This is a genomic window from Xanthomonas sp. NCPPB 1754, assembly GCF_041475725.2.
GTDB classification, from domain to species: domain Bacteria; phylum Pseudomonadota; class Gammaproteobacteria; order Xanthomonadales; family Xanthomonadaceae; genus Xanthomonas; species Xanthomonas euvesicatoria.
Genome location: NZ_CM192982.1, coordinates 3,678,401 through 4,139,773, shown reverse-complemented (window position 1 = coordinate 4,139,773; position 461,373 = coordinate 3,678,401). Strand labels below are relative to the sequence as shown.

Here is a 461,373-nt window from a genome sequence, read left to right as displayed (position 1 = left end):
TTGGTCATTATCCGGGGTTGCAGGTCCTTTGGTTGCCGTTCCTGCTGGTGCTGACATTGACCTTCGCGATGTCGTTGGGCTTGTTGCTGGGGGTGTTCAATGTATTCATGCGCGACATCGCCCAAGTCGTGCCAGTGGTGCTTCAGGCGCTTTTCTGGCTGACGCCCATTGTCTACAACATCAGCATTCTTCCCGAGGACGTCGCCAAGGTCTTTAAACTCAACTCCCTGTTTCCGCTGGTGACGGCTTATCAGCAGGTACTGCTTTACGGCACAACACCGGATTGGCGCTCATTGATGCCGCTGTGTGCGGCCACTGCGATACTGGGCCTGATGTCGTTAGTGGTGTTCCGACGTGCCAGTCAAGAAATGGTGGATGCGCTATGAGCGATGTCGTAATGCGTGTTGATGACGTTGGCAAGGCCTATCGGGTCTGGAGCAGTCAATGGTTGCGGGCGGCCAGTTGGTTCGGTGCTCCAGTGCAGGCGCGCGAGGAACATTGGATCCTGCGCAATGTGTCGTTTTCGATCAAGACCGGCGAATCCGTTGGCGTAGTGGGGCGCAACGGTGCGGGTAAAAGTACGCTGCTGAAACTGATCACCGGAACCGTGCAGCCTACTGAAGGCGTCATTGCCCGGTCGGGGCGAATCGCGGCGATCCTGGAGCTGGGCATGGGATTCAACCCGGACCTGACAGGCAGGCAGAATGCGTACCATTCAGCAGGTTTGATGGGGTACTCTCAACAGCAAATCGATGCGGCCATGCCCGGCATCGAGCGGTTCGCCGAGGTTGGAGAATACTTCGATACGCCAGTGCGGACCTACTCCAGCGGAATGCAGGTGCGGGTGGCATTCGCCGTAGCGACGGCGTTCCGCCCCGACGTGTTGATCGTCGATGAGGCGCTTTCTGTGGGAGACGCCTATTTTCAGGCGAAGTGCTTCAAGCGCGTCCAGGAATTCAAGGAGCAGGGAACCACATTGATCCTGGTGAGTCATGCAGTGGGTGACATCGTCAAGCACTGCGAGCGCGTGCTATTCATCAAGGATGGCGGCGTCTATGCCGACGGCCCGGCGCGTGAAGTTTCCAATCTGTATCTGGACGAGCTTTTTGGGCGAAAGAGCAGTCCTGATTCTGCGCGTGCGGACGTTCCGATCAAAGCGATCCCAGGCGAAAGCATCGATGACGTATTCCACACTCGCCCTTTGTATAACCGCAACGAGCATCGTTGGGGTCAGGGCGGAGCGAAGATCGTCGACTATGCGGTGACCAGTAGTGGCGAGCGTTTTCCTGCGCGTATCGACAGCGGTGCGGTCACGAAATTCCACATGAAGATCTTTTTCGAGCGTGACTTCGACAACGTGGTCCCAGGTCTGCTGTTGAAGACGCTCGAAGGGCTGTTCCTCTATGGGACAAATTCATTTTTGGCGAGCGACGGGCGGAAGATGCTTTCCCCACGCGCAGGCGATGTGATTACCTGCCATTTCGCATTGCCGCTGAGCGTCAATGAGGGGCATTACATGGTGTCGTTGGGGGTGTCGAGCGGCGATCCGCTCGGCGAGTTGGTGCCCCTGGACAGGCGCTATGATTCCATCTTGCTGGATGTCAGCCGTCCCATGCAGTTCTGGGGCATCGTTGACTTGAATGCCGAATTTTCCGCCGACGTTTCTTGATTGCCGTCCGTGTCCGCGCCGCTGGCGTGCCGCTAATTCCAGGTTTCTATTGATGACGCATTCCGTTTCCCCGGGCAACAGTTCTATCGCCGATCTCGTTGCTGCGTTACCCGAAAAGTATCAGCCCATTTTTGGCCATCCAGAAATTTCCGACGGTAGCTCCCGTGGTTGCGAGGACCGCCTGAAGGTCATCCTCGATGTGGTCGACCACCTGCGGATGGCATTGGGGCGTCCGATTCGGGTGCTGGATCTTGGATGCGCGCAAGGCTATTTCTCCCTCAACCTGGCGGCGCGGGGGGCCATCGTCCATGGTGCGGATTTTCTTGATCGCAATGTAGCGGTCTGCCGGGCGCTGGCGGAAGAGCAGGGCTTCGTGGCCGCCACCTTCGAATGTGCCCGGATCGAGGACATCGTCGGGGGGCTGGAGGTTGGCAGATATGATCTCGTCCTCGGGCTGAGCGTCTTTCATCACCTGATTCATGAGCATGGCCTGGAGCCTATTGTCGGGTTGATTGGGCAGATCGACGCCTGCATCGCAGTTGGCATATACGAGCTTGCTGTGCGGGAAGAGCCGCTGTATTGGGGTGCATCGCAGCCGGGTGATCCCGCGCAATTGCTGCAGCGCTATGCGTTTCTCCGAGTGCTGGCTCATCAGGGAACGCATCTGTCAGGTATCGCCAGGCCCTTGTATTTCGCAAGCAGCCGTTACTGGCTGCTTGGTAATGACTTCCGCGAATTTCTCTCGTGGCGCACGGAATCACACGCCCATGCGATGAACAGTCACGCAGGGACGCGACGCTACTACTTTGCCGATGGCGTGATTCTCAAGCAGATGTCATTGGTTGAGACGTCGAGGAAGAAGATCAACCTCGCAGAGTACGAGAACGAAGTGAGCTTCTTGCGTGATCCGCCTCCTGGGGTGGCTGTTCCGGCTCTGATGCACAACCTGGAGGACAGTCGCGATGTATGGATTCTGCGAGAGCAGCTGCCAGGGCGCCTGCTTTCGGAGATGATCCAAGACAAGGCCCCGTATTCCTACGAGGAGATAGCCGATTCCATCATTGCGCAACTTGTTGCGCTGGAGGCGGTCGGGCTTTACCACAACGATCTGCGCTGTTGGAACCTGCTTGTCAACGATAATGGCACTGCCACCTTTATCGACTATGGTGCCGTCTCGACTAGCGCAGTTGATTGCGTCTGGCCTGATGATCTGCTTCTTTCGCTTTTGATAACGCTGCGGGAATTGGTGCAGGGGCAGATCGCACCGCCTTTGCCCGTTCGCCGCCCGCTCCTCGATATCTCCATGCTGCCGGCTCGCTACCGGGTCGCGTTCTATACGATATTCAATCGCCCACGTGGGGAATGGACGTTTCGCGCTTTGAGGGAGGCGATCGGCCAAGAAGATGGGGAGGCAGAGGGAGCCGGCTGGGTATGGCTGTTGCGAAAGCAGGAGCGTGCACTTCTCATCTATGAGCAGGCCATCCGGGCGGCCGAAGCACGCTCGGCCGAAGTCCAGACCAAGCTCAATGAGTCGCTGAGTAACGCGCATCACTGGTATCTGCGCGCAAATGAGCGCGAAGAGGCCATCGACAAGCTGAACAGCGAGATCAATGGGCTGAAAGACACTATCGGCGAGTTGCATCATCTGCAGCTGTCGGGCACCTCGAACATCCATGACCTCCGCCGGAGATTGGAAACTTCAGGTGCCAGCTTCACGGTCGTCCGTGAGCAGCTGGATGAACTCCGCATGCAGCTCGATTCTTCACTTCAAAACGCCCACCACTGGTGCCTGCGTGCCAGCACTGCCGAGCAAAACCTGCACGATATCCAGACTAGCGCGTCATGGCGTCTGACGCGCCCTTTAAGAGGGATGGCGCGTTTGGTGAGGTCGCCTCGCGCATCGCTGAAGCGGATCCTACTTGCTCTGGTTCGCCGAGTTCTCAAGCGCCCGGCGCTTGCCCGTGCGCTAAACAACTGGTTACGTATGGCGCCTTCTGTCCATGCCAGGATCAGGGGCGCCGTCGCGGCGGATATGGGGATTGATCGCGTGATTCAGCCAGTGATGGAGGATCGGCCGCGCCCCGACCAGGTTGTGGATGTCACCGTGCTTGCCGAGCCGGTCGCGGCAGCGAGGCTGTCTGCCCGTGGTCATCAGATCTATGAGCGCATGTTGGCCATACGCAATGGGGAGTCTGCTTAATGCGCATCGTGATGGATCTTCAGGGAGCACAGTCGGAGAGTCGTTTCCGGGGTATCGGGCGCTATAGCCTGGCGTTAGCGCTTACAGTAGCCCGCGATGCACGGGGGCACGATATCCATCTCGCATTGAACGGTGCATTTCCGGAGGCAGTGAAGGATATTCGGACTGCATTTAAGGGGCTCATTCCGCAGAGCAATATCCATGTATGGCATGTGCCTCTTCCCGTGCATGCCTGCGATACTGGAAATAGCACGCGGTGCAGTCATGCCGAGATCGTGCGGGAGGCAACGCTGGCTTCATTGAAGCCCGATATCGTGCATGTATCCAGTCTGTTTGAAGGTTACGGCGACAACGCATTGACCAGCATTGGTCGTGTCTTCCAGATCCCGACCGTGGTGACGATGTATGACTTGATTCCGATGATGAACCCAGAGGTTTATCTCAATCACGACCCAGTCTATGCCAAAGCTTACGCGGAGAAATTTTCTTTTTTGCAGCGGGCGGATGCTGTCTTAGCGATATCGGAAAGTTCAGCTGACGAGGCGCGCCGGGTTGGGAAATTTGGCAGCGATAAGGTCTTCAACATCTCTGCAGGATGCGATGCTGTCTTCTCACAGTTGGAAATCCAGCATCCGGCGCGTCGCTTGGTCCGCGCCAAGTTCGGGATCGAAGGCGAATTCTTTCTCTATACCGGTGGAGCGGATCGGCGCAAGAATCTGAATCGCTTGATCGATGCATATGCGGCACTCCCCGTGGCAACGCGCAAGATTGCCGGTCTGGTCATGGCCGGACGCATGCCTGCGTCGTTGGTGGACGATCTCAATCGCGTCGCATTGGAGCGGGGGCTGCGAGCGGACGAGATCATCTTTACCGGTTATGTTTCAGACGAAGAGCTGGTTGCGCTGTATAACGAATGCCGCTTCTTCGTGTTTCCGTCCTGGCACGAGGGATTTGGTTTGCCGGTATTGGAAGCAATGGCATGTGGTGCAGCGGTCATTGCAGCCAACGCTTCAAGTATTCCGGAGATTGCCACGGAGCCGGCCATGCTGTTTGATCCGTATGACACTGCCGAGATGTCCGAGCGGATCCGCTGGATGCTTGAGGATGATGCAGCCGTAGCGGAAGCTCGCGCTTTTTCGGAGCATCGGGCTACTGCGTTCTCTTGGGAGAGAAGCGCAACAGCGTTTCTCGACGCTTGCGAGAGCGTGCATCTGCGATCCTTGCCGCGCACCGATGCTGGTCAGGCACTCAATATAGCCATGGCCGCACTTGGCCGGAAAAGTACGCAAACGCTCGCAGTGGTTGCAGCAGCAGATGCGTTGGACCGCAGCATAGCGCCAGAGGAGCGCATGCTCATGCTCGACGTTACCGAGCTGGCCGCGCACGATCGTGGGACGGGTATCCAGCGCGTGACGCGCGCCATCTCGAATGAGTGGCTGCGCCGGCCGCCGCATGGCTACCGCATCCAGCTCGTCAGGTTGGATCGCGAGTCACGTCGCTATGTGTGCGCCAATGCCTACGCCGGCCACCTTCTAGGTCAGGATTTCGGTGAGGATGCGGCACTGGTGTGTCACGCGGGCGACGTCTTCGTCGGCCTGGATCTGGTGGGACACGCTGTTGATCTGGCCTCCGATTGGTTCGATTACTTTCATGTTGCAGGGGTAGTGATCAATTTCGTGGTCTATGACATCCTTCCTGTGCGGAATCCACAATGGTGGCCCGGGCCCGGCGGGCAGCACCACGAGCGCTGGCTGCGAGGTATCGTTTCCGTATCGGATCGGTTGATCTGTATTTCCCAGGCCGTTGCAGATGATGTGACTGGATGGATGCTGGAAAATGGAATCGGCAAGCAGCCGGACGTCGCATGGTTCCACCTTGGTGCTGATCTTGAAGGAAGCGCTCCCAGTCGGGGCATGCCGGATCATGCCGACGCGCTTCTCTCTCGCCTGAAGCAGGTGAGGAGTTTCTTGATGGTGGGCACGCTCGAACCCCGCAAGGGGTATGCCGGCGTGTTGGCCGCATTCGAGTATCTATGGTCTGCAGGGCAGGATATCGCCTTGGTGATCGTCGGCAAGAAAGGCTGGATGGTGGACGAGCTTTGCGAAAAGTTGGAAACGCATCCCCAGCTTCATCGCAATCTGTTTTGGCTCAGCTCCGCCAGCGACGAGCTCTTGGAAAAGCTCTACCAAGCCTGCACCTGCCTCATCGCCGCCTCTGAGGGCGAAGGTTTTGGCTTGCCACTGATCGAGGCGGGACAGCGACGACTGCCAATTCTGGCCCGCGATATCCCGGTGTTCCGCGAGGTTGCTGGCGAGCATGCAACTTACTTCGCAGGGCACACGCCGGTGGAGATAGCGAGCGCCATCGAAAAATGGCTCGAACTGCATACACAGAACGCGCATCCGCGGACTGACGAGCTGTCCTGGTTGACCTGGGCGCAGAGCGCCGATCAGCTTGCCGCCGCACTTCTGAAGCCGGCCGCCAGTCTGGTATATCCGAGCCAGGAGGCCAAGTGAGGTCAGGCAAGTTATGATGGCGCGCTTCCTGCACGGCGATGCTCGGGGCGCTCATGGGCGTGATCTAGAGCGGGGTTGCTTTCACAAATATCCGAAGAGAATGTAGATGACTAACAAGATTGCAATCATTACCGGTATCACCGGACAGGACGGTGCTTACCTGACCGAGCTGTTGCTTGGCAAGGGTTACAAGGTGTATGGCACATATCGACGGACCAGTTCCGTCAACTTCTGGCGCCTCGAGGAGGTTGGCGTCGCGAAACATCCGAATCTGGAGTTGGTGGAGTATGACCTCACGGATCTGGGGACGACGATCGCGATGGTCCAGAAGATCCAGCCCGACGAGATCTACAATCTCGCTGCCCAGAGCTTCGTCGGAGTCAGTTTCGATCAGCCGACAACGACAGCGCAGATTACCGGTATCGGCGCACTGCACCTGCTTGAGGCGATTCGTCTGGTGAACCCGAAGATCCGGTTCTACCAGGCATCGACTTCGGAGATGTTCGGTAAGGTCCAGGCAGTCCCTCAAAAGGAAGACACGCCGTTTTGGCCACGTAGCCCATACGGCGTTGCTAAGCTGTATGCCCACTGGATTACGGTGAATTATCGCGAGAGCTACGATATCTTCGGATCCAGCGGAATTCTGTTCAACCACGAAAGTCCACTGCGCGGCCGGGAATTCGTTACCCGCAAGATCACCGACTCGGTGGCTAAGATCAAGCTCGGGCTGCTGGACTGCATGGAGTTGGGAAACCTGGACGCCAAGCGTGACTGGGGCTTTGCGCGCGAGTATGTGGAAGGTATGTGGCGGATGCTGCAAGCCGAGGAGCCGGACACTTTCGTGCTCGCGACAAATCGCACCGAAACCGTGCGCGATTTTGTCGGCATGGCGTTTAAGGGCGCAGGCATCGACGTCGAGTTCCGTGGAGAGGACGCTGAAGAGACTGCGGTGGACATTGCCACCGGCAAGGTGGTCATGCGCATCAACTCGAAGTTCCACCGCCCTGCAGAAGTGGAGCTGCTGATCGGCGATCCCGAAAAGGCGGCCCGTATCCTCGGCTGGAAGCCTGAAACCACGCTGGAGCAGCTGTGCCAGATGATGGTCGAGGCTGATCTGAAGAGGAACGAGCGTGGCTTCTCATTCTGACCTGACGGGTAAGCGGGTTCTGATAAGCGGAGCGTCCGGGTTCACCGGGCGCTACATGGCCCAGCAGCTCAAGGAACAGGGCTGCACGGTCATCGGCGTCGGAACGCGTTCGGATGGTACCGGCACGGCTGGTACCGACGAGTTCTGGCCGATGGATCTGCGCGACGCTGCCGACGTCGCTCGCATCGTTGCGCATGCCCAAGCCGACTACGTTGTACATCTAGCGGCAGTGGCCTTTGTCGGTCACGGGGATGCTGACGATTTTTATCGTGTCAATCTGCTCGGCACCCGGAACCTCTTGCAGGCGTTGGCCGCAAGCCGCCACCGTCCGGAAAGGGTGCTGATCGCCAGCAGTGCCAATGTCTACGGCAATGCAACTGAGGGCGTGATCGACGAGGCGGTCACACCCGCGCCCGCGAACGACTACGCGGTGAGCAAGCTCGCCATGGAATATGTCGCCAGCTTGTGGCGCGAGCGGCTATCCCTGGTGATTGCCCGCCCTTTTAACTATACCGGGGTCGGTCAGGCGACCAATTTCCTGATTCCCAAGATCGTTTCCCATTTCGCATCTCATGCCTCTTCCATCGAGTTGGGCAACACCGAAGTGTGGCGCGATTTCGGCGATGTCAGATCGGTCGTGCTGGCTTACCGGAAGCTCCTGCAGGCACCGGCGGCCGAAGGGCAGATCGTCAATGTGTGTTCGGGTGTCGCCAGTTCGCTGGGGGACATCATCGGGATCTGCTCGAAAATCACTGGCCACGACATTGACGTCCAGGTGAACCCTGCATTCGTTCGAGAGAATGAAGTCAAGAAGTTGCTTGGCAGCAATGCCAGATTGCAGGAGCTGATCGGCGATTGGCAGAGTCTTGCGCTAGAGGACACGCTGCGCTGGATGCTCGAAGCTAGCTGCCAGCACTAGCACTGGGCAGTTAGAACAATCCAAGGGAATTGAAGGCAATCGAGCTTCGGCTGGAAAATTCAGCCGAAGCCCCGCCTTGCGAATTGGTTCGGCGTTATGGTAAGCACTGATGAACCGCCGGCCGCGAGGAGCTGCGCCAGCTGAAAGTGGCAGGCGACACTGGCGATCGTGCGGCCACGGCAGCTTATCTGTCGCAATCGGCCTTGCAGATTTCAAGACTTGTCAGCCCGAAGGCAAGCAGCCGTTGGTCTGCGGATATGCCGATCTTAGCGGGAGAGACCGGTGTTTCGTAGTTCAGGACGATATGCACCACTTCACCCGGCTGGCGGCTTGTGACGGGAATCCGTAGTGCCAGCGGCAGGGCTTGTGCTGGAGTGACTAGGGTGTCGAGCGCTTGAACGCCGTTGACCGAGGCACGGATGCGAAGCGCTTGATGGGGGCCAGCCAGAAACGGGTTACCACGCAAAATTACTGTTGTTCTGCCGACTGTTGTCGGGGTGACACGATAGCTCAGCGATGAGCTTGTACCTGCGGACCAGACGCCCCATGCCTCATCTGACGACCAGCCTTGTGTCAGTAGGCTGCGCAGCGAGGGGAGGGTTATGCTGGTATCTACGGCAGGCTCGGCGAACGCCGCCTCTTTGGCAGCTTCGATGCTTGCAGGCTTCGCCCCCCCTGGGAGACGAAAGACCACAACCGCTCCATCTTCGCGAGTCATTGCTGGCGGCGCGCCAATGGCCTGTGTCCATTCAGCAATGACTTGCGCTCCCTGGTCGGCATAACCGCGCTTGTCGATATAGATAGCGTCGAAGCCGAAGCGACCGATTGCCTGGAGCTGCGCTGCGGCGGGTTGGGTTTCCAGATTCCGGTAGAACAGGTCGCCCTCACGGCCTTTCATGCCTGCGTAGCTCCACTTTAAGTGCTGCGAGTGGACGAATCCCACCGCAAGGTCATATGTGTGCAAGGCATTCTTAGGCGGCACTTCCGGAAAGGGCATGTAGGGCAACTGGTAAACTGCTGCACCGAAAGGGAGGGCAGCTTCAATGCTGCGGATGAAACGCTTGTCCTGCTCGTACGCAGTGCGCGCGCTGGACTGACACTGGCCGCACACAGCTGAGGTCTGATCCCAGATGCCGATGACCAGCATGCTGGCCGCAGCGATCGAGGCAATGGTCATGTGGTGTCGACGCCCCACCTTGTCGGATAACATCTGCACTGCAATGGCCACCGCAGCCAGCGTGCTAAATGTGATGAAGATGCTGGCCCGATTCCAGCCGCGGATGGAGGGCGATACAAGGTGCGCGAAGAGTGAGCCAAGTCCGCCGATGGTCATGAATGCCAGAAGGACGCCGGAGAGAATCGCCAACAGGGCAATGCGTTCTTCATTGCGCTGCTCGGCCAGGCGCGCGAACGTGACCAGCGCCAGGATGGCAAGGCCGATGGAACCGATCAGGCCCAGGGAGGCGGTCGTGTTCTCGTTGATCAACGGTGTGCTGGCCATGTACCGGGCCGTGACATTGGCCAGCTTGGGTAGCCTGTGGTCGGGGCGCGGTAGGATCAACTGCATCAACTTCACGCCGTAGATCTCGGACTCTGCTGGCGCGCGAGCAGCGACTTCCGGGTTGTGACCGTTGATCTGATCGTTGATCACATTGGGTGCGACATTTGCCAGCGTACCGAGCGCGAGGAAGAAAATGACGGGTGCTGCGAGGCGGCTGATGGACGTCCAGTTCTTCTGGAACAGCGCCATGAGGCAAGCCGTTCCAATCAGGATCAGACCGAATGCCGTGTAGTAAACGCCGAAACAGCTCAGGATCAGGTACAGCGCGGCAAGCGTGATCTTACGTGCGGGCCGCGCGCTCCAGAAATCCAGCGATACATCGGCGCGCACAATTCGAATCGCAAGCATGAAGTAGATCGGGACGCCGAAATACCAGGTGTAGAAGATGTGCTGCAACCGCAGGAAATGGAACGGTGCCAACGTAAAGAGTATGGCAGTGGTAAAGGACAGCGAACGACCGACGCGCAGCCAGCGCATTACCCAATATGCCGTCAGAAAGTTCGCGGCAAAACCCAGCAGGAAGAACAGATTGATTGCGGCGGCACTGCTGCCGGTCAGCATGCCGGCGAGCTTCAGGAACAGAAAGCTGCCGGAATCTGCTCCAGGATAATCCAGGAAGGAGGAGCCGAATGGGAATCCGCTGCGGTCGTTCTCAAAAATCCATCCTTCCATCGCTCGCTGCGTCAGCCAGAGGCTGCTCAAGGCGTCGCCCTTATACGAGAATGGGTAATCCAGCAAGGACAAGAGGCCAGCCGGCCAGCCGACCAGCAGGAGGCTGCCCGCCACGACGGACATAACGGCACCTAACAGCAGGGGTAGCCATTCGGCCTTGATCAGGGGACTGGCCGGCGCCGTGGCAGGAAATAGGGTAATCATGTAATCCACGATTCAAGAATGGATGCGCCGCGCCAACGGGAGGCAGGCAGGCAGGCAGGCAGGCGGGAGGTAGGGCAACATTCTACGCTGTGTATGTCTCAGCCTTGGTGGGAGTCTGGCTTGGGAGGCTGCAACAATAACTTGCTCAGGATAAACGACACTGGCAGCGTGACAACGATGGAGATCAGCGGGCCGACTGCCGCCGGCACGCCTAGATGCCCTACGCTGATTTTCAGCGCCAGGGCTCCAACTGCGTAGGTCACCAGATAGATGACCGGAAACGCTGCAAATTTCAACCAGCTGTGTTGAGCACGAAAGACGTAACGGGTGTTGATTAGATAACTGAGCAATATGCCTGCACAGAAACTCGCAAGATAAGCCCACTGGTAATACATAAAATCAAGGAGCACCCAGTACAGTGCCAGGGTCAGGCCCGTGTTGAGTGCTCCGCCCAACAGGAAGCGTAGGGCCACAGCGAACAATGACCGATGCCGCCAAAGCAGGGCATCGGCATGTGGGGACTCATCCGCCCGCATTCGCCAGACTCTTGAAGGACGCGTAATCGCGAATGTACTCATCGGTGTCGTAGGGCTCGGACGCAAACACCAGCAGCACGGCATCTTTGGAGTACTTGTACTGTGTGCCCCAGATCATCGGCGGCAGATGGATGCCCTGGTTCGGTGAGTTGAGTTCGACATCGATGCGGCGCGCACCGTCGTCTGCCAGCACCCTGACCGAACCGGAAACGCATACGAGAAACTGATGGCAGCGCTTGTGCGCATGCTCGCCACGGGTCTCCTGGGTGGGTACACCGTAGACAAGAAAGTACCGCCGCGCATTGAAGGGAAGGAAGCTGTCGAAGTCTCCGACTGACAGAGATCCGCGCATGTCGGAAAAGCTGGGCATCTGGTAAAGCTTGACGCCGGGAACGATGGTGTCGGTGATGCCCTGAACGACGGGCAGTGAAGCCGCTTGATCCGCGTCCTTGTCGGATACATAACCCACAATGCGCGCAGGATTGCCAACTACGATGGCATTGGGCGGCACCGAGCGCGTGACCACTGCACCTGCGCCAATCATCGCGCCACTGCCGATAGTGGTGCCAGCCAGGATTGTCGCGTTGGCCCCAATCGACGCGCCTGATTCCACTAAAGTGCCGAGAAATTTCTCGGGATATACCCGGCTGCGGGGGAAAAGATCGTTGGTGAAGGTTGCATTAGGGCCTACGAAGACATCGTCTTCCAAGCGCACGCCATCCCATAGTTGCACGCCGCACTTGACCGTCACACGATCGCCGATCACGACGTCGGACTCAATGAATACGCCATCGCAGATGTTGCAGTCACGACCAAGGCGAGCGCCTGGCAGTACGTGGGCAAATGCCCAGACGCGGGTGCCCTCGCCAATGGTGGCGCTCTCGCAAAGAGCGTTGGGGTGCACGAAATAGCTCACTGGTTATCCTTTTCGAAGTTTTCGACTGACTGCATGATTGACAATGGACGTGCCTTGGTATTTTCGAAGGCATGCCAAGCGTATGTACCTACAATACCCAGTCCCAATGAATTGAGTGCGCCGAAAAAGAGAATGGTCAAGATAGTCAGGGTATAGCCCGGCACTGCGACGAGTCCGGAAAACTTCGCAGCCAGCACCAGCGCACTGAGCAACGTCGTAAATGCCAGCGCGATCAGGCCCAGCGCCGTCAGCATGCGGACTGGCAGGTCGGTGAAAGCAAAGACGCTATCGGACAGATACCGCAGTTTCTTGCTCAAGGTCCAGGCGCTCTTGCCGTGCTGCCGCTCGCGTCGCTGGTAACTGACAAATTCGCGCTTGCCGCCCAGCCAGAATAGTTGCGCGAGCAGGCTGGAATGAGCTTCGTTCAACAGCAACAGCCGTTCGAGGAAGTCACGGCTGACAGCGAAGATATCCACGCCACCCTTGGGAATGTCCTTGATGACCATGCGCCGATAGGTCGCCCAGAACAGGGTCGACGCCAGCTTCGAGGCCGCAGGATCGCTCCGCGCCTCGCGCACGCCGAAGGCAACGTCATATCGCTTGCTAGCGTAGCGCTGCCAAAAATCGATGACCAACTGGGGAGGTTCCTGTAGGTCGGCCGCCATTACCGCGGTCAATTCGCCGCGGCTGAGTTGCAAGCCGGTGCGGATTGCCGGGAAAGCGCCGAAATTTCTGGTCAGGGTCGCCAGCTGCGCACTAAAAGCGACGGCAGGCAATTTATCGCGCAGCAGGGCGTAGCTGCGATCGGGACTACCATCTACCACGAAGATGGCTTCAAACTTCCCGTTGACGCTGCGAGCGATCGAATCGACAGCCTGCAGGAGGTCGTCGATCGAGCCTTCATTGCCGTAGATCGGGACGACCAGACTGAGGGAAGGTGACTGCACCTTGCTCAGAACCGGTTGCATGCTTCGACAACCCGATCAATTTCTTCATCGGTCAGCTCCGGAAAACATGGCAGCGTCGTCACGCGCACCGCATCGGCTTCCGTGTTTGGCAACACCACTGAATCGAATGCACCCTCATGGCAGGGTTGGCGATGGTCGCACAGCGGGTAATGGATCTCCGTCTGCACCCCGGCGGATTGCAGGTGCGACCGCAGCTGCTCGCGGTCATCGCAGCGCACGACATACAGATGCGCCACATTGTCGGCCCCTACCACGCCGCAAACTTCGATTCTTGGATTGGACAATCCCTGAGCGTAACGGTTTGCGATATCCCGGCGACGCTGGTTCCAGCCGTCCAGCAGGGGAAGCATGTGGCGCAGCATGGCTGCCTGCAATTCGTCGAGGCGGCTGTTGCGGCCCCCACGCAGGGTATTGGTGTACTTGGCCGTCCATCCATACTGGCGCAGTTGTGCGGCACGGATAGCCAAGTCGTCATGGTTTGTCACAATCGCGCCGCCATCTCCCAGGGCGCCCAGATTCTTGGTGGGATAAAAACTGAAGGAAGCAATATCACCAAAGCTACCAGCGCGGCGGCCATTTCGTTCTGCGCCATGTGCCTGTGCACAGTCTTCTACGACCTTTATGCCACGCGGTTGACACAGCGCGACGATCGCTTCGATGTCAGCCAGTTGGCCATAGAGATGGGTCACGATCACAGCTGCCGGTGCACAGTCGCCGGCGAGCATCGCTTCCAGCGCAGGTACGGCCATCAGCCCGGTCCCCGCTTCCGTATCGACAAAGACCGGTGAAGCGCCGCAGGCCAGGACCGCGCTGGTGCCGTACATCGCCGCATTGGCAACAACCGCCACCGTATCCTCGGGGCCGACGCCCAGTGCCTTTAGGGATAGCTCAAGAGCGTCGGTTCCATTGGCAACGCTGACGCAATGACGACTGCCGCAGTAGTTGGCGAACTCCTGCTCAAAAGCTTTGACGTTCGGACCAAGCACATAGTAGCCACTTGCAACGATCGTGGTTGCAATCTGAGACAGTGCATCCTGTATGGGTGCAATGTGGCGGGATAACGAGTTGACGGGAATCAGGGCGTCCATGGAATCCGAAGTATCAAGTGATGTGCGGTTGGATTGAAATACTGCGGCATGCCGCAGGAGGGATCTTTGACCGGAAGGATATCGTGTGCGGCAGGTGTCAGCGGGCTAGCTGACTTCGGCTAGTGAGCGGGGGTGCCGACCCCACTTATCTGGTATTGCGCCAAACCTGCGGTATGGGGCGACGCGCTCAAGCGAGCACAAGCGCCCGCCCTGGAATGATTGAAACAGTCCGTATGCCATGCCGGCCGGCAAATACTGACTCTTTGCCACGCTGTCTATCGTATCTTCATCCGCAGCACCTGGATTTGCCGAGTCGTCAGTTCCAGCAGCAAAAGCGGCGACGCAGTGCTGAGGGGATTTCAGCCGTCGAATGGCCGGGGCCTGGAAGCTCAGAAAGGGCATCCAAGGTATCCCGCGAAGTGATCGCGGATTATAGCGGCACGAGCCAACGTGGCGGAAAGGTTGCCCGCCATTCCACACAATTCTGAAGGCGCCGCGAAGCTGAACGCCCGCGGCGGCTACACTCAGGCCAGTGCCTGTTCCAACTCCGGCAGCAGCGTAAACAAATCTCCCACCAGCCCGATATCGGCAATCTCGAAGATCGGCGATTCCGGGTCCTTGTTGATCGCCACAATCGTGCCGGCGTCCTTGATGCCGGTCAGGTGCTGGATGGCGCCGCTGATGCCGATGGCCACATACAGTTCCGGAGCGATGATCTTGCCGGTCTGGCCGACCTGCAGCTCGTTGGGTACGTAGCCGGCGTCCACTGCCGCGCGCGAGGCGCCCACGGCGGCGCCGAGTTTGTCGGCCAGGCTGTAGATATGCTGGAAGTTCTCGGCCGAGCCGACGCCGCGGCCACCAGAGACCACGCGCTTTGCGCTCTGCAGGTCGGGGCGGTCGGAGCTGCCTGCTGCCAGACCGACAAAACGGGTATGGGTCGGCAACGCGGCCTCCACCGTGGCCGCCTCGACCGTCGCGCTTCCACCGCCGGCCGCTTCCGGCCAAGAGGCACTGCGCACTGTCGCGACCACGATCTGCTCGGCCGGGGCCTTGACGGTGATGATGGCGTTGCCTGCATAGATCGGACGCTTGAAGGTGTAAGCGTCTTCGACCGACATCAGATCGGAGATCTGGTTGACGCCCAGCAGTGCAGCCACGACCGGCATCAGGTCCTTGCCGAAGGTGGTGGAGGGTCCAAAGACATGCGTGTAGCCCTGGCCGGCAAGCTGGGCGATCTGCGGCCCCAGCACCTGCGCGATGGCGTGTTCGTTTGCGGCGTTCGCCACCGTCAGCACTCGGGCAACACCGGCTAACTGCGCGGCTTGCGCTGCAACCGCGGCCGGGTCGGCAGCCAGCACAACCACATCAATTGAGTTGGCCGAGATCGCCAGCGCAGCGCTGAGGGTCTTGGCGGTGGCCGCATTGAGCTGACCGTTGAGATGTTCGGCAACAACGAGAACCTTGGCCATTACAGCAACCCCTTCTGCTTGAGTGCGGCCACCAGCTCGGCGGCGTCCTTGACCATCACACCGCGGCTGCGCTTGGACGGCGCGGCGTAGTGCGTGGTGGTCAGGCTGTCATGCGCGTCGACGCCCAGGTCGGCAAACGCCAGCGTTTCCAGCGGCTTGCTCTTGGCCTTCATGATGTCCGGCAGCTTGATGAAGCGTGGCTCGTTCAGGCGCAGATCGGTGGTGACCACTGCCGGCAGGTCCACTTCCAGCGTCTCCAGGCCGGCATCGACTTCGCGCGTCACCGTGGCCTTGCCATCGGCAACGACGAGCTTGCCGGCGAAGGTGGCCTGCGGGCGGCCCCAGAGGGTGGCGAGCATCTGGCCGGTCTGATTGGCGTCGTCGTCAATGGCCTGCTTGCCGAGGATGACCAGATCCGGCTGTTCCTTCTCGACCAATTTGAGCAGCGCGCGCGCGGCGGTCAGCGGCTGAACAGCCGCATCGGTCACTACATGGATTGCGCGATTTGCGCCCATGGCCAGGCCGTTGCGCAGGTGCGCAGCCGCATCGGCCGGCGCCAGGGTGGCGACCACGACTTCCGTGGCGATGCCGGCATCGCGCAGGCGCAATGCTTCTTCCAGGGCAATTTCGTCGAACGGGTTGGGCGAGAGCTTGACGCCCTCGGTCACCACGCCGGAGCCATCCGGCTTGACCTGAATGCGGACGTTGTAGTCCACCACGCGCTTGTAGGCGACGAGGATTTTCATCGTGTACGAGATCCTTCAGCTATTGCGGGAAGGCCCGGCCGCGGCGGCAGGCACGGGAGTGGGGGCATTCTAACCGGGTGAAGCGAACCATGCGATGGCGTATGGGTGGTGCGGTGCACCACCAAGCTTGCCGCAGCACGTGCCGCGCTTAAGCCGGATGCGGCTGGGACCGTATATCCTGTGTGGTTTAAAAAGCGCGGCACGGTTCGCGTGACCAGCACACAAGGGGTAAACAGTGACGACTTGGCTTGTAACCGGCGGCGCCGGTTTCATCGGCGGCAATTTTGTGCTGGAAGCGGTGTCCCGCGGCGTCCGCGTGGTCAATCTGGACGCCCTGACTTACGCGGGAAACCTGAACACACTGGCGTCGTTGGAGGGCAATCCTGACCATGTCTTTGTCAAGGGCGATATCGGTGACGGTGCGCTCGTCACCCGCCTGCTGCAAGAACACCGGCCCGATGCGGTGCTGAATTTCGCTGCCGAGAGCCATGTCGATCGTTCGATCGATGGGCCTGGCGCCTTCATCCAGACCAATGTCGTCGGGACCCTGGCCCTGCTCGAAGCAGTGCGTGATTACTGGAAGGCGTTGCCGGATGCGAGTCGGGATGCGTTCCGCTTCCTGCACGTGTCCACCGACGAGGTCTACGGCACTCTGGGCGAGACCGGCAAGTTCACTGAGACCACGCCATATGCGCCGAACTCACCGTACTCCGCGTCGAAAGCCGCCTCGGATCATCTGGTGCGTGCATTCCACCACACCTATGGGCTGCCGGTGCTGACCACCAATTGCTCGAATAACTACGGCCCATATCATTTCCCCGAAAAGCTCATCCCGCTGGTGATCGCCAAGGCGCTGGCTGGCGAGCCGCTTCCTGTCTACGGCGACGGCAAGCAGGTGCGTGACTGGCTGTTCGTCAGCGATCACTGCGAGGCGATCCGTACGGTGCTGGGCAACGGTAGGGTCGGCCAAACCTACAATGTCGGTGGCAATTCCGAGCGGCAGAACATCGAGGTCGTGCAGGCCATCTGCGCATTGCTGGATCAGCATCGTCCGCGCGAAGACGGCAAGCCACGCGCGAGCCAGATTACCCATGTGACCGACCGGCCCGGGCACGACCGTCGTTACGCGATCGATGCTTCGAAGTTGAAGAACGAATTGGGTTGGGAGCCTGCCTATACCTTCGAGCAGGGCATCGCGCAGACGGTGGAGTGGTATCTCGGTAATCAGGCGTGGGTACAGGGCGTGCTGGACGGAAGCTACCGTCTGGAACGTATCGGCGCGGCGTCCTGACATCCCTCTCTCTGGTGGCCGCTCAGGTGCGTGCCGACCTTCCAAGGAAGCTCTCATGACACAACGCAAAGGCATCATCCTGGCAGGCGGGTCGGGCACCCGCCTGTATCCAATCACCAAGGGCGTCAGCAAGCAGCTGCTGCCGGTGTACGACAAGCCGATGATCTATTACCCGCTCAGCGTGCTGATGCTGGCGGGCATCCGCGACATCCTGATCATCAACACACCGCACGAGCAGGCGCTGTTCCAGTCGTTGCTGGGCGATGGTTCGCAATGGGGTGTCAATATCCAGTACGCCGTGCAACCGAGTCCAGACGGGCTCGCGCAGGCGTATCTGATCGGCCGCGACTTCGTGGACGGCAAGCCGAGCTGCCTGGTGTTGGGCGACAACATCTTCCACGGTCATGGCCTGACCGAGACCCTGCGCCGCGCCGATGCGCGTGAACAGGGGGCGACCGTGTTCGGTTACTGGGTCAACGACCCGGAGCGCTACGGCGTTGCCGAATTCGATCAGCAGGGCAAGGTGATCGATATCGCCGAAAAGCCTGAGAAGCCCCGTTCGAACTATGCGGTAACGGGTTTGTATTTCTACGATGGAAGAGCAAGCGACTATGCGGCTGCCCTGAAGCCATCGCCGCGCGGCGAATTGGAGATCACCGACCTCAATCGCTGCTATCTGGAAGCCGGCAAGCTGCATCTCGAGCCGCTAGGGCGTGGCTATGCGTGGCTTGATACCGGTACGCATCAGTCCTTGCATGAAGCGGCCAACTTCATCGAAACCATCCAGATGCGGCAGGGTCTGCAGGTGTGCTGTCCTGAGGAAATCGCATTTGGTCAGGGCTGGATCGACACCGAACAGCTGGAGCGCCTTGCGGCGCCGCTGGCTAAAAATGACTACGGTAAGTATCTAAACGCCCTAGCCAAGCGCGGAGTGGTCTGTTGAAAGTGATCGAAACGACGTTGCCTGGCTGCGTTGTGATAGAGCCAACAGTCTTTGGAGATGCTAGGGGATACTTCTTCGAAACGTGGAATGCCGAGCGTTTCAAGCAGCACGGCCTGCCGCAGAACTTTGTGCAGAGTAATGTCTCCACCTCCGCCAAGAGTGTCCTACGTGGTCTGCATTATCAGTGGCCACGTCCACAGGGCAAGCTGGTTAGCGTCCTTGCCGGTGAGGTGTATGACGTTGCTGTTGATCTGCGGTCTGGCTCGCCTCATTTCGGGCGTTGGACAGCTGTCCTGCTGAGCGCTGAGAACCGTCGCCAAGTCTGGATACCGGAGGGCTTTGCACATGGCTTTGCAGTGCTTTCGGAAACAGCACTGTTCAGTTACCTGTGCACCGATATCTACGTCAAGGAGGCCGATGCCGGCGTTCGTTGGGACGATGCTGCGATCGGTATCGACTGGCCGATCAGCAATCCTGTGCTCTCTACCAAGGACGCAGCTGCACCATTTCTGGCCGATGTGCCGCCTGATCGCTTGCCAACCTTCCCAGCATGATCACGTTGGTGGTTGGTGCCAGCGGACAGGTCGGTACAGAGCTGTTGCGTGCACTTGCAAGGGGCGGGGCAGAGGTGGTGGCAGCGACCCGTAGCGGGCAGCTACCTGACGGTACGACCTGCGAGACCGCGGATTTCGATGCGCCGGAAACATTGCCTGGCTTGCTAGACCGCTTGCAGCCAAGTTGCGTCGTCAACGCAGCCGCCTATACGGCCGTCGATCGTGCCGAGCAGGAGCGTGATGCCGCCTTCCGTGCCAATGCCGAGGCGCCGGCGGTCATCGCGCAATGGTGCGCGCGCGCCGGTGTGCCCCTGGTCCATTACTCGACCGACTATGTCTTCGATGGACAGGGCACGCACCCCTATCGGCCGGACGATGCCACCGCGCCGCTCGGCGTGTACGGGCAAAGCAAACTGGCCGGCGAGCAGGCAGTGCAGGCGGCCGGCGGCCGTCATCTGATCTTCCGCACTGCCTGGGTCTACGCGGCGCATGGACACAATTTCCTGCGCACGATGCTGCGCGTGGGCGCCGAGCGCGACGTGCTGCGCGTGGTCGCCGACCAGATCGGCACGCCAACGCCAGCGGCGTTAATCGCCGACATCACGGCGCACGCGCTGCGCCAGCCAGGCGAACCCTCCGGCTTGTGGCATCTGACCGCCGCCGGGCAGACCACCTGGCACGGCTTCGCCGAAGCCATCTTCGCGCAGGCGCGCGCGCGCGGCCTGCTCGCCCGTGCGCCGCGCGTGGAGGCGATCAGCACCGCCGACTATCCCACGCCGGCCACGCGCCCGGCCTATTCGCGACTGGATATCCACAGCCTGCAGGACACCTTCGGCGTCCGCCTGCCGGACTGGCAGGATGGACTGAGCCAGGTGCTGGACACGCTCACCCAACGATGAGCGTCGTCGGTGGTGCCATCGATCGGTGCGGCTTCAGCACCGACTCATAGCTTGCACTTCGCTTCGGCTACCATCAGGGTTGATCCGCGCCGGACCGGCGATCTGCTCCACGCAGGTCGCGGCCGACGTGGATGTGCCGCTGAAGCGGATGCCACGCACGATGCATACGTTGGATGCATGCAGGTGTGCGCTGTATCGCATCAGCCGGCACCGTGCAGGTTCTCGCGTATCCCCCAGCGGGCGCGCCAGCCCCATTGCGGGCTCGGCCGTCCCGTCATTACGCCGCGACCTGCATGCAGCGCGCTACATCCTCCCCCATCCAATGTCGCAAGGAATTCCAATGAAGATCGCTGTCGCGGGTACCGGCTATGTCGGTCTGTCCAATGGCGTATTGCTCGCCAAGCACCATGAGGTAGTGGCGCTGGACATCGTCGAGTCCAAGGTGAAGCTGCTCAACGAAGGCCGCTCGCCGATCGTCGACAAGGAACTCGAAGCCGCGCTGGCCCAGGGTGGCTTGAACTTCAAGGCCACCCTGGACGCCAAGGAGGCGTTTGCCGGCGCAGAGTTCGTGATCATCGCTACGCCCACCGACTACGATCCGGACACCAACTATTTCAACACTGGGTCGATCGAGGTCGTGATCGCCAAGGTGCTGGAGATCAATCCGCAGGCGACCATGGTGATCAAGTCGACCATTCCGGTCGGCTACGTCGCCAAGCTGCGCGCGCAGTTCGGTACCGACAACATCATCTTCTCGCCCGAATTCCTGCGCGAAGGCCGGGCGTTGTACGACAACCTGTACCCGTCCCGGATCATCGTCGGCGAGCGTTCGGCGCGTGCGGAAACCTTCGCGCGGCTGTTGCAGGAAGGCGCGCTCAAGCCCGACGTGCCGGTGTTGTTCACCGAGCCGACCGAGGCCGAGGCGATCAAGCTGTTCGCCAATACCTACCTGGCGATGCGCGTGTCCTACTTCAACGAACTGGACACCTACGCGCTTACCCATGGGTTGGATAGCCGCCAGATCATCGAGGGCATCTGCCTGGATCCGCGTATCGGCAGCCACTACAACAATCCTTCCTTCGGCTATGGCGGTTACTGCCTGCCCAAGGACACCAAGCAGTTGCTAGCCAACTATCAGAGCGTGCCGCAGAACATCATCCGGGCGATCGTCGATTCCAACACGACCCGCAAGGACTTCATTGCCGCCGACGTGCTACGGCGCAATCCCAAGGTGGTCGGCATCTATCGGCTGATCATGAAGGCCGGATCGGACAATTTCCGTTCGTCCAGCATCCAGGGGGTGATGAAGCGCCTCAAGGCCAAGGGCGTGGACGTCATCGTGTACGAGCCGACGCTGAGCGATCCTGAGTTCTTCCGCTCGCGCGTGGTCAACGACCTGGAGGCCTTCAAGCGCGAAGCCGATGTCATCATCAGCAACCGCATGGCCGACGCGCTGCAGGATGTGCAGGACAAGGTGTATACGCGCGACCTGTTCGGCGACAACTGAGCCAGACAGGCGCTTATTAAGTCCTGGCGGTGGCGATGCCACCCGCCAGGTCGCCCATGGGATTCACGGCGATGCGGTGCTATTTACCGCCTCGCAGGCAGGTACCCGCGGTGGCGAACCGTGGGCGATGCAGCTGCGTTGCCCGCATTCACAGGTGTGCGACACAGCCAATGAGGCATGCGGCCTCTAATCCGCGCGCAGCGTATCGTGATAAACGTGGCCACTGATAACGCAGGACGGCGGCCGAAGGCCGCCGTCGATATTGCAGTCTACGGTGAGACGCGCGATCAAGCGCGGCCGTAGGTGTCTTCGAAGCGCACGATATCGTCTTCGCCCAGATAGCTGCCGGACTGCACCTCGATCAACTCCAGCGGCAGCTTGCCCGGATTGCGCAAGCGATGGGTGACGCCCAGCGGGATGTAGGTGCTCTGGTTTTCGGTCAGCAGCAGCACTTCTTCGCCACGCGTCACTTCGGCCGTGCCGCTCACCACGATCCAGTGTTCTGCGCGGTGGTGATGCATCTGCAGGCTCAGCACTGCACCCGGTTTGACGGTGATGCGCTTGACCTGGTGGCGTTGGCCCATGTCGATGGAATCGTAAGCGCCCCATGGGCGATAGACCTTGCGATGCCAGGTGGCCTCGGAACGGCCAGCGGTCTTGATCTGGCTGACGACGTCCTTGACCTCCTGGATGCGGTCGCGGTGGCCGACCAGCACGGCGTCCGGCGTTTCAACGACCACCACATCCTCAAGCCCAACCATGGCGATCAGGCGCGAGCCGTACGCATACGTGTTCTGGCAATCGAGCTGGATCACGTCGCCATGGTGCGCGTTGCCTTGCGCATCCTGGTTGGAAACATCCAGCAGCGAAGACCACGAACCGACGTCGTTCCAGCCCGCGTCCAAGGGCACCACGACCGCATCGGCGGTCTTTTCCATCACGGCATAATCGATCGAATCCGACGGGCTGGCGGCGAAGGCGTCCTTGTCCAGACGGGTGAAATCGGCGTCGCGCTTGCCGTTTTCCCACGCCTTCTGGCACGCATCGGCAATGGCCGGATGGAACTTGCGCAGCTCTTCCAGGTAACGCGACGCACGGAACAGGAACATGCCGCTGTTCCAGTAGTACTCGCCGCTTGCCAGATAGCTTTGTGCGGTGGCGAGGTCGGGCTTCTCGACGAAGCGCTCGACTGCGCTTGCACCGGTACCGGCGCCGGCCTTGATATAGCCATAGCCGGTTTCGGGCGCAGTCGGCTTGATGCCGAAGGTCACCAGTTTGCCCTGCGCTGCCGCATCTGCGGCAACCTTCACTGCTGCCTGGAATGCAGCTTCGTTGCCGATAACGTGATCGGAAGGCAGTACCAGCAATAGCGGGTCGGCACCGTCACGGGTCGCTTCCAACGCTGCAACGGCAATTGCCGGCGCTGTGTTGCGTCCCTTGGGCTCCAGCAGGATGGCCGAAGGCTTCACGCCCAACTGCTGCAACTGCTCGGCGGCCATGAAGCGGTGTTCTTCATTGGCGACCACGATGGGGGCGTGGCCTGCGACGGGAGCCGCGCGCAACCAGGTGGACTGCAGCATGCTCTTGTCGCCGACCAGCGGCAGGAATTGCTTAGGATAGGACTCGCGTGACAGCGGCCACAGGCGCGTGCCGGAGCCGCCGGACAAGATAATGGGTAGGACGTCGCTCATGGGCGGGGGAAACTCCAGTGCGTCAAAGGTGGGGGAGAATGGTAGATCAGCCGCGCAGCAAGGCGGAAATTTCCTGCGTACGCGTTTCCAGCAGTGCGGCATCGCCGCGCGTTTCCACGTTCAGGCGCAGCAGCGGCTCGGTATTGGAGCTCCGTAGGTTGAAACGCCATTGACCAAAATCGGCGCTGATGCCGTCGGTGTAATCCAGCTCCGGCGACAACGACGCGTAATGCTCCATCACGCGGGCAACAGAGGCCTTGGCATCGGCCACCTTGAAGTTGATCTCGCCGCTGCAGGGGAATTTCTGCATGCGCGCTTCGACCAGATCGGCCAGCGAACGGCCCGACTGCGACACCAGTTCGGCGATCAGCAGCCACGGAATCATGCCGGAGTCAGCGTAGGCGAACTCGCGGAAATAGTGATGCGCGCTCATCTCGCCGCCGTAGACGGCATTTTCGCTGCGCATCTTTTCCTTGATGAAGGCGTGGCCGCTCTTGCACAGCACCGGAATGCCGCCGGCTTCTTCGACCTGCTCGACCGTGTTCCAGGTCAGGCGCGGGTCGTGCACGACCTTGCCGCCCGGCTGCTTGGCCAGGATCGCCTGGGCCAGCAGGCCGACCAGGTAATAGCCTTCGATGAAGCGGCCGGTGTGATCGAAGAAGAAACAACGGTCGAAGTCGCCGTCCCACGCGATACCGAAATCGGCGCCGTTGTCCTTGACCGCCTTGGCGGTGGCGTCACGGTTTTCCGGCAGCAGCGGGTTCGGAATGCTGTTGGGGAAGTTGCCATCGGGCTCATGGAACACGCGCACGAATTCGAACGGCAGATGCGGCGCAAGCAAGTCGACGATCAGACCGGCGCCGCCGTTGCCGGCATTGACCACCAGCTTGAGCGGCTTGAGCGTGCTGCGGTCCACGTAGCTGAGCAGGTGCTCCAGGTACGCGGTCTTGTCGGTGCGGCTCTGCTCACTGGCGGTGGGCTCGCCAGGCGCTGCGGTATCGGCCGCGACCGTGTCGCGGATGGCGAACAGACCGGTATCCGAGCTGATCGGTCGCGCTTGCTCGCGGACCAGCTTCATCCCGTTGTAGTCCATCGGGTTGTGACTGGCGGTCACCATCACGCCGCCGGCGGCCTTGAGGTAATCGGTCTGGAAATAGACTTCCTCGGTGCCGCACAGGCCGATGTCGATCACTTCACGGCCACTGGCGCGCAGGCCCGCCGAAAGCGCTTCCTGCAGCGCCGGGCTGGCCAGGCGCACGTCGTGGCCCAGGACCACCGGCCCTTGATCCAGCTGCGCCGCCAGCGCCACGCCGATGCGGCGGGCCAAGTCCTCGTTGAGTTCATCCGGCACACGGCCGCGAATGTCGTAGGCCTTGAAGGCGGGTAGCGTCATGGGCAAATCCTGAAGTGGGGGACGACCGAGTTTAGCGGCTGCGCCGTGTCTTGGGTGTGGCGGAATTGCGACCGGGGACAGGGAACAGTCAGCGGATAGAATGGGCGCTTCACATCAGCGAGGTGAGGGCGGTGATGCGCAGTGACGGACGTGGTGCGGCAAGCGGCAAACGCTATGCCGATGCCAAGGCAGCACTGGACGGGGTACTGGCCAATGGTCAGACCCTGGCGGTGGGCGGCTTTGGGTTGTGTGGAATCCCGGAGGCATTGATTGCAGCCGTGCGCGACAGTGGGGTCGGCGGGTTGACCGTGATCTCGAACAACGCCGGCGTCGACGGATTCGGGCTTGGTCAATTATTGGCCACCCGGCAGATCCGCAAGATGATTTCGTCCTACGTGGGCGAAAACAAGGAATTCGAACGCCAATACCTGGCGGGCGAGCTCGAGCTGGAGTTCAATCCGCAAGGCACCCTGGCCGAGCGTTTGCGCGCCGGTGGCGCGGGCATTCCTGCGTTTTACACTGCCACCGGCTACGGCACGATCGTGGCCCAGGGCAAGGAAACGCGCGAATTCGACGGCAAGCATTACGTGCTTGAAACCGCGTTGCAGGCCGACGTGGCGCTGGTCAAGGCATGGCGCGCCGATACCGCCGGCAACCTGGTATTCCGTAAGACCGCGCGCAATTTCAATCCCGCCTGCGCCATGGCCGGACGCGTGTGCATCGCCGAGGTTGAGGACATCGTGGAGCTGGGCGATATCGATCCGGATCAGGTGCATCTGCCCGGCATTTACGTGGACCGCCTGGTGCTCAACGCCACGCCGGAAAAACGCATCGAACAGCGCACCGTGCGCGAAGGACAGCAGTGATGGCGTGGACCAGAGACCAGATGGCCGCACGCGCGGCACGCGAACTGACCGATGGTGCCTACGTCAACCTGGGCATCGGCCTGCCGACGCTGGTCGCCAACCACATCCCCGACGGTGTGGATGTGTGGCTGCAGTCGGAGAACGGCCTGCTTGGCATCGGCCCGTTTCCAAGCGAAGACCAAGTGGATGCAGACCTGATCAATGCAGGCAAGCAGACCGTGACCGCCCGCGCCGGTGCCAGCTATTTCGGTAGCCACGATTCATTCGCGATGATCCGTGGCGGCCACATCGACCTGGCGATTCTCGGCGCAATGCAGGTCACCGACCGTGGCGATCTGGCCAACTGGATGGTGCCCGGCAAGATGGTCAAGGGCATGGGCGGTGCAATGGATCTGGTGGCCGGCGTCAAACGCGTGGTGGTGTTGATGGAGCACGTCGCCAAGGACGGAAGCCACAAGATCTTGCGCGAATGCGACCTGCCACTGACCGGCGTCGGCGTGGTGGACCGCATCATTACCGATCTAGCGGTGTTCGATGTCACTGCAGATGGATTGGTGCTGGTTGAACACGCCGATGGAGTGGAGCTGGAGGAACTGCGCAAAAAAACAGGCGTTGCATTCATTGCCGCATAAATAAGCAGGGGCCTGTCAGGCCCCTGGCTTTTAGAGATTCTGGTAGTTCGGACCAGAACCACCCTCCGGCGTGACCCAGGTGATGATTTCGTACGGGTCCTTGATGTCGCAGGTCTTGCAGTGCACGCAGTTGGCCGCGTTGATCTGCAGACGCTTGCCGGAGGGGCTGGCGGTGTCTGCGACCATTTCGTAGACGTTGGCCGGGCAGAAACGGGTGCAGGGGTTGTCGTATTCGGTCACGCAGCGGGTGGCGCATACATCGGTGTCCAACACCTTCAGATGTACCGGCTGGTCTTCATCGTGCTCGGTGGCGGCGAAATATACGGCTTGCAGGCGATCGCGCGGGGCGAGGTCGCGGGTGACGTAGTCGCGCTTGGGCTGTTCGTACTCGCCGAGCTTGTGCAGCGCCGACCAGTCGGGTTTGTTCTTCAGCGTCCACGGCGAAGCGCCCTTGAGCGCGGTTTCCCAGGCCGCGTTGAGCAGGCCGAACCACAGGCCCTTCTTGAAACCGGGCTTGATGTTGCGGACTTGCTTCAGCTCGGCCATGACGTCGGAGGCGCGCAATGTGGCATCGAAACCCTGCGGCGCCAGCTGCGATTGCACCAGGTGTTCGGCGGCCAGCATGCCGCTGCGAATCGCCTGGTGGGTGCCCTTGATCTTGGGCACGTTGAGCAGGCCGGCGGTGTCGCCAATGAGCAAGGCGCCGGGCATGTCCACTTTCGGCAGCGACTGCCAACCGCCACTGACCAGTGCGCGGGCACCGGCAGACAAGATGCTGCCACCTTCCAGCAGCGGCTTGATCATGGGGTGGTTCTTCCATTGCTGGAAGGCTTCCCACGGTTGGTAGGCCGGGTCGCTGTAGTCCAGCCCGCTTACATAACCGAGCGCGATCTGGTTGTTGTCCAGGTGATAGACGAAGCTGCCGCCGTAGGTGCGGTTGTCGGCTGGCCAGCCGATGGTGTGCACGATCTTGCCGGGCGTGACGCGGCCTTCGGGCACCTGCCACAGCTCCTTGATGCCGATCGAATAGCCTTGCGGGTCGCTGTCGGCGGTGAGGTCGAAGCGCTTGAGCAGCCGCTTGGTCAGGTGGCCACGCGCGCCTTCGGCAAGCACGGTGACCTTGGCGCGGATGTCGATGCCGGCGGTGTAGCCGGGCTTGTGCGTGCCGTCTTTTGCAATACCCATGTCGCCAATGCGCACGCCCACCACCTGGCCGCTGTCGTCGTGCAGCGTTTCGGCGGCGGCGAACCCGGGATAGATTTCCACGCCCAGCGCTTCGGCCTGCGGCGCCAGCCAGGCGCACATCGCGCCCAGGCTGACGATGAAGTTGCCATGGTTGCGCATGCCCGGCGGCACCACCGGGAACTTGCGTGCGCTGTCCTTGCCGAGGAACCAGAATTCGTCGTCGGTGGCCGCCACGCAGATCGGCGGCGGATTGTCGCGCCAGCCTGGCAGCAATGCATCCAGCGGGCCGGGCTCGATCACCGCACCGGACAGGATATGCGCGCCGATGGTGCTGGATTTTTCGATCACGCAGACGCTGATGTTCGGATCGAGCTGCTTGAGCCGGATCGCGAACGACAGCCCGGCCGGACCGGCACCGACGGTGACGACGTCGTATTCCATGACGTCGCGCTCGACCGCCTCTGACGCGTGTGCGCCCACTCCCGCTTCCGACATTGCTCCGCTCCCGTTGGCTCGATGGCTGTTGCGCATTTTCCGGGATTGCATGTGACGGCGGCAAATCGGGTCGATTCATCCGCGCCATGCGGGGCTGCGTGCTAGCGTTTCCCGGATGAAGATTCGGGTGGCATTGCCGGGGGCGGAGATCAACTGGTGGCGTGGTTGGCTGCCGCCCGCGCAGGCCGATGCGCTGATGCAGGCGCTGCTGGCGCAGGCGCACTGGGAGGTGCACCGCATCCGGATGTTCGGACGCATGGTGGATTCGCCGCGCTTGAGCAGCTGGATCGGCGATCCGGAGGCGAGCTATCGCTACTCGGGCACACGGTTCTCGCCACAGCCGTGGCTGGAGGTGCTGCAGCCCGTGCGCATGCGGCTGGAAGACGAAACCGGTCACCGGTTCAACAGCGTGCTGGTCAATCGCTACCGAAGTGGCAGCGATGCGATGGGCTGGCACAGCGACGACGAGCCTGATCTGGGCGCGCAGCCATTGATTGCCTCGGTGAGCCTGGGTGCGACGCGGCGCTTTGCGTTCAAGCACCGCGACGATGCGGCCCTGAAGCAAACGCTGGAGCTCGGTCACGGCGACCTGTTGCTGATGGGCGGCGACACCCAGCGCCACTACAAACACGCTTTGCCGCGCACCGCCAAGCCGGTCGACGAGCGCATCAATCTGACCTTTCGTCAGATCGCGGTGCGCGTGTCCCAGCCATGAGCGGCTAGCAACATGCAGCGCGCTCGCCTGGGCGGTGAGCCCGGTGGGCGTGTCGGCCGCAGCTTGCGTGGGCGCAATCAGCAATCCAGGTCAAACGATGAGTGGATCGAGTGCGCGGTTCCCTCAACGCTTGCGTAACACGCCGTGAACCCATCCATGCGGGCTCGATGGCGGTATCCATGCCGCCAACGGTCCCGCAAGCGGCGAGGACACCGCACCAGAAAGTGCATTGGTGACGTGATTGAAGAGCAAGGACGCCCCGCCCAGACAGTCGACTGGCTGCTGTGTTGAAGAACGAGCAGACCGCGTCGAGAAGCCGCTAGCTGCTTCTTTGAAAGCTGTGCGCACCGACCATCTCAACTGGTCCTTGCCCGCCTACCCTCGCCTAACCCTTGGCGGCGTGGATGCCGCCAGGAAGCATGCAGGGACGTACTTGCAGCGTGTCTCGCGATGGTGGGCGGGTAAGCGCCCTGCAGCCACGGCACAGATCAGCCGCTCTGCAGGAGACCGGCGTGACGTCGCCTGTCAGCCGCTTCAAGCCTGTCGCTTGCGCTTACAACGAACGCGGCAAGTTCTGGCTGTCCTGTTGCCCGGCGGTTAGCGTCCAGCCGACCAGCTCGGTGGTGACCTGGGTCAGCGCCTGCTCGAAAGCCACCGCGACTGCGGCGGTATCGGTGCCGGTGGACGGGCGCGCGACCAGGAAGGTGCGCGAGGCGACCACGCGTTGGTCGGTCGAATGCAGCAGTTTGGCGTTGAGCTCGATCGTGGCCGAGGGCAGCGACTGGCCGGCGTAATCGGATTCGAAGCGGCGCAGGTCGATCGCCAGCTTGTAGTCCGAGCGGATGCCGGTGCCGATATGGGCCACCGCGGCAATCTTGCCGGAGTCTTCGAACGCGCGCACCACGCTGTCTTCCAGCATGTCGGTGGCTGGCTGTGCCCAGCCAGCGCCGTGGTAGACCTGCAGTTCGCCAGGGGTCGGGCGCACATTGATGCGCGGGCTGTCGATGACGCGTGCGGCGCTGGGCTTGGCCACCACCAGCTGCCAGGCCACCTGTGGCCAGGTGGGATTGGGCGTCACGCGCACCGTCGGGGCGTAGATGGTGGCAGGCTTCTGGTCGCCGCCGGTCAGCACCGAGCAGCCGCCCAGCGCCAGCAACGACACGCACAGCAAGGGACGCAACAGGCGCATGGCAGTCATTTCGGTTCGAACTCCTTGGGTGCGTCGCGGCCGAGCAGGTAGCGCGCAGGGTTGTTGTCCAGTTTGTCGCTGACCCGGCGCAGGTCGCGGATCAGGCCGCGCAATTCGGTCAGTGTGGGGCCGAGCTGGCCCAGCCCATCGTTGGCAAAACTATTGATGGCCGCGCGGTTCTCGCCAAGGATGTTGTCGGCATTGCCGGCGGCCGAATCCAGCTTGACCAGGGTGGCATCGAGTTTTTCTAGGATGCCCGGCAGCTGCTGTACCAGGTTCTGGTCCAGCCGCTTGATGGTGCCGTTGGTGGTGGTCAGGGTGGTGTCCAGATTGCGCGCGGCGTCGCGCGCGCTGACGATCAGTGCCTGCATGCCTTCGTCGCGATCGGCGATGCCACCGCTGATCTTCTCCAGGTTCTGCAGCGTGGCCGAAATGCTGGCCACATTCTTGTCCGAGAGCATCTGGTCCATGCGCTCGACGATGCGATTGGCGGTGTCGGTGATGTTCTGCAGCGCCGACGGGGTGGTCTGGATGATCGGCGCGTCGCTCTTGTCGATGCTGGTCAGCGCCGGCGCTTCGGGCGTGCCGCCGGAGAGCTGGATGATCGACGGGCCGGTCAGGCTGGTGATCGCCAGCTTGGCGCGGGTGTCGCTCTTGATAGGCGTGGTGGAGTTGACGCGCACATGCGCGACCACCTGCCGCGGGTCGTTCGGCGCCAGGGTCAGCTCGGTGATCGAGCCGACCGCGATGCCGTTGTACTGCACCGGGCTGCCGACCGACAGGCCGGTCACCGCCTCGCGGAACACCACCCGGTATTGCTGCCAGGTGCGGTCGGAGGAGTACTTGGCGGCCCATAGCCCGAACAGCAGCAGGGCCAGGCCGGCCACGATGGTGAAGGCGCCGATCAGGACGTAATTGGCTTTGGTTTCCATGCTCAGGCGGTCTCGGTAGAGTCGGTCTTGGCCGCGCGCGCGGCGCGGGCGCGCGGACCGTGAAAATAGTCCTGGATCCAGGGGTGATCGATCTGCTCGACCTCGGCCAGCGGCGCGTTGGCGATCACCTTGCGATCGGCCAGTACCGCGATGCGGTCGCAGATGGCGTACAGCGTATCCAGGTCATGGGTGATCAGGAACACGGTCAGGCCCAGGGCCTGCTGCAAGGTGCGGATCAGACGGTCGAAGGCGGCCGCACCGATCGGATCCAGCCCGGCGGTGGGTTCGTCCAGGAACAGCAACGGTGGATCCAGCGCCAGCGCACGTGCCAGGCCGGCACGCTTGCGCATGCCGCCGGACAATTGCGAAGGCAGCTTGTCCAGCGCATCGGCCGGCAGGCCGGCGAGCTTGATCTTCAGCAGCGCCAGTTCGAAATACCAGCGCTCGGGAAACTCGCCATGGTGTTCCTTCAGCGGCACCTGCACGTTTTCGCCCACGGTCATCGACGAAAACAGCGCCCCGTCCTGAAACAGCACGCCGGTGTTGCGGGTGATGTGCTGGCGGTCGGCGAACCGGCCCGAGCGCGCGTCCGCGCCCAGCACCTGGATGCTGCCGGCATCGGGTTCGCGCAGGCCCAGGATGCTGCGCATCAGCACCGACTTGCCGGTGCCCGAACCGCCGACCACGCCGAGGATTTCGCCGCGCCGCACGTCCAGATCCAGGTCTTCGTGCACGGTCTGGCTACCGAAACGGTTGGTGAGCCCGCGCACGGAAATCGCCAGCTGTTCGTCGTCGGCCTCGGCCTGTGGGCCGGGATTAGGGAGTGGGGATTCGGGATTGGTCACAGCACCTTCCTCTCCAATACCAGTGCAAGCGCCGCGCTGCGGCTTTGTACGAATCCCGAATCACGCATGTCCAATCCCGGCTTCATCACCACCCCATCTTCATGAACCACAACGCCGCGATCGCGTCGAGGATGATGACCAGGGAAATCGTCTGCACCACCGAGGACGTGGTGCGTTCGCCCACCGATTGCGCGGTGCCGCTGACTTTGAGCCCTTCCAGGCAGCCGATCAGCCCGATCACCAGCGCAAACAGCGGCGCCTTCGAGAGCCCGACCAGGAAATGCCGCAACTGGATGGTTTCGTGCATGCGCGCCAGATACATCTGCGGCGGAATATCCAGGTCGAACGCGCCCACGGTGACGCCACCGGCCAAGCCGGCGATCATCGCGATGAAGGTCAGCAGCGGCAGGGTGAAGATCAGCGCGAGCAGGCGCGGGATCACCAGCAGGTCGATCGGGTCCAGGCCCAGGGTGCGGATCGCGTCCACTTCCTCGCGCGATTTCATCGCGCCGATCTGCGCGGTGAAGGCGCTGGCGGTGCGGCCTGCCAACACAATTGCCGTCAGCAGCACCGCGAATTCGCGCAGGAAGGCGATGGACACCAGCTCCACCACGTAAATTTCCGCACCGAAGTCGCGCAGGATGGTCGAGCCCAGGAAGGCGATCACCGCGCCCACCAGATACGACAGCAGCACCACCAGCGGCACCGCGTCCAGGCCCACCTGCTCCATGTGATGCACGGTGGAGGTCAGCCGGAAGCGCCGCGGCTCGTGGATCAGCCGCATGATCTTGACCAGGTTTTCGCCCAGAAAACTGTTCAACTCCAGGATGTCCTGGCCGACGCGATGCGTTGCCCGGCCCAGGCGGTCGAGCGCGGCGACGAAGCCGTAATCGCGTTTGGGCTTGGGGCGCTCGTCGTTGAGTTCCTCGATGGTGCACACCAGTGCCTGGTGCTCATCGCGGAAATCGATCGCGTCTTCCTTCAGGCCCATGCGGCCGGCAAAGCGCAGCAGCTGCAGTACGCCGGCCGAATCCAGCTGCTGGATGCCGCGCGCGTCGATGCGGCGCACCCCGTCGGGTACGGCCTGCAGCAGTTCTGCCTGAGGCAGGGCGGTCGCCAGGACCCAACTGCCAGCGAGGCGGACCTGTGCCTGATCCTGCGAGTCTTGTTCGATGCGTGGAGGTTGCGGTTTGATCATGGGTGGCCTGTCCGTGGCGCCAGCATACAGGGCCAATGTGAGCGACGGATGGGGACGCAACCGCAGCGGTGTGCCGATGGCCGTCGATGAGGGCGCCGGCTACGCGCGCTGCGGCATACACTGGCGGCCTCGCCGGACACGGCGTTTCTCCGATCCGACCCGCCACGCATGTCCGCTGCCACCGTCGTCCTCCCGTCCGCCAGCGCCACCTACGCCCAGCGCGTCGCCTTTGTGTCCGAAATTGCCGGGCGCCTGCATTCCTATGGCACCACCGCGCAACGGCTGGAAGCAGCGGTGGTGGGGTTGTCGCAGAAGCTGGGCCTGGACTGCGAGCCCTGGTCCAACCCCACCGGCATCATCCTGAGTTTCAGCGACCCCACCAAGGCGATCGGTTCCAGCGACATCACCCGGGTGATTCGCCTGGCGCCGGGCGAAAACGATCTCTACAAGCTCAGCGTGGCCGATTATGTGGCCGACAGCGTGGCCAACGGCCGCATGAGCATCGCGCAAGGACATACCGCATTGCGCCGGCTGGACCGCGAGGTGGACCGGCGCGGCAAGACCCTGCAGGTGCTGGCGTTCGGGCTGGCCGCCGCCGGCGTGGCCGGGCTGTGGAAGCTGCCATGGCTGGATATCGCCACGGCCGGGGCGATCGGCATGTCAATCGGCCTGCTCACCCAGTACACCGACAAGCGCGCTGCCACCAAGGAAGCCGGCGAGGCGCTGGCCGGTCTGCTGGCGGGCGTGGTGGCCGCGCTGGTGGCCTCGCTGATCGGGCCGTTGAACCTCAACACGGTGATCATCGCCTCGCTGGTGGTGCTGCTGCCCGGCATGTCATTGACCAATGCGTTCAACGAGCTGGCCAGCCAGCACTGGGTCTCCGGCACCGCGCGTCTGGCCGGTGCGGTCACCACGGTGCTCAAGCTGACCGTAGGTGCGGTCATTGCGGTGACCCTGACCCAGCTGGTTGGCCTGCATCCCCAGGTGGCCGCGCTGCGGCCGCAGGCCGGCTGGGTGGAATGGGCCTCGCTGGTGGTGGCCGCTTATGCGTTCGCGGTGCTGTTCAAGGCCAATCGACGCGATTATTTATGGATCATGGCGGCGGCCATGTCAGGTTATGTCATCGCGCGTTATGCAGGACATGCCTGGGGTGGTCCGGCCGGGGTATTCGCTTCGGCAATGGCATTGACCGCTGCGGGCAATTTATTCGGGCGCGTGGTCCACAAGCCCGGTGCGCTGATCCGGTTGCCCGGCATCATCATGCTGGTTCCCGGGAGCGTCAGTTTGCGTGGCTTTTTGACCTTGGTGCAGCAACAGGATGTCAGCGTCGGACAAGCCGCACTCTTGGCGGTGACCAATATCGTGATGGCATTGATGGCCGGATTGCTGTTTGGCAATCTGCTCATTCCGGCCCGCAAGAATTTATAAGGGCAAACACCCCGCAATAAAAACGCCGGCATGGCCGGCGTTTTTATTGGTTTGAATCAGGCAGTCTTGGACTTCTTGGCGGCGCGCTTGGTGACGGCCTTGCGCGGCGAGGCCTTCTTGGCGGTTGCTTTTTTCGCACCGCCGACCTTGCTGATCAGGAAGTCTTCCACCTTCTTGCCGGCGGCGGTCAACTCGGCCAGCCAGCGCGGCTGCTTGCCACGGCCGGTCCAGGTTTCCTGGGCGTTGGCGGGGTTGCGATACTTCGGCGGCACCTTGCCCAGCTTGCGGCCGGCACGCGGACCCGGCTTGCCGGCACCCGCCGGACGGCCCGGACCGGCACTGGCAGAAGCGCCAAACAATTCTTCGATGGAATAACCCTGGGCTTTTGCAGCGCGGACCAGCTGCGTGCGGACCTTGGCGATCGGCGCGCGCTTGGCAACCACGGTCTGCTGCTTCTTTGCATTTTTGATCAGGGCGCTCAACTGCTTGGCCGACAGGCCACTAAGATCGATCGACATCACTGCTCCGGAAGATGAGAGAAAAAGAATGCCGGTCCATGGCAGCGGTGGCCATCATAAAGTGAGAAAACCGGTGTGACAAATGCGCCGAAATAATTCGGCGCTTTGTGTTCATCCATTTGAAGCCGATACCCGGGGTTTGATCAATGCCCCAGGCGGGAGAATAACGCTGCTTTATCCAGGCTTTCCGCTGCATCGGCGGTACGGGCGCGATATTCAAATGTGCCAGCCGCCAATCCACGTTCCGAGACCACCACCCGATGCGGAATGCCCAGCAGTTCCATATCGGCGAACATGGCGCCCGGGCGCAGTCCGCGATCGTCCAGGGCGGCATCCAGGCCGGCGGCAAGCAATTGGTCCAGCAAGGCCTGGGCGGCGGCGAGCACCTGTGGGTCCTGCTTGGGATTGATCACGCAGACCACCACCTGCCACGGCGCCATCGGCGCGGGCCAGATGATGCCGGCATCGTCGTGGTTCTGTTCGATCGCCGCGGCCACGATGCGCGAAATGCCGATGCCGTAGCAGCCCATCTTCATCACCGCCGCCTTGCCGCCTTCGTCGATGACAGTGGCTTGCAGCGCCTGCGCGTACTGGCTGCCAAGCTGGAACACATGGCCCACCTCGATGCCGCGAGCCAGGCGCAGTTCGCCTCCGTCGGCCGCGCGTTCGCCTTCGACCACGTTGCGCACATCGGCCACGGTTTCCGGTTCGGGCAGGTCGCGGCCCCAGTTGACGCCGACCAGGTGGGCGCCGGACACATTCGCGCCGACCACGAAATCGGCCAGTGCGGCGACATCGCGGTCGGCCACCACGCGCACCGGACGCGCGGTGTTGACCGGGCCCAGGAAGCCCGGCTCGCAGCCGAGGTGTTCGCGGATTTCGCTTTCGTTGGCCAGGCGGTAATCGGCCAGCCCGGGCACCTTGGCCAGCTTGATCTCGTTGACCGCGTGGTCGCCACGCACCAGTACCAGCACGAAGCCGGCCTGGGTCATCACCGCCACCGACTTGACCGTGCGCTGCAGCGCGATGCCGAGCAACTGGGCCACGTCTTCGCAGGTCTTCTGGGTGGGCGTTGCCACCTGCTGCATTGCTTCGCTGGCCGCGGCGCGCGGGGCCGGCGGTGCCGCACTGGCGGTTTCCACGTTGGCGGCGTAATCGGAGCCGGTGGAGAACGCCAGCGAGTCCTCGCCGGAGTCGGCGATGACGTGGAATTCCTGCGATGCATCGCCGCCGATGGCGCCGGAATCGGCCTGCACGGCGCGGAAATCCAGTCCCAGGCGGGTGAAGATGCGCGTGTAGGCGGCGCGCATGTTGTCGTATTCGCGTGCCATGTCCTCGTCAGTGAGATGGAACGAATACGCGTCCTTCATCAGGAACTCGCGCGCACGCATCACGCCGAAGCGCGGGCGGATCTCATCGCGGAATTTGGTCTGGATCTGATAGAAATTCAGCGGCAGCTGCTTGTAGCTGTTGATTTCCTGGCGCGCGAATTCGGCCGCGGCCTCTTCGGCGGTGGGGCTGTAGCAGAACTCCTGTTCCTTGCGGTCCTTGATCTTGAGCAGCTGCCCGCCGAACTTCTCCCAACGCCCGGTAGCGTCCCACAGCTCGCGCGGCTGGATGGTGGGAAACAGCACTTCCACTGCGCCGGCGCGGTTCATCTCTTCGCGCACGATGGCTTCGACCTTGCGCAACACGCGCAGGCCCAGCGGCGACCAGGTGTACAGCCCGGAGGCCAGCTTGCGGATCATGCCCGCGCGCAGCATCAGACGGTGGCTGACCAACTCGGCGTCGGCCGGGGTTTCCTTGGTGGTGTGCAGGTGGAACTGGGAAAGACGCATCGGGCTTCGCTTGGGCGGAAAGCCGCTAGTTTGCCAGTCTCGCGCCCTGCCGGTCATCGCCAGGCGCGCGTTGCCGGTTGTCGCTGGCAGGGCAGGCCCCTGCGGGGCGGCTCGAGTGGCTGGCTTGCCGGCGCACGTGCGCCGTAGACCGCGCAGTCGTCCGCACGTATCCATCACCGGTGCCGGGCGCTCATGCGGCCCCGGGGGCGCGCTTTCTACCACCTACGCATGTGTTGCCATCAGGTCGGGCGCGCTGGCTCTGCAGGTGGTCGCGGCACCAGGCGTTGAACCCCAGCCCTGCGGCGGGACGGCAACTCCCGTCCCCCTGGGAGCTTTTCCCGGCTCAGGTGGCCGGGCCGCCTGGGGCTGCCGGCTTGCAATAGGCCTTGACGGCGGCGTCGGCCAGGTTCCTCTGGGTCGCACGGGCTTCCTGGTCCAGGACGGCGCCAGGCTTGCCATCGGCGCCGGCCGCCATGGAGACCTCGCCCTTGCCGCTGAGCAGTTCCAGATTGCGGCGCGCGGTGAGGCAGTCGGCCGATTCGGGCGCGGCCGTCTCTGCTGCAGCGATGGCGGCGGTGCCGCTGCGCGCATCGATTCGGCGCGCTTCATAGCGCTGGCCGGTCGGTGGCGGGGTTTCGGTGTAGTGGGTCACGCCCTTGGCGTCCTTCCACTTATAAAGATCGGTCGCGCCGGCGGCGGCGCTGACCAGCATCAACAGGGCGCAAAGCCCGGACGACAGCTGCATGTAGCTTCCCCTGGATGATTCCCGCCGCGATTGCAGCATCCGCAGCGGGCGCTGGCAAGTGATGGGCGCGCAGGGCGCTGAACCAGCCAGCGCGCTACCGCCGGACAGACCTCAGGCCCTACACTTGGCGGATGGATGAGATGAGACCGCCCCCGCGCTCGCGCACGATTTACCTGCTGCCGAACCTGTTCACCACCGCCGGGCTGTTTTCCGGTTTCTACGCCATCATCGCCGCCGCCAATGGACAGTTCGTCCAGGCCGCCATGGCGGTGTTCGTGGCTGCGGTGATGGACGGGCTGGATGGCAGGGTGGCGCGTCTGACCAATACCAGCAGCGAATTCGGTGTGCAGTACGACTCGCTGGCCGATCTGGTCAGCTTCGGCATGGCGCCCGCGCTGGTGATGTACCACTGGTCGCTGTCGGCACTGAAGTACGACAGTAGCGTGATGGGCCGGGTCGGTTGGTCGGCTGCCTTCCTGTATGCGGCCTGCGCGGCGCTGCGGCTGGCGCGCTTCAACACCCAGGTCGGCGTGGTCGACAAACGCTGGTTCATCGGCCTGGCCAGCCCGGCGGCGGCTGGTCTGATGATGTCCTTCGTTTGGGCCTTCGCCGACGACAGCCTGGGCTTCGATGGCGAGCAGCTTCGCTATGTGGCGCTGGCGGTCACGGTGGTGGCGGCGTTGCTGATGGTCAGCCGGATCCGGTTCTGGAGCTTCAAGGGCGGCGCGCGCGGCCCGCGTGCCGACCGCGTGCCGTTCCTGGCGCTGGCGATCGCCACGGTGGTGATTGCGCTGTTGGTGATCGATCTGGCGCGCTCGTTGCTGGTGATCGGGGTTCTGTACGCCTTGTCGGGTCCGTTGATGTGGTTGTGGCGACGCTGGCGGCGCGTGCCCGAGCTGCCATGAGCCGGTTTTTGTGAGCGAGGCGATGAGCGAGCCGATGTGGTCCGATCTGCAGGTGTCGTATCTGCAGGCGTTGGGGCACACCGTGTATCTGGACCGCGCTGCGGTCGACGCATTGCCGGCGCCTGTCGAGGTTGCCGAGCGCGCACCCACGGCCGCACCGACGCGTATGGAGCGTGCGCCGTACCCTGCAACGGCCAATGCGCCCGTTGCGCGGCGGAATGCACCGGCGGCACCGGCCCAAGCGCCCCGCGCGCCCAGCACTGCGCCAGCGTCGGCGCCAGCGTCGGCGCCGCAACGGCGCAGCCGTGTCGGCATGCCGGATCGCCTGCAGATGGCCTTGCTGCGCGCGTCCGGCTGCAATCCGGGCGATCCTGCGACCCAGGCCTTGATGGCCTCCTGGCCGCTGGCGGAACTGCGCGGCAATCCGGCCGCCAAGCGCGCGCTGTGGCCGCAGCTGCGCGCGCTGCGTCGGCGCCGGGACCCGGCGTGAGCGCATTGAACGCGCCGCAACCCACCTCGCTGCGCGCCATGCGCGAGAGCGACCTGGATGCGGTGATGGAGATCGAGCTGCGCGCCTATCCATTTCCGTGGACGCGCAACATCTTTCGCGACTGCCTGCAGGCCGGCTACCCCGGCTGGGTGATGGAGCAGGGCGGCCGTGTCATCGGCTATGGCGTGATCAGTATCGCCGCCGACGAGGCGCACGTGCTCAACGTCTGCATCGCACCGGAGGCGCAATCGCAAGGACACGGTCGCGTGTTGCTGCGCGCGCTGATCAAGGGCGCCTGCGATCGCGGTGCGCGGCGCGCGTTCCTGGAAGTGCGCCCGTCCAATCCATCGGCGATCGCGCTGTACCACTCCGAAGGCTTCAACGAAATCGGCCGGCGCCCGCGCTATTACCCATCCCACACCGGGCGCGAAGACGCGTTGGTGATGGCGATCGAATTGTTCTTCGAAGGGTTTTCCTGAGCGCACGCACTCGTCGTTGAGGATGCGGCTGGTTGGCGTCGCTGCGGTGCGCGGTTGCTGCGCTGGATGCCGGCGCTGATGGTTTTTCGATTCGATGCTTGCGCTGAGCGGTTGCATGACGCACCTGCGCATGGCGCGTGCGGTATCACGCTTGCCCAACGGGCTGGTCTTGCGCACTACCACGCGGCTTGATGAGGTCCGCAGCGACACGGTAGCCCAATTGATTAAGGGCAGCGCTGACCCATGCGTATCAAAACGCATGGGGTCAACACAATGCTGCGCCTGTGCAATCGATCCCAACGTGGTCATGTGGAATGCCGGCAACACTGCGGCGATGGGTTTGCGCTTCGCGCAGGGTGTTGGCAGATACGGCCGTCTGCGAGGTGGCGAATGTTTCGCCATGGGCCGATAAGCGCTTTTTTCGTTGCGGTTTATGTCCAATGCCGCAGCGCGGCAATGGATTGCAACGACGAGCACGTCGAAAAATACAGGTATTTGCACGGTGGCGTGCCTTCTCGCGTGGCACCCCGCACGGCGTGACACCCAATCTTGCTGCGTTGCAGTGTCCTTGCGCTGTCTCCGCGTGTCCTGATCGCAGCGTTTTGTCTCTTCTTTTGTGTCTCGCAAGCGTTTGCGTGATTACGCATGCATATCCGAAAAACGTCTAGATACAAGCGGTTGCAATGCTCCTAGTATCGGCTCCGCGGAATGGAATATTCCACAGCTGAATAATACGTTCCGAGTCTGATGGACCAGGGGTGCGCCGCTGCGCGGCGCATCGAACCCATCTGAGGGAGAGATCAAGATGAAGCCGAAATTTTCGACGGCGGCCGCCGCGTCGCTGTTCGTTGGGTCGTTGCTGCTCACCGGCGTTGCCTATGCCGATGCGGCGTTGGAGGTTGCAACCACGGGCTGGGCAACCCAGAACGGCGGCACCAAGGGCGGCTCCAAAGCGGCTGCCGCCAATATCTACACCGTCAAGAATGCCGCCGAGTTGAAAGCTGCATTGAGCGCAAGCGTCGGTAGCAACGGACGCATCATCAAGGTCAGCGGCATCATCGATATCAGCGAAGGCAAGCCGTACACCAAGACCTCGGACATGAAGTCACGTGCGCGCCTGGATATTCCGACCAAGACCACCTTGATAGGCATCACCAGCAACGCGGAAATCCGCGAAGGCTACATGTACGTCAAGGCCAACGACGTCATCATCCGCAACCTCACCATCGAAAATCCATGGGACCCGGAACCGGTCTGGGACCCGGATGACGGCAGCGCCGGCAACTGGAATGCGGAGTACGATGGCCTGACTGTGGAAGGCGCCAGCAACGTGTGGGTGGACCATGTCACCTTCACCGATGGCCGCAGGACCGACGATCAGAACGGCACCGCAAATGGCCGTCCGAAGCAGCACCACGACGGCGCAATGGACATCAAGAAAGGCGCCAATTTCGTCACCGTCTCGTATTCGGCCTTCAAGTCGCACGAGAAGAACAACCTGATCGGCTCCAGCGACAGCGCGTCCAGTACCGACAGCGGCAAGCTCAAGGTCACCATTCACAATACCCTGTTCGAAAACATTTCCGCGCGCGCTCCGCGTGTGCGCTTCGGTCAGGTGCATCTGTACAACAACTACCACGTCGGCAGCACCAGCAATAAGGTCTATCCGTTCTCTTACGCGCATGGCGTGGGCAAGGAGTCGAAGATCTTCTCCGAGCGGAACGTGTTCGAGATCAGCGGTGTCAGCAGCTGCGACAAGATTGCCGCCGACTATGGTGGCAGCGTGTATCGCGATCAGGGTTCCCTGCTCAATGGCAAGGCGCTGTCGTGCTCGTGGAATACCAACATCGGCTGGACCCCGCCCTATACCTACAACCTGCTCTCGGCCGACAAGGTCGCTGCAGACGTCAAGGCCAAGGCAGGCGCCGGCAAGCTCTAACCGCCACTGGTTGCAGGGCTGCAAAGTCAGCGCCGCACGTCGTTGCACAACGCCCGCAGTGATGCGGGCGTTGTGCGTTCCGTGTGGCGATGTGGGGTCTCACGGAAGTAGCGGCGTTGCAACGGGCAGTCGGGAGCTGCTTGCAACACTCTTACCCATCCATGCCTATCCATGATCGCTGGACGCGCTGCAGGTACATCCTTGCCGGTCCCTGCGTGGCGTCCATGCTGCGTCAGCTGCCGTACGCAATGACGGCGCTACGCACTCGCCAAGGCCCTGCAACCGTGCAGGGCGCCTGGCGTCGCTCAATCCTGCGCGGTGTTATTGGCTGCCTGGCCCGGGGTACAGACCGGCTTCAAGCGCTTGTCCACCAGCTTGCCCATGAGCCGGTCGCTGAGCGGCAGCATGTCGCCGTTGAGGCGCCAGTCGTAGATCACGCTGAAGGCCAACACGCGCGCGACATAGTCGCGGGTTTCCTTGTAGCTGATGGTTTCGATCCAGAAGTCCGGCTCGAAATTCGGCCGCTGCGACTGCCAGCGCCCGGTGGGGCCTGGACCTGCGTTGTAGGCGGCAATGGTGAGGTAGGGCAGTCCGTAGGTGTTGAGCAACTGGCGCAGATACGCCGTGCCGATGGCGATGTTGGTGTCCGGCTCATAGAGGCTGGTGGCACCCGCATAGCCGGGCAGGGCGATCCCCTTGGCGACGGCCGCGCCAGTGCCAGGCAACACCTGCATCAGGCCCATTGCGTTGGCCGGCGAGCGCGCGCGCGGATTGAAGATGCTTTCGGCACGAATTTCCGCAGCCACCCAGGCTGGGTCGATCGCATTCTTGGCGGCCTCGCGACGAATGCTGTCGTCGTGGTGCAGCGGAAAACGCAACGCATACAGCCGTTGCTCGTCCGGCTGCTTGCCGAGCGCGAACACCGCACGGTCGAACCAGCCGTTGTCGCCGGCAACTTCCACTGCCAGACGGCGCTGGGTGTCGTCGAAGCGGGTGGCGGCATCGTTCCATTCGGCCACGGCCCAACCGGGGCGGTCGATCTGAAATAACGCGATTGCGCGGACCAGGGCCGGGTCGCGCGCAACAGCGGCCTTCGCCTGCGCGCTGTCGTTGGGCTCCCAGGGGCACAGCCGGTAAGGCTGCTGCAGGCGGTCGGCGGCCAGGAATCCGTGGAAGGTCGGCGATTGCGCGGCGGCGCGATACAGCGGCTGGGCCGCCGCAGCAGCGCCGGTCTTTTCGGCCAGGCGGGCTTCGAAGTACTGCCAACGTGAGTCGCTGCGCTGGCTCGCCGGCATCTTGCGAATCGCGGCCAATGCCGCCGGCCAATCGCCGCGCGACATCGCCTCACGTGCACGCCATTCGTGCAGGCGTTCGTCGTAGGACGCCTCCGGTACGGCATTGAGCCGACGCGCCGAGTCCGGCAGGTACGAGGCGACGGTCCACAATGCGATCTGGTACAGCACCTGCCCACGCTGCGCCTGGCTGAAGCCGAGCGCACTGGCAAGTTGCGGTAGCTGCTGCTCGGCAGCGTCGGGATCGCTCTTGGCCAACTTGGCCAGCCCGTCCACCGCGATGCGGCGGCTGCGCTCGGTCTTGGGCCAACCTAGTGCACGTGGGTGGACCTTGTCGAGAAATGCAGCGTAATCGGTGGCCAGGGCCAGATCGGCGGCGGGTAGCCCGCGTGCTGCCGTACGCATGATTGCAGGCTGTTGTGCATCGGCAGCAGCTTCCACACGTTCCCAGCGCAGCGCCGGTGTGAGTTCACCGCGCGATTCCAGCCCGGCAACCACTGCATCGCAAGCATCGGGCAGCGCCTTGCCGTTGCGCCACAGCGTCAGCGCATCGCGGCTCCATTGGGCATCGGCCTTGCCAGTGGCCAGGCGCGCGGTCAGTTGCGCGCAGCGCAGGCCGACGTTGTCGGTGGACTTCCAGTTGGCCAGCAGCGTGTTCCAGTCCTGCCGCCGCGCCACTGCCGGCAACCACGTGCTGCGGAAGCTTTCAGCCACGGGCTGGCCGGCGTAACGCTGCAAGAATGCTTGCGCCTGCGCGTTGGAGACAGTGTCGATAGTGCGCTTGAGCGCGGCAAATTCCAGCCATCCATACAGTGGATGGCGGCTCAGCGCAGCGAGCTGACCGGCATCGGTCTGGCCGCGCTCTGCGGCCGCGATGGCATCGCGCATGGCAGTCAACTGCGGGTCGAGGGTTTGCGCGTGCAATGCGGTGCTGCCAAGGCACAGCAGGCCGATGAAAACAGTGGCAAGGCGGGGGGCATAAGTCATGCGGTGATGATACCCAAGCACGCCTGAGCGCCTGAGTGAATGCGCGCCGCTTGCGCGTGATGGTGAGGAAAGTCTTCGCTTGCAAGCGCTATGGGTCGAGCACGCGCGTGCGTGCAGATGACAACTTGTTGCGACCGCTGCCGCGCGGTGCGCTGCTGCACCGCCAGTTGCGGTGCGTTAATGTTTCATTTAAGAATTGGGAAGGACCGCAGGGCACGGGGGCGTGCGGACACTCAAGAATCCTTCTGGAGAGAGAAAGGATGAAGCGTCTGATTGGCCCCCGTCGGTCATGCCTGGCCGTGCAGTTGTCGTTGTGTCTGATTCCCACACTGGCCTGGGCGCAACAGCCCGAGGCCGCACCGAACACGCGCACGCTCGACAGCGTGCAGGTCACCGGCACGCGCATCAAGACCGCGGAATTGCAGGGCCAGGTACCGATCCAGACGCTCAATCGTGCCGATATCGAACGCACCGGCCTGACCTCCATCGGCGAAGTGCTGCAGGAGCTCACCGCGTCCGGTTCGGCGCTCAATGCCAAGTTCAATTCGTCCGGCAACTTCGGCTTTCCGCCCGATGGCAGTGGCGTGGGTGCAGGCTCGGCGCAGGTGGATCTGCGCCATCTCGGTTCCAAGCGTGTGCTGGTGCTGGTGGATGGCATTCGTTGGGTCAATGAATCCTCCGCCTCCGGCGTGGGTTCGTCGACCGATCTCAACACCATTCCGCTGGCGATCGTCGAGCGCATCGAAGTGCTCGAAGACGGCGCATCGTCGCTGTACGGCTCGGATGCGATTGCCGGTGTGGTCAACATCATCACCCGTCGCACGTTCGACGGTGCGCAGGTCACGCTCAACTACGGGCAGTACGGCAAGGGCGATGGCGCCAACCAGGGCATGGATCTGGCCTGGGGTAAAAGCGGAGAGGATTTCAGCCTGTTTTTGGGCGCCAGCTACGTCAAACAGGATCCGATCTATGCGCGCGATCGTGCGCAGGCCCGCTTCCCGATTCCTGGCACCGGGCTGACCTTCGCCAGCTCGGCAACGCCGGATGGCCGCTTCCAGTTCGTCGATCCCAACACCGGCGTGCGCCAGAACCTCACGCCCAATGCCGGCGTGGGCACACCGCAATACGATGGCACCGGCGGTTGCACGCGCAGCGACGACTATCACTGCTTCGGCACCGCAGACCGCTACAACTTTGCCGAGCAGAACCTGTTGCTGACGCCGTCCGAGCGCAAGGGCGTGTTTGCACAGTTCCGCTATTACTTCAACGACGACGTGCAGTGGTACGTCAAGGCATTGGGCAACCGGCGCGAATCGACCAACCAGGCCGCACCGGAGCCCATCTTCCTCGGGCCCGATGCCGGTACCGGCAACCCGCTGGCCGACAACATCGTGATCTCCGCGCTCAATCCGTTCAACCCGTTCGGATTCGATCTGGATTCGGCCACCAATCTGATCCAGATCGGTCGCAGGCCGGTGGAAGGCGGGCCGCGGCGTTACGAGCAACAGGTCGATACCCAATATTTCGGCACCGGCCTGGTCGGCACGTTCGAAGGCGCAGGGCGGACCTGGTTCTGGGACGTCAACGGCATGTACAGCAAGAACAAGGCCGAGCAGACCAACTACGGCAGCTACAACCTCTACAACATCAACCTGGCGCTGGGCGACCCGGCTGCCTGCGCGGCCGTGGCCGGCTGCGTGCCGCTGGATATCTTCAGCGGTGCCGGCAGCATCACGCCGGAGATGTTGCGCTGGATCCAACCGGTGGTGCGCGACCGCAGCCAGAACGAATTGAGCCTGTTCACCGCCAACCTCAGCAGCGAGTTGTTCCAGTTGCCCGGCGGTGCGGTGTCGTTCGCCAGCGGTTACGAATACCGCAAGTACGAAGGCACTTATCGGCCCGATCCGCTCACCGTGGCCGGGCGTTACAACGGCGTGCCCTCCTTGCCCACGGCAGGCAGCTACGACGTCAACGAAGCCTATCTCGAACTCAATATTCCGATCTTCGCCAACTCCGCATTGGGCGACAAACTCGATCTGAATATCGCCGGGCGCTATTCGGACTATTCGACATTCGGTGGCGAATTCACGCCCAAGTACGGCCTGCGTTGGCAGGTCACCGATGAGTTCGTGTTGCGCACCAGTTATGCCGAGGGCTTCCGGGCGCCCACCATCGGCGAGCTGTTCGGTTCGGCGGCGCGTGCGGACCTGCAGTTGTCGGACCCGTGCTCGATCGGTCTGGGCGGTACGGCGCCGCGCGGCAGTGCGGCCAACTGCGCAGCACTCGGTGTGCCTGCCGGTTATCAGCAGGCCAACCAGCAGATCTCGGTCACCACCGGCGGTAACGCGCAACTCGATCCAGAGCGTTCGCGCAGTTTCAGTGCGGGCTTCGTCTTCAGCCCGGGATTTGCGAGCGATGCCAGCTGGTCCGACCGCCTCGACCTGGAGGTGACCTTCTATCGCCATCATGTGGATGGCGCGATCCAGGCGATCAATGCGCAGACGCAGCTGGATCTGTGCGTGGATACGCTGGATGCGTTGTACTGCGATGGCATCGGGCGGGCATCCACCGGCGGCATCAACGCCTTCAATAACCGCTTGACCAACCTGGGCTCGATCAAGACCGACGGCTGGGACGTGGATCTGTTCTGGACCTTGCCGCAAACCGCATTCGGGCGCTTCAAGCTATCGTGGCAGAACACCTTGGTAGGCCGCTACGAGGCGCTGGGTGCGGCGGGTCAGCGACAGCCGCAAGGCCCGGGCATCGAGGTGGTGGACAGCGCAATTCCGGAGTGGACCAGCAACGCGGTATTGGATTGGTCGCTGGGTAACTGGACGGCTTCGTGGACTGCGCGGCACATTTCCAAGCTCACCGAGCAGTGCGGTGACGCGGTGGAGTTTGCGGTGTGTTCGGATCCGTCGGTGGGAACCAACCGCTTGGATGCGATCACCTATCACGACGCGCAGGTGGGCTATCGCATCGATTGGCTCAAGGGCCTGCAACTCACGGCCGGCTTGAACAACGTCTTCGACAAGGATCCGCCGATCTGCCTGTCGTGCTCCCTCAATGGTTACGACGCATCCACCTACGATATTCCCGGCGGACGCTTCTGGTATGCGCGTGTGGATTTGAAGTTCTAGTCCAACAGCGCCTGGCTGGTGCGATGCGTTGGCGAAAGGGCATTGGCGCTGCGGCTTTCCTGCAGGGCCCTTGCCCGCCCACCATCGCAGGACACGCCGCAAGTACGTCCTTGTAGGCTCCTTGGCGGCATCCATGCCGCCAAGGGTTCCGCGACGGTGGGCGGGCAAGGACCAGTCGAGCTGGTCGGTGCGCATGTCTGCAATCGAGACATGACGGACATGCTGCGGCTGGTCCCGCAATCGGCGAGGGCACTACGCCCTCGATATGCTAGCAGCTGGTCAACCGCTTCAGATCTTCGCGCGCTGCTCGCGCAGGCCGGTGAGCTGCGTGGTCCAGTCGTTCAAGCGCGCACGCTCCTGTTCGACCACGGCGGCCGGTGCGTTCTGCACGAAGGTGGCGCTGCCGAGTTTGCCGTTGCACTTGGCGATCTCGCCTTCCACGCGCTTGATTTCCTTGTCCAGGCGAGTGCGTTCGGCATCCATGTCGACCAGGCCTTCTAGCGGCACCAGCAGCGTGAGTTCGCCGACGATGGCGGCGGCCGACGGCGGTGTGTCCTGGCCAGCGTCCAGCCAGTCGATGCGTTCGAGCTTGAGCAGGAACGACAGCTGCGAGGCGAAGCGGGCAACGCGCGGGCGGTCGTCGGCAGTGCCGGCCTGCAGCAGCAGGCGCACCTGCTTGGACGGTGGCACGTTCAATTCGCTGCGCACGCGACGCAGCGCCGACACCATCGACTTGAGCCATTCGACATCGGCTTCAGCGGTGGCATAGCTGCTGGTGTCGACATCGCCGGGCTGCGGGAAGCTCTGCAACGAGATCGTCGCAGTGGTGATGCCCAGGCGCGGCGCGACATGCTGCCACAACTCTTCGGTGACGAACGGGGTGAGCGGGTGCAACAGGCGCAGCAACGACTCCAGCACATACAGCAGCGTGTGGCGCGTGCTGGCGGCCGCGTCGGCGTCCTGGTTGTTGAGCGCCGGCTTGGCCAGCTCCACGAACCAGTCGCAGAACGCGTTCCAGGCGAATTCGTACAACGACTGCGCGAGCAGGTCGAAGCGATAGTTGGCGTAATGCGCGTGGGTTTCTGCGGTGGCCTTGTCCAGGCGCGCCAAAATCCACTTTTCCGCTTCGGTGCGCGGCTGCGGCACGCCGGTAAAGCGTGCGCCTTCGGTGTTCATCAACACAAAGCGCGTGGCGTTCCACAGCTTGTTGCAGAAGTTCTTGTAGCCCTCGGCGCGGCCCAGATCGAACTTGATGTCGCGGCCATGCGTGGCCAGCGCGGCGATGGTGAAGCGCAGCGCATCGGCACCGTGGGCGATGATGCCGTCCGGGAATTCCTTGCGCGTGGCTTTTTCGATCTTCTCGGCCATGCGCGGCTGCATCAGGCCATGGGTGCGCTTGGCGACCAGATCCTCGATGCTGATGCCGTCGATGATATCCAGCGGATCGAGCACGTTGCCCTTGGACTTGGACATCTTCTGGCCTTGCGCATCGCGAATCAGGCCGGTGATGTAGACATCGCGGAACGGCACCTGGCCGGTGAAGCTGTCGGTGGCCATGATCATGCGCGCCACCCAGAAGAAGATGATGTCGAAGCCGGTCACCAGCACGCTTGAAGGCAGATAACGCTCGAAGCCGCGCTCGGCCATCGCCTGCGCATCCGGCCAGCCCAGCGTGGAGAACGGCCACAGCTGCGAGGAGAACCAGGTTTCCAGCACGTCGCTGTCCTGGTGCAGCGCAATCTCCGCACCCAGGCCATGTTTGGCGCGCACCTGCGCTTCGTCATGGCCCACGTAGCACTTGCCGGCCTCGTCGAACCACGCCGGAATGCGATGGCCCCACCACAGCTGGCGGCTGATGCACCAATCCTGGATGTTCTCCATCCAGTGGCGATAGGTGTTGATCCAGTTCGGCGGCACGAACTTGATCTGGCCGCTTTCGACCAGCTCCAGGCCGCGCCTGGCCAGCGCGTCCATCTTCACGAACCACTGGTCGGTGAGGTAGGGCTCGATGACCTGGCCGGTGCGATCGCCGCGCGGCACCTGCAGCTTGTGTGGCTTGGTTTCGACCAATCGACCTTCGTCCTCTAGATCAGCTAGGACAAGTTTGCGAGCTTCATAACGATCAAGATTCCAATACTTCTCTGGAATTCCTATGTCGAAAGGTAGAGCGTCGCGCTCCAAGGTCAAAATTGGCTCACGGGGGTTTTCAGTATCACGACGCTCGCGATAGCTAGAAAGGCCGATAATCTTTGCCTCTGGCGTGAGGATGTTGATCATCGGCAGCGAGTGCCGCACGCCCACCTGGTAATCGTTGAAGTCATGCGCCGGCGTGACCTTGACCACGCCGGTGCCGAAGGCGCGGTCGACGTAATCGTCGGTGATCACCGGCACGTGCCGGCCGGTCAGCGGCAACACGATGCGGGCGTCATGCAGCGTGAGATAACGCGCATCTTCCGGGTGCACCATCACCGCGGTATCGCCCAGCATGGTTTCCGGGCGCGTGGTGGCCACCACCAGATAATCGCGGGTTTCGCGCAGCGTCTCGTTGCCGTCGGCATCGTGCTCGACGTGTTCGTAGCTGACGCCATCGGCCAGCGGGTAACGGATCGACCACAGGAAGCCGTCTTCTTCGACGTTTTCCACTTCCAGATCGGAGATTGCGGTCTTCAGTACCGGGTCCCAGTTGACCAGGCGTTGGCCGCGATAGATCAGGCCTTGCTCGTACCAGCGCACGAACGCTTCGTTGACCGCCGCCGACGGTTGCGGGTCCATGGTGAAGGTGCTGCGCGACCAATCGCTGGAGGTGCCCAGCCGGCGCATCTGGCGCTCGATGGTGTCGCCGGATTCGGCCTTCCACTCCCACACCTTGGCGATGAAGCCCTCGCGCCCCAGCGAATCGCGCGTTTGTCCCTTGCCTTCCAGCGCCAGATTGCGCGAGACCACCATCTCGGTGGCGATCCCGGCATGGTCGGTGCCCACCTGCCACAAGGTGTCGTAACCGCGCATGCGGTGATAGCGCACCAACGCATCCATCAGCGTCTGCTGAAACGCATGGCCCATGTGCAGCGTGCCGGTGACATTGGGCGGCGGCAGCAACACGGTGTACGGCTCACCCTTGCCGGACGGCACGAAATAACCGGCTGCCTCCCACTGCGCGTACAGGCGCGATTCGAAGGAAGAGGGGTCGTAGCTGGAGGCGAGGGTGGTCATAGGGGCGCCGGGATTCGTTGTTCGGGATTCGGGATTGGTTGCGTCATGGGGCCGGCGAGAGTCACCGGCAATCCACTCGTCAACGTCGGTGTTCGTGCTGCGGAGCGAAGATCGGCTGTCTGAGGTTGGATGCAGTCGTTGGAGACGCAAGATCTGCTTTACGAATCCCCAATCCCAACTCCCCAATCCCCGCCGCACTCACATGTCGTACTTGGTCAGTTCCAGGCCCAGGGCCTTGTACTGTTTCCAGCGTTCGCGCAGCGGTTCGCGGGCAGCGGGGTCGGCCGGCACCACTTCGAGCACGCGGTCGCAGGCGCCCAGGTACGGGTCGTCGCGCAGGTTGATCACCAGCGGGCGCGAGGGGGCGGCGAACTCCGGGGCGGCAATCAGCACCGGGGCCAGTTCGTCTTCCTCATCGGTGCCGGCAATCTGGTGCGGCACGTAGGCCTCGTCGTCGAACGCCCACAGCAGGTCGTCCAGCGCCTCGGCCTGCTGCGTATCGCGGGCCAGGATCAAGGTGGGCAGGTTGGCGTCGTTGGCCTTGCGCGCCAGCTCGCAGACCAGCCGCAGCGGTTCGTTGAGGAAGCGCGGCTTGGCGATCAGGTAGAAGTCGGCACGGGGCATCAGGCGGTCACAAAGCGGGAGGAGAGCAACAATTCGGTGGTCATGCCGGCGGCCACGAACAGGGCCGCACAGCCGAGCACGGCCAACAGCAGGCCGCCGAATGCGCGCAGGCGGCGCCCGGGCGGGCGCGAACGGTACAGGTACACCGGCAGGAACAGCACGGCCAAGGCCACGATGCCGATATTCATCCAGGCCGGCCGGCGGTAGCCAAGCCGGCGGCTGTCGGCCGCCAGCCACACAAACAACAGCAACAGCTGCACGACGATCCAGAGCAGATCGATGCCGGGGCTGGTCCAGCCCGGCACCGCGCTGGCGGCTCCGTTCACGACGGAGAAGCCAGCGATGAGCGCCAGTGCAGCGCGCGGCGACATCAGGCGGCGCGATCCAGCAACCACTGGGTCAGCAGACCGACCGGGCGACCGGTGGCCATGCCGCGCTTGCCTTCGTCGCTGGCCACGCCGGCGATGTCCAGGTGCGCCCAGCGCTGGTTCTCGGTGAAGCGCGACAGGAAGCAGCCGGCGGTGATGGCGCCGCCCCAGCGGCCGCCGATGTTGTAGACGTCGGCGAAGGTGGAATCCAGCAGGCCCTGGTATTCGTCCCACAGCGGCAGGCGCCAGGCGCGGTCGAACACGTGTTCGCCGGCGGCCAGCAGTTCGTTGGCCAGGTCGTCGTGCTTGCTCATCAGCCCGGCGGTCTGGTGACCCAGCGCCACCATGCAGGCGCCGGTCAGCGTGGCCACGTCCACCAGCGCCTCGGGGTTGAAGCGCTCGGCGTAGGTCAGCGCATCGCACAGGATCAGGCGGCCTTCGGCATCGGTATTGCCGACTTCGATGGTCTTGCCGGACATGCTGGTGATCACGTCCGACGGGCGGTACGCGTTGCCGTCGATGGCGTTCTCGACCGCCGGCACCACCACCACCAGGTTGATCGGCAGCTCGGCCTTGACCGTGGCCACGAAGGTGCCGATGACGTTGGCGCCACCGCACATGTCGTACTTCATTTCCTCGATGCCGCCCTGCGTCTTGAGGTTGACGCCGCCGGTATCGAAGGTGATGCCCTTGCCGACCAGCACGTACGGGCGCGCGTCGCCGCCGCCGTTCCACTTCAGCACGATCAAGCGCGGGCGGTTGGCCGAGCCGCGTGCCACCGACAGCAGCGAGCCCATGCCCAGCGCTTCCATCTGCGCCTCGTCCAGGATCTCGGCTTCGGCACCCGGGAACTTGCCGGCAAATGCCGCGGCGGTCTCGGCCAGGTAGGCCGGGGTGCAGTAGTTCGGCGGCAGGTTGCCCAGCTCGCGGGCGAATTCCACGCCTTCGGCGGTAGCCACGCCCACGGCGAGCGCGCGGGCGTCGTTGCCGGCAATCGCCAGGGTGGTCAGGCCGGTCTCGTCCACCTTCTTCTTGCCCAGTGTGGCGGTGTAGCGGTAGGCGGCATGGTCGCTAACGGTCACCGCCTGGCGGATGTTCCAGGCCGCATCGCGGGCCTTGACGCTGAGTTCGGTCAGGGTGAGCAGGGCGGTGCTGACCGCGCCGGTCTTCAGCGCGCGGGTCGCATCGCCGACGGCCTTGAGGTAGGGCGCCACGCCGAACTTGCCGGCTTCGCCCAGGCCGACCACCAGCACGCGCGGCGCGGTGACGCCGGGCAGGTCGTGCAGCAGCGTGGTGCTGCCGGTCTTGCTGGCCACGTCGCCGCGCGCGACCAAGGCCGTCAAGCGACCCTGACTGGCGCTGTCCAGCGCCTGGGCAGCGGGCGAAAGGGTCTTGTCGGCGAACACGCCAACCACGATGCAGTCGACGGCAGCGCTTGCCGGCGCGTCTTGGTTCAGGGTGAATTGCAGGGCCATTGATCAGATTCCGTAGGCAAATCCGTACAATCGCGGGCTGTTTACGCCAACCGGACTAGGCTGGCGGCGCCGCGAACGAATCCGAGAGTTTAAAACAAGCCCACCCCATGCCGAAGCTCGATCGATACCTGCTTAGCGATTTCACCCAGAGCTTCCTGGCCACCTTGATCGTGCTGCTGGTCGTCAGCGTCGGCGGCGTGCTGGTGGATATCCTCGGCAATATCGCCGACGGCCGCATCCCGGCGCGCTTGTTGCTGTCGCAGGTAGGGCTGCAATTCGTGGCGTATCTGCCCATCATCCTGCCGCTGGCCTTGATGCTGGGCCTGCTGCTGGCACTGGCGCGGCTGTACCGCGATTCAGAAATGGCCGTCATTACCGCCATTGGCGTGGGCCCCAGGCGCATGCTGCGGCCGATGCTGATGCTGGTGGTGCCGGTGGTGGTGGTGATTGGGTTGTGCTCGCTGTGGCTGGGCCCCTGGGCGAGCCGTACCGCCGAGGCGATGCTGGAAGATGCCAACCGCAGCGTGCTGATGGCCGGCCTGGAGTCGGGCCAGTTCACGCCGTTGTCCGGCGGCGGGGTGGTCTACCTGCAAACGATCTCTGCCGATGGCAAGGGCCTGGGCAAGGTCTTCATGCAGCGCCAGCAGAACGACCGCATCGATGTGGTCACCGCCGACCGCGGCGCCATGTTCTTCGAAGGCAAGACCGACCGTTACCTGCGCCTGGACGATGGCTACCGCACCGAGGGCCCGGCGAGCGGCGCGACCCTGGACTACCGCTTGATGAAGTTCGCCAGCAGCGATATCGCCCTGCCAGACCGCACCCGCGTGCACGATGCCAACGACCCCGAAGTGATGTGGACCACCCAGCTGCTGTCCGACGAGCGCCCTGCCGCGCGCGCCCAGCTGCATGAGCGCCTTGCGCCGCCGTTGCTGGCACTGGCGTTTGCCTTGCTCACCTTGCCGTTGTCGCGCAGTGCGCCGCGGCAACAGCGTTATGGCCGGATCATGCTGGCGTTTCTGGCCTACATGGTGGGCACCAATCTGATGATCGTCGGCACCCAGTGGATCGCCAATGGCAAGACTCCGGCGGCGCTGGGCCTGTGGTGGTTGACGCTGCCGCTGCTGGCCGTGGCGGTGTGGGCGTATGCGCGCGATGGCCGCGTGCGTCGGCCGGGGGCGCGCGCATGAAGCTGACGCCGCGGGTCCACGATTGGTATGTCGGTCGCGTGGTGCTGTTCACCGTGCTGCTGACCTGGGCGGTGCTGCTGGGGCTGGATCTGGTCAACGCCTTCGCCAGCGAAGCCAAGAACATCGGGCAGGGCAGCTACACCTTCGGGCACGCGGTGGCTTACGTGGCCTACACCGTGCCGCGCCGGGCCTATACCTTGTTCCCGACTGCCGCGGTGATTGGCGCGCTGATGGGCCTGGGCCAGTTGGCCGCCACCTCCGAGCTGACGGCGCTGCGCGCGCTGGGCGTGTCGCGCAAGCGCATGTCCGCCTCGGTCGTCGCAGCGATGGCGCTGCTGACCGCCAGCATGGTGATCAGTGGCGAAACCATCGGGCCGTGGGCACAGAACCAGGCCGACACGCTCAAGGCCAGTGCCCGCTTCAACAGCGATATGGCGTCTTCGCGCTACGCCGGGCTGTGGGCACGCGAGGGCGACACCTTCCTCAATGCATTGAGCGGTGAAGAGAAGCTGCTCGATGGCGGTGGCACCGCACTCGATCTACACGATGTGCGGCTCTACCACCTTGATTCCAGTGGCAGGATGCAGCAGTTGACCTACGCCTCGGTGGCCGAACACCGCGACGGCCGCTGGACCCTGCGTCAGGTCCGTCGCGACACCTTCCAGGAACGCTCGGTGCAGCGCGAAACCTTTCCCGAATTGCCGTGGCAGTCGCAACTGAATCCTGCCGCGCTGGCCGCTGGCCTGGCCAAGCCGCGCAATCTTTCTGCGCACGATCTGGAGCAGAGCATCGAATACCGTCGCCGCAATGGATTGGACGCGCGCGATTACGAAGATCAGTACTGGAGCCGGTGGTTCTATCCGCTCAACGTGCTGGCGCTGTGCATGGCGGCAATCCCGTTCTCGTTCGGCTCGCTGCGCAGCGGTGGCCTGGGCAAGCGCCTGTTCCTGGGCATCCTGTTCGCGCTGGGTTTCTGGCTGCTGCAGCTGTTCTTCGGCCGCATGGCCGGCGCCCTCAAGCTGGATTACCGCATTGCCTATGCGCTGCCGCCCATGGTGATGCTGGGTGTGTCGGCGTGGTTGTTCCGCAGGCGTAGTAGCTGAGCGCATGCGGCGGGTAAGCGTGTTGGGTGTGGCGCTCTGCCTGCTATATCTGGCGGCGGCTGCTTTTTGCGTGTGGGGAGCGCTCAGCGCTCAGGGCGATCCCAAGGGCCACTTCGTTCTGCTGCAACTGCCGTTGACGCCTCAGCTGATCGCACTGGATGCTCTCCACGCGGATGCCTGGTTGACCAACATGCCTTGGGCGACAAGTTATGCGTTGTTGGTTCCGCCATTTCTGGCAGTGCTGTATGCAGTTGGGCATGCGTTTCAGTGGCTGATTGCGCGCGTCTTCTTGGGCGCCAAATAAGCCGCAGCCTGGCTTGGTCACTGCCGCCGGCCCCATCCCACTCCAGGTGCAAGTCGCATGCATGGAACATGCCGGAGCCTGGATATGCGGGTGATGGACTGCCGACCTGATTACTTCAATGGCCTGGCAATCCGTTCCAGCCGTGTGTGACTCGCACGGTCGTGCCAGGTCAGCCGGTCGCGATCCAGCCACGCCCACCAGAACCCCAGCCCGCCCAGCGCCAGCGACAAGGTGCCGACGGCATAGCGGATCCACAGCGCACGCCATGACACCTGTGGGTCGATCAAGCGCAGCCGCCAGGGGCGCATGCCCAGCGTCTGCCCGCCGCGCCGCCAACTCACGGTGGCGTAGATACCTGCGGCGATCCAGCAGCACAGCCACAACAGCCATTGCCAGCCGCTGAAAGGCGCGATGTTTTCGCGCGCGGGGTGCCCGGCGAGCGTAAAGCCCAGCGTGAACACGGTGGAGATCAGCATCGACAGCGCCAGCACCGGCCAGGCGTCGTACCACAACGCCAGCAGCCGCCAGCCCACCAGGGCAGGGGGGCGCGCAACGCGAGGCGAAGGGATCGAGGTCATGGCGCGAGCATAACGGTCGCCAAGCACGGCGCAACGCCGCGCTGCAGTAGCCGCGCTCTGGTGCCTGCACGCGCTGACGCACGCCACGCATCGAACGGCGATCAACCGCATCCTGGCGCGACGGCTGGTGCGCAGACTCGGCGTGTTCAATCGGGCGCATGCCCATGCCGGGACCTACCGGCCATGGCGGCGCTGGCGTCGCGATCCGGGTCGCCTTTGCGCCTGCGGCCGACGCGTGCTGATCAGGCAGAACAATGACGCGCACATCTACCGCCCCGCGCGCGCAGGCAACACACCTACCGGCAACCCACGCGCATCGGCGCTCAAAACGCGCGCCGCGTTTTATGCTGTGGCGATGTCTGCCAGCAGTCCCGCCGAACGCCGCCAACTTGCCCGCCAGCTGCCACCGGTGCAGGCGGCCGATGCCAGCGTGATCGAACGGTTTCTCGACCGGTTCTGGGCCGAGCAAGGCGTGGCGCGGCAGACCCTGGAGAGTTATCGGCGCGACCTGGAAGGGCTGGCGCGTTGGCGCGACGGCGCACATGGCGGCTTGCTCGGCATCGACCGTGCCGCCCTGTTCGACTATCTGCGCTGGCGTACCCAGGCCAATTATTCCCCGCGCAGCACGGCGCGGCTGTTGTCGACCTTGCGTGCGTTCTACGGGCTGTGCCTGCGCGATGGCGTGCGCAGCGACGACCCCACCGCCCTGATCGACCCGCCGCAACTGCCACGCTCGCTGCCCAAGGCCTTGACCGAAAGTCAGATCGAGGCCTTGCTGGCTGCGCCGGACGTTGACACCCCGGCAGGCCTGCGCGATCGCGCCATGCTGGAGTTGATGTACGCCGCGGGCCTGCGTGTGAGCGAGCTGGTCAACCTGCCGGCAGTGGGGGTGAACCTGCGCCAGGGCGTGCTGCGGGTGACCGGCAAGGGCAGCAAGGACCGGCTGGTGCCGCTGGGCGAGGAGTCCCAGCATTGGCTGGAGCGTTACCTGCGCGAGGCGCGCCCGCTGCTGGCCGCAAACAAGCCGGTGGCGGCGGTGGACGGGCAGGTGCCGTTGTTCATCGACGCCGCGCGTCAGCCGCTCAGCCGACAGCAGTTCTGGGCGTTGGTCAAACGCTATGCAGCAGTCGCGGGTATCGACCCGGACACGGTCAGCCCGCATGGGCTGCGCCACAGCTTTGCCACCCATCTGCTCAACCATGGCGCCGACTTGCGCGCGTTGCAGATGCTGCTGGGCCACAGCTCGTTGTCGACCACCCAGATCTACACGCTGGTGGCGCGCCAGCATCTGCAGAAACTGCACGCCAGCCATCATCCGCGCGGTTAGTCGGCCCAGCGCCCCGCCGTGCGCATGCGTGCCGGCGACGCACCTGTCGCGGTTGCGGCAGAACTGCCAACAGGTCATCGCCGCGCTGGCGGCCGCACCAACAACGCCAGCCGACGTTGCTGGGGGGCTCGCCAGACACGCTCGGCGGCTCCGGCGGCGTTGCCGGTCAGGCTGGCATCGGCTGGCGTGACCTCCTGGTTGTCATACCTCGAGCTGACGCTCAGCGCCGGACGTCACGCGGCGGTGCACTCCAGGAAACAATCAGAGCGGGGGGACGACGCTTACGGGCACCTTCAAGGCGCCTTGCGACGGCGAAAGTGCCGAGCCCGCCGCCAGACCCGGCAGGCCACGCTCGGTATTGCGTCTGTCCAACAGGTGCAGCAACGGGGTGCCTGCAGCGTTCACAAACTGTCGCGGCCGCGGCCAGGCTTCATCTGCGCTGTGCGAGAATCTGGGCACCTCATTCCATCTGGATGCGTGAATGTATCGTCTTGCCATCGCCGCGCTGCTGGGCGCGATCAGCCTTACCGCCTGCGCACAATCCTCGCAGCCTGCGGCAAGCACTGCCGGCGCCAAGCCCGCCGCCGCGCCCGCCGCCACCGGCACGGTGGACCAGCGCGTGAGCACGGCGCTCAAGGCGCTGGACCCGGATTTCAAGCCCGATTACATCGGTGCTGCGCCGTTCCCCGGCTTCCGCGAAGTGGTCGTCGGCGGGCAGGTGCTATACGTCAGCGACGACGGCCGTTACCTGATCCAGGCGCAGCCGTTCGACATCCAGAACAAGCAGTTCGCCGCCAGCCCGGGCTTGCTGGCCTACCGCCGCAAGCAGCTTGACACCGTGCCCAAGGCCGACCGCATCGTGTTCGCGCCGGCCAACCCGAAGTACACCGTCACCGTCTTCACCGATGTGGAATGCGGCTACTGCCGCAAGTTGCATAGCGAGATCGGCGAGCTCAACAAGCAGGGCATCGCGGTGGAATACCTCGCGTTCCCGCGCATGGGCCTGGGCAGCCAGGACCATAAGGAAATGATTGCGGTGTGGTGCGCTGCCGATCGCAAGCAGGCGCTCACCGCTGCCAAGTCGGGTCAGCCGGTCGCCTCCAAGGACTGCAAGAACCCGGTGTCGATGGAATACAACCTTGGCCAGCGCCTGGGCGTCAACGGAACGCCGGCGATCTTCGCGCCCGACGGCACCCAGCTCGGTGGCTACCTGCCGCCAGCGCAGTTGCGTGAGGCGCTGGAAAAGCGTGCCGTGAGCACGGCAGGCGGCAGCCGCTGAGGCCGTCTCGGCTCTGATCATCGTGGCGTCGCCGATGGCGACGTTGCGGTGGTCGTTTGCGCAACGACAAGGGCCCAGGTGCGACTGCATCCGGGCCTTTGCCGTTTCTGAGGGGTAGCCGCCATCTGGCCGCCTCCTTCATGCTGGCCGGCGCCACTCTCTGGCACGGAAGCGGCGACAACGCTCCCGCCCGACGATTCCCCATTCCCGATTCCCCATTCCCGATTCCCGATTCCCGATTCCCGGCCATCGCACGCCCGGTCCGGCGTCGATCCATCAGCTCCGTTACAATCTGCAGCCCCGTTTCTGACACGGTTCCCCGGACATGATGGTCCTCGAGGGCGCTTCCGCCCTTTCGCCGTTCCGCCGCGCTCGGCTCGAAACCCGCCTGCAAACCCTCGTTCCCGCGCTGCGTATCACTGGCGCCTGGCACGTGTACTTCATCCGTGCCGAGGCCGGGCAGTCGCCCGACCAGGCCACCTTGCAGCGGATCCTGCAGGCCAACGCCGCGCCCGCCGCGCGCGATGCCGATGCCTCCTCGCGCTACGTGGTGCCGCGCCTGGGCACCTTGTCGCCGTGGTCGAGCAAGGCCACCGAGCTGGTGCGCGGGGCCGGGCAGCCGATCCAGCGCGTGGAGCGCGGCACCCGCATCGACCTGGCCGGCTGGCCGGACGACGCGGCCGCCCAGGCCGCTGTGGCCAAACTGCTGCACGACCCGATGACGCAATCGCTGCTCGGTTCGGCCGCTGCCGCCGAAGCGCTGTTCAACGTGCCCGACCCGGGCCAGTTGCAGCGCGTGCCGCTGGATGGGCTGGAGCAGGCCAACCGCGACCTGGGCCTGGCGCTGGCGCAGGACGAGATCGACTACCTGCGCGAACGTTTCGGCGCGCTGGGCCGCGACCCGGCCGACGTCGAACTGATGATGTTTGCCCAGGCCAACTCCGAGCATTGCCGGCACAAGATCTTCAATGCCAGCTGGACCATCGACGGCAAGCCGCAGGAGCGCTCGCTGTTCCGCATGATCAAGCACACCCATCAGCAGACCCCGCAGCACACCTTGTCGGCCTATAGCGACAACGCGGCGGTGGTGGAAGGCGTGCCGGCCGCGCGCTATCGCCCGGATCCAGCCACCGGCCAATACCGCAGCGAAGCGGTGCTGCCGTCGGCGTTTGCGATCAAGGTGGAAACGCATAACCACCCGACCGCGATCGCACCGTTCCCCGGCGCGGCCACCGGTGCCGGCGGCGAAATTCGCGACGAAGGCGCCACCGGGCGCGGCGGCAAGCCCAAGGCCGGGCTGACCGGGTTTTCGGTCTCGCATCTGCGCATTCCGACCCTGCCGCAGCCGTGGGAAGCGCCGCGCGCGCTGAACCCGCGCATGGCGCCGGCGCTGGACATCATGCTCGACGGCCCGCTGGGCGGCGCCGCGTTCAACAACGAATTCGGTCGCCCGAACCTGCTCGGCTATTTCCGCAGCTTCGAGCTGGCCGAAGGCCAGGGCCTGACCCGCGCCTACGACAAGCCGATCATGCTGGCCGGTGGCCTGGGCGCGATCGATCGCAACCAGGTGGAAAAGCTGCGCCTGCAGCCGGGCGATGCGGTGATCGTGCTCGGCGGCCCGGCGATGCTGATCGGCCTGGGCGGCGGTGCGGCCAGTTCGGTGGCGGCCGGCGACAGCGCCGAGGCGCTGGATTTTGCCAGCGTGCAACGCGAAAACCCGGAGATGGAACGCCGCTGCCAGGAGGTCATCGACCGCTGCGTGGCGCTGGGCGTGGATAACCCGATCCGCTGGTTCCACGATGTGGGCGCGGGTGGTTTGTCCAACGCCATTCCCGAGCTGCTGCACGATTCAGGGGTGGGCGGCATCATCGACCTGGGCCGCGTGCTCACCGACGACCCGTCGCTGTCGCCGCTGGAACTGTGGTGCAACGAATCGCAGGAACGCTACGTGCTCGGCGTGCCGCAGGCGCGCCTGGAAGAGTTCGCCGCCATCTGCGCCCGCGAACGCTGCCCGTTTGCCGCCGTCGGTGTGGCCACGGAAGAGGAGCGGCTGGTGGTGGGGTATGGCGTCCTGGATAACGGGATTGGAGATTCGGGATTCGGGATTCGCAACGGCGCATTGCCGGCAACCGATGCCGCTTCTAACCAATCCCGAATCCCGAATCCCGAATCCCAGCTCCCGATCGACCTGCCCATGGACGTCCTCTTCGGCAAGGCGCCGAAGATGCATCGCGATGCCGCGCATCCGGCCGCTCCCAGGTGGCCGGTGCTGCAGACCGCGTCGCTGGACCTGCAGCAGGCCGGTTTGCGTGTGCTGGCGCATCCCACCGTGGCGTCCAAGAGCTTTCTGGTCACCATCGGCGACCGCAGCGTGGGCGGGCTGACCGCACGCGAGCAGATGATCGGCCCGTGGCAGCTGCCGCTGGCCGATTGCGCGATCACGCTGGCCGGCTTCGAGACCTTCGAAGGCGAAGCGATGTCGATCGGCGAACGCACCCCGCTGGCGCTGTTGAATGCCGCCGCATCCGCGCGCATGGCCGTGGGCGAAGCCATCACCAACCTGTGCGCGGCACCGGTGCAGCGGCTGGACAGCATCAAGCTCTCGGCGAACTGGATGGCCGCCGCCGGCCACAGCGGCGAAGACGCGTTGCTGTACGACGCGGTGCGCGCCATCGGCATGGAGTTGTGCCCGGCGCTGGAGCTGAGCATTCCGGTGGGCAAGGATTCGCTGTCGATGCAGTCGCAGTGGGCTGAAGCCGGGATTGGTGATTCGGCATTCGGGATTGGCAACACACCGGAATCCGCCGCTGTTGCGAATCCCCAATCTCCAATCTCCAATCCCGTCTCTCACAAAAGCGTTTCGCCGGTCTCGTTGATCATCAGTGCGTTCGCGCCGGTGACCGATGTGCGCACGCAGCTGACCCCGTTGCTGCGCAGCGGGGAAGACAGCGAGCTGTGGTTGATCGGGCTGGGGGGCGGCAAGCAGCGGCTGGGCGGGTCGGTGCTGGCGCAGGTGTATGCCGACGACAGCGCGCTGCCGGCGTTCGGCGGCGAGGCGCCGGATCTGGACGATGCGCAGCGTCTGCGCAGTTTCTTCGAATTGATCCGCGACGCGCGCGAGGCCGGGCTGTTGCTGGCGTATCACGATCGCAGCGATGGCGGTGCGTTTGCTGCGTTGTGCGAGATGGCGTTTGCGTCGCGGCAGGGCCTGGATATCACGCTGGATGCGTGGGGCGACGATGCGTTCCGCAGCCTGTTCAACGAAGAATTGGGCGCCGTGGTGCAGATCGACAGCGAAGACCGCGCCGCGTTCGCCGACTTGGTCGAGCGCCACGCATTGACCGAATGCGCGCAGCGCATCGCGCGCCCCACCGGCACGCCGCGCATCCGCGTGAGCGGGCAGGGCCGCGTGCTGGCCGAGTGGCGCTGGGAAGAGTTGTTCGACGCGTGGTGGTCGGTGACCCATGCGATGCAGAAGCTGCGCGACAACCCGGACAGCGCCGATGAGGAGCGCGCGCTGGCACGCGATTTCAAGGCGCCAGGCCTGCGTCCGAAGCTGGTGTTCGACCCTTCCGACGATGTGGCGGCGCCGTTCGTGGCCACCGGTACGCGGCCCAAGGTGGCGATCCTGCGCGAGCAGGGCGTCAACGGGCAGATCGAGATGGCCTACAACTTCGAGCGCGCCGGTTTCCGTCCCTACGACGTGCACATGAGCGACCTGATCGAGGGCCGCGTGAACCTGGGCGAGTTCGTGGGCTTTGCGGCGTGCGGCGGTTTCAGCTACGGCGACGTGCTGGGCGCCGGCCGCGGCTGGGCGACATCCATCCTGGAACGCTCGGCGTTGCGCGATGCGTTCGCCGCGTTCTTTGCACGCAGCGATACGTTCGCGCTGGGTGTGTGCAACGGGTGCCAGATGCTCAGCCAGCTCAAGGACATCATTCCCGGTGCCGAGCATTGGCCGCGCTTTTTGCGCAATCGCAGCGAGCAGTTCGAGGCGCGCACCGCGCTGCTGGAAGTGGTGGAGTCGCCGTCGATCTTCCTGCGCGGCATGGCGGGCTCGCGGATTCCGGTGGCGGTGGCGCACGGCGAAGGCCGCGCAGCGTTCGATAGCGCCGTGGACCAGGCCGCTGCACGCGTGGCGCTGCGTTACATCGATGGCGATGGTGGGGTGGCCTCGCAGTACCCGCTCAATCCGAACGGTTCCCCGGACGGCATCACCGGGCTGACCAGCAGCGACGGCCGCGTCACCATCCTGATGCCGCACCCGGAGCGTACGCCACGCAGCGCAAACCTCAGCTGGCACCCGGCCGACTGGGGCGACGACTCGCCGTGGCTGCGGATGTTCCGCAACGCGCGGGTGTGGTGCGGTTGATGGCGTGCGGCTGATCGGCAGCCGCTGACGCATGATCCGACGGCCGTGTGCAGCGATGCACACGGCCGTTGTCGTTTTGGCAGGCGCGCTGAATCTGCAATTGGAATCGGTTGCAGGCTCGTCGCGCGCTGCCGCTACCACTCCATTGCGCGGTGCCCATTGCAAACCCATGCGTGGTTGCCGGCCTCGCCAGCATCGGGCACACGCGACCGGTGGCGCGTGTGGCGCGCTCGAATCAGGCGATGGAGCGGCTCGATGACGATGGTCGCGCGATTAGCCAAGTGCGCCTCGAAATTTTTTCGAGACTATTTTTGTAGTGGCAGCGAAGATGGGACTAAATAATTAATCGGCACCTGGTCATTTTGAAATAACTAACAAAAGTATTAGTTATTTATTTCGCATGACTGATTGCGTGCTATGTGTGACGGCAATCGCATTTGAAAGTTGGTTTTTTCAATAAATTCATCCGGCGTTATCGATCTTTCGATCTCTGCATCTTTTTATTTACTGTGTTGAATCTTTCGCGGTGGAAAACTCCATCGCTGAAGCAAGTGCGCGCGAATATAAAACCTCAGGGGGACCGTGCGATCTGTTCGTGCGGTGGTCGGTTTTTTACACACCAGACCAAAATGGGGAGTTAGGCGTTAATGAAGCGAATTTATCTGGAGGCTGGTCGCGCGTCTTGTGCTCACGACCAAACGGTGACGCGTGCTCGCACGGTGGGAAATACGCAGGGGAGACTGCCGCGCGACCATGCCGGCGGAGTGCTGGCCACGGCAATGGTGATCGTGTTGTTCGGCATGGCCGGGGCGGCCTGCGCCACGACCACGCCGGCGGCAGCGACCACGCAGTGCCAGGTGATCGATGGCAGGCGACAGTGCCCGGGCGAGGCGGGCACGGTGGCTCAGGTCGCTACTGCAGGAGCCAACGACAGTGCCACGCAAGTGGCAGCAATATCCGCCGCCGATGCGCAGATCCCGGCATTCGCGGACGGCGAGGATGCGCTGGCATTGGGCAATGCGAGCAATGCGCTAGGCGATGGAACCATGGCATTGGGCGGTGGAAGCCTGGCCTTGGACCGCGACGCGACCGCGATCGGTCATAACGCTGCGGCCGCGGGAGAATCGGCGATTGCGGTTGGCGGCGTAACGACCGTGTTTGATTACGATGCCAACGGCTTCGTCATCGGCCAACGCGAACAGGCCACGCAGGCCTCAGGTGTGGGCGCCACGGCTGTGGGCGGTGGTGCGGTAGCGGGCACGCCGTATGCCAGCGCCATCGGCAGCGGCGCCAGCGCCAGTGGCGTGCAGAGCACGGCGCTGGGGTATCGCGCACAGACTTCCAGCGACGGTGCCACCGCCGTGGGCGGGCTTTCCAGCGCCAGTGGCTTTCTTTCCACTGCCGGCGGTTATTCCTCGCGCGCCAGCGCAGACACCTCGACCGCATTCGGTTACAGGGCGCGAAGCGACGGTGCCAGTAGCGTCGCAGTTGGCGACACCGCATTGGCCAGCGGAGCACAGAGCGTTGTCGTGGGCGGCGTCAGCAACTTCGGCTCGATTACCGCAGCGACCGGTCTTGGCGGCATTGCGCTGGGCTCGGGTGCGCAAAGCCAATCCGATTATGCGATTGCCATTGGCTACGATTCCAACGTGTTTCCGAATGCGCCCGGCAATACCGATGCGGTAGCGATCGGGCACAGCGCCGGGTCGTTCGCACCACGCACCGTGTCATTGGGCGGCTTTGCCCTGGCGTCCGGCGATGGCGGCATCTCGATCGGACATGGCAGCACCGCTTACAACGAAAATAGCGTGGCGTTAGGCGCGCGTGCGATGACCTCGCAGTTCAATGGCGACAGCACCGTCATTGGTGCGGACGCGCAGGCCAACGGCGTGGATGCCGTGGCGATCGGTTACGGCGCGAAGGTGGGATCCTGGGTCGACGATGCCTGGAATCGTTCGGCATCCAGCGCGGTTGCGCTGGGTGCGCACTCCTATGCGTTTCGCAGCAATACGGTGTCGGTCGGCGATGTGCAAGCCGGCTTGACGCGCCAGATCACCAGCGTTGCAGCCGGTACCGAAGCCACCGATGCGGTGAATGTGGCCCAGCTCGATACGGTGCGCGCCGCCACGTCACGCATTGATGGCTATCTGGCAGTGACGCCGGCCACCACGTACGCAGCGGCGGCATCTGCGCAGGGACAGGGCGCCATGGCACTGGGTGGCGCAAGCAGCGCGCTTGGCGCATCTGCCACCGCGGTGGGCTTCAATGCCTCCAGCGTTGGCCAGGGCAGTGCTGCGTTGGGTAGCCGTGCGGTTGCTGCCGGCGAGCGCAGCGTAGCGATTGCCTCCGGCAGCCGTGCCGCGGCCACCGGCGCCAGCGCGATAGGGGCGGACAGCAGCGCCAGCGGCGTGAACAGCACCGCGATGGGCCGGCAGACCAATTCCGTCGGCGAAAACGGCGTTGCGCTGGGCTACAACTCCTTCGTCCGCGAAAGCGGCAGCAATGCCGTGGCACTGGGCGCGAATGCTGGCGCCAGCGGTGCCGATTCGGTGGCTCTGGGCTCGGGCTCGCGCACCTACGATGCCAATACGGTGTCGGTGGGCAGCGGCAATGGCCGCGGCGGCCCGGCCACGCGCCGTATCGTCAATGTGGGTGCGGGCACGATTGCCAGTGCCAGCACCGATGCAATCAATGGCGGCCAGTTGTTCCAGTCGTTGAGCAATGCGGCCAGCTTCCTCGGCGGCGGTGCGGCGATCGGTGCGCAAGGCGTATTTGTTGCGCCGACCTACGTGATCCAGGGGGCCAGCTACAACAACGTCGGTGCGGCACTGACGGCGTTGGACAGCAAGGTCAGCGAGCTGGATGCCCGAGGCGGCGCGGCAACAGCTGCCTCACGTGCATCTGTCGCACGCCTGGCAACGGCGCGCACTGCAGCGGTCGACGCAACAGCCGATGGCGTGCAGCCGGCAGCGCTGGCAACCGACGCCACAGCCGACAGTGCCTTGTCGTCTGCAGCGACGGCCACTGCAACTGGGCTTTCCGCAAGCACGGCGGTGCAGGGCACGCCCACCGCTGCCGTGGACGGCAGCATCACGCCGGCGGCCACGTCCACGGCAGTGGGCACGGCAGCAGTGGCCAACGACGTCACCGGCACGGCCATTGGCGGCAGCGCGTATGCGCATGGCCCCAACGACACCGCCATCGGCAGCAATGCCCGCGTCAATGCCGACGGCAGTACGGCGGTGGGTGCCAATACGCAGATCGCGGCGGTGGCGACCAATGCCGTGGCGATGGGCGAAGGCGCGCAGGTGACGGCCGCGTCGGGCACGGCGATCGGCCAGGGCGCCCGTGCCACGGCACAAGGCGCCGTCGCACTGGGCCAGGGCTCGGTTGCCGACCGTGCCAACACGGTGTCGGTGGGCAGCGTGGGCGGCGAGCGTCAGGTGGCCAATGTGGCGGCCGGTACGCGTGCCACCGATGCGGTCAACAAGGGCCAGTTGGACAGCGGCGTTGCCGCCGCCAACAGCTACACCGACAGCCGCTACAACGCGATGGCCGACAGCTTCGAAAGCTACCAGGGCGATATCGAAGACCGCCTGCGCCGGCAGAACCGTCGCCTGGATCGCCAGGGCGCGATGAGCTCGGCGATGTTGAACATGTCCGCCAGCGTGGCCGGTATCGCCTCGCAGAACCGCATCGGTGCCGGTGTCGGTTTCCAGAACGGCGAGTCGGCGTTGTCGGTGGGCTACCAGCGTGCGATCAGCCCGCGCGCCACCCTCACCGTGGGCGGCGCACTCAGCGGCGATGACCGATCGGTTGGGCTGGGCGCCGGTTTCGGCTGGTAGCCGCAGCACGGCCACGCGGTCGCATGCATTCCCGCCGCCCGTTGCCGGGCGGCGCGCTTTCTTCGTCATGCCCTTTCGCACTCACCTCGAAGGAATCCCATCGTGATCCAGAGTTCTTCTACGCAGGTCCTTGTGCTTGCCTGCTGTGTCCTGGCGGCCTCGTGCAGTACAGCGTTGGCCGCCAACGCCAACGCCAACGCCAACGCCGATGCGGCAGCAGCCAATGCCCAACGCCAACAGGCCATGGCCAATGCGCCGGTTGACAGAATCATCGTCCGCTACCGCAGCGGGCAGGTCGGTACCGCGCGCGATATCGGCCGCAGTGCCTCGGCGGCAGTCAGTGCGGCCGCCTCGCGCGCATCCGTCCGTCTTGCGCCTGCCGCACGCACCAGTGCCACCGCAGCGCCAACCTATCTGCGCACGCTTGCCGCGGGCGGCGAACTGATCAAATTGCCCGCCCAGCTCAGTCGTGCCGATGCCGACCGGCTTGTGCAGGAATTGAGCGCAGACCCGGCGGTCGAATCGGCGCAGGTAGATCTGCGCATGTATCCGCTGCAAACCAGCGGCGCATTGCCGAACGATCCGCTGCTGCAAACCAATCAATGGCATCTCATCGACCCGGTGGGTGGCATCGACGTCGCCCAAGCCTGGAAAACCACGCAGGGCGAAGGCGTGGTGGTGGCGGTACTGGATACCGGCGTCCTGCCCGATCATCCGGACCTGGCCGGCAATCTGCTCACCGGCTACGACTTCATCACCGACCCGTTCTTCTCGCGTCGCGCCACGGCCGAGCGTGTGCCCGGCGCACTGGACCTCGGCGATTGGATCGCCGAAGACGGCGACTGCGGGCTGTTCTCGGTGGCCAGCGACAGCAGCTGGCACGGCACGCACGTGGCCGGCACGGTTGCCGAAGCCACCAACAACGGCATTGGCGGGGCAGGCGTCGCCTACAGGGCGAAAGTGCTGCCGGTGCGCGTGCTCGGGCACTGCGGCGGGCGACTCTCCGACATCTCCGATGCCATCGTCTGGGCGTCCGGCGGTCACGTCGATGGCGTACCGGACAACCGCGATCCGGCCGAAGTGATCAACCTGAGCCTGGGCGGTGGCGGCGCATGCGGTTCGGCAATGCAGGCCGCGATCGATGGCGCAGTGGCGCGCGGCACCACCGTGGTGGTGGCGGCGGGTAATTCAACGGCCGATGTATCGACGACGACTCCCGCCAACTGCGCCAATGTGATTGCCGTTGCCGCCACACGCGCAACCGGTGCGCTTGCCGATTACAGCAATTTCGGCCGTCAGATCGACCTGGCCGGCCCGGGCGGCAGCTCGATGTCCTTCATCACCAACGATGGCCCGGTCCGCAGTTTTGTTTGGCAAACCCTCTACACCGGCAAAACCACACCAACCTCCGGGCAGTTCACCTATGGCGGCACGCGTTACGCCGGCACCTCGATGGCGTCGCCGCATGTGGCCGGCACCGCCGCATTGGTGCAGAGCGCATTGATCGCCGACGGCAAACCGCCGTTGTCGCCGGCCGCAATGGAGAGCCTGCTCAAGCGCACTGCGCGCGCATTCCCGGTGTCGATTCCGGTGGCAACGCCGGCCGGGGCCGGCATCGTGGATGCCGGAGCCGCAGTTGCGCGCGCGTTACGTCGCTGCGATAGGGGCGATGTGGGGTGTCAGGTGGATGCGCAGCCTCTGCGTAATGGCGTGGTCCAAAGCGGCATCTCCAATCTGTCGGGCGATGCGGGGGTGTTCACGTTCCAAGCGCAGGCGGGTGCGGTGCTGAGTTTCATCAGCTTCGGTGGCAGCGGCCAGGCGGGGTTGTACGTGGCATTCGGGCGCGAGCCCACCGCCACCGACAACGACGGCGCGTCCACGCGTCGCGGCACCAGCCAGACGGTGCGCTTCACTGCGCCGCGTGCCGGCACCTACATCCTTAAGCTGGAAGGCAGCGGTTTCGACGCGGTGAGCCTGCTGGCGCGCCAATGATCCGACACGTCGCCATCGGTTCGGCGAAATCGTCATTTCCTTGGCGGTGAACGCCTGAAACACGGCCACCTCGCGCGCCGATCGACCGCGCATGCTGGCTGTGGGGCATGTTGGCCGCAGATCTGACCGGCCACCCCTGCATTTTGCGCAACCAAGCCCGCTGGCGTCCTGCCAGCGGGTTTTTTTGTCTTTTCCAGTACCGCCTATTCAGCCCTGAAATGTCTCGAAGGACATGATCTAGGTCGCTGTTTTCCAAAGATTTATCAAAAATCTAATAAAAGCAAGCCGAAGTGTGATCAATCGCGCACTTCTCTTCGCTTTCTGTCAAAAACTTGACGCCCGAAATGACGGCTGTTAACACTCCGCTCAGTTCTATGGTTGGGTAGCGTTCACTTTTTGACTATCCAGGAAGCAGGCGCAAGCCGCTCCGCCGCAAGGCCCATGGCGCGAATCACTGCGGTCACTGCAGGCTGGAACGCCTTCTGCCGCCGGGTGTTCGCCACAAAAACCAGTCCAACAACTCAGGAGTCGTGCGTCGATGAATCGGATTTATCGCAAGGTCTGGAACAAATCGCTTGGCGTGTGGGCCGTAGCCTCGGAATTGGCCAGCGGCGACAGCCCCGGAGCGGTGGCCTCAGCCGCATTCATCGATCGCCGCCAGAGCCTGGCACTGGCCGCCGCCATCGCCCTTGCGCTGGGTGGCGCCGGATTGGCCACGCCGCTTCCTGCCAATGCGCAATCGGTGGAAGTAGGCCGCGGCGCCGCGGCGCCGGCCAGCAAGGCCACCGCCATCGGCGCCAATAGCCATGCCAGCGCCACCGGTGCCGTGGCCACCGGCGCCGACAGCAGCGCCAGTGGCGTCAATAGCAGCGCGATCGGTCGCCAGACCAATGCGATCGGCGAAAACGCCGTGGCCATCGGTTACAACAGTTTCGTGCGCCAGAGCGGCGAAAACGGCGTGGCGCTCGGCGCCAATGCCGGCGTGACCGGCGCAAATTCGGTGGCGCTGGGCGCAGGCTCGCGCACCCACGAAGACGACGTGGTGTCAGTGGGCAGCGGCAATGGTCGCGGTGGCCCGGCCACGCGCCGCATCACCAACGTCACTGCCGGCGTCAATGCCACCGATGCGGTCAACGTGGCGCAATTGCGCGACGTGGCCGATGTGGCCGAAGACACCGCGCTGTTCTTCAAGGCCTCTCCGGGCGAAGACAGCGTGGGCGCGTATGTCGACGGCGACAGCGCCCTGGCTGCCGGCGACGGCGCCAATGCCGTCGGCACGGCGACCACGGCACTGGGAACCGGTGCCAATGCGGTAGCCAACAACGCCACTGCGGTGGGCGCAAACGCGCTGGCCTCCGGGCAGAACAGCGCAGCATTCGGTCACAACGCACAGGCCAATGGTCCGGCGAGCGTGGCGGTGGGCGGCGCTGCCGTGGACGAAGACGGCGAGCCGTTGGTCACCAACGGCGGCGTGCCGGTTACCACCGGCGCCACCAGTGCCGGCGTCGGCGGAACCGCAGTCGGCGCCAGCGCCAATGCCGATGGTTTCGCCGCCTCGTCGTTCGGCGTCGGTGCCTATGCGGCCGGTACGCAGTCTTCCGCGTTCGGTGCGGTGGCCAATGCGGCAGGCGATTACGCCACCGCCGTGGGCACGCAGACCAGCGCCAGCGGCACCAGCAGCACCGCGGTCGGTGGTCCGGTCGATTACATCCCGGGTCTGGGCTTCTTCGTGCAGACCCAGGCCAGCGGCGAAGCCTCCACCGCGCTCGGCGCCGGTGCGATCGCATCAGGCGCCTACACCACGGCAGTGGGCACGCTCAGCGAAGCCTCCGGCACCGAAGCCACCGCCGTGGGCTACTTCGCGTATGCACCGGGCGAAGGCGCAACTGCCGTGGGTCCGGAATCGTGGGCCAGCGGCGAACTGAGCACGGCGCTGGGCTATTACAGCACTGCCCGCGGCGCCAATTCGGTGGCGTTGGGCGCCAACTCGGTCGCCACGCGCGCCAATACCGTGTCGGTGGGTGCCGATGGCGCAGAGCGCCAGATCACCCATGTGGCGGCAGGTACCGAGGGCACCGATGCGGTGAATCTCGATCAGCTCACTGCGGTGTCCGATGTTGCGTCCACCACTGCGCGCTCCTTCGTCGCAACCGGCGATGGCGTTGCGATCGCACAAGGCATCGACAGCGTCGCTGCCGGTTCCAACGCATTGGCCGACAGCGACTACAGCACCGCGCTGGGTTCCAGCAGCGCGGCATCTGCGCAGGGTGCAACTGCCGTTGGCAGTGGCGCCAATGCCACCACCGACAACGCCACGGCAGTCGGCTTCAACAGCACTGCGGTGGCACAGAACACCACGGCGCTTGGCGGCAACAGCAGCGCCTCGGGCGATGCCAGCACCGCAGTGGGCGGCGCGAGCCAGGCCACCGCCAGCGGCGCGACGGCGCTGGGTTACGAGAGCATCGCCAATGGCGCGGACGCCACGGCACTGGGTGTGGGTAGCGTGGCATTCGGCGACACCAGTACCGCCGTGGGTGGTGCAAGCGTGGCCTTCGGTGCCGACAGCGCTGCTTTCGGCGCCAATGCCGCGGCCGGCGGCACTGCATCCACGGCGATCGGCGCAAACAGCAGCGCCTTCGGCGAGCGCACCGTTGCGCTGGGCGGCGCCAGCAACGCGTCGGGCGATGACAGCATTGCGCTCGGTGCGAACAGTCAGGCCTCTGCGCTGGGCACCACGGCCGTCGGCAGCAATGCCAACGCCAGCATCGCCAATGCCACTGCGGTCGGTTTCAACAGCAGTGCCGGCGATGACTACGCCACCGCACTCGGCGGCGACAGCAACGCATCGGGATATTTCAGCACCGCCGTGGGCGGCACCAGCATCGCCAATGGGCGCGGTGCAACGGCGATCGGCTACGAAACCATCGGCAATGGAACTGCATCGACCGCGCTGGGTTTTGCCAGTGTGGCGTGGGGTGACGGTGGTACCGCCATCGGTACCGAAAGTCTCGCCTACGGTGACAACAGCACGGCAGTGGGCGCGAATGCGGCTGCGGCCGATACCGGCTCGATTGCGGTGGGCACCTACGCAAATGCATATGGTCCTCGTGCCATTTCGCTCGGCGGCCAATCCAGGGCGACCGGCGATGAGAGCATTGCGCTGGGTTGGGAAGCGCAGGCTGAAGGCGACCAGGGCATTGCGCTCGGCGCAGGCAGCCAAGCCGATGCGTACTCCACGGCCATTGGCGGCTATGCCAGCGCCAGTGCCTACTCTGCCACGGCAGTGGGGAACAACAGCCGTGCCGCTGATTTCTACGCCACCGCGCTGGGTGGCGACAGCATGGCGTCGGGATATTTCAGCACGGCCGTTGGCGGGTCCAGCGTTGCCAGTGGGCGTGGAACGACGGCGATCGGTGTTGAAAGCGTGGCGCGCATGGATCGCGACACCGCGATCGGTACCGAAAGTGTGGCCGATGGTGGCGACAGCACGGCGTTGGGCGCAAATGCGCGGGCAATCTACGATTCGTCGGTGGCACTGGGCGCAAATGCGCAGGCAGACAACTATTATTCGGTCGCCCTGGGCACTTACGCCCTTGCGACGGGTACAAGCGCCACGTCGATTGGCGGCCAGTCCTATGCGCCTGGTGTCGAGAGCGTCGCGTTGGGCTGGCAATCCAACGCCTCGGGCACGCGGAGCATGGGCCTCGGCAGCGGTGCGGTGGCAGTTGCCGACGATAGCGTTGCGCTGGGTGCAGGTTCGCTCGCCGATCGCGCCAACACGGTGTCGGTGGGTGCAGCCGGAACCGAGCGGCAGATTGCCAATGTTGCGGCCGGCACCGAGGGCACCGATGCGGTGAACCTGGACCAGCTCAACGCCGTGGCTGGCGCCGCTGAAAAAACCGCGCGCCTGTACGCCGGCACCGGCACCGGCACCGCCGATGCGCAGGGCGAAGACGCGACCGCCGCCGGCTCCAATGCCACGGCCGACGGCGATTACAGCAGCGCGTTCGGGTCCAGCAGCCAGGCCACGGCCATCGGTGCGGTGGCCATCGGCAGCGGCGCCAGCGCCACTGCGCAATACGCCAATGCGGCCGGTTACAACGCAGCGGCCAGCGGCTTTGGCAGCGTGTCCAATGGCGCCTTCAGCCAGGCCAGCGGCGACTATGCCGTGGCCGTGGGGGGCGAAAGCGAAGCGGCCGGTGCGCAGAGCACCGCACTCGGCGCCGCCGCCGGTGCGTATGGCGATGGCGCGCTGGCAGTTGGCGCACTGAGCGAAGCGCAGGGCAGCGAATCCACCGCGATGGGCTATTTCGCCAGCGCCAGCGGCGAATCGGCCACCGCCGTCGGCGCGGAGAGCGTTGCCAACGGCACCAGCGCCGCGGCGTTCGGTTTCGGTGCCGAGGCGACGTCCAACTACTCCACTGCCTTGGGTGGGTATTCCAGCGCCAGCGGTTTCAACAGCACCGCGCTGGGTAATTTCAGCACTGCCAGCGGCTCCAATACCGTCGCCGTGGGCGGCGATGCGGCCGCCACGGGAGCCTACAGTGTTGCCGCCGGCCAGGGCAGTGTGGCCAGCGGCTACCACAGCGTGTCGGTGGGCGGCGCCTTGCTCGGTCTGTTGCCGACCGAAGCCTCCGGCGATTACTCCACTGCCGTTGGTGGCGCGGCGTGGGCGCCGGGTCTCAACAGCACGGCGCTGGGTAATTTTGCCGAGTCCACCGGCGAAAGCAGCGTGGCGCTCGGTGCCGATTCGGTGGCCGATCGCGACTTCGCGGTGTCGGTGGGCAGTGCCGGCAACGAGCGTCAGATCACCAACGTGGCGGCCGGCACGCAGGGCACCGACGCGGTGAATCTGGACCAGCTCAACGCCGTTGCCGAAGCCGGCGCAGCCACGAGCAAATACTTCCAGGCCAGCGGCAGCGCCGATAGCGATGCAGGTGCCTACGTCGAGGGCGATAACGCGCTGGCGGCAGGCGAGGGTGCCAATGCCACCGGTACCGGCACCACCGCATTGGGTGCGGGCGCGCAGGCCGTGGTGGAGAACGCCACGGCCGTGGGCGTGGGCGCATTGGCTGGCGGCACCGGCGCGGCAGCGCTGGGCAGCAATGCCCAGGCGCTGGGCGAAAACAGCAGCGCGGTCGGCAGCAACGCGTTGGCCAGCGATATCGGCGCCACGGCAAATGGTGCAAGCGCGCAGGCGATTTCGACCTACACCACAGCGCTGGGCAGCGAAGCGGTGGCGTCCGACAATCAGGCCATCGCTGCGGGTTTCCGCAGTACCGCATCCAATGTCGGTAGCGCCGCCTTCGGTGGTTACAGCGAATCGACCGGCCGCCTGTCGTCGGCACTGGGCTATGGCGCGGTCGCGTCGAGCGATTACAGCACCGCCGTCGGCGCCGTTGCGTTGGCCTCCGGTGCCAGCGCCGTCGCCGTCGGCGAATTCAGCGAAGCCACTGGCGACGAGAGCGTGGCCGTGGGCGGCAGCACGTTCTTCGGGTTCATCCCGGCACGTGCCTCCGGCACGGGCGCAGCGGCATTCGGTGCCGGTGCCTGGGCCACCGCGGACTACACCACCGCCATCGGCTGGAATACCTATGCCGACGGCGTCAATGCCAGCGCCTTGGGCCAGAGCGCAGCGGCGCTTGCAGACAACACCCTGGCATTGGGCGGCGGCAGCCGCGCCGATGCGGTCGGCGCCAGTGCGGTTGGCGTGGATGCGTCGGCGACCGGCATCAACAGCACCGGCGTCGGTCGTCAGGTGAATGCCATCGGCGAAAATGCAGTCTCGGTGGGCTACAACTCGTTCGTGCGCCAGAGCGCGGTCAACGGCGTGGCACTGGGTGCCAATGCGGGTGCGACCGGTGCCGATTCGGTGGCACTGGGGTCTGGCTCGCGCACCTACGAAGCCGACACGGTGTCGATCGGTAGCGGCAATGGCCGCGGTGGTCCGGCCACGCGCCGCATCGTCAACGTCAGCGCCGGCCAGGCGGCCACCGACGCGGTCAACAAGGGGCAACTGGATGCACTGGCGGCCGATGTGCAGACCACCAGCGGCATGCTCAAGACCACCGGCGACGGCGTGGCCTCGGCCACTGGCGATCGCGCCACGGCGGCAGGTGCCGGCGCCACCGCCAGTGGCGCACGCAGCGTGGCGGTTGCCTCCGGCAGCCGTGCCTCGGCCACCGGTGCCAGCGCAATGGGTGTGGATAGCAGCGCCAGCGGCGTGAACAGCACCGCGATGGGCCGGCAGACCAATTCCATCGGCGAAAACGGCGTTGCGCTGGGCTACAACTCCTTCGTCCGCGAAAGCGGCAGCAATGCCGTGGCACTGGGTGCCAACGCTGGCGCCAGCGGTGCCGATTCGGTGGCATTGGGCTCGGGCTCGCGCACCTACGATGCCAATACGGTGTCGGTGGGCAGCGGCAATGGCCGCGGCGGCCCGGCCACGCGCCGTATCGTCAATGTGGGTGCGGGCACGATTGCCAGTGCCAGCACCGATGCGATCAATGGCGGCCAGTTGTTCCAGTCGTTGAGCAATGCGGCCAGCTTCCTCGGCGGCGGTGCGGCGATCGGTGCGCAAGGCGTATTTGTTGCGCCGACCTACGTGATTCAGGGGGCCAGCTACAACAATGTCGGTGCGGCACTGACGGCGTTGGACAGCAAGGTCAGCGAGCTGGATGCACGCAGTGGCAGCACGCCGACCAGCACCGCCGCACGCACCGCATCGCTGCGCACCGCAACGGTGCCGGCAGTGGCGGCGACTGCGGTCAGCGATATGTCCAGCAATGTCGCCAGCACTACGGGCAATGCAACGGCCGCTGTGCAGGGCACGCCCACCGCTGCTGTGGACGGCAGCATCACGCCGGCGGCCACGTCCACGGCAGTGGGGACGGCAGCAGTGGCCAACCACGTCACCGGTACTGCAATTGGCGGCAGCGCGTATGCGCATGGTCCCAACGACACCGCCATCGGCAGCAATGCACGCGTCAATGCCGACGGCAGTACGGCGGTGGGTGCCAACACGCAGATCGCGGCGGTGGCGACCAATGCCGTGGCGATGGGCGAAGGCGCGCAGGTGACGGCCGCGTCGGGCACGGCGATCGGCCAGGGCGCCCGCGCCACGGCACAAGGCGCCGTGGCACTGGGCCAGGGTTCGGTTGCCGACCGTGCCAACACGGTGTCGGTGGGCAGCGTGGGCGGCGAGCGTCAGGTGGCCAATGTGGCGGCCGGTACGCGTGCCACCGATGCGGTCAACAAGGGCCAGCTGGACAGCGGCGTTGCCGCCGCCAACAGCTACACCGACAGCCGCTACAACGCGATGGCCGACAGCTTCGAAAGCTACCAGGGCGATATCGAAGACCGCCTGCGCCGGCAGAACCGTCGCCTGGATCGCCAGGGCGCGATGAGCTCGGCGATGTTGAACATGTCCGCCAGCGTGGCCGGTATCGCCTCGCAGAACCGCATCGGTGCCGGTGTCGGTTTCCAGAACGGCGAGTCGGCGTTGTCGGTGGGCTACCAGCGTGCGATCAGCCCGCGCGCCACCCTCACCGTGGGCGGCGCACTCAGCGGCGACGACAGCTCGATCGGCGTGGGTGCCGGTTTCGGCTGGTAAGGCGTTCTCGCATCAAGCGCGGCGGCGCCAGGTGCGCCGTCGCGATCTGCAAGGCCTGAGGGGGCGGGCAAGGACCGTGGCTGGGCCGGCCAACGGATTCGCATGGAGTGATGGCCGTACCAGGGGTGGCCGACAAGGACGCAGCGCACCGCACCGCGGCTACGCAGCGATTGCGCCGGCTGCGCCAAGCCTGATTCACGAAAAATACGAAGAGGACTTCACCGTGATCGACAAGAATTTCCGTCTCAACCCGCTGACCGGCGCCATCCTGATGATGGCCCTCGGTGCCTCTGGCACGCTCGCTGCCGCCCCCAAACTGCTGGTCAAGGAACCGACCCAGGCAGCCCCGGCCGGCGCAGCGTTCGGTAGCCGGTTGATCGTGCGCTACAAGGACAATACCGCCGCTGCAACCGATCGCAGCAGCAAGCTGAGCGCCGTGCAGGCCGCGGTGGGCCGCGTTGGCGCCAGTACCGGCGCGCGCAGCAGCGCTGCCGCCGCCAAGGCGACGTATGTGCGCAAGCTGGGCATCGGCTCGGACCTGATCAAGCTGTCCAGCACGCTGACCGCCGCGCAGGTGGACAAGGTGGTGGTCGAGCTCAAGAACGACCCATCCGTGGCCGACGTGCAGATCGACCGCATGCTGCGCCCGATCGACATCAGCAAAAGCCTTCCTGCCACCGACGTGAGCCCGCAGCTGGTTCCCAACGACCCGTTCTACGCCCAGTACCAGTGGCACCTGAGCAACCCCAACGGCGGCATCAACGCACCGGGCGCCTGGGATCTGTCGCAGGGCGCAGGCGTGGTGGTGGCGGTGCTGGATACCGGCATCCTGCCGGATCACCCCGATTTTGCCGGCAATCTCCTGCAGGGCTACGACTTCATCACCGACGCCGAAGTCTCGCGTCGTCCCACCGATGCGCGCGTGCCGGGCGCACTCGATTACGGCGACTGGGAAGAGGCCGACAACGTCTGCTACGCGGGCTCGCAGGCGCAGGAAAGTTCCTGGCACGGCACCCACGTTGCGGGCACCGTGGCCGAGGCGACCAATAACGGGGTGGGCATGGCGGGCGTCGCGCCGAAGGCGACCATCCTGCCGGTGCGCGTGCTCGGCCGTTGCGGCGGCTACACCTCCGACATCGCCGATGCGATCGTGTGGGCCTCCGGCGGCAGCGTCGACGGCGTGCCGGCCAACACCAATCCGGCCGAAGTGATCAACATGAGCCTCGGGGGCGGCGAGCCCTGCGATTCGGCCACCCAGCTGGCGATCAATGGCGCGGTGTCGCGCGGCACCACCGTCGTGGTCGCAGCCGGCAACAGCAGCGAAGATGCGGCCAACCATTCGCCGGCCAGCTGCAACAACACCATCACCGTTGGCGCCACGCGCATTACCGGTGGCATCGCCTACTACTCCAACTACGGCAGCAAGGTCGACCTCTCTGGCCCGGGCGGCGGCGGTAGCGTGGACGGCAATCCGGGCGGTTACGTCTGGCAGGCCGGGTACACCGGTGCGACCACGCCGACCTCCGGTAGCTATACCTATATGGGTCTAGGCGGCACCTCGATGGCCTCGCCGCACGTGGCCGGCGTCGTGGCGCTGGTGCAGAGCGCGGCCATCGGTCTGGGCGATGGCCCGCTGACCCCGGCTGCGGTCGAAGCGCTGCTCAAGCAGACCAGTCGCCCCTTCCCGGTGACTCCGCCGGCCAGCACCCCGATCGGCAGCGGTATCGTCGACGCCAAGGCCGCGCTGGAAGCCGTGCTGGAGGAGCCGTGCGACCCGGCCACCGAGAGCTGCGCGCCGAGCGCCATTGCGCTCACCAACAAGGCGCCTGTTGCTGGATTGAGCGGTACCGCCGGCAGCTCCACGCTGTACAGCTTCGAGGCCAAGGCCGGCGCCGTGCTCAGCTTCATGACCTACGGCGGCACCGGCGATGTGTCGATGTACGTCAGCTTCGAGGCCGAGCCCAGCGCCACAAGATACGACGCCAAGTCGACCCGTCCGGGCAACAGCGAAACCGTGCGTTTCACTGTCCCCAAGGCCGGCACTTACTACATCAAGTTGGTCGGCGCGGCGAGCTACGCGAAGCTGACGCTCGTTGCACGACAGTAAGTAGCGAAATAGTGTGACCGATGCCCCCGGCCAATCGCCGGGGGCATTGTTTTTCAGGGCGTTTCAAATGCGTGCGGTTGATCGTCGCGGCAAACTGCTACAGTCGGCGCCGGACCAGTGGAGACGAGTGTGAACGCGGTTGCCGTCGATCCAATCGAGCATCGAAGTGCGGAGACGCGCATCGTCGATGCGCTGCTTGAACGCCGTCGTCTGAAAGACACCGATCTGCTGCGCGCGCGCCAATTGCAGGCCGAATCCGGCATGGGCCTGCTCGCCTTGCTCGGCCGTTTGGGTCTGGTGTCCGAACGCGATCATGCAGAAACCTGCGCCGATGTGCTTGGCTTGCCGTTGGTGGACGCACGCCAGCTCGGCGACACGCCGCCGGAAATGCTGCCGGAAGTACAGGGGTTGTCGCTGCGCTTTCTCAAGCAATTTCATCTGTGCCCGGTCGGCGAACGCGATGGCCGGCTGGAGCTGTGGATCGCCGATCCTTACGACGATTACGCCATTGATGCGGTGCGTCTTGCCACCGGCTGCACGTTGCTGTTGCAGGTGGGCCTGCGTTCGGAAATCGATGACCTGATCGAGCGCTGGTACGGCCAGGGCCGCAGTGCGATGGGCACCATCGTGGAAACCGCCGATGGCGATGCCAACAGCAGCGACGACATCGAAGCGCTGCGCGATCTGGCCTCCGAAGCGCCGGTGATCCGGCTGGTGAACCTGGTGATCCAGCACGCGGTGGAACTGCGCGCCTCCGACATCCATATCGAACCGTTCGAAAGCCGGCTCAAGGTGCGTTACCGCGTGGACGGCGTGCTGGTGGAAGGCGAAAGCCCACCGGCCAAGCTCACTGCTGCAGTCATCAGCCGCATCAAGATCATGGCCAAGCTCAACATCGCCGAGCGCCGCCTGCCGCAGGACGGCCGCATCATGCTGCGCGTGCAGGGCAAGGAGCTGGACCTGCGCGTCAGCACCGTGCCCACCGCGCATGGCGAAAGCGTGGTGATGCGCCTGCTGGATCGCGAAACGGTGGTGTTCGACTTCTACAAGCTGGGCTTTACCGAAGACTTCTTGCCGCAGTTCCGCAAGGTGCTGGAGCAACCGCACGGCATCATGCTGGTCACCGGCCCCACCGGCTCGGGCAAGACCACCACGCTGTACACCGCGTTGAGCCAGCTCAACACCTCGGATGTGAAAATCATCACTGTCGAAGACCCGGTGGAATACCAGATCGAAGGCATCAACCAGATCCAGGCCAAGCCGCAGATCGGGCTGGATTTCGCCAACGCATTGCGCAGCATCGTGCGTCAGGATCCGGACATCATCATGATCGGCGAAATGCGCGACCTGGAAACCGCACGCATCGCGATCCAGTCCGCGCTCACCGGCCACTTGGTGCTGTCCACGCTGCATACCAACAACGCGGCCGGCGGCATCACCCGTCTGCTCGACATGGGCGTGGAGGATTATCTGCTCACCTCCACCATCAACGGCATCCTGGCGCAGCGCCTGGTGCGCAAACTCGACCTGGCCAACGCCGAGCGCTACGCCGCCTCGCCGGAAGAAATCGCCAGGTTCGACCTGCGTCGCCTGCAACCGGAGGGCGAGATCTTCCTGTATCGCCCGCGACCCTCGGCCACCGCGCCCACCGGTTATCTGGGCCGCACCACCATCGTCGAATTCCTGGTGATGAACGACGAATTGCGCCGTGCGGTCATGCGCCGTGCCGGCATGGGCGAAATCGAACAACTCGCCCGCCAGGCCGGCATGCGCACCATGTACGAAGATGGGCTGTCCAAGGCCCTGCGCGGCGAAACCACGATCGAAGAAGTCCTGCGCGTCACGGAGGATGCGTGATCGGTAAGGCGGCAGAAACACGCCTGGCAGGCACCGGACCAACGAACCGCCAGCACAGCCACCCGCTGGCTCTGCTGTGCGTGGACAGCGATGCGTGCGCGATGTCGCCAATACGCAGCGATGTGCTTTTCCCGAATCCCGATTCCCGATTCCCCAATCCCGGCCTCCCAGCCTGATGCCCCTCTACCGTTACAAGGCTCTGGACGCCCACGGCGAAATGCTCGACGGCCAGATGGAAGCGGCCAGCGATGCCGAGGTGGCGTTGCGTCTGCAGGAACAAGGCCATCTGCCGGTGGAAACGCGCCTGGCCACCGGCGAAAACGATTCGCCGTCGCTGCGCATGCTGCTGCGCAAGAAGCCGTTCGACAATGCGGCGCTGGTGCAATTCACCCAGCAACTGGCCACGTTGATCGGCGCGGGGCAACCGCTGGACCGTGCGCTGTCGATTCTGATGGATCTGCCCGAAGACGAAAAAAGCCGGCGGGTGATCGGCGATGTGCGCGATACCGTGCGCGGCGGTGCGCCGTTGTCGTCCGCACTCGAGCGCCAGCACGGGCTGTTTTCCAAGCTGTACATCAATATGGTGCGCGCCGGCGAAGCTGGCGGCAGCATGCAGGACACGCTGCAGCGGCTGGCCGATTATCTGGAGCGCAGCCGTGCGCTCAGGGGCAAGGTGATCAACGCGCTGATCTACCCGGCCATCCTGCTGGCGGTGGTGGGCTGTGCGTTGCTGTTCCTGCTCGGTTACGTGGTGCCGCAATTTGCGCAGATGTACGAAAGCCTGGATGTGGCATTGCCATGGTTTACCCAGGCGGTGTTGAGCGTGGGCCTGCTGGTGCGCGACTGGTGGATCGTGCTGATCGTCGTGCCGGGCGTGCTGGGGCTGTGGCTGGATCGCAAGCGTCGCAATGCCGCGTTCCGTGCATCGCTGGACCAATGGCTGCTGCGCCAGAAGGTGGTCGGCAGCCTGATCGCCCGGCTGGAAACCGCACGCCTGACGCGCACCCTGGGCACCTTGCTGCGCAATGGCGTGCCGTTGCTGGCGGCGATCGGCATCGCGCGCAACGTCATGTCCAATCTGGCGTTGGTGGAGGATGTTGCCAATGCGGCCGACGACGTCAAGAACGGCCATGGCCTGTCGATGTCGCTGGCACGCGGCAAGCGCTTTCCGCGGCTGGCGCTGCAGATGATCCAGGTGGGCGAAGAATCCGGCGCATTGGACACGATGCTGCTCAAGACCGCCGACACCTTCGAGCTGGAAACCGCGCAGGCCATCGACCGCGCACTGGCCGCGCTGGTGCCGTTCATCACGCTGGTGCTGGCCTCGGTGGTGGGGCTTGTCATCATTTCGGTCCTGGTCCCGCTGTATGACCTCACCAATGCAATCGGCTGAGAGCGGAGCTCTGCGCAACGGTGCAGTCTTCACTTGGGCACAGCCGCTGCTCGGAATCGGCATGGCGCGCTCGTACACTGCACATCCCGCGCGTGTGCCGCGTCCAAGGGCCAAGCGCGCGCAATGCCCTGTCAGCCACGCGCTTGACCGGGCAGCGTATTCACCACAACGTTCCGGTGACCGCACGACACTCATGCGGGAACCTTTGCAATGCCCGCCGTGTCATGTGTTGGCGGCAGCATCCTTCATCGACGTGCAAGGAAATCGTTCATGATCAAGCGTTCCATCACCCGCAGTCCGTCGCGCGCAGGCCAGGCCGGTATGAGCTTGCTGGAAATCATCATCGTCATCGTGCTGATCGGTGCGGTGCTCACGCTGGTCGGCAGCCGCGTGCTGGGCGGTGCCGATCGCGGCAAGGCCAATCTTGCCAAGTCGCAGATCCAGACGCTGGCCGGCAAGATCGAGAATTTCCAGCTCGACACCGGCAAGTTGCCGAGCAAACTCGATGACCTGGTCACCCAGCCCGGCGACAGCAGCGGTTGGCTGGGCCCGTATGCCAAGCCGGCCGAACTCAACGACCCATGGGGCCACGCCATCGAATACCGCGCGCCCGGCGACGGTCAGCCGTTCGATCTGATCAGCCTGGGCAAGGACGGCAAGCCCGGTGGCAGCAGTTACGACGCGGACATCAAGTACCAATAAGCGCTCGCCATGCGCGTTGCGTGTCAGCCGTTGCGTCATCGGCATGGAGTGGTCGGCCCTGGTCGGGCACGCGCGCGTGGCACCTCGTTGCTGGAGATGCTGCTGGTGATCGCGTTGATCGCAATAGCCGGCGTGCTTGCTGCCGCAGCATTGAACGGCGGCATCGACGGCATGCGCCTGCGCACTGCCGGCAAGGCCATCGCCTCGCAGCTGCGCTACACGCGCACCCAGGCGATTGCCACCGGCACACCGCAGCGGTTTCTGATCGACCCGCAGCAGCGGCGCTGGGAAGCACCCGGCGGCCATCACGGCGATCTGCCGCCGTCGCTGGAAGTGCGCTTCACCGGCGCGCGCCAGGTGCAATCGCGGCAGGATCAGGGCGCGATCCAGTTCTTTCCGGATGGTGCGTCCACCGGCGGGCGCATCGATCTGCAGGTCAAGGACGCCCGGTGGCGCGTGGACGTGGGCTGGATCACCGGTGAGGTGCGTTCGGGCCCCTTGCGGACGCCGGCGCCATGAAGCGTCAGCGCGGTTACACCCTGATCGAAGTGATCGTTGCCTTTGCGCTGCTGGCGTTGGCATTGACCCTGTTGCTTGGGTCGTTGTCCGGCGCCGCACGCCAGGTGCGCGCGGCCGATGAAAGCACGCGCGCCACCTTGCACGCGCAGTCGCTGCTGGCCGTGCAGGGCATCGACAAGCCGCTGCAGCCCGAGCAGCAACAAGGCACGTTCGAAAACGGCCACTTTCGCTGGTCGATGGACGTGCGCCCGTACGACGAGCCACGGCGCAACCCGCAGGCGCCGATGTTGCCCGGCGCGCACCGGCTGCTGCAATTGACCTTGGTGGTGCGCTGGGGCGAGCAGCCCAATCAGATGCTGCAATGGCGCACGTTGCGGCTGGTGGCGGCCAACACGCAGGGCAGCCCGCCATGAGACGTTCGCGCAGCGCAGGCTTCACCTTGATCGAAGTGCTGCTGGCCACGATGTTGCTGGTCGGTGGGTTGGCGTTGGCGTTTGCCACCTTGCGCTCGGCCAGTGCGGTGAGTCAGCGCGGCGAAGCGATCGCACAGCGCAGCGAGCGCGTACGTGCGGTGGAAGAATTCCTGCGGCGGCGCCTGGCCGCCGCATTGCCGATCGCCATGGGCATCGATACGCAAAGCCAGCAGCCGATCCTGTTCATCGGCGAGCCGCAACGCCTGCGCTTTGCCGCAGACGTGCCCGATTACCTGGGACGCGGCGGGCCGTATCTGCACGACCTGTCGGTCGCCGGCGATGGCGATCGGCGCAACCTGCTGATTGCCTTGACCATGCTGCAGTCCGGCAAGTCGATCGAAGAAAGCAGCCCGCTGCCGCCGGAGATCCTTGCCCAAGGCGTGCAACAGGTGAGTTTTCGGTATCGCGGCATGGATCCGCAAACCGGGCGCCTGAGCGCGTGGCTGCCGCAGTGGGAATGGCACGACCGCCTGCCGCTGATGGTGCGCATCGACATCCGCAGCGACGATGCCGCATGGCCGCCGATGGTGGTGGCGTTGCCGCAATCCAGCAACCCGGGGGCAGGGCAATGAGTCGTTCGCGCGGTGCCGCGCTGGTGCTGGTGTTGTGGTTGATCGCATTGCTTACCGCGATGATCGGTGCGTTCGCGCTCACCGCACGCGTGGAAGCGCTGCAGGGCAGCATGCTGCGCAACGGCGCGCAGGCGCAGGAGTACGCACGTTCTGGCCTGGAATACGCATTGTTTCGCTTGCAAGATGCCGACACCCAGGCACGCTGGCGCCCGGACGGCCGACGTTATCGCTGGCAGATGGACGATGCCAGCGTGGAGATTCGTATCACCGATGAAAGCGGCAAGGTGGATCTGAACATGGCCGAGCCCACCTTGCTCGCCGGTCTGGTGCGCGCGGTGGGCGGCGAGCAGGCCAGTGCCGGGCGCATCGCCGGTGCCATCGTCGATTGGCGCGATGGCGATTCGTTGAGCCAGCCCGGCGGTGGCGCGGAAGATCGCGATTACGCCGATGCCGGGCTGCCGTATGGCGCAAAAGACAGTCCATTCGAAACCCTGGGCGAACTGCGCCTGGTGTTGGGCATCGACGGCGAGCTGTATCGCAAGCTGTTGCCCAACGTCACGCTGTACAGCGGTCGTTCGCGGCCTGAAGCGCGTTTTGCGCCCGCCCCGGTGCTCACCGCGATGGGGCTGGACGCGCAGCAACTGCTGGCCCAGCGTGACGCGCCGCTGGGTTTGCCGGGCAGCGAGGCGACGGTCGGTGGGTCTGACACTTATAGTATCGAGAGCCGGGCGCGACTGAGTCAGGGACGCGAGGCCGTGTTGCGGGCGGTGGTGTCGACCAGCGCGTCCGCATTACCAGGGTCGGCCTATACCGTGTTGCGTTGGGAAGAGGGAGCAGCAGTGCAATGACCGCATGGCGGGATACCTTGGGTCGTATCGGCGTACGCGCCATGCCGGGAGCCGGAGGCTTCTGGCGTTGGTGGCAACAATCGCTGCTGGCCTGGCTGCCGCAGCGGTGGCAATGGCAGTTGGGCCTGTCGCAGGCACGCCTGCTGTTGCAACAGGATGGCGACACGCTGCAGTTGCTGCGCCAGCGCGATCACAGCTGCGACACCGTCGCCAGCCTGCCGTGGCCGGTGCATCCGCAGGAAGTCAATGGCTTGCTGCCGACAGCGCTTGAAGGCCTGCCGCGGCATTGGCTGTTGCCGGCCGCGCACGCCTTGCGCCGGCCATTGCGCCTGCCCGCAGCGGCAGCGGCGCGCCTGCAGGACGTGGCGCGTTTCGAGATCGATCGACAAACCCCGTTCACTGCCGACCAGGTGTATTTCGATGCGCGCGTGCTCGATGTGCGCGAAGACGGCCAGCTCGATGCCGAACTGGTGGTGGTGCCGCGACGCATGGTCGATGGCCCGGCCGGTGTGCCGGACGCATGGAGCAGCGCGCTGTCGGGCATCGATGTGACCGACGCCAATGGCCTGCCGTTGGGCGTGAACCTGCTGCCGCCGGCGCGACGCCTGCGCCGCAGCGACCCGATGCAGCGCTGGAACCTGTTGCTGGCCGCCTCTGCGCTGGTGCTGCTGGCCGTTGCCGGCTGGCTGCTGCTCGACAACCGCCGTCAGGCCGCCGACGATCTGCGCGCCAAGGTGCAGGCCAACGCCGCGCGCGCGCGCAAGGTCGCTGCCGAACGGCAGCAATTGATGGACCTGGTCGAAGGCGCGCGGTTCTTCCAGCAGCAACGCGCCACCCGCCCGACCTCGGTCGAAATCTGGGACGAACTGAGCCGGCGCCTGCCCGGTGGCACGTATCTAGAAAAATTTTCGGTCGAAGGCGGGCAACTGCAGTTGATCGGATTGAGCAACGAAGCCTCTTCGCTGGTGCGTCGTCTGGAAGGCTCGCCGTTGTGGCGTACGCCGTCGTTGACCGGCGTGCTGCAGAGCGATGCCGGCCGGAATGTCGACCGTTTCACCATCACCGCCGAGCTTGCCGGCCCCGATGCGAAGGAGGCGGCCGATGCCACGCAGCGTTAAGCGCGATCGCTGGATCGCTTTGGGCCTGCTGTTGCTGGTGATCGGCGTGGCCTACCTGGTGCTGGTGCACCCATGGTTCACCCAACCGATGATCGCGGTGCAGGACGACCTGCAGGCGCTGCGCGAACGCGAGCTGCGCGTGCGCGTGCAATTGCAGCAGGCGCCGGAAGTCAGCAAGCGGCTGCAGCAGGCGCGGCAGACGCTGGAAAGCCGCCCGGGCTTCCTGCCGGAAACCTCGGCCGAACTCGCCTCCGCCGGGCTGGTGCAGCGGCTGGAACGCGCGGTGGTGGAGGCCAGCCCTGGCAACCGCAGCTGTGCCATCAGCAACCGCTCGCCGTTGCAGCCGGAGAGCAAGAACCGCTTCACCCGCGTGGCGGTGCAGGTGCGTCTGCGCTGCGGCACGCCGGAACTGGCCTCGGTGCTGTACAGCCTGGAAAACGGCACGCCGCGCTTGTTCGTGGACAACCTCAACGTGATGGCGCAGCGCTACCAGCTTTCGCCCAACGAAAGCGGCAACGGCCTGGATATCGCCTTCGAGCTGGCCGGCTATCTGCGCCCGGGCGCCAGCGCCGCACCGCTGAACAACGAGGCCGCACCTGCTGCCCCCAACGCCGCGGAGGCCAGCAATGCGCCTTGACATGATCGGCCTGCGCACCTGGCTGCTGGCCACCGTGGTCGGTTGGGCGCTGCTGGTGTGCGTGCTGGCCGTCGCCGGCCTGGGCAAGCGCGTCGAGCTGCTGCCCGACGACCCGGCGCTGGTGCAGCGTCTGCCCACGTTGCCGGCACCGGCGCCGGAGCGCCTGGGCGCATTCGAGAAATATTCGGAAATCGCCGCGCACCCGGCGTTTGCCGAAGACCGCCTGCCGCATCCGTTCTTCCTGTCCGGCAACGATGGCAGCAGCGCCGCTTCGACAGTACGCCTGACCGGCGTGCTGCTGACGGACAACTTCAAGATGGCGACGTTGACCCTGGACCCGCAGGATTCGGTGCGCGTGCAGCTGGGCGGCGAAGCGGTGAAAGGCTGGCGCCTGCTCGCCCTGCAGCCGCGTAGCGCAACCATCGAAGGCCCCAGCGGCACGCAAACCCTGGAATTGCATGTGTTCAACGGCCAGGGCGGGCAGCCGCCCACCGCCAATGCCGCCGCACGGGGTGCCGCCACTGCCACCCCGCCGGTACCGTCCCCCGACGCTGCCGCACTTGCCCCGCCGCAGCCGCCGCAACCGCAACCGGTCGCGCCGGTGCAACAGCAGCAGCCAGGCGGGCAGACACCGCCAACCGTGCCGCCGCAGCGCAGCGATGGCGCGCAGGAAGCCCCACGCCCCTCCGACGATCAGATGCGTGCCATCCGCGAACGCATCGAAGCCCGACGCCGCCAGCTGCAACAGCAGCGCCAGAGCGGCTCTACCCCCGGTCAGACCCAATGAGTGAACGCATGACGCCGCGCCTGTTTCCCGTGTCCCTGCTGATTGGCCTGCTGGCCGGTTGCGCCACCACTCCGCCGCCGGACGTGCGCCGCAACGCGCGCCTGGATCCGCAAGTCGGTGCTGCCGGCGCCACCCAGACCGCCGCCGAGCAGGCTGCCGATGGCAACGCCAACGCCAGTGCCAAGCCCAGTCCGGTGATCCGGCGCGGCAGCGGCACCATGATCAACCAGGGCGCCGCGTCCGCGCCGGCGCCCACGCTGGGCATGGCCAGCAGCGGCAGTGCCACCTTCAATTTCGAAGGCGAATCGGTGCAGGCGGTGGTCAAGGCGATCCTGGGCGACATGCTCGGCCAGAACTACGTCATCGCGCCCGGCGTGCAGGGCACCGTGACCTTGGCCACGCCCAATCCGGTGTCGCCCGCGCAGGCGCTGAACCTGCTGGAGATGGTGCTGGGCTGGAACAACGCCCGCATGGTATTCAGTGGCGGCCGCTACAACATTGTGCCGGCCGACCAGGCGCTGGCCGGCACCGTCGCGCCCAGCACCGCATCGCCATCGGCTGCGCGCGGCTTCGAGGTGCGCGTGGTGCCGTTGAAGTTCATCTCCGCCAGCGAAATGAAGAAGGTGCTGGAGCCGTACGCCCGCCCGAATGCCATCGTCGGCACCGATCCGGCGCGCAACGTGATTACCCTGGGCGGCACTCGCGCCGAGCTGGAAAACTATCTGCGCACCGTGCAGATCTTCGATGTGGACTGGTTGTCGGGCATGTCGGTGGGCGTGTTCCCGATCCAGTCCGGCAAGGCCGAGAAAGTCGCTGCCGATCTGGAAAAGGTGTTCGGGGAACAGAGCAAGACGCCCAGCGCCGGCATGTTCCGTTTCATGCCATTGGAAAACGCCAACGCGGTGCTGGTGATCACCCCGCAGCCGCGTTACCTGGACCAGATCCAGCAGTGGCTGGACCGCATCGACAGCGCCGGTGGCGGGGTGCGGTTGTTTTCCTACGAGCTGAAGTACATCAAGGCCAAGGACCTGGCCGATCGTCTCTCCGAAGTGTTCGGTGGCCGTGGCAATGGCGGTAGTAGCAGTCCTACCTTGGTGCCTGGCGGTGTCGTAAATATGTTGGGCAATAACAGCGGTGGAGCCGATCGGGATGAAAGTCTTGGAAGTAGCAGTGGCGCCACAGGTGGAGATATAGGTGGCACGAGTAATGGTTCGAGTCAGTCGGGTACCTCTGGGAGCTTCGGCGGAAGCAGTGGCAGTGGCGGCGGCATGCTTCAGCTACAGCCTAGTACCAACCAGAACGGTAGTGTGACGCTGGAGGTCGAAGGCGACAAAGTTGGTGTTTCTGCAGTCGCTGAAACCAATACGCTACTTGTACGTTCAAGTGCGCAAGCATGGAGCTCCATTCGCGATGTGATTGAACGGCTCGATGTGATGCCAATGCAGGTCCATATTGAGGCACAGATCGCTGAAGTGACATTGACTGGTCAGCTGGAATACGGTGTTAACTGGTATTTCGAGAATGCAGTCAATGCACCTGTAAACGCAGATGGTACGGGCGGTGCTGGTCTCCCATCAGCTGCTGGTAGAGGTATTTGGGGGGATGTATCCGGTAGCGTTACAAATAATGGTCTTGCCTGGACTTTTCTGGGGAAAAACGCTGCCGCGATAATTAGTGCATTGGACCGTGTCACAAATTTACGCCTCCTCCAGACTCCGTCAGTTTTTGTGCGGAACAATGCAGAGGCTACACTCAATGTAGGTTCTCGAATTCCTATTAATTCGACATCGATAAATACGGGATTGGGTAGTGATAGTAGTTTTTCTTCAGTTCAATATATCGATACCGGCGTTATTTTAAAGGTTCGCCCGCGCGTCACTAAGGATGGAATGGTTTTTCTTGATATTGTCCAAGAGGTTAGTACTCCTGGTGCGCGCCCCGCAGCTTGCACTTCAGCGTCAACAACTACTGTCAATAGCGCTGCATGTAATGTTGACATAAATACTCGCCGGGTAAAAACCGAAGCCGCTGTCCAGAACGGAGACACAATTATGCTTGCAGGTTTAATTGACGATTCGACCTCCGACGGCAGTGCTGGGCTTCCTATCTTGAGCAAGCTGCCGGTTGTTGGCGCTCTTTTTGGACGTAAGACACAAAACAAGGATCGCAGGGAAGTTATTGTGTTGATCACTCCGTCAATAGTGCGGAATCCTCAAGAGGCGCGTAACTTGACCGATGAGTACGGGCAAAAGTTTAAAGCAATGCAGCCACTTGAGAAGGGTAGATAGAATTAAGGTTGAGATTGAGATTGATGCAGGGGTTGTTTTTAAATGGATGTAATGGAGGGCTTGCGATGTTTCTTGGCAAAAGATTCGGACTTGGTTTTACTCTGCTTGGGTTTTCTTTTTTTTCCGGCAATGGCTTGGCCCAAACATACGTGCCTGTCTATCAAGATTTTTATGGCACCGCGCGGTGGAACTCTTTAGAGATTGCGCTTGAAAAGGCACAATTAAATGCTATTGGTTATGCTAGGGTCAAGAACTTTGGCGAATGTGTATTTGTTGGTTATCAATGGTGGCGACCAAATACATACGACCCCAATTATTATGAGGTAACTGCAGCTTATACTTGTGTGCAGTACGTTAGAGGGTGATTTTTGAGATGAGGAGTGATAGTGCCCCTGGAAGGGGCACTATCACTTGTTGGTAAAATTATTTTTGATAAAATTTTCATTACTTTTAAGACACGGATTCGGTGAGATCTGAGCTGCAACCGATTGTGCTAATGTCGATTGGCACCGACGACGAGGCGCTGGATGCGTGTCTGGGTGCGCTGGACGCCGCCACGCCCGCCGGCACGCGGATCTGGCTGGCCGACGATGCGCAGGCCGGCCCGCGCGGGCGTGCAGTGATCGCACACTGGCTGGCGCGCACGCAGTTGCAGGCGCATCACACTCGTCGCCAGCGCATGCTGGGCGAGGTTGCGCATCTGGATGAAATGCTCAGCGCCTGCGGCGATGCCGACGTGGTGGTGCTGGGGTTGGATGCCTGCCCGTTGCCCGGATGGTTGCGGCAGCTGACCGCGTGTTTTGCACGCGATGCCGCGATCGCCACCGCCACGCCATGGAGCAATGTGGGCGAGGCCTGCAGCTGGCCGCGGCTGGGCGAACTCAACCCGATGCCGGACGCGCCCGAGCGGCTTGCGGCTGCCTGTGCCGCGATGCCGCCGCTGCACCCGGAACTGCCGTCGGCGATCGGGCACGCGGTGCTGTTGCGCGGAACGGCGCGGCGCAAGGCCGGTGGCCTGGACGCCAGCAGTTACGGCTCGTGGTACGCGGCACTGGTGGACTTGAGCCTGCGCATGGCTGGGCTGGGCTGGCGTAACGTGTTGTGCGACACCGCCTTCGTTGCCTCTCCGCACGAAGGCCGCCCGGCCGAAGGCGACATGGACGCGCTGGCCACACGCTGGCCGGCCTGGCATGCGCGCCTGGCCAACTTTCTCATGCACGACCCGTTGCGCGCGCAGCGCGACCAGCTGACTCGACTCCTGGCGCACCTGCCGCCACCGGACCTGCAACGCGCCTTGTTCGAGGCCTAGCGTCGCCACCGACGAGACCTGCGCACCGCCAGGCGCGCGGCTATCGTCCGGGATTGACATGGATCACGCATGCACGAAGGCATTTGTCATCCGACCATGCCCACCTGGCAACTGCAGGTTCCACTCCGCTGCCGCACTTGCCTCGTCTCGCGATCGCGCTTGTCGCGTTACCGGATCGATGTCGTGATGTCTGCCATCGAGCAAAAGACGCAACCACCGCTCGCTCGACAGTCGCGCCTCGTCGATGCCCGCCGCAGCACCGACGTCCCCCCAATTTTGAGTAGCACCTCAGTTTGGAGTCCAATTCCCTACCCCAATGAGATTGGACGTGAAGAAGCGTTTTTCTGAAGAACAGATCATCGGCTTCCTGCGCGAAGCTGATGCCGGTGTGGCGATCAAGGATCTGTGCCGGCGGCATGGCTTCAGCGAGGCCTCGTATTACCTGTGGCGCAGCAAGTTCGGCGGAATGAGCGTGCCCGACGCCAAGCGGCTCAAGGATCTTGAGGCCGAGAACGCGCGGCTAAAGAAGTTGCTGGCCGAGCAGTTGTTCGAGAACGACCTGATCAAGGATGCGTTGCGAAAAAAGTGGTGAGCGCACCGGCGCGTCGTGCGCTGGTGCGCGAGTGGATCGGGCGTGGTGCCAGCGAGCGTCGCGCCTTGGCGGCGATCGGCATGAGCGCCAGCGCGCTGCGCTATTGCCCACGCCAAGACCGCAATGGCGAACTGCGCGAGCGCATTCTTGCGTTGGCGCATCGCCATCGCCGCTACGGCGTGGGGATGATCTATCTCAAGCTGCGACAGGAAGGACGCCTGGTGAACTACAAGCGCGTGGAGCGGTTGTATCGCGAGCAGCAGCTACAAGTGCGGCGCCGCAAGCGCAAGAAGGTGCCGGTTGGCGAGCGTCAGCCGCTGCTGCGGCCAGCGCAGGCCAACCAGGTGTGGTCGATGGACTTCGTGTTCGACCGCTCCGCCGACGGCCGAGTGATCAAGTGTCTGGTGATCGTGGACGACGCAACGCACGAAGCGGTCGCCATCGAGGTGGAACGCGCGATCTCCGGGCACGGCGTTGCGCGCGTGCTGGATCGGTTGGCACACAGTCGCGGTTTACCGAAGGTGATCCGCACCGACAACGGCAAGGAGTTTTGCGGCAAAGCGATGGTCGTCTGGGCACATGCCCGTGGTGTGCAACTACGGCTAATCCAACCCGGCAAGCCAAATCAAAACGCCTATGTTGAATCGTTCAACGGCCGACTACGCGACGAATGCCTCAACGAGCACTGGTTCCCGACGTTGCTGCACGCGCGCACCGAGATCGAACGCTGGCGACGCGAATACAACGAGGACCGACCGAAGAAAGCAATTGGCGGCATGACGCCGTCCGCTTATGCCCAACATCTGGCAAACACCGATATCATCAACCCCGGACTCTAAACCCGACCGCTACTCAGGGCGGGGGGACGTCGGCCGAACACGTCATCCGGCTATCGAGCAGTTTCGAATCCGCTGTTGATGACACCGAGGCGGCAGCAAAGCCGCGCGTACCGCGAACGCAGCAATGCGGCAGGCTCCTCAACGATTCCCGATTCCCGATTCCCGCCCCTAAAAAGCAGACCGCGTCGGCGCCTCGGTCCGCACCACCACATCCAATGCGTCGTGGCGCCAGGATTCGATATCCAGTTCCACCGCGCGGCCGTCTTCGGCAAAGCTGATCCGCTGCAGCCGAAAACACGGCGTGCCGGGCGTGGACTGCAGCAGCATCGCCTGTGTCGCGTCCAATCCGGCCGGATGCATCGACAGCTGCGCGCGGCTCAGGAACAGTCCCAGCCGCTGGTTGAACACGCTGGACAGCGACCCTGCCAGATCGTGTTCGAGCAGGCCCGGCGCCCAGCCCGCAAGCACCACATTGGTTTCCAGCAGCACGGCGCGGCGGTCGATCCAGCGCCGACGTTGCAGGACGAACACCTCGTCGTACGGGCTGTCCAGTCGCAACGCCGCGGCGTAAGCCGCGCCCGCGACCTGCCGGGTGGCGCTCAATAATTCAGTGCGCGGCTTGCGTCCTTGCGCCGCCACGTACTGCATGAAGCCGGCGATGCTGGTGGGGTCGTAGCGCACGCGCGGCGCGCTGACGAACCAGCCGCGGCGGTTTTCGCGATAGATGCGGCCTTCGGCTTCAAGCTGCTGCAGCGCTTCGCGCAGCGTGATGCGGGTGCAGGAAAATCGCTCGGCCAACGCGCGTTCCACCGGCAGGCGCTGATCCGGTCCCCATTCGCCGGCTGAGATTTGTGCGGAGATCGCTTCGGTGATGGTGTGTTGGCGCGACACGCTCATGCGGCGAACCGCAGGCGGAAGACGCAGGGCGTGAGCAAGGAAATGAGGTGGCAGGCGTGCATGTTGCGATGGTAAAGAAGAACGCGCGCGCAAACCGCGACCGGCTTAGCGTGCGATAGCCATATTCTGGTTCTGTTGGGTTTTCCAGCTATGCCAGCCGTACACCGCAAGCGCCACGAAGCCTGCGTAGAGCAGGGCAGTAGGGTACAGCCCCTTGCTGATGAAGACGCCGACGTAGACGCAGTCGAGCACGATCCACAATACCCAGTTGGCGATGCGCTTGCGTGCTGCCCACACGCTGGCCACCAGGCTGAAACTGGCCAGCGCCGCGTCCAGCCACGGCAGCACCGCATCGGTGCGGTAATGCATATAGGCGCCGAGCGCCGCAGCGAACGCCGCGCCGATGCCCAGCGAAAGCCAGCGTTCGGCGGACGGCATCGGCAGCGGGCGTATCCGCGTGTCTGCAGCGTTGCCGGGTTGCCAGTGCCACCATCCGTAGAGCTGGGTCAGCACGTAGACCCCTTGCAGCAGCATGTCCGAGTACAGCTTCCACTGGTAGAACAGCCACGCATACAACGCCACCGCCACGATGCCCACCGGCCAGCACCAGCGAATGCGCCGCGCGGTGAGCCACACGCCCAGCAGGTTGATCACGACAGCGATGGATTCGAGCAGCGACATGCGGTACCTGGTGCGTGATAGGTCAACGTGTTGCGGCGTAGGAGGCGTTGGGACGACGGTGCATACAGTTCAGCCTTGGAACACGGCACCTCGTCGTCCACGAGCACAATCCGCAGGCGAGCTGGCAGCGCCGGTGACCGGCTGTCGACGCTGCCCGACAGCGCATTCCCCCTCATTCCTGTGCATGCACGGCAGGGCGCGCAATGTGTGCCTACAGTGCAGGTTAGAAATCCACCTGCACCGTCAGCCGTGCGGTGCGCGGCGCACCGGGGAACAGATACGCATCGCCCTGATATTCGCCGGAATCGCGCCAATAGCGCTTGTCGAACACGTTGTCCACGTTCACGCGCCAGGTGGTCGCCAGCCCGCCCAGCGCCGTGGCGTAGCGGGCACCCAGGTTGGCCACGGTGTAGGCCGGCACGCTGGCGTTGCCGAGGCGGTCGGCAAACTTGCGCCCGCTGTATTGCACACCGCCCAGCAGGGCCAGACCATCGATACCGGGCACGCTGTAATCGGCCTGCACGCTGGCGCGCAGCTTAGGCACGTTGATCGCCTGATGGCCTTCGTACTCGGCAATGTCGGTGTCCTCTGCACGCGCGCGGATTGCCGCGACGCTGGCGAACAGACGCAGCTGCCGGGTCGCCGCACCGTCGGCAGATAGCTCCAGGCCGCGGTTGTGCAGGCGGCCCTGCTGCACATAGAGCAGACCGCCATCGGCCTGCGGTTGGGTGAACTGATAGGCCTGGCGGATGTCGAACAGTGCCGCGCCCAGACGCAGGCCCTGCAGGTCGATCTTTGCGCCGGTTTCCAGCTGGTATGCATTGGTGGGCGGCAGGATCTGGTCGGCGTTATCGGCAAACCACGGCGCCGTGCCGCCGGCCGCCAGGCTCTTGGCGTAGCTGGCATACAGCGACATGTTCTGCTGCGGTTTGAACAGCAGCGCCGCCTGCGGCAGTACCGTGTCTTTGCGCGTGCGTCGCTCCAGCAGGCCGTCGCGATCGAAGCTGCGCTCGTCCAGCTGCACGTAGCGCGCGCCAAGCGACAGTTCCCACTGCGCGCCCAGGCCGATCCGGTCGGCCATGACCAGCGCGCGTTGGCGGCTGTCCAGACGGCGCTGCTTGGGGTCCAGCGCAACATCCGTCTGCGCAAAGACCTCCGGGTCGCGATCGATGCTGCCGCTGCCGACGAATTCGTTGACCGAACCAAAACGGTCGATGGTGCGGCGCAGCCACTCGCCGCCCATGCTCAGGTGTTGCTCCAGCGCGCCGGTCGCGACATGGCCTTCGAGCGTGGCACGCAGCTGATCGTGCATGCGGGTGTCGTCGGGACTGCGGTAATCGTAGATGTCGTATTCGCCCTGCGCGCTGAAGAAGTTCGGCGTGGCGATGTCGGCGCAACTTGCCGCGCCATAACAGCCCCAGGCGAATGCAGAGAAATCGTTGATCTTCGAGCGACTGCGCGATGCTTCGGCGGTGGCGCGCCAGTCGTCGTTGAACTGGTAGGCGTAACGCAGCTGCGCGTTGAGCGAATCCATTTCCACCGGCCGCGCCCACGGCTGGTAGCCGAGCAGGCGGTGCACATCGATATCGCGCGGTACCTGCGTGCCGCCCAGCAGTTGATAGCCGGGCACCGAGCGCTGTTGCCGGTGCTGATACTCCACGTCCAGCTGCAACAGCGCCTGCGGGGTGATCTTCCAGTCGCCGGCCAGCGACAGGAAATTGCGGTAGCCGTCGGCGTGATCGACATAGCTGTCGATGTCTTCGCGTGCGGCGTTGACGCGTAAGCCCAGCGTGCGTTCGGCACCGAACCAGTCGCCCAGATCGGCGGCGACATAGCGCGAGCCCTGTTCGTCTGTGCCCAGGGTGACACTGCGCACGTGCTCGGGTCGCTTGGTGCGGTAGTCGATCAGTCCGGCCGGTTCGTTGACGCCCGATTGCAGCCCGGCCAGGCCCTTGAGCAGTTGCACCTGCTGTTTGTTTTCCAGTGCGATCGATTGTTCGCCCACCGCGCTCATGCCGTTGATGCGGTAACTGTTGGCGGCATTGAGCGAATAGCCGCGCACCACGAAGTTTTCGTAATAGCCGATCGGCGCATACGCATCGCCGGAAGAGGCATCGGCGCGCAAGACCTCGCTGAGTACGCGTGCCTGGCGATCAAGCAATTGCGCACGATCGATGATCGCGATCGAGGCGGGGGCGTCCAGCAGCCGGGTGGCGCCAAATCCGCTCAATGCCGTGCTGGTCTGCGCGCGCTCGCCACGCACGTTGACCGTGTCCAGTTCGACCGCATCGGCGCCGGGTTGTTGCTGCGCCAGTGCGGGGGCGCAGCACAATGCCAGTGCAAGCGCGAGCGGGCAGCGGGACAGCAGGGGGAAGGCAACGGACATTGGGCAGGACTCGACAGAGAAAGGAAAGTGCTCACGGCAGCCGGCGCGCACGTGCGTGCAGATGCGCGAGCAGGTGCTGGCCATCGGTGCTGGCGAACCAGTCCGCGTGGCCGAGCAGATAGCGGTGATAGGCGATATCGACATTGGCGGGCGAACGCGTGATGCCGGCGAAATATTCCATTTCGCTCAAGGCGAAGTCGGCATGAACGATCGGCAGCAGCGCAGCCAGGCGGTGCAAGTGGTTGGCGTCCAGTGGGCGATGCTGCGCGTAGCCCTCCAGCAGCGCGTCGAGCTGGTCGAGCTCGGCCTGCGCGCGTGCGCCGGTGTCCAGCCGCAACCAGGGGATGAGGTTGCGTTCGATCGCGGTGGCCAGATCGAATAGCGCGCTGCTGCAATCGCTCAATCCGAAATCGAAGATGGCGCTGACGCGGGTGGCTCCGTCGGTGGTGTCCCACAGCAGGTTGGACGCATGCCAATCGCCGTGGGTCCACAGCGGCGGTAGCGCGCCTGGCGCAGACAGCAGCGGCCACGCCTGCGCATGCCAGGGCAGCAGGTGGGTGGCCAGATCGTCTGGCCAGGGGCGGTCCTGAAGGGCTGCTGCAAGGTGCGGCCGCGTTGGCAAGGCATCGTGCAACGCCTGCAGGGGGTCTGCCTGGGCAAACAATCGCAGATTGGCGACCAGCACGCTGGTGGAGCGTGCCGGCGCATCGAAACCCTGGGCCGCGCAATGCAGTTGCGCCAACGCGGCGCCGGCCGCCCGCGCATGCGCAACATCGGAGAACGGTGTCCATGACAATGCATCGCGGTAGAGGTCGTGCCCCGCACCCACCCGCTGCACTTCGTACACCCAATCGGCGTGCGCCAGCGCAGTGCGGCCCCGGGCGTCGTGCAGCACCTCCACCACCGGCGCGCCGGCCCAGCGCAGGTGGGCCATGAAGCTGTGTTCCTCGCGCAGCGCGGCTACGCTGCGCACGCTGCAGTGGTGGCGTTTGACGATGACCGGGCCGCTTGCAGTGTCCACGCAGGCCGCTGCCGAGAACGGGCGCGCGCTATGCCAGCGCACCGCAGTGAGGCGGCCCACCGCCGCAAACCGCTGCAGCACGCGATGGATTTCATCGGTGGTCAGGACTGGCCAGTCCGGCAATGCCAGTTCCAGGCTCATGCCATGCACCTGATGCGGCACGTTCATGGCCTGACTCCCGACGGGCGCGGCAACCGTGCTGCGCCGGTGAGTGGTATAGACCAGGTTATCGGGAGTAAGGCGGCGGACGCGGCGCGCGCGCCGGCAAGAACAAGAACGGCGCTGCCGGGCCGTTGTCGCATCGCATCCGCCATCAGGTCGCGGCGATGCAAGCAATGAAAAGGCAGCGCGAAACCGCAAGGTCGCTAACCGTCATCTCAACAATCAGGTGTGGGAGTGCACCAAAAGCAACCTGCAACCCGGCTGGCGATCAGGTGCAGCGGGCGACGCGCTCTGACGCAGATGTACCCCTGGTACATGCATCGCGTGCTGCCCGCGCTTGCCTGGCTGCGCAGTCGGTTTGCCGGTTGCACAAAAGTGTGGCAACGGAAACCGCGTGCGGCTCCGGGCGCGCAGTATGCGCCTTGCGGCGGTGGGTCGCCATGCTGCAAGGCGCGTTCGCGCCCGGGCACTGCGTGCAAGCGGAAGCGTGGCGCCGTTCCAATCGCGTCCGGACGTCGGCGCGATGCGGCCGCGGCAGCGCCTGTCGCGCAGCGAGCGTCGGCCAATCCAAGATGGCGCTGCGCCGCTCCGGCACCGGATAATGGCCGGATGACTCCCGTCCAGATCGCCGCCGTCGTCGTCACTTATGAAAGCAGCAGCACCATCGATGCGTGCCTGTCGCGATTGCGCGCGGCTGAGGGCATCAGCGAGATCCGCGTGGTCGACAACGCTTCCAGCGACGACACCCTGGAAGTGGTGCAGCGTCATGCCCTGGCCGATGCGCGGCTGCATTTCATCGCCAATCCCGACAACCCTGGTTTTGCGACTGCCTGCAACCAGGGCGCGCGCGATTCGCAGGCACCCTGGCTGGTCTTCATCAACCCGGACCTGATGGTCGCGCGCGATACCTTGCTACAGCTGTACGACCGGGCAGCGGGACATCCGGCGGTGTTGCTGGGGGTGGAGCAGGTGGATGAGCAGGGGCGCCCGGATGCGGCCGTGCGCCGCCGCGACCCTGACTTCGCCGCGATGCTGCGCGCGCCGCGCGCCGCCGCCAATCTGGCGGTGCCGGCCGATCCGTCGCGCGCCCTGCAGCCGGTGGATGCCATTTCCGGGGCGTTGATGCTGATGCAGCGCAGCCTGTTCGACCGGCTGGGCGGCTGGGACGGCAATTACCGGCTGCATGCTGAAGACCTGGATCTGTGCCGGCGCGCCCGCCAGGCCGGTGCCCTGGTGGCGGTGGCCAACGATCTTCAAGTGCTCCACGTACGCGGGGTCTCCAGCCGCGCGCGGCCGTTCTTTGTGGAGTGGCACAAACATCGTGGATTGTGGCGCTATTTTCGTAAATTCGAGGCTGATCGACGCGGGCTGCCGACGCGGCTTGGCGTGTGGCTTGCGATCTGGATCCACGCAGTGGCCCAGGTGCCGCGTTTGTTGCAAAACAAATGAGTTGGATCGCGTTAAATTTGTGATAAGTCGGTGATGGGGCGCCGGCCGCAACTGTGATACGTTTCGCCCCGAAGTGTGATCAACCCTAGCTTCCTGTCCCTTCCGGGTCCCCCATCAGGAATCGTGCAATGTCTTTACAGAACGACCCGCAAAGGCGGGTACGTCGGTCGTGCGCTACCCCGCTGCAGTCCAGTTCGATTGCCTCGCCGTGTCATCCCAATCCAACCCAACCGCGTGCGCTGTCGGTCCTGGCATCGGCGCTTGCACTGAGCTGTGTGCTGGCCGCATTGCCGGGTACCGCATTGGCCGGTGCGTGGACCCAGCCGCAGGGCGACACCCTGGTGATCGTCAAGGCGCTGCATAGCGATGGCCGCGGGTGGTTCGACGACAGCCACCACCGCACGACCTTCGGCGACGGCCAGCAGTTCGATGGCAATGGCCGCAGCCGTCAGGACCAGCTCAACGTCTACGTCGAGCATGGTCTGACCGAAAAGCTCAGCTTCATCGGCAACTTCTATTTCAACGACGTGGGTTTCAGCAACCACGATGCCGTCAACGGCCGTCAGCAAACCACGACGACCGGTTTTGCCGATCAGGAAATCGGCTTGAGCTATGCGTTGCCGAGCGCACAGAACGATGTCTGGCGCAGTGCCGTGCAGGCCTTGGTGAGCATCCCCGCGTATGGGCGCAGCAAGACCTACCACCCGGACAATCCTTCTGCCAATTCCGACCCTGCGCTTGGCCTGGGCGACTATGGCCTTGAGCTGCGCTACAGCCGCGGCCGCGGCTACACGCTGGGCGACCGTAACGGCTATGTCGATCTGGGGGGCGCAATCCGCCTGCGCGGAAGCGCGGCGTCCGACGAACTGCGGGTGGACGCGTCCACAGGTCTGAGTCTGACCCCGAGTTGGCTGCTGTTGGGCGAACTCAACGTGATCCAGGGGTTGGGCAACGGGCGTGGCAACTTCGATGTTGCCGGTAGCGGTGGCGGCGTGGGCTTCGTCGCCACCGGCACCAACTACGATCTCACCAAGTTGCAGTTGTCCACGCTGTACACGGCGCCGGGTGGCAGCCAATGGCAGGTGGGGTATCAGCAGCCGGTGATGGGGCGCAACACCGGTGCCGCGGGCGGGCCATTCGTGGCCGCCTGGTGGCGTTTCTGAGGGGCCGCACATGACGGTCACCTGCGAAACGGACGCGCTGGGACGAGCACCGGACATCGGCCGCGAACGCGGTCTGCTGGGTCGTGCGCTGGTGTCGGCAGGCGTCATCACCGATGAACAGCTGCGCTCGGCGCTGGCCTTGCAGCAACGCTGGAATTCGCGCCTTGGCGATGTGATCCTGGCCCAGCGCGGCGTGCCGGCGCAGCGGTTCTACGCCATCGTTGCCGCGCACTTCGGGCTGCAATTCATCGATCTGGTGCAGCAGCCGCCGGATCCTGCACTGCTCACCCCCGGCGACCTGGATAGCTACGCGCAGCGCCTGGTGTTGCCGTGGCGGCGCGAGGACGGTGTGCTGGTGCTGGCGGTAGCCGATCCGGATCCGGCCTTGTTCGCCTGGGCACGTGCCCATTACGGCGAAGACGTGCGCTTTGTCGGTACCGCCAAGTTCGACATCATCTGGAGCCTGCAGCGCTATGCCGACGAGCAGCTCACCGACAACGCGCTGAACCTGCTTGCGGCGCATGCGCCGACGTATTCGGCACGCCAGGTCATCACGCGCGGGCAGAAGTTCGCGTTGTGGGCGTTGGCGGCGGTGATGCTGGCGACGTTGGTGCTGTTCCCGGTGCCGGCCCTGATTGCCGTCAACGTGCTGGTGGCGCTGGGCTTTCTGGCCACCTTCGGATTGAAGTTGCTGCTGGTGTGGTTCGGCTCGCGCCATCGCATCGACATCAAGGTCACCGAAGACGAGGTGGCCGCGCTGCGCGACGACGACCTGCCGGTCTATACCGTGCTGGTGCCGATGTACAAGGAGCCGGAAGTCCTGCCGATCCTGGCCAACGCGCTGCGCAAGCTGGATTACCCGATCAGCAAGCTGGACGTCAAGCTGGTGCTGGAAGCGGACGACCTGGACACCATCGAAGCGGCCAAGAAACTCGGCCTGGAAGCGTTCTTCGAAATCATCCGGGTGCCGCCGTCGCAGCCCAAGACCAAGCCCAAGGCCTGCAACTACGCACTGCATTTTGCGCGTGGGCAGCTGCTTACCATCTACGACGCCGAAGACAAGCCCGAGCCGGACCAGCTCAAGCGCGTGGTTGCGGCATTCCGCAAGGCCGAAAAGGATGTGGTGTGCATCCAGGCGCGGCTGAACTACTACAACGCCGACGAAAACTGGCTGACGCGGATGTTCACGCTGGAGTACACGCTCTGGTTCGACTTTTACCTGCCGGCGCTGGAATACCTGCGCATTCCGATTCCGTTGGGTGGCACCTCCAATCACTTCCGTCTGGACGTATTGCGCCAGGTGCGCGCGTGGGATCCGTACAACGTCACCGAAGACGCCGATCTGGGCGTGCGGCTGATCCAGAACGGATACCGCGTCAATGTGGTCAATTCCACCACCTTCGAAGAAGCCAACGTCAGCATTCCCAACTGGATCCGGCAGCGGTCGCGCTGGCTTAAGGGCTATATGCAGACCTGGCTGGTGCACATGCGCGACCCGGTGCATCTGTATCGCAGCACCGGCTTCAAGGGATTTTGGGGGTTCCAGTTCTTCATCGGCGGCGGTTTTTTCACCGCATTGGGCGTGCCGGTGCTCTGGGCGTTGTACGCGGCGTGGGCGCTGACCGGCACCACGATGTTCGAACGCTTCTTCCCGCCGTGGCTGGCGGGGGTCTCGCTGGTCAATCTGCTGCTGGCCAATGCGTTCTTCATCTACATCACGCTGGTTGCAGCGTTCAAGCGCGACTACTTCAAGCTGGCGCCGTACGCACTGACGGTGCCGTTCTACTGGGCGTTGCAGTCGATCGCCGCCTACAAGGGTCTCTGGCAGCTGATCCACAATCCGTTCTATTGGGAGAAGACCACGCATGGCATCAGCAAGCATTCGGAAAACGAGCGCCGCGCCGCACTCGAAGAGTGAGCCGGTTGCGCAGCGTCGCGAGAGCGGGCTGCCGGCGTTTCTCATCGCCGTGGTGGCGCTGTCGCTGCTGAGCCAGCCGCTGCTGGTGCAGTCGGTGGCCACGACGCCCGCGCTTGCGCCGGACATCGGCGTGCCGGCGACCGGGTTGCTGGCGTGGGCGGTCGATCTCACCTTGCATCGCTGGAATCTGCCGTTCCAGGTCTGGCCATGTGTCGCGGTGGCTGCGAACGCGCTGTTCCTGTCGCTGCTGTGGCGCGATCTGGCTGGCGTGTTCGGGCGCGGCTGGGCCAGCGCGCTGACGCTGCTGGTGGGCTGCAACCCGCTGTTCCTGCTGCCGATCGCTGCCGGCGGCAGCCAGGCAGTGGGGTTGCTGGCCTTCTACGGTTTGTGCCGCACCTTGCGCCGCTTGCAGGCGCCGGTGGAAGCCTTCACCTATCTGCGCATTGCGGGCTGGTTGTGCATTTTGCTGTGCCTGGATCTGCAGACGCTGGCGCTGTCGACAATGGTCGCGCCGTGGCTGCTGCTGGTCATGCCGCCGCAGATGCTGCGCAAGGCACCAGGCTCGTTCTATCTGGTGTGCTATCTGCCGTTCGCATTCCTGGTCGGCATGTGGGCCTACGTGAATCTGGTCGTGTTCAATGCGCCGTGGCCGACGCTGTCCAGCATTGCCCAGGCGTCGCATCCGTTGCCGTTGCCACTGGCCGGCCATGCCGACGGCTGGTTGCCGGCGGTCCGCTGGGGTGTGGCGGCCGTGGCGTGCTTCCCGGTGCTTGCGCTGGTGGCGCGTGCGCGCAGCGGTGCGTTGGCGCGTGGCGTGGTGGCCAGTGCCGGCACCGTGATCTGCGCGGCTGCGTTGTCGTTCGCGTTCGGCTGGGCTGGCTTCGATGCCCTGCTGCTGTTGTGGGTGCCGGCGGCGTTGTTGCTGCGTGCGCTGCACGCCGACCAGCGCGGCCAGGCGGCCGGATTGCTGGTGTTGGGCCTGGTGGGTGCGATCTGGGCACAACCGCAGGGTTGGGGTAGCTGGATGCGTGCCGCAGCGCCCGACGAACAGGCCCTGATGCAGGGCGAGGCCGTTGTCATGACGACGCCGGTATCGTTGCCGGTGCGTGCGGCGGCCGCTCCCGCTACGCAGGAGGCTGGGGTGATGCAGCCGGCGATGGCCCAGAGCGCTGCGGTGGCCCCGGCTGCAACGGCATCTGCCGACACTGCCGAGCCGGCCAACCCGGCAGCGGTCACGGCGGTGCCGCAGGACAAGAACAGTGCATCCTTGCGTGCGACGGCGTGCTCCCGGCACGCGGCGCCGCCGAATGCCGAGGTGTCTGCTGCATGTTCAAGCGCGTTCTAAGCGTCGCAACGTTGATCGGCGTGTGTCTGCTGGCAAACGGCTGCAATGCCGCCGCGCCGACCTGGATGGGCGCCAACGTCAAGGTGTCCGCCAACGCCCCGTGGGAAAGTCAGGCTGCAGCGCAGTCGCTGGACGCACTGGCCAAGACGGGGGCCAGCAAGGCGTTGCTGGTCGCGTTCGTGTGGCAGGCCAACCCGCAGTCCAACGACCCGGTGCTGGGCAGCGACAGCAGTGTGGACGCCATGCGCGCTGCGTTGCGGCAAAGCCTGCAGGCTGGATTGCAGCCGACGCTCAAGGTGCATGTCTGGATTCCGGGACACTGGGCCGGCGATGCCGCGCCCACCGACCCGGCGGCGTGGTTTGCGGCCTACCAGCAGGCATTGCTGCCATTGGCCAGGTTGGCCCAGGACGAACACGCCGAAGCGTTGGTGATCGGCACCGAGTTGCGCAAGTTGCAGGACGCGCCGCAATGGCCAGCGTTGGTCGCGGCAGTGCGCAAGGTCTACCACGGAAAACTGTTGTACGTGGCCGACGGTATGGAGCATGCCGAGAGTTTCCGTTACTGGTCGTTGTTCGATGCGGTGGGCACCAGCCTGTATCCGCGCCTGTCCGAGGCTGCCGACGCACGCAGCGCTGAAATGACCGCCGCGGCGCAACGCCTGCAGCAGTTGGGTCAGCGCGTGGGCAAGCCGGTGTGGGTGGCCGAGCTGGGGTTGCGTTCGGCGCGCGGTAGTCTGGCGGCGCCGTGGGAAAGCCCGGAGCAGCGCACGGCCGCCGTCGATACGCGCCTGCAGCTGCAGGTATTGCAGCAGTGGCGCAAGGTACTGCAGGCGCATGGCGTGGAAGGCATTGCGCTGTGGTGCTGGTATACCGACCCCAAGGCCGGCGGCCCGGGCGACAGCGATTTCACCGTGCAGGGCAAGCCGGCGCAGCAGGTGCTGGCGCGCTGAGGGCGACTGGCGAACAGCTGCGTTCGCCGCAGCGACGGGGTGCGGCCAGTGCCCGGGATCGCCAGAACCCGCTCGCACGCTTGGGCTTCTGACGCCGGCCACGTCACGTGATGCGGGCTCGCTCTGGTTGCCGGTCGCGCTAGATCGCGCTGCACGTGCATGGCGTGCGCCTGTGCTGTGCGTCAGATGGGCGCACAGCACGTGCTGGCGTCACGTTGCATGCCTTCCGACGTGCTCCTTCCGCCAGCGGCTGCGCTGCGCAGAACGGGTTGGAACGCGCTGGCCCAGCTTGGCAATCGCGGCTGTCTACCTGACGACACAGGTGCGCTGCGTTCTCACGCGGCTTGCGCACTGCACGCGCTGTCATCGCCGCCAAGGGCATAATCCGGCGGCATGATCATCCATTCGCTGCTCGACACCGACCTGTACAAATTCACCATGATGCAGGCAGTGCTGCACCAGCACCCGGCAGCGCAGGTGGATTACCGCTTCAAGTGCCGCACCCCCGGCGTGGATCTGGCGCAGTTCGTCGATGAGATCTCGCGCGAGATCGATGCGCTGTGCCGGTTGCGGCTGCGCGAGGACGAAGTGGATTACCTGCGCAGCCTGCGCTTCATCAAGCCGGACTTCGCCGACTTCCTGGCGCTGTTCCATCTGGATCGCAAGTATCTGAGCCTGACCGCATCGGCCACCCATCCGGGCGAGATCGAGCTGACCATCCGCGGCCCCTGGCTGCACACCATCCTGTTCGAGGTGCCGCTGCTGGCGATCATCAACGAGATGTGGTTTCGCAATACCTCCGAGCCGGATTTCGAAGAGGGCCGCAGCCGCCTGCGCGAGAAGGTGGCGAGCCTGCGCAGCATGCCGGCCGGCTGCAAGATCGCCGACTACGGCACCCGGCGGCGCTACTCGCGGCAATGGCATGGCGAGTTGCTGCCGCTGCTGCGCGATGGCCTGGGCGAACAGTTCGTCGGCACCAGCAACGTGTATTTCGCCAAGCAGTACGGGCTGACCCCGCTGGGCACGATGGCGCACGAGTATCTGCAGGCGTTCCAGGCGTTGGGGCCGCGGCTGCGCGATTCGCAGGTGGCGGCGCTGGAATCGTGGGCGCGCGAATACCGTGGCGATCTGGGTATCGCGTTGTCGGACGTGGTTGGGCTGGATGCGTTCCTGCGCGATTTCGATCTGTATTTCTGCAAGTTGTTCGATGGCATGCGCCACGATTCGGGTGACCCGTTCGAATGGGGCGAGCGCGTCATCGCGCATCTGGAAGCGCACCGCGTCGATCCCCGGACCAAGGTGCTGGTGTTCAGCGACGGGCTCAATATCGACAAGGTGATGCGGCTGTACCAGCACTTCCACACGCGCTGCCGGCTGGCCTTCGGGGTAGGCACCAGCCTGACCAACGATCTGGGGCCGACGCCGCTGCAGATCGTGATCAAGATGGTCCGCTGCAATGGCCAGCCGGTGGCCAAGCTCAGCGACTCGCCCGGCAAGAGCATGTGCGAGGACATCGGGTATCTGCGCTATCTGCGCGACGTGTTCGGACTGCCGCCGATGGCAGAGGGATGATCGTTCGGGGCGATGCCGGCGGGGACTGACTGGCGCGCGTCGCCACCCGCTACAGAAATTCCCTACACGCTGTCGGGGAATGCCCGAAAAAAGTGAGACGCAGCTCTCGATTCGAGGATGGCGGCCGCTAACATGTCATCACACATGCATCACATCGGGTGCATGCGTCGCATGTGACGGCCCTTTTTCCTTGCGAAGTCTGTTGAATGAGCGCACTCGACCCGCTGCCGCTATACCGCACGCGCAGTTGCTCCCGGCAATGGCTGGGGTTTGTGCGCGCGATGGCCGAGGAGTTCGGCGCCGAGTTGCCCGAGGACGATCTGGCCCTGTTGATGGCGCGAATCGGCCAGCGCTTCGCACGCGAACAGCGGCTTGCGCCGTGCGCCACGCTGGACGACGCGCAGCTCGCGGCCAATGCGGTCTGGGACCGCTGCGATTGGGGCCAGTGCGTGTTGGAGGAATACACCGACCATGTGCAGATCCGGCACGCGGGGGCGCCGTTGAGCGTCGCGCTGAATGGCGCCGCGTGGAGCGATGGGTTTTTGCAGGGTGTCTACGAGGGGTGGTTTCAGCAACTGGGGATGCTGGCGGGTCTGGCGGTGCAGAGCGTGCCGAGCGACACCGTCGATCTGCGCCGCCTTGTGTTGGCGCGCACGGCATGAGCATGTCTGATCGGGCAAGGAGAGTGTGATGACAGCAAGGAAGGGCAAGGACGCACCCCAACATGACGATGTGTCGGGCCTGTTCGCGCGTTTGGGGACGCCGGCCAGCCAGGGGTACCACGATTTCGCCTACACCCAGCTGTCGCCGCGCACCTGCAGCCTGCCGCAGGCCGGTGCGCCTGTAGCGGTCGAACCGGTCACCGTTGCGCCCGATGCCGTGCAGCCGCCGGTGGCGGTTGCCGCGCCGACGCCAAACTTGGGCATGCCGGCCGCCGTACCGGCGCCAGAGCGCTCGCTGCAACCCGTCGTGACGGCAGCAGACCCGGTGCCGGATGCGCTCGCCCCGCTGCGCAAATTGCGTCAGCTCGACGAACCTGCGCCGCGCGGCGTGCAGCCGGCCGATCGGCCGGCGCAGACGCCGTTGGAGCGCTTGTTCCAGCGCCTGTTGCAGGCCGATGCGCGCAGCTGCGCGCAAAGCCCGCTCAAGCGCCTGCGCTCGCGTTGACCTGTTGCCCGTTGTTTCCCGCTGCAGGCGCCGGTGCGCTTGTCGCTTGTTGTGCCGCACGCCGCCATGCCTGAAGGACGATTGATGACCGCTGCCAACCGCCATTGCGCATCACCGCTGCCGACGCTGGCGACCTGGGCGCTGTGGTTGCTGGGTGCGTTGCTGCTGGTGTTCGTGGTGGCCGTGCCGATGGATGTGACGCAGCAGCTGGTGTTTTCCGGCGTGTTGTTCGCGGTGGCGCTGGCGGTGCGCAACCGCGGCGGGCGGGTGGTCATCCTGATGATGATGGGGATGTCGCTGGCGGTGTCGTGCCGCTACATCTGGTGGCGCATGACCCAGACCATGGGCGTGGGCAGCGCGGTGGATTTCATCCTCGGCCTGGGCCTGCTTGGCGCCGAGCTGTATGCCTTCGTGATCCTGGTGCTGGGCTATTTCCAGGTGCTGTGGCCGCTCAACCGCAAGCCGGTGCCGTTGCCGGCCGACCAGCGCCTGTGGCCCAGCGTGGACGTGTTCATCCCGACCTACAACGAGCCGCTGTCGGTGGTGCGCACCACCGTGCTGGCGGCCAGCGTGATCGATTGGCCGGCCGGCAAGATCACCATCCATTTGCTGGACGACGGCCGTCGCGACGAGTTTCGCGCGTTCTGCGCCGAGGTCGGCATCAACTACGTCACCCGCACCAACAACGCGCATGCCAAGGCCGGCAACATCAATGCCGCGTTGAAGAAGTGCAGTGGCGATTATGTGGCCATCTTCGATTGCGACCACATTCCCACCCGCAGTTTTCTGCAGGTGGCGATGGGCTGGTTCCTGCACGACACCAAGCTGGCACTGGTGCAGATGCCGCACTATTTCTTTTCGCCGGACCCGTTCGAACGCAACCTGGACACGCATGGCAAGGTGCCCAACGAAGGCGAGTTGTTCTACGGCCTGCTGCAGGATGGCAACGACCAGTGGAATGCCACGTTCTTCTGTGGCTCGTGTGCGGTGATCAAGCGCACCGCGCTGGAAGAAGTGGGCGGCGTGGCGGTGGAAACGGTCACCGAAGATGCGCACACCGCGCTCAAGCTGCAGCGCCGCGGTTACCGCACCGCCTACCTGGCCGTGCCGCAGGCGGCGGGTCTGGCCACCGAAAGCTTGTCCGGCCACGTGGCGCAGCGCATCCGCTGGGCGCGCGGCATGGCGCAGATCGCGCGCATCGACAACCCCTTGCTGGGGCGCGGGCTCAAACTGTCGCAGCGGCTGTGCTACCTCAACGCGATGCTGCACTTCTTCTATGGTTTGCCGCGCATCATCTATCTGACTGCGCCGCTGGCCTATCTGTTTTTCGGCGCGCACGTGATCCAGGCCTCGGCGTTGATGATCCTGGCCTACGCCTTGCCGCACATCCTGCAGGCCAACCTGACCAACCTGCGCGTGCAGAGCCGCTTCCGCCATCTGCTGTGGAACGAGGTCTATGAAACCACGCTGGCCTGGTACATCTTCCGTCCCACGCTGGTGGCCCTGCTCAATCCCAAACTCGGCAAGTTCAACGTCACGCCCAAGGGTGGGTTGGTGTCGCGCAGCTATTTCGACGCGCAGATCGCCAAGCCGTATCTGTTCCTGTTGTTGCTCAACGTGGTGGGCGTGGTGGCTGGCGTGCTGCGGTTGATCTATGTGGGTGGCAGCGGCGAGCAGCAGACCATCTGGTTCAACCTGGCCTGGACGCTCTACAACATGGTGCTGCTGGGCGCCACGATTGCCACCGCCAGCGAAACGCGCCAGGTGCGCAGCGCACACCGTGTGCCGCTGGATGTGCCGGTCACCCTGTATCTGCCCGACGGCGGTGTGCTGCCGAGTCGCTCGGTGAATTTTTCCACGGGCGGCATGGCGATCACGCTCGCGCAGCCACAGCCGATCGAGCCGGGTCTGCCGGTGCAGATCGGCCTGAGCCACCGTGGCGTGGAGCAGACCTTGCCGGCGGTGGTGCGCCAGGATCGCGATGGACAGGTCAGCATCCAGTTCACGCAGATGTCGATGGAACAGGAGCGCTGGCTGGTGGCGTCGACCTTCGCGCGCGCCGACATCTGGCTGTCGCAGTGGGGCCAGCACGACCGCGATGCGTTCTGGCGCTCGATGGGCCAGGTGTTGGAAGCCAGTGCACGCGGATTCGGGCGACTGGGCGGGCATATCGTGGACAGCGCGCGGCAGGGCTTTCGTCCGAGGCGCCCGGTGGATCTGGAGTCGTGAGTGTGATGCGTGGTGTTTCCCTTTCCTTTACCAAGATGCCGCTGATGCGGATGTTCCCGGCTGTGTTGAGCTGTGCGTTGACCTTGCTGGCAGGCCTGGCGCAGGCGCAGCCCATGCCTGCAACGCCATCTGCGCAGGCAGGCAGCCAGATGCAGGCAGTCACCCCAGCGCAGGTGCCCGTCGCCTTCGCAGCGGCACCGTTGCCAGGCGGCAGCACGCGTGCGGCAACACTGCGCGAGCTGGGCATCGATTACGAAATCACCTTGCGCGGGGTGCAGGGCAGCGCCGGCGTGCCCTTCAGCGTGCGCAGCGATGAGATCGTCACCGCGGCCACGTTGAATCTCAAATACAGCTACTCGCCCTCGCTGTTGCCCGACCTGTCGCACCTCAAGGTCACCATCAACGGCGTCACCGTGGCCACGCTGCCCACCGACAAGGCCAACGCCGGCAAGTTGCTCTCGGCCGATCTGCCGATCGACCCGCGCCTGGTCACCGATTACAACCAGCTCAACCTGCAGTTGATCGGCCACTACACGCGCGATTGCGAAGATCCCGACCACAGCAGCCTGTGGGCGAATGTGGATGCGGCCACCAGCCTGTCGCTGACCACCACGCCGCTGGCCTTGGCCAACAATCTGGCGTTGCTGCCGGTGCCGTTCTTCGATGTACGCGACACGCGCCGGCTGGAATTGCCGTTTTATTTCCCGCAGCGCCCGGACACGGCCACGTTGCAGGCGGCCGGCACGGTGGCCTCGTGGTTCGGTAGCCTGGCCGGCTACCGTGGCGCGGTGTTCCCGGCCTCCACCGAGGCCTTGCCGGCGTCCGGGAATGCGGTCGTCTTCGCTACGCCCGGCACCTTGCCCGCGCAATTTGCGACCGCCGACAGCGGCGTGGCCGACATCCGCGGCCCCACCGTGGCCGTGCTGGCCAACCCGAACGATCGCAACGGCAAGCTGCTGCTGGTGCTCGGCCGCAACAGCGAAGACCTGCAGCGTGCCGCCACCGCGCTGGCCTTGCGCGCACCGTTGACCGGTGCGGTGGCACGCATCGGCGACATCAGCGCGCCTGCGCCGCGGCGGCCCTACGACGCGCCCAACTGGGTGTCGAGCGAGAGTCCGGTACGCTTCGGCGATCTGGTCACCCAGCCCAGCCAGCTCAACGTCACCGGCTATCACCCCGACCTGATCCGAGTCGGCCTGCAACTGCCGCCGGACCTGTTCGTGTGGGAACGCGACGGCATCCCGGTTGCGTTGAACTACCGCTACACGCTGCCGGAGCAGGACAACAAATCCGCGCTCAATGTCAGCATCAACGAATCGTTCGTGACCACGCTGCCGCTGACCGGTCGCCCATTCGCTCAATCCACGCCGATGCGCTGGTGGAACAGCCTGGGGACGCGCGGCAGCATGCCGGTGCATCAGGACCTGACACTGCCGGTGGGTGCGTTTTCGGCCAACAGCCAACTGCGCTTCCATTTCTTCTTCGATCGCCCGCAGGGCGAAGCGTGCAAGAACACCTTCCCGGATGTGTCCGGTGCCATCGATGCCGATTCCACCATCGACCTGAGCGGCTTCCACCACTACATGGCGATGCCGAACCTGGCGGCGTTCGCCAATGCCGGCTACCCGTTCACGCGCCTGGCGGACTTGTCCGAATCCACCATCGTGCTGCCCAACAATCCCGGCGATCAGGACCTGAGCAATGTGCTGACCCTGCTCGGGCATTTCGGGGCTTCCACCGGTTACCCGGCGCTGCATGCGCAGATCATCGGCGCCGGCGCAGTGCAGCAGCATGCAGGCCGCGATCTGTTGCTGCTCGGTAGCGCCGAATCGCAACCGTTGTTCAAGCAGTGGCGCGCGCATCTGCCGATCGGCCAGGACGGGCGGGCGACCCGCTTTGCGCTGACCGACTGGCTGTTCGAACGATTGCCGCGCTTTCTCTCCTTCGATGCGCGCCGCACCGACCTGCCCACCACCGCCGAGATCGCCCTGCAGCCGCAGCCGGACGACGTCCTGCTGATGGGCTTCGAGTCGCCACTGGCAGCCGGCCGCAGCGTGGTCGCCTTCCAGACCGAAGACCCGGCCAACATGAGCCGCCTGTTCGATGCCTGGTTCGACCCGACCCTGCTCAAGGATTTCCAGGGCAGCGTGGTGGTGCTGCAGCAGAACAAAGTCACCAGTCTGGTCGGCAACCAGGCCTATTACGTGGGGCATCTGCCGCTGCCGACCTGGCTGCGCTGGTATTTCTCGCACCACCCGGTGTGGCTGGCCCTTACCGTGGTGCTGCTGGCGTTGTTGCTGGCCCTGGCCGCACGCGTGCTGCTGCGCAGGCACACCGCCGAGCGCCTCAACGACGGTGGCGGTGCATGAGCGCGCACGCACATACCGGTGGCATGACGCGCCGTCGCCTGCTGCATGCAGGCGCATTGGCCGGCGTGGCCGCGCTGCTGCCGGCAGCCGCGCGGGCGGCGCCCAGCCAGTGCGGGCCGTGGCCGCTGTGGAGCGCCTTCGTCGACAAGCACATCCAGCCCGATGGGCGGGTGGTGGATTTTCTCAATCCCGATCAACGCTCCACCTCCGAAGGGCAGTCGTATGCGCTGTTCTTCGCATTGGTCAACAACGACCAGGTGCTGTTCGACAAGGTGCTGAGCTGGACCCGCCACAACCTGTGCGGCGGCCGCCCGGATCTCAACCTGCCGGCATGGCTGTGGGGCCGCGATGGCAGCGGCGCCTGGCGCGTGCTGGACGCCAACACCGCCAGCGATGGCGAGTTGTGGATTGCCTATGCGCTGCTGGAAGCCGGACGGTTGTGGAGCCGCCCGGGCTACCTCAAGGCCGGCCAGCAGATGCTGCAGCTGATCCGCACCCAGGAAGTGGGCACGCTGCCCGGGCTGGGCCCGATGCTGCTGCCGGGCCGCACCGGTTTCGTCGACAACGGGCGCTGGACGCTCAATCCCAGCTATCTGCCGATCCAGGTGCTGCGTCGTTGCGCCAATGCCGACCCCAAGGGCCCATGGGCTGCCATTGCCGCCAACAGCGCGCGCCTGCTGCGTGACAGCGCGCCGGTGGGGTTTGCCCCGGATTGGACGGTGTGGGACGGCAAGACCTTCAATGCCGATCCCAAGCGCGGCAATGTCGGCAGTTACGACGCCATCCGCGTGTACCTGTGGGCCGGCATGCTGGACGCTGGCGAGCCGCTGCGCGCGCGATTGCTGAAGGACCTGTCCGGACCGGCCGACCTGCTCGCCGCGCAGCAGGCGCCGGCCGAAAAGATCGACACCGCGCGCGGTGTGGGCACCGGCGCCCTGCCGGTAGGATTTTCTGCGGCGTTGCTGCCGTACCTGAGCGCACTGGGCAAGCCCGCGCTGCTCAAGGCGCAGGCGCAGCGGGTGCCCGCCGCCACGCAACCGGCCGCCGCTGCATTGCCGTATTTCGAACGCACGCTGGCCCTGTTCGGACAGGGATGGCTTGAGAACCGCTACCGCTTCGCCGCAGACGGGCGCCTGTTGCCCGCCTGGAGAACCCCTGCATGTGCCGCAACGACCTGAAGCCGTTCTACCTCGCCGGAATGCTCGCGCTGTGCCTGCTCGCCGCACCGGCAGCGCACGCGCAGACCAGTGCCGCCCAGCAGCTGGTGGAGCAGGGCAATTACTGGCACGACCAGGGTCGCGACGATCTGGCCGCCGATACCTGGAAGAAGCTGCTCGGCATCGACCCGGACCAACCCGACGCATTGCTCGGCCTGGCCCAGATCGATCTGGCGCAGGGGCGCCAGTCCGAAGCGCGCAAGCGGCTGCAGCAACTCGAAGGCGCGCATCCGCAATCGCCGCAGGCGCAGCGCCTGCGCGTGGCGATCGGCGCGCGCGGTAGCAGCAACGCGGGCGAAGATTCCAATCTGCGCAATGCACGTCGTGCCGCCTCTGCCGGGCGCTATGTGGAAGCGGCGCGCAGTTACGAAGCCGCCTTCGCCGGCAAGTCGCCGCCGCCGAACCTGGCGCTGGAGTACTACCAATCGCTGGCCGGCACCCCCACCGGTTGGGAGCGCGCCCGCGACGGCCTGCGACGCTTGCAATCCAGCGACCCGGGCAATCCGTCCGTGCAGCTGGCGCTGGCGCAGGTCCTCAGTTACCGCGAACCCACCCGCCGCGACGGCATTGCGCAATTGCGCACGCTTGCCCAGCGCGCGGACGTGGGTGGGCCGGCACGCAGCAGCTGGCGCCAGGCGCTGCTGTGGCTCAACGCCGGCATGGCCGATGCGCCGCTGTACCAAGCGTTTCTTGCCGGTACCCCGAACGATGCCGAAGTGGCCGCCAAACTCGGCCAGCTGCGCGCGCAACGCACTGCCGCGGCCACGCCGGCCGATCCCAACGGCGTGCTGCTGGGCGAAGGCTTTCGCGCGTTGAGCGCCAACAATCTGAGCGCCGCCGAACAACGCTTTACCCAGGTCTTGCGTGCACGTGCGCGCGACCCCGAAGCGCTCGGCGGCCTGGGCTCGGTACGTCTGCGTCAGCAGCGTTTTGCCGAGGCGCAGGAACTGCTGCGACCGGCCGCGGCCAGCAACGGCAAATGGAAAAGCGCGCTGGAGAGTGCCCGTTACTGGCAGCAGCTGCAGCAGGCCGAAGCGGCGCGCGCGCGCGGCGATCTGGCGCAGGCGCGCCAGCTGGTAGAGCAGGCGGTGCAGCTGCTGCCCAACGAGCCGGCCGGACACGTGGCGCTGGGCGACGTGCAGGCCGCCGGCGACCCGGTTGCTGCCGAAGCCAGCTATCGCAAAGCCTTGTCGCGCGAGGCCGACAATGCCGGCGCGTTGCAGGGCCTGGTCGGGCTGTACAGCCGCCAGGGCCGCCTGCAGGAAGCCAGCGCCTTGTTCGACCGGCTGCCGGCGGCCGAGCGCGCCAAGTCCGGTGGCCAAGCCTTGCTGCGCTCCAACGTGCAGCGCGCCCGTGCGCGTCAGTTTCTGGATGGCGGCGATGCGGTCAGCGCGCAAACCGAACTGGAAGCGGCCATGGTCGAACGCCCCGGCGATGCCTGGATCCGTCTCGACCTGGCGCGCCTGTACCAGCAGGCTGGCCGCCCGGATCAGGCGCGCAGCGTGATGGACGGCCTGCTCGCCGTCCATGGCGACCAACCCGAGGCGCTGCACGCCAATGCGCTGCTGGCGCAGGAAAGCGGCGACTGGCAGGACGCCTACGACAGTCTGGACCGCATTCCATCGGCGGCACGCACGCCGGCGATGGCCCAGCTGCGCGCCACCGCCTGGATCGAATTGCAGGCGCGTCAGGCGCGGCAGCTGGTTGCGCAGGGCCGGGTGGGCGAGGCGCAGCAGTTGCTGGCGCGTACCGAAACGGCGCTGGGCAATCAGCTCGACGATCCGCAACTGCTGGCCGCCCTGGCCGGCGCGCATGCCGACGCCGGCAACACCCAGCGCGCGCTGGTGCTGGCCCAGCGGCTGGTCACCGGCGCCAACCCGCGCACCGAAGACCGCCTGCAATACGCCAGCGTGCTGCTGCGCGCGCATCAGGACGCCGAGCTCTCGGCGGTGTTGCGTCAGCTGCAGGCCACCACCCTGACCCCGGAGCAGCTGCGCCGCTACCAAGGCCTGCGCAGCGCCTACACGCTGCGGCAGGTGGATGCATTGCGTGAGCTCGGCAATCTGGAAGGCGCCTACGACGCGTTGTCGCCAATACTGGCCCAGCAGCCGGACAACCGCGATGCACAGGCCGCGCTCGCGCGGTTGTACGCGGCCGCCGGCGAGCACCGCCAGGCGCTGGCGATCTACCAGCAGCTCCTGCAACGTCAGCCCAGCGATCTGGACACGCTCACCGCTGCCGCCAACAGCGCCGCCGCGCAATCGGACCTGCGCAATGCAGAGAGCTATCTGCAACGCGCGTTGGCGCAGGCACCGGAGTCGCCGGAGGTGCTCGCGGCCGCCGGCCGCGTGTACCGCAGTGCCGGCAAGAACCGCAAGGCCGAGCAGTATTTCCGTGCAGCGCTGGCCGCGCAGCAACGTCAGGCCGGGCAGCTCGACAATGGCCTGGCGTCTGCACGTGGCCCGGCTGCCGTCGCCGCATCCGGTCGCCCGCTCAACCCATTCTCCGGCATGACCGGCGCCATGCCGCGTGCGCCGGCGGTGCTGTCCGAACGCATGGACGCCGGCAGCGCCTACACCGATGTCGCAACCGCGCCTGCTGCATACATCGCGCCGCTCGCCATGCAGCCCAGCGCCGCACCTGTCGCGCCTGCCGCACCCGCCAATGCTGCCGCCGACATCAGGAGCGACGCGTTGCCACAACCGGTGCGCGCCAGCACCGTGCTTTCCACGTTGCCTGCGCCCGGCAGCCGCTTGCGCGCTTCCTCGCATGGCACGCTGCCGCCTGTGTCGGGCAGCGATCTGCAGCCGCGCAGCAACCTCGCGCAAGCACTGCCTGCGCGCAGCAGCGGCAACAGCGTGCTCGACGAACTGCGCGCCGTGCAGGCGGAAAACAGCGACGGCCTTGCCGGCGGCGCGCTGTATCGCGCACGCGACGGCGAAGACGGCCTGGGCCGTCTGGACGACATCGAAATGCCGGTGCAGGCCGAATTCGCAGTCGGCGAGGGCAAGCTCGGCGTCACGCTGACACCGACCGTGGTGGATGCCGGCACGCTCGGCACCGACTACGCCACCGCCAGCCGCTTCGGCACCGGCCCGCAAAGCGCCATCGGCGATGCGCTGGCCGCAAACCGTGGCCCGATCGACACGCTGGTCGATTCGCCGGTGTATCAGCTGCTCGCCACCGAAGGCGATACCGCCGCCACGCGCGAACGCCTGCGCCGGTACAGCTTGAATACCGGCCTGTTCAATGCACTGCTGGTGGAGCACAACAACAGCAATGCCGCCGCGCTGGCGGCGCTGGCCAACGAGCCGCTGCCGGCCTACCTGCTCAGCATCAACGCCTCCACCACGCCGATTGCGCAGCTGGCACGCGACATCCTGGGCAATGCCGCGCTCAGCGAACAGCTGGGTGCAGGCGATGCTGCCGCATTGCGCGCGTTGGCCGGCAGCACAGCCGCCGCGCAGCAGACGCCGACCGGCCTGGCCGACACGCTCAATGCCATGGCCGCCAGCGGCAACGGCAGCCGCCGGCTCAGCCAGGACGACACCGGCGTGGGCGTCGGCGTGCGGTATCGCAATGGCGGTTTCAGTGCCGACGTGGGCAGTACGCCGATCGGGTTCCAGGAGCAGAACCTCATCGGTGGCGTGGGCTATCGCGGCGAGCTCGGTGACACCGTCAGCTGGTCGGCCGAGGCCTCGCGGCGTGCAGTCACCGATAGCGTGCTGTCGTTTGCCGGTGCGCAGGACGCGCGCAGCGGGCGCGAATGGGGCGGTGTGACCAGCACCGGTCTTTCGCTGTCGGCCACTGCCGACAACGGCCTGCTCGGCGGCTACGCCAACCTTGCCGCGCACCGCCTGCAGGGCAACCACGTGGCCGACAACGACCATCGCCAGGTCGACCTGGGCTTCTACGTGCATGCCTTGGAGACCGAGCATCAATCGCTCACCGCCGGCGTCAATCTGACCACCATGCAGTACGACAAGAATCTCAGCGGCTTCACTTACGGGCACGGTGGCTACTTCAGCCCGCAGGACTATGTGGACCTGGGGTTCCCGGTGCACTGGAGCGGGCGCACGGCCGGGCAGACGGTGAACTGGAAGGTCGACGCCAGCGTCGGTGTGCAGCATTTCAGCACCGAGGCCTCGCCGTATTTCCCTACCGACCCGACCTTGCAACAGGCCGCCTACGACGCCGCGTCGCTGGCCGCGCTGCTCGGTCTGGTCAATCGCTACACCGACCCGGTGTATGCGGGCGAAAGCCGCACCGGCGTGTCCTACAACCTCAGTGGCGCGGCCGAATGGCAGGTGGCGCCGCAGCTGTTTCTGGGCGGGCGGCTGACCTTCAACAATGCACGCGACTACAACCAGTTCAGCAGCAACCTTTACCTGCGTTTCGTGATGGATCGCCTGGGTGCTGCGCTGGGGCGTGCACCGCAGGTGCTGACCTCGCCGTATGCGGCGGAGCATTGAGGTGACGGCAAACCTGGTGCCTCGCCCCGAAGGTGCGCAGCAGGGGCTGCAGCGGATGCACGCAGGCGACGGGATGACGCGCGTGCATGGGTCCGCATGCTCGCCTGCGACATGGTGTGCATCGCCGCCACGCTGCAGGGACCGCCTGGCCTGCGCGCCACAACGCGGCAGCAGATAAACGAACGGCGCCTTCCGGCGCCGTTCGCATTGCATCCCATCACACGTTCGGCGCTTACGGACGCACCTTGGTGGCGCACACGAAGACCGCTGCCTGTTGCACGCGGCTGATCACGCCCTGGCTCTGCAGCTCGCGCGCGTGTTCGTCCATGCAGGTCAGGTAACCCAGGCGGTTGCCGGCGTTCTGCGTCTTGCACAGGCTGCTTTCGGCAGACACGTTCGCACCTGGAATCAGGCCGCCGGTTTCCACCGTCGGGACCAGGGTGTTGCAGGTGCCCAACTTGGCCGGCCTGGTGTTCAAGGTCCAACCGATGTCGGCAAACAGCGCCGGGGTCAGGTCGATGTTCACGTGCGCCTGCACCTCCGGCGTGTCGAACGGTTCCATCAAGGCATTGGGCTGCAGATCGGTATCGAAGTGCGAGAACGTCGAACCACCGGCCACCACGCTGGGCGAGTACAGCCGCGTGCGGCCTGCGCTGTCGGTGCCCTGCAGCAGTTGCGGATCTTCGTACAGCGCCGCAACCACCGCAGTGCTGCCCTTCAGGCGCGCGCCGTCGGCCTGCGAGACCATGATGGCGGGGATGGTGATGTCGGTGATCGGCGGTGCTGCGTTGCCCATCGTCTGTACACCGGCCGCGTTGTTGGCGACGATCACGCCCACCGCGCCGTTGAGCTGCGCATTCTTCACCTTGATCGCGAAGGCGCAGGTGCCGCGGTCGATCAGCGCCACCTTGCCGGCCACATCGGCCGCATTGACGAACGGGGTTTCGCAGCCATCGCTGGCCGATGCGGCCGCCACGCCGTCATTGACCGTCACCACCGAACGCGCCGGGAAATTGGCCGCGGTGGCCAGCGGGCCGAAGCTGGCAAAGCCCACTTCGAACTTGCCCGCAGCGCTGGCCGGTGCGGTGACGCGCAGCAGCGTGCGCGGATCCAGGATCAGCGCCGCCTCGCGGTTCACGCGCGTCCCGGCCCATACCGTACGGCCGGGTGTGCGCATCGCTTCGGCACGCAGGGCGTTGGTCATGGTCGGGTCGTCGAAGCGCTTGTTCTGGACGTTGTCGTAGGCCTGCGAGGTGTAGACGTCGGTCAGGCCGCTGCCCGAGCCCAGCACGCCGGTGGTCTTGTTGAGAAAGCCCGCCGCGCCCAGACCGTGGCCGATCTCATGCATCACCACGTTGAGGAAGTTGATCTGGCCTTCGGGCGTCTTGCCGTCCAGGCCCAGATACCAGCCCGAACCGGCCAGGCAATCGTCCTTGCCCAGGTCGCCGTTGAACTGCGAGAACACGTCGGCCGGATCGGCCGGATCCGGCACCAGGTCCTGCCCGGCGATCGCATCGCCCAGCGCGGACGGATACAGCGTATCGGCCTTGGCGCCGGGGAAGTTGTTGACGATCCAGTTCGGGCCGGCCTGGCCCAGCGTGCCGCCGGTGGCGGTACAGGTCAGCCGTGCGAACGAGGCATACACCTTGATCTCGACATTGCTCTGCAGCACCGCGCCCCACAGGTCCATGGCGTACTGGTATGCGATGCGGCGTTGCTCGCCGATCGTGCGGCCCGGGTTGCCGCCCAGTGGTGCGGCAGCGGTCGGGTCGTTCAAACCGACCACGGTGCCGGCATCGCCATTGATCAGCGTGACATTGGCTGCCCGGGCGTGCAGCGGTGCCAATGCGGCCGCCACGGCCAGGGACAACAGCAACAAGGGCTTATTCATGCGGCAGCGCTCCGTGCTCGGCGTGGGTGGGTTGGGTGGTGTCGGCGTCGTCGCTGTGTTCGATGACGATGCGTCCATCGGCCTGGCGGGTTGCCGTCAGCGAACTCATTTGGGTGGCCGGCAACTTGCGCGCCACGGTGCCATTGGGCAGGCGCCGCTCGGTCGCGCGCGCGGCCGCTTCGGTCTGCGGAACCGAGCTGCGTGCGGCGCTGCCGCGTGCTGCGGAGGCCGCTGCAGCCGCCTGCTGATCCAGCGCCGCGCTCTCGGCGTCGGTCAGCGGGCGCAATTTGCCGGTGGCAGGGTCGATACCGACCTTGGAACTGCTGGTAGCTGCTTCCTGCGCTGCAGCGATCGCCGGCAGGCATGCGACACACAACACACCGGACAGCATCCATCCGGGCTTGCGAAAGCTCATCATCGTTGGGGTTTCCTTGGGTCCAACAGGGAAAAAAACGCCGTGCTGACACCGGCGCTCGGGAGAATCCTTCCATTTCAGTCTGTTCATGACTGAATCATGAATCCGTGATTCGTGTCAATCTTTTGACACATTCGCCGTCGAATGCGAAGCGGCAACCTGAAAAAGTTATCGGCAGGGTTGCAGTCTGGGAGTTCACCCCAGGCATCGTCGCCAAGGCGCCTGCGCACGTCGTGGCCAGCGCTCGGCACGCCCGGGCGCCACTCGTACACTGGCCGGTCTGGGCGTCGTTCGGTCATCCGTTGCCGGCGCCGCCAGCCACCAGCCACCAGCCAACCCGGCGCCAGGCCACCATGCACGCCGTCATCTACCACAATCCCGGTTGCGGAACCTCCCGCAATACCCTTGCCCTGATCCGCCACACCGGCATCGAACCGCAGATTGTCGATTACCTGCAGCATCCGCCAAGCCGCCAGACGCTGCAGGCGCTCATCGCCGCTGCCGGCATCACGGTCCGCCAGGCCATGCGCCAGAAAGGCACGCCCTATCTGGAACTGGGACTGGACGATCCCACCCTGGACGATGCGGCGTTGTTGAGCGCAATGCTCGCCCATCCGATCCTGATCAACCGCCCATTCGTCCAGACCACGCGCGGCACGCGCCTGTGCCGCCCCTCCGAATTGGTGCTCGACCTGTTGCCGCCGGCCACGCACGGCTTCATCAAGGAAGACGGCGAACGCGTGCTGGACGAGGCCGGTCAACGCATTGGCCGCTGACATGTTTGAGCCGGTTCAACCGGCGCCAAGCCGGTGTTGCGCCATCACGCTGGCCGCAGCGCTGGCGATAGATGCAGTGCGCCTATTCACGGCGCGATGAACAAGCCGGCTGCACGCCCACTTGCGCATGCACGACACCTGCTGAGCGCGGCACAGCAGGCCGGCTGCGTGCACCGTGCGCTGGCGCGAGCGTTGCCCGGTGCCGTCATGCACAGCCCGCGGCAGCGACCGCTCGTACACTGCAGCGCCTGCGGACCATTGCACCGCCAGGCGCCTGTTCGCTGCCGGGCGGCAGTGGCCCTAGAATCCACGCCACGATCGTCAGGAGCACCCGCATGATTCGCGAAATTATCCGCATGGGCGACAAGCGCCTGCTACGCGTGGCGCCACCGGTCAGCAACCTGGGCAGCGCCGAGTTGCACACGCTGGTGGCCGATATGTTCGAAACCATGGACGCTGCGCGTGGCGTCGGTCTGGCAGCACCGCAGATCGCGGTGGATCTGCAATTGATGGTGTTCGGTTTCGACGCCAGCGAGCGCTATCCGGAAGCGCCCGCAGTGCCGCGCACGGCCCTGGCCAACGCGCAGATCGAACCGCTGTCGGAAGAAATGGAAAACGGCTGGGAAGGCTGCCTGTCGATTCCCGGCCTGCGCGCAGTCATTCCACGCTATCGCTTCATTCGCTACCGCGGCTTCGCACCCGACGGCACTCCGATCGAGCGCGATGCCGAAGGTTTCCACGCACGCGTGGTGCAACACGAATACGACCATCTGGTCGGTCGCCTGTATCCCTCGCGCATCGAAAATTTCGACACATTCGGTTTCGAAGACGTGTTGTCTTACGACCTGTAGCAGGTCCTTCGTTGTGTCCAATGCGGCGTGGCTGCCGCCATGGACGGCAGCCACGTCCTGGACTGCGCCGCATTCAAGGCAATCATCAGCACGCTGCCTGGCGCGGTGCCTCGGCATTGCGGCACCGTTGGCGGCATCAACGTAGCAATCGACTCGCGTGATGGATGACGGCGTGTCTGGTGAGCGCATCGCACCCCCGCCCATGCCTCAGGCCGAAAACGCGTGTGGCTCGGCAGCAAATCCGACTGCCAAGGCGCCCTTGCCGACGTTGACCATGCCGGTCAGGCTCATCACGCTTTCCAGCAGTTCCACGCCGTGGGTTTGGCAGGCGCCCTGCAGTGCGGCATAGCCGGGCAGGGCATGCAGCTCGGCCAGCTCGCCGCCGTAGCCCACGCACACCGTTGGCGTCATCAGGCCGTCGCGAATCTTGCGCACGGTGAAGCCGAACAGCTTTTCGGCCGAAGGTTCGAAACCCTTGAGCTTGGCCACTGGCTCGGTAACGCCGCGGTAGGCGCGCAGCACCGGCTTGATGTCCAGCGCGCTGCCGAGCGCGGCGCCGATCAGGCCGACGCTGCGATCGCCCTTGGTGCGTGCACGTGCGCGCAGGTAATAGAGATCGCGTGGAATCATGTAGCCATAGGTGTGCTCGGCCAGCTGTTCCAGGCGGGTACGGATGGCCGCCACGCTCTGGCCCTGGTCGCGCAGGCGGACTGCTTCCACGGCGGTGATGCCCTGGCCGGCGAACAGGTTGAGCGTGTCGATCACCCGTAGCGCGAACGGCGAGGTGTGGCCTGCGGCCTGCCGGATCGGCTTGTAGTCGTTGAGGATCGCGAAGCTGGCCTGCATCGCATTGTCGAAGATCTGGCTGCGGAGTTTGGAAATGGTCAGGCAGAACACATGGTCGTAGTCGATGACCAGTTGTTGCAGGAACAGATCGCGGATCTGGTTGACCGAAAACGGCGTGGTTTCCGCTTCGTGCCCGCGCTCGGCCACATGCGCCTGCAAAAAGCTCAGCGTGGCTTCCTCGTCGCGATGATCGGCCAGCACGGCCTCGCCGATACGCACGCTGATCGGCAGTACGATGATGTTGTGATGTTGGATGAAGTCCTGCGGCAGATCGCACGCGCTGTCCACCACGATTCCGATACGCATCGTCGCCCCCTCCGGCTGTTGCGTTGTCTGTAGTGCGAACGCTATCGCAAAACGGCTCCGCCGCGTAGGCCTGAGGTGGAGCGTGTTGCGGGCGCCGATCGCGCGGATGGCGACCGGACTGATGCAGGCCGGTGGCAGCGACGCCGCACTGCGTTGAAAGGCATTGCACGCGCAAGCGACGCCGCCGGCACGTGCGGACACGGGCGATGCGTATGTGGCTGTGCACCATTTACCGCCCCACGCGCGGGCGTCTTTGGCGCGAAACCCGCCGCTACGCCCGTGTCCGGTGACCTAAGTGCTAGCCAGCGCACGCTCCAAGTGCAAGGTGGCGCCCGCTATCGCGCTTGGCCGGGTGGCGCCGCCGGAATCGTTATAGCTCCCCGCGTGGCGCCGCTGCTACGGTCCGACCCGACTGCCGCACGGCAGGTCCCGACGACGCTGCACCAGCGCCGCCGCGCTGAATCATACGGAGAGTCACCATGCACAACTGCCCATCCAGCTCCCTTGTCCAGACGTGCGCCCAGGCGCCGACCACGCGGCGGCGCGCCTCGCGCTGGTGGACCGCGGCGCTTGCTTTCGGTCTGGTCGCAATCGCCCCGGCGGCGCTCGCCGGCCCGTACAAGATCTTTGGCAACCACTATGCGTGGGTGAACAATTTCAACGATCCCAACAACATCATCCAGGGCACGTTCGGCACCGGCAGTACGCCGGAGCTGACGGCCACCTTCAACTTCGCCGACTACAACCTCTACGGCTATCCTGCGATCGTGCGCGGCTGGCATTACAACTAGAATCCGACCACCGACACGCTGTTCCCCAAGCAGATCTCCTCGATCAGCTCGCTGCCATTCAAATTCAATTACAGCGCAGGCGGCACCAATCTGGCCGGTGATTTTGCTTACGACATCTTCTTTCGCTGGGACACCGCCAAGGGCAATCCGCAGCTGGAAGTGATGATCTGGGGCGACCACAATTCCTGGCCGGTCGGCACCGTGACCGCGACCAAGGTCATCACCGCGGGCGGGCGCACTTTCGATCTGTGGGAAGGCTTCAATTCCGGCGCCGGCTATTACGTCTACACCTTCATCCCGACCGGGACCGCCGGCCAGCCGACGCTGAAGACCAGCGGCAGCCTCAACGTGGATGCCAAGCCGTTCCTGACCTGGCTGCAGAACAACCGCGCCAAGGATGGCCGCTACAGCAACAGCATGTACCTGCATGCGGCCGAAGCGGGCTTTGAAGTGGTACGCGGCAATGGATGGGCCAAGGTCAGCGCGACCTTGGATGCGAAGTAAGCGCAGCCCCGCTGTATCGTGCGTGTCGGCGGTATCGGTCGGCACGCACGCAGGTTTTTTCAACGTTGGACAAGTCGCCGCCTGTGCATTGTTCGAGCGGCTGGCGGCGCAGCGCTGCGCATGTGACAGCCACGTGCGGTGTGTGGCGCCTGTCGCCTCGATATCGGATTTCGGATGAGCTCACGTGAGCGATGTGCATGGATCACTGCGCCTGCGCCGCGCGTGGCCGCGGATGCGCTGGCGCGCACATCTGGAGCGGCGAACAACGCGCCGCTACGCGGGCAGTGCCGGCCCGAAGAACATCGGAACGGTTGAGCGCTGCATGCCGACGCCACCTACCAGCCGCGCGTGCCTGGCCACTGCGCGAATCGTGTGTTCGGACGTTGCTATAACGCCACCAGCTGGATGCTGTCGAACACGATTGCCGGGCTGAGGTAGCCGTTATCCGGGGAGCCGGAGGCAATGCCGATCTCGATGCGGTTGTTGCCGGCCTGCAAGGCCGAGGCAGGGATGTCCACTTCGTAAAGGGTATTGTTGCCGCGCGCAGTGCCGCGCGTGATGCCGCGTGTCTTTGGTTGCGTGGGCGCGGCAGGCAGCGGGCCGTTCCAGCGTGCGTTCACGCTGATCTGCGGACGTGCGCCGCCCTGTGCCAACGGCACGAAAAGACGCAGGTGATAGCCGCGCACCTCGTTGGCGGGCAGGGTGAAGTCGATCCGGCTCGGGGTGTTGATGCCGCGCCACTGCACTGCCGGAAAGCTGCTCACGCTGCTCGATCCCACGGTGTAGGTCACCGCAGACCAGTGCATGCGCGCATCGGAAGGGTGCGCCCGCGGCAGCAGGTCCGCGTCGCTGAACCCCACCGGCGTGCCGTCGGGAATGCCGATCTGCCACTTCACCGTGCCCGGCAAAACGACCGCCTGCAGTGCGGCGTGCGCAGTGGCACCGGCAGAAACCTCGATGTTGCGTTGTGCGAGCTCCAGTTCGTTTTGGTAGAGCGTCATGCGATAGCTGCCCGGGCGAACACCCGTCACCTGGTAGTTCCCGCTGCCGTCGGCGGTGGCCCAGTACTGCGCCTGCGCGTTGCGCAGGCCGATGACGGCCGGCTGGCCCGGCAGCACGCCGCCGACGTGCCCACTCACGGTGCCGCGCCCGCTTGCCGGCAAATAACCGCTCAGGCCCAGCGTGGCATCGACGAACGCGGTGTCCAGCTGCGCACTCGACGGCAAGCTTCCATCGGTGAACAGCAGCCCGTATACCCCGTGCAGGCCGCCGCGAAAGGCTTCGGTCTGGGTGTGATCGGAATACATGTAGTTATAGAGCTCATGCGTCAGGCTGGTTTTTTGCGTCGCAATGTCCTTGAAAAACGGGCCGCCCGCGCTGTGCTCGCGGTTGCCCATCAGCATGAACACGGCAACGCCAGGGCCACTGACGCCATGCACCTGGTCGTCCATCATTCGACGTGCTGAATAGAACTTGGAACTGGTGCGCCCATCCGGCAATAGAAAGACATCCTCACTTTCGATCGCTCTGCCGACATTGGAATCGGGCTCCTGCTGCGCATTGGGCAACTTGGACACGTTCAAGCGGGCGACGAAGCGCAATTCGCCCACTGGCAGCAAGGTGGGCGCATCGGTGGCCATGTAGATCGCATTGCGGCCCTTGCGTGCGATGTAGTACTGGACCAAGTCGCCGGCCTTGGCCGACACCACGATCGTCCCGCCAACGATGCGTGCATCCACACTGGCACTGCCCAACCCCGAAGCGATGTGCGAGCCCTTCGATTCGGTGGTCTGCAGTTCGTTGTCGCGATAGCGCATCGACACGATGTCGCCATTTCGGGCATCGACCGCAAACACCAGCTCGGCGCCGCTGTCGACGATCACGCGGTTGCCGCTGCGGCTGATCCCGAAGTCGGCCAGTGCAGGTGCGCTGATGCCGGCATAGAGCAGCAGTGCGCAGGCGAAGTAATGTCGAAGATTGCGAGGCATGCGGGTGAGCTGTCGGAAGCAAGGCATGGTGGCGATGCGTGCGCGCGATGCTAGGCCAGTACCGAAGACAGAGAATGTACGCACTGTTCGAAATTCCAGCGATCAAGGGTGGCGTCGTTGGTTACCTGCGGGCATCGCTGACTGTCGCCGCAGTGGGCAACTGCAATACGCAGTTCCGGCATCGGCCATGGAGAGGCTACCAAAACCTCGAGAGCCTTTGTCGGTTGTCGGTTGTCGTGGACGGCGCACGGCCACCGCGCTGCACGAGCGGGACATGCCGCACGGCTCGGCGGCCGCCTCCGGCTTGGCGGTGACGCAGTCGCCTTGCCAGCTGCCTCTGCGACGCACCGGCGTCCTTGCACGGCTCAGCGCAGGGCATCCCGCGCCGAGGCGATGTCCGCCATCCATTGCGTGCGCTTGCCGATCACGAAGCGGTATCGCTTTCCGTCCTCCAGCCGCACTGCCAGCGATGTCGGCGCGATCGGCAGCAGGCCGAACAGGCGTGTCCAGCAGGACTGAATCGCCACGATCTGCGGCAAGGGCAGGCTCAGCGTCTGGCGCTGTACATTGAACGCGTGCGGCTGAAACAGCAGCGCATCGGCGGTGAGAATCAGACGCCCGCCCACCGCTTCCATCCCGCGCTGCAGATTGGCAGGTGCCTGGCGCAATACCGCCCGATCGATCGAACGCAAGCCGCTACCGTGGAAGAGCGAGCTCACGGCCGTGCAACGGCGAGATGGGCACGCGGCATATGCAGTGGCAAGACGCCAAGGCGGCCAAGCGCTATCAGGAGCGAAACCGAAAACATGCGATAGGCCTAATGGGAAACATCACAACAGCGAAGGCCGCCAGCAAGATGCGGCAGGACGCCATGACAGCACATCACCTGTGCACAGCAGCGAAGCGGTGAAGCGGTGCGCCGGTACCCGCTGTGCCGGCACACCAACGATGAAAGACCATGCTCAGGTGGCGCTTGAGCAACCCACCGCACGCTTACTTCAGATAGGCGCGCGGCAGCGGGCCGGCCTGCTGCATGTAGCGGTCGCGCAGCTCGCTCTGGCGCGATCGCATCGGCATGTCGCGGCCGCCCAGCCAGACCTGCTCGGCATAATGCGCCACATCCAGCGGGTCGCCTTCCCACAGCACCAGGTCGGCCTGCTTGCCGATCGCAATGCTGCCGATGCGATCGCCCACGCCGAAGATGTCTGCCGGCACACGGGTCAGGCCGGCCAGGCCGGCTTCCCATGGCAAGCCATTGGCGACCGCATTGCCGGCGAGCTGGCGCAGTTTGCGTGCGTTGTGCGAGGCATCGCCGTTTTGGGTAAAGCTGACCTCCACGCCGGCAGCGCGCAGACGTGCGGCGTTTTCCAGCGTCGCGCCAATCTGGTCGAAGGTCGATGGCAGGTCCGCCAGCGCGTCGACCAACACCGGGACCTTGGCCTGCGCCAGTTGCGGCGCAAGCTTCCAGGCTTCGGCGCCGCCGGCAATGGCAATGCGCACCTTTTCGCGCTGCGCCCAGCGCAACAGCTGGCGGATGTCGGCTGCGCGTTCCACCTGCACCACGATGCGCCCCTGGCCGGCCAGGTAGTTTGCCAGTACACCGCGTCCAACCGGGGTCAGTAATGCATGCGGCGAATCGGCCGGGATACGCCCGCGTGCTTCGGCAACCAGTTGATCCAGCAACATCCATTGCGCGGCGCGCGAGCTGCCGGTGAGATCGGACGCCGCCGCTCCGATGCGAAGAAACAAGGCGTGCGGGCCGGCCGGATCCGGGCTGCCATCCAGCCGCACGATGCCGCCCTGGCCAGCGATGAAGGCGCCACTGGTGGTCGCCCCCAACGCGGTGAAGCCGATGCCCTCCACGCGCGCCACCGGCACCAGCACCGAATCGGGGTTGTAGGCCAGGGTGACGTCGAATTCCGGGCGCATCGGTTGATCGGCCAGCTTGACGCCGCTGTCCACGGTGCTTTCTTCGCCGGAGACTTCTTCGACACCGATTTCGGTGATGCCGCCGAACAAGGCCGGCGTCAGTGGGCGGCCGTTTGCTTCGACCACGCGGCCGTCGGTGGGTACTGCCAGGTTGCGGCCGATGGCGCGAATCACGCCGCCCTGCACCAGCACGTCGGTGTTCTGCAGGGTGCCTTGCGCGGTGGCAGTGTGCACGGTGGCGCCGCGAATCAGCACCTGCTGCGCGAAGGCCGGCAATGCCAGCGTGGCCATCACCAATGCCGCGATCGCGCGCAACCGCGGGGGCATGTGCGTGACGCGGCTCATCGTGCCACCTCCTGGCCGAGCATGAAGTCCGACACCGGCTGCAGTGCGCGGTTGTGCCGGTCGTAGACCTGCGCGCCGTCGATATACACCTGCTCGGCCAGCGCATACGAACTGAAAGGGTTGCCGTTCCAGACCACCACATCGCCCATCTTGCCCGGCTCCAGTGCGCCGGTCTGCTGCTCGATCCCGAGCGCCTTGGCGGCATTGCTGGTGAGCCAGCGGATGGCGCGCTCCGGCGGGATCTCCATGCCACTGCGGCGCGCGTTGGCGATCACCTTGGCGGCCTCCTGGTTGAGCCGCTGGATGCCTTCTTCCGAATCCGAATGCACGATGGCGCAGCTGTTGGCCGGGCGATCGACCAGTGCGATGTTTTCCTGGATGCCGTCGAAGGCTTCCATCTTGAAGCCCCACCAGTCGGCCCACAGCGCGCCGCAGACGTTGTCCTGCGCCAGGCGGTCGGCCAGCTTGTAGGCCTCCACGCCGTGATGGAAGGCGGCGATGTGGAAGCCGAATTCCTTGGACAGATCCAGCATCGTCGCCATCTCATCGGCGCGGTAGCAGTGGATGTGCACGCGGATGTCGCCGTTGATGGCACCGGCCAGTGTGTCGAGCTTGAGATCGCGCTTGCCGCCGGCATCGCCACTGCTGTCGTTGTCGCCGCCGCGGCTCCACCAATGGCGCTTTTTGGCGGTTTTCTTTTTCGGCGCGTTCTTCTGCAGATACTCGGCCGCGTCGATGAACGCAGCGCGGTAACCGGCCACGTTGCCCATGCGCGTGCCGGGGCCACCTTTCTGGCCGTACACGCGTTTGGGGTTTTCGCCGCAGGCCATCTTCAGGCCCCATGGTGCACCGGGGAATTTCATGCCCTGGTAGGTGGTGGAAGCAACGTTCTTGAGCGTGACGCCGCGCCCGCCGATCAGATTGGCCGAGCCCGGCAACACCTGCAGCGAGGTGATGCCGCCGGCCAGCGCAGTGCCGAAGCCGGGATCCTGCGGCCAGATCGAATGCTCGGCCCACACGTTGGGCGTCACCGGCGCGGTCATCTCGTTGCCGTCGCTATGCGCGCTGACGCCCGGGCTGGGATACACGCCCAGATGCGAGTGCACATCGATGATGCCGGGCGTCACCCACTTGCCGGTGCCGTCGATACGGCGCACTTCAGCGGGCGCCTGGAGCGCCTTGCCCACCGCAGCCACCTTGCCGTCGCGCAGCAACACGTCGGCATCGTCCAGCCGCTCGCCGGTGCCGGTGAGCACGGTGGCGTGCTGGATCAGCACCGGAGCGGACGCGAGCGCGCGATAGGTGCTGGGGTAGGGATCTTGCACGAAGCGCGATGCGGCCGATGCCGCAGACGCAGGCCCGCACAGCACCGCCGCGCCCAGCGCGGCGAACAGGATGGAACGCATGGATTTCCCCGGTAACACGAAAACGTCAGCCGCCAACCTAGTCGTCGGCGGCGTGCTTGCCAAGTGCTGGAGGTCGAGAGCGGCGGGCTCATCACATGCACCCGTGCATGCTATGCCGAATTCGTCAGGGGATGTGCCGATGATTGCCAAAACAGAGCGCAACAAGCAGGCCGATGTGGTGTTGGCTTTCTGGGAGCTTGCCGGCGCGGCGCGCTGGTTCACGCACAACGACGCCTTCGATGCCAATTTTCGCCAACACTTCAGCGAGCAGCATTTTGCCGCCGCACGGGGTGAGTACGCGCAGTGGATGGCACGCGCCGAAGATGCACTGGCCTTGCTGATCCTGCTGGATCAATTTCCACGCAATGCGTTTCGCGGCAGTGCGCATGCCTATGCCACCGATGGCCTGGCACTGCGGTACGCCAAACAGGCGCTCGCCAGCGGCTTCGATCAACAGGTGTCGGCGCAACTGCGTCTGTTTTTCTATCTGCCCTTCGAGCATGCCGAACACGCCGATGAGCAGGCGCGCGCGGTGCAGCTGATCACTGCACTGGGCGATGCACAGACCACCCACTGGGCGCTGGAGCATCAGCGCATCATTGAGCGCTTTGGCCGGTTCCCGCACCGCAATGCGGTGCTGGGACGTGAGACCACGGCAGAAGAGCAGCAGTTTCTGGATGAGGGTGGATTTGCCGGTTGAAGACCTGCATCGGCGATCTGCATGCCGATGATCGAGGTCTGCCGTGCAGCGTGGGTAACGACGCTGCTGCAGCCGGGCACGGGTGGGCATCGCAACGCAGAAGATGCCGCCCTGCGCATGCCGCACCGGGCAGCGTGCAAGCAGTCAACACCGATCAGCAGCCGCCCGGCAATGCTTCCGACCGCCAGCTGGCGCCTTCGCCGAGCAGCAGAGAAAACCCGTAACTTTCGTAGCCGCTTTCGGCCAGCACGAAATCGAGCGTGCCGTTGCCGTCGATATCCCCGAACTGCAGCAGATGCGTGCGCAGCGGCAGGTCTTCGCAATCGTCGCAGCCGCTGGCAGCGTGACCCTTGCGGAACTGCCAACGGCTGCCGTCATGCTCGAAGATCGCAAGGACGACGAGCACGCCGGTGGGGTTGTCCGGGTTGCCGGTCTCGATGGGATGGTTGGAGGTCAGGATCGCCACGCGTCGCTGCGGTTGCTGCGTATCGGTGACGATCTGCAGCGCCGCCAGATCCTGCGCGCGATCGGCATCGAACGCGGCCAGCGCCTGCGCCAGGGCTGCCGGCTTGACGCGCTTGCGCAGCGGCGCGGTGTTGTTGACCTGTGCAAACAGCTCGGCCTGTTCGCTGGCGGTGGCTGCGCGGCCGGCAAAGCGCTTGCCGGGATTCACATCCACGGTCGACAGCAGCGGCGAGTCGGACAGCGTGGGGTTGCCCTTGATGCGCAGCTTCGCGGTGCCGCCGCACATGCTGTTGTCGTCTACCGTCAGTGCCGCAAGCCGCACGTTGCCGGTGGAAACGCCTGCGTTGAAGACCCGCAACGGCTGGCCCAGCAGCGCCTCGGGCAGGGTCGATTCCCTGGCGATACCCTCGCCGAGCCAGACCGGGATGTATTCCAGCGGATCGTCGGTCGGCTGGTTGTCGTAGGTCTGGACCAGTAGCACCGCGCGCGACGGTTCGGCGGCGTGGGTGGCCAACGGCAGCAGCGCGGCCAGGGCGACAGAGAGCAGGCGGGTATGCATTGCAGCGATGTCCTTGTGCAGGGTGATCCATGAAAAAACGGGCGCTCCAGGGAGCGCCCGTTTCGGTCTGAGGTGCGCCGGCCTAGGTTGCCTCTTGGCGAACCGCGGTCACGCGGTTGTCGCAAGCGCAGCAGTCTACCCAGGACGCATGACCGGCGAGCGGCAGCCGCAACCGTGCGACGACCGCCGATGTGTTGCTCAGTATTTCGCCACGCCGTTGTCCACCTCGTCCGACCACGCATCGATGCCGCCGGTGACGTTGTAGACATTGGTGAAGCCCAGCCCACGGAAATGTTCGGCGGCCTGAAGGCTGCGGCCGCCGCGGTGGCACAGGAACGCCAGCGGGGTGTCCTTGGGCAACTGTTCGATGGCGGCGCGCTCGTGCGCATCCAGCGTGCGGAACGGTGCGGCCACCGTGGCCAGTGCGCGCTCGTCGGCCGGGCGCACGTCCACCAGGGTCAGGCTGCCGGCCTTGAGACGGTCGTCGGCATCGCGCACCGACAGCTCCTGCACCGGCTTGGGCGCATTGGGGTTATCGATGGCCAGGCCACGGCCGCGGATGTCGTCGACCCAGTCGATGGTGATGCCGTCGGCACGACGCGCGCTGGCCAGGTCGAACTGCACGCGCAGCCCGTTGGATTCAGCCGCAATGGCGTTCGGGTTGGTCGGCGCCAGCTGGAAATTGGGCTGGAAATTGGCATCGATGGCCAGCGTCAGCGAGGCATCCGGCGCATCGGCCAGCGCACTTTTGAGCATCTCGACCGCGGCGGGGGTGATGGTGATCTTGGGCGGGCTGCGGTCGGGCGCCTGCAGGCCGAGCATGCTGCTCAGCTCTCCGCTGTCGGCCATCTGCACGATGATGTCGCTGCCGCCGATCAGCTCGCCGTCCACGTACAGCTGCGGGATGGTCGGCCAGTCGCCATAGGCCTTGATGCCCTCGCGGATTTCCTGGTCGGCCAGCACGTTGACGTGGGCATAGTCGATGCCCAGACCGTCCAGCACGCCGACCGCCTTGGCCGAAAAACCGCACTGCGGCATGCCGGGCTGGCCTTTCATGAAGAGCACCACGCGGCTGGATTGCAGCAGCGTATCGATACGGGAACGCAGGGCGGGATCGAGAGACATGGCAGCACTTGGGTGGCAGCGTGGAGACCGGGCATTCTACGCCGCATGGCATCATTGGGCATGACCACGCCGGAAACGCTGTATCGCACCCCTTCGCGCCCCTACCGCTGGGTGGGCCTGTTGGCCCTCTCGCAGGCAGCGGTGGCACTGCTGTGGTGGCATCTGGGCTGGGCCTGGGGGCTGCCTGCGCTGCTGCTGTCGCACGCGCTGTTCGTGGTGCCGGTGTTCCTGCCGCGCGCGCGGCTGTATGCGCCGGTGCTGGCGCGGTTACCCGGTCGCGCGCCGCATGTCTGGCTGACCATCGACGATGGCCCGTCCGACGACACCCCAGCCATCCTCGACCTGCTGGATGCTTACGACGCCAAGGCAACGTTCTTCCTGGTCGGCGCGCGTGCCGAGCAGCGGCCCGAGCTGGTGCGCGACATGGTGCGGCGCGGGCATGGCATCGGCAACCACAGCCACACCCATCCGCAAGCCTGGTTCTGGGCGCTGGGGCCGCGCCGGATGGCGCAGGAAATCGGCCAGGCGCAGCGCGTGCTGGCGTGCATTACCGGCCAGGCGCCACGGCTGTACCGCTCGGTGGTCGGCATGACCAACCCCTTCGTCGCCTCGCCGCTGCGCGCGCACGGGCTGACCCGGGTGGCCTGGAGCGCGCGCGGCTTCGACGGCGTGCAATGCGAGCCGGACACCACCGTCGCCCGCATCGTGCGCGATCTGCAACCCGGCGCCATCGTGCTGCTGCATGAAGGCGCTGCGCACGGCCACAACCTCACCATCCTGCGCGGCGTGCTGGAGGCGATGCAGGCGCGCGGGTTGGTGGGGCGGCGGCCGGATTAAGCGCGACGGACAAAACAATTGCAGTCGCCGCCTGGCGGGCGCTGCCGGTGTTGGCGCGGCATGCGCCGCCCAGACATGACAGTTCCTTCCCCGCTTCGACGTCTGGTCGACGATTGCTCGCAACGTGTGCCCGTCGCCTGCCGCGCTCAGCGTGGCTCTGCAACGATCAGCCAGTTGTTGAAGGGCGTGTTGCCATACAGCGGCGCAAACGTGGCGCGCAGGCCGGCCGCGTCCAGGTGCGCCTGCAGGCTCTCGCGCGTGGGATAGCTGCGCGGCATCCGCTGCATCCAGCCGCTCAGGTGCGCCAGGACGTCGGTGACACGGCTGGTGCGGCCACGGCTGCTGGCATCGCTCAGCGCGCTCCGAATCACCAGCTTCGCGCCGGGCGTGAGCATCTGCGCCACGCTGCGCAGCAGACTGGCCTGCATGTCCGCTTGCAGATACTGCAGCACATCCAGGATGGTGACGCTGCCCCGATGCTGCGGCCATGCCACGCTCAGATCGACCACTTCGAACTTGGTAGCGCCCAGGTTCGAGCGCTGCGCGATGTGCTGTGCGCGGCGAATCTTGGACGCATCCACATCCACGCCGTGATAGGCCAAGGCCTGGCCATCGGCGCGCAGTGCATGGGCCAGCAGGCCGAGCCCGCAGCCCAGATCCAGCACCGGCGCCGTGGTCGTGCGCAGCTCGGCCAGCACGCCCGGATACAGCGGGTCGGTGCGCAGCTTGGCTTGCGTGTAGTAGTAGTCGTAGCGGTTGCCCAGCGGATGCGCCGGCAGAAATGCGCGTGCAATCGTCAACGCCTGCGCGCGGCTCATCGGTTGGGTGGCGGTGGTGTGCAATGTCGTTCCTTGGCAATCAGGCGTGCTGCGCGGCTAGCTTAGGGCCTGCCGGGCTGGTTGGGGTAGGGCGGGTTGGCAGTTTGCGATGCGTGCCCACGGATGCATCGGTGGCTGGTATTCGACGTGCGCGGATCGAAAGGCCTGGCTGCAACGCCTGTTGCTACCGCATCGACGTAAAGAGGGCTGGCAGGGATCGCGTGCGACATCTCGCGCTGTGGAGGCACGTGCAAACCCAAGCGCGCACAACCGCGGCAGAGAAGCGCAGCAAAACGCTGTGACTTGGTGCCTTGCCAAGATGTTGCGCGCAGCCAGCAGATGGGCTTGGGCCGCATGCAAGAACTGCAGCGTACGGTTGGTGAATCCTGATTCCGGGCGCCGGCCGCAGCTACCTGGCAGCAGCCCGGTCTGTGTTGCCCAGCTACGCTTAGACGATCGTGTCCAACGACCCAGTTGCGCCCAACGCATCGCGCGCTGCCGGTAGCGCCAGTGCCGTCCAACGCGCATACATTGCGCCGGAAGGATGCAAACCGTCGTCCACCAGCATGTCCACCGCATGGCCGCCATCGCGGCTGGTGGCCGTGATGTCGACAAAGCGCACCGCATGTGCACTGCAGCGGTCGGCAGCGATTGCATTGAACGCGTCGATCTGCGCACCGATCAACGCGGCATCGCCACTGCGCGCGCGCGCAAACGGGGTCAGGCCCCAATCGGGAATCGACAGCACGAACACGCGTGCCGGGTGGCCGTTCGCGCATGCAATTGCACGCAGCAGCAGGGCGTCGAACTGCTGGCGGTACTCGTCCAATGGGCGCCCGCGATACTGATTGTTGACGCCAATCAACAAGCTCACCAGGTCGAACGGACCCTGCGGGGCTGCCGCGTCGATCCCGGCCTGCAATTCGTCGGTGGTCCAGCCGGTGGTGGCGATGATCTGCGGCGGCGCCACGTTCCAACCGTATGCACGTAAGCCATCGACCAGTTGCGAAGGCCAACGCTGGTCAGGCGCAACGCCTTCGCCGATGGTGTACGAATCGCCGAGCGCCAGATAGCGCAGCGGCGCGCCAGGCGCAGTCATCAGGCCACGCTGCGTGGCTTGAGTGGAACCACCTTGGTGACCGCTTCGGCGCGGCGTGCCAATGCACGGTCGATGCGGGCGAACACATCGCGCATCACACCGGCTTCCGGCATCAGGGTCACGCGGAAATGGTGGCGATACGGCACGTTGAAGCTGGAGCCGGGAACCACCAGCACGCCTTCTTCGTTCATCAGATCGAGTGCGAACGCATGATCGTCGAAATTGCGCGCGGCCGCACCGACCACCGCCGGGAAGGCGTACAGCGCACCGGCCGGCGCCACCAGCGACAGGTGCTCGCTGGCCGCGCAGGCCTCGATCACCGCACGGCGGGTTTCGTACAGGCGGCCACCGGGCGCGCACAACGCGGAAATGGTGTCCGGCCCATTGACCGCCGCATCGATGGCGTACTGGCCCGGTACGTTGGCGCACAGGCGCAGCGCGCCGAGCAGGTCCATCGCGTTGCGCAGATCGTTGATGCGCGATTGCTCGCCCGACAGCAGCGCCCAGCCCACCCGCCAGCCGCAGGCGCGGTGCACCTTGCTCAGCCCGCTGAAGGTGATGCACGGGTGCGCACCGGCCAGCGGCGCCACCGGCACGAAGGCCGCGTCGTCGTACAGCACTTGGTCGTAGATTTCGTCGACCATCAGCAGCAGGTTGTGCTTGGTGGCGATCGCCACGATGCGCTCCAGCAACTCGCGCGAATAGCTCGCACCGCTGGGGTTGTTGGGATTGATCAACACGATGGCGCGGGTGCGCGAGGACACCAGCGTTTCGATCTCCACCGGGTCCGGCTGGAAGCCATTCTCCGGCGCGCAGCGGTAATACACCGGGCGGCCGTCATTGAGGATGGTCGCCGCCGACCACAGCGGGTAGTCGGGCGAGGGCACCAGCACTTCATCGCCGGGGTTGAGCAGGGCGCGCAGCGACAGGTCGATCAGCTCGCTGACCCCGTTACCGACAAAGATACGGTCCGGATGCGCATCGGGGTGCTGGCGTCGCGAATACGCCTTGGCGATCGCCTCGCGCGCTTCCGGCAGGCCCTGCTGATGGGTGTAGGGATCGGTGCGGCCCATGTCGTCGGCGATGGCGCGCTGCAGATGCTCCGGCGCGCGGAACCCGAATGCACCCGGGTTGCCGATATTGAGCTTGATCAGCTTGCGTCCCTGCGCCTCCAACTCCCGCGCTCGTCGCGCCAGCTCGCCCCGGATCTCGTAGCGGACTTCGGACAGACGCTCGCGGATGGCGAGCGGCTTTTGCGGGGCAGTGGACATGCGACGGGCCGGTGGTAGGCGTGAGGCTTGGCATGGTAGCGGAAATATGACAGGCGGGCATGCTTGCATCGGCAACGATGTCAAGAGGCGTCACCCTCCGGCTTACTATTAGTAGGTATGGCTATTGGGGAATGGCACGAGCGGACATCAGTGAGTGCGTCTCAGCCTGAGAGACGCCTGATTGAGAAAATAGATCGACAGCGAGGGGGGGCTGATTGACAGCTTCTTAACATCTCCGGATTCTATTCCATCACTCGAGTCCGGCTTGGGCTCTACAGCAAGGAACGCGTATGTCAGGGGGAAGTGCGTCGCTCTCGTTGGTCGAGGGCGGCTCGTCGGTGCAAGACCGACCGGATTTGGGGCTGCAGGGACTTGTCCTTCTTGCGCAATTTCATGGCGTTGCCGCCGATGCGACGCAGCTTGCGCACGGCTTTGGCCGTGGGGGCGAGCCATTCGACGAAACCGCGCTGCTGCTGGCTGCCAAGCAATTGGGGCTGAAAGCCAAGGTCGTCGCCCAACCGGCGGCGCGGATCGGCATGGCCGCGTTACCGGCGCTGGCCCTGGTGCCGGATGGTGATGCCTTTATCGTCGCAAAGGTGGGTGCGGACCAGATCCTGGTCCACGATCTGGTCGAAAAGCGGCCACGCTCCATCTCTCCCGCCGAGTTCGAAGCACGTTACCAGGGGCGGTTGCTGCAGGTGGCCTCGCGGGCTTCGGTGCTCGGCGACCTGGCCAAGTTCGACTTCAGCTGGTTCATTCCTGCGGTGGTGAAGTACCGCAAGTTGATGATCGAGGTCTTTATCGTCTCGTTCTTCATCCAGCTGTTCGCGCTGATCACGCCACTGTTCTATCAGGTGGTGATGGACAAGGTGCTGGTGCACAACGGCCTGACCACGCTGGACGTGATCGCGATCGGGCTGGTCTCGATGGCGGTGTTCGACGTGCTGCTGTCCGGATTGCGCACCTACGTCTTCGCCCACACCACCAGCAAGATCGATGTGGAGCTGGGTGCGCGGCTGTTCCGGCATGTGTTGTCGCTGCCGCTGGCGTATTTTGAATCGCGGCGGGTCGGCGACACCATCGCGCGCGTCCGCGAGCTGGAGAACATCCGCAACTTCCTGACCGGACAGGCGCTGACCTCGGTGCTGGACCTATTCTTTACGGTGGTCTTTCTGTCGGTGATGTTCTGGTACAGCGGTTGGCTGACCTTGATCGTGGTGCTGTCGCTGCCGTTGTACGCGACCATCTCGGGCCTGGTCACCCCGGTGCTGCGCAAACGCCTGAACGACAAGTTCGCGCGCGGCGCCGACAACCAATCCTTCCTGGTGGAGACGGTCAGCGGCATCGGCACGGTCAAGGCGATGGCGGTGGATCCGCGCGTGACCCGCACCTGGGACAACCAGCTGGCCGGCTATGTCAGCGCCGGGTTCAACGTCACCCGCATCGCCACGCTGGGCCAGCAAGGCGTGCAACTGGTGCAGAAGCTCACCGCCGTGGCGGTGCTGTTCTGGGGCGCCAAGCTGGTGATGGAAGGCAAGCTGTCGATTGGCCAGCTGATCGCCTTCAACATGTTGTCCGGCCAGGTCACCGCGCCGATCATTCGGCTGGCTCAGTTGTGGCAGGACTTCCAGCAGGTCGGTATCTCGGTCGAGCGGTTGGGCGACATCCTCAATACCCGCACCGAGTTGCCGGGCAGTCGCCTGGCATTGCCGCCGATTCGCGGGCAGGTGACGTTCGAGCGGGTCACGTTCCGCTATCGGCCGGATGCGCCCGAGGTGCTCAACGGGATCGAGCTGGATATCCGCCCAGGCGAAATCATCGGCATCGTCGGCCGTTCCGGCTCCGGCAAGAGCACGCTGACCAAGCTGGTGCAGCGGCTCTACACGCCCGAGCGCGGGCGGGTGCTGATCGATGGCCAAGACCTGGCGCTGGCCGATCCGGCCTGGTTGCGTCGTCAGTTGGGCGTGGTGCTGCAGGAAAACTTCCTGTTCAACCGCAGCGTGCGCGAGAACATCGCGTTGACCGATCCCGGCATGCCGCTGGAGCGGGTGATCCATGCGGCCAAGCTGGCAGGTGCCCACGACTTCATTCTGGAACTGCCGGAAGGCTACGACACCAAGGTTGGCGAGCACGGCACCGGCCTGTCCGGTGGGCAGCGGCAGCGCATTGCGATCGCGCGCGCACTGATCGGCGATCCGCGCATTCTGATTCTCGACGAAGCCACCAGCGCCCTGGATTACGAATCGGAACACGCGGTGATGAGCAATATGCGCGCGATCTGCAAGGGACGCACCGTGCTGATCATCGCGCACCGCCTTTCTACCGTGCGGCAGGCCAATCGCATTGTCGTGGTGGAGAAGGGACGCATCGTCGAGAGCGGCTCGCATGCCGAGCTGGTCGACCGCCCGGAAGGCCAATACGCACATCTGTACAGACTGCAACAGGGGACGACGTCCCCCCAATTTTGAGTAGCACCTCAGTTTGGAGTCCAATTCCCTAACTCGAGGAGATTGGACGTGAAGAAGCGTTTTTCTGAAGAACAGATCATCGGCTTCCTGCGCGAAGCTGATGCCGGTGTGGCGATCAAGGACCTGTGCCGGCGGCATGGCTTCAGCGAGGCTTCCTATTATCTGTGGCGCAGCAAGTTCGGCGGGATGAGCGTGCCCGATGCCAAGCGGCTCAAGGACCTTGAGTCCGAGAACGCGCGGCTGAAGAAGTTGCTGGCCGAGCAGCTGTTCGAGAACGACCTGATCAAGGATGCACAGCGAAAAAAGTGGTGAGCGCACCGGCGCGTCGCATGCTGGTGCGCGAGTGGATCGGGCGTGGTGCCAGCGAGCGTCGTGCGTTGGCAGTGATCGGCATGAGCGCCAGTGCGCTGCGATATTGCCCGCGCGAAGATCGCAACGTCGAACTGCGCGAACGCATCTGTGCGTTGGCGCATCGCCATCGCCGTTATGGTGTGGGGATGATCTATCTCAAATTACGACAGGAAGGACGCATCGTGAACTACAAGCGTGTGGAGCGGTTGTACCGCGAGCAGCAGCTGCAGGTCCGGCGCCGCAAGCGCAAAAAGGTGCTGATAGGAGAGCGTCAGCCGCTGCTGCGGCCATCGCAGGCCAATCAGGTGTGGTCGATGGATTTCGTGTTCGACCGCAGCGCCGAAGGCCGAGTGATCAAGTGTCTGGTGATCGTGGACGATGCAACCCACGAAGCGATCGCCATCGAGGTGGAGCGCGCAATCTCGGGCCATGGCGTGACACGCGTGCTGGATCGGCTGGCGCACAGTCGCGGCTTGCCACAGGTGATCCGCACAGATAACGGCAAGGAGTTTTGCGGCAAAGCGATGGTGGCCTGGGCACATGCGCGTGGCGTGCAGTTACGGCTGATCCAGCCTGGCAAGCCAAACCAGAACGCCTACGTCGAATCGTTCAACGGCCGGCTGCGCGACGAATGCCTCAACGAGCACTGGTTCCCAACCCTGCTGCATGCGCGTACCGAGATCGAACGCTGGCGACGCGAATACAACGAGGAGCGACCCAAGAAGGCCATTGGCGGCATGACGCCATCTGCGTATGCCCAACAGCTGGCCAACACCGATATCATCAACCCCGGACTCTAAACCCGGCCGCTACTCAGAGCGGGGGGACGTCGCGGGTTGGGTAGCACCGCCGAGATTCAGACTAGAATTCCCCCCATGAGCATTGTGTCCCCCGATTACCCCACCCTCCAGTCCATTGGCTGGCCCTGGCCTGGCCCTGCCGAGGATCCGGCCTGGCAGGCGCTCTTTGCCGCGCATCCGCAGGCGCTGCCGGCGCGGGTGGTGGAGCAGCATCGCACCGGTTATGTGGTGGCCGATACGCCGGAGGCCAGCGTCAAGGCCGAGTCGTTGCCGGAGTGGCAGCGGCCGCGCTTTCCCAGCCATGAGCGGGCGGCGGTGGGCGATTGGGTGTTGATGGAGGGCAAGCGCATCGTGGCGTTGCTGCCGCGGCGCACCTCGATCAAGCGGGGGGCGGCCGGCGAGCATTACCACCAGCAGGTGATCGCGGCCAATATCGATACGGTGTTCATCGTGTGTGGGCTGGATGCGGACTTCAATCCACGCCGCATCGAGCGCTATCTGTTGCTGGTGGGCGGCGGCGGTGCGCAGCCGGTGGTGGTGCTGACCAAGGCCGATCAGACCGAATACGCCGAGGATGCGTTGGCGGTGCTGGAAGAGCTGGAGGCGCAGAACATTCCGTTACGCGCGGTCAATGCCAAGGATCCGGACAGCGTGGCCGCGTTGCGGCCGTGGCTGGGCGATGGCCGCACGGCGGTGCTGGTGGGCTCGTCCGGTGCGGGTAAATCGACCCTGACCAATACGCTGCTCGGCACGCAGAAGATGAAGACCAATGCGGTGCGCGAGAACGATTCGCGCGGCCGTCACACCACCACGCATCGCGCGTTGATTCCATTGCCGTCCGGGGCGTGCCTGATCGACACGCCTGGCATGCGCGAGCTCAAGCCGACCGGCGAAGAGGATCTGGCCGAAGGCGGTTTTTCGGACGTGGAGGCCCTGGCGGCGCAGTGCCGCTTCAACGATTGCGCGCATATCGCCGAGCCGGGCTGTGCGGTGCGTGCGGCGATCGACGCAGGCGAGCTGGACCCGGAGCGTGTTGCCAACTACATGAAGCTGCGGGTGGAAGTGGCCAGCGCCGCCGAGAAGCTCGCCACCCGCGTTGCGCAGAACAATCGCGGCAAGGGGTCGGGCAAGCGGCCGGCCAGCGTCGATCGTCCCGGGCGGCGCTGATGCCCTCGCGCAAGGGGCCGCCGGACATCGTCCATCACGCGGCGCTGGATGCGCGCCTGGTCAAGGCCGTGCGCGGTGTGCGCCTGCTGGCCCTGGCCAGCTGGCCGCGCTCGCTGCAGGAGCCGTTTCTCAACAGCGTGGCGCGCGGGCAGCCGGAATTGCCGCAGGTCGAGTATCCATCGCTGGATTTCGGCGACACCCGGCGCGAACTGGCCGCCATCGCCAAGGACGCCGACCCGCATCATCCGCTGGGTGAATACCTCATCGATTCGGCGCATAGCTGGAGTCTTGCAGCAGGTTTGCTGGAGTCGTTGGGCACCCCGGCGGTGAGCGAGTACTCGGCGCAATTGTTCGGCGTGCCGGAGGACCCGATGCCGGGCAACGGGCCGAGCACACGCGAAGCGGCGCAGCATTTCATCCAGATCGCGCAGGAGCTGGATCGCGAACTGATGGCGCCGGAAGAGCAGGTGCCGGTCTCGGCCACCGCCTTGCGCATGCAGTTGCAGAACGATCTGGACGGGTTTTTCGAGGGGCGCGTCATCACTGTCACGCTCGATCCGGATCTGCTCGCCAAGGCGGCGGCCGGCGCGCATCGCATCCGCTTGCGCACCGGTGCCACGTTCAGCGATTACGACCGCGCGCAGCTGTTCCATCACGAAGCGCTGGTGCATTCGCTGACCGCGCTCAACGGGCGCGCGCAGGTGCATCTGCCCAGCCTGGGCATTTCGTCCCCGCGCACGACCGCAACGCAGGAGGGCCTGGCCACGTTTGCCGAGCAGATCACCGGCAGCATCGATATCGAGCGCATGAAGCGCATCAGCCTGCGCATCGAAGCGATTGCGATGGCACGCTCGGGTGCGGATTTCATCGAGGTATTTCGCTATTTCACCGCAGGCGGGCAGAGCGCTGCAGAAAGTTTTTCGTCGGCGCAGCGCGTGTTCCGCGGCGTGCCGACCAGTGGCGGCGGTGCGTTCACCAAGGACACCGTGTATCTGCGTGGTTTGGTCGCGGTGCACACCTTCTTCCGCCATTCCTTGCAGCGCGACCAGCTGCAGCTGTGCCGTTACCTGTTCGCCGGCAAGATGGCATTGGGCGATGTGGCGCGCTTTGCGCCGTTGTTCGATAGCGGCGTGCTGGTCGCGCCACGCTGGCTGCCGCCGTGGGTGAGCCGTGTCAGCGGGCTGGCCGGCATGCTGGCGTTTTCGTTGTTCGCCAACCGCATCCGCATGGATCAGCTGCAGCCGCCGGCAATGAATGTGTGAGGCGAGGCGTTTGCTGCCGTTGCGGCGCATCGCAGCGCCCGACAGTTGCTGACACAGCTGGCGAGACATTGTTGGGTGGGCGCGAATGGCGCGCAAAAGCCGGCATGTAAAAAGACACGTGCGGCGCCCGGAGCACCGGCGGCGCGCCTGTCAACTGCATTGGCTTGTTGGACGCGATCGCAACATTCATGAACACATGCAGCGGGCACCACGCGCTCTACACGAGGCTGCAACGGGCTGAACTGCACACTGGCTGCCTTGCCCAGTTGGGCCATGACACGAGGCAATGCGATGAAAGTTTTGATGGTACTGACGTCCCACGACCAGCTTGGTGACACCGGCAAGAAGACCGGGTTTTGGCTGGAAGAATTTGCCGCGCCGTATTACGTGTTCAAGGATGCAGGCGCGGACATCACCCTTGTCTCGCCCAAGGGTGGCCAGCCGCCGCTGGATCCCAAGAGCGACGAGCCCGACGCACAAACCGACGCCACCAAACGCTTCAAGCAGGACCAGGATGCGCAGAAGGCCCTCGCTAGCACGCACCGTCTGGCCGACATCAAGGCCGAGGACTTCGATGTGCTGTTCTACCCGGGCGGCCACGGCCCGCTCTGGGATCTGGCTGAAGACGCCGATTCCATCGCGCTGATCGAGACCTTTGCCAAGGCCAACAAGCCGCATGGTCTGGTGTGCCACGCACCAGGCGCGCTGCGTCGGGTCAAGGGCAGCGACGGCAAGCCACTGGTCAATGGCCGCCGCGTCACAGGTTTCACCAACAGCGAAGAAGAGGGCGTGGGCCTGACCAAGATCGTGCCGTTCCTGGTCGAAGACGTGCTGACCGAACTCGGCGGCAAGTACGAAAAGGGCGCCGACTGGGGCGTGTACGTGGTCACCGACGGCACCCTGGTCACCGGTCAGAACCCGGCGTCTTCGGAGAAAACCGCAGAAACGCTGCTGGCGCTGGCAAAGCGCTGATTCCTGGCAATTGACGGGTCTTGAAAAAGCCCCGTTCCCGTCGGGGCTCAAGGCATGGCCCGCGCGCTCCTGGTGCGCGGGCCATGCTGCGCTTGCATCAGTAGGTGATTGCGCGGAGCGCGCTTAGGCGAAGATGCGGCTCACCAAACGCGCGGCCAATCACCGCTTACGCCTATCGGGTATGTTCAGCCCTTACGCTGCAACCAACGCACGCCGTAAGGCGGAAGCACGATCGATACATCGTCGCTCATGGCCGCGGCATCAACCGCGTCGTCGATGGCCAGCAGCGTCCATCCATCGACGCCGACCGCCGCAAGCTCCACGTCGAGCGGCTGGTCACTGAAGTTATGCAAGGCGATAAAGCTCTCGCCACGCGTCAACGCGAACACGCGAGCATCGTTCAACGCGATGCTGCCCAGTGCCTGATCCGCCGCCAACGCGGTGAGTGCGGTACGTTGACGGATCAATCCACGCAAACGTCGGTACACCGTGCCACTCAGGCTGTTGGCATCGTGACGCTGCGCGGCAAGCTGCCAATCCATCGCCGGCCGATGCAGCCAACGGCCTTCATGCTGGCGGAGCGGATCGTCGCGATAGCCGGGGTCATTGACCATCGCCAATTCGTCGCCCATGTAGATCAGCGGGACACCCGGCATGGCAAGCGCAATGGCATACAGCAACACCAGCCGGTCCACTGCAACCGCCAACGCCGCCGCATCGCCTGCCTCCTGCGCGGCCTGGATGCCCGTGAGTGCAGCAGCCATGCCATTGGTTCCATGCACGCCGTCGCCGCTGCTCTGGAAACTCTCGCCGCGCGCGTAACTGCCAGGCACCGCGTTGGCATAGAAGCGCACCACATCGCGCAGCGAAAACGGCGGCTGCGCTGCATTGCCGCTGGCTTCGTGCTGCAGCACATTCCAGCCGATATCGTCATGGCAACGCACATAACTCAACCATGCACAGTGGCGCGGCAGCGGTGGGCTGTGCGCGATCACGTTGTGCAGGATGTCGCCGCGTTGCAACGCCAGTGCCGACCAGCCGGCCGCCATCAAGCTGCTGTGATAGGCCAGATGACATTCGTGGCCCTGGTCCGTGCCGCTCCCGAAGTATGGCGGCAGTTGCGTCATCGGCACGATGGCTTCGGCCTTCATCACCACCGCCGGCGCGACGATATCGGTCACCGCGCGCAGAGCCACCAGCAAGGTGTGCGCTTCGGGCTGGTTCATGCAATCGGTGCCGATACGCTTCCACAGATAGGCCGTGGAATCCAGGCGGAATGCTTCCACGCCCAGGTTGGCCAGCCGCAGCATCGCCAGGGCCATGTCGCCGAATACCGCCGGGTTGCTCCAGTTCAAATCCCATTGATACGGATAGAATGTGGTCCACATCCACTGCGCGGTGTCGTCCACCCAGGTGAAGTTGCCAGGCGCTGTGTGCGGAAACACCTGCCCCAGCGTGGCTTCGTACCGGTCGGGCAGGCTGCGGTCGGCAAAGTGGTGGTAGTAATCCAGATAACGTGCATCGCCGGCGCGGGCCGCCTGTGCCCAGGCGTGATCGTCGGCGGTGTGATTGAGCACGAAGTCCGCGCACAGGCTGATGCCCGCTTCGCGCAGGCGGGTGGTGAGTGCGATCAAGTCGTCGTTGGTGCCCAGGCTGGGTTCCACCTGGCCGTAGTCGCTGACCGCAAAGCCGCCGTCGTTGTCGCCAGCGCGTGCGCGCAGGAACGGCAGCAGATGCAGGTAGCGCACGCCCAGTTCCTGCAGATACGGCACGCGCTCGGCCACGCCCTGCAGCGTGCCGGCAAAGCGGTCTGCGTAGGCGCTGTAGCCGAGCATGTGCTGTTCGCCGAACCAACCGGCGTGCCGGGTGCTGTCGAGCGCTTGCAAGGCTTGCGGGCGTTGCCGGGCGATCGTGCCTACCTCGCCCAGCCACTGCGCCAGCCACGATGCATAGTCGGCACGCTGGCCGTAGAGCGCGTGCAAGGCATCCAGCAAACGCGACGCGTGCTGGTCGTAGCGCGACAACAGCACGTCGGCGCGTTGCGGGTCCAGCGGCGCGGCGAAGGCCGCGCGCAGTGCGGTGGAATCGATCGGGGAGGTGCTCATCAGAGGCCGCCGGGCAGGGCCCGGCGCGGGGTCCTTAAAAGTCGTAACGCAGGCTGATGCTGGTGGTACGGCCGGCAATCGAGCGCGCGCGGATGATGCCATTGGCCGGAATGGTCGCCTCTTCGGCTTCGGTCAGGCCAAAGGTGTTGAACAGGTTGTTGACGTTGAGCGCCACGGTGAGCGCGTCGGTGACGCGGTAGTCGCCGAACAGGTTCACCTGCGTATAGCCGGGCATCTTCAACTGATTGGCGTCTTGCGTGTAGGCGTCGGTGGTGCCGATCAGGTTCACGCCGAACTGGTAGCTGTCGCCGCGGTAGCTGGGCGTGAGCTGCCACACCACATCGGCCTGGCGACGCGGCACGTTGCCGGTGTTTTCCGGGGTGATCTGATCGCGCGAGATTTCTGCATCGGTCCAGGTCAGGCCGCCATTGAGGGTGAAACCTTGGTAGCGATAGCTGGCTTCCAGTTCCACGCCGTGCGCTTCATAGCTGCGATTGAAGAACCGCTGGCTGGTGATTTCGAAATTCTGCTCCTGGGTCCGTGCAGAGAACGCGGTGGCGAACAGGCTCAGCCCGTCGCGGCGCCACTTCAGGCCGGCTTCGGCCTGGCGCACCACGTTGACGCCTTCCTCGGAAGACACCGAACCGTCGTCGCGCACCACGCCGAACAACAACCGGTCTGCGTTGGCGCGTGCGCCGCGGCTGATGCGCGCAAACGCGCCCAGGTCGTCGGTGATCAGATAGTTGCCGCCCAGCGAGTACGACAGGTAATTCCAGTCGTAGTCCACCGGGCGCGAATTGGCGGTGTCCACCGTGGCCACGCGCTGTTCCACCGTTTGGATCACGCCATCGCCGTTGACATCCAGGTTCTGTGCGATGGCAGTGCCGTTGTAGCTGCCGCGCGCATCGCCCATGTCGTAGCGCAGGCTGCCGTCGACGCTGAACTTGCCGCTGTCGAAGGTGAGCGCAACGTAGGGCGCGTTGACGTCGTAGCGCACGTCGTAGCTGCGGGTGACGCAGCAGTCGCCCCAGAACGGCGTGCCGTAGGCGTACAGGCCGTTCTGCGAGCGTGAGACGCCGGCCGCGTCCACCACGTTGAGCAAGCGCGAGTTGCGGCCCAGGCTCTGCACGTACGAGTTCCAGGTCCAGTCCATGTCGATGGTCTGGCGTGAGCTGTAATAGCCCATGCGCAGGTTCAGCGTGCGCCCGTCGCCGCCGAACTCGCGCGAGACGCTGAGGTCGTTGGTGACGTTGCCCAGGTCGTTGATGGCCACGTTGAACAGGTGGGTGCGAATCGCGTTGCCGGTGTAGGCCTGGCCAGCATTGGGTCCGCCGGCTTCCACCAGTTGCGCACCGGCACCGCCGATGGAAGCGGCCAGCGACGCGGCGTCGGTGACTTCGGCCGGGAACGGGCTGACGAAGCGGCCGCTGTTGTCGGCGACGCGGAACTTCTCGCTCAGGTTCCAGCCATTGCCCAGGTCGAACCAGGCCTCGGCACCGATGGTGCGCGAGATGGGGTGCATGCCGTCGCCCAGATCGGTGCGGCGCGGCTGGTTGTTGCCGTCCAGGCCCACGTCGGTGCGAAAGTTGCGGCTGTACAAGGTGTCGTTGCCGGGATCGAAACCGGGAAAGCCGCCCAGGTCTGGTGAGCCATCGCGGCCGCGCACCGAGGTGGGCACCGGCAGGTAGCCGGCGGCGCGGTCGTTGAGGTATTTGCCGTACAGGCGCACGTAGCCGTTGTCGAACAGGCGGGTGAGGTTGGCCTTGAGCTGGCCACCCTTGTCGGTGGTGTAGCCGGCATCGCGCACGCCATCGCCCTGGCGGAAGAAGCCGCCGATGTTGAACTGCCATTGCTCGGCGAACGGTGCGCCGTAATTGAAGTCGATGCGGGTGTTGTCGTAGTCCAGGCCGCGGCTGACGCCGACACTGCCGCCTGCGGTGTCACCGGTCTTGCTGATGAAGTTGATGATGCCGCCGGGCGCGTTGCTGGTGAAGGTGGACGCCGAACCGCCGCGGATGGCTTCGATGCGGTCCAGGGTGAAATCCGAACGCAGGAAGATGTCCGAGTTGCCGAAGGCGATATCGCCGAACTCCATCACCGGCAGGCCATCTTCCTGCAGTTGCAGGAATTTCGCACCGCCGGAGGCCACTGGCAAACCGCGCACGGCGATATTGGCATTGCCTTCGCCACCGCTGGATTCTGAGCGGATGCCGGGGATATTGCGGAAGATTTCTGCCGTACTGCGCGGCGCCGATTGTTCGATCGCCTCGGCGCCGACGGTACTGACCGAGACGCTGGATTTCAGTTTGGTGGTGGCGGTGGAGGTGCCGGTGACGAACACCGAATCCAGATTGACCGCGGCGCTGTCGGCAGCCGGCGGCGTGGCCGGCGCAGCGGCGGCTGTGTCCTGGGCCAGCGCGGCGGGCGCGCACAGGCAGGAGACGACCGCGCAGGCCAGGGCATGCAGGCGCATGGTGTGCAAGGTGGACATTGCGATTCTCTCTCTCACAGATGGTGGTGTGCCGACGCCTGCATCGTCCCCTCCCAGGGAGTGGCTATGTGGCCTGCAGTGCGAGCGCAGTAATACGCTGTAATACAATCGATTGCAATCTTGCGTCGCAGCATAAATGGCAAGTTGCATCTGATTTATTTCAGATGGGGAAACGTGCTGCGATGCAGCGTTACAATCGATTGCATCAACGGCAGGGTACAGTGCGCTGCGGCCACCGGGAGCCGCACCGATGCCCAGGGCCTTGCATGTCGTCGACCGTTCCTAAGCTCTCCTTCGCGCGCATCCTGGCGCTCAACGCCGGGTTTTTTGGCGTGCAATACAGCTTCGGGCTGCAGCAGAGCAACATGAGCCCGATCTACAATTATCTGGGCGCCGACCACGCCAACCTGCCGTACCTGTGGCTGGCCGGGCCGATCACCGGCCTGGTGCTGCAGCCGTTCGTAGGGGCGTGGAGCGACCGCTCGGTGACGCGGTGGGGCCGGCGCATGCCGTACATGGTGCTAGGCGCGCTGGTGTGCAGCCTGTGCCTGCTGGCGATGCCGTTCAGTACCGCGCTGTGGATGGCGGTATGCCTGCTGTGGGTGCTGGATGCGGCCAACAACGTGGCGATGGAGCCCTACCGTGCGCTGGTGAGCGACGTCCTGGCGCCGCCGCAGCGACCGTTGGGATATCTCACCCAGAGCGCATTTACCGGCCTTGCGCAGACGCTGGCCTACCTCACGCCGCCGTTGCTGGTGTGGATGGGCATGAACCAGGACGCTGCCAACGCACACCACATCCCTTACGTCACCATTGCCGCGTTCGTGATCGGCGCGGGCTTTTCAGCAGGCTCGATCCTGCTCACGGCACGCAGCGTGCGCGAGCCGGCGATCGCGCCGGCAGAGATCGCACGCATCCGCCAGCGCGGCGCCGGGCTGGGTGCGACGGTGCGCGAAATCGGCAGCGCGCTGCGCGAGATGCCGCCCACCATGCGCCAGTTGGCCCCGGTGATGCTGTTTCAGTGGTACGCGATCTTTTGCTACTGGCAATACATCGTGCTGTCGCTGTCGACCACGTTGTTCGGCACCACCGACCCCACCTCGCATGGTTTCCGCGAGGCCGGCCTGGTCAATGGGCAGATCGGCGGGTTCTATAACTTCGTTGCGTTTCTGGCGGCGTTTGCGATGGTGCCGGTGGTGCGTCGCTTCGGTCCCAAGTACACGCATGCGGCCTGCCTGGTCGCCGCCGGTATCGGCATGTGGCTGCTGCCTGGCATCGAAAATCGCTGGCTGATGCTGCTGCCGATGATCGGCATTGGCCTGGCCTGGGCCAGCATGATGGGCAACCCGTATCTGATGCTGGCCGACAGCATCCCGCCCGAGCGCACCGGCGTGTACATGGGCTTGTTCAACCTGTTCATCGTACTGCCGATGCTGATCCAGATCGTCACCTTGCCGCTGTATTACGAGCATGTGCTGCACGGCGACCCGCGCAACGTGGTCCGCCTGGCCGGCGCGCTGATGCTGGCAGCGGCAGCGGCGATGTTGTGCGTACGGAGCCGCAAGCAGGGGACGATCCCGGCAGGGGCATAGCAATGCGGGGCTGACATCGCTGGCTGCCGCAGATGCCAGACGCGAGTGCCTGCCGGGTTGCCTGGGGTGGCGAGTACGGTGGATCGGCTGGCCGCCGGCCCTCATTCGCCCTTCGGGCACCTTCTCCCGCAGGCGGGAGAAGGAAGCGGGTTGCCGGGCTGGTATCTCCCAATCCCGAATCCCGAATCTCCGCCTCACGCCGACTCGCGCACCACCAGCTTCACCGGCATTTCAACCGATTGCACCTGCTCGCCTGCAATCAACGCCAGCAGCCGGTCTACCAACAACCGCGCGGCCAGGCCCAGATCCTGCTGCACGGTGGTCAACGGCGGTTGGCTGTAGGCGGCCAGCGGGATGTCGTCAAAGCCCACCAGCGAGATGTCCTGCGGCACGCGATGGCCGGCCTCGACCAGGGCGCGGATTGCACCCACGGCGATGACATCGGAGGCGGCGAACAGGCCATCGGGCGGGTCGGCTTTCTTGAGCATCGCGCGGGTAAGGCGGTAGGCATCTTCGCTGACGAAATGGCTGCGCGCGTGCAGCCGCGTATCAAATTCCAGCCCGTGTCGCTCCAGCGCGTGGCGATAGCCGGCAAACCGCGGTGCCACCTCGGGCAATTGGTCGTCGCCCAGAAAGGCGATGCGCTGGCGGCCGCTGGCGATGAGATGGTCGGTGGCGAGCACGCCGCCCTGGAAATTGTCGCTGCCCACGCTGATGTACGACTGCCCATCGATGCGGCTGCCCCATACCGCCATCGGCAGGCCGTCACGTGCGGCCGCATCCAGCGCGGCGTGTTCGGAACTTTGCCCCAGCACGATGACGCCGTCGGAGCGGCTGCCGCGCGCGAGTTGTTCCACCCAGCCATCCTGATGCCGGTCCAGTTTGGAGAGCAGCATGCTGTAGCCGCGTCCGGTGAGTTCTTCGGCCAGCAGCGCCAGCATGGTCATCAGGAACGGGTCCGAGAGCGGCTGATCCAGCGCATGCATCATCGGCACTGCCACGCTCACGGTGTTGGAGCGTTTGGCGCGCAGGCTGCGTGCCACCGGGTCGACCTGGTAGCCGGCATCGGCCGCAATCTGCTTGATATAGGCGCGCGTGCGTTCGGCCACGACCGGGCTGCCGGCCAGGGCCCGCGACACGGTGGATTCGGACACGCCCGCCATGCGCGCGATGTCGGCCATCTGCGGACGGGCAGTGAGCGTGGTGCGGTCTGAAGGTTTGGCCATGGCAGCGCGCTGCGGAAAAGCCAGAGTGTAATCAGTTCGCACTAGAGGCGGGTTGTTCGCACGGTGGCGGCTGCTTGCGCGCGCGGGCGCGGCGCACACGCGCACGCGCACGGATCTGCTGGCCTTGTGGGCGCTGCCGCAGATCGGGCGCCGGACGTGCGGGGCAGGTGGGCAGCGAGACATCTAGCGGTGCGCGGCGAGAGCGTGTTGTGCGTACAGCGCAACGGGCCTAGTTTGCGCGCTCGCTCAGCCCATGTAGAGCCCGCCATTCACCGCGTAATCGGCGCCGGTGACATAGGCGGCCTCATCGGAGGCGAGCCAGGCGCACAGTCCGGCAACTTCGGCCGGTTTGCCGAGCCGGCGCACCGGCACCGAGGTGGCCAGGCGATCGAGCACATCCGGCGGAAAGCTGCTGATCGAGGCGCTGGCGATATAGCCGGGCGAGATGGTGTTGACGGTGACCCCGCGCGAGGCGACCTCTTGCGCCAACGCACGGCTGAAACCATGCATCGCCGCCTTGGCGGTGGCGAAATTGATCTGGCCGATCTGCCCCTTGTGCGCGCTGACCGAGCCGATATTGACGATGCGCCCCCAGCCGCGCGAGGTCATGCCATCGACCACCTGCTTGGTGATGTTGAACAACGAATGCAGGTTGCTGGCGATCACCGCATTCCAGTCGTCGCGGCTCATCTGCCGGAACAAGGTGTCGCGGCTGCCGCCGGCATTGTTGACCAGCACATCGATCTCGCCGACTTCGGCCTTGACCTTGGCGAACGCAGCCACGGTGGATTCCCAATCGGCGGCATTGCCTTCGGATGCCACGAAATCGAAGCCCAACTCGCGCTGCTCGCGCAGCCACGACGTCTTGCGCGGCGAATTGGGCCCGCAACCGGCAACCACGGTGTGCCCGCTGCGCGCCAGTTTCTGGCAAATCGCGGTACCGACACTGCCCATGCCACTGGTGACGTATGCGATGCGGAGAGTCATTGGGTGTCACTCCTTCGGAGTTGGGATTCGGGATTGGGGATGACGGGATTCGCAATAGCGGGCAGCGGTATTCGCTTTTGCGAATCCCCAATCCCGAATGCCGAATCCCGGCGCGCGGCTAGCGCGCCAAAGGGAACAGACCAAACAACAACCCGCCGCCCAGCATCAACAGCGAAATCAGCACCGCCCACTTGAGCGTGAAGCGTTGATGGTCGGCGAAGTCGACCTTGGCCAGGCCGACCAGCAGATAGGTCGATGGCACCAGGGGGCTGAGCAGGTGCACCGGCTGGCCGGCGAGCGAGGCGCGGGCCATTTCCACCGGGGTGATGCCGTAATGGCCTGCGGCTTCGGACAGGATCGGCAGCACGCCGAAATAGAAGGCGTCGTTGGACATGAAGAACGTGAACGGCATGCTGACGATCGCCGTGATCACCGCCAGATACGGGCCCCAGCTGTCGGGAATGACGGCCAGAAAACTGCGCGACATCGCTTCGACCATGCCGGTGTTGGACAGGATGCCGGTGAAGATGCCCGCAGCGAAAATCAGCGACACCACCGACAGCACGTTGCCGGCGTGATTGACCAGGCGGCGGCGCTGTTCGGCAAGGTTCGGGTAGTTGATCATCAGCGCCAGCGCAAAGCCGATCATGAACAACACCGGCATCGGCAGCACGCCCACCACCAGCGCGCCCATCAGCGCCAGGGTCAGGATCAGGTTCACCCACAGCAGCTTGGGCCGCTTCATGTCTTCGGTGTCTTCCACGCGCGGCAGGGCGTCGTTGTCTTCGGGGATGCTGGTGTCCAGCCAGTTGCCGTCCGCCGGCAGGCGCACCACGCCCAGGCGGCGACGTTCGCGCATGCCCAGATACCAGGCCAGCGTGAGAATGCCGGCGATCGCCAACACCATGGCCGGCACCAATGGCACGAACACATCGGCCGGATCCACATGCAGCGCGGTAGCGGCACGCGCGGTGGGGCCGCCCCACGGGGTCAGGTTCATCACGCCGCTGGACAGGATGGTGACGCAGGTGAGGTTGAGCGCGTTCATGCCCAGGCGCTGGTACAGCGGCAACATCGCAGAGACGGTGATCATGTAGGTGGTGGAGCCGTCGCCGTCGAGCGAGATCAGCAGCGCCAGGATCGCCGTGCCCATCACGATCTTCAGCGGATCGCCCTTGACCAGGCGCAGGATGCGGCCGACCAGCGGATCGAACAGCCCGGCATCGATCATCACCCCGAAATACAGGATGGCGAACATCAGCATGACGCCGGTGGGCGCGATCTTCTTGATGCCTTCGAGCATCATCTCGTTGATGCCGGTGCCGAAGCCGCCCAACAACGCGAACACGATCGGCACCGTGATCAGAGCTACCAGCGGCGACAACCGCTTGCTCATGATCAGGTACATGAAAGTGATCACCATTCCGAAACCGAGCGCGGTCAGCATGCGGGAGAATCCTTTGAGGCGTACGGCAGGGGGAGAGTGGAGCCCAGCGTTGCGCAAGGTGCGCAGCGCCGACGATGCAGGTATGCGGTTGCTGCTGGACGTACGCGAGCTAGCGCAAGCGCGGCGCTGCGCGCGGACCTGCCGCGGTAGCGGCGCGTTGCGCCGCTATGCGCGAACAGCGTGCGCACGTCGGTGTTTCTGATTGCCGACACGATGCAGTTGCGCATCAGAAGTCGTACTGAAAGCGGCCGGTTACCGCCAGCGTGTGGTCGACCACTGCGTTGGCGATGCGATCGCGGTTGTGGCTATCGATCACGTTGAGCATCACGCGCAGGTTCGGCTTGAAATACCAGTTGCCGCCCAGCGTCCACGACTGCGTGCTGGCGTTGATGAAGTCCGGTTGCCCGTCCAGATGCTGGCCGCCACGCATGTAGTCGTAGCGCAATGCCAGCTCGAACGCACCGGACGGGCGGTTGGGCGTGGCAATGCGGCTGAAGCGGCCGGTCTTTCGGTCGTACCCGCGCGATTCGCCGGTGACGAACCAGCTGACCAGCCCATAGCTGGCCAACACCTTGGCGTGCTGCGCGCCATCGTCGAGCAGGCCACCGCTGAATTCGCTCTGCCACGACCACGGGCCGAGCACTTCGGCATATTCCAGCGACCATTTGTCGAAATCGGTATCGCGGCCATCGGCAAAGCGCGCCAGAGTGATGCGGCTATTGTTGGCCAGATCGTTTTCCGGACGTGGGCGGATCAGCAGCGATGAAGCGCCCCCACTGCCCGGATGCGAATAGCGCTCGTGCGCCAGCGAGACACCCAGGTGGCGCAAGCGCGCCTGGCCCATCTCCGGCGCATAGGTCAGGCGCGTGCCGAGCGCACCGCCCTTGGTCGAAGAATTGTCGATGCTTTCCAGGCTGTAGGCGGACGTTGACCAGGTTGCATCCGGGCGACTGGTCTGCCAGGAAATGGCCTTGCGGTAGATCGGCGCCAGCGTGGTCGAGGCGTAGCCGCGTTCCAGGAATGGGCCGTAGTTGGAGCCGGTGCGATCGTCGAGCGAGAAGTACTGCTTGAATTGGCCAACGGTCAACGTACCGGCCGAGAACTTCCTGGAGATATAGACATCGCGCGCCAGGATGCCGCGGCTGCCCGCCTCGTATTGCAGGCCGGCGAAATCCGCCTCGGCCTTGTAGTTGAAACCGTAGAACTTGCCGGACACGTCCAGCCACACGCGGCGGAACTGGGTGTCGTTGCGCTCGCGTGCACCACGGTCGTCGTTGTCGAACATGGTGAAGTCCCAATGCACGCGCCCGCCCACTTCGGCAGTGACCGGGCCGGCCTCGTCGGCTGCATGTGCCGCCGGTGCCAGGCAGATCGCCGCGCAGGCGCCCAAGGCACGCAAACGCAAGGTGTCGTTGCTCACAGACCCTCCCAGGTACAGGTGTGAATCACGTTTGGCAATGCACCGCACAACCGCCGCGGCGCGTTGGCAGCAGCCTAGTCCGGCGAAGCTGTCATGGACCTGTCGTTTGGGGGCGGGGATTGGGGAGTCGGGATTTGGGATTCGCAAAAGCAGAGTTGCAACAGCGGCGAGCTTTTGTACGCGTGGCCTGTTACCTTCCGGCCGCGACCAACCGCTGTTCCGAATCCCCAATCCCTATTCACGAATCCCTGCCCCATGCGCCTTCTGCTAGTCGAAGACAATGCCGATCTCGCCGATGCCATCGTGCGGCGTATGCGCCGTAGCGGGCATGCGGTGGATTGGCAGGCCGATGGGTTGGCGGCGGCCAGCGTGCTGCGGTATCAGAGCTTCGATCTGGTGGTGCTGGACATCGGTCTGCCCAAACTCGATGGGCTGCGGGTGCTGGCCGGCATGCGCGAGCGGGGCGATACCACGCCGGTGCTGATGCTGACTGCGCGCGATGGCATCGAAGACCGCGTGCAGGCACTGGATGTCGGTGCGGACGATTACCTGGGCAAGCCGTTCGACTTTCGTGAGTTCGAAGCGCGTTGCCGCGTGTTGCTGCGGCGTAACCGGGGGCAGGCCAGCGAGGTGGTGCAGATCGGCGGATTCGTCTTCGACAATGCCGCGCACACGCTGCTGCTGGATGGCGTGCCGATCGAGTTGCCCAATCGCGAATATCGCCTGTTCGAGATCCTGATCGGACGGCTCGGACAGGTGGTTGGCAAGGACGAGATCGGCAACGGCTTGTTCGGCTTCGACGACGACGCCGGCCCCAATGCTATCGAGCTGTATGTCGGCCGGCTGCGGCGCAAGCTGGCCGCCGCGCCGTTGCGTATCGTCACCGTGCGCGGTGCCGGTTACAAACTCGAAGAAGCCGACCCGCATGCGCCGGTGGAGCCGGGCGCCGATGGCTGAGCCGCTGGTGGTGGCACCGTCGATCCGGCGCACCTTGCTGCTGTACCTGGGCAGCCTGTCGCTGCTGGGTGCAGTGGTGCTGTTCTTTGCCGCACGCGATTACGGCGAGCGGGCGGCCAATCGGTCCTACGATCACCTGCTGGTGTCCTCGGCGCTGTCGATCATCGACAGTGTGGCCTTGGTCGGCGGCGACTGGCAGGTGGATCTGCCGTATGCCTCGCTGGATCTGCTCGGCATGGCGCCGGAAGACCGCGTGTTCTATCGCGTGTTCGATGCGCAGGGCCGCACCATCACCGGCGAAGACACGCTGCCGCCGCCGCCGCGTGCGCCCCGCGACGAGCGGCCGCTGCTGTTCGATGCGCAGTACAGCGGCGAGCCGGTGCGCTTTGCGGTGGTGATGCATCGGGTGGCGTCGGCCTCGGGGCAGGGCGAGGTGCGCGTGCAGGTGGGCCAGACCCGGCGCGCACGCGATGCGGTGGCGCGCGATGTGGTGCTCAACGCCTTGGTGGCGATCGGCGTGCTGTCGCTGCTGGCGCTGGGCCTGGTGTGGCTGGGTGTCTACCGCGCGTTGCGGCCGCTGCAGCGCATCGAGCGCGATCTGTCGCGGCGCGAACCCTCCGACCTCAAGCCGCTGAACGTGCCGGCGCCGCAGGAAATGCAGTTGATGGTGACCGCGCTCAACCGGTTCATGGCGCGGCTATCGTCCAGCAACGAAACCCTGCGCGCCTTCATGGCCGAAGCCGCGCACCAGATGCGCACACCGCTGGCGGCCTTGCGCGCGCAGGCGCAGCTGGCGATGGACGACGACGACCCGCACGAGATGCAACGCAGCCTGGTGGCGATCGAGCGCAACGCCAGCCATATGAGCCGGCTGCTCAATCAGTTGCTCAGCGATGCCAGCGTGATCCACCGTGCCAACCTGCAGCGCTTTGCCACCGTGGATCTGGCCGATGTACTGCATCAGGCCCTGCACGAAGCGTTGCCGCGCAGCCCAGGCGCACCGCGCGTGCAGCTGGCGATCGACCCGAAACCGGCGCTGCTGCGCGGCGATGCCTTGCTGCTCCGCGAGGCGCTGAAAAACCTGATCGACAACGCCTGTAAATACGGTGCCGGTGCCGGTGCCCCGCTGCAGGTGGCGCTCACCAGCGACGGCAACCACCATGTGCTGACCATTGCCGATCATGGCCCGGGCATTCCGGCGGCCGAGGCCGAGCGTGTGTTCGAGCGTTTCGTGCGGGGGGCGGATGCGCCGGCCGGCGGCGCCGGGCTGGGGTTGGCCATCGTCAAGCGCGTGGTGGAAGCGCATGGCGGGCGCATCGATCTTTCCAACCGCATCGGTGGCGGCTTGATCGCCTCGCTGCATTTTCCCGGAGGAGACGCGTGATGCGGGCGATGTGGATGCTGCTGTTGCTGCTGGTCCATGGCCTGGCCTGCGCGGCGCCCGGCGATGTGCGGCGCTTTCCTGCACAGGGCCCGGTGCGTGTGCAGCTGCGCGTGCAGGGCTCCACCGACCTGGAAGTGTTCGGCGCAGTCATCCGGGATTACCAGCGGCTGCATCCGGGCACCGAGGTGATCTACGAAGACGTGATTGCCTGGGACATCTATGACCGTTATCTGCACCCAAGTCATGGCGCACCTGCTGCAGACATGCTGATCAGCGCCAGCATGGATCTGCAGACCAAACTGGTGAACGACGGCCACGCGTTGGCGCATCGCTCCGCACAGACCGAAGCCTTGCCGGCATGGGCGCAATGGCGCCATGAAGTGTTCGGCATCAGCTACGAGCCGGTGGCCATCGTCTACAACACGCGCAAGCTGGATGCCGCCCGCGTGCCGCGCACGCGCCGGCAGTTGCTGGCGTTGTTGCGCGCGCCCGATGCACCGCTGCGCGGCAAGGTCGGCACCTACGATGTCGAACGCAGCGGCGTGGGGTATCTGTTCGCGACCCAGGACGGCCAGGTGGGCAGTATCGCCGGCGCGCTGCTCGCGGCGCTGGGGGCCAACCGGGTGGTGTTGGAAGAGCGCACCGGCAGCCTGCTCGATCGGGTCAGCCGTGGCGAGCTCCTGCTGGCCTACAACGTGCTTGGCTCCTACGCGCAGGCCCGCATCGATGCGGGCGCGCCGCTGGGCATCGTGCAGCCGCAGGACTACACGCTGGTGGCGCTGCGCACGGCGGTGATCCCCAAGACGGCGCCGCATGCGCCGGAGGCGCGCCGGTTTCTCGACTACCTGCTTTCGCCGCGCGGCCAGCAGGTGCTGTCGCGCGAGGCGCGGCTGATGCCGATCCTGCCGGCCGCCGGTGGCCGCGGCGGTTCGGCGCAGCCACCGTTCCGCCCGATCCCGCTCGGCCCCGGTCTGCTGGTGTATCTGGACAAGCTCAAACGCCGCCAGTTCCTGGACGCCTGGCGGGCGAGCACGCAGCCGCCGCGTTAGAGCGTGTGATGCACGTTGAGATGGGATGCATTGGCCGTCAGCGGTGTGGAGCGGCCACCGATTGGCTTGCCTTGGCGCCAGCCAAGCCGGCGCCACGCAGCACCCGCTCCGTGCCGCTGACGGCCAACCCTCCGCTTCGCACTCACCTCAACGTACATGACACGCTCTAGTGCAAGGCATCGGCGGCGGCCCTGTGCCAGACTTGGCGCATGGCTGATCTCACCATTCTCGTCGCCGACGACCACCCGCTGTTCCGCGCCGCCGTCATCCACGTGCTGCAGCAGACCCTGCCGCAGGCCAACGTGGTGGAAGCCTCCAGCGCTGCCACCCTGAGTGCCATGCTGCGTTCGCATCCGCAGGCCGAGCTGGTGCTGCTGGATCTGGCCATGCCCGGTGCGCGCGGTTTTTCGGCGTTGTTGCACGTGCGTGGCGAACACCCGGACATTCCGGTGGTGGTGATCTCCTCCAACGATCATCCGCGTGTGATCCGGCGTGCGCAGCAGTTCGGCGCGGCCGGGTTCATTCCCAAATCCACGCCGGCCGAATCGATCGGCACCGCGGTGGCCAGCGTGCTGGAAGGCGGCACCTGGTTCCCGCCGATGACCGCCGAGCGTTCGGAGGCCGACGCACAACTGGCTTCCAAACTCGCCCAGCTCACCCCGCAACAGTTCCGTGTGCTGCTGAGCCTGGCCGATGGCCTGCTCAACAAGCAGATCGCGCACGAACTGGGCCTGGCCGAGAACACCGTCAAGGTGCACGTCACCGCGATCCTGAAAAAGCTCGACTGCTACAGCCGCACCCAGGCCGCGGTGCTGGTCAAGGCGCTGGAGCCGGAAGGCGAGGGCTGAGCTAGCCTGCGCGACGGGTGGCCGCGCATTGCCGTCTGCAGCCGGCATGACACATCCCGCAGAACGCTTGCAGGCATTGCGCCTGCGCATCAAGAGCGGCTGGCAAAACGCAGCGCGCAGTCGTCAGGTGAGCATGGACTGCGTACTCAGACCCTCAGTGCACGCGCAGCTACATGCGGCAGCGAGCACCAGCCGCATGGCGACTGCAGCAGTGTCTATTGGCTCTAGGCCGGCGGCTGCCGATAGAACACCATGCCGCCATGATGCAGCTCGTCGTCGGTGATGAAGCGGCCATCGGCGGTGAAGCCGGTGTCGTCCCAGTATTCGATGTGCGTGCCGGTGATTTCGTAACGGCCCTGGTAGGCGCTTTGGCGCGTGCCGCGGGCCTCGTCGTAGCGGCCGTTCGGCAGGAGTTCCTGCCGGATCCGTCCGTCGCCGGTGACCCACATGCCGAGATAGGGGTGTGCTTGCATCGGATGTCCTGGTTGCTGGGTCGCGATCGTGGCGGGTGCCGTGGGCGGTTGCGCAGCTGCCGCGAACGGGCAGGCGAGCGCCGAGCCGGCGCCCAGCGCCACCGCGATGGCGGCTTTCATCGGCCTGTCGCTCATGGGCTGGCCCTGCGTTGCATTTGGCTGCGACCGCGCTGCAGCACGGCGTCGTAGGCGGGCAGGTCCAGGAACGCGTTGACCTCGACCGCCTTGCCACCGGCCATCCGCATGATCCATGCGTAGCGATTGCGATAGCTGCCGCCATCGCGCAGCGTGGCCACGCCTTCCCACTGCACGATGACGTGCTCGCCATCGGCCCAGATGCGTTGCTGCACGGGCCGCAGTGGCGAGGCCAGGCGCTCGCTCAGCGGACGCACCGCGGCGTCGACCAACACCTCGCGACCACGCAAGGTGCCGGCGCTCGGACCGGAGCCTTCGATGGTCCACACCACCTCGGGCGACAGCAGCGTCTCGAAGATACCGCTGCCCCCGTTTCGCCACTGCGCAAAGGCCGCTTCGACGATGCGCTTGTTGCAGATGGGCACGAGTTGCTCTGCGCAGGTGTCTGTGGATGCAGCATCCTTGGATGTCGCGCCGGCATTGCCTGCGAACGCTGCGGCGACAAGCAGCGCTGCTGCCGTGATGGTTGGGAGTCTGGTCATGGCTGCTCCGTGGTGGTTAGGTGCGCAGCTGCACGTGATGGGTGCCGTAGATCAACTGCTGCGCCATCGGCCTGCCGATGAAGCGTTCGGGGAAGATCGGCGGCACTGCGCTGACCGCGTCCAGGCGCGCGACATGCGCGTCGCTGAGCACGATCTCCAGCGCGCCGAAGTTGTCTTCGGCCTGCTGCAAGGTGCGTGCGCCCATCACCGGCGACACGACGGCCGGGTTGCGCAAGGTCCAGGCCAGCGCCACCTGCGAGCGCGATGCGCCCAGTTCATCGGCGACCGCACCGACCACATCGGCGATCTCCAGCGCGCGTGCATTGAGATGCCCGGTCGAGGCGATCACGCCCTTGCGGCTGCTCGACACCTCTGCCGCATTGTCGTCGGTCAGATCGGCGCGGCTGTATTTGCCGGTGAGGATGCCACCGCCCAGCGGCGACCACGGCAACACGCCCAGGCCGAGTTCGCGCGCCATCGGCAGCAGCTCGTGTTCGACGCTGCGTTCGACCAGGCTGTACTCGATCTGCAGCGCCACCAACGGCGACCAGCCGCGCAGGTCGGCCAGGGTCTGCAATTGCGCCACGCGCCAGGCCGGCGTATTGCAGATGCCCAGATAAAGCACCTTGCCCGATTGCACCAGATGCTCCAGCCCGCGCATCACCTCGTCCGGTGCGGTGGTGAAGTCCCAGGCGTGCAGGTACAGCAGGTCGATCCGGTCGGTGGCAAGTTGGCGCAGGCTGGTTTCAACCGAGCGAATCAGGTTCAGGCGATGATTGCCGCCGGAATTGATGTTGTCCGCATCGCGCGCCATGGTGAATTTGGTGGCCAGCACGAAGCGTTCGCGTCGGTCCTTGATCAACTCGCCGAGGATGCGTTCGGAGCCGCCGTTGGTGTAGTTCACTGCGGTGTCGATGAAGTTGCCGCCGCGGTCGGCATAGGCGTCGAAGATGCGTTTGGCTTCGCCTGCATCTGCGCCCCAGCCCCAGGCTTCGCCGAAGGTCATGGTGCCCAGCGACAGGGGCGAGACGCGCAGGCCGGAGCGGCCGAGCAGGCGGTAGTGGTCCAGTGAGCGTGGCTGATGCATGCGTGATGTCTCCCGGTAGCGACGTGGTGCGTGTTGCCAGCCACTGTGCCGCGGCGCGGGGGGCGAGCGTGAGCCTGGTTATCCGGCATCCTTGCCTGATCGTCCGAATGGCCGCGGCTAGTCATGGCTGTTCCCCTGCCGATGCATGCACTGCGCCCGAATGCAGCGGCTCTCTTGGCGTCAGACGCAGCACCGCAGGCAAGCGTCTATGCTATGGCGACCGCCATCGAACACTGAAGCCGCGGCACCGTGACCATCAAATTCGACCTCAACGATCTGCAGGCATTCCGTGCGGTTGCCGAAAACGGCAGCTTTCGCCGCGCTGCCGAACGCATCCGCATCACGCAACCGGCACTCAGCCGCAGGATCGACAAGCTCGAGTCGGCGTTGAACGTCAAACTGTTCGAGCGCACCACGCGCAAGGTCACGCTCACCACCGTCGGCCAGGCGTTCATGCCGCAGGTCGAGCGCATGCTCGACGATCTGGACATGGCGCTGATGAGCATCGGCGATGCAGGGTCCAGCAGGATGGGCACGGTGACCGTGGCCTGCGTGCCGTCTGCGGCGTACTACTTCATGCCGCAGGCGATCCACGGGCTGCATCAGTTGTTTCCCAAGATCCGCATCCGGCTGTTCGACGGCAGCGCCAGTCATGTCAGCGCGGCAGTAGCCTCCGGCGAAGCGGATTTCGGGGTCAGCTTCAGCGGTAACCTGGCGCCGGAGGTGGAGTTCGAACCGTTGTTGCAGGAGCGCTATGTGATTGCCTGCCGCCAGGACCATCCGCTGTCCGGGCGCGCACAGGTCAGCTGGCAGGAGGCCTACGGTTACGACTACATCACGCTGGACAAGACATCGGGCAACCGGCTGGTGCTGGATCGGGCGCTGGCTGCATTCACGCCGGACAAGCCGAGCATCTGCGAGACCCGGCATGTCACCACGTTGCTGGGGTTGGTGGAGGCCGGCGTCGGTATTGCCGCCGTGCCGTCGATTGCCATGCCGTCCGGCCCGCATCCGGTGCTGGCGGCGGTGCCGCTGGTCGAACCGGAGGTGTCGCGCAACGTGGGGCTGCTGAAACGTCGCGGACGCACGCTGACACCGACCGCGCTGGAACTGGCGGAACTGGTGCGACGGATGCCCGCACGTTCAGGGTGACACCGGGTCCAGGCCGCTCGCGCGCGCCACCGCCTGCGCATTACCCGACTGCAGGTACGCAAGCAGGCGCTTGGCCGCCTCGGGATGCTCCGCGTTGACCGGAACGCCCGCCGCATAGCGCGTGATCGACTGCAGCGGTTCGGGGATCTTGCCGACAAACTCCACGCCTGCCACCGGAAGCAGCTCGGCCACCTGCTGAAAGCCGAGCTGATAGCTGCCATCGGCCACCACCGTGCCCACCGGGGTGCGCGGAATCTTCTTGCTCTTGGCCATCATCGGGCCTTCGATCTGCAACTTTTTGAATAGCGTGGTTTCGATGTAGACGCCGCTGGCGCTGTCGGAATAGGCCACCGAATCGGCGTGCAGCAGCGTCTGTTTGAAGTGCTCGACGCTGTCGATCTTGGGTTTGGGTGCACCGCTGCGCACCACCATGCCGATCCTGGAATCGGCCAGTTCCACCCGCGATGCCGGGTCGACCACGCCGGCATCGATCAGCTTCTGCAGCGCGCTGCCGACCATGATCACCACATCGGCATGCTCACCGCGTGCAAGCCGGTTGGGAATGGCTTGTGGCGTTTCGCCCATCGAAGGACCGAGCAGGGTGGTGACCTTCACCCCGGTCTGCTTGGTGTATTGCGGCGCCAGGCGATCGAAGGCGGCCGTGAAACCGCCGGAGGTCATCACGGTCAACTCCTGTGCGCCCGCCGCTGTGGACAGCAAAACCGTTGCAATGATCGCAGCCAACCATTTTTTCCACCTGCTCCGCATCATTTCGTCGCTCCTGCCGCAGCATCCAGGCCGGTCGCCGTCGCGGGATTGCCTTGGCGGCGATACAGAAACAGCGTGGCCCCCAGCGCGCACGCCGACGCGAAGACCAGCCAATAGCCGGGCGCCGCCTTGTCGCCGGTGACATGGATCAGCCAGGTGGAGATCACCGGCGTAAAACCGCCAAACACCGCGGTTGCCAGGCTGTAGGCGAGCGAGAATCCCGCAACCCGCACATGCGCCGGCATCCGTTCGGTGAGCGCCGGGATCATGGCGCCGTTGTAGAGGCCATAGATGAAGGACAGCCACAGCAGCGCCTGCAACATATGCGTAAAGCTCGGTGCGGCCGCAAGCAACGCGAGCACCGGATAGGCCGTCGCGATGCACACCACCGCCATGGTCACCAGCAGCGGCTTGCGGCCGAAGCGGTCGCTGAGCGCGCCGCCGATCGGCAGCCAGATGAAATTGGACACGCCCACCAGCAGCGTCACGATCAATGCATCGCCGGTGCTGAGTTTGAGCACGGTCTTGCCGAACGTCGGTGCGTACACGGTGATCAGATAGAACGCGGTCGTCGTCAGCGCGACCATCAAGCCGCCGGCAATCACGATGCCGGCATTGTTCGCCAGCCCGCGCATCACTTGCTTCATCGTGACCGGCTGCCGGCGCTGCGCAAATTCGGCAGTCTCTTCCAGGCTTCGCCGCAGCAAGAAGATGAAAGGGATGATGACGCAACCGATGCCGAACGGAATCCGCCAGCCCCATTGCGCCAGATCCTGCGGCGCCATCAGCTGGTTGAGCGCAAACCCGATCGCGGCCGCCGCGACGATGGCAAGCTGCTGGCTGGCCGATTGCCAACTGGCATAGAAGCCGCGCCGGCCCGGTGTCGCCATCTCGGCCAGATACACCGACACGCCGCCCATTTCCGCGCCGGCCGAAAAGCCCTGCAGCAAGCGCCCGAGCAGCACCAGGGCCGGGGCCCACAAGCCGATGCTGGCGTAGCCTGGCACCAGCACGATCAGCACGGTACCGCTGGCCATGATCGCCAAGGTGACGATCAGGCCTTTGCGGCGCCCGACATCGTCGATGTAGGCACCCAGGATCACCGCACCCAGCGGCCGCATCAGAAAGCCCGCGCCAAACACGGCGAAGGTCATCATCAGGGACGCGAATTCGTTGCTCGCCGGGAAGAAGGCCGCGGCGATCTGCGTTGCGTAAAAACCGAACAGGAAGAAGTCGAACTGCTCGAGGAAGTTGCCCGAGGTCACCCTCAGCACCATCCCGAGTTTGGACTGTTGCGTTGCCTCACCGCTGGAACTGTGCATAAATCGCCCTCCACGATAGGTATGCATGGACGTCTGACACCTGAGGCACTCGATTCTGGTCCAGATGGTCGATGTTGATAATTGCTGCTTTCTCATCGATTGATGCGCGTTGAACATCGGCCCGCGCGGCTGCAGTGCGCGACGCGCAGTACCCTCGCCACGATGCGCATGCCGCATTCGCCAGCGGCCGCTGGCGTTGCCGCCTGACCTGAAGGTCGATCCGTCCATGCCGTCGCCGCAGGTGCGCTGGCGGCCTGCCGATGTGCCGATTAGATTGGTGCGTGCGCTGCCGGTCTTGGGCGCGTGAGAGCAAGCAGGCAGCGCTGGCAGCGCGCTACCCGCGCCGCATCAACATCTGCGTCACCAGCGCACGCAAGGCAGGCGGACGGACCGGTTTGGACAAAAATCCCCAACCCAGATCCAGCGCATGCTCGCGCAGGACAGGGTCGGGTTCTGCGGTGACCAGGATCACCCGTGGCTCGCGTTGCCAGCGTTCCACCAACTGCGACAGCAGCATGGGGCCGTGGTGTGCGCCCATGCGCGCATCCAGCAGCAGCAGTTCCGGCACCTCCTCGGCATTGGCAGCGCTCAATGCCTCATCCGGGCCGCCGGCGAAATCCACGCGGCATTCCCAGCGTTCCAGCAGCGTGCGGGTGGCTTCGCACACCAATGGCTCATCGTCCACGCACCATACCCGGCAGCCGTGCAGGATGGGGTCGTTGCCGTGTTCGGCAGTGCTGGCCGCCGCTGGCAGTTGCCGAGCGATGGCGGTGCGATCGCCCAGCGGGACAGTCACCGAAAACACGCTGCCGGCGCCCAGGGTGGAACGCAGCCCGATGCGATGTCCGAGCAGACGGCCGATGCGCTCGACGATGGCCAGGCCCAGGCCTGCGCCGCGATCGTTGGCCACGCCGTCGTCCAGGCGGCGGAATTCTTCGAAGATTTCGTGTTGCAAGGCGTCGGGGATGCCGGGGCCCTGGTCGTGCACTTCGATACGCAGCCAGCCGCCACGGCGACGGCAGCCGATCAGCACGCGCCCGCGCGGCGTGTAGCGGATGGCGTTGGACAGAAAGTTCTGCAGGATGCGGCGCAGCAGGTTTTCATCGCTCAATACCACCGCCGAGGTCGGCACCGATTCCAGCACCAACCCGCGGTCTTCGGCCAGGATGCCGAAGTCGCGCGCCAGGGTGTCCAGCAAGGGCGCAAGCGCAAAGTCGCGCACCTGGGTCTTCAGGCTGCCCGCTTCCAGGCGCGAGATGTCGAGCAGGCTGTTGAGGATGGCGTCCTGCGCAGCCAGTGCACCGTCGATGTTGTCGACCACGCGTGCGCTGCCAGCCTCGCGCACTTGCCCGCGCAGCACCGAGACGAACATGCGCGCGGCGTTGAGGGGCTGCAGCAGGTCGTGCACCGCCGAGGCGACGAAGCGGGTCTTGTAGCGGTTGGCGCTTTCGGCTTCGCGCTTGGCCGCCGCCAGGTCGCGGGTGCGCTCGGCCACGCGGTGTTCCAGCGCGTCGGCCAGCGAACGCAGTTCGCGTGCGGCGTTCTTGTAGCTGGTGATGTCGGCGTAACTGGTGACAAAGCCGCCATCGGGCAGCGGATTGCCGCGGATTTCCAGCACGGTGCCGTCTTCTTTTTCGCTCTCGCGCATATGCGGCTTGCCGCTGCGTAAATGATTCAGGCGCCGCTCGATCGCCGCCTCGATCGGCCCCGGCCCCAGCAGGCCGCGGCGTGCATTGAAGCGGAACAGGTCTTCGATCGGTCGGCCGATCTTGAGCAGTTCCGGCGGGAACCGGAATAGCTCCACATAGCGCGAATTCCACGCCACCAGGTTGAGCGCCTCGTCGATCACCACCACGCCTTGCGGCAGATGTTCCAGGCTGCGGCTCAGGCCGGCATTGGCCTGCTGCGCGGCGGTCACCACGCCGTCCTGGGCCGTGCGCAGTTCTTCGGCGTGTTGCTGCAGCAAGGTTTCCAGTTCGTGCCGGCTGCGCTGGCGTAGCGCCGACAGCCGCCGCCGTTGCTGCACGAACAACCACAGCAGTGCCAAGGCCAGCCACGCGCCGGCGGCGGCAATCGCCGCGGCGCGGCCGGCAGCGGCGCTGGCGCGGGTGTCGTGCAGCAGATGCAGGCGCCAGCCGCTTTCGGGCACTTCCAGGGTCTGCCACAGCACCTGCGCACCGAGCGGCGGGTCGCGCACGTCGGCCAGCACGCCGCCGTACCCGGTCTGCTCGATCAGCCGGCGCCGCAGCGGCAGCAATTCCTGGTCGGCGTACTGGCGGGTGCTCTGCAGTTCGCGGCGATCGCGGTCGCTGAGCGGGGCCAGCACGCGGTAGCGCCACTCCGGCTGGCTGGCCAGAAACACCACATCGTGCGCGTCCGACGCCAGCACGATATCCGGGGTCTGCAGCCACTCGCGCTCCAGCGCAGCCAGCGCGATCTTGATCACCACCACGCCCTGCACCCGGCCGGCGCCATCGACAATGGCCTGCGACAGGAAGTAGCCTGGCTCGCTGGTGGTCATGCCGATGCCGTAGAAGCTGCCGCTGCCGGTGGCCAGCGCCTGCTGGTAATACGGACGGAAGGCGTAATCCACGCCCACGTTGCTCCGTGGCGCCCGCCAGTTGCTGGCGGCCAGTGCCACGCCGTCATGGTTGATCAAGGTCAGCGTGGACGACTGCGTGACATTGTTGGCGCGTTCGAGCTTGCGGTTGAGCGCATCCACCTGTGCCGGCGACAGCGGGCCGGACACGGCCGCGCGCAACTCCGGGTCCAGCGCCAGAATCTGCGGCAGCGTGCGATAGCGGTCCACGCGCTGCTGCAGCGCCTGCGCGTAGAGCCGCAGCTGGCGGCGCACGGTGGCGCTTTCATCGTGCAGCGCGCTCTGTTCGACGAAGTGCCCGGCCGCCACCATGGCCACCACCATCCCGCCCAGCACGATGGACAAGGTGAGCAGCAGGCGACGGCGTTGCGATGCGTACATGGGCGCAAGTATGCGGTCTGCTGCCGGATCGCGTAGCCATCAGCGCGTAACGGCCAACAAGAAACGGTTGCGCTCAACTCCAGACAGACGCAGCCGGCGCTCGGTGCCGCATGTGCCACGCGTCGACGACGGTTCCGGGCGCTCGGCCCGCAGTTGCCTGGCCGCTGCTCGCGATCTGTGTCAGCCGCTCATCGCACGCTGAGCAAGCGCCGAATACGACAACGGCCGCACCCGGGATGGATGCGGCCGTGTCGAATGCCTGTGGCGGTGCGGTTCCGGCGGCGCGTCGGCGAACCGGCGCGCGGCCATGACTGCTTTTGCTCAGTGCAGCTTAGAACTGCACCTGCGCACGCAGTTCCATCACGTGCGGGGTTTCATGCACGCCATTGCGCGAGGAATCCACCCAGCTGTAGTTGGCCTGGAACTTGAAGTGGCTGGTGAGGTACCAGTTGGCGCCGATGGTGGTGTCGTGCTGACGGCCGCCATGCACATTGTTGTCTTCCAGGTTCAGGCGGCTGTAGCGGGCGGTCAGCTCGACCGCGCCGTAGTCGTGCGACGGCTTGATGTTGCCCGGCACGCCGCCGGCATAGCTGCGCGATTCGCCGGTCAGCGTCCAGGTGCCGTAGACGTACTGGCCCTGGGCGATGAAGTGCGGCTGGTTCGCGTTGCGCGCCACTTCGGCACGCAGGGCTTCGCTCTGCAGCGAGAACGGGCCATGGATCCAGACCGCTTCCAGGCCGGTGCGGATCACATGGTCCACATCGAGGATGGTGCCGGTATCGATCAGGCGCACATCGGTCAGGCCGGCTTCCGGGCGCGCACGCAGGCGCACACGCGGGCTGAACGACACGCCGCGGCCGTCGCTGTAACCGCGCGGGTTTTCGATCGAGCCGGCGATGCCCAGGTGCAGCACGTCGCCTTCGGCCTTCATCGGGGTCCATGCCGCGTGCACGGCCTGGGTGGTGCCCGGGTTGTCGCCCTGCAGATCCTTGCCGCCGTACGCGCCGGCCTGCAGCAGGTACTGCTGACGTTCCAGCGTCCATTCCGCGCCGGTACGGCGCCCCTGGAACACCGCCTGGATCGGCAGGCCCAGTTCCATGAAGCTGCCCGCACGCGAGCTCTGCACCGCTTCCAGGCCCACCGGCACCTTCATGTAGCCCAGGCGCACGCGGCCGTAATCCTGGCCGAACAGGGCCTTGGTCTCGAACCGGTAGAACACGTCCAGCCACAGCTTGGACTCGAAGTCGTAGTACACCATGGCGTCGTAGACGCCCTTCTTCTTGATGGTGGCGCCGAATTCCTTGCGGCGGAAGTCGTTGCGGTCTTCCAGGCGGTCGTCGCCGGAGAAGTTGTTGTCGTCGTAGGCGTAGTTGCCGGTCAGGCCAAGCTCGGTGCCGTCACCGAAGGTGTACTTGGTCGGCCAGTTGTCGATCGAGGTGGCTGCATTGGCAGCGGCGGGGACGATGGCAGCAGCCAACGCCAGGACAAGCAGATTGAGGCGCATAGGTATGGTCTTCGGCAATGAAAAGGGGCCGGGCGTCCTGCCATGGCGGTCGCAATGAATGTCTTCAGCAAGCGCGCAGGGTCCGGACGACGGCAGCACAGAAACGGTGTCTGCGTTAAACGGAATTAACGGCCGGCGGCGGCGCGGCTGAAGTGTAAGCCCACGTTCAGCCGCTGGACATGGGGTAGTACCAATGGGCTATCGGCCGGGGCTGTGACGTGCGGCCAGAATGCGTGCAACGGGTGCCTGCTCGGCACCCTCTCTCGTCTCTCGGAGTGGTGTCATGCACATCAGCAAGCCTGCCGGCCCCCTGCCGGCATCCGTCCCCTTCTATCGCCAACTGTATTTTCAGGTGGTGGTGGCGATCGTTCTCGGTGCCCTGCTGGGCCATTTCGAGCCCGCCTTCGCCGAAAGCCTCAAGCCGCTGGGCGACGCGTTCATCAAGCTGGTGAAGATGATCATCGCCCCGGTGATCTTTCTGACCATCGTCACCGGCATCGCCGGCATGACTCATCTCAAGACGGTGGGCCGGGTGTTCGGCAAGGCGATGGCCTACTTCCTGTTCTTTTCCACCTTGGCCCTGGTGGTCGGTTTGGTGGTCGCTCATGTGGTGCAGCCCGGCGCCGGCATGAACATCAATCCGGCCGATCTGGACCAGAGTGCGGTCAAGAGCTACGTCGAGAAGTCGCATGACCTGACCCTGGTCGGCTTCCTGATGGACATCATCCCCAACTCGCTGATCGGCGCGTTCACCGGCGATCAGGTCGTCAACGGCAAGCTGACCGGGCCGAACATCCTGCAGGTGCTGTTCGTGGCGGTGCTGTTCGGCGTGTCGCTGGCGCTGGTGGGCGAGCGCGGCAAGCCGGTGCTGAACCTGCTGGAAGCGCTGATCGCCCCGGTGTTCAAGCTGGTACACATCCTGATGCGTGCCGCCCCGATCGGTGCCTTCGGCGCCATCGCCTTCACCATCGGCAAGTACGGCGTGGAGTCGCTGGTCAACCTGGCCTGGCTGGTGGGTTCGTTTTATCTGACATCCCTGCTGTTCGTGCTGGTGATCCTGGGGCTGGTGAGCCGGCTGTGCGGGTTTTCGGTCCTCAAGCTGATCCGCTACCTGAAGGCCGAGCTGCTGCTGGTGCTGGGCACGTCCTCGTCGGAGTCGGCTTTGCCGTCGCTGATGGAGAAGATGGAAAAGGCCGGTTGCGAGAAGTCGGTGGTGGGTCTGGTGGTGCCAACCGGGTACTCGTTCAATCTGGACGGCACCAACATCTACATGACGCTGGCGGCGCTGTTCATCGCCCAGGCCACCAATACCGAACTGACCCTGGGCCATCAGATCGCACTGCTGGCCGTGGCGATGCTCAGCTCCAAGGGAGCGGCCGGCGTCACCGGTGCCGGCTTCATCACCCTGGCCGCCACGCTGGCCGTGGTGCCTGAAGTGCCGGTGGCCGGCATGGCGCTGATTCTGGGCGTGGACCGTTTCATGAGCGAATGCCGCTCGCTGACCAACTTCATCGGCAACGCGGTGGCCACCGTGGTGGTCTCGCGCTGGGAAAACGCCCTGGACCGCGACCGGCTCAAGCTGGTGCTGGACGGCGGCGAACCGCCGCTGCTGGCCCCGGTCGGCCAACCCGGCGTGGCACCTGCCAGCCTGCGTTGATGCTTCCTACGGCCCTGTCTTCCGTCGGTGTTAGCGACGGGATGCAGGGCCGTTCTTGTTTGGCCTCCACGCCGGCTGCGCTGCGCGCCACGCCGCATCCGTGATTTCCCTGCCGCGCTGACAGCTGCGCGACAGGCCCTTGTTCAGGCAGGAGGGTAGAATTCAGCCTCCTGCGCCTTCGAGAACCACACCACCGATGTCCACCGACGACTTCAAACAGGCCGCCCTCGACTACCACCGCCAGCAGCCGGCCGGCAAGATCAAGGTCACCGCGACCAAGCCGATGCTGACCCAGCGCGATCTGTCGCTGGCGTATTCGCCGGGCGTGGCGTTCGCCTGCGAGGCCATCGTCGAGGATGCCACCCAGGCCAGCGAGCTCACCGCGCGCGGCAATCTGGTGGCGGTCATCACCAACGGCACGGCGGTGCTGGGCCTGGGCAACATCGGCCCGCTGGCCTCCAAGCCGGTGATGGAAGGCAAGGGCGTGCTGTTTCAGAAGTTCGCCGGCATCGACGTGTTCGATATCGAAATCAACGAGAACGACCCGGACAAGCTGGTGGACATCATCGCCAGCCTGGAGCCGACCTTCGGCGGCATCAACCTGGAAGACATCAAGGCGCCGGAATGCTTCATCGTCGAGCGCAAGCTGCGCGAGCGCATGAACATCCCGGTGTTCCATGACGACCAGCATGGCACTGCGATCATCGTTGGCGCGGCCGTGCTCAACGCGCTGGTGGTCACTGGCAAGAAGATCGAAGAGGTCAAGCTGGCCACCACCGGCATGGGCGCGGCCGGCATTTCCTGCGTGAACATGCTGGTGTCGCTGGGCCTGAAGCCGGAGAACATCCTGGCGCTGGACCGCGATGGCGTGATCCACACCGGCCGCACCGATCTGGACCCGGACAAGCAGCGCTACGCCCGCGATACCGACAAGCGCACCCTGGCCGAAATCGTCGAAGGCGCCGATATCTTCCTGGGCCTGTCGGCCGCCGGCATCCTCAAGCCGGAGATGGTCGCCAGCATGGCGCGCCAGCCGGTGATCTTCGCGCTGGCCAACCCCAATCCGGAAATCACCCCGGAAGTGGCCAAGGCGGTGCGCCCGGATTGCATCATCGGCACCGGTCGGTCGGACTATGCGAACCAGATCAACAACGTGCTGTGCTTCCCGTACCTGTTCCGCGGCGCGCTGGATGTGGGCGCCACCGGCATCAACGAGGAAATGAAGATCGCCTGCGTCAAGGCGATCGCGGCGATGGCGCGGCGCGAGGCCTCCGACCTGGGTGCGGCCTATGGCGGCGAGACCCCGAGCTTCGGCCCCGACTACCTGATTCCGCGTCCGCTGGACCCGCGCCTGCTGGTGGAACTGTCGTCTGCGGTTGCGCAGGCGGCCATGGATTCGGGCGTGGCCACGCGCCCGATCACCGACATGGAGGCCTACCGCGACAAGCTCGGCCAGTTCGTCTACCGCACCAGCCTGATGATGAAGCCGGTCTACGACCGCGCGCGCGCCGACAAGCAGCGCGTGGTGTATGCCGAAGGCGAAGAAGAAGTGGTGCTGCGCGCGGTGCAGAACGTGGTCGACGAGGGCCTGGCCTTCCCGATCCTGATCGGCCGCCCGGACGTGATCGAAGCACGCATCGAACGCATGGGCCTGCGCCTGACCGCCGGCGTGGATTTCGAGATCACCAACATCCTCGACGACCCCCGCTTCAACGATTACTGGCAGTACTACCACGCGCTGACCGAGCGTCGTGGCGTGACCGTCACCGCGGCCAAGGAGTTGATGCGCTCGCGCCCGACCCTGATCGCGGCAGTGATGGTGGCGCGCGGCGAAGCCGACGCGATGCTGTCCGGCGTGGTCGGCCGCTTCCACAAGAAGCTGGGCTACGCGCGCAGCGTGATTCCGCTGGAACCGCGGGTGAGCTCCACCTCGGCGATGACTGGTGTCATCAACCAGCTGGGCGTGTTCTTCTTCCTGGATACGCACGTGCAGGAAGACCCCACGGTGGAGCAGGTGGTGGAAGCCACATTGCAGGCCGCGTACCGCCTCAAGCTGTTCGGCATCGAGCCGAATATCGCGCTGCTGTCGCACTCCAACTTCGGCAGCCACGACTCGCGCGATGCGCTGAAGATGCGCCAGGTGCGCGAGGCACTGCTCAAGCGCAAGCCCGAGCTCAACATCGACGGCGAAATGCAGGGCGACACCGCCTGGGACGAGGCGCTACGCAAGCAGATCATGCCCAACAGCACCTTGAAGGGCCGCGCCAACCTGTTCGTGTTGCCGAACCTGGAAGCGGCCAACATCGCCTACAACCTGGTGCGCGTGTTCACCGATGGCGTGGCGATCGGCCCGATCCTGATGGGCATCTCCAAGCCGGTGCATATCCTCACCACCAGCGCCACCTCGCGCCGGGTGATGAACATGACCGCCATCGCAGCGGTGGATGCGCAGATCCGCAGGCAGCGCGATGCGGAAAAGGCGGCAGCCGACAAGGGCACCGACTGACTCGAGATGTTCAGACTTGCCAGGTGTCCAAGACTTGGCCGAGTGCTGCTTGATTTGAAGCAGCAAGCGCTCGGCCGGCAAGACAACGGCCGAGAAGTGTCTTCCTCGATAGGGTGTTGCAAGGCGCCCAGGCACTTAGAGCGGCTAACAAAACGTAGCGCAGTAGTTTTGTTAGCTGCTCTTAGTCCCCAGTCTGCAGCAATAACCCACAAGCCCCTCTCCCCGCGGGAGAGGGGTTGGGGTGAGGGTACGGCCTACCCTTGGCAGCGACTCAGCGTCGACCATCCAAAACGTTGACGAGCGACGCAAACAGCAGGCGTCGCGGGGCGTCATCATCCCAGCGATCACGCCCAAAACCTCAGTCCTCAGCGCGCATCCGGCACCGCACCCAGTAACTCGATCTCCGCCACCTGTGCACGCGCAGGCGCGGTCCAATGCAGCCGATACTCCGCATACGAACCGGGCGTCGCGATCCGGAACGGGCGCGTTTGAAGCGGCCATTGAAAACGCTCCTCGCGGCGCGTATCGACGACGCGCCACGTGCCTCCTGCAGTGCGTGCTTCCAGCGTCCACGCGGCCGACGCAATCGCAGCGTCGCCGCTGGTCACGGTGTAAAGCATGGCCTCACCGCGATCAAGACCGCTCAACGTCAGCACCGTGGCGGGCGACACCGCGCTCGCGCTGCCCGCATCGTCGTCATGCAAAGCCGTCAGCGCGCGACCATCGGCCTGCGTCACGCGTGCGCTGGCACCCAGCAGGTCACGCAACGGGGCAGAGCGCTTGCCTGGCGCGGTCAACGACGGCGGCACATCCTCTGGTGCGCTGCCCCAGCGCGAGGGCGTGGGCCCCATCTCGAAGTCCAGCGTCGCACCCTTGGCGATCGCCGCATGCGGCAACCAGGTCTTGCGCCATGGCTTGCCGTTGAGCCTGAGCGATTGCACATACACATTTTCCGGCGAATTCTGCGGCGCATTGACCGTCAGCGTACCGCCGCCCGGCAAGCGCACGCGCGCCTGCTTGAACAGCGGCGAGCCGATCACATACTCCGGCGCTCCCATCCGCAACGGATACAACCCCAGCGCAGCGAACAGATACCACGCCGACATCTCGCCATTGTCTTCGTCGCCAGGGTAACCCTGGCCGATCTCGCTACCCAGGTACAGGCGCGCCAGGACTTCGCGCGTAATGCGCTGTGTCTTCCACGGTTGCCCTGCATACAAATACATCCATGGAATGTGGTGCGCAGTCTGGTTGCTGTGCGCGTACATGCCCATGCGCACATCGCGTGCTTCGGTCATCTCGTGAATGGTGTTGCCATACGAGCCTGCAAACTGCGCTTGGGCAGTCTCGGGCGTGGCGAAAAACATGTCCAGCTTGGCGGCCAGTGCCGCGCGGCCACCGTAGAGCGTAGCCAGGCCTTCGCCATCGTGTGGCGCGGTGAATGCAAACGTCCACCCGCTGGATTCGGTGTAATCGTTGCCCCACACGCGTGGATCGTACTGCGCCGCATCCACGCGCCACGTGCCGTCGGGTTTGCGCCCCTGGAAGAAGCCGACCGCCGGGTCGAACAGCGCCGCATACCCGGCTGCGCGGTGGCGAAAATACAGCGCTTCGGTCGCATAGCGCTCGCGCGCTGCGGCAGTGTTGGCCTGGATGGACAACGCCTCGGCCATGTTGGCAATGCCGAAGTCGTTGAGGGCGCCCTCCATCGACCACGACATGCCTTCATGCGTGTCGGTATCGGTATAGCCGCGGAAGGTCGAGCGCGCCATGCCCTTGCGCCCGACATGCCGGTCCGGCGCAACGACCGTGGCGTTCTTCAGTGCAGCGGCGTAGGCCTCGGCCGGGTCGAAGCCTTGCACGCCTTTTCGCCATGCATCAGCAAACGCCACATCCGAGCTGGTGCCCACCATCAGGTCTGCATAACCGGGCGACGACCAGCGCGCAATCCAGCCGCCCGCCCGCGATTGTTCGACAAACCCCTGCACCAGGGCGCCGGCATCATCGGGCGCAAATAGCGCATACGCAGGCCAGGCCGTGCGAAACGTATCCCACAGCCCGTTGTTGACGTACACCCGGCCATCGCGGATCGGTGCGAAGCTGCGCACCGCGCTGCCGTCGATAGTGTCGTCCGACCAGCTGTTCTGGCTGGCGTAGCGCCAATCCGGGGCAGTCGCAGTGCCCACGTTTTCATGCGCCGAGTTCGGATACAGGTACAACCGGTACAGGTTGGAATACAGCGTGGTTGCCTGGTCGGCAGTGGCATCGGGCACTTCGAAGCGCCCCAGCAATGCATCCCAGGCCTCCTGCGCGCGCGCGGCGACCTGCTCGAAGCTCGCGTCTGCGGCAATTTCCAGTTCTGCATTGTGTTTTGCCTGATCCACCGACATCAGCGAAGTGGCAATGCGCATCTGCACCTGTCGCGTGCTGCCGGCATCGAACTTGATCCATCCGGTCGGGCGGCCAGTGTCGAGCAGGCCGCTGCTGTGCCAGGGCCTGTCGAAGCTGGCATAGACGTACATGCGCGTTGCGCCCGTCGACAAACCGCTGCGCACATCGGTGTAACCGGACAGTGTCTGGGTCGCAGCATCCAACTTTAGCCCGCCGCGCGCGTCCACGTTGTCGAACAGCAGGTTGGCATCGCCCCGCGCCGGGAAGCGAAAACGAAACAGCGCCGCGTGATCGGTCGGTGCGATCTCGGCATGGATGCCGTTGTCCAGTTGCACGGCGTAGCGATAGGGGCGGGCCTGTTCGTCGTCATGCGAAAACCCCAGTGCACGCCTGCTGCGATCGGCATCCGGCACGCCGGCAGTGAGCGAGGGCATCACCTGAAACGTCTGCCGGTCGCCCATCCACGGGCTCGGTTGATGGCTCAGCGACAGCGCCTGCAGACGCGGGCGATTGTCTGCACCGTTGTGCTCGTTCCAGCGGTATAGCCAGGTCAGCGTTCCCGCATCGGTGACCGGCGTCCAGAAGTTGAAACCGTGCGGCACGGCCGTCGCAGGAAAATTATTGCCGCGCGAAAACGTGCCATTGGATTGCGTGCCGCGCGTGGTCAGCACTCGGCAATGGCGATATCGTCGATCCACCCGGCAGCGCGCGCGCCCGCAGGCGGCGCCACGTCCAGTTCGATCGCACGCACACGCCGCCCACGCAGCCCGGGCACATCTCCCAACCGCACCTGCTTGCGCGCCCACTGTTGCGGGTACAGCGTCTTCGAATCGCCCTGCGCCTGCGCACCCAATGCCACGCCATGTTGATCGCGCGCTGCGCTGGCAGAGACATGTGTGCCGTCGTCCAGCAGCAGGTCCAGCGAGACATACGTGGATGCCACATGGTCGTTGCCGACACTTTCCGGCAAGACCATCCACGACAGCGTGGTCTGCGTCTGGATCAGCAGATCGGTGGTGAACAACGCGCGTCGCCCACCTGCGCCGTTGCTCGCGTAACGCAGCGCATGCGCTGCGCTGTAGCCGGCATTTGGCTTGGCGGCGTACGGCGCCTGTGGTCCGGTTCTTACTGCAATTGTGATGGTTGACGAGTCCGCCGCGTCTGGATCTATTTGTCCCGGCTCAAACGATGTCGAGAAACGGTCCGTCGCGCGTGCCGCGGGCAGCGCCCCGAGCAAGCAGAAAATCGCGATTGATGTCAGCAGCCCACGATGCACGATGAAAGAAGCAAGCACGTTTGGAGGATTCCTTACTGAGACGTCGGCCGGATCGGGCAGATCGCGCCCGACCGCATTGCGGTGCAGGCTCCGCGACCGGATCAGGCGGATAGGACCGCATTATCGATCCTGAACAAAGCACATGCTGCATGCAAGCGAACTGGGGCGGACAAATGACTGAGGAGATGCTTTATCGACACATGCATGTAGCCAAAAGGAAGTTCGCTTCGTATTGCAATTGTCTTGCAGCGTTGGGGTTGGTGCCTGGTAAGCGCCTCTTTGATACGCACGCAATACCCCCTCTTGGCCTTGGCCCGATGGCATGCCCGGCGCGTTCTCCGCGGGCATGTCAGGTTGACAAGCTCGACCATAAGCGCAGAATTCGAGAGACATCTCTCCCACGTACAGCCGCATGGACAGCACCCACCTCAGCAACCCCATGGATTCGACCGCCGTATCCGGCCGCATCAAGTCTGCTCGCATTGCACTCGGTCTATCGCAAGGCGTTTTGGCTTCCCGCCTCGGCGTGCACCGGGCCACCATCGCCCATTGGGAGCGTGACGGTGGGTTTGTCCCAAGCGTCGAGAATTTGCGTGCGCTCAGTAGGGAGCTGCGTGTCGGATTTGAGTGGCTGGCGGTGGGAGGTGTGGTTGCTGGAGAAACGGTGTTGACGGCGGTGCCGGATTCGCGCCGACGTCTTGAGTCGCGCATGCTGACACTGTCGCGGCATGTACCGGTGTCATTCCTGGCGACCGTGATTGCCCTATTGGAAAGTGCTTCGGCTTATTTGGAATAGTTGGCGATCCCTATCGGGCTTGCTTATCCCTTGATACGCAAGGTCCGCACGCGCCTCTTAAAACGGATGTCGCAATTGACTCACCATTCCCGCTCGCGCGTGGCGGTTCTGGCACACCCAACGCATTGTGTCTGGCGGCATCCTGGCTCCTAATTGAGCGCATGGACGAAAACTTCGACATGGTCGAATTATGGGGCACCTCGCTCAGTCTGAACGGTTGCTGCATATTTCTTGGTGTTGCAACGAACTCGGTAGGCGAGGCGGTAAGGGGACCTTTGAAGCGAGCCAGAAGGCGGGTCAGCCGCCGGAAAGTTATGGTCGGCCTTCCAATAGTCGACGCGGCCGCGGGTGATGCGTCGTCTTTTATCGATTTTTTTATAAGCCTTTTTCCGGTGATCTGCGCTTCCTGCGGTTGGATATGCTTCTGGTCGGCAGTGCCCCTGCGCGCGTACTCATGCGTGGAAACGCGCTCGGTCAACAGCTTGGCCAAATGAACCTGCCGCTATTCCGAAAAGAGGTCTTGCAGGCGCACCGCGCAAGCTGGCTCGGCGGAATCTCGCTCGTGCAGCCGTTGCGGACATGGTTGTTCGTGACCGTGGTTGGAATCGCCGCGATCTCCGTGGTGATCTTTCTGTGCGCGGTTACCTATACGCATCGATCCAGTGTGTCTGGTCAACTGGTCCCGACCAGGGGGCTCGTTACTGTGATGGCTCCCGCTACGGGCGTTCTCACCCGGCTCGACGTCATCGAAGGGAAGCGCGTTGCTGCGGGAAAGATCCTGGGCGTCGTGACGGTGCCGCGAGCCACGCTCGCCAGCGGCGATACCGGTGCCGCCTTACAACGGCAACTGGGCCAACGGGGCGAAAGTCTGAAATCCGCTAAACAGGCGCAATTGCAACAACTGGAAGCACAGGAGCAGGGTCTGCGAGCGCAATTGGCCACTCTTCGCCAAGAACTGGTCCAGATTGACGGCGAGGTGGCGACACGCCGGAGCCAGATCGCCCTAGCCAATGAAGTGTTACAGCGTTGGCGCCAGTTACAGGACGACAAGTACGTCAGCGTGCTGCAGATCAAACAACAGGAGTCCAGTACGCTGGAATATACCAGCCAAATGAAGGCACTCGAGCGGCAGTCCACGGAATTGCGGCGCGCCTCCGCGCAGATCGAACAGCAATTACGCATACTACCTGGTCAGCGCGGTAGCGTGCAGGCCTACTATCGGCGGGACAGCGCAGCTGTGGAGCAGGAACAGGTGCAGGCGAGTGCCGCGTTGGTCGTAACCGCGCCGGTCGCTGGCTTGATTGCCACGCAGGTGGTCAAGCCGGGGCAGGCAATCCAGGCTGGGCAGCCGTTGCTGAGCCTCCTCCAAGGGGAGGGTAGGCTGGAAGCGGTATTGTTAGTGCCCAGTCGCGCAGTCGGCTTCGTGGCGTCGGGCGACCGTGTTCTGTTGCGCTATCAAGCCTATCCATATCAGAAGTTCGGTCATCAGCAAGGCGTGGTGACCGAGATCAGTCGAAGCGCGCTGATCCCAGGAGAATTGGCTGCTTTGACAGGCAGCGCAAAAGAGTCCGAGCCGTATTACCGAGTTACCGTGGCCTTGGCCCACCAAGCGATATCGGCTGACGGAAAGCCCGATCCGCTGAAGCCTGGGATGCTGCTGGACGCGGACATATTCGGCGAGAAGCGTACTTTGATCGAATGGATTTTCGAGCCCATCTGGGGCCTCAGGAAGCGGATTTTGAATTGAGCTGCATCCTATGGCTTGCATAGGCGCGTGTAGGCGCTAGCGTGGAATGACATTGGGAACTACCCAATCCTCTGGCGCAGAGGGGCTGTGCCGATCTTGAAAGGAGTGTTGGAATGGAAATGCGCGAACTGACTGCGGAAGAAACGAAAGAGATTGATGGTGGCATGAGCGATTTCACTACTGGCGGCATCGCGGTGATCTCGATCGGATTTGCTGGTGGCCCAGCGACTGCGGCTTTCGGTCTGCTTGTTGGAGGGGCGATGCTGGTGGTCGGTCACTATCAGCAGTAACAGCGGATAGCCATAACTTGAGGTTCCGGCGCCCGCCGTCACTGGCGGGCGCCATATCGATGGAAGAAACGATGCATTGGAAATTCGATGAGAATTTTCCCCCGGCACCGGGAGATGACTGGAGCGCGTGGCGCCCGCCATTTGGTCGCAAGCGGATGGGCGAATCCGCTGTGCGACGAGCCACATGGCAGTGGCACCCGCTGGACCCGCTGCTAGTTTCGGTGCCGGGAGCAGGGCGAATGCTGCCGCCAGTGTGCTTTGCGGAAATAGCTCAGGCACTACATCGCAGGATGCTTATTCAGTACCGTGCGTTGCTGCTGCTGGTGTTGTGCATGCTGGTAGGGTCAGGTATCGCCGGCTACGCGACAGGCGATGGATTCTTTCTCAAGGCTAGTCTGGCCGTCGCTTTGCTGTTGCTGTTCGTTATGCTCCAGTACTTTTTTGTCCTGGTGCTCCTTGAAAGGGTGCGCGACTATTCCCGACTATTTTCTTGGTGCTATCTGCAACCGCAGGCACCAGTCGTATGGATGGCTGCAGTGATGGTGTTGGCGGGAAGTGCACAGTATCTTACGCAGTCGCGGATCGGCGATCTGTCGAAGGTCATTGAAACCTATGGATTGGTGTTTAACCAGGTACCTCAAGATCCGTGGCGTTATCTGACCGGTCCTTTCCTGCATGCAGGGCTCGCCCATTGGATTGCAAATTTCTCGCTATTGATGGTCGGCTCGGGCTTTGCCTTCGCCCTTGGCAAGAACGCGGTGTTGTGGTTGGTGTTCGCCGCTGGTGTCTTTCTGCCTGGAATAGCATTGACCTTTCTGCCGCACTGGATCGGCTTGGATGCCTTTCTTGGAGTGTCGGGAGGGGTGTTTGCCCTACTAGGATGGGTCGTTGGTATCGCGCTGCGAAACCGGCAAGTATTTCCAGTTGGCCTGTGGTGGGTGATGGGCTATTTCTCCCTGGCGACCATTCTCGTCGCAAGTCTGCTGGATCCACATGCAAGTTGGTTCGCGCATCTTTTCGGATTTTTCATCGGATTGCTTCTGGGTATGGCTGAGATCGGGATGAAGTTTGAATTCGGTATCTCAAGGCAGGTGGTGCGTAGTTTTAATGAGGCCTGAATTTCGCTCGACCTCACATTGAAAATCATCATGGCACCTTGCTTTAGGATTCTGGACTTGTTTTCCTACGACTTAATTATATTTGATGGCCATGTGCCGATGGGAAAAATTTATAGGAGAATATGAATTGATGCGCGGGCTTCGTCTATGAAAAGCATTCTCCAATCAGAGGCTGCCGAATGTGGCTTGGTTGCGTTGGCGATTACGGCTGTCAGTCACGGTTTGCACATTAGCCTGCCGGAGATGCGTCGCCGCTTTCCGCTTTCGCTCAAGGGGGCAAAGCTTAACCATCTGATCCGGATCGCCCAACAGCTGGGCTTTGCGACTCGTCCGCTGCGTCTAGACATGGAGCATCTGAGCAAGCTTAAACTACCTTGCATTTTGCACTGGGATCTCAATCATTATGTCGTGCTGGCGAAGGTCGGCAAGTCCAAGGCCACGATTTTCGATCCGGCCCTCGGTGAGCGCACTCTTTTGCTTGACGAGGTGTCCAAGCACTTCACTGGTGTGGCGTTGGAGCTGACGCCCGCTGCAGAATTTAAGCCGAAAAAAGCGATGGGGTCGGTGTCAGTGCGCCAGCTTACCGGGCCGATCCGAGGGCTTTGGGGCGCGTTTGCGCAGATCCTCTTGCTTTCATGCGCGCTGCAGGTATTTGTCATCCTTGCGCCTTTCTATATGCAGTGGGTGGTGGATCAAGTACTGGTGTCGGGCGATCGCGACCTTCTGGCGGTTGTCGGCCTTGGATTCGGCTTGGCGCTATTGCTGCAGATCGGCATTGGACTGCTGCGTGGATGGTCGGTAGTATATCTGGCGTCCACGCTTGGACTGCAATGGATGGGTAATGTCTTTGCGCATCTTTTGAAGTTGCCGCTGGTATTTTTCGAAAAACGCCATTTGGGTGACGTGACGTCGCGTCTGTCGTCCGTGCAAACCATCCAGAAGACACTCACTACCAGCTTTGTCGAGTCAATCATTGATGGGTTGATGACAATGGTAACGTTGGGACTGATGCTGGTATACAGCTGGAAGCTTGCATTGGTGACTTTGCTGGCGGTCAGTCTTTATTTGACGATTCGTGCGATTGCCTATCATCCGATGCGTAACTGCACCGAGCAGCAACTCGTCGCCGCTGCTAGGCAACAGACCCATCTGTTGGAGTCCTTACGCGGCATCCAGAGTCTGAAAGTCGCAGGTGAGGAATCACAACGTCGATCTACTTATGCAAATTTACTCAATGGTACGGTCAACCAGGATGTGCGGTTGGCGCGTATGGGGCTCGGATTCAGCACCGCGAGCCAGCTCGTATTTGGCATAGAGCGTGTTGCGGTTATCTGGATCGGTGCCAGGATGACGTTGGATAATCTGTTCTCGGTCGGGATGCTGGTCGCCTATCTAGCGTACAAGGACCAGTTTGCTACGCGCGTGAGTGCTTTGATCGACAAATGGATCGAGTTCCGCATGTTACGGCTGCATGGTGAGCGATTGGCCGATATCGTGCTCGAGGCGCCTGAAGACGATGATGGCGTGGCAGAGTCAGCGCCACCGATGGATACTTGTATCGTGGTAGAGGGCCTTTCCTTTCGCTACGCCGAGGGCGAGCCCTTTGTAATACACAACTGTAGCTTCACCATCGAGCCTGGCGAATCTGTGGCGATCATCGGAGCATCTGGCTGCGGCAAGACGACGCTGATGAAATTGCTGCTTGGACTGCTCAGGCCTTGCGAAGGAACTATTCGTGTTGGTGGACATGACATACATAAGCTTGGTCCACGCAGTATCCGCGCTCTCGTTGGCGCGGTTATGCAGGATGACCAGCTGTTCGCTGGCAGTATCGCGGACAATATCAGCTTTTTTGACACTGACTTTGACCTCGAGCGGATCATGGCAGCTGCGCGGTTGGCGGCAGTGCACGAAGAAATTACCGCGATGCCGATGGGATATCATAGTCTCATCGGTGATATGGGTAGCTCGCTTTCGGGAGGACAGAAGCAACGGGTCATTCTCGCGCGTGCGCTGTACCGGCAGCCTCGGCTGTTGTTCCTGGATGAGGCCACTAGCCATCTCGATGTCATGCGCGAGCGGTTGGTCAACGAGGCGGTGAAAGAGCTCAAGCTCACAAAGGTTATCGTCGCCCATCGTCCGGAAACCATCGCCAGCGCAGACCGGGTATTGCTATTCGAAAATGGCGTTATGACCACTCTCCGCACGCAGCTGCTTGCATCGATCGATGAGGGAAACATGTCGGTTGCGGCGGTTCCGGTATCTAGCGCGGTGCCTTGACCTCCTGCTTAAGGCGCGATGGTAGGGCGCAGTGTCGTGCGTGCGCTGCAGCGACGGGGGGGCGGAAGCGTCGGGGGCCACCGCTTCCGTAGACCACCTCGGCAACCTGACCGGCAACAGTGAAACCATCGCCTGCGCCATCGCGCACGGCTAGGTCGATGGGCCGATCACCACGCGGGCTGCTAGAATCCGCGCTCTGCCTTTGCCTTCCGATCGCACCGCCATGAGCCAGACCGCCACCGCGCCCGCCAATGCCGAAAAGCGTTACACCGTGCACCGCGGCGACCTGCCGCTGAGCTGCCCGACGCCGCAGATGGCGCTGTGGAACTCGCATCCGCGCGTGTACCTGCCGATCGAAGACGAGCCCAACGGCGAAGCCAAGTGCCCGTATTGCGGCGCGCTGTTCGTGCTCGCCGACTGATACTGGCCGGATGCACCGCCTGACCGTGGTGCAACTGCTGCCGGCACTGCAGTCCGGCGGCGTCGAGCGCTCCACCCTGGAAATCGCTGCCGCGCTGGTGCGCGCCGGTCATCGCGCCGTCGTCGTGTCGGCCGGTGGACGCCTGGTGCAGCCGCTGTTGGATGTGGGTGGCGAGCATCTCACCCTGGAGATCGGCCGCAAATCGTTGCTGACGCTGCGGCATGTGATCGGCTTGCGTCGCTTGTTCACCGAACTCGGGGCCGACATCGTGCATGCACGTTCGCGGCTGCCGGCCTGGCTGGGTTGGTACGCGCTGCGCGGCATGCCCGAGGCAACGCGGCCGCGCCTGGTGACCACCGTGCACGGACTCAATTCGCCCAGCCGCTACAGCGCAGTGATGACCTACGGCGAGCGCGTGATCTGCGTGTCCAAGACGGTGCGCGAATACGTGTGCACGCATTACCCGCAGACCGATCCGGCGCGGCTGCGCACCATTCCGCGTGGGGTGGATATCGCGCAGTTCCCGCGCCGGCTGCAGCCGGACCGCAGTGCCCGTGCATGGGCACAGACGCTGCTGCCCGCTCTGCCGGCCGATGCACCGCTGCTATTGCTGCCGGGCCGCGGCACGCGCCTGAAGGGGCATGCCGATGGCCTGCAGCTGCTCGCCGACATTCGAGCAGCCGGCGTGCCGGCCTTTTTGTGGTTGCCCGGCGCACGCGAGCCCGGGCGCGAGGCATATGTGCGGGAGCTGGAGACAGAAGCGTCGAGGCTGGGCATTGCCGAGGCAATCGCTTTGACCGAGCCCACTGCCGGCATCGCCGAGGCCTATGCGGCCAGCGATCTGGTGCTGCAGCTTTCGCGCAAGCCGGAAGCCTTCGGCCGCACCGTGGTGGAGGCACTGTCGGTCGGCCGTCCGGTGCTGGGCTGGGCACACGGCGGCGTTGGCGAATTGCTGGCCGAGTTGCAGCCCGGTGGTGCGGTCGCCGCTTTCGATGCCCGGGCCTTATGCACGCAGGCGCTGCAGTTGCTGCAGCACGCCCCGGCAGCGCCGGCCGTGATCCCCTACACGTTGCAGGCCATGCAAACGGCCACCCTGAAGGTCTATGACGAACTCCGCCGCTGAGGCCCTCCCGCGGGCGCCCGTGTTGACGCCCGATGCCGGCCGCTGGGCGCCGCTGTGGGTGATCGTGTTCGTGGCGCTATGGTCTACGCCCGGCCTGGCCGAAACGGTGTTGTCGCTGGGCGCGTTGTTCGCGGCGTACCGCCTGTTGCACGCGCGCTTTCGCGGCGGCACGCGCCTGCTCAGCGGCGCAGCCTGGGCGCTGACCAGCGTGTTGTTCCTGGCGTACTGGTTGCCGCAGATGCTGTCGGCGTTCGACGCGATGGATGCCGGCCGCGCACTACGCAAGTCGGCCACCGATCTGCGCTACCTGCCGTTCATGTGGTTATGCGCCATCGCCGTGGCCAATGCACAGCGTCGGGGTCGCACCTTTACCGGGCTGGCGGTCATCGGTGGGGTGTGGACGCTGGACGCGTTGCTGCAGGCCGCCTTCGGCACCAGCCCGTTGTTTTTTGGCATCGATCAGATCAAGCAGTTGATCAGCGGCCATGGCCTGTGCACGGCCCAGGAACTGGCGCTGGTGGACCGGTTGAGCGGCGTGCTGGGCCCCTGCAATCTGAAATTCGGGCAGACCCTGGCCAGCCTGTCGCCGTTCCTGTTGCTGGCGTTGGGGCGGCGTCATGTCTTGGCCTGGCTTGTCGGCGCGGCGGCGGTCGGCATTGTGTTGGTCTTGGCCGGCTCGCGCGCGTCGTGGATCACCTATGGCGTGATCATGCTGCTGTCCGGTTGGCAGCTGCTGGGCGGACGTCGTTTGCTGGCCGCGGCGGTGGTCGGCGCACTGTTGGCCGTGGCGGTGGTGGCGGTGGCGCCACAGGCGCGCGAGCGCATCCAGCGCACTACGCTGGCGTTCGGCAATGGCGAACAGGGCGTGGACCAGGCCTTGTCCGGGCGTGCCCAGATCTGGGGGGCGTCGCTGTGCATGATCCGCGCGCATCCGCTCAACGGCGTAGGCGTGCGCGGGTTCCGGCAGGCCTATCCGGCCTGCAATCCGGCACCTGGCCAAGCGCCGGCCTGGGGCGGCGGGCCGGCCTTTCATGCGCATCAGATCGTGCTCGAGATCCTGGCCGAAACCGGCGTGATCGGCTTGCTGCTGTGGCTGGCTGGCGCGGCGCAGGCATGGCGTGCGTGGCGCTACTCAAGCGTGGTGGCACGCGAGCAGGCGCGGCCGGCGATGATTGCGTTGGTGGCCACGGTATTTCCGTTCAACACCCATCTGGCGTTCTATTCCAGCTTCTGGGGCGGGCTGAGCCTGATGCTGGCCGGGCTGTATGCCGGCGCCTTGCTCAACGACGATGCGGACCGCGCGCCGCAGTAGCGCGGTGCACGCGGTTGATCGGCACTTCCTCCCTTTTACGAGCTGCGGCGGCAACGCCCACACATGCGTTGCAGGCGTTCGCCGAGCAGGCGTCAGCGATAGAAATCGCTACGTCCACCCGGTTGGCGCTTGAAGCGCCGATGGATCCACAGGTATTGGTCCGGCGCTTCGCGCACCATGTCTTCGATGGCGGCATTGACCTGCGTGGTATCGGCGATGACGTCATCGGACGGAATGTCGGCCAATGGCGGTGCGATCTTGAGGATGTAACGGCCACCTTCGCGACGATGGAAGTACGGCACGACCGCGCAGCCGGTCAACCGTGCCAGCTGATGCGTGGCGGTAATGGTGGAGGCCGGATGTCCGAAGAACGGCACGAACACGGTGTCCTTGCCGCGCATGTCCTGATCCGGCGCATACCACAGAAAACCACCGCGCTTGAGATGCTTGATGGTGGCGCGCAGGTCCTCGTTGGCGAACATGTGCGTGGCATAGCGCAAGCGCCCACGCTTGACCGCCCACTCGAACACCGGGTTGCGATGCCTGCGGTACATGCCGGCCAGCGGCACGTGGTCGCATAGCAGGCGCCCGCACATTTCCAGCGTCATGAAGTGGCCGGACACCAGCAACACGCCACGTTTTTGCTGTTGCAGTTGCTGCAGATGCTCCAGGCCCTCGATCTGCACGCCTGGTCGAATGACATCGATGCTGCCCCACCAGGCGCGCGCGAACTCGAACAGGCCCACGCCGAGCGCGTCGAAACTGTCGCGCAACAGCCGCGCCCGCCAGGCATCGTCCTGCTCGGGGAAACACAGTTTCAGGTTGACCTCGGCCGCGCGCCGACGCGTGCCCGCCAGGCGCATGGCAATCCAGCCCACGCCGCGGCCCACGGCACGTTGCAGCGTCCAGGGCAGGCGCCCTGCCACCACCATCACCGCCAGGCCCAGATACATCGGCCAGTGCTTGGGGTTGCGCAGGGAAGGGCGGACGGCGACGTTGGCGGGCTCGGACATGCGTCAATTCTAGAGCGTGTGATGCACTTTGAGATGAGATGCGTTGGCCGTCAGCGGCGCGGTGCCCGCTCCGCGCCGCTGACGGCCAACCCTCCGGGAGCGCCCTGTGGCACACCGATACTGCGTTGCGCGCCTTGCCCAGGCTGGCCGCCTGGGCAAGGCGCACGCGGTGTCTCGACGCGCCACAAGACGCTTCGCACTCACCTCAACGTACATAACACGCTCTAAGGGATTGCGCCCAGCAGGCAGCGTGCACATGCGCACGCACGGACGCTCCCGTATCCTGCACGGATGCGGAAAGATCCGATCGAATGGCTGTTGCGCGGGCTGTACTCGGCGCTGCTCTACCTGTTGTTGCCGGTCACGGTGTACCACCTGGTGTGGCGCGGTTTCCGCGTGCGCGAATACTTCAATCGCTGGAACGAGCGCTATGCGTCCTACACGCACGCCTGCGGGCGCCCGCGGGTGTGGGTGCATGCGGTGTCGGTGGGCGAGGTCAACGCGTCCGCGCCGCTGGTCAATGCGCTGCGAGCGCAGCGCCCGGATATCCGTTGGGTCATCACCACCATCACCCCCACCGGCTCCGAGCGCGTGCGCGCGCTGTGGGGCGATGCGGTGGACCATGTGTATCTGCCCTACGATGTGCCGGGCAGCGTGGGGCGGTTTCTCGAACACTTCCGCCCGCGCCTGGCCTTGATCCTGGAAACCGAGCTGTGGCCGAACATGTTGTTCGGCTGCCGCGATCGCCAGATTCCGGTGTACATCCTCAACGCACGGTTGTCGGCGCGCTCGTTGCGCGGCTATCGGTTGCTGGCGCCGTTGATCAGTCGCGCGCTGCGCACCGTCACCTGCGTGGCGGCGCAGTCGCAGGACGATGCCGAGCGGTTCGTCACCCTGGGCGCGCGCCCGGATCAGGTGATCGCGCTGGGCAATCTCAAGTTCGATATCGCAGCGCCAACGCAATTGCAGGCGTTGGTCGCGCAGTTTCGCATGCACGTGCCGGCCACGCGCCCGGTGTGGATCGCCGCCAGCACGCACGAAGGCGAAGAGGCCGCCGTTGCCGATATCCACGCACGGTTGCTGCTGCAATTTCCGGATTTGCTGCTGTTGTGGGCACCGCGCCATCCCGAGCGCTTTCCCAAGGTCGAGACGTTGGCACGCGAGCGCGGCTGGCGCGTTGCCACGCGCAAGGCGCAGCAATGGCCGCAGGCGGGCGACAAGGTATTCGTCATCGACACCCTGGGCGAGCTGATGAGCTTCTATGCGTGCGCGCAGGTGGCTTTCGTCGGTGGCAGTCTGCAACCGATCGGCGGGCATAACCTGCTTGAGCCGGCCGCCGTCGGAACGCCGGCAATCACTGGCCCGCATCTGCATAACTTCTCGGAGATTTCGCGGCGCATGCGCCAAGCCGATGCGGTTGCCATCTGCGAGGATGCCGAGTGCGTCTACCAGGCCTTGGCGCGCCTGCTCGCCGACCCCGCACAACGCGAGGCGATGACCACTGCAGGCCTGGCGCTGGTCGCCAACGGCAAGGGCGCGGTGGCCCGCACCTTGGTGCAGATCGCTGCCGATCTGCCGCCGCTGGCGAGCGCGGGCGTTGTGGCATGAGGTTTGTCGCTCGCTGCGTGGCTGCGTGCATGGCCGTGCCGCACTCCGCCGAGCCTGGCGCCGGCGTGCAGCCCTCGTTGCGCTCAACCGTGAGAACTTGCGCCGGGCAGTGAGACGCGTGGTGGGATCACTTGCACCGGATGCTGCACGCCGGCGTTGCCGGGTTAGCGCACTTGCAGCCGCCGTCACGACAGGCGCGCATGCGGTTGCATCGCGCACAAAAAAGCGGGCCTTAGCCCGCTTTTTTTTTGTGCATCCAGCTCGCCTTACTGCAACGACCCACTGCCCTGCAGCTTGGATTCGGCGTCCTGCGATAGCAGGCGGTTGACGTCCTGCAGATCGGTGATGTCGAGCTTGCCGATGGCCTGGCCCAGCAGCAGGCGGTTCTGCAGGAAGTTGTAACGCGACTGTGCGTAGTTCAGTTGCGCCTGGAACAGCGTGCGCTGGTTTTGCACCACGTCCAGCACCGTGCGCGTGCCCACTTCCAGACCCACTTGCGAGGCGTCGTAGGCGGCTTGCGCCGACACCACGGCCAGGCGGCGGGCTTCCACTTCGCTGATACCGGCAACAACAGTCTGGTAGGCATTGCGGGTGTTGCGATCCAGCGCGCGCTTCTGCTGCTCGTAGGTGTCCTGCTGGATATCGCGTTGCGACAGTGCCTGACGCACGGCCGACTGGGTCGCGCCGCCGGCAAAGATCGGAATCGTCAGCGTGATGCCGACGGAATCGGTGTCGATGTCGCGGCCTGCGGTGGTGAAGTTGCCCGCCGCCTCATCCACCGTTCCCTGACCGCCCCAGCTATTGCTGCGGCCGACATTGGCACCCAGGCTCAGCGTGGGCAGATGGCCGGCACGCGCGGCACTGACCTGCGCCTCGGCAGCACTGACCTGCAACTGCTGCGCCCGCAGCGCCGGATTGTCGGCGATCGCGGTGGCAACCAATTGATCCACGTTGCTGTAGGCGGCCGGTACTTCGGGGCGGAACTCATCTGGCAATGCGCGCAAGCCGACCACGGGCTGGCCGGTGAGCTCGGTCAGTGCCTGGTAGTAGTCCTTGAGCGTATTGCGCGCGTTGATGGTGTCTGCCCGCGCCTGGTCGTACTGGGCGCGGGCTTCGTGCACGTCGGTGATCGGTGCAAGACCCACTTCCAGACGCTTGTCGGCGTAGTCGAACTGCTTCTTTGCGGCCGCCTCGTTGGTCTCGGCTGCCGCCAGCGACTCGATCCCCACCAGCACCTGGAAATACGCCGCCGAGGTGCGGGTGATCAGGTCGTTGTTGGCCGATGCCAAGGTGAAATCCGCAGCCTTGGCCACTTCGCGCTGCGCACGCAGGTTGGAAAACTGCGCCCAATTGAAGATGGTCTGGCTGCCTTGAATCGCGTACTGGCGCTGCTTGGTCGTGGAGCGGCCATCGACGCCCTCCAGCTCACGATGCGACTGGGTGTAGCTGGCGCTACCGTCCAGCTGCGGCAACAACGCCGCACGCGCCTGCACCTGACCCTCCCGATTGACCAGGCGCGTGGACTCGGCCACGGCCAGCTGCGGATCGCCGTTGCGGGCCATTTCGTAGACCTGCAGCAGGTCGGTGGCGTGCGCAGCCATCGGAGACAGGGCGGCGGCCAGGGCCAGGACGAGGGATCGGCGGATCATCGGGTGAGCTTCCTTGGGAATCAGAATTGGAATCGGGGCGTCGGTGCGGCGCCCTGGAGATAGGCGAGGTCGGTTTCGAACAACGATTCGATGCGCGGGGCGTTGACCTCGCCACGGACCAGGACCGCTTCCATCACCGGGTCGTGACCGCGCACGACGAACAACCGGCCGTTCGGGCGCAACCACTGCAGCCACTGGACGGGCAGCGTGTCGACTGCGCCGGTCACGCAGATGGCGTCAAAGCGACGCTCGCTCTGCCAGCCGAAGACATCGGCGGTTTCGATACGGACGTTGCTGCCCAGGCCGGTGCGGTCCAGATTGGCGCGCGCAGCCGCGGCCAGCGCCGGGTCGATCTCCAGGCTGAGGACTTCGCGCGCCAGTGCGGCCAGGCAGGCGGTGGCAAAGCCGCTGCCGGTGCCGATTTCCAGTACGTCCTCGCCCGGTTGCAGGTCCAGTGCCTGCAACATGCGGCCTTCGACCACCGGCTTCATCATCTTGTGACCGGCCGACAGCGGAATTTCCACGTCGACATAGGCCAGCGTCTTGTAGGCCTCCGGCACGAAGGCTTCGCGCGGCATGCGCGCCAGCACGTCGAGTACGCGCAGGTCCAGCACGTCCCACGGCCGGATCTGCTGCTCGACCATCTTTTCGCGGGCCTGGGTGAAATCGATCGTCATGGTGCGGGTATCCAACGCGGTGGGGCGAACATTTTACCGGTGCGCGAGGCACCTGGCGCATCTAGCATCGCCGCGCGCTGCCATCCGGCGCAGTGCCGGAAGTCATCGCCACCAAAGGCCGGGGGCGCTCAGCGCGGCGCATAGGCCCTCAAAAAGAAGTCCACGCTGGTGTCGATGTGCTCATTGACCTGGGCGCGGGTGGGTTGGCCGTGCAGGCCGCACATCATCAAGGCGTAGAGCTCGCCCTTGAGCAGGCAGAAGAATTGCGAGGCGGCGCGCGCCACGTCCGGAATCTCCAGCTGGCCGTCGGCCACCCGCGCAGACAGGAAATCCGCCAGCGCCCGCTGCGTGCGCTTGGGGCCTGCATCCCAGAACATCTCGCGGATATGCACGTCGCCGGTCCCGGGCGCCATCATCATGCGGTGGGTGGAGATGGCCGATTCGGTGCTGACCATGGCGAAGAACGCATGGGCAATCTCGGTGAGCTGGTCGCGCAATGCGCCCTTGGGGGCGTGATCGAACAGGTCGTCCGGCATCATGTGCTGGCACTGGGCGCGGATCGCCTCGGAAAACAGGCTCTCCTTGTCGCCGAAGTGGCTATACACGGTCAGTTTGGAGACGCCGGCCTGCGCGGCGATCCCATCCATGCTGACCCCTGCATAGCCCTGCTCCATGAACATGGTGCGGGCGGCACCCAGGATGGCGGCACGCTTTCCAAGATCCTTGGGACGACCAGGGCCATTGCTCTTGGTCTTGGAATTGAGGGGGGACGAGCTGGACATGCCGTCAATACTAGACCATCGGGTTCTATATTTATACTCGGCGCCCGACCGCTACGTTAACGGTTCCGCCTGCCCGGTTCCCGGTGTCGTGCCGCTCCCGGCAGCTGTCAGGGATCCACCGAAGGCAGCACAAAAACCCCGGTGATAAATTTGCCGTAGGCCTGCCGGTGCATACGGGCAGGTATCTCCAGCGAGCACGGACGAGGGGACGGGGAGCGTGGGAAGGGGCGGTACGCAGGCGCACACAAGCTGCGTTCGCAGCACGTGCGTGCGGCGGATCGGGCTGGCGTGGCTGTGGCTGCTGTTGTGTTGCGCACTGCTCAACGCCTGGCCCGCGGCCGCGCAGGTGCTCAAGCACGCCGCGTACCACACCGTCACGCGCTGGAACATGGACGACGGCCTGCCGCACAACCTGGTGCACGCGGTGGCCCAGGGCGAAGACGGGCTGATCTGGCTGGGTACCTGGGAAGGCGTGGCGCGCTTCAATGGGCGCGATTTCACCGTGTACGACCGCCAGAACACTCCCGGCGTCGAGCTGGGCGGGGTATTTGTGGTGGTTCGCGACAGCACCGGCGGCATGCTGTTCGGCACTGCGTTCGACGGCGTCTACCACTATCAGGACGGTCATTGGCAGCAACTGGGCGATGCGTCGGCGCGGCATCTTGCGGTCAGCGCCCTGCTGCGGCGTGCCGATGGCGCGCTGTGGGTGGGCACGCCGCAGACGCTGTACCGCATCGAGGGCGACGGGCGGGTGGTCGACGTCGGCCGCCAGACCGGCTTGCCGCGTGCGCGCGTCACGGCATTGTCTGCGGACGAACGCGGCGACCTGTGGGTTGGTACCGAGGTCGGGCTGTATCGGCTGCCGCACGATGGCGTCCAGGCGGTGGCCTGGGGAAGGGGGCACGGGATGCGCGATGCGCCGGTACGGCGGCTGGCCAGCGACCGTCAGGGCGGCCTGTTGGTCGCCGGCGACGATGGCGTGTGGTGGTGGAGCCGTGGCGGTGGCCTGCAGCGTTTCCGCCAGGGCCAACGCGTGGATTCGGTGTTGCTGGACCGCCGCGGGCACCTGTGGATGAGCCTGTCTTCGGGCACGCTGGTGGTGCACAGCGGGCCGAACGACCCGGACGAGCAGATCGCCATTTCCGGCGTCGCCAGCCCGGCGCTGCTGGAAGACGCCGAAGGCCTGATCTGGGTCGGCAGCACCCACGGGCTGTTCCGCATTGCCGAGGGCGCCGCGCACGGCGTCACCCACGACGAGGGTCTGAGTTCGGACTACGTGCGCTGCGTGCTGCAGACCGGCGAGGGCACGGTGTGGGTGGGCAATGCCGTCGGCCTGGATCGTTGGCGCGAGGGCACCATCAGCCGCGTGTCGCTGTCGCCCAGCGAAGGAGGGCGCGTGCTCGAGCAATCGGTGCTGGCGCTGGCCGATGCTGGCGATGGCGGCGTGTGGGCCGGTACCTATAGCCAGGGCGTGGTGCGTCTGGACGCGCAAGGCCACGTGCTGGTGCGCATCGGCGCGGCCGATGGCCTGCCCTCGATGTCGGTGCGTGCGGTGTTGCCGGACGGCGACGATCTGTGGATCGGCACCACCGCCGGGCTGGTGCGGTGGCGCAACGGCAAGGCACGCCGCTACACCGCAGCCGACGGCGTACCGGATGGCTCGGTGCAGGTGTTGTACCGCGATGCGCAGGGCATCGTCTGGATCGGCACCGATCGCGGCGTGACTGCGCTGTCGCCGGACGGCAGTACCCGCGCCTGGCTGGGCGAGCAGGATTTCCCCGGGCAGAACGCCTTCGATTTCCTGCGCGATGCCGCTGGCGATGTGTGGATTGCCAGCGATCGCGGCCTGCTGCGGTTGCGCGGCGACAGCTTCCGCGTCTACGACCACCGGGTCGGGCTACCGCGCGACAAGGTGTTTCGCGTGATCGACGACGGCCGTGGCTATTTCTGGCTGTCGAGCAACCACGGGGTGTTCCGCATCGCACGCGATAACTTCGACCAGCTCGATGCGGGCACGCGCGAGCAATTGAGCGTGGAAGTGGTCGACCGCAGCGACGGCATGCCCAGCAACCAGGGCAACGGCAGCAGCGCGCCGGCTGGCTGGCTGACCCAGTCCGGGCAGTTGCTGTTCCCCACCGCCGCAGGCCTGGGCGTGATCGACCCGGCCCGCGTGGGCACCTTGCAAGGCCATCGGGTGCCGATCGTGTTCGAGCGCCTGCTGGTCGATGGCATGGTGCAGCCGCTCAGTGGCCCGCACCGGTTCGGCGCCGAGACCCGGCGTATCGCGATCGTGTATGCCGGACTGAATTTCCGCGGCCCGGACAAGGTGCGGTATCGCTACCGGTTGGAGGGCTTCGACCCGGAGTGGGTGGATGCCGACAATGCCAGCGAAGCGGTCTACACCAATTTGCCGCCGGGCCGTTTCCGCTTCCGCGTGCAAGCGATGTCGCTACCGGTGGATTGGCGGCAGAACGACCTGCTGGGTGAAGCCAGCCTGGTCATCGAACTGGCGCCGCCGTGGTGGCGCCGCGGCGAAGTGGTCGGCCTGGGCATCCTCGGCCTGGCCAGCGTGATCTACGGGTTGTATCTGTGGCGTACCGCCAGCTATCGCCTGCGTCAGCGCCAGCTCAATACCGTCATCGACCGGCGCACGCGCGAACTGAGCGACAAGAACCTGGCGCTGCAGCAGGCCAGCCAGGAGCGCGAAGCGTTGATGCGCCAGCTGGAATACCGCGCCAGCCACGACGTGCTGACGGCGCTGCCGAACCGGCGCGAAGCCGAGCGTGTGCTGCAGCAATGGTTCGATGAGGCGCACGCCGGTGGCGCGGCGTTGGCGCTGGCGTTGATGGATATCGATCACTTCAAGCGTATCAACGACGACTACGGCCATGAGGTTGGCGATGCGGTGCTGTCGGCCATCGGCGAGGTATTGAGCGAGCAGGATCAGGCGCGCTGCTTTGCCGCGCGTCATGGTGGCGAAGAATTCCTGCTGGCGGCCACCGGGCTGGATGCGGTACAGGCGCGCGCGCTGTTCGAGCGCATGCGACAGCGACTGGCCCACATCGAAGTCGATGCGCAGGGCATGACCGTGCGTTGTACCGCCAGCATGGGCATGGCGATGAGCGAGGAGGCGCCCAGCCGGCGCGAATTGCTGGCGTTGGCCGACCATCGTCTGTACGAAGCCAAGCGGCAGGGGCGGGATCGTTTGATCGGGCCGTAAGACGTTGCTGAGGCCCGTGGACTGCTGCATGCGGGCCCGATGCAAGACAGGTGTTGTTACATTGCACGGGCGGTGCGTGGCGAAGAAGAAGCGCAGCGTTGCCGGCCGGGCCGCGGCATCGCCGAGTCAGCAAGCCGCGTGCGCAGGACGCATCGCACCTCTCGTGCGCTCGTGCCGAGATCAAACTGCTGACGTCATCTTTCGCCGACACGTGCAGCACGCTGCAGACATTCGCCCACAGCCTACGCCTGCGCCGGATCCGCCTGCGCATGCAACAGCGCAACAAACGCCTGCGCCGCACGCGACAAGGTGCGCCCGCCATGGGTAACGCATCCCAGCTCGCGGGATAACGCGACATCGGCCAGCGGGAGCGCCACGATCTGGTGGTCGATCATGCGCTCGGGCAGCACGCTCCAGGCCAGGCCCACCGACACCAGCATCTTGATCGTTTCCAGGTAATTGGTGGTCATGCGCAAACTCGGCACCAGGCCGCGCTCGGCGAACAGGTTGGCAACGATGCGATGGGTGAAGGTGCCCGGATCGGGCAACACCGCCGGGTGCGCCACCACATCGTCCAGCGACACTGCAGGCAGTGCCGCCAACGGGTGATCGGGTGCAACGACGAACTGCAGGCGGTCGTGCCAGATCGGCTGCGCGCGCAGCGGAGCGCGCGTGTCCGGTGCCAGGGTGGTCACTGCCAGCTCCACCTCGCCGCGCAGCACCGCGGCGTACGCCAGCTCCGAATCCAGGAACTGGATGTCCAGCGCCGCCTGCGGATGTTGCGTGGCAAAGCCGCGCAACAAGGCCGGCAGGCGGTGCAGACCCACATGGTGGCTGGTGGCCAGGCTCAAGCGGCCGCCAACGGCTGCGCCCAAATGCTCCAGCACGCGGCGGGTGTCCTGCAGCTCGGCCAGGATGCGTTGCGCGCGCGGCAGCAACGCCTGGCCGGCTTCGGTCAGCACCACTTGCCGGCCCAGGCGATCGAACAGCCGCGCCGACAATTGCGCTTCCAGGAGTGCAATGCGCTTGCTTACCGCTGGCTGGGTCAGGTGCAAGGCCTCGCCGGCTGCCGAAAAACTGCCGCTCTCGGCGATCGCCACGAATGCATTGAGGCTCGCCAGGTCCATTGCTATTCCTAAAATTCATTTCTTGAATAAACAATATGAATTTGCGTAATCCAAGGCAAGCTCCTAGCATCGATCTCAGCCAGGTGGGCGCACCCACCATCCGCCACTCGGATTGCCGCGATGACTGCCAAGACCCTGTACGACAAGCTGTGGGACCTGCATGAGGTCACACGCCGTGACGATGGTTCGTCGCTGATCTATATCGACCGCCACATCCTGCACGAGGTGACCTCGCCGCAAGCCTTCGAAGGCCTGCGCCTGGCCGGGCGCAAGCCATGGCGCATCGACGCCAATATCGCCACGCCCGATCACAACGTGCCGACCACGCGCGCCGAGCGCCAGGGCGGTCTGGAGTCGATTTCCGACGAGGTCTCGCGCCTGCAGGTGCAGACCCTGGACGAGAACTGCGACGACTTCGGCATCCTCGAGTTCAAGATGAACGATACCCGCCAGGGCATCGTGCACGTGGTCGGCCCGGAGCAGGGCGCCACCTTGCCGGGCATGACCGTGGTCTGCGGCGATTCGCACACGTCCACGCACGGAGCATTCGGCGCGCTGGCCCACGGCATCGGCACCTCGGAAGTCGAGCACGTGCTGGCCACCCAGTGCCTGATCGCCAAGAAGATGAAGAACATGCAGGTGCGCGTGGAAGGCACGCTGCCGTTCGGGGTGACCGCCAAGGACATCGTGCTGGCGGTGATCGGCAAGATCGGCACCGCCGGCGGCAACGGGCATGCGCTGGAATTTGCCGGCAGCGCCATCCGCGCGCTGTCGATGGAAGGCCGCATGACCATCTGCAACATGGCCATCGAAGCCGGTGCCCGCGTGGGCATGGTGGCGGTGGACGAGAAGACCATTGCCTACGTCAAAGGGCGGCCGTTCGCCCCCAAGGGCGCCCACTGGGATGCGGCGGTGGCGCTCTGGAGCACGCTGGTCTCCGACCCGGACGCCCACTTCGACACCGTGGTGGAGTTGCGTGCCGAAGACATCAAGCCGCAGGTCAGCTGGGGCACTTCGCCGGAAATGGTGCTGGCCATCGATCAGCACGTGCCCGATCCGGCCGCCGAGCAGGACCCGACCAAGCGCGATTCGATCGAGCGCGCGCTCAAATACATGGGATTGACCGCCAACCAGCCGATCACCGCCATCCGCCTGGATCGCGTATTCATCGGCTCGTGCACCAATTCGCGGATCGAAGACCTGCGCGCGGCCGCCGCAGTGGCCAAGGGCCGCAAGGTCGCTTCCACCATCAAGCAGGCGTTGGTGGTGCCGGGCTCGGGCCTGGTGAAGGCCCAGGCCGAAGCCGAAGGCCTGGACAAGGTGTTTCTGGACGCCGGCTTCGAATGGCGCGAGCCAGGCTGCTCGATGTGTCTGGCCATGAATCCGGACAAGCTGGGCAGCGGCGAGCATTGCGCGTCCACCTCCAACCGCAACTTCGAAGGTCGCCAGGGCGCCGGCGGCCGCACGCATCTGGTCAGCCCGGCGATGGCGGCGGCTGCGGCGGTGAGCGGGCATTTTGTCGATGTGCGTGAACTTGGAGATTCGGGAGTGGGGATTCGGGATTCGTAGAAGCGCTCCGCCCATCCGCAGCCTTTTCGAATCCCCAATCCCCAATCCCAAATCCCGGCCTCTCTCAATGACCCCTTTCACCCAACACACCGGACTGGTGGCGCCGCTGGATCGCGCCAATGTCGATACCGACCAGATCATTCCCAAGCAATTCCTGAAGTCGATCAAGCGCACCGGTTTCGGTCCGAACCTGTTCGACGAGTGGCGCTATCTGGATATCGGCGAGCCTGGTCGCGACAACAGCACGCGCCCGCTCAATCCCGACTTCGTGCTCAATTTCCCGCGCTATCAGGGCGCCAGCGTCTTGCTGGCCCGGGAAAACTTCGGCTGCGGTTCCTCGCGCGAGCATGCGCCGTGGGCGCTGGACGAGTACGGCTTTCGCACCGTAATCGCGCCGAGCTTTGCCGACATCTTCTACAACAACAGTTTCAAGAACGGCCTGCTGCCGATCGTGCTGGCCGAAGCGCAGGTCGATGCGTTGTTCGAACAATGCCTGGCGACCGAGGGCTACCAGCTCACCGTGGATCTGGCCGCACAACGCGTGCGCCGCCCCGATGGCGTGGAGTACGGCTTCGACATCGATGCCTTCCGCAAGCACTGCCTGCTCAACGGGCTGGACGATATCGGCCTCACCTTGCAGGACGCCGATGCCATCGGGCGCTTCGAGCAAGACCATCGCGCGCGCCAGCCGTGGTTGTTTGGCGCGCTGCAGTGAGGTTGAGCCGCACGCGCGTGCGTCGATCATGCCGCGTGCGTGTATTGCATTGAATTCAATGACGCTGCGGCGTCACTTCACGAGGGTGGCATGAGCAAGCAGATTCTGATTCTTCCCGGCGACGGGATCGGCCCGGAGATCATGGCCGAAGCGGTCAAGGTATTGAAGCGCATCGACGCGCAACACGGTCTGGGTTTCGAGATGGTGTATGACGAGCTGGGCGGCGCTGCGTACGACAAATACGGCAGCCCGTTGGCCGATGAAACACTGGAGCGCGCGCGCGCCGCCGATGCGGTGTTGCTGGGCGCGGTGGGTGGCCCGCAGTGGGACACCATCGACCCGTCGCTGCGCCCGGAGCGCGGTTTGCTCAAGATCCGCTCGCAGCTGGGCTTGTTCGCCAACCTGCGGCCGGCATTGCTGTATCCGCAGCTGGCCGATGCGTCCACGCTCAAGCCCGAGGTCGTGGCCGGGCTGGATCTGCTGATCCTGCGCGAGCTCACCGGCGGCATCTATTTCGGCCAGCCGCGCGGTACGCGCACCTTGGACAACGGCGAACGCCAGGCGTACGACACCTTGCCGTATAGCGAGAGCGAGATTCGTCGCATCGCCAAGGCAGGTTTTGAGATGGCGCGCCTGCGCGGGAAGAAGTTGTGTTCGGTCGATAAGGCCAACGTGCTGGCATCGAGCCAGCTATGGCGTGCAGTGGTCGAGGAAGTGGCCAAGGACTACCCGGATATCGCGCTGTCGCATATGTACGTGGACAACGCGGCGATGCAATTGGTGCGCGCGCCCAAGCAGTTCGATGTGATCGTGACCGACAACATGTTCGGCGACATTCTCTCCGACCAGGCATCCATGCTCACCGGTTCCATCGGCATGCTGCCGTCGGCCTCGCTGGATGCCAACAGCAAAGGCATGTACGAGCCGTGCCATGGTTCGGCGCCGGACATCGCCGGCAAGGGCATTGCCAATCCGCTTGCCACGATCCTGTCGGTGGCGATGATGTTGCGCTACACCTTCGCGCAGGCCGATGCCGCAGACGCCATCGAGCGCGCCGTGGGCAAGGTCCTCGATCAAGGCCTGCGCACCGCCGACATCTGGTCGGAAGGCACCACGATGGTGGGCACCGTGGCAATGGGCGATGCGGTGGTGGCTGCGCTGTAAAAGCGCTCGCAGTCGTTGTAGTGCGCGGGAATGGTCGCCAGCGCAATAACGCATCCGTGTCCTCAGCTGCCGACAGCAGTCGCTGGTGCTTGCGCGCGTACCGGTGTGGACCTTGAGCGGCATGGATGCCGCGGCAGAGCCTACATGGACGTACTTGCGGCGTGTCCCAGGCCGGTATGCGTGCAAGTGCCTGTAGCAGGCCGGAGCTTTGCCACGTCGGCAAGCGCGCCAGCAGCCAACCGACACACTTGTAAAAATGTTCGCATGCAAAAAACCGAAACGGCCAGCAGATCACTCTGCTGGCCGTGAGGCTTGCATCATCGATCCAATGCGCAGCGTTACGCGACCGCAGCCGTCTTGCCGGCGACCACGCCACGTTCGCGCTGACGCAACAAGCGGTTGGCCACATCCAGCCACGCCAGCGCGCTGGCTTCGATGATGTCCTTGCTGGTGCCGGTGCCTTCGTATTCCACGCCGTCGTGGCGCACGCTCAGGCTGGCTTCGCCGCGCGCGTCCGCGCCGATGCCCACGCTGTGCACCTGGTAGCTGTCCAGCTCCAGCTTCACGCCAGTGGCCGAGGCCAATGCACCGAAGAGCGCATCCACCGGGCCATTGCCCTGTGCGGTTTCTGCCACGCGATTGCCTTCTGGGTCGGACAACTCCACCAGTGCATTCGCGCGGCTGCCCACATCGCTGATGGTCATCGACGCCAGGCGGTAGCCTTCCTGCACGGTAGCGTCCTGCATCAATGCCTGCAGATCGGCATCGGTGACCACGCGCTGCTTCTCGCACAGCGCCTTGAACTGCTCGAACACCAGCTTGACCTCTTCCTCCTCCAGCAGATAACCCAGCGCACGCAGGCGCTGCTCGACCGCGGCGCGGCCGCTGTGGCGGCCCAGCACCATTTGCGAGGATTCCCAGCCCACATCTTCCGGGCGCATGATTTCGTAGGTGCCACGATGGCGCAGCATGCCGTGCTGATGAATGCCCGATTCGTGCGCGAATGCGTTGCCGCCCACAACCGCCTTGTTGCGCTGCACCGGCATGCCGACCAGACGCTGCAACAATTGCGAGGTGGAGACGATACGCGGCGTATTGATCGCCGAATCGATGTTGTAGAACGCACCGCGCACCTTCAGCGCCATGGTGATTTCTTCCAGCGCGCAATTGCCCGCGCGCTCGCCGATGCCATTGATGGTGCATTCCACCTGGCGCGCACCGCCTTCGATGGCCGCCAGCGAGTTGGCCACCGCCAGGCCCAAATCGTTGTGGCAATGCGCGCTGAAGATGACCTTGTCGGCACCTTCTACGCTGGCGATCAGGCGCGAGAACATGCCGCGGATTTCTTCCGGCGTGGTGAAGCCGACCGTGTCGGGCAAATTGATCGTGGTGGCGCCGGCGGCGATCGCCACGCGGGTGACCTCGGCCAGGAAATCTTCTTCGGTGCGAGTTGCATCCTCGGCAGAAAATTCCACATCGTCGATATAGCCGCGTGCCAGCGTCACGTGCCTGTGCACCGATTCCAGCACCTGCTCGCGGCTCATGCGCAGCTTGTGCTCGCGATGCAGCGGGCTAGTGGACAAGAACACATGCAGGCGCGGGTTTGCGGCTGTTTCCAGCGCCTTGGCCGAGGTTTCGATGTCGGCCTGCAGGCAGCGCGACAACACCGCCAGGGTGGGGCGGCGCAGTTCGCGGCCCATCATCGCCACCGCTTCGCGGTCCGAATGCGAACTGGCGGGAAAACCGGTTTCGATGATGTCCACGCCGAGTTCGTCCAGCGCGCGCGCCATGACCAGCTTCTGCTGGGGCGTCATGCTGCAGCCGGGGGATTGCTCGCCGTCGCGCAGGGTGGTGTCGAAAATTCGGATACGCGGGGTCTGGTTGGATACGGTCGTGTTCACCAGGAAGACTCCTCTACGGCGATGGCGGTGACAGGCGTTGAAGCGACTGCGGATGGGCGGGAATGAACGTGTGTGGCGGGTGGCGGATTGGCGCTGCGTTCGTTGCGCAGCCGCTCGGTATTGCGACGGCGCGGCTTGCGTGGCGGACGCGGCCGCACCTCGGACAAGAGTGTGGCCAGCACGGTTGCGTCGATATTACCGCCAGAGACCACCGCACATTTGCGTTTGCCGGAAACCCGGCGACCGGCGGCCAGGGCGAGGGCGCCGGCGCCCTCGGCAATGACGTGTTCTTCCAGTGCCAGGCGTACCAATGTCTCGCGCAATTCGGCCTCGCGCACGATCACCACGTCATCGAGCAGGCTCGAGCACAGGCGGCGCGTGAGCAGGCCTGGAATCTTGACCTTCACGCCATCGGCGAGCGTCGGCACCGGGGTGATCTCGCGCAGATCGCCACGGACGGCGCGCGCCATAGAATCCACACCTTCCACCTGCGCCCCGACCACGCGCACGCCCTGCGACTTCAATGCCAGCGCCACGCCGGAGGCCAGGCCGCCGCCGCCGATCGGCACGATCACCACGTCCGGCGCATGCGCCGCCAGCTCGATGCCAACCGTGCCCTGGCCGGCGATCACGTCAGGGTCGTCGAAGGCGGACAGGAAGCGATAGCCGTTCTGGTCGGCCAGCTCGCGCGCAAACGCGAACGCTTCGTCATAGCTGTTGCCATGCTGGCGCACGGTGGCGCCCCAATGCGCGACACCGGCAATCTTGGTCTGCGGCGCGCCGTAGGGCATCACCGTGATGGCCTGCACGCCCAGCCGGTACGCCGACCACGCCACACCTTGCGCGTGGTTGCCGGCCGAGGCGCAGATCACCGGGCGCTCGTCGCCGCGTTCCAGCCCGGCCAGCAACGCATTCAATGCGCCGCGCACCTTGTAGGAGCCGGTGCGCTGCAAATTCTCCAGCTTCAACCACACACCGAAGCGTTCGGCGTAGTGCAGCGGCGTGGGCGACAGGTACTTGCGCAGGCGCGCCTGTGCGGCCAGCACATCGGCCACGCTGACGGCCACGTCGCCTACCTCTGGCTCCTGTGCGGAAGGGCGGCCGGAATCAGGCATTGCGGCACGCGCGCGGCCGATCCGGAAGAAGACACCTCCGGACGGCAGTCTGATGGTCGCGCGAGGTCTGCATGCTCATGCCGCAGCCTCGACCGATTCCAGTGCGGTGATTACCACCGATTCGCAGTCGTAGACCTTCTCCAGCTGCAGGCGCAGCGTTTCCGGCGGACGGTTGCTGTCCACATCCAGCAGCAGATGCCAGCGCCCGGCATCGTCCGGCGCTGCTGCGCCCTGGATCGCACATGGGCGGAAGCCACGGCGTTCGGTCATGCCGATCACCCGCACCAACGCGCCTTCTGCCGGCTTCAGCACCAGATCAAGCCGGTAACGCATGCGATGTCTCCTTGGCCGCATGTGCGGGATTGCTGTCCAGCATGGTGCTGTTGGCGTTGTTGGGCGGCACCAGCGGCCACACATTGGCACGCGCGTCGATCGCGACATGCAGCAGGCCTGGACCGGGCTGGGCCAGCAGCTCGGCCAGTGCCGCATCCACGTCGCCGCGGGCGATGATGCGCTTGGCCGGAATGCCGAACACTTGCGCCAGCGCCGCAAAATCCGGGTTGTCGGACAGGTCGATTTCGCTGTAACGCTCGGCAAAGAACAGTTCCTGCCACTGCCGCACCATGCCCAGCGAGCTGTTGTCCAGCAGCACGATCTTCACCGGCAGCTTGCAGCGTGCGATCGTCACCAGCTCCTGCACGTTCATCATGAAACTGCCGTCGCCGGAGACCAGCACCACGGTGCGGTCAGGGCAGGCGAACTGTGCGCCCATCGCGGCCGGCAGGCCGAAGCCCATGGTGCCGAGGGCGCCGCTGGTGAGGTGATTGCGCGGATCGTTGAAGCGGCAATGCTGCGCCACCCACATCTGATGCTGACCCACATCGCAGGCGATGATGGTGTCGGCCGGAGCCACTTCGCTCAGGCGCTTCAGCAGCGCCGGTGCGTAGATATCGGTGCCGGGCGCGTCGTAGCGCGCGCCGAACTTTTCGCGGTTGGCAAAACAACGCGTGCGCCAGGCCTGGCAGTTGCCGCGTGCCGCACTCAAGGCCTTCAAGCTGACTGCTACGTCGCCGGGCACCGCGATATCGGCAGTGCGCAGCTTGGAGATTTCATATGCGTCGGCATCCAGATGGATGACGCGCGCAAACGGGGCGAACTCGCTCAGCTTGCCGGTGGCACGGTCGTCGAAACGCGCACCGACCACCACCAGCAGATCGCATTCCTGGATGGCCATATTGGCCGCACGGGTCCCGTGCATGCCAAGCATGCCAAGGTAGTCCGGATGCGCATGCGGCAATGCACCCAGGCCGCGCAAGGTCAGCGCGGTCGGGATGCCGGTGGCTTCGACGAAACGGCGGAACGCCTCCACCGCGCCGGCCAGCGCGATTCCGCCCCCGCCGTACACCACCGGGCGCTCGGCACTGGCGATCGCCGCCAGTGCTTCGGCCAGCTTTGCGTCCGCCGGCGCCGGCGGCGGCTGCACCGCTGCCGGAACATGCAGGGGCAGATGCGAAGCGTCGGCCACCTGCACGTCCTTGGGCAGGTCGATCAGCACCGGCCCGGGACGTCCTTCGCGCGCAATGCGGAATGCCTCGCGCACCATCTCCGGAAGCTCCTCCACACGCCGCACCAGAAAGCTGTGCTTGACGATCGGCATGGTCATGCCGAACACGTCCAGCTCCTGGAAGGCGTCGGTGCCCAGCAGCGGCGTGGCGACCTGGCCGGTCAGGCAGATCATCGGCACCGAGTCCAGCATCGCGTCGGCGATGCCGGTAACCAGGTTGGACGCGCCCGGGCCGGAAGTGGCCACGCACACGCCGACCCGGCCGCTGGCACGGGCATAGCCGTTGGCAGCCAGTGCAGCGCCCTGTTCGTGACGAACCAGGATGTGCTTGAGCCTGGAATCCACCAGGGCGTCGTAGAACGGCATGATGGTGCCGCCCGGATAGCCGAACAGCGTTTCCACGCCTTCGGCTTCCAGGGCCTGCGTCAGCCAGCGCGCGCCATTGCGGGGCGTGCTGTGTGCGGAGGTGTTCATGCGTTGCGGACCTTCGGTTTAAGCGGTGGGGGAGGCGGCGGCGTTATGCCGCCTGTTGATTCGCAGGTGCGGCAGCGGCTTGCTGTTGCCCGTTGAGCCACACCATCTTGGCGCGCAGCTTCTTGCCCACTTCCTCGATCGGGTGTTCCAGATCGGCCTGCTTGAACTTGTTGTAGTTCGGCAGGCCGGCGTCGTATTCGGCTACCCAGTTCTTGGTGAAGGTGCCGTTCTGGATGTCGGTCAGCACGTCCTTCATGCGCGCCTTGGTGCCGGCATCGATCACGCGCGGGCCGCTGACATAATCGCCGTATTGTGCGGTTTCGGACACGAATTCCAGCATGCGGGTGATGCCGCCTTCGTAGAACAGGTCCACGATCAACTTCAATTCGTGCAGCACTTCGTAGTATGCGATTTCGGGCTGATACCCGGCCTCGACCAGCACTTCGAAACCGGCCTGCACCAGTGAGGAGGCGCCGCCGCACAGCACGGCCTGCTCGCCGAACAGATCGGTTTCGGTTTCTTCCTTGAACGTGGTCTTGATGATGTTGGCGCGCGCGCCACCCAGGCCACCGGCATAGGTCAGCGCGAACTGCTCGGCCTTGCCGCTGGTGTCCTGGTACACCGCATAGATGCACGGCACGCCGCGGCCGATTTCATATTCGCGACGCACCAATGCGCCCGGGCCCTTGGGCGCGACCAGCACCACGTCCAGATCGGCGCGCGGTTTGATCATGTCGAAGTGCACGTTCAGGCCATGCGCGAACAGCAGGCAGGCGCCCTGCTTCATGTTTGGGGCGATGACCTCTTCGTAGAGCTTCTTCTGCACCATGTCCGGGGTCAGGATGGCGACCAGGTCCGCGCTCTTGACCGCTTCTGACGGCGCCACGACGGTGAAGCCGTCGGCTTGCGCCTTGGCTTCGGTCGGGCCGCCGGCACGTAGGCCGACGGTGACGTCGAAGCCGGAATCGCGCAGGTTCAGCGCATGTGCGCGGCCCTGGCTGCCGTAGCCGATGATCGCGATTTTCGGTTGGGTGTCGTTGCTCATGGAATGTCCTTGCGGGGTTGGCAGTGGAGATGGGCAGTGGATAAATGGATCAGCCGGCAGTGCGTGCACTGGCCGGCTGAGCAAAGCGGGGACGCGCGATGACAGTGCGCAGGCAACCACAGGCACTCATGCGCAGCTGGGCGCATGGCGATGTTGCGGATGTGGCAGTGATGTCGTTCATGTCATTCGAAACTTTTGGTGATCCCTGAAACGCGAAACCCCGCGCCGTTGCCGGTGCGGGGTCTGATCGAAGCCTTGTGTGTCTGTTGCCTACACGAAGTCTCGTCCCGCACCGGCTGGCGAGGTAATAAGTACGAGCACGAGAAGCGACGCAGCCAACGCGCCGGAGGGCGCGGACAGTGGGGCGTTCGAGGTGGTGAAGTGGTGCGGCATGGGCCTGAGATAACCACCGCGGCAACCAGGGTGTCAACCCTTGCGCATGAAACATCCGCATCGATGTGCCGAGTGGCATGCAAAGCCCCGTCGCAGCTGCATGGTTACTGCTGAAACCTGATCGGGACGGCACAACAAGCGCCGACGGGGATCACCATCTGCGCGGCATTGAGCGCGCTGCCAAGTGTCGATCGGACGGCAGGACGCGGCCCGCTGGTATGGTTGGCACCTCATTCTCAGTGTCAGGGGCCCTCGGTGATGCGTCGCGTACCTGTGTTGTTGGTGTCTGCTCTGGCGTTGCTCGCGCCGCCCCTCGGCGCTGCCGACCGCGTCACCGGGCAGCCGTTTGCCACCCGCTCGGAAGTCATTGCGCCGCATGCCATGGCCGCGACCTCGCAACCGCTGGCCACCCAGATCGCGCTGGACGTGATGAAGGATGGCGGCTCGGCGGTGGATGCAGCGATCGCGGCTAATGCGGCGCTGGGCCTGATGGAGCCCACCGGCAATGGCGTGGGAGGGGATCTATTTGCGATCGTTTGGGACCCCAAGACCCACAAGCTCTACGGCTACAACGGCTCCGGCCGCTCGCCCAAATCGCTGACCCTGGCCGAATTCCAGCGCCGTGGCTTGAAGGACATTCCGCCGACCGGCCCGTTGCCGGTGTCGGTGCCGGGTGCGGTGGACGGCTGGTTCGCGCTGCACGCGCGCTTCGGGCGCAAGCCGATGGCACAGAACCTGGCGCCGGCGATCCGCTACGCGCGCGAAGGCCATCCGGTCGCCGAGACCATCGCCTATTACTGGGACCGTTCGGTGCCGCGCCTGTCGCAATACCCCGGGTTCAAGGAGCAGTTCACCATCGACGGCCACGCCCCGCGCAAGGGCGAGCTGTGGAAGAACCCGAACCTGGCCAACACGCTGCAGCAGATCGCCGACGGCGGCCGTGACGCGTTCTACAAGGGCGACATCGCCCGCACCATCGGTGCCTACTTCAAGGCCAACGGCGGCTACCTCAGCTATGAGGACCTGGCCAGCCATACGGGCGAGTGGGTCGAACCGGTGTCCACCAATTATCGCGGCGTTGATGTGTGGGAACTGCCGCCCAACAGCCAGGGCATCGCCGCGTTGCAGATGCTCAATATCCTGGAGGGTTACGATTTCTCCAAGATTCCGTTCGGCTCGGCCGAGCACGTGCACTTGTTCACCGAGGCCAAGAAGCTGGCCTTCGCCGACCGCGCGCGCTTCTACGCCGACCCTGCGTTTCAGCCGGCACCGCTGGCCAGGCTGATCTCCAAGGACTACGCCAACCAGCGGCGCGCGCTGATTTCGATGGACAAGGCGCTCAAGGAAGTACAGCCAGGGACACCCAGGCAACTGGAAGAAGGCGACACCATCTATATGACCGTGGCCGATGCCGACGGCATGATGGTCTCGCTGATCCAGTCCAACTACCGCGGCATGGGCAGCGGCATGGCGCCGCCGGGGCTGGGTTTCATCCTGCAGGACCGCGGCGAGATGTTCGTGCTGAAGAAGGATCATCCCAACGGCTACGCGCCGGGCAAGCGGCCGTTCCAGACCATCATCCCGGCCTTCGTCACCAAGGACGGCAAGCCCTGGCTGAGCTTCGGCGTGATGGGCGGGGCGATGCAGCCGCAGGGGCACGTGCAGATCGTGATGAACCTGGTGGACTTCCACATGAACCTGCAGGAAGCCGGCGACGCGCCGCGTATCCAGCACGAGGGCTCCACCGAACCGACCGGGCAGGCCACCGCGATGCGCGATGGCGGCGAGGTGAATCTGGAAACCGGCTTCTCCTACGACACCATCCGCGCGCTGATGCGCAAAGGCCACCGGGTGATCTTTGCCGACGGTCCGTACGGCGGGTATCAGGCCATCGCCCGCGATGCGGCCAGCGGCGTGTACTACGGTGCGTCGGAGAGCCGCAAGGACGGCCAGGCGGCCGGATACTGAGCGCGCGACACGGTTGAGGTTGCCGCTCAACTCCGGCCGCCGCACGCCGCTAATCACGGGATGGAGCAGGAGCCCCTCATGAATTCGATGCAACAGCCCGACCCGCCGTCGCAGACCCAGACGGCCGTGCTCCCGGATGCGCCCGTGGCCTTGCTGCGGTTGTCCGCCGAGGCGTGTGTGGTGGCCTGCAACCGCGTCGGCCTGGATGTGCTGGGCAAAACGGCGCTCGAGCTGCAGGGCGCGCCGGCCTCGGTGGTGTGGGGCTTGAGCGCGGCCGATCTGGTTGGCGAAGACGGCGTCTGGGCTGCCCCGGGCGACGACCCGGCGCGGCGCGTGCGCTATGTGCGCGACCGCGCGCATGGCGGCTGGATGCTGTCGCTGCCGCATGTGGAAACGGCGATCCTGCTGCGCGAGGCCACGCGTCTGGCCGACGGCAGCCGGCCGGTGCCGATCTCGCCCCTGCTGCAGCCGCTGGTTGCACGCCTGCAGGCCGAGCACGAAGACCGCACGGTGCTCGAGCGCACTGCCCAGGCGCTGGCCGGCTGCGAACTCGAACTCCTGTTGCCGCCGGGACTGGCGGAAACCGAGATGGGCCGGCGCCTGCAAGCCGGGTTCGGCAATCTGGCCGAGGCCATCCGCCAGGCAGTGGCCTTGTCGGTGCAGATCGCTGCCGAAGTGCCGCCGCTGGTGGCCGAGAACGATGAAATGGTGCGCCAGTCGCAGGCGCAGAACGAGGCGTTGGACGGTGCGCGCACCGCGGTGGAGCGGCTGTCGTCCAGCCTGCAGGACGTCAATGCCGAGCTGGCGCAGGTGATTGCGCTGGCCGCCAGCGCCGACGACAGTGCGCGGCAAGGTGTGGCTGCCGCGCATGCGCTGGGCCAAGCAATGCACGAAGTGGAGCGCCGAGCGTCACGTGCGGGCGAAGTCATCGAAGTCATCGATTCGGTGGCGTTCCAGACCAATATCCTGTCGATCAATGCCAGCATCGAAGCCGCGCATGCCGGCGATGCCGGGCGCGGGTTTGCGGTGGTGGCCACCGAGATCCGGCGGCTGGCCGAACGCGCCGCAGCGGCGGCACGCGACGTACGCGCGATCCTGGCCGAAACCAGCGCCGCCGTAGGGGAGGGCGCAGCCTCTGCACGTGGCACAGAAGCGGTGCTCGATGGCATCACCCGTGTGCTCGGGCAGGCCAGCAGCGCGATGACCACCGTGGCCGGGCGCATCCAGGCGCAGGACGGCGAAATTCGCGGGATCGAGCGTGCGGTAGATGGCGTGGTGGCGTTGGGCCGCAGCAATCTGCAGCATGCCGCGCACGTGGCCGAACGCAGCGAAGCGCTGGAGCGCGGCACCGAAACCCTGCGCGATTGCGTGGGCTTGTTCCGGTTGCCGCCGGACCCGCTGCAGGTGCCCAGGCACGCGCGGGTCAAGGAGCTGGCCGTTGCCACGGCCGGCAAGATCGGCAGTGCGCTGGCGCAAGCCATTGCGCGCGGGCAGATCGAGCAAGCCGCATTGTTCGCGCGCACCTATACGCCGATCGCCGGCGTGGAGCCGCCCAAGTTCAGTACCGACTTCGATGCGCTCTGCGACCAGCTACTGCCCGCTTTGCAGGAGCCGCTGCTGGACGCGCACCCGTGGATCGTCTTCGCCATCTGCGCCAACCCCGATGGGTATGTGCCCACGCACAACCTGCGCTTCACCCAACCGTTGACCGGCGATGCCAAGCGCGATCTGGTCGGCAACCGCACCAAGCGCAAGTTCACCGACCGCGTTGGGCGCAGCGTGGGCGCGCATACCGATCCTTACCGTCTGCAGGTCTATCGCCGCGATACCGGCCAGATCATGTTCGACCTGTCCACGCCGATCTTCGTCGGCGGCAAGCACTGGGGCGGCTTGCGGGTGGGCTATACGCTGGAGTGATGGCGTCGCCCGGCCGGGGTTTGGCTGCTGCGCCTCCACCCGGACAACAAAAAAAAGCCGCCGAAGATCGGCGGCAGGGAGAGAGAGCAGGTTTCTTGTTGTAGTGGCTGCAGGCTAGCGGTGCGATGTGCCCTGGAAATGTCTGTGCATGTCGCCATCGCCGTGCCGTGTGCCAAGCGCTTGATTGCGTGTTAGCCGTGCCACACAGACAACGACCTCCCGAAGGAGGTCGTTGTGACAACACGTGGATCAGGACAGCGTGCTCAGAAGCGCTGCGTGTACTGCAGGTAGCTGTAGCGTCCCGGGATGGCGTAGGCCGGATCGAACGAGTTAGCCGAGGCGCTGAGCGCGACCGGCGGATCGCGGTCGAAGACGTTGTTCAGACCCAACCGCACGGTCGCATTCCATGGAAGCTGGTAAGACACCTGCATGTCGTTGAACGCAGTCGCCGCAACGTGGCGATAGTTTCCGTTGTCGTCCAGTTCCGAATCGTAGTCCTTCATGCCCGAGTAGTACCGCACGGCCCAGTTGGCGGCCAGATTGCCGTAGCTCCAGTCCAGGGTGAGCGTGCCGCGGGTGCGCCAGTTCGGGTTGTTGGTGTGGTAGCGACGTCCCCCCAATTTTGAGTAGCACCTCAGTTTGGAGTCCAATTCCCTACCCCAAGGAGATTGGACGTGAAGAAGCGTTTTTCTGAAGAACAGATCATCGGCTTCCTGCGCGAAGCTGATGCCGGTGTGGCGATCAAGGATCTGTGCCGGCGGCATGGCTTCAGCGAGGCCTCGTATTACCTGTGGCGCAGCAAGTTCGGCGGAATGAGCGTGCCCGACGCCAAGCGGCTCAAGGATCTTGAGGCCGAGAACGCGCGGCTAAAGAAGTTGCTGGCCGAGCAGTTGTTCGAGAACGACCTGATCAAGGATGCGTTGCGAAAAAAGTGGTGAGCGCACCGGCGCGTCGTGCGCTGGTGCGCGAGTGGATCGGGCGTGGTGCCAGCGAGCGTCGCGCCTTGGCGGCGATCGGCATGAGCGCCAGCGCGCTGCGCTATTGCCCACGCCAAGACCGCAATGGCGAACTGCGCGAGCGCATTCTTGCGTTGGCGCATCGCCATCGCCGCTACGGCGTGGGGATGATCTATCTCAAGCTGCGACAGGAAGGACGCCTGGTGAACTACAAGCGCGTGGAGCGGTTGTATCGCGAGCAGCAGCTACAAGTGCGGCGCCGCAAGCGCAAGAAGGTGCCGGTTGGCGAGCGTCAGCCGCTGCTGCGGCCAGCGCAGGCCAACCAGGTGTGGTCGATGGACTTCGTGTTCGACCGCTCCGCCGACGGCCGAGTGATCAAGTGTCTGGTGATCGTGGACGACGCAACGCACGAAGCGGTCGCCATCGAGGTGGAACGCGCGATCTCCGGGCACGGCGTTGCGCGCGTGCTGGATCGGTTGGCACACAGTCGCGGTTTACCGAAGGTGATCCGCACCGACAACGGCAAGGAGTTTTGCGGCAAAGCGATGGTCGTCTGGGCACATGCCCGTGGTGTGCAACTACGGCTAATCCAACCCGGCAAGCCAAATCAAAACGCCTATGTTGAATCGTTCAACGGCCGACTACGCGACGAATGCCTCAACGAGCACTGGTTCCCGACGTTGCTGCACGCGCGCACCGAGATCGAACGCTGGCGACGCGAATACAACGAGGACCGACCGAAGAAAGCAATTGGCGGCATGACGCCGTCCGCTTATGCCCAACATCTGGCAAACACCGATATCATCAACCCCGGACTTTAAACCCGACCGCTACTCAGGGCGGGGGGACGTCGGTAGATGCCGTTGTAGCTTTCCCACGCAGAATTGTCGTCCTGCTTCTGCTCGTTGACGGCCACGTAGGTCGAATCCAGCGTGAGCATGAACTGGCCGATTGCGGTCTGCGGCAGTTTGTAACGCGCGGTGAAATCGTAGCCTTGCATGCGTTGCTCGCCGACATTCACCGGCTGGATCACCAGGCCGGTGATGGTCCCTGTCGCATCGCGGGTCACCAGATCGCAGAACGCCGAGACGTTGAATTGGTAACACTGCGACAGGATCTGATTGGCGCTGAATTCGGTGATGGCGTCGGTGATTTCGATCTTCCACCAGTCCAGCGACACGTCCAGGCCCTGCACCGAAGCCGGGCTGTAGACAAAGCCAAGCGTGGTGTTCTTGGATTTTTCCGGTTGCAGGTTGGCGTTGCTGGTGTAGGTGAACGGATAGATGGTCTGGCCGGAGTTGCCGCTGGCGCTGTTGTATTCGGCAACGTAATTGGCAGGCACGCCGCGGGCTGCGCATGCGGCCGCAATCGCGCTGGTGTAGGAGGTGCTATTGGTCGAGCAGGGATCGGAATAGGTGTCGAAACTGTCCGAGGCGCCCAGATACAGATCTTCGATCGATGGCGCGCGGAAACCGGTGGCGTAATTGCCGCGAATCAGCAGGTCGGCGACCGGCTTCCACTTGAAGCCGAACTTGCTATTGGTGGTGCTGCCGAAGGTGTTGTAGTCCGAATAACGCACTGCTGCGCTCAATTCCAGCAACTGCGCACCGGGCACATCCTTCAGCAGCGGAATCGCCACTTCGGTGTAGTAGTCGTTGAGCGTGTACGAGCCAGAGGTGGGCGTAAACGAATTGCCCGAGGTATAGCCGGCCGAAATCAAGGCATCCGGTGAGGAGAATCCGCTTTCCTCGCGATGTTCGACACCGGCGGCAAAACTCATCCAGCCGGCGGGCAGCTCGAACAGCTCGCCGGTGAGGTTGGCGGTGAAGCTGCTGTTTTTATATTGATATGTGTTGTGCGCAGTGAACAGGATGTAGTCCAGCATTTCCTGGGTCACGCCACCGGCCGGCGACAAGGGGTTGAACGGTACGCAGCCGGCAATGACGGCGCCGCCGCTGTCCAGGCACGCCAGGGTGCCATTGACGATGCCCGATGCACCGAGCGCATTGCCCAGGTTGAGCAGATTGACATCGCCATACTGGGTTTCGGTCTGGTCGGTCTGGTTGTGCGCAAAGCCCACATCCCAACTGAACTGCCTGTCGGCAAACTGGAAGTCGCCTTCCAGCCCGGTGTACACGTGCGAGGTCTTGACGTCCTGCTGATAGGTGCGCGCGAATTCGGTCAAGCGGTGCGACCAGCCCACATCGCGCCCGTCGCCGCCGTAGGCAGTGTTGTACGGGTTGTAGTAGCTCTCGCCGCTCAACAGGATGCCGGTGTTGACGGAGGCCAGCGGAAAGCCTGCCAATTGCTGCGACGACTGGCGGCGGTTATACAGTCCATCGAACTTGAAGCGCACGTTGTCGGTGAGTGCGTAGTTGCCCTGCACGTACAACGCGTCGCGCTTCTGTGGCGTGACCAGGTAATTGTCCTTGGCGTAGTTGTAGCCATATTCGGACGTGTTGAAGGCGGTGTACTGGTCCAGGCCATAGCGCGGATACCTGCTGTCGCCGCTCGCGGTGGCGCTGTCGGGCAATACCGTCCAGGCGCCGCTGGTGCCATTTGCACGGAGGCGGCCGCTTGCCGAGTAGCTGCTATAGGCCGACGAGCCCGCGCCGTACACCGGCTCGGCGGAGATCTCCCGGTCGCCTGCCATCACCGCATCTTCCTTGACGCTGGACAAGCCGATGACCAAATTGCCGCGCTCGCTGGTGGCGCCCACGGTCGCGTCGAAAGAGGTGCGCTGACCGTCGCCCTGGCCGTATTGGCCAACGTAGGCGTTGACTTCGGCGCCATCGAAATTGGTACGGGTAATGATGTTGACCACGCCCGCGATGGCATCGGAGCCATAGATCGACGAGGCGCCATCCTTGAGGACTTCCACGCGCTCCACGATGGCCGAGGGGATGGTGTTCAGATCCACCGAACCGGACAGGCCCGAGACCCAGCGCCGGCCATTGACCAACACCAGTGTGCGTGAGGCGCCCAGGTTGCGCAGGCTCACCGTGGCCGAGCCGTCGCCGCCGTTGTTGACGGTGCTGTTCATCGTCGCGCCATTGGAGGGAATGCGCTTGAGAACGTCGGCAACCGAGGGCAAGCCCTGCTTTTCGATGTCCTGGCGCGTCAGTACCAGTACCGGTTGCGAATTTTCCACATCGACCGAACGGATGCGCGAGCCGGTGACTTCGATCTTGTCCAGGTTGGTCGGACTCTTGTCGGTTTGTTCCTGGGCGATGGCGCTCGTGCTGACGCACAGGCTGATGGCGATCGCGAGCGAGCCCCGACGCATCGTCGGGTGGAGCGTTGTCTTAGTCATATGTACGGCGGTTCCCGGTAGAGGAGGAGCGACAGCGCGATCCCCGTGAATGACACCTGTATGCGTGCGGCGTATTCGGCACGCCACGCAGGCTTAGCGGGAATTTAACGAGCGGGTTTCGCCGCCGTTTTTCGTCAATCGGCGCCTTGTTGCGTGGCGACGCGCGCAATGCATCGGCGCGCCATGTAATGCCCGGGCGACGCTGGGCGTGTGCTGCAGCGACGTGAGATGACCTGTGCGGACATATGTCGCCGCCGAACGCGACAACCTTGCGACGCGCAACAGCAGGCCGGTGCGGCCGCTGCGTCAGTGCGGTATGCCCTACGGGTTTAGCGCGGGCCGTGCGCGCTGCGGGTATGTGGCGGATTTTGTTTAGCTGCGCAGGTGCGATGTGGTTTAATCGCCGCCGAAGTGGGGGTACCGCAGCGTGCTGCGGTTGAGATAGTCCCTTCGAACCTGATCCGGCTGATACCGGCGTAGGGAAGCTTCGTCAGATGCGATGGTTCGTGCGTGCACGGGCAATCAGTATCGAGCGCCGCCGCTTCGTCCGCACTGCGACTCCTTCGCAGGGCCAGCACACAGGACGAATGCCATGAATGCCGCGCCCACCGTTTTGCAACAACAAGCCCAGTCGTTGTCGGAGGCTGTCACCCAGCCGATTCCCGGTTCACGCAAGATCTTCGTGCAAGGCTCGCGCGCCGATCTGCAGGTGCCGATGCGCGAGATCGCCTTGACGCGCACGCCCACCTTGTTCGGCGGCGAAGAGAATCCGCCGCTCAGCGTCTACGACACGTCCGGGCCTTACACCGATCCGCGGGTGGCGATCGATCTGGCAGCCGGTCTGGCACCGCTGCGTGCGCAGTGGATTGCCGAGCGTGGCGACACCGTCGCCCTGGACGGGCTGAGCTCCAGCTTCGGGCGTGGCCGCGAGCACGATGTGCGTCTGGATGCAGTGCGCTTTCCGGCGCGGCGTCTGCCGCGGGTCGCGCGACAGGGCGCCAACGTCACCCAGATGCATTACGCGCGCCGCGGCATCATCACGCCGGAAATGGAGTACGTGGCGATCCGCGAAAACCAGCGCCTGGAAGCGGTGACCGATGCAAGCTTGCGCAGGCAGCACCCGGGCCAGGCGTTCGGAGCTTCGATCCAGCAACGCATTACACCGGAGTTCGTGCGCGAAGAGATCGCACGGGGCCGCGCGATCTTGCCCAACAACATCAATCACCCCGAGAGCGAGCCGATGATCATCGGCCGCAATTTCCTGACCAAGATCAATGCCAACATCGGCAACAGCGCGGTGTCTTCAGGCATTGCCGAAGAGGTCGAGAAGCTGGTGTGGTCGATCCGCTGGGGCGGGGACACGGTCATGGATCTGTCCACCGGCAAGCACATCCATGAGACGCGCGAATGGATCATCCGCAACTCGCCGGTCCCGATCGGCACGGTGCCGATCTATCAGGCGCTGGAGAAGGTCGATGGACGCGCCGAGGCGCTGACCTGGGAAATTTTTCGCGACACCTTGATCGAGCAGGCCGAACAGGGCGTGGATTACTTCACCATCCACGCCGGCGTGTTGCTGCGTTACGTACCGCTGACCGCACAGCGCGTGACCGGCATCGTCTCGCGTGGCGGTTCGATCATGGCCAAGTGGTGCCTGGCGCATCACAAGGAGAATTTTCTCTACACGCACTTCGAAGACATCTGCCAGATCATGAAGGCCTACGACGTGGCGTTTTCGTTGGGCGATGGCCTACGCCCCGGCTGCATCGCCGACGCCAACGACGCGGCGCAATTCGGCGAGCTGGAAACGCTGGGCGAGCTGACCAAGCTCGCCTGGAAACACGATGTGCAGACCATGATCGAAGGCCCCGGCCATGTGCCGATGCAATTGATCAAGGAAAACATGGACAAGCAGCTGCGCGAATGCGGCGAGGCGCCGTTCTACACCCTGGGGCCGCTGACTACCGACATCGCGCCGGGCTACGACCACATCACCAGCGCGATCGGTGCGGCGATGATCGGCTGGTTCGGCACCGCCATGCTCTGCTACGTCACTCCGAAAGAGCACCTGGGCCTGCCCAACCGGCAGGACGTGCGCGACGGCATCATGGCCTACAAGATCGCCGCGCATGCCGCCGACCTGGCCAAGGGGCATCCGGGCGCGCAAGTGCGCGACAACGCCTTGAGCAAGGCGCGTTTCGAATTCCGTTGGGACGACCAGTTCCATCTTGGCCTGGATCCGGAAAAGGCCAAGGAGTTCCATGACCAAACCCTGCCCAAGGACGCGCACAAGCTGGCGCACTTCTGCTCGATGTGCGGGCCACACTTCTGCTCGATGAAGATTACCCAGGACGTGCGTGATTACGCGGCCGAGCACGGCATAAGCGAGGCGCAAGCGCTGTCGACGGGCATGCAGGAAAAGTCCGCGCAATTTGTCGCGCAGGGCGCGCAGGTCTATCGCGCCACGTGACGCGTTACATGGCAGCGTTTCATAAAACGTGATGTAGCGCCTACTTAGGAAAAGTTCAGTTTTGTACTGAACAGATTACGGCGCGGTCCGCAAGTGCCGCGCTATGGCAGGGTTGCAAGCGATTCCAGTAAATAAGGGTTTCAGCTGATTTAGCTGAATCGCAGATAAAAAAATCGCGCCAGAAGGCGCGAAGGGTACGTCGTAATTATTCGAATTCGTCGGCGAGAGAGAGAGAGCCTGACGCTGCCGCCTGTCTTAGGAAGCAACGGGGCATAGCGTAAAATTTGCACCAAATGGATGCATGACACAGTTGGTCGTCGTCCTTTGCTGAATTTGGCGTTTCGCGGAAGGCGCGGGGCGCTCTTTGTTGTTCTTGCATGCCGACGCGTGTTTTTGCCGATGAGTGTTCCTCCCGCTATTGCAATGCCATCGGGCCGGCTGCGTGTCGGTCAGTGCGTGGTCGACATTGCCTCGCGCGAGGTGCACGCACCTGGCGCAAAGCGTCCGCTGCGGCTGGCGCCCAAATCCCTGGCGGTGTTGCTGACCCTGGCGCGGCAGCCGGGCCAGGTGGTCACGCGCGAGCAACTGCTTGCCGAGGTTTGGCCCGATACCTTGCCGACCAACGATGTGGTGACCCAGGCGGTCACGCAGCTGCGCAAGGCGTTTGCCAGCCACGGCGGGCAGCGCTCGGAGCACATCGAGACCATCGCCAAGACCGGGTATCGCTTGATGGCGGCGGTTGTGTGGGAAGCGCAGGCACCTGCATCGGCGACGCTGCCTGGTGAAGCACTGGGTCCGGATACGCTCGAGCCGGCGCAGCCAGACCAAGGCGTGGCGTCCGTCCCCGACCAGTCCGACGCTACCGCATCGCCCGTCCGCACCGCGCCTGGCCAGCCTGTAGCGCCCGTCGTTGCGGCGCCGGCCGCGCCACGACACCGGCGCTCGATGGCGCTGGCAGTCGCCAGCGTGGCGTTGCTGGTCGTGCTGAGCCTTGCGGTATGGACCTTATGGCGACCTGCTCCGGCACCTGAGACCGCGCAAGCGCATGCGGTGCTGGGCAGCCCCAAACGGCCGTATCAGGTCATTACCGCAGGCGGTGGATTCGATCTCACGCCAAGCCTGTCGCCCGATGGCGCGAGGGTGGCGTACGCCTCATTGACCAGCGATCGCACCGGCACCTCGATCCTGGTCAAGACCACCGACAACGCCTATCCACGGGTACTGGAGACGCCTGCGCCCGGCGTCTCCGATCGTTTGCCGGCGTGGTCGCCGGATGGCCGGCAGATCGCGTTTTCCAGGCAGGCGCCCGATGGCAGCTGCCGGGTCATGATTGCCGCAGCCACCGGGCCTGCGGCGTCGCGCGAGTTAATGCGGTGCGATGGTGCCGACATGCTGAGTTTCAGCTGGTCGCCGGATGGGCGCGCGCTGGTGTTCGGCAGCATGACCGGCACGCACGGTGCGGCCCGCATGCGTCGCCTGGATCTGGCAACCGGGCAGTGGCAGACGCTTGACTATCCGGCGCAGGCGGGTGATTTCGATTACGCGCCGCGGTATTCGCCCGATGGGAATTGGATCGTGTTCCTGCGTAATCCGCAGCTCGGGGACCTGTGGCGGATCCCTGCCGAAGGCGGCGTCGCCGAACGGCTCACCCATGACAACGCCGATATCCGTGGATGGAGTTGGCTGCCCGATGGCAGCGGTTTGATCTTCGGGCGTCGCGTGGACAGCGAGGCGCGGCTGTATCGCCTCGATCTGCGGGACCACAGCTTGCACGATGTGGGCGTGGACGATGCGCAAGCACCGGACGTGGCGCATGGGCATCTGGTGTTCGTGCAACGCAAACCGCAGTTTGGCGTCTATCAGGTCATTGGCGACACGATGAACGGTGGCTACATTCGACGCCGACTGTTTCCATCCAGCGGGCGCGACGATCAGCCGATGATTGCGCCGGATGGGCGCCAGCTGATCTTTGCATCCAATCGATCCGGTGCGTACGCACTGTGGTGGGGCGATGTCCGCAAGCCCGGTTCGGTGCGCTTGATCGAAGGGCTGCGCCCGGATTCGCGCCAGGCCGCCGACTGGTCAGCCGATTCGCAACGCGTGCTGGTCAGCGGCAGCGATGCGGCCGGGCATGCGGCGCTATTCGAAGTGACCCCCAGTAGCGGCCAGGTAGTGCGACTACCCGTGCCGCAGCCGCGCCCGCTGCAGGCGATCCATCTTCCCGATCCGGACCGGCTGCTGGTCCTTGCTGCTGCCGACGACGGGCATACCTTCGCAACGCTGTACGACCGGCGCAGCAGCCCATGGCGTGCGCTGGCGACGCTGCAGGACGTCTCGCAATTGCGACTGGACCGCGTCAGCGGACAGGTCTTGCTGACCCGCCTCAGCGGGGGCGGTGTGTGGCAGGTCGCTCCATCGCTGGCCGCCGACACCTTGCATGCTGTCGATCCGCAACAGCCATCGCGCTGGCGGTATCGCAGTTGGGCGCCGGGCGTGAATGGCCAACTGCATTACCTGTCGTCCACCGACAGTTGCGCTGCCTACGATCGCGAGTTGCGCAGCGGCCGCGGCCAGTGCTTGGATGCGGTCAAGTTCACCACCATCAACGGTTTCAGCCTGAACCAGCGCGATGGGACGCTGTATGTGTCGCTGGCCGAAGAAGATGGCAGCGCCATCGCGTATATGCCATTGCCACAGCATTCCGTGGCGCCTATGGGCGTCATTGCTAACTTATTGTCGATATTGAGAAAAATCGCCTCGTAAGTTCTTCGGAAAGGCTTCGTGGCAATTTCGGCGCAGTTTCGTCAAAACTTCCTGACTGACGCCACAGTCGGCAAAACACTACGCCCTCTTTTGTACAGGGGGCTGCCAACATGCAACAGGTCATCACCGCGGATCGTGGGCTTGCGCTCGCGCTCGATAACGCCAACGAGTCGACATCGACTATCTGTCTGGCGGTCTCGCGGCTCGGCAGCATCCGTACCAACGCGGCGACATTCACCTTGTGGATACAGCTACGCGGACGCGCATGGGTGGAATCCAAGGAGGGCCGCTTTCGTCTGCGTGCCGGCGACTGGATCGCCTTCGACAAGGATTCCCATCCCACCGTGCAGGCAGATCGCAGCGCGCTATGCGTGGGCGTCGGTCTGGATGGCGAGAGCCTGCAGTCGCTTGCCGAACTGACCGATGCCACGCTGTATCCCGGCCGCGCCCAGTTGTCGCGCAGCGATCTGCGCATTGCCTTGCGCCTGTGGCGCAATGCCGCCGCACAAAGCGGCAGTGCGTCCGCGCGGCCGTTGCTGTTGCACCTGGCCGCGATGCAACGCGATTTTATTGCGCAGGAACAGCGTTGCCCGGGCCGCTCGCGCAGCCGTCGGCGTCAGGTGTTTGGGCGTATGCAGCGTGCACGGCTGTACCTGGAAGGCAACAGCGACCGCGTGGTGCGCATCAGCGAACTGGCGCAGCTGACCAACTTTTCCAGTTGGTACGTCTCCAAGACGTTTCAGAGTTTGTACGAAGAAAGCCCGCAGGCGCTGTCCGCACGCTTGCGTCTGGAACGTGCATCCGATTTGTTGCGCGATACCTCGATGATGATCGGCGAGGTTGCAGCCGCAAGCGGCTTCGACAATTGCTGCAGCTTCGCGCGTGCATTTCGTGCGCGCTTCGGTGTCTCCGCATCGCACTACCGCGACCAAACGGCAAATCCGCCAGATTCGGCAAAGCCACGTAACGTGACGCGCAAAGCGACGGCGTTCACGCAATCGTAATTTGCACAGGGGCGCTTAACGCGCCACTAACGAACCCTGGAGAGATTGATGAACCTTCGCACCTCCGCAGTGCGGCTGGGCCTGTTGCCCGCCGGTATTGCGATCGCGTTGACGCCGGCTTTTGCCGCCGCACAAGAGTCGACCACCACGCTTGACCGTATCGAGATCACCGGCTCGCGCATCCGCAGCGCCGACGTCGAAACGCAGCAGCCGATTTTGACCCTTGATCGTCAAGCGCTGGAAAAGCAGGGCCTGACGTCTGTTGCCGATGTGCTGCAGAACCTGACCTCCGCCGGCTCCCCGGCCATCTCGCGTGCCGACGCGCTGTCGTCCGGCGAAGACGTTGGCGGTTACTACGTCGACCTGCGCAACCTCGGCGCGCAGCGTACGTTGGTGCTGGTGAACGGTAAGCGTCTGGGTGCGTCGACCTCCGGTCTGCAGGATCTCAGCCAGATTCCGATGTCGGCAATCGAGCGTATTGAAGTGCTGAAGGACGGCGCCTCGTCCATCTACGGCTCCGACGCGATCGCCGGTGTGGTCAACGTCATCACGCGTAAGCGTTTCGACGGCGCTGAAGCCAGCGTGCAGTTCGGCCAGTTCGGCCAGGGCGACGGCGACACCACGCAGTACTCCTTCACTGTTGGCTCGCAGGGCGAGCGCGGTGGCGTGACGCTGTCTGCCGAATATTCCAAGCAGGACCCGGTATTCGCCAAGAACCGCTGGTTCAGCCGCGATGGTTCGCGCGGTCCCAACTCGACCCCCAACAGCTGGAGCCCCATCAGCCAGAACGGTTCGTGGTGCAATCCGCTGCAGGTGGACTGCGATGATCCGGACACCGCGGTGTGGCAGACGCTCAATGCCGGCGGCAACCCGAACAACCCGGCCGACTATCACCCGATCACGCCGGCCGAGTACGCCAACTCGAACCAGCAGATGATGGTGCAGACCGGTATCGAGCGGAAGTCGGTATTTGCAAACGTCAACTACGACGTTGCCGATGCCATCACCTTCAACGCCGATATTGCCTACAACGAGCGCACGACCGACGGGCAGATCGCGGGCTACCCGTATCAGTCCGGTTCCTTCGGCACTCCGCTGGAAGGCAGCAGCGCATTCAATCCGATCGGCCAGGATGTCGACTTCCGTCGTCGTCTTTGGGAAGTGCCGCGCGCCAGCGAAAACCAGCTCAAGACCCTGCGCTTCGCGCCGACCTTGAGTGGCTACTTCGACATCGGCGGCAAGACCTGGGATTGGGATGTGGGTGCGTTGTGGAACCGCAACGAGAACACCAAGCGTAGCCGTGGCGACATGAGCCTCATCGCGTCGCGTCAGGCGCTGGGCCCGTCCTTCATCAACGGCCAGGGCGTTGCGCAGTGCGGTACCGCTGCAGATCCGATCTCGCTGTCGGCCTGCCGTCCGTGGAATCCGCTGCTGCCGTACAACGTTGCAGGTCAGGGCTCGCTTGCCGACCCGGCGCTGCAGGAATTCCTGTTCCCGACCTTCACCGATACCGGTCTGACCAAGACCACCAGCTTCACCGCAAACCTGTCCGGTTCGGTGGTTGAGCTGCCGGCTGGCGATCTGGGCGTTGCGGTGGGCTACGAACACCGTAAGGAAGAAGGTCGCTTCTCTCCGGATGCGTTTGCGCAGTCGGGCGAAAGCACCGGTCTGGGTGCCAAGACCACGCAGGGCCAGTACTCGCTGGACGAGGTCTACCTCGAATTGAATGTTCCGCTCCTGAGCGATGTCGCCTTCGCTAAGGAACTGACCTTCAACGCTGCAACGCGTTACTCGGACTACAGCAACTTCGGTAACACGCTGAACTCGAAGTTCGGCCTGACCTGGCGTCCGCTGGAAGACCTGCTGGTGCGTGCGACGTATGCGGAAGGTTTCCGTGCGCCCACCATCAGCGACCTGTACGGCGGCCTGAGCAGCAGCTTCGAGGATTACATCGATCCTTGCGGCGTCGGCGCCCCCAACAGCGTCAACGGCAACGCGGCCTGCACCAACGCTGGCGTGCCGCTGGGCTACACCCAGCTCGGCCAGGGCTTCGTGCCTTGCACGACCTATCCGTGCCAGACGCCTGATGAATTCATCAGCGGCGCCAATCCGAACCTGAAGCCGGAAACCTCCACGAGCAAGACCGCCGGTCTGGTCTGGAGCCCGCGTTGGGTGCAGGGTCTGGACATCTCGCTGGATTGGTACCGCTACGAGATCAACGACATGATCATCGCCGATAGCGTCGACCGCATCCTGCGCGACTGCTATGTGCTCGGCGACGCTGAACGTTGCGCCAATGTCACACGTGCAGCCGATGGTCATATCTCGGCGATGAGCTACGGCGTGGCCAACCTCGGTCAGATGGAAACCGAAGGCTACGACCTGGGTGTGAAGTACCGCCTGCCGGAAACGGCCATCGGTTCCTTCACCTTCGACTGGCAGACCAGCTACGTCAGCAAGTACGACGAAGCCGGCCAGGACAGCGCAGGCAACGCCATCATGATTGGCCGTGTCGGCGAGCCGGGCATCTTCCGCGTGCGTTCGAACGTTGGCGTGAACTGGTCGCTGGGTGATTTCGGCGTCAACTACACCCTGCGTTACTACTCGGGCATGAAGGAAAGCTGCATCACGCTGGCCGAAGGCTATTGCGATGCGCCGGACCATATCGCCAACGGCGAGTCCGACCCGCTGCGTCACACCGGCGCCAATACCTTCCACGACCTGCAGGTCAACTGGAAGGCGCCGTGGGACGCAACGATCGCACTCGGCGCGAACAATGTGTTCGATCACCGCGGTCCGCTGCAGTACTCGGCACCGAACAGCAGCTTTGCCTACTACGGCGGCTTCGAAATCGGTCGTTTCATGTACATGAAGTACACCCAGCGCTTCTGATCCATCGACGCGCGTAGTAAATGAAAGACGGGCCGCAAGGCCCGTCTTTTTTTATGCAGTGCCCTGTTGCGATGAGGCAATGCGCATGCGGCGCGTGATTTAGATGCGAAGTCATCGCTGCGCGACTCAAGCGGTGCGGCAGTTCCGCGAAAAACGCGCGCAGGATGTGGAAGTTGCTCAGCGACTCCGCTCGCAAAGAACTGCAGTCTTTCTTCTCGGGCAGCTTCCACCGCGCTTGAGCGCATTGTCTGCCTGTAGTGCGGTGCGCTTGGGGTGAGTGCCGTGACACATCGCCCAGACCAAGGCTTGCAATGCGCGGCCCTGGCGCAACGGCCCCATGCAGGGCGGTCGAAGAAACGGCATAAAAAAACGCGGCCTTGGCCGCGCTTCTTTCGGGATGCCGCATGCGAGTGACTTACGCCTCGGCAAGCCCCAGCAACGTGTCGGCCTGTTCGCGCCAGCTCGGCAGGCGGGCGATGACGCCGACCTTGGTCAGGTACTCTTCGTCCACGCTTTCGCCGCTGGCCAATGCCGTGGCGACATGCACTGCGCCGGTGACCCAGAAGCTGCGCATGCTGGAACGCAGCGGATGGCGATGGAAGGCCACCGCTTCGATGATGGGCATCGGCAAGCCCCACAGGCCGAGCAGGTAGGCGCCGGCTTCGGTGTGACCCAGGCGTTCGTCGCCACCTTCGGCCGGCGCCTCGCGCTCGTCGCGTACGCCCGGCAGCAGCAAGCCGATGTCGGCCAGCAATGCGGCGGTGGAACCGAGTTCTGCGCTGGTCGGCGGAAGCACCTTGGCCGCCAGGCGCGAGGAGAGCAGGGCGCGGCGCTGCATCGCGTTGCGCTCGGCCGGCGTGAGCGTCTGGACCGAAAACACTTCGCTGGCCAGCACCAGGTCGCGCAGCGTCGCCACCCCCAGGCGGGTCACCGCCGTGCGCAGGTCGGTGATGCTGCGGCCACCGGAAAAGAACGCCGAATTGCACAATTGCAGCACTTTCGCCGCGATCGCCGGGTCGCCGGCGATCAGCTTGGCGATATCGGCCGCGTCGGCGCCGTCGTCCTCTTCCAGCGCATGCATCAGGCTCAGGTACAAATGCGGGGGCGAGGGCAGCTTTTCGATCCTCCCGATCGCCGCGCGCAGGCGCGGATTGCTGAGCAGCTCGCGCAGTTCCTCCAGGCTGGTGACCGCCTCGAGCAGCACTTCGGGCGCCAGCGGCATCGGCAAGAAGCGATGCGCCACGCCGATGATGCGGGCCGGCGGCGTGCGCTGACCGCCTTGCGCATCGATCAACGCAATACGAATGGTGTCCGGGCGCAGCGTGCGGATTTGCCCCAGCAAGGTGGCGGCAGTCAGGTCCGGCAGGACCGGGGCAACGATGACGGCGTCGAACGGCGACAGCGCGGCAGCTTCGATCGCCGAATTGCCATCGGCCACCTGCTGCGCCTGCCACTGGTCGCCCAGGTCGGCGACGTAGTCGACAAGGTCGGACGGAAGACTGGCTTCGTCCCCAACAAACAGAATACGCAAGACACTTCCCCAGAAGTCACCGGTGACAGACACCGGCCAAACGCTTTCGGCAATGTACCCAATCTGCCGACTGCGGTCACCGGGATCACGCCAGAAGCGTGATCCCGATCGCCCCCTACACGCAGGGCAGCATCACGATCGATGGATCAGGGTGCGTCGGAATTGTAGCGTTCCACCGACTCGGTCAGGATGCGCTTGGCCTCGGCCGCGCCGCCCCAGCCGTCCAGCTTGACCCACTTGCCCTTCTCCAAGTCCTTGTAATGCTCGAAGAAGTGGCCGATACGTTCCATCCAGTGGCTGGACACCTGGTTGATGTCTTCGATGTGCGCGTAACCGGAGAAGATCTTCTCGATCGGCACAGCCAGGATCTTTTCGTCGCTGCCGGCCTCGTCGCTCATGCGCAGCACGCCCACCGGACGGCAGCGCACCACCGAGCCCGGCACCAGTGGCAAGGGCAGCACCACCAGCACGTCGGCCGGGTCGCCATCGCCGCACAGGGTGTTGGGCACGTAGCCATAGTTGCAGGGATACCGCATCGGGGTCGACAGGATGCGGTCGACGAAGATCGCCCCGCTGGCCTTGTCGACTTCGTACTTGACCGGCTCCGAATCCTTGGGGATCTCGATGACGACGTTGATTTCTTCCGGCAGATTCTTGCCAGAGGTGACCAGTTCAAGGCCCATGCGGGTAGCTCCGAGGCGTCAGCAGTGTGTGGAGCGCGATTCTACGCGTTCGGCTGTTGCGCTGCAGCGACACTGAATGGGCAATGTCCTGACCGCTGCGTGCGGCATAGCCCGCGTTCATCGCGGGTGGCTGCCTGATCGTTGCGGCCCGGCCGGAGGCGCACGCTGCAGGCTCATCCACCGCATAGGAATTGCCCATGTCCAGGCTTGCGCGTTTGCTGGTTCTCATGCTGCTGTCCCTTACCGCCCAGTTCGCTGCCGCCGCGACGCCTCCGCCCACCTTCGTGGATGCGGTGGACTGGCCCGCCAATGGCGAGGGCTGGGAGGCGTTCATCGATCTGGAGCACCGGCTGGACCGCGATTTCGACAATATCTGCGGCGACACCTTTTGTGGCGGCGACTTCAGCGACTACCAGCCGCTGCGCTTCCGCTGCTCGGTGCATCGCGTCACCGGGGTGGTGCGGAGCTGCATCTGGACCTTCGGCGCCAGTGAGGTCAGCGTCGACCCGCGTAGCGGTTACTTGCGGTCGGACAGCCGGGTGTGGCGCTGCACGGCACCGTTGAAGGCCGGTACCCGCCTGGATGAGATGTATCGCACGCTTGCGGTGGCCAATCCGCTGTTCAAGCCACTGCCGGGCGGCGCGCCGCCGATCTATGACGGCCTGATCGGCTGCCTGTGATCGTAGGCCGGGCGGGACGGTGCTTGCCGGCACAGGCCAGCCCCTTCTGCCTGATGGCGCCATCTTCGTGTCGACGATGGGGGCCGCCAGCGGGCCCCGGCGCGATGCCGATCCTGAGCTGGGAAGGGCAAATGCCCCGGCCCGGCGACGCCTTATTGGCCCGGTCCCTATGCCCCAGTTGCCGCTTTCCGCAGTGACGGGTTCGGACCTGCCGCGACGCGTTCGGTCGGTCGGCTGCTTCCCGACGTCATGACCGCAGGTCACGTGACCTGCGGTCATCGCAGCGTTACAGCAGGGGCACGAGCAACAAGGCCACGATGTTGATGATCTTGATCAACGGGTTGATCGCCGGCCCCGCGGTGTCCTTGTACGGGTCACCGACCGTGTCCCCGGTGATCGCAGCCTTGTGCGCCTCGCTGCCTTTCCCGCCGAAGTGGCCGTCCTCGATGTATTTCTTGGCGTTGTCCCACGCGCCGCCGCCAGTGGTCATCGAAATCGCCAGGAATAAACCAGTGACAATCGTGCCGATCAACAAGCCCCCCAGTGCACGCGGACCCAGTAGCAACCCGACAATGATCGGAACCACCACCGGCAGCAGCGAAGGCACGATCATTTCGCCAATCGCCGAGCGGGTCAGCATGTCGACGGCGCGGTCGTACTGCGGCTTGGCGGTGCCGGCCATGATGCCGGGAAGTTCGCGGAACTGGCGGCGCACCTCTTCCACCACGGCGCCCGCGGCGCGGCCGACCGCTTCCATCGCCATCGCGCCGAAGAGATAGGGAATCAGCCCGCCAATCAGCAGCCCGATGATCACCGTGTGGTCGGATAGATCGAAGGCGTACACCTGGTCGGGATTGGCCGCCTGCAGGTTGTGCGTGTAGTCGGCAAACAGCACCAGCGCCGCCAGCGCCGCCGATCCGATCGCGTAGCCCTTGGTCACTGCCTTGGTGGTGTTGCCCACCGCGTCCAGCGGGTCGGTAATGTTGCGGACCTCGGGAGGGAGCTCGGCCATCTCGGCGATGCCGCCGGCGTTATCGGTAATCGGTCCATACGCATCCAGCGCAACGATCATGCCGGCCATCGACAGCATGGCCGTTGCTGCAATCGCAATGCCGTACAAGCCGCCGAAGTGGAACGCACCCCAGATTGCCGCGCAGACCGCGATCACCGGCAGCGCGGTAGATTTCATCGAAATACCGAGCCCTGCGATGATGTTGGTGCCGTGCCCTGTGGTGCTGGCCGATGCAACATGCTGCACCGGGGTGTACTGCGTGCCGGTGTAGTACTCGGTAATCCACACGATCAGGCCGGTGAGCACCAGGCCGATCAATGCGCAGGCGTACAACGCCGCGGCGCCGTGGGTGTTGTCGCGCATCAGCGATTGGGTGATGGGCCAGTAAGCCAACGCCGCCAGCACGCCCGACACGATCACGCCTTTGTAAAGCGCACCCATGATCGAACCGCCACCTTTGACCTTGACGAAGGCCGCGCCCACGATCGAAGCGATGATCGATACTCCGCCGAGCACCAACGGATAGAGCACGGCATGCGGACCGGTTTCGGCCAGCGTCAGACTGCCGAGCAGCATCGTGGCGATCACGGTGACTGCGTAGGTTTCGAACAGATCGGCGGCCATGCCGGCACAGTCGCCCACATTGTCGCCGACATTGTCCGCAATCACTGCCGGATTGCGTGGATCGTCCTCGGGAATGCCGGCCTCGACCTTGCCGACAAGATCGGCGCCCACATCTGCGCCCTTGGTGAAAATCCCGCCACCCAGGCGCGCAAAGATCGAGATCAACGACGACCCGAATGCCAAGCCCACCAAGGCATGCAGGTTCTGTTCCAGTGGCAGCCCCATGGCCTGCAGCACAGCAAAATAGCCGGCCACGCCGAGCAGCCCGAGGCCGACTACCAGCATCCCGGTGATCGCGCCGCCGCGGAACGCCACATCCATCGCCTTGCCGATGCCGTGCCGCGCCGCCTCGGCGGTGCGGACATTGGCGCGCACCGAGACGTTCATGCCGATATAGCCGGCTAACCCGGACAACACCGCACCCAGTGCAAACCCGATCGCGGTGTACCAACTCAGGAACAGCCCGACCAACACGAACAGCACTGCCCCAGCAACCGAAATGGTGAGGTATTGCCGGTTGAGATAGGCACGCGCGCCTTCCTGGATCGCGGCGGCGATCTCCTGCATGCGTGCATTGCCGCTCGGCTGCGCGACCACCCAGCGCGCCGACACGATTCCATAGACGATTGCCAAGACCGCACAACCCAGCGCAAGCCACAACCCATAGTGTTCCAGCATGACCCCTCCCAAGAGAATGGATGTCGTCCGGTCGGGACGAACCAAGGGCGATGCACACAACGAGTGGACTGACGAATACGGACTCGACGGCCGCCTGGGCCGTAATGCGCGTCGCGAATGTTCAGGTGGCCGGATCGCGACCGAGTATGCGCCGCGCCTTGCGTGGCGACCAGCGTTATGGCTTTGGCGCGTCGTTCAGTTGCGGCGTGACAGCCTGCGGCCAACGTGATTCGGTCGACCCAGGAGTGTCCATGTCCCACCATGCTGCGCAAAAATACGCCGCGATGCTCGCAACGCTGTTGCTGACCAGCCAAGCGTTTGCGGCCGATCCCACGCCCGAACTCAAGCCGCGCGCACCCGGCACCGCGCAAGCGGTCGGCGCCGTGCACACCTTGCGTCAGATCCCGGAAGCCTGCGCACGACTGGAAGGCGTGTTTACCGGAAATGCTGCACAGCCGTATACATTGTCGGTGGTCCGCAGCAGCCCCACCTGTCAACCACGCGCACGCTTCGTGGATTTCGCCAAGGCCGCGCCCAGTGTCGCCTCGGGCTGGATCTTCAACGATGTGATCCGCGTGCCAAGCGCAGCCTGCCCGTCACAGCAAGCGGTGGTACGCGTATGGCGCAAGCCGGTGGATGCCAAGCCGCAGCTCGATGGCCAGGGCCAGTCGCGCATCTATCTGGAAGACGCCAAGCAACAAGCCGCTGCCGGCAAGATCCCGCAGGTGCCCATGTTCGCTGCGCAGATGACGGTGGAAGGCAAGGCGTGTCAGTAGAGAGCGGCGAGCAAGCTCGCCTCATAGCACTCAGGGCGATGCGGCGAGTTCTGATGTTTGGCAAGCACCACTTCCATGTTCCAATACTGTTCGTCGTCTGTATCTCAGGCCAGGCTCCTGGAGCATATTGCTGACATCGTCGTTTTTGATCAGCCATCGTTCTAGATCACGCGCGCCGGTGTCGGTTTGGTCATCTCCGGCTGCGTCCGTTGTGTATCCGGTGCGTGCAACTGTTGCTGGCCCCCTTGCAACGGCGGTGCCTCTGCCACCAGATCCACCTTGGCCCGGAAGCCCGGGGTGTTGCCGACGATCCAGGCGTTGCCGTCCTGCACGGTGACGCTGCGCAGCTGGTCGACGTTGACGATGCCTGCACGTTTAGCCTCGACGGTGGCATGCATGGCGACGGCATCGGAGGTGCCCTGCGGCAGTTTGCTGTGGATGGACCGGTACAGCGGATCATTGGACATGGCCGCCGCGCCCGAATCCATGCAGTGCGCTGGGGTATTGCCCAGAGGCAGCTTCCAGCCAGGAGCCACATATACCGACGTGCCTTCGCGCTCCATGCGCTGTTGCGTTTCCTTCCAGCGCTCTGCCGCCATTTCCGCCGCGCCGGCACCAGGGGCGAGGGGGGCCGCGCAGATGATTGACGTCATCGGCTATGTACATGAACTGCAAGTGGCGCGATGCCAGGGTCAGGCCACCGCGCAAGAGCGCAACATCGCCACGGTATTTGTCGATCATCGGCGAGTACTGCTGCGCCAGCTGTTGCGACTTGGGATCTTCCAACACCGAGCGATCTGGTTTGCCGTTACCATCGACGGGTAGGAAGTTGTGGATGCGGTGTGAGTCACCGAGCGGGATGGCTACAGCTGGATTGCGCGCATCCAACACGCTGGGGGTATTTTCGTAGCCAGCTTGTTTAAGCAGGGCGATCTCTTGAGACGAAGCATAGACCTTCACTTGGCCGTAGTGCTTGCTGGCAGCACTGACCGCATCGCCAGCCATCACATGATTGATCACATCGGTGCCGCCTTCGGGGATACGTCGGTCCAGGCTGACCGCGCCGTAGGCGTTGAAGGTCTCGCCTTTCAGGCCGTAGTGATGTGCCGTGACTTGCGCCAAGTCGCCGCCAAGCGAGTGGCCGGTGACGGTGACTTCGGGCGTATGCCCGTCACGCGTGCCTTGACGCTCAGCTATCTGCATTGCATGTCGGGTGAGTTCAATTGCATCGGCAGCTTGGTAGTTGTGACGAGCTGCGACCATGCCGCCATCGGCGTAGGCACCATCTTGTTTGGGTTGACGATCAAATTCGGTGCCCCGATGGGCGACAATAATATCACTCGTATCTATGCGCTGATAGATGATGCCTTGATAGCCCGAAGGTGTGTCAATGTATTCGAGCCGTTTATACAAAATGCCGCCTATATTTGCCGTTTGACTATCCTCACCCGTTTCGTCTGGCTTTCTATAAACATCGCTTGCCAGCTCAGCATATTGTTGTGCGGTCAGCTTCATAATGCGTCCTTTCTGGCAATCAGAGTCACTTTGAACAGCTGTTTGCGTAAATCTTCCTTAAATTGAGTCGGGTCTGAGTGACCTGAATCGGGGTAGTTGTCCATCTCATCTTTAGGATATCCGCCTGACCAGAAATAGGTCGTAGTCGGGAGGTCGCTCGATATTTTATCTTTGTATAGACCTGGCTGAAACCGTGTTTCTTCGTTCTTCCCTGTTGCCTTTAACGAAACATCCACGCTAGTGAGTTCCCACCGGCAGACGCCCTTGCCATAGTAGTCCGCATCAATCATGCCATCGGCATAGATCGTCGCAACGTAGGTGGATGCATCGCGCTTTTCAAAATTGATTGGAATGCCGTGTTCATCAGACTTGTTCCACACGCCGGCAATGGGCTCGATTGGCGTGCATTGCCTGTGGTTGGTCATCTGGTAGAACGCCGTGCCCGAGATCCATTCAAACGGACCCGGCGCATCCTCGATCGTCATCGTTAGCCGGTCGACGTCCCCCCAATTTTGAGTAGCACCTCAGTTTGGAGTCCAATTCCCTACCCCAAGGAGATTGGACGTGAAGAAGCGTTTTTCTGAAGAACAGATCATCGGCTTCCTGCGCGAAGCTGATGCCGGTGTGGCGATCAAGGATCTGTGCCGGCGGCATGGCTTCAGCGAGGCCTCGTATTACCTGTGGCGCAGCAAGTTCGGCGGAATGAGCGTGCCCGACGCCAAGCGGCTCAAGGATCTTGAGGCCGAGAACGCGCGGCTAAAGAAGTTGCTGGCCGAGCAGTTGTTCGAGAACGACCTGATCAAGGATGCGTTGCGAAAAAAGTGGTGAGCGCACCGGCGCGTCGTGCGCTGGTGCGCGAGTGGATCGGGCGTGGTGCCAGCGAGCGTCGCGCCTTGGCGGCGATCGGCATGAGCGCCAGCGCGCTGCGCTATTGCCCACGCCAAGACCGCAATGGCGAACTGCGCGAGCGCATTCTTGCGTTGGCGCATCGCCATCGCCGCTACGGCGTGGGGATGATCTATCTCAAGCTGCGACAGGAAGGACGCCTGGTGAACTACAAGCGCGTGGAGCGGTTGTATCGCGAGCAGCAGCTACAAGTGCGGCGCCGCAAGCGCAAGAAGGTGCCGGTTGGCGAGCGTCAGCCGCTGCTGCGGCCAGCGCAGGCCAACCAGGTGTGGTCGATGGACTTCGTGTTCGACCGCTCCGCCGACGGCCGAGTGATCAAGTGTCTGGTGATCGTGGACGACGCAACGCACGAAGCGGTCGCCATCGAGGTGGAACGCGCGATCTCCGGGCACGGCGTTGCGCGCGTGCTGGATCGGTTGGCACACAGTCGCGGTTTACCGAAGGTGATCCGCACCGACAACGGCAAGGAGTTTTGCGGCAAAGCGATGGTCGTCTGGGCACATGCCCGTGGTGTGCAACTACGGCTAATCCAACCCGGCAAGCCAAATCAAAACGCCTATGTTGAATCGTTCAACGGCCGACTACGCGACGAATGCCTCAACGAGCACTGGTTCCCGACGTTGCTGCACGCGCGCACCGAGATCGAACGCTGGCGACGCGAATACAACGAGGACCGACCGAAGAAAGCAATTGGCGGCATGACGCCGTCCGCTTATGCCCAACATCTGGCAAACACCGATATCATCAACCCCGGACTTTAAACCCGACCGCTACTCAGGGCGGGGGGACGTCGCAAGAGCGCGACATCGTCACGGTACTTGTCGATCATCGGCGCATACTGCTGTGCCAGCTGTTGCGACTTGGGATCTTCCAACACCGAGCGATCTGGCTTGCCGTTGGTATCGACGGGCAGAAAGTTATGCATGCGATGCGAGTCGCCCAACTCCACTGCGACAAGTGGATTGCGGTCATCCAGCACACTGCGGTCGTTGGCATAACCGGCTTTCTGCAAAGCGGCGATTTCTTCTGGCATGGCGTAGATCTTGACCTGGCCATAATGCTTGCTGGCAGCACTGACTGCATCGCCTGCCATTATGTGATTGATTACATGTGTGCCGCCTTCTGGAATGCGACGATCAAGACTGACCGAGCCGTAGGCGTTGAAGGTCTCGCCTTTGAGGCCATAATGATGTGCGGTGACTTGGGCTAGATCGCCGCCAAGCGAGTGACCGGTGACGGTGACTTCGGGGAGCGCTCCATCCTTGCTTGTTTTTTGCGCGTAAGCCAACGCATGTCGCGTCAACTCAATCGCTTCTAAGGCTTGGTTGTTGTGGCGCACAGCCAACATTCCGCCATCGGCGTAGACGACATCCTCTTTTGGCTGTCGTTCTGGCTCTGTGCCGCGGTGAGCGACAATTATTTCGTTTGTATCGATACGCTGATAAATGATGCCTTGGTAACCCGAGGGGCTATCGACGTATTCGATACGGCGATAGGAAATGCCACCAATATTTTCAGGTGTGCTGTTGGAGCCCGTCTCCCCAGGGGGCTTATAGACATCGTCCGAGAGCGCTGCATACTGTTGGCTTGTTATGCTCATGGCGTTGCCTTCTTCGTGGTCAATGTCACCCTAAAGATGTTTTTTCTTGCGCTATCATTAAACTGATCTTCTGCAAGACGCCCGCCATCGGGGAAGTTGTCGATATCTTCTTTGGGGTAACGGCCTTTCCAGAAATAAGTAATCTTAGGGGTTGAGCTATAAATTTCGCTTTTGAATAAAACTGGCTGAAACCGTGTTTCCTCGTTTTTCCCGGTGGCCTTTAGCGAGATGCCAACCCCATTTAGCTCAAATACGCACACGCCTTTGCCATAATAGTCAGCATCAACCATGCCGTCGGCATAGATCGTCCCAGTATATGTGGAGGCATCTAGCTTCTCAAAGTGAATAGGTATGCCATCCTCATCAGACTTGCTCCATACACCGGCAATGGGCTCGATGGGCGTGCATTGCTTATGGTTGGTTATCTGGTAGAAGGCCGTGCCGGAGATCCATTCAAACGGTCCTGGCGCATCTTCAATCGTCAAAGTGATGCGATACGCCTGAGTAGGATGCGGATTCTTCTGATAGACCGGATCGGGACGACTGTGCGTTGCGTCAGCTTGTGAGGATGGGGCATTCATGGGATTGCATCCTGCAAAGAAGAAGGGCATGAGGAGTAAAGCGAAACGGCTGATGATCATGGGGGTCATTTGGGATGCTTCTGCTGCCTGCGCGCACTATGCAATGAAGATGCGCAGTTTAGGCCCAAATGGAGGTGGTCCACGCTACTTCTGGCGTCGCGCCACCGCGATAATGCAATTGGCTGGATCAGCGGGCGCCAAGCAGCCAATATGTCGATCAACACGTTACAGGTGAAAAGTAAGGCCTTAAAAAACACCAAAGCCATGAATGCGTCAGTCACCAATTACTATTCAATGCCGCTAGTTGGACTATTCTGGTTATAGTGCTGATAGAAGATGGTCCATGTGCGCAAAGATCTGAGCGCATGCTCTCATTGAGGCGATACGAATTAGCCACTGTACAGGTGGATGTGCCTGGGTCGATAGAAACCAGTAAGTGATAGAGGGGCCTAGCGCCCAGGAACTGAATAGATCGTTGCTTTAATATAGTGAGGGGTGTCATCATTACTCACCCATCTGTGCTGAAGACTGTTAAGTTAAGGTGCTTAGTAAAATCTAAGAGAAAGATAGGCAATTTTGTGACACGCTTCCGTTGTATCTACCTAAATTTTTAGTTGCCTAGATTCTGTGAAATCAGAACTCTTTAAAGAAAGGTTCTGAGCACTTGTTATATATAACTTTGCATTCGGAGGTTTTATTGTCTTTTTGGCACTCTTCTGTTGCATATTGCTTCGCTTCTTCTAGTGATGCTTTTCCGACCGCTATCACATTTCCTTTCATGTCAACCTCGCCTGATGCATTTTGTGGCTCAGCTATGGCTGCGCATTGATTAAAATAAGTCAATGTTACCTTGCAGTTAGTGGGGCCCTTTTTGGCGCAAAGATTTAACGCATCCTTGGTTGCATCTGATTTTGATTTTCTCCCAGTCGGAACCCCGTAATAAGGGGTGTTATTGAGTGTTCCAACTGCTACCGCGCCCCAAGTTTTAACCCATTTTCCGCTTGGGTAGCTTTGCTCAGAGCTAGAATTGCCTTGCGGAATTGGAGCGCAGGCGGCTATTCCTTGGCCGCCTATAGGATATTGGCCTGGCGGGCAGCTGCCTTCAGCAAGCACGTTTGTTGAATATGCAATTAAGAAATACAACGTAAATGCACTATAAGGGCTTGTGAAAATTTTCATGACTGCTAACTTTTCGACCTATTTTAAAGGCGGAATTTAGTACTAGATTAATGAAAGTCTTAGGAAGATAGGCGGTCGTTACTGTTTTGACTTGCTAAGCCACGACTTCCGGGATTTTGTTGAACTGGGGGTTGGGAATATCCAGTAGAAGCTCCACCATTATTCAATGTACTAAGATTTTCTGAGCTACGAGAAGTCTCAGAATTTTTCGCGGGAGCTGAGTACGACCCAGCCGGCTGCCCCTGCGGGCCAGGGGATGCCGCATTATTAAACGCTGTGTAAGTGAGGAACGTGCCCATATTGCCCTGCCATAGCGCGGCGGCAATGGTGGGGACGGTGATGATGAGCATCGTCATGATCAGTCCGATACCGCCTTGCTGTAGCGCCTGGCTGGAGAGGCCTTCGGCGCTGACCAGGGGGATGAACTTGACCGCCCAGTAGGCCGCGGCCACCTTGGCGGTGAACTTGAGCACCATGGCCGTGACCACCGACAGCATCGACATCGAGAACAAGGTGCCGATGACGTAGAACAGCCACTTCTTGAACAGGTCCTTGGTCTGGTCAAAGACCAGCGCCAGGATGAAGATCGGCCCGATGCCGATCAAGAAGGCCATGGTGAACTTGAACAGCAGCAGCATCGCCCCGGCTGCCATCGGTGGGCTGGCGGTGCCGAAGCCTGCCATCAGCATGGCGCGGCCTTTCTTCTCCAGCACTTCCGGCTGGGCTGGATCGACGCGCACCGCATCCAGTGTGGCCATTGCGACCTGCGTGTAGGCCTGGTTCTCGTCGATGGCATCGGCGGCGGTACCCTCATCGCCGGTGAACAGGCGATGGATTTCCTTGTCCAGGTTCTGGGTCATGCTTTGGTGCAGCATGGCGCCATTGGCGCCCAGGGCCGAAGCAAAGCTGATGATGAGGGCGACCTTGCCGGCCTTGATCATGGTGGCCATCGCACTCTCACGCGATTGCCCGGTGGCGATGCGGTAACCCAGAATCAGTATCCACAGCGTGGTAACGGTAAACGCGATAGCGCTGACCCAGCGCATGGCCCGCTTCATCAGCTCCATGCCGAAGTTCTGGATTTCGCTGTTGAAGTAGTCGTTGACCAACTTGAAGAAAACGAAGTCGCCGAGATTGGCATCCGCCAAGGGCTGATACCAGTTTGCCGCACGCGGTGCACACCAAGCTGCCGCAGCAGTGGGCATCGGGTCAGTCATCGGTGCGATCCGCGCGGTCATGGTCTTACATTACACGCGTCGGTGTCGGTGTGGTCATCTCCGGCTGCGCCCGTTGCGCATCCAGCGCGCGCAACTGCTGTTGGCTCTCTTGCAACGGAGGGACGTCCGCTGCCAGTTCCACTTTGGTGCGGAAGCCCGGGGTGTTGCCAACAATCCAGGCATTGCCATCCTGCACGGTTACGCTGCGTAGCTGGTCGACGTTGACGATGCCAGCGCGTTTGGCTTCCACAGTCGCATGCATGGCCACGGCATCGGCGGTGCCCTGCGGCAGTTTGCTGTGGATGGAGCGGTACAGCGGATCGTTCGAGATGGGAGCCGCGCCTGGCTCGACGGAACGCTCGGTAACGGAACCTATTGGCACCTTCCAGCCAGGTGGCACATACACAGGCTTGTCTTCGCGCTCCATGCGCTGTTGCGTTTCCTTCCAGCGCTCTGCCGCCATCTCCGCTGCGCCGGCACCTGGGGCCAGCGTGCCGCGCAGGTGATTGATGGCATCGGGTAAGTTCATCGATTGGGCGCTGCGTGATGCCAGGGTCAGGCAGCTGCGCAAGAGCGCCACGTCGTCGCGGTACTTGTCGATCATCGGCGCGTACTGCTGTGCTAGCTGTTGCGACTTGGGATCTTCCAACACCGAGCGATCTGGCTTGCCGTTGGCATCGACGGGCAGAAAGTTATGCATGCGATGCGAATCACGCAACGCCCCGGCGACAAGCGGGTTGCGGTCATCCAACACACTGCGATCGTTGGCATAGCCTGCCTTCTGCAGAGCAGTGATTTCCTGTGTTGCAGCGTAGATCCTGACCTGGCCGTAATGCCTGCTGGCAGCACTGACCGCATCCCCAGCCATCACGTGATTGATGACATCGTTACCGCCTTCGGGGATGTGCCGGTCTAGGCTTACTGCGCCGTAGGCGTTGAAGGTCTCGCCCTTGAGGCCGTAGTGATGCGAGGTGACCTGGGCCAGATCGCCGCCAAGCGAGTGGCCGGTGACGGTAACTTGAGGCGCTGATTGGCCGGTCTTGAGATGTTTTTGCTCTGCATACATCAACGCATGACGGGTCAATTCGATCGCATCATCGATCTGGTTGTTGTGACGTGTTGCAACCATGCCGCCGTCGGTATACACGCCATCTTCTTTTAACTGTCTCTCGGTCTCTGTGCCGCGGTGGGCTACGATAACCTCGCCTGTGTCTATCCTCTCATAGATGACACCCTGATAACCTGAGGGACGATCCATGTATTCAAGGCGCCTAACTAGGAGATCGCCGAGATTCACTGGCTTACTATTGGGGCCCGTCTCGTTAGGCTCTTTATACGCATCGCTTGCAAGCAGTGCATACTGCTGATGTGTCAGGCTCATTTAGACACCTTTTCAGACTTTAGCGTTATCTGAAATAAGTTGCTTCTGTTGGGTTCTGAGTATTTGTCCGCACTGTATTCGCCGGTGTCTGGGTAGTTGTCCATCTCACTTCGTGGATAACCGCCTTTCCAGAAGTAAAACTTTACCGATCTTGTGTCGTGTATTTGTGATTTGAAGAGTGCGGGCTGAAACCGTGTTTCCTCTTCCTTGCCAGTCGCCCGAAGAGAGATTCCGATCCCATCTAGCTCAAATTTGCATACCCCTTTTCCGTAATAGTCAGCATCAACCATGCCATCGGCATAGGTTGTCGCAACGTAGGTGGATGCATCTAGCTTCTCAAAGTGAATAGGTATGCCATCCTCATCAGACTTGCTCCATACACCGGCAATGGGCTCGATGGGCGTGCATTGCTTATGGTTGGTTATCTGGTAGAAAGCCGTGCCGGAGATCCATTCAAACGGTCCTGGTGCATCTTCAATCGTCAAAGTGATGCGATGCGCCTGAGTAGGATGCGGATTCTTCTGGTAGACCGGGTCGCTGGTCGCCGCGTCGGCCTTTGAGGGTGGGGTAGTCATGGGTTTGCATCCTGCAACGAGAAAGGACACTAGGAGGAAAGCGAAACGGCCGATACTCATGGGAGTCATTTGAAATGCTTCTGCTGCCTGCGCGCATTGTGCGATAGAAGATATGCAGTTTGGCTCGAGTTGGGGTGATCTGCCTTAATCCCAAGACTGAACTAGCGCGGTGACGCAGATTAGTAGATTTAGCATAAAGGCGATCTGCCGATCAATACACTACAGGTGAACCTACCATGCGTTGAAAGCGACAAAGCCATGGATGCATCGGTCACCAGTTATTAGGTGGTACGCCGGCTCGACTCTTAGGGCTGCAGTGCTGGGTGAAGCGATACGGCAAGGAGGTGAATATTTGCACTGACGCTGAATTGAAATAATGCGAATTGGTTGCCGGAAAGTGCCGGTAGCCGAGTCGCCCGAGAGTCAGCAATCAATTGGCACACCAAGCTTGCAAAAGGTGAAAGGGTAGCTATGGTTGGTGATTGCTTCGTAGGAACCGCCAATGGCTATCTGTGCCGCAGCATTGAGGGCGATAGTCGAAAGCAGTGATCCAGTGAGAGTACAGAGGTTTTTACTGAATATCCTTTTGATGGAAGATAGGTATCTAATAGGGCCTGAATATTGGCTCGGAGCATGCTGAGTATATTACCCGACATTCTTTGCCCATATTTTTCTCTTGGCAATTTCTCAATGCGTCACTGTCGGCAATGTCTTTAGCTGGAGCGCCAGCGTAGGACATGATCCCGGAAATGGAGTAATCCCCTCGATGAGGCTCTGCCACAGCCGCACACTGGTTTTGATATGTAAATTGTAATTTGCAACCCTTCGTGCTCACTGATTCGCATTTTTCAAGCGCATCTCTTTGGGCATCCGCTTTTTTGATTTTGTTCTTTGAGACGCCCAATCTGTTGCTGCCATCACTTGCAACTGCGCCCCAAGTCTTGAGCCATTTACCAGCAGGAAGAGCCTGTTGGGTGCCTCCACCTTGAGGGATTGGCGCGCATGCAGCCACTCCTTGGCCGCCAATTGGATATTGCCCAGGTGGGCACCCCTGTTCTGCATAGGCGTTGACGGTGCAGGCTGCCAGAACAAAGGTTAATAGTTTATTTTTCATTCTTCACAAGGTCGCTCGTCGTAAAGCGGCTTAAAAATCAAGTCCGATTTCGAGAGTTTTGTGCTGCCAAACCGCGAGAGCCTGAAGCAACGCTTTCACTCGAATCGCTGCCTGCGATTGTAGGCCTGCTTGGCACGCCTACATTGCTAATTGCATTAGTGTTTCCCCTATCTTCATTAGGCGCTGTCCGCTGCGGCATATACGACCCCGCCGGCTGCCCCTGGGGACCTGGGGATGCCGCACTATTGAACGCTGTGTAGGTCAAGAACGTGCCCATATTGCCTTGCCATAGCGCGGCGGCGATGGTGGGTATGGTGACGATGAGCATGGTCATGATCAGGCCGATGCCGCCTTGCTGCAGCGCCTGGCTGGACAAGCCTTCGGCATTGCCGAATGGAATGAATTTGACCGCCCAGTAGGCGGCGGCCACCTTGGCGGTGAACTTGAGCACCATGGACGTGACCACTGACAGCATGGCCATCGAGAACAGCGTGCCGATGATGTAGAACAGCCACTTCTTGAACAGATCCTTGGTCTGATCGAAGACCAGCGCCAGGATGAAGATGGGCCCGATGCCGATCAAGAAGGCCATGGTGAACTTGAACAGCAGCAGCATCGCCCCGGCCGCCATCGGTGGGCTGGCGGTGCCGAAGCCAGCCATCAGCATGGCGCGACCTTTTTTCTCCAACATTTCCGGCTCAGTGGACTCCACCCGTACCGCATCCAACGTGGCCAGCGCAATCTGGGTGTAGGCCAGGTTCTCGTCGATGGCATCGGCAGCGGTGCTTTCCTTGCCGGTGAACAGGGTGTGGATCTCCTTGTCCAAATTCTGGGTCATGCTTTGATGCAGCATGGCGCCATTGGCGCCCAGGGCCGAGGCAAAGCTGATGATGAGGGCCACCTTGCCGGCCTTGATCATGGTGGCCATCGCACTCTCACGCGATTGCCCGGTGGCGATGCGGTAACCCAGAATCAGTATCCACAGCGTGGTAACGGTCAACGCGATGGCGCTGACCCAGCGCATGGCCCGCTTCATCAGGTCCATGCCGAAGTCCTGGATTTCGCTGTTGAAGTAGTCGTTGACCAACTTGAAGAAAACGAAGTCGCCGAGATTGGCATCCGCCAACGGCTGCAACCAGTTCATTCCGCCCTGAAACAAAACGTCCATTGCTGTCTGCCTATGTACCGTAGTGAGGCTTTGGTTGCCTGCTAATGCATTTACTTAGACAGCGCAATCTTCAGTGCGGCTGCCTGGATGACCTGCCCGAAAAGGTTGTTTTTGTCGCCTTCGAGCGCGCGCTTGGCTAGCAGGCTCTGGTCATCCTTGAGGCCTGCGATGTAGATGTCATAGGCCTTCATCCTGGCTTCCCAGTGGCTGAGCTCCATCGCGTTGCGTGCCGCATAACGCTGAACTTCGTTGTCGTTTGCAGCGAGCGCTCCTTGCTTGTCTCCCCCGCTATCGCGCTGGCGTTGCACACGTTCGAAGTCTCTGGCACGTTCCACCAGGCGCTGGATCATCAAGACAGCCTCGTTGTATTGCGCGTTTTGTGCAATCACAATTTGCCTGCAAACTTCGGTCTGCTTTTCTCGCAAATCGTTGCCAGTCAGCGAACCCAACGAAATCGGCACCATTTTTTCTACGATGCCCCCAATGCCAGAGGCTCCGGGACAGTAGGCGTCCATCCCAAAATTCGAATCGCGCAAAACGAAGTTGTTTTCGAGTGGAAGCTCATTGAACTGCAGGCGCTGCAACTTGATGAGCTGCTGCTGGTAATGCTGCAACTGCTGTTGATACTGCTTGATCGTTTCGGTCCAGCGCTTGGCCTGTTCCGCATATTCCTTGAGATCCTTTGCCATGCCTGTCGGGTTGGTCACGACGACCTGCGCATTGGCAGACCCTGCATACAGCCCGATGCTTAGCAGCAAGCCGGCGGCAAGGCGGGAAATCGGATGGCGGAGGCGGCGGGAACGTGCGGTCATGGCGAGTCTCGTCGATCTTTACGGTGTAGATAGGTGGCAGGAACAGTGCAGCGGGAACAGACGTGAGGGCCGCTCGCTTGGTCAGCAAGCAGCGCTGGCGTTATAAATCATCGGCTCGTCGCGAATGAGTGAGGCCGCTTCTTTCCGCACGCAGGCAACCTGCGGCAGGAACTGCCGCCTTGGGGCGTTGGAGAGGATTGCCTGCTGAAGCCATGATCCTTATGCGCGATGAGGCAGGTTTGGTGCGAACTGTGGCACACAGTTAACCAAATTTCTACCGAGCCAATGGGGCGCCCCCGCCTTCACTCCCGCCAAGTCGCACGCCTGTCTTGGTCTGCCGGGCATCTGTAGGAAAAGTCCTACAGTCAATCGCGGCATTTGCCGGCGCGGCCTATCTCTCGGATACCAATGGGCGGCCGGGGTGGCGGCCGAGGTTGACCGTAGCTTGACCATGGTGCGGAGTGCGGACATTGCAGATCGGCGGCAGTGCACCGGTTCTCGACAGTACACCGGTTCCGCCTGCGCAAGGCTTGCGATAGTGGCAGCTCTGGCTGGAGACGATCGCTTCCTGTTCACCCCTCCCAAGCCGGCAACTTCTTCGCCACCGCGACATTCTTCAAACTCACATACTTCGGCAAGCCATCGCTGCCGTAGGCCAGCGGGGCTTCGCCCTTGATCAACGGGGCGAAATAGCGGCGGGCGCGTTCGGTGATGCCGAAGCCGTCCTTGCGCAGGAAGCTGGGCGGCATCTTCTTTTCGTGATTGGCCACCTTGTGCAGGGGCGCAGGCACGATCTTCCAGCGGTATGGTGCGTCGCTGACGCGTTCGATCACCGGGATCACCGCGTTCATGCCCTTGATCGCGTACTGCACGGCGGCCTTGCCGACCGCTTGCGCCTGTTCCCAGTCCGTCTTCGATGCCAGATGGCGCGCGGAGCGCTGCAGGTAATCGGGTAGCGTCCAATGCACCTTGTAGCCGAGCTCCTGCTTGACCTGTGCGGCCAGGAACGAGGCCACGCCGCCGAGCTGTGCATGGCCGAACGAGTCGGCCGCGCCGCCGGCATCGGCGACGAACTTGCCGTGTGCGTCCTGGATGCCCTCGCTGGCCACCACCACGCACCAGCCCACCTTGTCCACGACCTGTTTCACCTTGGCCAGGAATGCAGCCTGGTCGTAGGCGCGTTCGGGCAGCAGGATGATCTGCGGGGCGTCGTCCGGGTCTTGCCCGGCCAGGCCTGCCGCTGCGGCCAGCCAGCCGGCATGGCGGCCCATCGCCTCATAGATGAAGACCTTGGTGGAGGTGTCGGCCATGGCAGCGACATCCAGTGCGGCCTCGCGTACCGAGACGGCGGTGTACTTGGCCGCCGAGCCGAAGCCGGGGCAGGTGTCGGTCACTGCCAGATCGTTGTCGATGGTCTTTGGCACGCCGATGCAGTGCAGCGGGTACCCATAGGCCTTTGCGAGCTGCGAGACCTTCCACGCGGTGTCGGCCGAGTCGTTGCCGCCGTTGTAGAGGAACCAGCGGACGTCGTGCGCGCGCAGCACGTCGAGCAGGCGCTCGTACTTGGCGCTGTCTTCTTCCAGCGATTTGAGCTTGTAGCGGCACGAGCCGAATGCACCGCCGGGCGTCTGCGCCAGGGCGGCAATGGCGGCGGCGGACTCTTTGGAGGTGTCGATCAACTCCTCGCGCAAGGCGCCCAGGATGCCGTTGCGTGCGGCCAGCACCTTGATCTTGCGTGCGCGCGCTTCGGCGATGACGCCGGCTGCAGTGGCGTTGATGACGGCGGTGACGCCGCCGGATTGGGCATAGAGCAGGTTGCCAGTGGTCATAGGGGGACAGACTCCTCACATGGGGGCATGGCGCAGGGGACAGTGCCGGGACATTCCCCGGATGCGGTAAGCTGCACGACCATACGGTCCAGCGCCGGCGAAGACGTGAGTCTAACGCCGCCCACCGCAACGCGTTTTTATTCGAAAGTGGAGTCCACTGATGCGATTGGTTCTATTGGGACCGCCCGGTTCGGGCAAGGGCACCCAGGCGACACGTCTCAAAGACACGTTTGATATTCCGCACATTTCCACCGGCGACCTGTTGCGCGCCGAAGTGGCCGCTGGCTCGCCGCTGGGGTTGAAGGCCAAGGAAGTGATGGCACGCGGGGACCTGGTGTCCGACGACATCCTGCTCGGCATGCTGGAGGCGCGCCTCGGCCAGGCCGATGTGGCCAAGGGTTTCATCCTGGACGGCTACCCGCGCAACGTGGCCCAGGCCAATGCGCTGGACGAGCTGCTCGGCAAGATCGGCCAGCCGCTGGATGCCGTGGTGCAGCTGGATGTGGCCAGCGAATTGCTGGTCGAGCGCATCGCCGGTCGTGCCAAGGCCGAAGGCCGCGAAGACGACAACCCCGAATCGGTGCGCAAGCGGCTGCAGGTCTATACCGATTCCACCGCACCGGTCATCGGCTTCTACGAGCAGCGCGGCAAGTTGGCGCGCGTGGACGGCGTGGGTTCGCTGGACCAAGTGCTGGAGCGCATCAGCAAGGCGCTCGGCCGCTGAGTCGGCAATGGGCCGGGCGCAAGGCCCGGCCGCAGGCGCGGCGTCTGGCCGCGCCGTGTTCTCGCCGTGATCGCCCGGGCAGTGGTGCCAAAAGAAAAACCCCGGACGTACAAGACGCCCGGGGCAGAATAACGCCAGTAGTAGGCTTGCTCAGAGCCCCAACAGCATGAGCTCCCTGGGGATTTGGCCTCTTGGGGAGTAGGACCAAAGGGATGCTGCGACTGGCGTTCAGCATAGTGAGGGATGTGACCGGGTTCGCACATCGGGAAATTCCCGACAGTACGGTAGGAAATCCCCGACACTTGGGCCTGCGTTGGAATGGAATGTCCGGCAACTGCGGCGATCGGCGACAATGGGCGGCATGAGCAAACTCCACATTCTCGGCATCGCCGGAACTTTCATGGGCGGTGTGGCCGCCCTGGCGCGTGAGCTGGGCTGGCAGGTGGAAGGCAGCGACCAGGCCATTTATCCGCCGATGTCCACACAGCTGGAAACGCTGGGCATTGCGTTGGCGCAGGGCTATGCGCCGTCCAATATTTCGCCGGATGCGACCGACGTGGTTGTCGGTAATGCGCTTTCGCGCGGCAATCCGGCGGTGGAGGCGGTGCTGGATGCCGGCCGCCGGTATACCTCCGGCGCGCAATGGCTGGCCGAGCACGTATTGCCCGGCCGCGACACGCTGGCCGTGGCCGGCACCCACGGCAAGACCACCACCACCACCATCCTGAGCTACCTGCTGGAGGCGGCCGGGCGGGCGCCCGGGTTTCTGATCGGTGGTGTGGCCGAAGATTTCGGCGTGTCGGCACGACTGGGCCAGGGGCGCGAATTCGTGGTGGAAGCCGATGAATACGACACCGCGTTTTTCGACAAGCGCAGCAAGTTCGTGCACTACCGGCCGTTGGTGGCGATCCTCAATAACCTGGAATACGACCACGCCGACATCTTCCCGGACGTGGCGGCCATCCAGCGCCAGTTCCACCACCTGGTGCGCACGGTGCCCGCGCGCGGTCGCCTGATCGTCAACGGCGAAGACGCGCACCTGACCGAGGTGCTGGCGATGGGATGCTGGACGCCGGTGGAGCGATTCGGGTTCGATGCGTCGCTGGACTGGAGCGCGCGGTTGATCGCGGCCGATGGCAGCGCGTTTGCGGTGCTGCACCGTGGCGTGGAAATTGGCCAGGTGCAGTGGCCCCTGGTTGGGCGGCATAACGTCCTGAACGGGTTGGCGGCGCTGGCAGCAGTACAGGCGGTAGGCGTGGATCCGGCGACGGTGATGCCGGCATTGGCACAGTTCCAGAGCGTCAAGCGGCGGCTGGAAGTCATCGGTAGCGCGCGCGCGATCACCGTGTACGACGACTTTGCGCACCATCCCACCGCCATCGCGACGACGTTGCAGGGTCTGCGTGCAAAGGTCGGTGCGGCGCGTGTTGTGGTGGCAATGGAGCCGCGCAGCAATTCGATGCGGCTGGGCGCGCATGCCCAGGCGCTGGCGCCGTCGTTGCACGATGCCGATGCAGTGGTGTTTCTGCATCGGCCGGAACTGGCCTGGGACGCGGCACCGATCATTGCGAAGGTGCGCGGCGAGGCGCGCGTGGTGCAGGACGTGGATGCCTTGCTGCGCGCGCTGGGCGAAATTGCCCAGCCCGGGGACCATGTGGTGTTCATGTCCAACGGTGGCTTCGACGGTGCGCCGCGTCGTTTCCTGGCGCAGTTGTCCTGATGGTGCCGATCCCCGCCACTGCAGACACCAGCGCGTTGCCGCTGTTCCCCTTGCACAGCGTGCTGTTGCCTGGCGCGGCGATGGGCTTGCGCGTGTTTGAACGCCGCTATCTGGATCTGGTACGCGAATGCGGCCGTAACGGCACCAGCTTCGGCGTGTGCCTGATCCTGGAAGGCAACGAAGTCGGCGTGCCGGCTACGCCGGCCGCGTTCGGTACCGAAGTACGCATCGAGGATTTCGATGTGGGCGCCGACGGCGTGCTGGTGCTGCGCTTGCGTGGCACGCGGCGTTTCCACGTACAGCGTTCGCGCATTCGCGACAACGGTCTGGTGGTGGGAGATGTCGCCTGGCGCGAACCGGATCCGGACGACGAATTGCGGCCCGAGCACGGCCTGCTGTCCACGGTGCTGGAGCGCATGCTGGAGCAGGTGGGTGGCGAATTTGCATCGGTGGGACCGGGGTTGATGGATCAGGCCGCCTGGGTTGGTTGGCGGTTGGCCGAGCTGCTGCCATTGACCGAGCAGCAGCGGCTCTCGCTGTTGCAGCAGGACGATCCGCATCGGCGGCTGGACCAATTGCTGGCCTGGATGCCCTAAGAGCGGCTGCTAACACGGCTGCGCCCGCCATATGGGTACGGGCTGCGCTCCGAACTTTCATGCGCCACGTGTGCACTGTGTCCCGCACGCCGTGCACACCCAACGGATGGCCGCTCGCGACGCCTTCCATCACGCTGGTCGCGTGGGGCAATGGTTTCGATCGGCCCCATCACCATGCTTGCACCGTGGCAACGGCACACTGCGCACGCTTGAGTGCGCTACCGACCGCATCCATGCACTGGATGCGCGCAATGGCGTCACTCGTTTCTTTTGATGGAGTGTGCCTTTGATTGTCGATGTAAAGCCGCGTGTGGCAGATGTGATCAGCCAGGTCTGGCGGACCCTGGCGGTATTGTTCGTATGGGATGTGTTGATCACCATCATTTACTACGTGCTGCCGTTCCGTGCGCCGGCGTTGCCGCTGACCATCTTTGGTTCTGCGCTGGCGTTGTTCCTGGGCTTTCGCGCCAATTCCACCTATCAACGCTGGTGGGAGGGGCGGGTGCTGTGGGGCCAGATGATCAATGCCTCGCGTAATCTGGTGCGCTTGAGCGTCAGTATCCTTTCCGCACCGGAAGCCGGCGATCTTGGGCGCACCATTGCGCTGCGCCAGATTGCCTACGTCAACGCGCTGCGCTGCCAACTGCGCCGGTTGCCGGTGGCGATGGCATTGTCCCCGCATGTGGATGCCGACGAAGCGGCGGCGGTGGTGGTGCGCACCAACGTGGCAAACGGGTTGCTCGATACCACCGGGCGCAGCGTCGAGCAGGCGCGTCGCGAGGGCTGGATCGACAGCATCCAGCAGGCCAGCGTCGAACGCATTCTGGTGGACATCGCCAACGCGCAAGGCGGCATGGAGCGCCTGAAAAATACGCCGCTGCCGTATCAATATCGCTTCTATCCGAACCTGTTTACGCGGCTGTTCTGCGTGCTGCTGCCAATCGGCTTGGTGGAAACGCTGCAGTACGCCACGCCGGTGGGATCGACAGTGGCCGGCCTGATGTTTCTGGCGGTGCTGAAGATCGGCGACGAGTTGGTCGACCCATTCGCCAACACTATCCACGACCTGCCGCTGGATACCATGTGCCGCACGGTGGAGATCGATGCGCTTCAGGCAATTGGTGAGCAAGCGCCGGAGCCGATGCAGCCAGTGGATGGCGTGTTGTGGTGAGGTGTCGCGCGCCAGGCCAATGCGGCCTTTGCATCGCCGAACTGCGCTGATTCGCATCTTGTCGTTCGCCTTGAGAGGCGATTGAACGGTGCAAGCAGTTGTGGAGCAGCCAACGGCGAGTTTTCCGCAGGGCCCTTGCCCGCCCACCATCGCGGGACACGCTGCCAAGCACGTCCTTGTAAGCTCTTACGCGGCATCCATGCCGCCATCGAGCCCCACGGATGGGTTCACGGCGTGTCCCGCAAGCGGCGAGGGCGCCGCGCTCGACGAACTAAGCGTTCACCCTGAAAATTCAGCAGCCTCCAGACGGCGCCAGCACGTCACCATCGAGACAGGGCTCAACAGCTGTCGCTGACACCCCATCTCGACCCAACCACGCGATCGCCGGCCAATCGCCTGTTGCCCGATCGATCAACGGCGTTGTTGTGGCGGACCCGATGCAGCAGGATCGGACGCAGCGGTATCCGTCCCCGGCGCGGCGTTGTCTTTGTTCTCGCCACGCACTGCACTGCCCGAGGTGCTGTCGATCAGGATCACCGGCACCTGCGAGCGACGACGCTGTTCCATGCGATGGGGCAGCGGGCCGAGTGCCTCGCGCAACGCGCTCAGTGCAGGATCGACGCCGCGCAGCGGGTACCACAGCCCGATCAGGCTGAAATGGCGGCTGTAGCGCAAGGTCTGGGTGCTGCCCACCCACAGCGGTTGTGCATCCGGCTGCAGGCGCGCTGCCGCCGGCCACAGACGCAGCACATGCACGTGGCCGGGCGCGGCGTGGCGCACCATCAACAGGGCCTCGACCTGGGTATCCAGCGTGGCCGGCAGAATCGGCACTTCGTCCGGGCGGCCGCTGACGTCGAGCAGGTGCAGCGCTTGTTCCCAGCCCGCCTGCGGCTGGACCCGCCAGCCGCGCGCCTGAAGCTGGCGCTGCAACGGGGCGAGCGGGCCGGCCAACTGGACGTCCAGCGGCCAACGCTGATCGTCGTCGAATTCGTTGCGGCGTGCCGGCAGCAGGCGCCATTGGTCTTCCCACCACGCGTTTGCGGGTAACTCCATCACTGCCGGCGGCGGCGGTTCGAACTTGGCCAGCTTGAGGTCGAGGTTGCGCGGCGCAAAATAAATTGCGCAGCTTACGAACACCCCGTAGAAGATCCACGACACCGGCTTGACCCAGAACGCGCGCGTGGCACGGCGACGGTAGGCAATGCCCAGCACCAGCAGCCAGAAGATGCCGAACAACATGCCGCCGACGACGTCACTGAGCCAGTGCGCACCGAGGTACAAACGCGCAAAACCGATCAGCGAGACGATGGCGCCGCTGACCAGATACGGCCACACGCGGCGGCGGCCAGGCAACTCGCGCGCGATCAACAGCGCGAAAAAGCCGAAGGCGATCGTGGCCATGGTGACCGCAACCGACGGAAAGCCGAAACCGCTGCTGGCCGCAGGCGGGCGCACCACCTGCACGGTGGCGCCAAGCAGCTGCGTGAGCGCCAGGCCGAACGCCAGCGCGATGACCCAATGGGCCACGGCCATCCAGCGACGGCGCCAGGCCAGATAGCCCATCGCGGCGGCAATGGCCGGCAACAGCACCTGCCAGTCGCCCAACGAGGCCAGCGCCACCATCGGGTAGTCGGCCAACGGATTACGCAGCGCCAGCATCAGGTCGTGCACGGCCAGGTCCACGCGCAGCGGCTCGCCATGCGCCAGCACCACCATCAGCAGCACAAACCAGCCCCAGCCGAGCAGCAAGAGCATCAAGGCCATCATGGCCAGCGGCACCGATTCGCGACGGCGTGGGTCGAAGACGCCGACCGACCAATTCCCCAGGACCGGATGCCGGTGCGACCACTCCAGCAGGCGCGCCAGCAAGGCATCCAGGTGACCGGCCGACCAGCGATACGAATACAGCACCACCGCCCAGGCAAGCCCGATCACGGCCGCCAGCAAGGCAACCACCACAAATAGGCGCCCGGCCACTGCGGCCACTGCGTCGTAGGCCGTGCCCAGCACCCAGCCGGGCACCAGGAACAACAACGCCCACGACACGCAGGCCAGGCCGCTGGCGACCAGATACCGTTTGAAGGGCATGCGCGACATACCGGCAATCGCCGGCACGAACGGGCGCACTGCACCCACGTAGCGCGCGATCAGGATGCTTTTGAAGGCATTGCGGCGGAACAGCAGCTCGCCGCGTTCCAGCAGTTGCGGGTAACGCCGGAATGGCCAGTAGGTGTGCAGCTGATGGCCCCAGCGATGGCCGACCCAGAAGCTCAGCGCATCGCCAACGAAGGCGCCCAGGGTGGCGCACACCACCGCGTAGGGGCCGTTGATCTGCCCGAGCCCGATGAGCACGCCAATGGCGAACAGCAACGGCAACGCAGGCACGATGGCGCCCAGCACGATCACCGCATCACAAAATGCGATGCCAAAGATCACCACGCCAGCCAAGGTGGGGTGGTGTCCGATCCACTCCAGCGTGGCGTCGATCCATGAGTTCATACCTGAATTATAGGTGGGCGCGGCGGCGCCTGACCTGCATCGTCCTCACATCGGGGGATCGGCTTCACCTGAGGTTGCGGCCATGCAGCTGCCGCACGCGCGCGCGCCGCAGAGGTGCGCAGCGAGACAGACCTGCCGCCTACAATGGGGGATGACTCACGACCCTGCAGCCAATCTGCCGCTGAAGTCCGATACGTTCGGACGCATTCTGCTGATCCGCGATGGCCAACGCATGTTCGTGCGTCGCGACCTGAGCGTGGCGCCGTGGCTGTTGCGCGGCGTGGCCTGGTGGCTGGCACGCCGTGAAGCGCTGGCCTTGCGCCAGCTGGATGGCGTGCCGCGCACACCGCGGCTGCTGCATTGGGACGGGCGGCACCTGGACCGCAGCTATCTGGACGGCGCTGCGATGTACCAGCGACCGCCGCGCGGCGATCTGGCCTACTTCCGCAGCGCGCGCAGGCTGTTGCAACAGCTGCATCGCCGCGGCGTGGCCCACAACGATCTGGCCAAGGAAGCCAACTGGCTGGTGCAGGAGGACGGCAGCCCGGCGGTGATCGACTTCCAGCTGGCGGTGCGCGGCAACCCGCGCGCGCGCTGGATGCGTCTGCTTGCCCGCGAGGATCTGCGCCACCTGCTTAAACACAAGCGCATGTACTGCCCGGCCGCACTGACCCCGGTGGAACGCCGCGTGCTCAAGCGCACCTCCTGGGTTCGCGAGCTGTGGTTTGCCACCGGCAAACCGGTCTACCGCTTCGTGACCCGCCGCGTACTGCACTGGGAAGACAACGAAGGGCAGGGGCCCAAGCCCTGAGCGGCGGGGATTGGTTGTTCGGGATTGGGGATTCGCAAGAGCGTATTGCTTGAGCGGTGGGTTGGTTGGTGGTAGCAATGAAGGAATAAGCTCTTACGAATCTCCAATCCCGACTCCCTAATCCCATGACGTTATCGGGCAAAACCCTGTTCATCACCGGTGCCTCGCGTGGGATTGGCTTGGCGATTGCGTTGCGGGCGGCGCGCGATGGGGCGAATGTGGCGATTGCGGCCAAGTCGGCGGTGGCCAATCCCAAATTGCCTGGCACCATCCATAGCGCGGCCACGGCGGTGACGGCGGCCGGTGGGCAGGCACTGGCGCTCAAGTGCGACATCCGCGACGAAGATCAGGTGCGTGCGGCAGTGGCGGCAACGGTCGATGCGTTCGGCGGGATCAACATCCTGGTCAACAACGCCAGTGCGATCTGGTTGCGCGGTACGTTGGACACGCCGATGAAGCGCTTCGATCTGATGCAGCAGGTCAACGCGCGCGGCAGTTTCCTGTGCGCGCAGGCGTGCCTGCCGCATCTGCTGCAGGCGGCCAATCCGCACATCCTCACCTTGGCCCCGCCGCCGTCGTTGAACCCGGCGTGGTGGGGCGCGCACACCGGCTACACGCTGGCCAAGATGGGCATGAGTCTGGTCACCCTGGGGCTGGCCGCGGAATTCGGCCCGCAAGGCGTGGCGATCAATGCGTTGTGGCCGCGTACCGTGATCGCCACTGATGCCATCAACATGCTTGCCTGCGTGGACGCTGCGGCCTGCCGTCGGCCGGAGATCATGGCTGACGCCGCGCATGCGGTGCTGACGCACGCCGCAGCCGGGTTTTACGGCCGGTTCCTGATCGATGACGACGTGCTCGCCCAGGCTGGCATCACCGATTTGAGCGGCTATGCAATGGATCCATCGCGCGCGCTGTTGCCAGATCTGTTTCTGGACTGAGAGCGGCTAACCACAGGGTACGCACTTGTCGTGAGCGTGGACGGCACGGCGCTACCGCAGTGTACGCGTGGCACACGCCCTGCCGAGCAACGGCCGCGTCCGCCTGACGGCGGCGCCGTGGCGTTGGCTGCTCCAGCGCCTCAGCCGTTGCCCAGCTCCGGCAGTGGCTCGGCGCATTGCCGGCAATAACGTGCGTCGGCCGCGTGGCCTTCCAGCCCGCAGCGGGCGCAGTTGCGCGCATCGCGTTTGCCGGTGTGGCCACCGTCGCGCAATGAGCTGGCCAGTTCGGCGGTGTAGATGCCGGTGGGCACGGCGATGATGCTGTAGCCGATCAGGATCAGGGCCGAGGTGACGAAGCGACCCAGCGTGGTCTGCGGCACCAGATCGCCGAAGCCCACCGTGGCCATGGTGACGATGGCCCAGTACATGCTGGTGGGGATGCTGGTAAAGCCGTGCTGCGGGCCTTCGATGATGTACATCGTGGCGCCGGCGATCACGGTGATGGTGAGCACGGTGAACAGGAACACCAACACCTTGCGACGGCTACGCCACAGCGCATCCAGCAACTGTCCGCTTTCTTCGATGTAGCGGGTGAGCTTGAGAATGCGGAACAGCCGCAGGATGCGCAGCACGCGCACCACCAACAGCGTCTGTGCGCCGGGCACGAAGAACGAGAGATAACTGGGCAGGATCGACAGCAGGTCGATCACGCCCCACACGCTGAGCGCGTAATGCAGCGGTCGCCGCACCACGGCCAGGCGCAGCGCGTATTCGATGGTGAAGATCACCGTGAACGCCCATTCCAGCGGCACCAGCCAGTCCGCGGCATGCGAATGGATGCGCGGCACGCTGTCGATCATGATCACCACCACGCTCGCCAGGATCGCGACCACCAGCATCAGGTCGAAATTGCGCGAGGGGCGGGTGTCGTGGCGGTAGATGATGTCGAACCACTGCCGGCGCCAGCCATCGTCGGTGGCGGCAGTGAGTTGCGGATCGGAGAAGGGGCGCATGTGCGCATTGTGCCGCAGGCCGGCGAATGCGCGAGAATGCCGCTTCTCCCTCCGCTTCTGCGACCCATCCTCATGAGCACCGCTGCCGATTCGCCCCTGTCCCTCGCGCACTACTACCTGCCGGTGTATCGCCCGCGCCAGGTGGTGCTGGAGCGCGGCCAGGGCAGTCGCGTGTGGGACGATGCCGGGCGCGAATATCTGGATCTGTCGTCGGGCATCGCGGTGAGCGGACTCGGCCATAACGACCCCGATCTGGTGGCTGCGCTCACCGAGCAGGCCGGCAAGCTGTGGCACACCAGTAACGTGTTTTTCAGCGCGCCGCCGCTGAAACTGGCCGAAGAACTGGTGAGCGTCTCGCGTTTCGCGCACAAGGTGTTCCTGTGCAATTCCGGCACCGAGGCCAACGAGGCGGCGATCAAGCTGGTGCGCAAGTGGGCCAGCAGCCAGGGCCGTCCGGCCGACAAGCGTGTCATCGTCACCTTCCGCGGCAGTTTTCATGGCCGTACGCTGGCATCGGTCACCGCCACTGCGCAGCCCAAGTACCAGGAAGGCTACGAGCCGCTGCCGGGTGGATTTCGCTATGTGGATTTCAACGATGTCGCGGCGCTGGAAGCGGCGATGGCCGGCGGCGATGTGGCGGCGGTGATGGTCGAGCCGATCCAGGGCGAGGGCGGCGTGATGCCGGCCGCGCCGGGCTTTCTGAGCCGCGTGCGCGCGCTGTGCGACCAGCATGATGCGCTGCTGGTGCTGGACGAAATTCAATGCGGCATGGGCCGCACCGGCACGCTGTTCGCGCATTGGCAGGAGCAGGTGACGCCGGACATCGTGACCCTGGCCAAGGCCTTGGGTGGCGGTTTCCCGATCGGCGCGATGCTGGCCGGGCCCAAGGTCGCCGAAACCATGCAGTTCGGCGCGCACGGCACCACCTTCGGCGGCAACCCGCTGGCCGCGGCAGTGGCGCGCGTGGCGCTGCGCAAGCTGGCCTCGCCGCAGATTGCCGATAACGTGGTGCGGCAATCTGCGGCATTGCGCGCCGGGCTGGAAGCGCTCAATGCCGACTTTGGCCTGTTTGCGCAGATTCGTGGGCGTGGCCTGATGCTGGGCGCGGTACTGGCTCCTGCGCACGCGGGGCAGGCCGGGGCGATTCTCGACCTGGCGGCCACGCATGGCTTGCTGCTGCTGCAGGCCGGCCCGGATGTATTGCGCTTCGTGCCGGCACTCAATCTCACCGATGCCGAACTGGCCGATGGCCTGGCGCGCTTGCGTCTGGCCATTGCCGAGTATGTCGCCCAGGCGTGATGTCGGGCGGTGCTTGCGCGCCCCCTGGCCGGCACCGCAGCCGGCTGCAAGGGCCTTGGAGATGCGTGGTGTGTGGCATGTAGCGCGCTGACGCAGTGCCCGGTCCTTTCATTGCCCGGATGGGATGGCTGTCTTCCGCCGTACCCTCACCCCCAACTCCTCTCCCGACGGGAGAGGGGCTTGGTTTCATGCAAGTCCGTATTGCTTCAGCACTCGCCGCAGTGCACGCGCATCGCGCACGGTGTCGGCGTGCAGGCCGGCCGCGCGTGCGCCACGCACGTTGACGAACAGGTCGTCGACAAACAACGTGCGTTCGGCGCGTTGCTCAAGTTGCGCAAGCGCGCGCTGATAGACCGGCACATCCGGTTTGCGGCCGCCCAGTGCACCGCTGCACAGCACGCGGCCCCGCAACAACGGAAATAGCGAGGGCACGATCCGCTCGATCGCTTCTGCCATCAACGGGCCATTATTGGTGAGCACCGCCACCGCCGTGGTCGTCGACACCGCCAGCACCTGTGTCACCACCGACGGGTCGGCGCGGCAGGCGGCCACGCGCGCATCGATCCAGGTAGTGCGATCGATTGGCTGCCCCAGCCCTTCGCTCAACTGCGCCAGATACGCCTGCGTGTCGATCTCACCCGCATCGTAAGCGCGCTCCAGACCCTGCACGAACAGCACCTCCTGCACGCGCTGCGGTGAGCAACGCGCCGCTGCTGCAAGCGCGGCCAGGCGCCGTGGCCGCGCGTAGTGCGCGAGCACGCCGTCGAAATCCAGCAACAGCAGCGATGGTGGTGCGGGCGACATATGCGTGCTCGTACGGCGGCTGCGCAGCGTTGTCGATTCGGCGCGGCATGGCAAGCGCGCAAGAGCTGCAATGCAGGGCATTCGCGCAGGTAGGTGGCTGCGCTACCTATTCAGAGTTTTGAATTCGGTAGCGACCTACCCGCCTGCGCCGAGCCCACCCGCCGCACCCAGGTTAGGCAGCAATCGCGCTGGTTATGGTCACTGCACGCCGCATCCGCGGTATCAGCCGGTCTCGGGGGAGCGCCCGGTCACTCAGCACGCCACACGTCTCCAGGGGTTGATTGCATGCCAAAGTGCTCGAACACCGATCGATTGGCGGCCTCGGTCGCCGACATCCTCGCCACCACCCGCCCGCGCCGCGCGCTGGCATCAATGACCTTGCTGCTGGCCGGCGCGCAGAGCTTGCCTGCGCTGGCGCAAGACGCACGCACGCTGGATGCGGTCAGCGTGGTGGGCACCGGCTCCACGCGCACCACCGCGTCCATCTCGGCGGACGAGATCCAGGCGCAGGTGCCAGGGGTGGCGCCGCAGCAGCTGTTGGCCAGCCTGCCCGGCGTGAACGTGCAGACCACCGACCCGTTCGGGCTGTATGAATTCGGTGATTCGATGACCATCCGCGGGTTTTCCGCCAACCAGATCGGCGTGACCTTGGACGGCATTCCGATCGAAACCTTCGACACCCGCGAAGGCGGGCCGATTACGCGCTACGTCTCCAGCGAAAACCTGCTCGATGTGACGGTGTCCGCCGGTTCGGGCGATGTCACCCAGCCTTCCTACCATGCACTGGGCGGTGCGATCCGCTACACCAGCCTGCCACCAAAGGGCGGCGACAGCTGGAGCGGCAATCTCACCCAGACGATTGGTTCGGACGATCTGGTGCGCAGCTTCGTGCGCCTGGATACGCCGGACTGGTGGAAAGGCGGCCCCAGCGCGTATCTGTCCGCCTCGCGCACGCAAGGCGGGGTGTGGGACATGGAGCCGGCCACGCAGAAGAGCGATCACTTCGAAGCCAAGATTCGCCAGGCCTGGGACGCTGGCAGCCTGACGCTGGGATGGATCTACAACAACCGCAAGGACTACGACGTGCAGTCGTACAACTCCGACGGTTCGGTGGCGTGGGACCTGCATGAGCGCATCACCGGCAACCCGGAAGTGGATGCCGAGCATTACAGCGAATGGCAGAACGGGCGACGCGACTCGCTGCTCAGCCTGCACGGCAATTTCCTGTTCAACGATGCAATCGGCTTCACCTTTACCGGCTATTACGAGAACAAGCATGGGTATGGCGTCGGCGGCACTCCGCCGAGCACGGCGACAGGCCTGTACAACGATGCCATCGCCGGCACGCCGGGGCGCACCGACATCGCCATCAACGACCCGCAGATCGTCGATGCCAACGGCACTGTCACCCACGTCGGTGCGATGACGCGGCGCGAAGAAATCATGGGGGGCGATCGCTATGGCCTCACCACAGCGGTGTCATGGGAGACCGAGCACAACAAACTCGAAGTCGGTGCGTGGTACGAGCACTACGATTTCGACCAGGTGCGCCCGCTGTACAACCTGGACCCAGCCACCGGCGCGCTGCTCAAGGGCGCGCTGCCGATCGTCATCTACTACGACAACCAGTTCTCCACCGAGGTGAAGCAGCTCTACATCAAGGACACGCTGCGCCTGCTCGACGACCGCTTGACGATGGAGTTCGGTGCCAAGGGGCTGGATGTCAAACGCGACTACAACGGCATCGCCAATCTGGATGATTTTAATGTCGGCGTGCGCCGCGATGTCACCATCAAGAACAGCGACTGGTTCCAGCCCCAGGTCGGCGCCAGCTTCCAGCTTGCCGAGGGCGTGCAGGTGTTCGCCAACTATGCGGAAAACTTCAGCTCGGCGCCGCGGCTGGCGCTGACCTCCGGTGCGTTCAACCCGGATATCGCACCGGAAGAGTCCACCAACATCGATATCGGCATCCGCGCCGAATCCACGCAGTGGAGCGGCTACATCGCCGCCTACAGGATCGATTACGAGAACCGCATCATCGCGCTGACCGACCCGGACCCGCTGGTGGTGGCGCCCACCGTCTACGCCAACGTCGGCGACGTGCAGACGTACGGGGCCGAAATGTCCGGCATGTGGAAGCCGGCGCCAGGCTGGCGGCTGGGCGCATCGCTGACCTGGAACAACTCCGAGTTCCAGGACAACTATTTCGGCCCGGTCAGCGGCAACCTGGTGCAGGTGGAAGGCAACGAGGTGCCGGATGCGCCGAAGGTGATGTTCAGCGTCAACGGCGGTTGGGAAGGCACGCATTTGTTTGCCAACCTCGATGCCAAATACACCGGCAAGCGCTACGGCGATACGCTCAATACCGATCGGGTAGATGCCACCTTCATCGTCAACGGCAGCGTCGGGTATCAGGGCGAAGACGGCGGGTTCCTTGCCGGTGGCCGGCTGCAGTTGTCGGTCTACAACCTGTTCGACAAGGACGATGCGATCGGGGCGGTATTTCCCAACGAAAGCTCGGGCTCGTATCAGTTGATCGCACCACGGCAGCTGTTCGCCAGCCTGGCCTACACATTCTGAAGTGCAGCCGCGGCCGGCAGGGTTGCCGGTCGCGTGCGTTAGTCCACGACATGCAGGGGACGTGCGTTGATGCAAGGCAATCACACGGGAGCGATGACGCGGCGGCAATTGCTGGCGCGCATCGGTATGACCGCCGGCGGCGCGATGATGTATCAGGCGATGAGCAGCCTGGGCATGGCGGCCGAATCCAGTTTCAAAAGCCCACTACAACTGGATGGCGACCCCAAGGGGGCATCGGTCTTGATCCTCGGTGCCGGGCTGGCCGGCATGAGCGCGGCGTTCGAGTTGCGCAAGGCCGGTTACCGCGTGCAACTGCTCGAATACAACGACCGCCCCGGCGGGCGTAACTGGACCCTGCGCGGCGGCGACCGCTATGCCGAGTTGGGCGGGGCCAGGCAGCATTGCCAGTTCGACGAGGGTTTGTATCTCAATCCCGGGCCGTGGCGCATTCCGCATCACCACAAGGCGGTGCTGAGTTACTGCAAGCAGTTCGGCGTGGCGCTGGAAGCGTTCAATCAGGTCAATTACAACGCGCTGCTGCACAGCCAGAAAGGCTTCGGCGGCAAACCGCAGCGCTTTCGTGCCATCGACGCAGACTACAAGGGCCATGTGTCCGAGTTGCTGGCCAAGTGCACGCAGCAACGCGCCCTGGACACGGCCGTCAGCCGCGAGGATCAGGAGCTGCTGCTGGAATCACTGCGTACCTGGGGCGCGCTCGACCAGAAGTTCGGATATGTCAAAGGCAAGGACAGCAGCGAGCGGCGCGGGTTTGCGCGCTATCCCGGCGGTGGCTTGTCGGGCAGGCCGGAATTCTCCGATCCTTTCAGCGTGCAGGACGTGCTGCGCTCGCGCCTGTGGACCACACTGGCAGCCGGCAACAACTACGAAATGCAGACCACCATGTTCCAGCCGGTGGGAGGCATGGACCAGATCGGCAGGGCGTTCGCGCGTCAACTGGGCAATGCCATCACCTATAACGCCAAGGTCACCAAGATCGATCAGGACGGCAGCGGTGTGCGCGTGTCCTGGCAGGATGCGGCGCGTGGCGGCGAAGAACGCCTCGCCACTGCGGATTGGTGCATCTGCACCATTCCGTTGTCGGTGCTCAGCCGCATACCGGTCACCGCCAGCGATGCGATGACCACGGCGATCGGCAAGGTGCCGTATGCGGCCTCGGTGAAAGTGGGGCTGCAATTCAAGCGCCGTTTCTGGGAAGAAGACGAAGCGATCTACGGCGGCATCAGTTACACCGATCTGCCGATCACCTTGATCAGCTACCCCAGTACGAACTATCACAGCTCTGGCAAAGGCGTGCTGCTCGGCGCCTATGTGTGGGGGCTGGATGCCTACCAGTTCACCGCGATGTCACCGGAGCAGCGCGTGCATAAAGCGGTGGAATACGGCACCCAGCTGCATCCGCAGTATCCGCGCGAATTCGAAAACGGCATTGCGGTCGGCTGGCACCGCGTGCCGTTCACGCATGGCTGCTTCGGCATGTGGAGCGAGCAGGCGCGCGCCGAGCATTACCAACCGCTGTGCCAGATCGACGGACGGCTGGCACTGGCCGGCGAGCACGTGTCGTACATTCCGGCCTGGCAGGAGGGTGCCATTCTGTCGGCGCACGATGTCGTTGGCCGCCTGCATCGCAAGGTCATTGCCCAGGGAGCGCGCGCATGAGTCTGCTGCCAAGAGCGTGCGGCGCCACTGTTGCGCTCGCCATTCTCGCCTTGTTGCTGCCGCCCAACGTGCGCGATGCGCAGGCGCAGAGTTCCGATGCCACCCAGCTGTTTCCGCAGCAAGGCTTCGCCAAGGCCTCCGGCCAGGACGTTTACCGGGCGATCTGCCAGGGCTGCCATATGCCGGCCGGGCGTGGCGCGCAAGGTGCCGGCGACTATCCTGCGCTTGCCGGCAACCCCAAGCTGGCCGCCGGCCCGTACGTGACCATGATGGTGCTCGACGGCCACGCGGGGATGCCGGGTTTCGCCGACATGCTCGACGACCGCCAGGTGGCCGAAGTGGTGAGCTATGTGCGCACGCACTTCGGTAACGACTATGCCGAGCGCGTGACCATCGACGACGTCAGATTACTCCGCCGCTGATCTTCTCTCCTACAAGGAATTGCCATGCTCCGTTCCATCACCACCGTTCTCACCGCCGCAGTGCTGTGGTCTGCCAGTCTCGGTGCCGCACACGCGGCCGAGGTGATCCGCCACAAGATTCCCAACAGCGATTTTCCCATCGCTGCAGCGGTGGAAATTCCCGCAGGCAAGGCCACGGTGTATGTCAGCGGCAAGGTGCCGGCGGTGATCGATACCAGTGCGCCGAAGGATTCGGCGGCCGCCTATGGCGACACCAAGGCGCAGACGGTGAGCGTGTTGAACCAGATCAAGCAGCAGCTGGCCACGTTGGGGCTGGGCATGGGCGATGTGGTGAAGATGCAGGTGTTTCTGGTCGGCGATCCGGCGATGGGCGGCAAGATGGATTTCAACGGCTTCATGGAAGGCTATCGCCAGTTTTTCGGCACCAAGGAGCAACCCAACCTGCCGGCGCGCTCGGCATTCCAGATCGCAGCGCTGGGTAACCCGCTGTACCGGGTCGAGATCGAAGTGGTTGCCGTGCGTCCCTGAATCCGCGTCGTCATCCTGCTGGAGGTTGTCATGAACACTGTTCTTTCGCGCCGCACGTTTCTACGCGAGTCTGCGTTGTTTGCCGGCGCCGCCGGTGCCGGCAGCTTGCCGCTGCTGGCCAGCGCCGTCGAACGCGCCACTGCCATCGCGCCCGCACCGGCAACGGCGCTGGCACCGGTGATGATCGACTCCAATGAATTTCCGGATGGACCGTCGGCTGCCGCAGTAAAGGCCATCGCGCAGATCGCCCCGCAAGGCGGGCGGTATTTGCGGCAGGTACAGATGGAATTGATGACTACCCTGGCTGCCGAGCTCGCGCTGCCGGTCGATCACCTGATGGCGTATGCCGGGTCCACCGAACCGCTCGACTACACGATGCTGGCATTTACTTCGCCCAGCGCCGCGTTGGTCACGGCCGACCCCACCTACGAATCCGGTTGGCGTGCGGCAACCCGCAATGGTGCGCGCCTGATCAAGGTGCCGCTGCGCAAGGACTTTTCGCACGATGTACAGGCCATGTGCGCGGCGGACGCCAACGCGGGCGTGATCTACATCTGCAACCCCAACAATCCCACCGGTTCGGTCACCGCACGCAAGGATCTGGACTACGCTTTGGCGCACAAGCCCAAAGGCAGCGTGTTGGTGGTGGATGAGGCGTATATCCACTTCGCGCAAAACACGCGCAGCATGGTCGACATGGTGGCTGCAGGCGAAGACGTGGTGGTGTTGCGCACCTTCTCCAAACTCTATGGCATGGCCGGCATCCGCCTGGGCTATGCGGCCGCGCGTCCGGACCTGCTGGCCAAGCTGAAGTTCTACAGCGTCAACAGCTTGCCGGTCACCGCCGCCGCTGCCGGGCTGGCCAGCCTGCGTGATCCTGCACTGGTGCCGCAACGGCGCGCACGTACGGCCGCGACGCGCACGGATGTGATGGAGTTTCTCGCCAGGCAGGGCTATGCATGCACTGCCTCGGAGAGCAACTGCTTCATGGTGGATGTAAAGCGGCCTGCCGCCGGTTTCAAGGACGACATGGCCACCCATGGCGTGTTCATCGGCCGCAGCTGGCCGGTGTGGCCAACCTGGTCGCGGATCACTGTGGGCACCGATGCGGAGATGGCGCGTTTCAAGCAGGCGTTCGTACAAGTGATCGCCGGTAAGCGCGGCCCGTTGCCGGTGCCGGCCATCGCGTCCGCAGCAGCAGATCCGATGGATGCGTTTTTCCGTTACGCGTGAAGCACGCATGCGGCCGAAGGTCTGCTTGCAATCAGCAGGGCGCCTGGCACCGTTGGTCGATGCGCGAGCGTATGCAGTGGGCTCGCGCGTGATGCCTTGTTGATTGCGACTCCGCGTTACTCTGGCACTATCAGCACCTCTGACCACGTCGCTGTTGCAATGGTGCGCCGCGTGCGATGTGCTGCACCTTCCCAACGCAGGAGTGTTCTCTTGAAGCTGTTTTCCACGATTGCTGTGTGTGCGCTGGCGCTGATGGCGCCGACGGCATGGGCACGGACGTGCGCGGTGACCATCACCGGCAACGATCAGATGAAGTTCGACCAGAGCGCGATCAAGCTAGCGCCCGAGTGCACGCAGGTGGAGCTTACGCTCAAGCATTCCGGCAAGATGGCTGCCACCGTGATGGGGCACAACTGGGTGTTGACCAAGTCTGCCGATTTCCAGGCGGTGGCCAATGCCGGCGTACGTTCGACCATCGCCGACAGCTATCTGCCCAAGGCCGACGCACGCGTGATTGCGCACACCAAGGTCATTGGCGGCGGCGACAGCACCACGGTGAGTTTTCCCACCAGCAAACTGAGCAAGGGCGCCGACTACACGTTCTTCTGCTCGTTCCCCGGCCATTGGGCGATGATGAAGGGCACGCTGACGTTCGGGTGATGCGTGCGGGCGGCCAACGCTGTCAGGCCTGGCCGCCACACGTGCAAACCTGCGTTGAACGCAAGATGCATGCGACCTGGCTCAGCCAGGTCGCAGCGGCTGATCTGCATGCGGGCCGCTTCCACGCAACAACCCGCGCTGCAATGCTTGCGCAAGCGCGCTTTCGCGGCTGCGCGCGTCGAGCTTGCGGTACAGGTTTTTCAGATGGAATTTGACCGTGTTTTCCGACAGGTGCAGGCAGCGTGCGATCTGCTTGTTGGAATAGCCACGCGCCAGTTGCGCCAGCACTTCCAGTTCGCGCTCGCTGAAGATGTCACCGGCCGGGTCGTCGTCGCCGCTAAGGCGTTCGAGCAAGGCCTGGATGGTCAAGGCACGCGTGGTGCCGCCCACGGTCTGCGGGTCGTGCTGGCGTAGCGAGCGCAGCATCGCCTTGGCCGGCAAGCCCAGTTCCACGATCGCCTGCCAGCTTTGCGTGAGCGCGACATGGTCCAATGCGCTGTACAGATACGGCAGGGCGGCAACCAGTTCGCCACGTTGCTGCAGTACCAGCGCGATGCGTACACGGGCGCGCGCCAGATGGCAGACATTGTCGTTGGCCAGGCAGGCTTGCTCGATCTGTCCGAGGATGCTCAGCGCGGCGCTGCTGCGCCCGGCCAGGCGATGCCAGCGGGCCAGTGCGAAGCCCATCGCCGCGCGATCGTGCCAGCGGTGTGGCGAGCGCAAGGTATGCGCCAGGCCGGATTCGCCGCCGGTACGTGCGATCAGCACATCGATGGCGGCGTTGCCTGGATGTTCCAGTAACAGCATCAGCCGCCATGCTGCAGCCAGTTCCGACAAGCGCGCCAATTTGCGTCCGTGTGCGATCTGTTCGATATGCTCCAGCAACAGCAACGCGCTGCGTCCGCTATGGTCGCGCACGCGTTCCAGCCCCAGCGCAGTGCCGTATCCGGCGGCCAGCACGTCCACGCCGCCATCGTGCTGCTCCAGCAATTCCAGCGCCGGATGCAGCAGGTCGGCTGCGTCGTCGTGATGGCCGCGTTCGTAGTGCAACTGCGCAAGCAGGCACTGAGCGGCGGCTTCCAGCACCCGATCCGGCTGCGGGGTACGTGCGCACCAGCTCAGTGCCTGCTGATAGCAGGCTTCCGCATCGCTGAGCCGGCCGCGATAGAACAGGCTCTGCCCCAGCGACAACATGGCCCGGCTGGCACCGACCTCGCTGCCGCCACGTTGCATGGTGTCGCGCGCGTTGCGCGCGTAGCGCTCGGCAACCGCGAACGCGCCCTGCGCAATCGCGGTGGTGGCGCAGATGCAGAGCAACATGCCGCGGCCCAGATGGTCGTCTTCGTCCAGTGCGCCAGCCTGGGCGGCAATCTGGGTCAGGCCATGCGGATTGCCGCAGATTTCATCCAGACGGTCGCGCAGCAGCGCCACGACCACGGTGTAGTCGCGCTGCAGCGGCTCGCGTAACGCAGCCGGAAAATCGCGGAAGCGCTCCAGCAACAGGCGTGCGTGGGCGAATTCGCCCAGCTTGATGTGCAGGTGCGCCTGGGTGAGATTGAGCGCGGGTGTGTCGCGGATGGTGCGGTGGTCGAAATGGCGCAGCAGTGCGCGTACTTCATGCGTGCCGTGAGTCAACAGCAGCTGCCAGGTGCCGGCGCGTGCGATGTAGCTGGCGGCAAGATCGCCGCAGCCGCCGCGCCAAGCATGCCGCACCGCTTCGGCAAGCTGCTGATGATCGCCGAACCAGCGCGCTGCGCGTTGATGCAGCTGCACGCTCAGGCCTGGATGTTCGCGGTCGAGCAGTTGCTGCAAAAAGTCGGCAAACAGCGGGTGGTAGCGGAACCATTCGCGCTCGCCATCCAGCGGCACCAGCAGACCATGGAAATGCTCCAGCCGCGCCAGCAAGCGGCCGCTGTCCTGGCGTTGGCGCACCGCGTCGGCGAGCGCGGCGTTGAAGCGTTCCAGCGGGCTGGTGCGCAACAGGAGTTCGCGGGTGTCTGGGTCCAGATCGTTGACCACTTGTTCGGCCAGGTACGCGGCAATCTGCGCGCTGCGCCCGGAGAAACGTACGGTGACTTCCTGCCGACGCTGGGTATCGCCTTCCAACCACAGCCGTGCCAGTTGCAGCGCCACCGGCCAGCCTTCTGTGTAGCGCCGCAGTTCGTCCGCCACCGGTGCGGTCACGTGCGGGCCCAGCAACGCCTGCGCTTCGGTGTCGTCGAGCGCCAGCTGCGTGCTGCCGATGCGGCTGAGCTGCGCGTGCAGATCCAGCCGCGCCAGGGGTAGATTGGGTACGCGGCGGGTCGCGAGTGCCAGATGCAAACGCCCGCCACTGTGTTCGATCAGGCGTAGCACCAGTTCATCGACAGGGCTGCTGCCGAGTCGGTCGTAGTCGTCGAGAATCACGCTGATGCGGCGGGGCGCTGCGCGCAGCGCTCGAATCAGCAATGCCGCCGCGTCGCGCGGGTCGTGATCGCGGTTGTGCAGCACGGCCGCGCACAGCGCGTGGTCCGCGCCTGCGTTCTGCAGCGCATACGCAAGATGGCCGAGAAAACGCCCGGCGTCGGCATCTTCTTCGTCCAGCGACAGCCATGCCACCGCGCTCTGCTCGCGCGTACTCAGGTGCGCATGCCACTGCGCCAGCAGCGTGGTCTTGCCGAATCCGGGCGGGGCGAGCAATAGCGTCAGCGGACGTGCCTGCGCCTGATCCAGCGCAGCCAGCAGTGCGCCACGCACCACCGCGCCGGGGGGGCGGCAACGCAGGCTCCAGCTTGCCGGCAAGCAGCCAATCGGGATTCACGGGGTCGCGCGACGGTGTCGGGCGCGGGGTGAGCAGCGCAACAGGCTTGAGCATGAGGCGAGGGCGGCCGTATCGAGCGTCGACAGCGCGCCGACTCGACACGCTGCAGATCGGGGTGAAACAGCGGCAATGCAGCGTCATCACCGGATTCGGCGACGCAGGTGCAGCGGCTGCTTCGAGGGTCCCCACCCATGCCCGTCCCTGAGCACCTTTTTCAGAAAGGTATGACAGCCACACGACAAAAGCAAAGCGTGTTGCGCCGAGTCGAGGAGGCATTGCGGCCGAAGCGCCGGCCCGTGCACTCGGTCAAGGAGCGCTAGAGGTCGCCTGCTCGTGGCCGCGGTGGTGAGAGAGCAGCGACCAAAAGCAATTGCCAAAGCGACTGCGCTCGCTGCCACACAACCGCGGCCGATGCGCGATGCGGCGTGGACCACGCACCGCGGTCCTGCGCCCCGCCCAGGCCCGGCTGACGGCTACCCGCTGCGTTGTGGCAGCCGCTCCTGTGCAAAGACAGCGCCATCCACAGTTCGCTGCGAGCATGGCGCACAGTCTGGCAACGCGCACCGCCGTGCAGTCGCCGTTGCTACGAACGAAACCGGTTGCACGTACGCGCAGGCTCACCAGGAACCCCGGTGATGCCTACCTCGCCAGTGTCCTGCGCCACTGCCAGTGCGGCACGATCACGCCGCATCGCAAAGCAGCAAACCAGCGACGCCTCCGCGCTCACCGATTCCCAATTCCCAATTCCCGGCCAATCAGCGCGCCACTTCCGCAAACGCCTCGCGCGCTGCCGCCAGCGTGGCTTCGATCACCGCCTGGTCGTGCGCACTGGACATGAAGCCGGCTTCGTACGCCGAGGGCGCCAGGTACACGCCCCGCTGCAGCATCGTGTGGAAGAAGCGGTTGAAGCTGGTGATGTCGCACGCGGTGGCCTGTGCGTAGCTTTCCACGATGTCGTCGGTGAAGAACAGCCCGAACATGCCGCCGACCTGATTGGTGGTGACGGCAATGCCGGCCGCGCGTGCGGCATCTTCCAGGCCTTCGCACAGCAGGCTGGTGGCCTCGCTCAGGCGCGTGTGGAAGCCCGGCTCCTGCACCAGCTCCAGCATCGCCAGGCCGGCGGCCATCGCCACCGGGTTGCCCGACAAGGTGCCGGCCTGGTAGATCGGCCCGGCCGGAGCAACCTGCTCCATCAAGTCGCGGCGGCCGCCGTAAGCGCCCACCGGCATGCCGCCGCCGATGATCTTGCCGAAGGTGGTCAGGTCCGGGGTCACGCCGTAATGTGCCTGCGCACCACCGAGCGCGACGCGGAAGCCGGTCATCACTTCGTCGAAGATCAGCAACGCGCCGTGCCGCGTGCACAGCGTGCGCAGATGCTGCAGATAGCCGGCCTGCGGCGGAATGCAGTTGGCGTTGCCGACCACCGGCTCGATGATCACCGCCGCCACCTCCGCACCGATCTCGTCGAACAGCGCGGTGGCGCCCTCGAAGTCGTTGAAGCTCAGCGTGGCGGTCAGCTCGCTCAGCCCTGCGGGTACGCCGGGCGAGGTCGGTACACCCAGGGTCAGCATGCCGCTGCCGGCCTTGACCAGAAACGAATCGCCGTGGCCGTGATAGCAGCCTTCGAACTTGATGATGCGATTGCGCCCGGTGGCGCCACGCGCCAGGCGTACCGCCGACAGCGTGGCTTCGGTGCCGGAGTTGACCATGCGCACCATCTCGCAGGAGGGCACCAGCCGGGTAATGGTCTGCGCCATCGTCACTTCGGCTGCGCACGGCGCACCGAACGACAGCCCGTTGCCGATCGCCCGCTCGACCGCTTCGCGCACGGCCGGGTGGTTGTGTCCGGCAATCATCGGCCCCCACGAGCCCACGTAGTCGATGTAGCGGTTGTCGTCGACATCGAACAGATACGGGCCATCGGCGCGCGCCACGAAGAACGGCTCGCCGCCGACCGATTTGAACGCCCGCACCGGCGAGTTGACGCCGCCGGGTAGCAAGGTCTGCGCCTGGGCGAACAGGGCGTGGGAGCGGGAATGGTTCATGCGCAAATCCTTGAGGAATACCGATTGGGGGCATCGACGCCCGGCAGCGGGCATCGCGTGCGCCATTGTCAGGCCTGCGGCCTTGCGCGCCTACCCGTCGGACACCCGCCTACCCGTCGAAGTGGGCGGATGGGGGAACTTGGCTGCCTATCATCGAACGCGACGTGATCGACAGTTTGGAATGAGCTGATGGCGCGCAGTCATTGGCATCGCGCTGCAGATGTTCAGAAAGTGTGATTTCGGTAGCCATTGGCACCGTTCGTTTGTCGCCTTGCCGACAGTTCAAGACCTGGGGAGAGAGCATGAACCGTAGTATCCAGAAGCGTGCCTTGGCATTGGCATTGGTCGTGGCCATGGGCAGCGTCCACGCGCAGTCCACCACCGGCAGCATCGTCGGCAGCGTGGGGCAGGGCAGTGGCACGAGCGTGCTGGTGGAAAACAATAGCGGCTTCAGCCGCGAGGTGCCGGTGGACGCACGCGGCCGCTACACCGCCGGCAATCTGCCGCTGGGCACCTACAAGGTGACGGTCAAGCGCGATGGCGCAGTGGTGGAGACGCGCGAGAACGTCGCCATCACCGTCGGGGCCAACACAGACGTGTCCTTCGCTGCCAGCGCAGCCGCGGTGAGCGGCGTGCAGACGCTGGACAGCGTCACCGTCAGCGCCGCCAGCCTCACCACCATCGACGTCAGCAGCGTGGATACGCGCACCGTGGTCACCGCCGAACAGTTGCAGCAACTGCCGCTGGGCCGCACCGCCGAAGCGATCGCGCTGCTGGCACCGGGGGTGGTGGTCAACAGCGGCGGCTTCGACAACGGCCCGCTCGGCGGCTCGCTCCCCAGCTTCGGCGGCTCGGCCGCCAGCGAAAATGCGTACTACCTCAACGGCTTCAACACCACCACCATCAGCAACAACCTGGGCGGCCTGACCCTGCCGTACGGCGCCATCGACCAGCAGGAAATCTTTACCGGAGGCTACGGCGCGCAGTACGGCCGCGCCAACGGCGGCGTGATCAACCAGATCGGCAAGCGTGGCACCAATGAGTGGAAGTTCGGCGCTGCAGTGATCTGGGAGCCGAACGGCCTCAAGGCCAATCAGCGCGACATCTATTGGCGCCCGGACAGCCAGGGCAGCACCATCAACAACGCCGCCTACCGCTATGCGCGTGCGGCCAATGGCCTGTACCAGCCCGCCAGCGAGGCCGAGGCCAGCCAGACCACCTACAGCGCCTATGTCGGCGGACCCATCATCCAGGACAAGCTGTTCTTCTTCCTGGCCGCCGAGCAGGTGAACTCCGACGGCGTGCGCGTGGGCACCAATCGCGACACCGACAACGGCCGCACCGGCGGCCTCACCGACTACGACTACACGCAGAAGCGCTGGTACGCCAAGGTGGACTGGAACATCACCGACAACCACCTGATCGAGGTGACCGGTGCCAGCGACGTCGCCGAAACCAATGGCTCGATCTATCGTTACGACTATGTTACGCGACAGCGTGGCGCCTACTTCACCGACGAATCCACCTGGAAAACCGGGCCGACGCTGTTCACCGGCAAGTACACCGGCTATCTGAGCGACAACCTCACCGTGACCGCCCTGTACGGCAAGATGAGAACGCCGGACGAACTGACGCCGTTCAACTACGACGCGGCTGGCGGTCCGGTGATCAACAGCGCCGCATTGCAGAACCCTGCCTACACCGGCGGCACACCGCGCATCGGCAACCAGCTGGTCACCTCGGTCAGCTCGCCGGACCGCGAGTACAAAAAAGACAACCAGCGCCTGAATCTGGAATGGCGCATCGGCCACCACACGCTCAACTTCGGCATCGATAACCAGAAGTCAGAAGGCATCGATGTCGGCTCGATCCTCTCTGGCCCCGGGTATGCCTGGACCTACGGACAGACCAATGACCCGTACGGGCTGGCCACCGGCGGTCTGGTCAGCCAGTCGGCCAACGAAGCCGGCGGCATCGGTGCGCCGAGCCCGGGTTTGGTGGATCCGGTCAATGGATCCAGTGGCTACTACGTGGTGCGCAACATCAACACCAGCCTGTATTCGTACGAGGCCAAGCAACGCGCCTACTACATCGAAGACAAGTGGCAGGTCACCGACAATCTGCTGCTGAGCCTGGGCCTGCGCAAGGACGAGTTCACCAACTACACCCCGTTCGGTGATCCCTACATCGAAATCGACAACGCGTGGGCGCCGCGCCTGGGCTTCAGCTGGGACGTCAATGGCGATTCCAGCTTGAAGGTGTTCGGTAACCTTGGCCGTTACTACCTCGGTCTGCCGCTGTCGGCGGTGAGTCTGTTCACCCCGGCCACGACCACCGATACCTACTTCACCTACAGCGGCATCAATGCCGACGGCACGCCGATCCTGGCGCAGCAGCTGGGTTCGGCGGTGTCGGCCAATTCGCGCTTCGGTCGCATCGCCGATGTACGCACCGCGGTGGCCAAGGACATCGAAGGCGAAAACCAGGACGAACTCATCCTCGGGTTTACCAAGCAACTCGATAGCGGCTGGGTGTTGGGCGTGCGCGGCACGCATCGCCGTCTCAATGCCGGCATCGACGACCAGAACTATGACGTCTCCAACACCGCGTTGATCGATGCGGCAGCGGCGCAAGGCGTGACCATCGATTTCTCCAAGGTGGCGGGCGCATCGTTGATCAATCCGGGCCAGACCAATACCTGGGGGGTGATCGGCACCGATGGCCAGTTCCACGAAATATCGGTGAGCCGTGAGGCGGCAGGTTTCCCGAAGTTCAAGCGCAATTATTCGGCGTTGGAATTCAATCTGGAGCGTCCGTTCGACGGCAAGTGGTATGCCAAAGTCAATTACGTCTGGTCGCATAGCTACGGCACCACCGAGGGCCAGGTGCGTTCGGATCTGTGGCGCACCGGCGGCGCGCTGGGCAGCTATCAGGGCCAGGCCTCGGTCTCGACCACGCAAAGCTGGGACCACCCTGCGTTGATGGAACACTTCAATGGCGATCAATCCAACGATCATCGCCATCAGCTCAAGTTGTTCGGCTTCTACCAATTCACCCCGCAATGGGGCGCATCGGCCAATTTCAGCCTGATTTCCGGTGCTCCGCACAACTGCCTGGGCAACTACTACGGGACCGAATATAGCGGCCGCGATCCGGCCGGCTACGGCGGCAGTGCAATTACCGGCGGCCCGTACCACTACTGCTACAACCCGGAGACCGGCACCGGCGTGGCATCGCCTCCCGGCTCGCAGGGGCGTTTGGGCTGGATCGCGCAGCTGGACATGGGCGTGACCTACAAGCCGGCATTTGCAGATGGCAAGCTGGCGTTGCGCTTGGACGTATTCAACATCACCAACGAGCAGACCGCGACCAACATCTACCCGTTCTCGCAATTGCCCGACAACACCACCAACCCGCTATGGGACCAGGTCGTCGCCTATCAGGCGCCGCGCTCGGGTCGGGTGACGTTGAGCTACGACTTTTAATTGCGCCACGCGATAACGGCAGTCCCGGCAGCGACGCGTGATGGCACGCGTCGCTGTTTTTTTTTGGGGATGGCGCTCAAGTCGACATCATTCTGATGAGCGGGAACACGCCGCCTGAGCGACGACTTGGCTGAGCGCAGTGCACTTGATCTCGGCGTTCGGCTAGCAGAGGTACGTCATGATCGCGTGTCCGCATCGCTTTCAATAAAACTGCCAGCAAACCGTCTGGCGAAGGCACCGCGCACGCGATGTTCGAGGCAACGCGATGCAGTGAAATACATGTCGCGGTCTTGAAGTGGATTGGACGGTTTGTATGGCCAAGCCTGGGAGCCTTAGATCTGCTTCTTGGCTGCAGGGCCCTTGCCCGCCTACCATCGCCGGACACGCTGCAAGTACGTCCCTGTAAGCTCTTACGCGGCATCCATGCCGCGTAAGGTCCGGCGACGGTAGGCGGGCAAGGGCCTGTCGCGTTGGTTGCTGTGCATGTGGGAGCAGCGCTCGAGGCGCTTTCCACATCGGTCAATCACCCGCTTCTCTGGTCATTCTCTCGTCGTGCCCGGCAAGTGCCATCACGAAGCAATCGGCAGCAGCGTGGCCGCGCACGCAACGACCCGCTCGGTTGGCCGCCAGCCAACCTTCTGGTGCGGTGTCCTCGCCGCTTGCGGGACCGTTGGCGGCATGGATGCCGCCATCGAGCCTCCAAGGACGGATTTGCGGCGTCTCCCGCAAGCGGCGAGGGCACCGCGCGCGCGACGCACCTGGTTTTTCACCCAAGCGATGCAGCGAAATGAAAAACGCGCTGTCTTCAAATCGATTGAAGCGCTTGGATGAACAACTTTCAAAGCTTGCCGCGCTGAGCCGCAAACCCTGCGCGATACTCCTGCACCGCTGCGACCGGATCCGGCGCCGCGTACACGCCACTGACCACCGCAATGAGATCGGCGCCGGCAGTCACCAGCGCAGTCACCTGAGCAGGCGCAATGCCACCGATCGCGACGCGCGGCAGGTTCAGTTCGGCTGCCTGCTGCAGCAACGCAGGCGTTGCGCGCCGGGTGGTCTGCTTGGTGGTGGTCGGGAAAAATGCACCGAAGGCCACGTAATTGGCGCCCGCTTCCGCTGCGGCGCGCGCGCGCTCGATATCGTCGTAGCACGACACCCCGATGATGGCCTGCTCGCCCAGCAGTGCGCGCGCTGCCGCCACATCGCCATCGTCTTCGCCCAGATGTACGCCTTGCGCACCGACCTGCGCCGCCAGCTGCGCATCGTCGTTGATGATCAACGGCACGCCATGGGCCGCGCATGCCTCGCGCAAGGCGCCGGCCTGGCGCAGCCGCAGCGCCGCATCCGCCTGCTTGTTGCGGTATTGCAGCCAGGTGATCGACCCCAGCAACGGCGCCGTGCGCAGCAGCAGGCGCTGCGTGTTGGGCTCGTCGGGGGTGATCAGATAGACGCCGCGAACGTCGAGACGGTTGGGCATGGCAACGCTTCCGAAAGCGGTGGATGGGATGGGACAATGCAGGCCCACTGTTGCATGACCGCGATTATCCGATGAGCGAGACATCCACGACCACCTACCGCACCTGGATGTGCGTCGTCTGCGGGTTTCTCTACCACGAGGCCGACGGCATCCCCGAAGAAGGCATCGCCCCGGGTACCCGCTGGCAGGACGTCCCCGACACCTGGACCTGCCCCGATTGCGGCGTGACCAAGGAGGACTTCGAGATGGTGGAGATCGACTGAGCGCCGCCAACGGCGTGCAATCAGGCAGTGTCGGCGACCACGATGCTGCTGCGATGCGGGCCGGCCAGTGCGCGCGTTGCCGAGAACCACGCGGCGGTGGCCTATCCGGGCAGACTGGCCTAGCCAGCCGGCGCGTCTACCCGCTCAATGCGCCCGCGCGCGCTGGCTATTCAATTCCACCAGGTGTTCGTGCAGATGGGCCGCGTCCTGCGCGCCCGGGTTGAGCACCAGGTAGCGCGATAAATCGTGGCGTGCGCCGTTGCGGTGGCCCAGATGCAGATAGGCCATGCCGCGGTCGCGCAGGGCCTCGGGTTGGTCGGGCACCAGCTTCAGGATGCGGTCGGCGCTGCGGGCGGCGCGGTCCCAGTGCTCGGCATCGGCATAGACGCCGTGCAGGTTGCGCAGGATGCGGATCAAGATCGCGCGGTGCGGGGCGGGGTCGAGAATCTGCGCGAGCGCGCGGTCGTCGGGAATTTCGCCGCCCAGGTGCGGGCGGGCACGTTCGCGCAGCTCATCCACGCCCAGCGGACGGCCGCCGTTGAACGGGTCCATCACCAGCACGCCGTCATCCACCGGCAGACGCACCAGGAAATGGCCGGGAAACGACACCCCCGCCAACGGGATGCCCAGCCGGCGCGCCACTTCGATCTGCACCATCGCCAGTGAAATCGGATTGCCCAGCCGGCGCTCGAACACCTGGTTGAGGTAGCTGTTACGCGGGTCGTAATACTCGTCGTGATTGCCCGAATAGCCCAGCTCGTCGAATAAGTAGCGATTGACCGCCGCCATCTTCAGCGGCCATAGATCGATTGCGTCCACTTCGCGGCGCAGATGCTCGACGTGGCTCTGCACCAGCGTGTCGTACAGCTCGGCATCCAGCTGCGGATACTCGTCGCGCGCGATCAGCAGCGCGGTGGACATCAACGGCACCGCATCGTCGTCCAGGCTGGCGAGCGCGGTCCAATGGGGAAGTGGGAGCATGTCGACCATGCTGCCAAGAGTGTCGGCAAGCGGCGCAGGGTTCAAGTCCGGTACTTCCTGACAGGGACGCGGGGCGCATGAACGCGTAACGCTGACAGGCGGCCCTGCGTCCGACGGTCGCAAACGCCGTTCGGAAAGGTGACGCGCAGGTCTCACCCGTCGGCAGGCCCCATGCGCCTGGCTGGTATGGTCCCAGGACCTGCTTGCAGCCGCTTATTCGGGCGTCGGGATGTCCGGGCTGAAGCGCAGCGTTGCCCCATCCTTCAGGCCGAGCTTGGCGGCCTGGCCGGCATTCAGCTCCAGCACATAGCGCGCGGGCTGCCTGCTGGGATAGGGCGGACAGGCGTCGCCGGCCGAACACGGCGGCACATCGCGCTGCTGGGAGACCAGCCGGCGCTGTTCATCGAAATACAGGATATCCAGCGCGATCTTGGTGTTCTTCATCCAGTACGCCATCGGCTCCTGGCGGTCGTGGATGAACAGCATGCCGCGGTCTTGGTCCATGGCATCGCGAAACATCAGGCCCTTGGCGCGATCGGCATCGTTCTGCGCCAGTTCCACCTTGTAGCGCGTGCCTGCCAGTTCCACCCAGCTGTCGCCGCTGCTGGCGCAGCCGCCGAGCAGCATCAGAAGCGCAAGGATTAGAAGACCAGAACAACGCATGCGGCATACCGACTGGCGAGGATGCCGCACCATCTGCCAAGCGGCCGCGTGCGTCAAGCGGCTGCGGTGCGTCGTGCGGTTGCTGCAAGCGGGATATGTGCGACCCGCCATCGCTTCGCAATGCGGGCCGTCACTGCGCATGCGAAGGCCCGCACGCGATCTTCAGATCACCTGCGGTGGCTCGCCGCCCACGATCACCACATCGGCCGGGCGCCGCGCGAACAAACCCACGCAGACCACGCCGGGAATCTGGTTCAAGCTGCGCTCCAGGTCCACCGGGTCGGTAATCTGCAGGTGATGCACGTCCAGCACCACGTTGCCGTTGTCGGTGACCACGCCATCGCGCCACACCGGCTGGCCGCCGGTCAATGCCAGGATCTGGCGGGCCACCAGGCTGCGTGCCATCGGAATCACTTCCACCGGCAGCGGGAACTTGCCCAGCACCGGCACCTGCTTGCTGGGGTCGACGATGCAGATGAAGCGCTCGCTGGCTTCGGCAATGATCTTCTCGCGCGTCAGCGCTGCGCCGCCGCCCTTGATCAGACAACGGTTCGGGTCGCACTCGTCGGCGCCGTCCACGTACAGCGACAGATTGCCGGTGTGATTGAGGTCCAGCACCTCGATGCCATGCTGGCGCAGGCGCGCGGTGCTCTGTTCGGAGCTGGACACTGCGCCCTTGATGCGATGGCCGATGCGGCCCAGCGCGTCGATGAAGTAAGCCACCGTCGAGCCGGTGCCCACTCCGACGATCATGCCGTCTTCCACGTAATCGATCGCTTTTTCGGCGGCCAGGCGTTTTGCTTCGGACATGGGTAAAGAGCTCGGGATTAGTGATTGGGGATTTGGGATTCGTAAAAGCCGGTCACGCGGGGTGGCAATGGGCGAATCCCAACTGCCGGATCCCCAATCACGGCGTTTCCATCGCCAGCAGCAACTTCCACTGCGCGGCGGTCACTGGCAGGATCGACAGGCGGTTACCGCGTGCGATCAGCGCAAAGCCTTCGCCCAGCGCATCGGCCTGTTGCTTGATTTCATCCAGCGAAATCGTGCGGGCGAGTTTGCGCTCGAACGCCACGTCCACCAGCATCCAGCGCGGGTCCTCGCGGGTGGATTTTGGGTCGTGGTAGTCGGAAGACGGGTCGAACTGGGTGTCGTCCGGATACGCCGCGCTCGCCACCTTGGCGATGCCGACGATGCCGGGCACCTTGCAGTTGGAATGGTAGAAAAACACGCCATCGCCCACCTGCATGCCATCGCGCATGAAGTTGCGCGCCTGGTAGTTACGCACGCCGTTCCAGGGCTCGGTGCCGACACGTTCCAGATCATCGATGGAGAACGTGTCCGGCTCGGACTTCATCAACCAGTAGCGCTTGCGGGCAGTCATTCGGAAACGGTGTCGTCTTTCAGGAAGGTGGCGCGTTCGGTGCAGATGGCGTCGACCGCCACATCCCATGCTTCGGAAGGCAGGGCGGGCACCTGCTGCGCAGCGAAGCCAGCACCGACCAGCCAGGGAGGCGGCGCCTGGCGATGCCGGAACGCGAAGCTGCGATCATACCAGCCGCCTCCCATTCCCAGCCGACGGCACGCCGCATCGAAGCCGGTCAGCGGCGTCACCACCAGTGCCATCTCCTCCGGTGCCAACGTGTCGGCGCGTGCCACATCCGGCTCCGGAATGCCGTAGCGATTGCTCACCAGCGGCTGGCCCGGCCGCCACGGCGCAAAGCGCAGCACGCGCCCGTCCAGCACCGGCAGGCAGTAGCGCACTCCCGCCGGCAAGGTCAGCTGCCAGCGGTGCAGCGCAATTTCGCCGTCCATCGCCCAATAGCCCGCCACGGCACCGCGGTGCGGTGCGAACGGCAGCGCCAGCAAACGCTGTGCCAACGCATCGGCTGCGGCCAGGCGCTGCGCTGCCGGCAGGCTGCGGCGGTGTGCGCGCAACTGCTGGCGCAACGCATCTCGGTCCTCGGTCATCGGTGTCTCGCAGCGCAATCGGTGTTGCATTGTCGAATGCGCACACGCGCCTGCCTAGCATGGCGTGCGACGCGGCCCGCAGTTGCGCCTGCGCTGTGGGCGTGCCGATAGAGCCTTACGGGGTACGCACTACCCGGACATATGCCCTGCATCTGCATCTGCATGGGCGATGCAGCGTGCGCATTGCCGCGCGCGGCAACGCCACCGACACGGCACCAGCATCGCGAGCGCAACAGACCCGCAGGGCCGCTTCAACTGTCGCATGTCAGACCGTCAGACGCACAAAAAGAAACGACGCCCGAAGGCGCCGTTTCAGATTTGCATTCTCCGCCGTGACGATGCGGGCGAAACGACCTTGAACCCGGGGTTCAAGTGGGGACGTTGTGAGGCCATCGGGCTTCCCGCTACACGGCGGACTTGCACACCCGGCTTCGTCGCGCCCCCGTGGTCGTAATTAAGGGACAAGGCGAATGTTTTGCACGCTGTCGTTTACAGCAGAGAACGCAGGTGAATTATAGACCTCTGTGCCGCGATGGCTAGCCCACTCGTCGGTCGGCGGGCTTGAGGATTCATATTTGCGATGGCAGTGCGAATTCCACTCAGCGCGGTGTGTCGGCAACGCTGTCGAGCCGGCGATTCAAGGTGTCCAGCGTCGTTGCCAATTCACGATCGTAGAGCGCCTGTTGTTCGCGCAGTTGCTGCAACTCATGCGCCAAGTTGAGCGCAGCCAGCACTGCCACACGGTCCACTGCTGCCATGCGATTGCTGCCGCGGATCTCACGCATGCGTAGATCCAGCAGCCGCGCGGCGGCGGTGAGACTTTCGCGCTCGTCTGCCGTCACGCCCACCGTGTATTCACGATCCAGAATACGCACGCTGACCGGTTCGTTGTTGCTCACGTGTGCTGCTCCAATGACTTCAGGCGGGCGATCATCGCTTCCACCCGCGAGCGCGCCTGCTCGTTCTTGGTCAACAGTTGGGAGCGCTCGCCGATGAGCTGCTCCTGTTGGTGACGCAGGCTGCGGTTCTCGTCGGTGAGCCGTTGGGTACGCTCCACCAACGCCTCCACGCGGGCAGCGAGTGCGCGGATCTGGGCGAGGGCGGCAGCGTTGTCCATGCGCTCACGATAGGGGCGCGTGCGCGGGGTGGTCAAGCGCCCACGCTGCCCCAATCCCTGGCGTCGGTCCAAGCCCTGCAAGGCCTGGCACCGATCCAGGCAGGCCGGCATTGCAGGAGGGGAACGCGCGCTGAAACGCGCAGGTCGCGGCCCACGCAGGCCGCCTTGGTACACTGGGAAGTCATATCGCCGGCCGTGCGCCGGCACCTTTCGCTCTTCAGCCTGGATGACCCGATGGATCTGCCCGACGTAACCGCTGTGCAACACGAAAGCCGTCAGCTCGCGCTGGCGTCCTCTGCGGCGGAGTTGCATGGTGGACTGTGCGGGTGGCTCTCCGGCGGCGGTGCCGACAGCGCCGACTGGCTGGCGCGCATTCTGGCCGACAGCGGTCAGGTGGCGCCCCAGCAGGGTGGGGCGCTGGATCAGTTGCGGCAGGCCACCGTGGCGCAACTGGAAGACCGCGATTTCGCCTTCGAGCTGCTGCTGGTCGAAGACGGCGCCCCGTTGCCGGCGCGCACCGATGCATTGTTCGACTGGTGCCGCGCCTTCCTGGGCGGCTTCGGCCTGGCTGCGCAGCAGCGTCCGGCACTGAGCGAAGAAGGCGAGGAAGCGCTGCAGGATCTGGCGCGTCTGGCGCAGGCCTCCAGCGAGGACTTCGACGCGGCCGACGAGGACGACACCGCATTGGCCGAGATCGAAGAATTCGTACGCGTGGCGGTGCTGTTGCTGCATGGCGACTGCGTGATGGGGCCGCGCTTTCGCCAGCGTCTGAACTGATTGCCGGCATGAAGAAGCTCACCGGGATTGGCGCGGCCGAGTACGCGCGCCGGCGCAAGCAGCTGATGCAGATGGCGGGCGAGCAGGCGATTTTGATCTTGCCGGCCGCGCCTGAGCGCGTGCGCAGCCACGACACGCATTACCCGTATCGACAGGATTCGGATTTCTGGTATCTGAGCGGGTTTCCGGAGCCCGAGGCGGTGCTGGTGCTGGTGCCCGGCCGCAAGCATGGCGAAGCGATTCTGTTCTGCCGCGAACGCGATGCCGAACGCGAAGCCTGGGATGGCCCGCGCGAGGGCCAGGAAGGTGCGGTGGAACGCTACGGCATGGACGATGCGTACCCCATCGACGATGTCGACGAGATCCTGCCCGGCCTGCTGGAAGGGCGTAGCCGCGTGTACTACCACTTCGGGCGCGATGTCGATTTCGATCTCAAATTGATCGGCTGGCTCAAGCGCGTGCGCGAGCAGGTGCGCCACGGGGCGCAGCCGCCACACGAATTCCTCGAGCTCGGGCATCTGTTGCACGAGCAGCGCCTGTTCAAATCACGCGACGAAATCGCGCTGATGCAGCAGGCTGCCGACATCAGCGTGCGCGCGCACCGTGCAGCGATGCGGATGGCGTGGCCGGGTGTGCACGAATACGAACTGCAGGCCGAGGTCGAGCGCGAATTCCGCGCTGCCGACGCATGGCCGGCATACGGCAGCATCGTCGGCACCGGCAGCAACGCCTGCGTGCTGCACTACCGTGCCAACAATGCGCGCAGCCGCGATGGCGAGCTGGTGCTGATCGATGCCGGTGCCGAATATCGTGGGTATGCGGCCGATATCACCCGCACCTTTCCGGTCAACGGCCGCTTCACGCCAGCGCAGCGTGCATTGCACGATCTGGTCGGTGCTGCGCAGGCGGCTGCGCTTGCACAGGCGCGCCCCGGCGTGGCGTACGAAGCCGGGCATCTGGCGGCGGTGGAAACCTTGACCGAAGGCCTGCTGCGCCTGGGCCTGCTCAAGGGAAAACTTGAGCGCAACATCGCCGATGGACACTACAAACGCTTTTATCGGCACAAGACCGGCCACTGGCTGGGCCTGGATGTGCACGATGTGGGCGACTACCGGCTGGCCGGCGATTCGCGGCTGCTCGAGCCCGGCATGGTGTTCACCATCGAACCGGGGCTCTACGTGTCGGCCGACGACACTTCGGTAGAGGCCAAGTGGCGCGGCATCGGCATTCGCACCGAAGACAATGTGCTGATCACTGCCGATGGCCACCGTGTGCTGACCGATGCGCTGGCGCGCAGTGCCGACGAGATCGAAGCGGAGATGGCCGGCGGCGCATGAGCGCCGGCGTGCACGACATTGACAAGGACCGACACGCTGCAGCTGGCGTCATGACGCAGACGTTGCCGCAGCGCAATTGCCGCAGCAGTGCCATGGCGGACGCCGGTTCGGGGCATCGGCCGCGCGCGCCGGGCGGCTGCGCAGGCGTGGGTTGGCTGGCGGTTATTGGCCCAGCTGCGGCGCCTGCGTGCGTTCGGGCTGTTGCACTGGCGCGCTCTGCCCGCCGAGCTGACGGGCGCGCTCGAACGATTGCTCTTCCGGCGTGCCCAGCGCCTGTTCGGTTTTCATGTGCGCGCGCAGATGCGCCGGGTTGGCCGGGTCGCCTTGCACCACGAACACGTTTTCGCCGCCGTGCACGCCGCGATCGTTCGCTTCGCTCATCAGCACATGATCCACGCGCGCGAGCCCACCTTCCTTGGCCAGTGGCAGCAAGGCGGCGGTGAGGCGTGCGCTGGTCTGGTCGGGGACGCGGCCGTGCGCAGCGTCGATCGCATGCACGCCGCGTTCGATCTGTTGATACATCGGGTGGTCCGGGTGCGAACTCTGGCGTGGGTCGTTCATGGCGATGTTCCGTAGGGTGATGCCCAAACGTTGCGGAGCGTGATCGGGCGGTGGATGGCGCGGCTGAGAGCCCACTTCAGCGCAACCGTAGTGCCGTCAGTTGCGCCTGGTGCTCATGCGGAGGCAAAGACCGGGCGGGTCAGATTTTCCGCGCTGCCGTCGGTGCACGCCACCTCATCTTCGATGCGAATGCCGCCGTAGGGCTTGAAGGCTTCCACGCGCTGCCAGTTGACGCTGGCGGCGTGGCCGTTCTTCTTCACTTCGTCCAGCAGCATGTCGATGAAGTACACGCCGGGCTCGATCGTCACCACCATGCCGGGTTCCAGCACGCGGGTCAGGCGCAGATACGGGTGGCCGGCCGGGCGTTCGATGCGGCCGCCGCGGTCGCTTGCGGCAAAACCGGCCACATCGTGCACTTGCAGGCCGATCAGATGGCCCAGGCCGTGCGGGAAGAACGCGGCGCTGACGCCGGTGGCCAACGCTGCTTCCGGCGAGACGGTCAGCACGCCGAACTCCTTGAGGATGCCCATCAACGCCAGATGCGCCTCGATGTGCAACTGCTTGTAGTCCACGCCGGCGCGCACGTTCTGGCCCATGCGCAGCTGGGCGGCGTCCACCGCGTCGATCAGTGCCTGAAAGTCGCTGCCGGGGTCGGCGGCGTAGGTGCGGGTGATGTCGCTGGCGTAGCCGTATGCGGAGGCGCCGGCGTCGATCAGGAAGCTACGCAGCGGTTGCGGCGGCTGCTGGCCCAGTTCGGTGTAGTGCAGCACCGCGCCGTGTTCGTTGAGCGCGATGATGTTGCCGTACGGCAAGTCATTGGCGTCCTGGCCCACTGCCGCGCAATACGCCATGTGGATGCCGAATTCGCTTTGGCCGGCGCGGAACGCGGCTTCCGCAGCGCGATGGCCGCGCACCGCCAGTTGCTGTGCGATGCGCAGCAATGCCAGCTCGTAGGGTGTCTTGAACGCGCGCTGGTATTCCAGGTAATCGAGCACCGGCTGCGGGTTGTTCGGCACGTATGCACCGAGCGTGCTTTGCGGCTCGCCGAGGATCGCGCAGCGCTCAGCGTGCTTGGGCAGCAGCGCCAGCGCCTGCTCCGGGGTGCGGATGATGTGGATGTCGCAGTGGTCGACCCACCAGCCGCTGGGCGCGTCGGGCACCACATGCCAGTAGTCGAACGGCTGATAGAAGATCACCGTCGGGCGCTTGCCCGGCGTGTAGACCAGCCAGCTGTTGGGGACCCGTGTCAGCGGTACCCAGGCCTTGAACTGCGGGTTCACCGCGTAGGGGTAATCGCGGTCGTCGAACAGCTGGTAATGCGTGCTGCCGCTGGGAACCACCAGATGCTCGAAGCCGCCGCGTTGCAGCGCTTCGTCGGCGCGCGCGGTGAGAGTGCGCAGGTGGTCGGAGTACAGGCTGCTCAAGGAGGGTTGGGGCATGCGGGGCTCGATCGGCAATGCAAAGGCGATGCGCAGTTTGCCGCAATCCCTGCAACGGCGCTGTGTCTGATACGGCCGACAACCAGGGCGCGATCGTCCGTGGACGACCGCCGGCGCGAAGGAGCAACAGGCGACGTATGGGCCTGCAGCGGCAGGCAGCGGCAGCGCCCGCTTGGCCATTGCGTGGCCGTGTGTCGGCCGCGCTTACCCGGCCAGATGTTCTTCGGCGATCCAGGCGCGCAGGCGTTGCCGGTGCGGCTCGGACATGGTCAGGAAGCGGAAGCCCGCCCAGGCCTGCCCGGGTGCGTGTGCGGCTTCGGACCACAGCAGATGCACGCCGACATCGATCTCGGTCGCGCGGCCAACCCGTTCGGGCAGCGAAAAGCGCAATTGGTACAGGGCGTCGTCGTGCAGCGGCACCGAGGCCAACAACAGCATGCCGGTTTCGGACACATTGCCGACCCGGCCGATCTGCGCCTCGCTGAGCATATCGATGACCGGCAGCAGGTCGGTCGGCTGGCGGCGCGGTGCGCGGCGGGTGTCCTGGATCATGGCTGGCCCTCGGAAACAGGCGACTGGCCGGCCAGGCTGCGCAGTGTGCGCACGGTGGCATGCCAGGCGCGATCGATCAGACGCGATTTCTCTTCCACCACCAAACGTACCTGCCCACCGGCCATCAGCCGTGCCAGGCTGTCCAGCGAGTGCTCGCCAACCTTCTGCCCGCGCTGATTCACGAACAGCGCGTTGCCGGTCATCGGGCTGTACCAGGACAGGCGTTGCCGGCGCAGGTCGCCTTGCTGGTTGACCACGAATTCGAACCAGGTGCCGAACGGCAAGCTGCGCACCTGCAGGTAGCACTCCTCTTCGGCGGGCGTGCGCGGCGTAGCCGCCTGCTTGCGCGCAGCGTTGTCGCCCTGGTCGCCAAGCCGCGCGCGTGCCTTGAGCTTGGCGGCAAGCTCGGTGCGCGAGGTCACCTCGTCCTCGCCACCGGGCGTGGACAAGCGCCGTGCGATCGCCGCTGCTTCGTCGTGGTGATACCCCACCTGCAGCAACGCGGTTTCCACGTCGGTGCCCAGCGCGATGTCGGTGGGTTGGCCCTTGCTGCGGCAGGTGACCTCGCCAATGCGTGCGGTCAGCGCTTGGCGCTCGTCCCATTCGGGCGACTGCTCGCCCTGCCGCAGCAATGTCAGCGTGAGCACGTCCGACCAGGCCTGGCGCAGCAGCGATTGCACAAAGCGCGGCGGCGCGCTTTGTTCGCACAGCTGCTCGATGCGCGCTTGGGCCTGCTGCTTGGCAGATTCCAGCCGCTCCTTTCCGCGCGCAGCATCCACATGCCGCCGCTCGGCCACCTCGGCCTTGCGCGCGAGGGTGCGCAGATGCGTCTGGATGTCGTCGTTGGCCGCGGCGAAAACAGCCTCGTCGCCTTGATAGTCGTTGACGATCTTGTCGACCGCGCTGCCCAGCTTGTGCAGCAGTTGCGGGTCGGCATCGTCCTCGCCCAGCCACACGGCCCCGGACTCGGCGACGGTGTTGAGCAGTTCGCGCACCGGGTGCTGGTCGCGCACGAAAAAATGCGCGTCGGCCAACGCTGCGCGCACCACCGGCACCTGCAACTTGGCAAGCAGCGCCTGGGCGGGAGCTTGCTCGCGCACTTCGCGCTGCATTTGCGCATAGAGCAGGCCGAGCAGGTCGAAGGTGTCGTTGTCCTGCGGCGATAGCGCGGCATCGGGGCCGTGCTGACGGCGCAGCACTTTCAGCACCTGCCGCTGCACCGCATCGATGCCGGATGCATGTGGCGTTGCTGCCGCCTGCGTGGCCAGCACGCCTTGCAGGCTGGCCAAGGCATCGCCAAGCGCTGCCTTGGGCACCGCAGCGGCGGCACTGTGCTGCGATGCCTGGGCCACAGCGGCGAGCGAGGTGGGAGAGGGCGCCATGACCTCGTGATGGGCGGGCGCCCCCGCGCCTGCGTGGCTTGCGTGCACCGCTGCCTGCGACTGCCGTGCCGACGCCATCAAGCCGCCCAGCGCCTGGACTGCGTCGTTGAGCGCCGGCGACAGCGCCTGCGCAGGTGCGGCGATTGCCATGGCCGGTGGCGCGGCAGCGGGATCCAGCAAGGCGCTCTGCCACGCCGTCGGTGCGGCTTGGCCCGCCCAGCCGGTGGCCGGTCGCGGTGTGCGCGGGCCCGCACCGGGCGTGCTCATTGCGGCAGCGTCCTTCGACCCATGCGCCGCTGCCGGCGGCGCACGCCGCGACTGCACCTGCGTGGGTTTGACCAGATACGGGTGATAGATCAGCCCCGGCAGGATGCCTTCCTGGGCCAGCGCGCCGTTGGCACTTTCGAACAGGTCGCCCAGGCGGTCCATCACCTGGCGCTCGAACACCTTGTACAGCGTCAGCTGCCCATCCAGGTTCAGCCCCAGCGTCTGACCGCACTGGCGCACGATGCGGCACAGCGCGTAGGGACCCATCGGCAATTCTTCCAGCTCGAATTCGGCCACCGCGCCGATCACTGCCAAGCGCTGCGCCAGCAGGTGCAGGGCATCGGCACGCCGCGACGTTTCGCGCCGTGCGATGTCGCTCAATACGATGTCGCGGTCGATATCGGTGTCTTCGACCAGGGTCAGCATCTGTGTTTGCGCAGGCACATCGGTCAATGGTGTCAGCACCGGGCGCTCACGCAGGCTTGCCAGCGCGTGCGCCAGTTCCTGCAGGAATGCCTGCGGAAACCGGTCGATGTGGTCGCGCAGGCCGCGCATCTGTGCGTAGGTTTCGGCCTGGATCTGGCTATTGCGTGCATGCTCGGCCTGATGCAACAGCTCGCGTTCCAGCTCGACGACGGTCAGCCGCAGCGGCCCGCTCAACGCCTGCACGCACTGCGCGTGCAGCATGCCGAGCAGTCGCCGGCCGCGCGCGGACACCGGCGCATCGGCAATCGGGCCGCTAACTGCAGGTTGCATGGAAGACACGTGCATGGACATCCGGGGGAGGTGGGCTCGGTTCGAAGCGTGAGCTATGTAGCATGTTTTTTCGCTGACCGCGCGGCATCGGCGCGCGCCGGCGCATGCGGCCTGCGGTGTGCCAGCCGGTGGTCATGCGGGTATGCGGCAGCTCGGACGGCCGATTCATCGGTACTGCCAACGCGCCCAGGCCCGCTCACACCTCCGCGCACGGGTCAGCCAGGCGTGATGGCGTACTGGACGCAGGCGATACAAGCCGATGTCAGGCGCCCGGCCGCGCCGACCTGGCAGTGAACGCAGCTCTTCGCTGCGCTCAGACCAGGAACAGCTCGACCACATCATTGGTAAAGCGCCGTCCCAACTCGGTCGGCACCACGCGCCCGTCTTGCCGCCTCATCCAGCCCTGCGCCACTGCGCGCGCCAGCGGCGCGTCGATGACGCAGGCCGCAAGGCCCGTCGAAGCCTCGAAGTCGCTGAGCCGGAAGCCCTCATGCAGGCGCAGCAGGTTGAGCATGTATTCGAACGGCAGCCGTTCGCCCGGCACGATTTCATCGCCGCCGATGGATGCGGCGGTGCCGGCACTGGCCAGATAACTTTGCGGATGCTTGTGCTTCCAGCGCCGCAACACGTGCTCTTGGGCACCGGAGCTGATCTTGCCGTGCGCGCCCGCGCCAATGCCCAGGTAGTCGCCGAAGCGCCAGTAATTGAGATTGTGCGCGCACTGTCGCCCGGGCTTGGCGTACGCGCTGACTTCGTATTGGGCGTAGCCGGCGTCGGCCAGCAGGCGTTGGCAGTGCTCCTGGATATCCCAGGCGGCATCGTCGTCGGGAATGCCCTTGGGCGGCCGCGCGAAGAACACCGTGTTCGGCTCCAGCGTGAGCTGGTAATGCGACAGGTGCGTCGGCTGCAGCGCGAAGGCGCGCTCCAGATCGTGCTCGGCCTGCATCAGCGTCTGCTCGGGCAGCGCGTACATCAGGTCGATATTGAAATTATCGTAGCCGGCGTCTTGCGCCAGTTTGATCGCGCGCTCGGCTTCGGCGCTGTCGTGAATGCGGCCAAGTCGCTGCAGTGCCAGGTCGTCGAAGGTCTGCACGCCGAAGCTCAGGCGGTTGACGCCCGCAGCGCGGTAGTGTTCGAAACGGCCGTGTTCTGCGGTACCGGGATTGGTTTCCAGGGTGATTTCGAGATTCGGGGCAAAACGCAGCCGCGCCGCCGCGGCCTGCAGGAAGCGGTCGATCGCCTGCGGCGGAAACAGGCTGGGCGTGCCGCCGCCGAAGAACACCGAATGCACCACGCGGCCCCACACCAGCGGTAGATCCGCATCCAGGTCGCGGATCAGCGCATCCACGTATTCTTCGAACGGCAGCACGCCCTTGGCCGCGTGCGAGTTGAAATCGCAGTACGGGCATTTGCGCACGCACCAGGGCAGGTGCACGTAGAGCGACAGCGGCGGCGGAATCAGCTGGGGCATTGCGCGAGGCGTGCCTTACAGCGCCATCGCATGCAGCTTGTGCTGCAGCGTGGCCAGGGCGACCGCACGATGGCTGAGACGGTTCTTCAACGCGGTGTCCATCTCCGCGGCGGTCAGGCCATACACCGGGTCCAGGAACACCGGGTTGTAGCCGAAGCCGCCAGCGCCGCGCGGTTCGGTGGTGATCACCCCTTCCCAACTGCCTTCGGCAATCAGCGGCTGCGGATCTTCCGGATGCCGCAGCAACACGATCACCGCATAAAACCGCGCGCTGCGGCGATCGGTCGGAACCTCGCGCATCGCATCGAGCAACTTGGCGTTGTTGGCCTGCGCATCGGTTGGGCTGCCGGCATAGCGCGCGCTGTACAGACCGGGCGCGCCATCCAATGCATCCACGATCAGCCCCGAGTCATCGGCCAGGGCCGGCAAACCGGTCACCGCGCTGGCATGGCGCGCCTTGATCAGCGCGTTCTCGACGAAGGTCAGGCCGGTTTCCGGGACATCTTCCACGCCCAGGTCGCCTTGCGCGACGATGCGCAGCGGCAGGCCGGCGAGCATGGCACGCAGTTCTTCCAGCTTGCCGGCGTTGCCGCTGGCCAGGACCAGTTGTTTCATTGCTTGGGCTCCAGCAGATCCCACTTGGTACCGTACAGATCGCGAAACACCACGACCGTGCCGTACGGCTCTTCGCGCGGGGTTTCCAGAAATTCCACGCCGAACGCCTGCATGGCCGCGTGGTCGCGCCAGAAGTTATCGGTGTAGAGGAAATGATCCACCCGCCCACCGGTCTGGTCGCCGATGCGCGCGCGTTGCGTGGCGTTGGCAGGCTGCGCCAGCAGCAGGGCGGCATCGTCTGCACCGCCCGGGCCGATCACGACCCAGCGCTGGCCGTCATCGAGCGGGCGATCCTGCAGCACGTGGAAACCCAGCGCGCCGGCGTACCAGGCAATGGCCGCATCGTAATCGGCAACCAGCAAGGTGGTCAGGGCGATACGACGGCTCATCCGGCCAGCGCAGCGCGTTGCAGTGCGAACAACTCGCCCATGCCTTTCTCGGCCAGGGCAAGCAGCGCGTTGAGTTCGTCGCGACGGAACGCATGGCCTTCGGCCGTGCCCTGCAGCTCGATGAAACCGCCGCCGTCGTTCATCACCACATTCATGTCGGTATCGCAGTCGCTGTCTTCCGGGTAATCCAGATCCAGCACCGGTTCACCACGATAGATGCCGACTGACACCGCAGCCACCGCGCCGATCAGCGGGTGTTTCTTGATGTCGCCGCGCTTGATCAGCAGGTTCACCGCATCGGCCAACGCCACGTATGCGCCGGTGATGGCCGCGGTGCGGGTGCCGCCATCGGCCTGCAGCACGTCGCAGTCCAGGGTGATGGTGCGTTCGCCGAGTGCATTGCGATCCACGCAGGCGCGCAGTGCACGGCCGATCAGGCGCTGGATTTCCAGCGTGCGTCCGCCCTGCTTGCCGCGTGCAGCCTCGCGGTCGGAACGGGTGTGGGTAGAGCGCGGCAACATGCCGTATTCGGCGGTGACCCAGCCTTCGCCCTTGCCGCGCAGGAAGCCCGGCACGCGGTTTTCCACGCTGGCGGTGCACAGCACGCGGGTGTCGCCGAAGCTGACCAGCACCGAGCCTTCGGCATGGCGGGTGAAGGCGCGTTCGATGCGCACCGGGCGCAGCTGGTCGGCCGTGCGGCCGCTGGGACGGGAAAAGGTCATGCGATGAGTCCGGAAGTCGGGAGGTGGGTCTGGCGCCACTGCGCAGCGTGCAGGCAGCCGGCGAGGGCGGCTAGGGTACCATTCGCGCTTTGACGGCACGGGATTGACGATGATCCGAAGCATGACGGCGTTCGCTGGCAGCGAACGCATCACACCCTGGGGCACGCTCGGTTGCGAGCTGCGCTCGGTCAACCACCGCTTTCTGGAAGTGGGTGTGCGTCTGCCCGAGGAATTGCGTGCGCTGGAACCGTTGCTACGCGAGCGGGTGGCGGCGAAAAACAGCCGTGGCAAGCTGGATCTGACGCTGCGCCTGCGCGCGCCCGACAACGCGCAGACGCTGGCGGTCAACGAATCGCTGCTACAGCAATTGGGTGCGCTGGCCACGCGGCTGGATGGTCTGTTCCCCAAATTGCAGGTCGGCTTCACCGACCTGCTGCAGCTGCCCGGCGTCCTGCAGGTGCAGGACGTGGACGCCCCCGCGTTGCAGGCACAGGCGCTGGCGTTGCTGGAGGAGGTGGTGGGCAGCTTCGTGATCGCGCGCGAGCGCGAGGGCGCCAAGCTGGCCGAGGCGATCAGCGAGCGGGTAGATGCCATCGAACGCATCGCCGCCGAGGTGCGCGTCCTGATTCCGGTGATTCGCGAAGGTCAGCGCGCCAAGCTGGCCGCGCGCCTGGCCGACCTGCCGCATCCGGTCGACCCGGGCCGTGCCGAGCAGGAGCTGGTGCTGTGGCTGCAGAAGCTGGATGTGGACGAGGAGCTGGACCGCCTGTCCAGCCACATCGCCGAGATCCGTCGCGTGCTCAGGCAGCGCGAACCGGTCGGTCGCCGCCTGGACTTCCTGCTGCAGGAATTCAACCGCGAAGCCAATACGCTGGGCTCCAAGTCGGTGGACAGCCGCACCTCCAATGCCGCCGTGGATCTGAAGGTGTTGATCGACCAGATCCGCGAGCAGGTGCAGAACATCGAGTAGCCGGGATTGGTGATTGGGGATTCGGGATTGGTCGACGGCAACCTCGCGTTTCAGCGGGCTGCGGCCAATCCCGGTAGCATGTCGACCCCGGTGGCACCGGTCCGCAGTCCGTTCGCGAATCCCGACTCCCCAATCCCGAATCCCTGATCCTATGCGCGGCACTCTCTATATCGTTGCGGCCCCCTCCGGCGCCGGCAAGAGCAGCATCGTCAACGCCACCCTGGCACGCGACCCGAAGATCGCCCTGTCGATCTCGTTCACCTCGCGCGCGCCGCGGCCGGGCGAACGGCATGCCGAGCACTACCATTTCGTCTCCGCCGACGAGTTCCAGGGCATGATCGAGGCGGGCGATTTCTTCGAATATGCGCTGGTGCATGGCGACTGGAAGGGCACCGCGCGGCAGTCGGTGGAGCCGCAGCTGGCCGCCGGCCACGACGTCCTGCTGGAGATCGACTGGCAGGGCGCGCGTCAGGTGCGCCAGAAGGTGCCCGATGCGGTCAGCGTGTTCATCCTGCCGCCGTCGCGCCAGGCGCTGGACGAGCGCATGCGCAAGCGCGGGCAGGACAGCGAGGACGTGATGGCGCAACGCCTGGCCGCCGCCCGTGAAGAGATGCTGCATTTCGAAGAGTTCGATTACGTGATCATCAACGAGACCTTCGACATCGCCGTGGCGGAGATGTGCGCCATCTTCACCGCCAGCCGGCTGCGTCGGCAGGCACAACAGCAGCGGCACGCCGGATTGATCCAGGCGCTGCTGGAGTAAGCGCCGCTGGCAGCGCGGGGCTGGTCACCGGACGGGCGCCGCCGCGCGACGGCAGCCACCGCGCGTAGACCGCGGTCCTGACACGCGCCGGCTGCACCAGCGACTGCTCAGGAAGGTTTCCTGATCGCTCCAAGCGGCTCAAACCGCTGATTCCAAAGGAAACTGAATGGGTGGCGGTTGCTGCGGCGCCGGCCGGAGCGTACACTCCGCCCCCTTTCCCTCATTCGATGCGCGGCCGTTGCTGGTCGCCGGGAGCCCGCATGGCCCGCATTACCGTAGAAGATTGCCTGGAAGTCGTGAACAACCGTTTTGAGCTGGTCATGATGGCCTCCAAGCGCGCCCGTCAGCTCGCCAACGGCGTGCAGCCGCTGATCGAGAATGCCGATGCCAGCGACAAGCCCACCGTGATGGCACTGCGCGAGATCGCCGCACGTCGGATCGACAACGCGCTGATCGATGAAGTCGAGAAGGCCGAGCGCGAACGCGCCGAGCGCGAAGCGCTGGAATGGGCCGCCGCCGAAGTGGTCGCCGACGAAGACATGTCCAAGAACGACGATTGATCCCAGCATCGCTGCGATCGATCAGAACAGCCCGCCTCGATGCGGGCTGTTTTCGTTTTCGGTCCCGGCAATACGCCTGCGTGTGCAAATGTTTGCCGAGACTGCACGGCTGGCATAGTCTTCCGGCATGAACCCAGGCCCCACTGCCCAGGCGACCGTCGTGACGTCTCCGTCTTCCGACCAGGCCATCCCCGACTACGTCCTGCATCTCGAGCGCGCGGCCAGCTACCTGCCCAAGGAGCAGCTGCCGATCCTGCGCCGTGCCTGGGAAGTGGGCGCCAGCGCGCATGCCGGGCAGACCCGCAAGTCGGGCGAGCCCTACATCACCCACCCGGTGGCGGTGGCTGGCGTGCTGGCCGAGCTTGGCCTGGACATGGAATCGCTGATCGCCGCAATCCTGCACGACACCATTGAAGATACGCCGCTGACGCGCGAAGAACTGGCGTCGGAGTTCGGCGAGGCGGTGGCCGAACTGGTCGATGGCGTCACCAAGCTGGACAAGCTCAAGTTCCGCGACCGCCAGGAAGCGGCGGCGGAAAGTTTCCGCAAGATGCTGCTGGCGATGTCGCGCGACCTGCGCGTGATCATGATCAAGCTGGCCGACCGCCTGCACAACATGCGCACGCTCGGCGCACAGAGCACCGAGGCGCGCGGCCGCATCGCGCGCGAGACGCTGGAGATCTACGCACCCATCGCGCAGCGGCTGGGCATGAGCCTGATCAAGTCCGAATTGCAGAATCTGGGCTTCCGCGCGTTGTATCCGTGGCGCCACGCCATCATCGAAAAGCACATCCGCAGCCAGCCGGTGGTGCGGCGCGAATCGATGGCGCAGGTGGAAGTGCAGCTGTCCCAGCGGCTGGCCAAGGAAGGGCTGGAGCATCGGCTGGTCAGCCGCATCAAGACGCCCTGGAGCATCTATTCCAAGATGCACGAAGAGAACAAGTCCTTCGACCAGGTGATGGACGTGTTCGGCTTTCGCCTGGTGGTGCGCACGGTGGCTGATTGCTATCACGCGCTGGGCGCGGTGCATGCCAGCTTCAAGCCGCTGGACGGGCGCTTCCGCGATTTCATCGCAATCCCCAAGGCCAATGGCTACCAGTCGCTGCACACCGTGTTGTTCGGACCATACGGCTCGCCGATCGAAGTGCAGATACGCACCGAAGAGATGGACCTGATCGCCGAGCGCGGTGTCGCCGCGCACTGGACCTACAAGGTCGGCTCGGCCTCGCCCAACAGCGCGCAGAGTCGTGCGCACGACTGGATCGTGGAACTGATCGATTCGCAGCGCGCCGCCGGCTCGTCGCTGGAATTCCTGGACAACGTCAAGGTCGACCTGTTCCCGGACGAGGTCTATCTGTTCACGCCCAAGGGCAAGATCCTGGCGTTGCCGCGCAATTCCACCGCGCTGGATTTTGCCTACGCGGTGCATACCGACGTGGGTAATCGCGCCGTGGCCTCGCGCGTGGACAAGAAGCTGGTGCCGTTGCGCACCAAGCTGGTCAGCGGGCAGGCGGTGGAGATCATCACCGCCCGCTCGGCCACGCCCAAACCGCAGTGGCTGGAATTTGTGGTCAGCAGCAAGGCGCGCACCGCCATCCGGCATCAGCTCAAGCAACTCGAGCACGAAGATGCCGTGCAGTTGGGCCACCGCATGCTGGACCGCGCGCTGGAAGCAATGGACTCTTCGCTTGAACGGCTGCCCAAGGGCCGCCTGGACGCCTTCCTTGCCGAGCACCGCTACCCGCGTCTGGAAGCGCTGCTGGCCGATGTGGCGCTTGGCAACTGGATGCCCAATCAGGCCGCGCAGGCGTTGATGGCTTACGCAGAACTGCGTGGCGGTGGCCTGTCCAAGCATTCGCACGAGAAGATCCTGATCGACGGCAGCGAGCGCGGCGTGATCAGTTTCGCCAATTGCTGCCAGCCGATTCCCGGCGACGAAATCATGGGCTATCACACCGCCGGCAAGGGGATCGTGGTGCACCGCCTGGACTGTCCGAACCTGGCGGAACTGCGCAAATCGCCCGAACGGTGGGTGCCGATCGACTGGGACTCCAACGTGACCGGCGACTACGACACCGCGCTGGTGGTCGAAGTGGAAAACCGCACCGGCGTGCTGGCGCAGTTGGCCGCAGCCATCGCGCAGAGTCAGTCCAATATCGAGCGCGTGGACTATCTGGACCGCGACTTCAACGCAGCCGTGCTGCGCTTCAACATCCAGGTGCGCGACCGCCGCCACCTGGCCGAGGTGATGCGCCGGCTACGGCGTCTGCACGTGGTGCAGAGCGTCGGACGCCAGTAGCGCCTGGCGCGCTCGCGCAACAGTCGAGCAAATCCGCACAAAGGCCTAAACTGCGGCAACCCTTTGCAGTGGAGTGTCCATGTCCCAGATCATCCATACCGACCAGGCGCCTGCCGCCATCGGCCCGTATTCGCAGGCCGTGCGTGCCGGCAACACCGTGTATTTCTCCGGGCAGATCCCGCTGGACCCGGCCACCGGCGAGATCGTGCCGGGCGACATCGGTGCGCAGGCACGCCGTGCATTCGACAACCTCAAGGCGGTGGCCGAGGCGGCCGGCGGCTCGCTCGACAAGATCGTGCGTCTGGGTCTGTATCTGACCGACCTGGGGCAGTTCGCTGCAGTCAACGCGGTGATGCAGGAGTATTTCCAGGCACCGTTCCCGGCGCGTTCGACCATCGAAGTCTCCGGTCTGCCCAAGGGCGCCGGCTTCGAAGTCGATGCAGTAATGGTGATCGAGTGATCTTGCGCCGCTGATCGGCCGTGTCGCGCACGCGCGTCGTCACACCGAGCCTGGCCGTCGCCGGCCAGGCTCGGCTGTCCAGCCTGCCCGGTGTCGGCCCGAAAGTGGCCGACAAGTTCGCTGCGCGCGGCATCCTGAGCGTGCAGGACCTGTGGCTGCATCTGCCGCTGCGTTACGAAGACCGCACGCGCTTGACCACCATCGCGCAGCTGCAAGGTGGCGTGCCGGCGCAGGTCGAAGGACGCGTGGAGGCTGTGGAGCGCGGCTTCCGCTTCCGGCCGGTGCTGCGCGTGGCAGTGTCCGACGCCTCGCACGGGACGCTGGTGCTGCGCTTCTTTCATTTTCGTGCGGCGCAGGTCGCGCAGTTCGCTGTCGGTACGCGGCTGCGGGTGTTCGGCACACCCAAGCCCGGCCAGCACGGCTGGGAGATCGTGCACCCCAGTTACCGCGTGCTCGCGCCGGACGAAGATGCCGGGTTGGGCGACAGTCTGGATCCGGTATATCCGGTGCTCGAAGGCGTTGGCCCGGCGACGTTGCGCAAGCTCATCGGCCAGGCGCTGGAGCGTCTGCCGTCCGAAAGTGCGCTGGAATTGTTGCCACCGCACTGGCTGCAGGACGAGCGATTGCCCTCATTGCGCGCGGCTTTGCTCACCATGCATCGCCCGCCGGTTGGCACAGATCCACAGCAACTGCTCGCCGGAGGCCACCCGGCCCAGCAGCGCCTGGCAATCGAGGAATTGCTGGCGCACCAGCTCAGCCTGCGCCGGCAACGCATCGCGTTGCAGCGTCTTCACGCGCCCAGCCTGCCCGGCAACGGCACGTTGGTGCAGCAATTGTGCAAGGCGCTGCCGTTCCAGCTGACCGGCGCGCAACAACGCGTGTTCGAACAGATTGCGCATGACCTTGCGCAACCCTCGCCGATGCTGCGGCTGGTACAGGGCGATGTCGGCAGCGGCAAGACCGTGGTCGCGGCGCTGGCGGCCATGTTGGCGGTGGAGCAGGGCAAGCAGGTCGCACTTGCCGCGCCCACCGAATTGCTGGCCGAGCAGCACCTCACCAATCTGCGCGGCTGGTTGGAACCGTTGGGCATCCGCATCGTCTGGCTGGCAGGCAAGGTCACCGGCAAGGCGCGCGCTGCAGTGATGGCCGAGGTCGCCTCCGGTCAGGCGCAGGTCGTGGTCGGCACGCATGCGTTGATGCAGGAAGCGGTGGTCTTCCACGACCTGGCGTTGGCCATCATCGACGAGCAACACCGCTTCGGCGTGCATCAGCGCCTTGCGTTGCGCGACAAGGGAGCGGCGGCGGGCAGCGTGCCGCATCAACTGGTGATGACCGCCACGCCCATTCCGCGCACGTTGGCGATGTCGGCTTACGCAGATCTGGATGTTTCGGCCATCGACGAATTGCCGCCCGGCCGCACGCCGGTGCAGACGATCGTGCTGAGCGCGGAGCGCCGGCCCGAATTGGTCGAACGCATTCGCGCCGCCTGCGCCGAAGGACGGCAGGCATATTGGGTGTGCACCCTGATCGAAGAAAGCGAAGAACCCGAGAAAGGCGCGCAAGGCCAGCAAGGCGGTCCGCCGCGCATCGAAGCGCAGGCCGCCGAAGTCACCTTCGAGGCCTTGTCGGCGCAGTTGCCGGGCGTGCGGGTGGCGCTGGTGCACGGCCGCATGAAGCCGGCCGAAAAGCAGAAGGCCATGCTGGATTTCAAGCAGGGCCGCAGCGACCTGCTGGTGGCAACCACCGTGATCGAAGTCGGCGTGGACGTGCCTAACGCCTCGTTGATGATCATCGAAAACGCTGAGCGGCTGGGCCTGGCCCAATTGCATCAGTTGCGCGGTCGGGTCGGGCGTGGCGCAGCCGCCTCAAGTTGCGTGCTGCTGTACCAGGCGCCGTTGTCGATGATGGCGCGGCAGCGTCTGGAAACCATGCGCCAGACCAACGATGGTTTCGTGATCGCGGAGAAGGATCTGGAATTACGTGGCCCGGGCGAATTGCTGGGCACCCGGCAAACCGGCCTGGCCAGTTTCCGCATCGCCGATCTGGCACGCGACGCCGGGCTGTTGCCGCGCGTGCAGGTACTGGCCGAGCGGCTGCTGGACGAGGCGCCGGAAGTCGCCGACCGCGTGGTCGAACGCTGGATCGGCGGCGCGGTGCGGTATGCGGCCGCTTGAGCGGCCGGGAGTCGGGAATCGGGATTCGTAACAGCGTGGCGGCTGCGTGCTGCTGATTCGCGTGGCCGGCCGATCCTTGCGAAGATGCGGCAACGAATCCCGAATGCCCAATCCCGAATCCCATGACTGACAAGATACCGCTGCTGATCGACACCGACCCTGGCGTGGACGACGCCTTGGCGCTGCTGATGGCCTTCAACGACACCCGCCATGAGGTGGTCGGCCTGACCATCGCCGCCGGCAACGTGGGCTTGGAGCACACCGTGCGCAACGCCTTGAAGGTCTGCGAGATCGCTGGCCGTACCGATGTGCCGGTCTACGCCGGCTGCCCACAGCCGTTGCTGCACCCGTCGGTGGATGCGGCGCACGTGCACGGTCTCGACGGATTCGGCGATGTGGGCCTGGCACCGGCCAAGCGCACGGCCGAGGCCGAACACGCCGCGCTCGCCATCCTGCGTCTGTCGCACGAACACGCCGGCAAGCTGCTGCTGGTGGCGCTCGGTCCACTGACCAATCTTGCCCTGGCGCTCACCCTGGACCCGACCCTGCCGCAGCGCGTGGCGCGGCTGGTGGTGATGGGCGGAGCGTTGACCGGGCACGGCAATATCACCGCTGCGGCCGAGTTCAATATCGGATTCGACCCGGAAGCGGCGCATATCGTGTTCGGCGGTTTTCCGCAGTTCGACGTGGCCGACTGGGAAGCCACCATTGCCCACGGCCTGCTGCACCGGGACGTGGAGCAATGGCTGGCGGCCGATTCTGGCCGCGCCCGATTCTACGAGGAGATCTCGCGCAAGACCCGGCTGTGGTCCGAAGACAGCCGCGGCGAGTACTGGTATGCCGCCGACGCGCTGGCGATGGCGTTCGCACTGCACCCGGAAGGCGCGCAGCGGCTGGAACAGCGCCCGGTCCATATCGAACTGTCCGGTGCGCATACCCGTGGCATGACCCTGGTGGACTGGAACCGGCAGGGCGGGGCGCCCGACAATGCCAATCTGCTGCTGGCCTATGACATCCAGCAGTTCTACGCGCTGGTCGGGGCCGCCCTGGCGGCGAACTGAGGCGACCTTGCGCCGGCTGCCTGGGCGCAGCTATAATACCCGGCTTATCCAGGCAGCCCGGCGCCAAGTCCATGAAAGATAACGTTCATCCCAACTACAAAGACGTCGTCTTTCACGACGTGACGTCCGATTTCAAGATTCTGACCCGTTCCACCATGACCTCGAAAGAGACCGTGAAGTGGGAAGACGGCCAGGAGTATCCGCTGATCAAGGTGGAAATTTCCTCGTCCTCGCACCCGTTCTATACCGGCAAGCACAAGGTGATCGACACCGGCGGCCGGATCGACAAGTTCCAGAAGCGCTACGCGCGCTGAACTTGCAGGACGGGCTGTACCGGCAGCGGCCGCGCATTGCGCGGCCGTTGTTTTTTGGGGCGCTGAACGCTTCGCCTGTATGCCTGGCGCGATGCGTCTACGACTTCTGTCCAAGCGACGGCCAAAATGCTGCTGTGCGATAATGGTCTGATCCGGGGCGATGCCTTGGACTTCCATCACGTGCCTGCCCATGTGGGATCAGGCGCCTTCCACTGAAGGAGCGTACACAGTGTCCGATCTTGATCAGGTCACGCTCAACGCCGGCGACAAGTCGGTCGTTCTGCCGGTTCTCAAGCCCACGCTTGGCAATGATTGCGTCGATATCTCAAAGCTGACCAAAGAAACCGGTCTGTTCACCTACGACTCGGGCTTCACCGCCACCGCCAGCTGCAAGTCGGCCATCACCTACATCGATGGCGACAATGGCGTGTTGCTGTATCGCGGTTACCCGATCGAGCAGCTGGCCGAAAAGTCCAGCTTCCTTGAGGTCTCGTACCTGCTGATGAACGGCGAACTGCCGACGGCGGACGAATTCAAGAAGTTCGACCACGAAGTGACGCATCACACGATGATGCACGAGTCGCTGAAGAACTTCCTCGGCGGTTTCCGTCACGACGCGCACCCGATGGCCATGCTGGCCGGCTCGGTCGCCTCGCTGTCGGCGTTCTACCACGACACCCTGGACCTCAACGATCCGGAGCAGCGCCGTCAGGCCGCCATCCGTTTGATCGCCAAGGTGCCAACCCTGGCGGCTGCGGCGTACCGTTATTCGATCGGCTGGCCGATCCGCTACCCACGCAATAACCTGAACTACGTCGACCGCTTCCTGCACATGATGTTCGAAGTGCCGAGCGAGCCGCTGGAGATCAATCCGGTCGTTGCCAAGGCCCTGGATCTGCTGTTCATCCTGCACGCCGACCACGAGCAGAACGCCTCGACCTCGACCGTGCGTCTGGTCGGCTCGACCGGTGCCAATCCGTATGCCTCGGTCGCCGCCGGTATCACCGCGCTGTGGGGTCCGGCACACGGTGGCGCAAACGAAGCCGTGCTGAAGATGCTCGAAGAGATCGGCACCGCCGACAACGTCGAATCGGCCGTGGCCAAGGCCAAGGACAAGAATTCCTCGTTCCGTCTGATGGGCTTCGGTCACCGCGTCTACAAGAACTTCGACCCGCGCGCCAAGATCATCCGCGAGATGACCCACAAGGTGCTGGGCGAGCTGGGCGTCAACGACCCGCTGCTGGAAGTGGCGCTGAAGCTGGAAGAAGCCGCGCTGAAGGACGACTATTTCGTGCAGCGCAAGCTGTACCCGAACGTCGACTTCTACTCGGGCATCATCTACAAGGCGCTCAACATCCCGGTGGAAATGTTCACCGTGATGTTCGCCATCGCACGCACCGCAGGTTGGGTGTCGCATTGGCTGGAGCAGCAGGTCGACCCGGAAATGAAGATCGGCCGTCCGCGCCAGATCTATACCGGTTACGACAAGCGCGATTACACCGACAGCGCCAAGCGCTGATCGGTCCACGCGTACCTGCGTAAACAAACGCCCCGCAGTGCGGGGCGTTTGCATTTGGATGGTTGCGCGGCAGTCGCCTTCCAGCACAGCGTGCTGCTGTCGTGGCGATTGGCAGCGTCGTGTTGCACGACGGTTCGTCCGGCTGGCTAGGCCCGAATAAACGACCGCTGCGTAGCGGCGTCGTGACGCCGGTTAAAGAAGCACAGAGCTCGCCCGCGTAGTCAGGTTCCGCGTCATATGGCCGACTCAGCGCAGCAGCGGTGAGCCGGTGGAACCGTCGCCGTCTGTCAACAACTGTCGCACCTGCGCGGCCGACGCACGCTGCATCGGCTTTTCGTCCAGCTGCGACAGCGGCGCCTGCCGCAGCGCGTCGTAGGGCAGCACGGTGAGATCGAAGGTGAGGTCTTCGGCGCTGAACAGCCACACCGGAAACTCGCCGTTGCGCTCGCGATCCAGGCGCAGCCGGCGCGTGCGCGACTCGGCCGGAATGCGGTGTTCTTCCAGAAACCGCTGCACGGCATCGGCATCGTCGCTGTGCAACTGCAGGTGCACCGGTGCATTGGCGTCGGCGGTGCCGTCCAGCACCGGGCCGGTCAGCCGTGGCTGGAAGGGGCTGAGAAACTCAAGCGCCCGCAACGCGGCTTCGCGACGTTGGCGCAGACGCGCACCGTGCGCAGGTCCGGCGAACAGGCGTTGGTACTCGCGCAACGCATCTTCGATCTCGCGATTGCGTGGCAGCGACGCATCGTCATGAATGCCGAGCCGGCTGGCAGCCTTGAGCTTGGCTTGATGGAAATCACGGATGCCGCCTTCGGCCATCAGGCGTGCGGCTTCGTGCGCCAGACGATGGCGACGTTCCCGGGTTCGTGTATCGGCGTGCGCGCGTGCGTGATGCATGACCGGGCTCCCCTAATGAACCTGATCTGGACTCTACAACAGCTGCATGAAGACATGGCGAATGCGTCATGTCATTGCAAAGGAACGATCACGCAGCGGTGACCGGGCGATGGTCCAGGTGCGGGTATGCACGGGCAAGGCGCAAGGCGCGTGCGATATCCGTGGCGGGCAGGTGAGCGCTGCGCCGACCCGGCAACGATGCCGCCAGCGATCCATCAGGTCGGCAATGGCTGGCGCTTATCCAACGGGGGCCAACAAATTGGGGAACCGAACAGCCACGCCGCTTTCGATTCCCCAATCCCGATTCCTCAGAAAATGTCGAACGCCTTTTCGTCCTGCTGTTCCTGCAGGCCGTAGTCGTAATCCTGCAGGCGGTCCAGATCTTCGTTCTTGACCCATTCGACGGCGCCATTGATGGTGGCCTGGGTCATGCCATCGGGCGGATCGTTGGCGGCGATCGGCTTGTCCTTGAGCGCTACGCGCATGTAGTCGATCCAGATCGGCAGCGCCGCCTTGCCGCCGTATTCGCGATAGCCGAGCGAGCGGAAGTCGTCGCGGCCCACCCATACGGTGGTGACGTAGGGGCCGCCAAAGCCGGAGAACCACGCGTCGCGGTGCTCGTTGGTGGAGCCGGTCTTGCCGCCCACGTCCTCGCGGCCGAGGACCTTGGCCGCGGTGCCGGTGCCGCGCTGGACCACGTCGCGCATCATCGACACCAGCTGGTAGGCGGTGCGCTCGTCGATCGCGCGCGGCGCGATCTTGGTCTGCGCGGTTGCCGCAGGGGCGGTCTGCGCCTGCGTCGGCGTGGCCGTGGCCGGCGCGGCAGGCGGTGTCTCCGGTGCCTGCGCGCCGAAGTTGAAGCCATCGACGACCTGGCTCACGGGCGCCACATTGCCGCCTTGCAGGGCGCAGGTGCGGCAGGCTACGGCCGGCACCTCCTTGAAGATGACATTGCCCTCGCGGTCTTTGACCTCATCCACGATCCAGGTGTCCACCCGTGAGCCGCCATTGGCGAACACCGCATAGCCGCGTGCCACAGACAGCGGCGTCAGCGAAGCGGTGCCCAGCGACATCGACAGGTTTGGCGGCAATTCGGCCTCCTGGAAACCGAATTGACTGATGTATTTGCGTGCGAAATCGACGCTGATGGCGTCCAGCAGGCGCACCGACACCAGGTTGCGCGACTGCACCAGCGCTTCGCGCAGGCGCATCGGCCCGCGGAAGCCGCCTCCATCGTTCTGCGGCGACCAGGTCTTGCCGCGCCGGTCGCGGAACACCACCGGCGCGTCCAGCACGATCGAGGCCGGGTTGAAGCCCTTTTCGAATGCGGCTGCGTAGACGAACGGCTTGAAGCTCGACCCTGGCTGGCGGCGTGCCTGGGTGGCGCGGTTGAACTTGTTCCCCGCAAAGCTGAAGCCGCCTACCAGGGCACGCAGGGCGCCGCTATTGGCGTCCAGCGAAACCAATGCCGCCTGGCCGCGCGGCAACTGGTCGATGATCCACTCGCCGTCCTTTTCGCCGGCGCGAATGCGGGTCAGGTCGCCGCGGGTCAGCAGCTTGGCCGGGGTCTTGCCGGTCCAGCGGCTGGCACTGGCGGGCAGGGTCAGTTCGGTCTTGTCGCTCAGCACGACCGTGACCCCGCCATCGGGATTGGTGCGCGCCACGATCACCGCACGCAGTCCGCCCTGGGTGAACGCGCCTGCCAGGTGCTTGGCCAGTGCAGGCGCGTCCGCATCGGCGGGCACGTCGAAGTGCTGCTCTACGCCATGCCAGCCATGGCGATGATCGTAGACCCGCAAGCCGTCGGCGACTGCCACATCCGCACCGGTCTGCAGGGTCGCATCGATGGTCGTGGTGACGTGATAGCCCTTGTTGAGCACATCGCCGCCGTACTTGGCGATCATTTCCTGACGCACCAGCTCGGCCACGTAAGGGGCGTACACCTCCACCGGCGGCTCATGCGGCTTGGCGTGCATCGGCACGGCCTTGGCGGCGTCGGCTTCGGCCTGGCTGACAAAGCCCAGGTCGGCCATGCGCTGCAGCACGTAATAGTCGCGACGCTCCTGCGCACGCTCAGGGTTGCTGATCGGGTTGCCACTGGACGGGAACTTGGGGATGCCGGCCAGCGAGGCCATCTCGTCCAGGCTCAATTCGCTCATCTTCTTGCCGTAGTAATACTCGGCAGCGGCCCCGACGCCGTAGGCGCGGTTGCCGAAGAAACTCTTGTTGAGATACAGCTCGAAGATCTCGTCCTTGCTCAGCTCACTTTCGATCTTGCGCGCCAGCAGGATCTCCGCCAGCTTGCGGGTGTAGCTGTACTCCGAACTCAGGAAGAACTGCCGCGCCACCTGCTGGGTGATGGTCGAACCACCCGGCACGCGCTTGGCATCGGTGGTTGTCAGCAGCCACACCGCGCGGGCAATGCCCTTGTAGTCCACGCCGCCGTGCTCGTAGAAGCGCGCGTCCTCGGTGGCCAGGAAGGCCTGCTTCAGGCGCAGCGGCACGTCCTTCATCTGGACGGGATAACGCCGGGTCTCGCCATAAACGGCCATGAGGCGGCCATCGCTGGAATAGACGTACATCGGCTCCTGCAGCTCGACCTGCTTGAGCGATTGAACGTCTGGCAACTTCGAGGAAATGGCGTAATACAGGCCGCCGGCAGCAATAGCGCCAAGCAGTGCGAGCACGACGATCGTGGCCAGGATCCAGCCCAGCCAACGGCGAATACGGGGCATGTAAGAGAGATTCCGATTGCAGATTTCTTGGTCACAGAGTATAGATGACGCCGAGTTTGGCTGGGGCCGAACTCTGGGGATCGCAGAAGACAGCACTGGGGTCACGGTCGCGGGGTCATTGCCTTGCGCGTGAAGGGCTTGTCAACTGTTAAAATTTGATTATTAATACGAGGGCGCACGTGCGTCCAAGTGCCCGTCGGCAGGGGAGTTACCGTGGGGCTTTTACCCAAGAGTCAGTCGCCACTGATTGGTGTCGACATTAGTTCTACTGCCGTGAAGCTCTTGCAGCTATCGCGCAGCGGGAACCGTTTTCGCGTGGAACATTACGCGGTGGAACCATTGCCGCCGAATGCGGTCGTGGAAAAGAACATCGTCGAAGTGGAGGCGGTGGGCGAAGCCATTCGCCGCGCCATCAACCGTTCCGGCAGCAAGGCCAAAAACGCGGCCGCTGCTGTCGCCGGGTCGGCGGTGATCACCAAGTTGATCCCGATGCCGGCCGATCTGGACGATAGCGACCTGGAAGCCCAGGTCGAACTGGAAGCCACCAATTACATTCCGTACCCGATCGAGGAAGTCAATCTCGATTTCGAGGTGCTGGGCCCGATGCCCAACAGCCCGGACATGGTGCAGGTGCTGCTGGCCGCCTCGCGTTCGGAGAATGTGGAACTGCGCCAGTCGGCGCTGGAACTCGGCGGTTTGACCGCCAAGGTCATGGACGTGGAGGCCTTCGCGGTCGAAAACGCCTTCGCGCTGGTTGCCAGCGAATTGCCGGTGGCCGCCGACGCGGTGGTGGCGCTGGTGGATATCGGCGCCACCATGACCACGCTGAGCGTGCTGCGCTCCGGTCGCAGTCTGTATAGCCGCGAGCAGGTGTTCGGCGGCAAGCAGCTCACCGACGAAGTGATGCGCCGTTACGGGCTGACCTATGAAGAGGCTGGCCTTGCCAAGCGTCAGGGTGGCCTGCCGGAAAGTTACGAGGTCGAGGTGCTGGAGCCGTTCAAGGAAGCCACTGTGCAGCAGATCAGCCGTCTGCTGCAGTTCTTCTATGCGGGCAGTGAGTTCAACCGCGTCGACTGCATCGTGCTGGCCGGCGGTTGCGCCGCGCTGGCGCGCCTGCCGGAGATGGTGGAAGAGCAGCTCGGCGTGACCACGGTCGTTGCAAATCCGCTTGCCCAGATGACGCTTGGCCCGAAGGTTCAGGCCCATGCGCTGGCGCTGGATGCGCCTGCATTGATGATCGCCACCGGCCTGGCCCTGAGGAGCTTCGACTGATGGCAAGAATCAATCTATTGCCCTGGCGCGCGGAGCGCCGAAAGGCACGCGAGCGCGAGTTCTATTCGATGCTGGGCTTCGCCGCATTGGGCGGCGTGCTGTTGTCGGCGTTGATCTGGTTCTACTACGACGCGCAGATCAGCGGCCAGACCGAGCGCAATGCGTTTCTGACCACCGAGATCGACAAGGTCAAGGCGCAGAACGAAGAGATCAAGGAACTCGACAAGAAGAAGGACCGCCTGCTTGCCCGCAAGAAGGTGATCGAGGAACTGCAAGCCAACCGCTCGCAGATGGTGCACCTGTTCGATTCGCTGGTGCGCACCATTCCCGATGGCGTGGCCCTGACCAACATCAAGCAGGATGGCGACATCCTCACGCTGGAAGGTCGCTCGCAATCGAATGCGCGGGTCAGTGCATACATGCGCAACCTGGAAAGCTCGGGCTGGATGACCAATCCGGACCTGTCGATCATCGAGGCCAAGAGTCAGGACAAGGCCGGTCAACCTGCCGCGTCGTCGATGGACACCAAGACGCTGCCGTACGTGTTCACGCTCAAGGTCAAGCTGGCCAACCCGAACGAGGCTGACAAGAACGGCACCGCGCCGGGCGCAGCGGATCCGGCTGCGCCGGGCACCGCAGCACCGGGTGCTGCGCCTGCCGGTGCGACGCCTGCTGCTCCGGCAGCGGCGCCTGCGCCCGCAACGCCGCCGGCCGCTGCTCCTGCACCGACGCAGGCAGCACCGGCGCCAGCCAATCGGCCGCAGGAGGGGGCGGCGTCATGAGTAAGAAATCATTCAAGCTCAGCGATCTGGATTTCAACAACATCGGCGGTTGGCCGCAGCAGGCGCGCATCGTGTTCTGCGTGGTGGTCGGCTTGTTCATCATGGTGCTGGCCTGGTTCCTGTTGATCAGCAGCAAGCGCGATGAACTGGAAGGCCTGGAAAGCACCGAATCCCAGCTGCGCACCGAGTTCGAGACCCAACAGGGCCGCGCGGTGAACCTGGAGCCGCTCAAGCAGCAGCTCGCGCAGATGGAACAAGTGCTGCAGCAGATGCTGCGTCAGCTGCCCAGCAAGACCGAAATGCCGGATTTGATCATCGACATTTCGCAGACCGCGTTGTCCAGCGGCCTGTCCAACGAGCTGTTCCAGCCTGGTCCGGAATCGCCGAAGGAGTTTTACGCCGAAAAGCCGATCGCTCTGCGCATGGTGGGCAGCTACCACCAGTTTGGTGCCTTCGTCAGCGGTGTGGCCTCGCTGCCGCGCGTGGTGATCCTGACCATGCACGACATCAACCTCAAGCCCAAGGACCCCAAGGCCGGCATCGGCCCGCGCGGTGCGCTGGAGCTGTCCGGAACGGTCAAGACCTATCGTTATCTGGACGACGAGGAAATGGCCGAGCAGGAAAAGGCTGCGGCCAACGCTGCGAAGAAGGGCGGCCAATGACCATGAAATTGCTCAAGATTCTGTCCTGTGTGGCGTTAATTGCAGTATTGCCGGCGTGCACGCGCGGTGTGACCAGCACACCGGGCGATGCGCCGAATCTGGAAGCCTGGGTTGCCGAGGTGCGCGCGCGTCCTGCGCCGCCGCTGGAGCCATTGCCGGTGATGCAGCAGTTCGAGACCTTCGAATATGCAGCGCAGGCGATGCGCGACCCGTTCAGCGATGCCTGGGTCAGCGCGGAAGGTGGCAACGGCACGCGTCCGGATCCGAACCGGCGCAAGGAACCGTTGGAAGCCTTTCCGCTCGACGCCCTCGACATGGTGGGGACCATTGGCGGCGGTTCGGGCCTGATCGCATTGGTGATGGCGCCTGACAAGGTGACCTACCGGGTGCGGCCGGGTGTGTATCTGGGACAGAGCGATGGCCGGGTGACCGGGGTCTACGAAGACCGCATCGAGCTGATTGAACTTGTGCCGGACGGTGCGGGTGGATGGCTTGAACGGCCGGCCGCACTCGCATTGGATGATCAATAAAGTGATAGGGGATAGCACGATGACGTTTTCCAATGCCCAGCGGCTGCGTCCGGTACGACGCCACGCGATCTTCCAGGCCTGCGCGTTGGGGTTCGCGCTGGCGCTGGCGAGCTGCAGCGCGTTCGCCGCCGCGGCGCTGACTCAGCCCGCGCAGGATCCGGCCAAGGTCGCTCCGGCGAGCCTGGCGGTGTCCAAAATCGATTTCAAGCGCGGCGAAGACGGCGCTGGCCGTCTGATCCTGCAGTTCGACGGCCAGGGCGCCAGCCCGGACCTGCGGACGCAAGGCGACAACGTGCTGGTGGACATCAGCAATGCCAAGCTACCCGCCGAGCTGCAACGCCCGCTCAATGTCACCGACTTCGCCACGCCGGTGCAGCGCGTTGAAGTGAAGCCGTCCGGCTCCGGTTCGCAGCTGGTGCTGTCGACCAAGGGTGCCTTCGACTCGCTGGCCTACCAGACCGGCAACGAATACGTGGTGGAAATCACCCCGCGCAAGGGCCAGCCGGCGGTTGGCGGTGTGAGCCCGGCGGCGGTCACGCAGGCTGCCGCGCAGATCGCTGCGCGCGGCTACAGCGGCCGCCCGGTGACGTTCAATTTCCAGGACGTGCCGGTGCGCACCGTGCTGCAGCTGATCGCCGAGGAGTCCAACCTCAATATCGTCGCTTCCGACACCGTGCAGGGCAACGTCACGCTGCGCCTGATGAACGTGCCGTGGGACCAGGCGCTGGACATCGTGCTGCGTGCCAAGGGCCTGGACAAGCGCCGCGATGGTGGCGTGGTGTGGGTCGCCCCGCAACCGGAGCTGGCCAAGTTCGAGCAGGACAAGGAAGACGCCCGCATCGCGATCGAGAACCGCGAGGACTTGATCACCGATTATGTGCAGATCAATTACCACAACGCTGCGGTGATCTTCAAAGCGCTGACGGAGGCCAAGGGGATTGGTGGCGGTGGTGGCGGCCAGGGCGGCCAGGGCGGACAAGGTGGTGCGGGGCAGCAGGACAATGGTTTCCTTTCGCCACGTGGTCGGTTGGTTGCCGATGAACGCACCAACACATTGATGATCAGCGATATTCCGAAGAAGGTCGCGCAAATGCGCGAGCTGATTTCGCATATTGACCGCCCAGTGGATCAGGTGCTGATCGAGAGCCGGATTGTCATTGCGACGGATACTTTTGCGCGTGATTTGGGCGCGCGGTTCGGCATCACTGGCGCAACCGGACGTGGGATTTTGAGCGGGGCGCTGGAGAGTAACGTCAACTTCCAGAACACTTCAGCGCAACGAGCTAATGAAATCGCTAATACTGGTACCAGTACAACGCTGGCTTCGCATTTGTTCCCTTCGGGGTTGAATGTCGATTTGGGGGCTAGTGGCTTTACCAATAGCAGAGCGGCCGGCTTGGCGTATACCTTGCTTGGATCCAATTTCAACCTCGACATTGAGCTATCGGCAATGCAAGAGGAAGGGCGAGGTGAGGTCGTCTCAAATCCGCGGATCGTGACGGCCAATCAGCGTGAGGGTGTCATCAAGCAAGGTCGGGAGATTGGGTATGTGACAATCAGTGGTGGTGGTGCGGCAGGTTCCGCCGCGCAGGCGAATGTGCAGTTCAAGGAAGTTCTACTTGAATTGAAGGTTACGCCCACCATCACGAATGACAATCGCGTCTTCTTGAATATGAATGTCAAGAAGGACGAGGTGGCTCGATTCATTATTTTGGAAGGCTACGGAACAGTTCCCGAGATTAATCGCCGGGAGGTCAATACTGCTGTGCTAGTAGGCGACGGTGAGACAGTAGTCATTGGTGGTGTCTATGAATTTACCGATCGCGAAAGCGTCTCCAAAGTTCCGTTCCTTGGAGATATTCCGTTCCTGGGAAATCTCTTCAAGAAGCGCGGACGCAGCAAGGAGAAGGCCGAGCTCCTGGTGTTTGTAACTCCTAAGGTTCTTCGCGTGGCCAGCGCGAATCCGTAATTGAAACTTTTACCGGAAAAGGCCGCGAAAGCGGCCTTTCTCGTATGGATTGCAAATGAGGGGAGTCGCTAGCAGGGTTGGCCGCGTCTGATATATGCCAACCCAGGCGTGGCCAGTGTGGCGGCCTGGAGCGTGTCGTGAGGGTGATCGTATCGACGTGCAGGGGTACACAAGGGGCCGCGGCGGCTTGGCAGTCGATGCAGTGCAATAGGTGAGATTTAGGCTGCGCAGAAGTAGGCATTGTCTGCGCCGGCGCCGATGGTGCTCTAATCCAGTGCGGTTCAAATTTGTTTAATGCGAAGCGAGGGGTGCCTTCGGAAAGAACGAATTTTCCCAACCAACTGATCTTTGTGATCCAGAGCAAATGTTGGGCCTTGACTGAACCTGGCCCCATCGCCGAGTGAACCAATCGCGTTCGAATCAGTCACACTGGACCTATGAACGCACCGCCACTGCTCCCCCCCGAAGCCGTTGCCGCGCCCGCCGAGGACCGGCTGCACCGTCAATTCACCTCGCTGCGCGAATCGCTTGCGCAGCGCATCGTTGGCCAGGCAGCGCTCGTGGAGCGGCTGTTGATTGCCTTGCTGGCCGATGGCCATCTGCTCGTCGAGGGCGCGCCCGGGTTGGCCAAGACCACCGCGATCCGTGCGCTGGCTTCGAGGCTGGAAGCGGATTTTGCACGGGTGCAGTTCACCCCGGACCTGCTGCCTGCCGATCTGACCGGTACCGAAATCTGGCGGCCGCAGGACAGCCGGTTCGAGTTCATGCCCGGGCCGATCTTCCACCCGATCCTGCTGGCCGACGAAATCAACCGCGCACCAGCCAAGGTGCAATCTGCGCTGCTGGAAGCGATGGGCGAGCGGCAGGTGACGGTCGGCCGGCATACCTATGCGCTGCCGCAGTTGTTCCTGGTGATGGCGACGCAGAATCCGATCGAGCAGGAGGGCACGTTCCCGCTGCCCGAAGCGCAGTTGGATCGCTTCCTGATGCATGTGCGCATCGGCTATCCCCAGGCCGACGCCGAGGCGGAAATCCTGCGCCTGGCACGCGAGTCCGCCCGCGACACGCTGGAAAAGCACGAGACCGTACCCGACAAGATTCCATTGGAAGATGTCTTCGCCGCGCGCCGTGTGGTGCTTGACGTGCATCTGGCACCGCAGCTGGAACGCTATCTGATCGAAATCGTGCTGGCCTCGCGCGATGCCAAGCGTTACGACCCGGCATTGGCACGGAGGATCGCCTGGGGCGCCAGCCCGCGTGGCTCGATCGCACTGGAACGGTGCGCGCGCGCAAGGGCGTGGCTGGCCGGGCGCGACTACGTGACGCCGGACGATATCCGCGCCGTTGCCCCGGACGTACTGCGGCATCGCGTCCTACCCAGCTACGAGGCCACCGCCGAGGGTTGGGACGGCGAACGCCTGATCGCTGCACTGCTCGAAAAGATTCCGCTGCCCTGATCGGGCAGCGTCGCTGAGGTATGCCGCACTCTCGCCAGACACCGATGTCTTCGATGCCGTTCTCGTCCCCTGAAGCCGCCACCTCGCCAGTCGCTGGCGATGGAGTGCGCCCAGCGCTTGCAGAACTGATTGCGCTGCGCGGTACTGCAATCCATCGCGGTCAACCGGGACGTGGCCGGCACGGGGTGGTGGGGCCGGTGCCGGCCGCCACGCGCGGGCGCGGCATGGAATATGCCGAGTCGCGTGAGTACGTGGCTGGCGATGATGCGCGGCATATCGATTGGCGCGTGACCGCGCGAACCGGGCGAGCGCACACCAAATTGTTTCAGGCTGAGCGCGAGCGTTTGAGCCTGATCGTGGCCGATACCTCGCCTGCGCTCTTCTTCGGTACGCGCGTGCGCTACAAATCGGTGCAGGCCGCACGCGCCGGCGCGGTCGCCGCATGGCTGGCGCAGCGCCAGGGCGATCGCATTGCAGCCTTGCGCGGCACCGCGAGCGAGGCGCCGATTGCGCCGCGGTCCGGTCAGCGTGGTGTGCTGCCGGTGTTGGATGCCTTGGCGCGTTGGTATGCCCAGCCGCCGTCCGGCGATGCGGGGCTGGAGGTGGCGCTGGATCATGCGGCGCGCCTGTTGCGCCCCGGCGCGCGCCTGACCGTGCTGGCCGATGCGCGCAGCGCCGGCTCGATTTCTGCCACGCGCTGGTCGGGTTTGGCCTTGCATCACGAGGTGGTGGTGATCGTGCTGGTCGATCCGCTGGAACTGGCGCCACCGGCACGTGCAGTCACCTTCGACGTGCGTGGCGAGCGCATCGCGATCGATCTGTCGACCCAGGCCGGACGTGCACGCTGGCAGGCCGAATTCGTCGCGCCGCTGGAGCATTTGGGATCGCTCCTGCAGGCACGCGGCGTGCGCTTGCATCGCCTGTCCACCGACGATGCCAGCGATGCGTGGTTGGGCGGCAGCCCTGCCGCGCGGAGTCGCTGACGATGTCCCCGCAGTCGCTGCCGCTGCGTGATGTGCACCTGCCGCCGTCGCCGTCGTGGTGGCCGCTGGCACCGGGCTGGTGGCTGGTGATCGCGGTTGTCGTGCTGGTGGTGGGGAGCGCATGGGTCTGGTGGTGGCGCCGGCGTCAGTGCCAGCGCCGCTGGCTGGCTGCGTTCGATGCGGAACTAGCGCGCGCCACGACGCCTGCGCAGCGCTTGGCGGCCGTGTCGGTGTTGCTGCGACGTGCGGCGCGGCGCGTCGACCCGCAGGCCGACCGCTTGCAGGGCGAGGCGTGGTTGCAGTTTCTGGATGGGCGCAAGCGCAAGGACCAGGTGTTTTCGCAGGGGCCGGGCCGGGCTGTACTGGAAGGCGGCTTTCAGCGCGCACCCACCATCAGCGATCTGCCTGCGGTAGAAGCGTTGGCGCGGCAGCGCTTTGTGGCGTTGATGCGGGGCCGGCGATGAACTGGTTGCAGTGGTCGCAATGGCAGGATGCGTTGGCGCACTGCGCCTGGCCGTGGGCGTGGTGGCTGATGCCCTTGCCGTTGCTGATGTGGTTCTGGCCCCAACGCCGCGCCGATGCGGCCGCACTCCGCGTGCCATATGCGGAGCAGTTGCAGGCGGTGGCGCAGGCCAAAAGCGCGCCGGTGCTGCGGATGCCGCGTTGGCTGGCGTGGCTGGCTTGGTTTTTGTTGTGTGCTGCGCTGGCACGTCCGCAGCAATTGGGCGAGGTGATTCAACCACCGCGCGAGGCGCGCCAGATGATGTTGGCGGTGGATCTTTCGGGCAGCATGAGCGAGCCCGACATGGTGCTTGGTGGCAAGGTGGTAGACCGGCTCACCGCCGCCAAGGCCGTGCTGTCGGACTTTCTGGATCGGCGCGACGGCGACCGCGTCGGTCTGCTGGTATTCGGCCAACGCGCGTATGCGCTGACACCGTTGACCGCGGATCTGACCTCCGTGCGCGATCAGTTAAGCGACAGCGTGGTGGGCTTGGCCGGGCGCGAAACCGCGATTGGCGATGCGATCGCCTTGTCGGTCAAGCGCCTGCGCGAACAGAAGCAGGGCCAGCGCGTGGTGGTGTTGCTCACCGATGGCGTCAACACCGCCGGCGTACTCAATCCCCTGAAGGCCGCGGAACTGGCCAAGGCCGAAGGCGTGCGCGTGCACACCATTGCCTTTGGCGGCAGTGGCGGCTATTCCTTGTTCGGGGTGCCGATTCCGGCCGGCGGCAACGACGACATCGACGAAGACGGGCTGCGCAAGATCGCCCAGCAGACCGGCGGGCGCTTCTTCCGCGCCCGCGATACTGAGGAGCTTGCCGGCATCTATGCCGAGCTGGATCGGCTGGAACCGGTCAAGGGACTGGGGCCTTCGGTGCAGCCGCGCGTCGAGCGTTACTACTGGCCATTGGGCGCGGCAATCGTCGTTGCCCTGTTGGCCTATCTGCTGCCGCGGAGGTGGCAATGGACGCGCTGACCGAGCTGGCGGGGTGGCTGCAGTCGTTACATCTGTTGCGCCCGACGCTGTTGTGGGCGCTGTTGGCGATCGTACCGGCGGCTGCGCTGTGGCACTGGCGTCGCCGCGATGCCGACGTCTGGCGGCAAAGCGTGGATGCGCATCTGTTGCCGAAGCTGTTGGTCTCCGGCGGTCGGCGCGGATGGCTGGGATTCGTGCTGGCTGCGCTGACCTATGCGTTGGCCGTGCTTGCGATGAGCGGGCCGAGCTGGCGGCAGACCGAGCGTCCGGTGTTTCAATCGAGCATGCCGCTGGTAGTGGTGCTGGATCTGTCGTCCAGTGCCAACGCAACCGACCTGCCGCCTTCGCGCCTGCTGCAGGCGCGCGCCAAGCTGGCGACGCTGCTGCGCAAACGTGCCGGTGGCGAGGTGGCATTGCTGGTGTATGCAGGCGAGAGCTTTACGGTTGCGCCATTGACCGAAGACAGTGCCAACGTGGCCTTGTTTCTGGATGCGCTGTCGCCGTCGGTCATGCCGGTCGATGGCAAGCGTGCCGACCGGGCGATCGATGCGGCCGCGCAGTTGTTGCAGCAGGCCGGCTTCAAGCAAGGCGAGATCCTGCTTGTCAGCGATAGCGCAGATCGCTCCGCCGAAAGTTCGGCGCGGATGGCGCGTTCGCGCGGCTTCAGTGTCTCTGCGCTCGGTGTGGGCGGCGAGCGCGGTGCGGCGTATCGCACGGCCAGCGGTGAAATTGCGCAGGCCAAGCTCGACGAGGGCAGTCTGCGCACCCTGGCCGCGCAGGGGGGCGGGCGCTATGCGCGCATTGCGCCGGACGATGCAGACCTGCGGGCGTTGGGCGTGCTCGATCCATCGCAACAGCCGTTGGCCGATGAAACCGCCGAGTCCGATGGCGGCAAGAGCTGGCTCGACGAAGGCTATTGGCTGGTGCTGCCGGTGATGCTGCTGTCCCTGCTGGCGTTTCGTCGCCGCGCGGTGGTGGCCGTGCTGGCGATGGTGTGCGTGCTGCCGCTGGCGCAGCCCGCGCACGCGGCCGATGGCACCTTGTGGCAGCGTGCCGATCAGGTGCAACAACAGCGCCTGGATGCCGGGGTGCAGGCGTATCGCAAGGGCGATTTCGCAGCGGCGCAGAAGGCCTTCGAAGCGGTACCGACCGATGAGGGGCTGTACAACCTCGGTAACGCGCTGGCGCGACAAGGCCAGTACGACGCGGCGATCGCGGCCTACGACCGTGCGCTCAAGCAACATCCGAATCAGCAGGACGCCATCGCCAATCGCGCGGCGGTCGATGCGGCGCGCAAGCGCCAGCAGCAGAACAATAAGGATGGCGAGGGGCAGTCCAAGGACCAGAAGCCATCCGGCCAGGATGGGAAGGGGCAACAGCAGGCGGGCCAGAATCAGCAGGACAAGCAATCCGGCCAGGATGGGCAGAATCAGCACGACAGCAAGAACCAACCCTCTGAGGCGCAGCCGCCACAGGACGGCAGGCCACAAGATGCGCAGGCCAAGAACGGGCAGGGCGAGCAACGCAAGCAGGACACGCCGCCGCAATCTGCCGATGCCAAGGCGCAGCAGCAGGCCGATGAGGCACAGCGTCGCAAGATGCAGCAGGCCATGGCGCAGGCGGGCAACAAGCAGGCCGATGCCAGCGGCAAGCAGGAGGCCGCCGTCGCCGGCGAGACGCCGGAACAACGCGAGCAACGTCAGGCGGTGGACGCATGGCTGCGGCGGGTGCCGGACGATCCGGGCAGCCTGCTGCGTACCAAATTCAGGCTGGAATACGAACGCAGGCAACGGGACGGACGATGATCGGCAGACAGCATTTACGTCGCGCGGCAATCGGCATGCTGGCCAGCGTGGCACTGTTGGCGTGCGCGCCTGTGGGTGCGGTCACGCGCGCGTGGCTGGATCGCGACAGCGTCAATGTCGGCGATGTGGCGATGTTGAATATCGAAACCGACCAACGCGGCGTCGACCCGGATTACACGCCGCTGCGCAGCGATTTTTCGCTGGGCGCCAAGAGCGCCAATCAGCAGATGCAGGTGACCAATGGGTCGGTGACGGTGCGTGCCTTGTTCGGCGTGGTACTGACGCCACGCAGGAGCGGCGAACTCATCGTGCCGGCGATACGCGTGGGCAATGAACGCACCGAACCGCTGCGCCTGCAGGTGGTTGGCGCGGCGAACGATCCCGCGAGCAGCTCCGGCAACGCTGCCGGCGCGCCGAGTGCGGCGCAGGGCAATGAAGAAGCCTTCGTCCAAACCCAGGTGGACGACCCGCAACCCTACGTGCAGCAAAGCGTGGGCGTGGTGGTGCGGTTGTACTTCGCCACCCAACTGGCATCGGGCGAATTGGATCTTGAGGCACCCGATGGGGCATCGATGCAGCGCGTCGGCGACGACGTCAGCTCGGTCAAGGTCGTCAATGGACGCCAATACAATGTGGTGGAGCGGCGCTACCTGCTGGTGCCCGAGCGCAGCGGTCGCCTGCTACTGCCGCCGGCACGTTTCAACGGGCGTTCGGTAGGCGGGTTTTTCGACGATTACTTCGGGCGCGGCAACGGTGAGTTGAGTGCGCGCAGTGCGAGCATTCCGCTGCAGGTGCGCGCGCAACCGGCCAATGCGCCGCAGCCGTGGCTGCCGTTGCGCAGCCTGCAGTTGCGCTACACGACCACGCCTCAGCGGGCGAGAGCCGGTGAGGCGGCCCAATTCGTGGTGGAAGCCAGTGCGCGCGGCGCGACCCAGGCGCAGTTTCCCGAATTGCCCACGCCCAGCGTGCCCGACGCGCAGGTATTCGCCGAGCCGCCGCAATTCGAGGAACGCTTTGTGGACGGCTCGCCGCAACTGCGACTGACCCGGCGCTATTCGATCGTGCCCAACCGCGCCGGTCCGTTGGTGGTGCCCGGGCTGCAGATGGCATGGTGGGATGTGGGGGCAGGCGCAGCCAAGACCGCGTCACTGCCCGACCTGACGCTCGATGTGGCGGCAGGTAGCGGTGCGTTTGCGACGCCTGCGCCGGCATCGGCGCCGAATCCGGCACCCGATCAATCGGCGCCGACACCCGATCGCACGCTCACCCTGCAAGCACCATCTCCCGCGCGAGCGCCGTGGGGATGGATCGCGGCGGCGATCGGATTTGCGCTTTTGTGGATCGCCACGCTGGTGTGGGCGTTATTGCGTCGGCGCGGTGCTCCGCGCGGTGCATCAGGCGGCAATGAGGGCAACGGCAGCGACGTGCCAGCCCAGGGCAGACGTGCGACCCACGGCGTTGCCGAGTTGCGCCGCGCGCTCGACACCGGCGGCATGGACGAGGTGGCGGCGGTGCTCTGCGGCATGGCCGGCGTTGCCGATATCGATGCAGTGATGGCGGCATTGGCCGACCCGGCGCAGCGTGCAGCCGTGGCGCGCATGCAGCGGGCACGCTGGGGCGGCGACGGCGATGTGACCGGCGCGCGCGCTGCCTTGCGTGAAGCGTTCGCCAAGGGGCCGCGCTGGCGGCATGCAAGTGCGGCCGAACCGGAGGTGCTGGCGCCGCTGTATCCGCCTGCGCCTTGACTGACGGGTTGCTTTGGTGGCGTCCTGGAACGACTGACATATTGGCCGCGCAGTTGCAGCCGGTGTGACGAAGGGTCTGCAACAACGGTACTTCGATTGCTGGTGGGGGATCTGCACACCTAACAGTGGCTCGTTAGATTTTGTTGGCCGCCATTACTTGCTCTGAGCGGCGACATTGCCTTCCAGCGCGGATAACGCGTCGATTTTGGATGCGCGTGATCTGCAAACTATGGGGCACAGAGCAAGGAGCGTTGGCGCTGGGTTTAGCCGCAGTGCCTTTGCCCGCCCACCCTCGCCGGACACGCTGCAAGTACGTCCTTGTAAGCTCGGTGGCGGCATCCATGGCGCCAAGGGTCCCGCGACGGTGGGCAAGGACCGGTCAAGTTGGTCGGTGTGCAGAGTTTTCAACAAGCGATCAGCGCTGTCGACACGGCGTATTCGCTCTTCAACGAAACCACCAGCCAACTGTCTAGTGTGGTGTCCTTGCCGATTGCGGGACCGTTGGCGGCATGGACGCTGCCATCGAGCCCCCAGGGATGGGTTTACGGCGTGTCCCGCGAGCGGCGAGGGCAGGCATCGCGCACTCGACAGGCGGGCTCTCGCTTTCAGCCATCTGATTTCATCTGAACGCCGCGACGGCTCGAAATGCCGGCCGTCCTGCTTTGCGCCTAAACAGCAACTCCTACAGCCAACTGCAAAACGCCTGCCTCACCCGACAGCGAGAAGCTCGCCTACCCGCACCAGGCATATAGCAGCACCCGGGTAGGTGGCCGCATCCATGGCGTTTGTTAAGCTCCGGTCTTTGTGTCCACCAAGGCCTGACCAGATGACAGCATCCCCAGCCACGCGCCGCCCGGGCCTGCCCCTGCATTGGAAGATGGGAATTGGCTTTGCCGTTGGCCTGTTGTTGGGCCTGGCTGTCTATTACCTGGCCGGCAGCGACGCTGAGTGGGTGCGCCTGGCGACCAAGTACGTCACCACGCCGTTTTCGCAGGTCTTCCTCAATCTTATCTTCATGCTGATCGTGCCGCTGCTGTTCTCGGCGCTGGTCATGGGCATTTCCGAAATGGGCGACATCCGCGCGCTCGGGCGGGTGGGGTGGCGCACCCTGGGCTATACCGTGGTGCTGTCCGGTGTGGCGGTGTTGCTGGGGCTGGTGCTGGTCAACGTGCTCAAGCCCGGTGCGGGCGTGGACCCGCAACTGGCCAGTCAGCTGATCCAGGAAAATGCCGAGCGCACCCGCGAGATCATTTCCAGCTCCGGCACGCAGCCGCAGGGCATGGACATGCTGCTGTCGATCGTGCCCAGCAACGTGATTGCCGCCGCGTCGAGCAATGGCGCGATTCTGTCGCTGATGTTTTTTGCGGTGATGTTCGGCGTGGGCATGGTGCTGACCGAAGACGAAAAGGTCGCCACCTTGCGGCGCGGCATCGAGGGGGTCTTCGAGATTTCGATGACATTGATCGGGCTGGTGATCCGCCTGGCGCCGTATGCGGTGGCGTGTTTCATGTTCAACCTGGCCGCGCTGTTCGGCTTCGATCTGCTGATTCGTCTGGGCGCCTACGTGGGCGTGGTGGTGTTGGCGCTGGGCCTGCACATGGTGGTCAGTTACGGCATTGCGGTGAAATTCGCCGGACGCTCGCCGCTGGGCTTTTTCCGCCAGACCCAGGAAGCGACGGTGATGGCGTTCTCGACCGCGTCCAGCAACGCAACCCTGCCGACGGCGCTACGCGTGGCCGACGAGATGGGCCTGCCGCCGCGCGTGTCGCGTTTCGTGCTGACCGTGGGCGCCACCGCCAACCAGAACGGCACCGCACTCTTCGAAGGCGTCACGGTGATCTTCCTGGCGCAGTTCTTCAACGTGGACCTGAGCCTGGGCCAGCAGTTCATGGTGATGCTGGTCTGCATCCTGGGCGGGATCGGCACGGCCGGCGTGCCGTCCGGCTCGCTGCCGGTGGTGGCGCTGATCTGCGCGATGGTCGGGGTCAACCCGGTGGGTATCGGCATGATCCTGGGCGTCAACCACTTCCTGGACATGTGCCGCACGGCGCTGAACGTGACCGGGGATCTGGCGCTGACGACCTTGGTGGCCAAGGGCGAAGAGTAGGGATTTGGGAGTCAGGATTGGGGATTCGCTAAAGCGGGCTGTTGCGATCGTGTGGTGCCATCGGGCCTTCCTGGATGAAGGTCAGGTCGCCCGTGCCTTCGCCAATCCCGATTCTCCAATCACCAATCCCGGCCCCCTAACGCTGTGTATGGGAGAATAGGGGCCTCCGCTTCCAGCGGTGTTCCCTCCGCTTCCATAGACGCCCATGACCCAGCCCACCCGCCGCCAGCTGGCCAACGCCATCCGTTTTCTTGCCGCAGACGCGGTCGAAGCCGCCAAGTCCGGTCATCCCGGCATGCCGATGGGCATGGCCGATATCGCCGAAGTGCTGTGGAACGACTTCTACCGGCACAACCCGAACAACCCTCAGTGGTTCAACCGCGACCGTTTCGTGCTCTCCAACGGCCACGGTTCGATGCTGCAGTACGCGCTATTGCACCTGTCCGGTTACGACCTGCCGATCGAGCAGCTCAAGCAGTTCCGCCAGCTGCACAGCAAGACCGCCGGCCACCCCGAGCGCAGCGAAACTCCCGGCGTGGAAACCACCACAGGTCCGCTCGGCCAGGGCTTCGCCAATGCGGTCGGTTTCGCGTTGGCCGAGAAGTTGCTGGCGCAGCGCTACAACCGCCCGGAGCTGGAAATCGTCGATCACCGCACCTGGGTGTTCATGGGCGACGGCTGCCTGATGGAGGGCATTTCGCACGAAGCCGCATCGCTGGCCGGTACCTGGGGCCTGGGCAAGCTGGTGGCGTTCTGGGACAACAACCAGATTTCCATCGACGGCAATACGGCCGGCTGGTTCAGCGACGACACCCCGGCGCGTTTCGAGGCCTATGGCTGGCACGTGATCCGCGATGTGGACGGGCATGACGCCGACAAGATCAAGGCCGCCATCGAGGCGGCGCTGGAAAACACCGACAAGCCCACGCTGATCTGCTGCCGTACCAAGATCGGCTTCGGTGCGCCGACCAAGGCCGGCAAGGAATCCTCGCATGGCGCGCCGCTGGGCAAGGACGAACTGGAAGGCGCACGCAAGGCGTTGGAATGGCCGTACGGCCCGTTCGAAATTCCCGAAGAGATCTACGCCGGCTGGCGTGCCGGCGGTACCGGTACCTTGCGTCAGGCCGAATGGGAACAGCTGTTCGACAAGTATGCCAAGCAGTACGCCAGCGAAGCCGACGAGCTGACCCGTCGCTCGCACGGCGAGTTGCCGGCCGACTTCATCGCCAAGGCCGATGCCTACATCGCCAAGGCGCAGGAAGAGGGCCAGACCATTGCCTCGCGCAAGGCTTCGCAGCTGGCGATCGAAGCGTTTGCGCCGCTGCTGCCGGAGTTGATCGGTGGTTCGGCCGACCTGGCGCATTCCAACCTGACCTTGTGGAAGGCCAGCAAGTCGGTCGCCACCGACGACCCGGATGCCAACTACGTGTACTACGGCGTGCGCGAGTTCGGCATGACCGCCATTGCCAACGGTCTGGCGCTGCATGGCGGGTTCATTCCCTTCGACGCCACCTTCCTGGTGTTCAGCGACTACGCACGCAACGGCGTGCGCATGAGCGCGTTGAACCCGGCGCATGCGATTCATGTGTACACGCATGACTCGATCGGCCTGGGCGAGGACGGCCCGACCCATCAGCCGGTGGAACACCTGGCCTCGCTGCGCTACATCCCCAACAACGATGTGTGGCGCCCGGGCGATGCGGTGGAATCGGCAGTGAGCTGGAAGGCGGCCATTACCCGCAAGGACGGCCCGAGCTGCCTGATCTTCAGCCGTCAGAACCTGCAGCATCAGCCGCGCAGCGCCGAGCAGATCAAGTTGATCGAACGCGGTGGTTACGTGCTGGCCGATGCCCAAGGCGGTACGCCGGACGTGATCCTGATCGCCACCGGCTCGGAAGTGGGCCTGGCGGTGGAAGCCAAGCAGACGCTGGATGCGGCCGGCCTCAAGACGCGCGTGGTGTCGATGCCGTCGACCGATGTGTTCGACCGCCAGGATGCGGCCTATCGCGAGTCGGTGTTGCCGAATGCCGTGCGCAAGCGCGTGGCGGTGGAAGCGGGCGTGACCGGCTTCTGGCGCAAGTACGTCGGCCTGGATGGCGATGTCGTCGGCATGGATACCTTCGGCGCCTCGGCACCGGCCGATCAGCTGTATGCGTACTTCAAGATCACTGCCGAGCACGTGGTGGCCGCAGCGAAGGCGCTGTAGCGCGCTGATATGAGTCACAAAGACGCCGGCGAAAGCCGGCGTTTTTGTTTGTGGCGGATGTCCCAACGCGCTGCGTTTCGCGCACTCGCGGTGCGATGTCTCCATTTCGAGTGCTGCGTGGCCGGCGGAGGGGGGCGCCCGCATCTCTGGCAACGCCGCATGTCGCGAGAATTTGCGCAATTCGATGCGAGCGCTTCCTGCAGCGGTGGATCGGAGCGCCGCAGTCTTAGGGACGATCGCCATCGCAACAGTACGCAAACCCGCGGCATGCATCATTGCGGCAACCGTGGCGGCCGACGGGTTGCCAGATGCATGTGTAACCGCAATGGCTGCGCGGGAGGGCCTGCACAGGGTGGCGCCAACGCGCGAGGCCATGCCCGCCACGTATGACGGCTGATGGCAGAAGCGGGACAGCTGCGGCCCGTGGACCTGGCGCCGGCGAGCCGATGCGTACGCGGCGGCTCTTGCACGCCATGGTCTCCCACGCGTGATATCGCGACCCGGCAGGGCGTGGAGCCAGGGAGCCAGGGAGCCAGCGTTCGCCTTGTGGCGGTCGATACCAACGAGGTGCTACGCGGGCTATTTAAAATGTGAATCATTCCCATTAAAATGATGCGCTGCCGATGGTATGGCGCACCGTTCCTCCCCCTTGTTGCCGGCGCTGCGCCTATGCGGTGCGTACGGCCCGATCCGCCTGCGTTGGAGTCACCCGATGATCCGTAGTACCGAAATGCGTCTTATTTCTGTGGGCGCACGCCGCCACGCCCTGCCCCGCGCACTGTTCGCTGCGCTTTGTACGCTGGCCGCCGGCCAGGTCTTGGCAGAAGCGCCCACCGCCGATGCCGAGGTCACCACACTGGACCGGATGACCGTGCAGGGTGAGCAGGCCAAGGGCTATACGGTGGAGAAAACCTCTGCCGGGACGCGGATGAACCTGGCGCTGCGCGAGATTCCGCAGTCGGTCACCGTGATCACCCGCGAGCGCATGGACGACCAGAACCTGCAGAGCATCACCGACGTGCTCAACAACGTCACCGGTATCTCGGCTTCGCAGAATGACAGCGAACGGTTGGACTTCTATGCACGCGGCTTCTATATCGATAACTACCAATTCGATGGCATCCCGGCCTACATGGAGCAGGCGTGGAGCTACGGCGATTCGGCACTGGACGTAGCGCTGTACGACCGGGTGGAAGTGGTGCGCGGCGCAACCGGTTTATTGACCGGCTCGGGTAATCCGTCGGCCTCGATCAATCTGGTACGCAAGCATGCGCTCAGCCGCGACTTCACCGGCACCGTGTCGGTGGGCGGGGGAGACTTCAACAAGACCCGCAGCGTGGCCGATCTCACCGTGCCGCTGAGTCCCGAAGGCACCGTGCGCGCACGCGTAGTGGGCGTGTATCAGGACGGCGAATCGGACATGGATCGCTACAGCCTGCGCAAGAAGATCGGCTCGGCCATCATCGATGCCGACCTCACCGACAGCACGCTGTTGAGCGTGGGCTATGAGTACCAGAAAAAGGAATCGGACGATGTCACCTGGGGCGGCTTCCCGCTGTTCTACAGCGATGGCACGCGTACCGACTACAAGCGCTCGTTCAATCCGGCGGCCGACTGGACGTTCTGGGACACGCGCCTGCAGCGCACCTTCGCCAGCCTGCAACAGAGCTTCGACAACGGCTGGACCCTCAAGGCCAATGTGAGCCACGAAAACACCGAAGCGACGAACCACCTGTTCTATCCGTTCTACACCATCTTCGGCTTCGACCGCACCACCGGCGGTGGGGTGGTGCCGTATTCGGGCAACTACCAGACCGAGCGCAAGGCCGACGGCGCCGACGTGTATGCCCAGGGCCCGTTCCAGCTGTTCGGCCGCGAACATCAACTGGTCGCCGGCGCCAGCTACAACCGGCGCGAGTACGTCAATAACGGTACCTTCGACTTCCCCGCACCCCTGGACAGCTACCTGGGCTGGAATGGCGCGTACCCGGAGCCCAACTGGAGCCCGCGCACGGTGCAGAGCGATGGCACCATCAAGCAGAAGGCCGCCTACGTGGCCGCACGCTTTTCGCTGGCCGATCCACTGACGTTGCTGGTGGGCGCGCGCTATACCGATTGGCAGATTGACGGCCGTAACGCCGATGCGACGCAGGGGCTGGTGCCGTTCTCCGACACCCAGACCGAAGTCACTCCGTACGCCGGGCTGGTGTACGACATCGACGATGTCTGGTCGACCTATGTCAGCTACACCGAGATCTTCAACCCGCAGACCTTGCGCGATGCCAATGGCGGCTACCTGGATCCGTTGAGCGGCAAGGGCTACGAAGCCGGCGTCAAGGCGGCCTGGTTCGACGACCAGCTCAATGCCTCGCTGGCCCTGTTCCGCATCGAGCAGGACAATCTGGGTGTGGCGACGAGCACGCTGGTGCCGGGCAGCAGCGATTTTGCTTACGTCGCTGCCAATGGTGTGGTCAGCGAAGGCTTCGATTTCGAACTCTCCGGCCGCCTGACTCAGGGCTGGAACGCGACCTTGGGCGCCTCGCATTACACCGCACGCGACGACAGCGGTGCCTCGATCAACACGCAACTGCCGCGCACCACCATCAAGCTGTTCAGTAGCTACACCCCGCAGGGCGCGTGGAGCGACCTGACCGTGGGCGGTGGCGTCAACTGGCAGAACCGTTCGTACTATGTGGACCCGGTGTATGGCACTTTCCAGCAGAGCCCGTACGCAGTGGTCAGCGCGTTTGCGCGCTATCGCCTGTCGCCGCAGTTTTCGGTGCAGCTCAATATCGACAACCTGCTCGACAAGCGTTACTACGCGCAGTTCAACAATGGCTATGGTGCGTGGGGCGCCTCGCGCAACGGCATGCTGACCTTCAACTACACGTTCTGATCTGAAGCGACATCGGGCGTCTGCAACGCTCGCTGCGATTGCGCCATGGCACGGGCATCTTGCGAAAGATGCTTGTGCTTTTTGGTGTTCCGAGTTTCAGCAGATTGCAGGGAATTGCACTGCCGAACAGGGCCTCTGTCAGCCGCGCTGATTGCGCGATCAGCGCGCGCGGTGGATCGAGATCGGTTGTCGTGAGGCAACGTGTCGCGTCATCGAGTCAACGGGCATGCACTAGACATCAGCGCCCCACGTGCGCTGCGAAGTCCGCAATGCAAGGGTTCGCTGTGGATGACTGCCGATCGGCGTAGCGCGCTGCGCCGATCTACCTGCTGCTTATTGCAAAAGCGGCTGCAGATACGGTGCCATGACCTCTGCCAACCAGTCGATGAAGGCGCGCAGGCGTTGCGGCAGATGGCGGCGCTATGCGAAAAACGCAGGCCGTAGCGAGACACACTTGGGCGACCATCTCACTGCAGGGGCTGGTCCCCGTGCAACACCGGATAGGGATTGAGCGCCTCGCCCTTCCACCATTGTTTTTCCGGCCCCAACCGATGGATCTCGAAGTGCAGATGCGGTGCGGCAGGATTGGCGTTGCCAGTGCTGCCGACATAGCCGATGACCTGGCCGCGCTTGATCGATTGTTTCTCCGCTAGGCCGTCGGCATAGCGCTCCAGGTGCGCGTAGTAATAGCAGTATTTGCCGCCAGGCTCGAACTGGTAAATCGTCAGGCCGCCTCGCTCGCTGGTGAACAGTTTCTCCACCGTGCCGTCGGCAACTGCCACAACCGGTGTGCCGGTAGGAGCGAGGATGTCGATGGCATCGTGCACGCGGCCTTCGCTGCGCGCATCGGTGAAGGTGTCCTGCAACTGGCTGGCGCCGATGCCCTGTACCGGAATCAGCAAGTCGCTGCCCGGTGCCGCAGCAGCAGGCGGCTGCGCTGGCGTTGTTGCGGCAGGCATGTCGGCGGGCGCCGGATCGGACAGTGGTGCTGAGGCAGCCATCGGTGCCGCCGTGGCGGCCGCTGCAGGGGCTGCCATCGGCGCAGCACTCGCTGAGCTGCGATCTGTTGCGACGGGTGCAGCGCTGGATGACGGTTCTACTTTCGCTTCCGGTGCGGTGCGTTCCAGCCACCAATAGCCGGCCGCGCCCAGCACGACGCCCACCACCAAGGTCATCAGCAGTTTCATGTCTATTCCTGCATCACCACCGGCACCGACGGGCCGACCACGCTGGCGAGGTTGACCACGTCCCAGTTGGTCAGACGCACACAGCCATGCGATTCGGTCTTGCCGACATGGCCTGGCTCGGGCGTGCCATGCAAGCCGTAATGCGGTTTGGACAGATCGATCCAGACGCGGCCGACCGGATTGTTTGGGCCCGCTGGCAAGGTGGCTTTCTGATCGCCCTTTTTCGAGTCCCAGAACAGTTTGGGGTTGTACTTGAACACCGGGTCGCGCGAGATGCCGAGAATTTTCCAACGGCCGATGGGCAGCGGGTCGTGCTTGCTGCCGGAAGATACCGGGAATTGCGCATAGACCTTGCCGTCGGCGTCCAATAGCCGCAGCGTCGAATCGGACTTATCCACCACCAGCTTGGCTGGCTTGGCCAGGGGCGGCACCCCGTCGATGTTGGGTACCTGAATCACGCTGCCGGCCTTGCTCAGATCCACGCCAGGATTGAGTTGGGCCAGCAGCGCGGGGTCTGCGTGGAAACGTTCGCCCAGCGCTTCGTCGACGGAGGCATAGCCAAGCGCAGTCAGCTTGGCCTGCTCGGCAGGCCCTTTGGGAATGGGTTGGAACGGGCCGGCGACATCGGCGTCGGTAAGCGTGTACTGCACCAGGGCCGGTGTGGTGTCGGCCTGCAGGGCTTGCCAGGTCGCGTCATCCAGCTCGCCTGTGGCCTTGATGTTGTGGGCGGCCTGGAACCCTGACACTGCGCGCTTTTGATTGGAACCGCGCTCGCCGTCGATCTGGCCCGGCGAAAAATGCGCGCGATCCAGCAACACCTGCGCGTGCAGGTCCGAGCGCGCACCGGTAGGAACAACCTTGGCCGCGGGAGCTGCGGCCGATGCAGGCGCAGCGGCAGGCGCGGGCTGTTGCGCCTGCGCCAGCGCAGACAAGGAAGTACCCAATGCAAGGGCAAGCAAGCAGGCGCGAGCGTAGGGGCGTGGTGGCATGTGCAGGTCCGAAAGAGGCATGCGCGCACCTTGCCGCAGCCGCCTGCGTTTTCTGCGTGAAATCGCTGCACCGGTACTGACTGGGCAAGCGGTGCGATGCGGCATTGCGGTGGACATTGCGCGCTGCGCAATCGACTGACGCAGCACACCGTTGTGACGGAGCCTCACTGCCGATACCGATACCGATACCGATACCGATACCGATACCGCGGCGCGATGATGCCGCTGCGCAATCGCGGATCCAGCAATGGCACTGCGACAGCCGCTGGATAGCAGGTGGCAATCGCCGCAGCGGCGTACTTTCCGTTGAAAGATCACCGCTGCAGCGTGCCGGCCTATGGATCAGTACGTGTAGCCCAAGGTCAGCATGTAGGTGCGTCCGGTTTGCACATAGGCACCGTCGGCGCCGGGATCGTAGGCCATGTAGCGCTTGGACTTGCCCTGCGTTTCGTAGAACGTGGCGGCATTGAGCAGGTTCTTTGCCGACACGCCGACATCGATATGGTGCGGCAAGTGATAGGTCGCGTTGAAATCCAGCGACTTCACCGGCTGCAGGTAGTAATTGAGACGGTCGGTGGTGAGCCCCAGCAGTTGCAGGCCGGTGTAGTTGTAGCTCAGGTCCGTGCGCAGGTGCGTGTCGTCGTAGAACAGATCCAGGTTGTAGATGCGTTCCGGTGCGCGCGGCAGCCAGGTCTTTTCCGGCTGGTCGCTGCGTTTGCTATCTGCCTGGCTGTGCTGCAGCGTAAGGTTGGCGGTGACGCCGAAGTTGCTCCAGAGGCCGGGCAACTGTTGCAGGCGCTTGCTCGCCGCCAACTCCAGCCCATAGAGCTTTGCGGTGCCGCCATTTTGCGGCATGGTCACCGGCACGCCATTTTCGAAGGTGGTGCCGGTTGGCACCAGGCCGCCCAGGGTGCTGTCGTTGTTGGTGGCCGATTGCGAGGTATAGATGAACCCATTGATGCGCTTGTAGTACGTCGAGGCGCTGAGCACGCCGCCCTGATGATCGTAGAACTCGGCAGACAGGTCGGCGTTGTCGGCGGTGCTCGCCTGCAGGTTGGGGTTGGGCTTGGAGATGCCGACCACTTTTTGGGTGTCATCGATCGAATACACCGTCTCGCCGGAAATCAGTCCGAATGCCGGGCGACTGAAACTGCGGCGCAACGACGCGCGATATACGGTGAGATCGTCCGGCCGATAGTTGACGCTGATGCCTGGCAAGACCTTGCCGTAGGTACTGCCGCTGCCGACGAAACTGCCGGTGCTGCCATCGCCGCTGGATTGCCAGGAGTCGGCCGAATACTGGGTCAGTTCGTAACGCACGCCGGGCAGTATGCTCACCTTGCCAAGATGCAGCGCGGCCATCGCATAGCCCGAATAGATCGCTTCGGTGCTGGAGGTGGTGTTGGCGTTGTAGTCGTTGGCGGTATAGATGCCTGCGCCGTTCGGGTCGTCGATGTACTTGTAAGGCAGCGCCTGCGCGCGCATCCAGCCGCGATCGAGCAGCTTGAACGGCCCTGCATAGTGACCATCGAATGCGTTGTACGTGATGCGGCCGGGAATCGCGCTCAGCGGCGGGCCGCCGGCGGTGGGAAACGCGTAATTGGGGCCGCCAAAGTACGGGCCGTTGGTGACGAAGTTGCCATCCTTGTGGAAGAACGGGTGGTCATAGGCGTCGCGCTCGGAGTGATCGGCCGACAGGCCAAGTTTGACGCTGTCCAGCACAGCGCCATCGACCTGGTACGCAATGTCGGTATGCGCGTTGAAACGGTTATCGTGGCTGCCGGCGTCGTGGCCCTGCACCTTCCACAACAGCGAAGAATCCAGGTTGTAGAAGAAGTCCTTCAACGCCGGCGAGCTTGGGCCGATGCTCGGGTAGGTGGGGTCGCTGAGGTCGAAGGCGAAGCTGCCCGGGGTAAACCCATACAGACTGGCCGACACATAATCCGGCCGGCTGCGCGTGCCGCGGCCGAACGAGGTACCGTAGTCCAGGTGCAGCCGGTCGAGCGTGGTCTGCCCGCCCAGTTGCACCGTGGCCAGCGTCTCGTCGATATCGTGGGTATAGAAGTACCCGCCGCGCACCGCCGTGGGCTGGTTGCGATAGGTCTCCAGGCGCGCACTGGACTGGTCCTGCGTGCCGGTGACGCCGTAACTGCCGTAGATGGCACGTGCATACAACGCGCTGGTGTCGCCCTGCCAATCCAGCGACAGGTTGCCGCCATAGCGTTCGATCTGGCTGGCGTAGAGGCTGTACTTGTAGCGGGTGCTGATCAGCGGGCCGACATCGCGCAAATCGGTGGCGGCGGCGAGCGCAGGGTCGGCGGGCACGTATTTGCTGTTGGGTGCAGGGGCCTGCGCCATGTTGTTGTTCTTGCCGTAATAGGCCGATGCGTAGATGCCGAACGCATCGCCTTCCCCGAACTTCCAAGCCAGCTCCTGCTGGAACGTGCCGCCGCTGTCCTTGCCACCCAGGTGGTGGGCTAGTGCGTTGAACTGACCTTGCGCGGTGCTCTTGGCATAGAGGTCTTGGTCGAAATCAAATGCACTGGGGGTGCGCATATCGATCGCGCCGCCGATCGAATCGCCGGGCATGTCGGGCGTCGGCGATTTGGAGACCTGCACCGACTGGATGCCGAATGGCGCCAGCATGTTCAAGGAAATGGCGCGCGTCGAGGAGTCGGTTTCCGGCATGCCAAAGCCGTTGAGCGTGTATGCGTTATAGCTGGCGTCCATGCCGCGGATGCTGACGTAGGCGTTCTCGCCGGTGGTGGCCTGGCCAAGATGCATGTCGCTGTAGGCCGATAATCCCGGCATGTGCGCTACCACATCGGCAATGCCGCCGGAGGGAATTGCATCGATCTGCTGCTTGCTCATCACGCTGTTGACGCTATTGGACAGGCGCTGTTCGTTGAGCGAACCGGGCGCCGCGGCCTGGGTGGCTTGCACGTTGACCGAGTCCAACGTGGTGGTGGTCATCTCTGCAGCGCGCCAGCGATGGCGCGCAAAGCGCCGCGGCAATGGCGCAGGTCAAGCGATGGAGGGGGCGGGAAAACTGCATCTTGATGCTCGCGTGATGGGGAAGGGGAGGCTCGCGCCCGGGCAGCGGGCACGGCCATGGATCGCCGACGCTTCCATTGCGACAGGGCTGATGCGTAGGGCCGCTTGTGCGCGTTGCTGCCCTCAGTGGTGCAGGTCGATGTCGTGGCAACCCGGGTCCGGTCGTTGCGGATTGCAACGCGCCACCGCGCCGCCATCGAAGCGCACCACGTAGCCGTTATCGGCCGGCTCGTTGATCGGGAAGTCGGTACTGAGCAATTGCGCGCCGCTGGCCAGCATGGCGTCGCGCCGGGCGGTGTCGTTGTGCTGGGCTTCCTTCAAATCCGCATCGGTGCGTGTACGTACCAGATAGCCCGCCTTGACCAGCTTTTTGATGTCATCGGCAGGGCCGTCGTTGCGTTCGACGAAGGCCGCATCGTCTTCGCCTGGCACTGCATTGGTGAAACACACCCGGCCACGCAGCGATGGGTGGCCGGGCAGGTAGCTGGCACCGGCAACGCGTTGGTCGAGCAGAAATACCACCTTGCCGCGCGCCTGGGCCAACGACGGCCAGCCATGCGCGAGCACGCCCGCGTTGAGCGTAGGCGCGCGGCCCCGCACCTGATCGGGGCTGATGTATTCACCGGGCTGGAAGACCGAACGCAGTTCGGCATCCAGTGCATCCATCGCCTTTGCATCGAAGGGTTCGGGTTGTACGGTGGGAAACGTCAACTGGATCGGCGCCTGCTTGGTTTCGAGCAGGATGAAGATGGGCACGTGGCCCGGGTGCTGCTTCGACCAGGTGCGGATTTCCTGCAGGCAGGCAATCAACGGCTGGCAGTTGCTGCGCTGGTCCAGATCCTGCACATGCATGACCTTGAAGCCGGGCCTGTCCATCACTCCGGTGGGCGCGCTTGCCGGTGCGGTCGGCAGACCGGCCTTGGCGATCTGCGCAACGATGGCCGGATGTGCGTAGCGCCCGCCCTGTGCATCGGCGAAGACGTCCAGTTCAAGTTGGCGCACGCCATCGTTAAGTTGCTGCGTCAAGGCGGGATGGCGGTAATCCAGCGCGGCAAACAGTGTCGGGTCCAGTTGCTTCAATAACGCCGCTTCGCTGGGCGCAAAGCCGGCGTGGTAGCTGTTGTGGCTGCCGATGTACTGCAGGTCGGTCAGGCGCGGTGCGGCTTGCGCGACAAGACTGCTCAGCAACAGCGCGGCGAAGATGGCGGTGCGTTGCGTCCTTCTTCGCTTTGCGCGCACCAAATTCGTTTTGCGATCGAACCCTGACGTGACAGCAGTAAATACGCGAAAAAGATGCATGCAGCACAGCCGGAAAGCGACGAGGTCGCCATCATCACGGCCCAGTTTGACGCATATCTTTCCGCTGTGTTTCCGTGATGCGTTAGTGCTTGCCGCGGTGCGTTCGAGCCGGTGGCAAATCGCGGCACTGTTTCTTCATGACGCGGCGGTCTGTCGCAAGGCATAGATCAGCAGCCGCGCCTGCAGGCGATTACCAAGGCTGTTTGGCGCATCCAGTGCCATGCGTTGCAGGCAAGCAACATCATCGGCACCGGGCGCTTGGCGCGTGAGCAGTGCGCGGGCCACCGTGGCGATCTTTCCGCCAGTGCTGGCAGTTGCGCCCTTGAGCCAGCCCAATGCGGGCAGCAGACGCTGTTCGATTTTCGTGAAGTCGCTGCCGAGCGGGTAATCGGGCAGGCTGCCGTCGCGTCGAAATGGCGCCAGTGCCTGTTCCAGTGCCCATGGTGTGTTGCGCTGCGCGCTTACCGGCATTGCCGGCGCTGTGCGCAACTTGCGCGACCGTTCCGCCTGGGCAAGCAATTCACCCTGGAAGCGGGCATCGCAGATGGCGGCCATTTCCAGCACGCAGTCCTGGTCGGTCTTGTGGCGTAGATCGGCAATGCCGTATTCGGTGATGTAGAGGTCGCGCAGATGGCGTGGAATGGTGGTGTGTCCGTAGTTCCAACGCAGGTTGCTGGCGGTGTGTGCGCCAGCCTCGCGGGTGGCGCGCAGCATCAAGGCGCTACGTGCCTGCGGCAGTGCATGCGCCATCGCCACGAAGTTGTACTGCCCGCCGACCCCGGACACGATGCGGCCATCTTCCAGCCCGTCGGAGACTGCCGCGCCCAGCGCGGTCGCCATCATGCAGGAGTTGAAGAAGCGTGCATCCTTGCGTTTCAAGCGGTTTAGCGTCTCTTTGCCGCCGTAGAGCTGATTGATCTCGCTGATGCGGCGCATGCCGATCGCCGCGCGTGTCGGGGCATCCAGATCGCGCAGCCATTGATAGAACGCGGGCGAGCCGAGATAGAACGCGCCATGCAGGAACTCGCCTTCGGCGGCAAGACGTGCGTGATCGGCTATGTCGGCGCTGCCATCGGCAATGCGCTGCATCAGCGGCAGATCGTCGTGCACCTTGCGACGGATCACGCCGCTGTCCACCAATTGCTTGAAGCCTTCGTTGAGCATCTCGCTGCAACCGTACAAGCCGACGGCAAACGGCTCCAGGCCGCCGCTGGCCTGCACTGCCGGGTGGTGTTCCAGTGCCGGATCCAGCGCATGCAGCACACGGCGATAGGTCGCGTTATCGGTATGCCGCAGCACCAGTGCATGGCTCAGTGCATCGGCCAGCGTGCCGATGCCAATCTGCAAGGTGCCGCCATCGCGCACCAGGGCACTGGCATACAAGCCGATGGCGTAGTCGACGCTGCTCACCGCTTGCCGCGGCAAGCCGAACAGCTGCGGGAACGGGCCTGGCAAATCGATGATCAGATCGAAGAATGCGGCATCTACCGCTGCGGTGCCTCCCATCCACGGCAACAGCGGATCGACTTCCGCCACCAGCATCGGGCGCGGCAAGCCGAGTGCCTGCACCGCGTCCAGCGTGTCCTGGGTGATGTCGTTGTTGCACGACAACGACAGCCGCGTGCTGCCCGGTTCGCGCGCCACTTTCTGCACGATCAGGTTGGGCGCGCGTTGCGCCACCGCTGCAGCGGCATGCGTGTAGTTGAGGCTCGTGTAGTCGGCCTGGGCCTGGGTGGAATGCAAGAGCCCGCCGGATTGCATGTAGAACTCTTCCACCTGCACATGCGCGGGCAAGGCATCGCGCAGCATGGCGTCGACATAGGCAAGGCGAGGGAAATCCTCGCCAAAGTGGCGCGCGATGAACGGTGCGGCAAAGCGCGCCTGGAGTCCGGTACCCGGCCTGGGGGGATTGAGCGAGAGCGCCGTGTAAATCGCCAGTGGCCGCGACGGCGTGTCCTTGAGCTGTGCGTAGAGCGCGTTCAACAGACGGTGCGGCTTGCCGATGCCCAGCGGCGCGCCCACGCGCAGCGGGCCGTCGATGCGTTGCAGGATCCGCTCCACGGCGGCGCTCAGGTCGGTGAGGTGCTCGGTCATCCACGCAGAGTAGCCGAGCCGGTCGCGTGCTGCCTGCATCCCGATACTCGTGCGCCATGCTTGGCCGCCATCAATGCGGGCAGGCGTCGGGAGCCCGTTCGATCACTGCTTGACAAGCAAGCTGTTTACGCGCGTAATCGATAAAAATTACGGATGTAATCGCATGCCGATCAGCGACGCCGAAGCGGTGGTGATGCAAGTGCTCTGGGATGGTGCGCCGCGCACCGCAGAAGAAGTGATCGCCGCGTTGGCGCACACCGGCTGGGCCGAGCCCACCATCAAGACCTTGCTGAATCGGCTGCTCACCAAGGGCGCCGTTGCGGCAGAAAAACACGGCCGCAGGTATCACTACGCGCCGCTGCTGGCGCGCGAACAGTGGGTGCAGCAGCAGAGCGAAGGATTGCTGCAGCGGCTGTTCGGCGGGCGCGTTGCACCGCTGGTGGCGCACTTCAGCGAACGCGGGCAACTCAGTGCCTCGGACATCGCAGAATTGAAGCGTCTGCTCAAGGAGTTGGACGATGCACCTTGAGCTGCCATTGCTGTTGCGCGTCACCTTGTATAGCAGTGCCGCATTGGTGGCCTGTCTGGTGCTGCGGCGCGCACTGCGTGGCTGGCTGGGCGCAACAGCGGCGTATGCGATCTGGCTCGCCGTGCCACTTGCCGTATTGGCAGCTGCAATACCAGGGCCGCCGCTCGCGTCAGCGTTGCCGAAGATGCCGGCGATGGTCGCGATGCCGCTCAACCTGCAGGAGGGCGATCACGCATGGGCGGGGACCTTGATGGCCACCTGGCTGGCCGGTGCGGTCGCGATGACCGTAGCGCTCTGGTGGCGACAGCGGCGATTCGTACGCAGCTTGGGCGCGTTGCATGCGCTCAAGGGCGAAGTATGGGCGGCAACGCACGATGTAGGCCTGCCGGTATCGTTGGGACTCTGGCGCCCACGCATCGTGCTGCCGATGGATTTCGATACGCGCTACAGCGCCGCCGAACGCACCTTGATCCTGACGCATGAGCGCCTGCATCTGCGGCGCGGTGACCTGTATGCCAATCTGCTGGCCGCGCTGTTGCTGTGCATCGGCTGGTGGAATCCGTTGATGCATCTGGCATGGCGCGCGTTCCGGCTGGATCAGGAACTGGCGTGCGACGCAGAGGTGCTGACGCGCTATCCGGGCAAGCGCCGCAGTTACGCCACCGCGATGCTCAAGACCCACTGTGGTGCCAGCTGGACGCCGACGGCCTGCCGTTGGAATGCGCCGCATGCGCTTACCCAACGCGTGGCAGCCTTGCTGAAGCCTGCGGTGGAGGCGCCCCGCGCGCGATGGAACCTGCGCGTGGTGGTGGCATTGGCGGTGATGGTCAGTGGCGCCTGCTGGGCATTCCAGCCTGCGCGATTGCATGGCATGCGCGTGCCTGGCAATACGCTGGATTTTGGCACCATGCAGCCGCCCAGGTATCCGCCTGACGCCGTCGCTGCAGGCCTGGCGGGATTTGTCGAACTGCAGATCGCAGTGAGCCCGACTGGCACACCCGACCATATCGCCATCGTGCGCAGCACGCCGGCAGGCGTGTTCGATCAGACCGTGCTCGACGCAGCACGCCACTGGCGCTTCACACCTGCGCTGGAGGATGGCAAGGCGGTCGCGTCCGAGGTGCGCGTGCCGGTGAAATTCGAACTGGATCCACCAGATGCGGCATCGGCAGTTGCAGATATCCATTCCGGTACCGAAGCTGCTGCAGGCCCACACGCTGCCGACCGGTCCGAACGTGTGGCCAGCTGCGCACCTGCGGGATGCGCCTCACGCGGGGCGTTGCAATGAACCGCTGCCTGATCGGTAGCCTCGCCCTGATGCTGGCCATGAGTAGTTGCGCCACGCGCCAACTGGCCGAGCAGCAACGCAGCCAGCGCGAGGATTCGGTGGATCAACGCATGCTGCCTCCACAGCCGGACGGCGGCGGCGTTGCGGGCGTCCAATCCTATACGCTGGCACCAACGCAACGCTTTCGCATGCCACGCGCGGCGCGCAGCGACGCCCCGGTGCTGCCCCCCGATTCGCCACGCCAGAGCCTGGCGCCCACCACCGTCTGCGCGCATCTCATTCTGAGCGCAGAGGGCACGGTGCAGCGCGTGGATCCAATGTCCGACCGCGACGAATGCGCCGCCGGGCTGCTGCCGGACAACGCCGATCTCATGCAAGCGGTGCGCGCCGCCGCGCTGCGATGGCAGTTTGTTCCGGCGGCGATGTGCACGTATCCATCAGGCGCTGCGCAACCGTCAGTGCCAGACGATTGCACTGGCGCCGCCCAGATCGAGCCGGTACCGGTGACGTTGTCGTTCGCGTTCACCTTCGAGGTGCGGCAAGGCAAGGTGAGCGTGCGGACCGGGAAGGTGGTCCGATAGCTGCTGCAGCCGTTGCGCAGCATGTCCAGTCACCAACAACGCGGCGCCCTCTCATAACGCGTCAACCGCTAACGCCCTATCACCGCCCACACCGCCTTCAATCCAGCACGTGCACGCTGTCGGCAATGCGCTGCACTTCATCGGGGTTGTGGCTGACGTAGAGCATTGGCAGGCGAATCTCGTCGCGCACGCGCTGCAGGTAGGGAATCAATTCTTCGCGGCGCGCCTGATCCAGGGCCGACAGCGGTTCGTCGAATAGCAGAATCGCCGGTTGCGCCAACAACGCGCGGCCAATCGCCACGCGCTGCGCTTCGCCCCCAGAGAGGTTGCGCGGCTGGCGTTGCAGCAGCGGTGCGATGCCGAGCAAGGCCACCACATCGTCGAAGCCGAACGGCGCCTTGCCGCGCGCATGCCGGCCGTAGCGCAGGTTGCGCCGCACATCCAGATGCGGAAACAGCCGCGCATCCTGGAACACATAACCGATCCGGCGCTGGTGCGTCGGCAGGTCGATGCCTTGCCCGGCGTCGTACAGGCAGCGCCCATCGATGCGGATATGCCCGGCCTGCGGACGCAGCAAGCCGGCAATTGCATTGAGTACCGTGGTCTTGCCCGCGCCGGAGGGCCCCACCAGTGCCACGACACGCGCATCGTCGTGGATGCGGATGCGGCGTTCGAAGGCGCCGCGCTGCAGCTGCAGGTCGATATCCAGCATCACGCGTCCTCGCGCGGATGCGGCCGGCGCACCAGCCATTCGGACAGCAGCAGCGCCGCCAGCGAGATCGCCAGCGCCACGCCGGCCAGCCGCCAGATGCCCGATTCCATCCCCGGGACCTGCATCAGCCCGTAGATGGCCGACGACAAGGTCTGCGTTTCGCCAGGGATATTCGACACGAAGGTGATGGTGGCGCCGAACTCGCCAAGCGCCTTGGCGAACGCGAGCACCATGCCGGCGACCAGGCCCGGCCAGGCCAGCGGCAAGGTGATGCTGAAGAACACCCGCCACGGCCCGGCCCCCAGCGTGGCGGCGGCCGCTTCCAGGCGACGATCGGTGGCTTCGATGGACAGACGGATCGCGCGCACCATCAGCGGAAATCCCATGACCGCGCACGCCAGCGCCGCGCCGGTCCAGCGGAAGGCGAACTGGATACCGAGATGTTCCAGCAACCAGCTGCCCACCGGCCCCTGCGTGCCCAGCACCACCAGCAGCGCATAGCCGGTGATCACTGGCGGCATCACCAGGGGCAGATGCAGCAGCGCGTCCAGCAGGGCCTTGCCGGGGAAGCGGCGGCGCGCCAGCAGCCAGCCGCAGGCAATGCCCGGCGGCAGGCTGGCGAGCGCTGCCACGATCGCGACCTTGAGACTCAAGCCGATCGCGGTCAGCTCTTCCGGGGTGAACATCGACAAACGGTGTGCCTCAATCCTTCAGCGAAAAACCACGGCGCGCAAAGATCGCCTTGGCCGGCTTGCTTCCCAGCCAGCTGACGAATGCGGCGGTGGCGGGGTTGTTGCTGTTCTTCAATGCAGCAACCGGATACACGATGGGGCCATGGCTGTCGTCGGGGAAGGTGGCGATGACGCGCACCTTGGCATCGGCGCGCGCGTCCGAGCCATACACGATGCCCAGCGGCGCTTCGCCACGCGAGACCAGCATCAAAGCCGCACGCACGCTTTCCGATTCGGCAAGCCGGTTGCCGACGCTGTCCCATTGGCCGAGCTTGCGCAGCGCGGCGGCTGCGTACTTGCCGGCCGGCACGCTGGCGGTCTGGCCTACGGCCAGGCGTCCGCCCTGCCCAAGCGCCTTGGCAATGGCGCCGGGGGTGCGCAGGTCAACGTGCAGCTTGCTGTTCGCCGGCGCGATCAATACCAGTGTGTTGCCGAGCAGGCTGTGCCGCTGCGCCGGCAGCACCAGCCCACGCTGCTGTAGATAGTCCATCCACTCCAGGTCGGCCGAAAAGAACACGTCTGCCGGCGCGCCCTGTTCGATCTGGCGTGCCAGTGCAGAACTCGCTGCATACGACACGCGCACCGGCGTGCCGGTGGCTTTTTGGTACGCGGCCGCGGCTTCGTCCATCGATTCTTTCAGGCTCGCGGCCGCAAACACCGTCACCGGTGCGGTCTGCGCACTCGCCAGCAGGGGCAACGCCAGCATCAGCACGCACAACGCGCGCTGCCAGAAACCGATCATGCGCATCGAAGGCTCCTCACCAGGACAGGGCCCCGATCATAGCGGCTACGCGATGCGTACCGCGTGGCGAGCCTGCGCGCGCTACAGGACCACTCCGGCGCAACGCCCGGCCTGAAGATTGGTCTGCAGGGCCGGGCGGATTAGCTTGGGCTCGGGCAAGGTGGCATCGCGCGCCTGCCGCTGCGCCACGAAGGTCTCTACATCCACGCCGTCGCGCACATGGATATTGCTGCGCCGCTGCGCGCCGATACTGGTCTGATGCGCCACCGCGCGCCCGCCAGGGCCATAGTCGTGGCAGACGAACACGCGGGTGCTTTCCGGCAGCGCATACAGGCGCTGGATCGAGGCAAACAGCTGGCGTGCATCGCCGCCGGGAAAATCGCAACGCGCCGTGCCCGCATCCGGCATGAACAACGAGTCGCCAGGAAACAACGCATCGCCGATCAGATACGCAATGCTGTCGCTGGTGTGGCCGGGCACCGCGATGACGCGTGCTTCGATACCGCCAAGCTTGAAGCGCTCGTCGTCGGCAAACAGATGATCGAATTGCGAGCCATCGGCGCGGAAGTCGGCCGGCAATGCGTACTGCGCGGCAAGGGTTCGTTGCACTTGGCAAATACCCTCGCCGATACCGATACGCGCCTGCGGCCAATGCTGCTTCAGCCACTGCGCTGCAGACAGGTGATCGGCATGCGCGTGAGTTTCCAGCAGCCATTGCACCTGCCATCCGTGTTGCTCGATGGCCGCAAGGATGGCCTGCGCCGCCTGGCTGCCGACGCCGCCGCTATCGGCCGCGTAGTCCAGCGCCGGGTCGATCACTGCCGCCGCACCGGTGGCCGCATCGGCGACCACGTAGGTGAAGGTGTTGCTGTCGGCATGAAAGAAGGCAAGCACCTGGGGCTGCATCGGCGTCTCCACGTCAGGGGCCGGCCAGCGCCGCGTTGAGGATGGCGGCAAGCCGGTCACCCGCGATGCGCAGCTGGGTTTCGGCGATCGGGCGATAGGTGGCGATGTAGGTGGCGGGCAACACGTGTGCGCTCGGGTAGACGCCCGGCGTGATGGCGATCTTGCACGAAGCCTGCGCCCATGCCGCAGCCGGCGGCGGCAGCGCCGCAGACCCCGCAGTGGCGGCCGGCAATGCCAGCAAGCGTTGCAGGTACGCATCGTCGCTCAGATGGCGGTCGTTGAGCATGCCGCTGTCCCACAGCGCATGCAGGTTGCTGCCCTTGCCGTCGATCTGCAGCTGGAAGTCGTTACCGCCCTTGTCGTGCGCATAGCCGGCGTGCATCGGCTGATGGATGTCGCCGACGAAATGCACCACGAACTTCAAGGCCTTGCGGCGTACGTCCAACGGCTGGGTGCGATCTGCGAGCAGGGCGGCTTGCTGGTCGAGCGCGGCGATCACGCAGTTGCCGTCCGGGCAGTCGCGCGGTGGCGAGTACGTGCAGTCGTGTTCGCCCAGGTTGACGTAGTGCCACGGCCCGGAGCGCTTACCCAGGTCGGGGTCGTGCTCGCGCAGCTCATCGGCCCAGGTGGCCACGCCGTGCAGGGTCGGGTCCGGCTCGCCGGCCAGCAATTGCGCCACTTGCGTGCGTGCCTGCGGGCTCAGCTCGGTTTCGGCGATGCGCGCCACCAGGCGGTGGCCTTGCGGGCCCCAGGCCAGGGCGGTGCTTGGGTGGAATGCGGCGGCCATTGCCGTCGCAACAACGAATGCAGAGAGGGAACGTGTTTTCATCCGGCGATTGTACGCATCGGTCCGGGACGGTTTGATGGCCCTCCCGGAGCTGCGACAGCCACGCCTCAGCATGGTGCCGGCACGTGCCTGGAGCGCGCCCGGATGGAGCAAACAGTTGCACGCAAGCGGCAACTGCAGCATCCGCGTGGGGGCATGCCGTAGTGGGCGCTGGCCGCGCCCATCTGGCGATGAACGCAGTCGTGTTGCTAGGCGCTCTTAGTAATACACCAGGTACGACACGCCGAAGGTCAACGGATCGATCCGTGCCTTGCCCAGCCGCGCGCCGTTGAGGTCGACGTTGCTGCGCGAATCGGTCCAGCGCGCATCCACGCGCAGGCCGCTACGGTCGTTGAAGATGAAGTCCACGCCGACATGCGCAGTGGCGCCGACCGAATCGTCGAAACGCAGATCGCCGCTGGTAACCGTCGGCTCGGTGTCTTCGCCCAGGAACGTGGTGTAGTTGATGCCTATGCCCACGAACGGCGACACCGTGCCGTAGCCATTGATGTGGTACTGCAGCAGCACGCTCGGTGGCACCGTCCAATAGCTGCCCACCTTGCCGATGCCCTGCAGCTCGAGGTCGTGCTTGCCCGCAACTGCCGCATGCACTTCGATACCCAGGTTGTTGCGCAGGAAGTATTCGTAGGTGAACGACAGTGCCGGCGCGCCCTTGATCTCGGCTTGGGTGCCGCCGAAGGTGCCGCTATTGGACTTGGGCGAGACATAGCCGGCACCGTAACCGGTCGTCCAATGACCGGCCGACTGTGCAAGGGCGGGTGCGGCCGAGGCGGCCAGTGCGATGGCGAGGGCGGTGCGAGTCAGCGTGTTCATGGAATCCCCGGTAGGTCGGACAGGCGGGCGACGTGACCGACCTGTCCGCAACTCCGGCGGTGATGCACGTCCCTGGACGGCAAGTGTGCCAGAGATGCGCCGCCCACGCCGCGGGGATCAGAACCGGTGCACGTAGGCCAGGCCGTAGACCAGCGGGTCGATATTGACCGTGCCGATACGGTTGCCGTCCAGGCGCGCTCGGGTATCGATATCGATCCAGCGCAGGTTGACGCGCAGCGCGCCGCGGTCGCTGAGCTTGTAGTCCACGCCTGCATGCAGTGCCAGGCCCCAGGAATCGTCCAGCTCCAGCTTGCTGCCGGCCAGCGCGCCGCGGGTGTCGGTGTCGAAGAAGCGCGTGTAGTTGATACCGGCGCCAACGAACGGCGATAGCGTGCCCTGGGCGTTGAAGTGGTACTGCAGCGAGATCACCGGCGGCAGATGCTTGGTGCTGCCCACCCGGCCCAGGCCGCCAATCGCAATGTCGTGCTCGAACGGCAGCGCAGCCAGCACCTCGATGCCCAGGTTGTCTGCGACGAAATATTCGGCGGTAAATGTGGGTTTGATGTTTTTGCCCACATCCACGTCGAGGGTGCCGCCGACCAGGCTGCCATTGTCGGATTTGGGAGCGACCTGGTGGGCACCGACGGCAACGGTCCAGTCGCCTTTGGATTGCGCCAGTGCGGGGAGGCTGACGCAAGAAGCGGCCAGAGCGGCGAACAGAAGGGTAGAGCGCATACGCATGAGAAGTCTCGTGGGGTGCAATGGACGTGGGAAGTCTTCGCGCTTGGCGTCGCCGCTGCCTTGATCCTGATCAATTTGGCCGTGCGCCCAGGTGTGCGGGCCTGCAATGGCTGTTGCCACACTCTGCGCGGAACACGGCGTTGCGCGCCGTGCTGGGGCTCGCAGCGCGCATCGCACGCGTGGCATCGTGCGATGCGCTTGGCACAGCTGTCGGCGGCGGGAGGGACGCCGACGGTTGCGTGCGCAGTGGCGTCGACAGCGATCGATCGCCGGTGCGATGTACCGCTTACTTGACCTTGGCGACCTTGGGTGCATCCACTTCCGGCATCGCCGAGCTGTGGTGGTTGATGATCAGCCACTTGCCGTCGCGCTTTTCGTAGACGAAGGTGTAGCGGGCCTGCACGTTGCTCTTGTTGCCGTGCTTGTCGGTCAGCGTGAAGGTGTACACGCCGGCATCCACGGCGCTGTCGTCATCGAGCACGCGCACGGTGCGGTAATTGACCACGCCCTGCGGCTTCTTGGTCAGGAACATCGCGAAGTAGTTTTCGATCTGCTCGCGCGAGGCGCGCACTTCGTTGGAGACCGTCGGCAGCAACACGCCGTCCGGTGCGTACAGGTCTGCCACCTTGTGCGGGTTGCCCGTGGCCAACGCCGCGTTCCACGTGTCGAACAGCGCAGCGACTTCGCGTTCTTCGCCGCCGGCCGGCAGCTTGGCCTTGTCGGTGTAATGCATCACGCCGCCAGCCAGCGCCGGGGTGGCAGCCAGAGCCAGAACCAGAGAGAAGAGGGTGCGACGCATGGGAAATCTCCGTGTGATTGATGGGGGGTGCCTCAGCGGGCAGGGCCAGTATCGAAATCCACGGGGTGCCGAAATTCTGCTGTTCGGCATAGCATTGAATATGCTTTTCAGCGTATTCGATTATTCTTTAAGTGGTTGAAATGTTTGGGCGTGTGACCGTTTTATCGTGCCCAATGCAATGTCGCTTGATGCGACCGGCATGGGTGCATCCGGACGCCGTCGGTCATCGATGCCGTGGCGCGCGGCTCGGCCGCTCACGCGCGTTCCCGCAGGGGCCGAGCGCAGTTGCGGCCCGGTGGCTCACCAGGCGACGCACAGAGCTGCCTCACTGGCGAACCGCCAACCAATCCCGAATGCCCGTTCCCAATCCCGGCCCACAACAACACGGCTGCAGACAGTGACGCTGCTAGAATGACAGCCCCTTTCCATCCGCCGCGCTGTCGCGGTCGCAGGAGCTAGTGAACATGGCAATCAAGGTTGGCATCAACGGATTCGGTCGCATCGGACGCAACGTGCTGCGCTCTGCGGTGCAGAACTTCGCCAATGACATCGAGATCGTGGCCATCAATGACCTGCTCGAGCCCGACTACCTGGCCTACATGCTGCAGTACGACTCGGTGCATGGCCGCTTCAAGGCCGACGTCTCGGTCGACGGCAATACGCTGATCGTCAACGGCAAGAAGATCCGCCTGACCCAGGAGCGCGACCCGGCCAACCTCAAGTGGGATGCCGTCGGCGCCGACGTGGTGATCGAGTCCACCGGCCTGTTCCTGACCAAGGAAACCGCTCAGAAGCACATCGATGCAGGCGCCAAGAAAGTGATCCTGTCGGCGCCGTCCAAGGACGACACCCCGATGTTCGTCTACGGCGTCAACGACAAGACCTACAAGGGCGAAGCGATCATCTCCAACGCCTCGTGCACCACCAACTGCCTGGCGCCGCTGGCCAAGGTCATCAACGACAAGTGGGGCATCAAGCGCGGCCTGATGACCACCGTGCATGCGGCCACTGCGACGCAGAAGACCGTGGACGGCCCGTCCAACAAGGATTGGCGCGGCGGCCGCGGCATCCTGGAGAACATCATTCCGTCCTCCACCGGCGCGGCCAAGGCCGTGGGCGTGGTGATCCCCGAGCTCAACAAGAAGCTCACCGGCATGAGCTTTCGCGTGCCGACCTCGGACGTTTCGGTGGTCGACCTCACTGTCGAACTGGAAAAGCCGGCCACCTACGCCGAAATCTGCGCCGAAGTGAAGGCACAGAGCGAAGGCGCACTGAAGGGTGTGCTGGGGTATACCGAAGACAAGGTCGTGGCCACCGATTTCCGCGGCGAAACCTGCACCTCGGTGTTCGACGCCGACGCTGGCATCGCGCTGGACTCCACCTTCGTCAAGCTGGTGTCCTGGTACGACAACGAATGGGGCTACTCCAACAAGTGCCTGGAGATGGTGCGGGTTGTCGCCAAGTAAGTGTCTGGCGCAGTGATGAAACAGGCCCCGGCATGCCGGGGCTTTTTCATTTGTGGGCGATGGATGTTGCGTTTCTTGCACTGCGACGCCTTCGGCGGCTGCCCGGAAGTGGACTTTGCTGGACTCACGTGCGCTAATTTGCATGCACGGCGGCCGTTCCCGTGTCGTGTACGAAGGATCGGGGAACTCCATGGATCGAGAGAAGAGTGATGAATAAGTTTTTGGCAGGCGCCCTGGCGCTGAGCGTGGTAGTTGCGTGTTCCGTGCCGTCGACCAGCTGGGCTGCAAAGAAGCAGACCGGGACGCCGGCCTGGATGAATGCCGATGGTGAGGTGATCAAGTCGTCCGATGTCGAGGCGGGCTACGGCGAGACCGTCAAGGGCATCAACGATTACGAAGGCGAAATCACCGGCAAGCCAGCGCCTGGCAGCAAGTTCACCCAGTTGAAAATCGGTATGCCGATGAAGCAGGTCACCGACCTGATTGGTCAGCCGGACGACCAGGGTGCTTACGTGACCGGCAAGGCATTTATCCCGTTTTTCTTCGGTGGCGACCGCTACCGTTATGAAATGGCCTACAAGGGCCAGGGACGCCTGGTGTTCGCGGGCAAGTCGATGGGGACCGGCGGCAACCTGATCTGGATCATCCATAACAAGAACGACAGCGGTTACCGCGAATAATCGTTCAAAGCGCCCGGTTTTCCGGGCGTTTTCTTGTGTGAAGCATCCACGCAAGCACGCGTGCGACTGCAGCTTGCCGACGCTCCATCCGTCGTCTGAGCGAGAGGCTGGCTGCCCAGCCGTAGCCCGAGGCTGTATGGTGCGCGCATTCGGCTGGACGCCGGCTCGGGGATTGCTGCGTTGGAAACGATAATCGTGTTGGTGGCCCTGGTGCTGCTCGCCGTGCCGGTGGGTGTGGTGATCGCGCTGGTGTGGATGGCTGGGCTGCGGAGACGGGTGGCGGCGCTGGAGCAGCGGCTTGCGCAGTGGCAGCGCAGTGGTGCCGGGCCTGCGGATGCGCCAGCGCAAGCACCCGCGGACGCGCAGGGCAGGGCATGGGAACGACCGGGCGAGGCGTCCGCTGTCGGCACTGGTCCGGGCTTCATTGCCGACGGCGATCTACCTGGGTACCGCATCTCCGATGCAGCGCGTCAGGCCGTTGGCTGGCAGGCGCCGAGCGCGGACCACGACGCGGTTGGCGTGTCTGCCTCGGCGGTGCCGCCGCCATTGCCGGCGCAGGCACCCGCAGAGGCGATGGCGCACAGTGCGATCGCGGGGTCGGAACGTCCGAGCCCGCAAGCGCAGGCGACGCGCGCCGAGCCGGCGCAACCGCAATCCGCACAATCGCAACAACCCCGGCCTCCGGCCGCGCCCAGCGCCATCGCGCGCGCGGCCAGCGCCTTGAAGCGTTGGTTCACCCAGGGCAATGTGCCGGTCAAGGTCGGCATGCTGGTGTTGTTGGCCGGCGTGGCGTCGCTGTTGAAGTACGCCAGCGACCAGGGCTGGATGCGCATGCCGATCGAGCTGCGCTTGGCCGGCATCAGCGTCCTGGCATTGGCCGGTCTGATCTTCGGTTGGAAGCAGCGCGCGCAGCGGCCGGGCTTTGCGTTGGCGTTGCAGGGCGGCGCCATCGGCGGCTTGTTGTTGACGGTGTTCGCGGCCTTCAAGTTGTACGGCTTGCTCGATGCCGGAACGGCACTGGGCATCAGCGTGGTGCTGATCGCAGGCATGTGCGTGCTGGCGGTGCTGCAGGATTCGCGCACGTTGGCGGTGCTGGGCGTGCTGGCCGGTTTTCTTGCGCCGATCTGGCTGTCTACCGGCAGCGGCAATCATGTCGCGCTGTTTTCGTACTACGCCGTACTCAACGCCGGCATCGTGGCGATTGCATGGACACGCCCGTGGCGAGTGCTGAACCTGCTGGGGTTTGCTTTCACCTTCGGCATCGGCACCGTGTGGGGGGCGCTGCAGTACTCCCCGGCCAAATTCGCCACGACCGAGCCGTTCCTGTTGCTGTTTTTCGCCATGTACGTGGCGATTCCGGTCCTGCATGCGCGCCGCGGCGACGGCAGTGCCGGCAGGCTCATCGATGGCAGCCTGTTGTTCGGAACGCCGCTCGTGGCCTTTGCGTTGCAGGCGCGCCTGCTTGAAGGCGATCGGCTGCCATTGGCGTTGTGCGCGGTGGCGGTGGCCGCGTTGTACGCGGGCCTGGGCAGCTGGCTGCTGCGCCGCGCGTCCACGCGCGTGCTGGGCCAGGCGCACGCGATGCTGGCGGTCGGGTTCGCAACCCTGGCCGTACCGCTGGCGCTGTCGGCACGTGCCACTGCGAGCGTGTTTGCGCTGGAAGGCGTGGGGTTGCTGTGGCTGGGGCTTGGCCAACAACGGCGGGTCTCGCAGGTCGGCGGTGTCGCGCTGCAGGTGTTTGCGGCGGTGGGTGTCGCGTTCGGCGTGGATGCCTGGCGCTACGATGCGGTCGCGGTGGCCAACGCAACCTGCATGAGTACCGTGCTGCTGGCGCTTGCCGGCTGGGCCAGTGCCTGGTTCCTGCGCGATGCCGGGCATCGGCGGCGTGCGCTGTTGGCATATCTGTGGGGACTGGGCTGGTGGACGCTGTGCGGCGTGCACGAGATCGTGCGTTTTGCCGATCTGCGCAGCGAGCCGGATCTGCTGCTGGGCTTGGTCGCACTCAGTGTATGGCTGGCGGCCGAAGTGCATCGCCGCCGTCCTGCAGCGGCGCTGGTATGGACGGTGATGTCTGATCTGGCGCTGGCGGCGCCATTGGCGCTGTGGCAGGGCGCAGCGCACACCCAGCCATTCGCGCATTGGGGCGCGCTGGCATGGGGTGTGTTTGCGGTGGCGGGCGCGCGTGCGCTGTGGTGCTTGCGCACGCAGCAGGGCGCTGGCGCGATGGCGGCGCAGTTCATCTGGTGGCTGCTGTGGCCGTTGGTCATCTCGTTGGGCGCGGCCTGGCTGGCCGACGCGTTCTTGCTGTCCAATGGCTGGCGTTGCGCCTTGCTGGCGGCACCGTGGTTGCTGGTGGCGACGCTGGGGCTGTTGCGTTGGCCATGGCTGGCCTGGCCGCAGGGAACCGGCTTCGACCCTGCACGCAACGCGTTGCTGAGTTGCGTGTTCGCGGTACTGGGACTCGGCTGGCTGCGCGCATTGCTGGATCCGGTGAGCGCCGCCCCGTTGCCATGGTTGCCGTTGCTCAATCCCGCCGAGCTGGCGCAATTGGCGGTCCTGGCCTTGCTTGCGCGCTGGGCCTGGTCGGCAGCTGCGCCGACAGTGCTGCAGCGTTGGCGGGTGACCGCGCTGGGTGTGCTGGGTTGGGCGTTGATCACCGGCAGCACCTTGCACAGCGTGCACCACTGGGGCGGTGTGCCGTGGGATTCGGCGCTGATCGGCGCCACCTTGTCGCAGACCAGCCTCACCATCGTCTGGAGCGTACTCGGCGTGCTGGGCTGGGTGATCGGCTCGCGTCGTGGTCAACGCGGGCTGTGGCTGGGCGGCGCGCTGCTGATGGGGCTGGTCCTGGCGAAGTTGGTGTTGGTCGACCGCCAGCATCTGGGCAATCTTCTCGGCATCGGCTCGTTCATGGCCTATGGCCTGTTGTGCACCGTGGTGGGCTATCTGGCGCCGGCGCCGCCGCGTGCGGTCGCGACCGAAGGTCATGCTGTCCAAGAGAACGGCGTCGAAAAGGATCAGGCATGAACACGATGCGATGGGCACTGCTGCTGATACTGTTGCCGCTGCTGGCGCAGGCCGCCGATGTGCGGCAGGACTACCGCCAGCAGTGGCCGCTGCAGGTCACCGGCGCGGATGTCGGCCTCTATCAGGTGAGCTTGGATGCGGCGGTGTATCGCACCGCGCACGACGCGGCGTTGCGCGATGTCACGGTGATCGATGCGCGTGGACAAGAGCTGCCCACCGCCTGGCTGCCGATGGATGCAGCACCGGCGGCTGCGGTACGCCATCAGCGCCTGCCCCTGTTTGCGCTGCCGGCAGGTGCCGCGCCGGCCAACGGCGACCTGCAGTTGATTGCCGAGCGCGACGCCAGTGGTGCGGTGCGCCGCCTGGAAGGTCGCTTTGCGACCGGCGCTGTCGCTGCGGGCCGTGGTGTGAGCTGGCTGATCGATGCCAGCGCGCTGCGCGATCGCCCGCGTGCGCTGGTGCTGGATTGGGAGGGCGACATGCCGGTGCAGGCCCAGGTGCGTGTGGAAGGCAGCGACGATCTGCGCGACTGGCGCGTGCTCATCTCCAGCGCCACGGTCATGGCGCTGGACAATCAAGCGCAGCGACTGCAGCAGCGTCGTATCGCCCTGGACGATGGTGCGCGTTACTTGCGCCTGGTCACCGCATCGGGCGAGCTGCCGGCATTACGCGTGGTCGAGGCGGAGCTGGATGGCGTCGCCATGTCCACACCGCCGCAGTGGCTGGACTTGCCAGGCACCGCAAGAGATGCGGCGCTGGTGTATGCCTTGCCCGGTCGCTTTCCGATCAGCCAACTGGATGTCGGCGGCAGTCAGGCCGAGGCGGTCGAGTGGATCGTGGCAAGTCGCGATACCGACGATGCGCCGTGGCTGCAACGTGCCGGCCCCTGGTTGGCGTATCGACTGGGCCAGGGCACGGCAGCCGCGTCGCCGCCGCAACTGCTGACTGCCCCCGTGCGCGATCGCCAATGGCGGTTGGTCGCCGCCCAGGGGCGCAGCACCGCCGTGCCGATGCTGCGCGTCGGGTACCAACCGGAGCGGTTGATGTTTCTCGCCCAGGGCCAGCCGCCATATGCGCTGGTCGCCGGCAGTGCGCGTGCGCAGCGCACCGACGCACCACTGGGTGCAATGCTGCAGGCACTGCGGCGCGAGCGCGGCGCACGGTGGCAGCCGGCGCAGGCCCGCCTGGCTGCGCAGGCACAGCCGCTGGCGGGGGCTGCCACGTTGCAACCGGCTGCCGCGCCGCGCGACTGGAAGCGTTGGCTGCTGTGGGGTCTGTTGGTCGGTGGCGCCTTGCTGGTCGGCGGTTTCGCGGTGAGCCTGTTGCGTAGCGCATCGGCCAATCGCAACGGCTGATCGCGCCCGCTTCGCATGGCGGTTTGCCGCTGCGGCGCGAAGGTCGGACAATGGGCGTCCCCCGTGACCAAGGCAGCCGTATTGCTCGTCGTGTTCGACCAAGCATCCCGCGCCTTGCCAGCCGTCCTGGCGGCCTGGCGCGTGGTGGGTAACCGGCGCTGCGCGGTCCACATGCGGGCGCAACGAAGGCGCGATGGCGATCCACAGCCGGTTGCCGCTAAGGCAAAGCGCTCACAATGTTTGCACCGGCGCCTCTGCTGGGTGCGTCTGCATGTCCATTCCCATTCCCCCTCCCTAGACCGAACGAGCTGAGCCCATGTCCATTGTCCGCATGACCGACCTCGATCTCTCCGGCAAGCGCGTGCTGATCCGCCAGGATCTCAACGTGCCGATCGACAACGGCCAGATCACCTCCGAACAGCGCATCACCGCCTCGGTGCCCACCATCAAGCTGGCCCTGGAAAAAGGCGCGGCCGTGATGGTGACCTCGCACCTGGGCCGCCCCAAGGAAGGCAGCTGGACCGAAGAAGATTCGCTGGCGCCGGTGGCCACGCGCCTGGCCGCGTTGCTGGGCGTGGACGTGCCGCTGGTGCGCGACTGGGTCGACGGCGTGGACGTCGCGCCGGGCCAGGTGGTGCTGCTGGAAAACTGCCGCATGAATGTCGGCGAGGGCAAGGACGATGAGACGCTGGCGCGCAAGTACGCCGCGTTGTGCGACGTGTTCGTGATGGATGCCTTCGGCACCGCGCACCGTGCGCAGGCCTCCACGCATGGCGTGATCCGCTTCGCGCCGGTCGCCGCAGGCGGCCCGCTGTTGATGGCCGAACTCGACGCCCTGGCCAAGGCGCTGGACAACCCGGCCAAGCCCCTGCTGGCGATCGTGGCCGGCAGCAAGGTCTCGACCAAGTTGGAGTTGCTGTCCAACCTGGTCAACAAGGTCGACCAACTGATCGTCGGCGGCGGCATCGCCAACACCTTCATCGCCGCGGCCGGGCATGCCGTGGGCAAGTCGTTGAACGAGCCGGACTTGATCCCGACCGCCAACCAGATCGTGGCCGATGCCAAGGCGCGTGGCGCCGAGATTCCGCTGCCCACCGATGTGGTCGTTGCCAAGCAGTTCCTGCCCGATGCGCAGGCCAGCGTGAAGTCGCTGGACGCGGTCGACGCGGACGATCTGATCCTGGATATCGGCCCGCAAACCGCGCAGCGCTACGCCGAGCTGATCGCCAGTGCCGGTACCGTGGTGTGGAACGGGCCGGTGGGCGTCTTCGAATTCGAGTCCTTCAGCCACGGCACCGAAACGCTGGCGCGCGCGATCGCCAGTTCCAAGGCGTTCTCGATCGCCGGCGGTGGCGACACCCTGGCCGCAGTGGACAAATACGACATCGCCCAGGACGTCACCTACATTTCCACGGGTGGCGGTGCGTTCCTGGAGTTTCTGGAAGGCAAGACCTTGCCGGCGGTGGCCGCACTCCAGGCCCGCGGTCAGTGAGTGCAGCCACGCTGTTTTTCGATCTGGACGGCACGCTGGTCGATTCGGAGCCAGGCATCGTTGCCAGCATCGTGCACGCCTTCGACGAACTCGGCCAGCCGCGTCCGTCGGCGCAGACCTTGCGCGCCTGGATCGGCCCGCCGTTGCGCGACAGCTTCACCGAGTGTTTTCCGGACGATCCGGAGTTGGTGCAGCGCGCGCTCGGGCTCTACCGCGCACGCTACGACGCGGTAGGCTGGACCGAACTCAGCGTGTTCGACGGCATCGGCGAGGTTGTCACCGGCCTGCAGCGCGCCGGTCATCGTCTGGCCGTGGTGACCTCGAAGAATGAGCGCTACGCGCGGCGCATCGTCGAGCATCTGCCCTTCGGCGCGTGCTTCGAAGAGGTGATCGGTGCCAGCGAAGACGGCGAACGTCGCTTCAAGCCGGATCTCATTGCCGAAGCGCTGCGCCGTTTGCAGATCGACAAGGCCGGCTGCGTGATGATCGGTGACCGGCGCATGGATATCGATGGCGCCAATCACCACGGCATCCACAGCATTGGCGTGTTGTGGGGCTTCGGCGACGAGGGCGAATTGCGCGCCGCCGGTGCCGGTGCGCTGGCACGCACGCCGGCTGAACTGGCGGCGTTGCTTCAGTGATGGGCAGTGCGCGTCGGCCGTTGCGTTCGCTTGGTCGCCGCGCCTGCAGTTGCGGTTCGAAGCGCGCAGAACACTCTTCACCGTCGCCGGGTTAGGGTGGCGACCGTTCGCATTGCTCATGGCAGCGCGGGCGCAGGCGTACGTACTGTCCCGCACTGTCTATAAGACATGCCGGAATCGGAGGAAGGCTATGCCGCAATGCCATCCTCGGTACGTGACGTGTGTGTTAAGTTTCGCGGCTTTTACAGGGAGGCCATCATGAAAGAACGTCAACGCCGCACCAAGATCCTCGCCACCCTCGGACCGGCAACGGATGCGCCCGGTGTGCTGGATACGCTGTTCAAGGCGGGCGTCAACGTGGTGCGCCTCAACTTCAGCCATGGCGACCCCTCTGGCCAGGCCAAGCGCGCCGCCGAAGTACGTGCCGCTGCAGCCCGCGTCGGTGCCGAGGTCGGCATCCTGGCCGACTTGCCGGGCCCGAAGATCCGTATCGAACGGTTTGCCGAAGGCAAGATCAAGCTGACCATGGGCGATCGCTTCGACCTGGTGGCCGATGCCAACGCGCCGGCTGGCGACCAGACGCAGGTTGGCGTCAGCTATCTGGGGCTGCCGCAGGACGTCACCGCCGGCGACGTGCTGCTGCTCGACGATGGTCTGATGCAGTTGCAGGTGACCGATGTGCAGGGCGAGCGCATCGTCACCAAGGTGTTGAACGATGGCGTGCTGTCCGACCGCAAGGGCCTCAACAAGCAGGGCGGTGGTCTGTCGCTGGGCGCATTGACCGAGCGCGACAAGGAACTGATCGGCATCGTGGCCAAGATCGGCGTGGACTTCATTGCGGTGTCGTTCTGTCGCAATGCGCAGGACATGCACGACGCGCGTCAGATCGCCCAGCAGCACGGCTGCGATGCGCAACTGGTGTCCAAGATCGAGCGCACCGAGGCGATCGAAAACCTGGTCGAGATCGTCGAAGCCTCCGATGTGGTGATGGTGGCGCGTGGCGACCTGGGCGTTGAGATCGGTGACGCTGAATTGCCCGGCCTGCAGAAGAAGATCATTCGCGAATCGCTGGCGCAGAACAAAGTGGTGATCACTGCCACGCAGATGCTGCAGTCGATGGTCGAAAGCCCGATCCCCACCCGCGCCGAAGTACTGGACGTGGCCAACGCGGTCATCGACGGTACCGATGCGGTGATGCTCTCGGCCGAGACCGCCGCCGGCGCCTATCCGGTGCGTGCGGTGGAAGCGATGGCGCGCATCTGCCTGGGGGCCGAACACCAGTTCGAATTCGACACCGACTTCGAAGCGGCGCAACGCAACCTGCAGCGCGCCGACCAGGCGATTGCGATGGCAACCATGTTCCTGTCCGAGCACATCGGCCTGGGCGGCGTGGTGGCGTTGACCGAATCCGGCGGCACGCCGCGCTTCCTGTCGCGCTTCCGCTCCAATATGCCGATCTACGCCTTCACCCGTCACGATGGCGCGCGCCGCCAGATGGCCATGATGCGTGGCGTGTTCCCGATCAGCTTCGACAGCCGAGGCCTGACCCCGCGCGAAGCCGCACGTGCGGCGATCCGTCTGCTGGTGGAGAACGAGCGCATGGGGCCTGGCGACCGCGTGGTCTTTACCAGTGGCGAGCACATGGAAACCCATGGCGCCACCAACACGCTGCGCCTGCTGGAAGTGGGCGAAGACGGTCGCGCCACTGGGCTGGGCGAGCTCTAACGCCTGTTGATTGCATCCGGCGCATGACCTGAGCCGGAACAGAGGCGACACACGACGGCGGCCCCAGGGCCGCCGTCGTGCTGTGTGGCGACCTGGCCGCTGGACGCGCGCACCCGGTCGTGGCCGGATCGTTGGTCAACGGCCGGATCCGGCAGGTACCCGGTCCCCACCACATCGCACCCGCGCTGCCGCAACGGTGCTGGTCATGGCGGAACTAAGCGCTGTCTACGATGTAACGCATGCCGCAGGCGCAGCGCTATTGCGACGGACGAAGCAGCGACGCGGCCAACCTTTAAAAAAAATGCCGGCTGACTCACGCATGGTTCCATGTCAACGCGCCAGCGCAGTCATTGCAGCCATGCATCACGGCACCGCAAGCGCCGCGCACCATGCTCAGCTTTCCCGATTCCCGATTCCCGATTCCCGATTCCCACGATGCGAGCATCACCACACATCCTGTCACGCAGATCACGTGTAATCGGTTGCAGGCATTCCGTGAAGGAATGTGTACGACTTTCGTCGCTATACTTTCGTTCTCCCCCGCAGCTGCCACAGGAACTACATGAGCATCGAACAGCTTGCCGAAACCGCCCAGGCGATGGTCGCCCCGGGTAAGGGCATCATCGCCATCGACGAATCGACCAGTACGATCGCCAAGCGTTTTGCCAGCGTCGGCATCGAGAACATCGAAGAGAACCGTCGCGCCTACCGCGAACTGTTGCTGACCACGCCCAAGCTGAGCGACTACATCTCCGGCGCCATCCTGTTCGACGAGACCATCCGTCAGAAGACCAAGGATGGCGTGCCGTTCGCCGAGTACATGACCGCCCACGGCATCATCCCGGGCATCAAGGTCGACAAGGGCGCGCAGCCGCTGGCCGGCATGCCGGGCGAACTGGTCACCGAAGGCCTGGACGGCCTGCGTGCACGGCTGGAGGAGTACTACACGCTGGGTGCGCGCTTCGCCAAGTGGCGTGCGGTCATCAACATCGGCGAAGACATTCCGTCCGGCACCTGCATCGAGGCCAACTCGCATGCGTTGGCGCGTTACGCAGCGCTGTGCCAGGAACAAGGCCTGGTGCCGATGGTCGAGCCGGAAGTGATCATGGACGGCAGCCACGACATCGAAACCTGCTACGAAGTCACCGAAGCCACGCTGCGCTCGCTGTTCGGCGCGCTGTATGAGCAGAACGTCGTGCTGGAAGGCACCATCCTGAAGGCGTCGATGGTCATCTCCGGCAAGAGCTGCGAAGAGCAGGCCAGCATCGAAGAGGTAGCCGAGTCCACCGTGATGTGCCTGAAGTCCACCGTGCCGGCGATCCTGCCGGGCATCGTGTTCCTGTCCGGCGGCCAGACCGACGAGCAGTCCACCGCCCACCTCAACGAAATGCACCAGCTCGGCAATCTGCCCTGGCCGTTGAGCTTCTCCTACGGCCGCGCCATGCAGCAGGCCGCGCTGAAGCTGTGGGCCAAGGACATGACCGGCAACTTCGCCAAGGCGCAGCAGGTCATCTACGAGCGCGCCAAGGAAAACGGCCTGGCCGCGCTGGGTAAGTGGAAGGGTTGATCGATTGATGGCGGCTGCAAGGCCGCCGCATCGATGAAACAAACACGCCGGCAGCGATGCCGGCGTTTTTTGTTTGCCGCATCCACAGGTGCGCTTCGATGCCGCGCGAAAAACGCAAAGGGCGCCTTTCGGCGCCCTTTGCTCCAATCGGAATCGCTCAATGGCTTGCGCAATCCAGCCGGGCGATGCGGCAGGCCGCCAACGTCAATCCGATCTCAGGCCGCCGCAGTTTCCTGGGTGGCCAGCGCCTGCTGGTAGGCCTTGTAGGTCGCCTCGTTGTAGGCCACCAAGACAATGTGCTTGGGCACCTTGTGCGAGCGCTGCCAATCGCGCGTTTCGGTCACGGCGATGCGCGCTGCCTGATACAGCGGATAGCCGTAGATGCCGCAGCTGATCGCCGGGAACGCGATCGAGTGCAGCATCATCTGTTCGGCGAGTTTCAGCGATTGCCAATAGCAGTTGGCCAGCTGTTCGGGTTCGTTGTGCTTGCCGTCGCGCCACACCGGGCCGACGGTATGAAAGACATGGCGGGCCTTCAAATTGAAACCGTCGGTGATGCGGATTTCGCCGGTGGGGCAACGCACGCCCGGGCGCACCTGCGGCAACGCTTCGCAGGCTTCCAGCAAGCGCGGGCCGGCGGCACGGTGGATGGCGCCATCGACGCCACCACCGCCGAGCAGTGATTCGTTGGCGGCGTTGACGATGACGTCAACGTCGAGTTCGGTGATGTCGCCTTGCCAGACTTCGATTCTCATAGCGCGATAATTATGCGAATTGCATGATGGGCGCGTGATGGGGAGCACGCTGCGGAATCCGCACGCTATCGGCCATTCATCTCATCTGCTGCGACTGTCCGACGGGGTGGAATGTATGCCGCCCCGCGACACCTTGTCGCTGCCTCGGGGCGATCGGCAACAACCTTCGCCACGCACGAGGCGATGCATGTCGGGTCTACAACCAGCGGCGGACACGCGCGCAGTAATCGTTGTAGTGGCGGCCGAATTCGGCGCGCAGCCGCGCCTCTTCGAACGGAATGACATAGCGCTGCAGCGCAAGCCACGGCAGCGGCACCAACACAACCGCCCACAGCAAGCCGAGTTGCAGGCACAGGCCGACGTAGCTCAGCACCAAGGCCAGGTACATCGGGTTGCGGGTGACGCGATACGGGCCGTCCAGCACCAGGCGCGAGGGATGGCCGCTGGGCATGATGGTGGTGCGCCGACGCGCAAACAGCACGAAGCAGCTCACCGCCAACGCCAGGCCGAGACAGGCGATGCCGCCGCCAGCCAATTCGATCCAGGCCAGCGGCGCGGGAGGAGGGAGAGGCAGGTCCAGCGCCTCTTGCAACCATGCGCCCAGCCCCAGGGCGAGCGCAAAGTGGACCGGGGAGGTCATTTTTACCAGCCATGGCGCCCGTGCGGCACGGGTCTCGCTGTGTCCATACGGCTGGTTGCTCACACATCTCTCCCTACATTACGGCCGCCATCCTAACGTTTCCTTGACATGGACGGGAGTGCGGGCGTCCCGACATCCGGGAAACGGGGCGGATGCTGCGCCCAGCGCGAGGCGTGCCGGGCACGTGTCACGCCTGGTCTCGGCAATGACGCGTGCGCTTGCGTCTCGGAGCGGCCACGGATTGTGGGCACGACGTGGTCGCCGCGACGCGGCGTCTTTCGGCGCAAGTGCGCTGTTCGGCCGGTACCAAAAAAAAGCCGCGCATTGCGCGGCTTCAGGCCTGGTCATCGACTGCCCGATCAGGGCAGTCCGGCCAGCCAGTCGTCGTCGGAGCCTTCGTTGATGTCGGCAAAGAGCGGGGTCGAGAAGTAGCGTTCGCCGGTGTCCGGCAGCATCGCCAGGATGACGGCGCCAGATGCGGCGCCTTCTGCCACCCGCAGCGCGGTAGCGACGGTGGCACCGCCGGAGATGCCGGTGAAGATGCCTTCTTCGGCGGCCAGGCGCCGCGCGACGGTGATCGCGTCGGTGTCTTCCACGCTCAGGACCTGGTGGGCGGCCTCGCGGTTGAGCACCTCGGGCACGAAGTCCGGCGTCCAGCCCTGGATCTTGTGCGGCTTCCAGTCCTGGCCTTGCAGCAGGGCGGCGCCAGCCGGCTCCGAGGCGGTGATGCGCACTTCCGGTCGCGCAACGCGCAGGACCTCGCCCACGCCGGTGAGGGTGCCGCCGGTGCCCCAGCCGGTGACGAAATGATCCAGCCGGTGGCCGGCGAAGTCACGCAGGATTTCGGCAGCGGTGGTGTTGCGGTGGTAGGCCGGGTTGGCCGGATTGGCGAACTGGCTGGCCAGGAACCAGCCGTGCTGTTCGGCCAGTTCCTTGGCTTTGCGCACCATGCCGCTGCCGCGCTCGGCAGCCGGGGTCAGGATGACCTTGGCGCCGTAGGCACGCATCAGCTTGCGGCGTTCGATCGAGAAGGTTTCCACCATGGTGGCGACGAATTTGTAGCCGCGCGCTGCGGCCACCATCGCCAGTGCCACGCCGGTGTTGCCGGAGGTGGCTTCGACGATGGTGTCGCCGGGCTTGAGCAGGCCGCGTTGTTCGGCGTCGAGGATGATCGCCAGCGCCAGCCGGTCCTTGACCGAGCCGCCGGGATTGAACGATTCGACCTTGACGTACAAGGTCACGTTGTCCGGGGCGAGGCGTTGGAGCTTGACCACCGGGGTGCGGCCGATGGTGTCGAGAATGTTGTCGTACAGTGCCATGGGGTCTCCGTCGGGATCAGGCTGCGTGGGCCAGTGTGGGCGTGTGGGGCGTTGCGCCGGGTGAGTACGGCGGCAAGGCGCTCAGCGGCGCGCTGCCGAACCAGTGCAGCGTCTGCGCCAGCGTCGCCACCTCGCCCAGGATCAGCAGCGCCGGGGCGGCCACGACATGCTGCCGGGCGCTGGCGGCCAGGCTGGCGAGCGTACCGGTGATTATGCGTTGCTGCGGGCGCGAGCCGTTTTCGACCAGCGCAAACGGGGTGGAGGCTGCGCGCCCGGCCTGCAGCAGGCGCTGCTGGATGGCGTCCAGGCCGGCCACGCCCATGTAGAAGGCCAGCGTCTGCCGCTCCTGGCCGAGCGCCTGCCAGTCCAGCGTGTCCAGCGAATCCTTGCAGTGCGCGGTGATCAGGCGCAGCGATTGCGCGTGGTCGCGGTGGGTGAGCGGGATGCCGGCATACGCAGCGCAGGCGATGGCGGCGGTGATGCCGGGAATCACCTGAAAGCCGATGCCGTGCGCGCGCAGGAATTCCAGCTCTTCGCCGCCACGGCCGAACACGAACGGGTCGCCGCCCTTCAGCCGCACCACGCGGCGACCGGCGCGGGCGTGGTCCAACATCAGGGCGTGGATCTGTTCCTGCCGGGTGCTATGGCCTTGCGCCGACTTGCCCACCTCGATGAGGTGCGCGCCATGCCGAGCCAGGCGCAGGATCTGCGGGCTGACCAGGCGGTCGTGCAGCACCACCTCGGCCTGACGCAGTGCGCGCAGCGCATGCCGGGTGAGCAGGCCGGGATCGCCGGGGCCGGCGCCGACCAGGCTCACGTTGCCGGGTGCCAGCGTGCCGATCGGGCTGCGCGGTGCGGGGGAGCGCGCAGGAGCCGTTGCGGACGCCGCAGGCGTCGCGATGTGGGTCAGCAGCCGGCGGGCGCTGGCCGCATGGCGCAGGGCGTCGTTGAGCGCTTCCGATTCGCTGGCGGCGATGGTGAGCCACAGCGGTTGGTCGGGTTGCGCCAGCCATGCCGGGTCGAACCGACCGGCCAACCAGCGCAGTTGCCCGGCCTGCGCCCAGTGCCGCAGCTGCGCCGTGAGCTCGGGCGCGCCCACCAGCGGCAGCGCACCGGCCTGCAGCAGCTGGGCAGTGGCGCGTTCGGCATCGGCACCGCCGCCGACCACCAGGACGGCACGGCCACGCAGGTCGGCAAGCAGCGGGAACGCAGGAGTCACGGTTCGGCAGCATCCTTGAGGGAGGGCAGACCGTAACGCCGGCTTATAGCCGTCGGAAATGACTTCATCCATCCTAAAAATAGCGTTCGGTTATAAGCTGGCCCGCAGAACTCCTCTACAGTCGAAGTCCTTGTAGCGCCTCGCGCTTTTTTGGATATAAGCCATGACGCTGACCCAACTTCGCTATCTGGTGGCCATTGCCGATGCCGAGCTGAACATCACCCTGGCCGCCGCGCGCGTGCACGCGACCCAGCCCGGCCTGTCCAAGCAGCTCAAGCAGCTGGAGGACGAACTGGGCTTTCTGCTGTTCGTGCGCAAGGGACGTAGCCTGGACGCAGTGACGCCGGCCGGTGTGGAAGTGATCGAGCGCGCGCGCGCGGTGCTGTCGGAGGCCAACAACATCCGCACCTATGCGGCCAACCAGCGCCGCGAAAGCCAGGGCCAGCTGACCCTGACCACCACCCATACCCAGGCGCGCTTCGTGCTGCCGCCGGCGGTGGCACAGATCAAGAATGCCTACCCGCAAGTGAGCGTGCATCTGCAGCAGGCCGCCGAAAGTGCGGCCCTGGATCTGCTGAGCCAGGGCGATGCGGATATCGCGGTGGTCAGCACCGCCGGTGGCGAGCCGAGCGCCGGCATCGCAGTGCCGCTGTACCGCTGGCGGCGGCTGGTGGTGGTGCCGCGGGGGCATGCACTGGATCACCCGCGCACGGCACCGGACATGCAGGCGCTGGCCGAGCATCCGCTGATCAGCTACGAATCCTCCACTCGGCCGGGCTCTTCGCTGCAGCGCGCGTTTGCGCAGGTGGGGCTGGAGCCGAGTATCGCGCTGACCGCGCTGGATGCCGACCTGATCAAGACCTATGTGCGCGCAGGGCTTGGCGTGGGATTGGTCGCGGAAATGGCGGTCAATGCCTTCGACGAGGACCTGCGCGCCTGGCCGGCGCCGGCGCCGATCGCCGAGTGCATCGCCTGGGCGGTGCTGCCGCGCGACCGCGTGCTGCGCGACTACGCGCTGGACCTGGTGCATGTGCTCGCGCCGCAAATCGACAAGCGCGACCTACGCCGCGTGCTGGACGGCAATCAGGCGCCCAACTGGCCGTTGCCGCCGACCTGGGAATCGTTGACCCAGACCATCACCAGCTGAGCGGCACGATGACCGAGCCATTGCGCCCCGCACTGAGCAGGCTGTGGTCGTCCGAGCCGGACGGCGGCATGTCGCTGCAGCTGTCGGCCAGCATCGCGGGCCGCGAACATGAGGTGCTGACGGTGCTGGCCGACCCGCGCGACGAAGCGTTATGGGTGGCGGTGCAGGCAGCAGCACGCGCGTGCAGATCCCGCTGGAAGTGCTGCGCAAGGCGCTGGACGTTGCGGCCGCGGATGTGCATTCGGCCGAGTGGTTCGCGCGCCAGGATGCGGATGCGTCCGACGTCTGAGGCCGGGATATGGGCGGCTAGCACAGCCCACCGGGCAGTGGTCAGGCGATGTGGACGGCGCACGGGAGCCGGAGTGGACGTGCGTGCATGCCCCTTCCAAACGGTGGCGGCTTGGCCGTGTGATCGGTGCGTTCGCGATGACCTCGGTGCTGCACTGCAGCGCAATCGCCGCAAAAAAATATCCGCAGGATCAATGGGATGCGTGCCTGCCCGGCAGCGCTGCCATGCGTGCTGTGGGTGATTTTCCCTACCCGTGTCAGGGCGATGCAGTCGGCGTCGACCGGGCGCATCAAGTTGCGCGCTGCGTTGTCGAAAACCCTTATAGCAACCATGACGCGACACTCTCGAACGTCTAGGGGTGGACGGCGCAGAGCTGGCGATGCAGGTGATCGCATTGCCGGTGTGTTTCGCGGTGTCGTCGAAGGGTTGCTAGCGCTGTCGCATCACTGTTGCGCGAGGCTGTGCACAGAGCGGCTGGCGCATCCGGGTCCCTGGGGAGAGGCCTGGCGTGCTTGGCGGCGGACCCGGGTCGGGAGCCCGGGTCCGCTTTTTTTTATGTTCCGCAGCGAGCATCGGTTAAAGATGGAACAGCGCCAAGTCCTGCCCCATGCACGGCAGGCAGTGCGCGATCGGAGCCGGTGCTGGATTCTGACACCTGCGGCGAGTGGCCGGGTCTGAGCGGTCGCCACTGAGGCGCGACTTGGCGTGGCGCGGGCAGCTGCAACGTCGGCTCGATGGGATGGAGGGTTCGCGCGTTGAGGTCTGGCCACAGACCGGTGCCCCACTAGGTGAGACCCAGGCGTTTGCCGCGCAGCCCGAACACGCGGCGAGCCACACATCTTTAGGCCAACGGAATCCGCACCGAAAAACAGGTCCCGCCCTGCGGCCGCGGCCGGACGTCCACTTCACAGCCCAACGTCTCGGCAGTGCGATGCACGATCCACAGGCCGATGCCCAAACCGTCGCTGCGCGGGTCGGCCTGGCGGAACGCCTGGAAGACCTGCTCGGGATGGTCCATGTTCAAGCCGATGCCGCTGTCGATGATCTCCACTTCCGCAAAACCGGGGCGGCGGCGGGTGCCGACCAGCACGCGGCCACGCTCGGTGTACTTGATGGCATTGCCGACCAGGTTGCCGATCAAGGTGGTCAGCAGTGTGGGGTGGCTGCGCACGCGCAGCGAGGTGTGCACATAGCGAAGGGCCAGGTACTTGTCGATGGCCGGTTGACGCCACACGCCGAGGATCGAATGCAGCACGTCTTCCAGCTGCAGTGGCTGCAGGTCCGGCATGGCGGCCTTGCTCGCGGCCGCCAGCGTGGCCAGCTCGTCCAGGCTGCGGCCCACCAGGCTGATCGCATCGCGCGCGGTGACCAGGTTGGGAACGGCGTCGACGTCGGCGTGCCGGCGCATCTTGTCGATGGCGTAGGCGGCAGTGCGCAATGGGGTCTTCAGATCGTGCCCGGCGATGGCCATCAGGCGGCTGCGGTAGCGATCGGATTCCTCGGCGATTGCCAGTGCGCGGCGCAATTCCAGCTGCGCCATGGTCTGGCGTGCCAATGCGCGCAGGGCTTCCACCTGCTCCTCGGTGAGTTGGCGCGGCTGCCGGTCAAGCACGCACACCGTGCCTAGCGGCAGGCCGTCGGGTGTCTTCAACAAGGCACCTGCATAGAAATGCAGCGGCGCCTCGCCGGTGACCAGCGGGTTGCGCGCGAAGCGGATGTCATGGCGCGTGTCGGGCACCACCAGCACATCGTTCTCGAGCAGCGCATGCGCGCACATCGACTTGAACAGCGGGGTTTCGCGCTCGCCCATCCCGAGCTCACTCTTGAACCACTGGCGGTCCGCATCGACCAGGCTGATCAGTGCGATCGGCGTCTGGCAAATGATCGAGGCAAGCCGGGTGATGTCATCGAAGGCCGCTTCGCGCGGGGTGTCGAGAATGCCGTAGCTGCGCAGCGCCTGCAGACGCAATGCTTCGCTGGGGGGCTTGGGTGCGCAGGGAAGCGGTTCGGCCGCTCGATCGGACAGGACGGTACTCATGCGCGCGGCTACAGGGTGGAAGCGGCAAGCATAGGGCATGCCAAGGCCGATCGTGTGCTTGCGGTCACAGAGGCGGGACGAAAGTGTGACTGCCGACCAGGACGGCGGCGCGTGGACGGGGCCGGCATGCGGTAAACGGGCCTGGGGCTGAAGCGGCAGGCCCATCCGGTTCTGGCGCGCCGGCTCCGGCGCATGCTTGGGCGCGGGTCATCCGGGGATGACCGGGACAGCCAGGTGCGACATGCGGTCGCGCATCGGCCGCGACCATCGCCCCGGCCTGCGTGGCGGCTTACACTTCGAGGCATGCTGCGCTTGTCCCGTCGCCACCGGTTGTTGCCCCTGCTTGCCTGTCTGGCGGTGGTGCTGATGCTGGTCGCTCCGCTGATCAGCCGCTGGAGCCAGGCGCAGCCGATCGAGCCGATGTGCATGGGTGCTGCGGCACTGTCTGCAGAGCGCGCGCTGCATGCCGGTCATCGAACCCAGCCGCCCGGTCTGGCTGCGGACGCGCACTCCGGCGCCGTAGTGAACATGCCGCACGCCGGCACCCATGATGCAGCGACGCATGGCGAAGCCTGCGATTACTGCGTCCTGGCCGCACGCTTGCTGCCATTGCTCATCGTGGCGTTGCTGTGCCTGCTGCAACTGCGGCCGACGCCGGCTCCGGTGTTTACCCAGGCAAGCGCACGCTCGGTCTATCGATGGGCCGCACTCGGCGCACGTGGACCACCATTGGGCGCATAAGGTGGCCCCTGTGCGGGCGTCCACGCAGCAAGGCCCCGTACGCGCCTGAGGTTGTCGGCGCCCTGCCGGGCAGTGCGGGCGACTCGCTTCTTATCGAGTGATGCCGATGTGCGCCGCGATGGTGGCAGCGCACGGCTGTGCGGCCGTGCAGTCACGGCGAAGGGTTGGTCATGCGTTTGCGGTTGTTGAAAACGATGTGGTATGCGCCGTCGTTGGCGCTGGTGTGGGGGCCTGCATGCGATGTGCAGGCGCAAGACGCCGCACTCACGCTGGGCAAGGTGCAGGTGAGCGAACATGCGCAGCGCAGCCCGAGCACGGCACGCGTGCTGAGCTCGGTGGATGTGATCGGCGGCGAGCTGCTGCACGATCAACATGTGGACTACAGCTGGGAACTGCTGATGCGCGCGCCCGGGGTGCAGGTCACCCAGTTCCGCATGGGCACCGATGCGGGGCGCTTTTCGTTCCGCGGATTCAATGGCGAGGGGCGCATCAATGCGGTGAAGCTGCTGATCGACGGCATCCCCAGCAACGATAACGCCGGCGCCATGCCGTACCTGGACGCGGTGTTCCCGCAGGACATCAGCGCCATCGAGATCGTGCGCGGCACCAACGACGCGCGCTATGGCCTGAATGCCATTGCCGGCAGCGTGGACGTGCTCACCCGTACCGGCGGCAACGACGGCCGCTTGAGCGTGACGGCCGGCAGCTTCGATGCGCGCGAGGTGCAACTGAGCAAAGGTTTCGAACAGGGCGCCTGGAGCCAGAACTACGTGCTGGCCTGGCGCGACTCGGACGGGTATCGCGATCATGCCGACGCACGCAAGCGCAGCGTGGCGGGCAAGTGGTTCTACACCGACCCGGACGGCGCATTCCGCGCGGGGCTCACCACGCGGTACTACGACAACCATGCCTTGGAAGCCGGCTATCTGGATGCCGCCACCGCGCGTGCGGCGCCGCGCAGTTCGCCGGACTATGCGCAGAACGACCGAAGCGAGCGTCGTCTGCGCCAGACTGCGTTGCATGCGGACGGTGCGCTCGGTGAGCAGGCGCAATGGAGCGCCAAGGCCTACCAGAACGACTACCGCAACCAACGCTGGGTGCGGTTTTCTGCGGCCGGGCTGCAGCAGGAACGCGATACCGACGAAACCCATCGCGGGCTGCTGCTGCGTAGCAACTGGCAGCCGGACTGGGGTGCGCTGCAGGCCAACCTGGAAGCCGGGGTGGATGCGCAGTGGCAGGCCAACCAATCGCAGCGGTATCGCACGGTGGCCCGTGTGCGCGGGGCACAGCTGCGCGATTGGGACTACGACCTGCGCACGCGTGGCGCGTATGTGCAGGCGGTGCTGACCCCCATTGCGCGCCTGCAGCTGGTGCCGGGGTATCGCATCGATCGTGTCGATGGACAGCTGCACGACGTGCTGGCCGGCAGCATTGCGCCGGTCTACGACTACGGCACCATCAAGCAACCCAAGTTCAGTGCGAGCTACCGCGTGGGCGAGCAGAGCAGCGTGTATGCGAACTGGGGGCGCACCTTCCAGATCGGCAGCGGCGATGGCGCCTACCGTCGCCAGCCCGGCAACCTCGGGCCCTCGATCAACGACGGTTGGGAGACCGGCTTCAAGTTCGCGCCGTCGTCCCTGCTGGATGGGCGCCTGGCGTATTGGGAGCAGCGCGCATCCGGGGAGGTGGCGACCGTTCTCGGCGTCAATGGCGTGGTCGGCATCGGCGATGTGGCCAATGTCGGCCGTACGCTGCGGCGCGGCTGGGATGCGCAGCTCAACCTGCAGCCGGCCGAGCATTGGCGTGCATGGGTTTCGTATTCGCGGCAGAAGGCCAGCATCGTCACGCCCGATCCGAGCGCCCCGGCCACGCGTGGCAAGGAGATCGAAAACGTGCCGCACTGGTTGGCCACCGCCGGGCTGGAGTGGCAGGTCAGTTCGTCGGTGCAGGTGAGCGCCTGGGGCAACGCACAAGGCGATTACTACCTGGAACGCACCAACACGTTGGGCCGCACCGGTGGCTACGCCTTGCTCAACCTGGGCGCGCGCTGGGCGGTGGACGCGCGCAATGCGCTCAGCCTGCAGCTACGCAATGTCACCGATCGCGCGTATGTGTACGCCTGGTACGACAGCAGCAGCTCCGGTTACTCGCCCGGCGATGGGCGTGCGTTGTCGGTGTCGTGGGATTGGAGCTTCTGATGCATGCAACGATTGACCACGGTGGCGTGGACGAGTCGCGCCAAGCCAGCCGCTGGCGCTTCTATCGCGCGGTGTGGCGTTGGCATTTTTATGCCGGGCTGCTTGTGCTGCCTTTCATCATCTGGCTGGCGGTGACCGGGGCTGCGTTCCTGTACCAGGACGCCATCGACCGCAGCGTGCACCACGGGTTGAAGGTGGTGCCGGTAGGCGATGCGCGCCTGCCCGCGCAGCAGTTGGTTGCCGCTGCACAAGGGCGCTATGGCGGCCGCTTGTTCGTGTACACCACGCCCAAACGCGCCGATGCGAGCGCGGAGATCGGGTTGGTGGATGCGCACGGCGTGCGGCAGGTGGTGTATGTCGATCCGTACAGTGCACGGGTGTTGGGCGCCTTGCCCGAGCACGGCACGCTCAGCTGGACCATCCGCCGGCTGCATAGTCTTGCGCTGGTGGGGCCATATGCCCGCGGCCTGATCGAAATGGCCGGCGGATGGGCCATCGTGCTGGTGCTCACGGGCGCGTATCTGTGGTGGCCGCGCGGGCGACGCGGCGGCGTGATCAGCGTGCGCGGCAAGCCGACACAGCGGCTGTTCTGGCGCGACCTGCACGCAGTGACCGGTGCCGGGGTTGGTGCGATCCTGCTGTTCCTGGCGCTGACCGGCATGCCGTGGTCGTGGCTGTGGGGTGCGCAGGTCAATCGCTGGGCCAATGGGCATGATTTCGGCTATCCCGCCGGGCTGCGCGTGCAGCAGCCGATGTCGCAGCAGCGCTTGGCCGACAGTGGCGAGCCGGCATGGTCGTTGCGGCAGGCGCGCCTGCCGGAATCTGTGGTGCCTGCACAGCCAACTGGCGCGGTGGATGAGCACGCGCATGGCGAGCCCGCACGTGCGTTGCAGGTGGGCGACGAGCATCCCGAGCGTTCCCGGCAGGGAGCGCTCCCGACAAGCGCAGCGCATGCAGGCCATGAAGAACACGCAGGGCACGCAGGGCACCTGGCCCAGGCGGAGCACGCGGCCCAACACGCGCATTCGGCAGACAACGCGCATGCCGATCACGGCGATTCCGCTGGATTCGCTGCGCCAGGACGCGGCGCGATCGGTCTGGATGCAGCGATGGCGCGTTTCGAGGCCCGCGGCATCCAGCCGGGATATAGCGTGGCGCCGCCGCGTGGTGCGACCGGGGTCTATACCGCGTCGGTGTACCCGGCCGATCTGCAGCGGCAGCGCATGATCCACCTGGATCAATACAGCGGTGCGGTGCTGCTGGACATGCGTTACCGCGACTACGGGCCGCTGGCCAAGCTGCTGGAATGGGGCATCAACGTGCACCTGGGGCAGCAATACGGCACTGCCAACCAGTTGATCCTGTTGTTCGCCTGCATCGCCATTGTGCTGTTGTGCGTCAGCGCGGCGGTGATGTGGTGGAAGCGCCGCCCCAGCGGGGGCCTGGGTGTACCGCCGTTGCCGGCCGACCCGCGCACGCTACGCGGCTTGATGGTGCTGCTGGTGCTGTGCGGGCTGATCTTTCCGCTGGTCGGCCTGTCGTTGTTGCTGATGTGGGCGTTCGATCGTTACTGGATGCGGCGCACGCACGCCGGTGCCTCGGCGCGGTGACGGGCGCGTCGGTGCATGAGCACAGCGCGCAGTGCACCGCCGCTGCATCCTGGATGCAGCCTGCCCATGCAACTGCAGCACATGCTGGTCAAGCGTCACCTGCACAAGTGCACGTGACCGCTGCCGCTAGATATCTTCGTGGATGCCGCACTCGCGTTTCAGGCCGAAGAAACGCGTGTCTTCCTCGCGCATGCCAGGCTCCCAGCGACGGGTGGTGTGGAAATCGCCGATGGACACGTAGCCTTGTTCCCAGAGCGGGTGATACGGCAGATCGTGTGCTTGCAGGTATTGCCACACATCGCGATCGGTCCAGTCGGCGATCGGGCTGATCTTGTAGCGCTCGCCGCGCTTCTGCACGATCGGCGTCTGCGCGCGGCCGCCGGACTGGCTGCGGCGCAGGCCGGTAAACCAGGTGCCCACCTCGAGTTCGTCCAGGGCGCGCCGCATCGGTTCGACCTTGCGCAGGTTGTTGTATTGATCGATGCCGACCATGCCCTGTTCCCACAGGCGGCCGTGGCGCGCTTCCATCCAGGCGCGGCTGACCAGCGGGCGATATACCTTGAGGTTGAGCTTGAGTCGCTCGGTCAGGGCATCGGCGAAGCGGTAGGTTTCCGGAAACAGATATCCGGTGTCGATCAAAATCACCGGAATGTCGGGGCGTTGCTGACTGAGCAAATGCAAGGTGACGGCCGATTGCGCGCCGAAGCTGGACGACAAGGCCGCGTTCTGCGGGCCATGCTGTAGCGCCCAGGCCACGCGTTGGTCGGCGCGCAGCCCTTCCAGCTGCGCATTGAGCGCGTCCAGATCGTCGAACGCGGAAGAGGTAATCGATGCAGCGGGCAGCGCGGTCATGCGAGCAATTCCAGGTCGAGGCGACGGTGCGTGGGGTAGGGCGGCAACGCGATCACGCCGGCGCGGTGCAGGAAATCGCCGAAGCCTTCATCGTTGGCGTGGTCGCCTTCGGTGGCATAGCGCGCCAGCAGCGGTTGCAATGCAGCCAGGATCTCCGGCTCGGTGATGTTTTCGCGATACAGCGTATTGAGGCGTTGGCCGCGGCGGTCGCCACCCAGCATCAGGTTGTAGCGCCCGGGGGCCTTGCCGACCAGCGCGATTTCGGCCAGGTACGGGCGCGAGCAGCCGTTCGGGCAGCCGGACACGCGCAGCACGATCGGCGTGTCGGCCAGTCCATGTTGTTGCAGCAGCGGCTGCAGCGCGGCGCTGAAATCGGGCAGGTAGCGTTCGGCCTCGGCCATCGCCAGGCCGCAGGTGGGCAGTGCCACGCAGGCCATTGCGCCGCGCGCCAGGGCGGTGGCGGCGCGGTTGCCGGCATCCAGCGCGTACTGCGCCACCAGCGCGTCGACGCGTGCGCGCTCGCTGCCCGGTACGCCGGCGATCACCAGGTTCTGGTTGGGCGTCATGCGGAATTCGCCGACGTTCAACTGCGCGATTGCGCGCAACCCGCTCAGATGCGCAGCGGTGTCGGTGTCGGCAATGCGACCGGCCGGCAAGGAGAGGGTCAGGTGCCATCGCCCGTCTTCGCCTTCGACCCAGCCATAGCGGTCGCCGTTGTGGTCGAACGCGAACGGCTGCGCCGGTTGCAATGCGAAGCCGGCGCGGCGCGCGATTTCGGCCACGATGGTGTCCAGCCCGTGGTCGTCGATGGTGTATTTGAAGCGTGCGCGCTTGCGCACCGCCCGGTTGCCGAAGTCGCGCTGCGTGGTGGCCACGGCCGTGGCGATATCGAGCAACTGGTCGCGGGTGACGAAGCCGATCACGTTGGCCACCCGCGGCCAGGTCTCGGCATCGCCGTGCGAGGCGCCCATGCCGCCACCGATGCTGACGTTGTAGCCCAGCAATTGCCCATCGCGCAGGATGGCGATGAAGCCCAGATCGTTGGCGAAGACGTCCACATCGTTGAGCGGCGGTGCGGCGAAACCGATCTTGAACTTGCGTGGCAGATACCGCTCGCCATAGATCGGCTCCTCCTCGCTGCCGGAGCCGGACACGCGCTCTTCGTCCAGCCAGATTTCGTAGTACGCCCGCGTGTTGGGCAGCAGGTGCTCGGACACGCGCGCCGCATCGGCATACAGCGTGGCATGCGCCTGCGACAGCAGCGGATTTGCGGCCACCTGCACGTTGCGATTCACATCGCCGCAGGCGGCCAGCGTATCGATCAAGGTGGCATTGATGGCCTGCATGGTGGCCTTCAATTCGCGCTTGATCACGCCATGGAACTGGAAGGCCTGGCGCGTGGTGACGCGCAGCGAATGATTGGCATAACGGGTGGCGATGCCATCCAGTGCCAGCCACTGCGTGGGCGTGATCACTCCGCCCGGCGTGCGCGTGCGGATCATGAACTGGTACGCCGGCTCCAGCTTCTGCCGCCGCCGCTCATCGCGGATGTCGCGGTCGTCCTGCTGGTAGCTGCCGTGGTACTTGATCAGGGTCTGATCGTCCTCACGCAACGCCCCGGTCACCGCATCGGCCAGGCTCTGCTGCAACGATCCACGCAGACGGCGGCTTTCGGATTTGATGTCTTCGACGGAGTGGCTCATAACGGGATTCGGCATTCGTGATTGGGGATTAGCAACAGCAAAGCGCGGGCATTACCCACACAGCACAAAGATCGCGGACACCCGCTCTCACGAATCCCCAATCCCCACTCCCCAATCCCGGCACTAATAGACATCCCGCGCATAGCGCCCCTCCACCTGCAATTGGGTGAGATACGCGGCGGCGGTCTCGGCATCCAGGGCGCCGTGAGTGGCGACGATGTCGAGCAGGGCGGCGTGCACGTCCTTGCCCATGCGGGTGGCGCCGCACACATACACGTGCGCGCCGGCCTGCAGCCAGGCATGGACCTCGGCGCCACGCGCGCGCAGGCGGTGTTGCACGTAGAGCTTTTCGGCCTGGTCGCGCGAGAACGCCAGGTCCAGCGCGTGCAACTCGCCGCGTTGCAGGGCCAGCTGCCATTCGGCCTGGTACAGGAAATCGGTATTGAAATGCTGGGCGCCGAAGAACAACCAGTTACGGCCCTTGGCGCCGGTTTCCGCACGCTCCTGCACGAAGCCGCGGAACGGTGCCACGCCGGTGCCCGGGCCGATCATCAGGATGTCGCGATCGGTATCGGCCGGCACGCGGAAGCGGTGGTTGGGTTCGATGTACACCGGCGCAGTGTCGCCTTCGGCAAGCGCGGCCAGAAAGCCGCTGGCCGAACCCAGATGCGCATGCCCATGCGCCTGGTAGGCGACCTCGTCCACCGCCAGATGCACCTCATCGCCCACGCGCTTGCGGCTGGAGGCGATGGAATACAGCCGCGGGGTGAGCGGACGCAGCGCGGCGAGCAGGCCGGCGTGGTCCCAATCCGCCGGCCAGCGGCGCAGCACGTCGATCACCTGATGATCGGCGAGCAGCGACGCCAGGCCGGCAGTCTGGGTGGGGGCGAGCAGCGCTTGCAGTTCTTGCGCGCCTGCGCGCTCGGCATGTGCGGTGAGAAACGGCCGCGACAGCTTGGTCAGTTCGCGCTGGGTGGCGAGCCATGCATGCACTGCCAGTGTCTGCTCGCCGACGGTGACGACGGCGTTGCCGTCCAACCGCAATGTCTGCAGCACCGCATCGACCAACGCAGGCGGATTGCGGTGGCGGATGCCCAGCGCATCGCCCGGCTCATAGCTCAGGCCACTGCCTTCCAACGAAAATTCCAGATGCCGCACGCGCTTGCCGGGGACCGCGTAGACGCGAAATCCCGGGCCCTTGAAATCGCGTCCGCTGATGATCTGATTGGACAACAGCTCGGCGGCGAACGGCTGCTGCTGCGACCACACCGGCGTGGCCGGGGTGCTGCGCAGTGGCGTGACCGTGGCCGAGTGCAGGCCGCCCTTGAGTTGCTCGCGCGCATGCGTGAGCGCCTGCGCGCGCCACGGCACGGCGACGCTGTCGATGTCCAGATCGGCTTCGCCGCGCGGCTGCACGCGGCGGCCGCCCAGTTCGGCCAGGCGCTCGTCGATGCGTCGGGCGATACCGCAAAAATCGGCATAACTGGAATCGCCCAGCCCCAGCACTGCGTACTTGAGCTCGGGCAGCTTGGGCGCGCGACGGCTGGTCAGGAATTCCACCAGGCCGATCGCATCGTCTGGCGGGTCACCTTCGCCCTGGGTGCTGATCACCACATACAACAGCCGCTCACTGGCCAGCTCGCGGGTGGGGTAGGCGTCGGCGCGCAACAGGCGCACGCTCAGACCTGCGGCTTCGGCCTCGGCGGCCAGGTGCTCTGCCTGGCGACGCGCGTTGCCGGTCTGGCTGCCGTACACCACGGTCAGGCGCTGGCCTTCCAGGGCGATTGCCTGTGCTTGTCCGCCCGGCAACACGGCCAGCGCGCGCGGCGGATGGCCCTGCGCCAGCCCGGCGGTGTAACCGGACAGCCACCACAGCGATGCGGTATCCAGGCCGTCGACCAACCGGTCCAGCAGCGCCTTGCGCTCGTCGGGCAAGGGGCTGGGCGGTAGCGCGGAACTGGCGGCGGTCATTCGGATCCGGGGGATTTGATGAGAGGGACGATGTTAGGGAGGCGTTGCGCCCACCAGAAAGGAATTGCCGTTATCGCGTTATGCCGGGCGCTTATTTCGCGCAGTCATCGGGGCGGCACACACTGCAGCGCCTTGCCCTACCATCGGCTGGTCTGCCCGCCGACACCCACGACATTCCGATGACCCTGCCGCCGCTGTCCCATCTCGACCGGCTCGAAGCCGAAAGCATCCACATCCTGCGCGAAGTCGCCGCCGAGTTCCGGGCTCCGGTGATGCTGTATTCGGTGGGCAAGGACAGTTCGGTGCTGCTGCACCTGCTGCTCAAGGCGTTCGCGCCATCGCGGCCGCCGATCCCGCTGCTGCATATCGATACACGCTGGAAGTTCTGCGAAATGATCGCCTTCCGCGACCGCCGCGCGGCCGAGACCGGCGTGGACCTGCGCGTGCACATCAACCCCGACGGCGTTGCGCAGGACGTTGGCCCGATCAGCCACGGTGCCGCCGTGCACACCGACATCATGAAAACCCAGGGCCTGAAGCAGGCCCTGGAGCACGGCGGCTTCGATGCGGCGATCGGTGGGGCACGCCGCGACGAAGAGAAATCGCGCGCCAAGGAGCGCGTCTTTTCGTTTCGTACCGCACGCCACCGCTGGGACCCGAAGAACCAGCGCCCGGAGTTGTGGAATCTGTACAACGCGCGCACCGGTCCGGGCGAAAGCGTGCGCGTGTTTCCGCTCTCCAACTGGACCGAGCTGGACATCTGGCTGTACATCTACCGCGAGAAGATTCCGGTGGTGCCGCTGTACTTCGCCGCCCCGCGCCCGGTGGTGGAGCGCGATGGTGCCTGGATCATGGTCGACGACGCGCGCCTGCCGCTGCGCCCGGGCGAAACCCCGCAACTGCGCTCGGTGCGCTTCCGTACGCTGGGCTGCTACCCGCTCACCGGCGCCATCGACTCCGATGCAGACACGCTGGAAGCGGTCATCGCCGAAATGCTGGTCAGCACCAGCTCCGAGCGCCAGGGCCGCATGATCGACCACGCCCCGGGCGCATCGATGGAACAGAAGAAGCTTGAGGGGTATTTCTGATGGGCAGTGAATGGGGAATGGAGAATGGGGAATCGCAACAGCGGTTGCCGGAAGACGTCACGTTGGCGGAGAACGCTTTTGCGATTCCCGATTCCCGACTCCCAATTCCCGGCACCATCGGCGCCTACCTCCAGCAACACGAATCCAAGCCGCTGCTGCGCTTCATCACCTGCGGCAGCGTGGACGACGGCAAGAGCACGCTGATCGGGCGGTTGCTCTACGACAGCAAGCGCTTGTTCGACGATCAGCTTGCCGCGCTGGAAAGCGATAGCCGACGGCATGGCACCCAGGGCGGGGGCATCGACTATGCCCTGCTGATGGACGGGCTGGCGGCCGAACGCGAGCAGGGCATCACCATCGATGTGGCCTACCGCTATTTCGATACCGACCGGCGGAAATTCATCGTGGCCGATTGCCCCGGACACGAGCAGTACACGCGCAACATGGCCACCGGCGCGTCGACCGCCGATGTGGCGGTGGTGCTGGTGGATGCACGCAAGGGCCTGCTGACGCAGACCCGCAGGCATAGCTACATCGTGTCGTTGCTGGGCATCCGGCATGTGGTGCTGGCGGTCAACAAGATGGACCTGGTGGACTACGACGCGCAGGTGTTCGCCGACATCGCAGAAGGCTACGCCGCACTTGCCGCGCAGCTGGGCATCGCCCAGGTGCAGTGCATTCCGCTGTCGGCGCTGGCGGGCGAAAATCTGTCCAGCGCTTCGACGCAGATGCCGTGGTACGGCGGCCCGCATCTGCTGCAGCACCTGGACACCGTGCAGTTGGAGTCGCTGGACGCTGGTAGCGGCCTGCGCCTGCCGGTGCAATGGGTCAACCGCCCCAACGCGCAGTTCCGTGGCTATGCGGGCACGATTGCCGCCGGCCAGGTGCGTGCGGGCGATGCGGTGGTGGTCGTGCCGTCCGGGCGCCGCACGCAGGTGGCAAGCGTGCGCGATGCCAACGGCGAGGTCGACAGCGCACGCGCCGGACAGGCAGTGACGCTGACCTTGCGCGATGAGATCGACATCAGCCGTGGCGACATCATTGCCGCCGTCGACGACCCGCCGGAGGTGGCCGACCAGTTCGCCGCGCATCTGCTGTGGATGGACGATGCTGCGTTGCTGCCCGGCCGCCCGTACTGGCTCAAGATCGGCACCCGCACCGTGACCGTGAGCATCAGCGAGATCAAGCACAAGGTCGATGTGAACACGCAGGAGCGGCTGGCCGCCAAGCGCCTGGAACTCAACGAGGTGGGTTACTGCAACCTGGCACTGGACGAACCGATCGCGTTCTCGCCTTACGCGCGCAACCGCGTGCTCGGCGGATTCATCCTGATCGACCGCCAAAGCAATGCCACCGTGGCCGCCGGCACGCTGGAATTCGCGTTGCGCCGCGCCGGCAACGTGCACTGGCAGCATCTGGACGTGGATCGCAGCGCACGTGCGCGCATCAAGGGCCAAGCGCCACGCGTGCTGTGGTTTACCGGGCTGTCGGGGGCCGGCAAGTCCACGGTCGCCAACCTGGTCGACAAGCGCCTGCACGCGCTGGGCTATCACACCTTCATCCTGGACGGCGACAACGTGCGCCACGGGCTCAACCGCGACCTGGGCTTCACCGACGAAGACCGCGTGGAAAACATCCGTCGCGTGGCCGAAGTGGCCCGCCTGATGGCCGATGCCGGCCTGATCGTGCTGGTGAGTTTCATTTCGCCATTCCGTGCCGAGCGGCAGCTGGCGCGCGAACGCTTCGACCAGGGCGAGTTCGTCGAGGTCTTCGTGGACGTGCCGCTGGCCGTTGCCGAAGCGCGCGATGTGAAAGGGCTGTACCGCAAGGCGCGCGCCGGGCAGATTCCCAATTTCACCGGGATCGACTCGCCGTACGAGGCACCCCAGAACCCGGAGATCCATCTTCACGCCGATGGTGAGAATGTAGAGGCGCTGGCGCACCATGTGCTCGAATATCTGGGACTGGAACGCTAAGCGCGGCTAGTAAAACTCCTGCGCAGCCGCCAGGCGGGCGCGGCCGGTGCTCGATCGGCATGTACCACTCGTACACTCCGGTTCTGAGTGCGCCGTCCGCACCCACCTGACTGCTCGCTACGTTTTGTTAGCCGCTCTAAGGGCGGCGAACACGACAGGGCATGCGGTCGTCAGGCAAACGCGGTGCGTGTACGCAGCGGCGGTGTATGACCCCATACACGCCGTTATTGCATACCGGCGGCGCCCGTCTGGCGAATGCGCGGCCAGGTGCTGGCCGCGCTGACCAGCGCATCGTGCCAAGGACAGCAAGGGTCTTTGGTCATGGTGCAAAGCGCGCCCTTTCTGTCAATTCATGGCGGCTAGGTCGGTAAACTTTCGACGTACCCCGCCAGGATGTTCTGATGCCTGTTCTGCCCAGCGCGCGCGTTTGCGCCGCGCTCTTGTTGGCCGCTGTCCTGGCCGGTTGTAGCCGTCAGGCCAGCACGCCGGCCGCCGCCAAACCCATTCCGGTCTCGGTGCAGACGGTGGCCACCCAACCCTGGAACTCGACCGTGCAGTCGATCGCCACCGTGCGTGCGCGCGAATCGGTGGCGCTCACCGCCGCGGTCAGCGATGTGGTGGAGCAGGTGTATTTCGACAGCGGCGACGAGGTCAAGGCCGGGCAATTGCTGCTGCGTCTGCGCGGCAATTCGCAGCAGGCGGCACTGACCGCCGCACAGGCCACCTTCGAAGAGACCGACCAGTTGTACCGCCGCCAGTTGAGTCTGGTTGGCCAGCAACTGGTGGCCAAGTCCACCGTGGACACGCAGCGCGCGCTGCGCGATGCCGCACAGGCGCGCGTGCAGCAGATGCGCGCGGAAATCACCGACCGCGAAGTGCGCGCGCCGTTTTCCGGCGTGCTGGGCATCCGCCAGATCAGCCCTGGCTCGCTGATCACCTCCAGCACGGTGATCGCCACGTTGGACGATGTGGCGCGCATGTATGTGGATTTCCAGGTGCCGGAATCGCAGTTCGGCCTGGTGCAACTCGGTAATGCCGTGAGCGGCAGCGCGGCGGCGTATCCGGGCGCGCAGTTCCAGGGCGAGGTGGTGACCATCGATTCGCGGATCGATGAGACCACGCGCTCGGTGACGGTACGTGCGGATTTCCCCAACGACGATCGCCGGCTGCGTCCGGGCATGCTGCTGGATGTGCGGCTGTTCCAGCCGGCGCGGCAGGCGGTGGTGATTCCGGAAATTGCGGTGGTGCAGGTGGGGCGCGAATCGTACGTCTTCCGGGTCAAGCCCGACAGCACCGTGGAGCGCGCCGATGTGCGGCTGGGCGAGCGTCGCGACGGCAAGGTGGAAATCCTCGAAGGCATCAAGGCCGGCGAGCGCATCGTAGTGGACGGCACCGGCAAGCTGCGCCCGGGCCTGAAGATTGCCGATCAGGCCGCGCCCGCAGCGCCACGCCCGCAGGCGGCCGCACAATGAAACTCTCCGACCTGTCGATCACCCGCCCGGTGATGGCGGTGGTGATGAGTTTGCTGCTGATCGTGCTGGGGGTGATGTCGTTCACCCGCCTCACGCTGCGCGAGTTGCCGGCCATCGACCCGCCCATCGTCTCGGTGGATGTGGAATACACCGGCGCCTCTGCCGCAGTGGTGGAAAGCCGCATCACCCAGGTGCTGGAAGACGCGCTGGCCGGCATCGAGGGCATCTCCACCATCGAGGCGCGCAGCCGTAATGGCTCCTCCGACATCAGTATCGAGTTCGTGCAATCGCGCGATGTGGAAGCGGCCGCCAACGACGTGCGCGATGCGGTCAGCCGGGTGTCCGACCGCATGCCCGACCAGGCACGTCCACCGGAGATTTCCAAGGTCGAAGCCGACGCCGACCCCATCCTGTGGCTCAACATGAGCTCCAGCACGATGGACACGCTGCAGCTGTCCGACTACGCCGAGCGCTACGTGGTCGACCGCTTCTCCAGCCTGGATGGCGTGGCGCAGCTGCGGATCGGCGGGCGCCAGCGCTATGCGATGCGCATCTGGCTGGACCGCGACCAATTGGCGGCACGCGAACTCACCGTGGCCGATGTGGAAGCGGCGCTGCAGAACGAAAACGTCGAGCTGCCCGCCGGCAGCATCGAATCGGCGCAGCGCGATTTCACCTTGCGCGTGGAGCGCAGTTATCTCAAGCCCGAAGATTTCGCCAAGTTGCCGTTGAACAAGGGCGAGGGCGGTTACGTGGTACGGCTGGGCGATGTGGCCAGGGTGGAGCTGACCTCGGCCGAGCGGCGCGCCTATTTCCAGAGCAATGGCGTGCCCAACGTGGGGCTGGGCATCGTGCGCAACTCCACCGCCAATGCGCTGGACGTGGCGCGCGAAGCGCGCGCGCAAGCCGAAGAAGTGCAGAAGTCGCTCCCGAAGGGCACCAACATCTTCGTTGCCTTCGATACCACCACCTTCATCGATGCGGCGGTGGAGCGCGTGTATCACACGCTGGTGGAAGCGGTGGTGCTGGTGCTGGTGGTGATCTGGGTGTTTCTGGGCAGCGCGCGTGCCGCGCTGATTCCTGCGGTGACGGTACCGGTGTGCCTGATTGCCGCGTTCATTGCGCTATACGCCTTCGATTTTTCGATCAACCTGCTCACCCTGCTGGCCTTGGTGCTGTGTATCGGCCTGGTGGTGGACGACGCCATCGTGGTGGTGGAAAACATCCAGCGCCGGATCGATCTGGGCGAACCGCCGCTGGTGGCCGCCAAGCGCGGCACCGGGCAGGTGGCGTTCGCGGTGATCGCGACCACGGCCGTGCTGGTGGCGGTGTTTCTGCCGGTCGGTTTTCTGGAAGGCAATACCGGGCGGCTGTTCCGCGAATTGGCAGTGGCGCTGGCGGCGGCAGTGGCGATCTCGGCCTTCGTGGCGCTGACGCTGACGCCGATGATGTCGTCCAAGTTGTTGCGCGCGCATGGGCAGGCCAAGCCCAATCGCTTCCACCGCTGGTTCGATGGGCGCATGCAGGCGGTGTCCGGTGCGTATGGGCGCTCGCTGGAGCGGCATGTGCACCGCACCTGGATCTTTGCGCTGTTGATGCTGTTGGCACTGGGCGCCAGCGCATGGCTGATGGGCCGCATTCCTTCCGAACTGGCGCCGGCCGAAGACCGCGGCAATTTCCAGATCATGATCGACGGCCCGGAAGGGGCCGGCTTCGATTACACGGTTGGGCAGATGCATCAGGTGGAAGACATCCTGCGCCCCTTCGTGGGGCCGGACAAACCCATCGTGCGCGCCAACCCGCGCGTGCCTGGCGGCTTTGGCAGCAGTGAGGAAATGCACACCGGCCGGGTCAGCGTGTTCTTGCAGGATTGGGAAAAGCGCTCCCGCCCCACCACCGAAGTGGCCGATGAGGTGCAGCAGAAACTCAATGTGCTCAGCGGCGTGCGTGCGCGCACGCAGGTGAGCGGCGGGCTGGTGCGTAGCCGTGGACAACCGTTCCAGCTGGTGCTGGGCGGGCCGGATTACGCGGAGATTGCGCAATGGCGCGACCGCATTTTGCAGCGCATGGAAGCCAACCCCGGTCTGGTCGGCCCCGACTCCGATTACAAGGAGACCCGCCCGCAGATGCGCGTCAATATCGACCGCCTGCGCGCGGCCGATCTGGGCGTGCCGGTCACTGCCATCGGCGGGGCGCTGGAAGCGTTGATGGGCTCGCGCCGCGTCACCACCTTCGTCGACAACGGCGAGGAATACGACGTGATGCTGCAGGCCGGGCGCGAAGGCCGCATGTCGCCGGAAGACCTCACCGCCATTCGCGTGCGTTCCAACCGTGGCGAACTGATCCCGCTCTCCAACCTGGTGACATTGAGCGAAGTGGCCGAAGCCGGCACCTTGAATCGCTTCAATCGCCTGCGTGCGATCACCATCACCGCCGGCCTGGCCCCGGGCTACCCGCTTGGCGATGCCATTGCCTGGGCGCAGCAGGCCGCGCAGGAAGAACTTCCCGAATATGCGCAGGTGGACTGGAAAGGCGAATCGCGCGAGTACCAGCAATCGGGCAGTGCGGTGTTGCTGACCTTCGGCATGGCGCTGCTGGTGGTGTATCTGGTGCTGGCCGCGCAGTTCGAAAGCTTCGCGCACCCGTTGGTGATCATGCTCACCGTGCCGTTGGCCGTGCTGGGCGCGCTGGTGGGGCTGTGGCTGACCGGCGGCACGCTCAATCTGTTCAGTCAGATCGGCATCGTGATGCTGGTGGGGCTGGCGGCCAAGAACGGCATCCTGATCGTGGAATTCGCCAACCAGTTGCGCGACGAAGGGCGCAGTGTGCATGCGGCCATCGTGGAATCGGCATCGGTGCGTTTGCGCCCGATCCTGATGACCTCCATTGCGACGGTAGTCGGCGCGATTCCGCTGGTGGTAGCCGGTGGGCCTGGCTCGGCCAGCCGCGCCACCATCGGCGTGGTGGTGATCTTCGGCGTCTCGCTGTCCACGTTGTTGTCGCTGTACGTGGTGCCGGCGTTCTACAGCCTGATCGCGCCGTTTACCAAGTCGCCCGAAGCGGTGGCACGCCAGCTGGAAACCCTGGAAGCGCAGACGCCGTCGGTGGGTGGGCATGCGTGAACGCGGCCGGCAGCGCGACGGCTGCCGGCGTTCGTCGATGCGGGGAAGGTGTCAGGCCATCGACGTGCTGGGCCGGTGTGTGCATTCGTCCATCTGAGCGGCCGGTGTCGCTGCGCTGCGCGGTACGTTGCATGCGGCGGCGATGCCGCGCGCTGCGATACGTCTCATATGGTTGTGCACGGTAGGCCGTCGCTGCGAGCCTCATAACGGTGCCCAGCCAGGACGGGCGCGCATTGTGGCCGGTCCTGTGGGCGCGGCACAGCACGGGTGCGCGCCAGTCGCCAACCAATGGCCCATGACAGTCACGGATGGATATGGTGCACTTCGACGATTGCCATCCCCGGAGTTGTCGATGCGTCGTCTTGCCTGCCTGCTTGCTCCTTCCCTTCTCGCGTTGTGCTGCGGCAACGTGTTGGCACAGTCGTCCGGCGAGCCGGTTCCCAATGGTCGTCTGCCGACCTGGGCAGTACCGGAGCGCTACAGCCTCGCGCTCAAGATCGACCCGGAGCAGACGCAATTCAGCGGCCGCACCACCATCCGCGTGCAGCTCAAGCAGGCGTCCGACCATCTCTGGCTGCACGGCAAGGAATTGAAGGTCAGCAAGGTCACCGTCAAGCCCGGCAAGGGCAAGGCGCTGACTGCACGCTACGTGGAAGCCGATGCGCAAACCGGCGTGGCAAGGCTGGATTTCGGCCGCACGCTCTCGCCGCAGACGCTTACCGTGGAGATCGCCTACAGCGCGCCGCTCAACCAACAGCTGCAGGGCCTGTACCAGGTGAAATACCAGGGCAAGGCGTATGCGATGACGCAGATGGAGCCGATCAGTGCGCGCTACGCGTTCCCCGGCTTCGACGAGCCGGCGTTCAAGACGCCGTTCGACATCAGCCTGACCGTGCCCAGCGATGACCAGGCGCTGGCCAACACCATCGCGACCTCGACCAAGCCCGCCGGCAAGGGCTGGAAGACGGTGACGTTCGCCCCGACCGTGCCGCTGCCGACCTATCTGGTCGCCTACGCCGCCGGCCCGTGGGACGTGGTGGATGTGGCGCCGATGCCGGCCACCCCGCAGCGCCCCAACGCCACGCCGTTGCGCGGCATTGCCGCCAAGGGCCAGGGCCCGCGCATCACCCCCGCACTGGACCAGACCCCGGCCATCATCGCCGCGCTGGAGGACTACTACGCCTTCGGTTATCCATTCGACAAGCTCGATCTGGTCGCAGCGCCGGACTTCAGCGCCGGCGCGATGGAAAACCCGGGGTTTGTGACCTTCCGCGATTGGCTGCTGTTGTTGGACAAGGATTCGCCGGCCGAGAACGTGCAGCGCTCCTTCAACGTCAATGCGCACGAGCTGGCGCATCAGTGGACCGGCGACACCGTGACCATGGCGTGGTGGGACGACCTGTGGCTCAACGAAGCGTTCGCGACCTGGATGCAGCAGAAGATCACCATGCAGCTGCATCCGGAATACCACGCCAATCTGGACCGTATCGGCGGTGCGCAGCATGCGATGGAAAACGACAGCCTGGTGAGCGCACGCAAGATTCGCCAGCCGATCACCGGCAATGGCGATATCGAAACCGCCTTCGACGGCATCACCTACCAGAAGGGCGCGGCGGTGCTGGCGATGTTCGAAGCCTTCGTTGGCGAAGACGTGTTCCGCCAGGGCATGCGCGCCTATATCGCCAAGCATAAGTTCGGCAACGCCACCGCCGATGACCTGGTCGATGCGATCGCAGAAGCGGCCGGCAAGGGCGATGATTTCAAGGCCGCATTCCGCAGCTTCCTCAACCAGCCGGGCGTGCCGTATCTGCAGACCCAGGTGGCGCGCGAAGGCGGCAAGACCGTGGTCAAGCTGCAGCAGCAACGCTACCTGCCGCTGGGCTCCAGCGGCTCTGCCGCGCAACAGTGGGGTGTGCCGGTGTGCGTGAAGTACGGCAAGGGCAAGAACCAGGTTGGCACCGCCTGCCAGTTGCTTGAAGGCGGCAGCGGCAGCATCGTGCTGGAAGGGGCCGGCAAGAACACCTGGGTGTTCCCGAATGCGCGTGGCGCCGGCTATTACCGTTTCTCGCTGCCCAGCAAGCAGTTGGCGGCGCTGGGCAAGCAGGTCGGCCAGCTGGACGATAACGAACAGCTCGCCTACGCTGATGCGATCAATGCGGCGTACCGTCACGGTGATGCCGACAACGCGGCCGTGCTGGCAGCGCTCGCGCAGTTGGCGCCGTCGGCATCGGCCGATGTGTCCACCGCGTTGCTGGACCGCTTCGGGTGGATCTGGCGTTACCAGGCCACCACCGAGGCGCAGCGCGGCGCATTGCGCAAGGCCGCCGAACAGGCGTACCTGCCGCGTCTGCGTGCGCTGGGCTACACGCGGCGCAGCGGTGAGTCGATCGACGACACCGCACTGCGCACGTCGCTGGCCAGTGTGTTCGCCTTGCGTCTGCAGAACGCAGAGGTCCGCAAGGCCCTGCTGGCGCAAGGCGATGCGGTGCTGGCCGGCGGCAAGGGTGCGCTGGATTTCTCCGCCGCCAACCCGGACCTGCTCGGCACCGTGCTGGCAGTGACTGTCCAGGAACGCGGCGCACCGGCAGTGCAGGCGCTGATCGATGCATTGCGCACGCATGCCGACCCGGCCCAGCGCAACGCCATGATCGCCGCACTGGGTGCGGTGCAGGACCCGGCGCTACTGAAGCAGGTGCGCGATTTCGCGCTGACCGACGCGATCAAGGTAGGCGAGATGAAGAGCCTGCTGATGCGCGGGCACAGCGATGAGCGTTCGCATGAGTCGATGTGGGCCTGGTTCACTGCCAACTTCGACCGCATCGTGCAACGCAGTGGCTCGTTCGATGGTGGCGGGTTGCCGGCGCTGGGTGCTTCCGGTGGCTGCAGCGTGGACGAGGCCGATCGCCTGGATGCGTTCTTCAAGCCGCGCCTGGCCAAGCTCAGTGGCGCCGACCGTGGCCTGGCGCAGACCGGCGAGACCATCCGCCTGTGCGCTGCGTTGAAACAGGCGCAAACCGCCCAGCGCTGAGTTGCGGCGTGCGGCCGGTGTGCGCAGTATCGTGGGAGTCGCTGCTGCGCATGCCATGACCAACGCAATGGACCAATCGCTGATCGTGCACGGGGAAGGCTTCGTGCTGCGCCGCTGGCGCCAGGACGACCTGGATGCCTTGGTGCGGCATGCCAACGACCCGCTGGTGCCGCGCGGATTGAGCGAGCGATTCCCTCACCCATATACCCGTGCCGATGGCGAAGCGTTCCTAGCGGGTAGGGTTGTCGATTTGCGAGACCCGGTGCTGGCCATCGAGATCGATGGCCAGGCCTGCGACACGATCGCAGTGCGCCCAGGGCAGGGCGAACGTCGCTACTCGGCCGAGCTGGGGTATTGGATCGGTCGCACGTATTGGGGCCGCGGCTGGATGACACGCATCGTGGGCACGTATGTCGCCTGGGCGATGCAGACACGACCGCTGTATCGCGTGCAGGCCACTGTGCTCGATCGCAATCCTGCATCGGCCACGGTGTTGCTGCGCAATGGCTTCGTCGAAGAAGGCGTCAGCCGCTGTGCGCTGCTCAAGCCGGATGGGCTGCACGATCTGCGTGTGTTCGCCCGGGTGAATCCACCCGTTGCGATTGGCGTGCCGGTGTGCGCATCCGCCCCTGCGTGATTGCATGCACATGATGGCGAGCTGTACGACGGGAAATGGCCGCCGCAGGAGTCTTGCAGATGCTGCTGGCCTTCGGGTCGCGTCGACGCCTCCTGCCGGGCGGCACGACGTTCAACATGCCTCAGCGCAGCCGCCATGTACGGACCATCGCGCCTGTGGCTTACCATCGGCGTCACTGCCTGTGCGGCAGCGGCCTTCCGGCGCTGCAACACGATCGACACGCAGACGGCGAAACGGCCGGAAGCAGCCGTTCCGCACTGCAAGCAACTCGAACTCCTGGATCCGACAATGACACAGCATGATGGACGCGGCGGACGGCCGCCACGCGACGGCGGCTCCGGCCCCTCGCACAACCCGTGGGGCCGCGCTGCGCCGCGCACACCTGCACCGCGCAGTGCCGCACCCCGCGCTCCAGCGCAGCACACTTCCGCTGTCACGCCACCTGCCGCTGCAGCAAGCGGCAACGCGCGTGAGGTGCGGCTGTACGGCATCAACGCCGTGCAGGCCGTGTTCAAGGCGCGCCCGCAGGCGCTGCGCAAGCTGTACCTAAGCGAGGCGCGCATTCCGCAGTTCAAGGCGCTGCTGGCCTGGTGCGTGACCCAGCGCATCGGCTATCGGGTGGTGGACGAGGCCGATCTGAGCAAGCTCGCTGCCAGTGCGCACCATGAAGGCATCGTCGCCGAGGTGCTGCGCGTCGCCCCGCAACCGTTGCAGGAATGGCTGGCCGCGTTGCCGCAGGGCCCGGTGCTGGCGCTGTGGCTGGACGGGGTGGGCAACCCGCACAACTTCGGGGCGATATTGCGCTCGTCGGCGCACTTCGGTGTGGCCGGTCTGTTGTTGCCGGCCGGCTCCACGTTGGGCCTGTCGGGCGCGGCGGCACGCGTGGCCGAAGGCGGCGCCGAAGCGGTACCGCTGGTGCAACTGCCCGACACTGCAACGGCGATGGCGCAGCTGCGCCAGGCCGGTTTTGCGATTGCCGCGACCTTGGTCGATGGTGGCCAGGACGTCTTCGCCGCCGCGCTGCCGCAGCGCCTGGTGTATGTGATGGGCGCGGAAAGCGAAGGCATGGACCGCGCCTTCGCGCGCGATTGCGATCTGCAGTTGTCGATCCGCGGCAGCGGCAAGGTGGAAAGTCTCAACGTCGCCTCGGCCACTGCGGTCTTCCAGGCCGCCTGGCACGCGCGCGTGCTCAACGGAGAACACTGATGGTGCGTTTTTGTGCGTTGTTGCTTGCGACCGGTTGCCTGTTCAGTGCCAACGCGTCTGCCGCCACGCCGGCGGCACCTCCCGAGGTGCGCACCGATCATGGTGTGGTGCGTGGCCAATGGCAGGACGACGGCAGTGCGGTCTTCCGCGCGATCCCCTTCGCTGCGCCGCCACTGGGCGCGCTGCGCTGGCGCCCGCCGCAACCGGTCGCCGCATGGACGCAGGTGCGCGACGCCACTCAGGCCGCCACGCCGTGCGTGCAGCCGGCGCTGGGCTGGAACAACGCCATGGCCAGGCGCGGCACCGAAGATTGCCTCTATGTCGAAGTGCAGACACCGCAGCTGCATCCGGCCAAGCCGCTGCCGGTGTTCGTATGGATCCACGGTGGCGCGAACGTGGCCGGCGGCGCCGACGGACATCTGCCCACCAACCTGGTGGCGCAGGGCATGCTGGTGGTGACGCTGCAATACCGGCTGGGCGCGCTGGGGTTCCTGTCGTTGCCGGAGCTGACCGATGGCGACAACGAAGCCGCCGGCAATGTCGCCTTGCTCGATCAGATCGCGGCGCTGCAATGGGTGCGCGACAACATCGCGCAGTTCGGCGGCGACCCCGCGCGAGTCACGATTGCCGGGCAGTCGGCCGGCGGCCAGGACGTGGGCTTGCTGATGCTCAGCCCGCTCGCACGTGGCCTGTTCTCGGCAGCCATCGAACAGAGCGGCACTGCCGGCTTCGGCCTGCCGGCGCGCAGCCTGGAAGACAATCGCGCGCTGGGTGTGAGCATTGCCAAACGTGCCGGCATCGACGATTCGGCCACACGGCTGGCGCAACTACGCGCGTTGCCGGCCGACCAACTGCTCAAGGCCGCGCAGGGCGTGGATGTGCCGGCCTTGGATGACGACGGCTATATCTGGTTGCAGGCGGTGGTCGACGGGCGCGTGCTGCCACGTGCGCCGGCCGAACTGCTGGCTGCCGGCGCGCAGGCAAAGGTGCCACTGTTGATCGGTTACGTGGTGCAGGAACTGCGCTATGGCGGCGAGGACGGCGCCGAGAAGCGGGTGCGCCGCGACTATCCCGACCACGCCGACACCATCCTGCAAACGCATCGTGCCGCTATCGCGCAGCGCGCCGCGCGGCAAGGCAATGCATCCATGCAATTGTCCACCGATCTCACCTTCCGCTGCCCGGCGGTGACCGTGGCGCAACGCCAGGCTGCGCTGGGCGTGCCGGTGTGGCATTACGTGTTCGATACGGCGGTGCCCGGTGGGCAGGTGACACATAGCGCCGAGTTGCCGTTCCTGTTCAAGAATCTGCCGATCGGCCAGCCGCCGGTGTCCCTGCAGCGCTATTGGGCCGCGTTCGTGCAGCAGGGCAATCCGAATGCCAAGGGCCTGCCGGCTTGGCCGGCATTTGCGCCGGCACAGGCGGGGCTGCAGTTCGATGCGCGTGGCGTGCAACCCATCAAGCACGCGCGTCCGGCGGTATGTGCAGGCGTGGACTTGCCCTGATCGATCGCGCGCACCAAACGGTGCGCGCGATCGACCCAACGCAACTCGATTCAGCGTTCGCAGCCCGGCCCACCGAAATAGAAACCACCATTCTGCATTTCCGGCGACAAGCCGGTGCGGGTGACGCCGGCATCCAAGGCATACGGATAGCTGTAACCGGCCATCGCCAGCGTGTAGCAGGACGGATGCTCCACGCTCAGCGATGACAGGCGCTGCACGGGATGGGTGACCATCGCCGCATCGCGGTAGAAGTGGTTGGCCTGGAATGCGGCCTGGCGATAGCCGGCCGCTGCGAACTGACCGCTCCCCATGCGTGTGCTGGCTACACCGCTGTTGGTCGAGACCTCGCCGCCTGCGCTCACGTACGCAACGCGTCCATCGGCGAGATCGCCCGAATACAGTGATGCCTTGTAGTAACCGATCCATTCGCCGTCCAGGCGCAGCCACCAGTTGCCGTCGGTATTCTTCTGGAATTCGACACCCAGCAGGGTCTGCTTGCCGCCTGCAATGCTGAATCCTGCGGCCGGCTGAGCGCCCAGGACATGTCGCGTGCTGGTCTGCACGAAATCGCTGCAATCCAGATTATGACAACCTGTAGTGACGTAACCGTCCTGGGTGGAATAAATGAAAACGATCGGCTTGTTGCCCCAGCCTGCGTCTGGCTGGATCTCCCAGCCCACTTCAAGTGTTTGCACTTGCTCGCTTGCGCTTTCACCAACGATCCATATCTGACTGATGGTTTGTTTCTCGTTGGTGGAGCGTAACGTGGGTGCCCAAAGATTGATGTCGGCTCCTGCGCCTGTGACCGATGTGCCGGCGGTATCCAGAAAGACGAGGGAGTAGTAATGCGTTACCGGCGCCGCTTCCTGCACCGCCGGCACAGCGTCAGCCTGCCTGGGAGCAATCGCGCGCGGGGTTGTGCCGCGTAGAAAGCTACGCAGATTCGCATGCTTGCTCATCTCGGCCAAGCCGATGCGTTCGAACGGCACGCTGCCGGTGTCGCAACGTTGACCCGGGTTGACCGGCGCCACCGTCCCCTTGTTACTTGAGAGGGAGGGGGGTGCCGCCGGCGTGCTGCCATCGCGCAAGGCAGGTTGCTGCGCACTTGGAATGCAATCGAACACCTTGCCGTCCTGTTGCACGCTGCGCAGCACGGTCAGACCGTTGTAACGATTGAACAGATAACGCTGCATTTCGGCGAAGGCGGTGGGATCGCTGACCTTGGCCGCAGCACCACGTGTTGCGTAACTGAGCTGCGCCTGCGCATCCAGAAACGCCTTGAAGTCCCGCGTGACCTGCGGAAATGCCCGGGATGCAGCCAGCGACGTGCCAAGCGCGTCGCGTTGGGTAGTTGCGACGCTTGCGGTGGCCGGTGTGCGAAGCAAGGGTGGCATCAGTGTATCGATGCTGCGGTCGCTGGTCGTCGAGATCGATGGCGATAGCAGCGTGGCAGCGCCGGCTGTGGGAGCCAGTGCAAAAACGCAAAGCGCAGCAATCGCGTGGCTGATCGATATCGGCCGATGAGAACGGAAGGTCATGTGTTGTCCCTTGGCGCCGGAATGAAACTGCCTGCACGCGGCGTACCATGCAGGACAGCAGCTTCAGTCCGCAGGTGCATTCCGAGTTCCGTTCGGGGCGCATGCCTGCGTTGAAGGCGTGCGCAGTCTAGCTGCGCAAAAAACAACTGGATGGGCAACAATGCATTGCGTGACATCAGGCACGAAGCAAGCGCAATGCGCTAAGCGGATGCCATGTCAATGGTCATGCACACCTTTGCGTACGGCGTTTGCTATTGCGCAAAGGTGTGCCAGTTCACTCCACTATCAGCATGGCTGCTCTTACTTTTTTTGCAGCCTCACTGCAGCGCCGCCGCCTGCAGCAAGCGCAAGCTGCAATGTGTCGTTACGTGTGAGCCTGCGTGTGTCGATGCGTACGTCGCTCGGGGTCTCTCCATCGGTATAGATGGTGGCGGTCCAGCTGCCTTCGCCCAGGAACGAGAGCGGCAGGGTCAGCGTGCGCGCCTGCTCGTTGGTCATCGCGCCCACATACCAGTCCTTGCCGCTACGCCGCGCCAGTGCGATGTGCTCGCCGATGGCGCCATCCAATGCGCGCGTCTGGTCCCAGCTTGCAGGCACATCGCGCAGGAACTGCGCGGCGGGCACGTTTTCGTATTGCTCGGGACTGTCGGCAACCACCGCAAACGGACTCTCGTAGACCACGTACATCGCCAATTGCTGCGCGCGTGTGGTCATCACCTGCGGCCCGAAGTGCTGTGGCTTGAACTCGGCCGGGTGGACATTGCGAAAGCCGCCAGGGGTGTAATCCATCGGTCCAAGCAACATGCGCGTAAACGGCAAAGTGAGGTTGTGGGTCGCGGTGATGCGTGCGCTCCACTTGTTGTACTCGGCGCCGAGCACGCCCTCTTGGGTGAGATAGTTCGGATAGGTGCGGGTCAGCCCGGTCGGGTGATACGCACCGTGCAGATCCACCAGCAACCTGTGCTCGGCGGCCTTGCTCAGCAGACGATGATAGAAGTCCACCATCTGCTGGTCGTCGCGGTCCATGAAATCGACCTTGATGCCCTTGATGCCCAGCTGCTGGTACCAGGTGAGCGCTTGGTCCATGTGCGCATCGAGCGCGCGCCAGTGCGCCCACAGCCACAGCCCCACACCGCGCTTGCGTGCGTAGTTCACCAGACCAGGCAGATCGAGTTGCTCGACCGGGCGGAGAATGTCTGCATCGGCGTTGTACTGGCCATCGCCGGTACTGCCGTAGTACCAGCCGTCGTCGATCAGCATGTATTGCAGCTTCAAATCCCGCGCATGATCGATATAGCGCTGGATGGTGGCGGTATTCATGCCCGGGTTCGCCACCCCGCTGGCCAGGCTGCCCGACCACCAATCCCACGCCGATTTGCCCGCGCGCACCCAACTCGCATCGAAGGCGGGCGGCGGGTTCAGCGCAGAAATCAAATTGGATTCGATCAGGCTCGCGGGGTTGCCGGCCAGCATGATCACACGCCATGGCGTGGCGAAATCGCGTCCCTTCGCATCGATGCTGACCGCCACCGTGGGGTCGTCCAGGCGCGGCGAAAGTTTTGCCGAGACGCCCAGACCGCCATCGGAACGACCGGTGAGATACAAGCCGGCGTAATCGCGCAGATTCGCTTCGCCGATCGCAAGCGTGGTGCCGTTGGCGTCCGTCTGGCACACCAGAGGTAACTCGAGCAGATGATGCGCGCGCAATCTGGATGCGGCGATTGCATCGTATTCGCCCTCGTGGCTGGTTCCGAAGCGGCCCAGATTCAAGTTCCAGCAGCGGTAATCGTGGGGGAATGCAAAGCTGGTGAGTTCGTCGCGAATGCGCACCTGGCCCGCATCCGGCAAGACGTAACGCAGCGCAATGCCGTCGTCATACGCACGCAGTTCGATGTTGAGCTTGCGGTGTTGCGTATCGGCCAGTTGCACGCGCAGTTCTCGATAGTGGTCGCGTGCCTGTCGCGTCTTTCCCACCGCCAAGGTGAAGCGGCTGTCGTGCAGTTCGGTCGTGCTGCCTTCTAGCGTCATGTCACGGCCGAGCTTGTTGCCTCGGCCCAGATCCAGCCCGAGCGGTGCATCGTCGAGCACCAACGTGTTGCGATACAGCACGCGATAGCTGGGCACGCCGCCGTCGCGCAGCGTGAATTCCACTTGCGTGCGTGCATCGGGCGACTGTACGCGCAAGCTCTGTGCTGCAGCGGGTGCAGCGATCAAACACAACAATGCACATGCCGCGGGGACTGCGGACTGGATCAGGTTTCGCATGATTCCCTCCTCCTGGGATTGCCAACCCTAACGCAGAAAGGTTGTTGTCGATATCCAGCTGGGGTAACGTTACCTCGCACCATGGCCGCTGAAACAGGGGCGGCAGCCACGGGCGGCATCACGGAGGTCATGACGCAGAACGTCTGCACGACGGGTTGCCGATTGCATCGAAGCGGTGTGCACCGTTGTGTGGCAGTAGAGCTTGGGAGAGGCCTCTAATGCTGATGGTTCGCAGGGCGTTCCGCCGCGGAGCGCTGTGGGTGTTGTGTGCTTGCATGGGTTGGACTGCAGTGGAGGCAGCGCCTGCCGACGATCCGCCCGGTCCGTATGACGTGCGCGTGCTTGCCGGTGGCGTTGCGCTGATCAAGAAGCTCGCCGCCCAGACGCCGTGGTTGTCTGCCGATGCGGACTGGAGCGTGGTTGGATGGGTGCGCCCATCACGTTCGATTACAGGTCCTGCATTGATTGCAGGCGTCGGCGATCCGCAAGGCGCAGGCCGGTACTTCGCAATCGATGGCGGCACACTCGGCTTTGCGCAGGGCGCCGACAATGTGCTGCGCAGTACGCAGACCTTGCGTGCAGGCAGCTGGACGCAAGTGGCCGCAGTTGCCCAGGGAGAACGCCTGACCCTGTACGCCAACGGCCGCAAGGTCGCCAGCGGTCGTGTGCAACGGACGGCCATCGCGCCGACGCTCGTCTTCGGTCCACGCCAGCAACCTGCGGCGTATACGCAACATTTCGGCGGCGATATCGCGGGCTTTACCGCACAGGCGGGCGCGCTGGATGCACAGGCCATTGCACGGCTTGCCGCAAACGCGCCGGATCCGGCACTGCAGCGCTTCGAAGACGCATCGCCAGGCTGGCGTTTGCAGGTCAAGCAGATGGCCGGCCAGCTTGCGCCGCAGCCGGCTGCGACGTTGCCGCGCAGCAGCGCAGCGTTCTCGGCGCCGGTTGCACAGCCAGTACCGGATGCGCCTGCGCTGCAATCGCTGGATGCCGCATCCTGGCGTGTGGATGCATGGCAACTGGCCGCAGCACCGGAGCTTGGTGCAGCGACCGGCGCCACGCTGTCGCGTCGTGATGACACCACCGGCAATGCGTCGTGGCGTGTGGCGACCGTGCCCGGTACCGTGCTCACCACGCTGGTCGACCGTGGCGTGTATCCGGATCCGGACATCGGCCTGAACAATATGGCCATTCCCGAAGCGTTGAGCCGTCAGGACTGGTGGTACCGCAGCAGTTTCGATCTGCCTGCCGCCGCGCAAGGCAAGTGTCTGGAACTGCTGTTCAATGGCATCAACTATGCCGGCGAAGTCTGGGTCAACGGCGTGCAGGTCGGGCGTACGCGCGGCGCATTCGCACGCGGTCGTTTCGATGTCAGCAGGCAGCTCAAGCCAGGTCGCAACGTCATTGCGGTACGGGTGTCGCCGCCACCGCATCCGGGCATTGCGCACGAACAATCGATGCGCGCAGGCGTCGGCGAAAACGGCGGCATGCAGGCCCTGGATGGCCCGACCTTTATCGCCACCGAGGGTTGGGACTGGATTCCCGCGGTACGCGACCGTAATGCCGGTCTGTGGCAGGACGTGCAGTTGCACGCCAGCGGCCCGCTCGCACTTGGCGACATCCAGGTGCTGACCGCGCGCTTGGCGCCGGATCATCAACGCGCCGAACTGGAAATCAATGTGCCGCTGCGCAACGACACGCCTGCCGCAGTGCAGGGCAATGTGCAGCTGGCCTTCGGCGATGTGACCATCCAGCGCCAGGTCACGGTGCCGGCCGGCGGCAGTACGCTGAAGTTCACTGCGGCCGACACGCCGCAGTTGCGCCTCGTCAACCCGCGGCTGTGGTGGCCCAACGGCTACGGCGAGCCTGCGCTGTACACGCTGCAAGTGGGCGTCGATGTGGAAGGCGCGCGCTCGGATGCGCAGCAGCTGCGCTTCGGTATTCGCGAAGTGACCTACGAGCTGTCGTTATTCGACGACGAGGGCGCATTGCGCCGTGTGCTGGTCGATCTCAACCAGGCCCGCCAGCGTGGCGAACGCATCGTCGATGTACGCCATGCGGCGATCCGGCCGGTACCCGGCGGCAACGCGCAGTCGCTGTATCCCGGTGCGCTGGGCTCGCCGGCAGTTCAGCAGCTGGACGATTCCACGCTGGCCCCGCATCTGGTCATCCGCATCAACGGTGTGCGCATTGCGGTGAAGGGCGGTAACTGGGGCATGGACGATTGGCGCAAGCGCGTGTCGCGTGAGCGGCTGGAGCCGTACTTTCGCCTGCAGCGCGATGCGCACTTCAATGTGGTGCGCAACTGGGTGGGGCAGAACACCGAAGCAAGCTTCTTCGAGCTGGCCGACGAATACGGCATGTTGGTGCTCAACGATTTCTGGCAGTCCACGCAGAACTACAACATGGAACCGGCCGACGCGGCGCTGTTCCTGGACAACGCGGCCGAGGTGATCAAGCGCTTCCGCAATCATCCGTCCATCGTGTTGTGGTTCGGGCGCAACGAAGGCGTGCCGGCCCCCATCCTCAACGAAGGCCTGGACAAGCTGGTCGCCGAACTCGACGGCACGCGCTGGTACACAGGAAGCTCCAACGAGATCAATTTACAAGGCAGTGGGCCGTACAACTATCGCGAGCCGGTGGCCTACTTCAACAAGCTGGCGCAGGGCTTCTCGGTGGAAGTGGGCACGCCATCGTTCTCCACGCTGGAGTCGTTCAAGGCCTCGGTGCCGGCGGTTGGCGACCAATGGCCAATCAGCGACGCCTGGGCGTACCACGATTGGCACCAGTCCGGTAATGGCGATACCAACAGTTTCATGCGCACGCTGACCGACAAACTGGGCGCGCCGACCAGCCTGGCCGATTTCGAGCGCAAGGCGCAGCTGCTCAATTACGAAACCCATCGCGCCATCTTCGAAGGCTTCAACGCGCAACTGTGGAGCAAGAACAGCGGCCGCCTGCTGTGGATGAGCCATCCGGCGTGGCCGAGCAACATGTGGCAGGTGTATAGCCACGATTACGACACCCATGCCGCGTATTACGGCGTGCGCACTGCAGCCGAGACGCTGCATGTGCAGATGAATCTGCCGGGGCACGAAGTGGTCGTGGTCAACAACGCTGCCACGCCGGTGCGTGGATTGCGTGTGCGTGCACAGGTGTACGCACACGACGGCACGCTGCTGCAACAGCGCGAACAGCCGCTGGACGCCGCGGCAGTGGCAGTGTCGGCACCCGTGCTGCAGTTGGCGCCGTTGCTGAAGGACACCAACGGGCTGGGCTTTGTGCGGCTGCAGTTGCTCGACCGCGACGCGGTGGTGCGTTCGCGCAACTTCTACTGGGTGGCGCGCGATGCGGTGGCGATGCGTGGGCTGGATGCGCTCGCAAAGGTGCCGTTGCAGCTCACCACACAATTGCAGCAGGGCAACGAGGCCATGCTGCGCGCCACTGTCCGCAACCGGTCGCAGCAGGTGGCCCTCAACACCAAGTTGACCCTGGTGGATGCGCAAGGCCAACGCATCCTGCCGGCCTATTACAGCGACAACTATCTGAGCCTGGTACCAGGCGAAGAGCGCGTGGTGGAAATTCGCGGGCCGTCCGCTGCCACCTTGCGCAACGCCACGCTGCAACTGCGTGGCTGGAATGCCGAACCATCGACAGGCGTCGCCAACGGGGCTCCGTAGCGACGTCTGCGTGTTGCCGCGCCGTGCCATGCACGGTGCCTCGCACTGACGCCCCGTCTGGTACGTCAGCCAATACCGCATTGCCGTGCCGGCAATGCCAGTCGAAACGGTCGTGGATTTGTCATCCCTGGGAGGGGACCATGAACAAGCTGCATTCGAATACCCGCCATACCCCGTTGGCCGCCGCGCTCGCGGCTGCGCTCACTCTGCTTGCCGGCGGCGCAAGCGCGCAAGACACCGCCACCGCTCCAGGCGTCACCGAACTGGACAAGGTGATGGTCAAGGGCGTGCGCGGCGCGCAGGCCGAAGCCATCGAGAACAAGCGCAGCGCGGCGCAGATCATCGATTCGATCTCTGCCGAAGACATCGGCAAATTGCCCGACGTCACCATCACCGATTCGTTGCAGCGCGTGCCTGGCGTGCAGATCCGGCGCTCGGCCGGCGAAGGTTCGCAGCTCAATATCCGCGGCATGCCGCAGGTGCAGACCACCATGAACGGCGAGTTGTACCTGAGTGCAGGCGGCGGCGATCAATATGGTCAGCCGAACATCGGCCGCGCGCAGCCGGATTTCGTGGACATTCCACCCACGCTGTTCAGTGGCGTGGACGTGATCAAATCGCCCACTGCCGCCGATCTGGATGGCGGCATCAGCGGCACGGTCTCATTGAAGACGCGGCGCCCATTCGATCTGCCGGAAGGCTGGACCTTCAGCGGCCAGGCCGAAGGCTCGTACGGCGACCGCGTGCAGAAAGCCAACGCGTTGTATTCGGGATTGGCCAGTTTTCGCACCGCGCGTTGGGGCGCGTTGCTGGCGGTGTCGTATTCGGATGCCACGCTGGAAAACAAGCACCCCAGCGTATATTCCAACGGCGCACAGAAATCCACCGAACAGAACGTCGGCTTCGACTTCAACGGCGATGGACGTATCGGCAGCAATACCGACCCGGGCAACCTGCCGCGCGACTACTTCTACAACTGGGTGGCGACCGAGCTGGATAACCGCAGCACCGATCGCCAGCGCACCGGCATCAATGGCTCGTTCCAGTTCAACATCAACGATTCGTGGACCGTGTTGGCGGACGCGGCCTACACCAAGCTGGAAGACCACGACACCTCGGTTGCCGCGCAGCTGCACACCGGTTGGGCGACCAATCAGTTGCAGCCGGGATCTGTGGTCGATCCCAACGGCGTGTTGGAGTACGGCAATTTTCGTTACAACCGCTTTCAGGCGCATTCGATGGCCGGGGTGGCGGATTCGGATGCGCTCAATACCAATCTGGAATTGCGTTACGACGACGGCGGCCCATTCCGTGCCTCGTTCCGCTGGGTGCATGGCGATGCGCAGCGCACCTACGACGAAGCGCGTGCCGATGCAGCAGTGACGCGCGGCGACCAGATCCCACGTGCCGGCGGTGTGACCCAGTGGGCCAACGTCAATGGCCTGCCCACCGTGGATGCATCGGTGGATTTCCGCGGCACCTACCCGGCGGTCAACCTCGCGACCGATGTGTCCAATCCAGACAATTGGCAGCTGATGTCCACCTGGGCGCAGGGCAACAAGATCGATGCCAAGATGGACGCGTTCCGCGCCGATGGCACCTTCGAGTTCGACGAGGGCGTGGTACGCGGCTTCCAGTTCGGCATTCGCTACGGTGAGCGCGATTTCAAGCTCGATACCTATCGGTATCTGTCGCCGGTGTCGTCCAGCTGTGCCGACCCGAACCGTTCGCTGTACTACTACAAGGATCCGCTGATCGTCGATACCTGCAGCGGCGTGTCCGAAGCGCGCTTGCTGCCGTTCAATTCGATTCCCGGCTACTGGGCGTATTTCAACGACTTCGATCCGCTCAAGGTCACCGGCCTGGGCAGTCAGGGCCTACCGGCGATCAACCCACAGGCGATGAAAGACCCGGTTGCTTATCTCAACAGCCTGTATCCGGGCAACGTGGCGTATCAGCAGGCAGCCGATTCCTACCAGGTCACCGAAAAAACCAGCTCGGCCTATTTCATGGCCAACCTGGAAGGCGGGACCGGCACGCCCGTGCCGTGGACGGCCAACATCGGCGCGCGCATCGTGCAGACCAAGCTGGCGATCGACCAGTACCTGAGCAGCGGCAACGTCTATATCGGCAATGTCGAATGGAACGGCGTCAGTCCCGCGATCGGCACCAACCGTCTCAATCGCCAGTACACAGATGTGCTGCCCAGCGCGAACCTGTCGCTGGACGTCACCGACGCGCAGAAGCTGCGTTTCGCCTACAACAAGGCGGTTGCGCGTCAGGACCTGCCCGATCTGGGCCGTGGTCTGGTGAGCTTCTATGCGGTCAATGGCACGCCGCCGCGTAATCCGTCGCTGCCATCGGATGCGGTGCTGTTCCTCAATGGCCGTTCGGGTAATCCGGATCTGGATCCGTACCGCGCCACCAACTACAACGCCTCGTGGGAATGGTATTTCGCCGATGCCTCGTTGATCAGCGTGGGTGCGTTTCTGATCGACGTGAAGTCGTTCCCCACCACCGTTACCAATATCGAAGCCTTGCCCGATGCCGATGGCGTCGTGCGCGCGGGCGGCCCGGTCGAGCGCATCGTCAATGGCGGCGGAGGCAAGATCAAGGGCTTTGAAATCGGCTACCAGCAGGCCTTCGATTTCCTGCCGGGCTGGCTGAGCGGCTTCGGCACCAACATCAACTACACCTTCTCCGATGCCGATACCGACAACACCGATATCGACGGCAACACGCTGCCGATCGGTGACAACTCCAAACACCAGGCCAACGCGGTGCTGTGGTATCAGAAGGACAAGCTGCAGGCGCGCGTGGCCTACAACTGGCGCAGCAAGCGCTTCAGTCAGGTCAACAGTTCCGCATGGGGCGACGAGCTGGCGATCTGGAACGACGACGTCGGCTACCTGGACGCGTCGCTGAGCTACGACGTCAACGATCACCTGACCCTGTACGCCCAGGCCACCAACCTGACTGGCGAAAGCGAACGCCGTTACGCACAGTGGACCAATCACTACTTCGACCAGAACATCTTCGAGCGTCGCTACTACGCGGGTCTGCGTTTGCGCTTCTGATGCCATGCACTGATGCAAGACACTGATGTGCGGCACGGTGCGTCCCCGCGCCGTGCTGCACATGCGGTTGTCCTCGTTCCTCTCCAAGCGGTCATTGCGCGTTCTTCCCGTCGCCGTTTGATACGGCGCTGCATTACGTTCGGCGGTGACGTCGAATACCCTCCCATTCGGCTACATCGTCGGGAAGCGATGTGGCCGTTTTTTTGCGTGGTTGGGCGGGCGTCTGCGCAATCACGCCGGCAGTTGAATGCTGCAACTGTCAGTCTGATTGCTGTTGAAACGGCAGCGGTCGGCCGCGACGGCGCAGCGTGCGCACAGATTGAGGTGCTGCGTCTATGCCGACCCGGGATGGTGATGGCGCGCTGTGGCGCTATGTCTTCGGCGGCCCTGCCGTCGAGCCACGCTTGACCAGCGTGTACTTCATCACCTGATGCACGCCGGGCGCGGTGTCGCCCTTGCGGCGTTGACGAACCGCGTCGGCCAGCAGTGACACAGCAGCACGACCCATCGCAGTGACCGGTTGGTGCACGGTGGTGAGTTCGGGCCAGATGGTGGTGGCCACCGGCGTATCGTCGAAGCCGGCGATGGAGACATCTTCGGGCACGCGCAAGCCCAGTCCGTGCGCGACCGCCACCGCTGCGGCCGCCATGTCGTCGTTGCTGCAGAAGATCGCCGTGGGTGGTGGCCGCTGCGCCAACAGGCTGCGTGCGGCCAGGAGACCGGAGTGATAGGTGAACAGGCCCTCGGCGATCAAGCCATCTGCGACCGACACGCCGGCAGCATGCAGGCTGTCGAGATAGCCGTTGGCGCGCAGTGCGCTCGGGGTGTGTTTGGGGTCGCCCTTGATCAACGCAATGCGACGATGCCCGAGCTCGATCAGGTGGTCGACGATGGCGCGTGCGGCCTGGTAGTCGTCGATCCGCACCGAGCTGATTTGCGCCATCGGTGCGCCGCTGGCCACCGCCACGACCGGAATGCCGCGCGCATCGAGTTCGGCGATGGTCTGGCGCGAGTCGCATAACGGCGGTGGCAGGATCACCCCATCGACGCCGGCAGCGAGCAGGCGCTCGGTGGCCGCACGCTGGCTGCGGATGGCACCGCACTTCTCCACCATGACCTGGCTGCCGGTGAGGCTGCTCTGCTCAAGCAGGCCGAGCATGAATTGATTGAGGTATGCGGCGCTCGGGTTGCTGTACAGCACGCCGATACGCAGCAGCCCGCTGGTCCGCAACGAGCGGCCGGCGAGGTTGGGCCGGTAGCCCAATGCCTGTACCGAGGCCTCCACGCGCGCGCGCATCGCTTCGCCCACATGCGGGTGACGGTTGATCACACGCGAAGCGGTCATCGGCGAGACGCCGGCGTGTTTGGCGACATCCAACAACGTCGCCGCATTGTTCGCACTGCGTTGGCGCTTGGCCACCATTGTGTGTGCTCATCCTGGAGTAAGAGCGAATGCGCGCGCTACCGGTTCGACGTGTGAAGCGACCACGAAAAACAACCGACCCATCACCTGACGCAGTACCAGCGGCGGCTGCCGGTCATCGCCGAATCCACCGCCTACGCACCGCTGCCGAGCAAGTGATGTGCCTCTACCCGGTACGACCCGCGGCCAGTGGCAGCCGCTTCATCGCAACTGCGCACTTGCCAGACGAACGCGCCGATCTGCGCAAGCAGCAGCGCCAGGCATCGTGCGATTCCTGCATGCGCCTGGCGCTTGAAAACCGGCAAATCACGGCCGAATCGAGCGTTCGGCGCATGCCCCGCATCATCCTGGCCATTCACTCGCTCGGCGGTTGCACGCTCTTCGCGCGGCTGCCGAAATCGCCATCGGCTTCTGCGGCGAGATACGCGAACACGGTGTAGGCGGCCACGTTCTGCGCGAGCGCCTTGGGGTCGATCTTGTCCAGCGTGTCGTCGGCGGTGTGGTGCAGGTCGAAGTAGTCGGTGCCATCCTGCGCCAGCCACCCCCAAGCGCCACCCTTGGCGGAAATCGGCCCGACATCCGGTCCGGGGCCACCCTTGCCCGGTTCATACGCGATGCCCAATGGTGCCAGCACCTCGGCAATCTGCTTGGTCGCTGCACGCGAGTCTTCCGGTGCGGCCGCACCGGTGTTGAACGCGTAGATGCGCCCGGCGCCGAAATCGCTTTCCGCGCCGATCTGGTGCAGTGCCATGTCCTTGGCATCGGTGCCATGCGCGGCGGCATACGCCTTGCCGCCGTACAGGCCTTGCTCTTCGTTGGCGAAGGCCACCACGCGGATGGTGCGCTTGGGTGGCTGCTTGAGTTGGCCGATCAGGTGGCCGGCAGCCATCGTGATCGCCACGCCGGCGCCGTCGTCGATGGCGCCGGTGCCCAGATCCCATGAATCCAGATGTCCGCCGATCACCACCACTTCCTTGGGCTTGCTGCGCCCGGTGATTTCGCCGATTACGTTGTACGAGGTGGCCGTGCCGTCCCAGCCGCAATCCAACTTCAGGCGCACGCGCGTGCTGCCCAGTGCGGTGAGCCGCGCGAGCTGGTTGGCATCGGGCACCGACAGCGCTGCAGCCGGCACCGGCGTCAGGCCCTCATCGAAACGGGTGATGCCGGTATGCGGCACGCGGTGCGAGTCGGTGCCGGCCGAGCGCATGACAAATCCAATGGCACCCTTGCGTATCGCTTCGGACGGCCCCTTGCTGCGCACGGCGCCGCCATTGCCGTAATCCTTGCCGTCGCGCGCCTTGACCATCTGGTAATCGACGAAGGCAATCTTGCCGGCCAGCGAGCCGGCTGGCGCGGCCTGCAACGCAGCCAGCGTTTCGAAACGCACCACCTCGCCCTCGACGGTGCCGCCCGGGCTGCCGCCCAATGCGGTGATGGTCAACGGCTGCGCATGCGCCCCGATCACGACAGCGTGTTCGCTGCGACGCTCCCATTTCGGAAAGGTCACCGGCTCGGTCCATACCTTGTCGAAACCCAGCGAAGCGAATTTCGCCTTGGCCCAGGCCACCGCACGCGGGTCTGCTTCGCCACCTGCAATGCGCGGGCCCACCTCGGTGGTCAACGATTGGACCACCGAAAAGCCGGTGTCATCGGCCAGCGCCTGCTCGCGTAGCTGCGCTGCGGTACGCAATGCGCTGTCGGGGATGCTGGTCTGCGCGGCGAGTGCGGAGGAGCAGGCGAGTAGGGCAGAGATGGCAACAGCGAGACGACGCATGCAGGGCGGCTCCAACGACAAGGGGACCCCGAGCTTATCAGCGCCAGGTCCCCCGTCTGCGTGCGAAAGGTCATCCTTCTGCGCGAAGTTGCGCCACAGGATGCGCCAGTTGGTTGTGCCCGCTTACAGCGCGCCCGGCGGCTTGAGCGTGTCGTTCTTGAGCGCGTCGCGAATCTCGCGCAGCAGCAGTACTTCTTCGCTCGGGCCCTTCGGCGCGTCCGGCTTGCGGTGGGTCACGCGGTTGATCAACTTGACCACCAGAAAGATCGCGAAAGCGATGATCAGGAACTGCACGACGGTGTTGATGAAATCGCCGTAGCCAATGGCAACGGCCGGGATTTCCTTGCCGGTGGCATCGACGCCGGCCGGCTTGAGTACCCACGCCAGGCGCGAAAAATCCACATTGCCGATGGCCCAACCGATCGGCGGCATGATGATTTTCTCCACCAGAGCGGTGACGATCTTGCCGAACGCCGCACCGATGACCACACCGACCGCCAGGTCGATGACATTGCCGCGCATTGCGAATTGCTTGAATTCGCTGACCATTCCCATAGTGCACTCCAACTGCGGTCGCGGACCAACTGCCGCAGCCCGATCGTAGCCGGCTCGATGTCAGCCCGCGATGATGCCGTGGCGCTCGGCGACGTTCTCCAGGCGCGCACTGAACTGGTCGCCCGGCAGCAACGGGCCGACGCCGGCCGGCGTGCCCATGAAGATCAGGTCGCCTGCGCGCAGTGCATAGAGTTTGGAAAGCTCATGCAGGATCTCCGGCACGTTCCAGATCATTTGATCCAGCAACGACTGCTGACGCACCTGGCCATTGACCTCCAGCGACAGATTCAGCGCCTCCAGCGCGCCGACTTCGCCGGCATGCACCAGCTCGCTGATCGGTGCGGAGTGATCGAAGCCCTTCGCGATGTCCCACGGCAAGCCCTTGGCCTTGGCCGCGGCCTGCAGGTCGCGACGGGTCAGATCCAGGCCCACGCCGTAGCCGTAGATCAGGCGCTCGGCCTGTTCCACCGGCAACTCGCCGGCCGGCGCATCGCTGCCCAGCGCCACCACCAGTTCCACTTCATGGTGCAGTTCCTTGGTGCCGGGCGGGTAGGGAATGTGGTCGCCGTGGCCGACCACGATGGCATCGGCAGGCTTCATGAAAAAGGTCGGCTGGCCACGCTCGGCCTTGGAGGCTGGTGCGGTGGCGCCCATCTCGCGCGCATGGTCGGCAAAGTTGCGCCCCACGCAGTAGATGCGATGCACCGGAAAACTACCACCACCCACCACAGGAATGCGCGGAACATCGGCGGCGGGAATCACATCGTGGGTCATGCGCGCATCCTCAACATACGGGCAGATGAGTCTAGCGGTTCGCCTGTGTACGACGGAACCATGACGCTTTGCATCCAGTGCATGACATGGCCGGGCTGGCAGCGCTGCGAGGCCTCTGAAGCGTCGACGCGTGAGTGGCAATGCGTACAACCAGACGATTGCGAACCCACTACAGAGCTGGCAGTGCGGCGCTGGCGTTCGATGCGAGCGCGGTGTGCATTGATGCGGCAGTGAGAAGACGTGCGCGCAGGGCGGTGAACTGGTGCTCGAAGCAGCACCCAATGCGCCTGTAGCCCATCAGCGCAGCGCAGCACCCGGCGACATGGCACTGCGCAACGCGCGGCAAGCCATCGCACGCCAGGTGTGGCGTGCTGGAATCAAATCATCATCGATGCAGGCATCGGCCAACCCCCGCACCTGCTGCGCAGGTCGAGACCGCGGCGCAGCGATGCAGTCGGCCAGGTGTCAGTGCGACAACGGCAACGCGGGCTTGCGCACCACGTGGTACTCGGCGTCGACCACGCGTGCCTGCTGCGGTGTGCGGCGGTTCGACTTGCTCAACAGCTTCCAGGCGATGCCGCCCAGGATCATTGCTGCGCCAACGAACACGCTGAAGAAGATTAGCACCGCAAGGATCACCAGACCGGCCAGGCCGGCGGCAACGCGCACCAATGGGTGACGCGGCTTGCGCGGCGCAAACAGGTGATGGAAGTTGCCGAATTGGAAGAGGCGTGCGGGCATGGCGGTGCGCTGCCGGGCAGGAAACGAGGGCGCAGTATCGTTGCGGTTTCATGTCATTGAGTGAAAAGTTCGTTAATTGACACTGCAATTTGCGAAGGCGATCACGTGCGGCAGGCGTCGATGACGGCGTATACGGCCAGTTGTGGCCGGTTGGCTGGGCAATGGCGTTGTCCCGCAGTCGCCGTCTGGGGCTCCCCGTGCTGGCCAGGCGCGCATGCCACAATCCAGGCCCATTGCCATCGTTGCCCGGTCCCCTGCATGTCGTTGCCATCGCCCACCACGCTTGCCACGTTGATGCAGATTCCCGATGCCGGGTTTCTGGAAGTGGAAGCACTGCTGGAGAGCGGTGCCGAATCGCTGGTGCTGTATCGCGAAGGCACCCAGGTCCGTGCGTGGTTGAACATCTGCCCGCATGCCGGCCGCCGGCTGGACTGGGCGCCGGGGCAGTTCCTGAAGACCAAGGAAGGGCAGTTGGTCTGCGCCGCGCACGGTGCGGCCTTCGAACTCAGCGGTGGCGAATGCGTCAGCGGCCCATGCCGCGGCCAGTCGCTGTTTGCGGTGCCGGTGCGGGTTGAAGATGAGCAGGTGCTGCTGGGGTAAGCGGCAGGAACGATTGCCGATGACGCTTTGTCGGCCGCTCGAAAAAAGCGCAACGCCGGATCAGCGCGCCGCCCACCAGAACATCAGGTTGATCACCGATACCATCACCACGATGTAGATCAGCGACAGCGGTGCGCCCACGCGCCACAACTCGCGCGGTTGATAGTTGGCCGGGCCGGCCACCATCGAGATCACCGGGTTGGACGCGGTCATCAGGTTGTTGGACGCCGACAACGCCACGATCAGCGCGAACGCGGTGGGGTTGCCGTTGGCGGCCAGCGCCAGATTGACTGCAATGGGCACCATCACGATGGTCGCGCCCACGTGGCTGATCACCAAGGAAAAAGCTGTGGTCAACAGTGCCAGGCTGATTTCCAGCGCCCACACCGGCACGCCTTCGGGCAGGCGGTCGATGGTGTGGCCGGCAACCCAGGCCGCGGTGCCGCTGCTGTCCATGGCCCAGCCCAGCGGAATCAGCCCGGCCATCATGAAGATGGTCTTCCAGTTGATCGAGGCGTAGGCCTCGTCCATGCGCAGCACGCCGCTGACCAGCATGCAGGCCACGCCGGTCATCAGTGTCAGCGCCACCGGCAGGCGCGAGGTCAGTGCGATCAGGATGGTGAAGGCGAAGATCGCCATCGCGATCTTGAACTTGTGCGGACGCTGCTCGCCTTTGGGGAAGTCGGTCACCGGCACGAAATCGCGGCTTTCCGCCGCCTGCACCAGGTCCTGCCAGATGCTGTGGAAGACCAGCATGTCGCCGGCGCGCAGCGGCACGTTGCGCACGTCTTCGCGGATGACCTGCTTGTCGCGGTTGATTGCCAACAGGCTGATGCCCGCCTGCTTGCGCAAGCGCAATTCGCCGGCGCTCTTGCCGATCAACCGCGAGTTCGGCGGAATCAACGCTTCGGAAATACCGGCCAGGCTGGGATTGAACAAATCGCCCAGGTTGCGCAGGCGCGAGGACATGCGCAGGAACTGGTTTTGCGCAAAGTCGGCCACTTCCTGGCGCGGGCCCATCGCGCCGAGCACGCTGCCGACCCAGATGCGCATATCGGCCGGCGGTGCCAGGCGGGTGTCGTTACCGGTCTTGAGCGCAAGCAGCAACGGTGCATCGTGCAAGGCTTCGGCCTCGCCCAGGGTCATGCCCACCAGCGGGCTTTCGGCGGTGACGGTCAGCTCGAACACATCGCCGTCGATGCCGTAGGTCTTGGCGAAATAGCTTTCGGTGCGCGAGGGCGTCACGCCTTCGTTGATCAGGCGTTCTTCTTCGATCAGCTTGCGATCGCCGTAGAAGCGAAAGTACAGCAGTGCGGCGATCAGCAGCGCCACGCCGATCGGCAGCGGCGCGAACATCGTCAACGGCTCGATGCTGGCCATGCCCGAGGGCAGGTTGTTGTTGGCCGAGACCAGCAGGTCGTTGAGCAGGATCAGCGGCGAATTGCCCACCATGGTGAGCGCGCCGCCCATCACGATGGCCGCGGCGATCGGCAGCAGCATGCGCTGCAAGGTGAGCCCGGTGCGTGCGGCCAGGCGCGAGGCGACCGGCAGGTACAACGCCATCACCGAGGGGTTTTGCATGAACGAGGAGTTCAAGCCGGAGATGGCCAGCGTCATCATCATCAGGCGCTGCTCGCTGCCGTGCGAACGCCGCAACAACCAGGTGGCCAACCGGTTCAACGCACCGGTGCGCTCCAGCCCCGCGCCCAGAATGGTGGTAGCGATGATGCTCATCACCGCATTACCGGAAAACCCACCGAACAGTTCTTCCGGCGCCACCAGCCCGGTGACGCCCAAGACCACCAGCACGATCAATGCCACCACGTCGGCGCGAATGCGCTCGAACAGGAACATCGCCATCGTGAAACCGACCAGCCCGAGGACGAGCTTCATATCGTTGGTCAGCGTCAGCGCGGTGTCCATTGGGGGCCGGGATTCGTGATTCGGGAGTGGAGATTGGTTAAAAGCGCTGAAGCGTCTGGTTGCCGGGGATGCCGCTGTTACGAATCCCCAATCCCGATTCCCGGTCATAAAGCAAATCCCACACACCGTGCCCAAGCTTCTGGCCGCGCGTCTCGAAGTGGGTTTGCGGGCGCCAGGCCGGGCGTTCGACGTGGCCGCGTGGGCCGGCGCGATTGACCAGGCCCGGGGTGGCATCGAGCACGTCCCACATCTGTTCGGCGTAATCGGCCCAGTCGGTGGCCGCATGCAGGCGGCCGCCCTCGCGCAGCTTGCGCACCAGCAACTGCGCGAATGCCGGCTGGATCAGGCGGCGCTTGTTGTGCCGCTTCTTGTGCCATGGATCGGGGAAATAGATACGCACTTCGTCCAGCGCGCCGTCGGCGATTTCGTGTTCCAGCACTTCTACCGCGTCGTGGTGATACAGGCGCACATGGGTGCTGCCGTCTTCGTCCAGCGCGTTGAGCAGGCGGCCCACGCCAGGAGCATGCACCTCGATGCCGATGTAATCGCGGCTTGGGTCCTGCTGGGCGGCAAAGCGCAACGCGGCGCCATTGCCGAAGCCGATCTCCAGCACCTTGTGCGCATCGCGTCCGAAGGTGGCAGCCAGATCGCGCGGCGCACCGGTGTAGTCCAGCCCGAACCGCGGCCACAGGTCGTCGAAGGCGCGTTGCTGCGCGGGGGTGAAACGGCCCTGGCGCAGCACGAAGCTGCGCACCTGCCGGCGGCCCTCTTCGATGGTGAAGGGCTTGGGCGGCATCTTGGCGCCGTCGCTGGTGAAAGGATCAGTCATGAATTAAGTCATCGGCAAAACGAAAGCCCCTCTCCCACCGGAGCGAGGAGGCACAGTTGCGCGCCATGGCGCGCGTGCCTGGGAGCGCCCACGACGCAGGCACGGGCCGGGGCGCGGGGCGGGGCGGAGGTCGGGGTGAGGGTACGGCGTGAGGGGGGGCGCTCGCAGCAACGCGCGATCTGGCCGCGGTCATATCCGGTACTCCGCACTGCCAACCATTGCGCCTCGGCTGCAATGTCAACGCAGACCGCCCACTCATCCAATCACACCATCCACCGGGCTCGACGCCGATGCATAGCGCTTGCGCGGAATCCGCCCGGCCAGGAACGCCTCGCGTCCGGCCTCGATCGCCTTGCGCATCGCGCTGGCCATCAGGATCGGGTCGCGCGCACCGGCAATGGCAGTGTTCATCAGCACCCCGTCGCAGCCCAGCTCCATCGCAATCGCCGCATCGGAGGCGGTGCCGACGCCGGCATCGACAATGATCGGCACCTTGGCGTTTTCGATGATTTCCAGCAGGTTGTACTTGTTCTGGATGCCCAGTCCCGAGCCGATCGGCGCGGCCAGCGGCATCACCGCCACGCAGCCGATCTCTTCCAGGCGCTTGGCCAGGATCGGGTCGTCGGAGGTGTAGACCATTACCTCGAAACCATCGGCGACCAGTTGTTCGGCAGCCTTGAGCGTCTGCACCACATCCGGGTACAGCGTCTTCTCGTCGCCGAGCACTTCGAGCTTGGTGAGGTTGTGGCCGTCCAGCAGTTCGCGCGCCAACCGGCAGGTGCGTACCGCCTCTTCGGCGGTGTAGCAGCCGGCGGTGTTGGGCAGCAGCGTGTAGCGCTCCGGCGGCAGCACATCCAGCAGGCTGGGTGCGTTGGGGTCCTGGCCGATGTTCACCCGGCGAATGGCGACGGTGACGATTTCGGCTGCGGCGGCTTCGGTGGCCAGGCGGGTTTCGTCCAGGTCCTTGAACTTGCCGGTGCCGGTGAGCAGGCGCGAACGGTAGTGTTTGCCGGCGATGACCAGCGCATCAGAGGGGGCGGGATTCGTCATGCGGCAATTATCACCGATCGGACGCGGATGCGCCGGCTTGCGCGGCGCATCAGCCTCCGCCCAGCGCGTGCACGATTTCCACCACATCGCCCTCGCGTAATGCGTGATCTGCATGCCGTCCGCGCGGCACGATTTCGCCATTGACCTCTACCGCGACGCGGCGTTGTGCTAGGCCTTCCTGCTCCAGCAGGGTGGCCAGCGGCAAATTGTCCGGAAGCGTGCGCGGGGTGCCGTTGAGTTGGATGTTCATGTCATCATTGTTGCATCGCGTGCCGCTCCGGCGCGCGTTTTTGCGTTATGCGGCAATGCAGCGTGAGCGCGGGCGGCCAGGGTGAAACCATGTGCCATTCGCCAGCGTACGTATGCACGCCGGTCCGGTCCCACTCACTATCAAGCAGGCATTCCGATGGCTTCCACACTTCGCCCGATCCGCTCCCTGATGGCTATGGCCATCGCTATTGCGGCCGCCCCGGCCATGGCCGAGTCGGCCTTCGACCAGACCGTGTTCTTCGGCGACAGCCTCACCGACAGCGGGTATTACAACCCGCTGCTGCCGGCCGCTTCGCGCGCGGTCACCGGCAAGTTCACCACCAACCCGGGTTGGGTGTGGGCCGAATATGTCGGTGACCATTTCGGCACCAATGCCGCGCCCAACGGGAACGGCCAGACCGGCGACAACTACGCTGCCGGCGGTGCGCGCATCCAGGCCAGCTCGGTCAGCGCACTCGGCGCTGCGCCGTCGGTGACCAGCCAGATCAACACCTATCTCACCGCCAACGGCGGCCGTGCTAACCCCAATGCGCTGTACACCGTGTGGGGCGGGGCCAACGACCTGCTCGCCGCGTCCCTCGCTCCGGCCCAGGCCCAGGCCATCATCGGCAGCGCAGTCACCGCCCAGGTCGGTGCCGTGGCCACCTTGCAGAATGCCGGCGCGCGTTACGTCATGGTGCCGACCATTCCGGACGTCGGCCTCACCCCGCGCTTCCGCGCCGGCGGCGCCGTGGGGATGGCGCAGGGCACCGCTGCGGCCACGGCTTATAACACCGCCTTGTTCAATGGCCTGCAGTCCGCTGGCCTGCGCGTGATTCCGGTCGACACCTTCCACATGCTGCAGGAAATCGTCGCCAACCCGGGCACCTATGGTTTCAGCAATGTCACCAGCACCGCCTGCAACCCGGCCGTGCCGCTGCCGGCCTGTAACCCGACCAGCCTGGTCGCCGCCAATGCGCAGAACACCTATGTGTTCGCCGATGGCATCCACCCGACCACGGCGGTGCACCAGATCCTGGGCGAATACGCCATCTCGTTGCTGGAAGCGCCGCGTCTGCAGCAGGTGCTGACGCATTCGGCACAGGCCGGCGGCCGCGCGCGCGCCGATCAGGTGGCCTGGCATCTGGACGGCAAGCCGGACGCCGACGGCATGCGTTGGTGGGGGAGCGTGCGCGGCGACATGCAGCGCTACGACCACGCCGACCTGTACGACGGCATGGCGCCGGCCGGCCTGTTCGGTGTGGATTGGACTGCAGGCGACCTGGTGTTCGGTGGCTTTGCCGGTTTCGGCCGCATGGACGCCGACTTCGGTAACCGCAACGGCAGCTTCAAGCAGGACGACACCACCCTGGGCGGCTTCTTCGGCTGGTACACCGGCCCGGTGTGGGTCAATGCGCAGGTCAGCTACAGCTGGCTGAGCTACGACGTGGACCGCGAAGTCCAGCTTGGGCCAGCCACCCGCGTGCACAGCGGCTCCCCCGACGGCAGCAACCTCACCGCCGCCCTCAACGCCGGGTATTCGCTGGGCGAAGGCAACCTCAAGTACGGCCCGGTGGCCGGCCTGACCTGGCAGAAGATCAAGCTCGACGGCTATACCGAAAGCAACGACAGCGCCACCGCGCTGGGCTACGCCAATCAGGACATCGATTCGCTGGTGGGCCGCGTTGGCTTCCAGGTGCGTCTGGACGGCGCCATGGTCAAGCCGTACCTGCAGGCAACCTACGACCACGAGTTCAAGGACGGCGGCGAAGCCAGCGCCTGGCTGCAGTCGATGCCGGAAGTGGGCATGTACACCGTTCCTGGCCAGAACTTCGATCGCAACTACGCCACTGTCGTCCTGGGTGCCCGCACCGGGCTGTGGGGCTTGCAGAGCAACATCGGCCTGAGCACCACCACCGCCCAGCGCAGTGCCCGCGACGCGACCTTGTTCGTGAACTTCAGCGGCAACTTCTGAGGCGCGGCTAGCCACAGATAGTTCACACGCAACATCTGAGGGCCGGGCAACCGGCCCTCGTTCTATCTGCGCACATTGCGCCGGACACCTGCGCCCGCATAAACTCTGTCAGCGCCAGGCGGGCGTAGCTCAATGGTAGAGCTGTAGCTTCCCAAGCTACTGACGTGGGTTCGATTCCCATCGCCCGCTCCAGAGCTTCCGCCAAGTCTCTAAGTGATTGACTGGTTTGGATATTTTGGCCGATTGATGATTCCGAGCGATGCCCCTTGAGGTATCAATCGAGGTATCAATCTTGCCCAAGCCTCTGATGATTTCGCGCTCCGCTGGCTTGTATGCGCGCTTCTTTGTTCCCACCGATCTTCGAGCCCTGATTGGCTCGCGTTACCTTGTGCGCTCGTTGGGAAACCGTCGTGGGGACCACGCCAGGCTGGCGGCGGCCACGATGGGGATGGCACTATCGATGGCATTCGATGCCATGCGGAAAGGGATGACCGTGGATCTGGACGAACTGCTCAGGAAGGTCCGCAGTGGTGACATTCAAGAGCTCATACTGAAAGACGTGACGCTGCCGGACGGCACGCGCATCGCCCAGGCGCAGCTGGACAACCCCGCCGATGCCGCGATGTTCGGAGACCTGATGGCGCGGTCTCGCCAAGTGGAACCGGCCGAGGTCACGTCGGCGAGGGTGGCCAAGCGCCGGAAACAGTTGCGTAGCGCTAGCCAGGACCTTGCCAATCAAGCGCCCAACGCGCTGATGCTGTCCAAGGCGATGGCCGATCATTTGAGGGACCTTGCCGGGGCACGTCTGCATCAGAAGACCGTGCTCGAAAGCCGCCACACGCTAAGGCTGTTTGCCGGGATCATCGGCAAGGACGTGCCCATTGCCTCGCTGACCCAGGATCACGTGCGCGCCTTCTTCGAGGGCGTGCGTTACTGGCCTTCCAATGCGACCAAGCGACCGGCTTATCGGGACCTGTCGGTGCCCGAGGTCATCAAGCTGGCGAAGAAGAACCAGGAGCCAGAGCCCGCGGCGTGGACCATGGCCAAGCACCGGCAGCGGTTGAGCGTCTTCCTGGTCTCATTGGTCGAGGGCAAACACCTGGCGGTGAATCCGTTGGCGGGCATCCGGGCGATCGCCACGCCGGACTCAGAAGACACGGGTTCGCCTTTCACGGACGCCGAGTTGAAGGCGATCTTTGACCCGGTGGAGTTCCCGAAGTGGGCGTCGAAGTATCCGCATCGGTGGTTCGGGCCGATCCTCGGGCTCTACTCAGGCGCTCGGGTCAACGAGATCGCGCAGCTCCGGCTGGAGGACATCGACACCATCGATGGGGTGCCCGGCTTCTTCGTCCGCAAGATCGAGAAGAAGCAGAGCATCAAGAACAAGCACAGCCGGCGGTTCATCCCACTGGCCCAGCCGGTCATCGAGGCTGGGTTCCTCACCTACGTGGAAGAGGCGAGGCAAGCTGGGGTCGATCGGTTGTTCCCGGACCTGCCCAACTCGACAGGGCTGGGCTACGGGCGGCAGCTGAGCCGTCAGTTTTCGGTCTACATCAAGCGGCAGGGGATCTCTGAGAAGGGGCAGGGGTTCCACGGGTTCCGCCATACCATCGCTTCGAAGCTCGACGAGGCGGGGGTGTCTGCTTCGGCAATCGGGGCACTAACCGGGCACGGAACTGGGCAGACCGTTCTGGAGAAATTCTACATCGATCGACGGAGCCTGCCGGACCGGGTGGCGACCTTGGCGAAGTTGAGCGAGCTTGCGGTGTTGCCCGTCTACGAGCCAACGCTGTTCAAAGACAATCTGAAAAGAAAATAGGTTCTCGGAGAGGGGATCGACTGAATCCGATCCAACTTCCTTACTCTCCTACAGCCACGCAAACGAGGGTGTCCCGCTGTGTGAATTGCCTTTGGCTGCCACTTCGTGTGCTTCGGTGGCCCATTGAGTGCACAAGTGCATTGGCCGCAGATGCGAGAGATCTATCCGTCAGGTGCACGTGTCCCTATTGACAACTGGGGCTTACCTGCTAGATCAGCTCCTTTCGAGAGGAGAGGCATCTGTGAAAATTGAGGACTTCTGGAATGCGGCGTTCTTAGCTGCGTTGCATCGGCTTCCCGTCCCGCAGGCGAAAGAAGAGGCTGACTTGGCAACGAATGTCTGTATCGACCACTGGCACGCAAATTGGGAAAATCGTTCAACGGCGAATGCGCCACGCGTTCAGGATATTGAGATTGGCAGTGTCTACCGGCCCGCAAAAGCGGACGGGACACCAAACCGGGACTTGCCGCGACTGTGGGGCAGCTAGGAGAAGCTCAATTCCTAGTCCCCTTTCTGGAAACCTTGGTCTTCAAGATAGGCCCTCGCTTCACCTTCCGTGGCGAAATGCTCAATCAGTTGGCCTCCTGGAATTTCGTAGGCGGCCCACCTTGAGTCCATTTGCAGTGCAACGTGCTCTGGCGCACAAAAATATCCCGCGGGTGGGACCAGATAGTATCTCCTGGAACTCCTAGTGCCAGTTGGACGTGTAGGTATAGTTGCTGTCGACTTTTCCTGAGGTTTTAGAGAGGTTGTCAAAGAGGGCTTTGGGTCGGGCGCTATGGATGCCGGGATAGTTGGTGCTAACTCTGGGTCTTCCAAATCACCAACTTGATCCGGAAGTTTTCCGTATTCCAGCTCGGATGATCCGCTATCACCAATTTCAGGAATGGTCTCGTCTGAGATTTTTCCGTAGGAAGGTATCTTGATTTTCATCGACGATCCTTTTTTCAGGTTTTTCGATTGTATCTGATGGCCACGCAGCACGATCAGTGGCCATTACAGCCAGGGCCCCAAGCTACCCTGCCGGCGTAAAGTCGGCTTCTAGGGGCGAATCTTAGCGTTCGTCACGATTGCAAGAAAAAAGCCCCGCTGCTCCGGGGCTTTTTAATGGACGGCATGTCCTAAGTCGGATGGTGCTTTTCACTCTTTCAGCTGTGCGTATAGCACAAACAACACCATGGGGAGACCGCTGAGCATCGAGGTGACGCAAAAGGCCCCCATGGTGGTCAGCGGCGTCATGATCCACCACTGGGGAGCCGTGAACCCCTGATCGCTCCGCCGAGCTGCGTAAGCCTCCGACGTCCCCCCGCCCTGAGTAGCGGTCGGGTTTAGAGTCCGGGGTTGATGATATCGGTGTTTGCCAGATGTTGGGCATAAGCGGACGGCGTCATGCCGCCAATTGCTTTCTTCGGTCGGTCCTCGTTGTATTCGCGTCGCCAGCGTTCGATCTCGGTGCGCGCGTGCAGCAACGTCGGGAACCAGTGCTCGTTGAGGCATTCGTCGCGTAGTCGGCCGTTGAACGATTCAACATAGGCGTTTTGATTTGGCTTGCCGGGTTGGATTAGCCGTAGTTGCACACCACGGGCATGTGCCCAGACGACCATCGCTTTGCCGCAAAACTCCTTGCCGTTGTCGGTGCGGATCACCTTCGGTAAACCGCGACTGTGTGCCAACCGATCCAGCACGCGCGCAACGCCGTGCCCGGAGATCGCGCGTTCCACCTCGATGGCGACCGCTTCGTGCGTTGCGTCGTCCACGATCACCAGACACTTGATCACTCGGCCGTCGGCGGAGCGGTCGAACACGAAGTCCATCGACCACACCTGGTTGGCCTGCGCTGGCCGCAGCAGCGGCTGACGCTCGCCAACCGGCACCTTCTTGCGCTTGCGGCGCCGCACTTGTAGCTGCTGCTCGCGATACAACCGCTCCACGCGCTTGTAGTTCACCAGGCGTCCTTCCTGTCGCAGCTTGAGATAGATCATCCCCACGCCGTAGCGGCGATGGCGATGCGCCAACGCAAGAATGCGCTCGCGCAGTTCGCCATTGCGGTCTTGGCGTGGGCAATAGCGCAGCGCGCTGGCGCTCATGCCGATCGCCGCCAAGGCGCGACGCTCGCTGGCACCACGCCCGATCCACTCGCGCACCAGCGCACGACGCGCCGGTGCGCTCACCACTTTTTTCGCAACGCATCCTTGATCAGGTCGTTCTCGAACAACTGCTCGGCCAGCAACTTCTTTAGCCGCGCGTTCTCGGCCTCAAGATCCTTGAGCCGCTTGGCGTCGGGCACGCTCATTCCGCCGAACTTGCTGCGCCACAGGTAATACGAGGCCTCGCTGAAGCCATGCCGCCGGCACAGATCCTTGATCGCCACACCGGCATCAGCTTCGCGCAGGAAGCCGATGATCTGTTCTTCAGAAAAACGCTTCTTCACGTCCAATCTCCTTGGGGTAGGGAATTGGACTCCAAACTGAGGTGCTACTCAAAATTGGGGGGACGTCGCCTCCTGCGGATACAGCCGCTCCGCCTTCCTCCGGTCCCGCCGAGCCACTAGCGGCCTAACGATGAAGCCCAGTGGCCCCAGGAAGAGCGGGCTGGGGGAGAAGTAGAAGAGCCGATCGCGCGGGGCTATCCGCTTTCGGAGCCTCCTGGGACGACCAAGCAAGGAGGGTGGGGAGCGCTCACTGCGCATTTGGCTTCCACTGGAGATGGTCCTCGCGTCCGACTCGCAACTTCTTCTGTCAGAAAATCACCCATAACCTTGTCAGGATTGTCTGATTTCAGAGTAGGCCAAGCACATCGCATCGCCATTGTTCGAAACCGAACTCTAGCGGTGTCAATATCTTGGCATTGCCGTGGTCGTCTGCCAGCCCGCGTTCGGGCGTGACAGCGCGTTGACAAGCCCATGGCTCTGAGCAACCTTCGTCAGCGCGAGAGCATTGGGGAATGACTGCTGGTCGCGCTTCGCGCGCTCTCGAAACCTTCTACCTAAGGCTGGCCATTGCCTGCGTGGGCGAGCGCTGCTGCTTGCTGTGCGCAGCATTGGCTTGCCCATGGACACCGATGAGCTTCGTGCTGGCCTTGGTCAGTCGTCAACTTGGAAGATGCTATGGAATCGGGCGGGACCTCGCGTCAGAGACGCGTGTTTGGATTGGCGCTGGCCGCTTTGGTCGGACTGTCGCCTGCACTGGGTGCGGCCGAGGATGTCTACGACGACTATGGCAAGTTGATCCAATCGGGCGCAGTGGTGAAGAGCCCCGGCGACAAGCTCTTCGGGGACAGCATCAACCTCTATACGGGATCGATGGAGATCGTCCAGACCGATGTGGATCTGAAAGGCAACAATGCGCTCCAAGTCCGTGTAGGTCGTCGGTTCACGGTGGGCAGCCCGACGAAGGGCCACTTCAAACTTTGGGATTTGGATATCCCCTACATGCATGGTGTCTTCGGCTTTCCGGGTGGGAACATCGCGCCCGATGGCTGGGTGGTCAACGGGACTCGGGAGACGGCTTACAGCCGCTGTAGCCGTTATGAGGTTCCCCCTGCCTTTGAAAATCAAGGTGGCTACTTTGACCCTTCGGAGTTTTGGAGGGGAAGCTTTCTTTATCGACCAGGGAGCGGGGACCAAGAGCTTTTGCAGACCTCAGCCCAGGCGCTGCGGCCGAACGATGGCAGAACCTATCCCATCGTCTTGAAGGATGGTTCTGCCGTCCGCTGCCTGGCGTCGCTCGATGGCGCCAGCGAGTCGGGTGCTCGTGGCGAAGGCTTTGAACTGGTCGACACGCAGGGCAGCGTGTATGCGTTCAACCACATGGTTTCGCGCACGTATCCAGCCTTGAGCAAGTCGTCGCCTGTTCCCCAAGCCAATTCGGTGGGCACGGCATCTGCTGGCGGGGCGAGCATGACGACAGCAGGTATCGGGAACATTGTTCCCATGGTGGCCAACAACTACATTTTGGTTCGCAAAGAGGTCTTGATCTATCCCACGCGAGTGACCGATCGCTTCGGCAACACGGTGACGTACAACTGGAATCCTGGCGCCCCTTGGCAGCTGCTAAGCATCGTTGCCAGTGACGGCCGTCGAATCGACTTGTCGTATGCCGGGGGAGACGGCAACACCATCACGTCAGTGACCACTGGCGGGCGGACATGGTCTTACGGCTACAGCGACACCCTGGACACGGTGACGTTGCCTGACGGCAGCAGCTGGACCTTCGATTTGCTCGCTTTGTCCCGTGCACGTGTGACTTACGGCCAGCCACCAGGCTGCGACAACATCCGCCCGTGGTCACGCACCAACGTGGTCGGAAGCATCACGGCGCCCACGGGCGCTCGCAGCGATTACACGGTCAACTCGATGCTCATGGGACGGTCGTGGGTGCCCAGGGTGTGCCGGATCCAGGAGGCCTACTCGGACATCCCCTACCAGTTCTACGTCATGGCCGTCACCAGTCGTCGGATCTCTGGCCCCGGGTTGCCCGCACAGGGACTCACGTGGACGTATGACTACGGCACGCCCAATAACTGCTGGCAGCCAAGCCCCTACCCAAATCCCAGCGACCCTGCCAAATACGTCGAATGCAATGCCGGTTCCCCCATCACGCGGGACATCACGGTCAAAGATCCCGCTGGGCAGGTCACGCGCTACCGGTTTGGCAATCGCTACTGGTCCAACGAGGGTCTGCTTTTGCAGCAGGACTTCGGATGGAACGGGACGACGGCCAAGCGCACAAAAATGAGCGACTACGCAGCGTTCGATGCAGCGCCTTACGCGGCGCGGACCATGTATCCAGCCGGCAACTACGGGGACAACACCGTGGCTGCCAGGCAGCGGCCTGTGCGCCAGGTGATCACGATCGACAACGGCGACCAATTCGTTTGGCGCATCGCGGACTGCAATGGGCAGCCGTGCTTCGATGAGTTCGCGAGGCCAACGCGCACTGAGCGGTTCAGTCCTTGGCACAGCCGCACCGACGAAACCACGTATTACGACGAACGCGGGGCGTGGGTGTTGGGACAGACCGCCATGGCTCGCAACGTCAACACAGGCATCGCGACCTCTCAGATTGACTATGGTGCCAATGCATTGCCCCAGACGGAGCGGCGCAACGGAAAGGTGGTTGCGACTTATACCTACAATCCCGATGGGACCCTGGCCCAGGTCAAGGATGGCTCAGGAAATGCAACGACCCTGTCCGGTTGGAAGCGTGGCATCCCCCAGACAGTTGCAAATGCCGATGGCACGGCCAAGTCCGCCTCGGTGGACGACAACGGGTGGATCCGCCAGACCACCGACGAGAATGGATTTGCGACCACGTATGGTTACGACGCGATGGGCCGGCTGAATGCTACGAACTACCCATCGGGCGACAGCACAGCGTGGAACTCGAGCGCACAGACGTTCGAGCGGGTGGGTAGCGACGAATATGGCATCGGTGCCGGCCATTGGCGCCAGACCGTGACTACTGGGAACGCCCAGAAGATCACTTACTTTGATGCGCTGTGGCAGCCGCTGTTGACGCGGGAATACGACGCGGCAAACTTGGCGGGAACGCTGCGGGTAAAGCGCTTCGCCTACGACCATGAGGGAAGGGCCGTCTTTGCGTCTTACCCGAGCAGCACCGAAGCGGCGAGCACTGGGATCTGGACCGAATTCGACGTGATGGGCAGGCCCACAGCGATATCCCAGGACAGCGAGCAGGGATTGCTGACCACGATCACGCAGTATCTGCCTGGCGCACAAACCCTAGTCACCAACCCGCGAGGTGCTCAGACGCGCACGGGTTACCAGGTGTTCGATCAACCGGTCTATGACGCGCCTGTGTGGGTGCAGCTACCAGAGTCCAGCAGGACCAATATTGCTCGCGATGTTTTCGGCAAGGCGGTTAAGATCGAGCGGGGTGCCCAATGATGTCGTGCATGGAAGCGGTGAAGGCTGATTGTAGGGACACTCAAATAATGGCCAATCGAAGGTCGCTCTTCTTTTCCCTCCTTTCATTAGTGCTTGGTTTTTTCCTGCTGTCGGGGTTTTTGGGCAGGGCCGAGGCTGCAAGGCAGTGCCCGGATGGATCGCCTGCAGGCCGGGGAAATGTATGTCCAGATGTTCCTGACAACGCTGCAGAATGGATCGGGTATAGCACGCCCGGTCAAATGGTCGTCGGGCAGACCTATGCAGTAAGCGCAACCTATAAGAACGTTGGCAATCAGGTGTGGGGTTCAAACCTCGGCTATAAACTGGGATACGCAGGAACTCCTAGTGTTGCGAGTCCCTGGGGGCTAGACCGAGTCCAGCTGCCTAGTGCTGTCTCGATCGACAGCAAAGTGACGTTTAACTTTAGCGTTACCGCTCCAACAACGCCCGGTCAGTATCAGTTCGTATGGCGGATGCTTCAGGACGGAAAAGCGTCGTTCGGTGGGTTCGGCTCCCAGACCGTGCAGGTCATTCCGTCGCTCATCAAAGGCAACATCGACGGCGTCACCTACAGTTCAATCTCTGGCTGGGCGTGTTCAACGTATTTGAACCGCTCGGTCGATGTGCACATGTATCTGGGGGGCTCCGCTGGCTCGGGAACCTTCGCGGGGGCCACGGCAGCCACATTGCCAAGTGATGCCGGTATCGCTAGCGCTTGTAGTGCTTCGGGCAGCAACTACCGATTCTCGTTCCCCATCGATGAGAACTTCATCATCCAGAACGGCGGTAAGTCCATCTATATCCATGGTCTGTCTCCTGTAGGCGCATCGAACGACACCATTTCTGGCTCGGGCGCAGTGGCCGTGCCTGCATCGGTGATCAAAGGGCGGATCGAGGGTATCCAGGACAACAAGGCGATTGTCGGTTGGGCGTGTTCTGCAGGACTACGCCGATCGATTGACGTCCATATGTATGCGGGCGGGCCCGCTGGCAGCGGCACGATTGCGGCCATCGCCAGTGCAAACCTTGCAAGCGAACCGGGCGTTGCCAGCGCTTGCTCATCGTCAGGAAGCAACTACCGCTTCTCAATTCCAGTTACCGAAGATCTAATTCGAAGCCAAGGCGGCAAGCCGTTCTATATCCATGGCATTTCTCCGGTCGGTCGGGACAACTCCCTCATTGATGGGTCGGGTGCACTCTCGATTCCTGCCATGCAGCGTAATGCTGCTTTCGTATCTCAGAACATGCCTGCGCAGCTCCCAACCGGACGTTCTGTCACCGGGTCAGTGCGGTTCACGAACACGGGAAATATCACCTGGCGCCAGGGGCAGGGCTATCGGGCTGTGTTGGTTGGCGATACGCGAGGATGGTCGCCAGGCGAAGTGGGCCTGCCATCCGATGTTCCGCCTGGCGGCAGTGTGGACTTCAACTTCAGCCTCCGCGCTCCCCTTGGTGCGGGCGGCTACCACCTGCGTTGGCGAATGCGCGATGGTGCCGGTGATTTCGGTAATGAATCCAGCAACCAGGTCGTGCAGGTGGTGGCGCCGCCACCGGTGGAGCATGGCGTTGGCCTGGCGGCCCGTAGCTACGTCTACGATGCGAACCAGCAGCTGTGCAAAGTGATTGAGCCCGAGAGCGGGTCGACCGTCATGGCCTATGACGCGGCTGGCAATCTGGCTTGGTCGGCCAGTGGCCTTGATCTTCCCAGCACGACCAGCTGCGACCTGGAAGCCGCTGCTGCCAGTGGCCGCCAGGTGGTGCGCACTTACGACACTCGCAATCGCCTCAAGACCCTGCGCTTCCCTGACAAGAATGGCAACCAGGACTGGTCCTACACGCCGGACGGACTGCCTGCACAGGTCACGACCTGGAACGATGCCGGTAGCTCATCTGTCGTCAATGCTTACAACTACAACAAACGTCGGATGCTGACATCCGAATCGTCTGGTCAAACCGGCTGGTATACCTGGTCCATCGGCTACGGCTATGACGCGAACGGAGCACTTGCAAGTCAGGCCTATCCCACTGGGCTGTCAATCAACTATGCGCCCAATGCTCTTGGTCAGCCGACCGATGTGCGCGATCAATTTGGGAACGTCTACGCCTCCGGTATTGGCTACTACCCCAATGGAGCCGCGCGGCAGTTCACCTATGGCAATGGCGTGAGCCACTCGCTCGTGCTCAACGGGCGTCAGATGCCCCAGCAGGTGCGGGACAACAATGTCGCTTCGTTCGAGTATCAATACGACGCCAATGGAAACGTCGGCGCCATCATCGATCAGCAGCGGGGGACGGCCTACAACCGCTACATGGGGTATGACGGACTGGATCGCCTGATGGAGGCCGGCTCGGAGCGGTTCGGCGGCGACAACTGGAACCGCTACACCTACGACGTGTTGGACAACATCCTCACCGCCAAGCTTCCAGGTGTGCGCGAGAACAATTACTGGTATGACGCCAAGAACCGCTTGACCAATGTCCAGAACAATGCGGGCGCCACCACCGTCGGGCTGAGCTACGACCCGCAGGGCAACCTCAAGAACAAGAACGGTCAAGCCTATACCTTTGACTACGGAAATCGTCTGCGAGATGTCACCGGCAAGGAAAGCTATGCCTACGATGCCTACGGCCGTCGCACGATAGCTGGCCGACCCACGACGCGGACCGTTCAGGTCTATACCCAGGCTGGCCAGCTGTTCTACACAGAGGCGTCGGGCAAGGGCAACATGGAATACGTCTATCTCAATGGGAGCCTGCTTGCCACCCGTAACTCAGGAACCATCAGATTTCAGCACACCGATGCGCTGGGCAGCCCTATCGCTGTGACGGATACAGCCGGGCAGGTGGTAGAGCGAACCGACTATCAGCCCTACGGCAGCCCCATCGGCAAGACGGTCGATGGCATCGGCTACACCGGGCACGCCATGGACGGGGCGACCGGGCTGACCTACATGCAGCAGCGCTACTACGACCAGGACCTTGGCCGTTTCCTGAGCGTGGATCCGGTGGCCGCGGACTCGGTGTTGGCGGCTAACTTCAATCGCTACTGGTATGCAAACAACAATCCTTACAAGTTCACTGATCCGGATGGAAGGCAGACAATCCCAACGGAGAACAAACTTGGCTCCAGCGACCCAGCTCTAATTAGTGATTTTCACCGAGCCCAGGGAGAGCATGCAGAGATTACGCTACGTGCCTCGTTGGAACTCTTCCTATCGCAGTTTGGAGATGGCCCCGGGGGGGCTCTTGCGTCCGCTCCTGCTGCGCTGGTGAGGGGTGTGGCTTCCGAAATCCGTGTTCTTGATGCAATAGGAGAAGTAAAGAACACAGAAAAAATTGTCACGTCACACGGATCTACCATTCCTGACTTCCAAAATGTAAGGCAAGTAGGTGAAATCAAGGATACAAAGCGTGTGAGCGATACTGCACAATTGAAGGCACAACGTGAGCATGCGAATAACACAGGTAGGGATCATGTTGTGGTAACCGGAGAAAACACGAAGGTGAGTAAAACGGTAGAGCAGCAGTCAAAGGTGATTCGGCGTGATGATTTGGGGCCACTGAAATGACTGAAAAGAAAGACGCAGAAAAGTTGATGGCGGAATTGTTGGAATTTGCTAAGAAGATGCTTGCACGGCATGGTGAGTTCCATCCTTTTGGGGCATACCTAAGTGATTCTGGAGAAATCGTGCAGGTGGGAGTGGAAGGAGGGTCTGTGCGCGAGAAAGCTGATCGGATTGAAGCGTCTTTTCGTGACTTGGCAGCCAGGGGTGGGGTTAGGGTATTTGGTGTTGCGACAAATATCGATCTGGCTGCTGGGGAGGGTCGAGTTGCCGACGCGATCCAGATATTTCTTGAGCATCGCGACGGTTACTGTGCAGACGTATTTTTTCGCTATGAATTAGATGAGGGCTTAACGATTCTGGAAACGTCAGCCCAGCAGGGCGATAGCAGGCTCTTCGCCTTGAGTCATTAATAGATTTGCGGCACGATCCGTCGCGCCAACGGCTTCGTCGATGTGGAGTCAAAGCCGGGGCAGGGTGCTTACTTCACCTTGGAGGCGCTCGAAACAGTATTACGGCGCCTGGGACGCAGCAGCAGGCCACCGTCGCATCCTTGAGGAGTGTTTGCTGTCTACCGCGTTAGTTGCGCATACAGCACAAACAGAAACATGGGCAGCCCGCTCAGCACCGAGGTGACCCAGAAAGCCCCCATGATGGTCAGCGGTGTCATGATCCACCACTGCCACCAGCTGAAGCCACGATCACGCTGGCGTGCCATATGCGCCCCGAGAGCGTAAAAGCGCTCTGCTTTCCGCAGTCCTCGCCGAGCCATCAGGGGCCCAATGATGAAGCCGAAGGGTCCCAGGAACAGCAGGCTGAGCGAGAACCACCAGAAGAATCGGTTGTGGGGCGTCATGACTTTCTTGGGAGCAGTGCGCTTCACGCCGTCCCCGCCAGCCCCCACGGCATCGACGGACGTTCCTGCCATCGAATCGGTCTTCATGCTCATTTGGCGTAGGCCCTCCACGTGCCGTCCGCTTTGGCATAGCGCAAGTTCTTGTTGACGGGCACGGGGACCTGCCGACCGGCGATCTCCAGGACCACCTGGCCGCGCGTGTCGCAGTGGTAGCCGTCAGCGCCTTCCGCTTCCACGCAGCCAGAAAGCTCGAAGCTTTGAATGTCGGTGACCTGGCCGGCGCCACTCTGCTGAAGCAGCGCGACCAGCGCCTGCTTGGCGTTGCCGCTAGACCGACGTCCCCCCAATTTTGAGTAGCACCTCAGTTTGGAGTCCAATTCCCTACCCCAAGGAGATTGGACGTGAAGAAGCGTTTTTCTGAAGAACAGATCATCGGCTTCCTGCGCGAAGCTGATGCCGGTGTGGCGATCAAGGATCTGTGCCGGCGGCATGGCTTCAGCGAGGCCTCGTATTACCTGTGGCGCAGCAAGTTCGGCGGAATGAGCGTGCCCGACGCCAAGCGGCTCAAGGATCTTGAGGCCGAGAACGCGCGGCTAAAGAAGTTGCTGGCCGAGCAGTTGTTCGAGAACGACCTGATCAAGGATGCGTTGCGAAAAAAGTGGTGAGCGCACCGGCGCGTCGTGCGCTGGTGCGCGAGTGGATCGGGCGTGGTGCCAGCGAGCGTCGCGCCTTGGCGGCGATCGGCATGAGCGCCAGCGCGCTGCGCTATTGCCCACGCCAAGACCGCAATGGCGAACTGCGCGAGCGCATTCTTGCGTTGGCGCATCGCCATCGCCGCTACGGCGTGGGGATGATCTATCTCAAGCTGCGACAGGAAGGACGCCTGGTGAACTACAAGCGCGTGGAGCGGTTGTATCGCGAGCAGCAGCTACAAGTGCGGCGCCGCAAGCGCAAGAAGGTGCCGGTTGGCGAGCGTCAGCCGCTGCTGCGGCCAGCGCAGGCCAACCAGGTGTGGTCGATGGACTTCGTGTTCGACCGCTCCGCCGACGGCCGAGTGATCAAGTGTCTGGTGATCGTGGACGACGCAACGCACGAAGCGGTCGCCATCGAGGTGGAACGCGCGATCTCCGGGCACGGCGTTGCGCGCGTGCTGGATCGGTTGGCACACAGTCGCGGTTTACCGAAGGTGATCCGCACCGACAACGGCAAGGAGTTTTGCGGCAAAGCGATGGTCGTCTGGGCACATGCCCGTGGTGTGCAACTACGGCTAATCCAACCCGGCAAGCCAAATCAAAACGCCTATGTTGAATCGTTCAACGGCCGACTACGCGACGAATGCCTCAACGAGCACTGGTTCCCGACGTTGCTGCACGCGCGCACCGAGATCGAACGCTGGCGACGCGAATACAACGAGGACCGACCGAAGAAAGCAATTGGCGGCATGACGCCGTCCGCTTATGCCCAACATCTGGCAAACACCGATATCATCAACCCCGGACTCTAAACCCGACCGCTACTCAGGGCGGGGGGACGTCGGAGACCATCTGCCTGGTTCCCCAGGACGCGCCCGACTGGGCGTTGATCCCTGGGGAGCTCTGGCCGAAAGCCGAGGCGGCGGAGAACCGAAAGAACTCGGTAGTGGCCCGCGAGTTCGAAGTCGCCTTGCCGCACGAACTCAATGACGAGCAACGGTCTGAGCTCGCGGTGGCCATCGGGCAAGCCTTGGTCGCCCGCTACGGTTTCGCTTTGCAGGCCAGCATCCACTCGCCGGGCTCCCGCGATGGGCTCAACCATCACGTGCACCTGCTGGCCACTACGCGCAGGCTGGCCCCCGAAGGCTTTACCGAGAAAACGAGGGAGCTGGACGGCGGAGCGTCGGGGAAGATTGAGATCGAGTGGATCCGCCAGACCATGGCTTCCACGATCAACGAGCATTTGGCCGCTGCGGGAATTGATGCGCGGGTCGACCACCGTCGCTTGGAAGTCCAGGCCGAAGAAGCCCTGGCTCGCGGCGACTGGGCCGAGGCGATGGTCTTGTCCCGGCAGCCCACGAAACACATGGGCAAGACAGCCACGGCATTGGCGCGCAAAGGCGTCATGACCGACCGTGCCGCAGAGAACGCGCGCATCGTTGGAGAAAACGAGGAGGCCTTCGAGCGGTTGCTCGCTCAAGCCAAGCAAGAGGGTAGGGCAACTCCGAACCCCAGCGGCCATAGCCACGACCAGGCGCGGCGCGACCGTCGACGCCGGGCTGGTGCTACGAACGAGCTTCAAACCGCTGTGCCTGGGTTGGAAATCCATGGGCTCCGCGGCATGCGACTCTCGGATGCCTTGGGTCGGCCTGCGGAAGATACCGAGATGCGACCCCTGCGCCCCATCAGTGAGCTGGTCACCGAGGCGGCTCGAGACCTAGCGGACATCCTCTCGACCCGGCCAGACCTGGCGTTGACCGCTACGCAGCGCGTGGTGGAGCAGTGGACCGCGCGTGCAGCTGCCCTTGTCGACAGTGTCGATTTGCGCAGGTGGCTCAACGGCCTGGTGGAAGGCCTGGGCCGGCTGAAGCGGAGTGTGCTGAAGTTCTCCCAGCGGACCAGTGCCTTGGGGCATGCCGAGAAGCTTTTCCACTTGGCCGAACAAGCATGGGAGCAGTTCAGCGGCGACCATCCTCGCCCCGACGGCGAGTGGGCCGCTCAAGAATGGGAAAAGCGGCGGGGGCGAAGGTTGGCGGTGCTGGAAAGACGCACAGTCGAACTGGCGACAGCACGGGCAGCAGTTTCTGAGCAGCGTTGGAACGACTACGAGAACGAAATTGAGATCCGCGCAGCTGAGGTGGAGCAGTGGAGCGTGGAGGTTCTTGTGAGTCCTGAGCTCGCCATCGCGAGCCGGCCTGTTGAGTCGGTCAAGGCCGCTCCCGCGCCCAAGCCCTCCCCAATGCCGATGCCCGTGCCGCAACCAACACGCCGTCGGACACGCCCCTGATGGATGTCAAAAGCCCCGCAGATACGGGGCTTTCTTCTTGGCCTTAGTGCCGGGGGCGAGGGCGCAGGTCTATGCGTTCAATCCCAATGGGCTCCTTGGGGCGGGGGACGTTGTCCTTGTCCTTGTTCTTCTTCTTGCGCGCCTCTCGCCACTCCTCGACTGAAGCGGGCATGGTCGGCACAACGTTGCGATCAACCACGGATCGTTTGACGAGGATGGGCTGGGAAGGGGCCATGGTCGATGCCTGCGTTTGACCGGCCGGCCCTGGCCCGCCGAGCCTCAACAGCTCGGCCGCCAGGTCGAGCGCGTATTGGATGTCCTCGACCTCATGAGGTGGAAGGCGGGTCGTGCGTTGCTGGAGGAGATGGCCGAGCAAGCGGCTGGCGACCTGGATCTGCGTTTGGTGATGCATGGGTGCTCCTGTGTGGGGTAAGCACCCATCCAACCAGTTGATCCCTTTTGCGCAAGAGCTCGCTTGCGGTCCTATTTCACAAATTTGAATGCGGTGAAAAGTTTCATTCCACGTATGCCTTTTCGGACAAAAGACAACCTCTTCGTTTCCTAGAAGTTAAAAAAGTGCTGACCTTGCGCATGCTGCTGGGAGCACGACTGGGACAGGTGGGCGGACTATTGCCACCTGATCAGGGGCCTATCCGGCCCCAAGAATTCCGAGGTTCGCAGGCACAAGGCCTTGAAGCGCTTCCGCCCGCTTGGCTATGATCGGGTATCACGCGGGTATCACGCGGGTATCACCAAAGGTATCATTTTTGGATCACCCCACTCCGGGATAAGCTAGGAAAATCAATTGGTTGGCGTGGGAAGATTCTGTTCCCATCGCCCGCTCCATATCCGGCACGTTTTCTTGCCGAGCGCATCGCTACGCAGTTCACTCTCCCCGATTGATGCAGCCGGTGATCAGGTGATCGGCGCTACGCGATTGCGCATCACTCTGAGCCACAGCGCATCGACGTTGGTCATCGCGCGTTCGGTGTTGGCAGCGTCCCGCGCTGTACATGACGCATCGTGCTTGGCGAGTGGTGCAATGTGCATGCTGAAGAAATTCGCCTCTGGCACCCGTCTGGTCATTGCTTCGGCTGAATATCCTCCAGCGAATTTTCGCGTGTCATCAATAGCGACAGAGCGCGCTTATCTGCCTGCGCGCCATCCATCACACTGCGTGCCCGCTCTGCGCATGGAAGACATCTGAAGCCTGCACAAAGAACGAGCAAAAAGGATGGGCATCGCGGATGGATTGGCATACAGTGCCCGCCCCTGCGCTGGCATTGGTTGCCGGCGCAGATGTCAGGTTCGATGGAATGCTTGACCAGGCCGACCGGCTGCAGTGGCACTAAGGCAAGACACGCGGAGCGCAGTCTGCCGATTGGAAAGGACGTGGCTGTTGAAGTTGTTGAGATGCTGGGTGTTGTCGGTACTGGTGCTTGTTGCTTTACCTGTAAGTGCTGCAGAGCTGGTCGGTCGTGCGACGGTAACCGATGGTGACACCATCACCGTTGCCCATCAGCGCATCCGCCTGTGGGGCATCGATGCGCCGGAGAGCGCGCAACAGTGCAATGCACACGATGGCAGTGCCTGGCCGTGCGGCCGCCGCGCTGCAGCGGCATTGGATGGCTATCTGCTGGACAAGACCGTGCATTGCCAGCCGAAAGATACCGATCGTTATGGCCGCACGGTCGCCGAATGCTTCGTGCAGGGGCAGTCCGTCAATGCCTGGATGGTGCGCTCTGGCTGGGCGGTCGCCTATCGTCAATACGCTACCGCGTTCGAGGTAGACGAGCGCCTCGCGCAGCAGCAGCGCCGCAATCTCTGGCAGGGCGCGTTTCAGATGCCGGCAGACTACCGCCGCGACAAGAAGGCGCGGACAGCAACCACGCATCAGGTTGCAGCATCGGCGCCAAGCAATTGCAGGATCAAGGGCAATATCTCCAGTGACGGCAAGAAGATCTTTCATATGCCGGGCCAGCGCGATTATGCAAAGACGCGCATCTCGCCGGCGAAGGGCGAGCGCTTCTTCTGTTCGGTGAATGAAGCGGCTGCTGCGGGGTGGAGACCGGCGCGGCGGTGATGGTGCTGCGGCGTACCGAGGCCCGCTGGCCTCCCGGCTTCTGAATTTTCTTGCGCAGAGTCGGGGAGATCCCGATTGAGCCGGCTCTAGCGCCGCCGCATAGTGCAGGCATGACCACCCATTCCCAACTCGTCGGCGCGCTGATCAAGGGGATGCGCCGTGCCGAGTCTGCGTGGGTGGCGTCGATCGCCTACGGCGCCGGGCTGGCAAGGCACGTGCGCACCGGCCATGTCACGCCGGACAATGCGGGCAAGGTCTTGGACATGTTCGCGCTCGATCCCGAACAGATCCGCGAACTCGGGCTGATTGGCGTGGAGGAGCTGGGCGAGGCGGTCTACCACGCCTGGTCGATCAATGCCGGCGAATTGGATCGGGTGGTGCAGTGGTTTCGCACGCCGCGGGTGGAATTCGTCGGCAAGCACTGCAGCGAACTGATCCGCGCCGGGCGAATCGGCCCGGTCCTGACCATGGCCCGCGAGCACGCCCTGCTGCGCCATCGCTGAGCGCCAGCAGACCCGCACGGGCCCGGGCGCTTTACGCTGGGCGGCCCAGCGGCAATACTCGTTGACCCGCCCATACCTCATGTTTTGCCAATGCGCCAGGATTCGCCCGCTTCACCCACCGCCGCCGCCCGGGCTCAACTGCTGGAAGAGCTGCGCAAGCTTGAGCAGGAAGAAGCGCAGCTGAAATACGCCCAGACGCTGGAAGCCTTCGACCAGGTGATCGAGGTGCTTACCCAGTTCGGCAACCGTTTCAATGCCAAGCAAAAATCCCAGATCGCCTCGCTGGCGATGACCGGCAAGACCAAGGGGCCGCTGTCTTCCACCGGCGAAGTGGTCGCCAAGTACTGGATTCCGCATTCCGGCGAAACCTGGTCCGGCCGTGGTCGTACGCCGCGCGCCTTCAAGGCCTGGGAAGGCACCAGCTCTTATAAAGAGTGGAAAGCCAATCATCCGGACAAGCGCTTCCCGCTGTATCCGGGTTGAGTCGCCCCACAAGGGATGTCGAAGGCCCGCAATGGGCAAGGCGTTGCTTTTGGCCTTCGATCTTTTGGTGAATGTCTGGCGCACAGCGCCCTGCTTTGCGCGTGTTATTCCAAGACACTTGGCTGATTTCGTTGGTCTGCGGAGCCATGCCGGACTTTTGATGATCTGGCAGCGATAGATGTTGTGGTGTTTGCACGCTTCAAGTCCGGTTGGCCGCAGATTTTTTGGTGGCGTCTGCTGGCTTTTGGCCGTGGAATGAACGCTCGAGTGCCGCAAGTTGCGTGTCTTCAAACAACGCATTCAATTCCCGATTTCAAGCAAAACCCACGCGCTCAATCATTGCGAGAAAGCGTTCGCCGTGTTTCCCGCGCAAATCCCGGCGATGGATGCTGACGCCTGCTGATTCCTGATCCAGGGAGAAAGCAATGATGACGCGGCCAACGTGAGAGATCGCACAGACTCGCTGGGGTGTTGCCATCGGCACATTACCCTGGCCACGCGCAAGCCGCGTGGCGCACGCAAGACCCTTCCGTCATTCCATCGTCGGAAACAAAAACGCTTGCTGCCTCTCCGATGCCGGTAGGCAGCAAGCATCGCTCCTGAGTGTGCGTTGCTGGGACGGCTTTACTGGTCGCTCTTGCACTCGAAGACCGACACGCTGCGCGGCGGGGCCAGGAATTCGCTGGCACCGGCCGGCATCATGTCCACTTCCAGCGCTTCGTCGGTGGAGAGCACCAGCTTCCAGTGCACCGGCTCATCGGAGGAGGGCAGGGTGAAGGCCACGCCCTCATGATAGGCGTTGATGACGATGAGCAAGGTGTCGTCATTGGCCAGTTCCTTGACCCCCGAGGTCTGCGCCTTGCCTTCCAGCAGCAGGCCCACCGAACGTGCGGCGGGGTCGGTCCAATGCGCATCGTCCATTTCGATGCCGCCCGGATTGAGCCAGGTGAGATCGCGCAGACCGGCTTCTTCGTTGTATTGGCCGTTGAGAAAGCGGCCCCGCGACAGAATCGGGTATCGCTTGCGCAGACGGGTCAGTGATTTCACGAACTCGGTCAGGCGGCCGTCGGTGGGATCGTTTTCCCAATCCAGCCAGGTGATCTCGTTGTCCTGGCAATAGGTATTGTTGTTGCCTCCCTGGGTCTGCGCGCGCTCGTCGCCGCTGAGCATCATCGGCGTGCCTTGCGATAGCAGCAGCGTGGCAAGCAGGTTCTTCATCTGCCGCTCGCGGATCTGCAACACCTCGGCGTTATCGGTGTCGCCTTCTTCGCCGTAGTTGCATGAGCCATCGTTGGACGAACCGTCGCGATTGTCCTCGCCGTTATCGATGTTGTGCTTTTCGTTGTAGCTGACCAGATCGCGCAGGGTGAAGCCATCGTGTGCGGTGATGAAGTTCACCGATGCCCACGGGCGCCGGCCGCGGCGATCGAACAGATCGGCCGAACCGGTGAAGCGGGTCGCAAATTCCGCCAGCTTGCCGTCTTCGCCTTTCCAGAACTCGCGCGCATTGTCGCGGAACTTGTCGTTCCACTCCGACCAACCCGGCGGGAAGTGACCCACCTGATAACCACCTGGGCCGCAGTCCCACGGCTCGGCGATCAGCTTGACCTCCGACAGCAGCGGGTCCTGGTTGCAGGCATCCAGGAAGCCGCCACGTTGATCGAAGCCGCTCGGCTCGCGGCCAAGAATGGTGGCCAGATCGAAGCGGAAGCCATCCACATGCATCTCGCCGGCCCAGTAGCGCAGCGAATCGTTGACGAACTGGATCACCCGCGAATTGCTCAGATTCAGCGTATTTCCGGTGCCGGTATCGTTGATGTAGTAGCGCTTGTCGTCGGCCAGGCGGTAATAGCTGGCGTTGTCGATACCCTTGAACGACAGGGTCGGCCCCAGCTCGCTGCCTTCGGCGGTGTGGTTGTAGACCACATCCAGAATCACTTCCAGACCCTGCTTGTGCATGGCCTTGACCATGTCGCGGAACTCATCGCGATGGCCGCTGGACAGGTAGCGCGACTTCAGCGCGAAAAAGCCGATGGTGTTGTAGCCCCAGTAGTTACGTAGCCCCTTGTCGAGCAGATGCTGGTCGTCCAGGTACGCGTGTACCGGCAACAACTCCACCGCGGTGATGCCCAGGTCCTTGATGTATTGGAGTACCTGCGGCTGGGCCAGGCCGGCGAAAGTGCCGCGCACCGCCTCTGGGACCTGCCGATTGCGCATCGTGTAACCGCGCACATGGGTTTCGTAGATGACCGTTTCATTCCACGGCTTGAGCAGGCGGGTGTCGTCTCCCCAGTCGTAGGTGTCTTCGACCACCACGCACTTGGGCATGAAGGGCGCGCTATCGCGTTCGTCGAAGCTCAGGTCGCCGTCGGGGTGGCCCACGGTGTAGCCGTAGAGCTCGTCGGCCCAGATCAGGTCGCCATCCAGCTCGCGCGCATACGGGTCCAGCAACAGCTTGTTGTGATTGAAACGATGACCTTCGGTCGGCGCATAGGGGCCGTGGACACGGTAGCCATAGCGCTGGCCCGGCTTGGCATCGGGGAGATACCCGTGCCAGATTTCGTTGGTGTACTCCGGCAGGTCGACGCGGGTTTCGTTGCCCTGTTCGTCGAACAGGCACAGCTCGACACGCGTGGCATGCGCGGAAAACAGCGCGAAGTTGGTGCCCTTGCCGTCGAAGACGGCACCGCGTGGGAACGGGCGCCCCTGACGGATGCGGGAGGGATTGGCATAGGCCGCGCTTGCTGGACGTCGCATGGAGAGTCTCGGATGCGCCGGCACGCCGGCATTGAGGGGCCTCAAGCATTGCGTCTACAGCTGTGCAAAACGCGTTACGGCAACAGGGGTGTGGCGTGAGGGCGGCCGTCGGAACCGTTGACGTGGCGTGCCCTCGCAACGTCCCGTCGGCGCGCACGCGCGCCACAGTGCGGCCATGCGCAAGCAATCGGGCAAGGCCACCGACGGGTTGCGATCTGGATAAGGCACGCGCGAAGTGCGTTGCGCGACACGCGTCTGCGTTGCTTGAGCGACGCGCCAACGCCCTGCTAGCATCGATCCGGTTGAGGCCGTGCAGCCACAGCGTTGTTGGACTTGTCGCGTTACTTCGCTCTTTCATTCTCGGGGCCGTCGCAGTCGGCCTGATCGCAGCGTACATCGCGGGCCTGCCGCGAACGCGCAATCGGCCTGCACTGTACGGACTTGGGTCACTTCGTCATCAGACTCTGCCCATGTCCAAGCCGCGCCGCGTACCTGCCGCGATGAAAATCGCCATCCTTTCCCGCAACAGCAAGCTGTATTCGACCCGGCGGCTGATCGAAGCCGGTCGCAAGCGTGGTCACACCGTACGCATCCTCGACCCGTTGCGCTGCTACATGCGCATCGCCGCCGACGGCTTCAGCCTGCACTACAAGGGCAAACCGATCACCGGCTTCGATGCGGTGATCCCGCGCATCGGCGCCTCGGTCACCCGCTATGGCACCGCAGTGCTGCGCCAGCTCGAGTTCATGGGCACCTACACGCCCAACCCGTCGGACGCCATCCTGCGCTCGCGCGACAAACTGCGCGCGCATCAGTTGTTGGCCGCGCAGGGCATCGACATGCCGGTCACCGTGTTCGGCGACAACCCCGACGACACCCAGGACCTGCTCTCCATGCTCGGCCCGCCGCCGCATGTGGTGAAGTTGAACGAGGGTGCGCAAGGCGCCGGGGTGATCCTGACCGAAAAGGCCAGCGCCTCGCGCGGCGTGGTCGAAGCGCTGCGCGGGCTATACGCCAACTTCATCGTGCAGGAGTTCATCGGTGAGGCCGAAGGCGCCGACCTGCGCTGCTTCGTGGTCGGCGACAAGGTCGTCGCGGCGATGCGCCGCCAGGCGGCCGAAGGCGATTTCCGGTCCAATCTGCACCTGGGTGGCACTGCAGCCGTGGCCGAGGCAACCGAGCAGGAGCAGGAGGTGGCGGTGCGCTCGGCACGCGCCTTGGGCCTGGCAGTGGCAGGGGTCGACCTGATCCGGTCAAAACGCGGCCCACTGGTACTGGAGGTCAACTCCACCCCAGGTTTGGAAGGAGTGGAAGGCGTGTGCGGCGTGGATGTGGCCGCGGCGATTGTCCAGCACTTGGAGCAGTCCGTCCGCCGATCGGCTGGCTAACGGCTTTACCAAAAAATTAACGAAAATCTAATTACGGCCTCGCTAGCCTCTCCCGACCGTAGCTCCGCTCTCGGCAGTGACGGTGATCGGGATGAACTTTTGGCCCAAGTGCGGTGTCGCACTTGGGCCTTTTTATGGACGGCTTGCCGCTGTAGGGGTTCGCGTCTACATTCGCCAATGTTAAATCGGTCGGGCAAGGAGGCGTCGCATGGCAAAACGATGGAGTGTTACGGGACTGCTGCTCGCGGCGGGCCTGATGAGCGGTCATGCATTGGCGGTCGTGCTCGATCTGGACAAGCCGTTCAAGCCTCAGGCGGCGCAGGTCCGCACCGACCTTGCCGACGGCGAGAAGTACTCTGAGATCAGTCAGGATGAGCGCGCTAAGGTGAACGCTGCGCTGGATCGGATCGAAGCAGCATTCCAGACGCAGCCAGATATCCAGGCACTGCAGCCAGAGCAATTGGCAGCGGTTCGCAACGATCAGGAGCTCGTCACCCGAATTTTGACCAAGGCACGCGAAGATAGCCGGCTGATTTGTCGGCGCGAGCGCGCGACTGGGTCGCAGATGAGTACGAAACAGTGCATGACGGCTGCCCAGCGGCGCCGTCAGACCACGGTGAGTCAAGACGAAATTTCTCGGCGCCAGCGCTAAAAACAGCTTAACGAACGAGGTTCCAGTGCGAATTCTAGTAATTGAAGACAACAGCGATATCGCCGCAAATCTCGGCGATTACCTCGAAGACCGGGGTCATACGGTGGACTTCGCCGCCGACGGGGTGACTGGCCTCCACCTTGCCGTGGTGCACGAGTTCGACGCCATCGTGCTCGACCTCAACCTGCCTGGCATGGATGGCATCGAAGTCTGCCGCAAGCTGCGTAACGAGGCGCGCAAGCAGACCCCGGTGTTGATGCTGACCGCGCGCGACTCGCTGGACAACAAGCTGGCCGGCTTCGACTCCGGCGCCGACGACTATCTGATCAAGCCGTTCGCGCTGCAGGAAGTGGAGGTACGCCTCAACGCGCTGTCGCGTCGCGGCAAGGGCGTGCATACCCGCGTGCTGGAAACCGGCGATCTGGAATACAACCTGGATACGCTGGAAGTGCGTCGCCGCGGCAAGCTGCTGCAGCTCAACCCGACTGCGCTGAAGATCCTGCAGGCGCTGATGGAAGCCTCGCCGGCGGTGGTCACGCGCCAGGAGCTGGAAACCCGCGTGTGGGGCGAAGAGCTGCCCGACTCCGATTCGTTGCGCGTGCATATCCACGGCCTGCGCGCGGTGGTTGACAAGCCGTTCGATGTGCCGATGATCCAGACCCGCCACGGCATCGGCTACCGCATCGCCTCGCCCGATGCCTGAAAGTACGAGCGAGACGCGGCCGGCGCGCCGGCGCGGCCGCTATCGGCGGCGCCTGCGCAGCCGCATCATCTTGTCGTTCGTGTTGCTGGGCTTCTGCCTGACAACGCTGTTCGCCTTCGCCACCAACTGGGCGCGCTCGCGCGTGGAAAACCAGTTGGTGGAAGACGTGATGAACCGCAATATCGACGCCTTCGCGCAACGCTTTTACTCCGATCCGATGCGCAATCCCGATCTGCCCCTGCAGCAGATGCGCGGGCGCGTGGTCAAAAGCGACAAGTTCGAAGCGCTGCGCCGCGAACAACCGGAGTGGTACCAGCTGCCCGACGGCATCCACACCATCACCGGCGTCGACGAAAGCGGCAATACCTATTCGTACAAGCTGGCGGTGCGCAAGACGCCGAGCGAATGGTTCTTCCTCGCCTACGACATGACCCAGGCGCTGAAGGGCGAAATCCAGCTCAAGCGCACCCTGATCTTGTCAGTGTTGGTGTTCAGCGGGTTTTCGCTGCTGATCGGCTGGTGGTCTGCGTCCAAGGTGATGCGCCCGGTCTCCGATCTGGCTGCGCGCCTGCGGGCCTATCGTGGCGGCACCAGCCAACCCAAACCGCTGGCGGCGCATTTTCCGGACGACGAAGTCGGCCAGCTGGCCGAAGCGCTGGACGACTACTCGGCGCGTCTGACCGAAGTGGTGCAGCGCGACCGCGAATTCAACGCCGACGTCAGCCACGAACTGCGCACGCCGCTGGCGGTGATCCGCGGCGCTACCGAATTGCTGCTCACCAAACCCAACCTGGACGAAAAGGTGTTGCAGCGGCTGCAACGCATCCAGCGCGCCGAGCAGCAATGCAGCGATTTGATCGGCTCGTTGCTGTTGCTCTCGCGCAACGAGCGCGGGCAGGGCAATAGCAACGTCGCCAAGGTAGCCGAACAACTGATCGACTCGCACCGCGCGCAGCTCGGTGGAAAACCCCTGGAGCTCGTGCTGGAAGGCGTGCGCGATCTGGTCATCGATGCCCCGGAATCGGCCCTGTCGGTCGCGCTCGGCAACCTGATCGGCAACGCCGTCAAATACACCCAGGATGGCCAGGTGCGCGTGCGCGTGCTGGGCGATGCAGTGGAAGTGATCGATTCGGGCCCCGGCCTGAGCGAAGAAGACGCCGCCAAACTGTTCCAGCGCGGCTACCGCGGGACCCACGCCGGACACTCGCAAGGCGGCGGCATCGGCTTGTCGATCGTCAGTCGTCTTTGCGATCTGTACGGCTGGCGGGTCAGCGTGCGGCCAGGGCAGGAGCGGGGCGTGATTGCGACATTGGCGTTTCATCGCTAGCCAACCACCCGCGTTCGCGTAGGAGCGCACCCGGGCGCGACGGCCTTACCCATTGCGCCCCCAGGGCAGCGCCTCCAGACAACAACCACACCCAAAACCCAGCTCAGCGCTCCACCACCGTCACCACCAGCTCGCCCGCACGTGCCGTGATCTGCAGCTTGCACCCAACCGCAAACCCCAACTGCTCCAGCCACAGCCCGCGCAAGCGCAGGCTGGGAATCCGCTGGCTGTGTGGCCGGCCCGGCGCTGCATCGTAAAACGCATAGCCCACCGTGCAGCGCGTGCCTTGCGCGGTGGCCGCGGCGGCAGATCGTCGACGCGAGGCCTGTGGCGACGGTCGAAGGCGAGGTTGTCCGCATCGAACGTGGCGACGGCACCAGCTGCATGGGCTGCGTGTCCTTTACCGGCGTGGCCGCCTGCCTCGCGGTAGCGGGGCGCTCGGCGGTGGGTTTGGATCGCTTGGTGGTTGAAGGTGGCGTCCGGCTCATCGCCTCACCTCCGCCAGCACCACGGAGCGACGACGCCCACCAGCCAATACCGATGCATCTGTCATGACAACGCCTCCTTCGAAGAACAGGCACCGTCGCCGGCTGGCGACGGGATGTCGGGAGGTTAGAAACCGCTAGTAGTCGGCGGGCGTATTCCTCCCGAAGGAGTGTTGTATTAGCCGCCCTCCCGACGCAGGCATCGCGTCGGTTTGTACCTGCAGGCAGGCACAAAAAACCCACCAGTTTGACGGAGGTGGGTACCGCTACTAGAGGAGTTTCTACGCTCCTTGAGACAGAGGTTGCTACTGGTTACTTGGTATGTCAACTGTTTGACGAAAATCAGTCTTGCCTGTGTCTAGCCGCCACGGTGGCTAGACATAGGTGCTTCTGTTAGCCATTTAGTAGCAGATTTTTGCTGACATGCAGAACCAAAACGCTAGCGGAGCGATTCATAAATTACCGTAACAAGGATCATCCACGACGCGCCTGCAATTGCCATTATTAAACCTCGCTTGTCCCATGCTGATCGGAAAGGCTTTGTTTGAGGTGCAGCTAAGAACGATCCCCATCGAATTAGACCCCCTAGCCCAAGAAAAAATCCACCTGCAAGCATCGCTAGGATATAGGCCAGCTTCATTGCGCTTCACACGAACATTTTTTCTGCTGAATAACAACGGCATTGCCTGCAGCAGCACCATAAACAGTAGCGTCAAAACCGCCTTGGCTTTGATGCCATCCTATGCTCTCAGCTCCAGCGCCGAAGTTCCACCAGGCTCCGCCAATCGATATTTTTTGATACATCTGATAGCCCATGCCAAATGAAACTGATCCTCCAGAGAATTTCGCATAAGGACCGTTGAATACATCAGGGTCTGGTACATCATTTGAGTCCGTGAGTTCTACTTGCGAACCAGCCATTGAAATTGGTGTACCTAATCCAGCTGCACCTCCGACTGCCATCACATAGGCAGATGCGAGTCCGCCACCCGGACAGGGGGAAGTGACTTGATAGAAGTCTATGTTCAAGCCGAACTTTCCTGCGCCGACACCAATTCCAAAAGTAGAGCCTTTCCAAGTGGCCAAGCCATAAAAATCCATGTGGACAAAAGGACCCTGCAATGCGTATCCAAAAGTACTGATGCCACCTCTCAAGCCAAACGGATCACTCTGCCCATACCGCCCAGTAGCAGGGTCATAATCCCGGAAGTAGTTCTGATTCAACCCACTCGCCGCATCAAAGCGCTGCCCCGGGAAGCGCATATCCAACACCAACGCCGCCCCATCGCCATCCGGATCCTGATTTGGCGCGGTGTTGCCGAAGGCTTCGCCCTTCAGGCTCCACGTCCACACCGCCACATCGCGGGTTGGGTCGATCACCACGCGCGGGCTGCCCAGGTGATCGGGTTCGATGTAGTGCAGTTTGTTGGCGTTCGCCAGCAGGCCGACTGGTAGGTCGTCCAGCCAGATCGCCTGCTGCTTGGGCGCGCCGTTGCTGTCGTAGTCGCCCAGCCAGTGGCCGGCTTCATCAAAGAGCGTGTAGGTGTTGGTGGTGCCGAGGAAGCGGCGCAGCTGTTCGCCTTTACCGTTGTAGCGATAGTTCATGGTCACCGCGCCGGCGCGGCGGGCCTGGGTCATGCGGCCGGTGGTGTCGTAGGTGTATTGGCGGGCGGTGCCGCCGATGGCGGTGGTGTTGCCGGTGGCATCGTATGTACGTGCGACGCCTGCCATGGCGCTGAGGCGGTGGCTGTCGGTCGGATAGCTATAGATCTGCGTGGTGGTGCCGACCTTGGCGCTGAGGCGGTTGCCGGTGGCGTCATAGCTGTAGCCGTCAATGACAGTTCCGGTGACACCATCTGTGAGGCCGGTCAGGCGGCCCAGCGCGTCGTAGCCCAGGCCGATCTCCGGCGCGGGATTGCCTGCGGGCGTCAGCGCGGTGAGGTTGCCGGCCGGGTCGAAGCCAAACCCGACGTCCAGCCCACCCGGGCGGGTGTCCTGGATGGCCTGCGGGCGATAGTCCAGATCGTACTGGCGGGCGAGGGTGCGGCCATTGCCGTAGGTCCAGCCGGCAGCGGGGCCGAACGGGTAGTAGCTGGCGTTGCCCAACAGCACCTGCCGGCTGCCGCCGGCGGGCGTGACGCCAACTTGCGTGGTCTGGCCTTGTGCATTGCGCACGTAATCGACCACAGCCCCGTCGGGATACGTCATCCGCCGCAACTGGCCGCCGACGGTGTAGTCGTAACGCAGCACCAGCGCCTTGCTGTTGCTGGTCTGTACCTTGCGCACCAGATCGCCGAAGCGGTTGTAGCAGTACTGGGTGATGGCGCCGCCGTCCTGCATCTTGGTCAGGCGACCGATCGAAAACGTCTCGCCGCTGGCGCACGCGGTTTGGGTCACGTCATAGGTGTAGGTGACGTTGAGGCTGGTGGTGGGGTAGGTGACCTTGGTCAGGCGATTGAGCGCGTCGTAGCTGTAGGCGGTGGTGTTGCCGCGCGCATCGGTCTGGGTGGCGCGGTTGCCGGCACTGTCGTAGGTGTAGCTGGTGACGCCGGTGTCCGGGCTGGTGAGTTTCACCAGATCGCCGAACCCGTTGTACTCGTAGGTGGTGTCCAGGCCCTTGGGGTCGGTGACCTTGGTCAGGTTGTCGAGTGCGTCGTAGGCGAACTTCGTGTCGGCCTTGATGCCGGCGACATCCTGCAGCGTGCGCGACAGGCGATTGAGCGGGTCGTACTCGCTGTGCGTCGCGGTTGCCAGCGCATCGGTCACGGTGGTGACGTTGCCGTTGGCATCGTAGCCGAAGTCGGTCGGGTCGCTGGCGGCGGTGGCCTGGGTCTTGAGCTGGCCGAGCTGGTTGTACACACGCGAGAGCGTGCGCTTCAACGTACCCGACGCATCGCTGGTGTCTTCCTTGATGCGATTGCCGGCGTTGTCGAGCGTGTAGTGGACGGTATTGCCCGCGTTGTCGGTAATGTCGGTCAGCCGATGCGCCGCATCGTAGGTGAAGGCAGTGAAAGCGCCATCGGGCTGGGTGACCTGCCTGACCAGGCCGGTGGGCCAATAATCGATGCGGGTGATGCGGTCATCGGCCTCGCTGGAGGCATCGGCGCCACGCACCTTGGCGGCCGTCAGCCAACCGCGCGGGTGATAGGTGTAGTCGGTGACTATGCCGTTGGTGTCCTTGATGGACAGCGGGCGGCCGGCGCCGTCGTAGGCGAGGTATTCGGTGACTTGGCCGAGGGCGTTGGTGACTTTCCAACGGTCGCCTTTGCGGTGCGGGCAGCTGCTGGTGGAAGAAGCGCAGCCTGCGTCATCGGTCATGTAGTAGTTGAAGCGCGTAATTCGCCATTGAATGCCATCGTAGTGCTGGGCTGTCAGTTGCAACCCCGCGCGTGGGCAACCGGAACCCGCATCAACATCTGATTGTTCACAGAAGCTGCTCATATCCTTTCTGACAGTACCGGTTTTGCCATCCGTGATAGCGGAAGTCAGGATTTGTCCACGTTGGGTGAGCGTCCATTCCTGCTTGTGATGGAGGTCGCCAGCGCCAGAATAAATCGATCTGGCGACGGGAGTGGGGAGGGTGGGATGCCAGTCGACTGCAACTTTTTTTATGGTCAGGCCGTCGCGCGATGTTGTTTCCAGGGTGCGAAGCCCGCGTGCGTTGTAATCTTCATCTATCTCCGTGCCATTGAAGTACTGCTTGACATCGGCATAGCCTAAGACATCGTAGGTTTGGCTCTTGATGCTCTGCGAGGTACCGCATGCAGGACAATTGGTAGTTGCCGACGCAAATTTGGCTCGCCCGTAGCTGACGTTCATGGCAAACGAAGAGGAAGCGCCTAGCGCGCTTGTCACCGTTGCCGAGCTCTGGTCATAGGCAATCTTTGTGTCATCCACCGGATCCGAGGCTGCGCCATGATAGCTGCGTGTTCCGCGACCTGACTGATCGTATTCCCAGGATGCGAATCGGGTGCCTTGCTCATCGACGATTCCCGTCAGGGCACTGGGAAAGTTGTTGTCTTGGTAGAGATAGGATCTGACTGAGCCATCCTGCGTCGAGGCGCTTTGCAATCGGTTCTTATCATCAAACGCATACGTCAGCCTCCCCCCATCCGGCAGCGTAATAAAATCTAGGTGCCCATATTTGTACGAAAAGGCAAGACTTCGCCCATTCGCATCAGTCGCTACTGAAACTTTCCCCTCACTGTAGCGAAAGGTTATAAAATCGCCGTCAGGGTAGTCGATTTTCTGCAAGTTGCCAGCTGCATCAAACTCTTCAATGGTCTGATCGGGAGCGTGGACATGCCAGCTCACCAGCGCCCCGTCCTCCCTAACTGCCTCGAGTACGTAGCGCACGTCGCTTTCTGCATGCCATTCGCCACTTCCCACGTCCTTGAACAAATAAGAGTTGCCACTTGGTCTTGTGAGCAGAACTGTTTTTGCGCCCGATGTTAAGTTGGCTCTGATGGACCGCATGTAAGAATGCCGCCACTCAATGCCTAGCGGAGAGCCGGCATCAAGCCCAATATTTCCGCTGGTGTAAAAGCGAGCGAATTGGAGTTTGGTTGCGGGTGCAGAGAAATCTGTATCTTTCTGTATCTTAGCGCCCGTGAAAAAATTGACCGGGTTCCCTGCAGTGCAAGATCCAGATGTTGAGGCATCACACTCGTTGTTCTTGCCTGGATCGATTGGCCGGCGAATGCATGTCATGAAGTTGCTTGGATTGGGATCAAATCCAGCTGGGCATTGCCAATGTTTTGCCAGCAATGTAGGGAAATAACCGCTGCTTGAAGGTCGGCAAGTGGAATTGTCTGTGGTGCAATTATTTGCGCTTGAAAATCCAGCCGCAATGTAAGGGCGAAGTTCTGGTCCCTCCGGCCCTGTGTAGCTGATAACCACTATTGATGCGGGTTGTCCATTCCATAGCCCGTTGCCTTGTCCTCCACATTGGAGGATCCGGCAGCCAGCTCCATAATTGTCAATCTCCGGATTGAGTTCACCGGGTAGTGGTGGGATATTGCTAACTTCGAAGTCCTGAGCGAGTACAGCAGATGCAGAAAGGCAGAGCGCCGTCATTAAAATAAGGCTTGATACTTGTTGCAGCGCAATTCCCGTGAATCGCTTTTGAGAAATTAACAGTGAATTATTTGATTGGGTGATACATGAGTTACTGCTTCGGGCATGCATTGCTCTCTTCCTTGATGGCTAAAATAATGGCGGGGGTAAGGGGTGTATTCATGCAACTATGCCCGAAGTTTCACTTGGGCGCATTGTTTGCACTCCTGCAATGCGAAAAGTAGCGTTTTTCGCCGATGCTCGTGACATGGTTTGCAACCATGGCCGCGCCATCGTTGCCTACGATCAAGCGCTAATGCTCTGAAGCGGCTACCCGATAGACAACATCCAACCTGCGCGCTTCCTGCTCCAATTGTTCCGGAGTGCGATCATTGCTAACAATATCGTCTGCGATGGCTTCTCGCTGGTCGCGCGTTGCCTGCGCGGCGATCATCCGATTCGCCAATTCGGGTGTTGCGCCATCGCGGCGCATTAGGCGCGCGTGCTGCAATGCGGCCGGGATATCGACGACTAAGATGCGGTCCAGCCACGGGTAGGTGGCACGTCCCCCGGCTTCGGCGAGCAGCGGGATCGCCACGATGGTATACGGTCCCCGGGCAGCCAGTGCCGCGCGATGCAGCTCGGCACGGATGGCGGGGTGAGTAATGGCTTCGAGCGCCTTCCGTTGAATTGGATCGGCAAAGACAATTTGGCGCAAGGCCTGTCGGTCCAGCATGCCATCCGGCAACAAGATGGCGCGCCCGAAGCGATCAGCGATGGCATCAAGAATGGGGCCGGGCTCTACGACCTGCCGCGCAACCACATCGGCATCGATGACCTGTACACCCAGCTTCTCGAACTCCGCGGCCAGCGCGCTCTTGCCGGACGCGATGCCGCCCGTAAGACCGACGATGAAATCGCTCATCGTCGCGCCAGGGTCAACGCAGGCCTGCGAAGTGCAGGTAGCCGTCCACCAGGTCGTTGCCCCAGAAGAACACCACCCAGCCGGCAATGGCCAGGTAGGGGCCAAACGGGATGGGGGTGGCGCGGTCGCGGCCCTTGACGACCAGCCAGATCGAGCCGAGGATGGCGCCGACGAGCGAGGAGATCAGGATGATGGGCAGGATGCCTTTCAGGCCGCACCAGGCACCGAGCGCGGCCAGCAGCTTGAAGTCGCCATGGCCCATGCCTTCCTTGCCGGTGAGCTGCTTGAACAACCACCACACCGTCCATAGCGACACATAGCCGACCGCCGCGCCCAGCAGGGCAGGCTTGGCCGGCATGTACAGGTTGTCCATCGACCCGACCAGACCCAACCACATCAGCGGCAGAGTCAACTGGTCGGGCAGCAGCTTGTGCCGTAGGTCGATGCCCGACATCGCCACAAGAAAGCAGCTCAGCACGATCGCGCCGAAGCCCTGCCAGCCAAAGCCGAAGCGCCACACGCTGGCGACGCACAGGATGGAGGTGAGCAACTCGACCAGTGGATACTGAATCGAGATCGGCTTGCCGCTGTAGCGCGACTTGCCGCGCAGCATCGCCCAGCTCAGGACCGGAATGTTTTCCCACCACTTGAGCTTGTCGCCTGTCACCGGGTCGTGCGACGGCTCCACCACGATCCCGGGCGGCGGCGGCTCGTAGATATCCGGCAGTTCCAAAATCTCGCGCGCATCCCGCCGCCATTGCCACTCCATACGCTTGGGCAAGCGCAGGATCACCACGTTCAGGAAGCTGCCGATCAGCAGTCCCAGTCCGGCCGCGGCAGGAAAGCCGAGACCGGGATGCTGGTCGAGAAATGCCATTACGTCTTATCCAACCACTGCGCCGAGTTTGAAGATCGGAAGATACATGCCGATGACCATGCCGCCGACGATGGTGCCGATGAACACCATGATCATTGGTTCAAGCAGGCTGCTCAACGCATCCACGGCATTGTTGACCTCCTGCTCGAAATACTCAGCAACCTTAAACAGCATGGCATCCAGTGCGCCTGCTTCCTCGCCAATCGCAGTCATTTGAATAACCATGTGTGGGAACAGGTTGACCTGCTTCATGGCCATGTTGACTGGATAGCCCACCGATACGTCGTCACGCATGCGCAGCACTGCTTCTTCATAAACTTTGTTACCAGTCGCCCCCGCAACAATGCCGAGTGCTTCCACGAGCGGAACGCCAGCCTTGAAGGTCACGGCGGTCGTGCGCGCAAACCTTGCAATGGAACTGTTATGCATAATTTGGCCGATGACAGGCACCTTCAAGACCAGGCGATCCATGCCATGTTGCATGCCATGCCATGTTGCATGCGAGGTGAGCGCTTGTAAGCGAAGATGAAGCCGGTAATCGCGCCACCGATGACGAGCAGCATTAGCCACCAGTAGCTGATCATGAAGCGAGATGCCGCAACGATCATCTGTGTGAACGCGGGAAGTTCGGCTCCAAACCCTTTGAAGACTTCTTCGAACTGTGGAACAACAAAAATGAGCAAGATGGCGCTAACAATGAGGGCGACTGCAACGACCATTGCGGGGTAGAAGAGCGCCTTCTTGATCTTGCCTTTCAAGGCCTCAATGTTTTCTTTGTAATTGGCGACTGTGTCTAAGACTGTCTCCAGCACGCCTGCGCCCTCTCCCGCGCGGACAAGGTTGCGGTAGAGCTCGTCAAACTGTACCGGATGCTTGCTGATCGCTTCATGCAGTGAAGAGCCGCCTTCAATGTCGGTCCTTATCTGGCCGACCATTTTCCTCATTCGTGGGTTTTTGTGCCCCTCGCCAATGATCTCAAGCGATCCTACGATGGGAACGCCGGACTTCATCATAGTTGCCATCTGACGACTGAAAAACGCAATGTCCTTAGGGCCCACTTTTTTGCCGGCAGCGCCAAAAAGTGGTTTGGGCTTGGGCTTGACGACAGTGGGCGTAATGCCCTGGCGACGAAGCTCTGCACGCAACATGTTCACATTGCGCGCCGCCTGCTCCCCTTTCATCTTGATGCCACGCTTATCCGTCCCCTCCCATACAAAAGGCTGCATCTGGCTGTTGCTTCGGTCGGCTGGCTGTTTTTTGATTACGTTACGCGCGACTGACATAAAAGTTCCCCGTCGGCCATCCCCAGGCCGGAACTGGGCATATGGTAGCGCCTTTAGGCGCACTTCACACGATAGTGGAATCTACTAGGAGCGTCCAAGGAGGTCCTATGTGGCGACTAAAAGTGACCACTTGCGTCACATCGCAAGAGGGGTCGCACTTCTGGAAAATCGTGCTTTCAATCGGCTCAGGGTCTGCGATGCTTTGCCGCGGGGAGACTCCTGGGTCGGGACATAGAGTTGGCACGCAACCTGCTTAGCCCACCCTGCAAGAACCTGGCGTCTAGGTCTTACGGCCGGCGACGTGCGGCAACCTTTGATACTCACTACCTCTAGGGGATGTACTCATGAAGAAGCAACAAGGCTTTACCCTGATCGAATTGATGATCGTTGTTGCGATCATCGCAATCCTGGCCGCCATTGCTCTTCCGGCTTATCAGGACTACACCATTCGCTCGCGTGTTTCGGAACTGGCCGTGATGGCTAGCTCCTTTAAGACGACCGTTGCGGAAAACATCGCCAACAACGGCGGCACCCTGCCAGCTGACGCTTGCGTCGGCGTTGGTGCTACCGCTGCGACCACTAATATGGCTTCCATCGCTTGCACTCCCGCGACTGGCAACATCGTCGTAACCGGCGATGCAACTCGGACCAAGGGAACCGTTTTGACCTATGCTCCGACAGTGGGCGGTGCTAACTCGGCGGTTGGTACCACTTGGACCTGCACCGGCAGTGGTAGCCAGTCCAAGTACTATCCGGCCGAGTGCCGCCGCTAATTGTCGATGCGGTAGCAACTCCGTGATCGAGAGGCCTCGCAAATGCGGGGCCTCTTTGCGTGAGGCATTCGTCGTGGCTTTCGTACAGGAGCTTCTATGAGCCGGGTAAACGGTTTCACCTTGCTCGAGCTAATGATCGTCGTGGCCATCGTCGGGATATTGTCTGCATTGGCCCTGCCGGCTTATCAAAGTTATGTAATCAAGGCGCGCGTGACCGAAGCTATTATTTTGGCTGACTCTGCCAAAGCTGCGGTGACTCAGAATGTCAATAATGAAAATGCTTTGACAACTACTGCATGTGCGGGGGTGAGCGGGCTGTCGTCTCCCACTAAAAATGTAGCGTCTTTCACGTGCCAGGGCGCAGGAGTGCTGACTGTCGTTACGACCAACGTTGCAGGCTCGGTAACTCTGTCACTTGTACCCAGCTACAACTCGGATCGTCCGGTAATCTGGACTTGCCGACATGTTTCTGGATCGGCTAGTTACGTGCCTTCAGATTGCCGAAATTGATGTAGTTAGTTAAGTTGATGTGCCTGCGCAGGAGTTTTGCCATGAACGTTGCAATCGGCTCAAATCTAGTTGGAATTACTGGTATTGCGCGGCGCCTTGTTCAGGATGGTGCGCTTGATGAGGCGAGCGCGCGTGCGGCAATGGATCACGCAACCCAGGCCAAAGTTCCTTTACCGCAATGGTTCGCCGAAAAGAAGCTTGTAACAGCCGCACAACTCGCGGCCGCCAACGCAGTCGAGTTTGGCATGCCTTTGATGGATGTATCGGCGTTCGATGCCAGCCAGAACGCGGTCAAGCTGGTCAGCGAGGAGTTGCTCCAGAAACACCAAGTGCTGCCGCTGTTCAAGCGCGGCAACCGGTTGTTCATAGGGGTGAGCAACCCGACACAGACTCGCGCGCTGGACGACATCAAGTTCCATACGAACTTAGTGGTCGAGGCGATCCTCGTCGACGAAGATCAGATCCGCCGGACGCTCGAGCAGTGGCAGGCCAGCAATGCGTCGTTGGGTTCTTCGCTTGGCAACGACGACGAGGAAATGGGGGATCTGGACGTCTCGGCCGGCGACGAGGACATGGGCGCCGGCGGGGATTCCGGGGTCGATGCCAAGGGCGACGACACGCCGGTGGTGAAGTTCGTCAACAAGGTGCTGGTGGATGCGATCAGGCGGGGAGCCTCGGACATCCATTTCGAGCCGTATGAAGACGACTACCGGGTGCGCTTGCGCATCGACGGCTTGTTGAAGAACGTGGCGAAGGCGCCGGTGAAGCTGAACCAGCGCATCGCAGCGCGCTTGAAGGTGATGTCGCAGCTGGATATCGCCGAGAAGCGGGTGCCGCAGGACGGGCGCATCAAGCTCAACCTGTCCAAGACCAAGCAGATCGACTTTCGTGTCAGCACCTTGCCGACCCTGTTCGGTGAAAAAGTGGTGCTGCGTATCCTGGACGGCAGCGCGGCCAAGCTGGGCATCGACAAGCTGGGCTATGAGGCGGACCAGCAGAAGCTGTTCCTGGAGGCGATCCACAAGCCGTACGGGATGGTGCTGGTGACCGGGCCGACCGGCTCGGGCAAGACGGTGTCGTTGTACACCGCGCTGGGCATCCTCAACGACGAGACACGCAATATCTCCACCGCGGAGGACCCGGTTGAAATCCGCTTGCCTGGCGTCAATCAGGTGCAGCAGAACAACAAGCGTGGCATGACCTTTGCCGCAGCGTTGCGCTCGTTCCTACGCCAGGACCCAGACATCATCATGGTCGGCGAAATCCGTGACCTGGAGACGGCCGAGATTGCGATCAAGGCGGCGCAGACCGGTCACATGGTGTTGTCGACGTTGCACACCAACGATGCGCCGCAGACCATCGCACGCTTGATGAACATGGGCATCGCGCCCTACAACATTACCTCGTCGGTGACCTTGGTGATCGCGCAGCGTCTGGCGCGGCGGTTGTGCAACAACTGCAAGCGCAAGTCGACGCTGCCTGACAACGCCTTGCTGGCTGAAGGATTCACGCCCGCACAGCTTGCTGCCGGGATCGAGCTGTATGAGGCGGTCGGTTGCGACGAGTGCACCGAAGGCTACAAGGGGCGTACGGGTATCTACCAGGTCATGCCGATGACCGACGAGATCGGCGCGATCGTGCTGGAGGGCGGCAATGCGATGCAGATTGCCGAGGCCGCGCAGGCGATCGGTATCCGCGATTTGCGGCAGTCGGCCTTGATGAAGGCTGCCCACGGGGTTACCAGCCTGGCCGAGATCAATCGGGTGACCAAGGACTAAGGGCTGGGAATCGGGAATCGGGATTGGGGAATCGAAAAGCCTGGGAACTCTACGTCCCAGGCCTTTTTGTTTGGACAGCTGGGCCAATGATTACAGCGGGCCACCGCAAGATGATGCGTGAGCCAATCCATAGTGGCGTCTCCCGCGAGAACCATCGACGTCCCCCCAATTTTGAGTAGCACCTCAGTTTGGAGTCCAATTCCCTACCCCAAGGAGATTGGACGTGAAGAAGCGTTTTTCTGAAGAACAGATCATCGGCTTCCTGCGCGAAGCTGATGCCGGTGTGGCGATCAAGGATCTGTGCCGGCGGCATGGCTTCAGCGAGGCCTCGTATTACCTGTGGCGCAGCAAGTTCGGCGGAATGAGCGTGCCCGACGCCAAGCGGCTCAAGGATCTTGAGGCCGAGAACGCGCGGCTAAAGAAGTTGCTGGCCGAGCAGTTGTTCGAGAACGACCTGATCAAGGATGCGTTGCGAAAAAAGTGGTGAGCGCACCGGCGCGTCGTGCGCTGGTGCGCGAGTGGATCGGGCGTGGTGCCAGCGAGCGTCGCGCCTTGGCGGCGATCGGCATGAGCGCCAGCGCGCTGCGCTATTGCCCACGCCAAGACCGCAATGGCGAACTGCGCGAGCGCATTCTTGCGTTGGCGCATCGCCATCGCCGCTACGGCGTGGGGATGATCTATCTCAAGCTGCGACAGGAAGGACGCCTGGTGAACTACAAGCGCGTGGAGCGGTTGTATCGCGAGCAGCAGCTACAAGTGCGGCGCCGCAAGCGCAAGAAGGTGCCGGTTGGCGAGCGTCAGCCGCTGCTGCGGCCAGCGCAGGCCAACCAGGTGTGGTCGATGGACTTCGTGTTCGACCGCTCCGCCGACGGCCGAGTGATCAAGTGTCTGGTGATCGTGGACGACGCAACGCACGAAGCGGTCGCCATCGAGGTGGAACGCGCGATCTCCGGGCACGGCGTTGCGCGCGTGCTGGATCGGTTGGCACACAGTCGCGGTTTACCGAAGGTGATCCGCACCGACAACGGCAAGGAGTTTTGCGGCAAAGCGATGGTCGTCTGGGCACATGCCCGTGGTGTGCAACTACGGCTAATCCAACCCGGCAAGCCAAATCAAAACGCCTATGTTGAATCGTTCAACGGCCGACTACGCGACGAATGCCTCAACGAGCACTGGTTCCCGACGTTGCTGCACGCGCGCACCGAGATCGAACGCTGGCGACGCGAATACAACGAGGACCGACCGAAGAAAGCAATTGGCGGCATGACGCCGTCCGCTTATGCCCAACATCTGGCAAACACCGATATCATCAACCCCGGACTCTAAACCCGACCGCTACTCAGGGCGGGGGGACGTCGCCATCGCAGCCGGCGACTGCGCTTTTACGATTCCCGATTCCCGATTCCCCACTCCCGATTTCCGGCTCTTCTACTCCATCCCCAGCTTCTTCAACTTGTAACGCAGCGCGCGAAACGTGATGCCCAGCTGCGCCGCAGTCTTGGTCTTGTTCCAGCGGTTTTCTTCCAGTGCCTTCTGGATCGCGGCGCGCTCCAGTTGCTCGATGTAGGACGGCAGCGCGGCTGAGGCCGGGTCGATGTCCACGACGGCTTCGCGCGGCTCGGCCGCGGCGCCTCCGTTGGGGACGGCCAGACGGTGGCCGCCGTGAGCGGGCAGGCGCAGGTCGGTGGCGCTGATCTGGTCGTCTTCGGCCAGGGCCAGGGCGCGTTCGAGGATGTTTTCCAGTTCGCGTACGTTGCCTGGGAAGCCGTAGTGATTCAATGCGTCGAGCGCCGACTGGGTCAGCAGCGGAATGGGGCGGCCATGGCTGTGCGCCAGGCGCGCGATGATGGCAGCGGCCAGCTGCGGCAGGTCGCCACCGCGTTCGCGCAGCGGCGGCACACGCAACTCGATTACGTTGATGCGGTAGTACAAGTCATGCCGAAAGCGGCCGTCGGAGACCAGGTCGCCCAGGTCCTTATGGGTGGCCGAGAGGATGCGCACATCCACCAGCGATTCGCTGGATGCGCCGACCGGTCGCACCGACTTTTCCTGGATGGCGCGCAGCAGCTTGACCTGCATCTGCAACGGTAATTCGGCCACTTCGTCCAGGAACAAGGTGCCGCCGTGCGCGGCCTGGAACAGGCCGGGCTTGTCGGCATGCGCGCCGGTGAAGCTGCCCTTCTTGTGGCCGAAGAATTCGCTTTCCATCAATTCGGCGGGAATGGCGCCGCAGTTGACCGGCACGAACGGGCCGGCGGCGCGTGCGCCTTGTTCGTGGATGGTGCGTGCGACCAGTTCCTTGCCCACGCCGGATTCGCCGACGATGTAGACCGGCGCCTGGCTGCGCGCGACCTTGCCGATGGTGGCGCGCAGGCTTTCCATGGCACTGGAGTCCCCGAGCAGGCGGCTGGCCTGTTCCGGTGGCGGCGGTGGCGGAGCGGGACGGTCGCGATTGTTCAATTCCAGCGCGTGCTTGACCAGGCCGCGCAGCACGCCGATGTCGACCGGCTTGCTGACGAAATCGAAGGCGCCGGCTTTCAGCGCTTCCACGGCCAGGTCCATGCTGCCGAAGGCGGTGATCATCGCCACCGGCGTCTGCGGGTAGTGTTTTGCGATTTCGGTGACCAGTTCGATGCCGTTGCCGTCCGGCAACCGCATGTCGGTCAGGCACAGATCGTAGGGGTTGTTGGCCAGCAACTCGCGCGCCTCGGCCAGGTTCGCCGCGGTGCTGATGCGCAAGCCCATGCGGCCCAGGGTGAGAACAAGCAACTCGCGGATATCACGCTCGTCATCGACAACCAGGGCGCTTTTGGGTTCGTTCATGGGACGCACGATAGCCCAGCGTGATGATGGTCGACAATTGTCGAGCAGGTCGCGGCCCACCGATTCACCTGCTGCGCGGGTGCATCACTGCGGCATTCAGCGCGTTTGCAAGGCGCCGATGCCAGTCGGCGATGTGGGGCTATCGATGGGCTATCGATGGGCTGCGTTGCCAAACGCGTCTGCCTCCGACAGCCTTGCTGGCGTAAGCCCACACGCCCCGCAGCCAGGCACAGCGTTGGGTTTGTGTCTTCGCCAGTTGCAACGTTCTGCTATCGAACAAGTGCCGCGCTGCGCGATATCGCCACATCAGGCATCCCGCTCAGCCGATAGCCGAGCACTCACTTGCCGAGCAATCCGTTGGGTCCTTGCAACGAAATCCGGAAGCACGCACCGCCGCCGGGGACCGCGACATAGTCCAGTTGCGCCTGGTTGGCGCGGCAGAGTTCCTGGGCGATGTACAGCCCCAGGCCGGTGCCGTGCTCGGAGGTGGTGTAGAACGGGCGGAACAGTTGCGCCGCCACGGCCTCCGGGATGCCTGGGCCGCGGTCGATCACATCGATCACTGCCTTGCGCTCGAGGCGCTCGACGTGCAGCTTGACCCGCGCCGGTTCGTCCATCACCCGGCCGTACTTGAGTGCGTTGTGCACCAGCGCGGTGAGGATCTGATGCAGGTGCTTGGGGTCGACCAACGCATGCACGGAGCTCCCCTGGATGCTGGCCTCCAGGATGTCGGTTTCCATCGACAAGGTCTGGCGATATTCGACCACGAAGCGGCGCACGAATGCGGCCAGGTCCAGGTTGTCCGGGGTGGCGCGTTCCCGGCGCGCCAGTGCGAGCACGCTTTCGACGATGCCGTTGGTGCGCTGACATTGCTGGTGGATGATCTGCAGCAGGCGGCGGTCGGCATCGCCGATGTCCGGCGATTCTTCCAGCAACTGCGAGGCGTAGCTGATGGCGGCCAGCGGGTTGCGGATCTCGTGCGCCAGGCTGGCCGAGAAGCGCCCCATGGCCGACAGGGTCAGCGACTCGGCACGGCGCGACACCACCGTGGCATCGTCCAGAAACACCAGCACCAGATCGCTGTCGGCGAGCAGGCGCACGAAGCGCGGCTGCACTTCCGGGCGGTCGGCGCCGAGTTGCAGCGGGGCTTCTTCCTGGCGCCAGCCGCTACGCCAGCGCTGCAGCCGGCGCGCCAGCTCCGGTGCGAGCGCCACCAGCGACAGGTCGGTGGACGGGGTGCGTTGGTCGCCATCGCCCAGCAAGCTCAGCGCCGCTTCGTTGGCCAACGAGATGTGGTTGTGGGTATCCACCACCAGCACGCCGGTGCGCATGCGCCGGATGATCAGCTCGTTGATCTCGTACAGATTGGCGACCTGGGCGCCGCGTTCTTCGGCCAGCATCTGGTTGCGACGGGCGCGGGCGGCGATTTGTTCGCAGATGAAGGCCACCGCGACGTAGCTGGTGGCAAACATCGCAAGCTCGGCCACCGGACGAGTGGCGCCGCCGCCTTCGAGCAGGGTCCACAGGTATTCCAGCAGGATGGCGGCGCTGGCGAGCACCGCGATGCTCATGCCGTAGCGCAGCCGCAACAGGATCGAGGCGGCCGCCACGTTGAACAGCAGCATCATCGCAATCCCGGCGCTGGCACCGGGCAGGGCGTGCGTGGCCAGGGTGGCGGCAAGGATGTCGGCCACTACCGCGCACAGCACGGTGGGGGTGAGGCGGCGTTCGCCGCGGCCCCAGAACAGCAGCGGGATCGCCATGCACAGGTAGCCGATCGCCACGCCGGCGGCCAGGCGCGGGTAGCGCGGATCGGGAATGGCGTCGGACAAGGGGCTGAACACCAGCGCGGCGATCAGGCCGGCCACCAGCACCCGGTACAACGAGAAAAAGTACAGCTCGCGCTGCGGCGCGGACTGGATCCGGGCGATGAGCGATGCGATGGATGCCAAGCCGATTCCCCGCTGGAGCGAGCCGCGAGTATAGGCAGGTGCGCGGCCTGCGCAGCGCTTGCGCACAGAGTCGGCCTGCGCGCAAGCGCTGCGATCGGGCGGCCAATCCCGGGCAATTTTGCGCCGCACGGCGTGGTCGGCCACAATAGGCGGCCCGTTCGCGTCCCATGACGTGCCGCCCCGGCGGTCTGCGTTGCACGCAGCGGTCGTTTCCTTTTCCCACGGTGACGCATGAATTTCCACGAATACCAGTCAAAACAGCTGCTTGCCGAGTACGGCATCCCCGTTCCGGCCGGCAAGGTCGCGGCGACCCCGGACGAAGCGGTTGAAGTCGCCAATTCCCTGGGCAATGGCCCCTGGATGGTGAAGGCGCAGATCCACGCGGGCGGCCGCGGTAAGGCTGGCGGCGTCAAGTTCTGCAAGACCACCGACGACGTGAAGGCCGCAGCCGCCAAGATGCTCGGCACCAAGATGTCCACCTACCAGACCGCCGGCGTCGAGCTGCCGATCAACCTGGTGCTGGTCACCACGGCCGGTGAGATCGTCAAGGAGCTGTACCTGTCGATCCTGGTCGACCGCGGCGCCAAGACCATCACATACATCGCCTCTTCCGAAGGCGGCGTGGAGATCGAGCAGGTGGCTGCCGAGACGCCGGAGCTGATCCACGCGCTCAACGTCGATTTCGTCGAAGGCGTGCAGGGCTACCACGGCCGCGATTTCGGCTTCAAGCTCGGCCTCAACGCCAAGCAGGCCGGCCAGTTCGCCAGCATCATGGTGAACCTGTATCGCCTGTTCAACGAAAAGGACCTGGCGCTGGTTGAAATCAACCCGCTGGCGATCCTGGACGACGGCAACCTGTACGCGCTGGACGGCAAGTTCGACAGCGACGACAACGCCGCGTTCCGTCAGAAGCAGCTGGTCGCCATGCGCGACAAGACGCAGGAAGACGAGACCGAAGTGACCGCGTCGGAGCTGGACATCAACTACGTCACCATGGACGGCAACATCGGTTGCATGGTCAACGGCGCAGGCCTGGCCATGGCCACCATGGACGTGATCAAGCTCAATGGCGGTGAGCCGGCGAACTTCCTGGACGTGGGTGGCGGTGCGAACAAGCAGCGCGTCATCGAAGCGTTCAAGCTGATCCTGTCCTCGGACAAGGTCGAAGGCATCTTCGTCAACATCTTCGGCGGCATCGTCCGCTGCGACATGATCGCCGAAGGCATCATCGCCGCGGTCAAGGAAGTGGGCGTCAAGGTTCCGGTCGTGGTGCGCCTGGAAGGCACCAACGTGGAAGAAGGCAAGCAGCTGCTGCGCGATAGCGGCATGGCCATCATCCCGGCCGACAACATCAACGACGGCGCCAAGAAAGTCGTTGAAGCTGTCAAGAACGCCGCCTGATCCACGATACCGAAGGAACTATCCATGTCCGTTTTGATTAACAAGAGCACCAAGGTGATCGTGCAGGGCTTTACCGGCCAGCAGGGCACCTTCCACGCCACTCAGATGGTCGAGTACGGCACCCAGGTCGTCGGCGGCGTGACGCCCGGCAAGGGCGGCACCACCCACATCAATCTGCCGGTGTTCAACACCGTGGCCGATGCGGTCCAGGCCACCGGCGCCGATGCGTCGGTGATCTACGTGCCGCCGCCGTACGCGGCCGATGCGATCCTGGAAGCGGCTGCGGCCGGCATCAAGGTCATCGTCTGCATCACCGAGGGCATCCCGGTGCTGGACATGCTGCGCGTCAAGAATGTGCTGACCCGTTCGCATCCGGACACCGTGCTGATCGGGCCGAACTGCCCCGGCGTGATCACCCCGGGCGAGTGCAAGATCGGCATCATGCCGGGCCACATCCACAAGCCGGGCAAGATCGGCATCGTGTCGCGTTCGGGCACGCTGACCTATGAAGCGGTCAAGCAGACCACCGAAGTGGGCCTGGGCCAGAGCACCTGCATCGGCATCGGTGGCGACCCGATCAACGGCCTGAACTTCGTCGACTGCCTCAAGCTGTTCAACGAAGACCCGCAGACCGAAGGCATCATCATGGTGGGCGAAATCGGTGGCGACGCCGAGGAAGCCGGTGCCGAGTACATCAAGAACCACGTCAAGAAGCCGGTGGTCGGCTTCATCGCCGGTGCCTCCGCGCCGGCCGGCAAGCGCATGGGCCATGCCGGTGCGATCGCGTCCGGTGGCAAGGGCACGGCCGAAGGCAAGTTCGCGGCGATGGAAGCCGCTGGCGTCAAGACCGTCCGCTCGCCGGGCGATCTGGGTGCGGCGATTGCGGCGCTGGTGAAGTAAGTCTTACCAGTGTGGTGTCGCAGAAAGCCGCCTTCGGGCGGCTTTCTGCGTTTACGGGGATGCCTGATGCAGATGGCAGGGATTGCGCACTGCACGACGCACGCTGGGCCGACTGTTCGGCTCCATGCCTATGTCGATGCTAAAGCCCTGAATTGCACAAGGAGCGCATCATGCAAAGTGTGTCACAAGTGTGCTACTTTGGGTCCGCCATTCGGTCCCCCGAGGTTGCCATGTCCACGACCACCATCCGTCTGCCCGACGAACTGAAGGCGCGTGTCGCCAGGGCGGCGAAAGATGCCGGAACCACGGCGCACGGCTTTATCGTCGACGCCATCGCGGAAAAAATCGATGCATACGAGCGCCGCACGGCATTTCATGCCGAGGCGCAGCAACGCTGGGCTGCCATCCAGGAGGGCGCCAACACGCTGTCCTGGGCGGACGTACGCCAGTACATGCAGCAACTTGCCGACGGAGACGACCCCGCGCCACCGGTGGCCAGCGCCGTCGAGCGCTGACAGGTGACCAGGATCGTGCTTGCCGCGCGCGTTGCCGACGATGCACGCCGTCTGGTCGCCTATCTGCTGGAACACGATGCAGCCAATGTGCAGCGAAAACTCGCAGGTGTCTTCCAGGCCATCGATGCATTGGCGGACAATCCACTGATAGGGCGCGCGGTGCAGGGCGGATTCCGCGAACTGGTCATCGGTCGCGATGCCAGCGGCTATCTTGCGCTCTATCGTTACGCACCGTTGGACGACACCGTGTACGTGCTGGCGATCCGTTCGCAGCGCGAAGCGGGTTACCTTGAAAGCCTGTTTTGATGGAGTCAGCAGTGACAGCACACACCCTCCGCATCGCCATGGCCCAGTTCGACTTCCCGGTCGGTGGCGTGACGCAGAATACCGATCGCATCATCGAGTACATCGCAGCGGCGCGCGACGAGTTCGAAGCCGACATCGTGCTGTTTCCCGAATTGGCGATCAGCGGGTATCCACCGGAAGACCTGCTGTTACGACCGGGATTCCTTGCTCATTGCGAACAGGCGCTGGCGCGGATTGCGGCGGCCACGCGCGGCATCGTGGCAGTGGTCGGCTGGCCGCAAAGCGCCGGCAGCGTGGTCTACAACGCCGCCAGCGTGTTGCGCGACGGGCGGATCGAAGCCACCTACCGCAAGCGCGAATTGCCCAACTATGCGGTGTTCGACGAGCGTCGTTATTTCGACGTGGATCCGGATGGCGAGAACTGCGTGGTCACGGTCAAGGGCGTGCAGGTGGGCGTGGTGATCTGCGAAGACCTCTGGTTCGCCGAGCCCTTGGCCAACACGGTACGGGCGGGCGCGGAGTTGGTGCTGGTGCCCAATGCCTCGCCGTACGAGCGTGGCAAGCATGCCCAACGCGATGCATTGCTGGCCGAACGCACCCGCGAGAGCGGGGCAGCGATTGCCTATCTCAACGTCGTGGGCGGGCAGGATGCACTGGTGTTCGATGGCGCCTCGGTGGTGGCCGATGGCGATGGCACCGTGCATCCCGCCGCTGCAGCCTTCGTGGACCAGTGGCTGGTGGTGGACTACGCGGCCCGCGAGCGCAGCTTCACTCCGGTGGTGTGGGTGGATGACGGCGACGAGAGCATGGATGCGCTGGCCTGGCGTGCGGTGGTGCGCGGGCTGCAGGACTATTGCCGCAAGAACGGCTTCAGCAAGGTCTGGCTGGGCTTGTCCGGCGGCATCGACTCGGCACTGGTGTTGGCGATGGCGGTGGATGCGCTGGGCGGCGACAACGTGACCGCCGTGCGCCTGCCGTCGCGCTACACCGCCAGTCTGTCCAACGACCTGGCCGACGAGCAATGCCGCGCGCTGGGCGTGAAGCTGGAGACCATCGCGATCGAACCGGCTTTCGAAGGCCTGCTCGGCGCGCTGGGGCCGATGTTCGAAGGCACCCAGCCGGACATCACCGAAGAGAACCTGCAGTCGCGCAGCCGTGGCGTGATCCTGATGGCGCTGTCGAACAAGTTCGGCGGGCTGGTGCTGACCACCGGTAACAAGAGCGAATACGCAGTGGGTTACGCCACTATCTATGGCGACATGTGCGGTGGCTATGCGCCGCTCAAGGACCTGTACAAAACGGAGGTGTTCGGCCTGGCGAAATGGCGCAACACCGTCGGCGGCGCGCCGGTGATTCCGCCGGCGGTGATCTCGCGCCCGCCGTCGGCCGAGTTGCGCGCCAACCAGACCGACCAGGATTCGCTGCCGCCGTACGATGTGCTCGACGGCATCCTGTATCGCTACGTCGACCAGGAGCAGTCGCGCGACGACATCGTTGCGGCCGGCTACGCGGCCGATACCGTCGAGCATGTGCTGCGCCTGGTGCGGCTCAACGAGTGGAAGCGCCATCAGTCCGCGCCCGGGCCCAAGGTGTCGCGGCGTGCATTCGGTCGCGAACGGCGCTATCCGATCACCAACGGGTATCGCGGGCAGTAATCCGGACGGCTGATCCGGTCACTCGGCTGACGCAGTGGCTGCCGCTGCGCTGGCTGGTGGCTGGGCGAACCGCGTGAGCAGATCCAGGGGCGGTTTTGGCCGGGCCAGGTCGTACATCAGGCCAAAGTGGCCTTCAGGGCCCTGGATGGTGGCCTGGTCCAGTAACTCGTAGACATTCACCTCGGCCACCACGTCGGCGTAGTTGTCACGCACGTTGCGCAACAGCTGCGCCATGCTGTCGTAACAGCCCCGATCACCTGCGGTGCCGCCAGTGGTGCTGACTGTATAGATCTCCGCACAGTTCAGCTCGTTGAAGAACACCGGGGTGTTGTAGGTACGCGCGGCAGTGCGCAGCTGGCCAAGATACAGGTCCGTCCAATAGCCGGCGTCCTGGTAGAACGCGTAGTAGTGGAAGCTGATGTGGTCGAAGTTGAACCCGGCCGCCTTGGCTTTTGCCAAAAACCACAGCGAGCCGTTGCGATCGCCCGGGCAACGCGCGTTGGCGCTGCGATCGTCGCTATTGCAGGCGGTAATGTTGATGGTGAAGCGCAAATCTGCGCCCAGTTCGTCGGAAGCCTGGCGCATGCCCAGATACATCGTGGTCATTGCGGCGATGCGGGTATCGGCTTCGGCGCGGACCAGATCCTGTTCGTTGCCGATTTCCCAGACCTTGATGTCTGCGGCATAGCGGCGTGCCAGCTGGTAGCCGATCTCGCGCGACATCGGATAGACCATCGGGCGCAGGGTGATGCCGTACTTGCGCGCCAAGGGGACGAGCGCATCCAGCGTGGCGTAATCGCGCGGATCGACATCGAACCGGTAGCTGCGCAGGTTGCGCGCTGCCAGCAGTTTGAAGCGTGCCTCGGCCTGGGTCATGGCGTAGCCGGGACGGCTGTCGTGCGCGTTGACGCCGTAGACGATGGGGGCTGCGGTGGCGCTGGCGGTCAGGGCCGCCAGCGAGAGCATGAGCAGCAACGTGATGGTGGCACGAGACATGCGGCTTCCTTGGCTGGCGCTCGCAGGGAGTCGGAGCTGGTCGGGATGAGTATAGACAGCAGACCCAAGGGCATTGGGTGACCTGGGGCCGGTTCCAGGATGCGCGCACCGGCTCCGGCCATGCGTCTGCGCGTGGGAACCAATTGCTCGTGTGGGCGCATCAGCGGCGGCAATCGCCGCCCTATCGTCGTCGGTCCTGCACTTTCGTGCTGCCGTCATCGTCGCGGCAACAAAAAAGAGGCCTTTCGGCCTCTTTTCGGTCGTACGCTGCGCCTGATATCTCAGTCGCGATTCATCTGCGAATTGCTCTGCCCGGTCGCGGCGGATTTTTCGCCGGCAAACGGGTTGAGCTTGCGGATGGCCCACGGGTATTTCGGCCAGTTGCCGGTCAGCCACGGATGCTGCGGGTCGTTGAGCTCCAGCACGCGGCGTGCGTCGGCTGCCAAGGTCTTGTTGCCCAGGTGCGTGTAGGCCTCGGCCAGCACCGCGACCGCGTCGTACTGGAAGGCGCTCTGCGGATAGGTTTCGAGCAGGTAGTTGGCACGACCGGCGGCCGACACCCAGGCATCGCGGCGCAGGTAGTACAGCGCGTTGTCCAATTCGTGCTGGGCGAAGATGTCGCGCAGCTCGATCATGCGCTTGCGTGCGTCGGCGGCGTAACGGCTGTTCGGGTAGCGATCGGTGACGGTATTGAAATCGTTGTAGGCCTGCTGCGGCGAAGACAGGTCGCGGCGGCTCGGGTCCAGCGACCACACGCGGCGCAGGAACACCGTGTCTCGGTTGCTGTTGGCCAGGCCGCGCAGGTAGTACAGATACGAGATGTTGCGGTGGGTCGGGTAGGTCCGGATGAAGCGGTCGACGCTGGAGACCGCGTCGTCGTGCTTGCCGGCCTTGTACTGGGCGTAGGCGGTTTCGATCATCGCCTGCTCGGTGTACGGGCCATACGGGTACTGGGCGATCAGGCGCTTGTAGCTGGCTTCTGCGCCGGCCCAGTTGCCTTTCTCCATCAGGTTATGGCCCTTGCCGTAGAGCTGCTCGACCGGCATGCCCTCGTCGGGATTCTTGTCCTTGGCGCCGCGGTGGCAGCCGGTGACGACGAACGCCATGACCAGCATGAGGGCAATCAGGCGCGCAGGCGCGGAAAACGTGGACCGTCGGATCATGGGTCTGGGCAGGACGCATCAGGAAAACGAGAGCGCGATGATAGCCTAGTGGCCTGTCCGGCGACTGACTCCCGCCGCCCGGACCCCCAAATTCCCGCTTTTTGCCCGAGTGCCCGTGTCCATGTCCGACCCATCTGCCGAACCCCTCGACCCGTCCATCCGCCAGGCGATCGTGCCCGACAACGCCGCCGGACGCCGTTTCGATGCGGTGCTGGCCGAGCTGTTCCCGGAATTTTCGCGCTCGCGGCTGTCGGAATGGATCAAGTCCGGCGACGCGCTGCTGGACGGTGAAATGGCGCGCCCGCGCGATACCTTGCGCGGCGGCGAGAGCGTGCAGCTGCAGGTGGTGCTGGAAACCCAGACCCACGCCGCGCCGCAGGACATTCCGCTGAGCGTGCTGTACGAAGACGAGCAGGTGCTGGTGATCGACAAGCCGGCAGGCCTGGTGGTGCATCCGGGCGCCGGCAATCCGGACCAGACCCTGGTCAATGCGCTGCTGTTCCGCGACCCGGCGCTGGCCTCGGTGCCGCGCGCCGGGGTGGTGCATCGCCTGGACAAGGACACCAGTGGCGTGATGGTGGTGGCGCGCACCGTGCAGGCGCAGACCGCGCTGGTGGAGCAGCTGTCCGCGCGCGAGGTGCATCGCCAGTATCTGGCCGTGGTGGTGGGCGCGCTGGTCTCCGGCGGCACCGCCAACGCCCCGATCGACCGCCACCCGCGCGACCGCCTGAAGATGGCGGTGCGCGACGACGGCCGCGATGCGGTCACCCATTACCGCCTGCGCGAGCGTTTCCGTGCGCACACCGCGCTGGAGTGCCGGCTCGAAACCGGGCGTACCCACCAGATCCGCGTGCACATGGCGCACCTGAAGTCGCCGATCGTCGGCGACCCGCTGTACGGCGGCGCGCTCAAGCTGCCCAAGGGCGCTACCGACGAGCTGGTGCACGAACTGCGCAGCTTCAAGCGCCAGGCGCTGCACGCCGAAACCCTGGAATTCCTGCATCCGGTCAGCGGCGAGCCGGTCCGCGCCAGTGCGCCGGTGCCGGCCGATCTGCAGCGCCTGATGACCGTGCTGCGCGAAGACAGCGCACGCGCCGCCGAGCTGGCACGCCGCTGAGATGCCCATGGCTGCGCCCTTCATCCTGCCAGCCGACTGGCCGGCGCCACCGCGCATCCGCGCGCTCACCACGCTGCGTCACGGTCTGGGCGGCTCGCTGCCGCCGTTCGACACGCTCAACCTTGGCAACCGCAACAGCGCCGAAGGCGACATGCCCGAGCAGGTGGAGCGCAACCGGGCACTGCTGGCCGCGGCGCTGCAACTGCCGAGCGCGCCGCAGTGGTTGCGGCAGGTGCACGGCGTGGATGTGGTACGGCTGGATGCACCGCCCGCTGCACCCGATTCCACCGACTGCGCGGCGGATCAGCCGCCAGGTGCGCACGAACCGGTTGCCGATGCTGCGGTGACCTCGGCGCCTGGCGTAGTACTGGCAATCCTCACGGCCGATTGCCTGCCGGTCGTGTTCGCTGCCGTCGATGGCAGCGAGGTCGCTGCTGCACATGCCGGTTGGCGCGGGCTGGCCGACGGCGTACTGGAGCGCAGCGTGGCGGCGATGCGGACGCCACCGCAGCAACTGGTGGCCTGGCTGGGTCCTGCCGCGGGGCCCCAGGTGTATGAGATCGGCGAGGACGTGTTCGGCGCCTTCGTTGCGCACGATGCACAGGCGCAACAGGCGTTTGTCGCCACGCGCCCGGGGCACTGGCGGGTGGATCTGTATGCGCTGGCACGTCAGCGGCTGCAGCGGGCCGGTGTGCCGGCCGCTGCGGTGTATGGCGGCGGGTTGTGCACCATTTCCGATCCGCAGCGCTTTTTCTCGCATCGCCGCGATCGCCGCAGCGGACGCATGGCCACGCTGGCCTGGATCGCGCCCTGAGCGTGCCGCTGTTCGCACAGGTGCTGGGGCAGGACGCGTTCGCGCAACTGCCTGCGCCGGTGCGCGCGCTGCATTCGGTGCAGCAGCGGCAGACCTTCGCCGGCCGGGCCAGGATTCAACGCGGCACGCATGCGCTGGTTCCGTTGCTGGCGCTGCTGAGCCGCTTGCCGCGCACTGGCGAGGTGGCGGTGGAAGTGGATTTTCTGGCCGACGCGCGCGGCGAGCGCTGGCATCGGCGCTTTGATGGCATGCCGATGCATTCGCGGCTGTGGCGTCATGGCGCCAGCTTGCGCGAACACCTGGGCGCGGTGCGCTTTGAATTTTCGCTGCAGGCCGATGCGCAATCGTTGTATTGGCAGGCCACCGGCGTGTGGGCGTTCGGGATGATTCGGTTACCTGCCCGCTGGTTCCGGCAGGTGCGCTGCCGCGAGCATGCCGACGGCGGCCGTTATGCGTTTCTGGTGGACGTGCAGTTGCCGCTGGTAGGACCGTTCATTCGTTATGAGGGCTGGCTTGAACCGCGCTGATCAATCGCCTGTTGCCCCATCTGCGGCGCGGGCCACCATCGTCTTCGATGGCGTGTGCCTGCTCTGCAATGGCTGGGTCAAATTCCTGCTGCGCCACGATCGGCGTGGGCGCTATCGCTTTGCTGCCATGCAGGGGCAAGCCGGGCGCGCACTGTTGCAGCAGCACGGTCTGGATCCGGACGACCCTTTGTCGTTTCTACTGGTGGACACCACCGGTGCCTGGACCGATAGCGACGCGATCGTGCGCGTGCTTGCGGGATTGGGCGGGCTCTGGCGGCTGAGTGGGGTGCTGCGCCTGATCCCGCGTCGCGTGCGCGATCTCGGCTACCGGCTGATCGCACGCAATCGTTACCGCTGGTTCGGCCGCAGTGATCACTGCATGCTGCCGACGCCCGAGCAGCACGCGCGGTTTCTGGACTGAGGCAGTGCGCCCGGCATCGGGGCGCTGGCCTGAGGCGCGCTGCGTCGCATTGCGATGCAATTCAATGCGAACCTACGCCGGGACGAGGCGATGCGGCGCATCGCTCGGCTGGCCTCAGCAGCGCAGCTGTTGATGGATGGCATTTCCGCAGAAACCCGGTCGCGCCCGGGTGCGCTGCTACGAAACACCAGGCATGCCGGGCTTATGCCGCGTTGTGGAAGCTGGCGCGTGCGACGTGGGAAGCGCCGGGACGGGTGTCGGATTGCAGGCGGAAGATCGAGACTGCATCAGCCAGTTCCACGGCCTGTTCTTCCAGGCTGCGCGCAGCGGCGGTGGCTTCTTCCACCAGCGCAGCGTTGCGTTGGGTCACCTCGTCCAACTGCGCGACCGTGCGGTTGACCTGCTCGATGCCGCTGGACTGCTCGGCGCTGGCCGAGGTGATCTCGCTCATGATGTCGGTGACGTGTTTGACCGAGCCGACGATCTCGCGCATGGTCGCGCCGGCGCGGTGCACCAGGCCCGAGCCCAGTTCTACCTTGTCGGTGGAGTCGGCGATGAGCGTCTTGATTTCCTTGGCCGCATCGGCCGAGCGCCGTGCCAATGCACGCACTTCCGAGGCAACCACCGCAAAACCGCGGCCCTGTTCGCCGGCACGCGCGGCTTCCACTGCGGCGTTGAGCGCCAGGATGTTGGTCTGGAACGCGATGCCGTCGATCACGCCGATGATCTCGCCGATCTTGCGCGAGGCGGTGCTGATCTGGCCCATGGTGGCGACCACCTCGTCCATCACCTGGCCGCCGCTCTGCGCCACGTCGCCGGTGCCGACGACCAGGCGATTGGCCTGCAGCGCGCTCTCGGCGTTTTGCTTCACGGTGGAGGTGAGTTCTTCCATCGAGCTTGCGGTTTCTTCCAGGTTGGCCGCCTGTTGCTCGGTGCGCTCGGAAAGATCCATGTTGCCGGCGGCAATTTCCACTGCGGCCTGGCGGATGGTGTCCGATGCGGCCTGGATGCCGCCGATGATTTCGGTGAGGCGGGTGACGGTCTGGTTGGTGTCGTCGCGCAAGCGCGCGAAGATACCGTGCGCATCGCCGTCCACACGCTGGGTGAGATCGCCTTCGGCCAGCGCGCCGATCACGCGCGCCAATGCGGCCAGATGGGTTTCCACCGAGTCGTAGATGCGGTTGATGCCTTGCGCCAGGGTCAGCAGCACACCGTCCATGCCATCGATCTGCATGCGACGGCTGAAATCGCCGGCCGAGGCGGCGTCGATGATCTGGATCAGTGCCTGCTCGGCGTTGACCTGCGCGGTGACGTCCATCCACTGCGCGATGGTGCCGAGCTTGGTGCCGTCGGCGGCGATGATCGGGCTGTACACGAAGTCGATCTGGCGGCCGAAGAACGGCGCACGCACGGCCTTGGAGGCATTCAACGCGCGCATGCGGTCGATCGCGGCCTGGCTGTCGGGATAGATGTCGCCGATGCTGCCGCCGACGAAGCCTTCGGCATGGAAGCTGGGACGGAAGCTCTGCACATCCGGCTCGATCAGCTTGAGCATGGCGAGTAGTTTGCGGTTGGCAAACAGCACCTGGCCATCGTCGTCGGCGATGCGGATCATGGTGTCCAGATCGTCCAGCGCCTTGATCACGAACTGGCCATGGCGCAGGCCTTGCTCCATCACATCGATGCGGATGGCGAGCTTGTCCTGGGCATCCTGCAGCGCGTGCAGCAACGCTGCGAGGTCGCCGGAGGCGTTGCGCAGGTCCAGACGCTGAGTGCGTCCTTCGCCGATCGCCACCACTGCACGCATTGCCTGCTGCAACTGCGTGTCGTGCCGCCGGCGCGACCACCACCAGAGCCCGGCGCTCGCCGCGCCCAACACCAGCAGGGCGGGCAGCACGCGCCCGAGCCCGCTCAGGAAGCTGCCGGATACCAGCGTGGCGGCATAGCAGGCCAGCAACGCCAGCAGCGCGACATGTGCAGCGGCGGGCAGCCATGCAGTCCAGGTGGCGCGCGCAACGTGCCGACCGGCGGGCGGTTGGGCAACGGGGGCGGCATCGTGTGCAAGCGACATAGGCTGAGTCCAGCTGGATGATCTGAGAAGGGGGAGCGGCATCGGCAGTCCATGGCCCGCAATGGGGGTATCGGCGGCTGAGTCCGAATCATGATGATGTGAAGGTGCCGTTCGTCGGAATGTGACAACCAAGTCCCGAAATGGCGTGATGTCCTTGATATGAAAGCGATTTCAGTTCGGCAGGGTATGCGTGCCCGTGGCGATCGACGCGCGAGTACGTCGACTCAATTGTAAATTCTGCGTGAAAAATGTCCGCGCGGAGCGAATGCCCGGCATGTCGGCGGACTGCTATTGGGGGCCGGCAAATCCCATCGAAGTTGGGGCTGATTCGGTTGCCAACGGCCTGCGCGCTGGATTCGCACTTGCGCAGCATCTGACTGCCGCATGGGAGCGCCATCCTGGGAGGTTGGCCTGGGTTCGGACGTCTGAAACTCAGGTCCGACAGCAAGCGCGTTGGCCGCGCGTCATACGCTGGGCCGACATCGCCGGCTTCGCCCCCACGTGCCTTCGCCGTAGCGGCAAGCGCGCACAAAAAAACCGGCCGTCTCGCGACGACCGGTTTGATTGGTGCATCCGTCGGCCCTGGACCGACGGCAGGTGGCCTATGCGCCGGAGCGCAGCCAGGCGGGTGATGCGTAGCGGCCAAAGCAGTGCAGACTGCATGCGCTCATGCGCTCATGCGCATCGGCGCATCGGCGCACCGCCTGGCCGCATGGTGCTTGGAGCGCTGCCGTTACTTGGCAGGCGCGGCCTGCGCATCGTCCGGCAGGGCCCAGGCAATGACGCTGTCGCCCGACTTGGTTTCCATGCGGTCGTGTCCACCGACGGCGGCCACGATGTATTGCTTGCCGTTGATGGTGTAGCTCATCGGCGCTGCCTGCGGGCCGGCGGGGACGCGGGTCTCCCAGACCTGCTTGCCGGTGCGGGTGTCGAAGCCGCGCATGAAGTCGTCCAGGGTCGCGCCGATGAAGGTCACCCCGCCAGCGGTGGCCAGCGAGCCGCTGTTGTTGGGCGTGCCGATCTCGAACTTGGTCTTGGACGGGATGCCCATCGGCCCCTGGTCGTAACCGGTGCCCAGCGGACGGCGCCAGATCACCTGCTGCGTGCGCAGGTCCACGCCGGCGATGTAGCCCCACGGCGGGGCCACGCACGGGGTGTTGAGCGGCGACATCCACGGCTCCTTGCGGGCGCCGTAGGCCAGGCCCTTCTGCGCCATGTAGCCGGGCGTCTTGCTCTTGCCGTCGAACACCGACACCACGCCCAGCTCATTCATTTTTTCGCGGGTATACACCTGCAGGGTGTACGGCAGGCGATTGCTGTTCATCACCATGATGCCGCGCTGCAGGTCCACCGAAACACCGCCCCAGTTGATGCCGCCGTGGTTGCCGGTGAAGGCCAGCGACCCCTGCAGGGTGGGCGGGGTGAACATGCCTTCGTAGCGCAGTTGCTTGAACTGGATACGGCAGACCAACTGGTCGAACGGGGTCATGCCCCAGGCATCGGATTCGATGATTTTTTCGAACTCGCGGCTCGGCGCGCCCACGGTGTTGGGCATGCCCGGCGAGATCGGTTGCGTGGCAGCGGTCCAGTCGCCGTGGTCGGTTCCCTGCGGTACCGGGATCTGCTTGACCGGCATGATCGGCTCGCCGGTGGCGCGGTCCAGCACGAACACCTGGCCGGACTTGGTGGCCTGGATCACCGCAGCACGCGTACCGCCGCCAGCGACCGGCCAATCGACCAGGTTCGGCTGCGGGCCGATGTCGTAATCCCACAGGTCGTGGTTGACGGTACGGAAATGCCAGCGTTCCTTGCCAGTAGCGGCATCCACCGCCACCAGCGAGGCGGTGTATTCCTCGTCCTGCGGGGTGCGGCCCTTGCCGAAGAAATCGCCGGACGCATTGCCGGTGGGCAGATAGACCAGGCCCAGCTCGTCGTCGGCGGCCATCAGCGACCACACGTTCGGGGTTGAGCGCGTGTAGGTCTGGCCGGCCGGCGGCTCGGCGGTGATCGCCGGGTTACCCAGGTCCCAGGCCCAGCGCAGCTGGCCGGTGAGCGCATCGAAGCCGCGCACCACGCCGGACGGCGCATCGCCTTCCTGGCCATCGCGGACCTGGCCGGTCGGCTGGATCACCACGCCGCGCATCACCACCGGCGGCGAGGTCGGGCCGACGAAACCCGGCTTGGTGTTGCCGGTGCCCGCATTCAGATCGACATAGCCGTTGTTGCCGAAGCTGGTGCACAGCTTGCCGGTCTGCGCGTCCAGCGCGCCAAGGCGGCCATCGACCATCGGCCAGAAGATCCGGGTCGGGCACTCGGCGGTGCCTTCGGGTGCCTGGTAATACGACACGCCACGGCAGGTGGTGGCAGCCACGCCCGCCATCGCCTTCGGGTTGGTCTGCGGATCGAAGCGCCAGCGCTCCTTGCCGTTGGCTGCTTCCACCGCGATCACCTTCTGGGTGGGGGTGCAGATGTAGAGCAGGTCGCCGACCTTGAGCGGGGTGTTCTGGAAGGCGTAGCCCAGCTTGGAGTCCTTGGGCTTCAGGTCGCCGGTGTGGAACTCCCACGCAACCTTGAGATTCTTCACGTTGTCCGGAGTGATCTGCGCGCCGGGGGTGTAGTGGTTGGACAGATTGGAGCCCGCATAGGAGGTCCAGTTGCTGGCGTCGTGATTGGCCGCGACGTTGCCGTCGGGGCTGGGCACGGTGCCGCGGCTGAAGGCCGTGGCGCTGTCGGCCGGCAATTTGGAGGCATCGGCCAGCTCGACATTGCGCGGCATCAGCAGCGGCCACAGGATCAGCGCCGCACCCAGGATTGGCAGCACGCCGGTCACCAGCGCATAGCCCAGGCCGGACACCGGCTGCATGCGACGACGCGCCACACCCCAGAACGGCAGCAACACCAGCCCCAGCACCGACATCATGGCCAGGCGCGGCACCAAGCCCCAGCCATCCAGGCCCACTTCCCAAAGCGCCCAGGCGATGGTGCCGGCCAGCGTGGCGCCAAACAGCCACAGCCCGGCGCGCTTGCCCAGCGCGAGCAGGACGCCCGCCAGGAACAGGGCAATACCCGCGATCAGGTAATACCAGGAGCCGCCGACGGCCACCAGGCGGCCGCCTTGATAGGCGAGCACCGCGCCAAGCACGGCGATCACCACGGCATAGGCCACCAGCAACCAGGTGCCTAGCCCACGTTTTGAGGATTGATCAGTCATTTTGAGATGTCAGGAAGGACTCAGGCACCAGCGAGCGGTGGCGAGTCGTGGAGGGAGAGCGATCGCAGGCGCCATCACGCGGCCCGGATCTAGATACGAACGTTGAACGCTATGAACGCGCAGCCCCTCCCAGGGTCCTCAGCGCTAATCATGTGAATATTTTAGACCCCCGGCCGCCCTTTGTCCGTGACGGAATAGGAACCAGCGTTCCAACCTGCACGTTCGGCACACCGGAAACATGCGGATTTTGAACGCCTTGCAGCGTGCGGTGCGTTGCCCGCAAACCTCAGTTGGTCTGCGCTTGTGCTGAGCGCGCCCGCGATTGAAGGGCAGAGCGTTGCGGCGCGCGTGGTGTTGCGTATTGCTGCCGCGTCGATCGCAACTGCACACTGTCGACTTCCGACGTTTTTTCCACTGCAAGCAGGGGCGCATGGTCAGGGGGGCGCAGTTGCTTAGTGTGTTGGCATCGGGCAGCCAATCGCTGTGGAAACCGCAGACTTCAGGCTGATGGCGGCCATGTCGTCCTCTGACTGTTGGGACCTTGTCCCCCTTGAAGGAGGACAAGGTCCCGGTAGGGGAAGGGGCGTCGCTCTATACCTCAGAGAGCGCCTGCAGATAGCGCTGGCGCCAGTGGTTGATATTGTTCTTGCGCAGATGGTCCATCATTGCGTGCCAGCGTTCGATGCGACTTGCCAACGGCATGCTTGCCGCTGTGGCGATCGCGTCGGCCACGCCGTCCAGATCGTGCGGGTTGACCAGCAGCGCTTCCTTCATTTCATCGGCTGCACCTGCAAACAGCGACAACACCAGCACGCCCGGGTCTGCCGGGTCCTGCGCGGCCACGAATTCCTTGGCAACCAGGTTCATGCCATCGCGCAGTGGCGTGACCAGACACACCGAGGCCGCACGATAGAAGCCTGTCAGCGTGGCATGGCTGAAGTTCTGGTTGACGTAGCGCAGCGGCGTCCAGTCCGGCTCTGCATGTCCGCCATTGATGTGGCCAGCGATCTGTTCGAGCTGGCTGCGCAATTGACGGTATTCGGTGACATCGCCGCGCGAGACCGGTGCAATTTGCAGATAGGTCAGGCTGCCGGATTGATCCGGATACCGCTCCAGGTAACGCTCGAAGCCCTGAAAGCGCTCCGGCAACCCCTTGGAATAATCCAGGCGGTCCACGCCGATGGCCAACTGTCGGCCACGCAGGCTTTCGCGCAGATCACGCACCGCCTGCTTGCCGGCAGAGGCCTTGGCCTGGTGGGCAATCAGGTCGGTATCGATCCCGATCGGGAACGAAGAGGCGGTGAAGCGGCGTCCGCCCGGGCCTTCCACCAGATCGCCCTCCAGAATGCGGCCACCGCCGAACAGGCGCACATAGGCCTTGAAACGTTCGGCATCGCGCTGGGTCTGGAAGCCGACCAGGTCGTACGCGTAGAAGGTACTGAACAGGCGCGCGTGATCGGGCATGGCCTGCACCAGATCGGCCGACGGCATCGGCACGTGCAGGAAGAAGCCCATCTTGCAGCCCACGCCCAGCTCGCGCAGCATCGCGCCGAGCGGAATCATGTGGTAATCGTGGATCCACAGCGTGTCGCTGTCTTTCAGCAGCGGCGCGAGTTTCTCGGCAAACAGCCGGTTGACGCGCATATAGCCTTCGCGGGTGGCGCGATCGTAATCGACCAGGTCCAGGCGGAAGTGCAGCAAAGGCCACAGCGTGCGATTGGCGAAGCCGTTGTAGTACGAATCGATATCGCGCTTGTTGAGGTCCATGGTGACGAAGGTGATGTCGCCTTCGGTCTGCTCGTGCATGCCGCCGCTGTCGCCGCGCACGGTCTTGCCGCTCCAGCCGAACCACATGCCGCCGCGTTCCTTGAGCGCCGCCAACAGGCCAACCGCCAGGCCACCGGCGCGGGTTTCGCCGGGCACCGCAACGCGGTTGGATACCACCACCAAACGACTCATGACGCCTCCTGCCAGCTCCGCGACAAGCGCATCGCTGCGATGATCAAGCCAACATGCGAATAGGTCTGAGGGAAATTGCCCCAGGCTTCGCCGTCCTCGAACGATAGATCTTCCGACAGCAAGCCCAGGTGATTGCGGCGCGAAAGGATGCGCTCGAACAATTCACGCGCCTCGTCCTTGCGCCCGATCGCAGCCAGTGCATCGATGTACCAGAAGGTGCAGATGGTGAAGCTGGTTTCCGGCTCACCGAAGTCATCCGGTGCGATGTAGCGGTATAGCGCATCGCCGTGCTTGAGCACGCGACCGACCGCCTCGACCGTGCGCACGAAGCGGCTGTCGTCGTTGGCGACGATGCCGATATCGGCCAGCAACAGCAACGATGCATCGAGCCGGTGGCCGCCGAGGGTGTCGGTGAAATGGCCGCGCTCCTCGCTCCAGGCCTCGCTCAACACGCGTTCGCGGATGCTGTCGGCACGTTCGCGCCAGTAGCTGCTGCGCTCGGGCAGCACCAGCCGGTCGGCGATCTTGGACAGGCGATCGCAGGCCGCCCAGCACATTGCCGCGGTGTAGGTATGCACTTCGGCACGGCCGCGAAATTCCCACAGGCCGGCATCGGGCACGTTATGCAACGCATAGGCGCGCTCGCCCAGCGGTTCAAGCCGGCGGAAGGTGTCGGCATCGCCTTGATCCT

The 461,373-nt window shown here is 64.3% G+C and carries 336 protein-coding genes, 1 tRNA gene, 3 other RNA genes, 16 pseudogenes and 1 riboswitch (2 of these 357 only partly in view); of the genes and pseudogenes, 198 read left to right on the top strand and 158 right to left on the bottom strand.

Annotation, left to right across the window (positions count from 1 at the left end):
• The 6 genes from ACCQ15_RS17730 to ACCQ15_RS17705 all read left to right on the top strand — a co-directional run.
• A protein-coding gene (locus tag ACCQ15_RS17730; RefSeq protein ID WP_372380861.1) for an ABC transporter permease crosses the window boundary here: on the top strand, positions 1–386 show its final stretch. 409 nt of this gene lie to the left of the window's left edge; 386 of the gene's 795 nt are visible here — the last part of the coding sequence; the start codon falls outside the window, past its left edge; it ends in the stop codon at positions 384–386.
• Entirely contained in the window at positions 383–1,669 is a 1,287-nt protein-coding gene (locus ACCQ15_RS17725) for an ABC transporter ATP-binding protein (protein WP_046939786.1), read from the top strand. The genes ACCQ15_RS17730 and ACCQ15_RS17725 overlap by 4 nt, the downstream gene beginning before the upstream one ends.
• 52 nt (positions 1,670–1,721) lie before the next feature.
• Positions 1,722–3,869, top strand: coding sequence for a methyltransferase domain-containing protein (locus ACCQ15_RS17720; RefSeq protein ID WP_218551385.1), 2,148 nt, complete (start codon positions 1,722–1,724; stop codon positions 3,867–3,869).
• Complete coding sequence (locus ACCQ15_RS17715; RefSeq protein WP_372380860.1) at positions 3,869–6,385, top strand: glycosyltransferase family 4 protein; 2,517 nt, start codon at positions 3,869–3,871, stop codon at positions 6,383–6,385. The genes ACCQ15_RS17720 and ACCQ15_RS17715 overlap by 1 nt, the downstream gene beginning before the upstream one ends.
• Positions 6,386–6,491: 106 nt before the next feature.
• On the top strand, positions 6,492–7,532 hold the full coding sequence (gene gmd / locus ACCQ15_RS17710) for a GDP-mannose 4,6-dehydratase (RefSeq protein ID WP_011348621.1): 1,041 nt from the start codon (positions 6,492–6,494) through the stop codon (positions 7,530–7,532).
• Complete coding sequence (locus ACCQ15_RS17705; protein ID WP_011348620.1) at positions 7,516–8,451, top strand: NAD-dependent epimerase/dehydratase family protein; 936 nt, start codon at positions 7,516–7,518, stop codon at positions 8,449–8,451. Before gmd ends, ACCQ15_RS17705 begins: the two co-directional genes overlap by 17 nt.
• Positions 8,452–8,635: 184 nt before the next feature.
• Here the strand turns inward: ACCQ15_RS17705 and ACCQ15_RS17700 are convergent, their stop codons facing one another.
• The 7 genes from ACCQ15_RS17700 to ACCQ15_RS17670 form a co-directional block, all read right to left on the bottom strand.
• A complete protein-coding gene (locus tag ACCQ15_RS17700) occupies positions 8,636–10,888 on the bottom strand; it encodes a sugar translocase (RefSeq protein WP_071118786.1) in 2,253 nt (750 codons plus the stop codon).
• A 98-nt stretch (positions 10,889–10,986) separates the two neighbouring features.
• Positions 10,987–11,424, bottom strand: a complete 438-nt coding sequence (locus tag ACCQ15_RS17695) for a GtrA family protein (protein WP_372380859.1) — start codon at positions 11,422–11,424, stop codon at positions 10,987–10,989.
• Positions 11,411–12,340: a WxcM-like domain-containing protein gene (locus ACCQ15_RS17690; RefSeq protein WP_011348617.1), complete on the bottom strand. Its 930-nt coding sequence runs from the start codon at positions 12,338–12,340 to the stop codon at positions 11,411–11,413. Before ACCQ15_RS17690 ends, ACCQ15_RS17695 begins: the two co-directional genes overlap by 14 nt.
• Positions 12,337–13,308, bottom strand: coding sequence for a glycosyltransferase family 2 protein (locus ACCQ15_RS17685; RefSeq protein WP_011348616.1), 972 nt, complete (start codon positions 13,306–13,308; stop codon positions 12,337–12,339). Before ACCQ15_RS17685 ends, ACCQ15_RS17690 begins: the two co-directional genes overlap by 4 nt.
• Entirely contained in the window at positions 13,293–14,396 is a 1,104-nt protein-coding gene (locus tag ACCQ15_RS17680; protein WP_011348615.1) for a DegT/DnrJ/EryC1/StrS family aminotransferase, read from the bottom strand. The genes ACCQ15_RS17685 and ACCQ15_RS17680 overlap by 16 nt, the downstream gene beginning before the upstream one ends.
• 524 nt (positions 14,397–14,920) lie before the next feature.
• Positions 14,921–15,865, bottom strand: coding sequence for an electron transfer flavoprotein subunit alpha/FixB family protein (locus ACCQ15_RS17675; RefSeq protein ID WP_011348614.1), 945 nt, complete (start codon positions 15,863–15,865; stop codon positions 14,921–14,923).
• Positions 15,865–16,611, bottom strand: coding sequence for an electron transfer flavoprotein subunit beta/FixA family protein (locus tag ACCQ15_RS17670; protein ID WP_218533137.1), 747 nt, complete (start codon positions 16,609–16,611; stop codon positions 15,865–15,867). Before ACCQ15_RS17670 ends, ACCQ15_RS17675 begins: the two co-directional genes overlap by 1 nt.
• A gap of 235 nt (positions 16,612–16,846) precedes the next feature.
• Here ACCQ15_RS17670 and rfbB point away from each other — a divergent pair, with 235 nt between their 5' ends.
• The 5 genes from rfbB to ACCQ15_RS17645 all read left to right on the top strand — a co-directional run bounded on the left by rfbB (position 16,847) and on the right by ACCQ15_RS17645 (position 21,805).
• Positions 16,847–17,902 (top strand): dTDP-glucose 4,6-dehydratase, encoded by a 1,056-nt coding sequence (rfbB, locus tag ACCQ15_RS17665; protein WP_011348612.1) that lies wholly within the window; start codon positions 16,847–16,849, stop codon positions 17,900–17,902.
• A 55-nt stretch (positions 17,903–17,957) separates the two neighbouring features.
• A complete protein-coding gene (gene rfbA / locus ACCQ15_RS17660; protein ID WP_372380858.1) occupies positions 17,958–18,845 on the top strand; it encodes a glucose-1-phosphate thymidylyltransferase RfbA in 888 nt (295 codons plus the stop codon).
• Positions 18,842–19,399 (top strand): dTDP-4-dehydrorhamnose 3,5-epimerase, encoded by a 558-nt coding sequence (rfbC, locus tag ACCQ15_RS17655; RefSeq protein WP_071118778.1) that lies wholly within the window; start codon positions 18,842–18,844, stop codon positions 19,397–19,399. The genes rfbA and rfbC overlap by 4 nt, the downstream gene beginning before the upstream one ends.
• Positions 19,396–20,298 (top strand): dTDP-4-dehydrorhamnose reductase, encoded by a 903-nt coding sequence (rfbD, locus tag ACCQ15_RS17650; protein ID WP_372380857.1) that lies wholly within the window; start codon positions 19,396–19,398, stop codon positions 20,296–20,298. Before rfbC ends, rfbD begins: the two co-directional genes overlap by 4 nt.
• Positions 20,299–20,638: 340 nt before the next feature.
• On the top strand, positions 20,639–21,805 hold the full coding sequence (locus tag ACCQ15_RS17645) for a nucleotide sugar dehydrogenase (RefSeq protein ID WP_008576953.1): 1,167 nt from the start codon (positions 20,639–20,641) through the stop codon (positions 21,803–21,805).
• A 287-nt stretch (positions 21,806–22,092) separates the two neighbouring features.
• On the opposite strand, the gene ACCQ15_RS17640 is transcribed toward ACCQ15_RS17645, so the two are convergent.
• Both ACCQ15_RS17640 and ACCQ15_RS17635 read right to left on the bottom strand, forming a co-directional pair.
• Positions 22,093–23,496, bottom strand: coding sequence for a mannose-1-phosphate guanylyltransferase/mannose-6-phosphate isomerase (locus ACCQ15_RS17640; RefSeq protein ID WP_014091078.1), 1,404 nt, complete (start codon positions 23,494–23,496; stop codon positions 22,093–22,095).
• A 46-nt stretch (positions 23,497–23,542) separates the two neighbouring features.
• The gene (locus ACCQ15_RS17635; protein ID WP_372380856.1) at positions 23,543–24,889 is read right to left on the bottom strand and encodes a phosphohexomutase domain-containing protein; all 1,347 of its coding nucleotides are present in this window, start codon (positions 24,887–24,889) and stop codon (positions 23,543–23,545) included.
• A gap of 134 nt (positions 24,890–25,023) precedes the next feature.
• On the opposite strand from ACCQ15_RS17635, the gene ACCQ15_RS17630 reads away from it, so the two are divergent.
• On the top strand, positions 25,024–25,755 hold the full coding sequence (locus ACCQ15_RS17630) for a CoA transferase subunit A (RefSeq protein WP_218555518.1): 732 nt from the start codon (positions 25,024–25,026) through the stop codon (positions 25,753–25,755).
• Complete coding sequence (locus ACCQ15_RS17625) at positions 25,755–26,387, top strand: CoA transferase subunit B (RefSeq protein ID WP_011348605.1); 633 nt, start codon at positions 25,755–25,757, stop codon at positions 26,385–26,387. The genes ACCQ15_RS17630 and ACCQ15_RS17625 overlap by 1 nt, the downstream gene beginning before the upstream one ends.
• Before the next feature lie 30 nt (positions 26,388–26,417).
• Here ACCQ15_RS17625 and ACCQ15_RS17620 read toward each other — a convergent pair whose 3' ends face one another.
• Positions 26,418–28,067, bottom strand: a complete 1,650-nt coding sequence (locus ACCQ15_RS17620) for an electron transfer flavoprotein-ubiquinone oxidoreductase (RefSeq protein ID WP_372380855.1) — start codon at positions 28,065–28,067, stop codon at positions 26,418–26,420.
• A 115-nt stretch (positions 28,068–28,182) separates the two neighbouring features.
• Here ACCQ15_RS17620 and ACCQ15_RS17615 point away from each other — a divergent pair, with 115 nt between their 5' ends.
• Positions 28,183–28,782 carry an alpha-ketoglutarate-dependent dioxygenase AlkB family protein gene (locus ACCQ15_RS17615; protein ID WP_372380854.1) on the top strand — a complete coding sequence of 200 codons (600 nt, stop codon included), beginning with the start codon at positions 28,183–28,185 and terminating at the stop codon, positions 28,780–28,782.
• Between the two features lie 553 nt (positions 28,783–29,335).
• On the opposite strand, the gene ACCQ15_RS17610 is transcribed toward ACCQ15_RS17615, so the two are convergent.
• The 4 genes from ACCQ15_RS17610 to ACCQ15_RS17595 all read right to left on the bottom strand — a co-directional run bounded on the left by ACCQ15_RS17610 (position 29,336) and on the right by ACCQ15_RS17595 (position 32,946).
• Entirely contained in the window at positions 29,336–29,980 is a 645-nt protein-coding gene (locus ACCQ15_RS17610; protein ID WP_372380853.1) for an ABC-type transport auxiliary lipoprotein family protein, read from the bottom strand.
• Positions 29,977–30,903, bottom strand: a complete 927-nt coding sequence (locus ACCQ15_RS17605; protein WP_008576973.1) for an MlaD family protein — start codon at positions 30,901–30,903, stop codon at positions 29,977–29,979. The genes ACCQ15_RS17610 and ACCQ15_RS17605 overlap by 4 nt, the downstream gene beginning before the upstream one ends.
• A gap of 2 nt (positions 30,904–30,905) precedes the next feature.
• Positions 30,906–31,748 (bottom strand): ABC transporter ATP-binding protein, encoded by an 843-nt coding sequence (locus ACCQ15_RS17600; protein ID WP_127166880.1) that lies wholly within the window; start codon positions 31,746–31,748, stop codon positions 30,906–30,908.
• Between the two features lie 85 nt (positions 31,749–31,833).
• Positions 31,834–32,946, bottom strand: a complete 1,113-nt coding sequence (locus ACCQ15_RS17595; protein WP_008576978.1) for an MlaE family ABC transporter permease — start codon at positions 32,944–32,946, stop codon at positions 31,834–31,836.
• Between the two features lie 168 nt (positions 32,947–33,114).
• Here ACCQ15_RS17595 and ACCQ15_RS17590 point away from each other — a divergent pair, with 168 nt between their 5' ends.
• A complete protein-coding gene (locus ACCQ15_RS17590) occupies positions 33,115–34,374 on the top strand; it encodes a threonine/serine exporter family protein (RefSeq protein WP_008576981.1) in 1,260 nt (419 codons plus the stop codon).
• Positions 34,375–34,430: 56 nt separating this feature from the next.
• Here the strand turns inward: ACCQ15_RS17590 and ACCQ15_RS17585 are convergent, their stop codons facing one another.
• The 3 genes from ACCQ15_RS17585 to ACCQ15_RS17575 form a co-directional block, all read right to left on the bottom strand.
• Positions 34,431–34,892, bottom strand: a complete 462-nt coding sequence (locus tag ACCQ15_RS17585; RefSeq protein ID WP_065627720.1) for an H-NS histone family protein — start codon at positions 34,890–34,892, stop codon at positions 34,431–34,433.
• Positions 34,893–35,035: 143 nt separating this feature from the next.
• The gene (locus ACCQ15_RS17580) at positions 35,036–36,730 is read right to left on the bottom strand and encodes a proline--tRNA ligase (RefSeq protein ID WP_011348599.1); all 1,695 of its coding nucleotides are present in this window, start codon (positions 36,728–36,730) and stop codon (positions 35,036–35,038) included.
• 343 nt (positions 36,731–37,073) lie between these two features.
• Complete coding sequence (locus ACCQ15_RS17575) at positions 37,074–37,475, bottom strand: DUF4124 domain-containing protein (RefSeq protein WP_008576986.1); 402 nt, start codon at positions 37,473–37,475, stop codon at positions 37,074–37,076.
• A gap of 131 nt (positions 37,476–37,606) precedes the next feature.
• Between ACCQ15_RS17575 and pssA the strand changes: the two genes are divergently transcribed.
• From pssA to ACCQ15_RS17555, 4 genes are all read left to right on the top strand, one after another.
• Positions 37,607–38,380 carry a CDP-diacylglycerol--serine O-phosphatidyltransferase gene (gene pssA / locus ACCQ15_RS17570; protein ID WP_008576987.1) on the top strand — a complete coding sequence of 258 codons (774 nt, stop codon included), beginning with the start codon at positions 37,607–37,609 and terminating at the stop codon, positions 38,378–38,380.
• A gap of 22 nt (positions 38,381–38,402) precedes the next feature.
• Positions 38,403–38,870, top strand: a complete 468-nt coding sequence (locus ACCQ15_RS17565; RefSeq protein ID WP_372380852.1) for an alanine acetyltransferase — start codon at positions 38,403–38,405, stop codon at positions 38,868–38,870.
• Entirely contained in the window at positions 38,867–39,349 is a 483-nt protein-coding gene (gene rimI / locus ACCQ15_RS17560; RefSeq protein WP_007964194.1) for a ribosomal protein S18-alanine N-acetyltransferase, read from the top strand. The genes ACCQ15_RS17565 and rimI overlap by 4 nt, the downstream gene beginning before the upstream one ends.
• Before the next feature lie 805 nt (positions 39,350–40,154).
• Positions 40,155–41,288, top strand: coding sequence for a pectate lyase family protein (locus tag ACCQ15_RS17555; RefSeq protein ID WP_008576993.1), 1,134 nt, complete (start codon positions 40,155–40,157; stop codon positions 41,286–41,288).
• A gap of 305 nt (positions 41,289–41,593) precedes the next feature.
• On the opposite strand, the gene ACCQ15_RS17550 is transcribed toward ACCQ15_RS17555, so the two are convergent.
• Positions 41,594–43,567, bottom strand: a complete 1,974-nt coding sequence (locus ACCQ15_RS17550) for a transglycosylase SLT domain-containing protein (RefSeq protein WP_071117238.1) — start codon at positions 43,565–43,567, stop codon at positions 41,594–41,596.
• A gap of 260 nt (positions 43,568–43,827) precedes the next feature.
• Here ACCQ15_RS17550 and ACCQ15_RS17545 point away from each other — a divergent pair, with 260 nt between their 5' ends.
• A complete protein-coding gene (locus ACCQ15_RS17545) occupies positions 43,828–46,707 on the top strand; it encodes a TonB-dependent receptor (protein ID WP_372380851.1) in 2,880 nt (959 codons plus the stop codon).
• Between the two features lie 288 nt (positions 46,708–46,995).
• Here the strand turns inward: ACCQ15_RS17545 and ACCQ15_RS17540 are convergent, their stop codons facing one another.
• The 4 genes from ACCQ15_RS17540 to ACCQ15_RS17525 form a co-directional block, all read right to left on the bottom strand.
• Positions 46,996–49,917 carry a valine--tRNA ligase gene (locus ACCQ15_RS17540; RefSeq protein ID WP_218555522.1) on the bottom strand — a complete coding sequence of 974 codons (2,922 nt, stop codon included), beginning with the start codon at positions 49,915–49,917 and terminating at the stop codon, positions 46,996–46,998.
• Between the two features lie 198 nt (positions 49,918–50,115).
• Entirely contained in the window at positions 50,116–50,541 is a 426-nt protein-coding gene (locus ACCQ15_RS17535; RefSeq protein WP_008571796.1) for a DNA polymerase III subunit chi, read from the bottom strand.
• Positions 50,541–50,912: a hypothetical protein gene (locus ACCQ15_RS17530; protein WP_008571795.1), complete on the bottom strand. Its 372-nt coding sequence runs from the start codon at positions 50,910–50,912 to the stop codon at positions 50,541–50,543. The genes ACCQ15_RS17535 and ACCQ15_RS17530 overlap by 1 nt, the downstream gene beginning before the upstream one ends.
• On the bottom strand, positions 50,912–52,384 hold the full coding sequence (locus tag ACCQ15_RS17525; protein ID WP_011348593.1) for a leucyl aminopeptidase: 1,473 nt from the start codon (positions 52,382–52,384) through the stop codon (positions 50,912–50,914). Before ACCQ15_RS17525 ends, ACCQ15_RS17530 begins: the two co-directional genes overlap by 1 nt.
• Positions 52,385–52,491: 107 nt before the next feature.
• Here ACCQ15_RS17525 and lptF point away from each other — a divergent pair, with 107 nt between their 5' ends.
• From lptF to ACCQ15_RS17510, 3 genes are read left to right on the top strand one after another with little or no spacing between them, the layout of a single operon-like run.
• Positions 52,492–53,574, top strand: coding sequence for an LPS export ABC transporter permease LptF (gene lptF, locus ACCQ15_RS17520; RefSeq protein WP_008571793.1), 1,083 nt, complete (start codon positions 52,492–52,494; stop codon positions 53,572–53,574).
• Positions 53,571–54,677: an LPS export ABC transporter permease LptG gene (gene lptG, locus ACCQ15_RS17515; protein ID WP_014091063.1), complete on the top strand. Its 1,107-nt coding sequence runs from the start codon at positions 53,571–53,573 to the stop codon at positions 54,675–54,677. The genes lptF and lptG overlap by 4 nt, the downstream gene beginning before the upstream one ends.
• Positions 54,678–54,681: 4 nt before the next feature.
• Positions 54,682–54,981 carry a hypothetical protein gene (locus ACCQ15_RS17510; protein ID WP_014091062.1) on the top strand — a complete coding sequence of 100 codons (300 nt, stop codon included), beginning with the start codon at positions 54,682–54,684 and terminating at the stop codon, positions 54,979–54,981.
• A 110-nt stretch (positions 54,982–55,091) separates the two neighbouring features.
• Here the strand turns inward: ACCQ15_RS17510 and ACCQ15_RS17505 are convergent, their stop codons facing one another.
• A complete protein-coding gene (locus tag ACCQ15_RS17505; RefSeq protein ID WP_372380850.1) occupies positions 55,092–55,559 on the bottom strand; it encodes an RDD family protein in 468 nt (155 codons plus the stop codon).
• Between the two features lie 355 nt (positions 55,560–55,914).
• Between ACCQ15_RS17505 and xerD the strand changes: the two genes are divergently transcribed.
• From xerD to ACCQ15_RS17395, 22 genes and pseudogenes are all read left to right on the top strand, one after another.
• On the top strand, positions 55,915–56,886 hold the full coding sequence (gene xerD / locus ACCQ15_RS17500) for a site-specific tyrosine recombinase XerD (RefSeq protein WP_136733931.1): 972 nt from the start codon (positions 55,915–55,917) through the stop codon (positions 56,884–56,886).
• Between the two features lie 24 nt (positions 56,887–56,910).
• Positions 56,911–57,140, top strand: a pseudogene (locus tag ACCQ15_RS17495) (hypothetical protein); the annotation flags it as partial.
• 227 nt (positions 57,141–57,367) lie between these two features.
• Positions 57,368–58,165 carry a DsbC family protein gene (locus ACCQ15_RS17490; RefSeq protein WP_008571787.1) on the top strand — a complete coding sequence of 266 codons (798 nt, stop codon included), beginning with the start codon at positions 57,368–57,370 and terminating at the stop codon, positions 58,163–58,165.
• Between the two features lie 325 nt (positions 58,166–58,490).
• Positions 58,491–62,537: a phosphoribosylformylglycinamidine synthase gene (purL, locus tag ACCQ15_RS17485; RefSeq protein WP_372380849.1), complete on the top strand. Its 4,047-nt coding sequence runs from the start codon at positions 58,491–58,493 to the stop codon at positions 62,535–62,537.
• 647 nt (positions 62,538–63,184) lie between these two features.
• Positions 63,185–66,382: a YadA-like family protein gene (locus tag ACCQ15_RS17480; RefSeq protein WP_372380848.1), complete on the top strand. Its 3,198-nt coding sequence runs from the start codon at positions 63,185–63,187 to the stop codon at positions 66,380–66,382.
• Between the two features lie 102 nt (positions 66,383–66,484).
• Positions 66,485–68,374: a S8 family peptidase gene (locus ACCQ15_RS17475; protein ID WP_372380847.1), complete on the top strand. Its 1,890-nt coding sequence runs from the start codon at positions 66,485–66,487 to the stop codon at positions 68,372–68,374.
• A gap of 538 nt (positions 68,375–68,912) precedes the next feature.
• Positions 68,913–75,986, top strand: coding sequence for an ESPR-type extended signal peptide-containing protein (locus ACCQ15_RS17470; RefSeq protein ID WP_372380846.1), 7,074 nt, complete (start codon positions 68,913–68,915; stop codon positions 75,984–75,986).
• Between the two features lie 223 nt (positions 75,987–76,209).
• The gene (locus tag ACCQ15_RS17465; protein WP_372380845.1) at positions 76,210–78,093 is read left to right on the top strand and encodes a diffusible signal factor-regulated S8 family serine peptidase; all 1,884 of its coding nucleotides are present in this window, start codon (positions 76,210–76,212) and stop codon (positions 78,091–78,093) included.
• Positions 78,094–78,222: 129 nt separating this feature from the next.
• Positions 78,223–79,950: a type II secretion system ATPase GspE gene (gspE, locus tag ACCQ15_RS17460; RefSeq protein ID WP_014091052.1), complete on the top strand. Its 1,728-nt coding sequence runs from the start codon at positions 78,223–78,225 to the stop codon at positions 79,948–79,950.
• 175 nt (positions 79,951–80,125) lie between these two features.
• Entirely contained in the window at positions 80,126–81,343 is a 1,218-nt protein-coding gene (gene xpsF, locus ACCQ15_RS17455) for a type II secretion system protein XpsF (RefSeq protein ID WP_003490504.1), read from the top strand.
• A gap of 270 nt (positions 81,344–81,613) precedes the next feature.
• The gene (gspG, locus tag ACCQ15_RS17450) at positions 81,614–82,045 is read left to right on the top strand and encodes a type II secretion system major pseudopilin GspG (RefSeq protein WP_003490502.1); all 432 of its coding nucleotides are present in this window, start codon (positions 81,614–81,616) and stop codon (positions 82,043–82,045) included.
• Positions 82,046–82,054: 9 nt separating this feature from the next.
• A complete protein-coding gene (xpsH, locus tag ACCQ15_RS17445) occupies positions 82,055–82,564 on the top strand; it encodes a type II secretion system protein XpsH (protein ID WP_031424347.1) in 510 nt (169 codons plus the stop codon).
• A complete protein-coding gene (gene xpsI / locus ACCQ15_RS17440) occupies positions 82,561–82,977 on the top strand; it encodes a type II secretion system protein XpsI (protein WP_029820268.1) in 417 nt (138 codons plus the stop codon). The genes xpsH and xpsI overlap by 4 nt, the downstream gene beginning before the upstream one ends.
• Complete coding sequence (locus tag ACCQ15_RS17435; RefSeq protein ID WP_029820267.1) at positions 82,974–83,609, top strand: type II secretion system protein J; 636 nt, start codon at positions 82,974–82,976, stop codon at positions 83,607–83,609. The genes xpsI and ACCQ15_RS17435 overlap by 4 nt, the downstream gene beginning before the upstream one ends.
• A complete protein-coding gene (locus ACCQ15_RS17430; protein ID WP_005913507.1) occupies positions 83,606–84,457 on the top strand; it encodes a type II secretion system minor pseudopilin in 852 nt (283 codons plus the stop codon). Before ACCQ15_RS17435 ends, ACCQ15_RS17430 begins: the two co-directional genes overlap by 4 nt.
• Positions 84,454–85,575 (top strand): PilN domain-containing protein, encoded by a 1,122-nt coding sequence (locus ACCQ15_RS17425; protein ID WP_008576220.1) that lies wholly within the window; start codon positions 84,454–84,456, stop codon positions 85,573–85,575. Before ACCQ15_RS17430 ends, ACCQ15_RS17425 begins: the two co-directional genes overlap by 4 nt.
• Positions 85,559–86,212, top strand: a complete 654-nt coding sequence (gene gspM / locus ACCQ15_RS17420) for a type II secretion system protein GspM (protein ID WP_005913511.1) — start codon at positions 85,559–85,561, stop codon at positions 86,210–86,212. Before ACCQ15_RS17425 ends, gspM begins: the two co-directional genes overlap by 17 nt.
• A complete protein-coding gene (gene xpsN, locus ACCQ15_RS17415; protein ID WP_029820264.1) occupies positions 86,202–86,999 on the top strand; it encodes a type II secretion system protein XpsN in 798 nt (265 codons plus the stop codon). The genes gspM and xpsN overlap by 11 nt, the downstream gene beginning before the upstream one ends.
• A complete protein-coding gene (gene gspD / locus ACCQ15_RS17410) occupies positions 86,996–89,287 on the top strand; it encodes a type II secretion system secretin GspD (protein WP_039418121.1) in 2,292 nt (763 codons plus the stop codon). The genes xpsN and gspD overlap by 4 nt, the downstream gene beginning before the upstream one ends.
• Before the next feature lie 20 nt (positions 89,288–89,307).
• A complete protein-coding gene (locus ACCQ15_RS17405) occupies positions 89,308–89,652 on the top strand; it encodes a hypothetical protein (protein ID WP_506187844.1) in 345 nt (114 codons plus the stop codon).
• A gap of 113 nt (positions 89,653–89,765) precedes the next feature.
• Positions 89,766–90,596: a glycosyltransferase family 2 protein gene (locus tag ACCQ15_RS17400; RefSeq protein ID WP_218507149.1), complete on the top strand. Its 831-nt coding sequence runs from the start codon at positions 89,766–89,768 to the stop codon at positions 90,594–90,596.
• A 316-nt stretch (positions 90,597–90,912) separates the two neighbouring features.
• A protein-coding gene (locus tag ACCQ15_RS17395; protein ID WP_496561800.1) for an IS3 family transposase occupies positions 90,913–92,027 on the top strand; the annotation gives its coding sequence in 2 pieces (ribosomal slippage) (positions 90,913–91,180 and positions 91,180–92,027; 1,116 coding nt in all).
• 168 nt (positions 92,028–92,195) lie between these two features.
• On the opposite strand, the gene ACCQ15_RS17390 is transcribed toward ACCQ15_RS17395, so the two are convergent.
• From ACCQ15_RS17390 to ACCQ15_RS17375, 4 genes are all read right to left on the bottom strand, one after another.
• Positions 92,196–92,924 carry a UTRA domain-containing protein gene (locus tag ACCQ15_RS17390; RefSeq protein WP_014091049.1) on the bottom strand — a complete coding sequence of 243 codons (729 nt, stop codon included), beginning with the start codon at positions 92,922–92,924 and terminating at the stop codon, positions 92,196–92,198.
• A 105-nt stretch (positions 92,925–93,029) separates the two neighbouring features.
• Positions 93,030–93,605: a nicotinamide riboside transporter PnuC gene (gene pnuC, locus ACCQ15_RS17385; protein ID WP_136733927.1), complete on the bottom strand. Its 576-nt coding sequence runs from the start codon at positions 93,603–93,605 to the stop codon at positions 93,030–93,032.
• 223 nt (positions 93,606–93,828) lie between these two features.
• Positions 93,829–95,991 carry a TonB-dependent receptor gene (locus tag ACCQ15_RS17380; protein WP_372380843.1) on the bottom strand — a complete coding sequence of 721 codons (2,163 nt, stop codon included), beginning with the start codon at positions 95,989–95,991 and terminating at the stop codon, positions 93,829–93,831.
• Between the two features lie 31 nt (positions 95,992–96,022).
• Positions 96,023–97,180 carry a phosphotransferase enzyme family protein gene (locus ACCQ15_RS17375; RefSeq protein ID WP_338338781.1) on the bottom strand — a complete coding sequence of 386 codons (1,158 nt, stop codon included), beginning with the start codon at positions 97,178–97,180 and terminating at the stop codon, positions 96,023–96,025.
• Positions 97,181–97,783: 603 nt separating this feature from the next.
• Between ACCQ15_RS17375 and ACCQ15_RS17370 the strand changes: the two genes are divergently transcribed.
• From ACCQ15_RS17370 to ACCQ15_RS17315, 12 genes are all read left to right on the top strand, one after another.
• Entirely contained in the window at positions 97,784–98,623 is an 840-nt protein-coding gene (locus tag ACCQ15_RS17370) for a glycosyltransferase family 2 protein (RefSeq protein WP_011348572.1), read from the top strand.
• 128 nt (positions 98,624–98,751) lie between these two features.
• On the top strand, positions 98,752–99,786 hold the full coding sequence (locus ACCQ15_RS17365) for a hypothetical protein (protein WP_372380842.1): 1,035 nt from the start codon (positions 98,752–98,754) through the stop codon (positions 99,784–99,786).
• Positions 99,787–99,796: 10 nt separating this feature from the next.
• Complete coding sequence (locus tag ACCQ15_RS17360; protein WP_008573752.1) at positions 99,797–101,704, top strand: glycosyltransferase family 2 protein; 1,908 nt, start codon at positions 99,797–99,799, stop codon at positions 101,702–101,704.
• 49 nt (positions 101,705–101,753) lie between these two features.
• Positions 101,754–103,049, top strand: coding sequence for a hypothetical protein (locus tag ACCQ15_RS17355; RefSeq protein WP_008573754.1), 1,296 nt, complete (start codon positions 101,754–101,756; stop codon positions 103,047–103,049).
• Positions 103,031–103,999, top strand: coding sequence for a glycoside hydrolase family 113 (locus ACCQ15_RS17350; protein ID WP_008573755.1), 969 nt, complete (start codon positions 103,031–103,033; stop codon positions 103,997–103,999). Before ACCQ15_RS17355 ends, ACCQ15_RS17350 begins: the two co-directional genes overlap by 19 nt.
• 393 nt (positions 104,000–104,392) lie before the next feature.
• Entirely contained in the window at positions 104,393–105,571 is a 1,179-nt protein-coding gene (gene pncB, locus ACCQ15_RS17345; protein ID WP_372380841.1) for a nicotinate phosphoribosyltransferase, read from the top strand.
• A gap of 206 nt (positions 105,572–105,777) precedes the next feature.
• Positions 105,778–106,233 (top strand): cellulose biosynthesis protein BcsD, encoded by a 456-nt coding sequence (gene bcsD, locus ACCQ15_RS17340; RefSeq protein WP_008573758.1) that lies wholly within the window; start codon positions 105,778–105,780, stop codon positions 106,231–106,233.
• 28 nt (positions 106,234–106,261) lie between these two features.
• Positions 106,262–106,738, top strand: coding sequence for a hypothetical protein (locus tag ACCQ15_RS17335; RefSeq protein ID WP_011348568.1), 477 nt, complete (start codon positions 106,262–106,264; stop codon positions 106,736–106,738).
• Positions 106,739–106,822: 84 nt separating this feature from the next.
• Positions 106,823–108,967 (top strand): UDP-forming cellulose synthase catalytic subunit, encoded by a 2,145-nt coding sequence (gene bcsA, locus ACCQ15_RS17330; protein WP_055026843.1) that lies wholly within the window; start codon positions 106,823–106,825, stop codon positions 108,965–108,967.
• A gap of 44 nt (positions 108,968–109,011) precedes the next feature.
• The gene (gene bcsB, locus ACCQ15_RS17325; RefSeq protein WP_057682122.1) at positions 109,012–111,336 is read left to right on the top strand and encodes a cellulose biosynthesis cyclic di-GMP-binding regulatory protein BcsB; all 2,325 of its coding nucleotides are present in this window, start codon (positions 109,012–109,014) and stop codon (positions 111,334–111,336) included.
• Entirely contained in the window at positions 111,333–112,514 is a 1,182-nt protein-coding gene (bcsZ, locus tag ACCQ15_RS17320) for a cellulose synthase complex periplasmic endoglucanase BcsZ (RefSeq protein WP_372380840.1), read from the top strand. The genes bcsB and bcsZ overlap by 4 nt, the downstream gene beginning before the upstream one ends.
• The gene (locus ACCQ15_RS17315; protein ID WP_372380839.1) at positions 112,496–117,025 is read left to right on the top strand and encodes a cellulose biosynthesis protein BcsC; all 4,530 of its coding nucleotides are present in this window, start codon (positions 112,496–112,498) and stop codon (positions 117,023–117,025) included. The genes bcsZ and ACCQ15_RS17315 overlap by 19 nt, the downstream gene beginning before the upstream one ends.
• Before the next feature lie 232 nt (positions 117,026–117,257).
• On the opposite strand, the gene ACCQ15_RS17310 is transcribed toward ACCQ15_RS17315, so the two are convergent.
• Together ACCQ15_RS17310 and ACCQ15_RS17305 are read right to left on the bottom strand one after the other, a co-directional pair.
• Entirely contained in the window at positions 117,258–118,916 is a 1,659-nt protein-coding gene (locus ACCQ15_RS17310; protein WP_372380838.1) for a PA domain-containing protein, read from the bottom strand.
• Positions 118,909–119,334 carry a post-PEP-CTERM-1 domain-containing protein gene (locus tag ACCQ15_RS17305; protein WP_109290715.1) on the bottom strand — a complete coding sequence of 142 codons (426 nt, stop codon included), beginning with the start codon at positions 119,332–119,334 and terminating at the stop codon, positions 118,909–118,911. Before ACCQ15_RS17305 ends, ACCQ15_RS17310 begins: the two co-directional genes overlap by 8 nt.
• 350 nt (positions 119,335–119,684) lie before the next feature.
• Between ACCQ15_RS17305 and arsC the strand changes: the two genes are divergently transcribed.
• Together arsC and def are read left to right on the top strand one after the other, a co-directional pair.
• Positions 119,685–120,107, top strand: a complete 423-nt coding sequence (gene arsC, locus ACCQ15_RS17300; protein WP_011348560.1) for an arsenate reductase (glutaredoxin) — start codon at positions 119,685–119,687, stop codon at positions 120,105–120,107.
• Between the two features lie 335 nt (positions 120,108–120,442).
• A complete protein-coding gene (gene def, locus ACCQ15_RS17295; protein ID WP_008573775.1) occupies positions 120,443–120,958 on the top strand; it encodes a peptide deformylase in 516 nt (171 codons plus the stop codon).
• A gap of 207 nt (positions 120,959–121,165) precedes the next feature.
• Here the strand turns inward: def and ACCQ15_RS17290 are convergent, their stop codons facing one another.
• Positions 121,166–122,110 carry a DegV family protein gene (locus tag ACCQ15_RS17290; protein WP_218493002.1) on the bottom strand — a complete coding sequence of 315 codons (945 nt, stop codon included), beginning with the start codon at positions 122,108–122,110 and terminating at the stop codon, positions 121,166–121,168.
• A 479-nt stretch (positions 122,111–122,589) separates the two neighbouring features.
• On the opposite strand from ACCQ15_RS17290, the pseudogene ACCQ15_RS17285 reads away from it, so the two are divergent.
• Positions 122,590–123,405 (top strand): annotated as a pseudogene (locus tag ACCQ15_RS17285) (GH12 family glycosyl hydrolase domain-containing protein).
• Positions 123,406–123,791: 386 nt separating this feature from the next.
• Here ACCQ15_RS17285 and ACCQ15_RS17280 read toward each other — a convergent pair.
• The 4 genes from ACCQ15_RS17280 to ACCQ15_RS17265 all read right to left on the bottom strand — a co-directional run bounded on the left by ACCQ15_RS17280 (position 123,792) and on the right by ACCQ15_RS17265 (position 129,073).
• The gene (locus ACCQ15_RS17280) at positions 123,792–125,393 is read right to left on the bottom strand and encodes a rhamnogalacturonan lyase B N-terminal domain-containing protein (protein WP_372380836.1); all 1,602 of its coding nucleotides are present in this window, start codon (positions 125,391–125,393) and stop codon (positions 123,792–123,794) included.
• Positions 125,394–125,758: 365 nt separating this feature from the next.
• Positions 125,759–126,085 (bottom strand): hypothetical protein, encoded by a 327-nt coding sequence (locus tag ACCQ15_RS17275; protein WP_014091038.1) that lies wholly within the window; start codon positions 126,083–126,085, stop codon positions 125,759–125,761.
• A gap of 301 nt (positions 126,086–126,386) precedes the next feature.
• The gene (locus ACCQ15_RS17270) at positions 126,387–127,667 is read right to left on the bottom strand and encodes an amidohydrolase family protein (RefSeq protein ID WP_372359128.1); all 1,281 of its coding nucleotides are present in this window, start codon (positions 127,665–127,667) and stop codon (positions 126,387–126,389) included.
• Positions 127,664–129,073 carry an amidohydrolase gene (locus tag ACCQ15_RS17265; protein WP_014091036.1) on the bottom strand — a complete coding sequence of 470 codons (1,410 nt, stop codon included), beginning with the start codon at positions 129,071–129,073 and terminating at the stop codon, positions 127,664–127,666. Before ACCQ15_RS17265 ends, ACCQ15_RS17270 begins: the two co-directional genes overlap by 4 nt.
• Before the next feature lie 133 nt (positions 129,074–129,206).
• On the opposite strand from ACCQ15_RS17265, the gene ACCQ15_RS17260 reads away from it, so the two are divergent.
• Positions 129,207–129,773: a DUF924 family protein gene (locus tag ACCQ15_RS17260; protein WP_029820243.1), complete on the top strand. Its 567-nt coding sequence runs from the start codon at positions 129,207–129,209 to the stop codon at positions 129,771–129,773.
• Between the two features lie 154 nt (positions 129,774–129,927).
• Here ACCQ15_RS17260 and ACCQ15_RS17255 read toward each other — a convergent pair whose 3' ends face one another.
• Both ACCQ15_RS17255 and grxD read right to left on the bottom strand, forming a co-directional pair.
• The gene (locus ACCQ15_RS17255; RefSeq protein WP_039418572.1) at positions 129,928–130,797 is read right to left on the bottom strand and encodes a hypothetical protein; all 870 of its coding nucleotides are present in this window, start codon (positions 130,795–130,797) and stop codon (positions 129,928–129,930) included.
• Positions 130,798–130,995: 198 nt separating this feature from the next.
• Positions 130,996–131,922, bottom strand: coding sequence for a Grx4 family monothiol glutaredoxin (gene grxD / locus ACCQ15_RS17250; RefSeq protein WP_008573624.1), 927 nt, complete (start codon positions 131,920–131,922; stop codon positions 130,996–130,998).
• A 45-nt stretch (positions 131,923–131,967) separates the two neighbouring features.
• On the opposite strand from grxD, the gene ACCQ15_RS17245 reads away from it, so the two are divergent.
• Positions 131,968–132,759 carry a polysaccharide deacetylase family protein gene (locus tag ACCQ15_RS17245; RefSeq protein ID WP_031424303.1) on the top strand — a complete coding sequence of 264 codons (792 nt, stop codon included), beginning with the start codon at positions 131,968–131,970 and terminating at the stop codon, positions 132,757–132,759.
• A 146-nt stretch (positions 132,760–132,905) separates the two neighbouring features.
• Here the strand turns inward: ACCQ15_RS17245 and ACCQ15_RS17240 are convergent, their stop codons facing one another.
• From ACCQ15_RS17240 to ACCQ15_RS17230, 3 genes are all read right to left on the bottom strand, one after another.
• On the bottom strand, positions 132,906–133,577 hold the full coding sequence (locus ACCQ15_RS17240) for a methyltransferase (RefSeq protein ID WP_372353916.1): 672 nt from the start codon (positions 133,575–133,577) through the stop codon (positions 132,906–132,908).
• Positions 133,578–134,025: 448 nt separating this feature from the next.
• On the bottom strand, positions 134,026–134,676 hold the full coding sequence (locus tag ACCQ15_RS17235) for an SGNH/GDSL hydrolase family protein (RefSeq protein ID WP_372380835.1): 651 nt from the start codon (positions 134,674–134,676) through the stop codon (positions 134,026–134,028).
• A complete protein-coding gene (locus tag ACCQ15_RS17230) occupies positions 134,676–135,947 on the bottom strand; it encodes a pyridoxal phosphate-dependent aminotransferase (RefSeq protein ID WP_218503383.1) in 1,272 nt (423 codons plus the stop codon). Before ACCQ15_RS17230 ends, ACCQ15_RS17235 begins: the two co-directional genes overlap by 1 nt.
• Positions 135,948–136,237: 290 nt before the next feature.
• Between ACCQ15_RS17230 and ACCQ15_RS17225 the strand changes: the two genes are divergently transcribed.
• From ACCQ15_RS17225 to ACCQ15_RS17205, 5 genes are all read left to right on the top strand, one after another.
• Positions 136,238–138,415: a type I secretion system permease/ATPase gene (locus ACCQ15_RS17225; RefSeq protein ID WP_372380834.1), complete on the top strand. Its 2,178-nt coding sequence runs from the start codon at positions 136,238–136,240 to the stop codon at positions 138,413–138,415.
• 48 nt (positions 138,416–138,463) lie between these two features.
• A protein-coding gene (locus tag ACCQ15_RS17220) for an IS3 family transposase (RefSeq protein WP_372380833.1) occupies positions 138,464–139,566 on the top strand; the annotation gives its coding sequence in 2 pieces (ribosomal slippage) (positions 138,464–138,710 and positions 138,710–139,566; 1,104 coding nt in all).
• A gap of 75 nt (positions 139,567–139,641) precedes the next feature.
• A complete protein-coding gene (gene rsgA / locus ACCQ15_RS17215; protein ID WP_372380832.1) occupies positions 139,642–140,733 on the top strand; it encodes a ribosome small subunit-dependent GTPase A in 1,092 nt (363 codons plus the stop codon).
• A complete protein-coding gene (locus ACCQ15_RS17210; protein WP_109291003.1) occupies positions 140,733–141,995 on the top strand; it encodes a flavohemoglobin expression-modulating QEGLA motif protein in 1,263 nt (420 codons plus the stop codon). The genes rsgA and ACCQ15_RS17210 overlap by 1 nt, the downstream gene beginning before the upstream one ends.
• A gap of 291 nt (positions 141,996–142,286) precedes the next feature.
• Positions 142,287–142,967 carry a type 1 glutamine amidotransferase domain-containing protein gene (locus tag ACCQ15_RS17205; protein ID WP_011348546.1) on the top strand — a complete coding sequence of 227 codons (681 nt, stop codon included), beginning with the start codon at positions 142,287–142,289 and terminating at the stop codon, positions 142,965–142,967.
• A gap of 185 nt (positions 142,968–143,152) precedes the next feature.
• Here the strand turns inward: ACCQ15_RS17205 and ACCQ15_RS17200 are convergent, their stop codons facing one another.
• Together ACCQ15_RS17200 and ACCQ15_RS17195 are read right to left on the bottom strand one after the other, a co-directional pair.
• A complete protein-coding gene (locus tag ACCQ15_RS17200; protein WP_218560512.1) occupies positions 143,153–145,072 on the bottom strand; it encodes an alpha-amylase family protein in 1,920 nt (639 codons plus the stop codon).
• 34 nt (positions 145,073–145,106) lie between these two features.
• Positions 145,107–147,563, bottom strand: a complete 2,457-nt coding sequence (locus ACCQ15_RS17195) for a TonB-dependent receptor (protein WP_162998394.1) — start codon at positions 147,561–147,563, stop codon at positions 145,107–145,109.
• Between the two features lie 266 nt (positions 147,564–147,829).
• On the opposite strand from ACCQ15_RS17195, the gene ACCQ15_RS17190 reads away from it, so the two are divergent.
• On the top strand, positions 147,830–149,155 hold the full coding sequence (locus ACCQ15_RS17190; RefSeq protein WP_372380831.1) for an MFS transporter: 1,326 nt from the start codon (positions 147,830–147,832) through the stop codon (positions 149,153–149,155).
• Between the two features lie 194 nt (positions 149,156–149,349).
• Here ACCQ15_RS17190 and ACCQ15_RS17185 read toward each other — a convergent pair whose 3' ends face one another.
• From ACCQ15_RS17185 to ACCQ15_RS17170, 4 genes are all read right to left on the bottom strand, one after another.
• Entirely contained in the window at positions 149,350–150,381 is a 1,032-nt protein-coding gene (locus ACCQ15_RS17185; RefSeq protein ID WP_008573641.1) for a LacI family DNA-binding transcriptional regulator, read from the bottom strand.
• A 246-nt stretch (positions 150,382–150,627) separates the two neighbouring features.
• Positions 150,628–151,368, bottom strand: a complete 741-nt coding sequence (gene phbB, locus ACCQ15_RS17180) for an acetoacetyl-CoA reductase (protein WP_372380830.1) — start codon at positions 151,366–151,368, stop codon at positions 150,628–150,630.
• A gap of 118 nt (positions 151,369–151,486) precedes the next feature.
• Entirely contained in the window at positions 151,487–152,815 is a 1,329-nt protein-coding gene (locus tag ACCQ15_RS17175; protein ID WP_005912056.1) for a CitMHS family transporter, read from the bottom strand.
• A gap of 226 nt (positions 152,816–153,041) precedes the next feature.
• A complete protein-coding gene (locus tag ACCQ15_RS17170) occupies positions 153,042–154,235 on the bottom strand; it encodes an OprO/OprP family phosphate-selective porin (protein ID WP_122272355.1) in 1,194 nt (397 codons plus the stop codon).
• A 255-nt stretch (positions 154,236–154,490) separates the two neighbouring features.
• On the opposite strand from ACCQ15_RS17170, the gene ACCQ15_RS17165 reads away from it, so the two are divergent.
• From ACCQ15_RS17165 to ACCQ15_RS17150, 4 genes are all read left to right on the top strand, one after another.
• The gene (locus tag ACCQ15_RS17165; RefSeq protein WP_005912054.1) at positions 154,491–155,192 is read left to right on the top strand and encodes a response regulator transcription factor; all 702 of its coding nucleotides are present in this window, start codon (positions 154,491–154,493) and stop codon (positions 155,190–155,192) included.
• Positions 155,185–156,576, top strand: coding sequence for a sensor histidine kinase (locus ACCQ15_RS17160; RefSeq protein ID WP_029820232.1), 1,392 nt, complete (start codon positions 155,185–155,187; stop codon positions 156,574–156,576). The genes ACCQ15_RS17165 and ACCQ15_RS17160 overlap by 8 nt, the downstream gene beginning before the upstream one ends.
• Complete coding sequence (locus ACCQ15_RS17155; RefSeq protein ID WP_218492862.1) at positions 156,576–157,625, top strand: ABC transporter substrate-binding protein; 1,050 nt, start codon at positions 156,576–156,578, stop codon at positions 157,623–157,625. Before ACCQ15_RS17160 ends, ACCQ15_RS17155 begins: the two co-directional genes overlap by 1 nt.
• 209 nt (positions 157,626–157,834) lie before the next feature.
• A complete protein-coding gene (locus ACCQ15_RS17150; protein ID WP_003483405.1) occupies positions 157,835–158,473 on the top strand; it encodes a response regulator in 639 nt (212 codons plus the stop codon).
• A 224-nt stretch (positions 158,474–158,697) separates the two neighbouring features.
• On the opposite strand, the gene ACCQ15_RS17145 is transcribed toward ACCQ15_RS17150, so the two are convergent.
• The 3 genes from ACCQ15_RS17145 to ACCQ15_RS17135 are packed head-to-tail and all read right to left on the bottom strand — an operon-like array spanning position 158,698 to position 160,710.
• A complete protein-coding gene (locus ACCQ15_RS17145) occupies positions 158,698–159,066 on the bottom strand; it encodes an Atu4866 domain-containing protein (RefSeq protein ID WP_136733951.1) in 369 nt (122 codons plus the stop codon).
• An 11-nt stretch (positions 159,067–159,077) separates the two neighbouring features.
• On the bottom strand, positions 159,078–159,623 hold the full coding sequence (locus ACCQ15_RS17140; RefSeq protein ID WP_136733915.1) for a nuclear transport factor 2 family protein: 546 nt from the start codon (positions 159,621–159,623) through the stop codon (positions 159,078–159,080).
• A 16-nt stretch (positions 159,624–159,639) separates the two neighbouring features.
• Positions 159,640–160,710 carry an aldo/keto reductase gene (locus ACCQ15_RS17135; protein ID WP_011348537.1) on the bottom strand — a complete coding sequence of 357 codons (1,071 nt, stop codon included), beginning with the start codon at positions 160,708–160,710 and terminating at the stop codon, positions 159,640–159,642.
• Positions 160,711–160,959: 249 nt separating this feature from the next.
• On the opposite strand from ACCQ15_RS17135, the gene ACCQ15_RS17130 reads away from it, so the two are divergent.
• On the top strand, positions 160,960–161,862 hold the full coding sequence (locus ACCQ15_RS17130) for a LysR family transcriptional regulator (RefSeq protein ID WP_005912048.1): 903 nt from the start codon (positions 160,960–160,962) through the stop codon (positions 161,860–161,862).
• Here ACCQ15_RS17130 and ACCQ15_RS17125 read toward each other — a convergent pair.
• The 4 genes from ACCQ15_RS17125 to ACCQ15_RS17110 form a co-directional block, all read right to left on the bottom strand.
• Complete coding sequence (locus ACCQ15_RS17125; RefSeq protein ID WP_372380829.1) at positions 161,854–162,633, bottom strand: substrate-binding domain-containing protein; 780 nt, start codon at positions 162,631–162,633, stop codon at positions 161,854–161,856. The two genes, ACCQ15_RS17130 and ACCQ15_RS17125, sit on opposite strands and share 9 nt — an antisense overlap.
• A complete protein-coding gene (locus tag ACCQ15_RS17120; RefSeq protein ID WP_014091012.1) occupies positions 162,630–163,979 on the bottom strand; it encodes an MFS transporter in 1,350 nt (449 codons plus the stop codon). The genes ACCQ15_RS17125 and ACCQ15_RS17120 overlap by 4 nt, the downstream gene beginning before the upstream one ends.
• Before the next feature lie 307 nt (positions 163,980–164,286).
• The gene (locus tag ACCQ15_RS17115) at positions 164,287–166,932 is read right to left on the bottom strand and encodes a hybrid sensor histidine kinase/response regulator (protein WP_136733912.1); all 2,646 of its coding nucleotides are present in this window, start codon (positions 166,930–166,932) and stop codon (positions 164,287–164,289) included.
• A 331-nt stretch (positions 166,933–167,263) separates the two neighbouring features.
• A complete protein-coding gene (locus ACCQ15_RS17110) occupies positions 167,264–168,436 on the bottom strand; it encodes an OprO/OprP family phosphate-selective porin (protein WP_029820225.1) in 1,173 nt (390 codons plus the stop codon).
• Between the two features lie 283 nt (positions 168,437–168,719).
• Here ACCQ15_RS17110 and ACCQ15_RS17105 point away from each other — a divergent pair, with 283 nt between their 5' ends.
• Positions 168,720–170,093 (top strand): dicarboxylate/amino acid:cation symporter, encoded by a 1,374-nt coding sequence (locus ACCQ15_RS17105; RefSeq protein ID WP_003483384.1) that lies wholly within the window; start codon positions 168,720–168,722, stop codon positions 170,091–170,093.
• 196 nt (positions 170,094–170,289) lie between these two features.
• The gene (locus tag ACCQ15_RS17100) at positions 170,290–172,599 is read left to right on the top strand and encodes an NADP-dependent malic enzyme (protein WP_372380828.1); all 2,310 of its coding nucleotides are present in this window, start codon (positions 170,290–170,292) and stop codon (positions 172,597–172,599) included.
• A 365-nt stretch (positions 172,600–172,964) separates the two neighbouring features.
• Here ACCQ15_RS17100 and ACCQ15_RS17095 read toward each other — a convergent pair.
• A pseudogene (locus ACCQ15_RS17095) lies at positions 172,965–176,266 on the bottom strand (GH92 family glycosyl hydrolase).
• A gap of 412 nt (positions 176,267–176,678) precedes the next feature.
• Here ACCQ15_RS17095 and ACCQ15_RS17090 point away from each other — a divergent pair.
• The 8 genes from ACCQ15_RS17090 to ACCQ15_RS17055 all read left to right on the top strand — a co-directional run bounded on the left by ACCQ15_RS17090 (position 176,679) and on the right by ACCQ15_RS17055 (position 185,353).
• Positions 176,679–177,062 carry a helix-turn-helix transcriptional regulator gene (locus ACCQ15_RS17090; protein ID WP_372380827.1) on the top strand — a complete coding sequence of 128 codons (384 nt, stop codon included), beginning with the start codon at positions 176,679–176,681 and terminating at the stop codon, positions 177,060–177,062.
• Between the two features lie 496 nt (positions 177,063–177,558).
• Complete coding sequence (locus ACCQ15_RS17085) at positions 177,559–178,809, top strand: HlyD family secretion protein (protein WP_372381577.1); 1,251 nt, start codon at positions 177,559–177,561, stop codon at positions 178,807–178,809.
• Between the two features lie 113 nt (positions 178,810–178,922).
• Entirely contained in the window at positions 178,923–179,099 is a 177-nt protein-coding gene (locus tag ACCQ15_RS17080) for a hypothetical protein (RefSeq protein ID WP_158526045.1), read from the top strand.
• A gap of 71 nt (positions 179,100–179,170) precedes the next feature.
• A complete protein-coding gene (locus ACCQ15_RS17075; RefSeq protein WP_372380826.1) occupies positions 179,171–180,217 on the top strand; it encodes a rhomboid family intramembrane serine protease in 1,047 nt (348 codons plus the stop codon).
• A gap of 147 nt (positions 180,218–180,364) precedes the next feature.
• Positions 180,365–182,497 carry a peptidase domain-containing ABC transporter gene (locus ACCQ15_RS17070; protein WP_372380825.1) on the top strand — a complete coding sequence of 711 codons (2,133 nt, stop codon included), beginning with the start codon at positions 180,365–180,367 and terminating at the stop codon, positions 182,495–182,497.
• 223 nt (positions 182,498–182,720) lie between these two features.
• Positions 182,721–182,918 carry a zinc-finger domain-containing protein gene (locus ACCQ15_RS17065; protein WP_008573675.1) on the top strand — a complete coding sequence of 66 codons (198 nt, stop codon included), beginning with the start codon at positions 182,721–182,723 and terminating at the stop codon, positions 182,916–182,918.
• A 10-nt stretch (positions 182,919–182,928) separates the two neighbouring features.
• The gene (locus ACCQ15_RS17060) at positions 182,929–184,041 is read left to right on the top strand and encodes a glycosyltransferase (protein ID WP_372380824.1); all 1,113 of its coding nucleotides are present in this window, start codon (positions 182,929–182,931) and stop codon (positions 184,039–184,041) included.
• Positions 184,022–185,353 (top strand): O-antigen ligase family protein, encoded by a 1,332-nt coding sequence (locus ACCQ15_RS17055; protein ID WP_372380823.1) that lies wholly within the window; start codon positions 184,022–184,024, stop codon positions 185,351–185,353. Before ACCQ15_RS17060 ends, ACCQ15_RS17055 begins: the two co-directional genes overlap by 20 nt.
• Before the next feature lie 92 nt (positions 185,354–185,445).
• On the opposite strand, the gene ACCQ15_RS17050 is transcribed toward ACCQ15_RS17055, so the two are convergent.
• Positions 185,446–186,366, bottom strand: a complete 921-nt coding sequence (locus tag ACCQ15_RS17050) for an LpxL/LpxP family Kdo(2)-lipid IV(A) lauroyl/palmitoleoyl acyltransferase (RefSeq protein ID WP_008573681.1) — start codon at positions 186,364–186,366, stop codon at positions 185,446–185,448.
• 291 nt (positions 186,367–186,657) lie between these two features.
• Here ACCQ15_RS17050 and waaA point away from each other — a divergent pair, with 291 nt between their 5' ends.
• Positions 186,658–187,974 (top strand): lipid IV(A) 3-deoxy-D-manno-octulosonic acid transferase, encoded by a 1,317-nt coding sequence (waaA, locus tag ACCQ15_RS17045; RefSeq protein ID WP_008573684.1) that lies wholly within the window; start codon positions 186,658–186,660, stop codon positions 187,972–187,974.
• 266 nt (positions 187,975–188,240) lie between these two features.
• Here waaA and ACCQ15_RS17040 read toward each other — a convergent pair whose 3' ends face one another.
• The 3 genes from ACCQ15_RS17040 to ACCQ15_RS17030 all read right to left on the bottom strand — a co-directional run bounded on the left by ACCQ15_RS17040 (position 188,241) and on the right by ACCQ15_RS17030 (position 191,082).
• Positions 188,241–189,623: a TolC family outer membrane protein gene (locus ACCQ15_RS17040; RefSeq protein ID WP_008573685.1), complete on the bottom strand. Its 1,383-nt coding sequence runs from the start codon at positions 189,621–189,623 to the stop codon at positions 188,241–188,243.
• Between the two features lie 20 nt (positions 189,624–189,643).
• Positions 189,644–190,300: a protein-L-isoaspartate O-methyltransferase family protein gene (locus ACCQ15_RS17035; protein WP_008573687.1), complete on the bottom strand. Its 657-nt coding sequence runs from the start codon at positions 190,298–190,300 to the stop codon at positions 189,644–189,646.
• Between the two features lie 128 nt (positions 190,301–190,428).
• The gene (locus tag ACCQ15_RS17030) at positions 190,429–191,082 is read right to left on the bottom strand and encodes a TetR/AcrR family transcriptional regulator (protein WP_003483364.1); all 654 of its coding nucleotides are present in this window, start codon (positions 191,080–191,082) and stop codon (positions 190,429–190,431) included.
• Positions 191,083–191,299: 217 nt separating this feature from the next.
• Here ACCQ15_RS17030 and ACCQ15_RS17025 point away from each other — a divergent pair, with 217 nt between their 5' ends.
• Positions 191,300–194,302, top strand: coding sequence for a two-component regulator propeller domain-containing protein (locus tag ACCQ15_RS17025; RefSeq protein ID WP_372380822.1), 3,003 nt, complete (start codon positions 191,300–191,302; stop codon positions 194,300–194,302).
• A 242-nt stretch (positions 194,303–194,544) separates the two neighbouring features.
• Here ACCQ15_RS17025 and ACCQ15_RS17020 read toward each other — a convergent pair whose 3' ends face one another.
• Positions 194,545–195,429, bottom strand: coding sequence for a LysR family transcriptional regulator (locus tag ACCQ15_RS17020; protein WP_008573692.1), 885 nt, complete (start codon positions 195,427–195,429; stop codon positions 194,545–194,547).
• 120 nt (positions 195,430–195,549) lie between these two features.
• Here ACCQ15_RS17020 and leuC point away from each other — a divergent pair, with 120 nt between their 5' ends.
• The 3 genes from leuC (at position 195,550) to leuB (ending at position 198,877) form a co-directional block, all read left to right on the top strand.
• Positions 195,550–196,998, top strand: coding sequence for a 3-isopropylmalate dehydratase large subunit (gene leuC, locus ACCQ15_RS17015; RefSeq protein WP_014091005.1), 1,449 nt, complete (start codon positions 195,550–195,552; stop codon positions 196,996–196,998).
• A 67-nt stretch (positions 196,999–197,065) separates the two neighbouring features.
• The gene (gene leuD / locus ACCQ15_RS17010) at positions 197,066–197,713 is read left to right on the top strand and encodes a 3-isopropylmalate dehydratase small subunit (protein ID WP_057681634.1); all 648 of its coding nucleotides are present in this window, start codon (positions 197,066–197,068) and stop codon (positions 197,711–197,713) included.
• 90 nt (positions 197,714–197,803) lie between these two features.
• Positions 197,804–198,877: a 3-isopropylmalate dehydrogenase gene (gene leuB, locus ACCQ15_RS17005; RefSeq protein WP_209261381.1), complete on the top strand. Its 1,074-nt coding sequence runs from the start codon at positions 197,804–197,806 to the stop codon at positions 198,875–198,877.
• 338 nt (positions 198,878–199,215) lie between these two features.
• Here the strand turns inward: leuB and ACCQ15_RS17000 are convergent, their stop codons facing one another.
• From ACCQ15_RS17000 to ilvC, 5 genes are all read right to left on the bottom strand, one after another.
• Positions 199,216–200,778: a 2-isopropylmalate synthase gene (locus tag ACCQ15_RS17000; protein ID WP_011348521.1), complete on the bottom strand. Its 1,563-nt coding sequence runs from the start codon at positions 200,776–200,778 to the stop codon at positions 199,216–199,218.
• On the bottom strand, positions 200,775–201,845 hold the full coding sequence (locus ACCQ15_RS16995; protein WP_008573702.1) for a threonine dehydratase: 1,071 nt from the start codon (positions 201,843–201,845) through the stop codon (positions 200,775–200,777). The genes ACCQ15_RS17000 and ACCQ15_RS16995 overlap by 4 nt, the downstream gene beginning before the upstream one ends.
• A 123-nt stretch (positions 201,846–201,968) precedes the next feature.
• A complete protein-coding gene (locus ACCQ15_RS16990) occupies positions 201,969–202,226 on the bottom strand; it encodes an ACT domain-containing protein (protein WP_003483347.1) in 258 nt (85 codons plus the stop codon).
• Entirely contained in the window at positions 202,210–203,931 is a 1,722-nt protein-coding gene (gene ilvG, locus ACCQ15_RS16985; protein WP_008573703.1) for an acetolactate synthase 2 catalytic subunit, read from the bottom strand. Before ilvG ends, ACCQ15_RS16990 begins: the two co-directional genes overlap by 17 nt.
• A gap of 43 nt (positions 203,932–203,974) precedes the next feature.
• Positions 203,975–204,976, bottom strand: coding sequence for a ketol-acid reductoisomerase (gene ilvC, locus ACCQ15_RS16980; protein ID WP_008573705.1), 1,002 nt, complete (start codon positions 204,974–204,976; stop codon positions 203,975–203,977).
• A 651-nt stretch (positions 204,977–205,627) separates the two neighbouring features.
• Between ilvC and ggt the strand changes: the two genes are divergently transcribed.
• Together ggt and ACCQ15_RS16970 are read left to right on the top strand one after the other, a co-directional pair.
• A complete protein-coding gene (gene ggt, locus ACCQ15_RS16975) occupies positions 205,628–207,337 on the top strand; it encodes a gamma-glutamyltransferase (RefSeq protein WP_218541372.1) in 1,710 nt (569 codons plus the stop codon).
• 60 nt (positions 207,338–207,397) lie between these two features.
• Positions 207,398–209,254: a methyl-accepting chemotaxis protein gene (locus ACCQ15_RS16970; RefSeq protein ID WP_170922851.1), complete on the top strand. Its 1,857-nt coding sequence runs from the start codon at positions 207,398–207,400 to the stop codon at positions 209,252–209,254.
• A 263-nt stretch (positions 209,255–209,517) separates the two neighbouring features.
• Here ACCQ15_RS16970 and ACCQ15_RS16965 read toward each other — a convergent pair.
• Positions 209,518–209,859, bottom strand: a pseudogene (locus ACCQ15_RS16965) (TonB-dependent receptor); the annotation flags it as partial.
• A gap of 69 nt (positions 209,860–209,928) precedes the next feature.
• On the opposite strand from ACCQ15_RS16965, the gene ACCQ15_RS16960 reads away from it, so the two are divergent.
• A protein-coding gene (locus ACCQ15_RS16960; protein ID WP_372166127.1) for an IS3 family transposase occupies positions 209,929–211,031 on the top strand; the annotation gives its coding sequence in 2 pieces (ribosomal slippage) (positions 209,929–210,187 and positions 210,187–211,031; 1,104 coding nt in all).
• 32 nt (positions 211,032–211,063) lie between these two features.
• On the opposite strand, the pseudogene ACCQ15_RS16955 reads toward ACCQ15_RS16960, so the two are convergent.
• Positions 211,064–213,496: pseudogene (locus ACCQ15_RS16955) on the bottom strand (TonB-dependent receptor plug domain-containing protein); the annotation flags it as partial.
• A gap of 430 nt (positions 213,497–213,926) precedes the next feature.
• Positions 213,927–214,024: riboswitch (TPP riboswitch) on the top strand.
• 91 nt (positions 214,025–214,115) lie between these two features.
• On the opposite strand from ACCQ15_RS16955, the gene thiC reads away from it, so the two are divergent.
• The 4 genes from thiC (at position 214,116) to ACCQ15_RS16935 (ending at position 222,652) form a co-directional block, all read left to right on the top strand.
• A complete protein-coding gene (gene thiC, locus ACCQ15_RS16950; protein ID WP_209261379.1) occupies positions 214,116–215,993 on the top strand; it encodes a phosphomethylpyrimidine synthase ThiC in 1,878 nt (625 codons plus the stop codon).
• Positions 215,994–216,416: 423 nt separating this feature from the next.
• Positions 216,417–218,756, top strand: a complete 2,340-nt coding sequence (locus ACCQ15_RS16945; RefSeq protein ID WP_372380821.1) for a winged helix-turn-helix transcriptional regulator — start codon at positions 216,417–216,419, stop codon at positions 218,754–218,756.
• A 110-nt stretch (positions 218,757–218,866) separates the two neighbouring features.
• On the top strand, positions 218,867–219,760 hold the full coding sequence (locus tag ACCQ15_RS16940; protein ID WP_008573718.1) for a helix-turn-helix domain-containing protein: 894 nt from the start codon (positions 218,867–218,869) through the stop codon (positions 219,758–219,760).
• A 48-nt stretch (positions 219,761–219,808) separates the two neighbouring features.
• Positions 219,809–222,652, top strand: coding sequence for a TonB-dependent receptor plug domain-containing protein (locus ACCQ15_RS16935; protein WP_008573719.1), 2,844 nt, complete (start codon positions 219,809–219,811; stop codon positions 222,650–222,652).
• 415 nt (positions 222,653–223,067) lie between these two features.
• Here ACCQ15_RS16935 and ACCQ15_RS16930 read toward each other — a convergent pair whose 3' ends face one another.
• Positions 223,068–224,216: an HDOD domain-containing protein gene (locus ACCQ15_RS16930; RefSeq protein WP_029820216.1), complete on the bottom strand. Its 1,149-nt coding sequence runs from the start codon at positions 224,214–224,216 to the stop codon at positions 223,068–223,070.
• A 113-nt stretch (positions 224,217–224,329) separates the two neighbouring features.
• On the bottom strand, positions 224,330–224,866 hold the full coding sequence (ppa, locus tag ACCQ15_RS16925) for an inorganic diphosphatase (protein WP_005911986.1): 537 nt from the start codon (positions 224,864–224,866) through the stop codon (positions 224,330–224,332).
• Between the two features lie 197 nt (positions 224,867–225,063).
• On the opposite strand from ppa, the gene ACCQ15_RS16920 reads away from it, so the two are divergent.
• On the top strand, positions 225,064–225,546 hold the full coding sequence (locus tag ACCQ15_RS16920; protein ID WP_372380820.1) for a hypothetical protein: 483 nt from the start codon (positions 225,064–225,066) through the stop codon (positions 225,544–225,546).
• A 286-nt stretch (positions 225,547–225,832) separates the two neighbouring features.
• Here the strand turns inward: ACCQ15_RS16920 and ACCQ15_RS16915 are convergent, their stop codons facing one another.
• Positions 225,833–227,860: a sodium-translocating pyrophosphatase gene (locus ACCQ15_RS16915; RefSeq protein WP_014090993.1), complete on the bottom strand. Its 2,028-nt coding sequence runs from the start codon at positions 227,858–227,860 to the stop codon at positions 225,833–225,835.
• A 251-nt stretch (positions 227,861–228,111) separates the two neighbouring features.
• On the opposite strand from ACCQ15_RS16915, the gene ACCQ15_RS16910 reads away from it, so the two are divergent.
• Entirely contained in the window at positions 228,112–228,636 is a 525-nt protein-coding gene (locus tag ACCQ15_RS16910) for a hypothetical protein (RefSeq protein WP_011348509.1), read from the top strand.
• Between the two features lie 161 nt (positions 228,637–228,797).
• Here ACCQ15_RS16910 and ACCQ15_RS16905 read toward each other — a convergent pair.
• A pseudogene (locus ACCQ15_RS16905) lies at positions 228,798–230,151 on the bottom strand (Tle-like phospholipase domain-containing protein).
• Positions 230,148–230,645, bottom strand: a pseudogene (locus ACCQ15_RS16900) (hypothetical protein); the annotation flags it as partial. The pseudogenes ACCQ15_RS16905 and ACCQ15_RS16900, both read right to left, overlap by 4 nt.
• Positions 230,646–230,715: 70 nt before the next feature.
• Between ACCQ15_RS16900 and ACCQ15_RS16895 the strand changes: the two are divergent.
• Positions 230,716–231,818, top strand: a protein-coding gene (locus ACCQ15_RS16895) for an IS3 family transposase (RefSeq protein ID WP_372166127.1) whose coding sequence is annotated in 2 segments (ribosomal slippage) — positions 230,716–230,974 and positions 230,974–231,818 — 1,104 coding nt in all. Because the reading frame shifts where the segments join, the coding sequence is not laid out codon by codon here.
• 14 nt (positions 231,819–231,832) lie between these two features.
• On the opposite strand, the pseudogene ACCQ15_RS16890 reads toward ACCQ15_RS16895, so the two are convergent.
• From ACCQ15_RS16890 to ACCQ15_RS16845, 10 genes and pseudogenes are all read right to left on the bottom strand, one after another.
• Positions 231,833–232,657 (bottom strand): annotated as a pseudogene (locus ACCQ15_RS16890) (Tle-like phospholipase domain-containing protein); the annotation flags it as partial.
• Positions 232,654–233,238, bottom strand: a complete 585-nt coding sequence (locus tag ACCQ15_RS16885) for a hypothetical protein (protein ID WP_228735458.1) — start codon at positions 233,236–233,238, stop codon at positions 232,654–232,656. The gene ACCQ15_RS16885 and the pseudogene ACCQ15_RS16890, both read right to left, overlap by 4 nt.
• A gap of 633 nt (positions 233,239–233,871) precedes the next feature.
• Positions 233,872–234,417 (bottom strand): DUF4189 domain-containing protein, encoded by a 546-nt coding sequence (locus ACCQ15_RS16880; protein WP_218496903.1) that lies wholly within the window; start codon positions 234,415–234,417, stop codon positions 233,872–233,874.
• 59 nt (positions 234,418–234,476) lie between these two features.
• Positions 234,477–235,634 carry a TrbL/VirB6 family protein gene (locus ACCQ15_RS16875; RefSeq protein ID WP_372380819.1) on the bottom strand — a complete coding sequence of 386 codons (1,158 nt, stop codon included), beginning with the start codon at positions 235,632–235,634 and terminating at the stop codon, positions 234,477–234,479.
• Between the two features lie 25 nt (positions 235,635–235,659).
• Positions 235,660–237,015 carry a Tle-like phospholipase domain-containing protein gene (locus ACCQ15_RS16870; protein WP_372380818.1) on the bottom strand — a complete coding sequence of 452 codons (1,356 nt, stop codon included), beginning with the start codon at positions 237,013–237,015 and terminating at the stop codon, positions 235,660–235,662.
• On the bottom strand, positions 237,012–237,590 hold the full coding sequence (locus ACCQ15_RS16865; protein ID WP_139101359.1) for a hypothetical protein: 579 nt from the start codon (positions 237,588–237,590) through the stop codon (positions 237,012–237,014). Before ACCQ15_RS16865 ends, ACCQ15_RS16870 begins: the two co-directional genes overlap by 4 nt.
• A 604-nt stretch (positions 237,591–238,194) precedes the next feature.
• Positions 238,195–238,704, bottom strand: coding sequence for a DUF4189 domain-containing protein (locus tag ACCQ15_RS16860; RefSeq protein WP_081306674.1), 510 nt, complete (start codon positions 238,702–238,704; stop codon positions 238,195–238,197).
• A gap of 37 nt (positions 238,705–238,741) precedes the next feature.
• Entirely contained in the window at positions 238,742–239,872 is a 1,131-nt protein-coding gene (locus ACCQ15_RS16855) for a TrbL/VirB6 family protein (protein ID WP_372380817.1), read from the bottom strand.
• A 50-nt stretch (positions 239,873–239,922) separates the two neighbouring features.
• Positions 239,923–240,684 carry a hypothetical protein gene (locus tag ACCQ15_RS16850; RefSeq protein ID WP_122272372.1) on the bottom strand — a complete coding sequence of 254 codons (762 nt, stop codon included), beginning with the start codon at positions 240,682–240,684 and terminating at the stop codon, positions 239,923–239,925.
• Between the two features lie 572 nt (positions 240,685–241,256).
• Positions 241,257–242,513, bottom strand: a complete 1,257-nt coding sequence (locus tag ACCQ15_RS16845) for a 6-phosphofructokinase (RefSeq protein ID WP_071117271.1) — start codon at positions 242,511–242,513, stop codon at positions 241,257–241,259.
• Between the two features lie 160 nt (positions 242,514–242,673).
• Between ACCQ15_RS16845 and ACCQ15_RS16840 the strand changes: the two genes are divergently transcribed.
• The 4 genes from ACCQ15_RS16840 to ACCQ15_RS16825 all read left to right on the top strand — a co-directional run bounded on the left by ACCQ15_RS16840 (position 242,674) and on the right by ACCQ15_RS16825 (position 246,724).
• On the top strand, positions 242,674–243,237 hold the full coding sequence (locus tag ACCQ15_RS16840; RefSeq protein ID WP_057681641.1) for an adenylate kinase: 564 nt from the start codon (positions 242,674–242,676) through the stop codon (positions 243,235–243,237).
• Between the two features lie 352 nt (positions 243,238–243,589).
• Positions 243,590–244,957 (top strand): UDP-N-acetylmuramate:L-alanyl-gamma-D-glutamyl-meso-diaminopimelate ligase, encoded by a 1,368-nt coding sequence (gene mpl, locus ACCQ15_RS16835; RefSeq protein ID WP_372380816.1) that lies wholly within the window; start codon positions 243,590–243,592, stop codon positions 244,955–244,957.
• A complete protein-coding gene (locus tag ACCQ15_RS16830; protein WP_008577875.1) occupies positions 244,957–245,553 on the top strand; it encodes an LON peptidase substrate-binding domain-containing protein in 597 nt (198 codons plus the stop codon). The genes mpl and ACCQ15_RS16830 overlap by 1 nt, the downstream gene beginning before the upstream one ends.
• A 286-nt stretch (positions 245,554–245,839) precedes the next feature.
• Entirely contained in the window at positions 245,840–246,724 is an 885-nt protein-coding gene (locus ACCQ15_RS16825) for a bestrophin family protein (RefSeq protein ID WP_136733896.1), read from the top strand.
• Positions 246,725–247,135: 411 nt separating this feature from the next.
• Here the strand turns inward: ACCQ15_RS16825 and ACCQ15_RS16820 are convergent, their stop codons facing one another.
• Positions 247,136–249,223 carry a bifunctional DedA family/phosphatase PAP2 family protein gene (locus ACCQ15_RS16820; RefSeq protein WP_029820208.1) on the bottom strand — a complete coding sequence of 696 codons (2,088 nt, stop codon included), beginning with the start codon at positions 249,221–249,223 and terminating at the stop codon, positions 247,136–247,138.
• Positions 249,224–249,374: 151 nt separating this feature from the next.
• On the opposite strand from ACCQ15_RS16820, the gene ACCQ15_RS16815 reads away from it, so the two are divergent.
• Both ACCQ15_RS16815 and ACCQ15_RS16810 read left to right on the top strand, forming a co-directional pair.
• Positions 249,375–250,034 (top strand): serine/threonine-protein kinase, encoded by a 660-nt coding sequence (locus tag ACCQ15_RS16815; protein WP_008577881.1) that lies wholly within the window; start codon positions 249,375–249,377, stop codon positions 250,032–250,034.
• A gap of 125 nt (positions 250,035–250,159) precedes the next feature.
• The gene (locus ACCQ15_RS16810) at positions 250,160–250,975 is read left to right on the top strand and encodes an SDR family oxidoreductase (RefSeq protein WP_372380815.1); all 816 of its coding nucleotides are present in this window, start codon (positions 250,160–250,162) and stop codon (positions 250,973–250,975) included.
• Between the two features lie 140 nt (positions 250,976–251,115).
• On the opposite strand, the gene ACCQ15_RS16805 is transcribed toward ACCQ15_RS16810, so the two are convergent.
• The gene (locus ACCQ15_RS16805; protein ID WP_029820205.1) at positions 251,116–251,988 is read right to left on the bottom strand and encodes an ion transporter; all 873 of its coding nucleotides are present in this window, start codon (positions 251,986–251,988) and stop codon (positions 251,116–251,118) included.
• Positions 251,989–252,060: 72 nt separating this feature from the next.
• Between ACCQ15_RS16805 and ACCQ15_RS16800 the strand changes: the two genes are divergently transcribed.
• Positions 252,061–253,287, top strand: coding sequence for an acetylornithine transaminase (locus ACCQ15_RS16800; protein ID WP_372356826.1), 1,227 nt, complete (start codon positions 252,061–252,063; stop codon positions 253,285–253,287).
• A gap of 186 nt (positions 253,288–253,473) precedes the next feature.
• Here the strand turns inward: ACCQ15_RS16800 and ACCQ15_RS16795 are convergent, their stop codons facing one another.
• On the bottom strand, positions 253,474–254,091 hold the full coding sequence (locus tag ACCQ15_RS16795; RefSeq protein ID WP_372356827.1) for an HAD-IA family hydrolase: 618 nt from the start codon (positions 254,089–254,091) through the stop codon (positions 253,474–253,476).
• Between the two features lie 285 nt (positions 254,092–254,376).
• On the opposite strand from ACCQ15_RS16795, the gene ACCQ15_RS16790 reads away from it, so the two are divergent.
• The 6 genes from ACCQ15_RS16790 to azu all read left to right on the top strand — a co-directional run bounded on the left by ACCQ15_RS16790 (position 254,377) and on the right by azu (position 261,191).
• Positions 254,377–256,671, top strand: a complete 2,295-nt coding sequence (locus ACCQ15_RS16790; RefSeq protein WP_029820204.1) for a TonB-dependent receptor — start codon at positions 254,377–254,379, stop codon at positions 256,669–256,671.
• Between the two features lie 69 nt (positions 256,672–256,740).
• Positions 256,741–258,348 carry a flavin monoamine oxidase family protein gene (locus ACCQ15_RS16785; protein WP_372380814.1) on the top strand — a complete coding sequence of 536 codons (1,608 nt, stop codon included), beginning with the start codon at positions 256,741–256,743 and terminating at the stop codon, positions 258,346–258,348.
• Positions 258,345–258,770 carry a c-type cytochrome gene (locus ACCQ15_RS16780; protein WP_071117379.1) on the top strand — a complete coding sequence of 142 codons (426 nt, stop codon included), beginning with the start codon at positions 258,345–258,347 and terminating at the stop codon, positions 258,768–258,770. Before ACCQ15_RS16785 ends, ACCQ15_RS16780 begins: the two co-directional genes overlap by 4 nt.
• Positions 258,771–258,794: 24 nt before the next feature.
• A complete protein-coding gene (locus ACCQ15_RS16775) occupies positions 258,795–259,298 on the top strand; it encodes a RidA family protein (protein WP_122272377.1) in 504 nt (167 codons plus the stop codon).
• 30 nt (positions 259,299–259,328) lie between these two features.
• Positions 259,329–260,531 (top strand): pyridoxal phosphate-dependent aminotransferase, encoded by a 1,203-nt coding sequence (locus ACCQ15_RS16770; protein WP_122272378.1) that lies wholly within the window; start codon positions 259,329–259,331, stop codon positions 260,529–260,531.
• 210 nt (positions 260,532–260,741) lie between these two features.
• A complete protein-coding gene (gene azu, locus ACCQ15_RS16765) occupies positions 260,742–261,191 on the top strand; it encodes an azurin (protein WP_005911961.1) in 450 nt (149 codons plus the stop codon).
• A gap of 81 nt (positions 261,192–261,272) precedes the next feature.
• Here azu and ACCQ15_RS16760 read toward each other — a convergent pair.
• Positions 261,273–264,045, bottom strand: a pseudogene (locus ACCQ15_RS16760) (winged helix-turn-helix domain-containing protein).
• Between the two features lie 701 nt (positions 264,046–264,746).
• Positions 264,747–266,036, bottom strand: a complete 1,290-nt coding sequence (gene hemL, locus ACCQ15_RS16755) for a glutamate-1-semialdehyde 2,1-aminomutase (protein WP_372380813.1) — start codon at positions 266,034–266,036, stop codon at positions 264,747–264,749.
• 302 nt (positions 266,037–266,338) lie between these two features.
• Between hemL and ACCQ15_RS16750 the strand changes: the two genes are divergently transcribed.
• Together ACCQ15_RS16750 and ACCQ15_RS16745 are read left to right on the top strand one after the other, a co-directional pair.
• Positions 266,339–269,521 (top strand): outer membrane beta-barrel protein, encoded by a 3,183-nt coding sequence (locus ACCQ15_RS16750; RefSeq protein WP_372380812.1) that lies wholly within the window; start codon positions 266,339–266,341, stop codon positions 269,519–269,521.
• A 552-nt stretch (positions 269,522–270,073) separates the two neighbouring features.
• Positions 270,074–270,275 (top strand): annotated as a pseudogene (locus ACCQ15_RS16745) (hypothetical protein); the annotation flags it as partial.
• Positions 270,276–270,359: 84 nt separating this feature from the next.
• On the opposite strand, the gene thiE reads toward ACCQ15_RS16745, so the two are convergent.
• Positions 270,360–270,998, bottom strand: coding sequence for a thiamine phosphate synthase (thiE, locus tag ACCQ15_RS16740; RefSeq protein ID WP_031424204.1), 639 nt, complete (start codon positions 270,996–270,998; stop codon positions 270,360–270,362).
• A gap of 23 nt (positions 270,999–271,021) precedes the next feature.
• On the opposite strand from thiE, the gene ACCQ15_RS16735 reads away from it, so the two are divergent.
• Positions 271,022–271,261: a rubredoxin gene (locus tag ACCQ15_RS16735; RefSeq protein WP_008575804.1), complete on the top strand. Its 240-nt coding sequence runs from the start codon at positions 271,022–271,024 to the stop codon at positions 271,259–271,261.
• 144 nt (positions 271,262–271,405) lie between these two features.
• Here the strand turns inward: ACCQ15_RS16735 and ACCQ15_RS16730 are convergent, their stop codons facing one another.
• The 8 genes from ACCQ15_RS16730 to ACCQ15_RS16695 all read right to left on the bottom strand — a co-directional run bounded on the left by ACCQ15_RS16730 (position 271,406) and on the right by ACCQ15_RS16695 (position 275,993).
• On the bottom strand, positions 271,406–272,287 hold the full coding sequence (locus ACCQ15_RS16730) for a SirB1 family protein (RefSeq protein WP_014090972.1): 882 nt from the start codon (positions 272,285–272,287) through the stop codon (positions 271,406–271,408).
• A 168-nt stretch (positions 272,288–272,455) separates the two neighbouring features.
• On the bottom strand, positions 272,456–272,905 hold the full coding sequence (locus tag ACCQ15_RS16725) for a DUF192 domain-containing protein (RefSeq protein ID WP_031424199.1): 450 nt from the start codon (positions 272,903–272,905) through the stop codon (positions 272,456–272,458).
• A 162-nt stretch (positions 272,906–273,067) separates the two neighbouring features.
• Positions 273,068–273,715 (bottom strand): ribose-5-phosphate isomerase RpiA, encoded by a 648-nt coding sequence (gene rpiA, locus ACCQ15_RS16720; RefSeq protein ID WP_218555558.1) that lies wholly within the window; start codon positions 273,713–273,715, stop codon positions 273,068–273,070.
• A 97-nt stretch (positions 273,716–273,812) separates the two neighbouring features.
• Positions 273,813–274,289 (bottom strand): EVE domain-containing protein, encoded by a 477-nt coding sequence (locus ACCQ15_RS16715; protein WP_029820195.1) that lies wholly within the window; start codon positions 274,287–274,289, stop codon positions 273,813–273,815.
• On the bottom strand, positions 274,286–274,876 hold the full coding sequence (locus tag ACCQ15_RS16710; protein WP_065628787.1) for a 5-formyltetrahydrofolate cyclo-ligase: 591 nt from the start codon (positions 274,874–274,876) through the stop codon (positions 274,286–274,288). The genes ACCQ15_RS16715 and ACCQ15_RS16710 overlap by 4 nt, the downstream gene beginning before the upstream one ends.
• A 320-nt stretch (positions 274,877–275,196) precedes the next feature.
• Positions 275,197–275,380: non-coding RNA, 6S RNA (gene ssrS / locus ACCQ15_RS16705), on the bottom strand.
• A gap of 95 nt (positions 275,381–275,475) precedes the next feature.
• Entirely contained in the window at positions 275,476–275,775 is a 300-nt protein-coding gene (locus tag ACCQ15_RS16700; RefSeq protein WP_008575813.1) for a cell division protein ZapA, read from the bottom strand.
• Entirely contained in the window at positions 275,772–275,993 is a 222-nt protein-coding gene (locus ACCQ15_RS16695; RefSeq protein ID WP_003486122.1) for a TIGR02449 family protein, read from the bottom strand. The genes ACCQ15_RS16700 and ACCQ15_RS16695 overlap by 4 nt, the downstream gene beginning before the upstream one ends.
• Before the next feature lie 234 nt (positions 275,994–276,227).
• Here ACCQ15_RS16695 and ACCQ15_RS16690 point away from each other — a divergent pair, with 234 nt between their 5' ends.
• Entirely contained in the window at positions 276,228–276,770 is a 543-nt protein-coding gene (locus tag ACCQ15_RS16690) for a YecA/YgfB family protein (protein WP_011348467.1), read from the top strand.
• An 8-nt stretch (positions 276,771–276,778) separates the two neighbouring features.
• Positions 276,779–278,107: an aminopeptidase P N-terminal domain-containing protein gene (locus ACCQ15_RS16685; RefSeq protein ID WP_014090969.1), complete on the top strand. Its 1,329-nt coding sequence runs from the start codon at positions 276,779–276,781 to the stop codon at positions 278,105–278,107.
• A 162-nt stretch (positions 278,108–278,269) separates the two neighbouring features.
• Here the strand turns inward: ACCQ15_RS16685 and ACCQ15_RS16680 are convergent, their stop codons facing one another.
• The 8 genes from ACCQ15_RS16680 to rph form a co-directional block, all read right to left on the bottom strand.
• The gene (locus ACCQ15_RS16680; RefSeq protein WP_218534295.1) at positions 278,270–278,668 is read right to left on the bottom strand and encodes an XVIPCD domain-containing protein; all 399 of its coding nucleotides are present in this window, start codon (positions 278,666–278,668) and stop codon (positions 278,270–278,272) included.
• Between the two features lie 113 nt (positions 278,669–278,781).
• The gene (gene pepQ, locus ACCQ15_RS16675) at positions 278,782–280,107 is read right to left on the bottom strand and encodes a Xaa-Pro dipeptidase (RefSeq protein WP_029820191.1); all 1,326 of its coding nucleotides are present in this window, start codon (positions 280,105–280,107) and stop codon (positions 278,782–278,784) included.
• A gap of 204 nt (positions 280,108–280,311) precedes the next feature.
• The gene (locus tag ACCQ15_RS16670) at positions 280,312–280,659 is read right to left on the bottom strand and encodes a PilZ domain-containing protein (protein ID WP_008575819.1); all 348 of its coding nucleotides are present in this window, start codon (positions 280,657–280,659) and stop codon (positions 280,312–280,314) included.
• Positions 280,656–283,085: a DUF1631 domain-containing protein gene (locus ACCQ15_RS16665; RefSeq protein ID WP_372380811.1), complete on the bottom strand. Its 2,430-nt coding sequence runs from the start codon at positions 283,083–283,085 to the stop codon at positions 280,656–280,658. The genes ACCQ15_RS16670 and ACCQ15_RS16665 overlap by 4 nt, the downstream gene beginning before the upstream one ends.
• 292 nt (positions 283,086–283,377) lie before the next feature.
• A complete protein-coding gene (gene hemW / locus ACCQ15_RS16660) occupies positions 283,378–284,535 on the bottom strand; it encodes a radical SAM family heme chaperone HemW (protein ID WP_008575821.1) in 1,158 nt (385 codons plus the stop codon).
• A gap of 15 nt (positions 284,536–284,550) precedes the next feature.
• A complete protein-coding gene (rdgB, locus tag ACCQ15_RS16655) occupies positions 284,551–285,150 on the bottom strand; it encodes an RdgB/HAM1 family non-canonical purine NTP pyrophosphatase (RefSeq protein WP_008575822.1) in 600 nt (199 codons plus the stop codon).
• The gene (locus tag ACCQ15_RS16650) at positions 285,147–285,539 is read right to left on the bottom strand and encodes a VOC family protein (RefSeq protein WP_372380810.1); all 393 of its coding nucleotides are present in this window, start codon (positions 285,537–285,539) and stop codon (positions 285,147–285,149) included. The genes rdgB and ACCQ15_RS16650 overlap by 4 nt, the downstream gene beginning before the upstream one ends.
• Positions 285,536–286,261, bottom strand: coding sequence for a ribonuclease PH (gene rph, locus ACCQ15_RS16645; protein WP_008575825.1), 726 nt, complete (start codon positions 286,259–286,261; stop codon positions 285,536–285,538). The genes ACCQ15_RS16650 and rph overlap by 4 nt, the downstream gene beginning before the upstream one ends.
• A 109-nt stretch (positions 286,262–286,370) precedes the next feature.
• Here rph and ACCQ15_RS16640 point away from each other — a divergent pair, with 109 nt between their 5' ends.
• From ACCQ15_RS16640 to ACCQ15_RS16600, 9 genes are all read left to right on the top strand, one after another.
• Complete coding sequence (locus tag ACCQ15_RS16640) at positions 286,371–287,231, top strand: YicC/YloC family endoribonuclease (RefSeq protein ID WP_011348463.1); 861 nt, start codon at positions 286,371–286,373, stop codon at positions 287,229–287,231.
• A 151-nt stretch (positions 287,232–287,382) separates the two neighbouring features.
• Positions 287,383–287,994: a guanylate kinase gene (gmk, locus tag ACCQ15_RS16635; RefSeq protein ID WP_008575828.1), complete on the top strand. Its 612-nt coding sequence runs from the start codon at positions 287,383–287,385 to the stop codon at positions 287,992–287,994.
• Positions 287,995–288,254: 260 nt separating this feature from the next.
• Positions 288,255–288,554, top strand: coding sequence for a DNA-directed RNA polymerase subunit omega (rpoZ, locus tag ACCQ15_RS16630; protein WP_002812428.1), 300 nt, complete (start codon positions 288,255–288,257; stop codon positions 288,552–288,554).
• 127 nt (positions 288,555–288,681) lie between these two features.
• Positions 288,682–290,853 (top strand): RelA/SpoT family protein, encoded by a 2,172-nt coding sequence (locus ACCQ15_RS16625; RefSeq protein ID WP_008575831.1) that lies wholly within the window; start codon positions 288,682–288,684, stop codon positions 290,851–290,853.
• Positions 290,854–290,932: 79 nt separating this feature from the next.
• Entirely contained in the window at positions 290,933–291,313 is a 381-nt protein-coding gene (locus ACCQ15_RS16620; RefSeq protein WP_005911914.1) for a RidA family protein, read from the top strand.
• 20 nt (positions 291,314–291,333) lie between these two features.
• Positions 291,334–293,487, top strand: coding sequence for an ATP-dependent DNA helicase RecG (recG, locus tag ACCQ15_RS16615; RefSeq protein WP_372380809.1), 2,154 nt, complete (start codon positions 291,334–291,336; stop codon positions 293,485–293,487).
• Between the two features lie 122 nt (positions 293,488–293,609).
• Positions 293,610–294,548 (top strand): nucleoside hydrolase, encoded by a 939-nt coding sequence (locus ACCQ15_RS16610; RefSeq protein ID WP_008575834.1) that lies wholly within the window; start codon positions 293,610–293,612, stop codon positions 294,546–294,548.
• A gap of 71 nt (positions 294,549–294,619) precedes the next feature.
• Positions 294,620–294,862: a type B 50S ribosomal protein L31 gene (locus tag ACCQ15_RS16605; protein ID WP_005911911.1), complete on the top strand. Its 243-nt coding sequence runs from the start codon at positions 294,620–294,622 to the stop codon at positions 294,860–294,862.
• A gap of 229 nt (positions 294,863–295,091) precedes the next feature.
• A complete protein-coding gene (locus ACCQ15_RS16600) occupies positions 295,092–296,381 on the top strand; it encodes a citrate synthase (protein ID WP_003486167.1) in 1,290 nt (429 codons plus the stop codon).
• 246 nt (positions 296,382–296,627) lie between these two features.
• Here the strand turns inward: ACCQ15_RS16600 and ACCQ15_RS16595 are convergent, their stop codons facing one another.
• Together ACCQ15_RS16595 and ACCQ15_RS16590 are read right to left on the bottom strand one after the other, a co-directional pair.
• The gene (locus tag ACCQ15_RS16595) at positions 296,628–297,278 is read right to left on the bottom strand and encodes a hypothetical protein (RefSeq protein ID WP_011348460.1); all 651 of its coding nucleotides are present in this window, start codon (positions 297,276–297,278) and stop codon (positions 296,628–296,630) included.
• 308 nt (positions 297,279–297,586) lie between these two features.
• The gene (locus ACCQ15_RS16590; RefSeq protein ID WP_029820184.1) at positions 297,587–300,013 is read right to left on the bottom strand and encodes a penicillin-binding protein 1A; all 2,427 of its coding nucleotides are present in this window, start codon (positions 300,011–300,013) and stop codon (positions 297,587–297,589) included.
• Between the two features lie 213 nt (positions 300,014–300,226).
• Here ACCQ15_RS16590 and ACCQ15_RS16585 point away from each other — a divergent pair, with 213 nt between their 5' ends.
• The 14 genes from ACCQ15_RS16585 (at position 300,227) to fhuE (ending at position 319,904) form a co-directional block, all read left to right on the top strand.
• Positions 300,227–301,285, top strand: coding sequence for a pilus assembly protein PilM (locus ACCQ15_RS16585; RefSeq protein WP_011348458.1), 1,059 nt, complete (start codon positions 300,227–300,229; stop codon positions 301,283–301,285).
• Positions 301,285–302,067, top strand: a complete 783-nt coding sequence (locus ACCQ15_RS16580; RefSeq protein ID WP_011348457.1) for a PilN domain-containing protein — start codon at positions 301,285–301,287, stop codon at positions 302,065–302,067. The genes ACCQ15_RS16585 and ACCQ15_RS16580 overlap by 1 nt, the downstream gene beginning before the upstream one ends.
• A complete protein-coding gene (locus tag ACCQ15_RS16575; protein ID WP_008575845.1) occupies positions 302,064–302,729 on the top strand; it encodes a type IV pilus inner membrane component PilO in 666 nt (221 codons plus the stop codon). The genes ACCQ15_RS16580 and ACCQ15_RS16575 overlap by 4 nt, the downstream gene beginning before the upstream one ends.
• Positions 302,726–303,259 (top strand): pilus assembly protein PilP, encoded by a 534-nt coding sequence (locus ACCQ15_RS16570; RefSeq protein ID WP_007974439.1) that lies wholly within the window; start codon positions 302,726–302,728, stop codon positions 303,257–303,259. Before ACCQ15_RS16575 ends, ACCQ15_RS16570 begins: the two co-directional genes overlap by 4 nt.
• Positions 303,260–303,278: 19 nt before the next feature.
• Entirely contained in the window at positions 303,279–305,228 is a 1,950-nt protein-coding gene (locus tag ACCQ15_RS16565; protein ID WP_372380808.1) for a type IV pilus secretin PilQ, read from the top strand.
• 437 nt (positions 305,229–305,665) lie between these two features.
• Positions 305,666–306,685 (top strand): AAA family ATPase, encoded by a 1,020-nt coding sequence (locus tag ACCQ15_RS16560; protein ID WP_122272386.1) that lies wholly within the window; start codon positions 305,666–305,668, stop codon positions 306,683–306,685.
• 20 nt (positions 306,686–306,705) lie between these two features.
• Positions 306,706–307,668, top strand: a complete 963-nt coding sequence (locus tag ACCQ15_RS16555; protein WP_122272387.1) for a DUF58 domain-containing protein — start codon at positions 306,706–306,708, stop codon at positions 307,666–307,668.
• Positions 307,669–307,670: 2 nt separating this feature from the next.
• Positions 307,671–308,132 carry a DUF4381 domain-containing protein gene (locus ACCQ15_RS16550; RefSeq protein ID WP_029820182.1) on the top strand — a complete coding sequence of 154 codons (462 nt, stop codon included), beginning with the start codon at positions 307,671–307,673 and terminating at the stop codon, positions 308,130–308,132.
• Entirely contained in the window at positions 308,129–309,145 is a 1,017-nt protein-coding gene (locus tag ACCQ15_RS16545) for a vWA domain-containing protein (protein ID WP_029820181.1), read from the top strand. Before ACCQ15_RS16550 ends, ACCQ15_RS16545 begins: the two co-directional genes overlap by 4 nt.
• Positions 309,133–310,950, top strand: a complete 1,818-nt coding sequence (locus ACCQ15_RS16540) for a VWA domain-containing protein (protein WP_372380807.1) — start codon at positions 309,133–309,135, stop codon at positions 310,948–310,950. The genes ACCQ15_RS16545 and ACCQ15_RS16540 overlap by 13 nt, the downstream gene beginning before the upstream one ends.
• Positions 310,947–312,695 (top strand): BatD family protein, encoded by a 1,749-nt coding sequence (locus ACCQ15_RS16535; RefSeq protein WP_033479017.1) that lies wholly within the window; start codon positions 310,947–310,949, stop codon positions 312,693–312,695. The genes ACCQ15_RS16540 and ACCQ15_RS16535 overlap by 4 nt, the downstream gene beginning before the upstream one ends.
• Positions 312,696–313,521: 826 nt before the next feature.
• Complete coding sequence (locus ACCQ15_RS16530; protein WP_029820178.1) at positions 313,522–314,802, top strand: dicarboxylate/amino acid:cation symporter; 1,281 nt, start codon at positions 313,522–313,524, stop codon at positions 314,800–314,802.
• Positions 314,803–315,007: 205 nt separating this feature from the next.
• Positions 315,008–317,008, top strand: coding sequence for a transketolase (gene tkt, locus ACCQ15_RS16525; protein ID WP_029820177.1), 2,001 nt, complete (start codon positions 315,008–315,010; stop codon positions 317,006–317,008).
• 712 nt (positions 317,009–317,720) lie between these two features.
• Positions 317,721–319,904 carry a ferric-rhodotorulic acid/ferric-coprogen receptor FhuE gene (gene fhuE, locus ACCQ15_RS16520; RefSeq protein WP_008575865.1) on the top strand — a complete coding sequence of 728 codons (2,184 nt, stop codon included), beginning with the start codon at positions 317,721–317,723 and terminating at the stop codon, positions 319,902–319,904.
• A gap of 467 nt (positions 319,905–320,371) precedes the next feature.
• Here fhuE and ACCQ15_RS16515 read toward each other — a convergent pair whose 3' ends face one another.
• From ACCQ15_RS16515 to ACCQ15_RS16495, 5 genes and pseudogenes are all read right to left on the bottom strand, one after another.
• Positions 320,372–321,091 (bottom strand): M23 family metallopeptidase, encoded by a 720-nt coding sequence (locus tag ACCQ15_RS16515; RefSeq protein WP_122272392.1) that lies wholly within the window; start codon positions 321,089–321,091, stop codon positions 320,372–320,374.
• A gap of 2 nt (positions 321,092–321,093) precedes the next feature.
• Complete coding sequence (locus ACCQ15_RS16510; protein WP_014090947.1) at positions 321,094–322,023, bottom strand: L,D-transpeptidase family protein; 930 nt, start codon at positions 322,021–322,023, stop codon at positions 321,094–321,096.
• A 399-nt stretch (positions 322,024–322,422) separates the two neighbouring features.
• Positions 322,423–325,135, bottom strand: a pseudogene (locus ACCQ15_RS16505) (TonB-dependent receptor).
• A 122-nt stretch (positions 325,136–325,257) separates the two neighbouring features.
• Positions 325,258–326,433 (bottom strand): phosphatidylinositol-specific phospholipase C1-like protein, encoded by a 1,176-nt coding sequence (locus tag ACCQ15_RS16500; protein ID WP_122272394.1) that lies wholly within the window; start codon positions 326,431–326,433, stop codon positions 325,258–325,260.
• A gap of 135 nt (positions 326,434–326,568) precedes the next feature.
• Complete coding sequence (locus ACCQ15_RS16495) at positions 326,569–328,527, bottom strand: acetyl-CoA hydrolase/transferase C-terminal domain-containing protein (RefSeq protein ID WP_372381576.1); 1,959 nt, start codon at positions 328,525–328,527, stop codon at positions 326,569–326,571.
• A gap of 163 nt (positions 328,528–328,690) precedes the next feature.
• On the opposite strand from ACCQ15_RS16495, the gene ACCQ15_RS16490 reads away from it, so the two are divergent.
• From ACCQ15_RS16490 to ACCQ15_RS16480, 3 genes are read left to right on the top strand one after another with little or no spacing between them, the layout of a single operon-like run.
• The gene (locus ACCQ15_RS16490) at positions 328,691–329,056 is read left to right on the top strand and encodes a BlaI/MecI/CopY family transcriptional regulator (RefSeq protein WP_008575878.1); all 366 of its coding nucleotides are present in this window, start codon (positions 328,691–328,693) and stop codon (positions 329,054–329,056) included.
• Complete coding sequence (locus ACCQ15_RS16485) at positions 329,046–330,344, top strand: TonB family protein (RefSeq protein WP_277573669.1); 1,299 nt, start codon at positions 329,046–329,048, stop codon at positions 330,342–330,344. Before ACCQ15_RS16490 ends, ACCQ15_RS16485 begins: the two co-directional genes overlap by 11 nt.
• Positions 330,341–330,925, top strand: coding sequence for a hypothetical protein (locus ACCQ15_RS16480; RefSeq protein ID WP_372164253.1), 585 nt, complete (start codon positions 330,341–330,343; stop codon positions 330,923–330,925). Before ACCQ15_RS16485 ends, ACCQ15_RS16480 begins: the two co-directional genes overlap by 4 nt.
• A gap of 97 nt (positions 330,926–331,022) precedes the next feature.
• Here the strand turns inward: ACCQ15_RS16480 and modC are convergent, their stop codons facing one another.
• The 8 genes from modC to ACCQ15_RS16440 form a co-directional block, all read right to left on the bottom strand.
• Complete coding sequence (modC, locus tag ACCQ15_RS16475; protein ID WP_122272397.1) at positions 331,023–331,637, bottom strand: molybdenum ABC transporter ATP-binding protein; 615 nt, start codon at positions 331,635–331,637, stop codon at positions 331,023–331,025.
• The gene (modB, locus tag ACCQ15_RS16470) at positions 331,637–332,323 is read right to left on the bottom strand and encodes a molybdate ABC transporter permease subunit (protein ID WP_008575885.1); all 687 of its coding nucleotides are present in this window, start codon (positions 332,321–332,323) and stop codon (positions 331,637–331,639) included. Before modB ends, modC begins: the two co-directional genes overlap by 1 nt.
• Positions 332,324–332,339: 16 nt before the next feature.
• Entirely contained in the window at positions 332,340–333,116 is a 777-nt protein-coding gene (gene modA, locus ACCQ15_RS16465; RefSeq protein ID WP_122272398.1) for a molybdate ABC transporter substrate-binding protein, read from the bottom strand.
• A 75-nt stretch (positions 333,117–333,191) separates the two neighbouring features.
• Entirely contained in the window at positions 333,192–334,016 is an 825-nt protein-coding gene (locus ACCQ15_RS16460; protein ID WP_122273514.1) for an MBL fold metallo-hydrolase, read from the bottom strand.
• 13 nt (positions 334,017–334,029) lie between these two features.
• A complete protein-coding gene (locus ACCQ15_RS16455) occupies positions 334,030–334,803 on the bottom strand; it encodes a S1/P1 nuclease (RefSeq protein WP_122272399.1) in 774 nt (257 codons plus the stop codon).
• Positions 334,804–335,061: 258 nt separating this feature from the next.
• The gene (locus ACCQ15_RS16450; protein WP_011348432.1) at positions 335,062–335,676 is read right to left on the bottom strand and encodes an OmpW/AlkL family protein; all 615 of its coding nucleotides are present in this window, start codon (positions 335,674–335,676) and stop codon (positions 335,062–335,064) included.
• Between the two features lie 117 nt (positions 335,677–335,793).
• Complete coding sequence (locus ACCQ15_RS16445; protein WP_372380806.1) at positions 335,794–336,417, bottom strand: OmpW/AlkL family protein; 624 nt, start codon at positions 336,415–336,417, stop codon at positions 335,794–335,796.
• Between the two features lie 286 nt (positions 336,418–336,703).
• Positions 336,704–337,216, bottom strand: a complete 513-nt coding sequence (locus ACCQ15_RS16440) for an SgcJ/EcaC family oxidoreductase (protein WP_014090936.1) — start codon at positions 337,214–337,216, stop codon at positions 336,704–336,706.
• Positions 337,217–337,680: 464 nt separating this feature from the next.
• Here ACCQ15_RS16440 and gap point away from each other — a divergent pair, with 464 nt between their 5' ends.
• The 8 genes from gap to ACCQ15_RS16400 all read left to right on the top strand — a co-directional run bounded on the left by gap (position 337,681) and on the right by ACCQ15_RS16400 (position 349,169).
• A complete protein-coding gene (gene gap, locus ACCQ15_RS16435; RefSeq protein WP_003490161.1) occupies positions 337,681–338,682 on the top strand; it encodes a type I glyceraldehyde-3-phosphate dehydrogenase in 1,002 nt (333 codons plus the stop codon).
• A 209-nt stretch (positions 338,683–338,891) separates the two neighbouring features.
• A complete protein-coding gene (locus ACCQ15_RS16430; protein WP_008575072.1) occupies positions 338,892–339,362 on the top strand; it encodes a hypothetical protein in 471 nt (156 codons plus the stop codon).
• A 195-nt stretch (positions 339,363–339,557) separates the two neighbouring features.
• A complete protein-coding gene (locus tag ACCQ15_RS16425) occupies positions 339,558–342,389 on the top strand; it encodes a DUF2339 domain-containing protein (protein WP_372381575.1) in 2,832 nt (943 codons plus the stop codon).
• Entirely contained in the window at positions 342,386–343,744 is a 1,359-nt protein-coding gene (locus ACCQ15_RS16420) for a DUF3999 domain-containing protein (protein WP_372380805.1), read from the top strand. The genes ACCQ15_RS16425 and ACCQ15_RS16420 overlap by 4 nt, the downstream gene beginning before the upstream one ends.
• 316 nt (positions 343,745–344,060) lie before the next feature.
• Positions 344,061–345,236: a phosphoglycerate kinase gene (locus tag ACCQ15_RS16415; protein ID WP_031424127.1), complete on the top strand. Its 1,176-nt coding sequence runs from the start codon at positions 344,061–344,063 to the stop codon at positions 345,234–345,236.
• Positions 345,233–345,877 (top strand): HAD family hydrolase, encoded by a 645-nt coding sequence (locus ACCQ15_RS16410; protein WP_008574673.1) that lies wholly within the window; start codon positions 345,233–345,235, stop codon positions 345,875–345,877. Before ACCQ15_RS16415 ends, ACCQ15_RS16410 begins: the two co-directional genes overlap by 4 nt.
• Positions 345,878–346,135: 258 nt before the next feature.
• Complete coding sequence (pyk, locus tag ACCQ15_RS16405) at positions 346,136–347,602, top strand: pyruvate kinase (RefSeq protein WP_011348424.1); 1,467 nt, start codon at positions 346,136–346,138, stop codon at positions 347,600–347,602.
• 562 nt (positions 347,603–348,164) lie between these two features.
• Positions 348,165–349,169 carry a class I fructose-bisphosphate aldolase gene (locus tag ACCQ15_RS16400; protein WP_003487259.1) on the top strand — a complete coding sequence of 335 codons (1,005 nt, stop codon included), beginning with the start codon at positions 348,165–348,167 and terminating at the stop codon, positions 349,167–349,169.
• Positions 349,170–349,384: 215 nt separating this feature from the next.
• On the opposite strand, the gene ACCQ15_RS16395 is transcribed toward ACCQ15_RS16400, so the two are convergent.
• From ACCQ15_RS16395 to cobA, 4 genes are all read right to left on the bottom strand, one after another.
• Positions 349,385–349,924 (bottom strand): O-acetyl-ADP-ribose deacetylase, encoded by a 540-nt coding sequence (locus ACCQ15_RS16395; RefSeq protein WP_008574675.1) that lies wholly within the window; start codon positions 349,922–349,924, stop codon positions 349,385–349,387.
• A gap of 196 nt (positions 349,925–350,120) precedes the next feature.
• Positions 350,121–350,627: a methyltransferase family protein gene (locus ACCQ15_RS16390; RefSeq protein WP_011348422.1), complete on the bottom strand. Its 507-nt coding sequence runs from the start codon at positions 350,625–350,627 to the stop codon at positions 350,121–350,123.
• A 296-nt stretch (positions 350,628–350,923) separates the two neighbouring features.
• Complete coding sequence (cysK, locus tag ACCQ15_RS16385; protein ID WP_011348421.1) at positions 350,924–351,883, bottom strand: cysteine synthase A; 960 nt, start codon at positions 351,881–351,883, stop codon at positions 350,924–350,926.
• Between the two features lie 16 nt (positions 351,884–351,899).
• Complete coding sequence (gene cobA, locus ACCQ15_RS16380; RefSeq protein ID WP_218555570.1) at positions 351,900–353,102, bottom strand: uroporphyrinogen-III C-methyltransferase; 1,203 nt, start codon at positions 353,100–353,102, stop codon at positions 351,900–351,902.
• Between the two features lie 163 nt (positions 353,103–353,265).
• Between cobA and ACCQ15_RS16375 the strand changes: the two genes are divergently transcribed.
• Together ACCQ15_RS16375 and ACCQ15_RS16370 are read left to right on the top strand one after the other, a co-directional pair.
• Positions 353,266–354,249: a LysR family transcriptional regulator gene (locus tag ACCQ15_RS16375; protein ID WP_008574681.1), complete on the top strand. Its 984-nt coding sequence runs from the start codon at positions 353,266–353,268 to the stop codon at positions 354,247–354,249.
• 68 nt (positions 354,250–354,317) lie between these two features.
• Positions 354,318–354,538 (top strand): annotated as a pseudogene (locus tag ACCQ15_RS16370) (hypothetical protein).
• A 15-nt stretch (positions 354,539–354,553) separates the two neighbouring features.
• Here ACCQ15_RS16370 and ACCQ15_RS16365 read toward each other — a convergent pair.
• A non-coding RNA gene (locus tag ACCQ15_RS16365) (sX9 sRNA) lies at positions 354,554–354,627 on the bottom strand.
• Here ACCQ15_RS16365 and ACCQ15_RS16360 point away from each other — a divergent pair.
• Positions 354,622–354,894: a hypothetical protein gene (locus ACCQ15_RS16360; protein ID WP_136732892.1), complete on the top strand. Its 273-nt coding sequence runs from the start codon at positions 354,622–354,624 to the stop codon at positions 354,892–354,894. The two genes, ACCQ15_RS16365 and ACCQ15_RS16360, sit on opposite strands and share 6 nt — an antisense overlap.
• A gap of 485 nt (positions 354,895–355,379) precedes the next feature.
• Here ACCQ15_RS16360 and ACCQ15_RS16355 read toward each other — a convergent pair whose 3' ends face one another.
• Complete coding sequence (locus tag ACCQ15_RS16355; RefSeq protein ID WP_057681791.1) at positions 355,380–356,576, bottom strand: sensor histidine kinase; 1,197 nt, start codon at positions 356,574–356,576, stop codon at positions 355,380–355,382.
• 303 nt (positions 356,577–356,879) lie between these two features.
• On the opposite strand from ACCQ15_RS16355, the gene ACCQ15_RS16350 reads away from it, so the two are divergent.
• The 3 genes from ACCQ15_RS16350 to ACCQ15_RS16340 all read left to right on the top strand — a co-directional run bounded on the left by ACCQ15_RS16350 (position 356,880) and on the right by ACCQ15_RS16340 (position 361,125).
• Positions 356,880–357,317 carry a DUF2946 family protein gene (locus tag ACCQ15_RS16350; protein WP_039417884.1) on the top strand — a complete coding sequence of 146 codons (438 nt, stop codon included), beginning with the start codon at positions 356,880–356,882 and terminating at the stop codon, positions 357,315–357,317.
• Positions 357,318–357,511: 194 nt separating this feature from the next.
• Positions 357,512–359,515, top strand: a complete 2,004-nt coding sequence (locus tag ACCQ15_RS16345) for a TonB-dependent receptor (protein WP_046932534.1) — start codon at positions 357,512–357,514, stop codon at positions 359,513–359,515.
• Entirely contained in the window at positions 359,515–361,125 is a 1,611-nt protein-coding gene (locus ACCQ15_RS16340; protein WP_136732890.1) for a PepSY-associated TM helix domain-containing protein, read from the top strand. The genes ACCQ15_RS16345 and ACCQ15_RS16340 overlap by 1 nt, the downstream gene beginning before the upstream one ends.
• Before the next feature lie 126 nt (positions 361,126–361,251).
• Here the strand turns inward: ACCQ15_RS16340 and ACCQ15_RS16335 are convergent, their stop codons facing one another.
• The 3 genes from ACCQ15_RS16335 to ACCQ15_RS16325 all read right to left on the bottom strand — a co-directional run bounded on the left by ACCQ15_RS16335 (position 361,252) and on the right by ACCQ15_RS16325 (position 365,651).
• On the bottom strand, positions 361,252–361,977 hold the full coding sequence (locus ACCQ15_RS16335) for a phosphoadenylyl-sulfate reductase (RefSeq protein WP_031424105.1): 726 nt from the start codon (positions 361,975–361,977) through the stop codon (positions 361,252–361,254).
• Entirely contained in the window at positions 361,974–363,680 is a 1,707-nt protein-coding gene (cysI, locus tag ACCQ15_RS16330) for an assimilatory sulfite reductase (NADPH) hemoprotein subunit (protein WP_372380804.1), read from the bottom strand. Before cysI ends, ACCQ15_RS16335 begins: the two co-directional genes overlap by 4 nt.
• A 123-nt stretch (positions 363,681–363,803) precedes the next feature.
• Positions 363,804–365,651: an assimilatory sulfite reductase (NADPH) flavoprotein subunit gene (locus ACCQ15_RS16325; RefSeq protein WP_372380803.1), complete on the bottom strand. Its 1,848-nt coding sequence runs from the start codon at positions 365,649–365,651 to the stop codon at positions 363,804–363,806.
• Positions 365,652–365,830: 179 nt separating this feature from the next.
• Here ACCQ15_RS16325 and cysD point away from each other — a divergent pair, with 179 nt between their 5' ends.
• The 9 genes from cysD to ACCQ15_RS16280 all read left to right on the top strand — a co-directional run bounded on the left by cysD (position 365,831) and on the right by ACCQ15_RS16280 (position 379,685).
• The gene (gene cysD, locus ACCQ15_RS16320) at positions 365,831–366,739 is read left to right on the top strand and encodes a sulfate adenylyltransferase subunit CysD (protein ID WP_372380802.1); all 909 of its coding nucleotides are present in this window, start codon (positions 365,831–365,833) and stop codon (positions 366,737–366,739) included.
• Between the two features lie 17 nt (positions 366,740–366,756).
• A complete protein-coding gene (cysN, locus tag ACCQ15_RS16315) occupies positions 366,757–368,715 on the top strand; it encodes a sulfate adenylyltransferase subunit CysN (RefSeq protein ID WP_372157803.1) in 1,959 nt (652 codons plus the stop codon).
• Positions 368,716–368,774: 59 nt separating this feature from the next.
• Positions 368,775–368,848: non-coding RNA, sX9 sRNA (locus tag ACCQ15_RS16310), on the top strand.
• 268 nt (positions 368,849–369,116) lie between these two features.
• Complete coding sequence (locus ACCQ15_RS16305) at positions 369,117–370,187, top strand: efflux RND transporter periplasmic adaptor subunit (RefSeq protein WP_011348408.1); 1,071 nt, start codon at positions 369,117–369,119, stop codon at positions 370,185–370,187.
• Entirely contained in the window at positions 370,184–373,309 is a 3,126-nt protein-coding gene (locus ACCQ15_RS16300; RefSeq protein WP_372380801.1) for an efflux RND transporter permease subunit, read from the top strand. The genes ACCQ15_RS16305 and ACCQ15_RS16300 overlap by 4 nt, the downstream gene beginning before the upstream one ends.
• Positions 373,310–373,661: 352 nt before the next feature.
• A complete protein-coding gene (locus ACCQ15_RS16295) occupies positions 373,662–376,337 on the top strand; it encodes a M1 family metallopeptidase (protein ID WP_136732887.1) in 2,676 nt (891 codons plus the stop codon).
• A gap of 67 nt (positions 376,338–376,404) precedes the next feature.
• Positions 376,405–376,974, top strand: coding sequence for a GNAT family N-acetyltransferase (locus ACCQ15_RS16290; protein WP_372381574.1), 570 nt, complete (start codon positions 376,405–376,407; stop codon positions 376,972–376,974).
• A 288-nt stretch (positions 376,975–377,262) separates the two neighbouring features.
• Positions 377,263–378,180: a TrmH family RNA methyltransferase gene (locus ACCQ15_RS16285; RefSeq protein WP_033479195.1), complete on the top strand. Its 918-nt coding sequence runs from the start codon at positions 377,263–377,265 to the stop codon at positions 378,178–378,180.
• Positions 378,180–379,685, top strand: a complete 1,506-nt coding sequence (locus tag ACCQ15_RS16280) for a carboxylesterase/lipase family protein (protein WP_011348397.1) — start codon at positions 378,180–378,182, stop codon at positions 379,683–379,685. The genes ACCQ15_RS16285 and ACCQ15_RS16280 overlap by 1 nt, the downstream gene beginning before the upstream one ends.
• Before the next feature lie 50 nt (positions 379,686–379,735).
• Here ACCQ15_RS16280 and ACCQ15_RS16275 read toward each other — a convergent pair whose 3' ends face one another.
• Both ACCQ15_RS16275 and ACCQ15_RS16270 read right to left on the bottom strand, forming a co-directional pair.
• On the bottom strand, positions 379,736–381,223 hold the full coding sequence (locus tag ACCQ15_RS16275) for a neprosin family prolyl endopeptidase (protein WP_372380012.1): 1,488 nt from the start codon (positions 381,221–381,223) through the stop codon (positions 379,736–379,738).
• A 300-nt stretch (positions 381,224–381,523) separates the two neighbouring features.
• Positions 381,524–383,488: a glycoside hydrolase family 97 protein gene (locus ACCQ15_RS16270; RefSeq protein ID WP_218504510.1), complete on the bottom strand. Its 1,965-nt coding sequence runs from the start codon at positions 383,486–383,488 to the stop codon at positions 381,524–381,526.
• A gap of 218 nt (positions 383,489–383,706) precedes the next feature.
• Between ACCQ15_RS16270 and ACCQ15_RS16265 the strand changes: the two genes are divergently transcribed.
• Positions 383,707–387,174: a glycosyl hydrolase 2 galactose-binding domain-containing protein gene (locus ACCQ15_RS16265; protein WP_372380800.1), complete on the top strand. Its 3,468-nt coding sequence runs from the start codon at positions 383,707–383,709 to the stop codon at positions 387,172–387,174.
• A gap of 140 nt (positions 387,175–387,314) precedes the next feature.
• Entirely contained in the window at positions 387,315–390,251 is a 2,937-nt protein-coding gene (locus ACCQ15_RS16260; protein ID WP_372380799.1) for a TonB-dependent receptor, read from the top strand.
• 370 nt (positions 390,252–390,621) lie between these two features.
• Here the strand turns inward: ACCQ15_RS16260 and ACCQ15_RS16255 are convergent, their stop codons facing one another.
• From ACCQ15_RS16255 to ACCQ15_RS16235, 5 genes are all read right to left on the bottom strand, one after another.
• Positions 390,622–391,674 carry a LacI family DNA-binding transcriptional regulator gene (locus tag ACCQ15_RS16255; protein WP_008576822.1) on the bottom strand — a complete coding sequence of 351 codons (1,053 nt, stop codon included), beginning with the start codon at positions 391,672–391,674 and terminating at the stop codon, positions 390,622–390,624.
• A 355-nt stretch (positions 391,675–392,029) separates the two neighbouring features.
• The gene (locus ACCQ15_RS16250; RefSeq protein WP_218196845.1) at positions 392,030–393,448 is read right to left on the bottom strand and encodes a M20/M25/M40 family metallo-hydrolase; all 1,419 of its coding nucleotides are present in this window, start codon (positions 393,446–393,448) and stop codon (positions 392,030–392,032) included.
• Positions 393,449–393,571: 123 nt separating this feature from the next.
• Positions 393,572–394,003 carry a large-conductance mechanosensitive channel protein MscL gene (mscL, locus tag ACCQ15_RS16245; RefSeq protein WP_003487203.1) on the bottom strand — a complete coding sequence of 144 codons (432 nt, stop codon included), beginning with the start codon at positions 394,001–394,003 and terminating at the stop codon, positions 393,572–393,574.
• A gap of 60 nt (positions 394,004–394,063) precedes the next feature.
• Positions 394,064–394,777, bottom strand: a complete 714-nt coding sequence (locus tag ACCQ15_RS16240) for a fumarylacetoacetate hydrolase family protein (protein ID WP_008576826.1) — start codon at positions 394,775–394,777, stop codon at positions 394,064–394,066.
• 465 nt (positions 394,778–395,242) lie between these two features.
• Positions 395,243–395,518: a hypothetical protein gene (locus tag ACCQ15_RS16235; RefSeq protein ID WP_008576828.1), complete on the bottom strand. Its 276-nt coding sequence runs from the start codon at positions 395,516–395,518 to the stop codon at positions 395,243–395,245.
• Positions 395,519–395,776: 258 nt separating this feature from the next.
• Between ACCQ15_RS16235 and ACCQ15_RS16230 the strand changes: the two genes are divergently transcribed.
• Positions 395,777–396,118, top strand: coding sequence for a Rieske (2Fe-2S) protein (locus ACCQ15_RS16230; RefSeq protein WP_008576830.1), 342 nt, complete (start codon positions 395,777–395,779; stop codon positions 396,116–396,118).
• 60 nt (positions 396,119–396,178) lie between these two features.
• Here ACCQ15_RS16230 and ACCQ15_RS16225 read toward each other — a convergent pair whose 3' ends face one another.
• The 4 genes from ACCQ15_RS16225 to thiS all read right to left on the bottom strand — a co-directional run bounded on the left by ACCQ15_RS16225 (position 396,179) and on the right by thiS (position 400,170).
• Positions 396,179–398,041 (bottom strand): SLC13 family permease, encoded by a 1,863-nt coding sequence (locus ACCQ15_RS16225; protein WP_029820147.1) that lies wholly within the window; start codon positions 398,039–398,041, stop codon positions 396,179–396,181.
• Between the two features lie 37 nt (positions 398,042–398,078).
• Positions 398,079–398,870 (bottom strand): tRNA (guanosine(46)-N7)-methyltransferase TrmB, encoded by a 792-nt coding sequence (gene trmB / locus ACCQ15_RS16220; RefSeq protein ID WP_029820146.1) that lies wholly within the window; start codon positions 398,868–398,870, stop codon positions 398,079–398,081.
• Between the two features lie 255 nt (positions 398,871–399,125).
• Positions 399,126–399,920 carry a thiazole synthase gene (locus ACCQ15_RS16215; RefSeq protein WP_029820145.1) on the bottom strand — a complete coding sequence of 265 codons (795 nt, stop codon included), beginning with the start codon at positions 399,918–399,920 and terminating at the stop codon, positions 399,126–399,128.
• A gap of 49 nt (positions 399,921–399,969) precedes the next feature.
• Entirely contained in the window at positions 399,970–400,170 is a 201-nt protein-coding gene (gene thiS / locus ACCQ15_RS16210; RefSeq protein WP_008576838.1) for a sulfur carrier protein ThiS, read from the bottom strand.
• Positions 400,171–400,326: 156 nt separating this feature from the next.
• Between thiS and ACCQ15_RS16205 the strand changes: the two genes are divergently transcribed.
• The 4 genes from ACCQ15_RS16205 to ACCQ15_RS16190 all read left to right on the top strand — a co-directional run bounded on the left by ACCQ15_RS16205 (position 400,327) and on the right by ACCQ15_RS16190 (position 404,450).
• Positions 400,327–402,144, top strand: coding sequence for an autotransporter outer membrane beta-barrel domain-containing protein (locus ACCQ15_RS16205; RefSeq protein ID WP_504230205.1), 1,818 nt, complete (start codon positions 400,327–400,329; stop codon positions 402,142–402,144).
• A gap of 118 nt (positions 402,145–402,262) precedes the next feature.
• Positions 402,263–402,336, top strand: a tRNA-Gly gene (locus ACCQ15_RS16200).
• 67 nt (positions 402,337–402,403) lie between these two features.
• Positions 402,404–403,963, top strand: a complete 1,560-nt coding sequence (locus tag ACCQ15_RS16195) for a tyrosine-type recombinase/integrase (RefSeq protein ID WP_372380798.1) — start codon at positions 402,404–402,406, stop codon at positions 403,961–403,963.
• Between the two features lie 241 nt (positions 403,964–404,204).
• Complete coding sequence (locus tag ACCQ15_RS16190) at positions 404,205–404,450, top strand: hypothetical protein (protein WP_347129721.1); 246 nt, start codon at positions 404,205–404,207, stop codon at positions 404,448–404,450.
• A 14-nt stretch (positions 404,451–404,464) separates the two neighbouring features.
• Here the strand turns inward: ACCQ15_RS16190 and ACCQ15_RS16185 are convergent, their stop codons facing one another.
• Both ACCQ15_RS16185 and ACCQ15_RS16180 read right to left on the bottom strand, forming a co-directional pair.
• Positions 404,465–404,896, bottom strand: coding sequence for a hypothetical protein (locus tag ACCQ15_RS16185; protein ID WP_347129722.1), 432 nt, complete (start codon positions 404,894–404,896; stop codon positions 404,465–404,467).
• Between the two features lie 395 nt (positions 404,897–405,291).
• Positions 405,292–406,394, bottom strand: a protein-coding gene (locus ACCQ15_RS16180) for an IS3 family transposase (protein WP_372166127.1) whose coding sequence is annotated in 2 segments (ribosomal slippage) — positions 405,292–406,136 and positions 406,136–406,394 — 1,104 coding nt in all. Because the reading frame shifts where the segments join, the coding sequence is not laid out codon by codon here.
• Positions 406,395–407,057: 663 nt separating this feature from the next.
• Between ACCQ15_RS16180 and ACCQ15_RS16175 the strand changes: the two genes are divergently transcribed.
• From ACCQ15_RS16175 to ACCQ15_RS16165, 3 genes are read left to right on the top strand one after another with little or no spacing between them, the layout of a single operon-like run.
• A complete protein-coding gene (locus ACCQ15_RS16175; RefSeq protein ID WP_372380797.1) occupies positions 407,058–409,871 on the top strand; it encodes an RHS repeat protein in 2,814 nt (937 codons plus the stop codon).
• An 8-nt stretch (positions 409,872–409,879) separates the two neighbouring features.
• Positions 409,880–413,440, top strand: a complete 3,561-nt coding sequence (locus tag ACCQ15_RS16170; protein ID WP_372380796.1) for an RHS repeat-associated core domain-containing protein — start codon at positions 409,880–409,882, stop codon at positions 413,438–413,440.
• The gene (locus tag ACCQ15_RS16165) at positions 413,437–413,847 is read left to right on the top strand and encodes a hypothetical protein (RefSeq protein WP_089111528.1); all 411 of its coding nucleotides are present in this window, start codon (positions 413,437–413,439) and stop codon (positions 413,845–413,847) included. The genes ACCQ15_RS16170 and ACCQ15_RS16165 overlap by 4 nt, the downstream gene beginning before the upstream one ends.
• Positions 413,848–414,005: 158 nt before the next feature.
• Here the strand turns inward: ACCQ15_RS16165 and ACCQ15_RS16160 are convergent, their stop codons facing one another.
• Positions 414,006–414,383, bottom strand: coding sequence for a hypothetical protein (locus tag ACCQ15_RS16160; protein ID WP_208617409.1), 378 nt, complete (start codon positions 414,381–414,383; stop codon positions 414,006–414,008).
• Positions 414,380–414,667, bottom strand: a complete 288-nt coding sequence (locus tag ACCQ15_RS16155) for a hypothetical protein (protein ID WP_372380795.1) — start codon at positions 414,665–414,667, stop codon at positions 414,380–414,382. Before ACCQ15_RS16155 ends, ACCQ15_RS16160 begins: the two co-directional genes overlap by 4 nt.
• A 24-nt stretch (positions 414,668–414,691) precedes the next feature.
• Between ACCQ15_RS16155 and ACCQ15_RS16150 the strand changes: the two genes are divergently transcribed.
• Both ACCQ15_RS16150 and ACCQ15_RS16145 read left to right on the top strand, forming a co-directional pair.
• Positions 414,692–415,794 (top strand): IS3 family transposase gene (locus ACCQ15_RS16150; RefSeq protein ID WP_372166127.1). Its coding sequence is split into 2 segments (ribosomal slippage): positions 414,692–414,950 and positions 414,950–415,794, totalling 1,104 coding nucleotides; the frame shifts between segments, so codons are not numbered across the junction.
• 41 nt (positions 415,795–415,835) lie between these two features.
• Positions 415,836–417,269 (top strand): annotated as a pseudogene (locus ACCQ15_RS16145) (MobA/MobL family protein); the annotation flags it as partial.
• A 43-nt stretch (positions 417,270–417,312) separates the two neighbouring features.
• Here the strand turns inward: ACCQ15_RS16145 and ACCQ15_RS16140 are convergent.
• Positions 417,313–417,681, bottom strand: a complete 369-nt coding sequence (locus ACCQ15_RS16140) for a hypothetical protein (protein WP_015471731.1) — start codon at positions 417,679–417,681, stop codon at positions 417,313–417,315.
• Between the two features lie 636 nt (positions 417,682–418,317).
• Here ACCQ15_RS16140 and ACCQ15_RS16135 point away from each other — a divergent pair.
• The 4 genes from ACCQ15_RS16135 to ACCQ15_RS16120 all read left to right on the top strand — a co-directional run bounded on the left by ACCQ15_RS16135 (position 418,318) and on the right by ACCQ15_RS16120 (position 420,338).
• Positions 418,318–418,476, top strand: a complete 159-nt coding sequence (locus tag ACCQ15_RS16135) for a hypothetical protein (protein WP_159065595.1) — start codon at positions 418,318–418,320, stop codon at positions 418,474–418,476.
• A gap of 189 nt (positions 418,477–418,665) precedes the next feature.
• Entirely contained in the window at positions 418,666–419,352 is a 687-nt protein-coding gene (locus ACCQ15_RS16130) for a thermonuclease family protein (RefSeq protein WP_496561807.1), read from the top strand.
• Positions 419,353–419,462: 110 nt separating this feature from the next.
• Complete coding sequence (locus ACCQ15_RS16125; RefSeq protein WP_008576845.1) at positions 419,463–419,855, top strand: hypothetical protein; 393 nt, start codon at positions 419,463–419,465, stop codon at positions 419,853–419,855.
• A 90-nt stretch (positions 419,856–419,945) separates the two neighbouring features.
• Positions 419,946–420,338 carry an H-NS histone family protein gene (locus tag ACCQ15_RS16120; RefSeq protein WP_008576847.1) on the top strand — a complete coding sequence of 131 codons (393 nt, stop codon included), beginning with the start codon at positions 419,946–419,948 and terminating at the stop codon, positions 420,336–420,338.
• A 313-nt stretch (positions 420,339–420,651) separates the two neighbouring features.
• Here the strand turns inward: ACCQ15_RS16120 and ACCQ15_RS16115 are convergent, their stop codons facing one another.
• Positions 420,652–420,816: a hypothetical protein gene (locus tag ACCQ15_RS16115; RefSeq protein ID WP_506187843.1), complete on the bottom strand. Its 165-nt coding sequence runs from the start codon at positions 420,814–420,816 to the stop codon at positions 420,652–420,654.
• A gap of 146 nt (positions 420,817–420,962) precedes the next feature.
• Positions 420,963–423,095, bottom strand: coding sequence for a glycogen debranching protein GlgX (glgX, locus tag ACCQ15_RS16110; RefSeq protein ID WP_372380792.1), 2,133 nt, complete (start codon positions 423,093–423,095; stop codon positions 420,963–420,965).
• Between the two features lie 500 nt (positions 423,096–423,595).
• Between glgX and rimK the strand changes: the two genes are divergently transcribed.
• The 4 genes from rimK to ACCQ15_RS16090 all read left to right on the top strand — a co-directional run bounded on the left by rimK (position 423,596) and on the right by ACCQ15_RS16090 (position 427,165).
• The gene (gene rimK, locus ACCQ15_RS16105) at positions 423,596–424,483 is read left to right on the top strand and encodes a 30S ribosomal protein S6--L-glutamate ligase (RefSeq protein ID WP_136732910.1); all 888 of its coding nucleotides are present in this window, start codon (positions 423,596–423,598) and stop codon (positions 424,481–424,483) included.
• Between the two features lie 208 nt (positions 424,484–424,691).
• A complete protein-coding gene (locus tag ACCQ15_RS16100) occupies positions 424,692–425,135 on the top strand; it encodes a hypothetical protein (protein WP_071118754.1) in 444 nt (147 codons plus the stop codon).
• A gap of 25 nt (positions 425,136–425,160) precedes the next feature.
• Positions 425,161–425,838, top strand: coding sequence for a response regulator transcription factor (locus ACCQ15_RS16095; protein WP_003490678.1), 678 nt, complete (start codon positions 425,161–425,163; stop codon positions 425,836–425,838).
• Complete coding sequence (locus ACCQ15_RS16090; RefSeq protein ID WP_164738656.1) at positions 425,831–427,165, top strand: sensor histidine kinase; 1,335 nt, start codon at positions 425,831–425,833, stop codon at positions 427,163–427,165. Before ACCQ15_RS16095 ends, ACCQ15_RS16090 begins: the two co-directional genes overlap by 8 nt.
• Positions 427,166–427,268: 103 nt before the next feature.
• Here the strand turns inward: ACCQ15_RS16090 and ACCQ15_RS16085 are convergent.
• From ACCQ15_RS16085 to ACCQ15_RS16060, 6 genes and pseudogenes are all read right to left on the bottom strand, one after another.
• Positions 427,269–427,551, bottom strand: a pseudogene (locus ACCQ15_RS16085) (SymE family type I addiction module toxin).
• 735 nt (positions 427,552–428,286) lie between these two features.
• A complete protein-coding gene (locus tag ACCQ15_RS16080) occupies positions 428,287–432,051 on the bottom strand; it encodes an RHS repeat-associated core domain-containing protein (protein ID WP_506187863.1) in 3,765 nt (1,254 codons plus the stop codon).
• A 54-nt stretch (positions 432,052–432,105) separates the two neighbouring features.
• Positions 432,106–432,360 (bottom strand): annotated as a pseudogene (locus ACCQ15_RS16075) (DUF6531 domain-containing protein); the annotation flags it as partial.
• A gap of 658 nt (positions 432,361–433,018) precedes the next feature.
• Positions 433,019–433,630 carry a dephospho-CoA kinase gene (gene coaE / locus ACCQ15_RS16070; RefSeq protein ID WP_109290722.1) on the bottom strand — a complete coding sequence of 204 codons (612 nt, stop codon included), beginning with the start codon at positions 433,628–433,630 and terminating at the stop codon, positions 433,019–433,021.
• Between the two features lie 13 nt (positions 433,631–433,643).
• Positions 433,644–434,507 carry a prepilin peptidase gene (locus tag ACCQ15_RS16065; protein WP_338339028.1) on the bottom strand — a complete coding sequence of 288 codons (864 nt, stop codon included), beginning with the start codon at positions 434,505–434,507 and terminating at the stop codon, positions 433,644–433,646.
• Positions 434,508–434,513: 6 nt separating this feature from the next.
• Positions 434,514–435,790, bottom strand: a pseudogene (locus ACCQ15_RS16060) (type II secretion system F family protein).
• A gap of 344 nt (positions 435,791–436,134) precedes the next feature.
• Here ACCQ15_RS16060 and ACCQ15_RS16055 point away from each other — a divergent pair.
• The 4 genes from ACCQ15_RS16055 (at position 436,135) to ACCQ15_RS16040 (ending at position 440,177) form a co-directional block, all read left to right on the top strand.
• On the top strand, positions 436,135–436,563 hold the full coding sequence (locus tag ACCQ15_RS16055; protein ID WP_005921364.1) for a pilin: 429 nt from the start codon (positions 436,135–436,137) through the stop codon (positions 436,561–436,563).
• A gap of 96 nt (positions 436,564–436,659) precedes the next feature.
• Positions 436,660–437,073 carry a pilin gene (locus tag ACCQ15_RS16050; RefSeq protein ID WP_005921365.1) on the top strand — a complete coding sequence of 138 codons (414 nt, stop codon included), beginning with the start codon at positions 436,660–436,662 and terminating at the stop codon, positions 437,071–437,073.
• Positions 437,074–437,114: 41 nt separating this feature from the next.
• Positions 437,115–438,851 (top strand): type IV-A pilus assembly ATPase PilB, encoded by a 1,737-nt coding sequence (gene pilB / locus ACCQ15_RS16045; protein ID WP_338339029.1) that lies wholly within the window; start codon positions 437,115–437,117, stop codon positions 438,849–438,851.
• A gap of 223 nt (positions 438,852–439,074) precedes the next feature.
• A protein-coding gene (locus ACCQ15_RS16040; protein WP_372166127.1) for an IS3 family transposase occupies positions 439,075–440,177 on the top strand; the annotation gives its coding sequence in 2 pieces (ribosomal slippage) (positions 439,075–439,333 and positions 439,333–440,177; 1,104 coding nt in all).
• Positions 440,178–440,279: 102 nt separating this feature from the next.
• Here the strand turns inward: ACCQ15_RS16040 and ACCQ15_RS16035 are convergent.
• Positions 440,280–441,734 (bottom strand): sigma-54-dependent transcriptional regulator, encoded by a 1,455-nt coding sequence (locus ACCQ15_RS16035; protein ID WP_011348337.1) that lies wholly within the window; start codon positions 441,732–441,734, stop codon positions 440,280–440,282.
• Positions 441,735–442,012: 278 nt separating this feature from the next.
• The gene (locus tag ACCQ15_RS16030; protein ID WP_277573647.1) at positions 442,013–443,626 is read right to left on the bottom strand and encodes a sensor histidine kinase; all 1,614 of its coding nucleotides are present in this window, start codon (positions 443,624–443,626) and stop codon (positions 442,013–442,015) included.
• Between the two features lie 231 nt (positions 443,627–443,857).
• Here ACCQ15_RS16030 and sucC point away from each other — a divergent pair, with 231 nt between their 5' ends.
• The 5 genes from sucC (at position 443,858) to ACCQ15_RS16005 (ending at position 448,403) form a co-directional block, all read left to right on the top strand.
• Entirely contained in the window at positions 443,858–445,027 is a 1,170-nt protein-coding gene (gene sucC, locus ACCQ15_RS16025) for an ADP-forming succinate--CoA ligase subunit beta (RefSeq protein WP_372380791.1), read from the top strand.
• Between the two features lie 24 nt (positions 445,028–445,051).
• Entirely contained in the window at positions 445,052–445,927 is an 876-nt protein-coding gene (sucD, locus tag ACCQ15_RS16020; protein WP_372380790.1) for a succinate--CoA ligase subunit alpha, read from the top strand.
• A 170-nt stretch (positions 445,928–446,097) separates the two neighbouring features.
• Positions 446,098–446,442, top strand: coding sequence for a YlcI/YnfO family protein (locus ACCQ15_RS16015; RefSeq protein WP_008577787.1), 345 nt, complete (start codon positions 446,098–446,100; stop codon positions 446,440–446,442).
• 3 nt (positions 446,443–446,445) lie between these two features.
• Positions 446,446–446,748 carry a type II toxin-antitoxin system RelE/ParE family toxin gene (locus ACCQ15_RS16010; protein ID WP_008577789.1) on the top strand — a complete coding sequence of 101 codons (303 nt, stop codon included), beginning with the start codon at positions 446,446–446,448 and terminating at the stop codon, positions 446,746–446,748.
• Positions 446,748–448,403, top strand: a complete 1,656-nt coding sequence (locus ACCQ15_RS16005; RefSeq protein ID WP_372380789.1) for an NAD+ synthase — start codon at positions 446,748–446,750, stop codon at positions 448,401–448,403. Before ACCQ15_RS16010 ends, ACCQ15_RS16005 begins: the two co-directional genes overlap by 1 nt.
• Positions 448,404–448,421: 18 nt before the next feature.
• Here the strand turns inward: ACCQ15_RS16005 and ACCQ15_RS16000 are convergent, their stop codons facing one another.
• Positions 448,422–449,399 carry a glycoside hydrolase family protein gene (locus ACCQ15_RS16000; protein WP_372380788.1) on the bottom strand — a complete coding sequence of 326 codons (978 nt, stop codon included), beginning with the start codon at positions 449,397–449,399 and terminating at the stop codon, positions 448,422–448,424.
• A gap of 281 nt (positions 449,400–449,680) precedes the next feature.
• Positions 449,681–450,562 carry an outer membrane protein assembly factor BamD gene (locus ACCQ15_RS15995; protein WP_005915798.1) on the bottom strand — a complete coding sequence of 294 codons (882 nt, stop codon included), beginning with the start codon at positions 450,560–450,562 and terminating at the stop codon, positions 449,681–449,683.
• Between the two features lie 121 nt (positions 450,563–450,683).
• On the opposite strand from ACCQ15_RS15995, the gene rluD reads away from it, so the two are divergent.
• From rluD to ACCQ15_RS15975, 4 genes are read left to right on the top strand one after another with little or no spacing between them, the layout of a single operon-like run.
• Entirely contained in the window at positions 450,684–451,679 is a 996-nt protein-coding gene (rluD, locus tag ACCQ15_RS15990) for a 23S rRNA pseudouridine(1911/1915/1917) synthase RluD (RefSeq protein WP_122272422.1), read from the top strand.
• A gap of 1 nt (position 451,680) precedes the next feature.
• Complete coding sequence (pgeF, locus tag ACCQ15_RS15985) at positions 451,681–452,493, top strand: peptidoglycan editing factor PgeF (protein ID WP_372380787.1); 813 nt, start codon at positions 451,681–451,683, stop codon at positions 452,491–452,493.
• A gap of 2 nt (positions 452,494–452,495) precedes the next feature.
• The gene (locus tag ACCQ15_RS15980; RefSeq protein WP_029820054.1) at positions 452,496–453,020 is read left to right on the top strand and encodes a DUF4166 domain-containing protein; all 525 of its coding nucleotides are present in this window, start codon (positions 452,496–452,498) and stop codon (positions 453,018–453,020) included.
• Entirely contained in the window at positions 453,007–453,441 is a 435-nt protein-coding gene (locus ACCQ15_RS15975) for a thiol-disulfide oxidoreductase DCC family protein (RefSeq protein ID WP_184419744.1), read from the top strand. Before ACCQ15_RS15980 ends, ACCQ15_RS15975 begins: the two co-directional genes overlap by 14 nt.
• A gap of 202 nt (positions 453,442–453,643) precedes the next feature.
• Here the strand turns inward: ACCQ15_RS15975 and ACCQ15_RS15970 are convergent, their stop codons facing one another.
• The 4 genes from ACCQ15_RS15970 to ACCQ15_RS15955 all read right to left on the bottom strand — a co-directional run.
• Entirely contained in the window at positions 453,644–455,512 is a 1,869-nt protein-coding gene (locus ACCQ15_RS15970; protein WP_372168061.1) for a methyl-accepting chemotaxis protein, read from the bottom strand.
• Positions 455,513–456,245: 733 nt separating this feature from the next.
• The gene (locus ACCQ15_RS15965; protein WP_280304307.1) at positions 456,246–458,684 is read right to left on the bottom strand and encodes a glucose/quinate/shikimate family membrane-bound PQQ-dependent dehydrogenase; all 2,439 of its coding nucleotides are present in this window, start codon (positions 458,682–458,684) and stop codon (positions 456,246–456,248) included.
• A gap of 630 nt (positions 458,685–459,314) precedes the next feature.
• Positions 459,315–460,682 (bottom strand): alpha,alpha-trehalose-phosphate synthase (UDP-forming), encoded by a 1,368-nt coding sequence (otsA, locus tag ACCQ15_RS15960; RefSeq protein ID WP_008577799.1) that lies wholly within the window; start codon positions 460,680–460,682, stop codon positions 459,315–459,317.
• Positions 460,679–461,373 carry the 3' end of a glycoside hydrolase family 15 protein gene (locus tag ACCQ15_RS15955; protein ID WP_372380786.1) on the bottom strand. It continues 1,084 nt past the right edge of the window, so the window shows 695 of its 1,779 coding nt (coding positions 1,085–1,779); its start codon lies off the right edge, out of view; its stop codon occupies positions 460,679–460,681. Before ACCQ15_RS15955 ends, otsA begins: the two co-directional genes overlap by 4 nt.

Bases quoted from the DNA above. Each gene is read 5' to 3' on its own strand.
- ACCQ15_RS17725 (WP_046939786.1), top strand. From the start codon at position 383: ATGAGCGATGTCGTAATGCGTGTTGATGACGTTGGCAAGGCCTATCGG.
- ACCQ15_RS17720 (WP_218551385.1), top strand. From the start codon at position 1,722: ATGACGCATTCCGTTTCCCCGGGCAACAGTTCTATCGCCGATCTCGTT.
- ACCQ15_RS17715 (WP_372380860.1), top strand. From the start codon at position 3,869: ATGCGCATCGTGATGGATCTTCAGGGAGCACAGTCGGAGAGTCGTTTC.
- gmd (WP_011348621.1), top strand. From the start codon at position 6,492: ATGACTAACAAGATTGCAATCATTACCGGTATCACCGGACAGGACGGT.
- ACCQ15_RS17700 (WP_071118786.1), bottom strand. From the start codon at position 10,888: ATGATTACCCTATTTCCTGCCACGGCGCCGGCCAGTCCCCTGATCAAG.
- ACCQ15_RS17695 (WP_372380859.1), bottom strand. From the start codon at position 11,424: ATGCGGGCGGATGAGTCCCCACATGCCGATGCCCTGCTTTGGCGGCAT.
- ACCQ15_RS17685 (WP_011348616.1), bottom strand. From the start codon at position 13,308: ATGCAACCGGTTCTGAGCAAGGTGCAGTCACCTTCCCTCAGTCTGGTC.
- ACCQ15_RS17680 (WP_011348615.1), bottom strand. From the start codon at position 14,396: ATGGACGCCCTGATTCCCGTCAACTCGTTATCCCGCCACATTGCACCC.
- ACCQ15_RS17675 (WP_011348614.1), bottom strand. From the start codon at position 15,865: ATGGCCAAGGTTCTCGTTGTTGCCGAACATCTCAACGGTCAGCTCAAT.
- ACCQ15_RS17670 (WP_218533137.1), bottom strand. From the start codon at position 16,611: ATGAAAATCCTCGTCGCCTACAAGCGCGTGGTGGACTACAACGTCCGC.
- rfbA (WP_372380858.1), top strand. From the start codon at position 17,958: ATGACACAACGCAAAGGCATCATCCTGGCAGGCGGGTCGGGCACCCGC.
- rfbD (WP_372380857.1), top strand. From the start codon at position 19,396: ATGATCACGTTGGTGGTTGGTGCCAGCGGACAGGTCGGTACAGAGCTG.
- ACCQ15_RS17645 (WP_008576953.1), top strand. From the start codon at position 20,639: ATGAAGATCGCTGTCGCGGGTACCGGCTATGTCGGTCTGTCCAATGGC.
- ACCQ15_RS17640 (WP_014091078.1), bottom strand. From the start codon at position 23,496: ATGAGCGACGTCCTACCCATTATCTTGTCCGGCGGCTCCGGCACGCGC.
- ACCQ15_RS17635 (WP_372380856.1), bottom strand. From the start codon at position 24,889: ATGACGCTACCCGCCTTCAAGGCCTACGACATTCGCGGCCGTGTGCCG.
- ACCQ15_RS17630 (WP_218555518.1), top strand. From the start codon at position 25,024: ATGCGCAGTGACGGACGTGGTGCGGCAAGCGGCAAACGCTATGCCGAT.
- ACCQ15_RS17625 (WP_011348605.1), top strand. From the start codon at position 25,755: ATGGCGTGGACCAGAGACCAGATGGCCGCACGCGCGGCACGCGAACTG.
- ACCQ15_RS17620 (WP_372380855.1), bottom strand. From the start codon at position 28,067: ATGTCGGAAGCGGGAGTGGGCGCACACGCGTCAGAGGCGGTCGAGCGC.
- ACCQ15_RS17615 (WP_372380854.1), top strand. From the start codon at position 28,183: ATGAAGATTCGGGTGGCATTGCCGGGGGCGGAGATCAACTGGTGGCGT.
- ACCQ15_RS17610 (WP_372380853.1), bottom strand. From the start codon at position 29,980: ATGACTGCCATGCGCCTGTTGCGTCCCTTGCTGTGCGTGTCGTTGCTG.
- ACCQ15_RS17605 (WP_008576973.1), bottom strand. From the start codon at position 30,903: ATGGAAACCAAAGCCAATTACGTCCTGATCGGCGCCTTCACCATCGTG.
- ACCQ15_RS17595 (WP_008576978.1), bottom strand. From the start codon at position 32,946: ATGATCAAACCGCAACCTCCACGCATCGAACAAGACTCGCAGGATCAG.
- ACCQ15_RS17590 (WP_008576981.1), top strand. From the start codon at position 33,115: ATGTCCGCTGCCACCGTCGTCCTCCCGTCCGCCAGCGCCACCTACGCC.
- ACCQ15_RS17585 (WP_065627720.1), bottom strand. From the start codon at position 34,892: ATGTCGATCGATCTTAGTGGCCTGTCGGCCAAGCAGTTGAGCGCCCTG.
- ACCQ15_RS17580 (WP_011348599.1), bottom strand. From the start codon at position 36,730: ATGCGTCTTTCCCAGTTCCACCTGCACACCACCAAGGAAACCCCGGCC.
- ACCQ15_RS17575 (WP_008576986.1), bottom strand. From the start codon at position 37,475: ATGCAGCTGTCGTCCGGGCTTTGCGCCCTGTTGATGCTGGTCAGCGCC.
- pssA (WP_008576987.1), top strand. From the start codon at position 37,607: ATGGATGAGATGAGACCGCCCCCGCGCTCGCGCACGATTTACCTGCTG.
- ACCQ15_RS17565 (WP_372380852.1), top strand. From the start codon at position 38,403: ATGAGCGAGCCGATGTGGTCCGATCTGCAGGTGTCGTATCTGCAGGCG.
- ACCQ15_RS17555 (WP_008576993.1), top strand. From the start codon at position 40,155: ATGAAGCCGAAATTTTCGACGGCGGCCGCCGCGTCGCTGTTCGTTGGG.
- ACCQ15_RS17550 (WP_071117238.1), bottom strand. From the start codon at position 43,567: ATGACTTATGCCCCCCGCCTTGCCACTGTTTTCATCGGCCTGCTGTGC.
- ACCQ15_RS17545 (WP_372380851.1), top strand. From the start codon at position 43,828: ATGAAGCGTCTGATTGGCCCCCGTCGGTCATGCCTGGCCGTGCAGTTG.
- ACCQ15_RS17540 (WP_218555522.1), bottom strand. From the start codon at position 49,917: ATGACCACCCTCGCCTCCAGCTACGACCCCTCTTCCTTCGAATCGCGC.
- ACCQ15_RS17535 (WP_008571796.1), bottom strand. From the start codon at position 50,541: ATGCCCCGTGCCGACTTCTACCTGATCGCCAAGCCGCGCTTCCTCAAC.
- ACCQ15_RS17530 (WP_008571795.1), bottom strand. From the start codon at position 50,912: ATGTCGCCGCGCGCTGCACTGGCGCTCATCGCTGGCTTCTCCGTCGTG.
- ACCQ15_RS17525 (WP_011348593.1), bottom strand. From the start codon at position 52,384: ATGGCCCTGCAATTCACCCTGAACCAAGACGCGCCGGCAAGCGCTGCC.
- lptF (WP_008571793.1), top strand. From the start codon at position 52,492: ATGCCGAAGCTCGATCGATACCTGCTTAGCGATTTCACCCAGAGCTTC.
- lptG (WP_014091063.1), top strand. From the start codon at position 53,571: ATGAAGCTGACGCCGCGGGTCCACGATTGGTATGTCGGTCGCGTGGTG.
- ACCQ15_RS17510 (WP_014091062.1), top strand. From the start codon at position 54,682: ATGCGGCGGGTAAGCGTGTTGGGTGTGGCGCTCTGCCTGCTATATCTG.
- ACCQ15_RS17505 (WP_372380850.1), bottom strand. From the start codon at position 55,559: ATGACCTCGATCCCTTCGCCTCGCGTTGCGCGCCCCCCTGCCCTGGTG.
- xerD (WP_136733931.1), top strand. From the start codon at position 55,915: ATGTCTGCCAGCAGTCCCGCCGAACGCCGCCAACTTGCCCGCCAGCTG.
- ACCQ15_RS17490 (WP_008571787.1), top strand. From the start codon at position 57,368: ATGTATCGTCTTGCCATCGCCGCGCTGCTGGGCGCGATCAGCCTTACC.
- purL (WP_372380849.1), top strand. From the start codon at position 58,491: ATGATGGTCCTCGAGGGCGCTTCCGCCCTTTCGCCGTTCCGCCGCGCT.
- ACCQ15_RS17480 (WP_372380848.1), top strand. From the start codon at position 63,185: ATGAAGCGAATTTATCTGGAGGCTGGTCGCGCGTCTTGTGCTCACGAC.
- ACCQ15_RS17470 (WP_372380846.1), top strand. From the start codon at position 68,913: ATGAATCGGATTTATCGCAAGGTCTGGAACAAATCGCTTGGCGTGTGG.
- xpsF (WP_003490504.1), top strand. From the start codon at position 80,126: ATGCCCCTCTACCGTTACAAGGCTCTGGACGCCCACGGCGAAATGCTC.
- gspG (WP_003490502.1), top strand. From the start codon at position 81,614: ATGATCAAGCGTTCCATCACCCGCAGTCCGTCGCGCGCAGGCCAGGCC.
- xpsH (WP_031424347.1), top strand. From the start codon at position 82,055: ATGCGCGTTGCGTGTCAGCCGTTGCGTCATCGGCATGGAGTGGTCGGC.
- xpsI (WP_029820268.1), top strand. From the start codon at position 82,561: ATGAAGCGTCAGCGCGGTTACACCCTGATCGAAGTGATCGTTGCCTTT.
- ACCQ15_RS17435 (WP_029820267.1), top strand. From the start codon at position 82,974: ATGAGACGTTCGCGCAGCGCAGGCTTCACCTTGATCGAAGTGCTGCTG.
- ACCQ15_RS17430 (WP_005913507.1), top strand. From the start codon at position 83,606: ATGAGTCGTTCGCGCGGTGCCGCGCTGGTGCTGGTGTTGTGGTTGATC.
- ACCQ15_RS17425 (WP_008576220.1), top strand. From the start codon at position 84,454: ATGACCGCATGGCGGGATACCTTGGGTCGTATCGGCGTACGCGCCATG.
- gspM (WP_005913511.1), top strand. From the start codon at position 85,559: ATGCCACGCAGCGTTAAGCGCGATCGCTGGATCGCTTTGGGCCTGCTG.
- xpsN (WP_029820264.1), top strand. From the start codon at position 86,202: ATGCGCCTTGACATGATCGGCCTGCGCACCTGGCTGCTGGCCACCGTG.
- gspD (WP_039418121.1), top strand. From the start codon at position 86,996: ATGAGTGAACGCATGACGCCGCGCCTGTTTCCCGTGTCCCTGCTGATT.
- ACCQ15_RS17390 (WP_014091049.1), bottom strand. From the start codon at position 92,924: ATGAGCGTGTCGCGCCAACACACCATCACCGAAGCGATCTCCGCACAA.
- pnuC (WP_136733927.1), bottom strand. From the start codon at position 93,605: ATGTCGCTGCTCGAATCCATCGCTGTCGTGATCAACCTGCTGGGCGTG.
- ACCQ15_RS17380 (WP_372380843.1), bottom strand. From the start codon at position 95,991: ATGTCCGTTGCCTTCCCCCTGCTGTCCCGCTGCCCGCTCGCGCTTGCA.
- ACCQ15_RS17375 (WP_338338781.1), bottom strand. From the start codon at position 97,180: ATGAACGTGCCGCATCAGGTGCATGGCATGAGCCTGGAACTGGCATTG.
- ACCQ15_RS17370 (WP_011348572.1), top strand. From the start codon at position 97,784: ATGACTCCCGTCCAGATCGCCGCCGTCGTCGTCACTTATGAAAGCAGC.
- ACCQ15_RS17365 (WP_372380842.1), top strand. From the start codon at position 98,752: ATGTCTTTACAGAACGACCCGCAAAGGCGGGTACGTCGGTCGTGCGCT.
- ACCQ15_RS17360 (WP_008573752.1), top strand. From the start codon at position 99,797: ATGACGGTCACCTGCGAAACGGACGCGCTGGGACGAGCACCGGACATC.
- ACCQ15_RS17350 (WP_008573755.1), top strand. From the start codon at position 103,031: ATGTTCAAGCGCGTTCTAAGCGTCGCAACGTTGATCGGCGTGTGTCTG.
- pncB (WP_372380841.1), top strand. From the start codon at position 104,393: ATGATCATCCATTCGCTGCTCGACACCGACCTGTACAAATTCACCATG.
- bcsD (WP_008573758.1), top strand. From the start codon at position 105,778: ATGAGCGCACTCGACCCGCTGCCGCTATACCGCACGCGCAGTTGCTCC.
- ACCQ15_RS17335 (WP_011348568.1), top strand. From the start codon at position 106,262: ATGACAGCAAGGAAGGGCAAGGACGCACCCCAACATGACGATGTGTCG.
- bcsA (WP_055026843.1), top strand. From the start codon at position 106,823: ATGACCGCTGCCAACCGCCATTGCGCATCACCGCTGCCGACGCTGGCG.
- bcsB (WP_057682122.1), top strand. From the start codon at position 109,012: ATGCGGATGTTCCCGGCTGTGTTGAGCTGTGCGTTGACCTTGCTGGCA.
- bcsZ (WP_372380840.1), top strand. From the start codon at position 111,333: ATGAGCGCGCACGCACATACCGGTGGCATGACGCGCCGTCGCCTGCTG.
- ACCQ15_RS17315 (WP_372380839.1), top strand. From the start codon at position 112,496: ATGTGCCGCAACGACCTGAAGCCGTTCTACCTCGCCGGAATGCTCGCG.
- ACCQ15_RS17310 (WP_372380838.1), bottom strand. From the start codon at position 118,916: ATGAATAAGCCCTTGTTGCTGTTGTCCCTGGCCGTGGCGGCCGCATTG.
- ACCQ15_RS17305 (WP_109290715.1), bottom strand. From the start codon at position 119,334: ATGATGAGCTTTCGCAAGCCCGGATGGATGCTGTCCGGTGTGTTGTGT.
- arsC (WP_011348560.1), top strand. From the start codon at position 119,685: ATGCACGCCGTCATCTACCACAATCCCGGTTGCGGAACCTCCCGCAAT.
- def (WP_008573775.1), top strand. From the start codon at position 120,443: ATGATTCGCGAAATTATCCGCATGGGCGACAAGCGCCTGCTACGCGTG.
- ACCQ15_RS17290 (WP_218493002.1), bottom strand. From the start codon at position 122,110: ATGCGTATCGGAATCGTGGTGGACAGCGCGTGCGATCTGCCGCAGGAC.
- ACCQ15_RS17280 (WP_372380836.1), bottom strand. From the start codon at position 125,393: ATGCCTCGCAATCTTCGACATTACTTCGCCTGCGCACTGCTGCTCTAT.
- ACCQ15_RS17270 (WP_372359128.1), bottom strand. From the start codon at position 127,667: ATGAGCCGCGTCACGCACATGCCCCCGCGGTTGCGCGCGATCGCGGCA.
- ACCQ15_RS17265 (WP_014091036.1), bottom strand. From the start codon at position 129,073: ATGCGTTCCATCCTGTTCGCCGCGCTGGGCGCGGCGGTGCTGTGCGGG.
- ACCQ15_RS17255 (WP_039418572.1), bottom strand. From the start codon at position 130,797: ATGCATACCCGCCTGCTCTCTGTCGCCCTGGCCGCGCTGCTGCCGTTG.
- grxD (WP_008573624.1), bottom strand. From the start codon at position 131,922: ATGTCTCTCGATCCCGCCCTGCGTTCCCGTATCGATACGCTGCTGCAA.
- ACCQ15_RS17245 (WP_031424303.1), top strand. From the start codon at position 131,968: ATGGCATCATTGGGCATGACCACGCCGGAAACGCTGTATCGCACCCCT.
- ACCQ15_RS17240 (WP_372353916.1), bottom strand. From the start codon at position 133,577: ATGAGCCGCGCGCAGGCGTTGACGATTGCACGCGCATTTCTGCCGGCG.
- ACCQ15_RS17235 (WP_372380835.1), bottom strand. From the start codon at position 134,676: ATGACTGCGCCTGGCGCGCCGCTGCGCTATCTGGCGCTCGGCGATTCG.
- ACCQ15_RS17230 (WP_218503383.1), bottom strand. From the start codon at position 135,947: ATGTCCACTGCCCCGCAAAAGCCGCTCGCCATCCGCGAGCGTCTGTCC.
- ACCQ15_RS17225 (WP_372380834.1), top strand. From the start codon at position 136,238: ATGTCAGGGGGAAGTGCGTCGCTCTCGTTGGTCGAGGGCGGCTCGTCG.
- rsgA (WP_372380832.1), top strand. From the start codon at position 139,642: ATGAGCATTGTGTCCCCCGATTACCCCACCCTCCAGTCCATTGGCTGG.
- ACCQ15_RS17210 (WP_109291003.1), top strand. From the start codon at position 140,733: ATGCCCTCGCGCAAGGGGCCGCCGGACATCGTCCATCACGCGGCGCTG.
- ACCQ15_RS17205 (WP_011348546.1), top strand. From the start codon at position 142,287: ATGAAAGTTTTGATGGTACTGACGTCCCACGACCAGCTTGGTGACACC.
- ACCQ15_RS17200 (WP_218560512.1), bottom strand. From the start codon at position 145,072: ATGAGCACCTCCCCGATCGATTCCACCGCACTGCGCGCGGCCTTCGCC.
- ACCQ15_RS17195 (WP_162998394.1), bottom strand. From the start codon at position 147,563: ATGTCCACCTTGCACACCATGCGCCTGCATGCCCTGGCCTGCGCGGTC.
- ACCQ15_RS17190 (WP_372380831.1), top strand. From the start codon at position 147,830: ATGTCGTCGACCGTTCCTAAGCTCTCCTTCGCGCGCATCCTGGCGCTC.
- ACCQ15_RS17185 (WP_008573641.1), bottom strand. From the start codon at position 150,381: ATGGCCAAACCTTCAGACCGCACCACGCTCACTGCCCGTCCGCAGATG.
- phbB (WP_372380830.1), bottom strand. From the start codon at position 151,368: ATGACTCTCCGCATCGCATACGTCACCAGTGGCATGGGCAGTGTCGGT.
- ACCQ15_RS17175 (WP_005912056.1), bottom strand. From the start codon at position 152,815: ATGCTGACCGCGCTCGGTTTCGGAATGGTGATCACTTTCATGTACCTG.
- ACCQ15_RS17165 (WP_005912054.1), top strand. From the start codon at position 154,491: ATGCGCCTTCTGCTAGTCGAAGACAATGCCGATCTCGCCGATGCCATC.
- ACCQ15_RS17160 (WP_029820232.1), top strand. From the start codon at position 155,185: ATGGCTGAGCCGCTGGTGGTGGCACCGTCGATCCGGCGCACCTTGCTG.
- ACCQ15_RS17155 (WP_218492862.1), top strand. From the start codon at position 156,576: ATGCGGGCGATGTGGATGCTGCTGTTGCTGCTGGTCCATGGCCTGGCC.
- ACCQ15_RS17150 (WP_003483405.1), top strand. From the start codon at position 157,835: ATGGCTGATCTCACCATTCTCGTCGCCGACGACCACCCGCTGTTCCGC.
- ACCQ15_RS17145 (WP_136733951.1), bottom strand. From the start codon at position 159,066: ATGAAAGCCGCCATCGCGGTGGCGCTGGGCGCCGGCTCGGCGCTCGCC.
- ACCQ15_RS17140 (WP_136733915.1), bottom strand. From the start codon at position 159,623: ATGACCAGACTCCCAACCATCACGGCAGCAGCGCTGCTTGTCGCCGCA.
- ACCQ15_RS17135 (WP_011348537.1), bottom strand. From the start codon at position 160,710: ATGCATCAGCCACGCTCACTGGACCACTACCGCCTGCTCGGCCGCTCC.
- ACCQ15_RS17125 (WP_372380829.1), bottom strand. From the start codon at position 162,633: ATGATGCGGAGCAGGTGGAAAAAATGGTTGGCTGCGATCATTGCAACG.
- ACCQ15_RS17120 (WP_014091012.1), bottom strand. From the start codon at position 163,979: ATGCATACCTATCGTGGAGGGCGATTTATGCACAGTTCCAGCGGTGAG.
- ACCQ15_RS17115 (WP_136733912.1), bottom strand. From the start codon at position 166,932: ATGTACGCATCGCAACGCCGTCGCCTGCTGCTCACCTTGTCCATCGTG.
- ACCQ15_RS17110 (WP_029820225.1), bottom strand. From the start codon at position 168,436: ATGCGCCTCAATCTGCTTGTCCTGGCGTTGGCTGCTGCCATCGTCCCC.
- ACCQ15_RS17105 (WP_003483384.1), top strand. From the start codon at position 168,720: ATGCACATCAGCAAGCCTGCCGGCCCCCTGCCGGCATCCGTCCCCTTC.
- ACCQ15_RS17100 (WP_372380828.1), top strand. From the start codon at position 170,290: ATGTCCACCGACGACTTCAAACAGGCCGCCCTCGACTACCACCGCCAG.
- ACCQ15_RS17090 (WP_372380827.1), top strand. From the start codon at position 176,679: ATGGACAGCACCCACCTCAGCAACCCCATGGATTCGACCGCCGTATCC.
- ACCQ15_RS17080 (WP_158526045.1), top strand. From the start codon at position 178,923: ATGGAAATGCGCGAACTGACTGCGGAAGAAACGAAAGAGATTGATGGT.
- ACCQ15_RS17075 (WP_372380826.1), top strand. From the start codon at position 179,171: ATGCATTGGAAATTCGATGAGAATTTTCCCCCGGCACCGGGAGATGAC.
- ACCQ15_RS17070 (WP_372380825.1), top strand. From the start codon at position 180,365: ATGAAAAGCATTCTCCAATCAGAGGCTGCCGAATGTGGCTTGGTTGCG.
- ACCQ15_RS17065 (WP_008573675.1), top strand. From the start codon at position 182,721: ATGAGCCAGACCGCCACCGCGCCCGCCAATGCCGAAAAGCGTTACACC.
- ACCQ15_RS17060 (WP_372380824.1), top strand. From the start codon at position 182,929: ATGCACCGCCTGACCGTGGTGCAACTGCTGCCGGCACTGCAGTCCGGC.
- ACCQ15_RS17055 (WP_372380823.1), top strand. From the start codon at position 184,022: ATGACGAACTCCGCCGCTGAGGCCCTCCCGCGGGCGCCCGTGTTGACG.
- ACCQ15_RS17050 (WP_008573681.1), bottom strand. From the start codon at position 186,366: ATGTCCGAGCCCGCCAACGTCGCCGTCCGCCCTTCCCTGCGCAACCCC.
- waaA (WP_008573684.1), top strand. From the start codon at position 186,658: ATGCGGAAAGATCCGATCGAATGGCTGTTGCGCGGGCTGTACTCGGCG.
- ACCQ15_RS17040 (WP_008573685.1), bottom strand. From the start codon at position 189,623: ATGATCCGCCGATCCCTCGTCCTGGCCCTGGCCGCCGCCCTGTCTCCG.
- ACCQ15_RS17035 (WP_008573687.1), bottom strand. From the start codon at position 190,300: ATGACGATCGATTTCACCCAGGCCCGCGAAAAGATGGTCGAGCAGCAG.
- ACCQ15_RS17030 (WP_003483364.1), bottom strand. From the start codon at position 191,082: ATGTCCAGCTCGTCCCCCCTCAATTCCAAGACCAAGAGCAATGGCCCT.
- ACCQ15_RS17020 (WP_008573692.1), bottom strand. From the start codon at position 195,429: ATGGACCTGGCGAGCCTCAATGCATTCGTGGCGATCGCCGAGAGCGGC.
- leuC (WP_014091005.1), top strand. From the start codon at position 195,550: ATGACTGCCAAGACCCTGTACGACAAGCTGTGGGACCTGCATGAGGTC.
- leuD (WP_057681634.1), top strand. From the start codon at position 197,066: ATGACCCCTTTCACCCAACACACCGGACTGGTGGCGCCGCTGGATCGC.
- leuB (WP_209261381.1), top strand. From the start codon at position 197,804: ATGAGCAAGCAGATTCTGATTCTTCCCGGCGACGGGATCGGCCCGGAG.
- ACCQ15_RS16990 (WP_003483347.1), bottom strand. From the start codon at position 202,226: ATGCGTTACCGGCTTGATCTGGTGCTGAAGCCGGCAGAAGGCGCGTTG.
- ilvG (WP_008573703.1), bottom strand. From the start codon at position 203,931: ATGAACACCTCCGCACACAGCACGCCCCGCAATGGCGCGCGCTGGCTG.
- ilvC (WP_008573705.1), bottom strand. From the start codon at position 204,976: ATGAGCAACGACACCCAACCGAAAATCGCGATCATCGGCTACGGCAGC.
- ggt (WP_218541372.1), top strand. From the start codon at position 205,628: ATGCGTCGCGTACCTGTGTTGTTGGTGTCTGCTCTGGCGTTGCTCGCG.
- ACCQ15_RS16970 (WP_170922851.1), top strand. From the start codon at position 207,398: ATGGAGCAGGAGCCCCTCATGAATTCGATGCAACAGCCCGACCCGCCG.
- thiC (WP_209261379.1), top strand. From the start codon at position 214,116: ATGAATGCCGCGCCCACCGTTTTGCAACAACAAGCCCAGTCGTTGTCG.
- ACCQ15_RS16945 (WP_372380821.1), top strand. From the start codon at position 216,417: ATGCCATCGGGCCGGCTGCGTGTCGGTCAGTGCGTGGTCGACATTGCC.
- ACCQ15_RS16940 (WP_008573718.1), top strand. From the start codon at position 218,867: ATGCAACAGGTCATCACCGCGGATCGTGGGCTTGCGCTCGCGCTCGAT.
- ACCQ15_RS16935 (WP_008573719.1), top strand. From the start codon at position 219,809: ATGAACCTTCGCACCTCCGCAGTGCGGCTGGGCCTGTTGCCCGCCGGT.
- ppa (WP_005911986.1), bottom strand. From the start codon at position 224,866: ATGGGCCTTGAACTGGTCACCTCTGGCAAGAATCTGCCGGAAGAAATC.
- ACCQ15_RS16920 (WP_372380820.1), top strand. From the start codon at position 225,064: ATGTCCAGGCTTGCGCGTTTGCTGGTTCTCATGCTGCTGTCCCTTACC.
- ACCQ15_RS16915 (WP_014090993.1), bottom strand. From the start codon at position 227,860: ATGCTGGAACACTATGGGTTGTGGCTTGCGCTGGGTTGTGCGGTCTTG.
- ACCQ15_RS16910 (WP_011348509.1), top strand. From the start codon at position 228,112: ATGTCCCACCATGCTGCGCAAAAATACGCCGCGATGCTCGCAACGCTG.
- ACCQ15_RS16885 (WP_228735458.1), bottom strand. From the start codon at position 233,238: ATGAATGCCCCATCCTCACAAGCTGACGCAACGCACAGTCGTCCCGAT.
- ACCQ15_RS16880 (WP_218496903.1), bottom strand. From the start codon at position 234,417: ATGAAAATTTTCACAAGCCCTTATAGTGCATTTACGTTGTATTTCTTA.
- ACCQ15_RS16875 (WP_372380819.1), bottom strand. From the start codon at position 235,634: ATGACTGACCCGATGCCCACTGCTGCGGCAGCTTGGTGTGCACCGCGT.
- ACCQ15_RS16870 (WP_372380818.1), bottom strand. From the start codon at position 237,015: ATGAGCCTGACACATCAGCAGTATGCACTGCTTGCAAGCGATGCGTAT.
- ACCQ15_RS16865 (WP_139101359.1), bottom strand. From the start codon at position 237,590: ATGACTACCCCACCCTCAAAGGCCGACGCGGCGACCAGCGACCCGGTC.
- ACCQ15_RS16860 (WP_081306674.1), bottom strand. From the start codon at position 238,704: ATGAAAAATAAACTATTAACCTTTGTTCTGGCAGCCTGCACCGTCAAC.
- ACCQ15_RS16855 (WP_372380817.1), bottom strand. From the start codon at position 239,872: ATGGACGTTTTGTTTCAGGGCGGAATGAACTGGTTGCAGCCGTTGGCG.
- ACCQ15_RS16850 (WP_122272372.1), bottom strand. From the start codon at position 240,684: ATGACCGCACGTTCCCGCCGCCTCCGCCATCCGATTTCCCGCCTTGCC.
- ACCQ15_RS16845 (WP_071117271.1), bottom strand. From the start codon at position 242,513: ATGACCACTGGCAACCTGCTCTATGCCCAATCCGGCGGCGTCACCGCC.
- ACCQ15_RS16840 (WP_057681641.1), top strand. From the start codon at position 242,674: ATGCGATTGGTTCTATTGGGACCGCCCGGTTCGGGCAAGGGCACCCAG.
- mpl (WP_372380816.1), top strand. From the start codon at position 243,590: ATGGGCGGCATGAGCAAACTCCACATTCTCGGCATCGCCGGAACTTTC.
- ACCQ15_RS16830 (WP_008577875.1), top strand. From the start codon at position 244,957: ATGGTGCCGATCCCCGCCACTGCAGACACCAGCGCGTTGCCGCTGTTC.
- ACCQ15_RS16820 (WP_029820208.1), bottom strand. From the start codon at position 249,223: ATGAACTCATGGATCGACGCCACGCTGGAGTGGATCGGACACCACCCC.
- ACCQ15_RS16815 (WP_008577881.1), top strand. From the start codon at position 249,375: ATGACTCACGACCCTGCAGCCAATCTGCCGCTGAAGTCCGATACGTTC.
- ACCQ15_RS16810 (WP_372380815.1), top strand. From the start codon at position 250,160: ATGACGTTATCGGGCAAAACCCTGTTCATCACCGGTGCCTCGCGTGGG.
- ACCQ15_RS16805 (WP_029820205.1), bottom strand. From the start codon at position 251,988: ATGCGCCCCTTCTCCGATCCGCAACTCACTGCCGCCACCGACGATGGC.
- ACCQ15_RS16800 (WP_372356826.1), top strand. From the start codon at position 252,061: ATGAGCACCGCTGCCGATTCGCCCCTGTCCCTCGCGCACTACTACCTG.
- ACCQ15_RS16795 (WP_372356827.1), bottom strand. From the start codon at position 254,091: ATGTCGCCCGCACCACCATCGCTGCTGTTGCTGGATTTCGACGGCGTG.
- ACCQ15_RS16790 (WP_029820204.1), top strand. From the start codon at position 254,377: ATGCCAAAGTGCTCGAACACCGATCGATTGGCGGCCTCGGTCGCCGAC.
- ACCQ15_RS16785 (WP_372380814.1), top strand. From the start codon at position 256,741: ATGCAAGGCAATCACACGGGAGCGATGACGCGGCGGCAATTGCTGGCG.
- ACCQ15_RS16780 (WP_071117379.1), top strand. From the start codon at position 258,345: ATGAGTCTGCTGCCAAGAGCGTGCGGCGCCACTGTTGCGCTCGCCATT.
- ACCQ15_RS16775 (WP_122272377.1), top strand. From the start codon at position 258,795: ATGCTCCGTTCCATCACCACCGTTCTCACCGCCGCAGTGCTGTGGTCT.
- ACCQ15_RS16770 (WP_122272378.1), top strand. From the start codon at position 259,329: ATGAACACTGTTCTTTCGCGCCGCACGTTTCTACGCGAGTCTGCGTTG.
- hemL (WP_372380813.1), bottom strand. From the start codon at position 266,036: ATGAACCATTCCCGCTCCCACGCCCTGTTCGCCCAGGCGCAGACCTTG.
- ACCQ15_RS16750 (WP_372380812.1), top strand. From the start codon at position 266,339: ATGAACCGTAGTATCCAGAAGCGTGCCTTGGCATTGGCATTGGTCGTG.
- thiE (WP_031424204.1), bottom strand. From the start codon at position 270,998: ATGCCCAACCGTCTCGACGTTCGCGGCGTCTATCTGATCACCCCCGAC.
- ACCQ15_RS16735 (WP_008575804.1), top strand. From the start codon at position 271,022: ATGGGATGGGACAATGCAGGCCCACTGTTGCATGACCGCGATTATCCG.
- ACCQ15_RS16725 (WP_031424199.1), bottom strand. From the start codon at position 272,905: ATGCGTTGTTCTGGTCTTCTAATCCTTGCGCTTCTGATGCTGCTCGGC.
- rpiA (WP_218555558.1), bottom strand. From the start codon at position 273,715: ATGTCCGAAGCAAAACGCCTGGCCGCCGAAAAAGCGATCGATTACGTG.
- ACCQ15_RS16715 (WP_029820195.1), bottom strand. From the start codon at position 274,289: ATGACTGCCCGCAAGCGCTACTGGTTGATGAAGTCCGAGCCGGACACG.
- ACCQ15_RS16710 (WP_065628787.1), bottom strand. From the start codon at position 274,876: ATGACCGAGGACCGAGATGCGTTGCGCCAGCAGTTGCGCGCACACCGC.
- ACCQ15_RS16695 (WP_003486122.1), bottom strand. From the start codon at position 275,993: ATGGACAACGCTGCCGCCCTCGCCCAGATCCGCGCACTCGCTGCCCGC.
- ACCQ15_RS16690 (WP_011348467.1), top strand. From the start codon at position 276,228: ATGGATCTGCCCGACGTAACCGCTGTGCAACACGAAAGCCGTCAGCTC.
- ACCQ15_RS16685 (WP_014090969.1), top strand. From the start codon at position 276,779: ATGAAGAAGCTCACCGGGATTGGCGCGGCCGAGTACGCGCGCCGGCGC.
- ACCQ15_RS16680 (WP_218534295.1), bottom strand. From the start codon at position 278,668: ATGAACGACCCACGCCAGAGTTCGCACCCGGACCACCCGATGTATCAA.
- pepQ (WP_029820191.1), bottom strand. From the start codon at position 280,107: ATGCCCCAACCCTCCTTGAGCAGCCTGTACTCCGACCACCTGCGCACT.
- ACCQ15_RS16670 (WP_008575819.1), bottom strand. From the start codon at position 280,659: ATGATCCAGGACACCCGCCGCGCACCGCGCCGCCAGCCGACCGACCTG.
- ACCQ15_RS16665 (WP_372380811.1), bottom strand. From the start codon at position 283,085: ATGTCCATGCACGTGTCTTCCATGCAACCTGCAGTTAGCGGCCCGATT.
- hemW (WP_008575821.1), bottom strand. From the start codon at position 284,535: ATGCCCCAGCTGATTCCGCCGCCGCTGTCGCTCTACGTGCACCTGCCC.
- rdgB (WP_008575822.1), bottom strand. From the start codon at position 285,150: ATGAAACAACTGGTCCTGGCCAGCGGCAACGCCGGCAAGCTGGAAGAA.
- ACCQ15_RS16650 (WP_372380810.1), bottom strand. From the start codon at position 285,539: ATGAGCCGTCGTATCGCCCTGACCACCTTGCTGGTTGCCGATTACGAT.
- rph (WP_008575825.1), bottom strand. From the start codon at position 286,261: ATGACCTTTTCCCGTCCCAGCGGCCGCACGGCCGACCAGCTGCGCCCG.
- ACCQ15_RS16640 (WP_011348463.1), top strand. From the start codon at position 286,371: ATGATCCGAAGCATGACGGCGTTCGCTGGCAGCGAACGCATCACACCC.
- gmk (WP_008575828.1), top strand. From the start codon at position 287,383: ATGCGCGGCACTCTCTATATCGTTGCGGCCCCCTCCGGCGCCGGCAAG.
- rpoZ (WP_002812428.1), top strand. From the start codon at position 288,255: ATGGCCCGCATTACCGTAGAAGATTGCCTGGAAGTCGTGAACAACCGT.
- ACCQ15_RS16625 (WP_008575831.1), top strand. From the start codon at position 288,682: ATGAACCCAGGCCCCACTGCCCAGGCGACCGTCGTGACGTCTCCGTCT.
- ACCQ15_RS16620 (WP_005911914.1), top strand. From the start codon at position 290,933: ATGTCCCAGATCATCCATACCGACCAGGCGCCTGCCGCCATCGGCCCG.
- ACCQ15_RS16610 (WP_008575834.1), top strand. From the start codon at position 293,610: ATGACTGACAAGATACCGCTGCTGATCGACACCGACCCTGGCGTGGAC.
- ACCQ15_RS16605 (WP_005911911.1), top strand. From the start codon at position 294,620: ATGAAAGATAACGTTCATCCCAACTACAAAGACGTCGTCTTTCACGAC.
- ACCQ15_RS16595 (WP_011348460.1), bottom strand. From the start codon at position 297,278: ATGCATCACGCACGCGCGCACGCCGATACACGAACCCGGGAACGTCGC.
- ACCQ15_RS16590 (WP_029820184.1), bottom strand. From the start codon at position 300,013: ATGCCCCGTATTCGCCGTTGGCTGGGCTGGATCCTGGCCACGATCGTC.
- ACCQ15_RS16580 (WP_011348457.1), top strand. From the start codon at position 301,285: ATGGCAAGAATCAATCTATTGCCCTGGCGCGCGGAGCGCCGAAAGGCA.
- ACCQ15_RS16575 (WP_008575845.1), top strand. From the start codon at position 302,064: ATGAGTAAGAAATCATTCAAGCTCAGCGATCTGGATTTCAACAACATC.
- ACCQ15_RS16570 (WP_007974439.1), top strand. From the start codon at position 302,726: ATGACCATGAAATTGCTCAAGATTCTGTCCTGTGTGGCGTTAATTGCA.
- ACCQ15_RS16565 (WP_372380808.1), top strand. From the start codon at position 303,279: ATGACGTTTTCCAATGCCCAGCGGCTGCGTCCGGTACGACGCCACGCG.
- ACCQ15_RS16560 (WP_122272386.1), top strand. From the start codon at position 305,666: ATGAACGCACCGCCACTGCTCCCCCCCGAAGCCGTTGCCGCGCCCGCC.
- ACCQ15_RS16555 (WP_122272387.1), top strand. From the start codon at position 306,706: ATGCCGCACTCTCGCCAGACACCGATGTCTTCGATGCCGTTCTCGTCC.
- ACCQ15_RS16550 (WP_029820182.1), top strand. From the start codon at position 307,671: ATGTCCCCGCAGTCGCTGCCGCTGCGTGATGTGCACCTGCCGCCGTCG.
- ACCQ15_RS16545 (WP_029820181.1), top strand. From the start codon at position 308,129: ATGAACTGGTTGCAGTGGTCGCAATGGCAGGATGCGTTGGCGCACTGC.
- ACCQ15_RS16540 (WP_372380807.1), top strand. From the start codon at position 309,133: ATGGACGCGCTGACCGAGCTGGCGGGGTGGCTGCAGTCGTTACATCTG.
- ACCQ15_RS16535 (WP_033479017.1), top strand. From the start codon at position 310,947: ATGATCGGCAGACAGCATTTACGTCGCGCGGCAATCGGCATGCTGGCC.
- ACCQ15_RS16530 (WP_029820178.1), top strand. From the start codon at position 313,522: ATGACAGCATCCCCAGCCACGCGCCGCCCGGGCCTGCCCCTGCATTGG.
- tkt (WP_029820177.1), top strand. From the start codon at position 315,008: ATGACCCAGCCCACCCGCCGCCAGCTGGCCAACGCCATCCGTTTTCTT.
- fhuE (WP_008575865.1), top strand. From the start codon at position 317,721: ATGATCCGTAGTACCGAAATGCGTCTTATTTCTGTGGGCGCACGCCGC.
- ACCQ15_RS16515 (WP_122272392.1), bottom strand. From the start codon at position 321,091: ATGAAACTGCTGATGACCTTGGTGGTGGGCGTCGTGCTGGGCGCGGCC.
- ACCQ15_RS16500 (WP_122272394.1), bottom strand. From the start codon at position 326,433: ATGCATCTTTTTCGCGTATTTACTGCTGTCACGTCAGGGTTCGATCGC.
- ACCQ15_RS16495 (WP_372381576.1), bottom strand. From the start codon at position 328,527: ATGACCGAGCACCTCACCGACCTGAGCGCCGCCGTGGAGCGGATCCTG.
- ACCQ15_RS16490 (WP_008575878.1), top strand. From the start codon at position 328,691: ATGCCGATCAGCGACGCCGAAGCGGTGGTGATGCAAGTGCTCTGGGAT.
- ACCQ15_RS16485 (WP_277573669.1), top strand. From the start codon at position 329,046: ATGCACCTTGAGCTGCCATTGCTGTTGCGCGTCACCTTGTATAGCAGT.
- ACCQ15_RS16480 (WP_372164253.1), top strand. From the start codon at position 330,341: ATGAACCGCTGCCTGATCGGTAGCCTCGCCCTGATGCTGGCCATGAGT.
- modC (WP_122272397.1), bottom strand. From the start codon at position 331,637: ATGCTGGATATCGACCTGCAGCTGCAGCGCGGCGCCTTCGAACGCCGC.
- modB (WP_008575885.1), bottom strand. From the start codon at position 332,323: ATGTTCACCCCGGAAGAGCTGACCGCGATCGGCTTGAGTCTCAAGGTC.
- modA (WP_122272398.1), bottom strand. From the start codon at position 333,116: ATGCGCATGATCGGTTTCTGGCAGCGCGCGTTGTGCGTGCTGATGCTG.
- ACCQ15_RS16460 (WP_122273514.1), bottom strand. From the start codon at position 334,016: ATGCAGCCCCAGGTGCTTGCCTTCTTTCATGCCGACAGCAACACCTTC.
- ACCQ15_RS16455 (WP_122272399.1), bottom strand. From the start codon at position 334,803: ATGGCCGCCGCATTCCACCCAAGCACCGCCCTGGCCTGGGGCCCGCAA.
- ACCQ15_RS16450 (WP_011348432.1), bottom strand. From the start codon at position 335,676: ATGAACACGCTGACTCGCACCGCCCTCGCCATCGCACTGGCCGCCTCG.
- ACCQ15_RS16445 (WP_372380806.1), bottom strand. From the start codon at position 336,417: ATGCGTATGCGCTCTACCCTTCTGTTCGCCGCTCTGGCCGCTTCTTGC.
- ACCQ15_RS16440 (WP_014090936.1), bottom strand. From the start codon at position 337,216: ATGCGTCGCACCCTCTTCTCTCTGGTTCTGGCTCTGGCTGCCACCCCG.
- gap (WP_003490161.1), top strand. From the start codon at position 337,681: ATGGCAATCAAGGTTGGCATCAACGGATTCGGTCGCATCGGACGCAAC.
- ACCQ15_RS16430 (WP_008575072.1), top strand. From the start codon at position 338,892: ATGAATAAGTTTTTGGCAGGCGCCCTGGCGCTGAGCGTGGTAGTTGCG.
- ACCQ15_RS16420 (WP_372380805.1), top strand. From the start codon at position 342,386: ATGAACACGATGCGATGGGCACTGCTGCTGATACTGTTGCCGCTGCTG.
- ACCQ15_RS16415 (WP_031424127.1), top strand. From the start codon at position 344,061: ATGTCCATTGTCCGCATGACCGACCTCGATCTCTCCGGCAAGCGCGTG.
- pyk (WP_011348424.1), top strand. From the start codon at position 346,136: ATGAAAGAACGTCAACGCCGCACCAAGATCCTCGCCACCCTCGGACCG.
- ACCQ15_RS16400 (WP_003487259.1), top strand. From the start codon at position 348,165: ATGAGCATCGAACAGCTTGCCGAAACCGCCCAGGCGATGGTCGCCCCG.
- ACCQ15_RS16395 (WP_008574675.1), bottom strand. From the start codon at position 349,924: ATGAGAATCGAAGTCTGGCAAGGCGACATCACCGAACTCGACGTTGAC.
- cysK (WP_011348421.1), bottom strand. From the start codon at position 351,883: ATGGCACTGTACGACAACATTCTCGACACCATCGGCCGCACCCCGGTG.
- ACCQ15_RS16375 (WP_008574681.1), top strand. From the start codon at position 353,266: ATGACGCTGACCCAACTTCGCTATCTGGTGGCCATTGCCGATGCCGAG.
- ACCQ15_RS16355 (WP_057681791.1), bottom strand. From the start codon at position 356,576: ATGAGTACCGTCCTGTCCGATCGAGCGGCCGAACCGCTTCCCTGCGCA.
- ACCQ15_RS16350 (WP_039417884.1), top strand. From the start codon at position 356,880: ATGCTGCGCTTGTCCCGTCGCCACCGGTTGTTGCCCCTGCTTGCCTGT.
- ACCQ15_RS16345 (WP_046932534.1), top strand. From the start codon at position 357,512: ATGTGGTATGCGCCGTCGTTGGCGCTGGTGTGGGGGCCTGCATGCGAT.
- ACCQ15_RS16340 (WP_136732890.1), top strand. From the start codon at position 359,515: ATGCATGCAACGATTGACCACGGTGGCGTGGACGAGTCGCGCCAAGCC.
- ACCQ15_RS16335 (WP_031424105.1), bottom strand. From the start codon at position 361,977: ATGACCGCGCTGCCCGCTGCATCGATTACCTCTTCCGCGTTCGACGAT.
- cysI (WP_372380804.1), bottom strand. From the start codon at position 363,680: ATGAGCCACTCCGTCGAAGACATCAAATCCGAAAGCCGCCGTCTGCGT.
- ACCQ15_RS16325 (WP_372380803.1), bottom strand. From the start codon at position 365,651: ATGACCGCCGCCAGTTCCGCGCTACCGCCCAGCCCCTTGCCCGACGAG.
- cysD (WP_372380802.1), top strand. From the start codon at position 365,831: ATGACCCTGCCGCCGCTGTCCCATCTCGACCGGCTCGAAGCCGAAAGC.
- cysN (WP_372157803.1), top strand. From the start codon at position 366,757: ATGGAGAATGGGGAATCGCAACAGCGGTTGCCGGAAGACGTCACGTTG.
- ACCQ15_RS16305 (WP_011348408.1), top strand. From the start codon at position 369,117: ATGCCTGTTCTGCCCAGCGCGCGCGTTTGCGCCGCGCTCTTGTTGGCC.
- ACCQ15_RS16300 (WP_372380801.1), top strand. From the start codon at position 370,184: ATGAAACTCTCCGACCTGTCGATCACCCGCCCGGTGATGGCGGTGGTG.
- ACCQ15_RS16295 (WP_136732887.1), top strand. From the start codon at position 373,662: ATGCGTCGTCTTGCCTGCCTGCTTGCTCCTTCCCTTCTCGCGTTGTGC.
- ACCQ15_RS16290 (WP_372381574.1), top strand. From the start codon at position 376,405: ATGGACCAATCGCTGATCGTGCACGGGGAAGGCTTCGTGCTGCGCCGC.
- ACCQ15_RS16285 (WP_033479195.1), top strand. From the start codon at position 377,263: ATGACACAGCATGATGGACGCGGCGGACGGCCGCCACGCGACGGCGGC.
- ACCQ15_RS16280 (WP_011348397.1), top strand. From the start codon at position 378,180: ATGGTGCGTTTTTGTGCGTTGTTGCTTGCGACCGGTTGCCTGTTCAGT.
- ACCQ15_RS16275 (WP_372380012.1), bottom strand. From the start codon at position 381,223: ATGACCTTCCGTTCTCATCGGCCGATATCGATCAGCCACGCGATTGCT.
- ACCQ15_RS16270 (WP_218504510.1), bottom strand. From the start codon at position 383,488: ATGCGAAACCTGATCCAGTCCGCAGTCCCCGCGGCATGTGCATTGTTG.
- ACCQ15_RS16265 (WP_372380800.1), top strand. From the start codon at position 383,707: ATGCTGATGGTTCGCAGGGCGTTCCGCCGCGGAGCGCTGTGGGTGTTG.
- ACCQ15_RS16260 (WP_372380799.1), top strand. From the start codon at position 387,315: ATGAACAAGCTGCATTCGAATACCCGCCATACCCCGTTGGCCGCCGCG.
- ACCQ15_RS16255 (WP_008576822.1), bottom strand. From the start codon at position 391,674: ATGGTGGCCAAGCGCCAACGCAGTGCGAACAATGCGGCGACGTTGTTG.
- ACCQ15_RS16250 (WP_218196845.1), bottom strand. From the start codon at position 393,448: ATGCGTCGTCTCGCTGTTGCCATCTCTGCCCTACTCGCCTGCTCCTCC.
- mscL (WP_003487203.1), bottom strand. From the start codon at position 394,003: ATGGGAATGGTCAGCGAATTCAAGCAATTCGCAATGCGCGGCAATGTC.
- ACCQ15_RS16240 (WP_008576826.1), bottom strand. From the start codon at position 394,777: ATGACCCACGATGTGATTCCCGCCGCCGATGTTCCGCGCATTCCTGTG.
- ACCQ15_RS16235 (WP_008576828.1), bottom strand. From the start codon at position 395,518: ATGCCCGCACGCCTCTTCCAATTCGGCAACTTCCATCACCTGTTTGCG.
- ACCQ15_RS16230 (WP_008576830.1), top strand. From the start codon at position 395,777: ATGTCGTTGCCATCGCCCACCACGCTTGCCACGTTGATGCAGATTCCC.
- ACCQ15_RS16225 (WP_029820147.1), bottom strand. From the start codon at position 398,041: ATGGACACCGCGCTGACGCTGACCAACGATATGAAGCTCGTCCTCGGG.
- trmB (WP_029820146.1), bottom strand. From the start codon at position 398,870: ATGACTGATCCTTTCACCAGCGACGGCGCCAAGATGCCGCCCAAGCCC.
- ACCQ15_RS16215 (WP_029820145.1), bottom strand. From the start codon at position 399,920: ATGACGAATCCCGCCCCCTCTGATGCGCTGGTCATCGCCGGCAAACAC.
- thiS (WP_008576838.1), bottom strand. From the start codon at position 400,170: ATGAACATCCAACTCAACGGCACCCCGCGCACGCTTCCGGACAATTTG.
- ACCQ15_RS16205 (WP_504230205.1), top strand. From the start codon at position 400,327: ATGGCTTCCACACTTCGCCCGATCCGCTCCCTGATGGCTATGGCCATC.
- ACCQ15_RS16195 (WP_372380798.1), top strand. From the start codon at position 402,404: ATGCCCCTTGAGGTATCAATCGAGGTATCAATCTTGCCCAAGCCTCTG.
- ACCQ15_RS16185 (WP_347129722.1), bottom strand. From the start codon at position 404,896: ATGAAAATCAAGATACCTTCCTACGGAAAAATCTCAGACGAGACCATT.
- ACCQ15_RS16170 (WP_372380796.1), top strand. From the start codon at position 409,880: ATGGAAGCGGTGAAGGCTGATTGTAGGGACACTCAAATAATGGCCAAT.
- ACCQ15_RS16165 (WP_089111528.1), top strand. From the start codon at position 413,437: ATGACTGAAAAGAAAGACGCAGAAAAGTTGATGGCGGAATTGTTGGAA.
- ACCQ15_RS16160 (WP_208617409.1), bottom strand. From the start codon at position 414,383: ATGAGCATGAAGACCGATTCGATGGCAGGAACGTCCGTCGATGCCGTG.
- ACCQ15_RS16140 (WP_015471731.1), bottom strand. From the start codon at position 417,681: ATGCATCACCAAACGCAGATCCAGGTCGCCAGCCGCTTGCTCGGCCAT.
- ACCQ15_RS16135 (WP_159065595.1), top strand. From the start codon at position 418,318: ATGCTGAAGAAATTCGCCTCTGGCACCCGTCTGGTCATTGCTTCGGCT.
- ACCQ15_RS16125 (WP_008576845.1), top strand. From the start codon at position 419,463: ATGACCACCCATTCCCAACTCGTCGGCGCGCTGATCAAGGGGATGCGC.
- ACCQ15_RS16120 (WP_008576847.1), top strand. From the start codon at position 419,946: ATGCGCCAGGATTCGCCCGCTTCACCCACCGCCGCCGCCCGGGCTCAA.
- ACCQ15_RS16115 (WP_506187843.1), bottom strand. From the start codon at position 420,816: ATGGCAACACCCCAGCGAGTCTGTGCGATCTCTCACGTTGGCCGCGTC.
- glgX (WP_372380792.1), bottom strand. From the start codon at position 423,095: ATGCGACGTCCAGCAAGCGCGGCCTATGCCAATCCCTCCCGCATCCGT.
- rimK (WP_136732910.1), top strand. From the start codon at position 423,596: ATGAAAATCGCCATCCTTTCCCGCAACAGCAAGCTGTATTCGACCCGG.
- ACCQ15_RS16100 (WP_071118754.1), top strand. From the start codon at position 424,692: ATGGCAAAACGATGGAGTGTTACGGGACTGCTGCTCGCGGCGGGCCTG.
- ACCQ15_RS16090 (WP_164738656.1), top strand. From the start codon at position 425,831: ATGCCTGAAAGTACGAGCGAGACGCGGCCGGCGCGCCGGCGCGGCCGC.
- coaE (WP_109290722.1), bottom strand. From the start codon at position 433,630: ATGAGCGATTTCATCGTCGGTCTTACGGGCGGCATCGCGTCCGGCAAG.
- ACCQ15_RS16065 (WP_338339028.1), bottom strand. From the start codon at position 434,507: ATGGCATTTCTCGACCAGCATCCCGGTCTCGGCTTTCCTGCCGCGGCC.
- ACCQ15_RS16055 (WP_005921364.1), top strand. From the start codon at position 436,135: ATGAAGAAGCAACAAGGCTTTACCCTGATCGAATTGATGATCGTTGTT.
- ACCQ15_RS16050 (WP_005921365.1), top strand. From the start codon at position 436,660: ATGAGCCGGGTAAACGGTTTCACCTTGCTCGAGCTAATGATCGTCGTG.
- pilB (WP_338339029.1), top strand. From the start codon at position 437,115: ATGAACGTTGCAATCGGCTCAAATCTAGTTGGAATTACTGGTATTGCG.
- sucC (WP_372380791.1), top strand. From the start codon at position 443,858: ATGAATTTCCACGAATACCAGTCAAAACAGCTGCTTGCCGAGTACGGC.
- sucD (WP_372380790.1), top strand. From the start codon at position 445,052: ATGTCCGTTTTGATTAACAAGAGCACCAAGGTGATCGTGCAGGGCTTT.
- ACCQ15_RS16015 (WP_008577787.1), top strand. From the start codon at position 446,098: ATGCAAAGTGTGTCACAAGTGTGCTACTTTGGGTCCGCCATTCGGTCC.
- ACCQ15_RS16005 (WP_372380789.1), top strand. From the start codon at position 446,748: ATGGAGTCAGCAGTGACAGCACACACCCTCCGCATCGCCATGGCCCAG.
- ACCQ15_RS16000 (WP_372380788.1), bottom strand. From the start codon at position 449,399: ATGTCTCGTGCCACCATCACGTTGCTGCTCATGCTCTCGCTGGCGGCC.
- ACCQ15_RS15995 (WP_005915798.1), bottom strand. From the start codon at position 450,562: ATGATCCGACGGTCCACGTTTTCCGCGCCTGCGCGCCTGATTGCCCTC.
- rluD (WP_122272422.1), top strand. From the start codon at position 450,684: ATGTCCGACCCATCTGCCGAACCCCTCGACCCGTCCATCCGCCAGGCG.
- pgeF (WP_372380787.1), top strand. From the start codon at position 451,681: ATGCCCATGGCTGCGCCCTTCATCCTGCCAGCCGACTGGCCGGCGCCA.
- ACCQ15_RS15970 (WP_372168061.1), bottom strand. From the start codon at position 455,512: ATGTCGCTTGCACACGATGCCGCCCCCGTTGCCCAACCGCCCGCCGGT.
- otsA (WP_008577799.1), bottom strand. From the start codon at position 460,682: ATGAGTCGTTTGGTGGTGGTATCCAACCGCGTTGCGGTGCCCGGCGAA.